Source organism: Mesorhizobium sp. M0751 (assembly GCF_040320265.1).
Lineage (GTDB): Bacteria > Pseudomonadota > Alphaproteobacteria > Rhizobiales > Rhizobiaceae > Mesorhizobium.
On the sequence record NZ_JAMYPH010000002.1, the window covers coordinates 55217 to 505175 of the forward strand.

Annotated in this window: 451 protein-coding genes, 5 tRNA genes, 1 other RNA gene, 8 pseudogenes and 1 riboswitch (2 of these 466 cut by a window edge); of the genes and pseudogenes, 197 read left to right on the plus strand and 268 right to left on the minus strand. The window is 63.2% G+C overall.

Annotation, left to right across the window (positions count from 1 at the left end; all coding sequences use genetic code 11):
• A protein-coding gene (locus NKI19_RS02815) for a DUF3108 domain-containing protein (protein ID WP_352564552.1) crosses the window boundary here: on the minus strand, positions 1-377 show its start. 412 nt of this gene lie to the left of the window's left edge; the window shows 377 of its 789 coding nt (coding positions 1-377); it begins with the start codon at positions 375-377; the stop codon falls past the left edge of the window.
• Positions 378-1005: 628 nt separating this feature from the next.
• On the opposite strand from NKI19_RS02815, the gene rpmB reads away from it, so the two are divergent.
• From rpmB to NKI19_RS02830, 3 genes are all read left to right on the plus strand, one after another.
• On the plus strand, positions 1006-1302 hold the full coding sequence (gene rpmB / locus NKI19_RS02820; RefSeq protein WP_292664929.1) for a 50S ribosomal protein L28: 297 nt from the start codon (positions 1006-1008) through the stop codon (positions 1300-1302).
• 83 nt (positions 1303-1385) lie between these two features.
• Positions 1386-2066, plus strand: a complete 681-nt coding sequence (locus NKI19_RS02825; protein ID WP_352489396.1) for a queuosine precursor transporter — start codon at positions 1386-1388, stop codon at positions 2064-2066.
• Positions 2067-2149: 83 nt separating this feature from the next.
• Complete coding sequence (locus NKI19_RS02830) at positions 2150-2821, plus strand: polyamine aminopropyltransferase (protein ID WP_352564553.1); 672 nt, start codon at positions 2150-2152, stop codon at positions 2819-2821.
• A gap of 55 nt (positions 2822-2876) precedes the next feature.
• On the opposite strand, the gene NKI19_RS02835 is transcribed toward NKI19_RS02830, so the two are convergent.
• The 6 genes from NKI19_RS02835 to NKI19_RS02860 form a co-directional block, all read right to left on the minus strand.
• Positions 2877-3362, minus strand: a complete 486-nt coding sequence (locus NKI19_RS02835) for an SRPBCC family protein (protein ID WP_352489394.1) — start codon at positions 3360-3362, stop codon at positions 2877-2879.
• Positions 3359-3727 carry an ArsR/SmtB family transcription factor gene (locus NKI19_RS02840; RefSeq protein ID WP_292664933.1) on the minus strand — a complete coding sequence of 123 codons (369 nt, stop codon included), beginning with the start codon at positions 3725-3727 and terminating at the stop codon, positions 3359-3361. The genes NKI19_RS02835 and NKI19_RS02840 overlap by 4 nt, the downstream gene beginning before the upstream one ends.
• 174 nt (positions 3728-3901) lie before the next feature.
• Positions 3902-4927, minus strand: a complete 1026-nt coding sequence (locus tag NKI19_RS02845) for an esterase-like activity of phytase family protein (RefSeq protein ID WP_352489393.1) — start codon at positions 4925-4927, stop codon at positions 3902-3904.
• Complete coding sequence (gene cobT, locus NKI19_RS02850; protein WP_352489392.1) at positions 4924-6822, minus strand: cobaltochelatase subunit CobT; 1899 nt, start codon at positions 6820-6822, stop codon at positions 4924-4926. The genes NKI19_RS02845 and cobT overlap by 4 nt, the downstream gene beginning before the upstream one ends.
• Positions 6823-6833: 11 nt before the next feature.
• Positions 6834-7820 carry a cobaltochelatase subunit CobS gene (cobS, locus tag NKI19_RS02855; protein WP_352489391.1) on the minus strand — a complete coding sequence of 329 codons (987 nt, stop codon included), beginning with the start codon at positions 7818-7820 and terminating at the stop codon, positions 6834-6836.
• Positions 7821-7943: 123 nt separating this feature from the next.
• Entirely contained in the window at positions 7944-8573 is a 630-nt protein-coding gene (locus tag NKI19_RS02860; protein ID WP_254816626.1) for a J domain-containing protein, read from the minus strand.
• Positions 8574-8706: 133 nt separating this feature from the next.
• On the opposite strand from NKI19_RS02860, the gene NKI19_RS02865 reads away from it, so the two are divergent.
• On the plus strand, positions 8707-9009 hold the full coding sequence (locus NKI19_RS02865) for a BolA family protein (RefSeq protein ID WP_352489390.1): 303 nt from the start codon (positions 8707-8709) through the stop codon (positions 9007-9009).
• A gap of 5 nt (positions 9010-9014) precedes the next feature.
• Here NKI19_RS02865 and NKI19_RS02870 read toward each other — a convergent pair whose 3' ends face one another.
• The 6 genes from NKI19_RS02870 to NKI19_RS02895 form a co-directional block, all read right to left on the minus strand.
• Positions 9015-9407, minus strand: coding sequence for a type II toxin-antitoxin system VapC family toxin (locus tag NKI19_RS02870; RefSeq protein ID WP_352564731.1), 393 nt, complete (start codon positions 9405-9407; stop codon positions 9015-9017).
• Positions 9408-9409: 2 nt separating this feature from the next.
• A complete protein-coding gene (locus NKI19_RS02875; RefSeq protein WP_352489389.1) occupies positions 9410-9643 on the minus strand; it encodes a type II toxin-antitoxin system Phd/YefM family antitoxin in 234 nt (77 codons plus the stop codon).
• Between the two features lie 161 nt (positions 9644-9804).
• Positions 9805-10614, minus strand: coding sequence for an alpha/beta hydrolase (locus tag NKI19_RS02880; RefSeq protein ID WP_352489388.1), 810 nt, complete (start codon positions 10612-10614; stop codon positions 9805-9807).
• A gap of 40 nt (positions 10615-10654) precedes the next feature.
• The gene (locus NKI19_RS02885; protein WP_352489387.1) at positions 10655-11551 is read right to left on the minus strand and encodes an HlyC/CorC family transporter; all 897 of its coding nucleotides are present in this window, start codon (positions 11549-11551) and stop codon (positions 10655-10657) included.
• Positions 11548-12669 carry a 3-dehydroquinate synthase gene (gene aroB, locus NKI19_RS02890; RefSeq protein WP_352489386.1) on the minus strand — a complete coding sequence of 374 codons (1122 nt, stop codon included), beginning with the start codon at positions 12667-12669 and terminating at the stop codon, positions 11548-11550. Before aroB ends, NKI19_RS02885 begins: the two co-directional genes overlap by 4 nt.
• Entirely contained in the window at positions 12666-13268 is a 603-nt protein-coding gene (locus NKI19_RS02895; protein WP_352451197.1) for a shikimate kinase, read from the minus strand. Before NKI19_RS02895 ends, aroB begins: the two co-directional genes overlap by 4 nt.
• Before the next feature lie 158 nt (positions 13269-13426).
• Here NKI19_RS02895 and NKI19_RS02900 point away from each other — a divergent pair, with 158 nt between their 5' ends.
• The 5 genes from NKI19_RS02900 to NKI19_RS02920 all read left to right on the plus strand — a co-directional run bounded on the left by NKI19_RS02900 (position 13427) and on the right by NKI19_RS02920 (position 17352).
• Positions 13427-13576, plus strand: a complete 150-nt coding sequence (locus tag NKI19_RS02900) for a hypothetical protein (RefSeq protein WP_023677884.1) — start codon at positions 13427-13429, stop codon at positions 13574-13576.
• Positions 13573-14490, plus strand: coding sequence for a site-specific tyrosine recombinase XerD (locus tag NKI19_RS02905; RefSeq protein WP_352489385.1), 918 nt, complete (start codon positions 13573-13575; stop codon positions 14488-14490). The genes NKI19_RS02900 and NKI19_RS02905 overlap by 4 nt, the downstream gene beginning before the upstream one ends.
• Positions 14491-14589: 99 nt before the next feature.
• On the plus strand, positions 14590-15540 hold the full coding sequence (locus NKI19_RS02910) for an acetyl-CoA carboxylase carboxyltransferase subunit alpha (protein WP_352489384.1): 951 nt from the start codon (positions 14590-14592) through the stop codon (positions 15538-15540).
• A gap of 211 nt (positions 15541-15751) precedes the next feature.
• Positions 15752-17077 (plus strand): L,D-transpeptidase family protein, encoded by a 1326-nt coding sequence (locus NKI19_RS02915; RefSeq protein WP_352489383.1) that lies wholly within the window; start codon positions 15752-15754, stop codon positions 17075-17077.
• Positions 17078-17082: 5 nt separating this feature from the next.
• Positions 17083-17352: a sulfurtransferase TusA family protein gene (locus NKI19_RS02920; protein ID WP_352489382.1), complete on the plus strand. Its 270-nt coding sequence runs from the start codon at positions 17083-17085 to the stop codon at positions 17350-17352.
• Between the two features lie 164 nt (positions 17353-17516).
• Here the strand turns inward: NKI19_RS02920 and NKI19_RS02925 are convergent, their stop codons facing one another.
• A complete protein-coding gene (locus NKI19_RS02925) occupies positions 17517-18665 on the minus strand; it encodes a CobW family GTP-binding protein (protein ID WP_352489381.1) in 1149 nt (382 codons plus the stop codon).
• A gap of 4 nt (positions 18666-18669) precedes the next feature.
• Complete coding sequence (locus NKI19_RS02930; protein WP_352489380.1) at positions 18670-19848, minus strand: D-alanyl-D-alanine carboxypeptidase family protein; 1179 nt, start codon at positions 19846-19848, stop codon at positions 18670-18672.
• Between the two features lie 270 nt (positions 19849-20118).
• Between NKI19_RS02930 and NKI19_RS02935 the strand changes: the two genes are divergently transcribed.
• A complete protein-coding gene (locus tag NKI19_RS02935) occupies positions 20119-21282 on the plus strand; it encodes a M20 aminoacylase family protein (protein WP_352489379.1) in 1164 nt (387 codons plus the stop codon).
• A gap of 464 nt (positions 21283-21746) precedes the next feature.
• On the opposite strand, the gene NKI19_RS02940 is transcribed toward NKI19_RS02935, so the two are convergent.
• From NKI19_RS02940 to NKI19_RS02950, 3 genes are all read right to left on the minus strand, one after another.
• Complete coding sequence (locus tag NKI19_RS02940; protein WP_023722345.1) at positions 21747-22037, minus strand: DUF768 domain-containing protein; 291 nt, start codon at positions 22035-22037, stop codon at positions 21747-21749.
• 136 nt (positions 22038-22173) lie between these two features.
• Entirely contained in the window at positions 22174-22704 is a 531-nt protein-coding gene (locus NKI19_RS02945; RefSeq protein ID WP_352564555.1) for a hypothetical protein, read from the minus strand.
• 121 nt (positions 22705-22825) lie between these two features.
• Entirely contained in the window at positions 22826-23152 is a 327-nt protein-coding gene (locus NKI19_RS02950; RefSeq protein ID WP_023677873.1) for a DUF1330 domain-containing protein, read from the minus strand.
• Positions 23153-23490: 338 nt separating this feature from the next.
• Here NKI19_RS02950 and NKI19_RS02955 point away from each other — a divergent pair, with 338 nt between their 5' ends.
• Together NKI19_RS02955 and NKI19_RS02960 are read left to right on the plus strand one after the other, a co-directional pair.
• Positions 23491-24183 (plus strand): winged helix-turn-helix transcriptional regulator, encoded by a 693-nt coding sequence (locus tag NKI19_RS02955; RefSeq protein ID WP_352457625.1) that lies wholly within the window; start codon positions 23491-23493, stop codon positions 24181-24183.
• Between the two features lie 47 nt (positions 24184-24230).
• Positions 24231-24307 (plus strand) — tRNA-Arg (locus NKI19_RS02960).
• Here the strand turns inward: NKI19_RS02960 and NKI19_RS02965 are convergent.
• Entirely contained in the window at positions 24302-25207 is a 906-nt protein-coding gene (locus NKI19_RS02965) for an alpha/beta fold hydrolase (RefSeq protein WP_352564557.1), read from the minus strand. The two genes, NKI19_RS02960 and NKI19_RS02965, sit on opposite strands and share 6 nt — an antisense overlap.
• 263 nt (positions 25208-25470) lie before the next feature.
• Here NKI19_RS02965 and NKI19_RS02970 point away from each other — a divergent pair, with 263 nt between their 5' ends.
• From NKI19_RS02970 to NKI19_RS02980, 3 genes are all read left to right on the plus strand, one after another.
• Positions 25471-26097: a hypothetical protein gene (locus tag NKI19_RS02970; RefSeq protein ID WP_352564559.1), complete on the plus strand. Its 627-nt coding sequence runs from the start codon at positions 25471-25473 to the stop codon at positions 26095-26097.
• Between the two features lie 92 nt (positions 26098-26189).
• A complete protein-coding gene (locus NKI19_RS02975) occupies positions 26190-27077 on the plus strand; it encodes a DUF1259 domain-containing protein (protein WP_352471465.1) in 888 nt (295 codons plus the stop codon).
• Positions 27078-27301: 224 nt separating this feature from the next.
• Entirely contained in the window at positions 27302-28075 is a 774-nt protein-coding gene (locus NKI19_RS02980) for a sulfite exporter TauE/SafE family protein (protein ID WP_352471466.1), read from the plus strand.
• Positions 28076-28274: 199 nt separating this feature from the next.
• On the opposite strand, the pseudogene NKI19_RS02985 reads toward NKI19_RS02980, so the two are convergent.
• Positions 28275-28708 (minus strand): annotated as a pseudogene (locus NKI19_RS02985) (YqaA family protein).
• Positions 28709-28850: 142 nt separating this feature from the next.
• A complete protein-coding gene (locus tag NKI19_RS02990; RefSeq protein WP_352564561.1) occupies positions 28851-29003 on the minus strand; it encodes a hypothetical protein in 153 nt (50 codons plus the stop codon).
• A gap of 266 nt (positions 29004-29269) precedes the next feature.
• Here NKI19_RS02990 and NKI19_RS02995 point away from each other — a divergent pair, with 266 nt between their 5' ends.
• Entirely contained in the window at positions 29270-30280 is a 1011-nt protein-coding gene (locus NKI19_RS02995) for a hypothetical protein (RefSeq protein ID WP_352564563.1), read from the plus strand.
• A 1-nt stretch (position 30281) separates the two neighbouring features.
• Positions 30282-31757, plus strand: a complete 1476-nt coding sequence (locus NKI19_RS03000) for an FAD-dependent oxidoreductase (RefSeq protein WP_352564565.1) — start codon at positions 30282-30284, stop codon at positions 31755-31757.
• A gap of 24 nt (positions 31758-31781) precedes the next feature.
• Here the strand turns inward: NKI19_RS03000 and NKI19_RS03005 are convergent, their stop codons facing one another.
• Together NKI19_RS03005 and NKI19_RS03010 are read right to left on the minus strand one after the other, a co-directional pair.
• Positions 31782-32252 carry a YbhB/YbcL family Raf kinase inhibitor-like protein gene (locus NKI19_RS03005; RefSeq protein WP_352471470.1) on the minus strand — a complete coding sequence of 157 codons (471 nt, stop codon included), beginning with the start codon at positions 32250-32252 and terminating at the stop codon, positions 31782-31784.
• 45 nt (positions 32253-32297) lie between these two features.
• Entirely contained in the window at positions 32298-32735 is a 438-nt protein-coding gene (locus tag NKI19_RS03010) for a DUF2267 domain-containing protein (protein ID WP_023677864.1), read from the minus strand.
• 279 nt (positions 32736-33014) lie between these two features.
• Between NKI19_RS03010 and NKI19_RS03015 the strand changes: the two genes are divergently transcribed.
• Positions 33015-33494 (plus strand): Hsp20/alpha crystallin family protein, encoded by a 480-nt coding sequence (locus tag NKI19_RS03015; RefSeq protein ID WP_352471471.1) that lies wholly within the window; start codon positions 33015-33017, stop codon positions 33492-33494.
• 87 nt (positions 33495-33581) lie between these two features.
• On the opposite strand, the gene NKI19_RS03020 is transcribed toward NKI19_RS03015, so the two are convergent.
• The gene (locus tag NKI19_RS03020) at positions 33582-34031 is read right to left on the minus strand and encodes a CBS domain-containing protein (RefSeq protein WP_502899223.1); all 450 of its coding nucleotides are present in this window, start codon (positions 34029-34031) and stop codon (positions 33582-33584) included.
• A 281-nt stretch (positions 34032-34312) separates the two neighbouring features.
• Here NKI19_RS03020 and NKI19_RS03025 point away from each other — a divergent pair, with 281 nt between their 5' ends.
• The 3 genes from NKI19_RS03025 (at position 34313) to NKI19_RS03035 (ending at position 36359) form a co-directional block, all read left to right on the plus strand.
• Positions 34313-35047: a phosphoribosyltransferase gene (locus NKI19_RS03025; RefSeq protein ID WP_023677861.1), complete on the plus strand. Its 735-nt coding sequence runs from the start codon at positions 34313-34315 to the stop codon at positions 35045-35047.
• An 11-nt stretch (positions 35048-35058) separates the two neighbouring features.
• Positions 35059-35736 carry a dienelactone hydrolase family protein gene (locus NKI19_RS03030; RefSeq protein ID WP_352564567.1) on the plus strand — a complete coding sequence of 226 codons (678 nt, stop codon included), beginning with the start codon at positions 35059-35061 and terminating at the stop codon, positions 35734-35736.
• A 122-nt stretch (positions 35737-35858) separates the two neighbouring features.
• Positions 35859-36359, plus strand: a complete 501-nt coding sequence (locus NKI19_RS03035; RefSeq protein WP_352489365.1) for a DUF6496 domain-containing protein — start codon at positions 35859-35861, stop codon at positions 36357-36359.
• 97 nt (positions 36360-36456) lie between these two features.
• Here NKI19_RS03035 and NKI19_RS03040 read toward each other — a convergent pair.
• The 4 genes and pseudogenes from NKI19_RS03040 to betI all read right to left on the minus strand — a co-directional run.
• Positions 36457-36633 (minus strand): annotated as a pseudogene (locus tag NKI19_RS03040) (aspartate aminotransferase family protein); the annotation flags it as partial.
• Between the two features lie 27 nt (positions 36634-36660).
• Positions 36661-37962, minus strand: a complete 1302-nt coding sequence (locus NKI19_RS03045) for a flavin monoamine oxidase family protein (RefSeq protein ID WP_352489364.1) — start codon at positions 37960-37962, stop codon at positions 36661-36663.
• The gene (locus tag NKI19_RS03050; RefSeq protein WP_352489363.1) at positions 37959-38144 is read right to left on the minus strand and encodes a hypothetical protein; all 186 of its coding nucleotides are present in this window, start codon (positions 38142-38144) and stop codon (positions 37959-37961) included. Before NKI19_RS03050 ends, NKI19_RS03045 begins: the two co-directional genes overlap by 4 nt.
• A 25-nt stretch (positions 38145-38169) precedes the next feature.
• Entirely contained in the window at positions 38170-38865 is a 696-nt protein-coding gene (gene betI / locus NKI19_RS03055) for a transcriptional regulator BetI (RefSeq protein WP_352489362.1), read from the minus strand.
• Positions 38866-39107: 242 nt separating this feature from the next.
• Between betI and NKI19_RS03060 the strand changes: the two are divergent.
• Both NKI19_RS03060 and NKI19_RS03065 read left to right on the plus strand, forming a co-directional pair.
• Positions 39108-39236: pseudogene (locus NKI19_RS03060) on the plus strand (aminomethyl transferase family protein); the annotation flags it as partial.
• A gap of 2 nt (positions 39237-39238) precedes the next feature.
• Positions 39239-39499 (plus strand): hypothetical protein, encoded by a 261-nt coding sequence (locus tag NKI19_RS03065; protein WP_352489361.1) that lies wholly within the window; start codon positions 39239-39241, stop codon positions 39497-39499.
• 42 nt (positions 39500-39541) lie between these two features.
• On the opposite strand, the gene NKI19_RS03070 is transcribed toward NKI19_RS03065, so the two are convergent.
• The 4 genes from NKI19_RS03070 to NKI19_RS03085 all read right to left on the minus strand — a co-directional run bounded on the left by NKI19_RS03070 (position 39542) and on the right by NKI19_RS03085 (position 42657).
• Complete coding sequence (locus NKI19_RS03070) at positions 39542-40600, minus strand: dipeptidase (RefSeq protein WP_352489360.1); 1059 nt, start codon at positions 40598-40600, stop codon at positions 39542-39544.
• Between the two features lie 186 nt (positions 40601-40786).
• Positions 40787-41086 carry a GNAT family N-acetyltransferase gene (locus tag NKI19_RS03075; RefSeq protein ID WP_352489359.1) on the minus strand — a complete coding sequence of 100 codons (300 nt, stop codon included), beginning with the start codon at positions 41084-41086 and terminating at the stop codon, positions 40787-40789.
• Complete coding sequence (locus NKI19_RS03080) at positions 41079-41714, minus strand: alpha/beta hydrolase (protein WP_352489358.1); 636 nt, start codon at positions 41712-41714, stop codon at positions 41079-41081. Before NKI19_RS03080 ends, NKI19_RS03075 begins: the two co-directional genes overlap by 8 nt.
• A 10-nt stretch (positions 41715-41724) precedes the next feature.
• Positions 41725-42657, minus strand: a complete 933-nt coding sequence (locus NKI19_RS03085) for a VOC family protein (RefSeq protein ID WP_352489357.1) — start codon at positions 42655-42657, stop codon at positions 41725-41727.
• A gap of 190 nt (positions 42658-42847) precedes the next feature.
• On the opposite strand from NKI19_RS03085, the gene NKI19_RS03090 reads away from it, so the two are divergent.
• A complete protein-coding gene (locus NKI19_RS03090) occupies positions 42848-44437 on the plus strand; it encodes an alkaline phosphatase family protein (protein ID WP_502899225.1) in 1590 nt (529 codons plus the stop codon).
• Between the two features lie 58 nt (positions 44438-44495).
• Here NKI19_RS03090 and NKI19_RS03095 read toward each other — a convergent pair whose 3' ends face one another.
• Positions 44496-45830, minus strand: coding sequence for a PRC-barrel domain-containing protein (locus NKI19_RS03095; protein WP_352489355.1), 1335 nt, complete (start codon positions 45828-45830; stop codon positions 44496-44498).
• Positions 45831-46080: 250 nt separating this feature from the next.
• Between NKI19_RS03095 and NKI19_RS03100 the strand changes: the two genes are divergently transcribed.
• The gene (locus NKI19_RS03100) at positions 46081-47001 is read left to right on the plus strand and encodes a diacylglycerol/lipid kinase family protein (protein WP_352564571.1); all 921 of its coding nucleotides are present in this window, start codon (positions 46081-46083) and stop codon (positions 46999-47001) included.
• Positions 47002-47044: 43 nt separating this feature from the next.
• Here NKI19_RS03100 and NKI19_RS03105 read toward each other — a convergent pair whose 3' ends face one another.
• The gene (locus NKI19_RS03105; RefSeq protein ID WP_352489353.1) at positions 47045-47218 is read right to left on the minus strand and encodes a hypothetical protein; all 174 of its coding nucleotides are present in this window, start codon (positions 47216-47218) and stop codon (positions 47045-47047) included.
• Between the two features lie 146 nt (positions 47219-47364).
• Here NKI19_RS03105 and NKI19_RS03110 point away from each other — a divergent pair, with 146 nt between their 5' ends.
• Positions 47365-48891 (plus strand): sensor histidine kinase, encoded by a 1527-nt coding sequence (locus NKI19_RS03110; RefSeq protein WP_352489352.1) that lies wholly within the window; start codon positions 47365-47367, stop codon positions 48889-48891.
• A 43-nt stretch (positions 48892-48934) separates the two neighbouring features.
• On the opposite strand, the gene NKI19_RS03115 is transcribed toward NKI19_RS03110, so the two are convergent.
• Positions 48935-49426 (minus strand): hypothetical protein, encoded by a 492-nt coding sequence (locus NKI19_RS03115; RefSeq protein WP_352489351.1) that lies wholly within the window; start codon positions 49424-49426, stop codon positions 48935-48937.
• 10 nt (positions 49427-49436) lie between these two features.
• Positions 49437-49763 carry an ElaB/YgaM/YqjD family protein gene (locus NKI19_RS03120; RefSeq protein ID WP_352489447.1) on the minus strand — a complete coding sequence of 109 codons (327 nt, stop codon included), beginning with the start codon at positions 49761-49763 and terminating at the stop codon, positions 49437-49439.
• A 227-nt stretch (positions 49764-49990) separates the two neighbouring features.
• Here NKI19_RS03120 and NKI19_RS03125 point away from each other — a divergent pair, with 227 nt between their 5' ends.
• On the plus strand, positions 49991-50371 hold the full coding sequence (locus tag NKI19_RS03125) for a response regulator (RefSeq protein ID WP_352489350.1): 381 nt from the start codon (positions 49991-49993) through the stop codon (positions 50369-50371).
• Positions 50372-50401: 30 nt separating this feature from the next.
• Here the strand turns inward: NKI19_RS03125 and NKI19_RS03130 are convergent, their stop codons facing one another.
• Entirely contained in the window at positions 50402-50953 is a 552-nt protein-coding gene (locus tag NKI19_RS03130; protein ID WP_023678544.1) for a sigma-70 family RNA polymerase sigma factor, read from the minus strand.
• A gap of 3 nt (positions 50954-50956) precedes the next feature.
• A complete protein-coding gene (locus NKI19_RS03135; RefSeq protein WP_473555316.1) occupies positions 50957-51160 on the minus strand; it encodes a NepR family anti-sigma factor in 204 nt (67 codons plus the stop codon).
• A 216-nt stretch (positions 51161-51376) separates the two neighbouring features.
• Here NKI19_RS03135 and NKI19_RS03140 point away from each other — a divergent pair, with 216 nt between their 5' ends.
• The 5 genes from NKI19_RS03140 (at position 51377) to NKI19_RS03160 (ending at position 54540) form a co-directional block, all read left to right on the plus strand.
• Complete coding sequence (locus NKI19_RS03140; protein WP_352489349.1) at positions 51377-52171, plus strand: response regulator; 795 nt, start codon at positions 51377-51379, stop codon at positions 52169-52171.
• 227 nt (positions 52172-52398) lie between these two features.
• Positions 52399-52563: a DUF1328 domain-containing protein gene (locus tag NKI19_RS03145; protein ID WP_023678541.1), complete on the plus strand. Its 165-nt coding sequence runs from the start codon at positions 52399-52401 to the stop codon at positions 52561-52563.
• A 191-nt stretch (positions 52564-52754) separates the two neighbouring features.
• Entirely contained in the window at positions 52755-53789 is a 1035-nt protein-coding gene (locus NKI19_RS03150; protein WP_352489348.1) for a sensor histidine kinase, read from the plus strand.
• A 139-nt stretch (positions 53790-53928) separates the two neighbouring features.
• The gene (locus NKI19_RS03155; RefSeq protein ID WP_352489347.1) at positions 53929-54099 is read left to right on the plus strand and encodes a hypothetical protein; all 171 of its coding nucleotides are present in this window, start codon (positions 53929-53931) and stop codon (positions 54097-54099) included.
• A gap of 195 nt (positions 54100-54294) precedes the next feature.
• Complete coding sequence (locus tag NKI19_RS03160) at positions 54295-54540, plus strand: YMGG-like glycine zipper-containing protein (RefSeq protein WP_006328050.1); 246 nt, start codon at positions 54295-54297, stop codon at positions 54538-54540.
• A gap of 97 nt (positions 54541-54637) precedes the next feature.
• Here the strand turns inward: NKI19_RS03160 and NKI19_RS03165 are convergent, their stop codons facing one another.
• The 4 genes from NKI19_RS03165 to xylF all read right to left on the minus strand — a co-directional run bounded on the left by NKI19_RS03165 (position 54638) and on the right by xylF (position 59717).
• Positions 54638-56260, minus strand: a complete 1623-nt coding sequence (locus NKI19_RS03165; protein ID WP_352489346.1) for a CHASE domain-containing protein — start codon at positions 56258-56260, stop codon at positions 54638-54640.
• Between the two features lie 130 nt (positions 56261-56390).
• Complete coding sequence (locus NKI19_RS03170; RefSeq protein ID WP_352564573.1) at positions 56391-57191, minus strand: ATP-binding cassette domain-containing protein; 801 nt, start codon at positions 57189-57191, stop codon at positions 56391-56393.
• Positions 57192-57205: 14 nt separating this feature from the next.
• On the minus strand, positions 57206-58534 hold the full coding sequence (locus tag NKI19_RS03175; RefSeq protein WP_352489344.1) for a sugar ABC transporter permease: 1329 nt from the start codon (positions 58532-58534) through the stop codon (positions 57206-57208).
• Positions 58535-58676: 142 nt separating this feature from the next.
• The gene (xylF, locus tag NKI19_RS03180) at positions 58677-59717 is read right to left on the minus strand and encodes a D-xylose ABC transporter substrate-binding protein (RefSeq protein ID WP_352489343.1); all 1041 of its coding nucleotides are present in this window, start codon (positions 59715-59717) and stop codon (positions 58677-58679) included.
• A 285-nt stretch (positions 59718-60002) separates the two neighbouring features.
• On the opposite strand from xylF, the gene NKI19_RS03185 reads away from it, so the two are divergent.
• Complete coding sequence (locus NKI19_RS03185) at positions 60003-61247, plus strand: ROK family protein (RefSeq protein WP_352489342.1); 1245 nt, start codon at positions 60003-60005, stop codon at positions 61245-61247.
• A gap of 9 nt (positions 61248-61256) precedes the next feature.
• Here the strand turns inward: NKI19_RS03185 and phoB are convergent, their stop codons facing one another.
• From phoB to pstS, 6 genes are read right to left on the minus strand one after another with little or no spacing between them, the layout of a single operon-like run.
• Positions 61257-61946 (minus strand): phosphate regulon transcriptional regulator PhoB, encoded by a 690-nt coding sequence (gene phoB, locus NKI19_RS03190; RefSeq protein ID WP_352489341.1) that lies wholly within the window; start codon positions 61944-61946, stop codon positions 61257-61259.
• 16 nt (positions 61947-61962) lie between these two features.
• Positions 61963-62670 (minus strand): phosphate signaling complex protein PhoU, encoded by a 708-nt coding sequence (phoU, locus tag NKI19_RS03195; protein WP_352489340.1) that lies wholly within the window; start codon positions 62668-62670, stop codon positions 61963-61965.
• Between the two features lie 32 nt (positions 62671-62702).
• Positions 62703-63506, minus strand: a complete 804-nt coding sequence (gene pstB / locus NKI19_RS03200) for a phosphate ABC transporter ATP-binding protein PstB (RefSeq protein ID WP_352489339.1) — start codon at positions 63504-63506, stop codon at positions 62703-62705.
• Positions 63503-64354: a phosphate ABC transporter permease PstA gene (pstA, locus tag NKI19_RS03205; protein ID WP_023720929.1), complete on the minus strand. Its 852-nt coding sequence runs from the start codon at positions 64352-64354 to the stop codon at positions 63503-63505. The genes pstB and pstA overlap by 4 nt, the downstream gene beginning before the upstream one ends.
• 3 nt (positions 64355-64357) lie before the next feature.
• Positions 64358-65347 carry a phosphate ABC transporter permease subunit PstC gene (gene pstC, locus NKI19_RS03210; RefSeq protein WP_352564577.1) on the minus strand — a complete coding sequence of 330 codons (990 nt, stop codon included), beginning with the start codon at positions 65345-65347 and terminating at the stop codon, positions 64358-64360.
• Between the two features lie 59 nt (positions 65348-65406).
• Positions 65407-66468 (minus strand): phosphate ABC transporter substrate-binding protein PstS, encoded by a 1062-nt coding sequence (gene pstS / locus NKI19_RS03215; protein WP_352564579.1) that lies wholly within the window; start codon positions 66466-66468, stop codon positions 65407-65409.
• Positions 66469-67108: 640 nt separating this feature from the next.
• On the opposite strand from pstS, the gene NKI19_RS03220 reads away from it, so the two are divergent.
• The gene (locus NKI19_RS03220) at positions 67109-67462 is read left to right on the plus strand and encodes a hypothetical protein (RefSeq protein WP_352564581.1); all 354 of its coding nucleotides are present in this window, start codon (positions 67109-67111) and stop codon (positions 67460-67462) included.
• 90 nt (positions 67463-67552) lie between these two features.
• Here the strand turns inward: NKI19_RS03220 and NKI19_RS03225 are convergent, their stop codons facing one another.
• The gene (locus NKI19_RS03225; protein WP_352489335.1) at positions 67553-68524 is read right to left on the minus strand and encodes a DUF2865 domain-containing protein; all 972 of its coding nucleotides are present in this window, start codon (positions 68522-68524) and stop codon (positions 67553-67555) included.
• A gap of 333 nt (positions 68525-68857) precedes the next feature.
• On the opposite strand from NKI19_RS03225, the gene NKI19_RS03230 reads away from it, so the two are divergent.
• A complete protein-coding gene (locus NKI19_RS03230) occupies positions 68858-69073 on the plus strand; it encodes a hypothetical protein (protein ID WP_352489334.1) in 216 nt (71 codons plus the stop codon).
• A 136-nt stretch (positions 69074-69209) separates the two neighbouring features.
• Here the strand turns inward: NKI19_RS03230 and tolA (NKI19_RS03235) are convergent, their stop codons facing one another.
• The 4 genes from tolA (NKI19_RS03235) to NKI19_RS03250 all read right to left on the minus strand — a co-directional run bounded on the left by tolA (NKI19_RS03235) (position 69210) and on the right by NKI19_RS03250 (position 72340).
• Positions 69210-69596, minus strand: coding sequence for a cell envelope integrity protein TolA (tolA, locus tag NKI19_RS03235; protein WP_352714585.1), 387 nt, complete (start codon positions 69594-69596; stop codon positions 69210-69212).
• Between the two features lie 398 nt (positions 69597-69994).
• Positions 69995-70873, minus strand: a complete 879-nt coding sequence (locus tag NKI19_RS03240) for a glutathione S-transferase family protein (protein WP_352489332.1) — start codon at positions 70871-70873, stop codon at positions 69995-69997.
• A gap of 27 nt (positions 70874-70900) precedes the next feature.
• Positions 70901-71482 carry a VOC family protein gene (locus tag NKI19_RS03245; RefSeq protein ID WP_352489331.1) on the minus strand — a complete coding sequence of 194 codons (582 nt, stop codon included), beginning with the start codon at positions 71480-71482 and terminating at the stop codon, positions 70901-70903.
• Between the two features lie 417 nt (positions 71483-71899).
• Entirely contained in the window at positions 71900-72340 is a 441-nt protein-coding gene (locus tag NKI19_RS03250; protein ID WP_008873905.1) for an SRPBCC family protein, read from the minus strand.
• Between the two features lie 116 nt (positions 72341-72456).
• Between NKI19_RS03250 and NKI19_RS03255 the strand changes: the two genes are divergently transcribed.
• From NKI19_RS03255 to NKI19_RS03290, 8 genes are all read left to right on the plus strand, one after another.
• Positions 72457-73524, plus strand: coding sequence for an adenylate/guanylate cyclase domain-containing protein (locus tag NKI19_RS03255; RefSeq protein ID WP_352564583.1), 1068 nt, complete (start codon positions 72457-72459; stop codon positions 73522-73524).
• Positions 73525-74230: 706 nt separating this feature from the next.
• A complete protein-coding gene (locus NKI19_RS03260) occupies positions 74231-75517 on the plus strand; it encodes a tyrosine-type recombinase/integrase (RefSeq protein ID WP_352564585.1) in 1287 nt (428 codons plus the stop codon).
• Between the two features lie 169 nt (positions 75518-75686).
• Positions 75687-76001: a hypothetical protein gene (locus NKI19_RS03265; RefSeq protein ID WP_352564586.1), complete on the plus strand. Its 315-nt coding sequence runs from the start codon at positions 75687-75689 to the stop codon at positions 75999-76001.
• Positions 76002-76448 carry a hypothetical protein gene (locus NKI19_RS03270; RefSeq protein WP_352564588.1) on the plus strand — a complete coding sequence of 149 codons (447 nt, stop codon included), beginning with the start codon at positions 76002-76004 and terminating at the stop codon, positions 76446-76448. It abuts the gene before it with no gap.
• Between the two features lie 157 nt (positions 76449-76605).
• Positions 76606-78993 carry a primase-helicase family protein gene (locus NKI19_RS03275; RefSeq protein WP_352564590.1) on the plus strand — a complete coding sequence of 796 codons (2388 nt, stop codon included), beginning with the start codon at positions 76606-76608 and terminating at the stop codon, positions 78991-78993.
• A 336-nt stretch (positions 78994-79329) separates the two neighbouring features.
• Positions 79330-79725 (plus strand): hypothetical protein, encoded by a 396-nt coding sequence (locus NKI19_RS03280; protein ID WP_352564591.1) that lies wholly within the window; start codon positions 79330-79332, stop codon positions 79723-79725.
• Between the two features lie 398 nt (positions 79726-80123).
• The gene (locus NKI19_RS03285) at positions 80124-81302 is read left to right on the plus strand and encodes a hypothetical protein (protein WP_352710025.1); all 1179 of its coding nucleotides are present in this window, start codon (positions 80124-80126) and stop codon (positions 81300-81302) included.
• A gap of 5 nt (positions 81303-81307) precedes the next feature.
• Positions 81308-82024, plus strand: coding sequence for a hypothetical protein (locus NKI19_RS03290; RefSeq protein ID WP_352564595.1), 717 nt, complete (start codon positions 81308-81310; stop codon positions 82022-82024).
• Positions 82025-82077: 53 nt separating this feature from the next.
• Here the strand turns inward: NKI19_RS03290 and NKI19_RS03295 are convergent, their stop codons facing one another.
• Positions 82078-82587 (minus strand): hypothetical protein, encoded by a 510-nt coding sequence (locus NKI19_RS03295; RefSeq protein WP_352564597.1) that lies wholly within the window; start codon positions 82585-82587, stop codon positions 82078-82080.
• A gap of 229 nt (positions 82588-82816) precedes the next feature.
• Positions 82817-82892: transfer RNA gene (locus tag NKI19_RS03300), tRNA-Ser, on the minus strand.
• 266 nt (positions 82893-83158) lie between these two features.
• On the opposite strand from NKI19_RS03300, the gene NKI19_RS03305 reads away from it, so the two are divergent.
• Positions 83159-84166, plus strand: coding sequence for a hypothetical protein (locus NKI19_RS03305; protein ID WP_352564599.1), 1008 nt, complete (start codon positions 83159-83161; stop codon positions 84164-84166).
• Between the two features lie 101 nt (positions 84167-84267).
• Here the strand turns inward: NKI19_RS03305 and NKI19_RS03310 are convergent.
• From NKI19_RS03310 to NKI19_RS03320, 3 genes are all read right to left on the minus strand, one after another.
• Positions 84268-84342, minus strand: a tRNA-Glu gene (locus tag NKI19_RS03310).
• A 90-nt stretch (positions 84343-84432) separates the two neighbouring features.
• Positions 84433-84840, minus strand: coding sequence for a VOC family protein (locus tag NKI19_RS03315; protein ID WP_352489329.1), 408 nt, complete (start codon positions 84838-84840; stop codon positions 84433-84435).
• On the minus strand, positions 84837-85220 hold the full coding sequence (locus NKI19_RS03320) for a fimbrial protein (RefSeq protein WP_352489328.1): 384 nt from the start codon (positions 85218-85220) through the stop codon (positions 84837-84839). The genes NKI19_RS03315 and NKI19_RS03320 overlap by 4 nt, the downstream gene beginning before the upstream one ends.
• A gap of 26 nt (positions 85221-85246) precedes the next feature.
• Between NKI19_RS03320 and NKI19_RS03325 the strand changes: the two genes are divergently transcribed.
• The 3 genes from NKI19_RS03325 to NKI19_RS03335 all read left to right on the plus strand — a co-directional run bounded on the left by NKI19_RS03325 (position 85247) and on the right by NKI19_RS03335 (position 88249).
• Complete coding sequence (locus NKI19_RS03325) at positions 85247-86287, plus strand: RluA family pseudouridine synthase (protein ID WP_352489327.1); 1041 nt, start codon at positions 85247-85249, stop codon at positions 86285-86287.
• Positions 86288-86474: 187 nt separating this feature from the next.
• Complete coding sequence (gene rpoH / locus NKI19_RS03330) at positions 86475-87386, plus strand: RNA polymerase sigma factor RpoH (RefSeq protein ID WP_023720954.1); 912 nt, start codon at positions 86475-86477, stop codon at positions 87384-87386.
• Positions 87387-87739: 353 nt separating this feature from the next.
• Entirely contained in the window at positions 87740-88249 is a 510-nt protein-coding gene (locus NKI19_RS03335; RefSeq protein WP_352564601.1) for a hypothetical protein, read from the plus strand.
• Positions 88250-88353: 104 nt separating this feature from the next.
• Here the strand turns inward: NKI19_RS03335 and NKI19_RS03340 are convergent, their stop codons facing one another.
• From NKI19_RS03340 to NKI19_RS03355, 4 genes are all read right to left on the minus strand, one after another.
• Positions 88354-89226 carry an MBL fold metallo-hydrolase gene (locus NKI19_RS03340; RefSeq protein ID WP_352489325.1) on the minus strand — a complete coding sequence of 291 codons (873 nt, stop codon included), beginning with the start codon at positions 89224-89226 and terminating at the stop codon, positions 88354-88356.
• 153 nt (positions 89227-89379) lie between these two features.
• The gene (locus NKI19_RS03345; RefSeq protein ID WP_352489324.1) at positions 89380-90039 is read right to left on the minus strand and encodes a peroxiredoxin; all 660 of its coding nucleotides are present in this window, start codon (positions 90037-90039) and stop codon (positions 89380-89382) included.
• A gap of 174 nt (positions 90040-90213) precedes the next feature.
• Positions 90214-90579, minus strand: coding sequence for a cell division protein ZapA (locus NKI19_RS03350; protein ID WP_254816554.1), 366 nt, complete (start codon positions 90577-90579; stop codon positions 90214-90216).
• A gap of 4 nt (positions 90580-90583) precedes the next feature.
• Positions 90584-90856, minus strand: coding sequence for a DUF4164 domain-containing protein (locus NKI19_RS03355; RefSeq protein WP_006200774.1), 273 nt, complete (start codon positions 90854-90856; stop codon positions 90584-90586).
• Between the two features lie 260 nt (positions 90857-91116).
• Here NKI19_RS03355 and tkt point away from each other — a divergent pair, with 260 nt between their 5' ends.
• The 3 genes from tkt (at position 91117) to NKI19_RS03370 (ending at position 96385) form a co-directional block, all read left to right on the plus strand.
• Positions 91117-93108 (plus strand): transketolase, encoded by a 1992-nt coding sequence (gene tkt / locus NKI19_RS03360; RefSeq protein WP_352564603.1) that lies wholly within the window; start codon positions 91117-91119, stop codon positions 93106-93108.
• Between the two features lie 158 nt (positions 93109-93266).
• Positions 93267-94277, plus strand: coding sequence for a type I glyceraldehyde-3-phosphate dehydrogenase (gene gap, locus NKI19_RS03365; RefSeq protein WP_352489322.1), 1011 nt, complete (start codon positions 93267-93269; stop codon positions 94275-94277).
• A gap of 218 nt (positions 94278-94495) precedes the next feature.
• Positions 94496-96385 (plus strand): potassium/proton antiporter, encoded by a 1890-nt coding sequence (locus NKI19_RS03370; protein WP_352489321.1) that lies wholly within the window; start codon positions 94496-94498, stop codon positions 96383-96385.
• A gap of 159 nt (positions 96386-96544) precedes the next feature.
• Here NKI19_RS03370 and NKI19_RS03375 read toward each other — a convergent pair whose 3' ends face one another.
• On the minus strand, positions 96545-97444 hold the full coding sequence (locus NKI19_RS03375) for a polyprenyl synthetase family protein (protein WP_473600023.1): 900 nt from the start codon (positions 97442-97444) through the stop codon (positions 96545-96547).
• Positions 97445-97541: 97 nt separating this feature from the next.
• Here NKI19_RS03375 and NKI19_RS03380 point away from each other — a divergent pair, with 97 nt between their 5' ends.
• The 3 genes from NKI19_RS03380 (at position 97542) to NKI19_RS03390 (ending at position 99223) form a co-directional block, all read left to right on the plus strand.
• Positions 97542-98300, plus strand: a complete 759-nt coding sequence (locus tag NKI19_RS03380; protein WP_352489319.1) for a transglycosylase domain-containing protein — start codon at positions 97542-97544, stop codon at positions 98298-98300.
• 139 nt (positions 98301-98439) lie between these two features.
• Complete coding sequence (gene rpmF / locus NKI19_RS03385; RefSeq protein ID WP_006203806.1) at positions 98440-98622, plus strand: 50S ribosomal protein L32; 183 nt, start codon at positions 98440-98442, stop codon at positions 98620-98622.
• A 199-nt stretch (positions 98623-98821) separates the two neighbouring features.
• Entirely contained in the window at positions 98822-99223 is a 402-nt protein-coding gene (locus NKI19_RS03390) for a hypothetical protein (protein WP_023720966.1), read from the plus strand.
• Positions 99224-99233: 10 nt separating this feature from the next.
• On the opposite strand, the pseudogene NKI19_RS03395 reads toward NKI19_RS03390, so the two are convergent.
• The 3 genes and pseudogenes from NKI19_RS03395 to NKI19_RS03405 all read right to left on the minus strand — a co-directional run bounded on the left by NKI19_RS03395 (position 99234) and on the right by NKI19_RS03405 (position 100592).
• Positions 99234-99666: pseudogene (locus tag NKI19_RS03395) on the minus strand (GlcG/HbpS family heme-binding protein).
• 94 nt (positions 99667-99760) lie between these two features.
• Complete coding sequence (locus NKI19_RS03400) at positions 99761-99991, minus strand: hypothetical protein (RefSeq protein ID WP_023678501.1); 231 nt, start codon at positions 99989-99991, stop codon at positions 99761-99763.
• Positions 99992-100067: 76 nt separating this feature from the next.
• Positions 100068-100592 carry a winged helix-turn-helix transcriptional regulator gene (locus NKI19_RS03405; RefSeq protein WP_352564605.1) on the minus strand — a complete coding sequence of 175 codons (525 nt, stop codon included), beginning with the start codon at positions 100590-100592 and terminating at the stop codon, positions 100068-100070.
• A gap of 97 nt (positions 100593-100689) precedes the next feature.
• Here NKI19_RS03405 and NKI19_RS03410 point away from each other — a divergent pair, with 97 nt between their 5' ends.
• Positions 100690-101541: an alpha/beta fold hydrolase gene (locus NKI19_RS03410; protein ID WP_352489317.1), complete on the plus strand. Its 852-nt coding sequence runs from the start codon at positions 100690-100692 to the stop codon at positions 101539-101541.
• A gap of 56 nt (positions 101542-101597) precedes the next feature.
• A complete protein-coding gene (locus NKI19_RS03415) occupies positions 101598-102254 on the plus strand; it encodes a glutathione S-transferase family protein (RefSeq protein WP_352489316.1) in 657 nt (218 codons plus the stop codon).
• Positions 102255-102397: 143 nt separating this feature from the next.
• On the opposite strand, the gene NKI19_RS03420 is transcribed toward NKI19_RS03415, so the two are convergent.
• The 3 genes from NKI19_RS03420 to NKI19_RS03430 all read right to left on the minus strand — a co-directional run bounded on the left by NKI19_RS03420 (position 102398) and on the right by NKI19_RS03430 (position 104254).
• Positions 102398-102685 carry an ArsR/SmtB family transcription factor gene (locus NKI19_RS03420; RefSeq protein WP_023678497.1) on the minus strand — a complete coding sequence of 96 codons (288 nt, stop codon included), beginning with the start codon at positions 102683-102685 and terminating at the stop codon, positions 102398-102400.
• A gap of 31 nt (positions 102686-102716) precedes the next feature.
• On the minus strand, positions 102717-103964 hold the full coding sequence (locus tag NKI19_RS03425; protein ID WP_352465767.1) for an MFS transporter: 1248 nt from the start codon (positions 103962-103964) through the stop codon (positions 102717-102719).
• A gap of 95 nt (positions 103965-104059) precedes the next feature.
• Complete coding sequence (locus NKI19_RS03430) at positions 104060-104254, minus strand: DUF1192 domain-containing protein (protein ID WP_352489315.1); 195 nt, start codon at positions 104252-104254, stop codon at positions 104060-104062.
• A 124-nt stretch (positions 104255-104378) separates the two neighbouring features.
• Between NKI19_RS03430 and NKI19_RS03435 the strand changes: the two genes are divergently transcribed.
• From NKI19_RS03435 to NKI19_RS03445, 3 genes are all read left to right on the plus strand, one after another.
• Positions 104379-105389, plus strand: coding sequence for an NAD(P)H-quinone oxidoreductase (locus NKI19_RS03435; RefSeq protein WP_352489314.1), 1011 nt, complete (start codon positions 104379-104381; stop codon positions 105387-105389).
• A 146-nt stretch (positions 105390-105535) separates the two neighbouring features.
• Entirely contained in the window at positions 105536-105676 is a 141-nt protein-coding gene (locus NKI19_RS03440) for a DUF1127 domain-containing protein (RefSeq protein ID WP_023720976.1), read from the plus strand.
• Positions 105677-106027: 351 nt separating this feature from the next.
• On the plus strand, positions 106028-106723 hold the full coding sequence (locus NKI19_RS03445) for a DUF1013 domain-containing protein (protein ID WP_292655650.1): 696 nt from the start codon (positions 106028-106030) through the stop codon (positions 106721-106723).
• Positions 106724-106782: 59 nt separating this feature from the next.
• On the opposite strand, the gene NKI19_RS03450 is transcribed toward NKI19_RS03445, so the two are convergent.
• From NKI19_RS03450 to NKI19_RS03460, 3 genes are all read right to left on the minus strand, one after another.
• Complete coding sequence (locus tag NKI19_RS03450) at positions 106783-107502, minus strand: helix-turn-helix transcriptional regulator (protein ID WP_023678491.1); 720 nt, start codon at positions 107500-107502, stop codon at positions 106783-106785.
• A gap of 18 nt (positions 107503-107520) precedes the next feature.
• Positions 107521-107928 carry a hypothetical protein gene (locus tag NKI19_RS03455; protein WP_352489313.1) on the minus strand — a complete coding sequence of 136 codons (408 nt, stop codon included), beginning with the start codon at positions 107926-107928 and terminating at the stop codon, positions 107521-107523.
• Positions 107929-108069: 141 nt separating this feature from the next.
• On the minus strand, positions 108070-108237 hold the full coding sequence (locus NKI19_RS03460) for a hypothetical protein (protein WP_352489312.1): 168 nt from the start codon (positions 108235-108237) through the stop codon (positions 108070-108072).
• A 185-nt stretch (positions 108238-108422) separates the two neighbouring features.
• Here NKI19_RS03460 and NKI19_RS03465 point away from each other — a divergent pair, with 185 nt between their 5' ends.
• Positions 108423-108602 (plus strand): hypothetical protein, encoded by a 180-nt coding sequence (locus NKI19_RS03465; protein ID WP_352489451.1) that lies wholly within the window; start codon positions 108423-108425, stop codon positions 108600-108602.
• A 13-nt stretch (positions 108603-108615) separates the two neighbouring features.
• On the opposite strand, the gene NKI19_RS03470 is transcribed toward NKI19_RS03465, so the two are convergent.
• The 8 genes from NKI19_RS03470 to NKI19_RS03505 all read right to left on the minus strand — a co-directional run bounded on the left by NKI19_RS03470 (position 108616) and on the right by NKI19_RS03505 (position 117217).
• Entirely contained in the window at positions 108616-109341 is a 726-nt protein-coding gene (locus tag NKI19_RS03470; RefSeq protein ID WP_352489311.1) for an SGNH/GDSL hydrolase family protein, read from the minus strand.
• A gap of 86 nt (positions 109342-109427) precedes the next feature.
• A complete protein-coding gene (locus NKI19_RS03475; RefSeq protein ID WP_352489310.1) occupies positions 109428-110165 on the minus strand; it encodes a DUF899 domain-containing protein in 738 nt (245 codons plus the stop codon).
• 178 nt (positions 110166-110343) lie between these two features.
• On the minus strand, positions 110344-111723 hold the full coding sequence (gene ltrA / locus NKI19_RS03480) for a group II intron reverse transcriptase/maturase (protein WP_352564733.1): 1380 nt from the start codon (positions 111721-111723) through the stop codon (positions 110344-110346).
• Positions 111724-112199: 476 nt separating this feature from the next.
• On the minus strand, positions 112200-113225 hold the full coding sequence (locus tag NKI19_RS03485) for a class I fructose-bisphosphate aldolase (protein WP_352489309.1): 1026 nt from the start codon (positions 113223-113225) through the stop codon (positions 112200-112202).
• A gap of 140 nt (positions 113226-113365) precedes the next feature.
• Complete coding sequence (locus NKI19_RS03490; protein ID WP_352489308.1) at positions 113366-114562, minus strand: phosphoglycerate kinase; 1197 nt, start codon at positions 114560-114562, stop codon at positions 113366-113368.
• A 162-nt stretch (positions 114563-114724) separates the two neighbouring features.
• A complete protein-coding gene (locus tag NKI19_RS03495) occupies positions 114725-115579 on the minus strand; it encodes a transglycosylase SLT domain-containing protein (protein WP_352489307.1) in 855 nt (284 codons plus the stop codon).
• A gap of 4 nt (positions 115580-115583) precedes the next feature.
• Positions 115584-116837: a flavodoxin-dependent (E)-4-hydroxy-3-methylbut-2-enyl-diphosphate synthase gene (gene ispG / locus NKI19_RS03500; RefSeq protein ID WP_352489306.1), complete on the minus strand. Its 1254-nt coding sequence runs from the start codon at positions 116835-116837 to the stop codon at positions 115584-115586.
• 200 nt (positions 116838-117037) lie between these two features.
• Entirely contained in the window at positions 117038-117217 is a 180-nt protein-coding gene (locus tag NKI19_RS03505) for a YdcH family protein (protein ID WP_023678481.1), read from the minus strand.
• 239 nt (positions 117218-117456) lie between these two features.
• On the opposite strand from NKI19_RS03505, the gene NKI19_RS03510 reads away from it, so the two are divergent.
• Positions 117457-117660: a YdcH family protein gene (locus tag NKI19_RS03510; RefSeq protein ID WP_023678480.1), complete on the plus strand. Its 204-nt coding sequence runs from the start codon at positions 117457-117459 to the stop codon at positions 117658-117660.
• Between the two features lie 51 nt (positions 117661-117711).
• On the opposite strand, the gene NKI19_RS03515 is transcribed toward NKI19_RS03510, so the two are convergent.
• Positions 117712-118515 (minus strand): IclR family transcriptional regulator, encoded by an 804-nt coding sequence (locus NKI19_RS03515; protein WP_352489305.1) that lies wholly within the window; start codon positions 118513-118515, stop codon positions 117712-117714.
• A 128-nt stretch (positions 118516-118643) separates the two neighbouring features.
• Between NKI19_RS03515 and NKI19_RS03520 the strand changes: the two genes are divergently transcribed.
• The 12 genes from NKI19_RS03520 (at position 118644) to NKI19_RS03575 (ending at position 128012) form a co-directional block, all read left to right on the plus strand.
• Positions 118644-119525 (plus strand): transporter substrate-binding protein, encoded by an 882-nt coding sequence (locus NKI19_RS03520; RefSeq protein ID WP_352489304.1) that lies wholly within the window; start codon positions 118644-118646, stop codon positions 119523-119525.
• Positions 119526-119592: 67 nt separating this feature from the next.
• Positions 119593-120258 carry an amino acid ABC transporter permease gene (locus NKI19_RS03525; RefSeq protein WP_352489303.1) on the plus strand — a complete coding sequence of 222 codons (666 nt, stop codon included), beginning with the start codon at positions 119593-119595 and terminating at the stop codon, positions 120256-120258.
• A 1-nt stretch (position 120259) separates the two neighbouring features.
• Positions 120260-120910, plus strand: coding sequence for an amino acid ABC transporter permease (locus NKI19_RS03530; RefSeq protein WP_292655692.1), 651 nt, complete (start codon positions 120260-120262; stop codon positions 120908-120910).
• A gap of 4 nt (positions 120911-120914) precedes the next feature.
• Complete coding sequence (locus tag NKI19_RS03535) at positions 120915-121709, plus strand: amino acid ABC transporter ATP-binding protein (RefSeq protein ID WP_352489302.1); 795 nt, start codon at positions 120915-120917, stop codon at positions 121707-121709.
• Positions 121710-121743: 34 nt separating this feature from the next.
• Positions 121744-122205: a RidA family protein gene (locus NKI19_RS03540; protein WP_352489301.1), complete on the plus strand. Its 462-nt coding sequence runs from the start codon at positions 121744-121746 to the stop codon at positions 122203-122205.
• Between the two features lie 26 nt (positions 122206-122231).
• Positions 122232-123437 carry an aminotransferase class V-fold PLP-dependent enzyme gene (locus NKI19_RS03545; RefSeq protein ID WP_352564607.1) on the plus strand — a complete coding sequence of 402 codons (1206 nt, stop codon included), beginning with the start codon at positions 122232-122234 and terminating at the stop codon, positions 123435-123437.
• 166 nt (positions 123438-123603) lie between these two features.
• Positions 123604-124551, plus strand: coding sequence for a metallophosphoesterase family protein (locus NKI19_RS03550; RefSeq protein ID WP_352489299.1), 948 nt, complete (start codon positions 123604-123606; stop codon positions 124549-124551).
• Between the two features lie 80 nt (positions 124552-124631).
• Positions 124632-124910 (plus strand): cupredoxin domain-containing protein, encoded by a 279-nt coding sequence (locus NKI19_RS03555; protein WP_473554848.1) that lies wholly within the window; start codon positions 124632-124634, stop codon positions 124908-124910.
• Between the two features lie 25 nt (positions 124911-124935).
• On the plus strand, positions 124936-125496 hold the full coding sequence (locus tag NKI19_RS03560) for a sigma-70 family RNA polymerase sigma factor (protein WP_473554845.1): 561 nt from the start codon (positions 124936-124938) through the stop codon (positions 125494-125496).
• On the plus strand, positions 125493-126326 hold the full coding sequence (locus NKI19_RS03565) for an anti-sigma factor family protein (protein ID WP_352489297.1): 834 nt from the start codon (positions 125493-125495) through the stop codon (positions 126324-126326). Before NKI19_RS03560 ends, NKI19_RS03565 begins: the two co-directional genes overlap by 4 nt.
• Positions 126327-126441: 115 nt before the next feature.
• A complete protein-coding gene (gene purE, locus NKI19_RS03570; RefSeq protein WP_352465749.1) occupies positions 126442-126939 on the plus strand; it encodes a 5-(carboxyamino)imidazole ribonucleotide mutase in 498 nt (165 codons plus the stop codon).
• On the plus strand, positions 126936-128012 hold the full coding sequence (locus NKI19_RS03575) for a 5-(carboxyamino)imidazole ribonucleotide synthase (protein ID WP_352489296.1): 1077 nt from the start codon (positions 126936-126938) through the stop codon (positions 128010-128012). Before purE ends, NKI19_RS03575 begins: the two co-directional genes overlap by 4 nt.
• Before the next feature lie 92 nt (positions 128013-128104).
• Here the strand turns inward: NKI19_RS03575 and NKI19_RS03580 are convergent, their stop codons facing one another.
• Positions 128105-128527 carry a lysozyme inhibitor LprI family protein gene (locus NKI19_RS03580; RefSeq protein WP_352564609.1) on the minus strand — a complete coding sequence of 141 codons (423 nt, stop codon included), beginning with the start codon at positions 128525-128527 and terminating at the stop codon, positions 128105-128107.
• Positions 128528-128778: 251 nt separating this feature from the next.
• Here NKI19_RS03580 and ykgO point away from each other — a divergent pair, with 251 nt between their 5' ends.
• Together ykgO and NKI19_RS03590 are read left to right on the plus strand one after the other, a co-directional pair.
• The gene (ykgO, locus tag NKI19_RS03585; RefSeq protein ID WP_006327841.1) at positions 128779-128904 is read left to right on the plus strand and encodes a type B 50S ribosomal protein L36; all 126 of its coding nucleotides are present in this window, start codon (positions 128779-128781) and stop codon (positions 128902-128904) included.
• Positions 128905-128999: 95 nt separating this feature from the next.
• On the plus strand, positions 129000-129599 hold the full coding sequence (locus tag NKI19_RS03590) for a tetratricopeptide repeat protein (protein ID WP_352564611.1): 600 nt from the start codon (positions 129000-129002) through the stop codon (positions 129597-129599).
• A gap of 125 nt (positions 129600-129724) precedes the next feature.
• Here NKI19_RS03590 and NKI19_RS03595 read toward each other — a convergent pair whose 3' ends face one another.
• The 3 genes from NKI19_RS03595 to NKI19_RS03605 form a co-directional block, all read right to left on the minus strand.
• Complete coding sequence (locus NKI19_RS03595; protein ID WP_352564613.1) at positions 129725-130807, minus strand: NAD(P)H-dependent flavin oxidoreductase; 1083 nt, start codon at positions 130805-130807, stop codon at positions 129725-129727.
• A 218-nt stretch (positions 130808-131025) separates the two neighbouring features.
• Positions 131026-132456 (minus strand): pyruvate kinase, encoded by a 1431-nt coding sequence (gene pyk / locus NKI19_RS03600; RefSeq protein ID WP_352564615.1) that lies wholly within the window; start codon positions 132454-132456, stop codon positions 131026-131028.
• Positions 132453-132899 carry a DUF1036 domain-containing protein gene (locus NKI19_RS03605; protein ID WP_502899236.1) on the minus strand — a complete coding sequence of 149 codons (447 nt, stop codon included), beginning with the start codon at positions 132897-132899 and terminating at the stop codon, positions 132453-132455. Before NKI19_RS03605 ends, pyk begins: the two co-directional genes overlap by 4 nt.
• A gap of 286 nt (positions 132900-133185) precedes the next feature.
• On the opposite strand from NKI19_RS03605, the gene NKI19_RS03610 reads away from it, so the two are divergent.
• The 4 genes from NKI19_RS03610 (at position 133186) to NKI19_RS03625 (ending at position 136120) form a co-directional block, all read left to right on the plus strand.
• Positions 133186-133983 (plus strand): N-formylglutamate amidohydrolase, encoded by a 798-nt coding sequence (locus NKI19_RS03610; protein WP_352564618.1) that lies wholly within the window; start codon positions 133186-133188, stop codon positions 133981-133983.
• 27 nt (positions 133984-134010) lie between these two features.
• Complete coding sequence (locus NKI19_RS03615; RefSeq protein WP_292663476.1) at positions 134011-134319, plus strand: DUF1244 domain-containing protein; 309 nt, start codon at positions 134011-134013, stop codon at positions 134317-134319.
• A gap of 11 nt (positions 134320-134330) precedes the next feature.
• Positions 134331-134792: a cupin domain-containing protein gene (locus NKI19_RS03620; protein WP_352564620.1), complete on the plus strand. Its 462-nt coding sequence runs from the start codon at positions 134331-134333 to the stop codon at positions 134790-134792.
• Positions 134793-134938: 146 nt separating this feature from the next.
• Positions 134939-136120, plus strand: a complete 1182-nt coding sequence (locus NKI19_RS03625; RefSeq protein WP_352564622.1) for an MFS transporter — start codon at positions 134939-134941, stop codon at positions 136118-136120.
• On the opposite strand, the gene NKI19_RS03630 is transcribed toward NKI19_RS03625, so the two are convergent.
• Complete coding sequence (locus NKI19_RS03630) at positions 136078-136989, minus strand: LysR family transcriptional regulator (RefSeq protein WP_352564623.1); 912 nt, start codon at positions 136987-136989, stop codon at positions 136078-136080. The genes NKI19_RS03625 and NKI19_RS03630 overlap by 43 nt on opposite strands.
• A 92-nt stretch (positions 136990-137081) precedes the next feature.
• On the opposite strand from NKI19_RS03630, the gene NKI19_RS03635 reads away from it, so the two are divergent.
• Positions 137082-138041 (plus strand): SDR family oxidoreductase, encoded by a 960-nt coding sequence (locus NKI19_RS03635; protein ID WP_352564625.1) that lies wholly within the window; start codon positions 137082-137084, stop codon positions 138039-138041.
• 60 nt (positions 138042-138101) lie between these two features.
• Here NKI19_RS03635 and NKI19_RS03640 read toward each other — a convergent pair whose 3' ends face one another.
• The 6 genes from NKI19_RS03640 to NKI19_RS03665 form a co-directional block, all read right to left on the minus strand.
• The gene (locus tag NKI19_RS03640; RefSeq protein WP_352564626.1) at positions 138102-138260 is read right to left on the minus strand and encodes a DUF3309 family protein; all 159 of its coding nucleotides are present in this window, start codon (positions 138258-138260) and stop codon (positions 138102-138104) included.
• A 97-nt stretch (positions 138261-138357) separates the two neighbouring features.
• Positions 138358-141534 carry an efflux RND transporter permease subunit gene (locus NKI19_RS03645; RefSeq protein ID WP_352564627.1) on the minus strand — a complete coding sequence of 1059 codons (3177 nt, stop codon included), beginning with the start codon at positions 141532-141534 and terminating at the stop codon, positions 138358-138360.
• Positions 141535-141536: 2 nt separating this feature from the next.
• Complete coding sequence (locus NKI19_RS03650; RefSeq protein ID WP_352564629.1) at positions 141537-142718, minus strand: efflux RND transporter periplasmic adaptor subunit; 1182 nt, start codon at positions 142716-142718, stop codon at positions 141537-141539.
• A gap of 381 nt (positions 142719-143099) precedes the next feature.
• Positions 143100-144230, minus strand: coding sequence for a patatin-like phospholipase family protein (locus NKI19_RS03655; RefSeq protein WP_352564735.1), 1131 nt, complete (start codon positions 144228-144230; stop codon positions 143100-143102).
• 26 nt (positions 144231-144256) lie between these two features.
• Positions 144257-145039: a 3-hydroxybutyrate dehydrogenase gene (locus NKI19_RS03660; protein ID WP_352564630.1), complete on the minus strand. Its 783-nt coding sequence runs from the start codon at positions 145037-145039 to the stop codon at positions 144257-144259.
• Between the two features lie 201 nt (positions 145040-145240).
• Positions 145241-146329: a citrate synthase/methylcitrate synthase gene (locus NKI19_RS03665; protein ID WP_352564632.1), complete on the minus strand. Its 1089-nt coding sequence runs from the start codon at positions 146327-146329 to the stop codon at positions 145241-145243.
• 92 nt (positions 146330-146421) lie between these two features.
• Here NKI19_RS03665 and NKI19_RS03670 point away from each other — a divergent pair, with 92 nt between their 5' ends.
• On the plus strand, positions 146422-147570 hold the full coding sequence (locus NKI19_RS03670) for a citrate/2-methylcitrate synthase (protein WP_352564633.1): 1149 nt from the start codon (positions 146422-146424) through the stop codon (positions 147568-147570).
• Between the two features lie 68 nt (positions 147571-147638).
• Here NKI19_RS03670 and phaR read toward each other — a convergent pair whose 3' ends face one another.
• Positions 147639-148247: a polyhydroxyalkanoate synthesis repressor PhaR gene (gene phaR, locus NKI19_RS03675; RefSeq protein ID WP_352564635.1), complete on the minus strand. Its 609-nt coding sequence runs from the start codon at positions 148245-148247 to the stop codon at positions 147639-147641.
• A gap of 278 nt (positions 148248-148525) precedes the next feature.
• Between phaR and NKI19_RS03680 the strand changes: the two genes are divergently transcribed.
• The 6 genes from NKI19_RS03680 (at position 148526) to NKI19_RS03705 (ending at position 156514) form a co-directional block, all read left to right on the plus strand.
• On the plus strand, positions 148526-149710 hold the full coding sequence (locus tag NKI19_RS03680) for an acetyl-CoA C-acetyltransferase (protein ID WP_352564637.1): 1185 nt from the start codon (positions 148526-148528) through the stop codon (positions 149708-149710).
• 104 nt (positions 149711-149814) lie between these two features.
• Positions 149815-150540, plus strand: a complete 726-nt coding sequence (gene phbB, locus NKI19_RS03685; protein WP_023678447.1) for an acetoacetyl-CoA reductase — start codon at positions 149815-149817, stop codon at positions 150538-150540.
• 730 nt (positions 150541-151270) lie between these two features.
• A complete protein-coding gene (locus NKI19_RS03690; RefSeq protein WP_352564639.1) occupies positions 151271-154678 on the plus strand; it encodes a helicase-related protein in 3408 nt (1135 codons plus the stop codon).
• Between the two features lie 12 nt (positions 154679-154690).
• Positions 154691-155077 (plus strand): RNA-binding S4 domain-containing protein, encoded by a 387-nt coding sequence (locus NKI19_RS03695; RefSeq protein WP_352564641.1) that lies wholly within the window; start codon positions 154691-154693, stop codon positions 155075-155077.
• A gap of 148 nt (positions 155078-155225) precedes the next feature.
• Entirely contained in the window at positions 155226-155564 is a 339-nt protein-coding gene (gene fdxA, locus NKI19_RS03700) for a ferredoxin FdxA (protein WP_292664799.1), read from the plus strand.
• Positions 155565-155932: 368 nt separating this feature from the next.
• The gene (locus NKI19_RS03705) at positions 155933-156514 is read left to right on the plus strand and encodes a CarD family transcriptional regulator (RefSeq protein ID WP_006327799.1); all 582 of its coding nucleotides are present in this window, start codon (positions 155933-155935) and stop codon (positions 156512-156514) included.
• A gap of 95 nt (positions 156515-156609) precedes the next feature.
• On the opposite strand, the gene NKI19_RS03710 is transcribed toward NKI19_RS03705, so the two are convergent.
• The 3 genes from NKI19_RS03710 to NKI19_RS03720 all read right to left on the minus strand — a co-directional run bounded on the left by NKI19_RS03710 (position 156610) and on the right by NKI19_RS03720 (position 158956).
• Positions 156610-157383, minus strand: a complete 774-nt coding sequence (locus tag NKI19_RS03710; RefSeq protein ID WP_352489281.1) for an amino acid ABC transporter ATP-binding protein — start codon at positions 157381-157383, stop codon at positions 156610-156612.
• Positions 157380-158060 (minus strand): ABC transporter permease subunit, encoded by a 681-nt coding sequence (locus tag NKI19_RS03715; RefSeq protein WP_352489280.1) that lies wholly within the window; start codon positions 158058-158060, stop codon positions 157380-157382. The genes NKI19_RS03710 and NKI19_RS03715 overlap by 4 nt, the downstream gene beginning before the upstream one ends.
• Positions 158061-158182: 122 nt before the next feature.
• Positions 158183-158956, minus strand: coding sequence for an amino acid ABC transporter substrate-binding protein (locus NKI19_RS03720; RefSeq protein WP_352489279.1), 774 nt, complete (start codon positions 158954-158956; stop codon positions 158183-158185).
• Between the two features lie 325 nt (positions 158957-159281).
• On the opposite strand from NKI19_RS03720, the gene NKI19_RS03725 reads away from it, so the two are divergent.
• Positions 159282-160139 carry an RNA polymerase factor sigma-32 gene (locus NKI19_RS03725; protein WP_352489278.1) on the plus strand — a complete coding sequence of 286 codons (858 nt, stop codon included), beginning with the start codon at positions 159282-159284 and terminating at the stop codon, positions 160137-160139.
• Between the two features lie 13 nt (positions 160140-160152).
• Here the strand turns inward: NKI19_RS03725 and NKI19_RS03730 are convergent, their stop codons facing one another.
• The 4 genes from NKI19_RS03730 to thiB all read right to left on the minus strand — a co-directional run bounded on the left by NKI19_RS03730 (position 160153) and on the right by thiB (position 165524).
• Positions 160153-161622 (minus strand): M48 family metalloprotease, encoded by a 1470-nt coding sequence (locus tag NKI19_RS03730; protein WP_352489277.1) that lies wholly within the window; start codon positions 161620-161622, stop codon positions 160153-160155.
• Positions 161623-161863: 241 nt separating this feature from the next.
• Positions 161864-162655, minus strand: a complete 792-nt coding sequence (thiQ, locus tag NKI19_RS03735) for a thiamine ABC transporter ATP-binding protein (RefSeq protein ID WP_352489276.1) — start codon at positions 162653-162655, stop codon at positions 161864-161866.
• A complete protein-coding gene (thiP, locus tag NKI19_RS03740) occupies positions 162652-164253 on the minus strand; it encodes a thiamine/thiamine pyrophosphate ABC transporter permease (RefSeq protein ID WP_502899228.1) in 1602 nt (533 codons plus the stop codon). Before thiP ends, thiQ begins: the two co-directional genes overlap by 4 nt.
• 257 nt (positions 164254-164510) lie before the next feature.
• A complete protein-coding gene (gene thiB, locus NKI19_RS03745) occupies positions 164511-165524 on the minus strand; it encodes a thiamine ABC transporter substrate binding subunit (RefSeq protein ID WP_352564643.1) in 1014 nt (337 codons plus the stop codon).
• Positions 165525-165567: 43 nt separating this feature from the next.
• Positions 165568-165682: riboswitch (TPP riboswitch) on the minus strand.
• Positions 165683-165800: 118 nt separating this feature from the next.
• On the opposite strand from thiB, the gene NKI19_RS03750 reads away from it, so the two are divergent.
• The 4 genes from NKI19_RS03750 to NKI19_RS03765 all read left to right on the plus strand — a co-directional run bounded on the left by NKI19_RS03750 (position 165801) and on the right by NKI19_RS03765 (position 168885).
• Positions 165801-166445 (plus strand): thiamine diphosphokinase, encoded by a 645-nt coding sequence (locus NKI19_RS03750; protein WP_352564645.1) that lies wholly within the window; start codon positions 165801-165803, stop codon positions 166443-166445.
• Between the two features lies 1 nt (position 166446).
• Positions 166447-168267: an ABC-F family ATP-binding cassette domain-containing protein gene (locus tag NKI19_RS03755; RefSeq protein WP_352564646.1), complete on the plus strand. Its 1821-nt coding sequence runs from the start codon at positions 166447-166449 to the stop codon at positions 168265-168267.
• Positions 168268-168343: 76 nt separating this feature from the next.
• A complete protein-coding gene (locus NKI19_RS03760) occupies positions 168344-168586 on the plus strand; it encodes a type II toxin-antitoxin system CcdA family antitoxin (protein ID WP_254816484.1) in 243 nt (80 codons plus the stop codon).
• Complete coding sequence (locus NKI19_RS03765) at positions 168586-168885, plus strand: CcdB family protein (RefSeq protein WP_352489271.1); 300 nt, start codon at positions 168586-168588, stop codon at positions 168883-168885. The genes NKI19_RS03760 and NKI19_RS03765 overlap by 1 nt, the downstream gene beginning before the upstream one ends.
• Positions 168886-168916: 31 nt before the next feature.
• Here the strand turns inward: NKI19_RS03765 and NKI19_RS03770 are convergent, their stop codons facing one another.
• Positions 168917-170602: a hypothetical protein gene (locus tag NKI19_RS03770; RefSeq protein ID WP_352951085.1), complete on the minus strand. Its 1686-nt coding sequence runs from the start codon at positions 170600-170602 to the stop codon at positions 168917-168919.
• 73 nt (positions 170603-170675) lie between these two features.
• A complete protein-coding gene (locus NKI19_RS03775; protein WP_023680654.1) occupies positions 170676-171974 on the minus strand; it encodes an adenylosuccinate synthase in 1299 nt (432 codons plus the stop codon).
• Between the two features lie 313 nt (positions 171975-172287).
• Here NKI19_RS03775 and NKI19_RS03780 point away from each other — a divergent pair, with 313 nt between their 5' ends.
• Positions 172288-173190, plus strand: coding sequence for a DMT family transporter (locus NKI19_RS03780; protein ID WP_352564650.1), 903 nt, complete (start codon positions 172288-172290; stop codon positions 173188-173190).
• A gap of 85 nt (positions 173191-173275) precedes the next feature.
• Here the strand turns inward: NKI19_RS03780 and serA are convergent, their stop codons facing one another.
• From serA to glmM, 5 genes are all read right to left on the minus strand, one after another.
• Positions 173276-174877 (minus strand): phosphoglycerate dehydrogenase, encoded by a 1602-nt coding sequence (serA, locus tag NKI19_RS03785; protein ID WP_352489268.1) that lies wholly within the window; start codon positions 174875-174877, stop codon positions 173276-173278.
• 68 nt (positions 174878-174945) lie between these two features.
• Entirely contained in the window at positions 174946-176121 is a 1176-nt protein-coding gene (locus NKI19_RS03790; RefSeq protein ID WP_352489267.1) for a phosphoserine transaminase, read from the minus strand.
• 189 nt (positions 176122-176310) lie between these two features.
• The gene (locus NKI19_RS03795) at positions 176311-177060 is read right to left on the minus strand and encodes an outer membrane protein (protein WP_352489266.1); all 750 of its coding nucleotides are present in this window, start codon (positions 177058-177060) and stop codon (positions 176311-176313) included.
• A gap of 233 nt (positions 177061-177293) precedes the next feature.
• Positions 177294-178121 (minus strand): outer membrane protein, encoded by an 828-nt coding sequence (locus NKI19_RS03800; RefSeq protein WP_292664753.1) that lies wholly within the window; start codon positions 178119-178121, stop codon positions 177294-177296.
• Positions 178122-178346: 225 nt separating this feature from the next.
• A complete protein-coding gene (gene glmM, locus NKI19_RS03805) occupies positions 178347-179699 on the minus strand; it encodes a phosphoglucosamine mutase (protein WP_031213285.1) in 1353 nt (450 codons plus the stop codon).
• Positions 179700-180573: 874 nt separating this feature from the next.
• Between glmM and NKI19_RS03810 the strand changes: the two genes are divergently transcribed.
• Positions 180574-181236 (plus strand): hypothetical protein, encoded by a 663-nt coding sequence (locus tag NKI19_RS03810; protein WP_352621115.1) that lies wholly within the window; start codon positions 180574-180576, stop codon positions 181234-181236.
• Positions 181237-182061: 825 nt separating this feature from the next.
• Here the strand turns inward: NKI19_RS03810 and ftsH are convergent.
• The 16 genes from ftsH to rcdA form a co-directional block, all read right to left on the minus strand.
• Entirely contained in the window at positions 182062-183987 is a 1926-nt protein-coding gene (ftsH, locus tag NKI19_RS03815) for an ATP-dependent zinc metalloprotease FtsH (RefSeq protein WP_023677989.1), read from the minus strand.
• A 105-nt stretch (positions 183988-184092) separates the two neighbouring features.
• Positions 184093-185571 carry a tRNA lysidine(34) synthetase TilS gene (gene tilS / locus NKI19_RS03820; protein ID WP_352489264.1) on the minus strand — a complete coding sequence of 493 codons (1479 nt, stop codon included), beginning with the start codon at positions 185569-185571 and terminating at the stop codon, positions 184093-184095.
• A 54-nt stretch (positions 185572-185625) separates the two neighbouring features.
• Complete coding sequence (gene ybgF, locus NKI19_RS03825) at positions 185626-186741, minus strand: tol-pal system protein YbgF (protein ID WP_352489263.1); 1116 nt, start codon at positions 186739-186741, stop codon at positions 185626-185628.
• A 187-nt stretch (positions 186742-186928) separates the two neighbouring features.
• Positions 186929-187435: a peptidoglycan-associated lipoprotein Pal gene (gene pal / locus NKI19_RS03830; protein WP_023677992.1), complete on the minus strand. Its 507-nt coding sequence runs from the start codon at positions 187433-187435 to the stop codon at positions 186929-186931.
• Positions 187436-187690: 255 nt separating this feature from the next.
• Complete coding sequence (locus NKI19_RS03835) at positions 187691-188044, minus strand: four helix bundle protein (RefSeq protein WP_352489262.1); 354 nt, start codon at positions 188042-188044, stop codon at positions 187691-187693.
• Positions 188045-188079: 35 nt separating this feature from the next.
• Positions 188080-189363 carry a Tol-Pal system beta propeller repeat protein TolB gene (gene tolB / locus NKI19_RS03840; RefSeq protein WP_502895839.1) on the minus strand — a complete coding sequence of 428 codons (1284 nt, stop codon included), beginning with the start codon at positions 189361-189363 and terminating at the stop codon, positions 188080-188082.
• A gap of 67 nt (positions 189364-189430) precedes the next feature.
• Entirely contained in the window at positions 189431-190588 is a 1158-nt protein-coding gene (tolA, locus tag NKI19_RS03845) for a cell envelope integrity protein TolA (RefSeq protein WP_352489261.1), read from the minus strand.
• 7 nt (positions 190589-190595) lie between these two features.
• Positions 190596-191054 (minus strand): protein TolR, encoded by a 459-nt coding sequence (gene tolR / locus NKI19_RS03850; RefSeq protein WP_254816466.1) that lies wholly within the window; start codon positions 191052-191054, stop codon positions 190596-190598.
• Positions 191055-191063: 9 nt separating this feature from the next.
• On the minus strand, positions 191064-191774 hold the full coding sequence (gene tolQ / locus NKI19_RS03855) for a protein TolQ (RefSeq protein ID WP_352489260.1): 711 nt from the start codon (positions 191772-191774) through the stop codon (positions 191064-191066).
• 294 nt (positions 191775-192068) lie between these two features.
• Positions 192069-192539, minus strand: coding sequence for a tol-pal system-associated acyl-CoA thioesterase (gene ybgC, locus NKI19_RS03860; protein ID WP_352489259.1), 471 nt, complete (start codon positions 192537-192539; stop codon positions 192069-192071).
• 128 nt (positions 192540-192667) lie between these two features.
• Entirely contained in the window at positions 192668-193708 is a 1041-nt protein-coding gene (gene ruvB, locus NKI19_RS03865) for a Holliday junction branch migration DNA helicase RuvB (protein ID WP_352489258.1), read from the minus strand.
• Positions 193705-194109 carry a type II toxin-antitoxin system VapC family toxin gene (locus tag NKI19_RS03870; protein ID WP_352476101.1) on the minus strand — a complete coding sequence of 135 codons (405 nt, stop codon included), beginning with the start codon at positions 194107-194109 and terminating at the stop codon, positions 193705-193707. The genes ruvB and NKI19_RS03870 overlap by 4 nt, the downstream gene beginning before the upstream one ends.
• On the minus strand, positions 194106-194390 hold the full coding sequence (locus tag NKI19_RS03875) for an AbrB/MazE/SpoVT family DNA-binding domain-containing protein (RefSeq protein ID WP_352494156.1): 285 nt from the start codon (positions 194388-194390) through the stop codon (positions 194106-194108). Before NKI19_RS03875 ends, NKI19_RS03870 begins: the two co-directional genes overlap by 4 nt.
• A gap of 67 nt (positions 194391-194457) precedes the next feature.
• A complete protein-coding gene (gene ruvA / locus NKI19_RS03880) occupies positions 194458-195078 on the minus strand; it encodes a Holliday junction branch migration protein RuvA (RefSeq protein ID WP_352522865.1) in 621 nt (206 codons plus the stop codon).
• Positions 195079-195088: 10 nt separating this feature from the next.
• The gene (ruvC, locus tag NKI19_RS03885) at positions 195089-195598 is read right to left on the minus strand and encodes a crossover junction endodeoxyribonuclease RuvC (protein ID WP_352489255.1); all 510 of its coding nucleotides are present in this window, start codon (positions 195596-195598) and stop codon (positions 195089-195091) included.
• Between the two features lie 231 nt (positions 195599-195829).
• The gene (gene rcdA / locus NKI19_RS03890) at positions 195830-196357 is read right to left on the minus strand and encodes a protease adaptor protein RcdA (protein ID WP_352564652.1); all 528 of its coding nucleotides are present in this window, start codon (positions 196355-196357) and stop codon (positions 195830-195832) included.
• 579 nt (positions 196358-196936) lie between these two features.
• On the opposite strand from rcdA, the gene NKI19_RS03895 reads away from it, so the two are divergent.
• Positions 196937-197488, plus strand: coding sequence for a DUF2269 family protein (locus NKI19_RS03895; protein WP_352564654.1), 552 nt, complete (start codon positions 196937-196939; stop codon positions 197486-197488).
• A gap of 40 nt (positions 197489-197528) precedes the next feature.
• On the opposite strand, the gene NKI19_RS03900 is transcribed toward NKI19_RS03895, so the two are convergent.
• Positions 197529-198299 (minus strand): sulfite exporter TauE/SafE family protein, encoded by a 771-nt coding sequence (locus NKI19_RS03900; RefSeq protein ID WP_352450835.1) that lies wholly within the window; start codon positions 198297-198299, stop codon positions 197529-197531.
• Between the two features lie 96 nt (positions 198300-198395).
• Positions 198396-198845 carry an Lrp/AsnC family transcriptional regulator gene (locus tag NKI19_RS03905; RefSeq protein WP_023678010.1) on the minus strand — a complete coding sequence of 150 codons (450 nt, stop codon included), beginning with the start codon at positions 198843-198845 and terminating at the stop codon, positions 198396-198398.
• A 132-nt stretch (positions 198846-198977) separates the two neighbouring features.
• Here NKI19_RS03905 and NKI19_RS03910 point away from each other — a divergent pair, with 132 nt between their 5' ends.
• From NKI19_RS03910 to NKI19_RS03920, 3 genes are all read left to right on the plus strand, one after another.
• Positions 198978-199862, plus strand: a complete 885-nt coding sequence (locus NKI19_RS03910) for a DMT family transporter (protein WP_352564656.1) — start codon at positions 198978-198980, stop codon at positions 199860-199862.
• Positions 199863-200038: 176 nt separating this feature from the next.
• Positions 200039-200686 carry a thiamine phosphate synthase gene (locus tag NKI19_RS03915; RefSeq protein WP_352564658.1) on the plus strand — a complete coding sequence of 216 codons (648 nt, stop codon included), beginning with the start codon at positions 200039-200041 and terminating at the stop codon, positions 200684-200686.
• A 1-nt stretch (position 200687) separates the two neighbouring features.
• Positions 200688-201719, plus strand: a complete 1032-nt coding sequence (locus tag NKI19_RS03920; RefSeq protein WP_352564660.1) for a tetratricopeptide repeat protein — start codon at positions 200688-200690, stop codon at positions 201717-201719.
• 43 nt (positions 201720-201762) lie between these two features.
• Here the strand turns inward: NKI19_RS03920 and NKI19_RS03925 are convergent, their stop codons facing one another.
• The gene (locus NKI19_RS03925) at positions 201763-202779 is read right to left on the minus strand and encodes a zinc-dependent alcohol dehydrogenase family protein (RefSeq protein ID WP_352564662.1); all 1017 of its coding nucleotides are present in this window, start codon (positions 202777-202779) and stop codon (positions 201763-201765) included.
• Between the two features lie 112 nt (positions 202780-202891).
• Here NKI19_RS03925 and NKI19_RS03930 point away from each other — a divergent pair, with 112 nt between their 5' ends.
• From NKI19_RS03930 to NKI19_RS03970, 9 genes are all read left to right on the plus strand, one after another.
• Entirely contained in the window at positions 202892-203749 is an 858-nt protein-coding gene (locus tag NKI19_RS03930) for a LysR family transcriptional regulator (protein WP_352564664.1), read from the plus strand.
• A 138-nt stretch (positions 203750-203887) separates the two neighbouring features.
• Positions 203888-204454, plus strand: coding sequence for an elongation factor P (gene efp / locus NKI19_RS03935; RefSeq protein ID WP_352564666.1), 567 nt, complete (start codon positions 203888-203890; stop codon positions 204452-204454).
• An 81-nt stretch (positions 204455-204535) separates the two neighbouring features.
• Positions 204536-205336 carry an inositol monophosphatase family protein gene (locus tag NKI19_RS03940; RefSeq protein ID WP_352489248.1) on the plus strand — a complete coding sequence of 267 codons (801 nt, stop codon included), beginning with the start codon at positions 204536-204538 and terminating at the stop codon, positions 205334-205336.
• 99 nt (positions 205337-205435) lie between these two features.
• Positions 205436-206143, plus strand: coding sequence for a PAQR family membrane homeostasis protein TrhA (trhA, locus tag NKI19_RS03945; RefSeq protein ID WP_352564668.1), 708 nt, complete (start codon positions 205436-205438; stop codon positions 206141-206143).
• A 115-nt stretch (positions 206144-206258) separates the two neighbouring features.
• Complete coding sequence (locus NKI19_RS03950) at positions 206259-207284, plus strand: MotA/TolQ/ExbB proton channel family protein (RefSeq protein WP_352489246.1); 1026 nt, start codon at positions 206259-206261, stop codon at positions 207282-207284.
• A gap of 1 nt (position 207285) precedes the next feature.
• The gene (locus NKI19_RS03955) at positions 207286-208317 is read left to right on the plus strand and encodes a peptidoglycan -binding protein (protein WP_352465687.1); all 1032 of its coding nucleotides are present in this window, start codon (positions 207286-207288) and stop codon (positions 208315-208317) included.
• A gap of 267 nt (positions 208318-208584) precedes the next feature.
• A complete protein-coding gene (locus NKI19_RS03960) occupies positions 208585-208983 on the plus strand; it encodes a hypothetical protein (protein ID WP_352489245.1) in 399 nt (132 codons plus the stop codon).
• Between the two features lie 202 nt (positions 208984-209185).
• The gene (locus NKI19_RS03965) at positions 209186-210670 is read left to right on the plus strand and encodes a carboxypeptidase M32 (RefSeq protein ID WP_352489244.1); all 1485 of its coding nucleotides are present in this window, start codon (positions 209186-209188) and stop codon (positions 210668-210670) included.
• Positions 210671-210876: 206 nt separating this feature from the next.
• Entirely contained in the window at positions 210877-212904 is a 2028-nt protein-coding gene (locus NKI19_RS03970) for a DUF3857 domain-containing protein (RefSeq protein ID WP_352489243.1), read from the plus strand.
• A gap of 137 nt (positions 212905-213041) precedes the next feature.
• Here NKI19_RS03970 and NKI19_RS03975 read toward each other — a convergent pair whose 3' ends face one another.
• A complete protein-coding gene (locus NKI19_RS03975; RefSeq protein WP_352489242.1) occupies positions 213042-214844 on the minus strand; it encodes an ABC transporter transmembrane domain-containing protein in 1803 nt (600 codons plus the stop codon).
• 204 nt (positions 214845-215048) lie between these two features.
• Here NKI19_RS03975 and rpmE point away from each other — a divergent pair, with 204 nt between their 5' ends.
• Both rpmE and NKI19_RS03985 read left to right on the plus strand, forming a co-directional pair.
• Entirely contained in the window at positions 215049-215270 is a 222-nt protein-coding gene (gene rpmE / locus NKI19_RS03980; protein ID WP_006327661.1) for a 50S ribosomal protein L31, read from the plus strand.
• 96 nt (positions 215271-215366) lie between these two features.
• Complete coding sequence (locus NKI19_RS03985) at positions 215367-215867, plus strand: hypothetical protein (RefSeq protein WP_352489241.1); 501 nt, start codon at positions 215367-215369, stop codon at positions 215865-215867.
• Positions 215868-215876: 9 nt separating this feature from the next.
• Here NKI19_RS03985 and NKI19_RS03990 read toward each other — a convergent pair whose 3' ends face one another.
• Positions 215877-216518 (minus strand): TetR/AcrR family transcriptional regulator, encoded by a 642-nt coding sequence (locus NKI19_RS03990; RefSeq protein WP_352489240.1) that lies wholly within the window; start codon positions 216516-216518, stop codon positions 215877-215879.
• Positions 216519-216630: 112 nt separating this feature from the next.
• On the opposite strand from NKI19_RS03990, the gene NKI19_RS03995 reads away from it, so the two are divergent.
• Complete coding sequence (locus NKI19_RS03995) at positions 216631-217464, plus strand: Rossmann-fold NAD(P)-binding domain-containing protein (protein ID WP_352564670.1); 834 nt, start codon at positions 216631-216633, stop codon at positions 217462-217464.
• A gap of 1 nt (position 217465) precedes the next feature.
• Positions 217466-217945, plus strand: a complete 480-nt coding sequence (locus tag NKI19_RS04000) for an anthrone oxygenase family protein (RefSeq protein ID WP_352489238.1) — start codon at positions 217466-217468, stop codon at positions 217943-217945.
• 25 nt (positions 217946-217970) lie between these two features.
• Here NKI19_RS04000 and NKI19_RS04005 read toward each other — a convergent pair whose 3' ends face one another.
• The 3 genes from NKI19_RS04005 to NKI19_RS04015 form a co-directional block, all read right to left on the minus strand.
• Complete coding sequence (locus NKI19_RS04005; protein ID WP_352489237.1) at positions 217971-218279, minus strand: Rdx family protein; 309 nt, start codon at positions 218277-218279, stop codon at positions 217971-217973.
• On the minus strand, positions 218276-219025 hold the full coding sequence (locus tag NKI19_RS04010; protein WP_352489236.1) for a YebC/PmpR family DNA-binding transcriptional regulator: 750 nt from the start codon (positions 219023-219025) through the stop codon (positions 218276-218278). The genes NKI19_RS04005 and NKI19_RS04010 overlap by 4 nt, the downstream gene beginning before the upstream one ends.
• A gap of 235 nt (positions 219026-219260) precedes the next feature.
• Positions 219261-219584, minus strand: a complete 324-nt coding sequence (locus NKI19_RS04015; RefSeq protein ID WP_352489235.1) for an ArsR/SmtB family transcription factor — start codon at positions 219582-219584, stop codon at positions 219261-219263.
• Positions 219585-219635: 51 nt separating this feature from the next.
• On the opposite strand from NKI19_RS04015, the gene NKI19_RS04020 reads away from it, so the two are divergent.
• From NKI19_RS04020 to NKI19_RS04035, 4 genes are read left to right on the plus strand one after another with little or no spacing between them, the layout of a single operon-like run.
• Positions 219636-220118 (plus strand): SRPBCC domain-containing protein, encoded by a 483-nt coding sequence (locus NKI19_RS04020; protein WP_352489234.1) that lies wholly within the window; start codon positions 219636-219638, stop codon positions 220116-220118.
• A gap of 28 nt (positions 220119-220146) precedes the next feature.
• Positions 220147-220539, plus strand: coding sequence for a VOC family protein (locus tag NKI19_RS04025; protein WP_352489233.1), 393 nt, complete (start codon positions 220147-220149; stop codon positions 220537-220539).
• Positions 220540-220594: 55 nt separating this feature from the next.
• Positions 220595-220957, plus strand: coding sequence for a VOC family protein (locus NKI19_RS04030; RefSeq protein WP_352489232.1), 363 nt, complete (start codon positions 220595-220597; stop codon positions 220955-220957).
• Positions 220958-220989: 32 nt separating this feature from the next.
• Positions 220990-221460, plus strand: a complete 471-nt coding sequence (locus NKI19_RS04035) for an SRPBCC family protein (RefSeq protein ID WP_352489231.1) — start codon at positions 220990-220992, stop codon at positions 221458-221460.
• 225 nt (positions 221461-221685) lie between these two features.
• Here the strand turns inward: NKI19_RS04035 and NKI19_RS04040 are convergent, their stop codons facing one another.
• The 4 genes from NKI19_RS04040 to ssrS all read right to left on the minus strand — a co-directional run bounded on the left by NKI19_RS04040 (position 221686) and on the right by ssrS (position 224328).
• Positions 221686-222450, minus strand: a complete 765-nt coding sequence (locus tag NKI19_RS04040) for a TerC family protein (protein WP_023678035.1) — start codon at positions 222448-222450, stop codon at positions 221686-221688.
• Between the two features lie 70 nt (positions 222451-222520).
• Positions 222521-223345, minus strand: a complete 825-nt coding sequence (locus NKI19_RS04045) for a TIGR00282 family metallophosphoesterase (protein WP_023678036.1) — start codon at positions 223343-223345, stop codon at positions 222521-222523.
• 81 nt (positions 223346-223426) lie between these two features.
• Positions 223427-224014 carry a 5-formyltetrahydrofolate cyclo-ligase gene (locus tag NKI19_RS04050; RefSeq protein WP_352489230.1) on the minus strand — a complete coding sequence of 196 codons (588 nt, stop codon included), beginning with the start codon at positions 224012-224014 and terminating at the stop codon, positions 223427-223429.
• Positions 224015-224172: 158 nt separating this feature from the next.
• A non-coding RNA gene (gene ssrS, locus NKI19_RS04055) (6S RNA) lies at positions 224173-224328 on the minus strand.
• Between the two features lie 176 nt (positions 224329-224504).
• On the opposite strand from ssrS, the gene NKI19_RS04060 reads away from it, so the two are divergent.
• The 6 genes from NKI19_RS04060 (at position 224505) to msrB (ending at position 228735) form a co-directional block, all read left to right on the plus strand.
• On the plus strand, positions 224505-225344 hold the full coding sequence (locus NKI19_RS04060; protein ID WP_352564672.1) for an AAA family ATPase: 840 nt from the start codon (positions 224505-224507) through the stop codon (positions 225342-225344).
• A gap of 106 nt (positions 225345-225450) precedes the next feature.
• The gene (locus NKI19_RS04065) at positions 225451-225897 is read left to right on the plus strand and encodes a GNAT family N-acetyltransferase (protein WP_352564674.1); all 447 of its coding nucleotides are present in this window, start codon (positions 225451-225453) and stop codon (positions 225895-225897) included.
• A 33-nt stretch (positions 225898-225930) separates the two neighbouring features.
• Positions 225931-226188 (plus strand): type II toxin-antitoxin system HicB family antitoxin, encoded by a 258-nt coding sequence (locus NKI19_RS04070; RefSeq protein WP_352489227.1) that lies wholly within the window; start codon positions 225931-225933, stop codon positions 226186-226188.
• Positions 226189-226208: 20 nt separating this feature from the next.
• A complete protein-coding gene (locus NKI19_RS04075) occupies positions 226209-227399 on the plus strand; it encodes a vWA domain-containing protein (protein ID WP_352489226.1) in 1191 nt (396 codons plus the stop codon).
• The gene (locus NKI19_RS04080) at positions 227400-228221 is read left to right on the plus strand and encodes an MBL fold metallo-hydrolase (protein ID WP_352489225.1); all 822 of its coding nucleotides are present in this window, start codon (positions 227400-227402) and stop codon (positions 228219-228221) included.
• Positions 228222-228330: 109 nt separating this feature from the next.
• Positions 228331-228735, plus strand: a complete 405-nt coding sequence (gene msrB, locus NKI19_RS04085) for a peptide-methionine (R)-S-oxide reductase MsrB (protein WP_352489224.1) — start codon at positions 228331-228333, stop codon at positions 228733-228735.
• Between the two features lie 3 nt (positions 228736-228738).
• On the opposite strand, the gene NKI19_RS04090 is transcribed toward msrB, so the two are convergent.
• The 14 genes and pseudogenes from NKI19_RS04090 to NKI19_RS04155 form a co-directional block, all read right to left on the minus strand.
• Positions 228739-229053, minus strand: a complete 315-nt coding sequence (locus NKI19_RS04090) for a hypothetical protein (protein WP_352489223.1) — start codon at positions 229051-229053, stop codon at positions 228739-228741.
• A gap of 70 nt (positions 229054-229123) precedes the next feature.
• The gene (locus NKI19_RS04095) at positions 229124-229564 is read right to left on the minus strand and encodes a hypothetical protein (protein WP_023719652.1); all 441 of its coding nucleotides are present in this window, start codon (positions 229562-229564) and stop codon (positions 229124-229126) included.
• 50 nt (positions 229565-229614) lie between these two features.
• Positions 229615-229875, minus strand: a complete 261-nt coding sequence (locus NKI19_RS04100) for a DUF2312 domain-containing protein (RefSeq protein WP_023719653.1) — start codon at positions 229873-229875, stop codon at positions 229615-229617.
• Positions 229876-230276: 401 nt separating this feature from the next.
• Complete coding sequence (gene pyc, locus NKI19_RS04105; protein ID WP_352489222.1) at positions 230277-233735, minus strand: pyruvate carboxylase; 3459 nt, start codon at positions 233733-233735, stop codon at positions 230277-230279.
• 232 nt (positions 233736-233967) lie between these two features.
• Positions 233968-235098, minus strand: a complete 1131-nt coding sequence (locus NKI19_RS04110; RefSeq protein WP_352489221.1) for a branched-chain amino acid ABC transporter substrate-binding protein — start codon at positions 235096-235098, stop codon at positions 233968-233970.
• 138 nt (positions 235099-235236) lie between these two features.
• Entirely contained in the window at positions 235237-235584 is a 348-nt protein-coding gene (locus tag NKI19_RS04115; protein WP_352489220.1) for a DUF6867 family protein, read from the minus strand.
• Between the two features lie 18 nt (positions 235585-235602).
• On the minus strand, positions 235603-236331 hold the full coding sequence (locus tag NKI19_RS04120; RefSeq protein ID WP_254816420.1) for an ABC transporter ATP-binding protein: 729 nt from the start codon (positions 236329-236331) through the stop codon (positions 235603-235605).
• An 8-nt stretch (positions 236332-236339) separates the two neighbouring features.
• A pseudogene (locus NKI19_RS04125) lies at positions 236340-237479 on the minus strand (ABC transporter ATP-binding protein); the annotation flags it as partial.
• Positions 237479-238687: pseudogene (gene livM / locus NKI19_RS04130) on the minus strand (high-affinity branched-chain amino acid ABC transporter permease LivM); the annotation flags it as partial. The pseudogenes livM and NKI19_RS04125, both read right to left, overlap by 1 nt.
• 117 nt (positions 238688-238804) lie before the next feature.
• A pseudogene (locus tag NKI19_RS04135) lies at positions 238805-239107 on the minus strand (DUF3382 domain-containing protein); the annotation flags it as partial.
• Between the two features lie 4 nt (positions 239108-239111).
• Positions 239112-240014: a branched-chain amino acid ABC transporter permease gene (locus NKI19_RS04140; protein ID WP_023678052.1), complete on the minus strand. Its 903-nt coding sequence runs from the start codon at positions 240012-240014 to the stop codon at positions 239112-239114.
• A 334-nt stretch (positions 240015-240348) separates the two neighbouring features.
• Entirely contained in the window at positions 240349-241350 is a 1002-nt protein-coding gene (locus tag NKI19_RS04145) for a 4-hydroxyproline epimerase (RefSeq protein WP_352564676.1), read from the minus strand.
• A 28-nt stretch (positions 241351-241378) separates the two neighbouring features.
• Positions 241379-242629 carry an NAD(P)/FAD-dependent oxidoreductase gene (locus tag NKI19_RS04150; RefSeq protein WP_352564678.1) on the minus strand — a complete coding sequence of 417 codons (1251 nt, stop codon included), beginning with the start codon at positions 242627-242629 and terminating at the stop codon, positions 241379-241381.
• A gap of 48 nt (positions 242630-242677) precedes the next feature.
• A complete protein-coding gene (locus tag NKI19_RS04155) occupies positions 242678-243571 on the minus strand; it encodes a dihydrodipicolinate synthase family protein (RefSeq protein WP_352489217.1) in 894 nt (297 codons plus the stop codon).
• A 103-nt stretch (positions 243572-243674) separates the two neighbouring features.
• On the opposite strand from NKI19_RS04155, the gene NKI19_RS04160 reads away from it, so the two are divergent.
• A complete protein-coding gene (locus NKI19_RS04160; protein WP_352489216.1) occupies positions 243675-244328 on the plus strand; it encodes a GntR family transcriptional regulator in 654 nt (217 codons plus the stop codon).
• A 14-nt stretch (positions 244329-244342) separates the two neighbouring features.
• On the opposite strand, the gene NKI19_RS04165 is transcribed toward NKI19_RS04160, so the two are convergent.
• From NKI19_RS04165 to NKI19_RS04175, 3 genes are all read right to left on the minus strand, one after another.
• Positions 244343-244657: a hypothetical protein gene (locus NKI19_RS04165; RefSeq protein WP_352465658.1), complete on the minus strand. Its 315-nt coding sequence runs from the start codon at positions 244655-244657 to the stop codon at positions 244343-244345.
• A gap of 305 nt (positions 244658-244962) precedes the next feature.
• Positions 244963-245259, minus strand: coding sequence for a hypothetical protein (locus NKI19_RS04170; RefSeq protein ID WP_352450871.1), 297 nt, complete (start codon positions 245257-245259; stop codon positions 244963-244965).
• A gap of 404 nt (positions 245260-245663) precedes the next feature.
• Positions 245664-247160 carry a CoA-acylating methylmalonate-semialdehyde dehydrogenase gene (locus NKI19_RS04175; RefSeq protein WP_352489215.1) on the minus strand — a complete coding sequence of 499 codons (1497 nt, stop codon included), beginning with the start codon at positions 247158-247160 and terminating at the stop codon, positions 245664-245666.
• A 376-nt stretch (positions 247161-247536) separates the two neighbouring features.
• Between NKI19_RS04175 and NKI19_RS04180 the strand changes: the two genes are divergently transcribed.
• Positions 247537-248418, plus strand: a complete 882-nt coding sequence (locus tag NKI19_RS04180; protein ID WP_352489214.1) for a LysR family transcriptional regulator — start codon at positions 247537-247539, stop codon at positions 248416-248418.
• 38 nt (positions 248419-248456) lie between these two features.
• Here NKI19_RS04180 and NKI19_RS04185 read toward each other — a convergent pair whose 3' ends face one another.
• From NKI19_RS04185 to rsfS, 8 genes are all read right to left on the minus strand, one after another.
• The gene (locus tag NKI19_RS04185; protein WP_352489441.1) at positions 248457-249785 is read right to left on the minus strand and encodes a D-amino acid dehydrogenase; all 1329 of its coding nucleotides are present in this window, start codon (positions 249783-249785) and stop codon (positions 248457-248459) included.
• A 66-nt stretch (positions 249786-249851) separates the two neighbouring features.
• Positions 249852-251003, minus strand: coding sequence for an alanine racemase (alr, locus tag NKI19_RS04190; RefSeq protein ID WP_352489213.1), 1152 nt, complete (start codon positions 251001-251003; stop codon positions 249852-249854).
• Between the two features lie 29 nt (positions 251004-251032).
• Positions 251033-251554 (minus strand): RNA pyrophosphohydrolase, encoded by a 522-nt coding sequence (locus tag NKI19_RS04195; protein WP_352489212.1) that lies wholly within the window; start codon positions 251552-251554, stop codon positions 251033-251035.
• Between the two features lies 1 nt (position 251555).
• Entirely contained in the window at positions 251556-252752 is a 1197-nt protein-coding gene (locus NKI19_RS04200; RefSeq protein WP_352489211.1) for a divergent polysaccharide deacetylase family protein, read from the minus strand.
• Between the two features lie 201 nt (positions 252753-252953).
• A complete protein-coding gene (locus NKI19_RS04205; RefSeq protein WP_352489210.1) occupies positions 252954-254279 on the minus strand; it encodes a S41 family peptidase in 1326 nt (441 codons plus the stop codon).
• A complete protein-coding gene (locus tag NKI19_RS04210; protein WP_352489209.1) occupies positions 254280-255623 on the minus strand; it encodes a murein hydrolase activator EnvC family protein in 1344 nt (447 codons plus the stop codon). It abuts the gene before it with no gap.
• Positions 255624-255774: 151 nt separating this feature from the next.
• Complete coding sequence (rlmH, locus tag NKI19_RS04215; RefSeq protein ID WP_352489208.1) at positions 255775-256257, minus strand: 23S rRNA (pseudouridine(1915)-N(3))-methyltransferase RlmH; 483 nt, start codon at positions 256255-256257, stop codon at positions 255775-255777.
• Between the two features lie 61 nt (positions 256258-256318).
• Positions 256319-256696 (minus strand): ribosome silencing factor, encoded by a 378-nt coding sequence (gene rsfS, locus NKI19_RS04220; protein ID WP_023678068.1) that lies wholly within the window; start codon positions 256694-256696, stop codon positions 256319-256321.
• 239 nt (positions 256697-256935) lie between these two features.
• Between rsfS and NKI19_RS04225 the strand changes: the two genes are divergently transcribed.
• A complete protein-coding gene (locus NKI19_RS04225) occupies positions 256936-257793 on the plus strand; it encodes a mechanosensitive ion channel family protein (RefSeq protein WP_352489207.1) in 858 nt (285 codons plus the stop codon).
• A gap of 26 nt (positions 257794-257819) precedes the next feature.
• On the opposite strand, the gene NKI19_RS04230 is transcribed toward NKI19_RS04225, so the two are convergent.
• The 5 genes from NKI19_RS04230 to obgE form a co-directional block, all read right to left on the minus strand.
• On the minus strand, positions 257820-259109 hold the full coding sequence (locus NKI19_RS04230; protein ID WP_352489206.1) for an MFS transporter: 1290 nt from the start codon (positions 259107-259109) through the stop codon (positions 257820-257822).
• Positions 259110-259181: 72 nt separating this feature from the next.
• Positions 259182-259769, minus strand: coding sequence for a nicotinate-nucleotide adenylyltransferase (locus tag NKI19_RS04235; RefSeq protein ID WP_352489440.1), 588 nt, complete (start codon positions 259767-259769; stop codon positions 259182-259184).
• Between the two features lie 250 nt (positions 259770-260019).
• Positions 260020-261306 (minus strand): glutamate-5-semialdehyde dehydrogenase, encoded by a 1287-nt coding sequence (locus tag NKI19_RS04240; RefSeq protein ID WP_352489205.1) that lies wholly within the window; start codon positions 261304-261306, stop codon positions 260020-260022.
• A gap of 13 nt (positions 261307-261319) precedes the next feature.
• Positions 261320-262474, minus strand: a complete 1155-nt coding sequence (gene proB / locus NKI19_RS04245) for a glutamate 5-kinase (RefSeq protein ID WP_352489204.1) — start codon at positions 262472-262474, stop codon at positions 261320-261322.
• 2 nt (positions 262475-262476) lie between these two features.
• Complete coding sequence (gene obgE, locus NKI19_RS04250) at positions 262477-263508, minus strand: GTPase ObgE (protein WP_352465645.1); 1032 nt, start codon at positions 263506-263508, stop codon at positions 262477-262479.
• 172 nt (positions 263509-263680) lie between these two features.
• On the opposite strand from obgE, the gene NKI19_RS04255 reads away from it, so the two are divergent.
• A complete protein-coding gene (locus NKI19_RS04255; protein WP_352489203.1) occupies positions 263681-264550 on the plus strand; it encodes an endonuclease/exonuclease/phosphatase family protein in 870 nt (289 codons plus the stop codon).
• Between the two features lie 172 nt (positions 264551-264722).
• Here the strand turns inward: NKI19_RS04255 and NKI19_RS04260 are convergent, their stop codons facing one another.
• From NKI19_RS04260 to NKI19_RS04270, 3 genes are all read right to left on the minus strand, one after another.
• Positions 264723-265310, minus strand: a complete 588-nt coding sequence (locus NKI19_RS04260; protein ID WP_352489202.1) for a GNAT family N-acetyltransferase — start codon at positions 265308-265310, stop codon at positions 264723-264725.
• A gap of 117 nt (positions 265311-265427) precedes the next feature.
• A complete protein-coding gene (gene rpmA / locus NKI19_RS04265; protein WP_023678077.1) occupies positions 265428-265697 on the minus strand; it encodes a 50S ribosomal protein L27 in 270 nt (89 codons plus the stop codon).
• A gap of 98 nt (positions 265698-265795) precedes the next feature.
• Positions 265796-266503 (minus strand): 50S ribosomal protein L21, encoded by a 708-nt coding sequence (locus tag NKI19_RS04270; RefSeq protein ID WP_352489201.1) that lies wholly within the window; start codon positions 266501-266503, stop codon positions 265796-265798.
• Positions 266504-266841: 338 nt separating this feature from the next.
• On the opposite strand from NKI19_RS04270, the gene NKI19_RS04275 reads away from it, so the two are divergent.
• The 5 genes from NKI19_RS04275 to NKI19_RS04295 all read left to right on the plus strand — a co-directional run bounded on the left by NKI19_RS04275 (position 266842) and on the right by NKI19_RS04295 (position 270657).
• Positions 266842-266931, plus strand: a tRNA-Ser gene (locus NKI19_RS04275).
• A gap of 273 nt (positions 266932-267204) precedes the next feature.
• Entirely contained in the window at positions 267205-267843 is a 639-nt protein-coding gene (locus NKI19_RS04280) for a DUF1326 domain-containing protein (RefSeq protein ID WP_352489200.1), read from the plus strand.
• 60 nt (positions 267844-267903) lie between these two features.
• Positions 267904-268812, plus strand: a complete 909-nt coding sequence (locus NKI19_RS04285) for a DUF2182 domain-containing protein (RefSeq protein WP_352489199.1) — start codon at positions 267904-267906, stop codon at positions 268810-268812.
• A 500-nt stretch (positions 268813-269312) separates the two neighbouring features.
• Positions 269313-270230 carry an alpha/beta fold hydrolase gene (locus tag NKI19_RS04290; RefSeq protein WP_352489198.1) on the plus strand — a complete coding sequence of 306 codons (918 nt, stop codon included), beginning with the start codon at positions 269313-269315 and terminating at the stop codon, positions 270228-270230.
• 172 nt (positions 270231-270402) lie between these two features.
• The gene (locus NKI19_RS04295) at positions 270403-270657 is read left to right on the plus strand and encodes a hypothetical protein (protein WP_352489197.1); all 255 of its coding nucleotides are present in this window, start codon (positions 270403-270405) and stop codon (positions 270655-270657) included.
• Here NKI19_RS04295 and NKI19_RS04300 read toward each other — a convergent pair.
• Positions 270654-271805, minus strand: coding sequence for a hypothetical protein (locus tag NKI19_RS04300; protein ID WP_352489196.1), 1152 nt, complete (start codon positions 271803-271805; stop codon positions 270654-270656). The genes NKI19_RS04295 and NKI19_RS04300 overlap by 4 nt on opposite strands.
• Positions 271806-271986: 181 nt before the next feature.
• Between NKI19_RS04300 and NKI19_RS04305 the strand changes: the two genes are divergently transcribed.
• On the plus strand, positions 271987-272961 hold the full coding sequence (locus NKI19_RS04305; protein ID WP_352489195.1) for a DUF1186 domain-containing protein: 975 nt from the start codon (positions 271987-271989) through the stop codon (positions 272959-272961).
• Positions 272962-273110: 149 nt separating this feature from the next.
• Here the strand turns inward: NKI19_RS04305 and recQ are convergent, their stop codons facing one another.
• From recQ to uxaC, 9 genes are all read right to left on the minus strand, one after another.
• The gene (gene recQ / locus NKI19_RS04310; RefSeq protein WP_352489194.1) at positions 273111-274946 is read right to left on the minus strand and encodes a DNA helicase RecQ; all 1836 of its coding nucleotides are present in this window, start codon (positions 274944-274946) and stop codon (positions 273111-273113) included.
• Between the two features lie 360 nt (positions 274947-275306).
• A complete protein-coding gene (locus NKI19_RS04315; protein WP_352489193.1) occupies positions 275307-275645 on the minus strand; it encodes a cupin domain-containing protein in 339 nt (112 codons plus the stop codon).
• A 23-nt stretch (positions 275646-275668) separates the two neighbouring features.
• Positions 275669-276436 (minus strand): 2-dehydro-3-deoxy-D-gluconate 5-dehydrogenase KduD, encoded by a 768-nt coding sequence (gene kduD / locus NKI19_RS04320; protein ID WP_352489192.1) that lies wholly within the window; start codon positions 276434-276436, stop codon positions 275669-275671.
• The gene (gene kduI, locus NKI19_RS04325) at positions 276433-277290 is read right to left on the minus strand and encodes a 5-dehydro-4-deoxy-D-glucuronate isomerase (protein WP_352489191.1); all 858 of its coding nucleotides are present in this window, start codon (positions 277288-277290) and stop codon (positions 276433-276435) included. The genes kduD and kduI overlap by 4 nt, the downstream gene beginning before the upstream one ends.
• A 28-nt stretch (positions 277291-277318) precedes the next feature.
• Positions 277319-278095 (minus strand): FadR/GntR family transcriptional regulator, encoded by a 777-nt coding sequence (locus NKI19_RS04330; RefSeq protein WP_352489190.1) that lies wholly within the window; start codon positions 278093-278095, stop codon positions 277319-277321.
• A gap of 10 nt (positions 278096-278105) precedes the next feature.
• Complete coding sequence (locus NKI19_RS04335; protein WP_352489189.1) at positions 278106-279386, minus strand: TRAP transporter large permease; 1281 nt, start codon at positions 279384-279386, stop codon at positions 278106-278108.
• Between the two features lie 4 nt (positions 279387-279390).
• A complete protein-coding gene (locus NKI19_RS04340; protein WP_023719697.1) occupies positions 279391-279918 on the minus strand; it encodes a TRAP transporter small permease in 528 nt (175 codons plus the stop codon).
• 103 nt (positions 279919-280021) lie between these two features.
• Positions 280022-280999 (minus strand): TRAP transporter substrate-binding protein, encoded by a 978-nt coding sequence (locus NKI19_RS04345; protein WP_352564680.1) that lies wholly within the window; start codon positions 280997-280999, stop codon positions 280022-280024.
• Between the two features lie 38 nt (positions 281000-281037).
• Positions 281038-282447 (minus strand): glucuronate isomerase, encoded by a 1410-nt coding sequence (gene uxaC / locus NKI19_RS04350; protein ID WP_352489187.1) that lies wholly within the window; start codon positions 282445-282447, stop codon positions 281038-281040.
• 174 nt (positions 282448-282621) lie between these two features.
• Here uxaC and NKI19_RS04355 point away from each other — a divergent pair, with 174 nt between their 5' ends.
• Entirely contained in the window at positions 282622-284148 is a 1527-nt protein-coding gene (locus NKI19_RS04355; protein ID WP_352489186.1) for a mannitol dehydrogenase family protein, read from the plus strand.
• Complete coding sequence (gene uxuA / locus NKI19_RS04360; protein ID WP_352564682.1) at positions 284145-285323, plus strand: mannonate dehydratase; 1179 nt, start codon at positions 284145-284147, stop codon at positions 285321-285323. The genes NKI19_RS04355 and uxuA overlap by 4 nt, the downstream gene beginning before the upstream one ends.
• Positions 285324-285493: 170 nt before the next feature.
• Here the strand turns inward: uxuA and NKI19_RS04365 are convergent, their stop codons facing one another.
• The 6 genes from NKI19_RS04365 to NKI19_RS04390 form a co-directional block, all read right to left on the minus strand.
• Positions 285494-285901 carry a F0F1 ATP synthase subunit epsilon gene (locus NKI19_RS04365; RefSeq protein ID WP_352489184.1) on the minus strand — a complete coding sequence of 136 codons (408 nt, stop codon included), beginning with the start codon at positions 285899-285901 and terminating at the stop codon, positions 285494-285496.
• Between the two features lie 118 nt (positions 285902-286019).
• A complete protein-coding gene (atpD, locus tag NKI19_RS04370) occupies positions 286020-287585 on the minus strand; it encodes a F0F1 ATP synthase subunit beta (protein WP_352489183.1) in 1566 nt (521 codons plus the stop codon).
• Between the two features lie 67 nt (positions 287586-287652).
• On the minus strand, positions 287653-288537 hold the full coding sequence (locus NKI19_RS04375; protein ID WP_352489182.1) for a F0F1 ATP synthase subunit gamma: 885 nt from the start codon (positions 288535-288537) through the stop codon (positions 287653-287655).
• A 28-nt stretch (positions 288538-288565) separates the two neighbouring features.
• Positions 288566-290095, minus strand: a complete 1530-nt coding sequence (gene atpA, locus NKI19_RS04380) for a F0F1 ATP synthase subunit alpha (RefSeq protein ID WP_352489181.1) — start codon at positions 290093-290095, stop codon at positions 288566-288568.
• A complete protein-coding gene (locus NKI19_RS04385; protein WP_352564683.1) occupies positions 290095-290655 on the minus strand; it encodes a F0F1 ATP synthase subunit delta in 561 nt (186 codons plus the stop codon). Before NKI19_RS04385 ends, atpA begins: the two co-directional genes overlap by 1 nt.
• Before the next feature lie 246 nt (positions 290656-290901).
• Positions 290902-291297, minus strand: coding sequence for an AGROH133_08824 family phage infection protein (locus NKI19_RS04390; protein WP_352489179.1), 396 nt, complete (start codon positions 291295-291297; stop codon positions 290902-290904).
• 215 nt (positions 291298-291512) lie between these two features.
• Between NKI19_RS04390 and NKI19_RS04395 the strand changes: the two genes are divergently transcribed.
• Both NKI19_RS04395 and NKI19_RS04400 read left to right on the plus strand, forming a co-directional pair.
• Positions 291513-291755 (plus strand): type II toxin-antitoxin system Phd/YefM family antitoxin, encoded by a 243-nt coding sequence (locus tag NKI19_RS04395; RefSeq protein WP_352479579.1) that lies wholly within the window; start codon positions 291513-291515, stop codon positions 291753-291755.
• Positions 291752-292207 (plus strand): PIN domain-containing protein, encoded by a 456-nt coding sequence (locus NKI19_RS04400; protein ID WP_352489178.1) that lies wholly within the window; start codon positions 291752-291754, stop codon positions 292205-292207. Before NKI19_RS04395 ends, NKI19_RS04400 begins: the two co-directional genes overlap by 4 nt.
• Positions 292208-292221: 14 nt before the next feature.
• On the opposite strand, the gene NKI19_RS04405 is transcribed toward NKI19_RS04400, so the two are convergent.
• Entirely contained in the window at positions 292222-294405 is a 2184-nt protein-coding gene (locus tag NKI19_RS04405; RefSeq protein ID WP_352564685.1) for a primosomal protein N', read from the minus strand.
• Between the two features lie 90 nt (positions 294406-294495).
• Here NKI19_RS04405 and fsa point away from each other — a divergent pair, with 90 nt between their 5' ends.
• Positions 294496-295149, plus strand: a complete 654-nt coding sequence (fsa, locus tag NKI19_RS04410; RefSeq protein WP_352465621.1) for a fructose-6-phosphate aldolase — start codon at positions 294496-294498, stop codon at positions 295147-295149.
• A gap of 70 nt (positions 295150-295219) precedes the next feature.
• On the opposite strand, the gene NKI19_RS04415 is transcribed toward fsa, so the two are convergent.
• Complete coding sequence (locus NKI19_RS04415) at positions 295220-295801, minus strand: LPS assembly lipoprotein LptE (RefSeq protein ID WP_352489176.1); 582 nt, start codon at positions 295799-295801, stop codon at positions 295220-295222.
• The gene (leuS, locus tag NKI19_RS04420; protein ID WP_352489175.1) at positions 295788-298412 is read right to left on the minus strand and encodes a leucine--tRNA ligase; all 2625 of its coding nucleotides are present in this window, start codon (positions 298410-298412) and stop codon (positions 295788-295790) included. Before leuS ends, NKI19_RS04415 begins: the two co-directional genes overlap by 14 nt.
• A 146-nt stretch (positions 298413-298558) precedes the next feature.
• Here leuS and NKI19_RS04425 point away from each other — a divergent pair, with 146 nt between their 5' ends.
• Both NKI19_RS04425 and NKI19_RS04430 read left to right on the plus strand, forming a co-directional pair.
• Positions 298559-299221 (plus strand): YggS family pyridoxal phosphate-dependent enzyme, encoded by a 663-nt coding sequence (locus NKI19_RS04425; protein ID WP_352489174.1) that lies wholly within the window; start codon positions 298559-298561, stop codon positions 299219-299221.
• A 109-nt stretch (positions 299222-299330) separates the two neighbouring features.
• On the plus strand, positions 299331-300380 hold the full coding sequence (locus NKI19_RS04430; protein WP_352564687.1) for an aldo/keto reductase: 1050 nt from the start codon (positions 299331-299333) through the stop codon (positions 300378-300380).
• A 59-nt stretch (positions 300381-300439) separates the two neighbouring features.
• Here NKI19_RS04430 and NKI19_RS04435 read toward each other — a convergent pair whose 3' ends face one another.
• Entirely contained in the window at positions 300440-301348 is a 909-nt protein-coding gene (locus tag NKI19_RS04435; protein WP_352489172.1) for a LysR family transcriptional regulator, read from the minus strand.
• Positions 301349-301484: 136 nt separating this feature from the next.
• Here NKI19_RS04435 and NKI19_RS04440 point away from each other — a divergent pair, with 136 nt between their 5' ends.
• Both NKI19_RS04440 and NKI19_RS04445 read left to right on the plus strand, forming a co-directional pair.
• Complete coding sequence (locus NKI19_RS04440; protein WP_352564737.1) at positions 301485-302666, plus strand: MFS transporter; 1182 nt, start codon at positions 301485-301487, stop codon at positions 302664-302666.
• Positions 302667-302739: 73 nt separating this feature from the next.
• The gene (locus NKI19_RS04445) at positions 302740-303774 is read left to right on the plus strand and encodes an aldo/keto reductase (protein WP_352489171.1); all 1035 of its coding nucleotides are present in this window, start codon (positions 302740-302742) and stop codon (positions 303772-303774) included.
• A 46-nt stretch (positions 303775-303820) separates the two neighbouring features.
• Here the strand turns inward: NKI19_RS04445 and NKI19_RS04450 are convergent, their stop codons facing one another.
• Positions 303821-304093, minus strand: a complete 273-nt coding sequence (locus NKI19_RS04450; protein ID WP_023719720.1) for an usg protein — start codon at positions 304091-304093, stop codon at positions 303821-303823.
• Between the two features lie 306 nt (positions 304094-304399).
• Here NKI19_RS04450 and acs point away from each other — a divergent pair, with 306 nt between their 5' ends.
• Both acs and NKI19_RS04460 read left to right on the plus strand, forming a co-directional pair.
• On the plus strand, positions 304400-306355 hold the full coding sequence (acs, locus tag NKI19_RS04455) for an acetate--CoA ligase (RefSeq protein WP_352489170.1): 1956 nt from the start codon (positions 304400-304402) through the stop codon (positions 306353-306355).
• Positions 306355-307098 (plus strand): MOSC domain-containing protein, encoded by a 744-nt coding sequence (locus tag NKI19_RS04460; RefSeq protein ID WP_352489169.1) that lies wholly within the window; start codon positions 306355-306357, stop codon positions 307096-307098. Before acs ends, NKI19_RS04460 begins: the two co-directional genes overlap by 1 nt.
• On the opposite strand, the gene NKI19_RS04465 is transcribed toward NKI19_RS04460, so the two are convergent.
• The 3 genes from NKI19_RS04465 to NKI19_RS04475 all read right to left on the minus strand — a co-directional run bounded on the left by NKI19_RS04465 (position 307099) and on the right by NKI19_RS04475 (position 311315).
• Positions 307099-308367 (minus strand): class I SAM-dependent methyltransferase, encoded by a 1269-nt coding sequence (locus tag NKI19_RS04465; RefSeq protein WP_352489168.1) that lies wholly within the window; start codon positions 308365-308367, stop codon positions 307099-307101.
• A gap of 388 nt (positions 308368-308755) precedes the next feature.
• Positions 308756-310117, minus strand: a complete 1362-nt coding sequence (locus tag NKI19_RS04470) for a pilus assembly protein TadG-related protein (RefSeq protein ID WP_352489167.1) — start codon at positions 310115-310117, stop codon at positions 308756-308758.
• A 328-nt stretch (positions 310118-310445) separates the two neighbouring features.
• A complete protein-coding gene (locus NKI19_RS04475) occupies positions 310446-311315 on the minus strand; it encodes a transglutaminase-like domain-containing protein (RefSeq protein WP_352489166.1) in 870 nt (289 codons plus the stop codon).
• A 179-nt stretch (positions 311316-311494) separates the two neighbouring features.
• Here NKI19_RS04475 and NKI19_RS04480 point away from each other — a divergent pair, with 179 nt between their 5' ends.
• A complete protein-coding gene (locus NKI19_RS04480; RefSeq protein WP_352564689.1) occupies positions 311495-312166 on the plus strand; it encodes an HAD-IA family hydrolase in 672 nt (223 codons plus the stop codon).
• A 19-nt stretch (positions 312167-312185) separates the two neighbouring features.
• On the opposite strand, the gene NKI19_RS04485 is transcribed toward NKI19_RS04480, so the two are convergent.
• Positions 312186-312398: a DUF1674 domain-containing protein gene (locus NKI19_RS04485; RefSeq protein WP_352489164.1), complete on the minus strand. Its 213-nt coding sequence runs from the start codon at positions 312396-312398 to the stop codon at positions 312186-312188.
• Positions 312399-312515: 117 nt separating this feature from the next.
• Between NKI19_RS04485 and htpX the strand changes: the two genes are divergently transcribed.
• The 4 genes from htpX to purH all read left to right on the plus strand — a co-directional run bounded on the left by htpX (position 312516) and on the right by purH (position 318507).
• Entirely contained in the window at positions 312516-313532 is a 1017-nt protein-coding gene (gene htpX / locus NKI19_RS04490) for a zinc metalloprotease HtpX (protein ID WP_352489163.1), read from the plus strand.
• Positions 313523-314911: an RsmB/NOP family class I SAM-dependent RNA methyltransferase gene (locus tag NKI19_RS04495; protein ID WP_352489162.1), complete on the plus strand. Its 1389-nt coding sequence runs from the start codon at positions 313523-313525 to the stop codon at positions 314909-314911. The genes htpX and NKI19_RS04495 overlap by 10 nt, the downstream gene beginning before the upstream one ends.
• Before the next feature lie 146 nt (positions 314912-315057).
• Entirely contained in the window at positions 315058-316806 is a 1749-nt protein-coding gene (locus tag NKI19_RS04500) for a heparinase II/III family protein (RefSeq protein ID WP_352564691.1), read from the plus strand.
• Positions 316807-316890: 84 nt separating this feature from the next.
• Positions 316891-318507 carry a bifunctional phosphoribosylaminoimidazolecarboxamide formyltransferase/IMP cyclohydrolase gene (gene purH / locus NKI19_RS04505; protein ID WP_352489160.1) on the plus strand — a complete coding sequence of 539 codons (1617 nt, stop codon included), beginning with the start codon at positions 316891-316893 and terminating at the stop codon, positions 318505-318507.
• Between the two features lie 39 nt (positions 318508-318546).
• Here purH and NKI19_RS04510 read toward each other — a convergent pair whose 3' ends face one another.
• Together NKI19_RS04510 and NKI19_RS04515 are read right to left on the minus strand one after the other, a co-directional pair.
• Entirely contained in the window at positions 318547-319923 is a 1377-nt protein-coding gene (locus tag NKI19_RS04510; RefSeq protein WP_352489159.1) for an MFS transporter, read from the minus strand.
• 189 nt (positions 319924-320112) lie between these two features.
• Positions 320113-324933, minus strand: a complete 4821-nt coding sequence (locus NKI19_RS04515; RefSeq protein WP_352489158.1) for an NAD-glutamate dehydrogenase — start codon at positions 324931-324933, stop codon at positions 320113-320115.
• 132 nt (positions 324934-325065) lie between these two features.
• On the opposite strand from NKI19_RS04515, the gene NKI19_RS04520 reads away from it, so the two are divergent.
• Positions 325066-325629: a peroxidase-related enzyme gene (locus NKI19_RS04520; protein WP_352489157.1), complete on the plus strand. Its 564-nt coding sequence runs from the start codon at positions 325066-325068 to the stop codon at positions 325627-325629.
• 120 nt (positions 325630-325749) lie between these two features.
• Entirely contained in the window at positions 325750-326073 is a 324-nt protein-coding gene (locus NKI19_RS04525) for a YciI family protein (RefSeq protein ID WP_352489156.1), read from the plus strand.
• Positions 326074-326082: 9 nt separating this feature from the next.
• On the opposite strand, the gene NKI19_RS04530 is transcribed toward NKI19_RS04525, so the two are convergent.
• Positions 326083-326697 (minus strand): LysE family translocator, encoded by a 615-nt coding sequence (locus tag NKI19_RS04530; RefSeq protein ID WP_352489155.1) that lies wholly within the window; start codon positions 326695-326697, stop codon positions 326083-326085.
• A gap of 397 nt (positions 326698-327094) precedes the next feature.
• On the opposite strand from NKI19_RS04530, the gene NKI19_RS04535 reads away from it, so the two are divergent.
• Positions 327095-327721, plus strand: a complete 627-nt coding sequence (locus NKI19_RS04535) for a DUF1062 domain-containing protein (RefSeq protein ID WP_352489154.1) — start codon at positions 327095-327097, stop codon at positions 327719-327721.
• A gap of 46 nt (positions 327722-327767) precedes the next feature.
• Here NKI19_RS04535 and NKI19_RS04540 read toward each other — a convergent pair whose 3' ends face one another.
• Both NKI19_RS04540 and typA read right to left on the minus strand, forming a co-directional pair.
• Positions 327768-327977, minus strand: a complete 210-nt coding sequence (locus tag NKI19_RS04540) for a hypothetical protein (protein ID WP_352474675.1) — start codon at positions 327975-327977, stop codon at positions 327768-327770.
• Positions 327978-327993: 16 nt separating this feature from the next.
• Positions 327994-329823 carry a translational GTPase TypA gene (gene typA, locus NKI19_RS04545; protein WP_352465599.1) on the minus strand — a complete coding sequence of 610 codons (1830 nt, stop codon included), beginning with the start codon at positions 329821-329823 and terminating at the stop codon, positions 327994-327996.
• A gap of 198 nt (positions 329824-330021) precedes the next feature.
• On the opposite strand from typA, the gene NKI19_RS04550 reads away from it, so the two are divergent.
• Positions 330022-330303 (plus strand): hypothetical protein, encoded by a 282-nt coding sequence (locus NKI19_RS04550; protein ID WP_352489153.1) that lies wholly within the window; start codon positions 330022-330024, stop codon positions 330301-330303.
• 45 nt (positions 330304-330348) lie between these two features.
• Here NKI19_RS04550 and NKI19_RS04555 read toward each other — a convergent pair whose 3' ends face one another.
• Together NKI19_RS04555 and NKI19_RS04560 are read right to left on the minus strand one after the other, a co-directional pair.
• A complete protein-coding gene (locus tag NKI19_RS04555; protein WP_352489152.1) occupies positions 330349-331923 on the minus strand; it encodes an alkaline phosphatase D family protein in 1575 nt (524 codons plus the stop codon).
• Positions 331924-332201: 278 nt separating this feature from the next.
• Positions 332202-333485, minus strand: a complete 1284-nt coding sequence (locus NKI19_RS04560) for an MFS transporter (protein WP_352492204.1) — start codon at positions 333483-333485, stop codon at positions 332202-332204.
• A gap of 82 nt (positions 333486-333567) precedes the next feature.
• On the opposite strand from NKI19_RS04560, the gene NKI19_RS04565 reads away from it, so the two are divergent.
• Complete coding sequence (locus NKI19_RS04565; RefSeq protein ID WP_352492205.1) at positions 333568-334173, plus strand: TetR/AcrR family transcriptional regulator; 606 nt, start codon at positions 333568-333570, stop codon at positions 334171-334173.
• Positions 334174-334269: 96 nt separating this feature from the next.
• Positions 334270-334860, plus strand: a complete 591-nt coding sequence (locus tag NKI19_RS04570; RefSeq protein WP_352492206.1) for a hypothetical protein — start codon at positions 334270-334272, stop codon at positions 334858-334860.
• Between the two features lie 17 nt (positions 334861-334877).
• Here the strand turns inward: NKI19_RS04570 and ppa are convergent, their stop codons facing one another.
• The 6 genes from ppa to NKI19_RS04600 form a co-directional block, all read right to left on the minus strand.
• Positions 334878-335408, minus strand: coding sequence for an inorganic diphosphatase (gene ppa, locus NKI19_RS04575; RefSeq protein WP_023721304.1), 531 nt, complete (start codon positions 335406-335408; stop codon positions 334878-334880).
• 116 nt (positions 335409-335524) lie between these two features.
• Positions 335525-336031: a GNAT family N-acetyltransferase gene (locus NKI19_RS04580; RefSeq protein WP_023678138.1), complete on the minus strand. Its 507-nt coding sequence runs from the start codon at positions 336029-336031 to the stop codon at positions 335525-335527.
• A 116-nt stretch (positions 336032-336147) separates the two neighbouring features.
• Complete coding sequence (locus NKI19_RS04585) at positions 336148-336786, minus strand: TPM domain-containing protein (protein WP_352564693.1); 639 nt, start codon at positions 336784-336786, stop codon at positions 336148-336150.
• A gap of 10 nt (positions 336787-336796) precedes the next feature.
• On the minus strand, positions 336797-337639 hold the full coding sequence (locus tag NKI19_RS04590; RefSeq protein WP_352492274.1) for a TPM domain-containing protein: 843 nt from the start codon (positions 337637-337639) through the stop codon (positions 336797-336799).
• A gap of 52 nt (positions 337640-337691) precedes the next feature.
• Positions 337692-338501 carry a TPM domain-containing protein gene (locus NKI19_RS04595; protein WP_352564694.1) on the minus strand — a complete coding sequence of 270 codons (810 nt, stop codon included), beginning with the start codon at positions 338499-338501 and terminating at the stop codon, positions 337692-337694.
• A gap of 85 nt (positions 338502-338586) precedes the next feature.
• Positions 338587-339231 carry a LemA family protein gene (locus NKI19_RS04600; protein WP_352492209.1) on the minus strand — a complete coding sequence of 215 codons (645 nt, stop codon included), beginning with the start codon at positions 339229-339231 and terminating at the stop codon, positions 338587-338589.
• Positions 339232-339394: 163 nt separating this feature from the next.
• Here NKI19_RS04600 and NKI19_RS04605 point away from each other — a divergent pair, with 163 nt between their 5' ends.
• The 3 genes from NKI19_RS04605 (at position 339395) to NKI19_RS04615 (ending at position 341385) form a co-directional block, all read left to right on the plus strand.
• Positions 339395-339646, plus strand: a complete 252-nt coding sequence (locus NKI19_RS04605; protein WP_352492210.1) for a hypothetical protein — start codon at positions 339395-339397, stop codon at positions 339644-339646.
• Positions 339647-339655: 9 nt separating this feature from the next.
• The gene (gene pdxY, locus NKI19_RS04610) at positions 339656-340540 is read left to right on the plus strand and encodes a pyridoxal kinase PdxY (protein ID WP_352564696.1); all 885 of its coding nucleotides are present in this window, start codon (positions 339656-339658) and stop codon (positions 340538-340540) included.
• A gap of 77 nt (positions 340541-340617) precedes the next feature.
• Positions 340618-341385, plus strand: coding sequence for a DUF429 domain-containing protein (locus NKI19_RS04615; protein ID WP_352492275.1), 768 nt, complete (start codon positions 340618-340620; stop codon positions 341383-341385).
• An 11-nt stretch (positions 341386-341396) separates the two neighbouring features.
• On the opposite strand, the gene NKI19_RS04620 is transcribed toward NKI19_RS04615, so the two are convergent.
• Positions 341397-342599: an aromatic ring-hydroxylating oxygenase subunit alpha gene (locus tag NKI19_RS04620; RefSeq protein WP_352492212.1), complete on the minus strand. Its 1203-nt coding sequence runs from the start codon at positions 342597-342599 to the stop codon at positions 341397-341399.
• A gap of 422 nt (positions 342600-343021) precedes the next feature.
• Between NKI19_RS04620 and NKI19_RS04625 the strand changes: the two genes are divergently transcribed.
• Positions 343022-343426, plus strand: a complete 405-nt coding sequence (locus NKI19_RS04625; protein ID WP_352492213.1) for a hypothetical protein — start codon at positions 343022-343024, stop codon at positions 343424-343426.
• Between the two features lie 88 nt (positions 343427-343514).
• On the opposite strand, the gene NKI19_RS04630 is transcribed toward NKI19_RS04625, so the two are convergent.
• Together NKI19_RS04630 and NKI19_RS04635 are read right to left on the minus strand one after the other, a co-directional pair.
• Positions 343515-345602: a PAS domain S-box protein gene (locus NKI19_RS04630; protein ID WP_352492214.1), complete on the minus strand. Its 2088-nt coding sequence runs from the start codon at positions 345600-345602 to the stop codon at positions 343515-343517.
• A 47-nt stretch (positions 345603-345649) separates the two neighbouring features.
• The gene (locus NKI19_RS04635) at positions 345650-346429 is read right to left on the minus strand and encodes a response regulator (protein ID WP_352492215.1); all 780 of its coding nucleotides are present in this window, start codon (positions 346427-346429) and stop codon (positions 345650-345652) included.
• Positions 346430-346475: 46 nt separating this feature from the next.
• Between NKI19_RS04635 and NKI19_RS04640 the strand changes: the two genes are divergently transcribed.
• Positions 346476-347162 carry a winged helix-turn-helix domain-containing protein gene (locus NKI19_RS04640; RefSeq protein ID WP_352492216.1) on the plus strand — a complete coding sequence of 229 codons (687 nt, stop codon included), beginning with the start codon at positions 346476-346478 and terminating at the stop codon, positions 347160-347162.
• A gap of 84 nt (positions 347163-347246) precedes the next feature.
• On the opposite strand, the gene NKI19_RS04645 is transcribed toward NKI19_RS04640, so the two are convergent.
• Positions 347247-347414, minus strand: coding sequence for a hypothetical protein (locus NKI19_RS04645; protein WP_352492217.1), 168 nt, complete (start codon positions 347412-347414; stop codon positions 347247-347249).
• A 600-nt stretch (positions 347415-348014) separates the two neighbouring features.
• Between NKI19_RS04645 and NKI19_RS04650 the strand changes: the two genes are divergently transcribed.
• The gene (locus NKI19_RS04650; protein ID WP_352492218.1) at positions 348015-348479 is read left to right on the plus strand and encodes a L,D-transpeptidase; all 465 of its coding nucleotides are present in this window, start codon (positions 348015-348017) and stop codon (positions 348477-348479) included.
• A gap of 59 nt (positions 348480-348538) precedes the next feature.
• Here NKI19_RS04650 and NKI19_RS04655 read toward each other — a convergent pair whose 3' ends face one another.
• Both NKI19_RS04655 and NKI19_RS04660 read right to left on the minus strand, forming a co-directional pair.
• Positions 348539-351622 (minus strand): efflux RND transporter permease subunit, encoded by a 3084-nt coding sequence (locus NKI19_RS04655; protein ID WP_352564698.1) that lies wholly within the window; start codon positions 351620-351622, stop codon positions 348539-348541.
• Positions 351619-352896, minus strand: coding sequence for an efflux RND transporter periplasmic adaptor subunit (locus tag NKI19_RS04660; protein WP_502899233.1), 1278 nt, complete (start codon positions 352894-352896; stop codon positions 351619-351621). Before NKI19_RS04660 ends, NKI19_RS04655 begins: the two co-directional genes overlap by 4 nt.
• A 150-nt stretch (positions 352897-353046) precedes the next feature.
• Here NKI19_RS04660 and NKI19_RS04665 point away from each other — a divergent pair, with 150 nt between their 5' ends.
• From NKI19_RS04665 to NKI19_RS04680, 4 genes are all read left to right on the plus strand, one after another.
• Complete coding sequence (locus NKI19_RS04665; protein ID WP_292663723.1) at positions 353047-353583, plus strand: TetR/AcrR family transcriptional regulator; 537 nt, start codon at positions 353047-353049, stop codon at positions 353581-353583.
• Between the two features lie 324 nt (positions 353584-353907).
• Positions 353908-354552 carry a carbonic anhydrase gene (locus NKI19_RS04670; protein WP_352564700.1) on the plus strand — a complete coding sequence of 215 codons (645 nt, stop codon included), beginning with the start codon at positions 353908-353910 and terminating at the stop codon, positions 354550-354552.
• A 10-nt stretch (positions 354553-354562) separates the two neighbouring features.
• Positions 354563-354973: a nuclear transport factor 2 family protein gene (locus NKI19_RS04675; RefSeq protein ID WP_352564702.1), complete on the plus strand. Its 411-nt coding sequence runs from the start codon at positions 354563-354565 to the stop codon at positions 354971-354973.
• A 90-nt stretch (positions 354974-355063) separates the two neighbouring features.
• On the plus strand, positions 355064-357118 hold the full coding sequence (locus NKI19_RS04680) for a M3 family metallopeptidase (RefSeq protein ID WP_352564738.1): 2055 nt from the start codon (positions 355064-355066) through the stop codon (positions 357116-357118).
• 384 nt (positions 357119-357502) lie between these two features.
• Here NKI19_RS04680 and NKI19_RS04685 read toward each other — a convergent pair whose 3' ends face one another.
• The 4 genes from NKI19_RS04685 to NKI19_RS04700 form a co-directional block, all read right to left on the minus strand.
• Entirely contained in the window at positions 357503-358972 is a 1470-nt protein-coding gene (locus NKI19_RS04685; RefSeq protein WP_352564703.1) for an LGFP repeat-containing protein, read from the minus strand.
• Between the two features lie 93 nt (positions 358973-359065).
• Positions 359066-362263: an AfsR/SARP family transcriptional regulator gene (locus NKI19_RS04690; RefSeq protein WP_352951089.1), complete on the minus strand. Its 3198-nt coding sequence runs from the start codon at positions 362261-362263 to the stop codon at positions 359066-359068.
• A gap of 120 nt (positions 362264-362383) precedes the next feature.
• Positions 362384-362842: a hypothetical protein gene (locus NKI19_RS04695; RefSeq protein ID WP_352492225.1), complete on the minus strand. Its 459-nt coding sequence runs from the start codon at positions 362840-362842 to the stop codon at positions 362384-362386.
• A 238-nt stretch (positions 362843-363080) separates the two neighbouring features.
• Positions 363081-363156, minus strand: a tRNA-Ala gene (locus NKI19_RS04700).
• Between the two features lie 164 nt (positions 363157-363320).
• Between NKI19_RS04700 and NKI19_RS04705 the strand changes: the two genes are divergently transcribed.
• Together NKI19_RS04705 and NKI19_RS04710 are read left to right on the plus strand one after the other, a co-directional pair.
• Entirely contained in the window at positions 363321-363611 is a 291-nt protein-coding gene (locus tag NKI19_RS04705) for a YggT family protein (RefSeq protein WP_352492226.1), read from the plus strand.
• 13 nt (positions 363612-363624) lie between these two features.
• A complete protein-coding gene (locus NKI19_RS04710; protein WP_352492227.1) occupies positions 363625-363945 on the plus strand; it encodes a DUF167 family protein in 321 nt (106 codons plus the stop codon).
• A gap of 220 nt (positions 363946-364165) precedes the next feature.
• Here NKI19_RS04710 and NKI19_RS04715 read toward each other — a convergent pair whose 3' ends face one another.
• From NKI19_RS04715 to NKI19_RS04745, 7 genes are all read right to left on the minus strand, one after another.
• Positions 364166-365131 (minus strand): ABC transporter ATP-binding protein, encoded by a 966-nt coding sequence (locus tag NKI19_RS04715; protein WP_352492228.1) that lies wholly within the window; start codon positions 365129-365131, stop codon positions 364166-364168.
• Positions 365132-365133: 2 nt separating this feature from the next.
• Entirely contained in the window at positions 365134-366144 is a 1011-nt protein-coding gene (locus NKI19_RS04720; protein ID WP_352492277.1) for an ABC transporter ATP-binding protein, read from the minus strand.
• Complete coding sequence (locus NKI19_RS04725; protein WP_352492229.1) at positions 366141-367058, minus strand: dihydrodipicolinate synthase family protein; 918 nt, start codon at positions 367056-367058, stop codon at positions 366141-366143. Before NKI19_RS04725 ends, NKI19_RS04720 begins: the two co-directional genes overlap by 4 nt.
• Positions 367059-367077: 19 nt before the next feature.
• Positions 367078-367980: an ABC transporter permease gene (locus NKI19_RS04730; RefSeq protein ID WP_352564705.1), complete on the minus strand. Its 903-nt coding sequence runs from the start codon at positions 367978-367980 to the stop codon at positions 367078-367080.
• On the minus strand, positions 367980-368939 hold the full coding sequence (locus tag NKI19_RS04735; protein ID WP_352492230.1) for an ABC transporter permease: 960 nt from the start codon (positions 368937-368939) through the stop codon (positions 367980-367982). Before NKI19_RS04735 ends, NKI19_RS04730 begins: the two co-directional genes overlap by 1 nt.
• Before the next feature lie 66 nt (positions 368940-369005).
• Positions 369006-370586 carry an ABC transporter substrate-binding protein gene (locus tag NKI19_RS04740; protein WP_352492231.1) on the minus strand — a complete coding sequence of 527 codons (1581 nt, stop codon included), beginning with the start codon at positions 370584-370586 and terminating at the stop codon, positions 369006-369008.
• 32 nt (positions 370587-370618) lie between these two features.
• Positions 370619-371332 (minus strand): FadR/GntR family transcriptional regulator, encoded by a 714-nt coding sequence (locus NKI19_RS04745; RefSeq protein ID WP_352492232.1) that lies wholly within the window; start codon positions 371330-371332, stop codon positions 370619-370621.
• Positions 371333-371429: 97 nt separating this feature from the next.
• Here NKI19_RS04745 and NKI19_RS04750 point away from each other — a divergent pair, with 97 nt between their 5' ends.
• From NKI19_RS04750 to NKI19_RS04800, 11 genes are all read left to right on the plus strand, one after another.
• Positions 371430-372401, plus strand: a complete 972-nt coding sequence (locus NKI19_RS04750; protein ID WP_352564706.1) for a Gfo/Idh/MocA family protein — start codon at positions 371430-371432, stop codon at positions 372399-372401.
• Complete coding sequence (locus NKI19_RS04755; RefSeq protein ID WP_352492234.1) at positions 372398-373393, plus strand: Gfo/Idh/MocA family protein; 996 nt, start codon at positions 372398-372400, stop codon at positions 373391-373393. The genes NKI19_RS04750 and NKI19_RS04755 overlap by 4 nt, the downstream gene beginning before the upstream one ends.
• On the plus strand, positions 373383-374333 hold the full coding sequence (locus NKI19_RS04760) for a dihydrodipicolinate synthase family protein (RefSeq protein ID WP_352492235.1): 951 nt from the start codon (positions 373383-373385) through the stop codon (positions 374331-374333). Before NKI19_RS04755 ends, NKI19_RS04760 begins: the two co-directional genes overlap by 11 nt.
• Positions 374334-374430: 97 nt before the next feature.
• On the plus strand, positions 374431-375510 hold the full coding sequence (locus NKI19_RS04765; protein WP_352492236.1) for a LacI family DNA-binding transcriptional regulator: 1080 nt from the start codon (positions 374431-374433) through the stop codon (positions 375508-375510).
• Between the two features lie 61 nt (positions 375511-375571).
• On the plus strand, positions 375572-376678 hold the full coding sequence (locus NKI19_RS04770; RefSeq protein WP_352564707.1) for an ABC transporter substrate-binding protein: 1107 nt from the start codon (positions 375572-375574) through the stop codon (positions 376676-376678).
• A gap of 56 nt (positions 376679-376734) precedes the next feature.
• The gene (locus NKI19_RS04775) at positions 376735-377577 is read left to right on the plus strand and encodes an ABC transporter permease (protein ID WP_352492238.1); all 843 of its coding nucleotides are present in this window, start codon (positions 376735-376737) and stop codon (positions 377575-377577) included.
• Entirely contained in the window at positions 377574-378371 is a 798-nt protein-coding gene (locus NKI19_RS04780) for an ABC transporter permease (RefSeq protein ID WP_352492239.1), read from the plus strand. Before NKI19_RS04775 ends, NKI19_RS04780 begins: the two co-directional genes overlap by 4 nt.
• A 43-nt stretch (positions 378372-378414) precedes the next feature.
• Positions 378415-379422 carry a dimethylarginine dimethylaminohydrolase family protein gene (locus NKI19_RS04785; protein WP_352492240.1) on the plus strand — a complete coding sequence of 336 codons (1008 nt, stop codon included), beginning with the start codon at positions 378415-378417 and terminating at the stop codon, positions 379420-379422.
• A gap of 47 nt (positions 379423-379469) precedes the next feature.
• On the plus strand, positions 379470-380549 hold the full coding sequence (locus NKI19_RS04790) for an ABC transporter ATP-binding protein (RefSeq protein WP_352492241.1): 1080 nt from the start codon (positions 379470-379472) through the stop codon (positions 380547-380549).
• A 17-nt stretch (positions 380550-380566) separates the two neighbouring features.
• Entirely contained in the window at positions 380567-381241 is a 675-nt protein-coding gene (locus NKI19_RS04795) for a cysteine hydrolase family protein (RefSeq protein WP_352492242.1), read from the plus strand.
• A 1-nt stretch (position 381242) separates the two neighbouring features.
• Positions 381243-381572 (plus strand): GYD domain-containing protein, encoded by a 330-nt coding sequence (locus tag NKI19_RS04800; protein ID WP_352492243.1) that lies wholly within the window; start codon positions 381243-381245, stop codon positions 381570-381572.
• A 15-nt stretch (positions 381573-381587) separates the two neighbouring features.
• On the opposite strand, the gene NKI19_RS04805 is transcribed toward NKI19_RS04800, so the two are convergent.
• Entirely contained in the window at positions 381588-382553 is a 966-nt protein-coding gene (locus tag NKI19_RS04805) for an LLM class flavin-dependent oxidoreductase (RefSeq protein WP_352492244.1), read from the minus strand.
• A gap of 130 nt (positions 382554-382683) precedes the next feature.
• Positions 382684-382839, minus strand: coding sequence for a hypothetical protein (locus NKI19_RS04810; RefSeq protein ID WP_023678176.1), 156 nt, complete (start codon positions 382837-382839; stop codon positions 382684-382686).
• Between the two features lie 266 nt (positions 382840-383105).
• Here NKI19_RS04810 and NKI19_RS04815 point away from each other — a divergent pair, with 266 nt between their 5' ends.
• Complete coding sequence (locus tag NKI19_RS04815; RefSeq protein ID WP_352492245.1) at positions 383106-383873, plus strand: SDR family NAD(P)-dependent oxidoreductase; 768 nt, start codon at positions 383106-383108, stop codon at positions 383871-383873.
• A 14-nt stretch (positions 383874-383887) separates the two neighbouring features.
• On the opposite strand, the gene NKI19_RS04820 is transcribed toward NKI19_RS04815, so the two are convergent.
• From NKI19_RS04820 to NKI19_RS04865, 10 genes are all read right to left on the minus strand, one after another.
• A complete protein-coding gene (locus tag NKI19_RS04820) occupies positions 383888-384832 on the minus strand; it encodes an ABC transporter permease (protein WP_352492246.1) in 945 nt (314 codons plus the stop codon).
• On the minus strand, positions 384829-385884 hold the full coding sequence (locus NKI19_RS04825) for an ABC transporter permease (RefSeq protein WP_352492247.1): 1056 nt from the start codon (positions 385882-385884) through the stop codon (positions 384829-384831). The genes NKI19_RS04820 and NKI19_RS04825 overlap by 4 nt, the downstream gene beginning before the upstream one ends.
• Positions 385884-387374, minus strand: coding sequence for an ABC transporter ATP-binding protein (locus NKI19_RS04830; protein WP_502899238.1), 1491 nt, complete (start codon positions 387372-387374; stop codon positions 385884-385886). The genes NKI19_RS04825 and NKI19_RS04830 overlap by 1 nt, the downstream gene beginning before the upstream one ends.
• Positions 387375-387579: 205 nt before the next feature.
• Positions 387580-388611 (minus strand): BMP family protein, encoded by a 1032-nt coding sequence (locus tag NKI19_RS04835; RefSeq protein WP_352451297.1) that lies wholly within the window; start codon positions 388609-388611, stop codon positions 387580-387582.
• Between the two features lie 152 nt (positions 388612-388763).
• Entirely contained in the window at positions 388764-389969 is a 1206-nt protein-coding gene (gene pcaF, locus NKI19_RS04840; RefSeq protein WP_352564740.1) for a 3-oxoadipyl-CoA thiolase, read from the minus strand.
• Between the two features lie 127 nt (positions 389970-390096).
• Positions 390097-390858, minus strand: a complete 762-nt coding sequence (locus NKI19_RS04845; RefSeq protein WP_352492249.1) for an SDR family NAD(P)-dependent oxidoreductase — start codon at positions 390856-390858, stop codon at positions 390097-390099.
• Between the two features lie 10 nt (positions 390859-390868).
• Positions 390869-391681 carry an ABC transporter permease gene (locus tag NKI19_RS04850; RefSeq protein WP_352492250.1) on the minus strand — a complete coding sequence of 271 codons (813 nt, stop codon included), beginning with the start codon at positions 391679-391681 and terminating at the stop codon, positions 390869-390871.
• Positions 391681-392544 carry an ABC transporter permease gene (locus NKI19_RS04855; RefSeq protein ID WP_352492251.1) on the minus strand — a complete coding sequence of 288 codons (864 nt, stop codon included), beginning with the start codon at positions 392542-392544 and terminating at the stop codon, positions 391681-391683. Before NKI19_RS04855 ends, NKI19_RS04850 begins: the two co-directional genes overlap by 1 nt.
• A 77-nt stretch (positions 392545-392621) precedes the next feature.
• On the minus strand, positions 392622-393785 hold the full coding sequence (locus NKI19_RS04860; protein WP_352492252.1) for an ABC transporter substrate-binding protein: 1164 nt from the start codon (positions 393783-393785) through the stop codon (positions 392622-392624).
• A complete protein-coding gene (locus NKI19_RS04865; RefSeq protein WP_352492253.1) occupies positions 393766-394896 on the minus strand; it encodes an ABC transporter ATP-binding protein in 1131 nt (376 codons plus the stop codon). Before NKI19_RS04865 ends, NKI19_RS04860 begins: the two co-directional genes overlap by 20 nt.
• Before the next feature lie 114 nt (positions 394897-395010).
• Between NKI19_RS04865 and NKI19_RS04870 the strand changes: the two genes are divergently transcribed.
• Positions 395011-395823, plus strand: a complete 813-nt coding sequence (locus tag NKI19_RS04870; protein ID WP_352492254.1) for a response regulator transcription factor — start codon at positions 395011-395013, stop codon at positions 395821-395823.
• Between the two features lie 8 nt (positions 395824-395831).
• Here NKI19_RS04870 and NKI19_RS04875 read toward each other — a convergent pair whose 3' ends face one another.
• The 5 genes from NKI19_RS04875 to NKI19_RS04895 form a co-directional block, all read right to left on the minus strand.
• Positions 395832-397901: a 3-hydroxyacyl-CoA dehydrogenase NAD-binding domain-containing protein gene (locus NKI19_RS04875; protein ID WP_352492255.1), complete on the minus strand. Its 2070-nt coding sequence runs from the start codon at positions 397899-397901 to the stop codon at positions 395832-395834.
• A gap of 192 nt (positions 397902-398093) precedes the next feature.
• Positions 398094-399041 carry an ABC transporter permease gene (locus tag NKI19_RS04880; RefSeq protein ID WP_352492256.1) on the minus strand — a complete coding sequence of 316 codons (948 nt, stop codon included), beginning with the start codon at positions 399039-399041 and terminating at the stop codon, positions 398094-398096.
• Positions 399042-399043: 2 nt separating this feature from the next.
• Complete coding sequence (locus tag NKI19_RS04885; RefSeq protein WP_352492257.1) at positions 399044-400018, minus strand: ABC transporter permease; 975 nt, start codon at positions 400016-400018, stop codon at positions 399044-399046.
• A 1-nt stretch (position 400019) separates the two neighbouring features.
• Positions 400020-401513 carry a sugar ABC transporter ATP-binding protein gene (locus NKI19_RS04890; RefSeq protein ID WP_352564742.1) on the minus strand — a complete coding sequence of 498 codons (1494 nt, stop codon included), beginning with the start codon at positions 401511-401513 and terminating at the stop codon, positions 400020-400022.
• Positions 401514-401587: 74 nt separating this feature from the next.
• Positions 401588-402601 (minus strand): ABC transporter substrate-binding protein, encoded by a 1014-nt coding sequence (locus NKI19_RS04895; protein WP_352492258.1) that lies wholly within the window; start codon positions 402599-402601, stop codon positions 401588-401590.
• A gap of 217 nt (positions 402602-402818) precedes the next feature.
• Between NKI19_RS04895 and NKI19_RS04900 the strand changes: the two genes are divergently transcribed.
• The 6 genes and pseudogenes from NKI19_RS04900 to NKI19_RS04925 all read left to right on the plus strand — a co-directional run bounded on the left by NKI19_RS04900 (position 402819) and on the right by NKI19_RS04925 (position 410677).
• Positions 402819-405257 carry a glucan 1,4-alpha-glucosidase gene (locus NKI19_RS04900; protein WP_352564710.1) on the plus strand — a complete coding sequence of 813 codons (2439 nt, stop codon included), beginning with the start codon at positions 402819-402821 and terminating at the stop codon, positions 405255-405257.
• 14 nt (positions 405258-405271) lie between these two features.
• The gene (gene gnd, locus NKI19_RS04905; RefSeq protein ID WP_352564711.1) at positions 405272-406288 is read left to right on the plus strand and encodes a phosphogluconate dehydrogenase (NAD(+)-dependent, decarboxylating); all 1017 of its coding nucleotides are present in this window, start codon (positions 405272-405274) and stop codon (positions 406286-406288) included.
• Positions 406289-406310: 22 nt separating this feature from the next.
• Positions 406311-407686, plus strand: a pseudogene (gene zwf / locus NKI19_RS04910) (glucose-6-phosphate dehydrogenase).
• Between the two features lie 19 nt (positions 407687-407705).
• Complete coding sequence (locus NKI19_RS04915) at positions 407706-408410, plus strand: ROK family protein (protein WP_352564713.1); 705 nt, start codon at positions 407706-407708, stop codon at positions 408408-408410.
• 164 nt (positions 408411-408574) lie between these two features.
• Positions 408575-409039 (plus strand): Ros/MucR family transcriptional regulator, encoded by a 465-nt coding sequence (locus tag NKI19_RS04920; RefSeq protein WP_352564715.1) that lies wholly within the window; start codon positions 408575-408577, stop codon positions 409037-409039.
• Positions 409040-409435: 396 nt separating this feature from the next.
• Positions 409436-410677 (plus strand): MFS transporter, encoded by a 1242-nt coding sequence (locus NKI19_RS04925; protein ID WP_352564717.1) that lies wholly within the window; start codon positions 409436-409438, stop codon positions 410675-410677.
• Here NKI19_RS04925 and NKI19_RS04930 read toward each other — a convergent pair whose 3' ends face one another.
• From NKI19_RS04930 to hemC, 6 genes are all read right to left on the minus strand, one after another.
• Positions 410678-411394, minus strand: a complete 717-nt coding sequence (locus tag NKI19_RS04930) for a glutamine amidotransferase (RefSeq protein ID WP_352564719.1) — start codon at positions 411392-411394, stop codon at positions 410678-410680.
• Positions 411395-411412: 18 nt separating this feature from the next.
• Entirely contained in the window at positions 411413-411892 is a 480-nt protein-coding gene (locus NKI19_RS04935; protein WP_352564721.1) for a tellurite resistance TerB family protein, read from the minus strand.
• Positions 411893-411931: 39 nt separating this feature from the next.
• Positions 411932-413548 carry a heme biosynthesis protein HemY gene (locus tag NKI19_RS04940; protein ID WP_352564722.1) on the minus strand — a complete coding sequence of 539 codons (1617 nt, stop codon included), beginning with the start codon at positions 413546-413548 and terminating at the stop codon, positions 411932-411934.
• Positions 413549-413556: 8 nt separating this feature from the next.
• Positions 413557-415047: a COG4223 family protein gene (locus tag NKI19_RS04945; RefSeq protein WP_352564724.1), complete on the minus strand. Its 1491-nt coding sequence runs from the start codon at positions 415045-415047 to the stop codon at positions 413557-413559.
• 351 nt (positions 415048-415398) lie between these two features.
• Positions 415399-416220: a uroporphyrinogen-III synthase gene (locus NKI19_RS04950; RefSeq protein ID WP_502899234.1), complete on the minus strand. Its 822-nt coding sequence runs from the start codon at positions 416218-416220 to the stop codon at positions 415399-415401.
• Entirely contained in the window at positions 416111-417037 is a 927-nt protein-coding gene (gene hemC / locus NKI19_RS04955; RefSeq protein ID WP_352492267.1) for a hydroxymethylbilane synthase, read from the minus strand. Before hemC ends, NKI19_RS04950 begins: the two co-directional genes overlap by 110 nt.
• A gap of 103 nt (positions 417038-417140) precedes the next feature.
• Between hemC and tsaD the strand changes: the two genes are divergently transcribed.
• From tsaD to NKI19_RS04985, 6 genes are all read left to right on the plus strand, one after another.
• Positions 417141-418226 carry a tRNA (adenosine(37)-N6)-threonylcarbamoyltransferase complex transferase subunit TsaD gene (tsaD, locus tag NKI19_RS04960; RefSeq protein WP_352564744.1) on the plus strand — a complete coding sequence of 362 codons (1086 nt, stop codon included), beginning with the start codon at positions 417141-417143 and terminating at the stop codon, positions 418224-418226.
• On the plus strand, positions 418223-419233 hold the full coding sequence (locus tag NKI19_RS04965; RefSeq protein ID WP_352492268.1) for an NAD(P)H-dependent glycerol-3-phosphate dehydrogenase: 1011 nt from the start codon (positions 418223-418225) through the stop codon (positions 419231-419233). Before tsaD ends, NKI19_RS04965 begins: the two co-directional genes overlap by 4 nt.
• Before the next feature lie 26 nt (positions 419234-419259).
• The gene (locus tag NKI19_RS04970; protein ID WP_352492269.1) at positions 419260-419556 is read left to right on the plus strand and encodes a YciI-like protein; all 297 of its coding nucleotides are present in this window, start codon (positions 419260-419262) and stop codon (positions 419554-419556) included.
• A 180-nt stretch (positions 419557-419736) separates the two neighbouring features.
• Complete coding sequence (locus NKI19_RS04975) at positions 419737-420162, plus strand: EVE domain-containing protein (protein WP_352468158.1); 426 nt, start codon at positions 419737-419739, stop codon at positions 420160-420162.
• The gene (locus NKI19_RS04980) at positions 420159-420815 is read left to right on the plus strand and encodes a class I SAM-dependent methyltransferase (RefSeq protein WP_502899239.1); all 657 of its coding nucleotides are present in this window, start codon (positions 420159-420161) and stop codon (positions 420813-420815) included. Before NKI19_RS04975 ends, NKI19_RS04980 begins: the two co-directional genes overlap by 4 nt.
• 48 nt (positions 420816-420863) lie before the next feature.
• Positions 420864-421280, plus strand: coding sequence for a DUF1761 domain-containing protein (locus NKI19_RS04985; RefSeq protein ID WP_292663792.1), 417 nt, complete (start codon positions 420864-420866; stop codon positions 421278-421280).
• Positions 421281-421283: 3 nt separating this feature from the next.
• Here the strand turns inward: NKI19_RS04985 and gcvA are convergent, their stop codons facing one another.
• A complete protein-coding gene (gene gcvA, locus NKI19_RS04990) occupies positions 421284-422204 on the minus strand; it encodes a transcriptional regulator GcvA (RefSeq protein ID WP_352492270.1) in 921 nt (306 codons plus the stop codon).
• 162 nt (positions 422205-422366) lie between these two features.
• On the opposite strand from gcvA, the gene NKI19_RS04995 reads away from it, so the two are divergent.
• Complete coding sequence (locus tag NKI19_RS04995) at positions 422367-422606, plus strand: hypothetical protein (protein ID WP_352492271.1); 240 nt, start codon at positions 422367-422369, stop codon at positions 422604-422606.
• A gap of 98 nt (positions 422607-422704) precedes the next feature.
• Here the strand turns inward: NKI19_RS04995 and NKI19_RS05000 are convergent, their stop codons facing one another.
• Positions 422705-423241 (minus strand): L,D-transpeptidase family protein, encoded by a 537-nt coding sequence (locus NKI19_RS05000; protein ID WP_352492281.1) that lies wholly within the window; start codon positions 423239-423241, stop codon positions 422705-422707.
• 144 nt (positions 423242-423385) lie between these two features.
• Between NKI19_RS05000 and NKI19_RS05005 the strand changes: the two genes are divergently transcribed.
• Together NKI19_RS05005 and NKI19_RS05010 are read left to right on the plus strand one after the other, a co-directional pair.
• Entirely contained in the window at positions 423386-424069 is a 684-nt protein-coding gene (locus NKI19_RS05005) for a response regulator transcription factor (protein WP_254817802.1), read from the plus strand.
• A 125-nt stretch (positions 424070-424194) separates the two neighbouring features.
• Positions 424195-424650 carry a Crp/Fnr family transcriptional regulator gene (locus NKI19_RS05010; protein WP_352492272.1) on the plus strand — a complete coding sequence of 152 codons (456 nt, stop codon included), beginning with the start codon at positions 424195-424197 and terminating at the stop codon, positions 424648-424650.
• Positions 424651-424799: 149 nt separating this feature from the next.
• Here the strand turns inward: NKI19_RS05010 and NKI19_RS05015 are convergent, their stop codons facing one another.
• From NKI19_RS05015 to NKI19_RS05040, 6 genes are all read right to left on the minus strand, one after another.
• Positions 424800-425693, minus strand: a complete 894-nt coding sequence (locus NKI19_RS05015; protein WP_352564729.1) for a sugar phosphate isomerase/epimerase family protein — start codon at positions 425691-425693, stop codon at positions 424800-424802.
• Between the two features lie 109 nt (positions 425694-425802).
• Positions 425803-426741, minus strand: coding sequence for an ABC transporter substrate-binding protein (locus NKI19_RS05020; protein ID WP_352493189.1), 939 nt, complete (start codon positions 426739-426741; stop codon positions 425803-425805).
• A gap of 86 nt (positions 426742-426827) precedes the next feature.
• Positions 426828-427817, minus strand: a complete 990-nt coding sequence (locus NKI19_RS05025) for an ABC transporter permease subunit (protein WP_352493188.1) — start codon at positions 427815-427817, stop codon at positions 426828-426830.
• Positions 427814-429358 carry a sugar ABC transporter ATP-binding protein gene (locus tag NKI19_RS05030; RefSeq protein ID WP_352567450.1) on the minus strand — a complete coding sequence of 515 codons (1545 nt, stop codon included), beginning with the start codon at positions 429356-429358 and terminating at the stop codon, positions 427814-427816. The genes NKI19_RS05025 and NKI19_RS05030 overlap by 4 nt, the downstream gene beginning before the upstream one ends.
• On the minus strand, positions 429355-430734 hold the full coding sequence (locus NKI19_RS05035) for an FGGY-family carbohydrate kinase (protein ID WP_352493186.1): 1380 nt from the start codon (positions 430732-430734) through the stop codon (positions 429355-429357). Before NKI19_RS05035 ends, NKI19_RS05030 begins: the two co-directional genes overlap by 4 nt.
• Positions 430731-431513 carry a DeoR/GlpR family DNA-binding transcription regulator gene (locus NKI19_RS05040; RefSeq protein ID WP_352493185.1) on the minus strand — a complete coding sequence of 261 codons (783 nt, stop codon included), beginning with the start codon at positions 431511-431513 and terminating at the stop codon, positions 430731-430733. The genes NKI19_RS05035 and NKI19_RS05040 overlap by 4 nt, the downstream gene beginning before the upstream one ends.
• 228 nt (positions 431514-431741) lie before the next feature.
• Here NKI19_RS05040 and NKI19_RS05045 point away from each other — a divergent pair, with 228 nt between their 5' ends.
• From NKI19_RS05045 to NKI19_RS05055, 3 genes are read left to right on the plus strand one after another with little or no spacing between them, the layout of a single operon-like run.
• The gene (locus tag NKI19_RS05045; RefSeq protein WP_352567451.1) at positions 431742-432785 is read left to right on the plus strand and encodes a class II aldolase/adducin family protein; all 1044 of its coding nucleotides are present in this window, start codon (positions 431742-431744) and stop codon (positions 432783-432785) included.
• 1 nt (position 432786) lies between these two features.
• Positions 432787-434088 (plus strand): FGGY-family carbohydrate kinase, encoded by a 1302-nt coding sequence (locus NKI19_RS05050; protein ID WP_352493183.1) that lies wholly within the window; start codon positions 432787-432789, stop codon positions 434086-434088.
• Positions 434085-434936: a TIGR01459 family HAD-type hydrolase gene (locus NKI19_RS05055; RefSeq protein ID WP_352493182.1), complete on the plus strand. Its 852-nt coding sequence runs from the start codon at positions 434085-434087 to the stop codon at positions 434934-434936. The genes NKI19_RS05050 and NKI19_RS05055 overlap by 4 nt, the downstream gene beginning before the upstream one ends.
• A 20-nt stretch (positions 434937-434956) precedes the next feature.
• On the opposite strand, the gene NKI19_RS05060 is transcribed toward NKI19_RS05055, so the two are convergent.
• From NKI19_RS05060 to tesB, 6 genes are all read right to left on the minus strand, one after another.
• Positions 434957-435763 (minus strand): exodeoxyribonuclease III, encoded by an 807-nt coding sequence (locus NKI19_RS05060; protein ID WP_352951093.1) that lies wholly within the window; start codon positions 435761-435763, stop codon positions 434957-434959.
• Between the two features lie 131 nt (positions 435764-435894).
• Positions 435895-436578 (minus strand): outer membrane lipoprotein carrier protein LolA, encoded by a 684-nt coding sequence (locus NKI19_RS05065; protein WP_352493180.1) that lies wholly within the window; start codon positions 436576-436578, stop codon positions 435895-435897.
• A gap of 130 nt (positions 436579-436708) precedes the next feature.
• Positions 436709-439357, minus strand: coding sequence for an FtsK/SpoIIIE family DNA translocase (locus tag NKI19_RS05070; protein ID WP_352493179.1), 2649 nt, complete (start codon positions 439355-439357; stop codon positions 436709-436711).
• A gap of 341 nt (positions 439358-439698) precedes the next feature.
• Positions 439699-441021: an ammonium transporter gene (locus tag NKI19_RS05075; RefSeq protein WP_352493192.1), complete on the minus strand. Its 1323-nt coding sequence runs from the start codon at positions 441019-441021 to the stop codon at positions 439699-439701.
• A 49-nt stretch (positions 441022-441070) separates the two neighbouring features.
• Positions 441071-441409, minus strand: a complete 339-nt coding sequence (locus NKI19_RS05080; protein ID WP_023679755.1) for a P-II family nitrogen regulator — start codon at positions 441407-441409, stop codon at positions 441071-441073.
• Positions 441410-441628: 219 nt separating this feature from the next.
• Complete coding sequence (tesB, locus tag NKI19_RS05085; RefSeq protein ID WP_352493178.1) at positions 441629-442504, minus strand: acyl-CoA thioesterase II; 876 nt, start codon at positions 442502-442504, stop codon at positions 441629-441631.
• Positions 442505-442604: 100 nt separating this feature from the next.
• On the opposite strand from tesB, the gene NKI19_RS05090 reads away from it, so the two are divergent.
• Positions 442605-443849: a ubiquinone biosynthesis hydroxylase gene (locus NKI19_RS05090; protein ID WP_352493191.1), complete on the plus strand. Its 1245-nt coding sequence runs from the start codon at positions 442605-442607 to the stop codon at positions 443847-443849.
• Between the two features lie 138 nt (positions 443850-443987).
• On the opposite strand, the gene NKI19_RS05095 is transcribed toward NKI19_RS05090, so the two are convergent.
• The 3 genes from NKI19_RS05095 to NKI19_RS05105 form a co-directional block, all read right to left on the minus strand.
• Positions 443988-444515 (minus strand): hypothetical protein, encoded by a 528-nt coding sequence (locus NKI19_RS05095; protein ID WP_352567453.1) that lies wholly within the window; start codon positions 444513-444515, stop codon positions 443988-443990.
• Between the two features lie 118 nt (positions 444516-444633).
• A complete protein-coding gene (locus NKI19_RS05100; RefSeq protein WP_352567454.1) occupies positions 444634-444990 on the minus strand; it encodes a YciI family protein in 357 nt (118 codons plus the stop codon).
• A 2-nt stretch (positions 444991-444992) separates the two neighbouring features.
• Entirely contained in the window at positions 444993-445325 is a 333-nt protein-coding gene (locus NKI19_RS05105) for a hypothetical protein (protein ID WP_352951094.1), read from the minus strand.
• Positions 445326-445482: 157 nt separating this feature from the next.
• Between NKI19_RS05105 and NKI19_RS05110 the strand changes: the two genes are divergently transcribed.
• Entirely contained in the window at positions 445483-445908 is a 426-nt protein-coding gene (locus tag NKI19_RS05110; RefSeq protein ID WP_352493174.1) for an OsmC family protein, read from the plus strand.
• Between the two features lie 98 nt (positions 445909-446006).
• On the opposite strand, the gene NKI19_RS05115 is transcribed toward NKI19_RS05110, so the two are convergent.
• The 5 genes from NKI19_RS05115 to sdhD form a co-directional block, all read right to left on the minus strand.
• Positions 446007-446648, minus strand: coding sequence for a YceH family protein (locus NKI19_RS05115; RefSeq protein WP_352493173.1), 642 nt, complete (start codon positions 446646-446648; stop codon positions 446007-446009).
• 231 nt (positions 446649-446879) lie between these two features.
• Positions 446880-447659 carry a succinate dehydrogenase iron-sulfur subunit gene (locus NKI19_RS05120; protein WP_292663232.1) on the minus strand — a complete coding sequence of 260 codons (780 nt, stop codon included), beginning with the start codon at positions 447657-447659 and terminating at the stop codon, positions 446880-446882.
• The gene (locus tag NKI19_RS05125) at positions 447659-448096 is read right to left on the minus strand and encodes a DUF3052 family protein (RefSeq protein ID WP_352493190.1); all 438 of its coding nucleotides are present in this window, start codon (positions 448094-448096) and stop codon (positions 447659-447661) included. Before NKI19_RS05125 ends, NKI19_RS05120 begins: the two co-directional genes overlap by 1 nt.
• Positions 448097-448098: 2 nt before the next feature.
• Positions 448099-449937, minus strand: a complete 1839-nt coding sequence (gene sdhA, locus NKI19_RS05130) for a succinate dehydrogenase flavoprotein subunit (RefSeq protein ID WP_352493172.1) — start codon at positions 449935-449937, stop codon at positions 448099-448101.
• Between the two features lie 3 nt (positions 449938-449940).
• Positions 449941-449959, minus strand: the 3' end of a protein-coding gene (gene sdhD, locus NKI19_RS05135) for a succinate dehydrogenase, hydrophobic membrane anchor protein (protein ID WP_292663226.1). Its footprint extends 377 nt past the window's final position; the window shows 19 of its 396 coding nt (coding positions 378-396); the start codon falls outside the window, past its right edge; it ends in the stop codon at positions 449941-449943.

Below are 449959 nucleotides of genomic sequence, written 5' to 3' on the forward strand. Positions count from 1 at the left end.
TTCTTCGGCTCAGGCACGACCTTGGTCGAGGTGACGACGCCGTTGGCAAACTGGATGTCGATCATCGATGCCTTCTTGCCGGACGTGTAGTCGGCGTGGAACGCTTGCGGCTGCAACTGCTTGCCCGAAATCTTGCCCTTCGACGAGATCGTGCCTTTCGTATCGTCGAACAAAGTGGCGAGGCCGGCGGCGGAAACACTGCCCTCGATAGAATAGGTGTCGCCCTCGTAATGGCTGGAGAATTTCGCTTTGGCCACGGAGAGGCCGAGGAACGACACCGAATACTCGCCCGTGAAGGATTGCGGATCGGCCGAAGCTGTTGTCGGCAGCGCGACGGCCAACAGCACGACCAGGGCATGGAGGAAAGAACGAGGCATGGCGGGTCCTTGATTGTCGACCGGACGGGGCGGCTCCGGTCTGGCATGTCCCTGTGCGACCGCTTATAGGCTGAATTCCGGCCTTAATGTGAAGGGCGGCGTCGGCAGGCAACGTTGGGGAGGGTCGGTGGGAGGTGACGGAAGCCGGAAATGAAAAACCCGCCTCGGGGGGCGGGTCGTTGGAGCCAATTAGCACCATACCCAAATTAATAGCATAGCTGCCGGCACAAAGCAAGAACAAAATGTGGCTACCCGGACAATCTTGATAAGTTTGCGCCGCCCCTCATCGCCCTGCCGGGCACTTCTCCCCGTATAGTGACGGGGAGAAGGGCGCCTTCGCGAAGGATTTCGCCAATCTCGAACGTTGCAGAAAACGCGCCAAGGTTGCGACCAGCCCCTTCTCCCCGTCACTATACGGAGAGAAGGTGCCGGCAGGCGGATGAGGGGCGGCGCCGGCATCGGTCATCTTTGATTGATTCCCTTGGCGCTAACCAACCCCAAGCTTGACGCCCCGGCGAAATGCAACTATGGAACGCCAACTTTTTCCATAAGGCCGCCTGACCGAAACCGCGCGCCACCCGGCGCGGGTCGAATGTTTGGCCAGGACCGAGAACCGAAGGTTAGAACCATGTCCCGCACCTGCGAACTCACTGCCAAGGCAGTCATGTCCGGCAACAATGTGAGCCACGCCAACAACAAGACCAAGCGTCGCTTCCTGCCCAATCTCGTCAATGTGACGCTGATCTCGGAAGCGCTGAACCAGAATGTGCGCCTGCGCATTTCGGCCAACGCGCTGCGTTCGGTCGAGCATCGCGGCGGCCTGGATGCCTTCCTGGTCAAGGCAGATGCCAAGGAATTGTCGCAGCGCGCCCGCCTGTTGAAGAAGCAGATCGCCAAGAAGCTCGCCGAACAGCCGGCTGCCTGAGTTTTTCGGCGGTCAGTCGCCTTCCAGGGCGTGACCCGGGTTCCGGATCGCGTTCCGCTGGTTCCATTACCCAGGATAAAAAAATGATTTTCCTCTCGCGGTACCTGCCCTTCGTGGCAGCCATGGCGCTCGTCGTCGTGGCCTCGAACATCCTTGTGCAGTTCCCGATGCAGGGTGCAATCGGCGGGTTGTCGTTGGCCGACATCCTGACCTGGGGCGCCTTCACCTATCCGTTCTCATTCCTGGTCACCGATCTCGCCAATCGCCGCTATGGGCCGGCGGTGGCGCGCAGGATCGTCTTTGTCGGCTTCATGACAGCGGTGATCTGCTCGATCGTCATCCCGCCGCTGCTGTTTCGCCACGGCCTGATCGAATTCGAGACCGCCGCCGACCGACTGGTGCGCATTGCCGCGGCGTCGGGCGCCGCCTTCCTCACCGCGCAATTGCTCGACGTCACCGTGTTCAACCGGTTGCGCCGGCAGAGCTGGTGGCGCGCACCGATCGTCGGCACGCTGGTCGGCTCCGTCTTCGATACGGTGGTGTTTTTCACCGTCGCCTTTGCGGCGGCTTTTGCCTTCGCCGGGCCCAACGACGGCTTTGCGTTGGAAACCGCGCCGCTGATGGGCGTGCTGCCGGTCGAGACGATGCGCTGGATATCCTGGGCGCTCGGCGATCTTAGCGTCAAGCTGGTCATAGCGGTGGTGGCGCTGATCCCCTACCGGCTGCTTGCCGCCCGCTGGAGCCAGCCGGCACTGGCGGCATAGAGCATGATCCCGAACCGAAGGTCCGCGTTAGCGGAAAGTGGGAACCGGTTTTCGGACAAGATCATGCTCAAAGACTATCGAGCATGATCCCCTGGCTTCAACTGGACTCGGCAAAAACCCCTGACGGCGGACAGGAACTCCGCCTGAAACGGCGCGGCGGCGAATTCTCGATCATGCTTGGCGCGAACGAGCTGATGAATAGCCGGCTCAGCGGTTCCGAAGAGGCGCTTGCGAAACTGTCCTGTCAAAGGATAGCCGGCCGGCAGAACCCAAGCATCCTGATCGGCGGCCTCGGCATGGGCTTTACCTTGCGCGCGGCGCTGGCCGAGCTTGGCGCCGATGCGAAGGTCACCGTTGCCGAACTTGTATCGGCGGTCGTGACGTGGGCGCGCGGCCCGATGGCCGAGGTTTTCGAGGGCTGTCTTGACGACCGGCGCGTCGGCATTCGCGAGACCGATGTCGGTCAGCTCATCCGTTCGCAGGCATCGGCTTGGGACGCGATCCTGCTCGATGTCGACAACGGCCCCGAAGGCATCGTCTACAAGGCCAATGATGCGCTCTACAGCGCAGCCGGCCTGATCAGCGCGAGAGCAGCGCTCAAGCCCGGCGGTGTGCTGGCGGTCTGGTCGCAGGGCCCTGACGCAGGTTTCACCCGAAGGCTCAAGCAGGCGGGCTTCACGGTCGAGGAGGTCAAGGTGCGGGCTCACGGCAAGCGCGGCGCCCGTCACGTCGTCTGGCTGGCAAGCAAAGCATAGCGGAAGCATTTCGGGCGGATTACTGTTTGGGCTCCGCCCGGCATGCCGCCACCTACTACTTCGCTTTCCGAAGCTCGGCGGCGAGTGCCTGCAGCAGCCCGCGCGTGCCCTCTTCGCGCCCTTGCGCTGAATCGACGCCATCGAAGAACGCACCCTGTTCGGTATAGGTCAGGCGGGTGCCGTCGCCGGAGGGTGCGAACTCGACGGTGGTGAGAGACGCCGACAGCGCCTGCGGCCCGACCGCCATCCGGTAGGAAAATACGATGCGCCGGTCAGGGACGATGTCCTGGAACTGCGCATCGAGCCTGATTTCCGGGCCGCCCTGATAGCTGAACCGCGAAACCTCGCCGCCGCCGACACGAAAATCGAAGGTGAATTCGGCGATGGTGAAGCCGTCGCCTTCGACGCGCCAGCGCCGCACCGTCGCCTTGTCGGCAAAGGCAAAGAAGACGCGCTCGGGCGATTGCGGATAGGTCCGCTCGATCGTGAAGGTTGAATGGATGACGGAGCGCTCGTCATTAACCGGGGCAATCTGGTTCATTTCTTGTCGTCCTTTTCCTGGTCGTGGAGTGTTGCGTTCGGTTGGGAAGTCTCCGCCAGGATCTGGCCGAGACGGTCGAGGTGGCGTTCGGCCGGCGTACGGCGCGCGGCGATCCAGTCGGCGAGAGGGGCAAGCCCGCCGGGCTCGATCCGGCAGGTGCGCACGCGTCCGACCTTCTCGCTTCGGATCAGCCCGCACGCTTCCAGCGCCTGGAGATGCTGGAGCACGGCGGCGAAGGTCATGCCGAACGGCTCCGCCAACTGGCTGACGGTGGCCGGCCCGCGGCTCAGTCTTTCCAGGATTGCCCGGCGCGTCGGCTCGGCAAGAGCCCGCAGGATGCTGTCGATCTCGGAATACTTAAGCATGGACTTGAGTATTTCGCCGAGAGCGCGAATTGTCAAGTCATGGCTAAAGTATTTTTGCAGATGGTGAGCGCCGGTTGGAAAACCCGCGGGGTATTGCCAAGGGAAATTACACGAGTTGCGAAACGGCGCGGAAACGCCCGCATCGCCATCAGCCCCGCAAGGGCCGGTCGCGCGTCAATCCTCGTGCAGGATGAATTCCAGGTAAAGATTGCGCTGCAGGATCGAGTGGTTGTCGTCGGACATCAGCGACACGATCAGCGCGCCATCGTCGCGGGTCCAGACGTCGAGCGCTTCCATATTGTCGATCTGGTAGCCCATGTCGGCTTCAAGCAGCACCGGCCCGTCGGCGACGGCGCCCTTCTCGACGCTTTCGCCATAGATGCGCCGCAGCCGCATCCTGACGCCGTCGGCCATCGAAAAACTGCGCTCCAGAAGCAACAGGTCGCCATCCGGCAGGAAGGCGCCGTCGGTAATGTCGAAATCGCCATTGCGCTTGACGGTGAAGACGCCCTTGTGCGGCCCTTCGATGATCGCGGCAAAGATGTTGCCGGCCTTGTCGAGGCTCTTTTCCGACACCACGACCAGGCCGCCCGCGTGCTGCCCGTTGGGATTGGCGCGAGTGACGGTCTCGAAGCCGCGATTGCGGCGGAGTTCCCCGGCCGGGATCAGGAAGTCCAATTGCTTGAACGGCGCCTTCATATCGTCCGGGTCGATCTTGAACTCGGCGATACGGTGATCGCGCTCGAAGCCGACCGTGGCAATGCCGTCCTTGACCGCGAGCCCTTCCGCATCGACCGCCCATTTCAGGTCGATCGGCTGGCCGGCAGCATCGACCATCTGCTGCATGCGAAAATTCTCGATGCCGGAAGGCCGCTTGTCGGCATCGTGGACGAGGGTGCCGAAGAACCAGAAGCCGGTGTCGGCGACGCCGATGAAATCGCTGCCGGGCCTGAGGAACCGAAGCGCCGACAGCGCGCCGAAATCGCGTGTCGGCGAGGTCATTTCGAGCCCGCCGACGAATTCGAGCGGCCCGAACTGTTTGTCCGGCCGGCCGATATGGAATTCGCTGATCGGCCGTGCCGAGATTTCGGCCGGCTCGACCGAGGCCGGGCCGGCAGCGACAGCCGGCGCCGAACTGATGCCTAACAACGCAATGGCGGCCAAAAGCTTCTGCCAAAAGCCGCCGCGGGAAAAAATCATCCGGCGCGCCGCATGCCGCCGCGCCGCGTGTCGCGCACGGTTTCCTCGCCGAACAGTGAGGCCAACTGCTCGGTCATGGCGCCGGCCAATTCTTCGGCATCGACGATGGTGACGGCGCGGCGATAATAACGGGTAACGTCGTGGCCGATGCCGATGGCCAAAAGCTCGACCGGCGAGCGCGTCTCGATGAGCTCGATGATGGCGCGCAGATGCCGCTCGAGATAATTGCCGGGATTGACGGACAGCGTCGAATCGTCGACCGGCGCGCCGTCCGAGATCATCATCAGGATCTTGCGCTGCTCCGGCCGCGCGATCAGCCGGTTGTGCGCCCACAGCAGCGCCTCGCCGTCGATGTTTTCCTTGAGCAGCCCCTCGCGCATCATCAGGCCGAGATTACGGCGCGCCCGCCGCCACGGATGGTCGGCGGATTTGTAGATGATGTGGCGCAGATCGTTGAGCCGGCCGGGGTTCGGCGGCTTGCCTTCCTTCAGCCATTTCTCGCGCGCCTGTCCGCCCTTCCAGGCGCGGGTGGTGAAGCCGAGGATTTCGACCGAGACGCCGCAGCGTTCCAGCGTACGCGCCAGGATGTCAGCGCAGGTGGCGGCGACGGTGATCGGCCGGCCGCGCATCGAACCCGAATTGTCGAGCACCAGCGACACCACCGTGTCGCGGAATTTTGTATCACGCTCCTGCTTGAAGGACAGAGGCTGCATCGGATCGATGACGACGCGCACCAGCCGCGCCGGATCGAGATAGCCCTCTTCGAGGTCGAAATCCCAGGAGCGGTTCTGCTGCGCCATCAGCCGGCGCTGCAGCCGGTTGGCCAGCCGCCCGACGACGCCGGAAAGGTTGGCGAGCTGCTTGTCGAGGAAGGCGCGCAGCCGGTCGAGCTCCTCCTCCTCGCACAGTTCTTCCGCGCCTACGGTTTCGTCGAAGGCCGTGGTGAAGACCTTGTAGTCGATCTCCTTCGGCAGATTGGTGAAGGGATTGTCGTTGCGGCGCGCCTCGCCGGGCGTCTCCGCATCGGCGTCATCATCGTCGGAGAGATCCTCGGCGGTGGCGTCGGAGGCCTCCGTCTCGGCCGATTGCTCGTCGTCCGACGATGCCTCTGTATCCTCGGACTGCGACTGCTCGGAGCCGGAATCGTCTTCGCCGCCCTCCTCGCTCTGCTCCTCGCCTTGCGGCTGGTTTTCGTCGTTGTCCTCGGAGTCTTCCGTCTCCTGTTCGTCGCCGAGCTCCTCGGCCATTTCCATGGAGGCGAGCATCTCGCGCACGACGCGGGCGAATGCCTGCTGGTCGTCGAGCTTTGCCGACAGCCCGTCGAGGTCGGCACTCGCCTTTTCCTCGACCCAGGGCCGCCAGAGATCGACCAGCCGTTCGCCGCTTTTCGGCACGGCGCGGCCGGTCAGTTTTTCGCGCACCATCAGCGCCAGCGCTTCCTCGATCGGCGCGTCGGCCTTGTCCTTGACGTCGACGAGGTTGGCCCTGGCGTATTTGTCCTCCAGCATCGAACCGATATTGTCGGCAACGCCCTGCATGGCGCGAGAGCCTATCGCCTCCACGCGGGCCTGCTCGACCGCGTCATAGATGGCGCGCGCTGCCTTGCCTTCCGGTGCCAGCCTGGTGTGGATGCGCGCATCGTGGCAGGCGCGCTTCAGCGCCATGGAATCGCCGAGCCCGCGGGTGATGGCGATGTCCGCCTTCGATGCCTTCTTCGGCAATTCGGGCAGCCGGGCGCGGCTGCCGGCCAGCGCCGGCCGGTCCTTGGCGAAGCCGACCTCGAGATCCTTGTCGCCGGCGATGGCGCGCATGCAGACGGTGACGGCGCGCTTGAAGCTGTCGTTCTCAGCGCCGGTCTTGGATTTGTTTCGCGTGTTGTCGCCCGGACCCGCCATCGAGACTCTGCTTAGCCCAGCACCACATTCGCCGCCGATTCCGGCAGATCCTCGCCGAAGGCGCGCTGGTAGAACTCGGCGACCAGCGAGCGTTCCAGCTCGTCGCATTTATTGAGGAAGGTCAGCCGGAACGCCATGCCGATATTGCCGAAGATCTCGGCGTTCTCGGCCCAGGTGATGACCGTGCGCGGGCTCATAACGGTCGACAAATCGCCGTTGATGAAGGCCGACCGCGTCATGTCGGCGACGCGCACCATCTTGTTGACGATCTCCTTGCCCTTGCCATCGCGATAGTGCTTGGCCTTGGCCAGCACGATGTTCACCTCATTGTCGTGCGGCAGATAGTTCAGCGTGGTGACGATCGACCAGCGGTCCATCTGCGCCTGGTTGATCTGCTGGGTGCCGTGGTAGAGGCCGGTGGTGTCGCCCAGCCCAACCGTGTTGGCGGTCGAAAACAGCCGGAAGGCCGGGTGCGGACGGATGACCCGGCTCTGGTCGAGCAGCGTCAGCCGGCCCGACGATTCCAGCACGCGCTGGATGACGAACATCACGTCCGGCCTGCCGGCATCGTACTCGTCGAAGCACAGCGCGACATTGTGCTGATAGGCCCACGGCAGGATGCCGTCGCGGAATTCGGTGATCTGCAGCCCGTCCTTGACGACGATGGCGTCCTTGCCGACGAGGTCGATACGGCTGACATGGCTGTCGAGATTGACGCGCACGCAAGGCCAGTTGAGGCGGGCGGCGACCTGTTCGATATGCGTCGATTTGCCGGTGCCGTGATAGCCCGACACCATGACGCGGCGGTTATAGGCAAAGCCGGCGAGGATCGCCATCGTCGTGTTCTTGTCGAACAGGTAGTCCGGATCGATGTCGGGGACATGCTCGCTCGTCACCGAATAGGCCGGCACCACCATCCTGGAGTCGAAGCCGAATGTCTCCTTCACCGACACCGTGGTGTCGGGCAGGTTGGCGATGTCGCGATCGACCTTGTTCATCTCTATCAACGTCTCCACAAGCGAAACGCCGCGTTTCGCTGGCAATCGATTTTGTTCGGGGGCGGTCTTAGAGCCTTTTCCAACCTTATGAAAGTTGGAAAGCGACACGAACCGTATGGTCGCTCAGCACAAACCTGCCTGCTTGAGCACGCGATACGCCTGGAGCACATCGCGGAACCGGTCTTCCGAACCTCTGTCGCCGCCATTCGCATCCGGATGGTGGCGTTTCACAAGTTCCTTATAGCGCGCCTTGATATCCTTGCCACTTGCCTTTGTATCAAGGCCAAGCGTTTCCAGTGCCTTGGCCTCAAGCGGCTTGGCCTTACGCTCGCGGGCTTCGCGCGGGTCCTTCGGGCCTTTGAACAGGTCGAACGGATCGCGCATGCGATTGTAGTAGCCGGCGCGGCCAGAGCGCGCCTGGGCGAAGTCTGGCGAGGAGCGCGTCGAGGCGCCGTTGACGCCCATTTTCCAGGTCGGCCGGTGACCGGTCATGGCTTCCTTCTGGAAGCGCGCGATCTCGGTGTCGGGAACGCCCGAGAAATAATTGAAGCCCTTGTTGTACTCGCGCACATGGTCGAAGCAGAACTGGAAATACTCGCCTTCCTTCATGCGTCCGACCGGGGCGCGGTGGGTACCGGCCTCCTTGCAGCCATCCCACTGGCAGATCGGCGAACGCGACTTCAGCTCCGCGTCCTTCTCCGGGCGGATGCGAATCTTCTCGAAATATTTTGGGTACGGCTTCATCTCACCCATTTATGGGCTGTTCGCGGATGCGAAACAAGAATTGACATTTTCGCGATGATCGCCCTAACCGCTGAATCGCGGCATAAAACCGGCGAATGGCGAATTTTGTGCGATGACATAGATGTGGTGAAGGGAAGCGGCGATGTCCATACAGGCAACGATGGAAGATAAGCTGAAAAAGGCGTTTTCGCCGGAACGGCTGGACGTCATCAACGAAAGCCATCTCCATGCCGGGCATCATCATGTGGATTCCGGCCATCACGCTACCTTCGACGGCGCCGGCGAAACGCATTTCCGCGTCCGCATCGTCGCCCCAGCCTTTGCCGGCATGAGCCGCGTCGAACGTCACCGCGCAGTCAACGATCTGCTGGCCGAGGAATTGAAATCCGGCGTCCACGCCCTGGCGATCGAGCCGGCAGCGCCCGGCGAAACGACCCGCTGGTAGTTGCCCTACCAGATTGTCTTTACATATCGATAGTCTCGCAGCTTCTGATCCGCGGTCACCAAAGGTGCCGCAAATTTTCGACTGGTCGCAACAATGATCCGATCGGCCGGATCCTTGTGAAATTCTCCCGGAAGTTCGGCACTATTCACGGCAATCTCATTGTCGACGGAAATGAAGCTCAGTTTTTCAAGCTTGCTGACCGTCGCCAGCCATTCACCCACATCCATCGATAGCAGGAGGCGCCCCCTGGAAATCAGCATGGCGATTTCCCATGCTGATATCGAGGAGATCAAAATCTCGCCGCCTATCCTCTCCCGCTCGATTGCGCGAAGTGCTGGTTCTGAAAGCAGATCGGTCTCACCGCCGACCCAGCGGACGAGAACATGCGTGTCCAGCACGATCAATTGCTGGCTTCCCAATCATCTTCGGCCACCGGATCCGTGGGCCGGTCGTAACGCAGGACAGACCCACGCAGCACCTCCAAAGGGTCGCGCGCAACCGGTTCATAGCGTCGTATCTCCAGTGTGGGCTGGCCGTGATCGGTCACAATGATTGGCTCGCCACTCGTTTCAACCTGACGAAAATACTCAAGAGCCCTTGCCTTGAACTTCGATTTCGACACCTGCGCGGCCATGCGCCACCTCAATGAACAAAATTGCCGTTCACTATGTAGGATTAGAAGTGACCATGGTCAATGACCACGGTCACAGCAATCGCTCGGCTTAGCCGTCCCTCGTTCCCCGCGTCCGCGCGCCCCTCACCTGCCTGCCGCCATCCAAAAGATGCGCTGGTAACTCAGCCGAGGCTCGCCCTCAGGAAAGCCATCACCGCAGCTGTCAATGCATCGCCTTCGGTGCCGAAGTCGCGATTGATCGACATGTGCGAATAGGCGCTGCCGTCGAACAGCGTGACCCTGGTTCCGGTTGCACGCAGACGCCCGGCGAAGGCCTGCGCGTCCGCCGCGCGGGCTTTCGCCCGCGAATGGGCGATGAAGGTCGGCGGGTGCTTGCGGCCTTCGACGTAGGTGACAGGCGACAGCGCGCGCCACTGCGCCGGATCGGGAAAGGCACGGGCATAGACCCCTGCCATGCCGCCGCTCCTGGCCAGTGCCGCCAAATCGTAAGCCCTGGTGTCGTCGAGGATCAGCGCCGCGACGCCGGGCAGGCCGCCGCGCAGCCCGGTCAATGCGACGAGATGGCAGCCGGCCGAATGGCCCATCGCGACGATCCGGTCCGGATCGCCGCCATGCCTGGCAATGTTGGCGCTGATGTAGCGATAGGCCAGTTCGACATCCGCCGCCTGGGTGGCGACGTCGGCCTCGGGCAGCATCCGGTAGTCGATCGAGACGAAGCAGAAGCCATTGTCGAGCAGGAAACCAGGCTTGGAGTTGACATTGTTGCGGTTGCCGACCCGCCAGGCGCCGCCATGGACGAAGAAGACGACCGGCAGGCCGCTTGCGCCGTCGCGGGAATAGATGTCGAGCTTGGCCGGCCCATAGTCGAAGGTTTCGGGCGATGGCGAACGCAGCCGCGATGCGGCACGAGCCTGCCCCGGCAGCAGCGCCGCCATCGACGCCAGAAGCAGGCTTCGCCGATCGATCCTCATAAACGCCTGACTGCCCACGGCTGCCACAAGGCGCGCACTGTCATTCGCCAAGCATCGCCGGCTTGATCCTCAGCCGCGCGATGCGGTTCTTGTCGCGCTTCATCACGACGAAGCGCTTGCCGTGAAACGTAAAGGCCTGCTTTTCGTCCGGGATCGATTGCGCCTCGTGGATGACAAGGCCGGCAATGGTGGTTGCCTCCTCGTCCGGCAGGTTCCAGTCGAGCGCCCGGTTCAGGTCGCGGATCGGCACCGTGCCGTCGACGACGACGGAGCCGTCGGCCTCCTGCTTGACGCCCTGGATGTCGATGTCGTGCTCGTCGGCGATCTCGCCGACGATCTCCTCGATGATGTCTTCCAGCGTCACCAGTCCTTCGACCTCGCCATATTCGTCGACGACGATGGCGAAATGCGCCTTGCGGCGCAGGAAGGCATTGAGCTGCTCCTGCAGCGTCGTGGTGTCGGGCACGAACCACGGTTTCGACGCGATCTTCATCACGTCGATCCGGGAGAAATCGTTGCCGACCTCGTTCAGCGCGCGCAGCAGATCCTTCGCGTGCAGCACGCCCACAATGTTGTCGAGCGACCCCTTCCACAACGGCATGCGGGTGTGCGGGCTCTGCAGGATCTCGCGAACCACCGCTTCCGGCGGGTCGTCGGCATTGACCGAGCGCATATTGGTGCGGTGGACCATGACGTCCGACACTTCGAGCTCCTCGAGGTCGAACAGGCCGCCGATGCGGGCGCGGTCCTCGCGCACCACCTGGCCGTCGCGGCGGAAATCATTGACGGCGCCGCGCAGTTCCTCGCGCGCCGAGCGCTGCGGCTCGATGCGTTGCAGCTCGTAGCCGAAGCCGGCGAGCAGGTGCCGGCGCAGGACGAAGCCCAGCAGGCCGAGGCCGGCGAGCACGGCAGCCGCGATCCAGCCGGCCTGGCTCATCCCGGATGATTCTCCCTGAGGAATGCCAGCACTTCCGAGGCCGGCACATCCCGGGCGATAAAGGCCTGGCCGATGCCGCGCGTCAGGATGAAGGTCAGCGCGCCGCGCGACACCTTCTTGTCCTGGGTGATGAAGGAGAACAGCGTCTCGGCGTCGGGCAGTTCGCCTGGAATGTCGGCCATGCGCCAGGGCAAGCCGACGGCGCGAAGATGCGCCTCGACACGCGCCGCGTCGTCGGGGCTCGCCAAATTGACCCTTGACGAAAAGCGGTGCGCCAGCGCCATGCCGATGGCGACGCCCTCGCCATGCACGAGCCTTGCGCCGTCATAGCCGGTCGCCGCCTCCAGCGCATGACCGAAGGTGTGGCCGAGATTGAGCAACGCGCGGTCGCCGGTCTCGAACTCGTCGCGGGCAACGACGTCGGCCTTGGCGCGGCAGGCCTCGGCAATGGCCTTTCCCCGCTCCGGCCCGCCGGCAAACACTTGGCGCCAGTTTTCTTCCAGCCAGGCGAAGAACTCGGGCCGGTCGATCAGCCCGTATTTGGCCAGTTCGGCATAGCCGGCGCGAAACTCGCGGATCGGCAGCGTGTCGAGCACTTCGGTGTCGGCCAGCACCAACTTCGGCTGGTGGAACACCCCGACCAGGTTCTTGCCGCGCTTGCTGTTGATGCCGGTCTTGCCGCCGACGGAGGAATCGACCTGCGCCAGCAGCGAGGTCGGAACCTGCACGAAGTTCATGCCGCGCCGCGCGATGCCGGCGGCAAAGCCGGCGAGGTCGCCGATGACGCCGCCGCCGAGCGCGATGACGACGTCGCCGCGCTCCAGCTTGGCGGCCAGCACGCCGTCGACCACCTCTTCGAGATGCGCAAAGCTCTTGGTCTTTTCGCCGGGCGGCAGCGTGATGACGGCATGTTGGATGCCACCGCTTGCCAGGCCGGCCGCAAGCGTCGCGAGATGCGCGCTAGCCACGTTTTCGTCGGTGACGACCGCCGCCCGCGTGCCCGGCAGACGGCGTGAAATCTCGGCGCCGGCGCGTGACAGCAGGCCGGGACCGATCAAAATGTCGTAGGCACGCTCGCCAAGCCCGACTTCGACAGAGACCGTTGCATCAGCGCTCACGACCGCACCTCGTCAATATCGGCAACGCCGAGATGGCCGCGCAGCGCGTCCACCACTTCGGCGGCAATGATCTCCTTGCGGTCGTCGCGGGTCGGCACGATGACGTCGGCCGCGGCATAAACCGGGTAGCGTTCCGCCATCAGCCGTTCGAGCACGGCGCGTGGATCGGCGCTTTTCAGCAGCGGCCGGTTCTGTTTCTTGGAAACGCGCTCCATCAACAGGTCGATCTCGGCCTTCAGCCAGACCGAAACGCCATGGCTGGCGATCGCCTCGCGCGTCTGCGCGTTCATGAAGGCGCCGCCGCCGGTCGACAGCACCTGCGGCCCGTGCTCCAGCACGCGCAGGATGACGCGCTGCTCCAGCGCCCGGAACTCCGCCTCGCCATAGCGCTCGAACAGGTCCGGGACGCTCATGCGCGAAACGGTTTCGATCTCCTGGTCGCTGTCGATGAAGGGCAGTGCCAGCATCGCCGCCACCTTGCGGCCGATCGCCGTCTTGCCGGCGCCCATCAGCCCGACAAAGACGATGGAACGGCCGCCCAGCCGGCCGAGCAGCGCGGCATGGCTCTCGCCCGGAGGATTTGCTGGTAGCGCATTCATGCTTCTAGGGCCTCTTTGCCGGCGTATCGACATCAAAAGCCTGTTTGCGTCAAGCGCGGCGCAACCGGGACTATGGGCTTCACCCTTGAATTGGCCGGATTGGCGTCTCATAAGGGCACAGGGTTGGAAATGCAGAATAAGACGACGGGCGAAAATTAATGCCAACACTGTTTCGCTTTGTCGTGACGCTCGCGATTCTGGCCGGCATTGTCTATGGCGCGATGTTCGCCCTGGTCATGTTCGTCGAGCCGAGAAAGGCGGAAATGAGCGTGCGTATCCCTCCGGAAAAGCTCAATCCCAAAAAATGAACAGCGCCGCCCGCATCGAAGCTTTCCTGGAGATGATGAGCGCCGAGCGCGGCGCGGCCGAAAACACGCTTTCCTCCTATCGCCGCGACCTCGAGGACGCTTCCGCCGGGATCCGCGGCGGGCTTGCCGCTGCCACCAGCGCCGACATCCGTGCCTATCTCGACGACATCGCCGCGCGCGGCTTTGCCGCCACTTCGCAGGCGCGCAAATTGTCGGCGATCCGGCAGTTCTTCAAATTCCTCTACGCCGAAGGCCTGCGCGGTGACGATCCGACCGGCACGCTCGACAGCCCGAAGAAAGGCCGGCCGCTGCCGAAGACAATGAGCGAGGCCGATACCGGCCGGCTGCTCGACCGCGCCGCGCAGGAGGCGATCGACCCCTCGGCCAACGACGGCGACAGCCTGGCGGCGCTGCGCCTGCACGCGCTGGTCGAGGTGCTCTACGCCACCGGACTGCGGGTTTCGGAGCTGGTCGCCCTTCCCGTGACGGTGGCGCAGCGCGACGACCGCTTCTTCATGGTGCGCGGCAAGGGCAACAAGGAGCGCATGGTGCCGCTATCGGCCAAGGCCCGCACGGCGATGCGGACCTGGCTTGCCGCACGGGCAGCGGTGCCGGCTTTTGCCGACAGCCCGTTCCTGTTTCCGGCTGCCTCCGACAGCGGCTATCTCTCGAGACAGGTCTTTGCCCGCGAGCTGAAAGGGCTTGCCGCGCGAGCCGGCATTGCCACGGCGAAGATATCTCCGCATGTGCTGCGCCATGCCTTCGCCAGCCATCTGCTGCAGAACGGCGCCGATCTCAGGGCCGTGCAGCAGTTGCTCGGCCATGCCGATATTTCAACGACGCAGATCTACACGCATGTGCTGGAGGAGCGGCTGGTGCGTCTGGTCAACGATCATCATCCGCTTGCCGACTAGGCGTCATGTCGCTATGTGAGAACGACGTTCCACCGCGCCCAGCCTGCATTTTCAGGCTTGCGTCAGTCATTGCCTTCCGACTTGCCGGTCCGCCCAAGAATGTACAATTACCTCGATTTCGAAAAGCCCGTGCAGGATCTCGAAGGCAAGATCATCGAGCTGAAGAAGCTTGCCGAGAACGGCGAGGCGGTCGATGTCGGCGATGAGATCGCCCGTCTCGAGAAGCGCTCGCGCGATGCGCTGCGCGACGCCTACAAGGCGCTGACGCCGTGGCAGAAGGTGCAGGTGGCGCGCCATCCGGACAGGCCGCATTGCATCGACTACATCAAGGGCCTGCTTACTGATTTCACGCCGCTCGCCGGCGACCGCAATTTCGGCGAGGACCAGGCGATCGTCGGCGGCTTCGCCCGCTTCCGTGGCGAGCCGGTGGCGATCATCGGCCAGGAGAAGGGTTCAGACACGGCAAGCCGGCTGAAGCATAATTTCGGCTCGGTGCGGCCGGAGGGCTACCGCAAGGCGGTGCGGCTGATGGAACTCGCCGACCGCTTCCAGATCCCGCTGCTGACGCTGGTCGACACGGCCGGCGCCTATCCCGGTGTCAACGCCGAAGAGCGCGGCCAGGCGGAAGCCATCGCCCGCTCGACTTCGGCCTGCCTTGGCCTGAAGGTGCCGTCGATCTCGGTGGTGATCGGCGAAGGCGGCTCGGGCGGCGCCATAGCGATCGCCACCGCCAACCGCGTCTACATGCTCGAACACGCCATCTATTCGGTGATCTCGCCGGAGGGCGCCGCCTCGATCCTGTGGCGAGACACCACGCGGTCCAGGGATGCGGCGACCAATATGAAGATCACGGCGCAGGATCTGCTGGAGCTGAAGGTCATCGACGCCATCGTTGCCGAGCCGCTCGGCGGCGCCCATCGCGCCCCAGAAACGGTGATCGCCGCCACCGGCGACCTTATCGCCAGGACGATGAAGGAATTCTCCGGCGCCAACACCGACTTCCGCGAGCATCGCCGCGAGAAATACTTGGCGATGGGCCGCAATCTGTAATCAACGCAGGCATGCGGCCTGAAATGTGACGGCGTGGAGCAATTTCGCCACAAAAATGCCGCTGCATTCGGCTCAGTGAGCTTGCCGTAAGGGGACGCTCCAGCATGCTTGCGGTAAGGAATTTTCAAGGTTAACGGGCTTAGGGTCCGTCAGTGGTCGGTTTAGCAGCTGCGGAATCCGCGGCGCAGAGATGAAGACGATAGCGATATCCATGTTAGCCAAGCTTGCCCGCACCGGAGTTCTGATCGCTGCGATCGGCGTCGCCGGCTGCAATAATGCTTCGATGAAGGATTTTGCGCCGCAAGCCAACAAGCCGCTGCCGGACAAGATCCTGGCCGAGATGAAAGCCAAGGGCATGGTCCGCACCTCCTCGGTGATGGCCCGCATCTTCAAGGAAGAAGGCAAGCTCGAAATCTGGAAGGCCAAGACCAACGGCCGCTACGACCTGGTCGCCAGCTACGACATCTGCAAATGGTCGGGCAAGCTCGGGCCGAAATTCACCGAAGGCGACCGCCAGGCGCCGGAAGGCTTTTACACGGTCCGCCCGGCACAGATGAACCCGCGGTCGAATTACCACCTGTCCTTCAACATCGGCTACCCGAACGCCTATGACCGCGCCAATGGCCGCACCGGTTCGAACCTGATGGTCCATGGCGCCTGCTCGTCGTCTGGCTGCTATTCGATGACCGACGCGCAGATCGAGCAGATCTACGCGTTCGGCCGCGACGCCTTCCAGGGCGGCCAGACCGAGTTCCAGATCCAGGCTTTTCCGTTCCGCATGACTGCAGCCAATATGGCGCGCTATCGCAACGACCCGAACTACGAATTCTGGAAGATGCTGAAGGTCGGCTACGACAATTTCGAGGTCACCAAGGTGCCGCCGAAAGTCGACGTCTGCGAGAAGCGCTACGTCTTCAACCAGGTTGCGGCCGACGGCTCGACCTTCAATCCGACCGGCCCTTGCCCTGCAACCACCCAGCCCGATTCGCTGAAGAGCGCCATCAACGCTTATCAAAGTACCTATGAGGCGGCCTTCAACGGCGCCGTCAAGGCCAGCGTGCCGGCGCCCAAGCCGACCATCGCCGGGATCAAGGAAGCCAGCATCGTTTCCGACTGGTCGAAACGGCGTGCCCGCGGCGAACGCGTGCCGATCGAGCCGCCGTCGCTCAACCCGGACGGCACGGTGACCGAAACGGCGCGCATGGGCCGCGTCGATTCGCCGGCAGGCCGCAAGATGGCGGCGCTCGACGCCGAAAAGGCCGCCAAGCAGAAGGCCGAGGAACAAAGGCTAGCCGCCATAGAAGCGGCCAAGGCCGCGAAAGAGGCAGCCAAGGCGCAGGCCCTGGCCGAGAAGGAAGCTGCCAAGGCGCAGGCGCTGGCTGAAAAGGAAGCTGCCAAGACCGCCGCCGAGATGCCTGTCGCCACCGCCACCGTAGCGCCATCGGAAGCCGCCCCGGCGGTCGAAACGCAGGCTGCGGACGCCGAAAGCACGGCGACAAGGTTGAAGAAAAAGCTGCTCGGCATGTTTGGCGGCTGAGTTTCATGCTTGGACAAGAAGATGGGGGCCAAGAAGACAGGCCCTCAACCAGCCCCGCCGCCGTCTACGACCTCAAAGGCCTGAACTGCCCATTGCCCGTGCTCAAGGCAAAAAAGCGCCTGGCCGCAATGCAGCCGGGCAGCCGGCTGTGGCTCGAAACCACCGACCCGCTCGCCGTCATAGACATTCCCGCCTTCTGCGCCGAGAGCGGCCATCGGCTGGTCGAAACGGCCGCGATGTCAGGCGGCCACCGCTTCTTGGTCGAGCGCGGCTGAGCGGGATAATCTCCCCCCTCGAGGGGGAGATGTCGCCGAAGGCGACAGAGGGGGTCGCCTCGCGTAAAGCGCCAACCTTGATCTGCCGCAGGAGGCCGCGTCCGGTCGCGCCGACCCCCTCTGGCTGCCGGCCATCTCCCCCTCGAGGGGGGAGATCGGCAGCTTCACCCACGCCCGGCAATAGCCAGTGGATTGCTTTCCAGGGCTGCGCGATCCGGCGTGTCGATCGACGGCCGGTTGGTGAAGGCGGCGAACAGCCGGCGGACATAGTCTTCCGGCATGTCGAGCGTGATCAGCACCAGCCTGGTGCCGCGCTGGCTGTCCGGCCAGGCCGGCAGTTGCACCGGCGGATGCAGGATCTTCTGCACGCCATGGATAACCAGCGGCCGCGACGGGTCTTCTGCAAGCTCGATGACGCCCTTCATCCGCAACAGGCGCTCGCCATGCGCCGAGCGCAGCAGATCGAGGAACATCTCGATTGCCGAAAACGGCACCGGCCCGTCATGAACCAGCGAATACGAACGCACGCGGGAATCGTGCCTGTGGCCATGACCATGACCATGACCATGGTGATGGTGGTCGCCACCGTCATGGCCGTCGTCATCATGCCCGCTGTGGTCATGCCCGCTATGGTCATGGTCGCGGCCGGCTTCTTCGCCGAGCCAACGCTGCACATCGACCGATTTGGTGGCCGGATTGTAGAGACCGCAATCGAACAGGGTCGCCGTGCTTGCCTCGCTCGCGTCGAGCACCACGGCGCCCGGGTTGAGCTGCCTGAGCCGCGCCCGCAACGCCTCGACATCGCCTGCATCCGTGGCCAGGTCGGCCTTGCTGAGCACGATGCGATCGGCGACCGCCACCTGCTTGACCGCCTCGACATGCGCATCGAGCGTCGCATTGCCGTTGACGGCGTCGACCAGGGTGATGACGCCGTCGAGCCGGAAGGCCTGGACCAGGGCCGGATGCGCCATGATCGACTGCAGCACGGGGGCGGGGTCGGCGAGCCCGGTGGTCTCGACGACGACGCGGGCAAGCCGGTCGATGCGGCCGGTCTGCAGCCGGTCGACGAGGTCGGCCAGCGTGTCGACCAGCTCGCCGCGCACCGTGCAGCAGAGACAGCCGTCGGAGAGCTGGATGATGCCGTCGGAGGCCTGCTCGACCAGAAGATGGTCGATCGCCACCTCGCCGAACTCGTTGATGATGACGGCGGTGTCGGCGAGTGCCGGATCCCGGAGCAGCCGGTTGAGCAGCGTCGTCTTGCCGGCGCCGAGAAAGCCGGTGAGCACCGAAACGGGGATGGGGAAGCCGGCCATGCGGCTAGTTCAGCGCCTTGGCCGGCTGCTGGACCTGCACGGCGGTGGCGGATCCGGCCACAACAGGCTCGGCGCCGGCCGGCGGCGCCCGGTCCGGCCGCCATGTCGGCAGCGGCACGTCGGCATATTCCTGCCCGGAGGCGTCGAGCATCGCCTTCGGCACCGGCCCCATGGCACCGCCGAGGCCGACGGCGATCAGCGTCGGCACATGGTCGAGCTTTTCCTTATAGGGCGATTTCGGCAGGTCCTTGCCCTTGTCGCCGACGGCCGGTGCTGCTTCCGACTGCTCCGCGACCGGCTTCTTCTTGCAGATTTCGTCATTCATGTCGTTGGCCGACATGGTGTCGCCATAGACAGGCAGCGCCGCGACCGTCAGCCCGCTCGGCGCCGGCGTTGCAAAGCCCTGGTCGAGCAGTTTTGCCGCCGTCTCGGCGCGGGTAATGGCCGACCGTTCGCCGAGCACTACGGCGACCACGGTGCGGCCGTTGCGGGTAGCCGAGCCGATCATGTTGAAACCGGACGAGCAGACGAAACCCGTCTTCATGCCATCGGCGCCCGGATAGCGGCCGATCAGCAGGTTGTAGTTGGAGATCGCCTTCTTGCCGACGGCAAGGCCTTCGATCGAGAACCAGGGGGCATATTGCGGGAATTCCTTGCGGATCGCCATCACCAGCAAAGCGAGATCGCGCGCTGTCGTATACTGGTCCGGCGAATAGAGCCCGTTCGGATTGACGAAATGCGACCCGCTCATGCCGAGCCTCCGCGCCTCGGCATTCATGCGTTCGGCAAAGGCTGCTTGCGAACCGCCGATATTCTCGCCGACCGCCATGGCGATATCGTTGGCCGATTTGACCAGCATCATCTTCAGCGCATTGTCGAGCCGCATCACCGAGCCCGGCTTGAAGCCCATCTTGCTCGGCGGCTCGCCGGCCGAATGTTTCGTCACCTTGATCGGCGAATCGAGTTGGACCTCGCCCGCGGCTATCGCACGAAACGCCACATAGGCGGTCATCAGCTTGGTCAGCGATGCCGGATACCAGCGCCTGAATGCGTCCTGGTGCTGCAGGATCTTGCCGCTGTTCAGGTCGAACAGGATGGTCGGATTGGCCAAGGCAGGCCCGGCCAGCGCCGGAAGCACCACCGCGCCCGCCACCAACAGTTTGAGGAAATGCCTGTAGCGCATCATAAAAACCGAAATAGCCTCTTGCCGCAGTCGCACCTGGCTCCGTAAGATTTCGTTACACGATCGCCAGGATAATGGTCCGGCCCTCTGTTCCCGGACCACAGTCGCGGTGCTATTTACTCTATGTGACGTCAACATGGCAAAGTGCTGCCGATCACAATGTGGAAGCAGCAGCACAATGCAAAGCTGCGTGCATGGTTGCAAGGCAGCAGGCACAATTGCAAAGCAGCAGGCCAAGACCGCCTGCTCCAACAGCGAAATGGAACCATCATGCCGATCCTGAACCGAGCCGCCGAAATGCAGGACGAGGTGGCCGGCTGGCGCCGCCATTTGCACCAGACGCCGGAGCTGAATTTCGACGTCTTCAAGACCGCTGCCTTCGTCACCGAGAAGCTGAAGGCCTTCGGCTGCGACGATATCGTGACGGGTCTGGGCAAGACCGGCGTCGTCGGCATCATCCGCGGCCGCCACGGCGAGGGCTCGACCATCGGCCTGCGCGCCGACATGGATGCCCTGCCGCTCAACGAGATCACCGGCAAAACCTATGCCTCGACCGTCCCCGGCAAGATGCACGCCTGTGGCCATGACGGCCACACCGCGATGCTTTTGGGTGCCGCCAAATACCTCGCCGAAACGCGCAATTTCGCCGGCTCCGTCGCGGTCATCTTCCAGCCGGCCGAAGAGGGCGGCGGCGGCGGCAACGAGATGGTCAAGGACGGCATGATGGAGCGCTTCGGCATCTCCAAGGTGTTCGGTATGCACAACATGCCGGGCCTGCCGGTCGGCCAGTTCGCCATCAGGCCGGGCCCGATCATGGCGGCGACCGCCGAATTCACCATCACCGTCAAGGGCCGGGGCGGCCACGCGGCGATGCCGCACGGCACCATCGATCCGATCGTCATCACCAGCCAGCTTGTCGGCGCATTGCAGACGATCGCCTCGCGCAGCACCGATCCGGTCGAGGCGGTGGTCGTCTCGGTGACGAAATTCCATGCCGGCGACGCCTATAACGTCATTCCCGAGACCGCCGAGATCGCCGGCACGGTACGCACGCTGAAGAAGGAGGTTGCCAAGAAGGCCGAAGAGCGCATCCGCGCGCTTTGCCAAGGCCTGGGTGCTGCCTTCGGCGCGACGATCGAGGTCGATTACAATGCCAACTACCCCGTCACCTTCAACCATCCGGAAGAGACGGTCTTTGCCAGCGACGTCGCGGCCGACGTCGCCGGCGACAGCCATGTGCACCGCGCGATCCAGCCGGTGATGGGCGGCGAGGATTTCTCCTACATGCTTGAAGCGCGGCCGGGCGCCTTCATCTTCATCGGCAATGGCGATACCGCCGGCCTGCACAACCCGGCCTACGACTTCAACGACGATGTCATCCCGCACGGCATGAGCTATTGGGTGAAGCTGGCGGAGACGGCACTGGCGGCGTAGCATTTGCCGAGTGGAATCAGTTGGCGCCGTAGAAATGCAACCAACAACAGACGGAGCATGACACGGATCAATTTGAACGCATCCGCCTCCGTGTGTTGATGTTCACCGAAGGCCGCGAGGCTCGAACGTAACGGCATGGATCCTAGGGTCTACGCCGCGTCGCTTCGCTCCTTGCTTCGCCCTAGGATGACGAAGGCATGATCGCTGAAAGCTGAGGCCAATGGCTGATGTTGGAGATTGGCAGTGCGTCTGCGTGTTATCGGACGACGACTGATGGCGAACTACAAACCTCTCCAGATTGGCGGAAACATTTTTCCCTTCGTCATCCTAGGGCGGAGCAGGAGCGAAGCGACGTCGCGGAGACCCTAGGATCCATGCCGTTACCATGGCCGAAGAGTGCATCGACGCAGTGGTTGGCCTGCGCCGTCAGGTGCAGAGCACGTGGTCGTTCGCCGGCTAATCAGTCAAGGCCCGCTCTTCGGATCCTCGACCTCCAGCGCCTCCATCACCGGCGCCAGCTCATTGTCGTCGGCAGCCTGCGGCTCTTCGCCTGTCCTTGCCTTCTTCAGGGCTGCCTCGATCGCCTCCTGGATGTTGCCGAGCTCGTCCTCGCGAACCTCGTGGCCATAGCCGGCAGCATCGGCGTCCTGCTCGAATTGCTGAGCCAGGACGGCGACGCTCACCTCGCTCTCGGCCGGCAGATTGCCGACATTCTCCTGCAGCCAGGTTTCAAAGAACTCTTTTGTGGCGCTCATGCGGTGTCTCCTTCGGGACACTAAAGCGCGCCGGCATCACGAAAGTTCCGCTATCTGAGCCGTCTTTGCGCCCGTTGCCGGCTGCCCCGCAATTCAGCGCGGCCAGGCGGCAACGGGCGCCGCCTGGCTCGGCTGCTTACCGGCTGGCAGCAGTCGTCGGTTCGCACGACACGTTCGGGTTCATGTCCGCGAACGCGCCGGTCGGGTTGCCTTTCCAGGCCCAGACATGCAGCTCGTAGAACGGGCCGAGGCCGTAGCGATTGGGCGCGCTGTTGAAGTTGAACAGATGCCCATCGAGCGAGGCGGGGCCTTTCGAGGTGATGTATTCGACGGCGATCAGTTTTAGCGTGCCGTCGGCCATCGGCTCGTACATCACCGCTTCCGGCTTGGCGACATCGACAGCGTCGTCCTTGAGGTAGCCGGGATTGACGTAATGGATGCCCATGGCACCGCCGGTGATGCCGCTGGCGCAGGGAATCGGCGCATAGCCCTCAGCGGTCGCCGCCGCCACATTCTCGAAGCGGCTGTTGGCCGCGCGTACCTTGTCGGCCAGCGGATTGGGACCGGACGCGGGCGCTGCCTGATGCGCCTGCGCCAACGCAGTGCAGGCCGACAGCAGCGCCGCGGCAGCGAGAACTCTATTGCGAAAGTTGATTGTCATAGTCATTCCATTCTTCTTGAAAAGCACAGCCCGGCCGGCCACCGGAAGTAGGGAGGTCCGGCAGGTGGGCGCTGTGGCTGTTGTTGCTGGGAGATTCCTGTCCCGATGCGTCGAATGCAGGGCAAGATCATCCCTTCGGCAGATACGGGATGGTTCCGGCCAGATCGGAGTTGTCGATCAGCTGGAAACGGCTGTCGCTGCCGCCCTGACGGGCCGAAACGAACGGCGCGTAGGCAGGATCGTCGGTGAAGGCGCGCGCCGCTGCCTCGGTCGGGAACGCCATCAAGGCGATCAGCGTGGTGTCGAGCGGCTTGCCTTCGAGCGTCTTCACATTGCCGCTGCGCGACAGATATCTGCCGCCGTGCTTGTGAACGAGGTCGTGGACCGACGCGGCATAGGCCGGCATCCACTTCGGGTCCCTCACCTTGATGTCTGCGATAACGTAAGCGGTCATGGGTCATGTCTCCTGGTCGTGCACAGGGGTATCCCGTGCAGCGGCCAAGGGGTCGCATGGCAGGGCCGGCGCCAGCCAGTCCGCGATCTGTACTGGTGTGGCGAATCCGAAATTCGCATTCACTTTGGAGCAACGCAGCGAGCGAATTTCGGATTCAAAAGCCACACCAGCAAGTGCTTGGATTTCCAGTGTGGTTTTGGATTTGAAGTTCCTAATGCTGATGCCACCCAGAAAGCAGGAACTTCGAATCCACCACACCGGGCCGGTACAGTTTCTGTACTCGCCGCGTCGCCGGGAAAGGCCTACGGTTCCGGCGGAGTTTGAGGGAAGGCAACATCGTGACCCAGTCTGGATACAAACAGTTCTGCCCGTTATCGATGGCCGCCGAGGTGCTGTGCACCCGCTGGACCATGGTTCTGCTTCGCGAATTGGTGGCGGGTTCGACCCGTTTCAACGATTTGCGCCGCGGCGTCCCCAAAATGTCGCCGACCCTTCTGTCGCAACGGCTCAAGGAGCTCGAACTGGCCGGGATCGTCGAGCGCAAGGAGGTGCGCGGCGAGAAAGGCATCTTCGAATACCGGATGACCGAGGCAGGCAGGGATCTCCGTTCCGTCGTCGAGGCGATGGGTTTTTGGGGCCAGAAATGGGTCGAGTCGCGGCTGTCGCTGAAGAACCTCGATCCATCGCTGCTGATGTGGGACATGCGGCGCAATCTCAACGCGTCGCCGCTGCCCGACGGGCGCACGGTGATACAATTTCTGTATCAGGAGCTCCCCGCCTCCAAGCGGTCATGGTGGCTGATCGTCGAGAAGCACGGCGAGGTCGACCTCTGCTGGTACGATCCGGGCTTCGATGTCGATCTCTACGTCTCGACCGACCTGCACACCATGACCGAAATCTGGATGGGGCTGATCACCGTCGAGAAGGCCGGGCCGAAAGTTATCTTGACGGGCGACCAGGACATCGCGCGCAAAATGCAGACCTGGCTCGGCCTGAGCCCGTTCGCGGTCGAACCCAAGCGAGCGGCCTAGCTGCCTCTTGGCGAAACGTCCCGAAGCGGTTATGTGTCGGGCCGCGTGGTCCCGTAGCTCAGTAGGATAGAGCGGCAGATTCCTAATCTGTAGGTCACAGGTTCGATTCCTGTCGGGATCACCACGCTTTCAACTGGTTACCTGACGGTCGCGTCGGTGCTCGGCTGTGAACGCGTGCGAGGAAGTCGCGCACCAACGCAAGCGCCTCATCGAAATGGGTTTCCAGTAGCCAGTGGCCGCCGCCATTGAGGAGATGGAGCTCTGCTTGCGGCAAGTCGCGCTTGTAGGCGCGGGCCGATGCGGCCGGCATATAGCCATCCTCGGGACCCCAGACGATCAGTGTCGGTGGTTGCCGTTCGCGCAGATAAGCCTGGTATTTCGGGAACCAGTTGAGGTTCGCCTCCAGCTTCTCCATCAGGCCGACCGCAAGCCGCCGACGGGGCGGCGTGTCCATCAGAGGCCAATGGAGTTTCCACAGATCCGGTGGCACGCGCTCGGCCACGGCCTCGCCAACCTCACCGATGAACTCGTGCCGGAAGCCCTCCTCGCTCACCGCTTCTTCCAGCGGGCGATGCTTGTCGGGCGTCTTGTCGTTCCAATACGCCTTGATGGCTGCGTATTTCGGGCCGAGCACGTCTTCGTAGATGTCGCCGTTTTGGATGATAAGCGCGGCAACGCGCTCCGGATAGGCGATGGCGTGGCGCAATCCGATCTGCGAGCCGTAATCGTGCAGCCAGAGCGCATAGTGAGATAGGCCGAGCGCGTCCGCGAAAGCCGCCAAAAACCCGGCATAGGTCTCGAAATCGTAGCCGAATGCAGCCATGTCGGGCGTAGCGCTGTAGCCGAAGCCAGGAAAATCCGGGGCGAACGTGTGCCAGCGATCAGCCAGTCCGGGCATCAGCCTTCGAAACTGATAGGACGAACAGGGATAGCCGTGCGGCAGCAGAAGCACGGGAGCGTCGGCCGGGCCTTCCTCGCGAAAGAAGACAGTAGTTCCGTCAACTCTGATTTGGCGGTGTCGCAACTTTGCCTCCTCGATCGAAAGGCTCCGAAAATGACTGGTAACCCCCGCATCCCGTTGTGAGCGCCTGGATCCGAAACTCATGATCAGGTCGAGGGTTCCCGGTCGCGCCGGTGACAGCGGCCAAGGAACCTGCCGCCGATCAGATCGTTTCGCGGTATCTGGCTAAGGCCAATCGGAGCGGAGGCAGACATGCCGCATGCTCACAATCGCGGGACACCGAACACGGGCCGGCTCTGCCAGTTCGGGGCTTGGCGCGATGCTGCGTGACGATGCTGCGTGACGTCGACTATGTCCTGCAAAAACTCGACTGGATGCGCGCCGAAGGCATCTGGCCCAACGGCTGGCGTTATCTCTGGACCGATGCCTTTGGGGTCGTGCTCTACGTCTCGCTTTATGCGGAAACTGGCGAAGAGCGCTGGCTGGGCGAAGCCGCGCGGCTGGTGGCCGATGTCGAGCGTGTGCTCGGCCGCCGGCGCGGACTGAGGATCGGCGAAGCGGCCGATCGCGACGGCCAGTATTTCCACTATCTGGCGATGTGGCTGTTCGCCCTGGCGCGTCTCGGCGATCTGAAGCCGGAATACCGCAAGCGCGGCATTGCGCTGGCGCGGGACATTCACCCGGCATTTGTGGTCCCTGGCCGCGGCGTGATCTGGAAGATGCAGGAGGATCTGAGCAGCCCATATCCCGGCTACCGTCTCGGCAGCATGGATGCCTATGACGGCGACGTGGCGAAGCGGTTTGCCGAACTGGAAAAATGGGCGAGAAAGAACCTTCCGGTCGGCGACGTCGTGGGGCGCTGGTGCAATGAGGATTATGATACGGCCGACAGGATTCCATATGCCGGCGAGCCCGATCCAAAAATGGGCTCGAGCGCGACCCGGCGATCGTAATCATTGCCGCGATCATGCGCGGCGCCGACCCTCCCGCCACGAAGCCAGCAGCCGCATGACAAATTGGGGGGCAGATCACAAGGAGAAATCCCATGCATGCAAAACTCGTGACCGGAGCAATGCTGATCGCGATGTCGGCGCTGCTCCAACCGGCATCGGCGGCACCCGATTGGCAAACAATCGCTAAGGCGCTCGGCAAATCCGGAACCGAGACGCCTGATGGCGTCTACCGGGTCGGGCTGCCGCGAACGGACCTGAAGGTTTCGCTCGACGGCGTGGCCCTGAAACCCGGATTTGCGCTTGGAGGCTGGATTGCGTTCGAACCCATGGGAGATCAGGCAATGGTTATGGGCGACATCGTTCTGACGCAGGACGAGGTGAACCCGGTCATGAAGAAGCTTGAAGAAAGCGGGATCGAGATCACTGCGGTACACAACCACTTGCTGCGCGCGGAGCCAATGACACTCTACATGCACGTCTTCGGCCAGGGCGACCCGGTTACGCTCGCCACAGCGCTTCATGCCGGATTGGCGCTGAGCAAAACACCGATGGGAGGCGGCGCCCAGCCGCAAGCCGCACCACAGATCGAGTTCGACACGGCCGGTGTCGACCAAACCATCGGTTATAAGGGTAAGGCCAATGGCGCGGTCTACCAGTTCACGATCTCGCGCGCTGAGCCGGTCGAGGAAAATGGAATGGAAGTGCCGGCGGCCATGGGCTCGGCAATAGCGATTAACTTCCAATCGACAGGTGGCGGCAAGGCGGCGATCACGGGTGATTTTGTGCTGACAGCAAAGGAGGTCAATCCGGTTATCAAAGCCATGCTGGATAACGGCATCGAGATCACCGCGTTGCATAGCCACATGCTCGATGAGCAACCGCGGCTCTTCTTCATGCATTTCTGGGCGTACGACGATGCGCAGAAGCTGGCGAAAGGACTGCGCGCAGCCCTCGACAAGGTCGCCGTCAAAAAGAGCTAGATTGGGCGTCCGCGCGCGCGTCCAACGGCGGAGTTCGGCCGACTCGGAGCGATCGTCGGCCTTCTTCCCGCCACCTCGGGAATGGTTCTCTGGCACGGCGTCTCTCCGCCACCAGCATTGCGCCTGAGATCACCTTTCCATCGCACACGAGACTCAAGGGGCGGGCCGGGCTTTTGCGAACTAACGCGTTCGGAACGATCAAAGGTCCGCTTCGTTCTGATCGGATGGACTGGATTAGACTAGGCCTCCTGGCGTTGGCGGGGTTCCTCACCTGGACACTGAACACCCTCTCGGCCGGAGGCGGAGGTCTATTGCTGATCCCCGCCGTGACTTTCATCACAGGGAGCGCGGCGGTTGCGCCGGTCATCACCTTGACCGAGCTCATCGGCAATCCCATCCGCGCCCTGGCCTTCCGGCGCGACATCGATTGGAGCCTGGTCCGTTGGTACCTGCCCGGCGCCATCGCCGGTGCCGCTGCGGGCTCCTGGCTCTTCGCCAACAGTCGGGCGGAATGGCTCCAGATACTCATAGGGATCTATCTGATCAGTGCAGTCTGGGAATTTCGCGGCGGCGCGCGCGAGCGGAGCTACCGAGCCCGCCGCTGGTGGTTCCTCCCGGCCGGCCTGATCGTCGCGCTGTTGTCGGCGCTGATGGGCACGGTGGGACCCGTCTTGAATTCGCTCTATCTGAACTACGGTTCGGAGAAGGAGACGTTGGTCGCCACGAAATCGGTGAACTCGTTTGTGACCGATGTCGTCAAGATCGCGGTATTCACCGGACTCGGCGCGCTCGGTGGTCAGGCGGTCATGTACGGCGCAGCCGCGGGTTTGGGCGCTGCGCTTGCCAATCTGCTGGCCAAGCGCTGGCTCGAACGCCTAAGTGGACGACAGTTCCGCGGCCTTGTGGTCGCGCTCATGGCTGTGAGTGGAGCGCTGATGATCTGGAACCAGCACAGCTTCGTTGTGCAGGCCTGGCGCGCGGCCACAGGAATGTCTTAACAATGTCGATGTTGGCTGGAGCGCTGCGCCGTAGCTTGGTTGACCGGTCGCGCGATACGCAGAAGCTGGCAAAAGGCCTGCGCGCAGCCCTCGACAAGGTCGCCGTCAAAAAGAGCTAGCGCTTCCCGTCCGCGCGCATCATACAGGGCTCTTCGAACCAGCCGACCTAACCAGCTCAGCTTCGAGAAGCTTCGTGAGATTAGATCACGCTCAGGGTCACGGCGGCAAGAACCAGATAGCGGCCGACCTTGGCGGCAGTGACCAGCAAAAGGAAAACCCGAAAAGGCTCGCGCAGGACGCCCGCGACGACGGTTAGCGGATCACCGACAACGGCAGCCAACTCTGCAGGAGCGACCACTTTCCATAGCGGCGATACCACACTTGCGCGCGGTCCAGTTGCGCTTGGTTCATCGGAAACCACCGTTGGCCCCGAAAGCGCTCGATGCCTCGCCCGAGCCGCCAGTTGATCACCGATCCAAGCACGTTGCCGACGCTCGCGACTCCGATGAACAGCCAGGGCGAGTAATCCGCAAGCACGAGTTCGACCAGCACTGCTTCCGATTGCATCGGCAGGATCGTAGCGGCGAGCAAGGCCGCCAGGAACAGACCAGCACAGGCCGCGAGATCGGTCATTGAACCGCATATCCGCCAGTCGACCTAATGATGGTGACCTTCGGGTTCGACCATCTTGAACGGCAGCACCTGTTCGCGATCTTTCGCGGTCAGCACCAGACCTGCCTGGAACTCATGCGGTTCGGCAGGGGCGACGGTGCTCTCAAGGCGGTGATGGTTGTCGCCGACAGGTTTCGAGGCGAAGCGTCTCCGGCCCGCCGGGCCGGTCGATGATCACCGTCGCTGCCAGATCGTCGGCCTGGCGATCGATGGTCAGCCGCGTCCGCTCGCCGGCCGGTGTGTCGACGATTTCCAACGTCCCCGCAGCCAGGCGACCTTAAAGGGCTCCGGCGCAGCGTCAGTTGCGATACCGGTCCGTGGCCAGCGCAGCGCATCATAATTCTGCTGTTCCTTCAGCCTGCAAAGTCTCCGCGAGAATCGTGAGGGTCGCGCCGGTGAAAGCGGCCAAGGAACCTGCCGCCGATCAGATCGTTTCGGGTATCTGGCTAAGGCCAACCGGAGCGGAGGCAGATATGCCGTATGCCCGCAATCGCATGGAACCGAACATCGGCAAAGTCTGCCGTGGATTCGGGCCTTGGCGCGATGCTGCGTGACGTCGATTATGTCCTGCAAAAACTCGACTGGATGCGCGCCGAAGGCATCTGGCCCAACGGCTTGCGGTATCTGTGGACCGACGCATTCGGGGTCGTGCTCTACGTCTCGCTTTGCACAGAAACTGGCGAACAGCGCTGGCTGGACGCGGCCGAGCGGCTGGTCGTGGATGTCGAGCGTGTGCTCGGCCGCCGGCGCGGACTGAGGATCGGCGAAGCGGCCGATCGCGACGGCCAGTACTTCCACTATCTGGCGATGTGGCTGTTTGCTTTGGCGCGTCTCGGCGATCTGAGGCCGGAATACCGCGAGCGCGGCATTGCGCTGGCGCGGGACATTCACCCGGCGTTTGTGGTCCCTGGCCGCGGCGTGATCTGGAAGATGCAGGAGGATTTGAGCGGTCCTTACCCCGGCTACGGCCTCGGCAGCATGGATGCCTATGACGGCTACGTCTCTTACCGAATGCTCGACGACGAGGAACTGGCGCCCGAGATCGCGCAGATGCGTGCCCTGATGGAGCGCGATTGGCGCAGGCTCGACATCGAGCAGGACCTCGGCCTCGGCATGATGCTGTGGCTCGCCCATTTCTTTCCCGACGAGCCGTGGGCCGAGGCCCAGACGAGGCGTTCGCAGCGAACCCTGGAAACGATGTGGGTCGACCCGCCCGGTTATTTCAGCCGCGCGCCATGGCTGCGCGATACCAAGTTCGCCTTCACCAATTACGGCGTTTCGCTCGGCCTGCAGGCCGCCGGTATCTGGCCGGGGCGTGTCGATAGGCTGAACGCCTTCTTCGAGGACTGGCGCTCCGGCGACGAATACGACCGCGAGGCGATCACCTGGGTGATGGCCTGCACCTCGCACCTTCCCGGCGCTTTTCTGACCCGGGGTGGCGAGACAATGATTGAAAGCGACCAAGCTCGGGAACGTTCCTCCGCCGGCGCGGTTGTCGATGGAAGTGCATGGAGACGCAAGGGGCGCGGTTGAAATGGCCATTCTCTTGGGAAAACCGGGAAGCTGTTGGGTGGCGGCAGCCGCCTCCACGAACTATCCCCAGCTCGAAGGGTCGATCCGTGCGGACGCCGTTGTCGTGGGTGCTGGAATTGTCGGGCTGACGACGGCGCTTCGGCTTTGCGAGGCGGGCCGGTCGGTGGTCGTCCTCGAAGGCCTGCGCACAGGCGGCCAGGTGACCGGCCGCTCGACGGCCAAGATCACCACGCAGCATGCGCTGATCTATCGTCATCTCATCGACAGCGTTGGCCGGGACCTGGCGCAGACCTATGCCGATGCGAATTCCGCCGGCGCGCGCCAAATCCGCGATTGGGTTAACAACTGCGCCATCGCCTGCGATTTCGAGAGCAAGGACGCCTATACCTACACCTGCAGTGAAAGCCGCTGCGCGGAGATTGCGGCCGAGGCGGAGGCCGCGCGCCAGGTCGGGCTGGAGGCCGAGATCCTCGACCGCGCGCCGCTGCCTTTCGTAACGGCCGCCGCGCTACGGTTCCCCGACCAGGCGCAGTTCAATCCGGCGATGTATCTGGTTGGCCTGGCGGAAGCGGTGACGGCCCGTGGCGGTCGGATCTTCGAAAACAGCCGCGCCACCTCGATCGACGAGGCAAGTCGCTGGCGCGTCGTCACCGATGGCGGCGCCGTTGATGCCGGGCACGTCGTCGTCGCCACCAACATGACGGTGAAGAGCCCCGTCGGCATGGCGAACCGGACGCAACCGCGCTGCCACACCGCCATGGCCTTTCGGATCGACGATCCCCTCCCTGTCGACGGCATGTTCATCGGCATCGACGACCCGACGCATTCCATCCGCACGGGCCGTGATGCCGAAGGGCCACTGCTGGTCACGCTCGGCCCCAAGTTCAACACCGGCTGGGACGGCGACGTGGCCAAGCGGTTTGTCGAACTGGAAAACTGGGCAAGAAAGAACCTTCCGGTCGGCGACGTCGCCTGGCGCTGGTGCAATGAGGACTATGATACGGCCGACAGGATCCCATATGCCGGCGAACCCTATCCCGCCAAGGCCGCCGGCTTCCACATTGCCACGGGCTTCAACGCCTGGGGCATCACCAACGGGACGGCCGTGGGCGAGATGATCGCCGACCTGATCTGCGGCCGCCCGAGCCCATGGCAAAAACTCTACGATCCGGCCCGGCCCTATCCTGAGGACTTCCACAAGAACGGCCGCAGTCAATCGATCGTCTCGAGCACCCACGACATTGCGCCTGGTATGGGCGGCGTGATCGTCAGGGGAGACGAAAAGATTGCGGCGTGGAGAGACACCGAAGGCGCACTCCAGGCGGTTTCGGCGATTTGCACCCACAAGGGCTGCACCGTAACCTGGAACAATGCGGACCACACCTGGGATTGTCCCTGCCACGGCTCGATCTTCGCCGCCGACGGTTCGGTCATCCACGGCCCTGCCCGAAAACCGCTTGCCCAGATTACATTGTGAAGGCGGCGACCGACACGGCCCGCGTCACGCCGGCCGTTCGTAGGTTCCGACCAGCTCCGTCTCCTCCAATGCGTGTTTCTGGGCTTGCTTCCAGACCTGATGCACGCCCGCCTGTCCTGGTACGCTGAGGCTCGGCACATCGAGCGCGGCCAGCAGGAAGTGGTAATGGTGGACGCCGTGCCCTGCAGGCGGCTGCGGACCGTCGTAATACGCATTGCCGAAATCGTTGGTGCCTTGCCTGAGTGCCGACGGGCCGGGCTTGCCGTCTTCGGCCTCGGCTAGTCCCCCGGCATCCGGCGGGATGTTGAACACCGCCCAGTGCCCGAAAATCCCGCTTGGTGCATCGGGATCCCGCACGACAAGAACAAGGCTCTTGGTACCATCCGGGACACCGGACCACTTCAGCGGCGGCGAGACGTTCTGGCCGTCACGCGCATATTTTTCGGGAATTCTTCCGCCTGCCCGGAACGCTGGGCTGATAAGGGTGAGTGGCATTGCTATTTCCCCAAGGAGGTTGCGAGAAGCCCGCGCCTGCGCCGTTCACGCCGCTTGCTGAGCTTCGGCGACGCGTCTTATCTCGCCCGGCAGGGATTCCCAGACCTTGTGCATCTGTCCTTCTCCGACGTGATGGGCGAGTACCTTGGACACGACCCTGAATGCATCCTTGGAATCGACCGGGCGGGTAAATTCCAGCTCCGCCTTGATCTTGGCCAGAAACTCGTCGAGCGACCGCATCTTCTCGGGAGCTTTGGAAGGCTGATATTGGTCATAGAAGGCGCCGCGCACCAGGATCGGCAGCTGCGAGCCGAGGTGGGCTGCAAGATCCGGCTGCATACGGTCGCGCAGGGCGTGCAGCACCGCTCCGAGAACGTGCCAGGCGACCTGCCGATCCGGTCCAATCTCGTCCATGATCTCGTCGAGCCAGATGTTCGTGGTCTGCAGTGTCTTGTCGAATACGTCGAGTCCGGTGGCGTTCATCGAGATCCTCCTTCCGTTCAAATCCGACTAGGTGATGTGACCAAACAGCCGTACCTGCCCGTTGTTCCCCCATGCGCATGTCCTGATGCGCATTTATTGTCGGAGGTCCCGTCTGTTGTCGGCCCGTCATGAGGGGATTCGGGCCGGCTTTTTTGCCGCTGTTTTTCGACCACCTTTCTTGGCCGGCACCGGAACATCCTCATAGGTGGACGAGTTTTGTTTGCCGTCGCCGATCACATGGCGACGAGTGATGCAGACACAAAAAACAGGAGAAGAACCATGGCACATCACGATTTGGCGCCCCGGACGCCATCGCGCAGCCTCTACCCATCCGCGCGCGACCCGCTCACGTCATTCCACCGGCAGATTGACCGCCTGTTCGACGACTTCTTCGCGCCGATGGCCGAAGCGACTACGGCCGGCGATCTTTGGCCGAGCGTCGACGTACATGAAACAGACCAAGCCTATAAGGTCACCGCCGAATTGCCGGGGCTCGAGCAGAAGGACGTTGAGCTCAAGCTGCGCGAAAACACCCTCTTTATTACGGGCGAGAAGCGTTCGGAGCACAAAGAAGGCGAAGGCGGCCGCACCTACAGCGAACGCAGTTATGGCCGGTTTCAGCGGACCATCCCGCTGGAAGCGGAGATCGATGCCGACAAGGTGCAGGCCACTTTCAGAAACGGCATTTTGGCTGTCGAGCTTCCGAAGAACCCCGCTGCAAAGGACAAGACACGCCGCATAGAAGTGAAAGCGCGATAGTTGCCAAACTGAAGGCTGCCTGAGCAGGCGGCGTTCAGCCCAGATGGAGAAGAACGGCGAGCACGGCGGCAACCGCCCAGCGAGCGTCTAGCGCCGGGGATCGTCCGTTGCCTCGGAAACGCCTTCGAGAGCGATTTTGGCGGCTTCCTCATCGGTCCGCCCGAGGTCGGCCAGGGCGATGACGCCGACGAGGCGCTTGTCGTGATTGATCACCGGAAGACGACGCACCTGATGCTTGGCCATGATCTTCTGATGCTTGGCCATGATCTTCGCCGCATCGGTGATATCGGCGTCATCGAAGCACCAATAGACATGCTCGGACATGACCTCGCGAACGGTCGTGTTGCCGGCTGAGCGCTCCTCGGCGACGCCGCGCATCACGATGTCGCGGTCTGTCACCATGCCGACCAGCCTGTCATTCTCGCCGACCGGAAGGGCGCCGAGATTGTCGGCCCGCATTTTCCGGGCGGCATCCCTGATTGTCGTGTTCGGGCCGACCAGTTCGGTCCGACGGCTCATGATCTCCTGAACTTGCATGGGATCTTCCTTTCCCTGATTGCTGAGGCAACAAGTCGCCAGACGGACCTGTTGCGACGCATCGCTAGATTGCCAGCTGGCCGGACGAGGCATGTACGGATCACGATCCGCGCTGAGGCGCGTGCCGGTGCCGGCACCTCGCGATCGAAACTATTCTTGGAACGTCCAGGCAGCGAGCGAGTTCCAAAATGGTACCGGTGCCGCAGCCATCCCACGGAATGTGGACGCAGGCTGGTGAAAAAACATCCACCGGGAAAACAGATGCACGCGGATTGAAGGTCATGGCTATCATCTTTTCAGATCGCCGCGAGGCCGGGCGGCAACTCGCCGGGGAACTCGTTCGCTTTGCCGGCCGCGACGATGTGATCGTATTGGCGCTGCCTCGAGGCGGCGTGCCGGTCGGCTACGAGGTCGCGCAGGCACTCAAGGCACCGCTCGACGTCTTCGTCGTGCGCAAGCTCGGCGTCCCCGGTCACGAGGAACTGGCCATGGGGGCGATCGCGCCCTCAGGTGTACGTGTCCTGAACGACGAAATCGTCAACGGTCTCGCGATCCCGCCACATGTCATCGACGCGGTCGCTGCAAAGGAGGAAAAAGAGCTTCTGCGCCGCGAGCACCTCTATAGGGACGGGCGACCCCCACCGCAGTTGAATGGACGAACCATTATCCTCGTGGATGACGGGCTTGCGACCGGATCGACCATGCGGGCCGGGATCAAGGCGCTGCGAAAAAACCACGCCGCCCATATTGTCGCGGCCGTTCCCGTCGGTAGCCCCGACACTTGCGACGCGATGCGGGCGGACGCCGACGAGGTCGTTTGCGCGACGACACCAGAGCCGTTGCTGGGTGTCGGGCGCTGGTACGTGGATTTCTCGCAGACGAGCGATGAAGAGGTCCGCGCGCTCCTCGCCAGGTCCGTGCCCAAGCCTGCGGCTTCCCACAAGCCTGCCGCTTCCGAAGAGGAATTGGCTGGGCGCGCGAGCGCGGGTCCGGCGCCTGGCACCAGATCGACATAGCGGAGGTGGATATGGACCGGGATAGCGAGCACGTCGTGCATGTTCCCGCGGGGCTTGTCACGCTTGAGGGCAATCTTTCGTTGCCCCCGGATGCTCGCGGCCTTGTGCTCTTCGCCCACGGCAGCGGAAGCAGCCGCCACAGCCCGCGCAACCGCTACGTGGCCGGAAGGCTGAACGAGGCGAACCTCGCCGCCTTCCTCATCGACCTGTTAACGGCCGAAGAGGAGCGGATCGACCAGGTCACGGCGGAGTTGCGCTTCAATATCGGATTGCTCGCCGACCGGCTGGTCGGCGTCACGGATTGGCTCGGCGCCTCGCCGAACACGTCGGGGTTGCGTCTTGGCTATTTCGGCGCGAGCACGGGCGCCGGTGCCGCCCTGGTGGCGGCGGCCGAGCGGCCCGACCAGGCCGCGGCCGTAGTTTCGCGTGGTGGCCGGCCCGATCTTGCAGCGCACGCCCTGCCGCGCGTCCGGGCGCCGACCTTGCTCGTCGTCGGAGGCGCGGACAAGCAGGTGATCGCGCTCAACCGCTCGGCGCTGGCGGCGCTCCGCTGCGAGAAGGAGCTCGCCATCGTCCCTGGCGCGACGCACCTGTTCGAGGAGCCCGGCGCCCTGGACGAAGTCGCGGGTCTGGCGAGCCGATGGTTCTTGCGCCATCTGACTTCGGACAGATCGGCGTCGACGTCCTGACAGCTGGGGCTTGGATCACCCGTCCCGGGATCATTTGCGTCCTCAACGCGTTATGATCCTCATAAGACAGCGCGCAGCTGCAACCCGAATGGCTGTCGCAACCCGTATGTGGGAGAAAGACAATGCCGGACAAGAAAACCATCGAGAAGGCCCGAAAGGACAAGCGCGAGGGCAAGTCGCCGAGCACGCAGGCCGGCGAGTTCGTGCACGAGGAGATCGACAAAATCCGCCGCGGTGAGCACGGCGCGCGCTCGACCCAGCAGGCTATCGCCATCGGGCTTTCCGAGGCGAGACGCGCAGGCGTAGACCTGCCCCCGCCCAAAAAGGGCAAGGTGAAGGAGAGCACGCGCAAAAGCGCCGAATACGCCTATGAGGCCGGCCAGGGCGAACGCAAGCCGAAACGCCGCCCGCGGATCTCGAAAGCCGTCTCCAAGGTGCTCGAGCACGAGCCGAAGAGCACGGCATCGCACGAGGCGCTGGCGCAGCAGGCCAAGCGTGCGGCCTCGCGCCGGACGGCTGAGGAGCGCTCCGCAGCCGCAAAGAAAGCCGCCGAGACGAAAGGCGCCAGCGGAAGGAAGGCGGCGGCGCAGAAGGCCGCCAGAACGCGGGCACACCACGCATAGTTCAAGACGGCAGTTCGCCTCCAGGAAACCCGATATGGACGCCACGGGCCGCCGCCAGCAAAGGCAAGACGTCGACAAGGCCGCCGGCGATAAACGCCTATTCCTCCCAGACACCTTCCCGGCGCAGATCGTCCATCGTGCGCGAAATGCCTTCGCGCAAGATCGACACCATGTCGTCGATCTGCTCGCGCGTGATGATCAGCGGGGGCGACATTACGCACATGTTGATCAGCGGCCTGACCAGCAGGCTGAGCTCGTGGCAATGCGCGTCGATCCCGGTCGGCAGCTCGATCCGCCTGGCTTATGACCCTGAGGCTCTGATGGCGATGGCCGACTGAATAATTTTTAGCGCAGCAATGCGGCCGGCGACGATGGCGCCCTCGACGTAGCCCGGAAATGATGGCGACAGCTCCGACGAGGCGAAATGGATCGGCGGCGCGCCGGCGCGGATGATGCGTTCGGCATAGGTTGCCGTCGCATCGACGATAAGGTCGCTGTAGCCGCCACCGCTCCAGCGATCGTCCGTCCAGTCACGATAGCTGAGATCGGAGAAGCCGGCCGCCTCGGCGCCGAGCGCTTCCTCCAGTTTTGACGTCACCTTGGCGCGCAGTGCCGCCTCGCCCAGTTCGCGCCAGCGCCGGGCCAGCGGCCCGCCGATGAAGACGACAAGTGCTGGATGAGCCTCGTCATTGCTGGCGTCGCAAGCAAAAAGCCCGTGCGGGTCGCGCCACATCACCATGCCGCTCAAGCCCCTGTCGCGCCAGAAAGCCTTGGGATAGCGCACCAGCAATTTGATCACCGCGCCGCTTTGCCAGACGCCGAGGGCTCTCTCCAGCGCAGCCGGCAATGGCGGCACGAAATCCACTTTCGAGGTCATCATCGGCGGTACGGCGACCAGTACCGCTCGTGCTTCGATCGCGCCGGCAGGCGAAACGACGCGAACCCCTCCCTGCCCGTGCTCAATGGCCTCGACAGCTGTGTTCAGCCGCAGTCGATCGCCGAGATCCCGCGCAAGATCATCTGCCAGCGAATGCATGGTTTCGCGCACGAAATACTGCAGCTCCGACACTTCGTTGATGATGCGGCGGTCATTGTCGATGACGTACCACAGCGGCAGCTTTTCCATTGCCAGGCACCAAAGGCCCTCAATCAGCGAATGAAAGGCCGCCTTGGCTTCATCAGGATCGTTCTGGCGATCGAGCCATGCGGCGACGGTCAAACCGGCAATGGCCGGATCGTTCGGTGCGATCGCGTTCATCCGCTCGCGTATTTGCATCGCGGTGCCGTACGTGTGCTTGGCTTGCGCCTCGTTCATCCGCGGCTGGGTGATGAATTCGCCGGCGAAATGCGTCTCGACCAATGTCTTGCCGCGCGCCCGCAGCAGCGCCATCACTTCCGGCATATCTTCGCACAGGAACTGACCGCCGCTGTCGACCCGCTCGCCGAGGCCATTCGGCATGGCTTCGACGCGTCCGCCGACGCGATGGCGGGCTTCGAGCAGCACGAAATCGACGCCGACCTTCTTCAGCTCAAGCGCTGCCGAAAGGCCGGTGAAGCCGGCGCCGACGACGACCACATCGGCTCGTTCGATCTCGGAGTTCAATAGCCGGCCTTGATCTTCTCGAATTCCGCGATCATCCGCTGTTTGAGTTCCGGCGCCACCGGCAGCGGATGGAAGCCGGGGTCCTCGTAACGGGACTGGTCAAACAAAACGAGGTCCTTGTCCGGCCCCAGCGCTGCAGCCGAAGCCACCAGCGCTCTCAGAGGTCGCGTCAATGTCTTCATTGCTGTTCCATCCTCTTTGATTGTTTCACGCCGGCTTGGCAGCGCTGGCTGCAGATCTCGGATAGTGCTTGGGGAATGCCGCAGACAGGAATTCGTTCGCGGCCTGCAGCGCCGTCTCGCGTGTGGTGTCTTCGGTGTCCATCATCAAACGCAGCCACAGACCATCCAGCATGGCGCTGAGTGCCAGCGCCATGACTTGTGGCTCATAGGCATAGCGGCCGCTCTTCTGGAGCGCCGCGCAAAGATCGATGAAGATGTTTTGGTAGACGGCATCGCGTGCGCTGCTCAGGGCCTGATATTTCGGCCGCGATTTGGCCTCCCCCCAGAAGGCACACCAGGCAGCAAGCTTGCGCTTGTTGCAGATCGAGCGGTCGAAATCGGCCGCGACCAATGCCTGCAATTGACGGGCAGGGTCATCGCCGGCCTTTTGCAAGGCGCTGCGCCAATGCGCCGAATACTCGTCATACATGTATTGCAAAGTGGCGACGAGCAGCTTCTCCTTGCTCTCGAAATGGAAATTGACGATGCCGCGCGATAGGCCGGCGCCGTCTGCGACGTCGGCCATCGTCGTCTCCGAAAAGCCGCGCTTGGCCAGTGAATCGATTGTCGCTTCGATCAGTTGAAGCTGCCTTGTCTCTTTCGACGCCTTGCGGCCGCGCTTTTCGGGGTCGCTTTTTCGAGCCGGTTCGAGGAGGGCTTCGCGCGCCTCTGTCGTCTTCATCGGGGTGATAGTCTCCAGCGGTGATGGTCTCCAGCATCGCCGGCTAGCCGACCGGCTTTCGGCCCCGAAGATCAGTGGAACGGTGCTCGCCACTGTCAAGCAACTTCTGCATGGCTGCCAAGTTCCAATGTTCACGTCGAGATAGGGATCCTTGGAGAAACCGAGGTCGAAGGCACCGTCGGCGAAAGGTAGCGACCCGGCGATGCGTGGACCAGATTTGCGCCCCCGAGCCGCCTGCAGCGGACCTCTGCGTCGAGATCCATCCCAGGCGCGAGCTGCGGTATCACAAGCTGATGAAGCGTGCCAAACTGGTGCCGCGGCCGTTCGTCAGGCTCGATCGCCGCACCGCCAATCCACCCGCGGATTTCTGAGCATGTCCGACGAAACCGAACGTCATGAGGAAGACACCGAAGCCGCCGAACAGTGGCAGCTGGTCAACACGCCGCTCGGCGAAAAATGGTCGGGCCGCACCCGCTATGCCGCGGCCATGTTCTTCTACAAACGCGGCGAGATGAACGCCGAGACGCTCGAGGTCTACCGCATCTGCGCGCGGCTGGATTCGACGGATCCGCTACCGATCATCCGCGACCGCGGCATTGGCCAGGACTGGCTTAAACGCATGGGTTTCGAATAGTCCGCCCCCAAATCGCGTTCCGGTCAAGCCGGCATCACCCGCTCAGCCGATGGTCTTTTCCAGCACGCCGAGCCAATTGCGATAGGCGATCTTCTCGATCAGCGCGCGCCCGAAGCCGCGTGCCGCGAACGCGTCGAGCAGTCTTGGCAGGCCGGCAACGTCGCCTATCGCGGCCGGGATCATGGCGCCGTCGAAATCCGAGCCCAGGCCGACGCCGTCTTCGCCCAGCGCCTGCAGCAGCGAATCGACATGGCGCACCATGATGTCGAGGCTGGTGTCGGCGTTCATCCTGCCGTCCTCGCGCAGGAACCCGGTGGCGAAGTTCAGCCCGACCATGCCGCCCGAATCGCGGATCGCGCCGAGCTGCCATTCGGTGAGGTTGCGCGAATGGCCGCAGATCGCGTGCACGTTGGAATGGGTCGCGACCAGCGGTGCTCCGCTGATCTCGACGACGTCGCGGAAACCTTTTTCGTTGAGATGCGAAAGATCGATCATGATCTTCAGCTGGTTGCAGGCTTTCACCAGCGCCTTGCCGGCATCGGTCAGCCCCGGCCCTGTATCGGGCGACGACGGGAAGCGGAACGGCACGCCGTGGCCGAAGGCATTGGGACGGCTCCAGACGATGCCGAGCGAGCGCAGGCCGGCTGCGTGGAGAACGTCGAGCAGGGTGAGCTCAGGGTCGATCGCCTCGACCCCTTCGATATGGAACACCGCCGCAATCGAGCCTTGCGCCATCGCCTTCCTCACATCGCCGGCGCTGCGGCAGACAGTAAGTGCCGAAGCCCGCTCCAGCCTGAACAGGATCGAGGCCATCGCTATGGTGGAGTTGAGCGCATCGGCGCGCGGAATCTCGGGTGGCAAGGGCTCGCTGTCGCTCGGCGCCAGCGGCACCGCGCCGCGTTTGGATTTCTCGACAGGCGGCGGGAAGATCGCAAACATGCCGCCGGCAAACCCGCCTTTCTTCGCGCGCGGCAGGTCGATATGGCCACTCGGCGTCCCCTCGACGAACAGTTTTTCGACGTCCGCATCCTTCGACTGGTAGAGCCTGAGCAGCGTGTCGTTGTGGCCGTCGAAGACGGGAACGAGATCGGATTCGGTCATGGAGGGCCATTCGGTTGAAGTGGTCGGGCCGCGGACGGCGAGCCGGTTGCTGGCAATACTTAGGCAAGGTTGGCGCTCTGCGCAAATCCCGTATGTTTGCCCCTTGCGTTTGTACGCCCCCAATAGCCAAAGGAGCACGCGGTAAAGCCGCGCACCCCTTCTTTCGACATTCGTCGAGGCTGTGCCTTACCGCTTCAGCACGTCCGCCCATTCCGGATGGCGGCGGAACTGAGCATTGGCGAACGGGCAAAGCGGGATGATCGTCTTGCCCGCCGCACGTGCATCCTCGACGGCACGGCTGACCAGGCGAAGCCCCGCGCCCTGGCCGCGAAATGCATCCGGCACCTCGGTATGGTCGATGATGATCTGGTGCTCGCCGATCTTGGTGAAGGTCATCTCCGCCTCGGCACCGCCCGGCCCACGCAGGAGGTAGCGACCCTTCGAGCCGCGGTCCTCCAGTTCGATCTCCGGCAATAGGTCAGACATGGCTTGCGGTCCTTTCATCCGACGCCACGGCGAACAACCGCCGCGCCGCCTCGATCTCACTCGGCCGCGCCTCATGGCCGCCGTCATGCCACTCGACTGTGACATCGGCGCCATCGGCGCGCAAATAGGCTTCGAGCCGCGCCGTCAAATCAGGCGGACAGATGGGGTCCCGCCTGCCGGCGGTGACCAGGATGCGGCTGCCGCCAAGGCTGCCTTTGACCTTCGGCTCGAACGGAATCAGCGGATGCATCAGCACCGTTCCGTCGAACAGCGATGGTTCGGCAAACAGCACCGAGGCCAGGATGTTGGCGCCGTTGGAGTAACCGAGGCCGAGCACCGAAGATGGCCTTGCCGCCTCGACATGCGCCTTGACGAAGCCCGCCATCTTCTCTGTCGCTCGCGTGAGGTCGCCCAAGTCGTAAACGCCCTCGCCGGTCCGGCGGAAGAAGCGTGCGGCGCCTTGTTCCGAGACATCGCCGCGCGGAGCGACGATCGTCGCTTGCGGCGCAAGATCGCGTCCAAGCGAGAGAAGCTGATCCTCGTCGCCGCCGGTGCCATGGAAGACGAAGAGCAACGGTCCGCCCGGCGAACCGGGCAGCACCTTGTGAATATACGAATCCTTGCTCATGACCTTGCCCTCAGTCTTCCAGTTTCTGCAGATGCTGCTCGAGATAGGGCCGCAAATGCTGGTGTTGCGCCGGCAGTTTCAGCGCCTCGCCAAGGTGGGCGGTATCCTCGTCGCGGTCGAAGCCCGGCTCGTTGGTGGCGACTTCGAACAGCACGCCGCCCGGTGTGCGGAAGTAGATCGCCCAGAAATAATCGCGGTCGATCACCGGCGTCACCTGATAACCTGTATCGAGGAGTGCTTTGCGCGCTTCGACCTGCTTGGCGCGGTTCTCGACGGCGAAAGCGACATGGTGGACCGAGCCGGCGCCGAGATTGGCGAAGCCGGCCCCTGGCAGCGATTCGATATCGACGACGTCGGCGCCGTTGCCGTTCTTCACCGCCAGCCGCCTGATGTTGCCGGACTTGTCGACCTCTTCATAGCCCATGAATTTCAGCAGCTCTTCGGTGGCGCCGCCATCTTTCAGCCTCAGCGACACCGAGTGAAAGCCGCGGATCGCCTCGTCGGTGGGAATGCCACCCTTGGCCCATGGCGCACGGCTGTCCGCTCTGTCCTCGACCAGCGCAAACCCGTCGCCGTCGGGACCGGCGAACGCAAGACGCTTCTCGCCGAACGTCCCCCCGCGGGACAGCCCGGTGACACCTTGCTCGGCAAACCGTTTCTCCCAATAGCCGAGCGTGCCCTCGGGCACCGAGTAAGCGGTGGTACCGACTTCGCCGACTCCATGGCGGCCTTTGCCGATGTTCGGGAACGGGAAATAGGTCATCACCGAGCCGGGCGTGCCGACCTCGTCGCCGTAATAGAGGTGGTAGACGTCGGGTGCGTCGAAATTGACCGTTTTCTTGACCCGGCGCAGGCCGAGCGTACCGGTGAAGAATTCGTTGTTCTGGCGTGCATCGCCGGCCATCGAGGTGACGTGATGCAGGCCCTTGACCTGGTCGAGCATGTTTCTGCTCCTTCCCTTGTGCTGGTGCGGCCCTTGCCGCTGTCCACGCAAATATGAGGATCCGCCTCCTGGCCGCAAAGGCGGCAAACACAGAATGGACTGTGCTGTTAAAGTGAACGATCAAGCAGGTTTTGTTCACCATTCGGCGAACCGGACCGGCTTGCATACTCGCCGAAATTGCGCTCCATGAATGACGCATGTAGCCAGCGTGAGGATACCGCGGTTGACGGGAAAACGCCCCAACATTCTCCTGATCACCTGCGACCAATGGCGCGGCGACTGCCTGTCAGCTGCTGGGCACAAGGTGGTAAAAACGCCGAATGCCGACGCGCTGGCTGCCGAGGGCGTTCTGTTCCAGAAGCACTATGGCGGCGCCGCACCTTGCTCGCCGGCGCGCGCCTGCCTCTACACCGGCCTCTACCAGATGAACAATCGTGTCTGCCGCAACGGCACACCGCTCGATGCCCGCCACGGCAACATAGCGCTCTGGGCGCGCGCCCTCGGCTATGATCCGACGCTGTTCGGTTATACCGACATGGCGCGCGACCCGCGCACGCTGGCGCCTGGCGACCCGCAGCTGAAGAGCTATGAAGGCGTGCTGCCCGGCTTCACCGTGCGCCAGCTTCTGCCCGAGCACCAGAAGCCCTGGCTGTCATGGCTCAAGGCGCGCGGCGTCGATGCCGGCGCCGGCTCCCCCGCCATTCACCGCCCGGTGGGCGAAATCCTGGAAAACGACGGCGCGATCAGCAACGCTCCGCCAATCTATTCGAACGACGAGACGCCGTCCGCCTTCCTGGCCGGCGAATTCATCCGCTGGCTCGGCGAGCAGGAGCGCGATACGCCCTGGTTCGCGCACCTTTCCTTCATCAGCCCCCACCCGCCCTTCATCGTGCCGGCGCCTTACAATACCATGTACGATCCGGCCATCGGTCCAGCTTTTGACCGCGCCAAAAGCTGGCAGGCCGAAGCAGCAAGCCACCCCTACCTCGCCTTTGAATTTGACCGGCAGGAACGGTCGAAATTCCGCCCGGGCTCGGGGGGCAAGGTGCGCGACTGGGGCGACGATAATTTTCGCCGCATCCGGGCGCTCTATTACGGCATGATCTCGGAGGTCGACGCGCAGCTTGGCCGTGTCTGGCAAGCGGTCAAGGCAGCCGATGCATGGGACGACACCGTCATCGTGCTGACCTCCGACCACGCCGAGATGATGGGCGACCATTTCATGCTGGGCAAGGGCGGCTTCTTCGACGGCAGCTTCCATATTCCGCTGATCATTCGCGATCCGCGCCGCCGCAAGGCTGCCGGCAGCAGTGTCGACCGCTTCACCGAGGCGGTGGATTTGGCACCGACCTTGCTCGCGCTCACTGGCGGCGAAGTGCTGCCGCATCTCGACGGCCGCTCGCTGGTCCCTTTCCTGGACGCCACGGAGCCGGACGATTGGCGCGATGCGGCGCATTGGGAATTCGATTTCCGCTCGATCGCAGATGGTGATGCAGAACGGTATTTCGGCATCGGTCCGCGTCAGTGCAATCTCGCCGTCATCCGCGCGCAAAAGTTCAAATATGTGCATTTCGGCGGCGGCCTGCCGCCCTTGCTCATTGACCTGGAGAAGGATGCCGGCGAGCTGACCAACGTCGCTGACGATCCAGCCTATCTGCCGTCGCGGTTGGAATTTGCCGAGAAATTGCTCGCCTGGCGGGCCGAGCATCTCGACCAGTCCCTGGCGCTCGCCGAATTGACGGACAATGGCGTTGCCGGCCATGTCGCCGGCTTTCCCTAGACATAAGCAAAACCCGCGCCGTTGCCGGCGCGGGCTTCTTTGTCGGCCTGTGTGCAGCTTAACGCATGATCATGCGCTGTTTGTCGCGATTTTGCGCATAGGTGGCCTTGTCGTAGGGGGCCTGCGCCTCAAGCTGCTCCTTGGTGAAGTTCGTGTAGAGATAGCGCTTGCCGTTCTTGTCGGTCATGAATTTCAGGTTGTCCATGCCGACCGCCACCTCCTTCTCGCCGACGCCAAGGAAGCCGCCGACGTCGATGATGACTGCGTCGACCTTCTTGTCGCTGCCAAGCACGATATCGCCAATTTCGCCGACGTTGACATCGTTGGCGCCGTAAACGGTTGTTCCAACCAGATCCTCGGCCCGGATTTCGCCCATCGGCATTTCGGTTAGCGTCGACTTGTCGATCGACCCGGTCTTGGTCTGGTCGGCCGCCGAGTTAGCCGGAGGCGCCGCTGCCGGAGCGTTTTGAGCCGTCTTGCTGGCTTGGTCAGTGTTGTTGGTCGTCGCGGTGTTGCTGGCCGTCACGGTAGGCGTGACGGTGGCGGGCGCAGTAGCCGCGGCAGTGGTTGCCGGGGCCGGATCATAGGCCTTGCGGTTGAAGTCCGGCTGCGCCTGCAGCTCTTCCTTGGTCGTTTGCGCGACCAGCCAGCGATCGCCGTTCCTTTCGGCCCATTGCGCCTTGTCAAAATCATAGGCGACGTTCTTTTCGCCGATGCCGAGGAAGCCGCCGACACCGATGATCAGCGATTGCGCCTTGGCTTCCTTGTTGATGACGATGTCGTTCACGTCACCGATGTTTTGGGCGTCGTCGCCGGTGCCGTTATAGACGGTCTCGCCGATGATATTGGTGGCGAGATTGCCTTCGGCGCGCTTCACTGGCTCAGCCGGCGCGGCAGGCGCAGGGGTTGTATTTTGCGCGCTGGTGGAAGGGGCGGCAGGCACCGCATTATCGGCCGAAGCTGGTGGCGGAGGCGGATCGTAAGGTCTCCGGTCGAAATCCGGCTGAGCCGTCAACTCATCCTTCGTCGTTTGAGCTATCAGCCAACGGTCGCCATTTCTTTCGGCCCATTGCATCTTCTTGTAGTCGAAAGTGACGTTCTTGGTTCCTATGCCAAGAAAACCGCCAACGCCGATGACGACGGATTTTACCTCGCCGCGCTCGTCGAAGACGATATCGCTGATTTTGCCGATATTCTGGGCATCATCGCCGGTGCCATTATAGACGGATTCGCCGATGATGTTGGTGGCAAGGCTGCCCTCGGCACGTATCGCCGGAGCGGTATCCTCGGCGGCGGGTGGTTGCGCCGGCGCCGGGGTCGTCGCCGATTGCGCAAATGCACCCGTCGCAATCAATGTTGCGACTGCTGTCGTGGTTAAAAGGGTGCGGATCATCTCAGTGTCTCCTCGTCGGATTTCGTGCACGCCCTGCCCGCCTGGCGTCACTGCGGGCGCAGCGTCTTCTGCATGTTCACAACGTTGTGACCACACTGTTGTTCCGAAAAAAGCCGTAGTGCACCCGGTGCGATGTCAATGGTTCTCGGATTCGCCGCGCTGGTCGAAAGGAACATTTTCCCGGCCGCCCCGTTCCACTCCCGGCTGGGGCCCCGTCCCGGCCCGATAGGTGCTGTAAAATGGAACGGCCATGCGGTTTGCAGCGGTGCTGAACAAGGACGGGGGCACCCTGCGCACCATCGATCTTGAGGCCTTCGCCAGTCGGATGCGCGGCACGCTTGAGACTGCCGGCCACTCGATCGATATCGAAATCGTCGCCGGCAAGGATATCGTCGCCACGCTGGACGGCGTAGCTTCCAGGCGCGGCATCGATGTCGTGCTGGCTGGCGGCGGCGATGGCACCATTTCGGCCGCGGCAGCCCGTTTGATGAATGGGGAGAAGGCGCTGGCAATTCTGCCGGCTGGTACAATGAACCTTTTTGCGCGCGGCCTCGGTATTCCGCAGACGCTCGATGCGGCACTGAAATCGTTTGCCGACGGCGAGGTGATGGCGATTGACATTGCAACCGCCAACGGCCGGCCTTTCGTGCATCAATTCTCGATCGGCATGCACGCAAGGATGGTGCAACTGCGCCAGAAGATGGAATTCGGCTCGCGGCTGGGGAAGATGCGTGCCTCGGTGCGAGCCGCTTGGGCAACGATCAACAACCCGCCGGCGATGAACGTAACGCTGACGATCGGCGAGGCCGAGATCAGAACCCGGATCACCGGTATCGGCATCACCAACAATCTGTTCGGCGAGGGCCACCTGCCCTACGCCGATGATCCTGCAGGCGGCGTGCTGGGCATCTATGTCACCGTGGCACGGCGGCGCGGCGAATTGATCAGGTTCCTCTTTGACGTCGCCCGTGGGAAATGGCGCGGCAACGAGCATGTCGAAATCCATCAGGCAAACCGCGCCATTTTGAAAATCCATTCGACCAACAGGAAAGTTCAGGCCGTCATGGACGGCGAACTGGTAAAGCTCGATCGCGAGACGACCGTCGAAATCCATCCGCGCGCGTTGAATGTTCTCGTCCCGGCGCGCGCCGCCGAGGCAAGGGTTGCCTGACGTGGGATGCGTGATGCGAGCTGGCACGGGCGATGGAGAGAACTTAGCCGCTGGGCGTGTTGCCCTGTTCGGTCTTCGGCGTCTCGATCATCCAGCCGTATATTTCGGCGACGCCCCAGGCGATAAAAGCCAGCAACAGCGCGGCGATCAGGATACGAAGGACATGCCGACCCCGCCCCCCTTGACGGGCTTTGTTTTCAGGAATGATTTTTGGCATTGTCTGGCTCCATATTTGGCGCCGGCAGGCATAACTAGCGGGGCGTTGGCTGGTAACGGTCCCCCGCCGCGAAAGTTCCGGCTCTGCAAGGCGGCAAACCGGTCGGTTGGCCTGACCAATCAGCGGAGCCGGCCACCGGGGGCATAGTGGACGACAATAGCCAGAAAACGCCGGGCCTGCCGGCCGATATTCGCCGTGTGGTGGGCGCCGCGGACCGCCTTGCCGTGCTGCACGGCCTCGACGCGCTGGACAGGGCTGCCGACCCCGATTTCGATCGTATCGGCGGTCTTGCCGCTTCGGCGATGCAAACGCCTGTCGCACTGATCACGCTGGTCGATGCCGAGCGGCAGTGGTTCAAGTCCTGTATCGGCCTCGACGAGACCGAAACCGCAACCGAGACATCGTTCTGCGCCTATACCATCGCAGCCGGCAACGTGCCGATGGTGGTGGTCGATGCGGCGGCGGATCCGCGGTTCAAAGCCAATCCGCTGGTCACCGGCGAGCATCATATCCGCTTTTACGCAGGCGTCCCGATCGTAATCGACGGCGCGCTGATCGGCACGCTGTGCGTGCTCGACCGGAAGTCGCACGCACGTCCCTCCTCTGTCCAGCTCGACCAGCTGTCGGCGCTGGCTGGACTCGCCGCCAGCCTGTTCACGCTGAAGGATGCAACACGTAGCGCGGCGATAGCCAAGGCCGCACTGGTTCGAGAGGAAAAGCGGCGCGCTATCGCGCTCGACGCGGCTTCGCTTGCCAGCTGGGCATGGGATATCCGCAGCGACATGATCGACTGCGATGTCCTGCTGTCTGAATTGTTCAACCTGCCGAAGTCGAACCGGCTGAGGGCGCGCGACATCCTGACCGCCATCGACCCGCGCGACGTTCACCAGACCGAAACACGCTTTCGCGACGCGCTGACCGGCAGCGACGACTATTTTGGCGAATACCGTGTCAAAGGCCTCGATCCGCCGCGATGGATCGCAACGCGCGGCCGCGTCATAGAGCGCGACGGCGAGGGCAAGCCGACGCTGATCTTCGGCGTCAACTACGACATTACCGAACGCAAGCTTGGCGACGAACGTCAACGGCTGTTGCTGCGCGAGCTCAATCACCGCGTCAAGAACACTTTGGCAACCGTACAGGCGCTGGCGACGCAGACCGTTCGCCACGCCCGCCAGCCAAGCGAATTCCTCGAAGCCTTCAGCGCCAGGCTGCAGGCACTGGGCGTTGCGCACAGCATGCTGTCGGACCGCGAGTGGCGCGGCATCGGCATCCGCGAGCTGGTGCAGATCGAGGTAAGGCCGTTCCAAGCCGCCGGACAATCGCGAATGGCGATCTCCGGCGCCGATGTCCTGCTCTCACCCGACCAGGCAGTCGGGCTCGGACTGATCCTGCATGAACTGGCAAGCAACGCACTGCAATACGGGTCGCTCTCGGTTTCCTCCGGAAAGGTCGATCTCGATTGGAAGGTACAAGGCAGGAAGGGTGCACGGCGTCTGTTGCTGGCCTGGCGCGAAAGCGGCGGCCCGCGGGTTGCGCCGCCCGAACGCCATGGCTTCGGCTCGATCTTGATCCGCCGCAGCCTCGCCAAGGTCATTTCCAGCGAGGTGACCCACGAATTCCGGCCGGACGGCGTGGTCGCCGAAATATCGATTCCGCTCGAAGATTTGTGACGCCAGCATTTTGCGACCGGGCGCCAGAATCGTTTGCCCCGAACTATTCCTCCGAACTATCCCGTTTGCCGGTATCCGGATCATCGGAGCCGCGGTTCACGTTCTCGCGGTAGATGGCGTAGGCAGCGAGTGCTATCGCCGGGCCGAGAATGGCGCCCAACCCGCCCTTCGCCAGGCCACCTTTGCCCTTGAGCAGCGCCGGCAGCACGGCGAGTGCCGCAGTGATGCCAATAGCCTTCATGTCGGCGCTGCGTCGCTTCGCCCGGCGCCTGGCGCGCGAGCCGGCCGACATCCGGTAGACGAGCAGGATGAGACCGGCGATTGCCAGAAAGCCGATCCCGAAGCTCAGGGAAGCTGCCATCGGCCCATAGCGGGCCGCCGCCCAGATATAGGCCGCCCCGACCAGGAAGCCGAGGCCGCACAGCGCCGCGAGCGCTGCGACCGAATAGACAATCGCAGCGACGCGCGCGCGTTGCACCGCTGCAATGGTTTCGCCCGAGGCGAGGCCCGAGATCAGCGATGCAAGCATTCCCATGCGTGCAGAACTAGCGGCGCGCGAGAAGCGCGAAGAGGAATCCGACGCCTGCGGCGATCGCCAGTGAAGTCACCGGCTTTTCGCGCATATGCGCTATCATCTGCGCCTCGATGTCCCTGGCGTTGCTGCGCAGGCTGTCGAAGGCCGCCTCGCCCTGGGTTCGCAACTGCTCGACGCTTTCGGCGGCGGCTCGCCTTGCAGCTCCATAGCCATGTTCGCCGGTTTTGGCCAACAGCTTGGTAAGTTGTTCGATGTCGGCCTTCAGTTGTGCGATGTCGGCCTCAATATCGGAATTCGTGCGGGCTTCGTTCGCGGCCTTTCCTGTGGCAGTCGCCATTGCTTCACTCTCCATGCTTTTTGCTCGGTCGAAACGCCCGACAGACCCCAAGGTTCCGGCACGAACCTCTTCTAACCCTATCTCCGGCAGCGCGGGTTGCAAATGCCTTGCATGGGCCGAGGCCAACGCATCCGCGCCAGCGCGTTTTTTTAAATGACAGCATGCCAAATAACCATCATGACTTCCTCCGTTTCACGATAGAGACGCGTTTGAGGAGATATTGCTGCGTGCGCCCATCGCTTGACGGTTTGCGGATTCTTATCCTGGAAGATGAGTTCCTGATTGCTATGGATATCGAGCAGCTTTGCCGCGACTACGGCGCGCTCGATGTGGTCATCGCCCGCGATCTGACCGAGATCGAACAGCAAGACGTTGCCGCGCAGTTCGATGTGGCCATCGTCGACCTCATGCTGAGCGGCGTTTCGACGCTCCAATTTGCTTCGCGGCTGCGTGAAGCGGGCATCCCGTTCGTCTTCGCTTCGGGCTATTCGGATACCGACGAGATCAAGAAAGCTTTTCCCGGCGTCAGGCTGGTCACCAAGCCCTATTCGGGAGACGATCTCGTCGAGGCAGTGGTAACGGCCTGCAGGCGCACGCCGCTTCGCTGAGGCGCGGAGCGGTTCGAACACGCCCGCGCTTCACGCAGCCGTCGATCCCGTTACCTGAGCCGAAATTGCGTCCGGGCCATACTCGTCTTCACCGGAGATCTTCAGGATTTCCTGCAGCCGTGTGCGGGCGCGGCTGACGCGGCTCTTGATCGTTCCGACGGCGCAGCCGCAGATCTCGGCCGCTTCCTCGTAGGAGAAGCCCGACGCCCCGATGAGGATAATGGCTTCGCGCTGGTCTTCGGGCAGCAACTCGAGCGCGCCGCGAAAGTCCTCGAGGTCGAGCTGGCCGTGCTGGGCCGGATGAACGGCAAGCCTGGCCGTCATGACGCCATCGCTGTCCTGCACCTCGCGGCCACGCTTGCGCATCTGCGAATAGAATTCGTTGCGCAAGATCGTGAACAGCCATGCCTTCAGATTGGTGCCGGGCTGGAAGCTTTCATGCTTGTCCCATGCCTTGACCAATGTTTCCTGCACCAGGTCGTCGGCCTTGTCGGCGTTTTGCGTCAGCGACACGGCAAAAGCCCGCAGGCTCGGGATCGAGCCGAGCAAGTCGGTCTTGAAGCCCTGGGAGACGGCCGCCATGCCTCAGTCCTTCTTTTGTACAGGTTCGGCCTTTTCCAACTGACTGAGCAGTTGGGCGAAGCGATCCGGCACATTGTCGGAGACCAGCTCGTCGTAGTATTGTTTGAGTTTGCGGCCGATTTCTGAGTTCGGCCCAAGCGGGTCGCGGGAAGCAGCCCGGCGCCCGTTGCCAACGCCACCCGTGGTAGCTTTCGTCATGTTCTTCATTTCGCCCTTTTGTCCCAGCCTTAAGCCGCCCTTCAACACATAACGCAAGGCAAGCGGCAGCCTCGTCTGGTTGCCCAACCCCGCCCTAAACGCCAGCCCGCATACTTAGTTCCGCATGACCGGAACTTTTTCGCACAACCCGCGTTTCTAAGTTTGGGCTTGCGAACCGTTTTTAGCTGTAACATGCAATCACGTCATATGAGGGAGACGTCCGATATGAGCCTATCAGCAACCATCGCTCCGCACCTGCCGTTCCTGCGCCGCTTCTCGCGCGCGGTATCCGGATCGCAGGAGAGCGGCGACGCGCTGGTCGCCGCAATGCTCGAGGCCATCATTGCCGATGTCGACATCTTTCCGAACGCATCGACCGACCGCATCGCTCTCTACAAGGTCTTTGCCAAGCTCTTCACCTCAGTGGCCATTCGCGTTCCGCAGGAGCATGCCCAGTCGGCATGGGAACAGCGCGCCGCGGCCAATCTGAATGCAATTGCGCCTCGTCCCCGCCAAGCCTTTCTGCTGGTCGCGGTCGAAGGCTTCAGCGAAGACGAGGCGGCGGAGATTCTCGACGTCGACGAACAGGAATTCTCCGAACTCCTCGCGCAGGCGAGCAACGAGATCTCCCGTCAGGTGGCAACCGACGTGCTGATCATCGAGGATGAGCCGCTGATCGCCATGGATATCGAAGAAATGGTCGAAAGCCTCGGCCACCGCGTCGTCGGAACGGCGCGCACCCACGCCGAGGCGGTGGCGATGTTCGGCAAGGCGAGGCCAAAGATGGTGCTTGCCGATATTCAGCTCGCCGACGGCAGTTCGGGCATCGCGGCCGTCAATGAGATCCTGTCCTCGACCTCGGTGCCGGTGATCTTCATCACCGCCTTTCCCGAGCGCCTGCTCACCGGCGAGCGGCCGGAACCGGCTTTCCTCGTCACCAAGCCGTTCAATCCGGACATGGTCAAGGCGCTTATCAGTCAGGCCCTGTTCTTTGACCGGCACGCGAAAGCCGCGGCATGAAACAGCTGGCGGCCGAGCTGCGGCCGCCGGGATAGCCGATCCCTCGGATCAGATGGGCGTGATGCCGGCTCAACTCACTGGCAACCAACTGGGGCAATCAACTGGACCTTTTTCACACACCGCGGCAATTCGGGCCCTGAAGATTTTCGGCATCGTCTTTTTCGGAAAATGGTGGAACAAACGGAGGCGAATCACGTTTTCACCGCAGCATTGGAAGGAGATCGATCATGCTTTACTGGGCGCTCGTATTTCTCGTCGTGGCGATTATCGCCGGTGCGCTTGGTTTCGGCGGCATCGCTGGTACCTCGGCCGGCATAGCACAGATATTGTTCTTCATCTTTCTCGCCTTCCTGATCATATCGCTTATTGCCGGCCTGATCAGACGAGCGTGAATGCCAAGCGGCCATTCGAGCGAACACTGGAAGCCGCACCCCTCAAACGGTTTCCAGCCACCGCCGGGCAGTGTCCTCCAACGGGATGCCGCTCGGCGGACCGCTTTTTAAGGCTTGATACGAAGCTCCTCCTTTTGGAACCCATTTTTCCGCGAGCCGTTCAGCCCGACATGGGTTGAGCAAATTGACCGATGCGTTCCAGAGTCGGAAAAATGAAAGACCGCGGCCAGAGTGATGAGATCATCGCTTTGCATCCCGCCGAAAGCGGGATGCAGCTTGGCCGAGCCCTTCTCCATGCACTGCACAATGCCGGGATTTCCGTCCTGTACCAGGATCGCGAGATGAAGACGGTGTGGGCGCGTAACATGCGCGCGCCCTGGACTTCCGATGCCTCCGACAACAACGGCATCTTGCCGCCGGCGCAGGCGGAGCGTATCGGCGCCGCCAAGCACGACGTCATCGTCTCCGGCAATCCTCAACATCTCGAACTCAGCGTGCCGGCCGATGACGGCGCCCGCTGGTTTCAGGTATGGATAGACGCCGACCGCAGCGAGACCGGCGCGGTGCAGGGCGTCGTGACCACCATGGTCGAAACAACCGAGCAGAAACGCCGGGAGCAGACGTTGAAGGCGCTGCTGCGCGAAGTCAGTCATCGCTCCAAGAACCTTTTGGCCATCATACAGAGCATCGCCACCCAGACGGGCCGCTATTCCGGCAGCATTGACGATTTCCTGACGCGTTTCCGGGGCCGATTGCAGTCGCTGGCCTCCTCGCAGGACCTGGTTACGTCATCCAATTGGCGGGGAGCGGCGCTGCGCGAGCTGGTTTCCGGTCAGGTCGGCAGGTACGGCGCGGACCCCTTGCACAGTCTGCGTTTCCGCGGCGCAAATCCATATCTCAACCCCAATGCCGCCTTGCACATCGGCTTGGCCATGCATGAGCTCGCCGTCAATTCGGTCAGCTATGGCGCACTGTCGCGCAGCGACGGTTTCGTCGAGGTGACAGCCGATCTGACGGCAGCTTCCGCTGGTGAGCCTGCGCTGTCACTGACATGGGCCGAAGTGATCGGAGCCAACGACAATCAGCGCAGCGAGAAACGTTTTGGCAGCGTCGCGCTTGAACGCGTCGTGCCCACTTCGTTGAACGGAACGGCGACACTCGAAATCACCGGGACCCGCCTCGAATACCGCCTCGTCGTTCCTCACGGCAATTTCGAGACGGATTGAACGATCCGCGGTCGCCGCGAGAAGGCTTGCTGCGCGGCGCCAACCTTAACCGACTGTTCACCATAAGGTCCGATCCTGTCCGAACGTGCCGATCCGCCGGACATCGATTGAGTTTGGCACAAAATGAAAGGAATGGGCCTTGACGGCTGCCGACTTGAACAGACTGGAACAGGCCGCTCGCGTCTCGATGGGCGGTTTTCAGGATCCCGACGCGTCCGCAGCGCCCGCGCCTCGTGTTTTGCCCCTCCGTTTCGCCGCCGTCGCGCTTATGGCCGCGATCGTCCTGACCGCCGCCTCCCAGCTGATCTGATCGAGCTCGCCTCTGCTTGATCGGCTTGAAACGATGCGTCCTTGGAGATTTCCGGGTTCGTGGTAGCATCGAACGGCGCACGCCCCGAAAAAGACTATCTTAATCAACAATGAAATCGTGCGGGCAAAGGCCGTACTTTCATGCTAAATGGCGGCTGGAGCTTATTAAAGTGAGGACAAAAGTGAGGATGACTCCATGCGGAAGATGATTATTGCCATGGTTGCCGTGGTTGCGGTCAGCGGCTGCACCACCACGGAAGAGAACGTGGGTATCGGCACTGTGGGCGGCGCACTCATTGGTGGCGCTGTTGGCGGCGGCAAGGGCGCTTTGATCGGCGCTGGCGCTGGTGCGATTGGCGGTCTGCTCGTTCGCCGTCTGCAAAATGGCTACTGCCAGTACAGAGATCGTCACGGCCGGATCTACACAGCTCGCTGCAACTAGTTTCGAACTCCAGGCCACAGCGAACGCGGGGACGGGCCACCTGTCTCCGCGTTTGCCTTTTAAAGCGCTGCTGCGACGCGGCCCACGAGACGGCGTTTCAGGCCGGCAGCGGAACCTTGATTTCCACTTTCAAGCCATCTTCGCGAAAATCGCGCCTGATTGTGCCACGCAATTCGCGTGTGACGTTGAGATCGATCAGTCTGGTGCCAAAACCGCTCTTTGCCGGTGTCTCGAGCTTCTTCTGACCGGCCTCGCGCCAGTTGAGAGCCAATGTCCGGGCGCCGCCGCGGCCTTCGAGCGACCAGTCGACCTTCAGCGCACCGACTGAATTGCCGGCCTCGCCGTGCTTCAGCGCATTCGTCGCCAGTTCATGAAAGACGAGGCCGAGTGCCTGCGTCGTCTTTTCGTCAAGAAGAACCTCCGGTCCTGACAGCAGCCCTTCAGGAAGCTCGCTGCCGAACACCTGGCCAAGCTCGATGCGCAGCAGGTCGCCGAGATCGGCTTTCTGCCAGCGTGAGCGCGTCAACATATCCTGGGAAGCCGCCATCGCCTGCAGCCGGGCCGAGAAAGACGCCGAGAATTCCTGGACGTCGGTGGTGTGCGATGCTGTCTGGCGCGCGATTGCCAGCACCCGCGTGATCGAGTTCTTGATGCGATGCTTCATCTCTTGCAGCATCAGGTCTTTTTCCAGCAGGCTCTTTTCGGTCGTTTCATGAAGCAGCGAGACCGCCTCATAAGCCCGCTCCTGATAGCGGGCCACCAGCGCGATGGCGCCCGCAAGCAGCAGTCCGAACAATCCGAGCATCACCGGGATGGCGCGCGAGGAAGGTTGCGAGAAGGCACTTGTCGGCCTGAACAGGACGACCCACGGCCGGCCGGCGACGGTGATCTTGCGGGTGACCAGCAGCCTGTCGCCGAGGCTCGAAACAGGCGGCGTTTCCGACTGGAACAGCAGGTTGTCGCTGTCCACCGTGCCGTCATAGATCTCGGTGTTGACCGGCAGCAATGGTGCCCGGCTGAGCGCAGCCTGGAACAGGTCACGGGCGCGGAAGGCCGCATAAAGAAAGCCGGCAGTCGAGGATCTCGACGCGTTCACGGCGTCCGGCGCGCTTTCGACATTGAGCCGGACGAAGACGAGGAACCCGGTGAAGGTCTGCGCGGCACCCGTATCCTTGCCGAGCTGCACGAGCCCGCTGGCGTGCTGCTGGTCGTCGGCCATCGCCTTTTCGATCGCCTCGCGCTGCGCCGGCCCGGTGAACATGTCGTAGCCGATGCTGGATTTGTTGGAGGGATCCAGCGGTTCGAACAGCACGATGGGCGTACGCCACGGCAAGTTCGTGTCGGGATAGATCGGATGGCTTGCGCCGTGATCGTGCAGGACATCGCGCTCGACCGCCGCCTCGTTTCCCGTCTTCGCCAGGCGGAGGAAGCCGATGCCGCGCAGGCCGGCGAAATTATTGTCGATGTCGAGCGCTTTGAAGAAAGCCTTGAACTCGCCCTGCGAGATACCGCCATTGCGCGCGTCGAACAGCGCCCGGGTTGAGCGCAGCAGCGACAGGTCCAGGTCGATGCGGCTTTCAATCCGGTTAAGCGCGTCGTCGGCCGTCGCCTCGAATTTTATGCGGGCCGCCTCCTGGGTGGCAAAATAGGCAAAACCCGCCATCGTCAGGCTGATCAGCGCGACGGCGATGAAAGCAACGGTCGGAAAAAGCTTCTTCAATTGCGGATACGTCCCGTGGACGGTTCGGCATCTTTATGGGCAAGTCCCGACGCCAACACAATGGCGAGGCCAAAGCATGGTGACGGCTGGCATATTTTGGCGACTTGTGATTAGCCGGCTAATTCTCGTTTCATGCGGCGATCTTCAGGGCGCCCGGCCCCGGAATGGCGCCGGGTGGGCACTTGCCGAGGATAATCATGCCGAGCACTTCGTCCTGGGTGACGTCGGTTGTGCGTGCCGTGCCGACAACCCGACCGTTCTTCATGACGCAGACACGGTCGGCAAGCTCGAACACGTCGTGAATATCATGGCTGATCAGGAAGATGCCGATGCCGTCGGACTTGAGCTGCCTGACCAGTTCGCCGACCTGCGCCGTCTCTTGCGGCCCGAGTGCCGCCGTCGGCTCGTCCATGATCAGGATGCGGGCGTTGAACAGGATGGCGCGGGCGATCGCAACCGACTGCCGCTGGCCGCCTGAAAGCTTTACCACCGGCTCCTTGAAGCGTTGGAAACGCGGATTGAGCCTGCCCATCACCTTGCGCGCCTCGGCCTCCATGGCGACGTCGTCGAGCGTACCCCAGCCGGTCATCAGCTCGCGGCCGAGAAACAGGTTGGCGGCCGCATCGACATTGTCGGCCAGCGCCAGCGTCTGGTAGATCGTCTCGATACCGTACTTCTTGGCGTCGCGGGGATTGGAGATCGAAGCCTCCTCGCCGTTGACGAAAATCTGGCCCGCATCGCGCTTGTAGGCGCCGGACAGGATTTTTATCAACGTCGATTTGCCGGCACCGTTGTGTCCGAGCAAAGCCATCACCTCGCCCGGGAAAAGGTCGACAGAGGCATCGTCGACGGCGCGAATGCCGCCGAAGGCGATCGAGATGTTGCGCATGTCGATCAGCGGCGTGCCCGTGGGGGCGGTCCTGTCTGCCATGCTCGTTCTCCTCACTAGACCCGTTTGCGATAGACTGTATCGAGCCACACCGCGACCACCAGCACGGCGCCGACAACGATGCTCTGAAGCGGCGAATCGATGCCGAGCAGGACCATGCCGGATTGCAGCGACTGCATCAAAAGCGCGCCGAGCATGGCGCCAAGCACTGTGCCGGAGCCGCCGGCGAGCGACGTGCCGCCGATCACCGCCGCCGCGATGACCAGGAGTTCGTCCAGGGTCCCCAGCGCATTGGTCGACGCATTGAGGCGGGCCGATGCGATTGCCGCACTTATCGCGGCCAGCACGCCCATGATCATGAACACCTTCATGGTCACCCAGCGCGTGTTGATGCCGGCAAGTTCCGCCGCTTCCGGGTTGCCGCCAATGGCAAAGACATAGCGGCCGAAACGGGTGCGTTTGGTGATGAAGGTCATGACGATGCCGACTGCGACAGCGATCAGCACCGGTATGGCGATGCCATGGGCGATGAACAGCCCGCCTTCGGGGAGGGTGATGCCGTTCCGCTGGGCGTACTGGCGAACGATGCCGATCGGCCAGGGATAGGAATTGGCGATCCAGACAGCGCCAAGGATGGCGGCACAGGCGACAACACCGAGCAGGGTCTCCGCCCAGACGGGGCGCAGCGGAAATTTGAACCGCTTGCGCTGCGACCGGCCGTTGAGCAGCATGAAGGCGACGCCCACACAGGCGAGAATGCCGACGATCCAGCTTGCGGTTGCGCCGATCGAGCCACGCGGCCCGCCGCCCATGAGCTGGAAGGTGGCGTCGAGCGGCGCGACGGTGCGCCCGCTCGTCATCAACCATGCCATGCCGCGCCATACCAGCAGGCCGCCCAGCGTCACGATGAAGGCCGGAACCTCGAGATAGGCGATGATAAAGCCCTGGAACGCGCCGATCAGGAGGCCGAGCGCCACGCCGGCAGCCAGCGCGATGATCCATATCCAGGGATTTCCAAGCTGGAATCCCATGACGCGGATGAGGAATTCGGCCTGCGCCACGCCCATCACCATGCCGATCACGCCTTCGACGGAGCCGACAGAAAGATCGATGTTGCGCATCACGATGACCAGCACCATGCCCGTCGCCATGATCGCGACCGAGGAGGTCTGCACCGACAAGTTCCAGAGATTGCGCGGCGTGAGGAAAAGCCCACCCGAGAGTATGTGGATCCCGACCCAGATGACTAGCAGCGCGCCGACCATGCCGAGCATGCGCGTGTCGAGTTCGGTTGCCTTGAGAAATCGGGCAACGATGCCGAGCTCGGATTCACGCGCCCGGTCTGCCGTGCCGTCGACCGGCGTGTTCGAAGTTGTGTCGGTCATCTTGTTTCTCCCGCCGGGTTGCCGTCTGCCGCGGATGCCGGAAGCAGCCTAGAAGTTATCCGCCGGAAGCGGAAAAACAACTCTTCTTGAAAAAACGCCGCGGCGAGCGGCCGCGGCGTTCGGACGTCTCGGAAACGTCGGCTCAGTTGCAGACTGCAACAGTGCCCGCCGCCACGCCGGCGCAGACCTCTTCTTTCTTGATCCAGCCGGCGTCGATGACGACGTTGAGGTTATCCTTGGTGATGGCGACCGGGGTCAGGAACAGCGACTTGACGGTATTGCCGCCGGGCGTGGTGAAATCCTTCACGCCGGCAATGTCGGTCATCTGCTTGCCGTCGGCCAGTTGCGAGGCGATCTCGGCGGCGTTCTTGCCGAGCTCGCGCGCGTCCTTCCACACCGACACGGTCTGTGTGCCGAGCGCGATGCGGTTCAGCGCGGCGTGGTCGCCGTCCTGGCCCGAGACCGGAATAGATCCGGCCAGCCCTTGTGCCGTCAGTGCGGCGACGACGCCGCCGGCAGTGCCGTCATTGGCCGCGACCACTGCATCGACCTTGTTGTCGTTCGCGGTCAGGAACTGTTCCATGTTCTTCTGGGCGTTGGCCGGGAGCCAGCCGTCGGTATAGGCCTCGCCGACATTCTTGATCTTGCCGCTGTCTATTGCGTCCTTCAGCACTTCCATCGAACCGGCAAACAGGAAATCGGCATTCGGATCGGCACCCGAGCCCTTGATGAAGACGTAGTTGCCTTCCGGCTTCACCTTGAAGACTTCGCGGGCCTGCATGCGGCCGACTTCCTTGTTGTCAAAGGTCAGGTAAAAGACGTCCTTGTTCTCGATCAGCCGGTCGTAGCCGACAACCGGAATACCTTCGTCCAGCGCCTTTTGCACGGCTGGCCCGATGGCTGAAGCGTCCTGGGCCAGGATGATCAGTGCGTTGGCGCCCTGCGAGATCAGGCTCTCGACGTCGGTGAGCTGCTTGCCGGGGTTGGACTGCGCGTCGGCGGAAATATACTTGTCGCCTGCGGCCTCGATGGCCGCCTTCATTGCGGCCTCGTCGGTCTTCCAGCGCTCTTCCTGGAAGTTCGACCAGGAGACGCCGATGACCTTGTCTTTAGCCTGCGCCACCGACGCCAGCGCCAGCGTCATGGCGACACCCGCCAGAATGGCGGTCGTGAATTTCTTCATCATATCCTCCCTGCGCCGCGTACGGCGTGACCAATTGGCTCAAAGACCAGCTTAGAAGCTCTAATTTTTTCGAGCCTCGAAAAAATACTGGCCCGATCTCCGGCTGCTGTCAACATCGATTCTGATGGATTTTGATGACTCTACGAGTTTTTTCGAGCGTCGGAATAAACGATGACAGCGCCACCGGCATCTGACACTATTTGCCTGCATCCGACACTATTTGTCGGACATTACCGACGGCTTCCGGTTCATGAGCGGCCGCGGCAACCGGGAGGAAAGCAAACGATGTCGGTCGGAATCCGCCATGACGATTTGCGCCGGCGCAACCGGGCGATGGTGATCTCGGCGGTGCGCCGGGCCGGCCAGCCATCGCGTACGGAGATCGCAGCAACCACCGGCCTCAGTCATTCGACCATATCGGCGATCTCCTCCGACCTGATACGGGAAGGCATCCTCGCCGAGAGCAAGGCAAGCGAGCCCGCTTCGTTGAAACGCGGTCGTCCGCAGGTCGGCCTCGCCCTCAACCCGGAAGCTGCGGCGGTGTTGACCGTGGTGTTGTCGCTGAATTTCCTGTCGGCCGCCATTATCGACTATGCGGGACAGGTGGTCGCCGAGGAACAGCGCCGGCTGGACACGCTGACCATGCCACGCGATGAGCTGATCCGTGAATGCATGGCCATCGTCCGGCGCCGGCTGCAGGATCCAGACCTTGACGTCCGCAGTGTCGCCCGCATCGCCCTGGCGATTCAGGGCATTACCGACTCCCCTGCACGCGCCATGCTGTGGTCGCCGATCACGCCGCAGACCGACATCGCCTTTGCCGACATGCTGGAGGACGAATTCGGCGTCCCGGCAACGGTGGAGAACGACTGCAACATGATGGCGGTGGCTTTGCGCTGGCGCGATCCGGATCGCTATCGCGACGACTTCATCGCCATCCTGCTTTCGCACGGCATCGGCATGGGGCTGGTGCTCAAGGGTCAGCTGTTCACCGGCACGCATTCCTCGGGCGGCGAGTTTGGCCACATGATCCATCGTCCAGGCGGCGCGCTCTGCCGTTGCGGACGACGCGGCTGCATCGAGGCCTACGCCGGCAATTACGCCATCTGGCGCAACGCCAGGCAGATGAGTGAAGACAGCGAACCGGTAGCCGACGTCAGCGACGCCGACATGCGCGCGTTGGCGGCCCGGGCGCGCGAGAAGGATGGGCCGGAACGCGAGGCCTACCGCAAGGCCGGCGAAGCGCTGGGTTTCGGTCTCGGCTCGCTGTTCGCGCTGATCGATCCGGCGCCGGTCGCGATGGTCGGCGCCAGTGCCGCCGCCTTCGATCTGATCGAGCCGGCCTTGCGCCAGGCCATCGCCCAGACCGCCGGTGGCCAGCATTCGGGCTCGATCTCCTTCGATACCGAACCAAACGAATTGCCGCTGATCCGCGAAGGCTGCGCGATGCGGGCGCTTGGCTTCGTCGACCAGGAGATTTTCGCGCCGGGCGCGCAGATGAGGCCCGGCGTCAGAAAGAACGTAGCCTGACCAGGCGGATCAATCTTCCCTGATCGCATAGCCGGCGCCGCGGATGGTGCGGATGACATCCGGCATGCGGCCGTTATTGATGGCTTTGCGCAGCCGCCCGACATGCACGTCGACGGTGCGTTCGTCGATATAGATCGTCTCGCCCCAGACATTATCGAGCAACTGGCTGCGCGAGAAGACGCGGCCCGGATGCCGCATCATAAATTCGAGCAGCCGGAATTCGGTCGGCCCGAGCCTGATTTCGCTCTTCTTGCGATAGACCCTGTGCGATTCGCGATCGAGCACGATGTCGCCGACCTTCAGCACGCTGGACAGCACTTCCGGCTTGGCGCGCCGCAGCAGCGCCTTGACCCTGGCCATGAATTCCGGTGTCGAAAACGGTTTGACCAGATAGTCGTCGGCGCCGGTCGAAAGACCGCGCACTCGGTCGCTCTCCTCGCCGCGCGCGGTCAGCATGATGATCGGCAGCCGCTCGGTTTCGGGGCGCACCCGCAACCGGCGGCAGAGCTCGATGCCGGAAACCGCTGGTATCATCCAGTCGAGCACCAGAAGGTCGGGCACATTCTCCTGCAAACGGATCTCGGCTTCGTCGCCGCGTGTCACCACCTCGACCTGGTAGCCTTCGGATTCGAGATTGTAGCGGAGCAGCACACCCAACGGCTCCTCGTCCTCCACCACCATTATGCGTGGTGCGATCATCGGCTGGGCACCCCCATCACGTCACCGGCGCGGACATTGTCGTTTCGTCCTGCTTCGGACGATTGCCCGGCAATTGCTCGCCGGTCAGCACATAATACGCATTTTCGGCGATGTTGGTGACATGGTCGCCGATCCGCTCCAGATTCTTGGCGCAGAACAGCAGATGCGTGCAAGCGGTGATGTTGCGCGGGTCTTCCATCATGTAGGTCAACAGCTCGCGGAACACGGACGTGTATTTGACGTCGATGCGCTCGTCGGCGGCACGCAGCTTGGCCAACGCGGCCGCATCGCCTGCAGCATATTCCTCGATAACGCCCTGCACCTGGATGAGCACCAGCTGCGCCATCGCGTCGATGGAATGCGACAAGTCGCGCGGCGTGACGCTGAGGCCGACCGCACTCACACGCTTGGCGATATTCTTGGCAAGGTCGCCGATGCGTTCGAGGTCGCCGGCCATGCGGATCGCTCCGACCACATGGCGGAGATCGTGGGCCATCGGCTGGCGTTTGGCGATCAGGGTGATGGCGCGGTCGTCCAGTTCGCGTTGACGCGCATCCATGATGGCGTCGTCGGAAACGACGCGTTGCGCCAACACGTTGTCGGAATTCAACAGGGCCTTGGTCGCCCCGCCGACCATCGAACCGGCGAGGTCGGCCATGTCGCGGATCAGCTTGCTGATCTGCTCGAGATCCTCGTCGAAAGAAGCGACTGTGTGTTCGCCCATGGTCCTGTCCTCATATGCATGATCGGAACGGCTCAGCCGAAGCGGCCAGTGATGTAATCCTGCGTGCGCTTCTCTCGGGGCGACGTGAAGATCTTCTCGGTCCGGTCGAACTCGACCAGTTCACCCAGATACATGAAGGCGGTCTGGCGCGACACGCGCGCCGCCTGCTGCATGTTGTGGGTGACGATGACGATCGTGTAGTCGGCTTGCAATTCGTCGATCAGCTCCTCGATCTTTGCGGTCGACAACGGGTCGAGTGCGGACGCCGGTTCGTCGAGCAGAATGACTTCCGGCTTCACCGCCACGGTGCGGGCGATGCAGAGCCGCTGCTGCTGGCCGCCGGACAGGCTCAAGCCGCTGGCGTTGAGCTTGTCCTTGACCTCGCTCCACAGCGCGGCGCGCTTCAACGCCTGTTCGACGCGGCCGTCCATCTCGGACTTGCCGAGGTTCTCGTAGAGCCTGACGCCGAAGGCGATGTTCTCGTAGATCGACATCGGGAACGGCGTCGGCTTCTGGAACACCATGCCGATCTTGGTGCGCAGCAGATTGAGATCTTGCGACCGGTCGAGAATGTTCTTGCCGTCGAGCAGCACCTGGCCCTCGGCCGTCTGTTTCGGGTAGAGCTCATAGATGCGGTTGAACACACGCAGCAGCGTCGATTTCCCGCAGCCCGATGGGCCGATGAAGGCCGTGACACTGCGCTCGGGCAGCGACAGGCTAATGTCCTTCAGCGCCTTGCTCTGGCCGTAGTAGAAGTTGAGGTTCTTGACCTCGATCTTCGTCTTCTCGGCGACCGTTTCGGTCATCGTCATGTCTGGGGACAACATCTGCATCATCTGTCCTCTCTGCGTCCGGTAAGGCTGCGGGCGAGGATGCTCAAGCCCAGAACCGTCAGGGTGATTATGAGTGCGCCGGTCCACGCCAGCTGCTGCCATTCCTCGTAAGGGCTGAGAGCGAACTGGAAGATGGTCACCGGCAGGCTGGCCATCGGCGCGTTGATATTGCTCGACCAGAACTGGTTGTTGAGCGCAGTGAAGAGCAGCGGCGCCGTCTCGCCGGAAATGCGTGCTATCGCCAGCAATATGCCGGTAACGATGCCGGACAATGCGGCGCGATAGGCGACCGAACGGATCACCACCCAGCGCGGCGCGCCGATCGCGGCGCCGGCTTCGCGCAACGCGTTCGGTACCAGGTTGAGCATGTCTTCGGTGGTGCGCACGACCACCGGAATGACCAGGATGGCAAGCGCCACGGCACCGGCAATGGCCGAGAAATGCCCCATTGGCCGCACCATCAATTCATAGACGAACAAGCCGATGATGATCGACGGCGCCGACAACAGGATGTCGTTGATGAAGCGGACGACGGTGGTGATGCGCGAGAAACGTCCATACTCGGCCATGTAGGTTCCCGCCAGCACGCCGATCGGCGTGCCGACGACAACCGCGATGATCGTCATCAGCAGGCTGCCGGCGATGGCGTTGAGCAGGCCGCCCGCCTCGCCGGGTGGTGGCGTCATCTCGGTGAAGACCGCGAACGAAAGCCCGGCTGTGCCCTTATAGACCAGTGCGCCGAGGATGAGCGCCAGCCAGGCAAGCCCGATACCGGCAGCGACGACGCAAAGCGCCATCATCACCGAATTCCTGGCTTTGCGGCGGCTGTGGAGCGATGAGGATGTCGACATCGGTCAGGCTCCCGTACGGGCGTCGATCCGCATCAGCATATAGCGGGCGGCGGCAAGGATCAGGAAGGTGATGACGAATAGGATCAGGCCGAGCGAAACCAGCGAGGAGGTGTAGAGATCGCCGTCGGCTTCGGTGAATTCATTGGCGATGGTGGCCGAGATGGTCGTGCCCGGCGCGAACAGGGAGGCACTGATGCGGTGGGCGTTGCCGATGACGAAGGTCACCGCCATGGTCTCACCGAGCGCGCGGCCGAGGCCAAGCATGACGCCGCCCATGATGCCGATGCGGGTATAGGGAATGACCACGCGCCGGGTCACTTCCCAGGTCGTACATCCGATGCCGTAAGCCGATTCCTTCAGCACCGCCGGCACCGTATCGAAGACGTCTTTGGTGATCGAGGTGATGAATGGCAACACCATGATGGCGAGGATCAGCGCCGAGGTCAGAAGTCCGATGCCGTAAGGAGGGCTGGCGAAAAGGCTGGATAGTCCCGGTACGCCGTGAAAGATGTTGATGATGAAGGGCTGTATCGTCGTCTGCAGGAACGGCGCGAATACGAACAGGCCCCAGATGCCGTAGATGATCGAGGGAATGCCGGCCAATAGCTCGACCGCTATGCCGATCGGGCGCCTGAGCGGGCGCGGGCAGAGCTCGGTGAGAAAGATTGCAATGCCGATGCCGATCGGGACCGCGATCAGGATGGCGATAGCCGCCGTGACCAGGGTGCCGTAGATCGGCGCCAGTGCGCCAAATTTTTCCGTGACCGGATTCCAGCTCTCAGTCGTCAGGAAAGAAAAACCGAAGGACGACAGCGCCTGCCATGAGCCGGCAAACAGCGAGATCGCGACACCGCCGAGGATGACCAGCACAAGAACTGCGGAAGCACGGGTGAGTCCGCGAAATATGGCATCTGTGAGCGCGAAGCGCCGCACCGTAGCTTCCCTGGCCCGGGCTGCTGCGGATGATGGCATGGCATCGGAAGCGATGGTCATTGGGTCCTCGCGATTAAAGGCAACAGGGAGGGCGCCGTCGACGCCCTCCCTGGAGGAGATTACATAGCCGAGTAGAGCGGCTTGCCGTCGTCGCCGACGACTTCCTTGGCCCACATGGCCTTGACGCTCTCGACCACCTTGTCGGGCATCGGAACGTAGTCCAGCTCGCCGGCCATCTCGTCGCCCTTGTCGTATGCCCAGGCGAAGAACTTGAGCGCTTCGCCGGTGGTCGCGGCATCATCCGGCTTCTTGTAGAGCAAGATCCACGTGGCAGCCGTCATCGGCCAGGACTCGGCGCCCGGCTCGTTGGCGAGGATGACGCCATAGCCCGGCTGCGAGCTCCAGTCGGCACTGGCCGCTGCCGCCGAGAACGCCGCCGCGGTGGGCTCGACCTTCTTGCCGTCCTTGTTGATCATGTCGGTGTGGGTGAGCTTGTTCTGCTTGGCGTAGGCGTATTCGACATAACCGATCGCGCCGCCGGTCTGGGAGACGTTGTTGGCCACGCCCTCATTGCCCTTGGCGCCGATGCCGACCGGCCATTCCACGGCCTTGTCGACGCCGACCTTTTCTTTCCAGTCCGCGCTGACGTCGCCGAGGTAGTAGGTGAAGTTGAACGTCGTGCCCGAACCGTCGGAACGATGAACGACCGCGATCGCCTGCGAAGGCAGCTTGACGTCGGGATTGAGCTTCTTGATCGCCTCGTCATCCCAGCTCGTGATCTTGCCGAGGAAGATGTCGGCCAGCGTCGGGCCGTCGAGAACCAACTCGCCCGGCTTGATGCCTTCGAGATTGACGACGGGAACGATGCCGCCCATCACCATCGGGAACTGAGCCAGTCCGGACGCTTCAAGCTCTTCGCCTTTGAGCGGCGCATCCGAAGCGCCGAAGGTAACGGTCTTGGCCTTGATCTGCTTGATGCCGCCGCCGGAACCGATCGACTGGTAGTTAAGGCCAACGCCGGTGTCTTTCTTGTAGGTGTCGGCCCACTTCGCATAGATCGGGTAGGGGAAGGTGGCGCCGGCGCCGGAGATGTCCGCGGCGAGCGCGGCGGACAGGGTGAGGGTGGTCGTCGCCGCAGCCATTGCAATCGCAACGGCCGCCGAGCGGATGAAATGTCTCATGTGGCCTGCTCCTGTTCGGAATATGGTCTCTCGGCGCCATTCCTCCGGCGCCCGCTGAGGCCAATAGCCCCCGATTATTACAGTCGCATGACAGTTTCATGTCGCTCCGGTAACGTCGTCCAGCCGGATTAAGAAGGAGCGAACGCGGCCTTTGTCGGAGTGGGCCGCGGTTTGCCGCTGGAATCAGCAGCTTGCGTGAATTCCGGCCGGCATCGTCTCGTCGGCGATCGCAGCCACCGGCTTTAAAAGAAAAAAGCCGGACGGGAGCGCGTTGCATGCAGCCAGAACGTGTCATGGCCGCGCCATCGCCGAAACAGGTCCGTTGGGGTAAATCTGACCCTGTTTCTTGCCGGCGGTCGCTGCTCCCGCCCGTAACTGGAGGAGCGGAACTTCGAATATCCCATTGTCGCCACTGAGCGCGGCTTTGGTATGGTGCGATCGCACCATGGCCTTACGCTGGAAGCGTTGACGAATCGCAAGGTTTAACGCGCGCTGGACCTCGATCCGCGCTCGATCTTCGAGCAAGGCCTTCGACCGGAAGTGCGACGACCTCTACCTCACCGTATCTACTCCCTTCGCCCTATTCCGCCGGTTGTCGGTTAGGCCGAAGCAGCGTTATAAGCTTGCAGGGGTATTGCCGATGTTTCGACGGATTCTGCCTGTCTTCCTGTGCCTGGCGCTGCCTCTGGGAAGCGGCTGCGCGCGCAGCTATGACGGCACCGTCATCATTCCCAAGCCGCTCGATGTTCGCCGTTTCTGGGACCGGCCTTCGCCGCAGGCGCAAGCCGAACAGTCGCAACTGGAGACCGACGTCTTTCCAGTGGCGCCGCAAACGCCGAAAAGGCCGGCGGTGCGCAGGAGCGCAGCTTCGGTTGCAGCGCCACGGAGAAGGGTTGCCGTCAACCCGCCCGTGCTGTCGCCGGAGCCGACGAAGCCGCTAACTTGCAGGAACGTCAGCGAGCCCGGCAAACGGGCCCGCATGGTCTGCGAATAACCGGCAGACGTCGATCGATGCGCACGGCTCCAGGCCTTGAGGCGGCTATCCGGCCAGCCGTTCGCCGTCTCGGACCATCGCCCGCCTTGGTCAGTCCGCCGGGAAAAAGGCCGGCCCGACCACTCTCACCGGCCGCGCGCCAACCGCTTTTTCGATCGACTGATGCTGGGCAGCCCCTTGCACCTCGGCAGCTTGCGTTTTTGCCTCTGCGGGAGCGGCACCGGCGGTTTCGATCCCGGATTCAGGAATTTCCGCGACGATGCCAAAATCCGGCTTTGCCGTAGGCAACGGAATGATGGCGTTGCTCATGTTGGCCGGTGTCACGGTTCGTGCCCTGAGTTCGGCGACGCGCCGGTAATAGCGCTTGACGTCGCAGGCCTTGAAGTTCGCGTCGTCGCGGTACCGGAATGCGGCCGGAAGCTCCACATAGGGTTTTCCCGACTCGAGTGCGATCATCTCTTCGGTCTCGCGAGTGGCGTCGCTCAGCGTATAGAGGTCGACGCCGGCATTGTCGCAGATATAGCGGCACTGATCGACCGTTTCCTTCAGATCGTCGCTCTTGGCGAACTGCGATTTTGGCGCGGGGAAGAAATATCCGTCCGACAAGCGAACGCAAAACAGCATCCGATTACCGCCAATTGTTGTGCCTGCGGACTGGGCTTTGGGTGCTGTGCGTTGCTGCGCCGGCTGTGTCTTGGCAGCGGGGGCGGCGCAGCCCAGCGCGACAAACCTGGCCTTCAATCCGGACGTGTCGCTGCCCGAATTCGACAGTCTGGCGATTTGCCGTTGCACCTCCGCCTTGCTGCTGACCAGGTCGGCGCAGGGGTTGAAGAAGAAGCCGGCCGTTTTCGCGGTGCATCGGCGCTGTCTCTCCAGCCTCTGAATCGCGGCGAGTTGCCGGCGCAGTTGGGCAAGCTCGGGGCTGGTTCCGCCGCTGCGCCCCGCCGAAAGCAATTGGCTCCTGATCGCACCGCAGCTATCCGCGTAAGAGAAGGATGTGCCGAGCGCAACGGCTATTGCTGACACCAGCATCAGAATCGTGAGGGGCCAGAAGCGTGTCATTGGAACGACCATTATCCTTGTTGCGCCGAGGACAGGATTTCTTTGTCGACTATGGATAAGTACTAGCTAAATCAGTTTTACCTAATTGAAGTAGACCACACCGCCATCAGAGACCTTACTTCTAGAGTATTGTATCCACTCGCGTAAATTCAATATTACATTTTTATTTCAAGATTGAGACGAACCGGCAGCAACGCCGGCGGCCTCCCGCCACGGCGAAATCTGAGGGGCGCGGCTGGTTCCGCGTCGCGATCAATCCGGCGTTACCGGCCGGCCGTTGCTGAAACCTTAGCCCTGGGTTCGGCGTTGAGCGACCAAAGGAGGAGACCGCAAATGTCGATCCACTTCACGGTCGCGGACCTGACCAAAAATCTGTTCCATTCACTTGGGCTGGACCATGAACGTGCGCCGAGGCCACTCGACCACGAGCAGAGGCTTTTGCTGGAGTGCTATCTCGCCGGCCAGATACCGGAATCGGCCTGGAGCGACTATGTCTTCGAGATGCCGGAACTGGCACGACATGTCGAGGCGAGACGAAGCCGCCACTAAAGCCCATCGCGGTCGACAGGGCCTCATGTGACGCGCTTAGGTTCTTGTCTAATGCATGTCGTTGTCGCAAGACCGCTGCACACTTTACGCAACATGCATTAGGTCCCGAAAAGTGGAATCCGGATGTCGGAAAAGATCAAGGCGAAGCCTGCACTCGCGTTGCAGGCTGTTTTTGTTTGGGCGAGTTGAATTGCAGAGTGAACACCTTGCCCGGGATGCCTTCAGCCAGCGCCGGTGAAAGGCTCAACGGCAGGCAGTGGTCCACGGCCGCTATCGCCGCATCGACAAAAGCTTGCCGCGCCTTCTCGTCGCCGGCCACGCGGATGGCGGTCGGCTTGGGCCGGCCGATCAGCGTGCCATTGCGCCTGAAGCTGAAGCTCAGGGTGACGGTGGAATTCCCGGCATTCGCCGGCGGGGTCCAGCACGCCTGGATGGCAGCCCCGACCTCGGGCATGGTGTTGAGCGTCGCTGCATTCGATTGACCGGCTGCACCCGCCAGCATAGCGCCTGCGATCACCACCATTCCAGCAATGCTTTTCATGACAGGGCCTCTGTCCTTGAACCGCCCTCGAGGACGGGACTACTTCGATGGTAGGGCCGACATCGGCGATGACAAGATGGGGGCGATGACAAGATGCCGGCAACGCACTTCATCAGCCATGCAGGCGCCGTGAAGCGCCGACAGCCGCAACTTCGGCAGGGCTGCCACAAGCAAAAGGCCGGCGCGCAGCCGACCTTTGCTTTCCATCCGCGCCAGTACATCCGTGGTCGCGGGCTGGAGGTGGATACAGTAGAAAGGGTTTCGGTTAACGAAACCTTAAGCTCCCCACATCGTGCAAACAGGGGAGAGTAAAAAAGAATTACCCCAGATCATTGCAGGCTCCTGCAGAACGCGCGGACGATCGCCGGCCTGCCCGTGCCTCAGGCGTTGGCCTGCGACCGCACATAGGCGATATAGCCGCGCACATCGCCGGCCGGCTCGGCATAGGCCTTGCCGAGCTTCTTCTCGATCGCCGCCATATAGTCTTTTGCCCATTGGGGCAGCGCATAGTCGACGACGGCGAGGAATTCGAGCGTCGCCGCCAGGCGGATGTCGGCGATCGACGGGTTCTTGCCGCCGATGAACGGCTTGCCGTTCCGGAAGAAGCTGTGAAACACCTCCAGCGGCTCGGCTATCGCTTCCATAGCGGCCTTCTGGGCTTCCGACTTCTTGTCGGGATCAGCATCGCTGTGACCAACCTCGCCGGCATATTGCGGGAAATTCAGTGCAGGATAGGTGGCGCGCGCCACATAGGGGTAGAGCGTCCCGATCAGGTAGAACATGGCACTGTCGATCATTGCCCGCTTGGCCGGCGCCTTGGGATATAGCTTATCCAGCCCGTGCTTGTTGGCGAGGTACTGCATGATGGCGCAGCTTTCCCACAAGACACCTCTCGGCAGGCCCTTGTCCTCGATCATCGGCGTCAGATGGGCCGGGTTTCGCGCCATATATTCGGGCGAGCGCGTGTGGCCCCATACGTCGGTTTCGGAATGGTCGAGCCCGGCGGCGCGCGCAAACACTCGAACGCTCATATTGTTGACGCTCGGCTTCAGCATGCTGAGCGTCAGCGCCGGCTTTTTCGCCGGTTTCACCTTGGCCTTCGCGGGCTTTTTGGCGGAGACCTTCGCCGCCGGCCTTGCCACTTTCGCCGCTGACCTAGCGGCAGCTTTGGCCGCCGGCTTCGCTCCTGGCTTGGCTGTCATCGGTGCCGAAGTCTTGGCCGTGGGCTTTTTCGCACTCTTCGTTGCTGTCTTTGCCATTATGTCCTCCCTTTGTTTGGCATGTCGTCAGTATGGATTTTTCGGTGCGCGATCCTCCGACAAGGTTTCGCGCGAGCGCTCGACAAGCGCCTGGATCGCATCGGCAAGGTGCACTTCGGCGATGTTGTAGTCGCCGCGCGCGACGCGGATCTTGTGCGCCTGCATCAGCACGTCGGCATGGGTGAAGCCCGCCGGCGGCTCGAAACGGTAGGAGGCGAGTTCGATCAGCAGGCCGAGCGGATCCTCGAAATAGATCGAGTCCATGAAGCCGCGATCCTTGACGCCGCTGTGCTTGATTTCACGCTCGTTGAGCCGGGCGACCGCCTGCAAAAAGGTGACGCGCGACACCGCAAACGCGATGTGATGGACGCAGCCCGTATCGGTCGGCGTGCGACGCTTGACCGGCGTGCGGCTCTCGTCAGTGAAGACCGTGATCAGCCGCCCATCGCCTGGGTCGAAATAGAGGTGGCTTTCGCTCGCCTTGTCGAGATTGGGCTGCTCGAAGATGAAGGGCATGCCGAGCACGCCTTCCCAGAAATCGATGGAGGTCTGGCGATCGGCGCCGACCAGCGTGATGTGATGGACGCCTTGTGATTGCAGTTTTTGCATTGGTCTCCTCCCGGCCACGCCGTCTTGCCGCCGAACGGAATTCGGATGCCCCGTCGCGCTTGGATCAGCGCCCGGCATGTGACCGCGCCCGGCCTCGCTCGCCTGCGCTCCGCATTCCGCATCCTGCAGGAGTGCGGCCGGAGCTTTGATGAACGGATGCTAATTCAATCCGAGGCGTTGCGCCAGAAGCACTCAGTTTCAAGAACTCCACGCAGGCGCCAAGAGCGGCGCCGGGATCGCGGACGCCTTCGCCGAGCTCGCCGAAACGATCCGTCGCCGGCAGCTGTAATGGTGCGGCAGCCCGCAGGTCGCTGGGTTTCCCGAGCGGCCGGTTTGGCGACGGCAGGTCAAAGGGGCCTCGTTGACGCATGCCGCGCCTGGTTCGGATTACGGGCATCCGCGGCCCTTAGATGAAAATCACATATTCTTCATCGGCACGTCGGGATCGACATGTCCCCCATCGGCAGTGATCTTCAGCCTTGAGAGGTAGTGCTCCCATCCCCTTCGGTGGCTGTCACGCTCCTTTGCGTTCGGCAGTCCGCTGTGCGTGAAGCGGATCAGTGTCCCCGCATCCCTCGCGATCAGGTCGATCTCGACATGGCTGGAGCCGGGCGGCACGGTCTCGTTGTCTTCCCAGCCAAAACTGTAGGCAAGACGGTGGACCGGGATCACCTCGGTGAACTCACCGCGCGCCATATGGCGACCACCGACATTGACGAGGAACAGACCGCCCGGCGTTGCGTCCAAATTCGCTTCGGTCCCGATCCATCGCACGATCTGGTCCGGATCCGTCAAAAGCGCGAACACGGTCGCTTGTGGCGCGGCGACCTCAATTTCTGTGTAAACCGATTCCGCCATCGCTCACTCCAGGTCACATCCGCATCGAATGCCGTGCATGATTGAAGCGAATGTGGTTAGTTGCAAGAAGATGTTCGAGGCGTAAGCATAAGCCGGTGCCGAGTGACCTTCTACCGATGCTTCTCGCAAACTCGCTTTCATTCCTTCTGGACGACGCCGCGCATATTGGCGACGGTGGGCGACTTCTATTGCAGCTCTCAACGCATTTGATGGAAGACGGCTTGCCGATCATCGCCGGCGCGCTGGCGCAGGATGCTCCCGACCCGATCATTTCACGCCGCATCTGGCTCTGGCGAGCGCCTGGGGGTGAAGTGGTCGAGGCTTTGGGGATAGGCGCGGACCGCCAGAATGCCGATCCCCGGCTCGTGCTGCGGGAGTGGCTTGGCACGACGCCGGCGATTGTGTTCGACGAGCGAGCGGGCGGTGTCGCACCGACTTTGGTGTGGGCGCTCGATCATACTCCGGATGAGGCGCAGTCAGAGCTGCTGCGGCAGATCTCGCGGTTTGCTGCGGCTCCGATGACCGCACTCGCAGAACGGTCCGCGAAACGCGCATTGCTCGAAGCATATTTGGGAAAGCGCAGTGCAGCACATGTGCTCAGCGGTCATTCTCGTCGAGTAAAGGGAGAAACGATACGGGCTGCGCTTCTGTGCGCGGACCTTCGAGGTTTCACCGATCTATCCGAGGTTCATGATGCAGACGAGATCGTATTGATACTCGGTGCCTGGTTCGATTGCGTCGCCGGCGCGGTGCACGCATTTGGTGGCGAGGTTCTCAAGTTTATAGGTGATGGCGTCCTCGCGATTTTCCCGATTGGCGAGCGCGATTCAAGGGCCGCATGTGACGCGGCGGTACGCGCCGTGAAGGCCACGCGCGCCGGGATAGATCATCTCAACCAAACTCGGCGCCGCAATGGCGGCCCCGAGCTCGGATATGGCATTGGCCTGCATGTCGGCGAGATACTCTGGGGGAATATCGGCACTGCCAGCAGGTTGGACTTCACCGCGATCGGCAAGGCTGTAAATCTTGTCAGCCGCATCGAAGGGCTGTGCAAGCCGTTGGGACGGACGGTGCTCGCGTCGACGGTGTTCGAGGCAGAAACTACCGAGCCGATGATCGCCATGGGCAGTCATCCGCTCGGAGGAATAGCAGGCGCGCAAACACTTTTCGGCTTGCCGGAATAGATCGAATGGTTGAGCGCGCCGTGGATGTGTCGTTCGCAGCATATCTTGGTATCGTGCGAAGCCATGACTGAGAAAAATTCGAACGGCAAAGAAGCTACGACACTGCAACTGGAGTATGGCGTCTAGAGCCCAGCCATGCGCGTCGCGCGCAGCTTCGCTGGCCGGTGCTAGGGGCCGAGTATTCCCGGCCATCCACCCTTCGAGGGAGAGGCGCCTTCGCCTAGCTCGCCAAAACGATCCGCCGTCGGCAGCTGTAGCTCAGGTCGGCTCCAGGCAGTGCCGACCAGCGTGATGGACGCCTTGCGATTGTAGTTTCTGTATCTGGCTCCTCCCCGCGTGGCATCGACTGCCCTGTTCAGCGCGACGTTCTGCGCGCCGCTAAAGCTGTGCCTCAAAACCCATGATGCAATGCTAATGCAATCGGCTCCGCTGCGCCAGAAGCGGCAATGAGGCAAACCCGCCGCGACCCAAGGCGATGGATCGGATTGATGGTTTGCCGAGAGCTTGGCGAGACTTGGTACGCCCAAGGGGAATCGAACCCCTGTTCCCGCCGTGAGAGGGCGTCCGGACACTCTTTCCGAGTTTTTCCCGGTATCCAAAAGCCCTGCAATATCATATACTTGGTGATAATCGAACCAAGAGGAACTCCGACAAACTCGGACGGATATTTGGTTCATATTTGTTCCGAGTTGTGCAGGAGAGCGAAGTGGCGAAAACCGTAAAAGACGCGAAACTGGAAAATCCGACTGCGCGGAAAGCGCTCGCGGTAGGCAAGCGGCCGCACTGGAAGACCCTTGTTCCCGAAAGGCTCCATCTAGGGTATCGCCGCAAGTCTCGGGACGCAGCCGGCGTCTGGTTGGTCCGGCGCTATGTCGGCCGCGAGCGTTACCGGGTCTCCCTCCTAGGCACGGCTCACGAGACGGCCGACGAGAGCTCGAAGGCTCCAGGCACGTTCACCTTCGAGGAGGCCCAGAAGCTCGCCCTTCTCCACCGCAACGTCGTCGAGGGAAGGCCGAAGACCTCGAACCTGACTGTCGCCGAGGCGATTGAAGATTACATCCGCTATTTGAAGGCCGAAAAGAAAAGCGGCAAGGACGCGGAAGGCCGCGCCAACGCGCTCATCATTCCCACGCTGGGCAAGTACAAGATATCCGAGCTCACGAAACGCCAGATTGAGAAATGGCGTGACGACCTCGCCAAAAAGGGCCGGCTTCTACGATCCAAGAAGGGCAAGGAGCAAAAGACCGCCAAGGCTCCCGAAACCGAAAACGAAATTCGGGCGCGCAAGGCGACAGTCAACAGGACGCTCACAACACTCAAGGCGGCGCTGAACCGGGCGTATGCCGAGAACGACGAAATTGCCGACAAGCCTGATGCCTGGCGCACGGTGAAGCCGTTCGGGAAGGTCGACGCAGCGCGCCCGGACTTTTTGTCGGTCGCCGAGGCTCAGCGCCTAATAAATGCCGCCGATCGCGCCTCCGGCTTTCGCGACCTCGTGCATGGCGCGCTTCTGACGGGGTGTCGCTATGGCGAGTTATGCGCGCTGAAAGTCCGCGACTTCGCTGGCGGCAAGATCATGATCCATACGTCGAAGTCTGGGAAGCCTCGCACTGTCCGCCTGACCGAGGAAGGCGCGAAGTTTTTCACCGCGTTTGTTGCAGGTCGTGCCGGGGACGAGCCGATGTTCCGCCGGGACGGTTCGCACGCATGGAAGGAGTCATCGCAGGGCCGGCCGATGCGCGAAGCTTGCAAGGCTGCGAAGATCGTCCCGGCAGTCGGCTTCCATCAGCTTCGTCACACTTGGGCTTCACTGGCAGTGATGAACGGGACACCGTTGATGGTCGTGGCGATGAATCTCGGGCACCGAGACACGACCATGGTCGAGCGACATTATGCTCACCTGACCTCGAATTTCATCGACGAAGCAATTATGGCTGGCGCGCCCCGATACGGCGCTGTTGAAATGAGTAACGTCACCGCCATCCACAAATAAAGAAAAGCTCTTTTATATCGCTTTACTTCGGAGACGTTCTAGGGGAATCTAGACGCGTCTCCGCAGCGGATAGGGGTCCGCTCATAGTCGTCTTCGACCACGAGACACCAAACGGCAGAAGAGTACCAACGCGCCTCACCGGCGTGCGCTGTCCCTATGGAGTGTCCTCATGGATGAGACGAATGAAGCGCCGCGCGCTGCTTTTACGATTCACGAATTCTGTGACCGGAACGGCATCAGCCCAAATACCTATCATAAGATGAAGAGCGCTGGTCGTGGCCCGATCGAAATGCGCATCCCCGCCACCACCATCGTCCGCATCACCTCAGAAGCCGAGCGCGCATGGCAGCAGCGTTGGGAAAACCCGTCGCCGGAAGATGCGGCCGAAATTGAGCGAGCTCGGGAGCGCATGGTCGCCAAGGCCACCTATTCGGTCAACGAGCGGGACCGGAAGAACGGCCGGCGCGAGCGGAGCATGGCCTAGATGAGACGATTGAAGGAAGAAATCCGCTATCCAACGGCCATTAGAGTTGCAGGGGAGTTTATCGAATGGTGGCCGCGAGAGGCGCAGCCGCGCGTCCTCGCCATAGTGCAACACTTCGGCTTCAATACCGTCGAAATGCGAGCGATCGAGTCATATCAAACGCTCCCATATGACCCGCCCGATCGCGACGATGAGGAATGGATGTGGAGGACATTCCGCATTCTGGAATGCGCCAACTACGTTAATCTGGGTCTGTTTCCGAGTATGCCGAATGGCCGCCGCTGGTGGAGCTACCTGCGAATATTCGAGGATTGGCTTGGGTTCGAATTCGACCTTGAGCCCGGTGAGGTCGAGACGGCGATGATAATTGCCGGCCAGTACCGCAACACACCCCAATATTGGCCTATGGGAATTGAACAACCGATCGTCGACTTCGTTCCGAAATAGAAAAACTGCCGGGACAGTGGATGCCACCCCGGCAGTAATAGAATGTCTCTCACGTCCCTGTGCGGTCTAACGCGGCTCTGAATCTATCGGTTTTGCTGAGGAGAGTAAAGCTGATAGGTGGAACGCCGCGCCTTGAAATACTTACGGATGCGGCGAAATGACCAAACCAATACTTAGCTCACTTCATCAAATTTCCTCAGTCAGAGCATATGTTGACCGCATCGGCGCGGAGGTCCGCTCGATCCGGACGGCTGTCGTCAAGGAGAGCCACGGCAAGTACTGGGACGATGTCGCCACCATAACATTTGGCGAAGGCGGCATTGTCAGTATCGAGGTTGCGGACGGCCGATCACCCAAGACCTATGAGCCGGAGGAAGCTGAAGCCAAGGCGATGGAAATCGAGTGCGGCCAATTCACATGGCCAGTGGTCCAGCTTGTCCGCCGCTGGAACAAGCACGATGAGCCGCCGGAGCTTCAACAGGCTCCTGACGACAAAGTCTTCGTCTTCTATGACGTGAGCGGCAACATCCTGATGAAGCAGCTTCGCGGCAACGAGCTCAAAGGTGAGCCGAAATATCGGCCCTACACCTTGTGGGATGACGGCAAAATCCGCCAACTCGAACCGGACGGCCTATTGCCGCTATGGGGCCTCGACCAGCTGAAGAAGAACTTCACGACAGTTTTCCTGCACGAGGGTGCTAAGGCCGCGCGCCGCATGGCCGAGCTCGTGAGCGGCGGCACACTCAAGGATCGCGACGAGTTCGCGAAGCACCCTTGGCACAACGAGCTCGACGGCGCGGCGCACTTGGGCTGGATCGGCGGCGCTCAAAATCCCGGCAGGACGGATTGGAGCGTTCTAAAAAAGAACGGCGTCCAGAGGGTCTACATCGTGGCCGACAATGACGTCGCCGGAGTATCGGCCATCGCCAAGATCGCCAAGCGATTGCGCTTCCCAACTTACTCGATTCAGTTCACGAAACTATGGCCTGTTTCCTTCGACCTCGCCGATCCTTTTCCGAAAGAGATGTTTGGAAAGCGGCTCGATGGGACGTGGCACTACAAAGGTCCACCGTTTCGCAGCGTCGTCCATCCCGCAACATACATGACCGACTTTCTTCCGAACCCGAAGGGAAAGCCCACTGCTGTCCTGCGCGAGCATGCGAAAGACGCGTGGGGCTACGTTGAGCAGTCAGATTTGTTCGTGTGCATGGACATGCCCGAAATCGTCTACGATGCGAAGGTGCTGAACAATATGCTGGCGAGCTTTTCCGGGACCACCCAAATCGCCCAAACGATCGTGCTCAGCAAACGCGGCCGGATCGCCCGCATGTGCTACGATCCGAGCATGCCGAGCGGCGTCGTTACCTATGAAGGCTCGTCGGCATTCAATACGCATATCCCTTCGGCCTTCAACCAACACATCCGGCCTTGGAACAAAGCCGGCAAAGATGACGAGGAGCCAACTACAACGGCGCCAAGGGGCTCGCCTGAACCATTCCTAGGATACTTGGCCAACCTGTTCCCCATCGATGTCGAGCGGAAGGAAGTTGAGCGGTGGATAGCGACGCTTATCGCGAAGCCAGAACGGAAGATGGATTATGGGCTGTTGCTAATTTCGAAGGTGCAGGGTGTCGGCAAGACCACCCTTGGCGAGAGCATTTTGAGGCCGATCGTAGGCTATCAAAATACTGGCTTCCCGGATGAGACCGCGATCAATAATTCGCAGTTTACCGACTGGTGCGCGGAAAAGCGGTTGGTGCTGATTGAGGAGATTTATTCCGGTGATAGCTGGGCGACATACAACAAGCTGAAGAGCAAGATCACCGGCAAGACGATCCCGGTCAATCGGAAGTTCCAGCGGCCTTACGATATCCAGAACTGGGTCCACATCATCGCCTCGTCGAACTCGAAGTTGGCAATTCGCGTCGAGAACAGCGATAGGCGTTGGTTCATCCCCGAAGTAACAGAGGTCCCTTGGTCACATGAGAAATGGGTTGAGTTCTACAATTGGCTTGAGTGCGGCGGATTAGAGATAATCGTCAATTGGGCTGAGAGGTACGACGACTACGTCAGCCATGGCCAGACGGCTCCTCATACAAAACGCAAATCCGAAATTATTGACGCGTCAGAAAGTGCAGCCGAGCGAGCGATTACTGACCTGTGCGAGATCATTATCGCCGAGGAGCGAGCGCCCAAGAAAGACGGCGAAAAAGACAATCCCCTTGAACACGGTGTCGTGTTGTCATCGACTCATGTGGAGGCATGGGTGAAGGAGAAGGAGCCGAAGGCGTATGCGACGAAGCACACGATGGCCGAGGCAATGGCTAAGGCGGGGTTGATCCGAATTGAGGGACGGTTCGATATCGGCCAGGGCAAGCACGTCTGCCTGGCGTCTCCTAAGGCGATGGAGACAATCCAACCGCTCGTGGTCGCCGTGGCGAACAGTACCGATGAAGGACAACTGGATGATGCCAAGAGGAACTTGAGGGACGGTGTAAGAAAGCTGGTCAAGAGACCGGACGACGCTATCAAGGTCGACTTTTGAGAGGTTCCGTCAGGACCGTCCACCGTCGTTTTTAAGGCTCTTCCCTATTCTGCAGAGCATTATCCAAGGGGAAGTATAATGCCGAAAGGAATAGGCGACCCCCCCTAAAAACGACGGTGGACGGTCTTCGGATAGCGGCTCCTCCTTGTGAAAACTGAGCCCCAAAGAAGCACCAGCGCCCCAGAATTTTCCTGCGCCGGCATCCCTCGACGAGCCTGTTGCGCCTTCGTCAGGCGGGAACGGAGCTAAGACAAACTCCGAAAAACCGACAAATATCAAGACTTTATGGCTCGCCCGGGCGATTATCAGCGCTCCAGAACAAATATCCGAGCAAATATGCCCGCGAACCGCAAGATCGCCGCCAAGCTCGCGCCAACCCAGCGCAGCGCCGTTACGAACGGCCGCAAGCTGTTCATCGAGGGCGACGGGAACAGCCCTTGGTCGCGCCGGTACAAGGACCTGTGCTCAGAGCACGCGAGCGATCTTGGCGGGGCAGACGCCTTGTCCCAATCCCAGCTTTCCCTCATTCGCCGCGCCGCCACCCTGTCGATCCAACTCGAACAGATGGAAGGCCGATTATCGGAAGGTCTCGACGCAGACATGGACCTCTTCGGTCGGCTGGCCGGTCACCTTCGCCGAATTTTGGAAACACTCGGCATCGAGCGCCGGGCCAGGAACCTCACCCCCACCCTCCAGCAATACCGCGCCCAGCGGCAGGCAGGTGGCCTGTGATCCACGAAACGATCGACGACGCACTGGCCGACCCGCTGTTGCTAGGAGCAGCCCTCGGCGACCTCGCCTCATGGTCGACGTGGCGCACCATCTTCCGAGCCGCTTGGGGTCAGGCCCTCACCGAGGATGAGCTTGACCTCTTCGCCGAACTGGCAGGCCCAGGTCGATCTCCTCCCACGGAGCGCGTCCGCGAGCTTTGGGTGTTGGCCGGTCGACGCGGCGGCAAGTCGAGGGCAGCAGCCCTGATCGCCTCCTACATTGCGACGCTCGACCATTCCGGCAAGCTCGCTCCCGGCGAAACTGGCTTCATTGTCGTGATGTCTCCAACGAAGGATCAGTCCAAGACCATCTTCAATTACGTCAAGGCATTCTTCGCCGCCTCTCCGATCCTGCACCGGATGGTCATCAGCCACAACGCCGACGAAATCGAACTGGACAATCGCGTTACGATCGCGGTCACGACCAATTCCTTCCGCACAGTCCGTTCTCGCACACTCCTCGCGGCCATCTTCGACGAGACGGCATTTTGGCGCGACGAGACGAGTGCCAATCCCGACCTCGAAATTTATCGGGCAACCACCCCGGCGTTGATCACCACTGGCGGGATGTTGGTCGGCATCTCCAGCCCATATCGGAAGATCGGCCTGATCTACCAAAAGCACCGCGACAACTTCAACAAGGACGGCCCGGTGCTGGTCATCAAGGCCGATACCCGCAAGCTCAATCCGACAATCGACCAAGCCCGGATCGACGAGGAGTATGCGGCCGATCCCGAAGCAGCAGCTTCCGAGTGGGGCGGCAATTTCCGCAGCGACATTTCCGCACTTCTCGACGATGACTCGATTGACCGGGCGATCGATCCGAACCGGCCGGTCCAGCTTCCGCCGCAACGTGAGCACGACTATTTCGCCTTCGTCGACGCATCCGCCGGACGCCACGACGCCTTCACAATGTGCATCGGCTACACCGAAGGCTCCCGCTTCATCGCCGCCGCGATCGTCGGCCGCAAGCCGCCCTTCGACCCGAACCATGTCGCCGAAGAGTTCGCGAAGCTGGCGAAGGATTACGGGTGCAGCAGCGTCACCGGCGACAACTATTCGGGCGAGTGGGTCGTGTCAGCGTTCGAAGCCGCCGGCATGGCCTACGTCCGCGCGCCGGTCCCGAAGAGCCAGCTTTACGTTGAAGCAGTTCCTTCCTTCGTCCGAGGCGCGATCTCATTTGCCGACCTGCCGATTTTGGTCCGGGAGCTCCGCCTGCTCGAAAGGCGCACTCACCGCTCCGGGAAGGACAGCGTCGACCATCCCACCTCCGGCTCCGACGATTACGCCAACGTCTTGTGCGGGTGTCTCTACATCGCGAAGAACGATGCTGACGCACCGCAGATGCAGGTAGGCAGATATGGCTCAGGTTCCGGGGGCATCGCTGTCGGCTACCATGAGCCGGCCCCAGAAAATGGATCCATGCTGTTTAGCGGGATCGATTACGTCAACACCGGCGACGGCACCACAATCGAAGGCGGTTCGATGCGGAACTCTGCCCGTGACGCCTATCGCAAGCTCATCGAAGATAAGGAGTGAAAATCATGCAGCACTTTGCCCGAGGCACAACGCCGGCCGCATTAACCGACGCCGGTGTCAGATATTTGAACCATGAGAAAAACATCCCCGAGTTCGATCTTCTCGGGGTGGGTATCGAGCGCATGGGCGAAATCCACAAGGCGCTCGCGACCGTTCGGGCCACGAATGATTCACGCGTGACGCCAGAGGCCAGAGCGTTCGAATATGCAGGGTTGCGCGATCGGGCCATGGCAAAGGTCGCCCTTATTCACAAGCAGGCGAAGAAGGCGCTAGACGATCGCCGTGAGCGCCTTCGCAGCGAGGCGTTTCAGAAGTCGGGCCTGAACGGCAATTATCCGCAGGCTCAGGAAATTCGAGCGGTGCTACGCGCCATGCCGCAAAAAGAGCGCGATGCCGAACTCAATGCGGCGATCGATCGCGGCGAATATTGGATTGTTGCCTGCGTCAGGAACCAGAGCCCGCTGCTGACGGGTAAGATCGGCATGCCGATGGAGCTCTACGAAAATTTGATCATTTCGAAGACTTCCCCGGAGCTCGACGCCCAGCTTCAGGATATCGAAATAGCCCACACGCACCTGACGCTGGCAGTCGACACATTCGCAATGGAAGCCGAGAAAATGCGCGATGTCGAAGCGGAAGGCCGCGCCATTAAGGACGCCCGAGCAACGGCCGAAGCCACGGCAGGGTTCGCCAAGGCCATAGGCGCGGCGATCGAAACATAGCGCCACGTTCGTACCAAGGGGGTCGTCCGCGCGAGGGAGACGCGCCACCCGAGTCAGCGCTTCGACAGCGCTTTCCGGACATCCTTCAGCATTCGTTTTTGCCAAGCCTGTCGTCGCCAAGGCGGCACGGCCATATCATCACTCATGTTTGTTGAGACATCGCGCCAGTTCGGAACCAGTTCGCCTGTCCGAGTGTCGTGGCAAGCCACGATAGTGTCCGGCCTGACAATTCCTAAGACGATGTACCAAGTGTCCCATCCTGTCGCTACGCTGTGGAGAATGGAGACAGTCTCAGGCTTCACAAATCGCTTTGACCATTCTGTCCAGCGATGGAGGTTCGGCATTTCTGCCGGAAGTTCGACGGTTAGCCGATAGCGCCGCTTGTCCAGTGCACTCTCTTCCAGCCCGTGATTGCTTGGCTCCGGTGAAGTCGTGAACCACACCCCAATCAGCCCGCGCAGCTTGTTGATGTCGGTCGGCACATCACCAACCGTAAGCCCGTGGAGACCGATGCCGCGAAGCATCTCGGCCGCCGTAAAATGATACAGAGTCAGTGTTTTCATGGCCCAAATCTAACTCCCGAGGCATTGAAGCGATGCTAAACGCCGATAGCGCGCCTCCCGCGTTGTGTAGGACGGGCGTGGACGGTCCGGCGCGTCCGAAGGGCTGGGGAGAGCGCGTCGCACGCCTACGGGCTAGAAACGAGGCCGAACGCACCCTAAATTTTCTCAGCCTTCGATGATTCCCCTACGGTCGCCACTGTGCTATAGGTGGCGACCGTAGCAAATTGGATGGCGCGCTCGGCCGGATTCGAACCGACGACCAGGAACTTAGTAGGGACCTGCTCTATCCACTGAGCTACGAGCGCAGAGCGGCTGGCTCGAAAGCCAACCGCCCCTTGCCGACCTAAAGCCGCTGCGTCTCCTTTGCCGGGACTTCGCAGCGGCTTTTCTATTTGCACAGGCCCGGATCATCGGTCGGCAGCGTGGCCGGGCCCTGAACTCTTCTTTGAAACATGCTAATCTCCATTTGTAGAATCACAGCTTCGCCCAGCCTTGGACAAAATGCAAGGGCAGCCCTAGACATTTTTGACTTTTTGTCTACATTGGAGGCTGAACAGGATCGGAGCACGCCATGTCAGACCTCCAAGAACCCGCAAAGAGCAAAAAGGCCCGCGCCGGCCGCAGCCCATCATATCCCATTGTGCCAATTGGGAAGGCGCTTGAGCAGGCCCAGGCGCTCCGGAAGCAGGAGGGCGACTACGCCGCTCCTCTGGCTTCAGCATTTGCAGCTTGGGGGTATGGGGAGAAGAGCAGCGGCGCTCGGCAATTGCTGGCAACCATGAAGTATTATGGCCTCATTGACCTCGTCGGTGAAGGCGAAGCACGGAAGGTAAAGATCAGCGATCTTGCTCGAAAAATCTTAATTGACGAAAGGGAAGACCAGACCGAAAAGCGGGCGCTAATCCGAAAAGCTGCGCTCAATCCGAACATCCACCAAGTTCTCTATCAAGCGTACCCTGCCGGGTTAGCCTCAGAGGGCACAGTGAGGCACCTTTTAATCGAGGAGGGTTTCAACCGCGATGCCGCGAATGAAGTCATCGCCGAATTCCGCGAGACGGCCTCCTACATCCAGCTGTATGAGTTTCCTTATGAGCCACCGTCAGCCGATCTAGTCTTCTTCGACAAAATATCCGTTGGAGATTTCGTGAATGCTGAAATCGACGGTCAGTTGCAATGGAAAAACCCGTGGCAGGTCGTGGAGTCAAAAACTCATACGGACGGCGTGCAGTACATCCGCGTACAGGGCACTGGTGACGATGCGGGCAGTGAAGGATGGATTCCTGTTTCGCAGGCAGTTCCCGCAGAACCTTCTTTGTTGAAAAAGAAGGAAACAGGGTTCATCGATTCACTATTTCCCCCACCACCGTCGCCGCCAGCACCTCCAGGCAAGGTCCGTCCACTCCAGCAAGGTATGCGCGAAGACAAGGCCTCCCTCGATGAAGGCGAGGTCGTGCTACATTGGCCGGAAAATTTGTCGGCCGACAGCGTGCGGGATTTTGAATACTGGGTTGAGGGGATCATTCGCCGAGCCAAACGCCGTGCCGGAATCGGCGAAAAAAACTCGGCGACGACCGAATAGATGGCGCGACCCACATCCTATTATATTTGGTTGGATATTTGTTCCACCAAGACGGCCCGTGGCCACCTCGGAAAAAAGTATAACGATTTCAAGTGATTAATTGGTACGCCCAAGGGGAATCGAACCCCTGTTCCCGCCGTGAGAGGGCGGTGTCCTGACCGCTAGACGATGGGCGCGTTCAAGAACCGGCGATATAGGCTGACGGCTGGCAAAAAGCAACTAGGCTTAGGGCTGCCTGTCGCGCCGGTGGAATATCCGCTGCAAGCCTAGCGTTTTGGCTCGATCAGGTCCCAGAGATTGCCATGGAGATCGGCGAAAACCGCCACAGTGCCATAGACCTCGTGGCGGGGCGCCTCACGGAATTCGACGCCCTTTTCGAGCATCAGCGCATGGTCACGGGCAAAATCGTCGGTTTCGAGGAACAAAAAGACGCGTCCGCCGGTCTGGTTGCCGATCGCGTCCCTTTGCGCATCGCCGGATGCCTCGGCGAGAAGCAGCCGCGCGCCCTGCCCTTTGCCCGGCGTGATGGTGACCCAGCGTTTGCCGCCGCCGAAATCTACATCTTCGGTGAGGACAAAACCCAGCCGGTCGACATACCACGAGATCGCTTCGTCATAGTTTGCGACGATAAGCGCGACCGTGGCAATGCTGCGGCGTTCGGCGAAACCGGTCATTTGTTCCTGATCGAAAAACGGCCGACGATGCGGCGCTCGGTGATGTCATAGACGAAGATGGCGCGGCTGCCGTCGGCCAGCTCGGCGTCGATCGAGAGGTGATTGCCGGAGAGCGATTGGCTGATCACCCTGGCGCCGACCGGCAGCACGATGTCGCCGTTGACCGTCTCGCCGATGGGCACCTGGATGTCGCTTGTCAACGGCGGGGCGGCAGGCGGCGCGTTGCGCGCTTTGTAGACAAGCGCCGCGATCACCACCATAAGGGCGAGGAACAGCAGGCCGAGATTGATGGCGACGAAGCGGACGAGCTTCCGCCGCACCTTTTCGACCTCGGGGTCGAGCGGCTTTTCCTCGTCTTCGTCGGCAAGCGGCCGGGCCATGGCAGCAGATTCCGGAACTGTTTTCGATGAGCGCTCATAACGAAGAGGCCAGACAATTAATAGGGGCCGGACCGATCGTGCTGGAGGCGGGCGCCGATGCGGCCGGCCAGCGGCTCGACCAATGGCTGGCGGCCAGGCTCGGCCCCGACATGTCGCGCAGCCGGGTCCAGATGCTGATAAAGCAGGGCGCGGTCAGGATCGGCGGCAGGCAGGTCGACGAAACGAAGCGCAAGATGGCACAAGGTGACAGCGTGTCGGTCGACATGCCGGAGCCGGAACCGGCGGAGCCGCAAGGCGAAGATATTGCGCTGGATGTCCTCTACGAGGACAGCGCGCTGATCGTCATCAACAAGCCGGCCGGGCTGGTCGTGCATCCCGGCGCCGGCAACTGGACCGGCACGCTGGTCAACGCGCTGATCCATCATTGCGGCGACAGCCTGTCGGGCATCGGCGGGGTGAGACGGCCGGGTATCGTCCATCGCCTCGACAAGGAGACCAGCGGCGTCATGGTCGTCGCCAAGACCGATCGCGCCCACAAGGCGTTGTCCGAGGCCTTTGCCGACCACGGCCTGACCGGCGATCTCGAGCGCGCCTATCTGGCGCTGGTCTGGGGCATACCGGCAAGGCCGACCGGGACGGTCGACGCGCCGCTCGGCCGCGCCGCCGACCGGGTACGCCGTGCGGTGGTGCCGCAAGGCCGCGACGATGCCCGCCACGCCATAACGCATTTCACTGTCGTCGAGCGCTTTGGCGAGCAGCAGCAGGAATTCGCCACGGCGAGCCTGGTCGAATGCCGGCTGGAGACCGGTCGCACCCACCAGATACGCGTCCACATGGCCCATATCGGCCATCCGGTGATTGGCGACCCCGAATACGGCCAGGCTTTCCGCACCAAGGCCAATCGGTTGCCCGAGCCGCTAAGGAGCAAGGTAAAGGCGTTTCCGCGACAAGCTTTGCACGCCCGCCTCCTTGCATTTCGGCATCCGGATACCCATTTAACGATGAGGTTCGAAGCACTGATACCGTGGGACATGGAGGAACTCGTCGACGGCTTCCGCAAGCTCTGAACCAACCACCTGAAAACCTGACCGGCGTTGTTCACTTCAACGTGACACACTGTTTCGTGTTGAACAAATGCCTGTCTTTCTGGTTTTGTTCCTATATATGTCGGTTGGCGCGAATGTGCCTTTGGCATTCGCGGCACATGCCCGCCGCGTTTCGGGGGCATCACTCCAATAGAGAGGGGGCGCTATCATGGCCCAGTCATTACCCAGTATCGTTTCCGGCGAAGGCGGTCTCAGCCGCTACCTGGAAGAAATCCGCCGCTTTCCGATGCTTCAGCCGCAGGAAGAGTACATGCTCGCCAAGCGCTATGCCGAGCATGAGGACACCACGGCTGCGCACAAGCTCGTCACCAGCCACCTTCGGCTCGTCGCCAAGATCGCCATGGGCTATCGCGGCTACGGCCTGCCGATCGGCGAGGTGATCTCGGAAGGCAATGTCGGCCTGATGCAGGCCGTCAAGAAATTCGAACCGGAGCGCGGCTTCCGTCTCGCCACCTATGCGATGTGGTGGATCAAGGCCTCGATCCAGGAATACATCCTGCGCTCGTGGAGCCTGGTCAAGATGGGCACCACCGCCAACCAGAAGCGCCTGTTCTTCAACCTGCGCAAGGTGAAGGGCAAGATCCAGGCGCTCGACGAAGGCGATTTGAAGCCCGACCAGATCACCGAGATCGCTACCCGGCTGAACGTCTCGGAAGCGGAAGTCGTGTCGATGAACCGCCGTCTGTCGGGCGACGCCTCGCTCAATGCGCCCATCCGGGCCAGTGAAGGCGAGTCCGGCGAATGGCAGGATTGGCTGGTCGACGACCACGAAAGCCAGGAAGAGATGCTGATCGAGCAGGACGAGCTGGAAAACCGGCGCGGCATGCTGTCCGGCGCTCTTGCCGTGCTCAACGACCGCGAACGCCGCATCTTCGAGGCGCGCCGCCTCGCCGATGAGCCGTTGACGCTGGAAGAGCTGTCGGCCGAGTTCGATATCAGCCGCGAGCGCGTGCGCCAGATCGAGGTGCGTGCCTTCGAGAAGGTGCAGGACGCGGTCAAGGCTGCAGCCAAGCGCCAGATGCAGGCGCTGCGCACCATCGAGGCGCAGCCCGCAGCGTAAAGCCTTCAGATAGAAACGAATAACGGCGGCGCCACATACCTGGCGCCGCCGTTTTTTTAGAGGGTTGCCAGTTCCCGCGGCGCCTTCGCGGATGTCCGATCCGCTGCCATAAACTGCTCAGTAGCCTCGCCATCGTGTCCGCAGGCGATCTCATTGATAGCGGCATTATCGCAATTTTCCCCAAGCCCTGGAAACCGCAACGCTGCAAGCTGTGGCGACAATGTTCCGGCGCCGACACGGGCTTCCGTCGCAAAATTCCACAAGGCGGCGCTTGCTCAGACGGTCGACAACGGGCCCGCCGGGCCGCGCCGGGCAGTTGAACTCATCTGTTCGGAAACAAAGGCAGTGTGACGATGACCATTTCTCCGTTTCTGGCCGCTCTCGGATCCGAGGGTCCGCCAGCCGATCGGGCGAAAGACATGGCCCTCTATGGATGGCTAATTGGAAGCTGGGAAATGGACTCGGTCCACTATCTCGACGACGGCACAATCCAGAAATGGGATGGCGAGTGCCATTTTGGCTGGGTGCTCGAAGGGCGCGCGATTCAGGACGTTTGGATCAGGCCCAAGCGCCCTGCGCCGTCGACGATGTATGGCACGACCTTGCGCATCTTCGACCCTGGGATCGATGGCTGGCATATCATATGGAATGACCCGCTCAACCGGGATCACTCGTGCCAGATCGGCCGGGCCGAGGGTAAGGACATTGTCCAGCTCGGCAATGACTCACGGGGGATGAAAACTCGATGGCGTTTCACTGAGATCACTGCCAGCAGCTTCCATTGGATCGGCGAGGAAAGATCTTCCGAGAGCGACCCTTGGCAAATCACGTATGAACATTTAGCCCGCCGAACAAAACCCTGACGCTGGACTAAGCAATTAGCTGGCGTCTGCGCCGCTCCTCATCCGGCTGCCGACGCGGTCAGCGCCGAGTCTGAACGGCATTGTAGTGGCAGCGACCCATCTCCTCACAGGCAATCGAGCGGAAATTTCAGATAGCGACGGCCGTTGGATTCCGGTTCCGGCAGGCGTCCGCCATTCATATTGACCTGCAGCGCATGCAGGATCAGCCGCGGCATCGGCAACGTCCTGTCGCGGGCTTGGCGGAGCGCGACAAAGTCGGCTTCCGTCTTGCAGCTGGCAACATGGGTGTTGCCGGCTTTCTGCTCCGCGACCGTGCTTTCCCAGCGCGCTTCGCGTTCACCCGGCTGGTAGTCGTGACCGACGAACAGACGTGTCTCGTCCGGCAGTGCCAGGATGTCCTGGATCGAGCGCCAGAGCCGCTCGGCGCTGCCGCCGGGAAAGTCTGCCCTGGCGGTGCCGCTGTCCGGCATGAACAGCGTGTCGTGGATGAAGGCAGCGTCGCCGATGACGTAAGTGATCGAGGCCAGTGTGTGGCCCGGCGAGAACAGCACTCTTGCCGGAAGGCCGCCGACCGAAAAAGTCGCGCCGTCGGCGAACAGCCTGTCCCATTGCGAACCGTCGGCGGGGAATTCCGGCCAGTTGTAGATCACCTTCCACAATTTCTGGACGTCGACGATCCTCTCGCCGATTGCCGTCGGCGCTCCGGTTCTCCCCCTCAGATAATGGGCGGCGGAGAAATGATCGGCATGCGGATGCGTGTCGAGGATCCACTCGACCTCCAGCCCGCTTTCCCTGACGAAATCGAGCAGGGCGTCGGCGTTTTTCGTCGCCGTTGCACCGGACCTTTCGTCGAAGTCGAGCACCGGATCGATGATGGCGCATTTGCGGGTCGCCATGTCGGCGACCACATACTGGACGGACCCGCTCGGCTTGTCATAGAAGCCGGTGACCTGCGACCTCGCCGATAATGCGTCCAATCCCAGCCTCCTTCGCCCCTCACCACGGCAGGAAGGATTTTCTCTGCCACGGCAAATTAAAAGGCATGGTTGTCCGTCAACCAGGCATCGTCAAGCACCCCATGCTCACACGGCCAGGAAAACCAAAAAATTCTCTGTGCCGCCTCTGCCGGCTCAGGCAGAAGGCTGCTTGGTTTTCCTGAGATATGGCAGGATCGTCTCAAAGGCGCCGAAGCGCTTGATGGCATCCTCATTCGAGACCGCAGCGGTGATGATGACGTCCTCGCCCTGCTTCCAGTTCGCCGGCGTCGCCACCTGGTGCTTGGCGGTCAGCTGCATGGAATCGATGGCGCGCAGGATTTCGTCGAAGTTGCGTCCCGTCGTCATCGGATAGGTGAGAACCAGCTTGATCTTCTTGTCGGGCCCGATGACGTAGACCGAACGCACCGTGGCATTGTCCGCGGGCGTGCGGCCTTCCGAGCTCTCGCCGGCACCCGCCGGCAGCATCTCGTAAAGCTTGGCGACCTTGAGATCCTTGTCGCCGATCAGCGGATAGTTCACCGAATGGCCGGTCGCGGTCTTGATGTCGTTCTGCCACTTCTCATGGCTTTCGACGGGATCGACCGAGATGCCGATGATCTTGACGTTGCGCTTCCTGAACTCGCCTTCGAGCCCGGCCATCGTGCCGAGTTCGGTCGTGCAAACCGGCGTAAAGTTCTTCGGATGGCTGAACAATACCGCCCAGCCGTCGCCGATCCATTCATGGAAGCTGATCGGCCCTTGCGTGGTCTCAGCGATGAAGTCCGGTGCGATGTCGTTGATACGAAGGCTCATGGCGTGTCCCTACCTTGTGAGTGCAGATCGCAGCCGGCGTTGACCGGCGCTGCTTTTGCCTTTCTACCACTCCGGCGTCATCCTTCAAACGGCTGTTGCGCCGGCAGCAAGGCCGGCGGCGAAATATTTTCATTGCTTCTCGGCAAATGCAGCAGGAATCTTCGCTGAGCTGGCTCAGGCCTTGTTCACTGCCAGCGTCGTCGCCAGGTCTTCCATGCGCTGGGCCAGCGCGCCAAGCGCCCCGGTCAGCACGGAATCGTTCTTGTCGGCCTTGGTCAGTGCATCGTCGCGCGTCTTGCGCAGCGTCAGCACTTCGCTTTCCATGCCCTTGACCCGCTTTTGCAGTTCTGAAAGCTCGTCCATGACCATGATGCCGGCCATCACGGTCAGCCGCTGGTCGCCGATCTCGCCAAAAGAATCCTTCAGATGCGAGACATAGCGGTCGAAGCGCTCGGCAAGATCGATCAGATGCTCTTCCTGGCCCTCGTCGCAGGCCATACGATACTGCTTGCCGTCGATGGAAACCGTGACTTGTGCCATTGGCCTACCTGTCCAGTACCGCGCGGATGGTTTCCATGGCTGTCACCAGCCTTCGCGATACTTCCTTGTTGGCATCTTCCAGCCGTTCGGCGCGGGCCTCGGAGTTGTCGAGTTCCTGCGCCAGCCGCGAGCGGTCGGCGTTCATCCGCTGCACTTCGGCCTCGGCTTCCGAATAGTCCCGCTCATGCTCGAGCTTGGCCGCGACGGCGTTTTCCAGCCCTTCGATGGCCTTACCCAGCCTGGCAATGACTTCCTTGAGGGTCGTTTCCCCGGTCATGGCTTTCGTCCTGCGCCCTGCCCATCACCGAATCATCCACGTTCAGAACGCGTTATCCTTGAAACATTACGCGTCGTGTGAACCGCCCGTCAATAAAGCTGTCGCGACTGTCCCCTGCTAACGCTAATGTAAGTCGCGCATGGCCATCACAAGACCGGCAAAAGCACACCGATTTGTTGACTAAAAGGCCGCGCCTGCTATGTGTCGCGCACCCTTTTCAAGGGCTCTCCCAAGGCCCAAACCCCCATTTTGGAGGAAGCATGACCTCGCGCGAACAACATGACCGGATGGCCAATGCGATCCGTTTTCTCGCCATGGACGCCGTCGAGAAGGCAAATTCCGGCCACCCCGGACTGCCCATGGGCTGCGCCGACATCGCCACGGTGCTGTTCACTCGCTTTCTCAAATACGATCCGAAGAACCCGCATTGGCCGGACCGCGACCGCTTTATTCTTTCGGCCGGTCACGGCTCGATGCTGCTTTACTCACTGCTCTATCTGACCGGGTACGAAGACATCACCATCGACCAGATCAAGCAGTTCCGCCAATTGGGGTCGAGGACGGCGGGCCACCCGGAATACGGCCATGCCGCGGGCATCGAGACGACGACCGGCCCACTCGGCCAGGGCCTTGCCAATTCGGTCGGCTTCGCGCTCGGCGAGCGCATCATGAATGCCGCTTTCGGCAACGATCTCGTCGACCACTACACCTATGTGCTGGCCGGTGACGGCTGCCTGATGGAAGGCGTATCCCAGGAAGCCATTGCGCTTGCCGGACATCTGAAGCTGAACAAGCTGATCGTCTTCTGGGACAACAACAACATCTCGATCGATGGCCCGGTGTCGCTCGCCGACAACACCGATCAGGTTGCCCGCTTCCAGGCGTCCGGCTGGAATGCCAGCCATATCGACGGCCAGGACCCGGAAGCGATCGCCTATGCCATCGAGGCGGCCCGCCACTCCGACAAGCCGACGATGATTGCCTGCAAGACGACGATCGGCTTCGGCGCACCGACCAAGGCCGGCACCAACAAGGCGCATGGCTCGCCGCTCGGCGCCGAGGAAATCGCCGGCGCCAGAAAATTCTTCGGCTGGGATTATCCGCCCTTCGAGGTTCCGGCCGACATCCTCGACGCGTGGCGTACCGCCGGCCGGACCGGCGTCAAGGCACGCACCGACTGGGAAGGCCGCCTTGCCAGGGCCGACGCCAAATTGCGCGCAGAGTTCGAACGCCGCATCAGTGGCACGCTACCGGCCAACTTCGACGCCGTCGTTGGCGATTACAAGAAAAAGCTCGCCGCCGACAAGCCGAAGGTCGCCACTCGTAAGTCATCGGAAATGGCGCTGGAGGTCATCAACGGCGCCGTACCCGAAACCATCGGCGGCTCGGCCGATTTGACCGGCTCCAACAACACCAAGACCAGCCAGACCAAGAACATCACTGCCAACGATTACGGCCAGCGCTACGTCCACTACGGCGTTCGCGAGCACGGCATGGCGGCAGCGCTCAACGGGCTGACGCTGCATGGCGGCATTATCGCCTATGGCGGCACTTTCATGTGCTTTTCCGATTACGCCCGTCCGGCGATGCGGCTTGCCTCGCTGATGGGCATCCGCTCGATCTTCGTCATGACCCATGATTCCATCGGCCTTGGCGAAGACGGCCCGACCCACCAGCCGGTCGAGCATCTGGCAGCACTTCGCGCCATTCCGAACCACAATGTCTTCCGCCCGGCCGACGCGGTGGAAACCGCGGAATGCTGGCAGTTGGCCATTGAATCGGAAAAGACACCTTCGACATTGGCGCTGACCCGGCAGAACCTGCCGACGGTACGCAACGACTTCGTTGCGGAAAACCTCTCCAGCCGCGGCGCCTATGAACTTGCCGCCGCCAGCGGCGAGGCGGCGGTGACGATCTTCGCTTCGGGTTCCGAGGTCGAGATCGCGCTGGCCGCCCGCGAGGCCTTGGAAAAGCACGGCCACGCGACCCGCGTCGTCTCGGTGCCGTGCTTCGAATTGTTCGACAAGCAGAGCGCCGACTATCGCAACAGGACGATCGGCAATGCGCCGCTCAAGATTGCCATCGAAGCCGGCATCCGTCAGGGCTGGGACCACTTCATCGGCACCGACGGCGTCTTTGTCGGCATGACCGGCTTCGGCGCCTCCGGCACCATCGAACAGCTCTACCCGCATTTCGGCATCACCGCCGAGGCAACGGTGAAGGCGGCGGAAGCCCGTCTGCACGGCAAATGAAAGTGAGCCCCGCCCGGCAAAGGCTGGCATAGCGGTTTTGCCGGGCGGTGGAGCACTAATCGATTTAAATCCGTGCCTCGGCGGCTGGATTCTTTGCCCGTCCGCCGTTATGAAGCTGCGGACTAGATCTTCGGCCTCCAACTCCCAGGGAGAGAACAATGACCGTCAGAGTTGCCATCAACGGATTCGGCCGCATCGGCCGCAACATCCTGCGCGCCATCCATGAATCCGGCCGCAAGGATATCGACGTCGTCGCGGTCAACGATCTCGGCCCGGTCGAGACCAATGCGCATTTGCTGCGCTTCGACAGCGTGCATGGGCGCTTTCCGCATGAGGTGACGGTTGACGGCGACCAGATCATCGTCGGCAAGGAAAAATTCAAGGTCACCGCGATCAAGGACCCGACGCAACTGCCGTGGAAGGAACTCGGCATCGACATCGCGCTCGAATGCACCGGCATCTTCACCGCCCGCGACAAGGCCGTCGCCCATCTGACCGCCGGTGCCAAGCGCGTTCTTGTCTCCGCTCCGGCGGAGGGGGCCGACCTGACCGTCGTCTATGGAATCAACCACGACAAGCTGACCAAGGACCACATCGTCATCTCGAACGCCTCCTGCACCACCAACTGCCTGGCGCCGCTGGCGGCCGTGCTGAATGAGGCGGTCGGCATCGAGAAGGGCATGATGACGACGATCCATTCCTACACCGGCGACCAGCCGACGCTGGACACGATGCATAAGGACCTCTACCGCGCCCGCGCCGCCGCGCTTTCGCAGATTCCGACCTCGACCGGTGCCGCCAAGGCCATCGGCTTGGTACTGCCCGAGCTCAAGGGCAAGCTCGACGGCATCTCCATCCGCGTGCCGACCCCGAACGTCTCGCTCGTCGATTTCAAGTTCATCGCCAAGCGGCCGACCACCGTCCAGGAAATCAACGACGCCGTGATCGCCGCCTCGAACGGCAAGCTGAAGGGCATCCTCGCCGTTACCCGTCATCCCAATGTTTCGATCGACTTCAACCACGATCCGCATTCCTCGATCGTGGCGCTCGACCAGACCAAGGTCATGGACGGCAACTTCGTTTCGGTGCTGGCGTGGTACGACAATGAGTGGGGCTTCTCCAACCGCATGGGCGATACCGCCGTCGCCTTCGGCAAGACCATCGCCTGATCGCAGAACCATCTTCTCGACCTGGAAGACGCCCGGCTCAGTCCGGGCGTTTTTCGTTGCAGCACGTACCGCCGAAGCAAGCTCGGCTGCTCGGGAATGCCAAAACTTTCGACGATCGGCAGCGTGGGGCAAAAAGCCACGCTGCTGCCTTGCAGCGGCCATGTCTTCGCCCCACTCTCCCGTGATGCCGGAGCATATCGACTAGGGGCGACCAACGAATGGAGCATGGTATCTATCTTGTGACGCTCGTTGGCGCAGCACTTGTCGTTGCCGCCGCGTTTTCGAGCCTGATCGCCTTCCGATTCGGCGCCCCTCTCCTGCTGCTGTTTCTCTGCATCGGCCTAGCCACTGGAACCGACGGTCTCGGCATCCATTTCGACAATGCCCGAGTTGCTTATTTTGCCGGCTCATTGGCGCTGGCGGTCATCCTTTTCGATTCCGGCTTCGGCACGCCGCTCAACGCCTTGCGGCAGGCGGCCGGGCCGGCGCTGTCGCTGGCCACATTCGGCGTCCTTTTGACCACTGGCCTGTTCGGCGCCGCCGCCTATTATCTGCTCGACCTGACCTGGCTGGAATCCTTCCTGCTCGGTGCCGCCGTCGCCTCGACCGACGCTGCGGCGGTGTTCTTCCTGCTGCGCGCCGGCGAGATCAATTTGCGCGAGCGCGTGCGGTCCACGCTCGAGGTGGAATCCGGTACCAATGACCCGATCGCCATCTTCCTGACCATCACGCTGGTCGAGGTCATCGCCGCCAATACCCACCCCGAGGCCAAGGTGCTGGTTACCGATCTTGCCGTCGGTTTCCTTGTCAACATGGGCCTCGGTGCGGTCATCGGCATTCTCGGCGGCATGGCCATCGTGCGCCTTGTCGATCGCCTCAATCTCGATCACGGCCTGCTGCCGATCTTCGTGCTGACGCTGTCGCTGATGGTGTTCGCTGCCGCCGGCGCCGTCGGCGGCTCCGGCTTCCTGGCGGTCTATCTCGCAGGCCTGATTGCCGGCAATTCCGATATCCGGGCCGTCACCATCCTCAAGCGCTTCCAGGACGGCATGTCGTGGCTGGCGCAGATCATCATGTTCCTAATCCTCGGCCTGTTCGCGACGCCTTCGCAATTTCCGGCGATCCTGGTGCCGGCAGTGCTGCTCGGCCTGTTCCTGATATTTGTGGCACGGCCAATCGCGGTCTGGCTGTGCCTGATGCCATTTCGTCTGCCACGCCCGGAAGTCGCCTTCGTCTCATGGGTCGGCCTGCGTGGCGCCGTGTCGATCCTGCTTGCCATCACGCCGCTGCTCGGCGGCCTTGAGAACGGCCGCCTCATCTTCAACACTGCCTTTATCATCGTGCTGGTCTCGCTGATCATCCAGGGATGGACCGTCGGGCCGCTGGCACGCCGCCTCGGCCTTATCGTGCCGGCTCGGCTGGGACCGCTCGACAAGGTCGAATTGGAACTGCCGGGCTCCGCCCATCATGAGCTTCTCGCCTACCGCGTGGCACCTGGCAGCCCGGTGGCGCGCGGCGAACGCATACCGCGCTGGGCGCGGCCGTCGCTGGTGTTGCGCGACGGACGCTCGATGCGCTTCCAGGACATGGGCCGGCTGGCGGCCGGCGACCATGTCTACATCTTCGTGCCGGACCGCTATCCGCGCCTGCTCGACAAGCTGTTCGCCAGCCGTGCCGTGGTCGATCCCGAGGACGCGGATTTCTTCGGCGCCTTCGCCGTCGATCCGTCACGCTCCGCCGAGGAACTGGAGACCGCCTATGCGCCGGGCCTGACCGAAGCGGAACGCAAGCTCAGCATTGGCGACCTGGTTACTACGCGGCTCGGCGGCCACGCCGAATACGCCGACCGCGTGCTGCTCGGTCCGATCGAGCTGATCGTGCGCGACGTCGACGACAAGGGCAGGATCACCGGCCTTGGCCTGTCCTTTGAGCCGACCGCCCCGGTGGCGCGCGTTCCGGTATTCCTCAGCGCCGGTGAAATCCGCGACCGCATCGCCGCGTTCATCCGCAACCGGCGCAAGCCGGCCGAAGCGCAGGCGGTCGAGGCGGCGGCCGAGCTGGAACCGGTTCGGCCGCCCGCGGTGGAAAAGACAACTGGCGAAAGCTGACCGCTGTCGACCCGCGGAATCCTGCTGCGAGGCCGAAAAATGGCTCGGCAACTGGCGTGGCGAGGCCATGTGGTCCGACATCGCCGGAATCCCGATCGGCCGGCTGCGAAGGCATCCCGCCGGTCAGTCGCCACTTCTCCGGCGCGCCATAGGGGCGCTTTAATTGTTGCGGGCCGCGACGAACTCCGCCGCCTGTTTCAGAAGCGCGGCTTGTTCGCCATAGGGCTCGAGCAGCGCATGAGCCTGATCGACGAGGCCATGGAGCTGATCCCGCGCCCAGCCCGGTCCGTGCAGCGCGACCAGCGTCGCCTTGCCGGCCGCGGCATCCTTGCCGGTCGCCTTGCCCATCTGATGCGCGTCGGCGGTCAGGTCGAGCAGATCGTCGGCAAGTTGAAAAGCAAGCCCGATCGCCGAACCAAATTCGGCCAGCCTTTCGCGGTCGCCCGACGGCGCACCGGCAAGGATAGCGCCCGCTTCGCAGGCAAAGCGGATCAGCGCACCGGTTTTCATCGCCTGAAGCCGGATGATGCCGGCCTCGTCCGGCCGGCCTTGTTCGGCCTCGAGATCGAGCATCTGGCCGCCGACCATGCTTCCCGCCCCGGCGGCGCGGGCCAGAGCCAGCACCAACCCTGCCCTGCGCTCGGCCGGCAGCATTGTCGCATCGTCGGCAAGGATGTCGAAAGCAAGCGTCAGTAAGGCGTCGCCCGCAAGAATGGCGGTCGCCTCATCGAAAGCCCTGTGTACAGTCGGCTGGCCGCGGCGCAAATCGTCGTCGTCCATGGCCGGCAGATCGTCATGGATGAGCGAATAGCAGTGCACGCATTCGAGCGCCGCCGCGACGCGCAGCGCCGCCTCGCCATCGGCTGAAAACAGTGCAGCACTTTCCATGACCAGGAAGGGACGCAGTCGTTTGCCGCCGTTCAGCACGCCATGTCGCATGGCCGCCATCAGGCGTTCGGGCCGCGCGACCTCGCCTGAAAGCGTCCGTCCGTCGAGCAATCGCCTCAGCAGCGCCTCGAGCGGAACTGCCCGGGCAATAAGTGCAGCTTCGAATGCCATTTGGTCGTCTTTCGTCATGGTCGGGAGCGGTAGCCGACACTCAGACGTTGCGCAAGAAGCCAAGCGCCATTATGCCGGGGGCAGGGAGCAGCGCGGATTGGGTGGCTTGGCGGAACCGATCGTCGATCACGAAACCGAAGGGTTGGACATGGCGAGACCGAGACGCGGCAGCCGCATCGGTCTTCAACGCTGGGTCCGGCGCGGCATCGCCGTCGCCGTCGCGCTGGCGCTGGTGCCGGTGGTGCTGACCTTCCTGTACCTGCCGTCATTCGTGCATCCGGTGTCGACATTGATGCTGAAGGACCTGGCGACGTTTTCCGGCTACGATCGGCGCTGGGTTTCCATCGACGATGTCGCGCCGGTGCTGGCATATTCGGTCATCATGTCGGAGGACGGGCAGTTCTGTTTCCATCGCGGCGTCGATCTGGGCGAGTTGCGCGGCGTCGTTGACGATGCGCTTGCCGGCGAGATGACGCGTGGCGCCTCGACCATCACCATGCAGACGGTAAAGAACCTTTTTCTATGGTCGCGGCCGTTGGGCTCGGTCCGTAAGGTCGTCGAACTGCCGCTGGCCGTCTATTTCGATGCGGTGCTGTCGAAACGGCGTATCATGGAGATCTACCTCAATATCGCCGAATGGGGACCGGGCATCTACGGCATCGAGGCCGCCGCCCAGCACCATTTCGGCGTCTCGGCAAAACAGCTGTCGCGCCGGCAGGCAGCGCTGCTTGCCGTCACCTTGCCGAACCCGATCGTGCGCAATCCGGCAAAGCCCGGGCCGGGACTGAGGCGGCTTGCCGCATTGATCGAACGGCGCGCAGGCCGCGCCGGCGCCTATGTCGGTTGCCTGCGATAGTGTTAAAAAAAATCACGGTGATGCTGGTCAAAACGCCGTCGGGCGTGTATAGGCACCCGACTTTCTCAGATTCCGGCCCCTGATGTGGCCCTTTCACGAGGGCCGCCGGGGCGTTTTGACCATGTAGTGGAGCATATCCATGGCCGTTCCGAAACGAAAAACCTCTCCGTCGAAGCGCGGCATGCGCCGTTCTGCCGACGCACTGAAGGCCCCGACCTATGTCGAGGACAAGAACTCCGGCGAGATGCGCCGTCCGCACCATATCGACCTGAAGACCGGCATGTATCGCGGTCGCCAGGTTCTGGAGCCGAAGGAAAGCTGAGAGAGCTTTCGACGGTTTATGGGTTGCGAAACGACCGGCCATTGGCCGGTCTTTTTGCGTTTGCGATAACCGATCATATCAGCCGGGCCTGACATTGTTGTTTCACGCCGTCTTTGTCCGTGTTTATCGACCGCACGAAAATTCTTGACGGCGAACGCCGGGCGCACTCTACAAAGATCAGTCCAACCGGAGCCGCCACATGTTCGGTGCCATCCCGCTGCTGATCGTGCCTTTCATCCTCTACAATCTCGGGCTTCTGGGAATATTCGGCAGCGGCGACGATCCGTGGGCGACCGAAATGTTTTCGGTCCGGATGATGTCGGGTGGCGTGTTCTCGATGACCCTCGGCGATCTCATCGTGCTGATCGCACTGATCTTCTTGTTTGTCGAAGTGGTGAAATCGACGCGCACGACAAATGCCTCGATCATGGACCACCTTTTGTCGACCTTCGTCTTTGTGGCCTATCTGGTCGAGTTCCTGCTGGTGAAGGGCGCCGCCCATTCCGTTTTCTTCACACTGATGGTCATAGCGCTGATCGATGTGCTGGCCGGCTTTTCGGTGTCGATGCGGTCGGCCAGCCGCGATATCAACATGAATTAAGGATCCCGGCTCAGCCGGGGTCGGCGCTAAAGCCAGCCGCCTCGATGCCGGCGATGGCTGCCGTTTCGTCATTGTCGGACGTATCGCCGGAAATGCCGACGGCGCCGATGATCGTGCCGGCCTCGTCGCGGATCAGCACGCCGCCGACGACCGGCAGGACGCGCCCGCCCGACACGTCGGAGATGCCGGCGATCAGATGCGGGCGCTCCCTGGCGAAAGCTTCCACCCGGCGCGAGCCCATGCCGATAGCGAGCGCGCCGTAGGCCTTACCGGCCGACATTTGCGGACGCAGGAACGACGCGCCGTCCTGACCGCTGGAACGCAACCAGATGGGCGCCGGCGTCGAGCACCGAGACGCCAAGCGGCCTGAGCTTGAGCTCGGCACCCTTGGCAAAGGCGGCGGCGATGATTTCAAGGGCTTTGTCGAGCGTCAGTGCGGTCATGCCGGTCTCCTAAACGCGCCAGTTATCAACCGGCAGAAACATCCCGGTGAACTGTTTCGTGTGCGAAATGAAGCATGCGTCTGGGAGCGCCGGTTTATTTTTTCTTGGCGCGAGGCTTCTTCACCGGGGCGGGAGGCGCATTGGCCAGGTCTTCCGCTTCCTTGGCGAGGCGCAGCGCCCGCAGCTTGTTGGTCTTGGCTTGGCGAGCGTCGCTCTCGGCGACATATTCCGCCATCGCCTTCTGGCGAACCGTGGCTGCCTCTTCCTGTTTCTTGAAGCGCAAATCGGCCCGCGCACGGGCAGTGTCCTTAGAGTTCTCGACCAAGAGCGTTATCCAATCCCGTGAATTATCTTCAGTCCCTTGATAGCAGAGCCAGCCCGCAATTGGGAAAATAAGTTGGTCATGGCGCCGGATCGCAGCCGATGCCCCGCGCGTTGCGGGCGATCACCGCATCGTATCCGGCCTGCAAAGTCGCGCGGACGGTGGGCTCGGATGGAGCAGGAGACGCACCCAGATGCTCGTGGCGCAACTCGTTCATGAACTTATCCCACATCGGCGGGCCGCCTTTTTCCAGAAGCTCGGCACGGATAGAGAGCTCTTCGCTGACCGGCAGCCAGACGCGGCCCCAGGCGCCGAGATGCGCCAGGATCGGCACCAGCGTGATGGCCATTTCGGTCAGACTATAGATCGCCTTTTGCTTGTGGGAGGGATCATCCGCCTTGGTCAGCATGCCGAGCTCCATCAGCCGCTTCAGCCGGTCGGCGAGGATGTTGGAGGCGATGCCCTCCATCGAGCCGTTGAGCAGTTCGCGAAAGTGGCGTCTGCCGCCGAAGATGATGTCGCGAAGGATGATCAGGCTCCACCGGTCGCCGAACACTTCGAGCGACAGGTTGATGGGGCATCCGGACCGACGATCGATGTTCATGCGAATCTCCAAAAACCGGTTGCATTATCGTATCAGTTTTAATATCGTGCAACTGATTGCAAATTGCAATCGGATTGGAAGCCCAAGGAGGAAAGCCATGAAAAACTCCGAACACCCCGAAATCGTATCCCAGACCTTCGGCGATCCGGCACATCCGGCGGTGTTGTTGATCATGGGCGCCATGGCTTCCATGCTTTGGTGGCCCGAAGCGTTTTGCCGAAAGCTGGCCGGCGAGGGTCGCTTCGTGATCCGCTATGACAATCGCGATACCGGCCGTTCGACCAAATACGCGCCGGGCGAGCCGCCTTATACATTCAACGACATGGCGGACGATGCCATCCGCGTCCTTGACGATCACGGAATCCGAAAGGCGCATGTGGTCGGCATGTCGATGGGCGGCATGATCGCGCAGCTCGTTGCGTTGAAATATCCGTCGCGTGTCACTTCGCTTACGGTGATCAGCAGCTCGCCCCTGGGCATCGATACTTCGCATCTGCCCGGAACCACCGAGGCCTATAGGAAACACTCGGCCGAAGGCGCCAAGGTCGACTGGTCGGACCGTGGCCAAGTGGTCGATTTCATCGTCAAGGACGCGCATGCGCTCACCGGTGCCGCGCACTCTTTCGACGAGCAGCGAACGCGAGCTTTCGTCGAACAGGATTATGACCGGTCCGGCGGTTTTCTAAGTGCGACCAATCATTTCATGCTCAAGAGTGGCGAAGATGGGAGCGGCGAAGACTGGACGGGTCGGCTGCGCGACATGAAAATCCCGCTCCTCGTTATCCACGGCACCGACGATCCCATCTTTCCAGTCGAACATGGCGCCGCTCTTGCCGACGCGGTCACCGGTGCAAGGCTGCTCCGGATCGAGGGCGGCGGCCACGAGCTGCATCGCGACGACTGGGCCGCGATCATCGATGCCATCGTCACCCACAGCCAGGCCAAATAGTACCCGACCCCGACACCGAATTTCCGCGAGACGAACCACCCAAGGAACGGCAAACAATGTCTCTGACTATGCATCTTCATCCACTGGCCTCCTTCTGCTGGAAGCCGCTGATCGCGCTCTATGAGAACAACACGCCATTCACATCCGTCGTCGTCGATCTCGGCGATGAACAGTCGCGCGCGGCGTTTCTGAAATTGTGGCCGCTCGGCAAGATGCCGGTGCTGCGCGATGAAGCACTGGACCGGACCGTGCCGGAATCGACGATCGTCATCGAATATCTCAACGCATATTATCCTGGGCCGGTCGAACTGATCCCCGCCGATCTCGATCTCGCTCGCCAGACCCGGCTCGCCGACCGCTTCTATGACTTCTACGTCCAGGAACCGATGCAGAAGATCGTCGGCGACCGGCTGCGGCCGGAGGGCAAGACCGATCCGTTCGGCGTCGAGCAGGCCCGCGCCCAGCTGCGCAGTTCCTACGCCGTCATCGAACAGGACATGGAGTCGAGGACATGGGCGGTGGGTACGAGCTTCACCATGGCCGACTGCGCTGCCGCCCCCGCGCTGTTCTACGCCAACAAGGTCGAGCCGTTCGGAGACGAATATCCTGCGGTCAGGCGCTATCACGACCGGTTGATGCAACGCCCGTCGATTGCCCGTGTGATCGAGGAAGCGCAGCCTTATTTCAAGCTCTTCCCCTACAACAACGGCTAGAGTGGTTCATCGTTTCACGGAAACGACGAACCGCTCTATCTATTTGTTTTTGCGCAATTCCGGACGGAAAACCGTTTCACACTTTTCCGGGAATTGCTCTGGTCCCGATGCTGCATAGTTGCTCGACGCGCTGACGACGCCTCTCAGCTTCCGGGTGAACCGAGCTGCTCCGCATCCCAGAACTGGTCAAGCCAGATGTTGAGCTTCAGGAAGCCGGCATTGCTGACCGTATAGACGCGCCTGGTGCCTTCCGGCTTGGCGTTGACCAGCCCGGCATCAAGCAGCACCTTCAGGTGCTGCGAAACGGCCGGGCGGGACACCGGCAAGCCGGATGCCAATTCGTTGACGGTCTTCGGTCCGCGCCGGAGCTCTTCCAAGAGATGGCGCCGGTTGGGATCGGCAATCGCCATGAAGGCGTCGGAAAGCATCATGCCTTATTTGTGGGGCAAAGCGCCTCGAATCTCAACCGTCGGTTTCAGCTTTTCTGCGCGGGTCGAGCCGCAACGCTTCCGGCGTTACCGAGCGGTCGGCCGGCTGGGTCTTGAAGGCATCGCGGCCTTCGATCGGCACCGGCGCGCGACGGCTGATGCGCAGCAGCGTATAGCCGGCCAGGCTGAGATGCGCGAGTGCGGTAGCCAGGAACAGCCCCTCGGGGCGCATCCAGCCCATTAGGCCGGCGGCCACCAGCGGACCGATCATCGTGCCGAAGCCATAAAGCAGCAGCAGGCCGCCCGACACTTTGACGAAGTCCTCCGATCGGGCATGGTCGTTGGCATGCGCCACCGCGATCGAATAGAGCGTGTAGGCGAAGGCGCCGTAGGCGGCGGTGCAGACGATGACGAAGACGCCGGAGCGCGGTTCGAACAGGAAGATGGCGATGGCGAACAGTGCAGCGCCGAATGCCGCGCCCGCCAGCACAAAACGACGGTCCGTCGTGTCGGAGAGCCGTCCGGCCGGAAGCTGCATGGCGGCGCCGGCGATGACCACGAGGCTCATCATCAGCGCGATCTCGGCTGTCGAGATGCCGATGCGCGCTCCATAGACGGCACCAAGTGTACCCCAGGCGCCGTTGGCAATGCCGATCAGCACGCAGGCGATCGCCGATACCGGCGAATTGATGTAGAGCCCTTTGACGTCGAGCGACACGTCCTGCAGCGGCTTGGGGTGCGACGCCGTCGAGACCGCCGTCGGGATCAGCGACAGGCAGAACAGAATGCCGGTGATCATGAACAGCGACGCCGATTTCACGTCGCCGCCGGCAACGATCATCTGACCGCCCATGATCGAAGCATAGGTGACCATCATGTAGAGGCCGAAGACGGTGCCGCGGTTTTCGTTGGTGGCCTTCTCGTTCAGCCAGCTTTCGATGACCATGAAGGCGCCGGCCATGGTGAAGCCGGTGAAGGCGCGCAGCAGGATCCAGGTATATTCGTCGATGATCAGGCCAGTGAGCAGCGCGACGATCGCTCCCGATGCGGCAAAGGCGCCGAAAGCCCTGACATGACCGGCGCGGCGCACGATGCGTGGCGCAAAGAAGCAGCCGGTGACGAAGCCGCCGGCCCAAGCCGTGCCCATCAGGCCGAGCGATGCCGTCGAGAAGCCCTCCACCTGGCCGCGCAGTGGCAACAGCAGCCCGTGCAGCCCAGATGCCGCCAGCAGGAACGCGGTGCCGCGCAGCAGCGAGAGGATCGGTCTGTAGCTTGCGAACATTTTTCAATCCGGCTGGGGTTTGGGGCACAAGTCTGGAGACAGCGGCATTCGGGCTTTTCGGCGGCGTGCCCGAGCTTTTGGAATTACCCGCAGTACTACCCGCGGCGAAACAGCGCCTCTGCCGCCGACTTGGTGGAGCCCTTGGTCTTGAGCTCGGTTTCCAGCCGGGCGATCTCGTCGCGCAGGATGCCGATCCGTTCGGACAATTCATCGACGGAAAGCAGCGACAGATCCTGCCCGATCTCGTGCGGGCGCGCTTTCTTCTTGGGTTCGTCGTCGAAGATCGCCATCGTCGCTCCTCCGTGATTGCCCATTTGCCTGATTTGCCAATGAGCATACATAGGGCAAGGGTATGGATGCAAATGGCGGGCAAGAGCTGGCACGAGAAACCGGCGAAGCACGACGGGAAAATTCATGGCGAACGCACAGAAAATTCCGGCGAAGATGATGGCGATCGCCATATCGGAACCGGGCGGGCCGCGGGTGCTGAAACCGGAAACCCGCGACGTGCCGGTTCCCGGTCCCGGCGAGATCCTGATCCGGGTGCGTGCCGCCGGCGTCAACCGACCGGACGTGCAGCAGCGCAAGGGCGCCTACCCGCCGCCACCGGGTGCATCGGATCTGCCGGGCCTGGAAGCAGCAGGCGAAGTCGCTGCCCTTGGTGACCAGATATCGCGCTGGCGCGTCGGCGACCGGGTGTGTGCGCTGACGGCGGGCGGCGGCTATGCCGAATATGTCAGAGTGCACGCCGGCAGCGTGCTGCCGCTGCCCGCCGGCTTTACCTACACCGAAGCGGCGGCGCTGCCGGAAAACTACTTCACTGTTTGGCACAATGTCTTCGAGCGCGGCGGCCTGAAGAGCGGCGAGACGCTGCTCGTGCATGGCGGCTCGTCGGGTATCGGCACGACGGCGATCCAGCTTGCTGCCGCTTTCGGCGCCTATGTCGTCACCACCGCCGGCAACAAGGAGAAATGCGAAGCCTGCCTCAAGCTTGGCGCCGACCGGGCGATCAACTACCGCGAGGAGGACTTCGTCGCCGCGGTCAAGGAGGCAACCGGCGGCAAGGGCGCCAATGTCATCCTCGACATGGTCGGCGGCGATTATGTCGCGCGAAACTACGAGGCTGCGGCCGTGGAAGGCCGCATCGTCCAGATCGCGACGCAGGGCGGAGCGGTGGCGAGCGCCAATTTCTTCAAGATGATGACCAAGCGGCTCGTGCACACGGGATCGCTGCTCAGGCCACGCACAGTGGAGTTCAAGGCGGCAGTTGCTGCGGCGCTGGAGGCGCAGGTCTGGCCGCTGCTCGGCACGCGCAAGGTTGCGCCGGTGATGGACACGATCTTCCCGCTCAAGGAAGCCTGGCGGGCGCATGAGCGGATGGAGGAGGGTGAGCACATCGGCAAGATTGTGCTCGATGTCGCCTGACGGCCCGCAAATAGACTGAACGAAAGCTTAATGGTGCAATGCAACAAACGCATTGCGGCCATGCAAAAGCGTCTGTTCAATTCCTGAGCAGCGATGCCTATTTACGCGTCATCGAAACGAATGATCCAACGAAATGGAGGACTACCATGAACCCGATCCGCGCTTTCCGTAACTGGCGCATGTACAACGAAACCGTGCGCGAACTGAACCGGCTGAATGCTCGTCAGCTCAACGACCTCGGCATCAACCGCGGCGACATCGAGAGAATCGCCCGCCAAGGGCTTTGATCTCGAGCACGATCCCGCCCGAAGACCGGGCGCTGCTTTTCCGCAACGCCGAGCCGCGGTTCGGGATCACGTCTTAGAAGCCAGAGCCGCAGCAGACGGATTTCCGTCGCCGGTTCCGAGCCCGCCCGACCTTGGTCTGGCGGGCTTTGTCTTTTTGAAGCTTCGACTGCATGGCTTCATGTGCCGACCCTTCGCGGTCTGCTGGTCGCGCTGCCATGCCGTCCTTGACGCGCCTTCCAAAAACATTGCGAAACGGCGAGCGAGCGGTTATATAGACCGCGATTTTCCCATTTTGGTGGCTCTAAACCACCGCCCGCGCGGGAACGCGGGCGAACGAGAAGGATTTTTATGATGGCCAATACGCTGCTGATGCCAAAGGCGACCGCCGTCTGGCTGGTTGACAACACAGCGCTTTCCTTCGAGCAGATCGCGCAGTTCTGCGGACTGCATCCGCTTGAGGTCAAGGCGATCGCCGACGGCGAGTCGGCGCAAGGCATCAAGGGCATGGACCCGATCATGACCGGCCAGCTCACTCGCGACGAGATCGCGCGTGCCGAGAAGGACCCGAACCACCGGCTGAAGCTCTCCGATCCCAAGGTGCGGGTGCCGGAATCCAAGCGCAAGGGTCCGCGCTACACGCCGTTGTCGAAGCGCCAGGACCGGCCCAACGCCATCCTCTGGCTGGTGCGCAACCATCCCGAGCTCAAGGATGCGCAGATTGCCCGCCTTGTCGGCACGACGAAGTCGACGATCGACCAGATCCGCGACAGAAAGCACTGGAACTCCGCCAATCTCCAGCCGATGGACCCGGTGACACTCGGCCTGACGTCGCAAATCGACCTCGATATGGAAATCAACCGCGCCTCGCGCGGCCGTGAGCAGGCGCAGCCGGTCGGCGATACGCTGCTGCCGGCCGCCTTGACCGAACGGCTGGTGCCGGCGCCCGAAAAGCCGAAGGACGAGGACCGGGAACTCGACGCCAACGCCGTCTTCGCCAAGCTTTCGGCGCTGAAGTCGAAGGACAAGGACGCCGACGAAGAGGAGTAGGTCTCGCATCCAAAACAAAAAAGCCCGCTTTCAAGCGGGCTTTTTTGTGATCTTCCGTGTCAGCTTCGCGCCGCCCGGTCCGGCGCCATGCCATAATCCTCGCTGCGCTCCACCGCGCGATAGAAATCGGCGAGCTGTTTGCCGCGCTCGGGCTTGAAGGTGCGGCCGGCGATGACCACCGAAGCGATGCGGTCGATGCGGAAGGCGCGGAAATCGCCGCGCATCTCGCACCAGGCGACCAAGGTCCACACCTTGCCCCAGAACCACAGGCCGAGCGGGCGGATGTCGCGCGCGGTGCTGCGGCCGGCCTCATCCGAATAGTCGATGGTCAGCACCTGGCGTTTCTCGATGGAGCGCTCGATCAGGTCGATGGCTTCGCGAGCGGCATCGCTTACTACCCACATCGGCGTGTGGATCTCGGTACGGGCGATGCGGTCCTTTTCGGCGTCGGGCAGCACGGCGCCGATCTTGACCAGCGCCTCGTCGGCGGCTCGCGCCATGGCCGCGCCGCCAAAGGCGCGCACCATGCGGGCGCCGGCGACCAGCGCGACGATCTCGTCACGCGTGAACATCAGCGGCGGAAGGTCGAAACCCTCCCTCATCATGTAGCCGACACCGGCCTCGCCGTCGATCGGCACGCCGGTCGACTGCAGGTCGGCGATGTCGCGATAGATCGTTCGCTCGGAAACCTCGAGCCACGTGCCCAGCTTCTGGGCGGTGACCAAACGGCCACCGCGCAGATGCTGCACGATCTGGAAGAGCCTGTCGGCGCGGCGCATCGTATGGTTCCTCGGCGTCTATCGTTCCAGCCCTTCGCGCTTGCGCTGCGCGGCGACGAAGGCCGCGCCGAAGGACAGTTTCCTCGTTGTCGGCGTGCTTGCGTCGAGCACCCGCCAGAACGGCGCAATGTCGCTCAGCGCCACACCACGCTCCATATCCTCGTTGGCGGCCTCGGCGACGGTGCGCAGATGATAGCCGATGGTGGCCGGACATGTCACCTCGGCACCGTGCTCGGTGGCAAGGGAGGTGCGAAAAGCGCAGATATCCATGTCCATGCCTTCGGGGATGGAGCGGATGAATGCATCGACCTGGCGAGCTGAAGGAACCAGCATCGGCCGGCCTTCGACGACGTCACCGATGGTGCGCGGCGACGGTTTTATGCCGTTGATGCCAGGCGTGTTCAGCCTGTCGTTCCAGCTTTTCATCGATCGTCCTCTCGGCCATCCGGCTCCGGCGGCCATCGCACTATCGCACGAGCCTCCTGACACCATACTGTCAGGAGGCTTCAGCATGTCCATTTCAGCTCGTCGCTAGGTCGCATCCAAACGCCACGCAGAAAGCTTGCCTCAATTGCCGCCATTGCGGCGGTCGCCATACATGTCCGGCCAACCAATATCCTTGCGGATGTCCGCCGGAAGGGTGTTCATGAACCGCTGGGTGCGGATCTCATTGCGCATCGTCCGGATCTTGCCGACATAGTGCTGCACGCTACGCAGAATGGTAATACCGTTCATGGCTGGTCTCCTCTTTTTCGATGCAGGCACTATCGCACACCCCTGCTGACAGCAGTCTGTCAGGAGGGTGCGTCTCTCATGACCGGCATTCCGATTTGTCGACCGAAGTGATCAGCCAGTGCTGAAAAGAGGCCTGCCGCAGTGGAAAGACGGCGATCGCGGAGCCGCTTTGACAGCCAGCCGCGATGCTGATCAAAGGCGGCATGTCGAAACTCCTCGCGCTCGTCATCGTCGCCATGATGGTCATCCAGCTGATCAAGCCGCTCGGCTGGCCCGGGCTGAAGCGGCGCAGCGATTTCTGGAAGCTGGCGCTGCTGGCGATGGCGGCGATTTCGATCACGGCGGTGCTCGGGCACTGGACGTAGTGCCGGCGGCCCGCTACGCGACGCCCGGTTCGTTGGCGACCACCAGGCTGACCAGATGTTCCGCCCAGGCTCGGTAGCCGGCTTCCGAAGCGTGAAATCCATCCGATGCGAAGCCGGCATCGGTGATCGGCAGGCGGGGCGCCGGTATGGCGCCGCGCTCGAGGCAAAGGCGCTCGCCCATCCGGTTCATTTCGACGGCCCGTATTTCGAGGATCTTGCCGAGCAGCGGCGGCATTGCCGGCGCCCGGGTGAACTCCAGCACCGGCGACCACACGACGCGCGCCTCCGGCCATTTGGCGCGCAGCGCATAGAGCAGGCCGCCAAACTCGCGCTTGAAGCGCGGTACCGAATGAAAATTCTTGGTGTCGTTGGTGCCGATGGCCAGCACGATATGCGTCCACGGATCGGCCGATAGATTGGGCAGCACATGATCGCGGATCTGGCCAGAGGTTGCCGAGTTGAAGCCGGCCGCCCGCCAGCGCACGGTGCGGCCGGTGCGTTGCGCAATCAGAACCGCCAGTTGCGCGGCCAATCCGTTTTCGGAATTGCCGATGCCTACCGAGGCGGCGGAGGAATCGCCAAGCACCAGAACCGAGATTGCTGGTGCCAGGCCAGATATCTCGTGCATGACCGGACCTTGTGCCGGCAGCATGCGGGTTGTGCGACGACGCACGCCAAGTCCTTGCCAGACATAGACCGGAAAGGCGAGCCAGGTGAGAAGGGTCGGAAAGCGCCGCATGGCAAGTCCCTTTTAGGGCATAGCGAACAGCACTTAGCGCATGTTGTACTGAAGGTGAACGACCTTGCAGCGACATCCTTGTCGCCTCAATGGCAGCCGTCATGCGTCCCGGATCGGTCTTCGTACTCGTCATGCAGCCGCACCCAGTCGACGAGGCTATGATGCGGGCCAGTTTCGTTGCGGCCCTTCGGCGTCAGGTCGAGATAGTGATAGGCGCCGATCAGCGGATCGCCGCCTCTGGAGCGCGCGATAAAAGTCAGGAAGATGTCGCCTTTCTCGTCGCGATAGAACACGCTGGTGCCGGGAAGGTCCTTCGATCTCCGCGCACGCCGCTCGAAATTGTATGTCGTGTCGCCGGCCGCGACCTGCTTGTCGGTGAATGACACCTGCATGTCGAAGTTGAAGTCCGAGGCGTAGGACGACACCCAGTCGAATTTCCAGCCCATGCGCTGCTTGTAGGGCAGCAATTCGGCCAATGGCGCCCGCGCTACCACGACAAGTGAGACATCGTGGTGCCTGAGATGCTGGTTGGCGCCGTCTATGTGGTCGGCAAGGAATGAGCAGCCTTCACAGCGATAATCGGCGCCCGGCCCGAACATGAAATGGTAGATGATCAGCTGGCTGTTGCCGCCAAACAGGTCGGGCAGTTTCTTTGGCCCTTGCTCGGTCTCGAAGACGTAGTCCTTGCGTATCTTCAGCCACGGCAGTTCGCGGCGTTCGGCGGCGACACGATCGCGAAAGCGCGTCAATTCCTTTTCGCGCGCCAGATGCGCCTTGTGCGCCTGAAACCACTCTTCCTGCGAAACGGTCTTGTTGTTTGGCATCGGTCTGCTCCTCTTTTCACGGAGGACGTTCGGCAGCGACGAATGCCGACACCGAGCTGCATTTCAGTTGCAAGAAATTGCAGCCCTTGCTGCTTTCAATCGGGATAGGGGGGAGCTTCGCAGTTCCTCCCCTCCCACACCACCCTGCGTACGGGTCCGTACAGGGCGGTTCGGCTGGTTATGCGGCCTTGGCAGGGGCGAGGACAGTGAGGCCGATGCTTGCGAGGAAAGCGTTCGGCAAGGCAATGGCGAGCGCTGGGCTGTTGCTGATGCGCCAGGGACCATGGGCGCTGCCGGCGGTTTGTGCCGCCAGATCGTACCCGACGCCCCGGCGACGCAGCTCCGCAAAGCGGGTGCGCCCGCGCGTCCACTGTTTCCATGCGATGGATCGGAATCTCCGCCTGATCCACTTGTCGAGGCTGCGCAACACCGACGGGGTTTCGCAAAAGCCGAAGTAGCCGCGCCATCCCAAGAGATAGAGCGACAGCTCCTTGGCTATTTGCGCGAGGCTGGCGCCCCGCGTCCGCATCGTCAGCACCCGCACGCGCTCCTTGAACCGGACCACAGCCTGCGGCGCGATCCGACGTCTTGGCGTCTTCTCGTCCGTGAAGCTGAAGCCGAGGAACTTGCGCCGGTGCGGCGGGGCGACCGCGCTCTTGTGCATGTTGACCTTCAGCTTCAGACGCCTGACCAGGAAGCGTTCGACGCTTGCCATCACCCGTTCACCCGCCCGCACGCTGCGCACATAGATGTTGCAGTCGTCGGCGTAGCGCACGAAGCAATGCTTGCGTCGCTCCAGTTCCTTGTCGAGTTCGTCCAGCATCAGGTTCGACAGCAGCGGCGAGAGCGGGCCGCCTTGCGGCGTTCCCTCGTCGATCGGGCCGACCAGTCCGCCTTCGAGCACACCCGAGGTCAGGAAGCCCCGGATCAGCCGAAGGAGGCGCGGATCGGACACCCGCTTGGCCACCAGCCCCATCAGGATGTCGTGGTTGACCCGGTCGAAGAACTTCTCCAGATCGATGTCCACCACAATGCGGTGGCCCGATGCAATGAACGCCTGCGCCGCGGCAACCGCCTGATGGGCCGAGCGTGCGGGTCGGAACCCGTAGCTCGACGCGCTGAACCCCTCGTCCCATGCCTCCTGCAGCACCTGCATAACCGCCTGCTGGATGAAGCGGTCGAGCACCGTTGGAATGCCGAGCGGACGGGTGCCGCCGGACGCCTTGGGGATTTCGACGCGCCGCACCGGCTGCGGCTTGTAGGAGCCTTTGAGCAGTTGGATGCGAAGTTCGGGCCAGTGGTCTCTCAGGTGCAGCACCAAGGCCTCGACATTCATGCCGTCGACCCCCGGCGCCCCTTTGTTGCGCCGGACCTGCGCCAGCGCCTTCCTCAGATTGTCGCGATCGACAATCGCTTCCATGCACGGTCCGGCCATAGCCGCCGGGCTTTCGGGAACGGCGTTCGCCGTGTTGGCTTCGGTCCCTGCCCCGAGGCGGGCGCGGGCTTCACCCCCTCCGGTCCCGGGAAAGGCCAGCTCAAGCTGGGTTTTCCGCCGCATGGCCAATGCGAGAGCTCCGTCCTACTCGTCCTTCCAACCGTTCGGGCCTTCACTGCCGAGCGAGCCCGACAGCTACTATGCCCTCTGCTGACTTCTGCACCGCGATCAGCGCGCCTCACGGCGGGCTCAGTCCGGAATTCCGGACACGGCGCAGATCTCCCGAGGTAAGATCGACCGCCTTCCCCGCACACCCGCCGAATTTACCACCCCGGCCCTTGATGACCATGGACTTCGCGGTCAGTTGCCCGCTCGTCCGGCCGGGTAGGCCTCGTATCCGGTTCTTGTCCATCGGGTCGCGGGTTTGCTCCACGCTTCCTTCGGACCCCGCCTCGCGACGACGCCCTTGCGCTTCGCTAACCCTTCGCCGTCATCAGGCTGGGTAGAGGACTTGCACCTCCAAGCTGTCGATCATGCTCGGCACACAACAAAAACCCGGGCACGTGGCCCGGGTCGGGAGAAACGCAAGATGTTTTCGGTCAGGCGGCTTGCTCAAGCGTCGGCTGCCATTGTCCAAGGGCGGCCAGATGGTTCATGTGGGCGCGATGGGCGAAGGCGGCCTGCGCGGCGGCGACATTTGCCGCTTTGCCGCTCCAGGCCTTCTGCGGCGCGGCCTGCAAGGCGCGGCCGTAGGAGAAGGTCAGCTTCCACGGATGCGGGCCGATGGCGTTGATGGCATTGAGGTTGGCGGTCGCCTCCTCGTCCGATTGTCCGCCCGAAAGGAAGGCGATGCCTCCGATCGCGGCTGGCACCGTCTCGCGGAACAGTTTTATGGTCTTTTCGGCGACTTCCTCGGGGCTGCTGACCTTGCCCGATTTCTTGGCGGCGAGGACCATGTTCGGTTTCAGGATGGTGCCTTCGAGCACGACGCGGGCCGCATAGAGCTCGGTGTACAACTTTGTCAGTGTCGCCTTGCTGATCTCGTAGCAAGTGTCGATGTCATGAGCGCCGTCCATCAGCACCTCCGGCTCGACGATCGGCACGATGCCGGCTTCCTGGCAAAGCGCGGCGTAACGGGCGAGCGCATGGGCGTTCGAGCCGATCGAGGTGGCGGAAGGCACGCCCTTGGCAACATCGATGTCGATCACCGCGCGCCATTTGGCGAAGCGGGCGCCAAGCTTGTAGTAATCGGCGAGGCGTTCGCGCAAGCCGTCCAGGCCTTCGGTGATGGTGTCACCGGGAAAGCCGGCCAGCGGCTTGGCGCCGGCGTCGACCTTGATGCCGGGGATAGCACCTGATGCCTTGATGATGTCGACCAGCGGTGTGCCGTCGGCGGCCTTCTGGTGAATGGTCTCGTCGTAGAGAATGACGCCGGAAATGTACTTGGTCATTGCATCGCTGGCGCGGAACATCATCTCGCGATAGTCGCGGCGGCTGTCGGCGGTCGACTCGACGCCGATGACGTCGAAGCGCTTCTTGATGGTGCCGGAGCTCTCGTCGGCAGCCAGCAGGCCCTTGCCATTGGCCACCATCGCGGCGGCAATGTCCTCGAGACGTTCGCTCATCGTGCTTCTCCTGAAAGAATTGATCCGCGCCCAGCAGACCATTAGAACAACGCAGGTTCAAGTCGAACCATTTCGCCGGAGAAGCGCGAATCGATTGAAAGTCGCGGGCGCACTCCTTCGCACTGTTATTGCGGCCGCACTCAGCGCTTCAAGACGTCGACGCCGGGCAAGGGCTTGCCTTCCATCCATTCGAGGAAAGCGCCGCCGGCCGTCGATACATAAGTGAATTCATCGCTGACGCCGGCATGGTTGAGCGCCGCCACCGTGTCGCCGCCGCCAGCGACCGAGACCAGTCTGCCGGCCTTGGTGCGCGCTGCCGCGTGCCTGGCCGTCGCCACCGTTGCGTGGTCGAATGGCTCGATCTCGAAGGCGCCGAGCGGCCCGTTCCAGACCAGCGTCGCGGCGCGGTCGATCCATTCGGCAATGGTTTTCACGGTTTTCGCACCGACATCCAGGATCATGCCGTCAGCCGGCACGTCTGCTATGGCAATGGTCTCGCTAGCGGCGCCGGCCTTGAACTCCCTGGCGACAACGCCGTCGGCGGGCAGGATGATGGCGCAGCCGGCCTCGGCCGCCTCGATCATGATCTGCTTGGCGGTGGTCGCGAGGTCATGCTCGCACAAGGATTTCCCGACGTCGGTGCCGCGTGCCGCCAGAAACGTGTTGGCCATACCGCCGCCGATGACCAGCGCGTCGACCTTCTTCACCAGGTTCATCAACAGGTCGATCTTGGTCGAGACCTTGGCGCCGCCGACGATGGCGACAACCGGACGGACGGGATTGCCAAGACCCTTTTCCAACGCGTCGAGCTCGGCCTGCATGGTACGTCCGGCGAAGGCCGGCAGCACATGCGCCAGCCCTTCCGTCGACGAATGGGCGCGGTGCGCAGCGGAGAAGGCGTCGTTGACGAAAATGTCGCCGTTGGCGGCGAGCTTTTCTGTGAAGGCCGGGTCGTTCTTCTCCTCCGCTTTGTAGAAGCGGGTGTTCTCGAGCAGTAGCACGTCGCCGCCTTTCATGGCGGCGACGGCGCTCGCCGCCTTGTCGCCGATGCAGTCGGCGGCAAAGCCAACCGGACGGCCGAGCACGTCCGCCGTCGCCTTGGCGATCGGTTCGAGCGAGAATTCCGGCGTCGGTCCATCCTTGGGCCGGCCGAAATGCGCAAGCAGGATGACCTTGGCGCCCTTGCCGGAGAGCTCGGCAATGGTCGGGCCAATGCGCTCGATGCGGGTGGCGTCGGTGACCTTGCCCTCGGTGACGGGAACGTTGAGGTCGACACGCACCAGCACACGCTTGCCGCTGATATTGCCGATGTCGTCCAGTGTTTTGAAGCCGGCCATGCTGATCCCTTTCGCGAAAAATCGCCGGGACCTTACCCCGCATCGACGACGATGCAAGACCTGCCTAACGGTTCACCGAAAATATGATTCACGTGTCGAGGACGAAGTGCCCACGGGGAGCGAGATGGGCAGCAATGGCGCAAAACGCGCCGACATATGGCTTTACCGGTTGCGTACCACGATGCAGGCGCCGCCGACGCTTTGCAGCTTGTCGCAGATCGTGTCGGCCTTGGCTCTGCTATCGGCGCCGATCCGCACGGCATAGATGCCGCGCCTGCCGATCGGGGTACGTACCCGGCTGACCACCGGATCGTGGCCGGCAAGCAGTGCCGGGAACCGGCTTTTCACTCTCAGCCACTGATTGAGCGCCGCGGCGCGGCGGAAATTGCCGGCCACCTGCACACCCCACGGCTTGATGTTGATCGACGACATCGGCACGGTTCTGGACATGATCACCGGCAGCTCGCGGCAAGCGGCAGCGAAACTCGCCTTCTTGTCGAGCGGCCGGATGACGCCGGCATAGGCGGCATCGGTGAACTTGTCGGCCGGCTCGCCCATGACGTCCAGGACGTAGCTTTCGGTCTCCAACGGCAGGAAGCCGCCGGAATTCAGCCAGCGCGTCACCCGGCTCTCGCCGGCATTGTAGGCTGCGGCGGCGAGGCCCAGATTGCCGAAACCGGATTTCATTTCGGCAAGGTATTTTGCCGAGGCCGGGATCGCCTGTTCGATGTCGAAGGAATTGGCGAGCCCGCGCATCTTGGCGGTGCCCGGCATGAATTGGGCGATACCCTCCGCGCCGACGGGGCTGACCGCATTGGGATCGAAACGGCTTTCCTTCCAGATCAGCCGGGCAAAGAAATCCCGGGGCAGACCGTTCTGGTCGGCATGCGTCTCGATAAGGTCGCAAACTCGATCGATCAGCTTCTGCTTGGCGGGTCGCGGCGGATCGGCCTGGACGGCTGTCGCCCAGCCCAGCCCGGAAATGACAACCAGCGTCGCCCCAAGCAAACGCCGCATCGAACTACTCCGCCGCGGCTTTGCCGTGTTGCCCAAACCGCCGTTCGATGTAGTCGGAAACCATTTTCTCGAAATCCGCGGCGATCGATGGGCCGCGCAGCGTCGCCGCTTTCTTGCCGTCGACGAACACCGGAGCGGTCGGCGTCTCACCGGTGCCGGGCAGCGAAATGCCGATATCGGCATGTTTGGATTCGCCCGGACCGTTGACGATGCAACCCATCACCGCGACCTTGAGGTTCTCGACGCCGGGATAGCGTTCGCGCCACACCGGCATATTCTTGCGCAGGTCGGCCTGGATGTTCTGGGCAAGCTCCTGGAACACGGTCGAGGTCGTGCGGCCGCAGCCGGGACAGGCGGCGACGATCGGCACGAACTGTCGGAAGCCCATGGTTTGCAGCAGTTCTTGCGACACCTGCACCTCGCGCGTGCGGTCGCCGTTCGGCTCCGGCGTCAGCGAGATGCGGATGGTGTCGCCGATGCCTTGCTGGAGCAGGATGCCCATGGCCGCGGACGAGGCGACGATGCCTTTCGAGCCCATGCCCGCCTCCGTCAGGCCGAGGTGCAGCGCATGGTCGGAACGGGTGGCAAGCTCGGTGTAGACGGCGATCAGATCCTGCACGCCGCTAACTTTGGCCGACAGGATGATTTTCTCGCGGGCAAGGCCGATCTCTTCAGCCATTTCGGCCGACAGGATCGCCGACTGCACGATTGCCTCGCGCGTCACTTCCTGGGCGGTCAGCGGAAAGCCCTGGGCCTGGTTGTCGTCCATCAGCCGGGTCAGCAGCTCCTGGTCGAGCGAGCCCCAGTTGACGCCGATGCGCACCGGTTTGTCGTATCGGATCGCCATCTCGACGATCGCCGCGAACTGCCGGTCTTTCTTGTCCTTGAATCCGACATTGCCGGGGTTGATACGGTATTTGGCCAGTGCTTCGGCGCAGGCCGGATGATCGGCCAGCAGCTTGTGGCCGATATAATGGAAATCGCCGACCAGCGGCACGTCGATGCCGAGCCGTTCCAGCCGCTCGCGGATGGCCGGCACGGCGGCAGCGCTTTCGTCGCGATCGACGGTTATGCGCACGATCTCGGAGCCGGCGCGATGCAGCGCCGCCACCTGCGCGACCGTCTGATCGACATCGGCCGTGTCGGTGTTGGTCATCGACTGGACGACGACCGGCGGGCCGCCGCCGACCATCACGCCGCCGACATCGACACCTACCGACCTGCGGCGTGGGAAGGGTGAGGAAAAATATCCGGTCATGCCGGCTGCCTTTAATCTTGAAGGTCCGGGCATGAGGTGGAGGAGCAAAGATGGCTTGTCAATGGCGACTGGCGCGAAGGCCCAGCAAATCGGAAATGACAAGACGGCAGCTTGCCGCAAATCCACAAGTGTTTCCGGCAGCATAGCAATGCCACCGGAAAGATCGCGCGCCGGGCGGCGCTGCTAGTCCTGGAAGGGCTTCAGTGCGTCGTCGGTTTCGCCTTCAGTTTTTCAATCTCGTCCTTGAGCGCCAGCTTGCGCCGCTTGAGATTCACGATTTCGAGGTCGTCTACCGATGGATGGGTCATCGCATCGTCGATTTCCCGTTCGATGTCGCCGTGTTTCCGCTGCAGCTCATCAAGATGGGATGCAAGAGACATGATTGGTTCTCCCTTTCATGGTTTCCTCGATTGCAGCCGCCAAGGCACGTCCACCGCAGGCTCGCTTCTGTGACGGCATAATGACAGTGTGCCACCATCGAGCACCGATGTCGAATGCTGCGTGGTAGCATTCCACGACAATATGAAATGTGGTATGGGCTGCGCGCCGGTGCAAGAAGACCCCGGTCCCGCCCAATCAGGCCCATAGTTTGGGCGCCGCAGACGTGCAGACGGTAAAAATGTCCGATCAGGAACAGGCAGATATCCGCCTCGAATATTCCCGGCTGAAGCAGGAACACGCCGATTTCGACGCGGCCATCAATGCGATGATCGCCATGAATTGCGACCCGCTGCAGATCCAGCGCATGAAGAAAAAGAAGCTTTTCCTGAAGGACAGGCTGATGGCGCTGGAAGACAAGATCATTCCAGACATTATTGCTTGAACGAAAGCCATTGCTTGAACGAACGCCGGCGCCGGCCTGCTGGAAAAGCGGCTATGCTGCGGTCGAAAGCCGTGCGGCGCGATCGCGCAACAACGCTATCAGATCGTCGGTCTTTTCGCTCGAAGTATCGATCGGAACCACCAGGCACATCGTCGCCTCGACCCTGCCTGGTGCTGAAAAAACCGGCGCGGCCAGGCATTTCGTATAGGCATCGACAAGGCCGGAGGTAACGCAGTAGCCGGCCGACTTGGCGACGGCGATGTCGGCTATGAAATCGTCGAGCCGCAACCTGCGGCCGTCCGGCAGTACGAGATCGTCTTCCGAGACCATATCCTCGATCGCCGCCCTGTCGAACCCGGCGAGGAGCAGCCGCCCGGACGCTGTCCAGGGAAGCGGTATTTGCAGACCCGTCGCCGAGCTGATCCGGAATGGCCTCGTTCCCGGGCTTGAATGGACGATGGTGTAACGGCCGCTTTGCAGCATGCACAGCTCCGAGGTCTCGCCGGTCTCGCGCGACAGATGGTCGACTTCCTGGCGCCCTCGCCTGAGCAGGTCGTTGCCCCGCACATAGTCCATTCCGTAGAGATAAAGCTTCTTTCCGAAATAGACCCGATTGCCGTCTCCGGCCATCTCCAGCAGACCTGCGTCGACCAGCGAGCGCACAAGCGTATAAGTCGTCGAACGCGGCGCGTTTACCCCCTTGGCAAGGTCGCCAATGCCGATCGCACGCTGGGTCGTGTGGAGAAACTCCAGGATCTGGAGGACCCGGTTGAGACCCTTCTCCCGAGAGCCCGAGTTCTTGTCTTCGTCCAGACCGGCGTCCGGTCGAGCGGCCAAGGCATTGCCATCTTGCATTATCGATCCCTGATGTTAATCTGTCTTGTACAGAGTACAGATGTCTCTTGTAAGGGACAATGACGTCAGTTGCAACCGATGCCTGTACTGCTGGTCCAAAGGGGAACACAACACGAAAGGAGGTCGCCGTGAACGACACATCCAAAAGGCGTGAATTTCTGAAACTGGGAATGGCCGGGCTTGCAACGGCCGGAGTGATGAGCGCCGCCACCGTGGTCGACGTTCAGAAAGCGGCGGCCCAGGCAGCGCCGGACAGCCTGCTGCGCACCGTGCTCGAGCGCGGCAAGGTGATCGTCGGCACCGGCAGTACCAATGCGCCCTGGCATTTCGAGAACGACGCCGGCGAACTGGTGGGCATGGACATCACCATGGGTCGCATTCTCGCCAAGGGGCTTTTCGACGACCCGACCAAAGTGGAATTCGTCATGCAGGATCCGGCTCAGCGCATTCCGAACGTGACCACCAACAAGGTCGACATCACCATCCAGTTCATGACCATGACCGCCCAGCGCTCGCAGCTGATCCACTTCTCCAGGCCCTACTACGTCGAAGGCATCGCCTTGCTGACCCTTCCGAACGCCGAAAACAAGACCTTCGACAAGCTGCTTGCCGGGGGTTCGGCGACCCGGATTTCCATCCTGCAAAACGTCGATGCCGAGGCAAACGTGCATATCGTACTGCCGGAGTCGCAGGTGATGCAGATAGACACGCAGGCCAATGTGCTGCAGGCACTGGAATCGAAGCGCGTCGACGCCGCCGCGGTCGATCTGTCAACGGTGCGCTGGCTCGCCTCGCGCAATCCGGATAAGTACTTCGATGCCGGCAAGAGCTGGTTCTCGATGCTTTATGGTGCCGCGCTGCGGCAGGGCGACCTCGACTGGCTGACCTTCGTCAACCAGACCTTCACCATCGCCATGTTCGGCCATGAAACGGCACTCTACGACGCTGCGTTCAAGGATTATTTCGGACAGGAGCCGCCAGCGCGCCATCCCGGTTTCCCGGTTATCTGATGCAAGCAGGCGGAAGGACAAACGTCCTTCCGCCTTCTCTCATCACAGCCCTCCATGACGAGGACGCATGGGTTACATCCTCAACTTCAACCTGATCTGGCGGCATTTCGACAAGCTCTGGGGCGGACTGCTGCTAAGCCTAGAACTGGCCGTCATCTCGATCGCGATCGGCATCGTCATCGGGCTCGTTCTGGCGGTCTGGTACGTGTCGGCCGGACGTGCTGTGCGGACCATCATCGCGGGCTATGTCGAGTTCATCCGCAACGTGCCGCTGATCCTGCTCGTCTACCTGGTCTTCTACGGGCTGCCGACGGTGGTCGACATTGCCTACAGCGCGCAAACCTCATTTATTGCCACGCTGTCGCTCTACAGCGGCGCCTACCTGGTCGAGGTGTTTCGCTCGGGGCTCGAGGCGGTGCCGCGGGGGCAGCTCGACGCCGGCAAGGCAATCGGCCTGACGCCATGGCAAAGGCTGCTCCATGTGCGCCTGCCGACGATGCTGCGCATAACCCTGCCGGCGCTTTCCAACACATTCATATCGCTCTTCAAGGACACGTCCGTGGCGTCGGTCATCTCGGTACCCGAACTCACCTATGGCGCCCAGTGGATCAACTTCAACACGTTCCGCATTGTCGAGGTCTACCTGGTGGTGACGGCGATGTACCTGTTGACCGGCTATGCACTGCTTTTCGCGTTGCGGCTGGTCGAGCGCCGGTTCAAGGCGGCGCGCTGACATGCTGAGCCAGATCATCTACGCCTTGCCGTTCCTTGCCGAAGGCTTTGCCGTAACCTTGTGGGTGTCGCTGCTGGTCGTGGTGTTATCGCTCATCGCCGGCGTGCTGATGGGCGTCGGCCTTGTCTACGGTCCGGCTCCGCTGCGCTGGGCAGTGCGCATCTTCAGCGACACCATACGCGGCATTCCGATCCTGGTGCTGATCTTCTTCGTCTATTACGGCCTGCCGGCGGTGGGGTTGCATCTGGAATCCTTTTGGGCGGCCGTACTCGCCCTCACCCTGTTCAAGACCGCACAGGTCGTCGAATATCTCAGGGGCGCCGTCGGCTCGATTCCCAAGGGTCAGTCCGAGGCGGCGATGGCGATCGGACTGACCTTTCGCCAGCGGCTGGCCTACGTCATTTTTCCGCAGGCGTTCAGGCGCTTCCTGCCACCCTGGATCAATGGCGTCACCGACGCGGTGAAGGGCAGCGCGCTGGTCTCGCTGCTCGGCATCACCGACCTCATGCAGGCGATCAACCAGGTCATCGGCCGCACCTATGAGGCAATGCCGCTCTACATCCTCGGCGCGCTCGTCTACTTCGCCGTCAACTACGCCCTCTCCTTGGCCAGCCGGCGCCTGGAGCGGCGTTTCTCCTTCATCCGGGAATAGCAAGATGTCCAACGCCTCGCACCAGAATCCGGCGCTTCTCGATGTCTCCGAGGTTTCCAAAGCCTTTGGATCCGTCGAGGTCCTGCGCTCCGTCAGCCTCAAGGTGACACGCGGCGAGGTGGTGACTGTCATCGGCCCCTCCGGCAGCGGCAAGACCACGCTGCTGCGCTGCGTCAACTTCCTGGAGAGCTACGACAGCGGCTCGATCCGCATCGATGGCAAGGAGGTCGGCTATCGAGAGACGGGAACACGCCAGCGACGCAGCGAGCGCGACCTGGCGGCGATGCGAGCGGAGACCGGAATGGTGTTCCAGAGCTTCAATCTCTTTCCGCATCTGACTGCGGCCGGCAACATCATGCTTGGCCTGCGCAAGGTGCGCGGCAAGAGCAATGCCGAAGCCCGAACCATTGCCGAGCACTGGCTCGGCCGAGTCGGCCTCGCCCACAAGGCCGACAGTCTGCCGGCCGAGCTTTCGGGCGGCCAGCAGCAGCGCGTCGGCATCGCCCGCGCCGTGGCGATGGAGCCGAAGATATTGCTTCTCGACGAGATAACCTCGGCGCTCGACCCCGAACTGGTTGGCGAGGTGCTCGAGGTCGTGCGCAGCCTCGCCGAAGACGGCATGACCATGCTGATGGTCACGCATGAAATGGCTTTCGCGCGCGATGCATCGAGCCGCATCGTTTTCATGGCGGATGGCGGTGTCAGCGCCGTCGGACCACCCGCCGAGATTCTGGCGGCAGGGTTCGACAATGAACGCCTTCGCAGCTTCCTGGCGCGGTTTCGCGCCTCGCATTTTTGACATCGGACGGCGAAAGCTGTCGCAAGGAGCTTTTATGACGCCTTACATCCGGCTCGCGGAATTGGGCCTGACACTGCCCGAGCCACCGAAGCCCATCGCCAACTTCGTCACCTATGCCGAGAGCGGGCGGCTGATCTTCCTCTCCGGCCAGGGGCCGTTGCGCGCCGATGGCGCGCTCTACACCGGCAAGGTCGGCGAGGATGTCAGCGTTGAAGAGGCCTATGGGCATGCCCGCCTGACCGGCCTGAACCTGCTCGCCGTCATGCATGCGGCGGCCGGCGACCTCGGCCGCATCGTGCGCGTCGTCAAGCTGCTGGGCTTTGTCAATGCGACGCCGACATTCAGCGAGCACCCCAAGGTGGTCAATGGCTGTTCCGATCTTTTCGCTGCCGTCTTTGATACGCTTGGCGGACACGCCCGTTCCGCGATCGGTGTCGGCTCGCTGCCGGGCAACATCACAGTTGAAATCGAAGCGGTCGTCGAGATCGCCGCCTGAAATCTTTCGAAACAGGATCTACAGAGATGACGACCTATGCCGCTGACCGTTCCAACACGACAATCCGCGAACGGCTTGGCCTTCGCCCGATCATCAATGTCTCCGGTACGATGACGGCGCTCGGCGCTTCGATCATCGTACCGGAAGCGATTGCCGCAATGTCGGAAATCGCCTCGCAATGGGTCGAGATGGACGATCTGCAGCGCGCCGCAAGTACTGTGATTGCACGCCTCACCGGCGGCGAGGCCGGCTTCATCACCGCGTGCTGCGCCAGCGGCATAACCATGGCGATTGCCGGCGCGATGACCGGAACCAGCCTTCTTGCGATCGAGCGGCTGCCGGACGACACCGAGGGCCTCAAATCGGAGGTCATCGTTCAGCTTGGCCACATCGTCAACTATGGCGCGCCTATCGACCAGTCGATCCGGCTTGCCGGAGCCAGAGCGGTGCCTGCCGGCACGGTCAGCGTCACGCAGGACTACCATGTTGCCGAGGCGATCCGGGACCGGACGGCGGCAGCCCTCTACGTCGTTGCGCACCACACCGTGCAATACGGCATGCTCTCGCTCGAGGAGTTCTGCGAGATTTGCCACGCCAAGGGCGTGCCGGTGATCGTCGACGCCGCCTCGGAATACGATTTGCGCGGCTTTCTGGCGCGCGGCGCCGACATTGTCGTCTACAGCGGGCACAAATTTCTCTCAGGGCCGACAAGCGGCATCGTTGCCGGCCGCAAGGATCTGGTGCGGGCCGCCTATCTCCAGAACCGGGGCGTCGCGCGCGCCATGAAGGTCGGCAAGGAGAGCATTGCCGGCACCATGGCGGCCCTGGAAGCCTGGGAGCGGCGCGACCATGCCGGCATTCGCCAGCGGGAAGAAGCCGCACTGCATCTGTGGCAAACCGCATTGCAGGGCCTGCCTGGCATCGAGGCACGTATCATTCCAGATCCGACCGGAAATCCTCTCGACCGCCTGCAGGTGTTTGTTGCGCCGGAAAGTCGCTTCACTGCCGTCGGGCTGGCGTCAGCGCTTGCCGCGGGTTCGCCGCCCGTGATCGTGCGCAACCACGAGGTCGAGCGCGGTCACTTCTTCCTTGATCCTTGCAATCTCCATCCCGGCGAGGCGGAGATCGTTGCCGAACGCCTGCGGGCGATGTTGAGTGCTGCCGATCGGCCCGCGGATGCGATGAAACCCGCTCGCAAGCAGTCCGCCGGAGCGTTGCGCTGGCCTGACTAGACATCGGCAGAGCGTGGTCGAGCCAGTGCCTTCCAGCGCCGGCTTCGCATCGGGCCAGTGCGCCATCACGGCACTGTGAATGACCTTTTGGTCGTCGGGCGGAATAAACCACCCCGCCCATTGGTCTCCCAAGCAGACGCCATTTCCGGCGTTGCAGGAGACCGGTATGACCCACCACCACGACAATGAAGCTGACGGCATCAGCCGCCGTCATGCACTGGAATGCATGATCTGGGCCGGCACGGGAGTGCTGTGGACGATTTCGGCCGGCGTGCCGGTTTCGCTCAGCCTGCTCGGCGCGGCGCAAGCCGCAGAGGCGATGGCCACCGGTTTCACTTTCCTCCAGATCTCCGACAGCCACATCGGCTTCGACAAGGCTGCCAACCCGCACGCCATCGACACGCTGAAGGAGGCCATCGGCAAGATCCAGGCGTTGCCGCAAAAGCCCGCTTTCATGATCCACACCGGCGACATCACCCATTTGTCGAAAGCCGCGCAGTTCGACAACGCTGCCCAGATCATCGGCGGCGCAGGCTTCGACGTGCATTATGTGCCCGGTGAGCACGACCTGATCGATGACGGCAACGGCCAGGCCTATCTCGACCGCTACGGCAAGGGCACCAAGGGCGCCGGCTGGTATTCGTTCGACCAGAACGGCGTCCATTTCATCGGGCTGGTCAACGTCGTCAATCTGAAGGCTGGCGGGCTGGGCAATCTCGGCGCCGACCAGTTGGCATGGTTGGCCGATGACCTGAAGGCGGTCACTGCCTCGACGCCAATCGTCGTCTTTGCCCACATCCCGCTATGGGCTGTTTATCCCGAATGGGGCTGGGGCACCGACGACGCGGCGCAGGCCTTGGCCCTGCTCAAGCGCTTCGGCTCTGTCACCGTACTCAACGGCCATATCCACCAGATCATGCAGAAGGTCGAAGGCAACGTTACCTTCCATACCGCGCGCTCGACCGCTTTCCCGCAACCGGCGCCGGGCACCGCAGCCTCACCCGGGCCGATGACGGTACCTGCCGGCCAGTTGCGCAGCCTGCTCGGCACAAGCAGCGTGACAGTCAAGCAAGGCGGGCAGGACCTCGCCATCATCGACAGCACGCTGGCCTGAGGGGAAATGCGATGATCCGCTTTCCATCCCGCCTCTTGGTCATATCGCCTGTCACGTTCGGTTTGGCGGCAATCCTGACAATGATTTCCATGCCACTGAACGCGGCAGACCAGCCAATAGTCAAGATCGAGAACTTTGCCTTCACACCGGCGGTGCTGACGGTAAAGCAGGGCACCACCGTGACCTTCGAGAATGACGACGACATCCCGCATCTGGTGGTCGCCAACGATGGCTCGTTTCGCTCCAAGGCGCTTGACACCGGTGACACATATGCCTTCACCTTCACCAAAGTGGGCGACTATGCCTATTTCTGCGGGCTTCACCCGCACATGCAGGGCAGGATCACCGTCGCTCCGTGAGGATGTTCGGAAGGTTCTGCCCGGGATGCCGGGCGATGCGACGGTGTTGAACCAAGAGGCCGCGGCCGAGCGCTTCCGCGAGGTGGTTCTGCCCCATCTCGCGGATGCGCTTGCGCTTGCCCGCTGGCTGACCGGCAACGCCGCCGACGCCGAGGATGTGGTGCAGGAGGCGTGTTTGAAGGCGCATGCGGGCATCGCCGGCTATGCCGGCGGCAATGCGCGCGCCTGGTTGCTGGCGATCGTGCGGAACGCCTGTTACTCCTGGCTGGCGCGCAATCGGCCACGCAGTATCGTCGCCGTCGGCGACCTGAGCGATCTCGATGACATGACGGCTGCGTACGGCGCCGGCCTGCCGGATACCGACAGTCCTGAGGCAAGCCTGATCGCCAAGGCCGACACGGCGGCACTCGAGGCGGCGATCGCCGCGCTGCCGCAGCAATTTCGCGAGACCGTGGTGCTGCGCGACATCAACGGCCTCAGCTATCGCGAGATCGCGACGCTGCTTGGCGTCCCGCTAGGCACGGTGATGTCGCGGCTGGCGAGGGCGCGCGGCCTGCTGACATCCCAACTTGGGAGGGCGCCATGAGCGCGCACAACGATGGACTGCCAGATGACCCGGCGGGCATGAAGCTGATGATCCATGCCTTGGTCGATGGCGAGCTCGACGCAGCAGCAGCATTGGCCGTCGAGCGACGCATTGCCGCCGATCCGGCGCTCGCCGCCGAGCATGCCCGCATCATTGCGCTGCAGACCGTTGTCGGCGGGCTGCCGAGGCCCGATGTCCGTGAGGATTTCAAGGCTCGCATCGCTGCAATCGGGACAGCCGGTACGGCGAAAGTGCTGTCGGCGCCGGCGCCCGCCGCTCGAGTGCTGCCGGCGCACCGAGCGATGCACCGATTTGGCGCGTTCGACTGGCGCGCGCTGGCGGCGTCGATCATCGTTACCGCCGTGCTAGCCAGCGGCGCGACCCAATGGATGATGTTGAGCAGGGCGCCCGACAGCTTTGCCGCCGCGGTCGCCAGCGGCCACCGCCGCAGCCTGCTGGCAGCCAGCCCGGTGGACGTCGTCTCGTCGGACCGGCACACGGTCAAACCCTGGCTGGATGGAAGGGTTGGCCTGTCGCCACCGGCGCCCGATCTTGCCAATGACGGCTTCGCGTTGCTCGGCGGCCGGGTCGAGGTGATCGCCGACCAGCCAGTACCGGCACTGGTCTACCGGCACCGCGAGCACCTGATCACCCTCGTCGCCGCGCCTGAGGAAACCGGCTCGACAGCCGGACCGGTCGATCTTTCTGCTGGTGGCTTCTCGCTGGTCCACTGGAGCGACAGTGCCTTTTCTTACTGGGCGATTTCCGATACCGAACGGCCTGAACTTGACGACTTCGTCAATCGCTTCCGAGCAGCGGCCGCCCGATGACCACCGCCGCTATCCATTTGCGTAGCCACCACAAGCGGCTTTGCCGTTTCCGGCCATCCTTGCGGCTCTCCTCGATTTCCGCTAATGCGCGCCTTTGTCGCCGGGGAGCAGAAGCTTGAACGATCAACGCGCCGACGTCGCCATCATCATGGGCAGCCAGTCCGACTGGGCGACGATGCGTCACGCCGCCGAAACGCTTGAGGCGCTTGGCATTCCGCACAAGCGCCTGATCGTCTCGGCCCACCGCACGCCCGATCGACTCTACGACTTCGCCAAGGGCGCCAAGGCGGCCGGCTACAAGGTGATCATTGCCGGTGCCGGCGGTGCGGCGCATCTGCCCGGCATGACGGCGGCGATGACGCCGCTGCCGGTGTTCGGCGTGCCGGTGGAATCAAAGACGCTGTCGGGCCAAGACTCGCTGCTATCAATCGTGCAAATGCCGGCCGGCATTCCGGTCGGCACTTTGGCCATCGGCAAGGCCGGCGCTGTCAACGCCGCCCTTCTGGCTGCCGCGGTGCTGGCGCTGAGCGACGAGAAGCTTGCCGCCCGGCTGGATAGCTGGCGCGCCGCGCAGACCGCCAAGGTGGCCGCAGAGCCCACGGACGCGCCGTGAGCCTGCCGGCAGGATCGACCATCGGCATCATCGGCGGCGGCCAGCTTGGCCGCATGCTGGCGATGGCCGCGGCCCGCCTCGGCTACCGCATCGTCGTGCTGGAGCCGCAGCCGGATTGCCCGGCGGCACAGGTCGCCAACCGGCAGATCGTCGCCGCCTATGACGACGCGGCCGCGCTTAGCGAGCTGGCCGCGGCCAGTGCCGTCGTTACTTATGAATTCGAGAACGTACCCGTCGCGGCCGCCGCGGCACTTGCCTCTACGGTGCCGGTCTACCCGCCGGCACGCGCACTGGAAGTAGCGCAGGACCGGCTGGCGGAAAAGAAATTCCTCAACGGCATCGGCATACCGACCGCGGATTTCAGCCCCGTCGACAATGACGACGAACTGACGGCTGCGCTGAAAAAGTTCAACGGCAGCGGCATATTGAAGACGCGCCGCATGGGCTATGACGGCAAGGGCCAGCGTGTCTTCCGCAACATGGAAACGGGCGGCTTTGCCGGCACTTGCGAGGCCATGGGCAATGTGCCGCTGATCCTGGAATCCTTCGTCAGCTTCGAGCGCGAGATTTCGGTGATCGCCGCGCGCGGCAGCGACGGTTCGCTCGCCGCCTACGATCCGGCCTGGAATGTCCATCGCAACGGTATTCTTCACACTTCGACGCTGCCGGCCGGAGTAAAGTCCGAGACGGCGGCTGCGGCTCAAACGGCGGCGGCAGAGATCCTTGCGGCGCTCGACTATGTCGGCGTCATCGGCATCGAATTCTTTGTCCTTGCCAACGGTTCGCTGCTGGCCAACGAGATAGCGCCGCGCGTCCACAATTCCGGCCACTGGACGGAGGCCGCCTGCACTATCTCGCAATTCGAGCAGCACATCCGCGCCGTCGCCGGCCTGCCGCTGGGAAATCCCGCCCGGCAGTTCGACTGCGTCATGGAAAACCTGATCGGCGACGATGTCCAGCGCGTTCCTGAGCTGCTCGCCGAGCCCGATCTGATGCTGCACCTTTATGGGAAGGCCGAGGCGCGGCCCGGCCGCAAGATGGGCCATTTTACGCGCGTCAGCCGCCGCAGCTAGAGCATGATCCCGAACCGAAGTTCCGCGCTAGCGAAAAGTGGAATCCGGTTTTCGGAAAAGATCATGCTCAAACAAAAAGTTAGAACCTACGCTTACTGGATGTCGCCGCTCTCGTCCTCGTCGGGGCTGGCGCAGCTTACATCGCCTTCCGCGCAGGTCGAATCGGCGGTGAGCTGCTTGGTGCGGTCGTCGGTCAGCCGTGTCAGGCATTCCGATACCAGCATCGGATAGATCGAGCCGCCTTCGCTGTCCGCGGCGGAATAGCTGCATTCCGCGTCGCGAAAGGCGATCCACGCGCGCTGCGCCGTCTGCAACAGCTTCCTGGCTTTTGCATCGCTTCCGCCGATGAGATCCTGGTAGGCCTTGTTGAGCTTGGCGTCGGCGGATTTGGTGTCCGCGTCGGCGCAGATGTTCATCATCTGCTGGCTTTCGTCATTGCGGTCGCATTCCTGCGCATGGGCAACAGAGCCTGCCGCGAGGACGGCAAGACAGGCGGACACAAGAATTCGGCGCATGACGATCTCCAATTCGCGGCAACCGCATCATTCCAGCCGTCTCAAGCCCGCGCAATGCCGCAAGGCGCCAGTGGCGGATATGTGATGATACGAAACGGTCCGTATCGTTTAGACAACGCGCTTACGGCAACACTTGCGGTTGACACGGGCAACGCTCCTCGTCTATGAGCCACGCACAGTTCAAAGGCGCGTCTGTGGGCGCGCCTTAATAATTCGGCCCGTGATCGGGCCCAGACCGACGGGCAAGACCAATGAAGATCAAGAATTCGCTCAAGGCGTTGAAGGCGCGTCACCGCGACAACCAGCTGGTTCGTCGCAAGGGCCGCGTCTACATCATCAACAAGACCGCGCCGCGCTACAAGGCGCGCCAAGGTTGAGTTTTCGACCGGAGGCTGCGTGCCTCCGTGCGCATGATACGCCTCTCACGCTAAATTCAGTTTGACGATCCGGCGTCGGGGGCTAGATTCCCGCGATGCGGATTCTTTTTGCATTTTTCACGGCTTTCCTCGTTTCCGGCGCTGTCTCGCTGCCGGCCTGGGCTGAAGATCCGACCCCAACTCCGCCGACAGCACCTCCGGTCGTCAAGACGAAACAGGCGCGGCTCGATCAGCTATTTGCCGATCTCAAGCGCGAACGCAATGAAAAGGCCGCCGAGCGCATCGCCGGGCGCATTGGGAACGAGTGGTCCCAGTCGGGCAGCGCCTCGATCGACCTGATGATGCAATGGTCGCAGAAGGCAATCGAAAACCAGAAATTCGATGTCGCGCTCGATTTCCTCGATCAAGTGGTAACCCTGCAGCCGACCTATGCGGAAGGCTGGAACCGCCGCGCCACTGTTCATTTCATGATGAAGAAATACGGGAAGTCGATGGCGGACATCGACCGCACCCTGCAGCTCGAACCACGCCATTTCGGCGCGCTTTCCGGCCTGGCCCAGATCATGGCCGAAACCGGCCACAAGCAGTCGGCGCTCGAGGCCTGGCAGCGTGTTCTCGGCATCTACCCAATGATGCGCAGCGCCCAGGACCAGGTCGCCGCACTTTCCGAGGAGCTTGCCGGCGAAGGCATTTGAGACCGGTAAGGGAGTAAGGGAATAGGGGAGTAAGGCAGTATGGCAGTGGTGTAGATTGCACTGTGGAACGCATGCCCCTACTCCCCTACTCCCCTACTCCCCTACTCCCCTACTCCCCTACTCCCCTACTCCCCTACTCCCCTACAGGCCCGATCTACGCCGCTTGCTTCCGTGACGAGTTTTTCCACAAGGGCGGCGGCCGGCATCTCCCGCAGCTTCGCAACGCCCTGCCCGGCCCAAATGGGCAAGAAATCAGCCCGCTTGCTTTCATCCTTTGCCATCGAAAGCGGCATGACCAGACTCGCCTGTAGCGGAAACGCCAGCGCAGCATCTTCCTCACCAGCCATTTCCATCACAAACCGGTTGCGCACCACGCGCGCTGGGCGGCCAGTGAAGCAGCGAGTCACCGACGTGCTCTCGTCGTTGGCCGAGCGCAATGCTACGCGATAGACTGGCTGCACATTGGCTTCAGGACAGGCCAGGAAAGCCGTGCCGATCTGCACACCAGATGCACCAAGTGCAAAGCTGGCAGCAATGCCGCGACCGTCGAAGATACCGCCGGCGGCAATTACAGGCACCCGCACGGCATCAACAATCTGCGGTACGAGGGCCATAGTGCCGGCAGTGCCGATAGCAGGGTCGCCAGTGAATGTGCCGCGATGCCCACCCGCCTCGTATCCCTGGGCGATAATGGCGTCCACCCCTCCTGCCTCAAGCTGGCGCGCTTCCGAGACAGTGGTAGCCGAACACAAGACAGTACAGCCGGCGGCCTTCAACTGCTGCACAATTGCGGTGTCGGGTAGGCCGAAGTGGAAGCTGACCACCTTGGGGCGCAGCTCGAGCACAATTTCGAGACGCTCACGATCGAAGGTGGGGAAGGGCTCGCCCGGCTCGGGCACCGGTCCGAGGCCGACCTCCTCATAGCAGCCGCGAAGGCGGTCTCGCATGCTTTGGGCTGCCGCATCATCGCGTGCCGGCGGCGGGTGCGCAAAGAAGTTGACGTTGATCGGACGATTGGTGGCGTGCTGCGTCGCCGTGAGTTGCTCGCGGATAGCCGCCGCAGGCAGAATGCCGCATCCGAGCGAGCCAAGCGCCCCGGCATTGCTGACTGCCGCCGCCAGTTCCGGCGTGGCGATGCCGCTCATCGGCGCCTGGATTATCGGGTGCTCAATGCCGAGGAGTTCCAGAAGATCAGTGCGCATCCACATTGGATCACCCTCCTCTTTCTCCCAGGAGAGATTTTACCCTAACTGACCTCCAGCTCAAGTCGGATGGGGCCTCCGAACCGGCTCGCGGCCGGCCACAGGCTAATGCACGCGGGCGGGAGTTCGGCGTCGACCCTGATCTACCTGCCGTCGATGCGCCGGGCTGGCGCCGTGTTTACGACGCGCCATGCAGCCGGCCTATCCGGCAGCCGCGGCCGACGTTAGCGGCCGACTTCCGATCCGACATAGGCGATGCGCAGCATGTTGGTCGATCCCGGCGTCCTCAGCGGCACTCCGGCCGTGATGATGACACGGTCGCCCGGCTTGCCGAAGCCTTCGTCGAAGGCGATGCGGCAGGCGCGATCGACCATGTCGTCGAGGTCAATGGCGTCGGGAGAAACGACGCAATGCGTGCCCCACAACAGCGACAGCCGCCGCGCCGTGTTGAGGATCGGCGACAGCGCAACGATCGGCACTTGCGGCCGTTCGCGCGCGGCGCGCAAGCCGGTTGTGCCGGACGCGGTATAGGTGATGATCGCCGACAGCTTCAGCGTCTCGGCTATTTCGCGAGCGGCGAGCGAGATGGCGTCGGCTCCGGTTGCTTCCGGTTCTGAGCGCTGCGCGTTGATAATGCCGGCATAGGTCGGGTCGGTTTCGACCTTGGTAGCGATCCGGTTCATCATCGCCACCGCCTCGACCGGATAGGCGCCGGCGGCGGACTCCGCCGACAGCATGATCGCATCGGCGCCTTCAAACACCGCGATCGACACGTCCGAGACCTCGGCGCGCGTCGGCACCGGCGCGGTGATCATCGATTCCAGCATCTGCGTGGCGACCACCACCGGCTTGCCAGCGCGGCGCGCAGCGCGGGTGATCTGCTTCTGGATGCCAGGCACGGCTTCGAGCGGCATCTCGACGCCGAGATCGCCGCGGGCAACCATCAGCGCATCCGAAAGCTCGATGATCTCGGCCAGCCGGGCGACGGCCTGCGGCTTTTCGATCTTGGCCATGATAAGCGCCCGGCCGCGTGCGATCTTGCGCGCTTCGGCCAGGTCCTCGGGCCGCTGCACGAAGGACAGCGCCACCCAGTCGACACCGGTCGCCAGAACCGCGTCGAGATCCCGGCGGTCCTTTTCCGTCAGCGCGCCGACCGGCAGGTCAGTGTCGGGCAGGCTGACGCCCTTCTTGTCGGAAATGATCGTGCCGGCGACGACGGTGCAGACGATCGCCTTGCCGTTGCCGCTGACCGCCTTGAGCTCGAGCTTGCCGTCGTCGATCAGCAGGCGATGACCAGCCTCGACCGAACGCAGGATTTCGGGATGCGGCAGGTAGACCCTCGTCGAATTGCCGGGCTCGGGATTGTCGTCGAGCGTGAAGGTCTGGCCCACGGTCAGCACCTCTTTGCCGTTGGCGAACTTGCCGACGCGCAGCTTTGGCCCTTGCAGGTCGGCGAGAATGCCGATCGGCCGGCCGACTGCCTCCTCGACGGCACGAATGCGGCCGACAAGTGTGCGCATCAATTCATGGTCGGTGTGGCTCATATTGATGCGGAACACGTCGGCGCCGGCTTCGAACAGCTTCTTCAGCATCTCCTCGGACGAGGAGGCCGGACCGATGGTGGCGAGGATCTTGACCTTGCGGCTGCGTCTCATTGACTGTTTGTTCCCGGGGCGGCTGGAGCGCCATCCGTTGCGGGCTCGTCAGTCAGCTGGACCATCCAGCTTGCCTGCTCGCCCGTGTCATATTCCTGGAATCCGGCGCGCTGAAAGCCCCGGGCGACGCAATCGGTAACGCCGGCGATCTTGAACTCTTTTTCGGCCACGCACATGTTGATCGGGCCATCCCAGCGTCCGCCGCGCTCGGCGTCTTCTGCATAAAGATAGTAAAACCTTGATGACAACGGTCCCTCGATCAGCGTCTTGCAGCTCGATCCTTCGATGTGCCACCAGCCTTCGGTGATCCAGCCAGCTTTGGCGCGATAGCCGATGCCGACACCAACCAGGTTCTGCGTGGCGTTGCAGACCCGGAAATCGGCCCGTGCCGGCGAGGTCGAAATCACCGCGAAAAGGCCCATGGCCGGTATCAGGAGCGGCATGGCCAAGGCATGGCGCACACGCAGCCTGCCGGCGAAACCCATCCCAAAACCCCTCAAGAACCACATTTGCATCTCTCAACGCCCCTTTTCGGAAAAGTCCGCACGCATGTCAACGCGCCGATCTGTCCAATTCCAATCGATTTAGAAGGCTCTGGCGCGCTTGCGGTCGCCCCTGCTCAGTTTTTTGGCAGAAACCGTGGCCAAACAACGGCATTGCGCGAGCGTTCTCTTCGTGGAATGACGATACCACCCTCCCCGGAAGCCAGCGAACAGACCTTTCCCGCCAATGACCCGATCCACAGTTTTCGCGCCTTTCGATATCGTCGAAGGCGATCGCAAGCGCGGCATGGTGCTTCTGGCCGATCACGCCCGCCGCGACCTGCCGGAGGAGTATGGCAGCCTTGGCCTGCCCGTGGCGGAGTTCGACCGCCACATCGCCTACGACATCGGCGTCGAGACTGTAACCCGCGAACTCGCAAGTCTGCTCGGCCTTCCGGCGGTGCTTGCCAATTTTTCGCGACTGCTGATCGACCCCAATCGCGGCGAAGACGATCCAACGTTGATTCGCCAGCTCTATGACGGCACCGTCATCCCGGGAAATTATCCCATGGCCCCGGAGGAGCGCGAAAGACGGCTGGACCGTTTTTACCGCCCCTATCATGATGCCATCGGCGCCATGATCGCCTCTGTGGCGCAAGCATCCGCGCAGGCACCCTTCATCTTTTCGGTGCATTCCTTCACGCCGACCATGCAGGGCTTCGTGCGGCCGTGGCATGTCGGCATATTGTGGGATCTCGACGACCGCGTGGCGCGGCCGCTGATCGACATGCTCTCCGAGGACAAGAGCCTCATCGTCGGCGATAACGAACCCTATGACGGCGCATTGCGCGGCGATACCATGTTCAGGCACGCCATCGTCAACGGCTTTGCCCATGCGCTGCTCGAGATCCGCCAGGACCTGATCGCCGAGCGCAAGGGTGCCCTCGCCTGGGCCGAACGGCTGGCGCCGATCGTTGACGCGATAGATCGACGTGCCGATATACACCAGGTGAAAATATTCGGCTCGCGCACCGGGCCGGTATGATTGAGGCCCAAGGGAGGCCAACAAGACATGACCGAACTCAGCGACGAACAAAAGCGCGATTTCGAAGCCGCTGCCTTCCGCCGGCTGGTCGCGCATCTGCGCGAGCGTTCCGACGTACAGAACATCGACCTGATGAACCTCGCCGGCTTCTGCCGCAACTGCCTGTCCAACTGGTACCGCGATGCGGCGCAAGCCGAAGGTGTCGAACTCAGCAAGGAACAGTCGCGCGAGATCATCTACGGCATGCCCTATGCCGAGTGGCAGGCACTGAACCAGGTCGAAGCCTCCGACGCCAAGAAGGCCGAGTTCGAGGCAAGGCGCCCCAGGGATCACTAGGGGAGGACGCCGTGCCTAAGATTGACGTTGCCGACGTGCCCGGACGCAAGGGCTCATCCTATCCACCGCCGTTCGATGCACCCTGTGCCGAACGCGTGCGGCAGCGGCTGGGCAACGCCGGCGGGCTCACCGACTTCGGCATCAATCTCATGCGCCTGCCGCCGGGCAACTGGTCGAGCCAGCGCCACTGGCATTCGCACGAAGACGAATTCGTCTACGTGCTCGAAGGCGAGCTGACGCTCGTCGAAGATGCCGGCGAGACGGTGCTGCGCGCCGGTGATTGCGCGGCCTTTCCGAAAGGCTCAGGCAACGGTCATCACATGATCAACAAATCGGGCGCGATGGCGATCTATCTCGAAGTCGGTTCGCGCTGGCCCGCCGATGTAACCACCTGCTCTGACATCGACATGATGAGCACCAACGCCGACGGCCGGTTTGTGCACAAGGATGGCACGCCTTATTCCGAAAAGTAGGGATTTCGGAGTGGACCGCCGAGATGGTTGGCCGACGCGAGAGGACGTAGCGCCTGGTCCAAGCACTTTCGGCGAAGAGCGCTTGACTGTGAATTGAATCGATCTAATTTGCCGCGCAAAGCCATTTCCGGACCGGATTCTACCCGATGGACGCGCAGAAAATCACGCAGACCGCGATTCGTGGACGCTGGGCAGTGGCCGGCATCTTCCTCGCCAATGGCTTCCTGACCGGCAGCTGGGCGCCGCAGATCCCGGTGTTCCTGACCCGGCTGGACATCAGCAAGTTCACGCTCGGCCTGCTGATTCTGTTGTTCGGCGCCGGCGCCGTCACAGCCATGACCTGGTGCGGCCATCTGATCTCGAAGCATGGCTCGCGCACCGTGCTGCGCTGGTTCGGACTTGCCGGCAGCTTCGGCCTTTTGGTCGTGGCTCTGGCCCCCAACGTGCCCCTTGCAGCAGTCGCCATGTTCATCTTCGGCGGTTCGATCGGCGGCATGGACGTCGCCATGAATGCCAATGCAGTGGCAGTCGAACGGCGGCTGTCCCGTGCCATCATGTCGTCCTCACACGGCTTCTGGAGCCTTGGCGGTTTCGCCGGCGGCGCTTTGGGCGGTTTCGCCATCCAGAACTACGGTCACCTCGCCCATGCGACGATGGTGACGGCTCTTGCCTTCGCCGTCATCGCCGTAGCGGTCCGCTACCTGATCGCCGAGGACAAGCACCCAATCGCCGAGCACCACAAATTCGCGCTGCCGGCCAACCCGCTGGTCTATCTGGTCGGACTTATGGCGCTGCTGACGATGATCTCCGAAGGCGCGGTGCTCGACTGGGCAGCGCTGTATCTCCGGCAGGAACTCGGCGCCGATCTTGCCATCGCAGGCCTGGCCTACGCCGCCTTTTCCGGCGTCATGGCCGTCATGCGCTTTCTTGGCGACGGCGTTCGCAACCGTTTCGGTGCCGTTACGACGTTGCGCGCCTCGGCTCTTGCCGCTGCTGCCGGCATGCTGGTGGCCGGGCTGGCGCCCTCGCCTTGGCTGGCCATTGCCGCCTTTGCCTTTTGCGGCCTCGGCATTGCCAACATGGTGCCGATCATCTTTTCGGCCGGCGGCAACCAGGAAGGCATGGCGTCCGGCACCGGCATGAGCGTCGTCACCACAATGGGTTACTCAGGCATTCTGGTGGCGCCGTCGGCGATCGGCTTCATCGCTGAACACTCGAGCTTCGGCCCGATCTTCGTCGCTCTCTCTGGGCTACTGATCGTCGTGCTGGTGATGGCTGGGCTCGCTCACCGCGCCGAATTCGCTGCCGAGGCAGCACCGGCTGAATAGCGCTTCAACTCTTCGGACAGGAAATCCGCCACGCGGCGGATGCGCACGCTGGTACGCACGTCGCGGTGCATGGCCAACCACACCGGCAGCATCGGCAGCGGGAGGTCCGGCAGCACGGTTTCCACCAGCGCATCGCGCTCAGCCAGCGGCTCCTGGCCAAAGCCGATGCCGTTTCCCGCCCGCACCGCTTCCCAAAGCACCATCTGATTGTCGGTCCTGAAGCGGAAGGCATTGCGGGTGAGCGGCACGCCGAATTGGGCGAAGCCGCGAATGATCCCATCGCTGCGGTCGAAGCCGACCAGATCGTGGTCGACCAGATCGCGGGCCTCGCGCGGACGGCCACGCCGGTCGAGGTAGGATTTTGCCGCGCAGGCGCGGAGCGGAATATCGGTCACCTTGCGCGCGACCAGTTCATTCTGCGCCGGCTTGACCATGCGGATGGCAATGTCTGCGTCGCGACGCAGCAGATTCTCGACCTGGTTCGACGCGACGATCTCGACCTCGACGCCAGGCTCCTCGATCCCAAGCCGCGCAGTCATTTCCGGCAGCACATAGGCCGCCACCACTTCGCTGGCGGCAATGCGCACCGTACCCTCGATCGCCTCGACCGATCCCAGCGCCATCAGAGAAAAGGCGCTCGCCTGCTCGCTCACCGCGCGGCCCCGCTCAAAGAGCGTGCTGCCCGCTTCCGTGAGCGCATAGCCGCGCCGCCCGCGCCGGAACAGGGTGACACCGAGCGCCCGTTCCAACTCGGTGATGTGGCGGCCGAGCGTCGGCTGGCTCGCGGCAAGTTTTCGCGCGGCCGCCGACAGGCTGCCGGTCTCCGCCACCGTGACGAAACTCTTGATCAAGTTCCAGTCTATGTCCATTCAAAATTGAATATCAGATCGCCAGCTTTAGTCAATTTCCATTCGTTTGCGAAGAAATCACATTGGGTCATACGCAAACACGGAGACGAACAATGACCAAGATCGCAATTCTCGGCGCCAATGGCCGGCTCGGCCGCGCGGTGGCCAAGGCCTTCCTCGATGCCGGCTACGATGTCCGTGCCGTCACCCGCAGCGGCAAGGTGCCGGCGGAACTCAAAGGCGCCACGGCGATCGCCGGCGACGCGCTCGACCGTGCTGCGCTGATCCGCGCGACCGAAGGCGTCGATATCATTTTCAACGGCCTCAACCCGCTCTACACCGACTGGAGCAAATGCCTGCCGATGGCCGAGAATGTGATGGCCGCCTGCCGGGCGAATGGCGCGCTGCATCTCTTCCCGGGCACCGTCTACAATTACGGCTCGCCGATGCCGGCGGTGATCACCGAAGACACGCCATTCCGCCCGACGACGGAAAAGGGCCGCATCCGCGTCGCCATGGAAGACCTGTTTCGCCGCGAGGCCGACGCGGGTCGGGTGCGCACGATCCTGCTGCGCGCCGGTGATTTCTTCGGTGGTACCGGCAGCGGATCGTGGTTCGATCTGGTTGTTGCCGCCAAGATGACCAAGGGCGTCTATACGGCACCGGGACCGGTGGATCTCGTGCATGAATGGGCCTATCTGCCCGACTTGGCCAAGGCTTTCGTCGGGCTGGCGGACAATCTCGGCAAGCTCGGCTCCTACGAGGCGCTGAACTTTCCCGGCCATGCGGTGACCGATCTGGCGATCAAGGCGGCCGCGGAGAAGGCGCTCGGGCGCACGTTGAAACTGACGATGATGCCGTGGTGGGTGCTGCGCGCCGGCAGCCCGTTCGTGGCGATGTGGCGCGAGATCGTTTCGATGTCCTATCTCCGCTTCGAGCCGCACCGGCTGGTTTCAGGCAGGCTGGAAAGCGTTATCGGTACGATCCCGCACACGCCGCTGGAAGATGCAGTGTCGGCAGCGCTCGAGGATATCGGCATCGCCACGCTCAAGACGACGCAAAAAGTTGCCTAACAACAAACCAAAAAAGGCGGCCTGATGGTCATCCGCCGCTGTTCGGGAGGGACGTTGTGCTCAGATCCGGCCCATCAACAGCAGCACCAGGACAACGATCAGGATGACACCGACGATGCCGGATGGTCCGTAACCCCAGGACCGGGAATGCGGCCACGCCGGAACCGCGCCGATCAGGATAAGAATAAGAATAATGACGAGAATGGTGCTGATCGTCATCAGAAAATCCTCGCTTTGAGGTTGCAATGACGGAACAATGCAGAAGGCCGCCCATTGTTCCAGGGCGGCCTTGCTTGATCAGGACGGCGATCCGACTCTATTCGGCGGCCTTCGGGAAGGCGATCGCCGATTCGGCGCCCAGATCGGCGTCCAGGCCTTTCGACGGGATGTCGGCCTTGCGACGCCCCAACAGGCGACTGAACCAGCCACGACGCGCACCAGGTTTGAGCTTGGCGCGAGTGAACACCATCAGCATAGACGGCGTCACCACCAGCGTCAGCACGGTGGCGAAGGACAGCCCGAAGACGATCGCCGAAGACAGCGAAATCCACCATTGCGTCGACGGCGCGTTGATCGTCGTCTCGTGATGGAAGATTTCGAGGCCGAGGCCGAAAGCAATTGGCAGCACGCCGAGGATCGCCGACACTGCCGTCAGCACCACCGGGCGGGCACGTTCGCGACAGGTCTGCAGAACGGCTTCGTATTTGTCCCAGCCCTCTTCGCGCAACCGGTCATAGGTGTCGATCAGCACGATGTTGTTGTTCACCACCACACCGGCCAGGGCGATGACGCCGATGCCCGACATGACGATGCCGAACGCCTCGCCTGTCAGCAGCAGCCCGAGGAACACGCCGATCGTCGCCATGACCACGCAGGACAGCACCAGCCAGACGCTGGTGAACTTGTTGAACTGGGCCAGAAGCACGATGAAGATCAGGAAGATCGCCGCACCGAAGGCTTTGCTGAGGAAGGCACCGGCCTCCGCGCTGTCCTCATTCGAACCGGCAAGCTTCCAGCGAATGCCGCTGCCGAGGTTCATGTCTGCGACAGCTTTGGTGACCTCCTGCTGGACGGCAGCCACCTGGGCGCCGGCAGCGACGTTGGCCTGGACGACCACCGTTCGCGCACCGTCGATGCGGTTGAGGATACCGACCGTCGGCTCCGGCTTGCGCACGACGAAGTTCGAGATCGGCACCGAGCCTTGCGCTGTCTGCACCCGAAGTTCGTCGAGCGTCGACAGCGTGCGCCGATCCTCGGGCAGGCGCAGTCTGATGTCGACGGCATCGTCGGCGCCGGCGGGCCGGTACTCGCTGAGCTTGAGCCCGTTGGTCACCAGTTGCACCACCGTTCCGACCGCGGTCGGGCTGATGCCGTACTGCGCGGCCTTGGCGCGATCGACCTCGAGCGCCCAGTCGACGCCGGGCGGCGCCAGACCGTCGGAAATATCGATGACGCCGGGCACCTTGGCAATGCGCGCGGCAACGGCGCGGGCCTTGTCGTCAAGGCCCTTTGGATCGACGGCCGAAAGCCTGATCTGGATCGGCTTGCCGGTGGGCGGGCCGGCTTCCGGCACGCGAACCTCGACGTCGACACCGGGGATGCCGGCCATCACGCCGCGCAGTTCGTCCAGGATTGAGTTCGCCGATTTGCGCTCGCGCCAGTCGACGAATTCGTACTGGATCACGCCGACCACGTCTTCCGGAACGTCCTGGCCGCCGCCCTGCGTCTTGCCGACACGGGTATAGACGGACTTAACGCCCGGCCAGCCGAGCAGCCGGTTTTCCGCCGTCTTGGTGGCCGCATCCATTTCGGCAAGCGAAAGATTGCCGCGGGCGTGCACATAGAGCAGGCCGTAGTCAGGCTCGACATTCGGGAAGAATTCGACGCCGGCGCCGAATTTCGAATAGGCGTAGCCGACGCCGAACAACAGCGCCACAGTGAGGACAAGCACGGTGATGGGATAATGCACCGCCTGCTTGACCACGGCCATGTACCAGCCGTCGCGATTGTCGTCGGGGTGATGGGCCGGCGCCTTGGCGAATATGGCGCCCAGCGTCGGCGCGAAGACCAGCGCATAGAGCATCGAGGCCGAGAGCGTCACGATCAGCGTGATCGGCATATATTTCATGAAGTCGCCGATGATGCCCGGCCAGAACAACAGCGGCGAGAAGGCGGCAATGCGCGTCATCGTCGCCGCGATGACCGGGCCAGCCATGCGCTTGGCGGCAAGCGCGAACGCTTGCTCCTTCGGCATGCCCTCGCTCATGCGTCGCTCGGCGAATTCGGTGACGATGATGGCGTCGTCGACCAGCATGCCGACCGCCAGGATGAGGCTGAACAGCACGATCATGTTGATCGTGTAGCCCATCATTGCCAGCAACAGGATGCCGATCAGGAAGGATGAGGGGATGGCCAATCCGATCAGCAGCGAGGCACGGCCAGACAGGGCATAGAGGATAACGATGAACACCAGGATGACGGCGATCATCACGTGGTTCTGCAAATCGCCGAGCAACTGGTTCACGAAGACGGACTTGTCTTGCGTGTAGGTGACGTGCATGCCCTCCGGCATCGTCTTGATGAAGGCGTCGGACACCTCCCTGACCTTGCCAATCGTATCGATCAGGTTGGAGCCGATGCGCTTCTTCACCTCGATGGCAATCGCCGGCTTGCCGTCGAGGCGGGTAACCGTCTCAGCGTCCTTGAAGGTCGAGCGGATGATGGCGATATCCTTGGCCTGGACCACCGCATTGGGGCCGGCGACGACCGGAAGCGCCGCCACATCCTCTGGCGTCTCGATAAGCGAGGGCACCTTGACCGCGTATTTGCCCTCGGACCCTTCGATATTGCCGGCGGCGACAAGACTGTTGGAAGCGCCGACGGCACCGATCAACTGGTCGAGCTGCAGCCCGTAGGAAGACAGCTTCATCGGATCGATGACCACTTCGACGAGGTCGTCGCGCGCACCCTGCAGCGAGCCCTCGAGCACGCCAGGCACTTCCTCGATGCGGTCGCGCAGCTCGCGCGCCGCTGCCGTCAGCACGCGCTCGGGCACCTCGCCCGACAGCGTCACGACCAGGACGGGGAATTCGGAGATGTTGACCTCGGAGACCACGGGCTCCTCAGCCGCTTGCGGCAGGTCGGCCTTGCCGTCCTGCACCTTGCTGCGCGTGTCCTGCAGCGCGGTGGCGAGATCCGTCTGTGGCTGGAATTCGACCAGCACATAACCGCCGCCCTGGAAGGCGGCCGATCGCATCTCCTTCAAGCCCTTCAGGCTCTTCAGCTTGGCTTCCATCGGCCGCAGCAGGAGGCGTTCGGAGTCTTCCGGCGAGATGCCCTGGTAGATCAGGCTGACATACATCATCGGAATCGGGACGTCGGGTTCCGCTTCCTTCGGCGTCGACTGGTAGGCGACCGCACCGGCAACGATGAGAAAGACCAGGACCGCAATGGTCAGCCGGGCATTGCTGATTGCAAGTTTGACGATGTCCATGATTACTGCGTCCCGGTCGTCGCTTCGCCCAACAGCTTTTGAATGGTCGCCTGGTCGGCCTCGACCGGCTTGATCACTTCGCCCTCCTTCACCAGCTCCTGGCCGGCGACGATGATGCGGGCGTCGGCCGGAATGCCGCCGAGCACCAGGCCGGTCGGCGTGTCGTCGACCAGGTCGATCGGGAAGAACACGACCTTGTCGTCCTTGTCGACGGCGCGGATGCCGAGGTCGCCCTTGTCGCCGAGCGTCACCACCGACCGCGGCAGCATCACGGCGTCGGTCGGCTGGGCGCTGAGCGCGATTTCGGCCGTCATGCCGGCCGGTACGGAACCATCGGCGTTAGGGATGGCGACTTCGACCCGGAAGGTACGGGTTGCCGAAGATGCATCCCGGCTGATGTAGCGCACCATGCCCTCGACATTCTGGCCGCTGACCAGACGCACATTCGCCTTGTCGCCGATCTTCAGATAGCCGAGATCGCGTTCACTGACTTCGCCGCGTGCAATCACCGGGTCGAGGCTGAGAATGGTAGCCACCTCGCCGCCCTGCATCACCGAACTGCCAAGCTCCACCGGCACCCGGTCGATAACGCCGTCGAAGGGCGCCTTCACCTCATTGCGGTCGAGCTCAGCTTGCGCGGCGTCCAGTTGCGACTTGGCCAGCGACAGGTTGGAGCGGGCCGTATCGAGCTGCAGCGTCGGCAGGTTGCCGGTTTTCATCAGCCGCAGGGCAGCAGCCAGCTCTGCCTCACGTTGCACGACAAGCTGCTTGGCGTTGTCGACCGCCGAGATTTTTTCCTCGGCGGCAAGCATCAGGATCAGGTCGCCGGTCTTGACGTGCTGACCCTGCTTGACCGGCAGCTTGTCGATGACGCCGGCGACGCGTGTCGCCAGGACGGCGCGCTTATCGGCTTCGGTCAGTCCGGAAATGCGGATAGCGCGTGCATAGGTGCGCCGTGGCGGGGTTATGACCGCGACCGTGCGCAAGGGCGCCTTGGGCTGTTCCGCCCCGGCAGTCCCCGGCTTGGCTGCGTCGGCGGCCTTGGGCTGGTCGACCTCTCCTGACTTGGGCTTGTTGTCGGCGGATGCGCTGCCAACGGACGAGAATTCGCCTGTCGCCATCCAGCCGGCGAACCCGATAAGCACAACAATGGCTGCAAGCTTGTGAAACCTGAATTTCGGCATCGTCATTTTTTCCAGTGCGCGGGGTTCGGCCAGGCCGCATCTTCTACTTGGGGCGCGTCGCCGATATGGGTGCGCGCGAGGCCGTATTCAAATTGCCGTGATCGGCGAAGCGCGCTTCTACCTCAAAGTTGCGTCGCAATATAGTCAGAAAAGTTGATGGATTGTTGCTTTGTCCGCAAAGATGCGGCTGCAGCATCGGCTGTTGATCGCCAAAACAGCGGTATGGCAGCAAGTGTCAGGATGATTGGACAGATTGCGATGTCATCTGCTTTGCGGAGGAGCCAGAGCAATTCCAGAAAATGTGTGAAACGGTTTTCCGTCGGAATTGCGTCAAAACAAAAAATAGAGCGGTTCGGCGTTTCCGTGCAGCGATGAACCGTTCTAGGCCGGACGGCGGGCGGCCTCGGGCTGCTTGCGCGCCGCAAGAAATTCCTTGACCCTCCGGCCCGGCGCCGGCCCGCGCACCGGCTTCAAGCCGTCGTCGAGCTCGCCGGACAGATCGATCGTCGGCCGCTTGCCGACGGCGTCATAATTTTCTTCCAGCCAGTCACTGGCTGCGGTGCGGCCGAGGTCGCGCAGATAGGCAAGGAACGCCCATTCGGCATTGACCTTGGACGATGCCGACAGATCCTTGAACGCTTCGTCGGCATCGATGCGGTGCATGCGGATGTCGCGATATTCGCCGTGCGGCAATCGGCCGGCGGCGATCAATTCCTTGACGAAGGCGATCGAGCGGAATTCGCGCAACAGCCCGGCATTGAAGGTGATCTCGTCGATGCGGTTCTGGATTTCATTGGCGCTCTTCGGCGTCCCCTCGCGGACCACCGGATTGATCTGCACCAAAAGCACGTCCTCGGTGGCCGCCGTCTTGAAGAACGGGAACAGTGCCGGGTTGCCGCCATAGCCGCCATCCCAATAGGGCACGCCCTTGATCTCGACGGCACGGAACAATTGCGGCAGGCAGGCCGACGCCATCACCGTGTCGAGGTCGATCTCGCCGTCCGAGAAGACCCGCAACTGGCCGGTCTCGACATTGGTGGCGGAAATGAACAGTTCCATCGACTTGCAGGCGCGCACATTGTCGAAATCGATCTCACGTTCGACCACGTCGCGCAGCGGATTGATGGCGAGCGGATTGGCGACATAGGGCGAAAATACCCGAGACATCGTATCGAACAGGAAATAGCCGGGCGTGTTCTCGAACGACCAATTGCCCCAGGCGACGTCCCAAGGCATGCGCTGCACCGGGCTGAAGCGGCCCTTTGCCGCCACCGCACGCCAGAAATCATCGAGCTTCCGCCGCGCGCCCTCGACCCCGCCGCGGACAAAGCCGTCGGCCAGCGCCACGGCATTCATGGCGCCGGCACTGGTGCCCGAAACCGCGGTTATATCGAGGCGCCCGTCCTCGAGCAGCCGATCGAGCACGCCCCAGGAAAATGCCCCGTGCGAACCGCCGCCTTGCAGCGCGATGTTGATCTTCTTTGGCTCTTCCGCCTTGCCGTTTTTCGGCATGGCGTGGCCCTTGACCGCTGGAAGGCTCACTGAGCGGTCCAGCCGCCGTCGACAGAGATGTGCGTGCCGTTGATCTGCGCCGCCGCATCCGAGCATAGGAACGCCGCGGCCGCCGCAACCTGCTCGACGGTGACGAACTCCTTGGTCGGCTGCTTTTCGAGCATGACCTCGCGGACCACCGTCTCGCGGTCCATCTTGTTGGCCTTCATCTGGTCGTTGATCTGCGCCTCGACCAGCGGCGTCAACACATAGCCCGGACAAATGGCATTGCAGGTGATTTTGTCGCGCGCCAACTCCAGGGCGACAGTCTTGGTCAAGCCCATAATGCCATGCTTGGCCGAGACATAGGCCGACTTGAACGGCGACGCGACCAGGCCGTGGGCCGAGGCGACGTTGACGATCCGGCCGCCACCGGCCTGTTTCATCAACGGGATGGCGGCTGCGATCGTATGGAAGGCCGATGACAGGTTGATAGCGATGATCGCATCCCACTTCTCGATCGGGAAGCTTTCAACCGGCGCGACATGCTGGATGCCGGCATTGTTGACCAGGATGTCGATCGAGCCGAATGTCTCGGCTGCCTTCGCCACCAAAGCCCGGCACTCGGCCGGCTTCGACATGTCGGCCTTGACGTAGACGGTCTTCACCTTGTGGTGCTTCGCGATCGCGTCGGCGATGGCGTGGTCGTCGGCGGTGTCGGAAAAGGAATTGACGACGATGTTGCAGCCTTCGGCCGCGAGTGCGTGGGCAATGGCCAGGCCGATGCCCGAGGTTGAACCGGTGACGATGGCGGTTTTTCTAGCGGTCAAGGCGGCTTATTCCTTTCGAGGCGGGTTCCCGTGGAACCATGCTGCACTGCAGCATATAGGTTCTCTGTCACCCAAGAACAGCGGATGTGTGGAGCAATGACATGAAATTTTTGTCATGTAGACCTCTCTCATCTTGAAGAGAGAGGTGTCCGGCACCGGCTGTAGCGGGCCGGTTTCCGTAAAGCATTCGGGGAAAAATCCTCAGGCGACGAGGTCCGGCACCGGCCCGATATAGCGCGACTGCGGCCGGATCAGCCGTCCACTCGTCTGCTGCTCGCGCGCATGGGCGATCCAGCCGGCGACGCGCCCGGCAGCAAAGACATTGGTGAACGCCTCTTTTGGAAAGCCCGCCGCTTCCAGCAGAAGTGCTGTGAAGAACTCGACATTAGTCTGGAGCGAGCGCGACGGCTTGGCGATGCGAAGCACTTCGAGCGCCGCTTGCTCCACGCTTTCGGCAAACGCCAGCCGGTGGCCGACTTCGCCCTTGGCGCCGAGTTGCCGCACCACCGCTTTCAGCACGTCGGCACGCGGATCGCGCACGCGGTAGATGCGATGCCCGAAGCCCATGATGCGCTGGCCGCGCCCGATCTCGTCGCGCAGCCAGCCGGCGGCGTCGCCATGCGCCTCGATCGCATCCAGCATCTCGATCACCGGACCTGGCGCGCCGCCATGCAGCGGCCCCTTGAGCGCTCCGAGCCCGGCCAGCACCGCCGAAGCAAGCCCAGCCTGCGTCGAGGCGACCACGCGCGCGGCGAAGGTCGACGCGTTGAGGCCATGGTCGCAAACCGTCACCAGATAGGTATCGAGCGCCTTCGCCAATTTCGGCGAGGCCGCAATGCCGGTCAGCATCCGCAGCATGTCGGCGGCATGATCGGCCTTGCTATCAGGCGCAATCGGGCTTTCGCCGCGCTGCAAGCGCAGCAAGGCCGGCGTCAGCACGGCAGGTGCTGCAACCAGCCGCAGCGCGTCCGGCAATTTGTCACCATCCGGCAGCAGGGCAATGCCGGCGCGCATCGCGCTGTAGATATCGAGGGATGCGAGAAACGGCAACAAGGGTTCGATCAGCTCGAACACTTCGCTGCGCGCCCGACCGATTGCGTTCGCCAGCTCCCTGCCGTCGGGAAGATCGTCGAAAAAGCCGTCGAACAGCAGATGAACCACCTCGGCGTATTTCCAGCGGCCTGCCAGGTCGGGCAACGAATGGCCCCGGATGGTCAGGCGGCCAGCAAGACCGTCAACATCGGAGAGCACCGTTTCCGCCGCCACCACATCATCGAGCCCATTCGCCATTGGTTTTCTCCTTGACCCTTTCCGGGCGGTAGATAAGGGTTGGCGACTGGACCATCAATGTTGATCAACTGAATCAACATGACAAGGCTGACATGACGGAGTGGCTGACGCGGGACGAAGCCCTGGAGCGTCTCAGGGTGCGCGCCCAGACCCTCTATGCCTATGTCAGCCGCGGACGCATTGGCATGCGGCCGGATCGGGCCGACCCACGCCGCAGCCAGTATCGCGCCGACGACATCGCGGCGCTGGCGAGCCGCCGGGCGCGCGGCCGAAATCCCCAGGCAATAGCCGAAAGTGCAATTGCCTGGGGTGAGCCGGCGATCGCCACCACGATCTCGACCGTTTTGCACGGCCGCCTCGTCTATCGCGGCCAGGATGCGGTCACGCTCTCCGAGACAGCCACGCTGGAGCAGACGGCAAACCTGCTTTGGGCATCTGGCGCACCAGTGTCGTTCGGGTCGGCGAGCCGCCATGGCAACGGCGCAACTGGCCAATCGGCGGCCTTCGCGGAATTGGCCGCGTTGGCGGCCAACGGACGGCCTTCGCTCGGCCGCCGATTGGCTTCGCTCAACCACGATGCGGCCGGCGCTATCGCCGCTTTGGCCCTGGCGCTCGGCGCGGTTCGCGGAAGCGGTGCCGTGCATGAAAGGCTGGCGCAGGGCTGGTCCCTCGATGCTGCCGGCGCAGACTTGATCCGCCGCTCGCTCGTGCTGTTGGCCGATCACGAACTGAACGCATCGACCTTCGCCGCGCGGGTCGCCGCGTCCACCGGCGCACCTGTTTCGGCCTGCCTGCTTGCCGGCCTCGCCACCCTCTCCGGTCCGCGCCATGGCGGCGCTGCGGAGGCGGTCGTGATGTTGGGCGAGGATGCGCAGAGATTGGGGCCGGATGCGGCTGTCGGTCGCTGGCTCGGTCACGACAGGCCACTGCCCGGATTTGGCCATCCGCTTTATCCCGACGGCGATCCGCGTGCGGAACCGTTGCTGGCCGCGATAGATGTCGATGATGGGCTGTCACGGCTTTGCGATGCGGCCTTTGCGGCAACAGGCATGCGCCCGAACGTCGATTTCGCCTTGGCTGCGCTGACGCGCAGTCTCCGTTTGCCGTCCGATGCGCCGTTCCGCCTGTTCGCGCTCGGCCGCGGCGTCGGCTGGGCCGCGCATGCCGTGGAGCAGGTGACAAGCAGCGGCCTGATCCGGCCGCGCGCCCGCTACCAGGGACCCCTGCCGGAGCAACTCTAGCCGCGCTGCTTGCGAAGTCTCAGCGGCACCTCAAGGAAGGTTCGACGCGGCGCTTCGCCTGCCGGCAGTCACGACATCGTGTCGAGCTTGCGCTGCATCGCGGCGATCTGCTCCTTCAACTCCTGAAGGTCGTCGGGTTTTTCCGGTGTTTCTTTCTTGGCCGGTTCGGCCGGTGCTGCTGCCGGCGCAGAGCCCGCGGGCGGGAACGGCGTGAACAGCCGCATGGCGTTCTGGAACATTTCCATGTTGCGCCGAGTCTGCTCCTCCAGAACCTTGATCGGCGTGGCGATCTTCATCATGTCCATCGGCGACTTGCCAAGGGCATCTTTCATCTGCTCGCGAAAGCGTTCCTGCTCCTTGGAGAAGGCCAGCATCGACTGCTCGAGAAAGCTCGGCACGATCATCTGCATCTGGTCGCCGTAATAGGCGATAAGCTGACGCAGGAACGGGATCGGCAGCATGTTCTGCCCGTCCTTGTTCTCCAGCTCGAAGATGATCTGGGTCAGTACCGGATGCGTGATGTCGTCACCGGTCTTGGCGTCCTGGACAGTAAAGTCCTCGCCTTTTTTGACCATTTCAGCGAGATCCTCGAGCGTCACATAGGTGCTGGTGCCCGTATTGTAGAGACGGCGATTGGCATATTTCTTGATAACAATAGGTTCGTCTTTTGCGGCCATCTGCATCCTCCCCGGACACCGGGCAGCTTAAGTAAGCCGCCGGTAACGATTGCGCCTTTTTAAAGGATATGCGCAAAAGCGTCATGAATCCAAGCAGTTTGTGCAGTGCGAGAACATTTTATGCTGCGCAGCACGGATGGGCTGCCGTCGCCGCGACGCGCGGCCTGCTTGCGACGGAGCAACGCCCTACCCATTTCGGGTTTGACTCGGGTTGTGGAAAGGGCAAGAAAAGTCCCCGACGGCACCCGAAATCGTTCCCCGAAAGCCTGGAGAAGAACATGTCCGCTTCCAACGCCATCGTTGTCGCCAGTGCGGCGCGCACGCCCGTCGGCTCCTTCAACGGCGCCTTCGCCAACACGCCAGCCCATGAATTGGGTGCGGTCGCCGTCAGGGAAGCGCTGGTCCGTGCCGGCGTCGACGGCAAGGAGGTGGACGAGGTCATTCTCGGCCAGATCCTGACCGCGGCTCAAGGGCAGAACCCGGCGCGGCAGGCGGCAATGGCCGCCGGCGTGCCGCAGGAGGCGACCTCCTGGGGCCTGAACCAGCTCTGCGGCTCGGGCTTGCGCGCCATCGCGCTCGGCATGCAGCAGATCGCCCAGGGCGACGCGAGGATCATCGTTGCCGGCGGCCAGGAATCGATGTCGATGGCTCCGCATGCGCAGCATCTGCGCGGTGGCGTCAAGATGGGCGACTTCAAGCTGATCGACACCATGATCAAGGACGGCCTGACCGATGCCTTCTACGGCTATCATATGGGCAACACCGCAGAGAACGTCGCCCGCCAGTTCCAGATCACCCGCGACGACCAGGACCAGTTCGCACTGGCTTCCCAGAACAAGGCCGAAGCCGCGCAGAAAGCCGGAAAATTCAAGGACGAGATCGTTGCCTTCACCGTCAAGGGCAGGAAGGGCGACACCGTAGTCGACCAGGATGAATACATCCGCCACGGCGCGACAATCGACGCCATGACCAAGCTCAAGCCGGCCTTCGACAAGGAAGGCACGGTGACAGCAGCCAATGCTTCCGGCATCAACGACGGCGCCGCCGCCGTGGTGCTGATGACCGAAGCGGAAGCCGCAAGGCGCGGCATCACACCTCTGGTGCGTATCGTTTCCTGGGCGACCGCCGGTGTCGACCCGCAGATCATGGGGACGGGACCGATCCCCTCCTCGCGCAAGGCGCTGGCCAAGGCCGGCTGGTCGGTCGGCGACCTCGATCTGGTCGAAGCCAACGAGGCCTTCGCCGCGCAGGCCTGCGCCGTCAACAAGGACATGGGCTGGGACCCGGCGATCGTCAACGTCAATGGCGGCGCCATCGCCATCGGCCATCCGGTCGGCGCCTCGGGCGCCCGCATCTTCAACACGCTGGTCTACGAGATGCGCCGCAGAAGTGCCAATAAAGGTCTTGCGACGCTGTGCATCGGCGGCGGCATGGGTGTTGCCATGTGCGTGGAAGCATTGTGATGAGATAAGCGATACGAATAGGATGCTGGCGCAAAGCGAGTAGGGAGTAGAGGGCAAACCCCACCGCTTCAACGCTCAGTCATCTGCATTTCCCGGGAGGACACATGACAAAGGTTGCAATCGTCACAGGCGGGTCGCGCGGCATCGGCGCGGCGATATCGGTCGCGTTGAAAAGCGCCGGCTATTCGGTGGCCGCAAACTACGCCGGCAATGAGGAAGCGGCGGCAAAGTTCAAGGCCGCAACCGGCATCCCGGTGTATAAATGGTCGGTCGCCGACTACGAGGCCTGCGCCGCCGGCATCAAACAGATCGAGGCCGATCTCGGTCCCGTCTCGGTGCTGGTCAACAATGCCGGCATCACTCGCGACGCGATGTTCCACAAGATGACGCGCGAGCAATGGAAAGAGGTCCTCGACACCAACCTTTCCGGCGTCTTCAACATGACACATCCGTTGTGGGGCGGCATGCGCGACCGCAAGTTCGGTCGCATCATCACCATCTCCTCGATCAACGGCCAGAAAGGCCAGGTCGGCCAGGTCAACTATTCGGCCTCGAAGGCCGGCGATATCGGCTTCACCAAGGCACTGGCCCAGGAAGGCGCGCGCGCCGGCATCACCGTCAACGTCATCTGCCCCGGCTACATCGCCACCGAGATGGTCAAGGCGATGGACGAGAAGGTGCTTAACGAGCGCGTCATCCCGCACATCCCGGTCGGCCGTCTCGGCGAGCCGGAGGAGATCGCGCGCTGCGTCGTCTTCCTCGCTTCCGACGATGCCGGTTTCATCACCGGCTCGACCATATCAGCCAATGGCGGTCAGTACATCGCCTGACCGTTTATCTTTACGTTGAGATAGATACGCGCTTGGACGAACGGGCCTGCAAAACGGCCCGTTTCTATAGCGGTCTTCCCGTTGCAAGATCTCGATGCAACACGCTGCCCCAATTCGGTACACAAAGGTTAACGGCCGCTGCGCAACCTGTGCAAAAACCGCCCGGCAGCATGTGGATTCTCGGTGGAAAAGCTGTTCACAACACAACATGTTGCAGTGAACAAACCAAGAAACTTCGGCTATCTCTGATTCGTCGCCGATTCGTTCCGGCTTTGAGCGGAACGTTAACGGCGAGAGCTGAAAACACCCTCGAAATGATTGAAGCGCATTAGGAAACATCAATAATTTCATAATGTTGCGCGAAGCAGGTTGGCCGGCCACGATCATTCACCGGCAAAGGTTAACCGTGGTGCTGGCTTGGATGCCGCCTGCATGAATCGGGCCAGTTTCCGGGATTCAGCATGTGGTGAGATTCGCCGGCAGAAAGCCCAGATGTAGCCGTGAACAAAACCTGAATCAGCGCGAGTCAGTGATTCGTCGCTGATTCGTTCCAGACTCGTTCCAACTGTTAATCGGGAACAGATTTTTGGCTTTGAAGCTACCAATCGGCCCGCCCTCGGCACATTCCGCTTTCGCTTCGCGCCCGAAATCCCTATGTGTCGCCTGTCATACGCGGCCAATATGGGCGCGCTCCCGACAATGCGAGGCAGAGAGCCTTATTTCCAGGCCGATGAACATCCATCCGAAACACACTGAACCGCTGATCCTGTCGGGTCGAGACGTGACGGCCGTGCTCGGCCCGACCAACACCGGCAAGACCCATCTCGCCATCGAACGGATGGTGGCGCATGAAAGCGGCGTCATCGGCCTGCCGCTCAGGCTGCTTGCCCGCGAGGTCTATACGCGCGTCTGCGAGAAGGTCGGCGCCCATAAGGTTGCGCTCATCACCGGCGAGGAAAAGATCCAGCCGGCTGGCGCGAAATACTCGGTCTGCACCGTGGAAGCGATGCCGCGCGAGACCGACGCCGCCTTCGTTGCCATCGACGAGGTCCAGCTCGCCGGCGATCTCGAACGCGGCCACATCTTCACCGATCGCATCCTGCATCTGCGCGGCCGCCAGGAGACGCTGCTGCTGGGTGCGGCCACCATGCACGGCATCCTGCAGCGCCTGCTGCGGGGCGTGTCGGTGGTGACCCGGCCACGGCTATCGCACCTTGCCTATGCCGGCTCGAAGAAGCTGACCCGCCTGCCGCGGCGCACCGCGATCGTCGCTTTCTCGGCCGACGAGGTCTATGCCATCGCCGAGCTGATCCGCCGCCAGCAGGGCGGTGCCGCCGTCGTGCTCGGCGCACTCAGCCCGCGCACCCGCAACGCCCAGGTGGCGCTGTTCCAGTCGGGAGACGTCGACTACCTCGTCGCCACCGACGCCATCGGCATGGGCCTCAACCTCGACCTCGAACACGTCGCCTTCGCCCAGAACCGTAAATTCGACGGCTACCAGTACCGCAACCTGACGGCGGCCGAGCTCGGCCAGATTGCCGGCCGCGCCGGCCGGCATCTGCGCGACGGCACCTTCGGCGTCACCGGCCAGGTCGATCCGCTGGATGAGGAACTGGTCAAGAAGATCGAGGCGCATGATTTCGACCCGGTGAAAGTGCTGCAGTGGCGCACCGCGCATTTCGATTTCGCCAACCTCGATGCGCTGAAGCGCTCGATTGAGACCAACGCCCCGGTCGAAGGTCTGACGCGCGCACTGCCGGCAGTAGACGCGCAGGCGCTCGAGCATCTGTCGCGCGACGAGGACGTCCGGGCACTCACCACCGATGCCAGACGCGTGGCGCTGCTGTGGGAAGCCTGCGCGCTGCCCGACTACAGGAAGATCGCGCCGGCCCAGCACGCCGACTTGATCGCCTCCATCTACATGGACCTTGCCAGGCACGGCCATGTCGACGAGAACTACATGGCCGAGCAGGTGCGCCGTGCCGATACCACCGAAGGCGACATCGACACGCTATCGCACAGGATTGCCCAGATCCGCACATGGACCTTCGTTTCCAACCGGCCCGGCTGGCTGGCCGATCGGGCACACTGGCAGGAAAAGACGCGCGAAATCGAAGACAGATTGTCGGATGCGCTGCATGAGCGGTTGACGAAACGTTTTGTAGACCGCAGGACTTCCGTCCTCATGCGGCGCCTTAGAGAAAACACGATGCCTGAAGCCGAAATCAGCCCAACCGGAACTGTCCTCGTCGAAGGCCATCACGTCGGCGAGTTGCAGGGTTTCCGCTTCACCGCCGACCAGAGCGCCGGCGGCGAGGACGCCAAGGCAGTGCGGGCGGCGGCGCAGAAGGCGCTTGCCGCCGAGTTCGAGGCGCGGGCCGAGCGCTTCGGCGCCTCTGCCAATGGCGACATTGCGCTGGGTTCGGATGGCACGCTGCGCTGGATCGGCGCCCCGATCGGCACGCTGGTTGCCGGCGAAGACGCTTTGAAGCCGCGTCTCGTTCTGCTCGCCGACGAGCAACTCACCGGCCCGGCCCGCGACAAGGTTGCGGCGCGCGCCGAGCGCTTCGTCAATTTCCAGATCGAATCCCTGCTGAAGCCGCTGGTCGATCTCAAGAATGCCGAGCAGATCACCGGCATCGGCCGCGGCATCGCTTTCCAGCTTGTCGAGCATTTCGGCCTCATCAACCGTCGCGACATTGCCGACGAGATGAAGTCGCTCGACCAGGAAGGCCGCGCGGCGCTTCGCCGTCTCGGCGTGCGCTTCGGCGCCTATCATGTCTTCGTGCCGGCGCTGATCAAACCGGCGCCGGCCGGGTTGATAACGCTGCTGTGGGCGCTGAGAAACGACGGCAAGGACAAGCCCGGCTTCGGCGATGTCGTTCACGCACTGGCCTCCGGCCGCACCTCGGTGGTCATCGATCCGACCTTCGACAAGACCTTCTACAAGCTGGCCGGCTACCGCAATCTTGGCCGGCGTGCTGTGCGCGTCGACATTCTCGAACGGCTGGCCGACCTGATCCGGCCGGCGACCAACTGGAAGCCGGGCCTCGGCCCTCGCCCCGACGGCGCCTATGACGGTCAGTCCTTCATGGTGACGCCGCCGATGATGTCGATTCTCGGCGCCACCGCCGACGACATGGAAGAAATCCTGAAGGGACTCGGCTATCGCGCCGATGCCAAACCGGCAGCCGAGGTCAAGGCGCGGCTCGAAGCACAGGACAATGCCGCGCGTGAAGCTGCCGCTGCAAAGCAGGCGGCGGAAGAGGCTGCGCGAGTCGAGCAGGCGAGGATAGCGGAAGCATCTGCCGCGGCAGAGCCGCAGGCGGAGGTTTCCGAACCAGTGTCGGATGCGACCCCAGTTGCGGAGGCTGCAGCCGAAGCCGCGACCGAAGCGGCGGCAGAGCCTGTCGCGGAAGCTCCAGCCCCAGAAGCTGCGGCAGAAGTCACGCAAGAGACCCGGCCCGCCGCCGAGGCGACTGCTGAAGCGCCTGCGGAACCCGCGGCTGAGCCAAGGGCGGAACTTGGGGCGGAAACTGAGGCTACGGCACCGGCAGAGCCGCCGGTTTTCGAAACTGCGGAAGCATCGCCGGCCGAACCTGCAGCAACGGCGGAAGCCGTCGCCGGCGAAGCTGCTCCAGAAGCCGAGGAGCCAAAACCCATCCTGTTGTGGCGGCAGGCTCGTTTCGACCAGCGCCCACGTCATCGCCAGCATGACAACCGCCCCCGGGACAATCATCGGGACAATCGTGCGCGCAATGGTCAAGCTGCGCCGGGCGGCCGCGTCGATGCGCCGGTAGATGCCGGCGCGCAACCGACGCCGGGCGACGGGCCCGCCCGTCAGGGGCGCCACGACCAGCGCGACGGCGCCGGCAAGCCGCGCTTCGACCGCAGCAAGTTCAAGCCGAGGCCGCAAGGCGAGGCGGCGGAGCAGCGCGCCGGCAAGCCGCAAGGCGAACGTCCCGACCGGCGCGAAAATCGGCCCGACTGGAAGGCTGGCCGGCAGGACGGCAAAGGCGGCGCCCAAGGCGCAAAACCCGCCTTCCAGCCAAAGCCGCGTGAGGAACGCCCGGTCCGCTTCGATCCGGACTCGCCCTTCGCCAAGCTCGCCGCGTTGCGCGACCAGCTGAAGAAGTAAGCTGCTCGTCCGATGGTCACTGATGCCCGCCAGCGCATCGACAAGTGGCTGTTCTTCTCGCGCGCGGTAAAATCGCGCACCCTGGCAGCCAAGCTGGTGGTCGCCGGACGCGTCCGCATCAATCGCGACAAAGCAGCGCAGGCCTCCGATACGGTCCGGCCGGGCGACGTTTTGACCATCACGCTGGAGCGGCGGATCTTCGTCTGGAAAGTCCTTGGCACCGGCGTACGGCGTGGCCCGGCCGAAGAAGCCCGCCTGCTCTACGAGGATATGTCGCCGCCCCCGGTGCCCAAGGGCGAGGCGCTTCCCGATGCGGTGCCGCCGTTGCGCGAGGCCGGCAGCGGCCGCCCGACGAAGAAAGAACGCCGCCAGACCGACCACCTGCTCGGCGACGATTGAGCAAACTCGAACGTCCGCTTTGCCGGCCCTCTGGAATTCCATTCCGGAAACCGCGCCACCGCCGGCAAGGGCCGCCCTTGCCACCAGCGGACAAAGGCGTTACCTCACCAAAAAAGCCCAACAAAATGGGACGTCCCGGAGCCGACCAATGACCTACGTCGTGACCGACAATTGCATAAAATGCAAATACATGGACTGCATTGAGGTCTGTCCGGTCGACTGCTTCTACGAAGGTGAGAACATGCTCGTCATCCACCCGGACGAGTGCATCGATTGCGGCGTCTGCGAACCGGAATGCCCGGCCGACGCGATCAAGCCCGACACCGAGTCGGGCCTCGACAAATGGCTGCAGATCAACACCGAATATGCCGAGAAGTGGCCCAACATCACCGCCAAGAAGGAGCCGCCGGCCGACGCCAAGAACTTCGATGGCGAAACTGGCAAGTTCGAGAAATATTTCTCCCCGGAGCCCGGCGAAGGCGATTGACGAGCCTGCCGGCTGCGGCGGCCTGACGCCGCGTAACAGACGTGATACATTAACTGCCTTGACAGGCGGCGACGGCGCATGGCCTTCGCGCGTGCAGCAAAACCTTGATTCTTCCGACTTTTTGTGTTACATGAGCCAAACATGCCGGTGACACAACGTCGATTTATGGCGCAAACGCCCCAAATCACTGAAAGGTGAATTTCTCAATCCGGACCAGAGCGATCTGGGGCAGGCGGTCGCAATGTTGCGATTTGCCGGTCCTGGCCTTTCCGGTGAGTTCATCGTTGTGTGGCTAAGGACCGGTCACCCCGGTCGCACGAGTTCGGGCCGGCACGATGCCGGTACCACAACAAGGAGTTCAGGGCGTAATGGCAACGATCACCCCGCAGAAGAAGTCCACCGCAGCGCGCCACGGTTTCAAGACCGGCGAGTACATCGTCTATCCGGCGCATGGTGTCGGCCAGATCGTCTCGATCGATGAGCAGGAAGTCGCGGGCCACAAGCTGGAGCTGTTCGTCATCGACTTCCAGAAGGACAAGATGCGCCTCAAGGTGCCGGTCGCCAAGGCGACCTCGATCGGCATGCGCAAGCTGTCGGAAGAGGATTATGTCGAGCGCGCGCTGAAGGTCGTGCAGGGCCGCGCCCGCGTCAAGCGCACCATGTGGTCGCGCCGCGCCCAGGAATATGATGCCAAGATCAACTCCGGCGATCTGATCTCGATCTCGGAAGTGGTGCGCGACCTTTACCGCGCCGACAACCAGCCGGAGCAGTCCTATTCCGAACGCCAGCTCTACGAGGCGGCGCTTGACCGCATGGCCCGCGAGATTGCGGCCGTCAACCGCATGTCGGAGACCGAAGCGGTGCGCCTCATCGAGGTGAACCTCAACAAGGGCCCGAAGCGCGGCGCCAAGGCCGACAACGAGGAAGCCGAGCAGGAAGAAGCTGCCTGATTTTTTCTCGCCTTCGAATTCAGAAAGACCCGGCCTCGCGCCGGGTTTTTTGTTTTGGCTGACTTTTTGTTTTGGCTGGCTGGCGACGGGCATATCTAACCTTCGCCGCCGCCCTCCCTTTCCGCCTCGTGCTTCAGCGTGGCGATGAACCGCTTGGTCCGCTGGCGTTCCGGGTTGCTGAACAGCACCGCAGCTGGGCCTTGTTCGACGATGTTGCCGGCATCGAGGAACACCACTTCCCGCGCGATCTTCGAGGCGAGCCGCAGATCATGCGTCGCCATCACCATGGTCGTGCCCTCGCTGGCGAGCTTGCCGAGCACGTCGACCACCTCCTGCGCCAGTTCCGGATCGAGTGCCGAGGTCGGCTCGTCGCAGAGCAGGACTTTCGGCGAAGGCGCCAGCGCCCGGGCAATCGCCACGCGCTGCTGCTGGCCACCTGACAGCGTCGCCGGCCAGGCATCGGCCTTGTGCGCCATGCCTACCTTTTCGAGCAGGGCCAGCGCCCGTTCGCGCGCCCTGCCCTTGGGCCATTTCAGCACCGTCACCAGCCCCTCCATGATGTTCTCGATCGCAGTGCGATGCGGAAACAACTGGAAATTCTGGAACACCATGCCGGTCTGCAGCCGCAGCCGCTGGATATCCCTGGTCGAGACCCTGCCGCCGGGGTGGAATTCGAGTGCATCGTCGCCGATCCGCACCGTGCCTGAAGTCGGCAGCTCGAGCAGGTTGATGCAGCGCAAAAGCGTGCTTTTCCCGCCGCCCGAGGGTCCGACGAGCGCCGTGACGCTGCCTTCCTCGATGGTGACGGTCACACCCTTCAGCACCAAATTGTCGCCGAATCGCTTTTCGATGTTGGTGAGGCCGATCATGCGCGCGCCTCCAGGAAGCCGCCATAACGGTTGAGCCGCGTTTCCAGCCGCGCCTGCAAGGCCGACAGCACGGAGCTCATGACCAGATAGAGGGCTGCTGCCTCGACATAGAGGATCAGCGGCTCATAGGTGGTGGCGACGATGCGCTGCGCTGCCTGGAACATCTCCGGCACAGTGATGGCGGCGGCGAGCGAAGTGTCCTTGACCAGCGAGATGAAGGTGTTGGACAGCGGCGGCACGGCGACGCGCCCCGCCTGTGGAAGAATGGTGCGCCGCATTGCCTGGGCCCAGGTCATGCCGATCGAATAGGCCGCTTCCCACTGGCCCTTGGGCACCGAACCGATGACGGCGCGGATGATTTCCGACGAATAGGCGCCGATGTTCAAGGTGAAGCCGATCAGTGCTGCCGGAAAGGCGTCGAGCAGGATGCCGGCCGATGGCAGGCCATAGAAGATAAGAAACAGTTGCACGAGAAGCGGCGTGCCGCGAAAGATCCAGACGTAGAAGCGGACCACGGCGACCAGCGGTTTGGGACCGAACAGCCGGACAAGCGCCACGACCAGGCCGAGGACAAGACCGAATGCAAACGACAGCAGCGTCAACGGCACCGTGAAGATCAGTGCCGCCCACAGCAGCGTGGGCAGAGATTCCAGCATCAATTGCAGCCAGTGCGGCACGAAGGCTCCTCCTTGCCAGATTGCCGTCGCTCATATCACGCGAAAGCGGCGGGCCGTCAAAAGACAGCTCGCCGCGATATGAACGACGCGGGCCGGCGTTCGACCCACACGAGAAAGCCGTTTTACTTCGAAACGTCCTGGCCGAAATAGGTGTCGGCGATTTTCTGGTAGGTGCCGTCGGCCTTGATGTCGGCCAGCGCCTTATTGATGGCGGCCACCAGTTCCGGATCGCCCTTGCGCACGATGACGCCGGAATAGTCGGCGTTTTCTTCCTGCGCGGCAATCTTCACATTGGCGTCTGGCTTGTGCTTCTTGAAGTCGAGGAAGGACAGGCTGTCGTTGATGGTGGCGTCGGCGCGGCCGGTGAGAAGCAGCTGGATCGACTGGTCGAAGCCGTCGGTGCCGACGAGTTCGGCGCCGTTGGTTTCAGCCAGCTTGCCGAAATTCGAAGTCAGCGACTGCGCCGCCTTCTTGCCCTTGAGGTCGGCGAAGCTCTTGATATCGGTGTTGTCGCCACGCACGATCAGCACTGCCTTGGAGGCGATGTAGGGATCCGAAAAGTCGTATTTGGCCTTGCGCGCCTCGGTGATGCCGACCTCGTTGATCACGGCATCGTAACGGTTGGCGTCGAGACCGGCGATCAGCCCGTCCCATTTGCCTTCGAGGAACTGGGTTTTGACGCCGAGGCGCTCGGCGATGGCCCGCGCGATCTCGACGTCGAAGCCGACCAGCGCGCCGGAAGCATCATGATAGGTGAAGGGCGCATAGGTTCCTTCCGTGCCGACCTTGAAGACGCCGGACTGCTTGATCTGGTCGAGATTGGCGCCGGCATGACCGGCGGCGATGGCCAGAACCTGCAGCGTTCCGGCGATAATGAGCGATTTGAGCCATTTCATTTTTCTGTGATCCCGTCCTTGGCCGATGTCCGGCGTCATTGCTAGTGCCGGAAAATGACAGATGCGCGATGCCAGAATAAGAAACTAAATTTCAAAAATCTCGCGCCCTTGAAATCCCATTCTCAACCAGCATCTCCCGGCGCCTCCCGGCCGAGTCAAGGCCGGTGGCGAATTGCCTGGAACAGCGCAATCGACATGACAGTCCGGGGGAACATTCCCCCGCATGGCACGTTCTTCGCTGTTGTAGGGCGCGGCGCCGCCATTTCAACCATCGGCGCCAACTCACGATTCGATCGCACCGCAACGCCTGAAGCAGGAGCGCGGCATGATGGAAGACAGTGCAGGACGGACCATGGTTCGCGCGGCGATGAAAGCCCCTTATCTGGAACGTGACGAAGAGCATCTCCTGGCGCTGCGCTGGAAGGAAAACAATGACCAGCACGCGCTGCACCGCATCACCGTCGCGCATATGCGGCTGGTGATTTCCATGGCGTCGCGGTTTCGCCACTACGGCCTTCCGCTGGGCGACCTGATCCAGGAAGGCCATGTCGGGCTGCTGGAGGCAGCGGCCCGTTTCGAGCCCGAGCGCGAGGTGCGGTTCTCGACCTATGCGACCTGGTGGATCCGGGCCTCGATGCAGGACTACATCCTGCGCAACTGGTCGATCGTGCGCGGCGGCACCAGCTCGGCGCAAAAGGCGCTGTTCTTCAACCTGCGGCGTCTGCGCGCCCGCCTGGCAAACGGCGCCGAACAGACGTCGAATGCCACGCTCTACCGCGAAGTGTCGGCGGCTCTCGGAGTTTCCGAGGCCGATGTGGCGATGATGGATTCCCGCCTTTCGGCACCCGACAGTTCGCTCAATACGCCGCTTGCCGACGACGCGGGCGCGACCGAGCGGATGGAGTTCCTGGTTTCGGATGACCCACTGCCCGATGAAGTCGTCGGCGACACGATCGATGTCGAACGCCGCTCGGTGTGGCTGAGGACGGCACTCGGCGCGCTCAATGCGCGCGAGCTCAGGATTATCGAGGAGCGCCGGCTGAGCGACGAAGGCGCGACGCTCGAAGCGCTCGGCGAAACGCTCGGCATCTCCAAGGAGCGTGTCCGCCAGATCGAGGCGCGCGCCATGGAAAAACTCAAGGCGGCGCTGGTGAAGCAGAATCCGGAATTTCTCGCAGCCTGAATCGCGTCGGCTGCTATTTGTCGGTGACGATCTTGACCTTGTCGCCGGCTGAAACCGCGGCACCTGGCGACAGCGCGTTCAGTACCCTGAACAAATCCAGCTTGCGGTCGACGCCGACCATCTGTGCGGCCAGCGAGCCCATCGTCTGGCCGGGCTGCACCGTGACGATGCGGATACGCAGCGGCTTCAGCGCTGCCTTCTCGGCAGCACTCAGGATGCGGAACGAGCCGCTGACCGAGCGCGCCACCGTGCTCAACGAGGTGCTGGCCGACGGTGCAGCGGTCAGCAAGCGGTAGACCTGGCCGCCGGCGCGGATCACCGCAATGTCGAATTGCCAGCCATCGGCGCTGGCATGCGCGGTTGCCGCTTCGTTGCCGTTGATCGTTTCCTGGCGAACGCTGCTGTCGTCGAGGCCGGCGACCCAGCCGCTGCGGATGTAGTCGGTCAGCGAGCGGTCCTTGTCGATCGACACGCCGTCAAAGCGGATTGCCATGTCGCCCGGGCCTGTCGCCGTCACCGCCGCCGCCGAATTGTCGATGATGAAGCCGTTAGGCACCGAGAACGACACGCCGAGGCCAGGATGCAGGAAGGTTTCACCGCGCACATAGCCTTCCTCCGGCGTGTCGCCGTAAAGCAGCCCGTCTACGCCGGCAAGAAATGAATCGCGGTCGCGCGACCCAACACCGGGCGCGCCGAACTGGCGGGCGTGGCGCTGCGCGAGATCGATGCGCTGCGGCGTGTTGGGATGCGTCGCCAGGAAGTCGAGGCTGGCGTCGGTGGCGCCGCTGATCGAACGGAAATCGGTATAGGCCGACATCGACTGCAGGAAGCGGCCGGCGGCATAGGGGTCGAAACCGGCTTCGCCGATCGACTTGATGCCGATGGCATCGGCCTCCAGCTCCTGATTGCGCGAGAACTGGGCCAGCCTCAGCTTGCCGCGGATCAGCGCCGCCTTGGCTGTCGGGTTGTCGCCGAGCACATCGGAAACGACCTTGGTCGCCAACCCCTCTTCGGCTTCCAGCTGCTGGCGCTGCAGGCCGTGGTTGGCCGTAACGTGGCCCATCTCATGCGCAATGACGGCGGCAAGCTCGGCCGAATCATTGGCCAGCGCCAGCAGGCCGCGGGTGATGTAGAGATAGCCGCCCGGCAGCGCGAAGGCATTGACGTTGGGCGAGTTGAGGATGGTGATGCGGTAGGTCTGGGTCGGGTTGGCCGACACCACGGTCAGTCTGCCGACGATCTTGGCCACCATGCGCTCGAGCTTGGGGTCGGAATACTCACCGCCATAGGTGGCAAGGATGCGCGGGTGCTGCGCCTTCGCCAGTTGGGCGAGCTTGCTGTTGGCGGCGACATTGTCGACCGTGATCGGCTTGTCGGAGGGCTGGAAGCCCGATTCCTGCACGTCGGGAGGCGTGAACATCTGGCAGCTTGCCAGCGCCACGACAAGACCGGCCAGCGCCAGAAAGCGCGCCAGCGGTTTCACCTTCCGATTGTCGATGCCGGTCGGCAGATCGGCTTCCTTTCAAGTCCTGGGACGTGACGCGAAAATCGGGCGCGATTTCCGGAAAGCATCACGCGCAAAATCAAGTGCTACGGCGTCCGACAGATACGAGGCAGCAAGGGCAAATCACGGTCTAGGCCGGACCAGTTCCTGGGGACCTAGCCACACTACCTCGACCATGGCAAGCAAGCGCCGCTTCGCCTTCCGCCGGTTTGACCATAAATTATGTCCGCTTCCGGGCAACATCTCGTGATCCAGCCGCAAACGGACCCGAGCCGATATAGCGTCGGAATGCCTCCGGTCCAGCCCCGACGAAAAAATCGGCGGCGGTGCCCGTCGCGGCAACCGTGCCACCATCCAGGAAAACCATGTTTTGGCCGATACGGCGCGCATCGTCCGGCTGGTGCGTGACGAATAGAACCGTCATTCGCTGCTCCGAATGGACGTCGGCCACCAGGTCGAGCATGTCGTCACGCAGTGCCGGTCCGAGCGAAGCGAACGGCTCGTCGAGCAACAGTACCGGCCGGTCGCGCACCAGGACCCGGGCGAGCGCGACGCGCTGCCGCTCGCCGCCGGAGAGTTCGCGCGGCAGCCGGCTTTCCTTGCCGGCAAGGCCGACGCGCTTCAGCGCTGCGGCGATTGCGGCGCGATCAGCCTCGCTCAGTCTGAGCGAAGGCGAGCGGCCTAGCCCGACATTCTGCCCGACGGACAGATGGGCAAACAGGTTGTTTTCCTGGAACACCATTGATACCGGCCGCGCTGAAGGCGGCGCAGTGCTGACATCGGCGCCGCCGATCAGCACGCGGCCCGACCGCGGCGCCTCGAAACCGGCCACCAGATTGAGCAGCGTCGACTTTCCCGAACCGCTCGGCCCCATAATGGCGGTGATCTCCGACGGCGGGAAATCGACATCGAACATAAGCGGCGTTTCACCATAGCTGAACGAGACATTGTCGAGCCGCACCGCCGCGCCTTTTTCCACCGAAATCGACCGTTCCGGGCTGATCGGCATCATGACTTCTCCCTCTTTCCCAGCCAGTCCGCGGTCAGCACCAGCGCCAGGCAGACAAGGCCGAGCAGCAGCGCCAGCCCGGCCGCATCCTCGGTGCGGTAACTGCCCATGCGCGCCAGCAGCAGATAGGGTAAGGTCTGCACGGAATCGCTGCCGAACAGCGCAATGACGCCGAGATCGCCTAGCGACAGCGCCATGGCGAAAGCGAAGCCGGTGGCGAGCGGCCGCCGCAGCGACGGCCAGTCGACCAGCCGCAACCGGTTCCAGCCCGAGATACCAAGCTGTGCACAGAGCCGTTCGTGGCGTTCGCTCGCCGCGTCATAGGCAGGGCGGATGGCGCGGATGGCGAACGGCATCGCCATCACCGCATTGACCGCAACCACCATGACAGGGGCGATCGCAAAGACATCGCTGACGGTGCGCAGGAGCAGGAACCAGCCGGCGCCGATGACAATGGGCGGCACCACCAGGACGAACCCCGCACCGGTGTCGGCCAGATGTTCGAGCAGTGTCCGCCGGCCTGTCCGCCGGGTGAGCGCCAGCGCCCGGCGCGCCATGACCAGCGACAGCGACAATGCCACAGAGAGCAGCGCCGACAAGAGGGAGAGTCCAGCACTGGTCGCCGTCGCTTGCCGCACCGCGCTCTCGCCGGCCAGTCGACCGAGATCGGCGCCAAGCCCGGCTGCCAGCGTCGCCGCCATCGGCCCGGCGACAAACAGCAATGCCAGCCCGATCACCAGCGCGTTCAGCACGGTCTCGGCCGCACCGGCTGAAAAATACCGGCGCGGCGCCACCGGCAGATTGGCGTCGCCGGTCACATTGGCGCCGAGCCGTGTCAGTGCCAGCACGACCACGAAGGTCAGCGCAATTTGCAACAAGGTCAGCGTCACCGCCCGCGCCGGGTCGAAGTCGAAACGCAGCGCCTGGTAGATGGCAACCTCCAGCGTCGTCGCGCTGGGTCCGCCGCCGAGCGTAAGCACGATGGTGAAAGAGGTGATGCACAGCATGAAAACGAGCCCGGCGATGCCCGGCAGGGCCGCACGCAGCGGCGGCCATTCGATCAGCCGAAAGGCCGGCGCAGCGCCCATGCCAAGCTGGCTCGCCAGCCGCCATTGGTTGGCCGGCACGGTCTGCAATGCTTCCAGGAACAGCCGCGTTGCCAGCGGCAGGTTGAAGAAGACATGGGCAACGAGGATGCCCGACAGGCCGTAGATGCCGGGCCAGCTCTGGCCGCCTAGCGCGCCCAGCGTGGCGGCAAAATACCCGGCACGGCCGTAGAGCGCCAGGACACCGAGTGCGGCAACAATGGCCGGCAGCGCCAGCGGCAGGGCGAAAAGCTGCAGGATAAAGCCTCGCCCGAAAAACTGTGGATGCCGCGACAGGGCACGCGCGACGAACAGCGCCGGCGCGACGGAGAGCAGCGTCGAAAGCAGAGCCTGCCAGAGCGTGAAACGGGCGACGCGCAAGAGATAGGAATCGAAAGCGGCGCCGGCGCCGGACGGGTCGCGTGTGGCTTGCAGGATGAGACCTGCGAACGCCCCGCCGATCAGCAGCGCGATGGCTGCGAGCGCGACGATGCCGGCAGTGACGCGGGAGTCCACTGATGACGCGCGTTGCACGCTACACCGCCCGATTCGAGATTCTTAGCGAGGACAGCGTTCCTTCGCGCCCCCCTCTGTCCTGCCGGACATCTCCCCCACGAGGGGGGAGATCGGCTGTCACTTCGGCCTTAGCCAATTTCCAACGTTGCAGGACTGAGCGAGACGCCGAAGCTGCCAATCTCCCCCCTCGTGGGGGAGATGTCCGGCAGGACAGAGGGGGGCGCCGTAGAGTGACCACCTTGATCAGCTCGCCACGACTACTTGCTCATCGCCGCAAGCCACTCATCGACCCAGGCCTTGCGGTTGGCCGCGACTTCCTCCGGGCTGAACAGCAAGGTCTTGGTCGGTTTGACAAGCTTGTCGAACGCCGGATTGAGCGGCTTGTCGGTCTTGCCGGCCGGGAACATCCAGTTGGTTTCGGGAATGACATCCTGGAATTTCGGTCCGGTCATGAAGGCAATGAACTTTTCCGCCAGCGGGTTCTTCGCGCCCTTGGTGGTGATCCCCGCAACCTCGATCTGCAGATATTCGCCCTCCTCGAAGGACGCTGCCTGGTAGCGCTCGGTGTTTTCGGCGACCATGTGGTAGGCCGGCGAGGTGGTGTAGGACAGCACCATCGGCGCCTCGCCCTTGGTGAACAGGCCGTAGGCCTCGCTCCAGCCTGGCGTCACCGTCAGCACCTTCGCCTTGAGCTTGGCCCAGGCTTCGGGCGCCTTGTCGCCATAGACCGACTTGACCCACAACAGCAGGCCAAGGCCCGGCGTCGAGGTGCGCGGATCCTGGATGACGATCTTGTCGCCGGCATCGCCCTCGACCAATTCCCTGAGGCTTTTCGGCGGGCTCTTCAGTTTTTCGGTATCGTAGACGACGGCGAAATAGCCATAGTCGAACGGCACGAAAATATCGTCGCTCCAGGCTCCCGGGACGCTGACGCCCGACACGGCGCCGTGTGGCGAAAACAGGCCGGTTGCCTTGGCGTCGGCGGTCAAATTGGTATCGAGGCCAAGCACGATATCGGCCTTGGTCGCGGCGCCTTCCAGCTTCACACGATTGAGCAGCGCTACGCCGTCGGCGACCGAGACGAATTCAACGACGCAGCTGCATTCGGCCTCGAAGGCCTTCTTCACAGCGGGTCCCGGACCCCAATCGGCGGTGAAGCTTTCATAGGTATAGACGGTCAGCTTATCCTGTGCCGATGCCTGCCCTGGCAGGGCGAGCGCGGATGCCGCAAGCAGGATAATCGAGACAACAGAGTGAAAAAAACCGCGCATCGGCGCCTCCTTCGTTCGCGTTGAAAGGAATTGAGGCGTCGGGCTGTCCGAAACGTCTAATCCCTCCGCCGGTACAAACCGGATCAGGTTCAGCGGGTTGGCAGTCTTGCCTCTCAGCCGGTCCGCGAAAATCGCGTCCGGCACCCCGTTAGAGCGTTGCGACACATAGGCCCGGCCGAAGTGCTGCGCAAGCGGAAGTTTGCCGGACATCCAAAGCCCAGCCTTCTGCCGTTTCATCTTCCGTTTCCGGGGCAGGGCTGGTAAGGGCCACGAGATATGAGCAAATTCACCATCCTGCTTGGCGGCGATCTCATCCGCACGCCGCTGCTCGACCGCCAGGTCGAAGGCTCGCGCGTCATCGCCGCGGATGCCGGCATCGGCCATGCGCGCATGCTGGGCCTCAGGCCGGAACTCTGGATCGGCGATTTCGATTCGGTGCCTGCCGATTTGCCGGAGGATCTGGCCGCCGTGCCACGGCAGGTGTTTCCCGCCGAAAAAGACAAGACCGACGGTGAACTCGCTATCGCCGCCGCACTCGAATGCGGTGCGACCAGCCTTGTGCTCGCAGGCGCCTTCGGCGGCAAACGCACCGACCACATCTTCCTGCATCTGGCGCTGAGCGTCCGGCTGGCGGAAGGCGGGACGGAAGTGCTTTTGACCAGCGGCGCGCAGGAAGGCATTCCCTTGCTGCCGGGAAAGACTGACTTCGACTATGCCGACGGCACGCTGTTTTCGGTGCTCGGCTTCTCCGATCTCGCCGGCCTGAGCGTCACCGGTGCCAAATGGCCGCTCGACCATGTCGAGGTCGCGTTCGGCTCGTCGCTGACCATTTCCAACGAGGTCAGGGGCCGGCTGGAAATCGCGCTGGCCAGCGGCCGCGCGCTGCTGCTCGCGCATCCTTTTCCCCTACCCGAAAGCTGACATGGCGCCGCCACTTCTCAATCTCGACGGGATAAAGCTGACCTTCGGCGGCACGCCGCTGCTAGACGGTGCCGCCCTGACGGCCTCAGCTGGCGACAAGATCGCCCTGGTCGGCCGCAACGGCTCTGGCAAGTCGACGCTCCTCAAGATTGCCGCCGGGCTGATCGAACCGCAGGACGGCGAAGTCTTCCGCCAGCCTTCGGCGACCGTGCGCTACTTGCCGCAAATTCCCGACATGGACGGCTTTGCGACCGTCCGCGCCTATGTCGAGGCAGGGCTCGGACCCGCCGACGATCCCTACCGCGCCACCTATCTGATGGAGCATCTCGGCCTGACCGGCGAGGAGCGGCCGAACGACCTCTCCGGCGGCGAGGCGCGGCGCGCCGCCCTCGCCCGCGTCATGGCGCCGGAGCCCGACATTCTCCTCCTCGATGAGCCGACCAATCATCTTGACCTTTCGGTTATCGAATGGCTGGAGGAGGAGCTTGCCCGCACCTCCTCGGCACTGGTCGTCATCTCGCATGACCGTCGTTTTCTCGAGCGCGTGTCGCGCGCCACAATCTGGCTCGACCGCGGCCAGACCCGCCGTCTCGACAAGGGCTTTGCCTTTTTCGAGGAATGGCGCGACACGGTGCTGGAGGAGGAAGAGCGCGAGCAGCACAAGCTCGGTCGCCAGATCGTGCGCGAGGAGCACTGGCTGCGCTATGGCGTGACAGCACGGCGCAAGCGCAACATGCGCCGGCTCGGTGAGTTGCAGACCATGCGCCAGCGCTTTCGTGGTCATCGCGGCGCCGAGGGTGCGGCGACGATGACAGCCAGCGACGCCGCCGAATCCGGCAAGCTGGTGATCGAAGCCAAGAACATCGAGAAGAGCTTTGGCGATCTGACTGTGGTCAAGGGATTCTCGACCCGCATCCAGCGCGGCGATCGCGTCGGCCTGGTCGGGCCGAACGGCGCCGGCAAGACGACGCTGTTGAAGATGCTGACCGGCGAATTGAAGCCGGACGCAGGTACGGTGCGGCTCGGAACCAATCTGGAGATCGCCACGCTCGACCAGAAGCGCGAGGCCGTCGATCCGCAGGAGACACTGGCGCAGTATCTCACCGACGGTCGCGGCGAGAACCTCGTCATCAATGGCGAGCAGCGCCACGTCGTCTCTTACATGAAGGACTTCCTGTTCAAGCCGGAACAGGCGCGCACGCCGGTGCGCGAGCTTTCGGGCGGCGAGCGGGCCCGGCTGATTCTCGCCCGCGTTTTGGCACGGCCGGCAAACCTGCTTGTGCTCGACGAGCCGACCAACGACCTCGACATGGAGACGCTGGAACTGCTGCAGGAACTGGTCGCCGGCTTTGCCGGCACGGTGATCCTGGTCAGCCACGATCGCGATTTCCTCGACCGCACCGTGACCAGCATTATTGCGCCGGATGGTGACGGCCGCTGGATCGAATATGCCGGCGGCTATTCCGACATGCTGGCGCAGCGCGGCGGCACCAGGCTGGATGACCGCAAGGCGCGGCCGAAGGTAGAGACCAGCGAGGCGATGGCTGCAAGCAGGACCAACGCGGCCGCTCCCAAGGGCCCGGCCAAGAAACTGTCGTTCAAGCAGAAATTCGCGCTGGAAACCTTACCCAAAAAGATCGAAGCGGTGTCGGCCTCGATCTCGCGGCTGGAGAACAACATCGCCGATCCGGCCTATTACGAGCGCGACCCGGCCTCGTTCCAGAAGACGATTGCCGCGCTCGACAAGGAGCGCGTCACACTGGCAGCGCTCGAGGAGCAATGGCTGGAACTCGAGATGCTAAGGGAAGAGATGGAGGGGTAATTCGCGAGTTCGAGCACCTTGTCATTGCGACTAGACAGAAATGCGCATATATTATGCGCATGCTGTGGAGGTGATCATGCGCAAGATAGCTGTGAATGCGGTCCGTCAGCCGGCAAATCTGTCTATCGACTCAAAGCTCATGAAGGAAGCCAAGGGGCTCGATGTGAATGTCTCGCGCGCCGCTGAAGCCGGCATCGCAGAGGCAGTGGCCGCCGAAAAGACGCGGCTGTGGAAGCTTGAGAACCGCGCGACGATAGATGCGTGGAACGAATATGTCGAAAAACACGGTATTCCGCTGGCAGAACATCGGCAATTCTGATGGCGCGCTACGACGTCTTCGCGGGTAGCATCGAAGGCGGCTATCTACTCGACGTCCAGGCCGATCTGCTCGACCATTTCAAGACCCGGGTGGTCGTCCCGCTTCTGCCAGTTGCGATGGCGCCATCACCAATGCGAAGGCTGCATCCCATCTTCGAGATCAATGGTCGGAAATTGGTCATGGCCACCCATTTGATCGCCACCGTTGCGGCGACGGAACTGGGCGAGAGCCGACTGACTCTGACGAGGCATCACGACGAGATCGTGAGCGCGCTCGACATGCTGTTCCAAGGCTTCTGAGCCAAGGAGGCGTTGGGCTGGCGAGCCGGCCTCACCCCGCCGTCTTTGTCTGCCAGGCCTTCAGCGCCTCGTCGAACACCTTCTCGCCGGGAATGCCCTTTTCCATGGTGAGCAGCGCCCGCCGCCCGGTCTTGTAGACGACCGGCACGTCGATCCAGTCCTGGCCTCTGAGCAAGGTCAGATTGGCGTCTTCATCCGCCTTGGTGTCGTTGAGCGCAACCAGGAAGAAACCGTCGGCGATCTTGGCCGGGATGCCGATCAGCGGGCTGCCGGCATCCTGCTCGGAGCCCTTCATGGCGACACGCAGGATGTTGTCGACACCGCCGCCCTCGAAGCCGTCAGGCGTCAGGAAGATCATCTCGATAATGTGGCTTGCCGGCAGCGTCTGGTCGGTGTTGCGACGGATCGTCATGCGCAACTGGATATCCTTGCCAGGAATAGTCGCTTCGGCGCGGATAGCCGGCTCGGGTGGCAAGTCGCCGCCGGGCGATTCCTGCACCAGTGACCAGACGATGTTGCCGGGCTCGGCCGAGCCTTGAGCGGTGCTGGTGCGCTCCTCGTAGAAGATCGCCTTCTGGCCGACGGCCAACGTGGCCTGCGGCGGAACTGCCGTTGGTGCCGCTGCCGGTGCGGGCGGCGGGGCGGCCGCTGCTGCGGCATCGGCCGGCGCTGCCGCCCCGTTGGCGGGCGGCGTTGCGGGAGTTGGTGCAGCGGCCCCATCGACCGCTGGAGCATTGGCCGTGGCTTGCGCATCGGCAGGTGCGGCCGGTGCCGGCGCGGCGGGTGCCGGGGTGGTCGGCGCTTGGGCGGCCGACGGCGGCGTGGTCAGTGCGGCGACGGATTCGCCTTCGCCGATGCCCGCCTGCCCGGCCGCGGGGCCAGGATCGACTTCGTGGCCCTCGGGCGTCAGGCGCTGCGTGAACTTCGCGCCTTCGCCGGCCTCCGTCGGAGGCGCGGCGGCCGGTACGGCCGCATCGGCCACCGGCTTGGCCGGAGCTGGTTTTACCAGCGGTTCGGTGGCGACGGCTTTGGTCTCGTCGAGGCCGAGCATGCTGCCGAACGCATCCTTGTTCAGCCAGATGCCATAGCCGCCACCGGCAATGACCAGCAAGGCAATGGCGGCGGCGATCACGCCGCCATAGCTGCGCCTGCGCTCGGCGGGATGGAGCCGCTGGAACCTGTCCTCCGCGGGGCTGCCGTCGTTGGAAAAGTCGTCGCCCCGAAAAACGCCGTCTTGGTCCTCGGCCGTCGGAATATCCATATTGGGCGGCGGCGGACCAGCGCGCACCTGAGAAAGAGCGACGGGCTGCGGCTTTTGCCAGTTCGGCGCCGCCTTGGCGGGCGTAGGCTGCCAGGCTGGCCCAGCCTTTGCTGGCTCCGTCTTTGCCGGCTCAATCCTTGCCGGCTCGGTCTTTGCCGGCTGCCGGACATGGCTGGACTGGTTCTTGTTGCGGTCGATGGAGGAGAAGATGTCCTCCAGTTCCGCCAGCGGGTCGGGTGGCGGCGCAGGCTTGGCGAAGTCCCGCTCGACTTTGGCGATGGCGTCTTCCAGCACACGCATCTGCCGGTCGACATCGGAAGGCGTCATCGTGGCCTTCTCTGCGAGTTGTTTCGCGATTGACGAACGGGCCTTGTCATAGACCCTGGCGCGCACTTCCGCCGACGGCTCACCGAGTTTATCGAGCGCCTTTTTCAGAATGGGAACAAAATCTACCATACGTCAGTCGACCTGCATTTGTTTCTGGGCCGGCCCCCGCAAATCAGCCGCAATGCCCGGAAAGGCTGAGAAACTAGTCTTGAAACGGATCGGTCACAAGTATCGTGTCGTCCCGTTCAGGGCTGGTGGAAAGGAGTGCGACCGGCGCGCCGATCAGCTCTTCGATGTAGCGGACGTACTTTACCGCCTGGGCCGGCAGGTCGTTCCAGCTGCGCGCGCCGGCGGTGGTGCCTTTCCACCCTTCCAGCGTCTCGTAAACCGGTTCGACGCGCGCCTGCGCGCCTTGGCTGGCCGGCAGGTAATCGATCGCCTCGCCGTCGAGGCGGTAGCCGGTACAGACCTTGATCTCGTCCAGCCCATCGAGCACATCGAGCTTGGTCAGCGCAATGCCCTTGATGCCGTTGACGGCGACGGCCTGGCGGACCAGCACGGCGTCGAACCAGCCGCAGCGGCGCTTACGGCCGGTGACGACGCCGAATTCATGGCCGCGCGTGCCCAGGAACTCGCCGATCTCGTTCTTCTGCTCGGTCGGAAACGGGCCTTCGCCAACACGCGTCGTATAGGCCTTGGTGATGCCGAGCACATAGCCGATGGCGCCCGGGCCGACACCCGACCCGGCGGCGGCCTGACCGGCAACCGTATTGGACGAGGTGACGAATGGGTAGGTGCCGTGGTCAATATCGAGCAGCGTGCCTTGCGCGCCCTCGAACAGGATGCGCTCGCCGGCGCGGCGCTTGTCGTCGAGGATTTTCCAGACGCGGTCCATATAGGGCAGGATCTCGTCGGCGACCGAAATCAGCTCGCTCATGATCGCCTCATGCGTGACCTCGGCATGGCCGAGCCCACGGCGCAGCGCATTGTGGTGCGTCAGCAGCCTGTCGACCTTTAAGGGCAGCGTTTCCAAATCCGCCAAATCCATCACCCTGACCGCACGCCGGCCCACCTTGTCTTCATAGGCGGGACCGATGCCGCGACGGGTCGTGCCGATCTTCGTTCCGGAATTGGAAGCGGCGTCCTCGCGGAATCCGTCCAGCTCTCGGTGCAAGGACAGGATAAGCGCGGTGTTTTCGGCTATTTTCAGGCGGTCCGGCGTCACCTCCACGCCCTGCGCTTTCAATTTCGCAACCTCCGCGACGAAAGCGTGCGGATCGAAGACGACGCCATTGCCGATGATGGACAGCTTGCCTTGCCGCACCACGCCGGACGGCAGCAGCGACAGCTTGTAGACCTTGCCGTCGACGACCAGCGTGTGGCCGGCATTGTGGCCGCCCTGGAAGCGCACGACAACATCGGCGCGCTCCGACAGCCAGTCTACGATCTTGCCTTTGCCCTCATCGCCCCATTGCGAGCCGACGACCACCACATTGGCCATATTTCTTTTCCCTTGAGACGCCGCACGAGCAGCTTGAAACAATTCGAAACGATAGGCCTCTATCGCATCGGCCCCCAAAAACGGAATCGATTTGGGAAAGCACGACGCGAGGATTAAAGCCTTCCGACGCGTAGCGTCCAATTGCACGCACGTCGCTCTATAGCGTCAAGACCCGGCGAGCGCGACCATTCTTTGCCGCCGAAAACGCTCCGAGGCACAACAATTTTCGCCTTTGACATCATTTACTTGCGCGAGCTGCCGCAATAGGCCCGCAACGACCGCGCATTTCTCTCCGCCTGGCCGGGAGTTCACGATGCATCGAGCCGCCTACCTATTCCTGCTGTCCACCACCTTGCTGTGGGGCGGCAACTCCGTGGCCGGCAAGCTGGCGGTCGACCACATTTCGCCGATGACGCTGGTCTTCCTGCGTTGGGTCCTGGCCGTTCTGATCCTGCTGCCGATCGGCTGGCGGACGCTGCATGAGGACTGGCCGGTGGTGCGTAGGCACTGGTTGCTGCTTGGCGGGCTCGGCGCTTGCGGCTTCGCCTTTTTCAATGTGATCTTCTACACGGCGCTCAACTACACGACGGCGATCAACGTCTCGATCGAGCAGGCGGCGATCCCGATCGTCATCATCATCGCCAATTTTGTGCTGTTTCGCCTGCGCGTCAATGGCGTGCAGGTCATCGGCGTCGTGCTGACCATCATTGGCGTAGCGGTGACGGCGAGCCATGGCGACCTGCGCCAGCTTCTCAAGCTGGATCTCAACTTCGGCGACGCGATCATGCTGGTCGCCGTGCTTTGCTACTCCTTTTATTCGGTGGGGTTGCGGCTGAAGCCGGTCATCCGCTGGCAGAGCCTGATGCTGGCGCTATCGGTTGCCGCACTCATCACATCGCTGCCTTTCTTCCTGTGGGAGATTGCCGCCGGCAAGGTCATCGTCCCCGATGCCCGCGGCTGGGCGGTCGCGTTCTATACCGCCATCGGTGCTTCGGTCATCTCGCAAATCTTCTATATCAGAGGCAACGAGCTGATCGGCGCCAACCGGGCCGGCCTGTTTATCAATCTGGTGCCGATCTTCGGTACGCTGCTGTCGGTGGTGATTGTCGGTGAGACATTCCAGCTCTATCAGGCGCTGGCTCTCGCGCTGGTGCTCGGTGGCATCAGCCTCGCCGAATACAGCGGACGGATGATGGCGGCATCTGCTGCTGAATGAAGTCGTTTGCCGCGACGTTTCCCTGCGAATCCATCAGCGACCGCGGAAGCGCCCCGCGTGCTGCTGCACACGGGGCGACCGAATTTCAGGCCGCGCCGACGTCGAAATGCAGCCGCTTGGCCGAGTCGATCGACTTGTGCGAGCGCACCTGCGCCAATACGTTTTCCGGGAACGGCGCGTCGAGATAGAGCAATGCAATGGCATCGCCACCCGGCCGGTTGCGGCCGAGCTGGAAGTTGGCGATGTTGACGCCGTTCTCGCCGCAAACCGTGCCGAGCAGACCGATGATCCCAGGCGCGTCGGCATTGGTCGTGTAGAGCATGTGCTGACCGACCTCGGCGTCGAGGTTGATGCCCTTGATCTGGATAAAGCGCGGCTTGCCGTCCGAGAAGCAGGTGCCGGCGATCGAGCGCGTCCTGTGCTCGGTCTTGACCGTCAGCTTGATATAGCCGTCGAACACGCCCGACTTGTCGCGCTTGACCTCGGCGACGATGATGCCGCGCTCCTTCACCATGATCGGCGCCGACACCATATTGACGTCGGAGACCTGCGGCCGGATCAGCCCGGCAAGGGTGGCACTGATCAGCGCGCGCGTGTTCATCGTCGCGGTCGAGCCGTCGAACAGTATCTCGACCTCCTTGATCGGATCCTCGGTGACCTGTCCGACAAAGGCGCCGAGCACTTCGGCAAGCTTGACGAAAGGTTTCAGCCGCGGCGCCTCTTCGGCGGTGATCGACGGCATGTTGATGGCGTTGGAAACGGCGCCCTTGATCAGATAGTCGGACATCTGCTCGGCGACATGCAGGGCGACATTCTCCTGCGCTTCGGTGGTCGACGCGCCGAGATGCGGCGTCGCCACGACATTCTCCATGCCGAACAGTTCATTATACTCCGCCGGTTCGACCTCGAACACGTCGATGCCGGCGCCTGCCACCTTGCCGCTTTTCAGTGCCGCGATCAGGTCGGCCTCGACGACCAGCCCGCCACGCGCGCAATTGATGATGCGCACACCGGTCTTCATTTTGGCGATCGCCGCGGCGTCGATGATGTTGCGCGTCTTGTCGGTAAGCGGTGTGTGCAGCGTGATGAAATCGGCGCGGGCGAACAGTTCGTCGAGCTCGACCTTTTCGACGCCGAGCTCCTCGGCGCGGCTGTCCGACAGGAATGGATCGAAGGCGATGACATGCATCTTCAGGCCGACGCCGCGCGCGGCCACGATCGAGCCAATATTGCCGCAGCCGATGATGCCGAGCGTCTTGCCGGTGATCTCGACACCCATGAAGCGGTTCTTTTCCCATTTGCCGGCATGGGTCGAGGCGTTGGCCTCAGGTATCTGGCGGGCCAGCGCGAAGATCATGGCGATCGCATGCTCGGCGGTGGTGATCGAATTGCCGAAGGGCGTGTTCATCACGATGATGCCCTTGCGGCTCGCCGCCGGTATGTCGACATTGTCGACGCCGATGCCGGCGCGGCCCACGACCTTCAGCCTGGTCGCGGCGTTGATCAGCTTCTCCGTGACCTTTGTCGCCGAGCGGATGGCCAGCCCATCATACTGGCCGATCACTTCGAGCAGTTTTTCCTTGTCCTTGCCGATATCCGGCAAATAGTCGACCTCGATGCCGCGATCCCTGAATATCTGCACGGCGGTGGTGGAAAGTTTGTCTGAGACGAGAACGCGGGGCGCCATGGCGGCCTCCTTCAATTAGGATTTGATCCGTTTGGGGGTGGGCGGCCCGAGAGCCGCCACAGGAAAACTCAGGCGGCTGCCTTCAGCGACGCCTTTTGCGCGGCAAAGGCCCAGTCGAGCCAGGGCAGCAGCGCTTCGAGATCGGAGGTCTCGACTGTCGCGCCGCACCAGATGCGCAGCCCGGGCGGTGCATCGCGGTAGGCGCCGATGTCATAGGCGACGCCTTCCTTGTCGAGCGCCGAGACAATTGCCTTGGCGAACGCAGCCTGTCCGTCGGCGTCGAGTGCCGCGACTTGCCGGTCGGTGAAGGAAAGGCAGACCGATGTGTTCGAACGCGTCGCCGGGTCGACGGCAAGATGGCCGAGCCAGGAAGATTTCCCGACAAAGCGATCGAGAACAGCGGCATTGGCATCCGCTCTGGTGACCAGCGCGTCGAGGCCGCCGATCGACTTCGCCCAACGCAGCGCGTCGAGATAGTCCTCGACGCACAGCATCGACGGCGTGTTGATGGTCTCGCCCTTGAAGATGCCTTCGATCAGCTTGCCGCCCGAGGTGAGACGGAAGATCTTCGGCAGTGGCCAGGCCGGCTTGTAGCTTTCCAGCCGTTCGACGGCGCGTGGGCCGAGGATCAGCATGCCGTGCGCGCCCTCACCGCCCAAGACCTTCTGCCAGGAGAAGGTGACGACGTCGAGTTTCTGAAAATCGAGCTTTTGCGCAAAGGCCGCCGAAGTGGCGTCGCAGATGGTCAGGCCCTTGCGGGCGGCCGGGATGAAATCGCCGTTCGGCACGCGTACGCCCGACGTCGTGCCGTTCCAGGTGAAGACCACGTCGCGGTCGAAGTCGATTTTGGTCAGGTCGGGCAGTACGCCGTAGTCCGCCTCTAACCTGCGCACATCGGCGAGCCTCAGCTGCTTGACCACATCGGTGACCCAGCCGGAGCCGAAGCTCTCCCAGGCGACCATGTCGACGCCGCGTTCGCCGAGCAGCGACCACAGCGCCATTTCGACCGCGCCGGTATCCGAGGCCGGCACGATGCCGATGCGGTAGTCCGCCGGAACCTGGAGAATTTCCCGGGTCAGCTCGATCGCTTGCTCGAGCTTGGTCTTGCCGATCTTGGCGCGGTGCGAGCGCCCGAGCGCGGCATTTTTGAGCGCCTCGACCGACCAGCCGGGGCGTTTTGCACAGGGACCTGAGGAAAAATTGGGATTTGCCGGACGGAATCCGGGCTTCGTATGCGTGGTCATCGTGGTCTATCCTTCCAGATAGTGGCCCCTCGTTGGGGAGGGGTGGCCCACGGACGGCGATATGCGTTCAGGCTTTCGGCGTCAAGGGGAAAGTTTTTGTCGCTGTCGGGATATTGCCAGCGCCCGGGGCGAAAATGCAAACGGCGGGCCTACGACCCGCCATTGTCCACGCCTCGACTTCGATCGGGCCTACCAGAGATCGTAGCGTAGTCCGACTTTGACTTGATGATTGTTGATTCCTTTGCGGATCGGAAAAGAAGTCAGGCTCTCGGCAGTCACATATTCGGCGTCTGGCGCGGAAAAATACTGATAGCCCAGATCGACTGAGACGTTCTTGGACACCTGGTAGGCAAGGCCGGCATTCAGCGTGTAGGCGAAGGAATATTGGGTCTTGTCGTCACGCAGGACGAAATCGTCGGCGGGGTTGGCGTTGTCGGTGAAGTAGCTCGCCGAGAGGCGACGCTTGCTCTGAACGACACCGACACCAGCGCCGAGATAAGGTGTGATTCCGACATAGGTGCCAAGGTCGACATAGCCATTGAGTATGCCTGAGAAGGCATAGTTCTTCAGGGTCGCCGATGCCACGGTCGTTCCGTCGTTATAGCCGACGTCGATCTTGTTGCCGGGAAGATAGCCGACATTGAGATCGGCGCGCAGATAGTCGTTGAAATGGTAGCCGAAGCCAATGCTGGCGAAGATGGGATCTTCCTTTTCGTCGAAGCTCGCGGGCGTGAAGGTGAAATGCTCATCCTTGAAGCTCTTCTGCACCAGATAGGAGACATCGCCGCGCAGATACCATCCCGAGCCAACCTCGACCGGTACATAGTCGGGCGCCTGGTCGACATAGACCGGCGGTTCGTAATCGGCGCCAAGCGCCGGCGTCAGCGGCATCAGGACGACTGCTGCAAGCGCCAGTGCTACAGGCGATTTGGATGTCATGGTCCTCGGCTCCCGAACTTGGCGCATTCGCGATCGCGCGCGCCGTTTCAGACAGCATTGTTAACCATAGTGGTTAAGTGCGGGTTAAGGATAACAAGGCGTTAGCAATTGATTGATCCGTTTTCGCTCCTCGAGCTGGACAGCGTTACAGAGCAACGCAGCATCTTTAGGCAGCCAAACGAAACCGCCCGGCATCAGCCGGGCGGTCGACAAAATCCTCGATTTCGAAGCGACTACTTCGTGTAGACCGGCTCCGGTTCCGGAACATAGGGTTCCGGTTCGACGCAGTCCGATCTGCCGAACTGGTAGCGCAGGCCGCCGCGCACCTCATGAACATTGATGCCGTCGTCATAGCCGGGGCCGACGCCGCTGCCGAAGTCGAACATCTTCCCACCGTTTATATGGCTGTAGCGGTAGCCGACGTCGAGCTTGACGCGATCGGTCAAACAGTAGGATGCACCTACCATGGCAGCATAGGCAAAACGCCAGCCCTTGCCGCCATGGTGGAAGAATTCACCGTCTTCATCACTGTTGTGGAGTGTATCCCACTTAACCCAGGCGCCGCCGATGCCGGCACCGACATAGGGCGTGATACCGTGCCATGTGCCGATATCGACATAGGCGTTGGCGAGCAGCAGCAGCGCCGTATAGGACGAGGTATCGACCGAAGTACAGGGATCTCCATCGAGGCAGATGCCGCTGGTCGAGCCGCGGAAAGTGGATTTGCTCATCCAGTCCGCGGTCAAGTCGGTGCGGAAGTGCCGGTCGATTTGATAGCCGACGCCGGCACCGGCCGAGAAGGCACTCTTCAGCTTGCCGCTGTCAAAAGTACCTGTCCCGGGAGGCGGTCCGTAGGTGATGTAGTCGGCGCCGCGAAACTTCGACCAGTGATAGTCGATGTCGCCGCGGATATACCAGCCGCCAAAGTCGGCCGGCTGCTCGTAGGCAACCGGTGGCGGCGCCTCCTCGACGACGGGCGGCTCGACGAAATCGGCGGCGAATGCCGGCCCGGCGCCGGCAAACAGCGCGGCCAGGAGAGCCATTCTTGCTGTGTTGAACATGCTTATCACCCCTGAGAACCCTCGAACGGCGAACGCGCCCGAAATGTGATTGACCTCAGTTGTGGATAATGAATCGGAAAGGTTAAAAGGCGTTTAACCGTATTGATTAACCACGAATCTCTAAAATTCGAGCAATCTGGCGGCCGTTGCTGCAGGCGGTGCTGGCCGCGACCCAATAAAAAGCCCGCCGGCAAGGCGGGCTTTTGAACCGATGTTGGAGAAAGATCAGGCGGCGCTGCGCGTTTCCGAAATGACCTCGACGATGTCGTTGACCACGGACTCGACAAGCTGCGGGTCGTCGCCCTCCGCCATGACGCGGATGAGCGGCTCCGTGCCGGAAGGCCGGATGACCAGGCGTCCGGCCTTGCCGAGGCGATTGCGCGCATCTTCGATCGCCGCCTTGACCGGCGCTTCCTCCAGCGGCTTGCCGCCGGAAATATGCACATTCTTCAAAAGCTGCGGCACCGGCTCGAATTTCTTCGACAGTTCGCTGACCGGCCGGTTATGCCGCTTGATGCAGGCGAGCACCTGGAGCGCCGAGACGAGCCCGTCGCCGGTGGTCGAGAAATCGGACAGCACGATGTGGCCCGACTGTTCGCCGCCGACATTGAGTCCATGGGCGCGCATGTGCTCGACGACATAGCGGTCGCCGACCTTGGTGCGATGCAACTGCAGGTTCATGTCGCCAAGGAAGCGTTCGAGGCCGAGATTGGACATCACCGTCGAGACGACGCCGCCGCCGGCCAGCCGTCCGCTCTGGTGCCACGACTCGGCAATCAGCGCCATGATCTGGTCGCCATCGACGATCGCGCCGTTCTCGTCGACGATGACGACACGGTCGGCATCGCCGTCGAGCGCAATGCCGATATCGGCGCGCACCTCGTGCACCTTCTTTTGCAGGCCGGCCGGATGGGTCGAGCCGCATTCCTTGTTGATGTTGAAGCCATTGGGCTCGACATTGATGGCAACGACCTCGGCGCCGAGTTCCCACAGCGCGTCAGGCGCCACCTTGTAGGCGGCGCCATTGGCGCAATCGACGACGATGCGCAGGCCTGACAGCGACATCGAGCGCGGCAGCGTGCGCTTGGCGAATTCGATATAGCGGTCATGCACGCCGTCGACGCGTTTGGCACGGCCGAGCCCATCGGAATCGGCGAGCGCCAATTCGATATCCTTGTCGAGCATCCCCTCGATACGCTCCTCGATCTCGTCGGACAGCTTATAGCCATCGGGGCCGAACAGCTTGATGCCGTTGTCGTAATAGGGGTTGTGCGAGGCAGAGATCATCACGCCGATATCGGCGCGCAGCGAGCGCACCAGCATGGCAACAGCCGGCGTCGGGATCGGGCCGAGCAGGAAGACATCCATGCCGGCGGCGCACAGGCCGGATACCATCGCGTTCTCGATCATGTAGCCGGAAAGCCTGGTATCCTTGCCGAGCACGACGCGGTGGCGGTGGCTGCCGCGCTGGAACGAGAGGCCGGCGGCCATGCCGACCCGCATGGCGACCTCCGCCGTCATTGGAAACTTGTTGGCTCGCCCACGAATGCCGTCCGTACCGAAATAATGTCCTGCCATGTTCGCCAGCTTCCCGATGGTTCTTTCCGAGCATCTCATGCCATAAAATGGCCCAAGCCCCGTCATCACATTGTATGATTATGGACGACCAATCCTTAGAAAATTGTTGTCTTGTGTGTTTTGCGTCACGCTAGTGAGTTGATTTTCAAGTTCCGAGCCCTTGTTGCGGCAGCAGCATCAGAAACGTCAACTTAAACCTCATCTGGATCCTTTGGTCTGTGGCAGTGTGGCCTTGAACCCGAATCCGCATCGTGCTGCTCCAGACAGCGGTAGGCTCAGGTTCGCCGCACCCGCCGATTTGACTGGCTGTTATGCGACGCAGTGCCCTCGCTGGGAACCAGCCATATGCGCGCGCTCCGTGCAATGCACCCGGACGAACTTGGCTGGGAGACAGTCCCGGCAACGAATTCATCACCTTAAAGAAAAGAATGCACTTCTAAATTTGTCTCTACGCTAGTTAGCATCTGGCGCAACCAGCCGTTGAGCGCTATTGCTGCACTGGGACATATCATGAACCGCCGTAGGGAGAACAAGCATGCTCATCCATCGACTTGCCACTTTGACGGGTCTCGCCGTCGCGACCTTATTCCTGGCGGCGCCTGCCAATGCGCTGACCATGGCCGAGTGCAGCACCAAGTATAACGCGGCCAAGGATGCGGGAACGCTTGGCGGGCAGAACTGGAACCAGTTCCGCAAGGCCCAATGCGGCACCGATGCCACCGCCGCTACGACCGACGCCGCGCCGGCCAAAGCCACGGCCAAGGCCGCCGACACGACCAAGGCAGCCGCCGCCGACGATGCGGCGCCGGGCCTGACGGCCAAGGAGTGCAGCACCAAGTACCAGGCGGCCAAAGCTGCCGGCACGCTCAACGGCATGAAGTGGAACGATTTCCGCAAGACCCAGTGCGCCGCCGGCGCAACGGCAGCCGCACAACCCGCCGCCACGACCAAAGCAGCGGCGGCCAGCAGCGATGACGCGGCGCCTGGGCTGACGGCCAAGGAATGCAGCACCAAATACCAGGCCGCCAAGGCTGCCGGCACGCTCAACGGCATGAAGTGGAACGACTTCCGCAAGAGTGAATGCGCCGCCGGTGCAACTGCAGCGGCACAACCTGCCGCGGCACCTGCCAAGGCGACGACAGCCGCCGCGACCGATACCGGCAAAGGCCTCAGCATGGCGGATTGCAGCGCCAAATATCAAGCTGCCAAGGCCGGAAACACGCTAAACGGCATGAAGTGGAACGACTTCCGCAAGAGCCAATGCGGCGCCGGCGCAGCCGACGACGACACCCTGCCGGCTCCCGACGCCAAGTACACCGGCGATCCGCAACCGCCGACCATCACCGCCCCCCAGGGCGTGAAATTCCCGACGGCGATCTCCAAGAAGTATGCAACCGAAACCCCGGCCAAGGGCCGCATGCACACCTGCCTCGACCTCTATTACGCCAACAAGGACGCCAACACGCTGGGCGGCCTCAGGTGGATCCAGAAAGGCGGCGGCTTCTACAGCCTCTGCAACGCCAAGCTGAAGAGCTGACCGGCGCCACCATCCGACGACATGAGCCCGCGAGCCGCAAGGTTCGCGGGCTTTTTTGTTGCTGCCGACTCCAAGGAGAGGCCCTGCGTTGCAAGGTGGCAGCGTCGATGACGCTGCCAATCTCCCCCCTCGTGGGGGAGATGCCCGGCAGGGCAGAGGGGGGCGCGAAGGATCGCAAACCTTTAATTTGTTTTCTCTGATTGGGATCAGATCAGTTGTGGCGTGGCTGCGATACGTTGGCAGGTCGGCGGGACAGCGCCCCCCTCTGTCCTGCCGGACATCTCCCCGCAAGGGGGGAGATTGGCCATCATACCGGCTTTCGCCAATCGCCAACGTTGCGGACAACTCCCTAATCGAAAGGTGCCTGAAACAAAAAACCCGCCTTGGCGAGCGGGTCGTTGGAGCCAATTGGCACCATACGCAAATTAGTAGCATAGCTGCCGGCACAAAGCAAGAACAAAATGTGGCGCCGTCGGCAAAAATGCGAACTTCATTATTCCAGCTTGGGTTCCTCGCCCCCACGAAAGTGGGGGAGAGGTGGCTCGGCGAAGCCGAGACGGAGAGGGGGAGCCGCCGCGCTCTACGAAGGCCCCCTCTCCGGCCGCTTCGCAGCCACCTCTCCCCCGCCTTGCGGGGGCGAGGAACCCAGGTCTTCAGAGGTCGGCAGGACAGGCCCCTTGTAACTCTACATTTGCTGAAGCCGTCACGGAGCGGATGCAATGGGTGAGGGGCTTTCGCGCCGTGGTCGGCTATCGGCACCTCCTGAACAAAAACGCCGCGGTCAGAGCCGCGGCGCTTCGAAGTCAATCTGTCCTGGGCCGGAGCCTAGCTTGACGGCTGGGGTTCCATGCCGCCTTCGGGCTCGGGGCCCTTCTTGCGGCGCCCGGACTTCGGCACGGCCGAGCCGCGGCTCGGCGGCGTGTCGTCGCCAAGGTCGCGTGCGGGCTTATTGCCGGCGATCAGCTGCTTGATCTCCTCGCCGGACAGCGTCTCGTATTCGAGCAGGCCCTGCGCCAGCGCGATCCATTCCTTCTTTTTCTTGGTCAGGATGGACCTTGCCGTCGAATAGGCCTCGTCGATCAGCCGGCGCACTTCGGCGTCGATGATCTGCGCCGTCTCTTCCGAGATGTTCTGCGTGCGCGCCACCGAATGGCCGAGGAACACTTCCTCCTGGTTGTCGCCATAGGCGACATGGCCGAGCTTGTCGGAGAAGCCCCAGCGCGTCACCATGGCGCGCGCCAGCTTGGTCGCCTGCTCGATATCGGAGGAGGCGCCTGAGGTGATGTTCTCCTTGCCGAATTTGAATTCCTCGGCGACACGGCCGCCCATCATGATGGCGAGGCGCGAGATCATGTATTTGTAGCTCATCGAGTAGCGATCGCCTTCCGGCAGCTGCATGACCATGCCGAGTGCCCGGCCGCGCGGGATGATGGTCGCCTTGTGCAGCGGATCGGCCGACGGCACGTTGAGCGCCAGGATGGCATGGCCGGCCTCATGATAGGCGGTCAGCTCCTTCTCGGCCTGCGTCATCGCCGACGAGCGGCGCTCGGCGCCCATCATGATCTTGTCCTTGGCGTCCTCGAATTCGGCCATGGTGACGAGGCGCTTGTTACGCCGCGCCGCCATCAGGGCGGATTCGTTGACCAGGTTCATCAGGTCGGCGCCGGAAAACCCCGGCGTGCCGCGCGCGATCACCTTGAGGTCGACATTGGGCGCCAGCGGCACGTTGCGCACATGCACTTTCAGGATCTTCTCGCGGCCGACGATGTCTGGGTTCGGCACCACCACCTGGCGGTCGAAGCGGCCCGGCCTCAGCAGCGCCGGATCGAGCACGTCGGGCCGGTTGGTGGCGGCGATCAGGATGATGCTTTCGTTGGATTCGAAGCCATCCATCTCGACCAGCAGCTGGTTCAGCGTCTGCTCGCGTTCGTCATTGCCGCCGCCGAGGCCGGCGCCGCGATGGCGGCCGACCGCGTCGATTTCGTCGATGAAGATGATGCAAGGCGCGTTCTTCTTGGCCTGGTCGAACATGTCGCGGACGCGGCTTGCGCCGACGCCGACGAACATCTCGACGAAGTCCGAGCCCGAAATGGTGAAGAACGGCACGTTGGCTTCACCCGCGACCGAGCGGGCGAGCAGCGTCTTGCCGGTTCCGGGAGGACCGACGAGCAGCACGCCGCGCGGGATCTTGCCGCCGAGCCGCTGGAATTTCTGCGGGTCGCGCAGGAACTCGACGATTTCTTCCAGATCTTCCTTGGCTTCGTCGACACCGGCGACGTCCTGGAAGGTGACGCGGCCGTGCGCTTCGGTCAAAAGCTTGGCCTTCGACTTGCCGAAGCCCATGGCGCGGCCGGAACCGGACTGCATCTGGCGCATGAAGAATATCCAGACGCCGAGGATGAGGATCATCGGCAGCCAGGAGATCAGGGTGCCGAACAGCGAATTGGAGCCGTCGGATTCAGGACGCGCATTGATGGTGACGTTCTTGTCCTGCAGCCGCGAAACCAGCGACGGGTCCCCAGGCGAATAGGTCTGGAAGCCGTTGGAACTGTCCGTGTAATTGCCGGAGATACGGGCGCCGGCGATGGTCACCGACTTGATCCGTCCCGCCGCGACTTCCTGCAGGAACTGCGAATAGGGAACATCGCTCGAGGCTCCACGCGTCTGCGGCGTCTGGAAAAGATTGAAGAGAGCGATGAGCAGGACCGCTATGATCGCCCAGAGCGCGAGGTTGCGATAATTCGGATTCATCAATTGTCCCGTTGGCGCCGCTGGGCGGACACGCGTCGTGAGAGGAAACTTGGCCCTAACATAGGGAGAGCGTCTCCCCTTGCCAAGCATAACAGCAGGTCTCGGTTAAGCTTTCGCCCGTGGTAGGCCGGCACTGTGGCCGCCGAATGGCGAGGCTGGAACCGGCGCCGCGCCAAGCAAGGCGGCGACGGCATCGGCCGGCACGAGATCGAAAGACGGCAGGAAACGGGCGAACGGCGCGACTGCCGGACATGCGGCGACAGCCGCCGGCATCGGGCCTTCCCCGAGCAAATCCGGGCCCTCCCCGAGCAAACCAAGGCATTCGCCATCCCGCCATAGCGCCGGCTCGGCGGCCAAGGCGGCACGTACAAGGCTTGCCGGCGTGCCATGCCCTTCAATTGCCCGCTTTGCGGCAAGAGCCGCCCCGAGCGGTGCTACAAACAGCGGCGCGATCAACAATGCACCTGAACTGTCGCCCAATGTGATCCGTCTGCGGCCATCCCAAAGCGCATTGTCGGAAACCGCAACAGCGGGCGGCAGATCGCGCAATTCGCGATGCAGAAAGATGCCGGTACGCCGGGCATCGATCACGGTCCGCGACAATGTGGCACAAAGCGGCCCGGTGCGGAGCCGGTCGAAAAGGGCTTCGCTGCGGGTCTGGTCGGGAAGGAAGGCGGTGCCGCCGGTCGCCGCCAGCAGGATGCGCAGCGCATAGATAGCCGCCCGGCTGTCGGCGGCCGTCGCAAAATCCCGGTCGAGGCGGACGAGGCCAGCGGCCGGCCTGGAGGCCAGGCTGCGGATCAGCATGGCCGCGCGGTGTCCCAGTTGCTCACGCTCGGCCGCCGCCTTTCTGGCCAGCGCCATCGCTTCAGCCACGCGAGGCGCACCATCGCCTTCGGCAAGTGCTGCGCGGACGCGCGGCCGCTCGAAGCCGGTGTCGGCATTGGTCGGATCTTCGATCCAGGCAACCTGTTCACGCCGCAGGAATTCGCGCAGCTCAGCACGCCTTACGCCGAGCAGCGGCCGCACGATCCAGTGCCGCCACTCGTAGAGGGTTGCCGGCGCCATCCCGGCAAGGCCCCGCCCCTCGTCGCGCGGCCCGTCGTCGCCTTGCCCTTCATCACTTGGCCCCCCATCACGTGCCCACTCGTCACGCGCCCACTCGTCACGCGCTTGCCGCATCAGCACGGTCTCGGCCTGGTCGTCGGCGGTGTGGCCGGTCAGGATCAGGCCAATGCCAGCCGCTTGGGCGGCCTCGGCGAGCAGCCGATAGCGCGCCTCGCGTGCGGCGGCAGGCAGGCCGGTCGATGGTTTGTGCCCCGACCAGGCGAGGACGCGATGGGCAATGCCGCGCGCCGCGCACAGCCTGGCCACGGCTTGCGCTTCCGCTGCCGCTTGCGGCCGCAATTGATGATCGATCGTCACCGCCAGCAATTTCGTTGCCGGGGCGTTACGGTCGAGATGGGCTTTGAGGAGGAGGAGAAGGGCGGTCGAGTCGCTGCCGCCGGACACGGCCGCAACAGCGCCGTTGGAAAAGTCGATCCGCGAAAAATCCGAAAGGTCAGGCTCGCTGTCGAGCGTCATGCATGTCGCCCAAAAGTGGGCCCGGTTTTGGGGCAACGACACGCAGCGGAAAAACTAGCACGCCGCGAGTGCCCTTTCCTGCTTGACCCGCTCCTTGAGCGCGCCGGAAATATCGGGGTAGCGCTTGCCGATCTCGCTGAAAGTGGCACAGGCCACGTCGCGCTGCTTCAGCCCGACCAGTGAAACGCCGAGCTTCAGCAGCATGTCGGGCGCTTTCTTGGCCTTGGGATAGTCCTTGCTGGCAGCGAGGAAAATCTCGGCCGCATCGCGGTATTTCTGCTGGCCGAGCAGCGATTCACCAAGCCAGTAATGCGCATCCGCCGCTTTGGCGTCCCGGGGAAAACGGGCGATGTGGTCGCGGAAACCCTGTTCGGCGGTGCTGTAGTCGCCCGACAGGATGAACTGGTAAGAGTTGCGGTAAAGCTCCTCCGGGTCGTTGGTCGAGGGGAGTGCCGCGACCACCGTATCGTCGGATTTGCCGGCCTTGTTGCCGGCTGCGCTGGCGCCGTTGGCCGGGGCGGTATTCTGCTCCGGCGCGTTCGCCTGCGCATTGCCGTCGGCTTCGACGACATTGCCGTTTTTGTCGACGGTGATGGTGCCGAACGTCTTGGGCGGCGCGCCGGGGATCAGCTTGCCGGGATCGCCGTTGGGCGATTCGACGATGACGTCCTCGACGCTTTTGCCGCCGTCTGCTGCCTTGCCCGCATCGGCCGGAGCCGGCGTTGCCGGTGCCTCCGCCACGTTATTGTCGCCGTTGGGGCTGTCGCTGCCAGGCGCCGCCTCGGATTTCTTCTGATCGGCCGGCTGCTGCGCGCCTTGCGGACCGCCTTCCAGCTGCTGGAAGCGGAATTCGTTGTCTTCCTGCTGCTTGCGGATCTGCTCCTGCATCTGCAGGACCTGGAAGTTGAGTTCCTCGATCTTGCCGTTCATCTGCCGGAGCTGTTCCTCCAGCGCCGGAGTGCCGGTGCCATCCTGTTGCGCAAACTGAACCTGATCCGGCTTTTTCTTTTCACCGAAAATGCCAGGCAGTTTGATCGTCGGCAGGTGGAAGGAAAAACCGCTTTCCGATGACTGCCCGGTGCCGTTTGCCCCGACACCGTCAGCAAGTGCCGCGATACTTGATACGAGCAGCACCGCAAGCGTGCCGCTCAAGACCGATCTGAAATGCATGTGCCTCTCGCCGTGAAAACCGTTGTTGCGCGCCTCTCAATCGAAGTAGACCAGCCAACTGGACCAGCCAGACGCTCTCGGCTCTTAACAGGACGTGAGACTTCGGCCAAATTTTGTTTGGAGCGAGCAGATATGAAAAAGGCGGCCTTTTGGCCGCCTTTCGCACCAAGTGTTGCATTTATGCCGATCAGGAGCCGGCGCCGCCCAGCGTGGTGACGGCGCGGCGGTTCTGCGACCAGCAGGAGATGTCGTCGCAAACCGCGACCGGACGCTCCTTGCCGTAGGAAATGGTCTTCAGGCGCTGCGCCGAAACGCCCTTGGCGACCAGAAAGTCGCGGGTGGCGGCAGCACGGCGGGCGCCGAGCGCCAGATTGTATTCGCGCGTGCCGCGCTCGTCGGCATGGCCTTCGATGACGATGGCATACTGCTTGTACTGGTTCAGCCACTGCGCCTGGCGCGACAGCGTCGTCTGCGCATCGGCGCGGATCGAGGACGAATCGGTGTCGAAGAAGATGCGGTCGCCGATGTTGACCGTAAAGTCCTGGGCCGACCCGGGCGTTGCCGCGCCGGCGCCGTTGAGGCCGAGATCGGCGGCGCTGTTCGGCGTCTTCTTCGAGGCGCAACCGGTGATCGCGAGCATGGCGACGAGCGCGATCATGACCGGGTTTGTGGTAAGTGCTGCGATACGGCCCATGCCGCCTCTCCTTCGCAATTCGAGTGATTTCATTGATCGTCCAGTAACCACGTTTGGGTTAACCGGCGCTCAAGAAACACGGTTAAAATTTGGTTTCGGCTGCCGTCCACAACCGTTCTGCCGAGGGCTACTCAAGGGCGACAATGAGCGCGGACCGTAGGCGGAAATGCGGCCAAAACATGAAAACGAGGGAATTGAGGAACTGAAGAACTGAGGAATTGAAGAAAAGGAATTACGTCAGCTTCTCTCTGAGGCTCACGAGCATCCCATGGATTTGGGCATAAGATCGCCGCCAGGCTCGAGTTGGGACTGCGGTATGTATTGAAGATCGAACGCGTAAGATATCCACGTCGCCACTTCGCTGCATGACCCCACCGCCATCGAAACGAAGCGAGCGAATTCGGCTTTGGAATGGCTCTGCTTGGCAAATCCCTCAGCTAAATTGGCGCAGATTGCCTTGCTCGAGCGACGCAATTGATCGGCAAGCGCGTATTGCTCAATTTTCGGAAAAGCAAGCGTGGCTCTATGCACCTCAAGAGAAACCGCGTAGGCGCGTTTGTAGACCTCCAGGTCCCTCGCGCGCTCAACGTAGCGCCCCGCCTTCTCCATCTCTTCAGTTCTTCAATTCCTCAGTTCTTCTTCCATCACTCCAGCAGCGGCGACCAGGCCGGATCCGAGGCGAAGTTCGCCGTCGGGATCGACTGTTCGTTGCGGCCGGTGAGATCGACCGAAACAAGTTTTGGTCCGCCATTGGAATCGCGGAAGAACATCAGCACCCGGCCGTTGGGCGCCCAGGTCGGCCCTTCCTGCTGAAAGCCGGTCGACAGGATGCGCTCACCCGAACCGTCGGTGCGCATGACGCCGATCTGGAATTCGCCGCCGGTCTGCTTGGTGAAGGCGATGAGATCGCCGCGCGGCGACCACACCGGCGTCGAATAGACGCCGTCGCCGAAGGAGATGCGGGTCTGGCCCGAGCCATCGGCGCCCATCACATAGATCTGCGCGCGGCCACCGCGATCCGAGGTGAACACCACCTTGCTGCCGTCAGGCGAGTAGGATGGCGAGGTATCGATGGCGGTCGAATTGGTAAGCCTGGTTGTCGAGCGGCTTCTCAGATCCATGGCGAAGATGTTGGAATTGCCGTCATCGCGCAGCAGGCTCATGATCACCTTCTGGCCGTCCGGCGAAAAGCGCGGCGCAAAGGTCATGCCGGGGAAATTGCCGACCAGTTCGCGCTGCCCTGTCTCGATCTGCAGCAGGTACACCCGCGGCTGACCGCTTTCATAGGACATGTAGGTGATTTCTTGCCGGTTCGGCGAGAAGCGCGGCGTCAGCACAATCGATTTGCCGTTCGAGAGATAGCGGACGTTGGCGCCGTCCTGGTCCATGATGGCAAGCCGTTTCTTGCGCGCATTCTTGGCACCGGACTCGTCGATGAAGACGACGCGCGTGTCGAAATAGCCCTTCTCGCCGGTCAGCCGCTCGTAGATAGCGTCGGCGATGATGTGGGCGACGCGCCTGGTATTGGCGTCGTTGGCGAAGAACTGTTCGCCCGACATCTGCTGGCCGGCAAAGGTGTCCCACAGCCGATACTGGGCACGGACACGGCCGTCGGCTTCCTTGCCGACACTGCCGGTGACCAGCGCCTGCGCATTGATCACCTTCCAGTCTTCGAAGCGCGGTGTGGCATCCGGGTTCGAAATCTTTTCAATGAAAGCGCTTTTGTCGATCGGCGCGAACAGGCCGGAGCGTTTCAGGTCGGCACTGACGATGCCGGAAATCTCGGCGCCAAGTGCATCGCCGCCCTGGAAATCGGTGATGGCGATCGGCAGCGGCTCGACATTGCCCTTGTTGACGTTGAGCTCAACGAGCGCCCGCGCCGGCAAGGTGGCGGCGGCAGTCATGCCCAGCGCCATCGCTACGATCATCAGGAGCGGCTTGAGGATGGATTTCATGTCTTCTCGCTTCTCTTCGCTGATTCTGTGGGAGCTGGGCCTAAAGACCGAGCATCTCCCTGGGGTCGAAAGTGACCCGAACGTCGGACCAGATGTCTTGCTTGCCCGCAGGAACCTGCAGGCCGGCCATGTCGCATTTCTGAACCGCGCGCACTGCACTTTCGTCAAACGGGCGGTTTCCGCTCGATTTTTCGACAGTAGGCCGGCCATCCAGCTTGCCGGAGGCGTCCAGGTTGAACTGGATCACAGCCACGAAATTCTCCGAACCCTCAAGCCCTACCGGCAGGGTCCAGCAATTACTAAGCTGGGCCTCCAATGCCCCCTGCTCCGATTTCGAAAGCTTCTGGCCCTGATCCTTCTCGCCGCCGAGCGATGCCTGCTGGGTCGAGCGCTTGGCGCCGCCGCCGGACGGCTTCCGCTTGTCGAGCAGAGCCGAAATCTCGTCGGCGTTGAACTGCTTGTCTTCAGATTTTGGCCTGGACGAGGCTTCCTTGACCGGCTTGTCGGCATCCTTGCGCTCGGGCGCCTTGGCGCTTTCGGCCTGGGCCGGCTGCGGCTTCGGCCGAGCCTCGGGTGCTGGCGCCGAGTCCGGAAGCTGCGCCTCCTCGGTTGGGGGTTGCTTGGCAATCGCCTCGGCGACGGCGTCCGGCTTGACCTCGGGCTGCGGCTCGATCGCGGCAGTCTTGTCCTGCGGCGGCGTGGGCGTCGGCTCCTTGGCCGGCGTCGGCTTGGGTTCGGTCTGCTTGACAGGCTCGGGCTTGACCTCTTCCTTCGGCTGCGGCACCGGCGCTACCTCCGTAGCGGGAATAGGCTTCGGCTGTTCCTTCGGCTTCGGCACGTCCTCAGGCTTGGGCTTTTCGACCGGCGTCGGCGCGGGTGGCGGAGCCGCCGTCATATCGACTGGGTGGGGCTTGGACTCCGGTGTCGGCGGCTTGTCGGTGTCGACGCTGTTCTCGCCGATTTTCTGGGCGTCGGGAACGATGTCGGGACGCTGTGTCGGCAGCGGCGCCGGCTTTTCGTGCATCACAGACTTCTTGTCGCCTTGCAGGACCTGTGCCGTCGCTTCCATCGGCACGATCTCGACCGAAACCGATTCCGCATCGGACGCAGGCATCGCGGGGGGCGAGGACAACGTGAACAGCCCGAAGGCGATCGCCACCGTATGCAGGATCACCGATGTGGTGAGGCCGGTCCTCATCTTGCGTCTATTGATCCTGTTCCTGCAGTGAAACCAGGCCGATATTCTTGTAGCCGGCAGCCGAGATGCGGGCCATCACCTTCATGGCCGTGCCGTAATCCGTCGCCTTGTCACCCCTGATGAAAATGCGCTCGTCATAGCCGGTCTTCGAGATCGCCTGCAGCTTGGCCACCAATTCCTCGATCGGGATCTCGGTTTCCTGGAGGTAGATCTGACCGGCCGGGTTGATGGACACGGTTATAGGCTGCGTATCGGCGTTCATCGCTTTGGCCTGGGTATCCGGCAGGTCGATCGGCACGCCGACCGTCAGCAAGGGTGCTGCGACCATGAAGATGATGAGCAGCACCAGCATCACGTCGACCATCGGCGTGACGTTGATCTCCGATATCAAGGCGTGATGGCGGCCGCGCCGCCTGTGGCCGCGCCCGCCGCGTCCTCCGCCACCTGCGCTTACGGACATTCCCATGATCGTTCCTCAGGCCTTCTGCGCGACTTTTTCATCGATTTGGCGCGAGAGTATGGCGGAGAACTCATCCGCGAACCCTTCCATGCGCACCGCGATCTTGCTCGCGTCCGACGACAGCTTGTTGTAGGCGATGACGGCGGGGATGGCGGCGAGCAGGCCGATGGCCGTCGCCAGCAGCGCCTCGGCGATGCCGGGCGCGACCACCGACAGGCTGGTGTTCTTCGAGGCGGCGATCGCCTGGAACGAGGTCATGATGCCGATAACCGTGCCGAACAGGCCGATGAACGGCGCCGCCGAGCCGGTGGTGGCGAGGAAGCCAAGCCGCCCTTCCAGCTTTTCCATCTCGCGGGTCAGCGCCAGATCCATCGCCTTGTCGATGCGGGTCTGCAGGCCGAGCGGCGATTTCGCGCCCTTCTCGAAGCTTTTCTTCCATTCGCGCATGGCGGCGACGAAGATCGCGCTCATGCCGGTCGTCTTGCGGTCGGCGAGCGTGCGGTAAAGTTCTTCCAGCGACTGTCCCGACCAGAACACCTGTTCGAAGCGGTTGAGCGCCAGCCGCATGCGGGCATAGGCGACGAGCTTGTCGACGATGATCGCCCAGGTCCAGATCGAGGCGCAGAGCAAGCCGATCATGACCAGCTTGACCACCCAACCGGCCTGCATGAACAAGGCCCAAATCGATAAATGCGCGCCCGGGTCGGCGAGAGCGATGTTTTCCATGTTACGTCCTTAAAGATTTTCCGGGCGTGGCTGGCGGCTGGCCCATGGGCATCCCTTGTGGTCCGTTCGCGTTAAGCTTGCGGAATAACCCCAAATGCACCGTTGGCGGCCTTTTCGGGGCAAATATTGGTGAAAGGAAGGCGCTTGGATTCTCCCAATCTTAACCAATCCCTTCATGGACCGTTATGGTTAAGGATGGGTTAGGACGTACAGCGCGGCGCATTGCCGCGCCTATGTGGGTCGCCCCGGCGATCCTGGCCCGGACTGGACTGCGGGATCGTCGCCTCTGAACCTTTATTTGCTCGTTCTGGGCATGAAGGCTGCGATCCAGTCCTTGGGAAAGCGCCGCGGCCGGCCGTTCTCGCCGACGATCGCCGCTTCGACCCGCGCCTCGACCAGCACTTCGCTGCCGCGTTTCAACTGCTGCGCCATGACGATGCGGGCGCCGGAAATGTCTTCGGTGCGCGTATCGATGGTCAGGATGTCGTCCATGCGGGCCGAACCGCGGAAGTCGATCTCCATGCGCCGCACCACCCAGACTATTTTCTCGCCATGCTTGCCGTCGGCAAGCTCGGTGTGGTGGACGCCGGCCAGCCGCAGATAATCGGAACGGCCGCGCTCGAAGAATTCGAGATAGCGTGCGTGGTAGACGACGCCGGAAAAATCGGTGTCGGCATAATAGACCCGCGCCATCAATCGATGGCCGAATTCCGTCAGCGCGCCGGAAAGGCCGGCGGACAATGCCGATTCACCGTGATCGTCCATTGCGCTGTCCTTTTGGTCCCGACGGGCCCTGTTTCAAGCAACACCTGTTTTGCGCATAGACCGGCGATGATCAAGACCTGGAGGGCTGGGCCGGGGACTGCCAGCACCGAAGCCATAAGCAGCGGAACTTACGGTTCTTCCTGGAACAGGCTGATCTGCTGCTGCGCCAGGTCCTTCGGCGCGTCGAGGCCGAGATGTCGCCAGGCATTGGCTGCCAGCACGCGGCCGCGCGGGGTACGCATGATGAAGCCTTGCTGGATCAGAAAAGGCTCGATGATGTCCTCGATGGCATCGCGTGGTTCGGAAAGCCCGGCAGCGATGGTCTCGATGCCGACCGGCCCGCCGCCGAAATTCCGGGCGATCATCTGGAGATAACGGCGGTCGAGCGCGTCGAGGCCGAGCCCGTCGACCTCCAGCCGCGTCAGCGCCTCATCGGCGATCTTGCGGTCGACATGGCCGTCGCCGGCAACGCTGGCGAAGTCGCGCACCCGGCGCAACAGCCGGCCGGCGATACGCGGCGTTCCGCGCGCCCGCCGGGCGATCTCCAAAGCACCATCGTCGCCGAGCGGCATGGCAAGGATGCGGGCGCCGCGCCGCACGATCTGCTCGAGTTCCTCGACGGAATAGAAATTGAGCCTGACCGGAATGCCGAAGCGGTCGCGCAGCGGGTTGGTCAACAGCCCGAGCCGGGTGGTGGCGGCGACGAGGGTGAAGCGGGCCAGGTCGATCTTGACCGAGCGCGCCGCCGGCCCCTCGCCGATGATCAGGTCGAGCTGGAAATCCTCCATCGCCGGATAGAGGATTTCCTCGACCGCCGGGTTGAGCCGATGGATCTCGTCGATGAACAGCACGTCGCGGTCTTCGAGGTTGGTGAGCAGCGCCGCCAGATCGCCGGCCTTGGCGATGACCGGACCCGAGGTCGAGCGGAAATTGACGCCGAGCTCGCGCGCCATGATCTGCGCCAGCGTCGTCTTGCCGAGTCCGGGCGGGCCGACGAACAGCACATGGTCGAGCGCTTCGCTGCGGCCCTTGGCGGCCTCGATGAAGACTTTGAGATTGGCCCGCACCGCCGCCTGTCCGACGAAGTCGCCAAGCGTCTGCGGCCGCAAGGTCTGCTCGGCATCCTCGCCGCGTCTGTCGGGAGCAATGAGGCGTGGCGAAAGGCTCATGCGAGCAGTTCCATACCGGGAATGGCCTTGGCAGCGCGCTGATCGAAGGTCACCGTGTGCGAGCAACCTAATTTTCGATTGTGCTCCGCAATCAACGCGTCGGCAAAGTCGACCTGCACTGAATTCGATCGCTCGAGCGCGATGACGATGGCATCGAAGTCTTCGAACTCCAGCGTCTTGATCTTGAGCAGCCTCTGGATCGCGGCCAACACCTGTTCCTTTGGTTGCCTGTAGCGCGAAGCCAACGACCAGCTGAATTCGACCAGCACGATCAAGCTCACGAAGCCGGGCATTTCCACACTGAGGCCGCTGCCGAACGCAAGTGCCTTCGCCCGCTGCTCCGGATCATCGTTGAGCACCATGCGAAGCAGAACGTTGGTATCGATGCCGATCGACGTCAAGCGGCACCCTCTTGTCCGTCATTTGGTCTATCCCCGACAACATGCCGGCCGACCGCATCCCGCACAGCGGCGTCGATTTCCTCCAGCGTAGCGGGACCACCAGGCGGATCGCCCAAGAATCCAGCGAGGTCGGCAAATCCGAGGTTGCGCGGCGTTCCGATCAGGTAACCATCCATGACCGTCCAAGCGATCGTGTCGCCTGTCTTGAGCGACAAGGCGTCGCGGACGTCCTTTGGAATCGTGAGCTGTCCCTTGGAGGTCAGGCTGGCATATGCGCCCATATTCTTACTCCTGGAGAAAATTCTTACCGACCACATAGTAGTTGGAATTTCACTTTCCAGCAACGTCTCACCGTGCCAGCTCCTTCAGCCCGAAGCGGATCAGCTTCGACGCGTCCGCCTCCTCGCCTGCCGTCTTCAGTGCCGCCGCCACCGCATTGGCGGCCGTGTCGCGCGAATAGCCGAGATTGACCAGCGCCGAGACGGCGTCGGTGATCGGCGCCGAAGCAACGCCTTCGCCGAGCTCCTGCTTCAGGCCGATGGTGCCGGAGGCAGTGCCCGCATAGGCCGGCGCCTTGTTCTTCAATTCGGTGACGATGCGCTCGGCGACTTTCTTGCCGACGCCAGGCGCGCGGCTGACCATGGCGATGTCGCGCAGCGCAATCGCATTGGCGAGGTCGGCTGGGGCCAGCGTCGACAGGATGGCCAGCGCCACCTTGGCGCCGACGCCCTGCACATTGTTCATCAACAGCCGGAACCACTCGCGTTCCAGCACCGACTGGAACCCATAGAGCCGCAGCATGTCCTCGCGCACATAGGTCTCGATGAACAGCACCACCGCCTCGCCGGGCGGCGGCAATGCGGCAAGCGTGCGCGCCGAGCAATAGGCGACATAGCCGACGCCATGCACGTCGACGATGCAGAAATCCTCGTCGATCTCGTCCAGCGTGCCTTTTAGCTTACCGATCATTTGCGATCCCTCATGCCAGCGCCGCCATCCTGTAGGCGATGCTCTGCCGGTGATGCGCGTGACAGATGGCGATAGCCAGCGCGTCGGCGGCATCGTCGCTGTCGAAAGTCGCTTTCGGCATCAGTACCTTGACCATCATGTGGATCTGCTTCTTGTCGCCATGGCCGACGCCGATCACCGCCTTCTTGACGGCGTTTGGCGCATATTCGGCAACGACGAGGCCGGCGCGCGCCGGCACCAGCATCGCGATGCCGCGTGCCTGGCCGAGTTTGAGCGTAGCCGCGGCGTCCTTGTTGACGAAAGTTTGCTCGACCGCCGCCTCGTGCGGCATCGCGGCATGCAGGACCTCGGCGAGCCCGTCATGCAATTGGCAAAGACGGACCGCCAGCGCCGCCTTGTCGTCGGACCGCACGGTGCCGGAGGCGACAAAGCGCAGCGAATTTCCGAGGCTTTCGACGATGCCCCAACCAGTGCGCCTCAGCCCCGGATCGATGCCGATGATGCGAATCGCTTCCCCCATCCGCCAAGTTTACCCTTGGCTAGGGGAGCGATGCCAGCGAAATGTGAACAAACCAGAAACGATGGCTCAACATGTCCAGAGAGCCTCTGGGACCGTTTCGAAAGTCGCTCCGGCGAGTCATATGGTGGTGGTTTCGAGAACCGGAGCGCAGCGGACATTTGGGTCCGTGAGCACCGGAAGCGGAGAAAACGCCGCCAGATGGCCGCTGGAGTAGAGTTTCCAAACGGTCTCTCAGCCGCGGGCGAAAGCCGTGTTGAGCAGCGTGATCTGGTCGGAGACCGGATTGAGGCGACGGCTCGACGGCGGCACCTCGGCAAGGCCGCCATAGATCTCCTCGTCCATGCGGCGCACCAGCGCCTGCAGGCGCAACGAGCGGTTGACGAGGTCGATGAAATCCTGCGGCAGCTCGGCCCAGCCGGGCGCCTCCTCATGCGCGGAAGCAGTGTCGAGGCGCACCTTGGATTTTTCGGATGCCACCTGATCGCGGGTCATCTCGCCGGAATTCGCTGCCCGCTGCAAAAGCAGCCACGAGGCGACCTGCATGAGCCTGGTGGTCAGCCGCATCGATTCGGCCGCATAAAGCGTCGCCGCCGGCCTCGACAGCTTCTTGACCTCGGCGCGGCCCTTGCCGTCGAGATATTCGGCCGCCTGCTCGACCAGGCCCATGCCTTCCTGATAGAGCGGCTTGAAGGATTGGGAGAAAACCCGGCGCTCCGCCAGCTTGATGGTTTTCGCGCTCGCCTTCGAAGGCTCGTTCATTGCTACGCCCCTGCACTTGCCTGACAGCCGGCCGATTCGGCTCTTGGCTGCCATATCCGGCAGCCTAAACGACTGAAGCTTGAAAATGCGCTTCGCTGCCAGCGAAGGCAAGCACATGTTTAACAAACGGTTAACGGCCGCATTTAGCCGCAAGACGTCCATGCCGGCGAACAAAAAAAGAGCCGCGGATAAGGCGGCTCTCAGGAGTTTAACAGGGAGGCGTCAAACAAAGTGGCTCCAACCACTCGGTAAGAATCCAGATCACTGGATGGACATAGTAAACGCCCGTAAAGCTTAACGAAGCCTTAACGCAGGGTATATTTTTCTATCAAGCGCCCAGCATCTGTGCCGTAACAGCACAGCTGTCCGGCCAGGGCGCCGTTCACACCGCTGGCTGGAAGGTGGGGCGACGCGCTTGCGCCACGGTTCCTCCAGATCGTGACCGGCTTACCGAAACAAAACCGCACCGCGCGCGACATCGTTCCGAAACAGGCGCCACGCTAAACGCCCCGCTCCTCGCAAACGAGGCGGAGCAAACCTTGCGCTCCGGAATCATGAAAATCTCTCAAGGAGCGAACAATGGACTCGTACTCGGCCGTTAAATTTCTGCACATCGTCTCGGCGATCCTCTGGGTCGGCGGCGGCTTCACGCTGATGCTGCTTGCGGTACGCGCCGACCGCGCTGGAAACGTCGAAGGCATGCTGCAGGCGATGCGCGCCACCGGCGAGCTCGGCAACCGGTTCTTCGCGCCGATGTCAATGCTGACATTGCTTTTCGGCCTCATCATGTGCGGCTTCTGGGTCGGCTTTTCCGATCTGTGGGTGCTGATCGGCCTTGCCGGTTATGCGACGACCTTCTGCATCGGCATGTTCATCTTCAAGCCGACTGCCGACCGGATGGCAGGCATGATCGCCAAGGATGGCGTGACGCCGGCAGTGCTTGCCCAGGGCCAGCGCGTCCTCAGCGCCGCGCGCTTCGACTATTCGGTGATGCTGGTGATCATCGCGGACATGGTGCTGAAGCCGACGCTGCACGACATCACCATTCTTGGCTGCATGGCGTTCGTGCTGGCAACCGGCGCTGCGCTCGCGCTTGGCAGGACGCGGCCGCTGCTGCCGAGTGCCGCCTGAAGGTTAAGGAATCCGGCGGCGGCCGACAGGGGCCGCCGTCTTACAGAAGGCCGGCGATGCCGTCCCACAGAAGCTTGACCGCGACGACCGCCACGGTCGCATAGGTGAAGGGATAGAACAGTTCCGGCCGCATCCGCCGCACCAGCCAGGCGCCAGCGATTGTCGACAGCGGCGCCAGCGGCATCAGCACCGCCGACGCGGTCAAATTGGTGGTGTCGAACTGGCCGAGCGCGAAATAAGGGATGAGCTTCAGCGCATTGGTGACCGCGAAAAAAATCGCCGCGGTGCCCGACAGCACCTTCGGATCGAGCCTGATCGGCAGCGCATAGACCTGAAAAGGCGGGCCGCCGACATGGGCGACGAAGCTGGTGAACCCGGCAACGGTACCCCAGAAGCCAGCCGCGACGCGGTTGGGCTCCGCCGCGTGGCCGGCACCGTGGCGGAGTTGCAGATAGAGCCAGCGCAGCACGAAGATCAGGGCAACCGCGCCGACGATCAGCCGCACCATCTCTTCGGTTACAAGTGCCGCCGTCAGCCAGCCAAGGGCGATGCCGATCACGGCGCCGGGCATCATGTCGGCCAGCATCTTGCGGTCGAAGATGCCCCACCATGTCCATACCGAGACAATGTCCATCAGGCACAGAATTGGCAGAAGGATTGCGGCAGCCTGAACCGGCGGCATGGTCAGCGCCATCAACGGCACGCCGACAAAGCCGACGGCGCCGCCGAAGCCGCCTTTCGACAGGCCGACGAGGATGACGGCCGGAATGGCCGCGGCATAGAACCAGGGATCGACGAGCAGGCCTGACATGGGGGAAGGGAAGCTGGAGAAAAAGTTGACCTCTGGAATAGACCAGAAATGACCGGACCGCGACCGCAAATATGTGGGCCACGCCACCGAACCCCGTCACATGTTTGGCATATCGAGCGGCGGCGGGCGTCTCCGGATCGGCTGCGCCTTGATGATGGCGGTGCTGGTTTCGGCCTTGTCGGCGATGCGGTCGAGAATCCCGTCGAGCTCGCCGATCGAGCGGACGAACAGCCGCGCAACGAAGCAGTCATCGCCCGTCACCTTGTCGCATTCGCCGAATTCGGGGATTTCCTCGATCAGCTTCTGGACGATGTGCAGCTTGCCCGGCAATGGCCGGATGCGAACGATCGCCTGCAAGGCGTAGCCGAGCGCCTGCGGATCGATGTCGATGGTGAACGCACGAATAACGCCGCGATCCTCAAGCCGCCGAAGCCGCTCTGAAACGCTTGGCGACGACAACCCGACCTGCAGCGCCAGTTCCTTTAGCGAAGTCCGTGAATCCTTGACCAGGATATCGAGAAGCTTTCTGTCGAGCTCGTCCAGCATTTTACAATTCCAAGAAAAAGCCGATGTTTACCTAATTAAATTAGGTTCATTCTGCATATCACCAGCTACAAGTCATGGAAAGGCCCGATCCGCCGTGGGATTATAAAATCTCAACGAGTTTCAGGAGCATCCATGGACAACACGGTACGCGGCACGATCGAAATGACGGCGGCGATGGCGATGCTCGGCACGATCGGCTGGTTCGTCGTCCTTTCCGGCCAACCCATCATGGACGTGGTGTTCTGGCGCTGTGCTTTCGGGGCGGTAACGCTGCTGATCATCTGCGCGGCCCTTGGGCTGTTGCGCGGCAGGCTGTCGCTTCGCATCGTCGCGATCGCGGCTCTCGGCGGGGCTGCCATCGTCATCAACTGGCTGCTGCTGTTCAGCGCGTTTTCTCGCGCATCGATCTCGATCGCCACGGCTGTCTACAACACGCAGCCTTTCATGCTGGTGGGTTTTGGCGCGCTCTTCTTCTCTGAACGGCTGACGATGACCAAGCTGACCTGGCTCGGCATCGCCTTTGCCGGCATGCTGCTGATCGTGCAGGCCGCGCCCGATGCAGGCGACCATGGTACGGATTACTTTACCGGCATTGCGATGGCGCTCGCGGCGGCTTTCTTCTGGGCCGTTGCGGCTATCGTCACCAAGAAACTCAAAGGCACGCCGCCGCACCTGATCGCCCTGATCCAGGTCTGCGTCGGCGTTCTCATGCTGGCACCCTTCGCCGATCTCACCCACCTTCCCGTCGATGCGCGGAGCTGGGTCATGCTGGCGATGCTCGGCATCGTCCATACCGGCCTGATGTACATCCTCATGTACGGCGCCATCCAGAAGCTGCCGACGCATCTGCAGGGATCGCTGTCCTTCATCTACCCCGTCGTCGCCATCCTCGTCGATGTCGTCGCTTTCGGCCATCGGCTGCATCCGGCGCAGATCGTCGGCGCCGCCGCCATCCTGGTCGCCGCCGCCGGCATGAATCTCGGCTGGTCGCTGTGGAAATCGAAGGTGCCTGCGTAGGGCCGCAAGCGACCAGGCGAGGAGAATTTCGGCCAACGGCAGTCATGCGCCGAGCCCCATGGAATCGTTGATGGCAATCGTGATCCTCCTGCCGCCTGTTCAATCCCCGCACTTTGCTCTATGCCGCAATGCAACCATCTTCGCCCGGCATAGGCGATAACCGGGATCGAACATCAATGAATGACGCAACGCCGCCCAACCGCTGCCGTATCGTGCTGATCGCGCCGCCGAACGTGCCTGCCGAGCGCATCGCCGCGGCCTTCGACGGCGGTGACGTCGCCTCGCTTATCCTGCCGGAAAACGGCCTGGACGAGGCCGCCTTCCAGGCCTTTGCCGAACAGATCGTGCCGGTGGCGCAAGCGGCCGGGATTGCCGTCATCATTGCCGGCGACACCCGCATCGCTGGCCGCGTCCAGGCCGACGGCATCCATGTCGAGGTCGGCAAGGACGAGCTCGCCGAAACGATCGAACATTTCCAGGCCAGGATGTTGGTCGGCACCGGCGGTGCCAAGACCCGCGACGATGCGCTGGAACTCGGCGAGGTCAGGCCCGATTACATTTTCTTCGGCCGCTTCGGCTACGACAACAAGCCTGAACCGCACCCCCGCAACCTGTCGCTCGGGCAATGGTGGGCGGACGTGATCCAGATCCCTTGCATCGTCATGGCCGGATCCGATCTTGCCTCGGTGGAAGCGGTCGCCGCCACCGGCGCCGAATTCGTGGCGCTGTCCAGCGCCGTCTTTGCCGACGGCGTCGATCCGAAGATGGCGGTTGCTGCCGCCAACGCGCTGCTCGACGAAACCGCGCCGCGCTTCGAGGACTGACGTGCTCTCGCGGACAATCCTTTTCAGCGCCTTTCTCGCAACGGCCGTGACGCAGGCGATAGCGGCGGAACCCGTTCCGCTGCCGCAGCCCAGGCCGGATTCCAGCGAAGCTGCCGACAAGCCGATCGCCGCACAATTGCCGCAGCCCGCCACCACCGCCCCGTTGCCGTCGGCCGATACCATCAACCCCGACCGCTTCGGCGCAAAACCGTCCGACGCCGCCTACGGCGCCTTTCAGCGCGGTCTCTACAAGACGGCCTACAACCTTGCGCTTTCCCGTGCTCAAAACGGCGATCCGGCGGCACAGACGCTGGTGGCCGAGATATTGTCGCGCGGCCTCGGCGTGCCTGTCGACGCGGCAGGGGCGGCGAAGTGGTACGCGCTTGCCGCCGAGCAGGGCGTCCCGGAATCGCAATTCCAGTATGCGCTGATGCTGCTCGACGGCCGCTACGTCAAAAAGGACGAGAAGGAAGCCTATGCGCTGATGCAGGCCGCCGCCGAGGCCGGCAACCGCCTGGCGCAGTTCAATTTTGCGCAGTTGATGGTTGAACAGGAGCCCGGCGATGCCGGTATTGCCAAAGCCGTATCCTATTACGAGCGCGCTGCCGCGACCGGGCTTGCCGACGCACAATATGCGATGGCACAGGTCTACGCCAATGGCGCCGGCGGCAAGCCGCACGATGATGTCCGCGCCCGCGGCCTGCTGGCACAGGCCGCGCGGCAGAACTATGACACCGCACAGATCGATCTCGCCACCTGGATGATCGAGGGGCGCGGCGGCGCCCGCGACCTGAAATCCGGCTTCAACTGGATGAAGCAGGCCGCAGAAGGCGGCAATGTCGCCGCCCAGAACCGTCTCGCCAAGCTCTACATGAACGGCATCGGCACCGACCCGGATCTGATCCTCGCCGGCGCCTGGTATGTTGTCGCCCGCCGCGCCGGGCTCATCGACCAGGAGATGGACGATTTCCTGCAGGGCCTGACCGACGAGCAGACGCAGCAGGCGCTGCAACGGGCTAACCGCCTGCCCTGACCGCGATCTCGCGACTCATCGCACCCAGGCTCGTCAGGCGGGCTCATTGCGTATGATCGAGCACGACCTTGCCGAAGGGCGAGCCGTGTTCAAGGTACCGAAAGGCTTCGGCGGCCTGGCTCCACGGCACGACCCGGTCGATCACCGGTCTCAACCGGTTGACGACAATGGCGCGATTCATCGCCTCGAAGGATTCGCGTGAGCCCACCGGTATGCCTCGCGCCCGGACCTGCCGGCGGAAGATCTCGAGCGGGTTGATGGCGCCGTCACTGCCGCCGAGATAGCCGATGGCGTTGATCTGGGCGCCGCGCGCCGTTGCCCTCAGCGATTGTGCAAAACTCTGCGGTCCGCCAACCTCGATGATATGGTCGGCGCCGCGGCCATCGGTCAATCCCAGCACGGCCGATGCCCAGTCGGGGACGCTGCGATAGTTCACGCCATCCTGCGCGCCAAGTTGCTTTGCCCGCGCAAGCTTCTCGTCGCTGCTCGACGTCACGATGACGCGCGCCCCGGCGGCGGCGGCGAACTGCACCGCAAACAGCGAAACGCCGCCGGTGCCGAGGCAAAGCACGGTGTCGCCGGGTTTGACGCTGCCCTCCGTAAACAGCGCGTGCCATGCCGTGACGCCGGCGCATGGCAGCGTCGCCGCCTCGAGGTCGCTCAGATTGGCCGGCGCCAGCACCGCAGCCTGTTCGTCGAGCCGGGCAAATTCGCTGAGCAGCCCGTCGATCGGGCCGCCGCGCTGATAGGAGGGCTCGGCCATGGCGAAACTGCCGCCGACCCAGCGTTGCCAGAACGTGCCGCAGACCCGGTCGCCGATCTTGAACCGGCTGACCTCGGCGCCGATGGCAACGACTTCGCCGACGCCGTCCGACAGCGGCACCAGCGGCAATGCAAACTTCGTGTGATAGCTGCCGCGGACGATCTCGGCATCGCGGTAGTTCAGCGCCGTCGCCTTCACCTTCACAATCATCTCCTGGCGCCCTGGCTCGGGCATCGGCCGCTCGACCATTCTGAGGTTCTCGAGGCCGCCCGGGCTCTGCAATTCGATCGCTTTCATCGTCGTTCCTTTCCGGCTGGGTCCTGCCGGAGGAAAATCGCTTGTCATCCATCGGATTTCAAATTCATAATGTTCAGGATAATTATGCTTCTATGACATGTTCGGGTGCGTCGTGCTTGAAGAACTGAAGACACTGGCCCTCTTTGCCGAGGAGGGTTCGATTCAGAAGGTGGCTCGACGCCTGCCGTTGACGCAGCCGGCCGTCACCCGCCAGATCCAGCGGCTGGAGGAGATGCTCGGCACGGAATTGCTCGACCGCCGGCTGAAGCCGTCGCGACTGACCCCGGCCGGCGTAGAGGTGCTGGCACGCGGCAAGGACATTCTCGCCGCGGTCGCCGCGCTGAGATCATTCGCCAAGGGCGACGAGCCGGAGGGCCTGCTGCGGCTCGGCCTCGCGCACGGACTTTGCGACAAAGCCGTGGCCGCCGCTATTGCTGATGCCGTGGCGCGGTTTCCGAAGGTCTCGCTGCGCCTGAAGAGCGGCTGGAGCCTTGAGCTGGCCGACCAGCACAAGCGCGGACAGCTCGACCTCGCCTTCATCCTGGACGGCAGCAATTCCAAAGCTGGCGACGGCGTTGTCGGAACCGAGCCCCTCGGCATCATCGCTGCCGAAAACACCGGCCGGCAAGCCGACGTCAGGACCATGCCCTGGGTCCTCAGCCCTGAGCCTTGCGACGCGCGCCGGCGGCTGGCGGCTGCCCTGGCCGAGGGCGGCCACAGGTTGATGGTCGGCGCCGAGATTCAGGATAGCGCGCTGCAGATCGACTGGGTTCGTCGAGGCCAAGGCCTTGGTCTGCTGCCCAGGCGGCTGCTGCGGGAAAAGCTGCCGGAGGGCATTGCCCTGGTCGACGCTCCCGGCCTCGAGCTGTCGCTGCGAATTGTCGTGCTGCGTTCGCCGCACCTGCATCTTTTGACAGAGGTCGCCGACGCAGTGACCGAGGCCGTCACCGCGACTGTCAGGGCGGACTGAGGCTGCCGCGCCGCGCTGCCGGGCCAGCTTCGTTGCCGCTTCATCGGAAGGCGCTCCTTGCCTCTGCTGGCGATTTGTGGTCTTGGAGGCGCCAAATCGCCCTTTGCGGCGATCATCTCATTTCCGGATCACCTCACCATGGCCAAGATCAGTGGCAACGAAATCCGTCCCGGCAATGTCATCGAGCATGACGGCGGCCTTTGGGTGGCGGTCAGGACCAACACCGTCAAGCCCGGCAAGGGCGGCGCCTACAACCAGGTCGAACTCAAGAACCTGATCAACGGCACCAAGCTCAACGAGCGCTTCCGCTCAGCCGAGACGGTCGAGCAGATCCGGCTCGATCTGAAGGATTTTTCCTTCCTCTACGAGCAGGGCGACGCGCTGGTGTTCATGGACACCGAAAGCTACGAGCAGCTCGAATTGCAAAAGGAGTTCGTCGGCGATCGCGCCGCCTTCCTGCAGGACGGCATGATGGTGACGGTCCAGCTCTATGACGAAAGGCCGATCGGCATTTCGCTGCCCGACTATGTGACGCTGACCATCACCGAGGCCGACCCGGTTGTTAAGGGCCAGACGGCAGCCTCGTCCTACAAGCCGGCGATACTCGAAAACGGCATTCGCGTGCTGGTGCCGCCGTTCATCGGCTCGGGCGAGCGCATCATCGTCGACACCAACGAAATCACTTACGTACGCCGCGCCGACTAAGGCGTTATCCCAAAGAGTGGCAGACTTTTTGGATAAGAACATGCGTCAAGGCAAATAGGCGCAGCGACAGGAAGAACAGCAATGGCGCGTTCCGCGATCCTCAATGTCATGGTCCAGGCCGCAATGAAGGCCGGCCGCTCGCTGTCGCGTGACTTCGGCGAAGTGCAGAACCTGCAGGTCTCGATGAAGGGGCCGGGCGACTATGTCAGCCAGGCCGACCGCAAGGCCGAAGACATTGTCTTTGCCGAACTGTCGAAGGCGCGGCCCGGCTACGCCTTCCTGATGGAGGAACGCGGCGTGATCGAGGGCGACGACGGCCAGCACCGCTGGATCGTCGACCCGCTCGACGGCACCACCAATTTCCTGCACGGCATTCCGCTCTTTGCCGTTTCGATCGCGCTGGAGCGCCAGGGCCAGATCGTCGCCGGCGTCGTCTACAATCCGGCGATGGATGAACTCTATACCGCCGAGCGCGGCGGCGGCGCTTTCATGAACGACCGCCGGCTGCGCGTCGCCGGCCGCGCCAAGCTGGTCGATGCGGTGATCGGCTGCGGCATGCCCCATCTCGGGCGTGGCCAGCACGGCAATTTCCTCATCGAGTTGCGCAATGTCATGGCCGAGGTCTCTGGCGTCCGCCGTCTCGGCTCCGCCTCGCTCGATCTCGCCTACGTCGCCGCCGGCCGCATGGACGGGTTCTGGGAAACCGGCCTGTCGGCCTGGGATGTCGCCGCCGGCATTTTGCTGATCCGCGAGGCGGGCGGTTTCGTCTCCGACTTCGCCGGGGGACAGGATGTGCTGAACGCCGGTTCGCTGGTTGCCGGCAACGAACTCATCCAGCGCGCGCTGTTGAAGACCATTAAAAGGCCACTCTCAGCCAGCTGATAGAGGCACGCCGCGCTGAAGCGCCGCAGTCGCAAAACCGCAACCAAAGCTTGAAATACTGTCCCGCGGCCGCCCAGATAAGGGGACGCAGGATCATCAATGACGAACAGCCGGCCCCAATCCCAGAGCGAATTCTCCCAGCTCGACATTCCCTTTATGGGGCGCTGGCATTACTCGCGCGCCGAGATCATCGCCGACGGCATCGTCCACGCCGTGGGCATCGTGCTGGCGATCGCTGCCGGCTCGATGCTGCTGGCACTGGCCGCCTATCGAACCGGCCCCGGCGAATATGTCGCCGCCGCCTTCTATGTAGTCTCGCTGCTCACCGTGCTGTCGGTTTCGCTGGCCTATAATGTCTGGCCGGTGTCGTCGCCGGCAAAATGGATATTGCGGCGCTTCGACCATGCGGCGATCTACCTGCTGATCGCGGCGACCTACACGCCTTTCCTGGCCCAGCTCGGTGGCTCGCCGCTGGCCGTTTCCATGATCGTCCTGGTCTGGACCGCCGCGGCGATCGGCATCGCCATCAAGGTCTTTCTTCCCGGCCGTTTCGACCGACTGGCGATCGTCTTCTATCTGGCTATCGGCTGGAGCGGCATCGTTCTGGTGGAGCCGCTGGTGCGGACGCTGCCGGCGACGTCGATCGCGCTCATCGTTGCCGGCGGCATCGTCTACTCCTGTGGCGTGATCTTCTTCGCCTGGAAGGGCCTGCGCTTTCACAATGCGCTGTGGCATGGCTTTGTCGTCACCGGCGCCGGCCTGCATCTGGCCGCCATGGTCGACTGCCTGGTCATCAACCGGCTTTGACCTCTGGTTGCGGACAGTGGCAATATTGCCAAGCGCCATTCAATTTCGTCACAATTCCGTTTAGAGTCGCAAACACAAATTGATCGGCGGCGACGGCATCGGAAACGGGGCACGGATGACTCTTCTCAGATCCTTCGGCATGGGCAGGCGCTCCGACGTTCTGATCTACGATCCGCACAAATTGTCGAGCCCGCAGGTGTTCCTGCTGACCATGGTGATCTTTCTGTTCATCGTGGCCTTTATCGCTGCCATCCTGACCCGCCAGATCTCGACCGCCTTCGTCACCAATCCCGGCCTCAACGGCCTGATCATCGGCGTGCTGGCGGTCGGCATCCTGCTGGCCTTCGTCCAGGTCGGCCGGCTGTTCCGCGAGGTGCGCTGGGTCAACTCGTTCCGCGCCGGTTCCGAAACCACCGAACCGGTGCTGCTGGCGCCGATGAAGGCGATGATCGGCCGCTCGTCGACGATTGCCTTCTCGACCAGTTCGATGCGCACCATGCTGGATTCGATCGCCACCCGCCTCGACGAAAGCCGCGACACGTCGCGCTACCTTGTCGGACTGCTGGTGTTCCTCGGCCTGCTCGGCACCTTCTGGGGCCTGCTCAACACGATCGGCTCGATCCGCGAAACGATCGAGTCGCTCGATCCCGGCACCGGCGATGCCGCCGCCGTGCTCGAATCCCTGAAGCAGGGGCTTTCCGCTCCGTTGGCCGGCATGGGCACCGCCTTCTCGTCCTCGCTGTTCGGCCTCTCCGGCTCGCTGGTGCTCGGCTTCCTCGACCTGCAGGCCGGCCGCGCCCAGACGCGCTTCTATACCGAACTCGAGAACTGGCTGTCCTCGGTCACCGACCTGTCATCCGACATCGTCGTTGCCGACGCAGTCAAGACCGAACCCTCCGAGGAAATCCGGCTGTTGTCGGAAAAGCTGCGCACGCTGCAGGAGAATGGCGGCAGCTCCAATCCGCGCGTCGCCACCGCCATGGCCAATCTCGCCGACGGCATTTCCGGCCTGGTCAAGAACATGCGTTCGGAACAGCAGATCATGCGCGACTGGGTCGAGGCCCAGTCCGACGAGCAAAAGGCGATGCGCAACACGCTGGAGAAGATCGCCGACGCCTTGAAGAAGCCTGGAGTGCATTGACGTGGCGTTGGCACGAGGCCGGCGCTCCGACCGCCGCATCGATTACTGGCCGGGCTTCGTCGATGCGCTGTCGACGCTGCTGCTGGCGATCATGTTCCTGCTCACGGTTTTCGTGCTGGCGCAGTTCCTGCTCGGCCGCGAGATCTCCGGCAAGGACACGGTGCTCAACCGCCTCAATTCGCAGATCAACGAGTTGACCCAGCTTCTGGCGCTGGAGCGCTCGACGACGCAGGACAAGGAGGACACCCTTGCCAATTTGCAGGCATCGCTGTCCGCATCGGAGGCGGAAAAGAGCCGGCTCGAGCAATTGCTGGCGCAAGGCGCCGGTGCCGGCGACGCCGCCAACCAGCGCGCAACGGCACTTTCCGGCGAGCTCGACAGCCAGCGCCAGATCAGCCAGCAGGCGCTAAGCCAGGTCGAGATCCTCAACCAGCAGATTTCGGCGCTGCGCAAGCAGATCGCAGCGCTCGAACAAGCGCTCGACGTGTCCGAAACGCGCGACCGCGAATCCAACACCAAGATCGCCGATCTCGGCCGCCGCCTCAACGTCGCACTGGCGCAACGCGTGCAGGAGCTGAACCGCTACCGCTCCGATTTCTTCGGCCGCTTGCGTGAAATTCTCGCCGACCGCGAGAACATCCGCATCGTCGGCGACCGCTTTGTCTTCCAGTCGGAAGTGCTTTTCCCGACCGGCTCCGAAGTGATCAACGATGCCGGCAAGGTCGAGATGAAGAAGCTCGCCGATGCCATCATCGAATTGCAAAAGGAGATCCCGCCGGAGATCAACTGGGTGCTGCGCGTCGACGGCCACACCGACAACAAGCCGCTCTCCGGCACCGGCCGCTACCGCGACAATTGGGAATTGTCGACGGCGCGCTCGACATCGGTGGTCAAGTTCCTGATCGAGAACGGCGTGCCGGCCAACCGGCTGGTCGCCGCCGGCTTCGGCGAATTCCAGCCGCTCGACCCCGCCGATACCGAAGAGGCACGCAACAAGAACCGCCGCATCGAGCTGAAGCTGACCGAGCGGTGATCTGCAACCATTTGAATTGCGCCATGCTCCGGATCGGGTCCGGCCGAAGCGGCGGAGCCATCTAGGGCACCGGCGCGGCACCGGCAAGGCCCGAAGAAATTACCTTTTTTTGATTACAATTTGCCGCGACGCGTCACTAGCTGTTGGCAAGGGGCCGGGAACCGCCGGCGATGCCTCCCACATCGCGACGCGACGGAACCTGACGGCCCGCGGCCGGAAGGCAGGACCCTCCCAACCACTGCCTTCCCCAGTAAAGGAGACGCAACCATGCGCTTCTTCGCTCCCATGAATCTCGGGACTGATACGCTCGCCACACTTCTCCTCGCCGTTCCGCTTGCTGGCGCTTACGCTGGCCCGCGTGAGACGGCCTTGATCAATCAGATCAAGAGCGTGGAGACGGGTATCCAGGGCGCCATCCGGGCGAACAAGCTCGAGCCGGGCGAGGCGCGCGACTTGCGCACGCAACTCGCTCAGCTCGATCGGGCCGCCCAGAGGGCTGCGCGCGACGGAACGATGCCGAGCACGCAATATCAGCGATTGCTAGCGCAGTTCGACGATGTCAGCCAAAAGCTGCGCGCGGCTACCGGCAGTGCCTTCCTGATCGGCAACGGCGCCGATGGCGGATACTATCCCAACGGCTACGGCCCAATCTATCCAGGCGGCTGAAATCGGCCGCAGCGCCCGGCGCTGTGGCAATTGGTTTTGCGCATGATCCTTTTCCAGCTCGGTTCAGGGATCATGCGCTAGCCCAACGCCAGCGCAATCAGCGCCAGCACCGCCGGCACCGGATCGGTCGCGGACGGCTTTCGGGGTTGCCAACAGTTTTGCATTGGTATCTTTTCCCGCCGTCAAATCAGCGGAACCCACAATGTCCTTTCAAAAACTCGACGACCTCGGCCACAAGCTCGAAGCGCTGGAGCACGCCCTCGCCATCCTCGGCGCCGACGAGGCGACCCATATGGCGGTCGGCGGCGGCGAGAAGCGCGCGGAGGCAATGTCGGCGCTTGCCGGCATGCACCATGCCCGGGCGACTGCGCCGGAGATTGCCGACTGGATCGCGGCGGCCGAGCAGGAGACGCTGAACGAAGAGCAGCAGGCCGCGGTCAGGGAATTCCGCCGGCAATACACCAACCTGACCTGCCTGCCGGTCGAGTTCGTCGAGCGCCAGACGACCGCGCGCATGCGCTCCGAGCAGCTCTGGCGCGACCTGCGCGCCAAGAACGACTGGGCCGGCTTCCTGCCGGCGCTCGAAGGCGTCGTGGCGCTGGTCCGCGAGGAGGCGGCACTTCGTGCCGAGGCGCTCGGGCTCGAGCCTTACGACGCGCTGATGGAGCAATATGACCCGGGCAATCGCGCCGCCGACATCACGCCTGTGTTTGCCGAGTTGAAGACCTTCCTGAAAGGCTTCGTGCCGGAGGCACTGGCCGTGCAGGAAGGGCGGCTGGCGAAACATCCGCTGAAGCCGCTTTCCGGCAGCTACCCCCTGGACAAGCAGCGCGAGCTTGGCCTCGCCATGATGGCGGCAGTCGGCTTCGACCTCACCCACGGCTCGCTGTCGGTTTCGCACCATCCGTTCTGCGGCGGCGTGCCGAGCGACGTGCGCATCACCACCCGCTACAAGACCTCGGATTTCCTGTCGGCGCTGATGGGCGTGCTGCACGAGGCCGGCCATGCGCTGTACGAGCAGAACCTGCCGAAGGCGTGGGCGCACTGGCCGCTCGGCAAAGCGCGCGGCATGGCGGTGCATGAAAGCCAGAGCCTGTTCGTCGAAAAGCAGATCGGACGCAATCCAGAATTCTGGCGCTGGGCGCTGCCAGTGGTCGAAAGGCACCTTGGCGAGAGCTGGACGATCGACGACATCCTGCCGCATGTGCACCGGGTCGAGCGCGGCCTCATCCGCGTCGATGCCGACGAGGTCACCTATCCGCTGCACGTCATCCTGCGCTACGAGCTGGAGCAGGAGCTTGTCTCGGGGCGGTTGGAGGCAGCCGACCTGCCTGAAGCCTGGGATGCCAAGATGCGCGATTATCTCGGCCTGTCGACATCAGACAATCCGGCGGATGGTCCGATGCAGGACGTCCACTGGCCGGGTGCCGCCTTCGGCTATTTCCCCTCCTACACGCTGGGCGCCATGATGGCGGCGCAGCAATGGGCGGCGCTGACCAGAGATCATCCTTCAGCCGACGAAGACCTCGCCAAGGGAGATTTCGCCGCGATCAACGACTGGCGCCGCAAACGGATCTGGTCGCAAGGCTCGCGCTGGTCGACGCCGGAATTGCTCGAACGCGCCACCGGCGAAAAGCTCAATGCCGTGCATTTCACCGACCATCTGAAGAAGCGGTACGGGAACTGAGCCGCTTCATCTATTCCCGGTTCTTGCCGCGGTGACTGCAGAAATCCGCGAAACTGGCCTTTACTTTGGTGGGAAAGCCTCTGAAAAAGGAGTTCTTGCAAGTTGGGCGAGCGTAGATGTCTGTCTGTTACAGTTTTCATAGGATGAAGTCTTTCTGGCCCCGCTTGGTATTTTTCATCTTATTGATCGGCCTGAGTTCTCCGGCCATGTCCGACGACATGGTTCTCAAGGGTCCGGCAGAAAGCTGGGTAAAGCAGCTTGATATTCCGCCTGCCGACCCCACCCGATCGGATCAAATCAAGAATGGCGTTTCATGGCTGCTCTCGGACGACCAGATCAAGCATCGTGCCGGCGGCTACATCGAGTACTCGCGCACGGTCTATAAGATCGTCGACCGTCCCGGCCTGGATCGTGGCGCGAGCATCGATCTGCAGTTCGATCCGTCCCGGCACAAGGTTACGCTCAACCATCTTCACATCATCCGCGATGGTGGCGTTCTGGACCGGCTGGAAGGCGTCCAATTCGATATCTTCCGCAGGGAAAGAGACGCCGAGAAAGGCGTCTTCGACGGCTGGCTGACAGCACATGTCAACATCGATGACGTGCGCGCCGGCGACATCGTCGATTACGGGTCGACCTACGAAGTAACGCCGCTCGTCGGCAAGGATCTTTTCTTCAAGAATTTCTCCACCGAATGGGAGGAGCCGGTAGCGCTTATCCGCACAAGCATCATTTGGCCTTCGGCCCAGCCGCTCGAGATCAAGACAAGGGGAACCCGTCTTAAGCCCTCAATCTCCCCGACTGGACCGGACACCACCTATCTATGGGAAATTCCAAACCCGAAACCGGTCAATGTCGAGGATAACCTGCCCGTGACCTATCCAGGCTGGGGCTCCATCGATGTCGCGTCTACCGCGAATTGGCAAAGTGTGGTCGATGCTGTTGCGCCCTATTACAAGCCAGCGACCGTTTTTCCCTCGGCTTTTGCCGCAAAGCTCGACGACATCGCTCTGCGGCATCCGGTGCCCGAAGACCGGATGGTCGAGGCAATGCGGTTGGTGCAGGACCAGATCCGCTATGTAAGCCTGTCGATGGGTGCCGGTTCCTACGTTCCGCGTGATCCCGCGACGGTTATCCTGAGCGGGTTCGGTGACTGCAAGGACAAGGCCCTGCTGCTGGTTTCGTCGCTTGTGCGGCTTGGCATTGCTGCCGAGGTCGCCTTGGCCGATCTCGACGAGGGAAGGGCCCTGGACCAGCATCTGCCGGCGCTTCGCGATTTCGACCATGCCATCGTCAAGGCAAGGATCGGAGCAAAGACATATTGGCTGGACGCCACGAACTATCTTCAGGGCGGCAGGGCGCACAATCTCGCACAGCCGGACTACGGCTTCGCGCTGCCGCTTTCCAGCACCGGCGGGTTGGAGAAGATGCCGAGCCCTGTACTCACCAGCCCATCGATCCAGATCGCCGAGGAATTCGACTTTCCGCCGAAACCGGGCGATCCCCTCGTGCTGACCGTCTTCTCGACATATGAGGACGCCGATGCCGATTGGATGCGCGGCAATTTTGCCAGCCGGTCGCTGAGCGAGGTGTCGGACGCCTACCTGAAATACTACAACAAGCAATATCCGGGCATCCAAACCATCGCCAAGCCGGAAATCGTGGATCGCCGCGATGGCAACATAGTGAGCGTGAAGGAAAGTTATCGCTTGCCGGCGGAGGCGCTGGCGGCCAACGATCTGGCAAAGAATTTCCCGATCCGCGCGGCCGATCTCGGCAACAGCTCTTTTCCAACCCCGACAATCGTCGACCGGACCGGGCCCGTCTCCCTCGGCCCCCAGTTCTACCGCCGCCACAAGGTGACCGTGCGCAACCTCAAGGCGAGATTTTCCGGCGAGTCGATGAAAAACGTCGTGACGCCCTATCTGTCTCTCAAGGCGTCCTGGTCCAACACGCCCACCGAATTTCAAGTTGAATGGAACTTTCAGACGCTGGCAACTGAAGTGCCGGCGAAGGCGATTGCCGATTATCTGAAAACCGTCGATGAGGTCGCAGACCAAATTCGCTGGCAGTACGATTTTACCTATGAAGAGCCGCCTGCCGATGTGCAGCTCAGCGATCCGGCAAAGGAGCAGCGACAGACCGTCGCCAGCATGCTCTTGTTGTCGTTGCTTGTCGGCGTTCCCCTGTTCATCGCCTATCGACGCGGCAAACGCCGAGCTTTCGGCAGCTGAAGAATCCCGCCGGCCCCGGGCAGACCCAGATCCCGAAAAGCGGATGCCGGTTTTCGGAAAAGATCACGGTCAAACAAGAAGATGAAGCCCGACCCCGATGAGATCGGGATGGAACAGGCTCCGACTCGGTAGCGATGCTACTCGGCCGCGCCCTTGAAAGCATTAGCCCCGGTATCGAACTGCAGCTTGGCCAACCGCGCATAGATGCCGCCCTTGGCGACCAGGCTCTGATGCGTGCCTTCCTCGACGATGCGGCCGCCATCCATGACCAGGATGCGATCGGCCTTCAGCACGGTTGCCAGCCGATGGGCGATGACGATCGTGGTGCGGCCCTGCATCAGCCGGTCCAGCGCCGTCTGCACCAGCGTCTCGCTTTCGGCATCGAGCGCCGAGGTCGCCTCGTCGAGCAACAGGATAGGCGCATCGCGCAAAATGGCGCGGGCGATCGCCACGCGCTGGCGCTGGCCGCCCGACAGCGTCACGCCGCGCTCGCCGACCTGGCTATCATAGCCCTTTTCGAGTTTCAGGATGAACTCGTCGGCAAGCGCGTCCTTCGCCGCCGCCTCGATCTCGGCCTGGCTGGCGCCAGGCCGGCCAAAGCCGATATTGTCGCGCGCGCTCGCGGCAAAAATGGTGACATCCTGCGGCACGATGGCGATGCGCGCGCGGATCGCGGCCGGATCGGCCTCGCGCAGATCGATCCCGTCGATGACGATCCTGCCGGCCTCCGGATCGTAGAAGCGCAGAAGCAGCGAAAACACCGTACTCTTGCCGGCGCCGGAAGGCCCGACGATCGCCAGCGTCTCGCCGGGTTTGACCTGAAAGCTCAGACCATGGACGGCGGAACGGTCGGGCCGGGCCGGATAGGAGAAGGAGACATCGTCGAAGCTGATCGCGCCTCTCGCCTTTGCCGGCAGCGGCTTCGGATCGGCGGGCGCCTGGATCGCGGGTTTCTCGGCCAGGATCTCGGTCAGCCGTTCGGCAGCGCCCGCTGCCTGGGACAGTTCGCCCCAGACCTCCGACAAGGCGCCGAGCGCGCCGGCGGCGAACACCGAATAGAGCAGGAATTGGCCAAGCGTGCCCGGCGACAGCGTGCTGTCGAGCACGTCGCGCGAACCGAACCACAGCACCGCCACGACTGAGGAAAAGATCATGAAAATGGCGAAGAAGGTGAGAAAGGAGCGGGCAAAGATCGAGGCCCGCGCCGCTTCGAACGCTGCTTCCACGGCGGATGAAAAATACCCGGTTACAAGCTTCTCGTTGGTGAAGGCCTGCAGCGTGCGCACCGCGCCGATCTGCTCGCTGGCATAGGCGGTGGCATTGGCCAGTGTATCCTGCGCCAGCCGTGACTTGCGCCGCACCGAGCGGCCGAAGGCGACCAGCGGCAGCACGATTAGCGGAATGGCCGCGATGACCAGGCCGGACAGTTTTGGGCTGGTGAAGACCATCATCGCCACGGCGCCGAGGCCGAGGATGACGTTGCGCAAAGCCACCGAGGCGGTGGCACCGACGGCGGATTTGACCTGTGTCGTATCGGCGGCGAGCCGCGAGACGATCTCGCCCGACTGGGCCGTGTCGAAGAAGGAGGGCGACAGCGTAGTGACGTGGGCAAAGACATCGCGGCGGATATCGGCAACGACGCGCTCGCCGAGCGTGATGACGAAATAGTAGCGGCTGGCAGACGCCGCCGCCAGCACGGCGGCCATCACCACCAGCATGGCGAAATATTCGGCAATGAAGCTGGAATCGGAAGCGGAAAAGCCGTGATCGATCATCCGCCGCACGGCCAGCGGCAGCGCCAGTGTCGTCGCCGCAGCGACGGCTAGCGAGATGATCGCGCCGATGACCATTTTGCGGTAATGGGTGATGTAGGGAAACAGGCGCTGCAGCGGCCTCAGCGAGCGCCTGCGCTCGTCTGCATCGCCGCTGATGTTCGCCATGACCGTTTCCTTTGGCCCTTTGAGGTTTGCGCCATCAATATGCGCTCGCCGCGGCCTTGTGATTCAATTCCGGCTGATGTATAGGCTCGCCGACCGTTTTAGAAGCCGTGGCTCCTCAATAGCTGCGGCTTCGAGTTTTAAAAAGGGGCGCATCGACGCAGGCTTCAGCCCGTCGGCAGCACCCGGCAAGCCAGGAACAGACCCATGAAGACCGATATCCATCCCGACTACCACACCATCAAGGTCGTCATGACCGACGGCACCGAATACATGACCCGTTCGACCTGGGGCAAGGAAGGCGATACGATGAACCTCGATATCGACCCGACTACCCACCCGGCCTGGACCGGCGGCCAGCAGACCCTGCTCGACCGCGGTGGCCGCCTGTCGAAGTTCAAGAAGCGCTTCGAAGGTTTCGGCCTTTAAGCCGCAGGCCCGTCGCATCAGAAAAAACCCGCCCTTGTGGCGGGTTTTTTCTTGACCTTTAATGCGTTGCGGAACGCATCCGGCAGGGAGGGCGACATGGCTATTCTCGAAGATGAGCGATGTTCCAACCTCATGGGCGGATACAAGACCATTTATGATCCGCGACCGGCCTTGCAAGCGCTCGCCCTTCAGTACGGCAACAAGTCTATCTGGGATGAACTCTGGAATGAATTGCATCACCAGGGAGATGTCGGAGACGCATCTTACGCAGCAGTTGTTGAAATCGCTCACATCTCCGAAGGCCACGCCCCCGCCTATTGGGGAGCCTACGGTCTGGCTGCCACCATCGAAGAGGCTCGACTGGTCGACGGTCGAAACCCGCCAATTCCGGATTGGATCGAACCGCACTACAAGCTTGCCTGGCAGACTCTTTTCCAGTTGGCTTTGCGGGATCTGGCACTTTCGGCGGATGACGAGACCATTAGCTGCGCATTGGCCGTTGTCGCCCTTCATCGAGGCCGGCTCAACCTCGGCCGAATGGCGATGTGCACGGAGGATGAACGTGCGGAAATGCTGCGGGATTACTTCGGCCGCTAGCGTACAGCTTTATTCGCCGAGCAACTCCCTGAGCGCCATCCGCTTGTACGCCGCAACCAGCCGGTCGCCTTCCTGCCGCCCGACCGAGATCGCCAGCCGCATTGCGGCCTCGCCCATCTGCCAGATGAGAAATGCCGTCGTTTCCAGTGCTTCCGGATCGGCGGACGACCGCAACCGCTTCAGCACGGCAGTGAGGAATTCGGCATTGGCCCGGCTGTCGGCGAGCTCAAGTTCGCGCAACGCCTTGTCGGCCTGCGTGCCCGACCAGATGTCGCGCATCACCGGCTCCGCCAGGAACATTCCGTAGTAGATATCCACCAGTTCCGAAAATGCCCGGCGCAGGCCTTCGGCATCATTGACCTCGGCCAGTGCTGCCGCAATGCAGGCCTGGCTTTCGGCGGTGTAGCGTTCGGCCAGCGCCCAGATGATCGCCCGCTTGTCCGGGAAGAACTGGTAGAGCGAGCCGATCGACACGCCGGCCCTCTCTGCAACCTCGCCCATGCGCATCGCATCGCTGCCTTGCTCGGCGATCAGCGCCGAGGCGGCGGCCAACATGCGCTCGACCCGCTCGCGGCTGCGCTGCTGGCTCGGCGCCCGGCGCGGCGATGCGATCTGGCCGTCCTGTGAATCCGATACGGCAGAGCCTTCCATCACTGTCTCCAGACGAACAATCAACAAATTTGCTTGACTCGCAAAATACGAGGGTTTATCACGTTTTGCAAATGTGAGGACTACTCACATTTTCAAACTGAGGAAAATCGACATGAACCCTACTGTAACGAAACCAATTTTGATCGTCGGCGGCACCGGCAAGACCGGCCGCCGTCTCGCCGGGCGGCTGACGGCGCGGGGCCTGCCCGTGCAGATCGGCTCGCGCTCGGGTACGCCACCCTTCGACTGGGAAAATGACACGACCTGGGAACCCGCGCTTGATGGTGTCGGTGCCGTCTACATCAGCTACTATCCTGATCTTGCGGTGCCCGGCGCGGCCGACACGGTCGGCGCCTTCTCTCGTCTTGCCGTGGAGTGTGGTGTGCGCCGGCTGGTCCTGCTGTCGGGGCGCGGCGAAACGGAAGCACAGCGCGCCGAAGAGATGCTCAAAGCTTCAGGCGCCGATTGGACGATCCTGCGCTGCGCCTGGTTTTCCCAGAACTTCAGTGAAGGCTTTCTCGTGGATTCCCTGCGCGAGGGTGAGGTGGCATTGCCGGTGGGCAATGTCGGTGAGCCATTCGTCGATGCCGACGACATCGCCGATGCCGCGGCTACGGTGCTTACCCGCCAAGGCCATACCGGTCAGCTTTACGAGCTGACCGGGCCGCGGCTGCTGAGCTTCGCCGACGCGGTCGCCGAGATCGGCAGGGCGGCCGGCCGCAACATTCCCTTCAAGCAGATTTCACATACCGAGTTCACCGCCGCCATAGCCGAGCACGAGTTGCCGGCCGAGTTCGCCTGGCTGCTTAACGAGCTGTTCACCGAAGTGCTCGACGGCCGCAACGAGTCGCTGACCGACGGCGTCCAGCGCGTGCTCGGCCGCGCCCCAAAAGACTTTTCCGCCTACGCAACCGAAGCCGCCGCCACGGGCATCTGGAGGAACTGACATGATCATGAAACTGCTTCCCACCCTCACCTTCGTCGCTGCCATTGGCTCAGGCGTTGTCGGCGGCGTTTTCTTCGCCTTCTCCAACTTTGTCATGCCGGCGCTCGCCCGCTTGCCTGCCGGAGGCGGCATCGCGGCCATGAATTCGATCAACATCACCGTGATCACACCGGCTTTCATGACCGCGCTTTTCGGCACCGGGCTGGTCTGTCTTGTCCTTGCCGCCGGCGCTCTTATCGGCTGGAGCCAACCGGGTGCATTCTGGCTCCTCGCCGGCGCCCTGATCTACCTCGTCGGCAACCCGATCGTGACGATGATGTTCAACGTGCCGCTCAACAACGCCCTGGCGGCCCTGGATCCGGCAAGCGCCAACGGCGCCGCGGTATGGGCCACTTATCTCAGGGACTGGGTGATGTGGAACCACGTCCGCACCATCACCGCTATCGTGGCGCTGGGCTGCTTCATCTTGGCATGGCGGTGAATGCAGGACGGAAGTGTAAATGCCTTCAGGCAGGGTCTTTTGACTTATGGCCCTTGCGATCGGCATGGCCTAGATCGCGATCCGGATCGATGACGTCGCGAACCAGTTGCTTGAGCTTTGCAGCGTCCGGAAAACCGCCGTCACGCTTGCGGTCCCAGACCAGCGTGTCATTGCAGGAAATGGTGAAGATGCCGCCAGTGCCGGGCACCAGCGTCACTTCGCCGAGATCGGTGCCGAAGGTCGACAACAGCTCCTGCGCCATCCAGCCGGCCCTGAGCAGCCACAGGCACTGGGTGCAATAGGTGATGCGGACGGTGGGCGCCTGTTCGCTCATGCCGCACTGAGCTTCGCCAAGGTCTCCTCGTCGACCTCGAAGTTGGCGTAGACGCTCTGCACGTCGTCGTCGTCCTCGAGCGTCGCGACCAGCTTCATCAGCGATTGTGCCCGCTCCTCGTCGACCGCGATGCTGGTCTGCGGCTTCCAGATCGGCTTCACCGATTCAGCCTCGCCGAGCGCGCCTTCCAGCGCCTTCGATACTTCGCCGAGATTCTCGAAGGCGCAATAGATCGTGTGGCCTTCCTCGTCCGACTGGACATCGTCGGCGCCGGCCTCGATCGCTGCGTCCATCACCTTCTCGGCGCTGCCGGCCGATGCCGGATAGTAGATCTCGCCGACGCGGTCCCACATGAACGAAACCGAGCCGGTCTCGCCCATCGCCCCGCCGGCCTTGGTGAAGGCGGCGCGCACATTCGACGCCGAGCGGTTGCGGTTGTCGGTCAGCGCCTCGACGATCAGCGCGACGCCGCCCGGCCCGTAACCCTCGTAGCGAACGGCTTCGTAGGTCTCGGCATCGCCCATCGACGCCTTGTTGATGGCGCGCTGGATATTGTCCTTCGGCATCGACACCGCCTTGGCGTTCTGCACCGCAAGGCGCAGGCGCGGATTCATCGACGGATCGGGCGTGCCGCTCTTGGCGGCGACGGTGATTTCGCGCGCCAGCTTGGAAAACATTTTCGACCGCACCGCATCCTGGCGGCCCTTGCGGTGCATGATGTTCTTGAACTGCGAATGGCCAGCCATGGCACCCCTGTCGTCTTCTCGGCTAGAGCATCTGCCGCCTGGTGAACCACCCGGCATCTTGCAAAATGCTCGAATTCAAAATTTCAGAACGTCCTGCTGCGTCCTGACGGACGGACGGCGCTCTCTGTCGGAATGGCCGGCTTATAGATAAATCGGCTCAATTCGTCCAGCCGCGCCAGTGCTGCCGGCACGCAAGGGTTTCTAGAACCGAAAATCGGTAGGCTTCGGCAACCATTCATCCCTCAAGATCGGATTTCAGCCGGTCGAGGATGCTGATCGCGTGCGTGGCATATTGGCTGATCCAGCGGTCGTGGATGTGCTTGATCGGCAGCGCGTTGAGATGGTTCCAGCGCTCGCGCCCCTCGCGCCGCGCCACCACCAGGTTGGCCTCCTCCAGCACCTTCAGATGCAGCATGACCGTGCAGCGGTCCATATCGGGGAAGGCATCGCACAACATGCCGGTGGTCTGCGGCGCATCCTTCAGCCGGTCCAGCAACGCACGCCGGCGCGGATGCGCCAGCGCCTTGAAAACATTGTCGTCTCGCGATTGGCTTGACATGTTATGTTTCTATAACATATCGTTGAGCCATTCAAGGAAGGAGCTGTGGATATGTCTCTTGGATTCAGGGTTTCGGGCCGCATCGGCAAACCGGTCGCCGAAGTCTTCGATGCTGTCGTCAATCCGAAGAAGCTCAGCGGCTATTTCACCACCATCGGCGGCGCCAGCGCACCGCTGGTGGCGGGCGCCGGCGTCGTCTGGTGGGGCAAGGTCCCGGTCGAGGTCGACGAGGTGAAGAAAGACAGCCGCATCGTGCTGCGCTGGGATGCCACCGGCGGCGACGGCAAGCCAGCCTACAAGACCCGCATCGAGATGAATTTCGAACCGCTCGACGACGGCGGCACCTTCGTCACCATCGCCGAGACCGGCTGGCACGAGGACGCGGTCGGCCTGAAGAAGTCCTACCTCAATTGCGAGGGCTGGTCGCAGATGCTGGCCTGCATGAAGGCCTATGTCGAATACGGCATCAATCTGCGCGACGGCTATTACCGCAGCGAGATGAAGGGCGAGCCGGCCAACGAGAACAACATCTGAAAAACCACCAAGATGACGGAGGCCTGCGATGAAGCAAGTGACGCCATTTCTGATGTTCGAGGGCAAGGCCGAAGAGGCAATGACCTTCTATTGCGAGACGATCCCCGACAGCAACGTCCTTGACGTCACGCGTTACGGCTCCGGCGAAGGCGGCCCGGAAGGAACGGTCAAGCTGGCGCGCGTGTCCATAAGCGGTCTGGAAGTGATGGTCTACAACAGCCCCGTGCACCATGCCTTCACGTTCACGCCGTCGGTCTCGCTGTATGTGGATTGCTCCACGGAGGCAGAGCTGAACGGCATTGTCGAGGCGCTGGCCAAGGACGGCAAATTTCTGATGCCGCTGGACAATTATGGTTTCAGCCGCCGGTTTGCATGGCTCAACGACAGGTTCGGAGTCTCCTGGCAAATCAATTTGGCATAGCGAGTTCTGGACCGAGCCGGCCAATCGAACCTGAACACGGCAATGGAGCCCGCAAATGACCCCGAAGATCACCGGCGGCGTCAACATCGCCATGAAAGTCCCGCCGCATCAATACCAGGCAACGATCGCCTTCTATCGCGACGTCGTCGGCCTGAAGCCATTCACGGCCAAGGCGCCGGCCGTTGGCTTCGAACTCGGTCCCAATCGGCTGTGGATCGACGAGGCGCCGATGATGAGCCAGGCCGAGATCTGGCTGGAGCTGTTCACCGATGATTTTCCGGCCGCTGCGGAGCATCTCGCCAAGGCCGGCGTCGTGCGCTGCGACGCCATCGAGGCACTCGGTGACGGCTTCCGCGGCGGCTGGATTACCAATCCGGCCAACATCATTCACCTCGTGCGCGAGCCCGATGCCTGGTGAACAGGCCGCGGTGCCGTGGAAAGGAGGACGCTATGGAAATCCGCGAAACACCGATCGCCGAAGCCGGCATGCTGATCAGGCGGCCGGTCGCCGACGTATTCGAAGCCTTCGTCGATCCGGCGATCACGACAAAGTTCTGGTTCACCCATGGCAGCGACAGGTTGGACAGCGGCGAGGAAATCCGTTGGGAATGGCGGATGTACGGCGTCTCGACGACGGTCAATGTCAGCGAGATCGTCGAGAACAGGAAGATCGTCATGCAATGGAGCGATCCGCCGACCACGGTAGTGTGGACTTTCGCCGAGATGCCGGGCGGCACGACCTTTGTCGAGGTCCGCAATTTCGGCTTTGCCGGCAGCCCCGATGAGCAGGTCAAGCAGGCGATCGATTCGACAGGCGGTTTTGCGCTGGTGCTCGCCGGCGCCAAGGCGTGGCTGGAGCAAGGCCTGACGCTCAACCTGATCGGCGACCGCCATCCGAAGGGCCTACACTCGTCATCCTAGGGCGGAGCAAGGAGCGAAGCGACGCGCGTAGACCCTAGGATCCATGCCGCGACGCCGACGTATCGCCGCGCATCAGGATGAAACACCCAGAAGTCCGACGACTAACCGTTAGCCGCTACTCAATTCTGCAACGCTGCATTCTTCGGTATGGGTAGCGGCATGAATCCTAGGGTCTGCGCTCCGCTTCGCGTCGCTCCGCCCTAGGATGACGAGGTGATGTAAACATCAGTGCCCACCGCCCTTTGCCTTCTTCCGCCGCCGCGCCAGCATGTTGAGCCCTTCGACCAGTGCCGAAAAGCCCATGGCGGCGTAGATGTAGCCTTTCGGCACATGGTAACCCATGCCGTCGGCGATCAGCGTCATGCCGATCATCAGCAGGAAGCCGAGGGCCAGCATGACGATGCTGGGATTCCTGGCGATGAAATCGGCCAGCGGCCCGGCCGCCAGCATCATCACGCTCACCGCCACGATCACCGCGATGTACATGATCGCGATCTCGTCGGTCATGCCGACCGCGGTGATGATCGAGTCGATCGAGAAGACGAGGTCGAGCAGCAATATCTGGAAAATGGCGCCGGCCAGCGACAGCTGCAGTGTCTCGCCCATCATCGTGTCCTGGTGATCATCGAGATCGACCGTGTGGTGGATCTCCTTGGTCGCCTTCCAGACGAGGAACAGGCCGCCGGCGATTAGGATCAGGTCGCGCCATGAAAAGCCGTGGCCGAAGGCGGTGAATATCGGCGTCGTCAGCTGGACGATGATCGAGATGGTGGCCAGCAGGATCAGCCGCATCACCAGCGCGGCGGAGATGCCGAGCCGCCGGGCGCGGGCTCGCTGCGCTACCGGCAATTTGTTGGTCAAAATCGAGATGAAGATCAGATTGTCGATGCCGAGCACGACCTCCAGCACGATCAGCGTCAGCAGCGCGACCCATGCCGTCGGGTCGGAGACAAAGGCGAAATGCGGCGCCAGGAATTCGACTAGCTGCATGGAGGTCGTCCCCTCTACGATCTAGAGCAGTTTCGCCGGCAATTGGGTATTGTAAGCGTCCATATCAATGTCACGACCAGAAGGATGGAGCCGTTTCCTCCAGCCGCGGGCCGCGGCGAAACGGCGCGATGCGTTCGGTCAGGCCGCTACGGTCGGAAATGTCGACGCCGACGCCGCACAACGTCGCCGGTCCGGTCGACGCCTCGAAGCGGCCTTTCGGCACCTTGGACAAAAACCGGTTGAGCGGCTCCTCCTTGTCCATGCCGAGCGAGGAATCGTAATCGCCGCACATGCCGGCATCGGAAATATAACCGGTGCCGCCATTGAGGATCTGGTGATCGCCGGTCGGCTGATGCGTGTGGGTGCCGACAACAAGGCTGGCACGGCCGTCGACGAAATGGGCGAAGCACATTTTTTCCGAGGTCGCCTCGGCATGGAAATCGATGACGATCGCATCGGCCTGCTCACCAAGCGGACAAGCGGCAAGCTCGCGCTCGCCGGCCTGGAACGGATCGTCGAGCTCGGGATGCATGAACACCCGGCCCATGATGTTGGCGACCAGCACGCGCGCGCCGTTCCTGGCGATGTAGACGCCTGAGCCGCGCCCCGGCGTACCCTTGGGGAAATTGGACGGACGCAGGAAGCGCTCTTCGCGCGGCGCGAAAATCAGCGCATCGCGCTGGTCCCAGACATGGTTGCCAGTGGTGACGACATCGGCGCCGGCCGAGATCGTCTCGCGAAAAATCTCCTCGGTGATGCCGAAGCCGCCGGCGGCGTTCTCGCCATTGACGATGACGAAGTCGAGTTTGAAATCCGAGATCAGGCCGGGCAGTTGTTCCCACACCGCCGTACGTCCTGTCTTGCCGACCATGTCGCCGAGGAAGAGAAGTCTCATATAAGCGTGATCCCGAACCGAAGGTCAGCGAAGCAAAAAGCTGCATGACTTTCGGAAAAGATCATGCGTCCAGGAACTTATCTACAATTTCGGCGCGAACCGGCGCAACCCGCTCTCGGTGAGTATTTCCGGAATGATCATGTCATGCGGCTCGTCCGGCACCAGGGCCACCTCCTGGCAGTCGAAGGCAATGCCGATCAGCCGCGGCTGCTGCCCTTTGTCGGCCAGCCGCGCGATCGCCCGGTCGTAATAGCCGGCGCCGTAACCGATACGGTGGCCGCGCGTATCGAAGGCGGCAAGCGGCACCAGCATAATCTGCGGATCGAGCACCTCGGCTTCCTCATGCGGGCCGACGGTGCCGAAACCCATGTCGATCATCGGCGCGCCGCGTACCAGCTCGCGAAAAACGATGGTGGTCTTGTCGAGGATGGCCGGCAGGCAGAGCCTTGCGCCCTTCTCGCGCAAGGCAAACATCAGCGGCCGGACGTCGACTTCCGAGCGCATCGGCCAGAAGCCTGAGACGATCTGGCCCGGCTCGACCGTTAACCGGTCGCGCGCCGTCTCCGCCATTTCGAGTGCTGCCTCCACCCGCCAGAAAGGATCGAGCGCGTCGCGGCGCCCGAGGGCTTGGTTGCGGAGACTTTTTTTCAGGTCTTTTGGGGATGTCATGCGCCGACGATAGAAAAGGTCAGATTTGGATGGAGTTTTACGAGCGACATTTTGGAGGAGCGGCGCGAACTTTTCGTTCGTGAGAGCACCGCATAAAGCGGCGCGACGACAAGATCCGCCAGATGGCCTTTTCGATACCAGATGGCCTTTTCGACAGGTGACGATCCACACAACCGGTGGAGAGAGCGATCCCGGGAACCTACAAAGTAGGTGGGCGCCGTATGAGAAAACCCACGGGTCTTCCCAGGGACAGCTCCCTAGGGATCATTAAGGCCCCGGGGAAAATGTTCTCCTGCCGGGAAGCGCAGACCGCCTCCGCCAATATAGGCTGACGCCAGACCAAGCGCCAGAGAGGCGACATGTTTCGACGCTTAAATCGACGCAGAACCCCTCAATGAGGTCAGCGCCCGCAAGATCCCCGCTTTGCCAGCGGCGCCTTGCACAGCGAAGGCCGCGTCCTTAGGGTCGCGCGATGAACCCGGGAGCAAAAATGCGTTTCGAAGGCACGGCAGCCTATGTTGCCGACAAGGATCTGATGGTGGCAGTCAACGCGGCGATCGCGCTGGAGCGGCCATTGCTGGTCAAGGGCGAGCCCGGCACCGGCAAGACCGAACTTGCCCGTCAGGTGGCGGCAGCGCTCGGCCTGGATCTGATCGAATGGCATGTCAAATCGACCACACGGGCGCAGCAGGGTCTCTATGAATATGATGCCGTCTCGCGGCTGCGCGACAGCCAGCTCGGCGACGAGCGCTTCAACGACATTCGCAATTACATCAAGCGCGGCAAATTATGGGATGCCTTTGCCGCCGGCAAGAAAGTCGTGCTTCTGATCGACGAGATCGACAAGGCCGATATCGAGTTCCCCAACGATCTGTTGCAGGAACTGGATAGGATGGAGTTCTTTGTCTACGAGACCGGCGAGACCATCCGCGCCACCGTCCGGCCGATCATCATCATTACCTCCAATAACGAGAAAGAGCTGCCGGACGCCTTTCTGCGCCGCTGCTTCTTCCACTACATCCGCTTTCCCGACGTCGAGACGCTGCACAAGATCGTCGACGTGCACTATCCCGGCATCAAGCAGAACCTGGTGCGCGCCGCACTCACGCAATTCTACGAAATCCGCGACGTGCCGGGCCTGAAGAAGAAGCCGTCGACCTCCGAGGCACTCGACTGGATCCGCCTGCTGGTCGCCGACGACATCGCGCCCGAGGACCTGCGCGCCGACCCGAAAAACGCGCTGCCGAAACTGCATGGCGCGTTGCTGAAGAACGAACAGGACGTGCATCTGTTCGAGCGCCTGGCCTTCATGGCGAGACGGCAAGGGTGAAGGGCGGTCGACGAAAGCCGCCGGACAGCGCTTTCCCGTCGCTGGACCGTTGCCGCCGGCGAGGCGTGAAGGCAGCTTCGGGTTGCCGAGTTCAGAGGGAAATGAAATGACCGAGATCACCGTCCGCCCGCTTGCGCAATCCGACCATGCCGACTGGCGGCGTCTGTGGACCGCCTACCTCACCTTCTACGAAACCAAGCTGCCGGAAGAGGTTTACGCCGTCACCTGGAAACGGCTGTTCACGGCGGGCGAGTTCGAGCCGAAAGGCTTCATCGCTACCCTCGAAGGCAAGGCCGTCGGCCTGACGCACTATCTCTACCATCGCTCCAGCTGGTCGCAGATAAACAACTGTTACCTGCAGGACCTGTTCGCCGACCCCGATGTGCGCGGCAAGGGCGTCGGCGCCGCCCTGATCGAAGCGGTCAAGCAGGAAGCCGGCAAGATCGGCGTCAAGAACGTCTACTGGATGACCCACGAGACCAACACCACCGCACGCAAGCTCTACGATCACGTGGCGCGGCGCACGGGCTTCATCGAGTACGATCTGCTATGATGAGAGCGGTTGAAATACCTGAGGACGAGCTGAATGATCTGCTATTTCGGAATTCTGGATAGCGCCAATGACATCTGGGGAGTGCGGGTGCCCGATCTTCCCGGCTGCCACGGCGGCGGCGCAAGCCCCGAGGAAGCAATCGCCGACGCGACGTCCGCCACGCGCGAATGGGTCGAAGCACGCATTGCAAAGCACTTACCCATACCCAACCCAAGTACGGTAGCGGATTTACTGCGATCCCGCGAAATCGACAGTTCCGGGGGTGAATCCGTCGTGATCGTGAGGCCATGATCGTGAGGCACAGATAGCAATTGTTCATCCCCTTCTTCCTCGAACTGAAGGCAGCGCGGGTTCCGGTCTCGCTCCGCGAATATCTGTCGCTGCTGGAGGGGTTGGAAGCCGGGCTGGTCGACTATGATGTCCAGGGCTTTTACTATCTCGCCCGCGCCGCGCTGGTGAAGGACGAGCGCCACATCGACCGCTTCGACCAGGTCTTTTCGCACATCTTCAAAGGTGTCGAGGCGCTGGCCGGCGAAGACCCGGTCGATGTCGCAAATATCCCGGAGGAGTGGCTGCGGAGGCTCGCCGAAAAGCACCTGACCGACGAGGAGAAGAAGCTGGTCGAGGCGCTGGGCGGCTTCGAAAAGCTGATGGAGACTCTGAAGAAGCGGTTGGAGGAGCAAAAGGGCCGGCATCAGGGCGGTTCGAAATGGATCGGCACCGGCGGCACCTCGCCCTTCGGTGCCTATGGCTACAATCCCGAAGGCGTGCGCATCGGCCAGCACGAAAGCCGCAACCGCCGCGCGGTAAAAGTCTGGGACAAACGCGAGTTCAGGAATTTCGACGATGCCGTCGAACTCGGCACCCGCAACATCAAGGTCGCGCTGAAGCGGTTGCGCCGCTGGGTGCGCGAAGGCGCCGAAGAGGAATTCGACCTGCCCGGCACCATCCACGCTACCGCCGAGCACGGTTATCTTGACGTTAAGACACAACCCGAGCGTCGCAATGCCGTGAAGCTGCTGATGTTCTTCGATGTCGGCGGCTCGATGGACGACCATATCAGGAGTGTCGAGGAGCTGTTTTCGGCCGCCCGCGCCGAGTTCCGCCAGCTCGAGTATTTCTATTTCCACAACTGCCTCTACGAAGGGGTGTGGAGGGACAATCGCCGCCGCCATGCCGAGGTGATTCCGACCTTCGACCTCCTCCATAAATATGGCCCCGACTACAAGGTGATCGTCGTCGGCGACGCCTCGATGAGCCCCTATGAGATCGCCCAACCCGGCGGCTCGGTCGAGCACTGGAACAAGGAGGCCGGCGCCGTCTGGCTCGGCCGGTTGCTGCAGCAATGGCCAAACGCGGTATGGCTCAACCCCGAAGCCGTGAAAAACTGGGGTTTTACCCATTCGATCGCCATGATCCGCGATATCTTTGGCGGCCGCATGTTTCCGCTGACGCTCGCCGGCCTCGAAGCCGCGACGAAGCAACTTTCAAGGAAGCACTGAATGGATGCACGCAAAACAGGATGGTCGACCTGTTTCCTTTGCCTGCAATGCGGTGTCCAGTTCGCGGCGACAGCGACGCCGCCGCAACATTGCCCGATCTGCGAGGACGAGCGGCAATATGTGCGCTGGGAGGGCCAGGCCTGGATCACGCCGGAAGAGCTCGCCGCCGGGCATCGGATCGTGATCAAGGAGGATGCCGGCGTGCTCGCCTTCGGCATCGAGCCGCGCTTCGCCATCGGCCAGCGGGCGTTGCTGGCGCAAACACCGCACGGCAATGTGCTGTGGGACTGCATCTCGATGGTCAGCGACGAGGCGGTGGCGGAGATCAACCGCCGGGGCGGCCTGGCGGCAATCGCCATTTCGCACTGCCATTATTATTCGGCAATGGTCGAATGGAGCGAGGCGTTTGGCGACGTGCCGATTTATCTGCACGCCGATGATCGTCAGTGGATCATGCGGCCGCATCCGGCGATCATCGGCTGGGAAGGCGAGATGCGCGCCATAAACCCGTCGCTGACGCTCATCCGCTGCGGCGGCCACTTTGCCGGCGGCCAGGTGCTGCACTGGAGGCGCGACGGCGGCAATGCCATCCTGGCCGGCGACATCCTGCAGGTGACGCCGACGCGCCGTCATGTCAGCTTCATGTACAGCTATCCGAACTACATCCCGCTCAACGCGACGAAAGTGCTCGCCATCAAGGCTGCGCTGGAGCCTTTCGCATTCGACCATATCTACGGCGCATGGTGGAACCAGAACGTCATCGGAGATGCAAAGGCGGCATTTTCAGCATCGGTCGCGCGCTATCTCGCTGCCATCGCCTGAGGAATTCTTCGCAACAGGATTGGAAATATGGGCAAACGCCGTAACAAATGCCTATTTCAGGCGAAGTTGGGAAGGCAACCCAAATAGCGACATAAGCTAAGAGGAAAAAATGGACAGCCACACCTACCCCGTTACCCGCACAGATGCCGAATGGCGCGCCCGGCTGACGCCCGAGCAATATGCGGTGATGCGCAACCACGGCACCGAGCGGCCGGGAAGCTGCGCGCTGCTGCACGAGAAGCGCGCCGGCACCTTCTCCTGCGTCGGCTGCGACCAGCCCTTGTTTGAATCCAAGCTGAAATTCGAAAGCGGCACCGGTTGGCCGAGCTTCAACGACCCGGTTCCGGGTTCGGTCGAGACCACCGTCGACCGCAGCTACGGCATGGTCCGCACCGAGTGCCATTGCGCCCGCTGCGGCAGCCATCTCGGCCACGTCTTCGACGACGGCCCGCCGCCAACCGGTCTGCGCTATTGCATCAACGGCGTGGCGCTCAAATTCGAGCCGGCCGCCTGATCGTCAGGCCACGACCACCAGGATCAGCCACAATGTGGCGCCAAGCGTCATCAGCGTGGCCTTGGCGCCACTCGATTTTCCGGCAGTTCGCCAAACGGCAAAGGTCAGGAAGATATTGTAGGGTACCGGCGCGAAATGCACCGCCAGGACCAGCGCAAGCGGCAGTTTCAGCCCGAGCAGAATGAGTGCCGCCACCGACGACGCGACATTGATCGCTGTGCCGACAATGACCAGGTCGCGCCAGAACAGCCGATCGAGCGGCACGTCGCCCAGCCAGCGTGAGCGGAAGAAAGCGGCAACGCGCGACATGATCGTCATCGATCCACCGGCTCCCTCGCCCTGCTCACCAGAGCAACCCTTTCATAAGGATTGCGTCTGGAACCCTGCTTTATTCCTGACCCAGAACTTCGGCAATCGCGCGCTCGAAACGTGAGGCTTCCGTCACCAGCCAGTCGGTCATCGCCGGCCAATTGTCCTCGGCAAAACAATTCACCCGCCACATCGAATTGATGCCGAGGCCGTCGCAACTTTGTTCTGGCCTGAGCTTCAGCCTGTCTTCGATGGCCGGCTGGAACGGCTTCAACCGCGACCAGGCTTGCGTGGCACCGAATTTCTCGTTGCGGCCGAAGAAGACGCCGACATGATTCTGCGCGGGCGCGACATACATTGAAAGGACCAATGCGAAGTCGGGCAGCCCACGCTGCCAGAACCACGGTCCGCGCCTCGCCAGCAGGGCCCTTTCATCCGGATGCCGTTCCGCGAACAGCGTCCAGAAGCTGCGTTGGCGGAATTCAGAGGCGCGGCGGGCGCCAAAATCGAATTCGCTCATATTCGAACCGTCGAGGGGCGCCGCAACCGGCGCCCAAGGCTGTTACCGGCTTACACCATGCCGAGCGCGGCCTTGTACAGATCGAGAATGGATTCCTCTTCCTGCCGCTCGGCCTGGTCCTTCTTGCGCAGCCGGATGATCGATCGCATCGCCTTGGTGTCGAAGCCGGTGCCCTTGGCCTCTGCGAACACTTCCTTGATGTCGTCGGCAATCGTCTTCTTCTCTTCCTCGAGCCGCTCGATGCGTTCGATGAAGGCGCGCAACTGGCCGGCGGCAACAGTCTGGCTGGTCTCGGTGATGTCGTCGGCCATAGTCTTCTCTCCGCGTCGTTTTCTCGCCGCGACTCGGGGGGGCCCGAGCGGCGAATTGCAGCGGTTCGATGCCCGACAGGGCGCGGCGGGTCAAGGTGCTATCGATGCGGCATGAAGGGCAACGCTTCAGGTTTGAATTTGCATCATCTTGCCAGGCGTCGGCGCTGCCCCTCACCTGCCTGCCGGCATCCTCTCCCCGTATAGTGACGGGGAGAGGGGCGCTCTCATTGATGATTTCGCCAATTTTCAGCGTTGCAAATAAGCGCTGATTTTTGGCGCTCAGCCCCTTCTCCCCGTCACTATACGGGGAGAAGGTGCCGGCAGGCGGATGAGGGGCGGCGCCAAGGTCGGCAATTGTCCTGAAGCGATTACTCTGGATATCCGACGAAGGGCAACTCACCTTACCCGAACGCGATCAGCAGATCCTTGGCATCGATCTGGTCGCCGGCCTTGACCAGCACCTCGGCTATGGTGCCGTCGCGTTCGGCATGCAACGCCGTTTCCATTTTCATCGCTTCGATCGACAGCAGCACGTCACCAGCCTTCACCGCCTGGCCGGCAGCGACCGCAAGCGCCGAAACGACGCCAGGCATCGGCGCGCCGACATGCGCCTCATTGCCCGGCTCCGCCTTGCGCCGCGCCTTGGCGGCAGACGCGCCATGCGCCCGGTCCGGCACCTTCACCCGGCGCGGCTGGCCGTTGAGCTCGAAGAACACGGTGACCATGCCCTTTTCGTCGACATCGCCCAGGGCAAGGCAGCGCACCACCAGCGTCTTGCCTTTTTCGATATCGACGAAAATCTCGTCTTCCGGCTTCATGCCGTAGAAATAGGTCGGCGTCGGCAGCACGCTGACCGGCCCGTAGGTCTCCTGCGCGGCGGCAAAATCGGAAAACACCTTCGGATACATCAGCCACGACGCGAACTCGAACTCGCTGAGCTTGCGCTCGAGCTTTTCCTCGACCTCCGTGCGACTGGCCTTGAGGTCCGCCGGTTTGAGCAGCGAACCCGGCCGCACCGTGATCGGCTTTTCGCCCTTGAGCACCTTCTTCTGCAATGGCTTTGGCCAGCCGCCCGGCGACTGGCCGAGATCGCCGCGCAACATCGACACCACCGAATCCGGGAAGGCGATGTCCCTCGCCGGATTTTCGACGTCGGCGACGGTCAGGTCCTGGCTGACCATCATCAGCGCCATGTCGCCGACGACCTTGGACGACGGCGTCACCTTGACGATGTCGCCGAACATCAGATTGACGTCGTGATAGGTCTGCGCCACTTCGTGCCAGCGCGTCTCCAGCCCGAGCGAGCGCGCCTGTTCCTTGAGGTTGGTGAACTGCCCGCCCGGCATTTCGTGCAGATAGACCTCCGATGCCGGCCCCTTCAGGTCGCTTTCAAAGGCGGCGTATTGGTTGCGCACCGCCTCCCAGTAGAACGAGATGTTCCTGATCCATTGCGGGTCGAGGCCCGGGTCGCGCTCGGTGCCTTTCAGCGCCTCGACGATCGAACCCAGGCACGGCTGCGAGGTGTTGCCCGATAGCGAATCCATCGCCGCGTCAATGGCGTCGACGCCGCTCTCCACCGCCGCCAGCACGGTTGCCGCCGACAGGCCGGATGTGTCGTGGGTGTGGAAGTGGATCGGCAGGTCCGTCGCCTCGCGCAGTGCCTTGAACAGCACGCGGGCCGCCGCCGGTTTCAAAAGCCCGGCCATATCCTTGACGGCGATGATATGGGCGCCTGCCGCCTGCAATTCCCTGGCCAGGCCGACATAGTATTTCAGATCGTATTTGGCCCGCGCCGGATCGAGTATGTCGCCGGTATAACAGATAGCCGCTTCGATCAGTCTGCCCTCGGCGCCGACCGCATCCATGGCGACGCGCATGTTGTCGACCCAATTCAGGCAATCGAAGACCCGGAACAGGTCGATGCCGCCGGCAGCGGCCTGGCGGACGAAATGCTGGACGACATTGTCGGGATAGTTGGTATAGCCAACGCCGTTGGCGCCGCGCAGGAGCATCTGCAGCAGAAGGTTGGGTGCTGCCTCGCGCACCAGCGACAGCCGCTCCCACGGGTCTTCGGTGAGAAAGCGCATGGCGACGTCGAATGTGGCGCCGCCCCAGCATTCGAGCGACAAAAGTTGAGGCAGAGCACGCGCATAGGTGCCGGCAATTCCGGCGATGTCATAGGTGCGCACACGCGTCGCCAGCAAGGATTGATGCCCGTCGCGCATTGTCGTGTCGGTGACCAGCACCTCTTTTTGTTCGCGCATCCACGCGGCGAATTTCTCCGGCCCGAGCACGTCGAGCTTCTGCTTGCTGCCTTGAGGCACATTGCCGTTGAGATATGGCACCACCGGCGGCGCCGCATCGGCCTTTGGCTGCGGCCGGCCGCGCGTCTCGGGATGACCATTGACCGAAACGTCGGCAAGATAGTTGAGCAGCTTGGTCGCGCGGTCCTGCCGCTTCACGCTGGCGAACAGTTCCGGCGTCGTGTCGATGAACTTGGTGGTGTAGGAATTGTCGGCGAAGCTCGGGTGATTGATGATCGCCTCGAGAAAGGTGAGGTTGGTCGCCACGCCGCGGATGCGGAATTCGCGCAGCGCCCGGTTCATGCGGGCGATGGTCTCGGCCGGCGTCGGCGCCCACGCCGTCACCTTTTCCAGCAGCGGATCGTAGAAGCGGGTGATGACCGCGCCCGAATAGGCGGTGCCGCCATCAAGGCGGATACCGAAGCCGGTGGCACCGCGATAGGCGGTGATGCGGCCATAGTCGGGGATGAAATTATGCTCGGGATCTTCCGTGGTGATGCGGCACTGCAGGGCGTGACCGTTGAGCCTGATGTCCTTTTGCGCCGGCACGCCCGATTCCGCCGTGCCGATGGCAAAGCCGTCGAGGATATGAATCTGCGCCTTGACGATGTCGATGCCGGTCACCTGTTCGGTGACGGTGTGCTCGACCTGGATACGCGGATTGACCTCGATGAAATAGAATTTTCCGGTGTCTGCATCCTGCAGGAACTCGACCGTGCCGGCGCCGATATAGCTGGTTTCGTGCGCGATCCTCAGCGCGTAGCCGCAAAGCTCCTCGCGCTGTGGCATTTCAAGATACGGCGCCGGCGCCCGCTCGACCACTTTCTGGTTGCGGCGCTGGATCGAACAATCGCGCTCGAACAGGTGCACCGCGTTGCCATGCGTGTCGCCCAGCACCTGCACCTCGACATGGCGGGCGCGCTCGATCAGCTTTTCGAGATAGACCTCATCCTTGCCGAAAGCCGCCTTCGCCTCACGCTTGCCTTCCATCACCTCGCGGGCGAGATCGGCCTCGGAGCGGATGGCGCGCATGCCGCGGCCGCCGCCGCCCCAGGATGCCTTGAGCATTACCGGGTAGCCGATCGTCTTGGCGAGTTCCTTTACCGCCGCCATGTCGTCCGGCAGGGGATCGGTGGCGGGAATTACCGGCACGCCGACTTCGATCGCCAGATTGCGGGCGGCGACCTTGTTGCCCAGCCTGCGCATCGTATCCGGCTTTGGCCCGATGAAGATGATGCCGGCCTGCGCACAGGCTTCGGCGAACTCGGGGCTTTCGGATAGCAGCCCGTAGCCCGGATGGATGGCATCGGCGCCCGAAAGCCTGGCGACGCGGATAACCTCCTCGATCGACAGGTAGCTTTCGATCGGCCCCATATCCCGGGCCAGATGCGGCCCGCGCCCGACCTGGTAGCTTTCGTCGGCCTTGAAGCGATGCAGGGAGTATTTGTCCTCCTCTGCCCAGATCGCCACGGTTTTAAGGCCGAGCTCGTTGGCCGCGCGGAAGACGCGGATGGCTATTTCGGAGCGGTTGGCGACAAGGATCTTCGAGATTGCCAAGGACAGGGCTCCGGACGCGGGGAAGGGAACTGCCGGACATGATTAGCGCGAAAATGCTGCAGTGCAAACAAAATCGAAAAGAGGATTAAACCGATTTAGTTTGATCTATCGCGCTGACACATTGCGTGTCGATCCGAAGAACGCCTGGGCAGTTCCGATCCAGGCTTTCGGGAACTCTCATAAAAAAATGCCCGGCGCGCGGCGCCGGGCATTTTCATGTAGCAACGTCCGGTTATTTGCCGGGTGCGTTCTCGACATAGGTGTATTTGCCGTCGTCACCCTTCTTCCAGGTGTACATGACGTAGTCCGGACGGGTGATATCGCCCTTCGCGTCGTAGCCGATCTCGCCGATTGCGGTCTTCCAGGGGCCGGCCGACTTGATGGTCTCGGCTACCTTCTGAGCGTCATCGGCTGAACCGGTCTTGGTAATGGCGGCCGCGATGATTTCCATCGCTGCGTAGGAGTAGAGGGTGTAGGCCTCGGGCTCGAAGCCGGCCGCACGGAACTTCTCGACGAGTTCCTTGGCGTTCGGATTCTTGCGCGGATCCGGAGCGAACGTCATCAGCGTGCCCTCGACGGCGTCGCCCGCGATGGAGGCCAATTCGTTCGACACGATGCCGTCGCCGGACATGAAGGTTGCCTTGAGGCCCTGGTCGGCGAGCTGGCGTATGATCAGGCCGGCTTCGGTGTGCAGGCCGCCATAGTAGACGACCGTGACGCCCGCGTCCTTCATCTTGGCGATGAGGGCCGAGAAATCCTTGTCGCCGACATTGATGCCTTCATACATGGCCTCAGTCACGCCGTTGGCCGCGAGCGCCTTCTTGGTTTCGTCGGCGAGGCCCTGGCCATAAGGCGTCTTGTCATGGATGACAGCGATCTTGGCATCCTTGAAGTTCGCGGCGAGATAGTCGCCGGCGACCTTGCCCTGCTGATCGTCGCGTCCGCAGGTGCGGAAGGTGTTCCACATGCCACGTTCGGTGAACTTCGGATTGGTCGCGGCCGGCGTGATCTCAAGGATGCCGTTCTCGGCGTAGACTTCCGACGCCGGGATCGAGACGCCGGAGTTGAAGTGGCCATCGACGTACTTGACGCCGTCGGCGACGAACTTGTTGGCGACCGAGATGCCTTGCTTGGGATCGGAGACGTCGTCGCCGACTTCAAGCTTGAGCTGCTGGCCAAGAACGCCGCCCGCCGCATTGATATCGGCGACTGCCTGTTCGGCACCCTTCTGAAGCTGGGCGCCGAACGCTGCGTTCGGACCGGTGATCGGACCGGCAACGCCGATCAGGATGTCAGCCCACGCGTTGCCGCTGAACGCGACAAGCGCGGTCAGGGCGACGGCGGACAAAAGTGACTTTTTCATTGAAACGCTCCCATTTACCGAGTGGGCGTGGATGTTGCTTTCATGCGATGCCCACTCTTGCTCGCAGAAAGAGTACTTTGCCGATTTTCAGGCACTTGTCACGCCGATTCATCCCTGAAACGCCGTTAATGATAAATGTCAACCTTTTGGTTTCCAGCTCAAAAGAGAGGCTCTTTCGTAAAGCCAATTATACTGCGTTACCATCTGGTTGGTGCGCGTGTATTGGTAGCCAATGAAGCCCAATATCATCAGCACGATGGTATCGACCACGTAGTAATGCAGCGAAAACATCGTTCCGCCGAACAGCGCATGATGGATGAATCTTACGCCGATGCCGAGCCCCAGCATATAGGCGAATAGCTGGCCAAAGCTGCGCCATGTTTGGGCACACGCCTTGCCCGTCATCCAGGCCGCCCAGCCACCGAGCAGGCAGGTGACGAAGAAGAACTGCCAGATCGAGGGTTCCTCATAGAGAATGCCCTGCATGATGAAGACTCCTGAAACTCAGTGATGGCCGCCCTCGAGATAGGCGGCGCGCACTTCCGGATTGGCGAGCAGTTCCTTGCCGGTGCCGCTCATCGTCACATTGCCGTTGACCATGACATAGCCGCGCGTGGCGAGCTTCAGTGCGCCGAAGGCGTTCTGCTCGACCAGGAACACGGTCAATCCCTGCGTGCGGTTTAGCTCGCGAATGGCGTCGAAGATCTGCTTGACGATCAGCGGCGCCAGGCCTAGCGACGGCTCATCCAGCAAGAGCAGCTTCGGCCGTGCCATCAGCGCGCGGCCGATCGACAGCATCTGCTGCTCGCCGCCCGAAAGCGTGCCGCCACGTTGGCCGACGCGTTCCTTGAGCCGCGGGAACAGCGTGAAGACCCTCTCGACGTCCTCGTCGTAATGCTTGAGACCGTCGAGGCTGGCGCCCATCTGCAGGTTTTCCATCACCGTCATGCGCGGAAAGATGCGCCGGCCCTCCGGCGACTGCGCGATACGCATGCGCGCGATCTCGTGGGTCGGCATCTGGGTGATATCGGTGCCGGCGAAGGTGATCGTGCCGGCGCGAGCGCGCGGAGCACCGAAGATGGTCATCATCAGTGTGGACTTGCCGGCGCCGTTGGCGCCGATCAGCGCCACGATCTCGCCCTGTTTGACGGTGACGTCGACGCCGTTCAGCGCCCTGATGTTGCCGTAGTAGGTCTGGACGCCCTTGATATCGAGCAGCGTTGTGCCGGCCATTATTTCCGCCCTCCGCGCCGATTAGAGGTGCCGGGAGTTTTCGGCTTCGCCGGAGCCTTGCCCGGCTTTGCCGTGGAAGATTTCGCGGCCGATTTGGCTTTGGCCGACGATCCGGACTTTGCAGCAGCGCTCGACTTTGCATCGATCTGCCCGGCCTTCGAAGCGCCCTTTGACACTGTGACGCGTTCGCCCTCGCTATGGCCGACCGTATCGACCACCGGCCCGGCGAGATAGGAAGACGATGTGCCCGGGCCGTGTGCGTAATCCGGACCGGTATCCAGTTGCTCGATGACGTCCTCGTCGCCGACCTCGGTCAGCACCGTCTCGACGTCCTCGTCTTCGACACCGAGATAGGCGGCGATGACGCGCGGGTCGGTTCGTACCGATTGCGGATTGCCGTCGGAGATCTTGCGCCCGTATTCGAGCACGACGACATGGTCTGAAATCTGCATGACCACCGCCATGTCGTGCTCGATCAAAAGGATCGACGTGCCGGTGTTGTCCTTGATGTCCATCAGCAACGCATTGAGTGCCGCCGATTCCTTCGGATTAAGGCCGGCAGCCGGTTCGTCGAGGCACAGAAGCTCAGGGCCGGTGCACATGGCTCGAGCAATTTCGAGCCGTCGCTGCGCGCCATATGGCAGATCGCCGGCAGGATCGTCGGCGCGGTCGACGAGATCGGCCTTCTCCAGCCAGTGCTCGGCCAGTTCAACCGATTCCGCCGAAGCCTGTCTGTATCCGCTATAGCCGAACAGGCCGAGAATGGTATAGCCGGACGCCTTCATCAGCTTGTTGTGCTGAGCGACCAGAAGGTTCTCCAGCAGCGTCATGCCCGAGAACAGGCGGATATTCTGGAAGGTACGCGCCACCTTGGCACGCGCCGGGATCTCATGGTTCGGCAAGCGTTCGAGCAGGAAGGTCGAGCCGTCGCGCCGGTTGAGCGTGATCATGCCTTCCGACGGCTTGTAGAAACCGGTGATGCAATTGAACACGGTGGTCTTGCCGGCGCCGTTGGGACCGATCAGAGCGGTGATCTCGCCACGTTTGGCCTGGAATGACAAATCGCCGATGGCGACGAGACCGCCGAACTTCATCGACAGATGCTCGACCTGCAGGATGGCATTGTTCACGGAAGGGTTCGCGTTCATCAGCCGTGTCCCTCCTTGGTGAAGGACCCCGACACCGCCCTGCGCACCTTGAGGAAGGCCGTCGGCTCGCGGCTGCCGACGAAGCCACGCGGCTTCCACAGCATGACGATGACCATGGCCATGCCGAACAACAGCATGCGATAAAGCTCCGGCGTGAAGTCGGGGCCGAACCCGGGTATGACCTTGATGTTGCCCCAACTCAGGCCGGTCTTGAGGAAATCCAGTTCGCGCAGGATTTCGGTGCCGCCGATCATCACCATGGCGGCGACGGCAATACCGACCAGCGAGCCCATGCCGCCAAGTACGACGATGGCAAGGATGATCGCCGATTCCAGGAAGACGAAGGATTCCGGGCTGACGAAGCCTTGCCGCGCGGCGAAGAACGAGCCGGCGAAGCCGCCGAACATCGCGCCCGTGGCAAAGGCCGTGAGCTTGGTGGTGGTGGTGTTGATGCCGAGCGAGCGGCAGGCGATCTCGTCCTCGCGCAGCGCTTCCCAGGCGCGGCCGACCGGCAGCCGCCTGAGCCTCACCGTGACGAAGGCGGTCAGCAGGCAGAGTCCAAGGATCAGGTAGTAGAGGAAGATCTTGTAGTAGGCGCCGGACTGCGCGATGCCGAGCACCTTGGAGATGTAGTTCGGGTCGGAGACGTTGAACGACATCAGGCCGAAGAAAGAGACCTTCGGGATGCCGGAAATCCCGGCCGAGCCGTTGGTCACTTCGCGCCAGTTGATGATCACCAGCCTTATGATCTCGCCGAAAGCGAGCGTCACGATCGCCAGATAGTCACCACGCAGGCGCAGCACCGGGAAGCCCAGCATCACGCCCCAGAATGCAGCCATCAGGCCGGCGGCGGGTAGCAGGATCCAGAAGGAAAGGCCGAAATGCGTGCCGAGCAGCGCATAGGCATAGGCACCGACGGCGTAGAAGGCGACATAGCCGAGGTCGAGCAGGCCGGCCAAGCCGATAACGATATTCAACCCCCAGGCCAGCATCACATAGATCAGGATCTGGATGCCGAAATTGTCGACATACTTCAGCGAACCCTGGAAACCGACCGCCATGGACCCGGCATATAGCGCCAGCACCAACACCACGACGATCGGGTAGAGCGCCAGTGCGGTTATGCCCAATGCCGAGAAATGAGCATGAATGAAGGCCCGGAAACGATAAATCAGCCACGCCAGCGCATAGATGATTGCGAGCGCCCGCAGGAACCGCACAAAATCGGAAATTTCCGGCCCCAAGGCCTCGGTCAGGAAGCCACTGAGCGCGAGCAGAATAACAGCGACGGCGAGCGCAACGATGAACGCGGGAAGGCGGAAGAATCGCGAAGCCAGGCTGACCGGCAGCAGGCCGGTGGCGACGTCGACGATCTTCTGGTTCGCCAGGAAGGGTTGGCCATAGGCGACGTAAAGGAAGCGTCCGGCCATGGTGGCGATCACCACGCCGGCGAGCAAGCCCCAGCGCTGCACCAGGATCAGTTCGTTGGAGATGTTCTGGTCGGTCTTCAGGCCGATGAACAGCACGAACAGGCCAAGCGAGATGGCGCCGGCATAGAGTGCTTCGCGAAAAGCGCGCTGGACCGGGGTGGCGACGACGGTGCTATCCGGAGATACGGTAACCGCCATGATCTCAGACCTTTTCGACTTCTGGCCGGCCGAGAATGCCGGAAGGCAGGAAGATCAGCACGATCGCCAGGATGGAGAAGGCGGCGACGTCCTTGTAATCGATCGAGAAATAAGCCGACCACATGCTTTCGATGAAGCCAATCATCAGCCCGCCGAGCACGGCGCCGGGCAGTGAGCCGATGCCGCCGAGCACCGCGGCAGTAAATGCCTTCACACCGGGCGTAAAGCCGTCGGAAAACACCACCACACCGTAGTACATCAGGAACAACGTGCCGGCGACGGCGGCAAGGGCGGCGCCCATGATGAAGGTGATCGAGATGGTGCGGTCGACGTCGATGCCAAGCAGCGCCGCCATCTTGCGGTCCTGCTCGCAGGCGCGCTGCGCCCGGCCGAGCGAGGTCTTGTTGACCAGGTACCAGAACAGCGCCAGCAGGACTATGGTGACCAGGACGATGATGATCTGCTTCAGCGAGACGCTGATGCCTTCGATGTTGTAGACCTTGGACACCATTGGCGGGACCGGCTTGTTGCGCGGCCCTTGCGTCACCTGGACGAAATTGGACAGCGCAATCGACATGCCGATCGCGGTGATCAGCGGCGCCAGCCGGAATGAACCGCGCAAAGGCCGGTAGGCCACCTTCTCGATCGTCCAGTTATACAGGCTGGTCAGCAGCATCGCGACGATCATCATGATCAGCAGCGCAACGACGATCGGTAGCGAATAGAACAATGCACCGAGGATAAGGAAAACGATGAGCGCGGTGAAAGCGCCGATCATGAAAATGTCGCCATGGGCGAAATTGATCATGCCGATGATGCCGTAGACCATCGTATAGCCGATCGCTATCAGCCCATAGATCGATCCCAGCGTCAGCCCATTGATAAGCTGCTGGACAAAATACTGCATGCTGTCGTGGCTCCCCTGGAATGTCGCCCATGCAGACGCATTCCTTTTCGTATTTCCCCTAGTCGTAAAGTTTCGAGCCCGGATTGCAACGTGATTTTTCGATCATTATGCGTGTTTTCGCCGCACGCCATCCGATTGCCCGTTTTGTTCCCGTCCGACCCCTGGACCATCGCGGACCCTATCATTGGCCTAACGCAATGTCTTTGACGATTCAATCGCAGCATGAGCCCCATTTCGAAGAAATCGGCGTCAAAATAAGTTGATGAGCGGGATCGTTGCGTGATCGATCGCAATTCGTTTGCGCTCTCTTTCCTTCCCCTGCGTCAGTGATTTCCTATTTGACGACGAAACCGTGCGCGAACGGGTCGCGGTCGTCGATGAAGATCGTGTTCAATCCGGTCATCCGCGCCCAGCCGCCGATCGAGGGAATGATTGCCGGCTTGCCAGCGACGGTGACCTCTTTCTCCACCCTGCCCTTGAACAGCGACCCGATGATCGATTCATGGACGAAGTCGTCGCCGACCCCAAGCTTGCCCTTGGCGTGAAGCTGCGCCATCCGCGCCGAGGTGCCGGTGCCGCAGGGCGAGCGGTCGATTGCCTTGTCGCCGTAGAAGACGGCGTTGCGGGCATCGGCTTGCGGGTTGGTCGGCGCGCCGGTCCACAATATGTGCGACAGCTTGTTGATGCCGGGATTCTCCGGATGCACGAAGGTATATTTTTCGTTGAGCCGTTGCCGCACCACCGGGCTCCAGGCGATCAGTTCGCCGGCCGAATGCTCGGCCATGTCGCGATAGTTCTTTTGCGGTTCGACGATGGCGTAGAAATTGCCGCCATAGGCGACATCGACGCTGATCTCGCCGAGCCCGGGGCACTCGACCGTCAGCCCTTCGGCATAAAGGAAGGACGGCACATTGGTGATGCGCACCTCCTCGACGTAGTCGCCGACTTGGCTGTACTCGGCGACGACCACGCCCGCCGGCGTATCCAGCCTGAGCACGCCCGGCGTCCTCGGCTTGATCAATCCATGTTCGACGGCAAAGGTCACCGTGCCGATGGTGCCATGGCCGCACATCGGCAAACAGCCCGAGGTTTCGATGAACAGGATGGCGATGTCGCAATCTTCGCGCGTCGGCGGATAGAGGATCGAGCCGGACATCACGTCATGGCCGCGCGGTTCGAACATCAGGCCGGTGCGGATCCAGTCATATTCGGCCAGGAAATGCGCTCGCCGCTCCATCATCGTCGAGCCGTTGAGCAAAGGCCCACCGCCGGCGACCAGCCGCACCGGATTGCCGCAGGTGTGGCCGTCTATGCAGAAGAAGGAATTCTTGGCCATGCCGGCTCCCAACTGAATGTCTTCGAACTCAAAACCGTTGCGGGTTGAACGGGCCGAGATCGAGCGATGGACTCTGCCCGAGAACGAGTTCGCGGATCAAGCGCCCGGTCGCCGCGGCCTGGGTCAGGCCGAGGTGACCATGGCCGAAACCATACACCACCGACGGCGTTTGTTGCGACCGCCCGATCACCGGCAGCGAATCCGGCAGCGACGGTCGGAAGCCCATCCATTCGCGGCCATTGGCCGGATCCAGTCCCGGCAGGAATTTCTGCGCCTTTTCGAGCAGCGCTTTCGAGCGCGCATAATTGAGCGGCCTCTCGAGGCCGCCGAGTTCGACCGCACCACCGACCCGCAGGCCCGTCTCGAGCGGCGTGATGACGAAGCCATGCCCGGAGAAGATCAATTGTCGCTTTACGTCGAAGGCAGTCTTCGGCAACGTCGTGTTGTAGCCACGCTCGGTCTCCAGCGGGATGCCGTCGCCGAGATGTCTCGCCAGCAGATGCGACCAGGCCCCGGCAGCAATGACGACGTGCTTCGCCCGTCGCCGCGTGCCGCCGGCCGCCGTCAGGATCGCCCCGTCCTGTCCCGCCTCGACACGCTCGATCCGGGCCTCTTCGAACTCCGCGCCCCACCTCTCGGCATAGGCCCATAAGGCCTTTCCAAGCAGCTTGGGATCGGCGACGGTTTTCCACCCCGGCACGAACGTTCCCGTGACGAAGCGCGGCGACAGGCCGGGCTGCAGGGCTGTGAGAGCCCTGCCCTCGACATGGCTGAAGCCGATGCCGAAGCGCTGCCTTGCCGCCCAGCCGGGCAGCGAAGCCTTGAACTCGGCCTCGCTGTCGTAGAGTTCGAGCGAGCCGTCCTCGTGCAGCATCGGCCGTGTACCGGAACGGTCGAGCAAGCCCATCCATTCCGCCTCGGCGAGTTTCATCATCCCGGCCTGTGCGGCAAGGCCGGCTTCATAGCGGTCGCTTCGGCCGGCGCGCCAGAAGCGGACCAGCCAGGGCAGCAGCTTCGGCAAATAGGCGGGCGGAATGCTGAGCGGGCCGAGCGGGTCGGCGAGCCATTTCGGCAACTGCCTGATCATGCCCTTGTGGGCGAGCGGCAGCACATCGGAGAAGGCAAAGGCAGCGGCATTGCCGGAGCTGGTCTCCTCGCAGATCCCCGTCCGATCGAAAATCGTGACGGTTCGCCCCGCCTCGGCCAGAAAGGCGGCGGCACAGATGCCGATAATGCCGCCACCAATGATGGCGACATCGAGCGTAGCATTGTCATTCATTGCCGTGCGCCGCGCTGCACATCTGCAAATGCCATCAAAGCGACTGGATCAGAATGCCGGCAGCTCTGGCCGCACCGCCAGCGCATCCCTGACGATCTTTTCGACTGCCTTGCGCCGCTCGCCCGACAATGGCTGGCGCGGCATGCGTACGCGGTCGTTGGTGTTGATCGCCAAGACTTCGGCGAGCTTGATGTTCTGCACCAAATAGGTCGAGACGTCGAGGTCGAGCAGCGGCCGGAACCAGCGGTAGATTTTCAACGCCTCCTCGCGGCGGCCCTGTCTCATCAGCTGGTAGATGGCGACGGTCTCGCGCGGGAATGCGGTGACCAGGCCCGCCACCCAGCCGATGGCGCCGACCGACAGCGCCTCGAAGGCAAGATTGTCGACGCCGGTGAACAGGTCGTAGCGGTCGCCGAGACGGTTGATGATCTCGGTCGAGCGGCGGATGTCGTCGGAGGACTCCTTGATCGCGACGAAGCGCTGGTCCTTCGCCAACTCCTCCATCTGGTCGACAGTGACGTCGACGCGGTAGGCAAGCCTGTTGGAGTAGATCATCACCGGCAGATCGCCGGCGGCGGCGACAGCGCTGAGTGCCGCGACCGTCTCCTCGGCATTGGTATGATAGATCGGGCTCGGCACCACCATCAAACCGTTGGCGCCTTCCTTGGCGGCGCGGCGCGCGATCGCCGCCGCCTCGCGTGTACCGGCCTCGTTGACCGTCAACAGCACCGGTTTCTTGCCGGCGATCTTCTGCGCGGTCTTCAACACCGCGATCTTCTCGTCATGCGACAGCATCGGGCCTTCGCCGAGCGACCCGCAGACGATGATGCCGTCACAGCCGGCCTCCATCTGCAGCGCAAAGCAGCGCTCCATCTCGGCATGGTCGAGGCCGTCGTCCTCGGTGAATTTGGTCGTAACGGCGGGGAAGACTCCGGCCCACATGTCGATCGCTCCATCTGATATATCAGTTGTATATTTCTTAAGAAGCCGGCTGTCAACATTGAATCCGCTATGATATATCAACAATATATCAGGAGACGCCGCATTGGTATATGACAACCCGGGCTCCGAGCCGGCAACTGCCAAGGCCCATCGCAGGCTCGAGCACATGATCGTAACCCTCGAATTGGCACCGGCGAGCTTCATCACCGAGGGGGCGCTGATCGACAGGCTCGGCCTCGGCCGCACCCCGGTTCGCGAAGCGATCCAGCGGCTGGCCTGGGAGGGGCTGCTCGAGGTCCGGCCGCGCGCCGGCATCGCCATCGCGCCGCTTCACCCCGGCGACTGGCTGCGTGTCCTCGACGCCCGCCGTGGCGTCGAGGTGGTGCTTGCCCGCTCGGCCGCCCGCTTCGTCACCCGCGAGGCCGCCGACCTGTTTCATGACGCTGCCCTTGCCATGCAAAAGGCGGTGATTTCGGAAAATGTGTTTTACTTCATCCAGGCCGACAAGGCGCTCGACGAGGCGCTGGCGCTGGCTGCCGACAACCCGTTCGCCGCGCGCCTGGCGGCGCCCTTGCAAACCCACAGCCGCCGCTTCTGGTTTCGCTACAAGGCCGACACCGGCTTGGCCGAATCCGCCGAGCACCACGTCGCGCTGATCCGCTCGATCCTCGCCGGCGACGAAGAGGCCGCGGCCAAGGACGCCAAGCGGCTGATGGCGCTGCTGCGCGGCCACGCTGAGGCAGCTGCTACGCGCTGACGCCGCCCGCTCCCTCATGAGTTTTGGCCGGGCAGGGCCTCCACGCTTTCCCAATTTTCGCCGGCTGCGACGATGCAGCTTCTGCCGGCGACGTCGGTCACGATGACCGTCCAGCTTCCGCTATCGGCGACAAAAACTTCCATGACCGCCTCCTGACCGATCAGTCCGAGAGCAAACTGTTTTTCCTGGAAATTCTCAGTCAGGTGGGCGACGAGGGCGCCATGTTCAACGCAGTATTGATATTGGGCGCTTGCGGCATTCGTACCCACCGCGAATAAGCCGGCAAAAGCTACGGTCTTCACCCATCCTAACAGCGATTTGCGTGCCATAGGGCACCTCCTTTGCCATCGCGATCCGGCAAAGGGAGGTGATTGACGGCCTCATTTTGCCGGAGCGATCCAGGCCGGTTCCGACGTCATCATCGCGTCGCTCCTTTCCGTGTTCCGGTCTGCCGTCAGCGGGAACGATTCTGGATGTTCTCGCTATGTTCGATATATGGTATCGCTAACGAAAAATAGCAAGCGATGCACGCCTCAAGCGGGCGCGGGGAGATCCGTTTCAAGGTCGCCGAGAATAAGGCCGCTGCCCGGCTACCGTGCCGAGGCTGCGGCCAGGTGAATAGGAAAGGCCTACTTCAGGTGCCTGGCAGCGCCGCTATCGTCATCGCGCTTTCCCAGCCTTCGCCGACTGAAATCACGCAGCTTTGACCTTTTGTGTCGCTGGCGAGGATGGTCCATGTGCCCTTGTCGGAAACGAAGACTTCAAGCACCACATTCGGATTGACGACGCCGACCGCGCTAGGGTTTTCATGAAACTTCTCGCCGAGCGCCTTGACCATATCGGCGCGTGCCGCACATTGCTCGGCAGCCATTGCCGGGACGGCGGAAAGCGCCATCGCAGCGCAAGCTATAGTCGCCATGAGACGTGTCATCTGACACCTCCTTTGCGCCGGACGATGTCCCCCGGAGCCGTCACCAGCGCCGTTGGTTGATCTGCCAGCGTCTCCTTCGCGGCAGGACTGAAACCTAAGAAGATTGCTGGCTTCTTGGTTCCATCACATTAGTGTTCATGCCGATGAAGACCGCGACAAAAAGGCCCGAGCTTGGTGCTCGGGCCTTGTCTGCTTTCTGCGATTTGGATCAGTTCATCGTCGGAATGACGAACTCGGAGCCATCCTTCACGCCGGCCCCCGCGCCCGAAGCCGAAGGCGAGGACGCGCAGACAGAAAACCGTCCGGCTAATTCATCGTCGGGATGACGAACTCGGCACCATCCTTCACGCCAGCCCCCGCGCCCGAAGCCGAAGGCGAGGACGCGCAGACAGAAAACCGTCCGGCTAATTCATCGTCGGGATGACGAACTCGGCACCATCCTTCACGCCGGACGGCCAGCGCGACGTTACCGTCTTGGTCTTGGTGTAGAAGCGGAACGCGTCCGGCCCGTGCTGGTTGAGATCGCCGAAGGAGGACGCCTTCCAGCCGCCAAAGGTGTAGTAGGCGATCGGCACCGGGATCGGCACGTTGATGCCGACCATGCCGACCTGGACCCGCGAGGCGAAGTCGCGCGCCGCATCGCCGTCGCGGGTGAAGATGGCGACACCATTGCCCATCTCGTGCTCGTTGGCGAGCTTGATGGCGTTCTCGTAGGTCGGTGCGCGCACCACCGACAGCACCGGCCCGAAGATCTCTTCCTTGTAGATGCGCATGTCGGCGGTCACGTTGTCGAACAGGCAGCCGCCCATATAGTAGCCATTCTCGTAGCCCTGCATGGAAAAGCCGCGGCCGTCGACGACCAGCTTGGCGCCTTCCTTGACGCCGGTGTCGACATAGGACTTGACCCGCTCCAGCGCCTGCGCCGTGACCAGCGGGCCGAAATCCGCGGAAGAATCCGTCGACGGACCGACCTTCAGGCTCTCGACGCGCGGCACCAGTCTTTCCATCAGCCGGTTGGCGGTGTCGTTGCCGACCGGAACGGCCACCGAGATCGCCATGCAGCGCTCGCCGGCCGAGCCGTAGCCGGCGCCGATCAGCGCGTCGACAGTCTGGTCCATGTCAGCATCCGGCATGATGATCATGTGATTCTTGGCGCCGCCGAAGCACTGCACGCGCTTGCCGGCCGCGCAGCCGCGCGAATAGATGTACTGGGCGATCGGTGTCGAGCCGACGAAACCGATAGCCTTGATGTCGGGATCGTCGAGGATGGCGTCGACCACTTCCTTGTCGCCGTTGACGACGTTGAGGAGGCCCGCCGGCAGACCGGCCTCGATGAACAGTTCGGCAATCCTCATCGGCACGCCCGGATCGCGCTCGGACGGCTTGAGGATGAAGGCATTGCCGCAGGCGATGGCCGGCGCGATCTTCCACAGCGGGATCATCGCCGGAAAATTGAACGGCGTGATGCCGGCAACGACGCCGAGCGGCTGGCGCATCGAATAGACGTCGATGCCGGGGCCGGCGCCATCGGTGAACTCGCCCTTCATCATATGCGGCGCACCGATGCAGACCTCGACCACTTCGAGGCCGCGCTGGATGTCGCCCTTGGCGTCGGCGATGGTCTTGCCGTGTTCGCGCGCCAATATCTCGGCCAGCGCGTCATACTCCTTGGCGACCAGCTCGAGGAACCGCATCAGGACGCGGACGCGCCGCTGCGGATTGGTCGCCGCCCAGCCGGGCTGTGCCGCCTTGGCGTTTTCGACCGCCGCGCGCAATTCCGCCTGCGAAGCCAACGCCACCGTGCCGCGCACCGTGCCGTCCATCGGCTGCATGACGTCCTGCTTGCGGCCACTGGTTCCGGCGACGCGCTTGCCGCCGATGAAATGACCGTATTCGATCATGGTCTCTCTCCCTGGTTCGTGATGAGCCATTGTCCGCCTTTGCGGGAGCGATGGCAACGCGAGCGAAAACGCAACCGTTGTGCAGAAAATAGAGTGCGATTGACGACAGGGCATCAATTCCCGCAAATGAGAGAGATGTAGTTGCAGATATACGGATTGAGATTGAGATCCTTCACCGCCCCCCTCTGTCCTGCCGGACATCTCCCCCTCAAGTGGGGAGATTGGACGTCACGCCCGCCTTCGCAAATCTTCACCGCAGCAAGAGAGGCGCCTGCAGCGAAGCTGCTAATCTCCCCCCTTGAGGGGGAGATGTCCGGCAGGACAGAGGGGGGCGCCGTAGAGCGCTGCTGTAGTCGTTATCATCCGGACCATCCCGATGAACTGGGATGACGCCCGTATCTTCCTTGCCGTGGCGCGGGCCGGCCAGATCCTCGGCGCCGCCAGGCGGCTGGAGCTTAATCATGCGACCGTCTCGCGCCGCATTGCCGCCCTCGAGGATGCGCTCAGGACAAAACTGTTTCGCCGGCTTACCACCGGCAGCGAGCTGACGCCGGCGGGCGAGCGTTTCCTCGAGATCGCCGAACGCATGGAGGGCGACATGATCGCCGCGCGCTCGACCGTTTCAGGCGAAGGCGACGATGTCTCGGGCACCGTGCGCATCGGCGCGCCGGACGGTTTTGGCGTCGCCTTCCTGGCCAGGCGCCTCGGCGCGCTGACTGCTCTGCACCGTGAACTCACCATCCAACTGGTGCCGGTGCCGCGCTCCTTCTCTTTGTCCCGGCGCGAGGCCGACATTGCCATCACCGTCGAACGGCCGACGGAAGGCCGCCTGGTGGCAGGAAAGCTTGTCGACTACACACTCGGCCTGTTCGCGTCGCGCACCTATGCCGAAACGCATGGCCTGCCCGGAACCGCCGCCGAGCTAGGCCAGCATACGCTGATCGGCTACGTGCCGGACCTGATCGTCAGTCCCTCGCTCGACTACGCGGCGGAATTCAGCGCCGACTGGCGCACCAGCTTCGCCATTTCCTCAGCGCTCGGCCAGGCCGAAGCGGTGCGTTCCGGCGCCGGCATCGGCATACTGCACACCTTCGTTGCCCGCTCGATGCCGGAACTGGTGCCTCTCGATATCGTCGCACCCATCCGCCGCGCCTACTGGCTGGTCTATCACGAATCGGTCAGGCCGCTGCGCCGCGTCCAGATCGTCTCGAGCTTCATCACCAAGGCCGTCGAACGGGACAGGGGTTTGTTCGCGTAAAGCCTGTCGGCCGCTGGCCGTCTTTAGCTGATGGCGTCTCACTTGGCGTATCGTCCCGGCCCGAGATCGCCGACGTCGATGTCCGGCACTCGGCTGGAGATGATGTCGGCCAGAACCTTGGCCGAGCCGCAGGCCATGGTCCAGCCGAGTGTGCCATGGCCGGTGTTGAGATAGAGATTGGAGAAATCGGTGCGGCCGATCAGCGGCGGCCCGTCCGGTGTCATCGGCCGCAGCCCGCACCAGAAGGTCGCCGATCGCATGTCGCCGCTGCCCGGGAACAGGTCGCCGACCGAATGTTCGAGCGTGCGCCGCCGCGATTCGTGCAGCCGCAGGTCGAAGCCGGAAATCTCCGCCGTGCCGCCAACCCGGATACGTTCGCCGAGCCTGGTGATCGCTACCTTGTAGCTCTCGTCCATCACGGTCGAGACCGGTGCGGCGGCGGCGTCCTTGATTGGCAAGGTGATCGAATAGCCCTTGACCGGGTAGACCGGGATGGGCCGCTTCAGCATGCGCATGAACCGCGCCGAATAGCTGCCCATCGCCATCACATAGGCATCAGCGACCATCCAGCCCTTGCTGGTGCTGATATTGGTGATGCGATCGCGCTTCTTGACGACGCGCCGGATCTCCGTGTCGTATTCGAAAGTGACGCCGCGTGCCGCGCAAAGCTCGGCAAGCCTGTCGGTGAACATCTTGCAGTCGCCGGTTTCGTCGCCGGGCAACCGCAGGCCACCGACGAATTTTTCGCGCACGCCGGCCAGCCCAGGCTCGGCCGCAATGCAGCCGTCGGGGTCGAGGACCTCGTAGGGGACGCCATAGGTCTTCAGCACCTCGACATCGCCGCCGACGCCGTCGAGCTGCTTTTGCGTTCGGAAGAGCTGCAGCGTGCCCTTGGCGCGCTCGTCGTAGGCGATGCCGGTCGCCGCGCGCAGCGCCTTCAGCGTGTCGCGGCTGTACTCGGCCAGCGGCACCATGCGCGCCTTGTTCAGCGCGTAGCGTTCAGCCGTGCAATTGCGCAGCATCTTGATCAGCCATATCCACATATGCGGATCGAGGGCCGGTCGCACCACCAGTGGACCGTGCTTCATCAAAAGCCATTTGATGGCCTTCAGCGGAACGCCGGGCCCGGCCCAGGGCGAGGCATAGCCGGGCGAGATCTCGCCGGCATTGGCAAAGCTGGTTTCTAGCGCCGGGCCTTTCTGGCGATCGATCACGGTCACCTCATGGCCGGCCTCGGCAAGAAAATAGGCGGTGGTGACCCCGATCACGCCGCCGCCCAGCACGAAGATCTTCATCGTTTGGTTCTCCGCGGCGGCACCTCGTCGGGATTCGAGAGCGGGATCATCGCCGCCTTCTGTCTGCCGGATTCTGTGGCGTCAGCCAAGGCCCGATGCTTAGGGAAAAGACATGCGTGAGGACAACAAGCTTGCGTCCTAGCCATTCACATAGCGCCGGTGGAAACGGTGGCCGAGGCTGGTCAAGACCTCGTAGCCGATAGTGCCGGCCTGGCCGGCTACCTGGTCCACCATCTGCGACGACGGCCCGATCAGTTCGACGAGGTCGCCGGCATGCAGCCTGCCGGGCGGCAATGCGGAAATGTCGACGATGATCGAATCCATCGAAACCCGGCCGATGAAGGGCAGCCGCACATTTTCGAACCAGGCGGAGGAAGCGGCGCGTCGATGCCAGCCATCGCCATAGCCGAGCGAAATGGTCGCCGCGGCAAGCGGAGCCTTGGTGTGGAAGGTGTGGCCGTAGCCGACACCGGCGCCGGCCTCCAATATCCGCGTCTGGATGACCTTGGCTTGCAATCGCACCACCGGCAGCATCGGATTGTCCTTCGCCGGCGTCGGATTAATGCCATAGAGAGCGGCACCCGGACGGACGAGGTCGTAGTGGTAGCGCTGCCCGAGAAAAATACCCGATGAATTGGCAAGCGAAGCCGGCGCCTCCGGCAGCATCCGGCGCAGCCGTTCGAATTCCAGCCGCTGCCGCTCGTTGGCCGGTTGCTCGGGTTCGTCAGCGCAGGCGAGATGGCTCATCACGAACGTCAGTTCGACACCGCCGAAAGCCTGCGGATCCCGCGCCACTGCCTTCACCTCGGACGGCGTCATGCCGAGCCGCGACATGCCGCTGTCAACCTGGAGGGCGGCCGGCAGCTTACGGCCCACCCGCCCGGCCATCTCGCGCCATGCCGCGAGTTGGCTGGCGCTGTTGAGTACGGTGCAAAGCCCCGCCGCAACCGCTTCAGCCTCCGCACCCGGCGGAATGCCGTTCAGCACGTAGATGGCCGGGTCTGAGCCGAGCGCCCTGCGCAGCAAGATGCCGCCGGCCAAATGCGCGACAAAGAAAATGTTACAGCCCTCAGCCATCAGCGCCGCGGCCACCGGCGCCGCGCCAATCCCGTAACCGTCGGCCTTGACCACTCCAGCGCAGCCGACGCCGCCCAGCCGCGCCTTCAGCCGCCGGTAATTCTCACGGATGGCGCCGAGATCGATGGTCAGGATCGCCCCCGCCGCCGCTTCGCTGATCGGCTCGCTCGGGGCGCCAGCCTTCGGTGGAGATTTGCTGGAGATGTCGTTCATGCCGACCTGTTTTAGCGGAAGGCCAGCGGCTACGCCACCAGGTGCCGGAACGCTGCCACCACGTCTTCGTAGACCTTGCGCTTGAACGGCACGATCAGGCCGGGCAGTTCCAGCATCGGCCGCCACGCCCACCGGTCGAACTCAGCCTTGTGGCCACCCGGTGGCGGATTGATCGCGATCTCGCTTTCGTCGCCGTGGAAGCGGAAGGCAAACCATTTCTGCGTCTGGCCGCGATACCGTCCCTTGAAGGCGACGCCGACCAGATGCGCCGGCAGGTCGTAGTTGATCCAGTGCGGCGCCTCGGCCAGCAGCGACACCGAGCGCATGCCGGTCTCTTCGTAGAGCTCGCGCTCCGCCGCGGGCAGCGGCTCCTCGCCATCGTCGATGCCGCCCTGCGGCATCTGCCAGAGCTGGGTCGTTCCAGCGAATTCGCTGTCCGGCTCGGCAATGCGATGGCCGACCCAGACCAGGCCGTCGCCATTGAGGACCATCACCCCTACGCAGGGCCGGTAGGGCAGCGTCTCGGCGTCAACGAGCTTGTTCTTTGCCATCTCAGCCTTTTTCCGGATCTATCGCCACCGCCGAAACCGGCACGATCTCGATGCCGCGCTTCTTGGCCTCGGTCACCCAGGAAGACACGGTATCCACCGTCAGGTCGAAGGCCGAGCCGATGCCTACGGCAAAGCCTTTCGCTCGCGCCGTCGCTTCCAGCCCATCCAGTTTCTTCAAAATGGCGCCGCGGTCCTGCACCGCGTCGATCGCCGTATCGCCGCCGACGAACGGCACGCCGTCCTTCAGCGCCAATTCTGGTGCCAGGCTGCGCGCCGACGAACCGTCGTCGACATAGGCCAGACCACGCTTGCCAAGCTCGGCCATCAACGGCCCCATCGCCGTCGCGTCGGCCGAAAAGCGGGCGCCCATATAGTTCATGACGCCGGTGTAGTTGGTCGTTCGTGACAGCGCCCAGCGTAAATTCTTCAAATTCTCATCCGGCGTTGCAGCAACGGTCAGCGTGTTACGGCCGGGATTGACGTTCGGATAGTCGAACGGCTCGAGCGGCACCTGCATGATGACCTCATGGCCGCTCTGCCGCGCCACCTGCATCCAGCGGCCGATGCTGTTGCCTTGCGGCGCGAAGGCCAGTGTCACTTCCGCCGGCAGCTTGGCGATGGCCGCCTGCGTGCCGGTCTGCGACACGGCAAGCCCGCCGATGACGAGCGCCACGCGTGCGCCGCGAGCCCCGGACCACGGCCGCGCATAGACATCGAACGGGCGCCGGCCGTCGGCGGCGCGGATCGGCAGCAGACCGGTCTCGCTGGCCTCGACCAGCGCCTTGTCGGGAATGTGCGCGATCCTGAGATTCTGGCCGATCGTCGAAGGGTCGCGAATGACGATGGCCGCCTCGGGTGGACCGTCGCCCTCTTCGGTCTGGACATGGATGATCTGCGGACCGCCCGTCTTCTCGCCGGTCTTCTGTTGGCTTGCGTTGCTTGGCGCTGCCGGTTCTGGCGTCGCCTTGGCGGGCGCCGCGGCGGTATCTGCCGCTGCCGGCATCTTCGGCGTCGAAACGGCGACTTCTTGCAGCTTCCGGAACGGCTTGTCTCGCAGGGCGATCGCGCTGGAAACGCCGACCACGGACAGCACGACAAGCGCGGCCGCGACCGCACCGGCGCTTATCCCGCTACCTGAACGCGACGGCCGGATCGCCTGTCCGAGAGGTCGTTCTATGTCCCTGCCGATATCAGCCAAGCCCGCACCCCCGGCGTGCATCCCCGAAGCAAACCTTCTCCGGAGGCGCAAAATCCAAAATGTCGGCGCGTCCCCTTGCTTCACTGGACGCGCAGCATGCCGGCCGCAGCCCCGAATCAAACTGCCGGAGCCTCGCGGCCCCGGCAGCATCGCATCGCTTCGCTCAGGCAGCCAGACCTGTTTGGCCCGGCTTGCCCGCCCTTATTGGTTCAACACGGCCTTTTGCGGATTCGGCGGGAACGCCGGATCGGTCTTCTGGCCGCGCAGCAGCTGCTCGGCAAAGATGAGCTGCAAATCGTCCTTCGGTTCTGGCGGCACATAGGCTGCCGAACCCGAACCGGTCGTGCCTTCGTCGGCGCCCTTGATGTGGCCCTTGAGGTCGGATTCGCCGCGCGTCAGGTCCCTGCCCTGCAGTTCCGCCGGCAGCGGCTGGTCGACCTTGATGTCGGGCGTGATGCCCTTACCCTGGATCGACTTGCCGGACGGCGTGTAATAGAGCGCCGTCGTCAGCCGCAGCGCCCCGTTCTCGCCAAGCGGGATGATGGTCTGCACCGAACCCTTGCCGAAGGACTGCGTGCCGACCACTGTGGCGCGGCGCAGATCCTGCAGCGCGCCGGCGACGATTTCCGAGGCACTGGCCGAGCCGCCGTTGACGAGCACGATCAGCGGCTTGCCGCCGATGTCGTCGCCGGCCCGCGCGTCGAAGCGGGTGACGTCCTTCGGGTCGCGGCCGCGCGTCGAGACTATCTCGCCACGGTCGAGGAAGGCATCCGACACGCTCACCGCCTGGTCGAGCAAACCGCCCGGATTGAGGCGCAGGTCGAGCACGTAGCCCTTGAGCTTGTCGTTCGGCACCTGCTTCTTGATGGTGTCGATGGCATTCTCGAGGTCGTCATAGGTCTTTTCGGTAAAGGAGGTGATCTTCATGTAGCCGATGTCGTTTTCGACCCGGAACTTGACCGCCTTGACCTTGATGATATCGCGCACGACGGTCAGTTCGATCGGCTTGTCGGCACCCTGGCGCAGGATGGTGAGCTTGATCGGCGTATTGACCAGCCCGCGCATCTTCTCGACGGCGTCGTTGAGCGTCAGGCCGCGAACCTCCTCGCCGTCGATCTTGGCGATATAGTCGCCGGCGAGCACACCAGCCTTGGCGGCCGGAGTATCGTCGATCGGCGTGATCACCTTGACCAGATCGTTCTCCATGGTGACCTCGATGCCGAGGCCGCCGAACTCGCCCTTGGTCTGCACGCGCATGTCCTGCGCTTCTTCGGCGTTCATGTAGGAGGAGTGCGGGTCGAGCGAGGACAGCATGCCGTTGATGGCATTTTCAACCAGCGACTTGTCGTCGGGCGGTGTCACATAATTCGCCCGCACCCGCTCGAAGATGTCACCGAAGATCGCCAGTTGCTTATAGGTCTCGGAGCCCGCAGCCTTCGCTGTCGAGCCGGGCGCGCCATAGACCAGGCTCATCGCCGATGCACCCATCAGCGCACCGGCAAACAGAAGCGACAGTTTCCGCATCATTCACGTCCTTCCAGAAAAACGGTCCGCCCACCATGGGGCCGGATCGACGGGTTTTCCATCCTTGCGGAACTCGACATAGAGCTCCGGCGTGGCATTTCCATTCTTCGATGCCGAGGTGCTCGCCACCCGGGCCTCTCCCATCGCGCCGACCGGCTCACCTGCGAGCACCGACTGGCCAGACGCGACGCTGATTCTGCTCATCCCCGCCAGGACGACATGATAGCCGTCACCCGCATTCAGGATCAAGAGTTGACCGTAAGAGCGGAAAGGCCCCGCATAAAGCACATTTCCATCCACCGGCGCTGTGACGATGGCTCCCGATTGTGTCGCAACCATGTCACCGAGCATCACCGCGCCGTTACCGTCATTGGCCCCGAAGCGCCGCTTGATCCTGCCGGTGACCGGCAGCGCGATCTGTCCTTGAAGCGCGGAAAACGGCGCAGCAGCGGTGAGCCTGTTGCTCTCCGGCACCGGCAGCGAGGCCAATTCCGTGGGCGGCGGGGCTGATGCCGGGCCCTTGTCGGCGTCCGCGGTCTTTTGCTCGGCTGCCTTGGCCGCATCCGCCGCCTTGCGGGCCCTGTCGGCCTCGAGCGATGCGATCAGCTCTTTCAGGCTGCCGGCCTTGGCCGCCAGCGTCGCGGACCGCTGCTTTTCGGCGGCCAGCGCGGTTTGCGTATCGGCGGCGAGCTTCTGCTTGGCTTCGAGCAGCATGCCGAGCCGCTTTTTTTCCGCCGCCTGCTCGCCGACCGCTGCCGTCAGCCGCGCCCGCTCGGCTTCGATCGAGGCCGTCACCCGCGACTGCTCCTTGAGGTCGGCCAGCAACATGTCGGTCTGCTGGCGCAGTTCCGGCACCACGGCACCGAGCAGGATGGCACTGCGCACCGACGACAATGCGTCCTCCGGCTTGACCAGGATCGCCGGCGGCGGGTTAAGCCCCATGCGCTGCAGCGCGCCGAGCACTTCGGCCAGAACGTCGCGCCTGGCGGCCAGTGAGGCGCGGATCTTCTGCTCCTGCGCCTTCAGCCCCTCGAGCTTGCCGCCGATGTCCTCGATGTCCTGGCCGAGCTTCTGCTCGGTCATCGCCGACTGGATCAGCGCCGCGGTGATCGAGGCGTGGTCCTTCTTGACCGCCGCGATGTCGGCGGCGAGCTTGGCCAGCCGCTCGGACGACAGCGTGATCTCTTTCGATACTTTTTCGTATTCGGCGCGGCTCTGGTCCGGGTCGGGCGCCAGGTCGAGCGTGTTCTCGGCCCGCGCGACGCCGAGCGAAAGCGCGATCGTCGCCACGGCGATGCCGCAGCGCACGCGCCAGGAGCCCGTTCGTGATTTCCAGTCTTCAGACATTGAAGCCTAACTCTATGCGCGGCTTCGTTAACGAACCATCAACCATGTCCGAGCCCCGGCCGCCATCCGCAAACCCCATGAGCCCAAACTGTCGATGAGCATTGGGGCGAAAATCCGGGCGGCTGGCGCCAATTCGCCGACCGAGCCGACTTCATGAACGATGGTAGGGGTGGCCGGAAAGGATCGTGGCCGCCCTGTAAAGCTGCTCGCCCAGCATCACGCGGACCAGCTGATGCGGCCAGGTCGGCGCGCCGAGCGACACCGTCAGATCAGCCAGGTCGCGCAGCGACTGGTCATGGCCGTCGGCGCCGCCAATGGCAATCACCAGCGCCTTGCGCCCGCCATCGCGCAGCGAACCTATGCGGCCGGCGAAATCCTCGGAGGAAAGGTTCTTGCCGCGCTCATCCAGCAGCATCAGCGCCGTGCCCGGCTGCAAGTGCGTCTGCAGCTTCTGGCCTTCCTCGCGCCGGCGCTCATTGGCCGTCTGCGCGCGGCCTTCGGCAATCTCGACGATCCCGGCGAATTCGAGGCCTATGGCAGGACCGCTCTTGGCAAAACGCTCGAAATAGCGATCGGCCAACTGCTTCTCGGGGCCGGCTTTCATTCGGCCCACGGCATGAACGGTAATCTTCATCCTTGCCTCGAAGAGCCGCTGATGCATGTCGGACAACGACATGCATCATGACGAGTACGGCTCAGTGGAGGGTCTCCTCCTCGAGATCAGGCGCCTGCCACATCTTTTCGAGATTGTAGAAGTCGCGGACCTCGGGACGGAAGACATGGACGATGATGTCGCCCGAATCGATCAGGACCCAGTCGGCGCCAGCCAGCCCCTCGACGCGCGCCGTGCCGAGCCCGGCATCCTTGAGCGCCTTGAGGAGATGATCGGCGACAGCCGAGACATGACGGTGCGATCGACCCGATGCGACGACCATGTAGTCGCCGAGGCTCGATTTCCCCTGAATGTCGATTGAGACGATGTTTTCGGCCTTGGAGTCTTCCAGACTGGCAAGGACTGTCTTGATGGCGCGGGACACGGCGTCGTTTACGCTGATCCCGGCCGGCGAAGGCACGATGTCGGCCTTCTTCCGAAGTGCTGTTCTCAGTGTATTTCCTTTCGCAGCAAGAACAACCAAATCACCTATGAAATCAGGTGACACTGCTTAGATAGGCAGAGTTAGGTTGCAGTTTCAAGACACCGCTCGCAAGCAGGCGCCCGGCAGCGGCCGAATATGCGGCTTTTCGGACGAGAAATTCGGAACCGCCTCGCCTCGCAGCGGTTATCGGCTCATCCACGAACCGGAATCCCGACATGCCGATCGATCCCCAGAACGCTCTCCTCACTGTGCAATCCGGCCTTGCGCAACTCAGCACGCTGATCGTCTCCTACTCGCTTTCGGCGGTCGGCGCCGTCATCCTGCTGGTCATCGGCTACATCGTCGCCGGCCTCGCCGAGCGTTCGATCTACGCCGGCCTCGGCCACGTTCACGGTTTCGACGAAACGCTCCGCCATTTCTTCTCGCAAGTCGTCCGCTACGCTATCCTGGGACTGGTCGTGATCATGGTTCTCGGCCAGTTCGGCGTGCAGACGGCTTCGATCATTGCCGCTATCGGTGCCGCCGGCCTGGCCATCGGCCTGGCGCTGCAAGGCACGCTGCAGAACATTGCCGCCGGTATCATGCTCCTGGCGCTGCGGCCGTTCCGCATCGGCGAATATGTCGAAGTCGGCGCCATATCCGGTACCGTCGAGGAGATCGGGCTGTTTGCCACAACGCTGAGAACGGTCGAAGGCGTCTACGTGCTTGCACCCAACTCGACCCTGTGGAACCAGCCGGTCCGCAATTTCACCCGCAACGGCGTGCGCCGCGGCGACATCACGCTCAGCATCGGCTCGTGGAACGACATCGATTTCGCGCAAAAGACCATGCTTGGCGTTGCCGCCGCCGACCGGCGTGTCAGGCGGCAGCCGGCGCCGATCGCCTTTGTCGCGACTGTCGGCGATAGCACCGTCACCATCACCTTGCGCTACTGGACGGCAGCCGCCGACTTCTTCGCCGCCCAGATCGACCTCACCAAGAGTGTCAAGCAGGCGTTCGATGCCGAGGGCCTTTCGGTCCCGGCGCCGGCGCCGAAAGCGCCGCAGCCCGATGCCTCAGCCACACGGCAATAAAGCATTTGAAACCAGCTGGAGGGCGTTCAAAGCTCTCCGCGCCCGCGCTGACCTTCGGGCGCGAAGGCGAGATCGACGGGCAACGGCGCCTGCGCCGTCATCGGCGCGAAACTGCCGGTCTCGGTGGCGGGCACCGGCCGCACCATGACGACCCGCCAAAGAACGAACAGGCAGTAGGCTGCGGCAATGACGATCGCCACATAGATGAAGGCCTGCGTGCCGTAGATGGCGGAAAGCCCGGTCACAATGCCGGGCACGACGAAGCCGGACAGCGACCAGGCGAACAGAAGCGAGCTCGACAGCGCCACCATGTCGTCCTTGCCGGCGCGGTCGCCGGCATGGGCGCTGGCCAGAGAGTAGATCGATTCCGAGGCGCCGTCCCAGACCACGTAGATGACGAGCAGCGCCGCCAGCGCGCCACCGTCGAAACCCAGCGCAAACAGGCCCGCCGCGGTGGCAAGCGCCGACGCCGCGATCAGCACAAAGCGCCGGTCGGTGCGGTCGGAAATCCAGCCGAGCGGGATCTGCAGGATCAGCGTGCCGACCGGCATTGCCGAAAGCAGCAAGGCGACGTCGGCCTGGCTGTAGCCCTTGGCGGTGGCATGGATTGGCGCAAAACCCGAAATGGTCATCGACAGGCCACCTACGGCAAGCATGCCGGCAACGCCGACCGGTGAGATCCGCCAGGCCCTGCCGAGCGCCACGGAGGCCGCTTGCGGCGCCGGCGGTTGCGCGAGCCGCGTCAGCCCGACAGGAAGGATCGACAGCGCGGTGAAGGCAATGCCGATCAGCGGCGCGTCGGCCGCGCGGATATCGATCAACGCCAGTGTCGAATAGCCGACGCCGAGCCCGGCGACATAGGCAACGTAGAAGATAGCCATGACCCGGCCGCGGATGGCGTTGGCGACGACATCGTTCAGCCAGCTCTGCGCGACGATGAACAGGCCGCATATGGCAAAGCCATAGAGCGCCCGTGCCGCGATCCATGGCAATGGGTGCGGCCCGACGCCGACTGCGGCGTTGGACAGCACGATCAGTGCCGACAGCACCATGAACACGCGGGCATGACCGACACGCCGCACCAGCGGCCCGGTCAGGATGCAGCCGGCGAGGCCGCCAGCCGAAAGACCCGTGACGATCAGCCCCGCCCATGTCGGATCGAAGCCCTCGGCGCCGAGCCGGACTGGGATATAGGCGAACATCAGCCCATTGCCGACGGCGATCAGCCCCATCGACAAGAGGATGCTGGCAATGGCGATCGACGGCGCCGGCTGCCCTAGACCGTTCTTGTCCTGGTCGCGCTCGAGAATCGTCATGACCGAGGATCGCCCATCAAGCAGGTCAAGGCAGCGGCAAATGCGACATGGCTGGACTTGCCTTCCGCCCGCTCAGCCCTTTGCCACATTGCGGATCGCGCTCGACGACAGCGACGAACGCGGGCCGTGGATGAAGGTCCAGGCCGGCGCGTCCATGCGGGCGAGCCGCGGTGCGTCGCCTTCGTCGACGCGGGCATAGTCGAACGTCTTGGCGACCACGGACGACAGGAACGACAGCGTCGCACCTGGCCGGTCGACCACCGCGATCGGGAACGTCATCACGATACGGCGCCAGCGCTGCCAGCGGTGGAAGTCGCGAAGCGAATCGGCCCCCATGATCCAGACGAAATCGACGCCGGGGTTACGCGCCTTGACCAACGCCAGCGTGTCGGCGGTGAAGCGGACGTGGTGGGCCGCCTCGAAGGCGGTGACCTTGATCTTCGGGTTCTTGGCGATCTTTTCAGACAGCTGCAGCCGCTCGGCCAGCGGCGCCAGGTCTCCGGCATTCTTGAGCGGATTGCCGGGCGTCACCATCCACCACAGCTGGTCGAGCGCAAGGCGTCTGAGTGCGATCTCGGCGACCAGCGCATGGCCGGCGTGCGGCGGGTTGAACGAACCGCCGAACAGCCCGACCGCCACGCCTTTCCCGGCATGCGGCATCTTGAGGTAGCGGGAGGATATGGCATGTTCGGACAAGGCAAGCATGCGTCAGGCACCCCGCTCTGCCCTGCCGGGCATCTCCCCCTCAAGGGGAGAGATCGTCAGTTTCAATGACGGCATGAACTCTGCCCGCCCGGCAATTGGCGAAATCGCGAAAGAGAGCTGATCTCCCCTTTTGAGGGGGAGATGTCCGGCAGGACAGAGGGGGGTGGCTGGGCGCACGCCTCTCAGGCTCGGACTGCGGACGGATTCAAGGCCTCACCTGTCCCGACCCGCGTACGCGGTATTTGAACGAGGTCAGCTGCTCGACGCCGACCGGCCCGCGTGCATGCATCTTGCCGGTGGCGATGCCGATCTCGGCGCCCATGCCGAACTCGCCGCCATCGGCAAACTGCGTCGAGGCGTTGTGCAGAAGGATCGCCGAATCGATCTCGTTGAAGAACCGTTCGACGGCGTTTGCATCCTCGGCGATGATCGCCTCGGTGTGATGCGAGGAAAAATTCTCGATATGCTCGATCGCGCCGCCAATGCCGTCGACCAGCTTCACAGCAATGATGGCGTCGAGGTATTCGGTCACCCAGTCTGCATCGGTCGCCGGCTGGGCATCGGCATAAAGCTTCAGCACCTCGGCATCGGCATGGATCTCGCAGCCTGCCGCCTGTAGAGCCTCGAGGATCGGCACCAGGTGCGTGCCGGCGACGGCACGGTCGACCAGCAGCGTCTCGGCAGCACCACACACCCCGGTGCGCCGCATCTTGGCATTGACCGCGATCTTGACCGCCATGTCGAGATCGGCCGATCGGTCGATATAGAGATGGCAGATGCCCTCGAGATGCGCGAACACCGGCACCCGTGCCTCGTTCTGCACACGCTCGACCAGGCTGCGGCCGCCGCGCGGAATGATGACCTCGAGATTGCCGGAAAGCCCTTTCAGCATTTCGCCGACGGCGCCGCGATCGGTGGTCGGCACCAATTGTATGGCATCCTCCGGCAGCCCGGCTGCCTTCAGCCCCTCGACCAGGCAGGCATGGATCGCGGCGGAAGAATTCGCCGAATCCGAGCCGCCGCGCAGGATCACCGGGTTGCCCGCCTTGAGGCAGAGAGCGCCGGCATCGGCGGTCACGTTAGGCCGGCTCTCATAGATGACGCCGACGACGCCGAGCGGCGTGCGCACCCGTTCGATATGCAACCCGTTCGGCCGGTCCCATGCGGCAATGACATCGCCGACCGGATCGCTGAGGTTTGCGATCTCGCGGATACCGTCGGCCATGGCCCGGATGCGGGCGGGATCGAGCTTCAGCCGGTCCATCGACGCTGCCGATAGGCCAGCCTCCTCGCCATTCCTGATATCGATGGCATTGGCGTCGAGGATATCCTGCTCATGCCGAAGGATAGCCTGAGCCATGCCGACCAGCGCCGCGCGCTTGCGCTCGGCCGCAGCTATGGCCAGCGGCCGGGCCGCGGCACGCGCGCGGCGGCCGATATCGGCCATCAGCGCCACGGTATCATCCCGGGATTTTTCATGCAGCGTCAGCATGGCTCATCCTCCGCTATGTAACCTGGTCACCGACTACTTGCTCGCCACCGGCATGGCTCACCACGAGGTCGTCGCGGTGGATCATCGCCGATCGCGCTTCGTAGCCGAGCACGGTTTCGATCTCGGTCGTCTTCAGCCCAGCGATCCTTACGGCATCGGCGGCATCATAGGCAACCAGCCCGCGCGCTATCTCGCGGCCCTCGGGCGACAGGATCGCCACCGTGTCGCCACGCGCAAAATTGCCGCTGACCAGTTTGACACCGGCCGGCAGCAGCGACTTGCCGGAGAGCAGCGCGCCGATGGCGCCGGCGTCGACGGTCAGCCGCCCCGCGGGTTCGAGCTGCCCGGCGATCCAGGTCTTGTAGCCTTTGACCGGATTGGCGCTCGGCCGGAAGAACGTGGCGCGCTCGCCGCGCTCGATTGCCAGCAGCGGCGACAGCCGCGTGCCCGATGTGATGATCATGGCGGTGCCGGCGGCGGTGGCGATCTTGCCGGCGTCGAGCTTGGTGCGCATGCCGCCGCGCGACAATTCCGAAGCGGCAGCACCCGCCATCGCCTCGATATCGGGGGTGATGCGGTCGACGACCGGAATGAACCGGGCTTGCGCATCACGCGCGGGCGGCGCTGTGTAGAGCCCGTCAATGTCGGAGAGCAGCACCAAAAGATCGGCGCCCATCATGGTGGCGACACGCGCCGCCAGCCGGTCATTGTCGCCATAGCGGATTTCGGAGGTGGCCACTGTGTCGTTCTCGTTGATGACCGGCACTGCCTTCATCTTGAGCAGCGTCGAGATCGTCGCCCGCGCGTTGAGATAGCGGCGGCGCTCTTCGGTGTCGCCGAGCGTCAACAGGATCTGGCCCGATTTCAAGCCATTCTTGCCGAGCGCATCCGACCAGGCGCCGGCCAAGGCGATCTGCCCGACGGCAGCAGCGGCCTGGCTCTCTTCGAGCTTCAGCGCCCGCTTGCCGAGACCGAGGATGGTGCGGCCGAGTGCAATCGCCCCGGAAGACACGACGAGAATTTCGGCGCCGCCATTGGCCAGCACGGCGATGTCGTTGGCAAGCGAGGCCAGCCAGTCGCGCTTCAGGCCCGCCGTGCGGTCGACAAGCAGCGCCGAGCCGATCTTGACGGCAATGCGCCGATAATTTTTCAGCGATTGCGCGGCCATGGCTATGTGTTCCAGCGCGTCTCGACCGGCGCAGCGACAGCCTCGCGCGCATCGGCCACCACAGCCATCAGCGCGCGCAACACCGCCTCGACGCCTTCGCCGGTGACCGCCGAAAGCAGCATCGGGGCGCGGCCGGCGGCGCGTTTCAGCGAGGCGGCTTTCGTCTTGCGCGCGGCGGCATCGAGTATGTCGACTTGGGAAAGCGCGACGATCTCGACCTTGTCGGTCAGCCCGTTGCCGTAGGCGTCGAGTTCGGCGCGCACGGTCTTGTAGGCCTTGGCCGGATTTTCTTCCTGCGCCGAGACAAGATGAAGAAGGACACGCGTGCGTTCGACATGGCCAAGGAAGCGGTCGCCGATGCCGACACCTTCATGCGCGCCTTCGATCAGGCCGGGAATGTCGGCGATGACGAATTCGCGCCCGTCGATGCGGGCAACGCCAAGGCCCGGATGCAGCGTGGTGAAGGGATAGTCGGCGATCTTCGGCTTGGCCGCGGTGACCGCCGCCAGGAAGGTCGACTTGCCGGCGTTGGGCAGCCCGACAAGGCCGGCATCGGCGATCAGCTTCAGCCTGAGCCAGATGTTGAGCTCTTCGCCCGGCAGTCCGGGATTGGCGCGGCGCGGCGCCTGGTTGGTCGAGGTCTTGAAATGCTGGTTGCCGAAGCCGCCATTGCCGCCCTTGGCCAAAAGAAAGCGCTGGCCGACAACCGTCAGATCGCAGATCAGCGTCTCATTGTCCTCGGCAAAGACCTGTGTTCCGGCCGGTACTTTCAGCGTCACGTCGGCACCCTTGGCGCCGGTCATGTTGCGGCCCATGCCGTGCGTCCCGGTCTTGGCCTTGAAATGCTGCTGGTAGCGATAGTCGATCAGCGTGTTCAGCCCATCGACCGCCTCGACCCAGACATCGCCGCCGCGGCCGCCATCGCCGCCGTCCGGGCCGCCGAACTCGATGAACTTTTCGCGCCGGAACGACACCGAACCGGCGCCGCCGTCGCCGGAGCGGATGTAGACCTTGGCTTGATCGAGAAATTTCATCGGATTGTATGGTTTCTGCTATTGGCTTTGCGGGATTGCTCTAAACCAAGGCGGGTCGAAGGGCGAGGGCCGTTTTTGCTACTGTAACGTCGCGCGTATCTCTAGACGCGTAGCATTTGGTTGACCGCTTGCCGAAAATCGATCCTCGGCTTTTCAAGCGCGAGATGTCGGAATGAAGCTGGTAACTTACAATATCCACTACGGCGTCGGCCTCGACGGCCGCTATGATGTCGGCCGTATCGCCGATGCCGTGCGCGGCGCCGACGTGATCGCGCTGCAGGAGGTTACCCGCGCCAACCCGAAGAATGGCGGCCGCGACATGGTGGCCGAGCTCGGCGAGGCACTGCCCGACTATTTTGCCGTCTACGGCAGCAACTTCGAAGCCGACGCCGGCTCGCGCCTGGAGAACGGCCGCGCCATCACGACCACCTTCCAGCTCGGCAACATGGTGCTGTCGAGGACGCCGATCCATCTGTCGCGCAATCTCCTTTTGCCGCGCAGCCGCAGTTTCGAGGCGATGAACTTCCAGCGCGGCGCGTTGGAGGCGCTGATCGAAACGCCGCTTGGTCCGATGCGCTTCTATTCCACCCATCTCGACCACCGCAGCCCGGTTGAACGCCTGAGCCAGATCCGCTTTCTGCGCCAGCGCCTGTTGAACTACCCGCTCGAGGGCGGCGGGCTCTCCGGCGTCGCCGAGATCGGCTTGCCGGAGCTGCCTTGTCCCGATGGCTTCGTCGTCATGGGCGACTTCAACATGCTCGCCGGATCGCCGGAACATGTCGAACTCGCCGGCCAGCCTGACCATGAATTCGGCATGCCGGTGACCGCCGACCTCGCCGTCGATGCCGCCGCGCGCCTCGGCGTTGCCGACGCCGATCTCGTCACCTGGGTCGACCCCAAGCGGCCGGGCGATACCAGCCGCCACAAGCGCATCGACTACATCTTCACCAGCGCTTCGTTTGCCAAATCGCTGAGGCGCCTGTGGGTCGACCGGCAAGTGGCCGGTTCGGATCACTTGCCGGTCTGGCTCGAGATGACGTGACATCAACGTTGGTCCGCAATCTTTCGCGCCGAGGTGTGTCGAGATTCAGGTCAGGCCGTGCCGAGAGTGGTGGCTTCCGAGAACCGGAGCGGAGCGTACTTAAAGTACGTGAGCACCGGAAGCGCAGGAAGCCGCCATTCGCAGGCCGGCATCACCTGAATATCGGCATGCCTCAGAAATGCACCCAGTTCCGCAGGCTGGTCCAGGTCTTGCGATCGAGGCGGTAGCGCTCGACCGGCACCTGGCCGGCAACGATCGAATTCAGCATGCCCTGGCCGGCATACTGGAAGCCGCATTTGTGGATGACCCGGCGCGAGGCCGGATTGATAACCCGCGTCGAGGCGTGCAGCACCTGGATCGTGGTTCTCTGGAAGGCAAGGTCGACCAGTGCGTGCGCTGCTTCCGTCGCATAGCCGCGTTTCCAGTACGGCTCGCCGATCCAGTAGCCGAGCTCCAGCCCACGATCCGTAGTGTTGAGCCCGGCACAGCCGACGAAGGTCTCGGTGCCGGCCAGCGTCAACGCATAGGCGATTCCGGCCCGGCGCGATGCCGTCATGGCCAGGAAAGCGCGTGCCTCGGCCTCGCCATAGGGATGCGGCATGCGGGCCAGCATTTCCGCGACATGTCGGTTGTCCGCGAGCGCCACCAATTGCTCGATGTCGCTTTCACGCGGGGCACGCATGACCAGCCGCTCGGTCGCGAGCACCGGACAATCTATCGTGTAACTTTCGTCGTCTATCGCTTCCGCTTCGGCAACCATGTCAAAGTCCTCCAGGCAAGAAAAAAGGGAGATGGCAACCCATCTCCCCTGATCCTTTTCCTGGCTTGGCCAGACACCGGTCCCGAGATGGGTGCCGGTGTTCTCGTGCGGAACCGGCTACTCCGCTGCCTTCGTCATCGGGTTCACCGATACGTAGGTTCGGCCATTGGCTTTTTTGTTGAAGGTGACTGCGCCAGCTTCCAGCGCAAACAGCGTGTGGTCCGTGCCAATGCCGACATTAGTGCCGGGATGCCACGTCGTGCCACGCTGACGAATGATGATGTTGCCCGGAATCACGGCTTCGCCGCCGAACTTCTTCACGCCGAGCCGCTTGGAATGGGAGTCGCGACCATTGCGCGACGATCCGCCAGCTTTCTTGTGTGCCATCTAACTACTCCGATGCGCCGCGAGGCGCCTGAACGATCTTATGAACGCGTTCGCGTTCCGTTTCAAGTGCGATCCGGCGACGATTGCGCCGGTCCGTTCTACTTCTTCGCCAATTCCTTGGCCTGCTCGCGCCAATCCTTGATCTGGTCGGCGCTGAACGGCATATGCTCGTCGATCTTGGCGACATCCTTGTCGGACAGCTTGGCGATCTGGGCGAAGGTGGTGATGCCCTGTTCGTTGAGCTGGCCGGCGGCAACCGGGCCGATGCCCTTGATCGCCGTCAGGTCGTCCGGCTCGCCCTTCGGCGCCTTGAACAACGGTGCGGCGGCTTCGGCAGTCTTGTCCTCGGTCGTCTCAGCCTTGGCTTCCTTCTTCGGCGCAGCCTCTGCCTTCGCTGCGGCCTTCGGCGCGGCTTCAGCCTTCGCCTCGGTCTTGGCCGCAACCTCGGCCTTCGCTTCGGTCTTGGCTGCGGCCTTCTTCGCCGGCTTGGCGCCACCCAGCAGGATCTCGGCGATCCTGACGGTGGTCAAAAGCTGGCGATGGCCGATCTTGCGGCGCGAATTCTGCCGACGGCGCTTCTTGAAGGCGATGACGGTGCGGTTCTTGCCCTGCTCGACGACTTCGGCGGTGACCATCGCACCATCGACGAACGGCGCGCCGAACGTGACGTTCTCGCCCTCGCCATGCGCGAGCACATTGCCGATTTCGACGATATCGCCGACATTGGCTTCGAGTTTTTCGATCTTCAGGAGATCGTTGGCGGCAACGCGATACTGCTTGCCGCCCGTTTTGATGACTGCGAACATTTTTTGCCTTTCGCTGTTCGGTCGGCCTTGATGAACCGCTTCAGGCGGTTCGGCCGTCTTTTTGTCAGTCTGCGGGTCCAAAAAACAAGCGGCGCGGAAGATCCCTCCACGCCGATTGCGCGCTGTCCCTAACCGAAGGTTCGGCTTGAGTCAAGGCAAGCGCCGCGGGCAAGAGGCGGATGAGTTGAGCCCAGTCCGCCAAATATCGAACAGCGGCTACCGGAGTGTTGAAGAAAGCACGAACGGGAACCTGCGGCGCCGGGGCAGATTGGCCCTTGTAACCTGCCTGTCCAGCCGTTATCTAGTGCGCCGCGCCGGCAACGGCGGACCATGACCGCGGAGAGGTGGCAGAGTGGTCGAATGCACCGCACTCGAAATGCGGCATGGGTGCAAGCCCATCGGGGGTTCGAATCCCTCCCTCTCCGCCAGTGATCCTAATTTCATTTTGTGATTTTTGCCTGCCGAACTCAGCCATAATCGCTCGTGACGGCGCGAAGCTCAATTGCAGTCCTGCGACGATTCTACCGGAACAGCGGGTGAGCGCATGGCGGCTGGGTGCTGTTGCGAGCAGTTGCTGATCAAAACGCGGTGACTTGTTTCTGGGGCGGCAAGTCCACCAAAATCACCGAGCGATGCACTAACTGCTGGAGTGCGCCCCGCCTTCGACGTATAAATGGCGCTACATTCCGGGAGGAAGAGCCGTGAATGCAGTGCCTCAATGGCGGCTCGCAGGCGACTGGTTCGACATCTGCAGCTGCGATATCCCTTGCCCTTGCGAGTTCGCCCAGCGGCCGACCGGCAATCACTGCCAGGGCGTGCTCGCCTGGCATGTACGCGAGGGTCAGTATGGCGACGTGAAGCTCGACGGCCTGTCGCTGGTGGCGCTCGGCGAGTACGAAGGTAATCTATGGGCCGGCGAGGCAAAGGCCGTGATGGGCATGTACCTCGACGAGAAGGCGAACGAGCGGCAACGTGAAGCCCTGCAGGCGATCTTCGGTGGGCAGGCCGGCGGCTGGCCGGCGGGCTTTGCCGCCAACATCGGCGAGATGCGTGGCATGGAGTTCGTGCCGATCACTTTCGAAGTGGCGGGCGACCTCGCCACCTGGCGGGTCGAGATTCCTGGCCTCGTCGTCGGGCATGCGGAAGCGCTTTCAGGTCCGACAACACCACCCGGCAAGCGGGTGCAGACGATCAACCCGCCGGGCTCGGAGGTCGGCCCGGGCCAGGTTGCCACCTGGGGGCGTTCGGTCGAGGTGAGCACTAAAGGCTTCGGGCTCGACTGGACGGGCACGGCGCGCTCGAGCAAACACATTCCGTTCGACTGGACCGGCCCGAACTAGGGCGTGCCGATGCCTGACGCGTTTCCCGGGAAATCGTGGCGGCTCCGGAATTTGCGTGGCATGCCGCTCGGCCTTTTGGTATCGCTCGTCGTGCTAACAGCGGCAGCGTGGGCGCTGACCCTCAGCATGGATATGCCTATGGGCATTGCGGTGCGCGGCGGGATGGAGGGTATGGAAGGCATGGCCGGCATGGCGACGGCCGGAATTGCCGCCGACGGCTGGTCGCTCGCCGGCGCCGCAGCCTTTCTTGCTGTATGGACGGTGATGATGGCTGCTATGATGCTGCCGGCGGCCGCGCCCATGATCTTTATGTTCGCGGCGGCGCAGGCCAGGCGCGAACATAACGTCGCCATCCCGGCGTGGATATTCGTCGCCGGCTACATGCTCGTCTGGGCGGCGGCGGGCCTTCTCGTGTATGTCCTGGTCCAGCTCGGAAGCGAGTTTGCGACGAGCCTCGATCCGCCTCAGCGTTCGAAATGGGCGCCGCTCGGGCTCGGTATAACGCTTGGCGTCGCCGGGCTCTACCAATTCACGACCCTCAAGCACATTTGCCTCAGCCATTGCCGTTCGCCGCTCGCTTTCGTTGCGCAGCATTGGCGCGACGGGCGGGTTGGCGCACTCGAGATGGGGCTGCGGCACGGGCTCTATTGCTTTGGTTGCTGCTGGGCTCTGTTTGCCGTGCTGGTCGCGGTGGGCATCATGAGCGTCGCCTGGATGCTGCTGTTGACGCTGGTCGTCTTCGTCGAGAAGCTGCTGCAGCGCGGCCGGCGCTTCGAAGTTGCTTTGGGCATTGCGCTGATAGCCCTCGGGATCGCTGTATCGTTCGGCGCGATCGAGATGCCCTGGATGAGCGGCTGGCACACGGGGCGCGGAGTCGCTCCAGGAGTGGTCACGACGCCGAACATCTTTGGATTCACGCTGGGCAGGCCTTCGGCCGACCGGATCATCGCAATCGCCGCACGGCTCTAGGCGTTTGCACCAACTGCGCTATCTCCCCATCGTTAGCCTTGTTCTATCGCTGGTTGAAGATCGGGAGGTTTCCATGGATCGGCGACTATTTTTGACAGGAATGTTTGGCATTGCCGGGGCTGCGGCCCTTGCAAGCACAGTTCGGCCAATCAACGCAGTGGCCGGCGTTCCAACTGCCAGAAGCGGCATTCTCGATGAACTCGAGGCGCCGGATGTCGAGACCTTCGACGACGACGAAACTCAAGCAGAGTTGCAACCAGTCTATCATCGCCGGTGGCACCGGCCGCGTCGCCGCCGCCGGCGCGGTTGGAGAAGGGTCTGTCGCGTTTACTGGCGAAACGGCTATCGGCGCAGGCGGTGCTTCCGCAGGCGCGTGTGGGTCTGGTTTCGGTTCTAGCAACTGGCCGGCTTGAACCCTGGCCATCGCGGCCGGGGTTTTCGCCTCAGGCGGCCGTTAGCGCCCTTAGGGAGCTTTCCTAAGGGCGCGGAGGAGGCTGACGGTGTTTGCAGGTTTCAGAGCCACCAGCCTACGACTGGACGATACGACGATTTTCGCAAGGGTCGGCGGCGCCGGTCCGCCGCTGCTGCTTCTTCACGGCTTTCCAGAGACACATCTGATGTGGAGGGATATCGCCGCAGCCTTGGCGCACCGCTTCACGGTGGTCGCCGCCGACCTTCGAGGCTATGGGCAAAGCGGATGCCCGGTTTCCTCTGCCGATCATAGCCCATACGCCAAACGCGCCATGGCCGGCGACATGGTTCAAGTCATGAAGCAGCTGGGGTTTGAGCGGTTCATGGTTGCCGGGCATGATCGTGGCGGGCGGGTTGCCTATTGTCTGGCGCTCGACCATCCCGACAAAGTCCTCAAGATCGCCGTCCTCGACATCATCCCCACCGCCGCAACATGGGATCGGGCGGATGCCAGACTGGCGCTCGGCTTCTGGCCCTGGAGCCTTCTTGCTCAGCCGGAGCCCCTGCCGGAGCGTCTGATAGGCGCGGCTCCCGATGCCGTCGTCGACGATGCGATGACGCAGTGGGGATCTTCGGCGAAAATGGTCTCCAAAGAGGTCAGGAACGCCTATGTTGATGCGCTTGGCGATCCCGCGCATATTCATGCCATCTGCGAAGAGTATCGCGCCGCTGCGACGATCGATCGTGAACATGACGCGCTGGACCAGGCAAACGGTCGTCGCATCGAGTGTCCGCTACTGGCGCTATGGAGTGGCGAAGGTGCTCTGGAGAACTGGTATGCGCAAGAAGGCGGGCCGCTGGTCATCTGGGGGAAATGGGCCGACAGAGTGGAAGGGCGCGCTGTCCAAGGCGGGCACTTTTTCCCAGAAGAGCACCCCGACAAGACGGCAGCGGCTCTCTCGGAATTCTTCGAAGAAAAACAGGACGGTCAGCACGGAGTGTTGTAGAGGTCACATGCTTCAGTTACGCGGAACCTCGGGAGCCCTTCGCCGCCCGAGATCGAGAACCCTCCGAAATCCGCCGTCCGGCATCAACGTGCTTGATAAGGGAATGAAGGCGACCTCCACGGCCACGCCTGTAATGTGCAGCCTGATGTTTGTCGCAAGTTGCGCATCGCCTTTGCCGGCATCCCTTGATGCTGCGAAATACGACAAGATGAGTTGCGTCGAGCTCAACGTGGCGATAGGCGCGGTCGCCGACGAAATGTCGGCAACGGCCATTGCTCGCGGCAAAGTCGTCCACACCAACATTCCGGGCTGGCTGTTGGGAGGACAGCGTGTCGCCGCGACCGTCGCTGCCCGGCAGAGTGCGAAGATCGAGCGCTTGCGGCAGCAGGAGGCGGCGATTGCGGCGGCGAGACGAAGCAGGTGCTAATCGTCTCTTAGCCGTTCGATAAAACGCCTCTTGTGGATATGGCGATCGCGGATCTCCTGCAGCCTGCGAGCAAAATCGTGGGTCGTGCCACATTCCTCTGCGATTGCCTTGAGGTCGAACAGGAGGCCGGCGGCCTTGTCGTAGCCGGAAGAGTTGCGGCGCTCGATCTCGCTCTCGACCTCACGCCAGACGCTGTCGCCGCGCCGCGAGAGCGCATCGAGCCGGATACGGCGGGCGCGCGCCTCTTCGGCCGCCTGCAGTTTTCTCTCAGCCTCTCGCTGCTCCTCCTGCCCGCGCTCGCGGGCCTGACGGATTGCCTCGGCACGGGCACGCAGTTCGCCGGCCGAGCGTGGAACCGAGGGCACGGTGGCCTCCAACCCAGAGACTTTCAACATCGAGCGATCCCGGACCAACGCCCGAAGCTCGTTTTCAACATGCGGATCGCCGTCGACGAGACGAACGAGCAGCGTCGTCGTTTCATGATCGGACAGGGCGCCGACTGAGCGCCGGAGCATATCCGGCGACAATTCCGTTGTCGTGCCGGCGAGACGCTCGGCCGCCGCAGCGACGAGGTCGGCGTCGAGCCGAAAGAAGCGTGCGAAAGCGTCGAGCGCGGGCGTCATCGGGCCGATCCCCGGCAAAGGCTCCGCCTCGTCCGGCTCGACGGAACCGGTCTCGGCCGTCTTCAGCCACAGCAGGTAGAAAAGCCTCAAATCGCCGCCGAGCACATCGGCGCGCAGCGGCGCCAGTGCTTCGAGCCAGTGCGAGTCGTCGTCCCAATCATCCCAATCGTTCGCAGGTTCCAGTTCTTCGCACAGAATGTCGACGATCAGGTTCTCTCCCGATGCGCTGATCGCGAGGCAGTCGACCGCATGCAGGAATCCCTCGAGGCGCTGCCGATCGACCAATCGCGCTGGAATCCGGATCATCAGCCGGTGGGTGCCCCAATTCGCCAAATAGAGATGAAGATCGAACCAACGCCGCATCAACGCGACCGGGTCGCCTTTGAAGTCGCCCCACTCGTAGAAATTCGTGAAGCTCGTGGCCGTAATCCGCGCCCGCGTCGACACATCGCGCAATGCCCGGCGATCCGCTTCGCTGAGTGGGCGGTCGACCGCCCGAAACTCGTAGTATTGATACTCGCTCATGGTTGCTTGGCTGCTGGGCGATTCTCGTCTCACAGGTCAGTTCAGGATAGAGCTGTGTCGAGGCCGAGATCGCCCCGCCTGGCACTTTCTTCCACAGGAATTTGCCGTTTGTGCGGATGAATTGTTGAAAGGCAGCCGGTCTATCGTAGATTTGGCAAGCGCGAACGGCAGCGAGGATGCCATGAAGAAGGAAGAACTGGAATCCGTCCTTGGCCGGGGCAAGCCCGGCTTCGATCTCGGTCCGATAGAAGATCAACTACATGCCGTGGCAAACGAGCAGCAATTGCCGGATGTCGCAGTCATTCACTGCATAGCGAGAATTGAAGAATCGGCTCCGGCGCTGCGTGCCGTCCTCACGAGAGCGGCCGAAGGAGGGCCTCTGTCGCGGGATGATCAGATGCTGCTCTTGCGAGGCATCTACATTCTGGGCGGCGCTCGCGATACTGGAACGTTCGAGCCCTTGTTGCGCTTGCTGCGCCGGCCGGGACGCGACCTCGATGACCTGCTCGGCGACGTGGTGACCGAGGGCATGGCGCGCATCGTCGCCGGCGTGTTTAATGGCGACGCCGACGCTTTGTTCAGCTTGATCAGCGACCGCTCCGTCGATGAATTCGTCCGCGATGCAGTTTTGGGCGCAGCGACCTTCCTGACCTGGGAAGGCCGCATCGAACGTGACCGAATGCGAGATTTTCTCGAGCGATTCCACGCCGAGAGGCTGGCCGATGACGACGATTTCGCCTGGATCGCCTGGCTGGCCGCGATCGCCCAGCTTGGCTTGCGCGATCTGGCGTCGCTTGTTTACAGCGCATGGGACGACGGCCGCATCCCCGAAGGAATAATCGACCGCAGTGATTTCGAAGACGATCTGCTGGCCGCCGAGCAAAGCCCGAACGACGTCGATCGATTCGAGCGCGCCGATCTCGGCTATATCGACGATGTGGTTGAAGCGCTGGAATGGACCAGCCATCTTGAGTATTTTGGCGAGGAAGATTGGCAATCGCCCTTGCCGGAACAAACTTCGCCGGAACAAACTTGGCTCGACGAGTTGTCGAGATTGACAGCGCCGGTCACAAATCCTTGGCGCCATGTCGGACGAAATGATCCGTGTCCCTGTGGAAGCGGCAAGAAAGCAAAGAAATGCTGCCTCGCAAACTAACCTGTTGCAGCGCCGCGCGATTGCGAATCTGATTTTTGGCTAGAGCGGGACGCGTTCACAATTGAACCGTGCATCCCGCTCTATCTATTTGTTTTAGCCGCATTTCTGCGACGCCAAGTGATTCCACTTGGCTGCAAAATGCTCTATCCTCACGCCGGTCCAGCGGATTGATGCGCAGCGATCGCGCCGAGGAATATCTCGCCGAAATCCTTGAGCTTGGCCGCGCCGACGCCGTTGACCGCGGCGAAGGCGCCCAGATCACGCGGGCAGCGTTCGGCCATATCGATCAGCGTACGATCCGAAAAGATCACGAAGGCCGGCACCTGGCGTTCCCGGGCAAGACGCAGCCGTACAGCCTTGAGCGCAGCCAGCAGCGCCGAATCCAGACCTTCCGTGCCTGCTGCGGTATCCTCAGGACGTATCTTGCCTCGCGATGACTGGCGCGCGTCCACGCGATACCGGAACGAGGCCTCGCCCCGAGCCAGCGCACGGCCCTTCTCGGCAATGGCGAGGCCGCCATGGCCGGCTGGGTCCAATGTCAGGAACCCTCCCGCGACGAGCTGGCGGACCAGCGACAGCCACACGTTTTTCTTGTGCGCCACACCGGTGCCGAAGCTGGCAAGCCTATGGTGGTTCCTGTCTAGAACCTTCTCGGTTTCGTGGCCGAGCAGGACATCGACGACATGGGCGGCGCCAAAGCGCTCGCCGGTCTGTGTGATCGCCGCCAGAATGGTCCGCGCCTCCGCCTCGCCATCCGCATGCGGCGCCTGGTCGAGGCAGTTGTCGCAATTGCCGCAAGGCGAAGCACTTTCGCCGAAATAGCCAAGCAGGATCTGACGGCGGCACTGCGTCGTCTCGCAATAGCCGATCAGCGTATCGAGCCGGCCATGCGCGCGCCTTTTGTGCTCAGCCGGCGCGTCCTCGTCTTCGATGAAAAGCCGGCGCATGCGGATATCGCCGAGACCGAAGAGCATATGTGCCTCGGCCGCCCGCCCGTCGCGGCCCGCCCGCCCGATTTCCTGATAATAGGCCTCAAGACTGCCCGGCAGGTCGGTGTGGAAGACATAGGCGACATCCGGCTTGTCGATCCCCATGCCGAAGGCGATGGTCGCCACCATCACCACGCCGGACAAAGTCATGAAAGCGTTTTGATTCGCTTCACGTGCGTCCTTGCTCATCCCGGCATGATAGGCGAGCGCGCGTACGCCGTTCCGCTCGAGGAACGCCGCCATCTCTTCGGTCTTTTTGCGCGACAGGCAATAGACGATCCCGCTGCGGCCCGCATGGCGCTGCACGAAGCCTAGCAACTGGCGCTTGCTGTCCTGCTTGGGCTCAATGCTTAGCTTGATGTTCGGCCGGTCGAAGCCGAGCACCACGGTATCGACGCGCCCGTCGAACAGTTGCGCGGCAATGTCGGTGCGCGTCGTCTCGTCCGCCGTCGCCGTCAGCGCAATGATCGGCACATCGGGGAAGATGCCGCGCAGCCGTGACAATTCTTCGTATTCGCGCCGGAACGCCGGTCCCCATTGCGAGATGCAATGTGCCTCGTCGATGGCGATCAGCCGGACATCGAGCCTGATCAACGCCTCGAGCATTCGCACCGTCATGAGCCGCTCCGGTGCAAGGTAGAGCAGGCGCGTCTGGCCTGCCGCGACGCGGCGCCATGCAGCGACATTGGCATCGCGGTCGAGTGAGGAATTGATCGTATCGGCCGCCACGCCGGCAAGGCGCAATGCGGCGACCTGATCCTGCATCAGGGCCACTAGCGGCGAAACGACAATGGTGAGCCCGCCCAGCACCAGCGCCGGGACCTGGTAGCAGAGCGATTTGCCGGCGCCGGTCGGCATGACAGCCAGCACATGGCGCCCGGCCAGCAGCGCCTCCATCACAGCCGCTTGGCCGAGACGAAAATCATCGAAGCCGAATACATCCTTCAGGACGCGCCGCTTGGAATCCTCCGGCGGGATGCTCGCTGCTGCCTGCATTACAGAACTTTCGCGGACACGGCCTGCCGAAATTTCCAGGCGAATCGCCAGGTGATTGCCTGGACAGCAGATTCGAACATTTATCGACCCCTCCGGTCCTCCTCGGCACCGCCTGAAGCGAACCTCTCTCTCATTGGCCGATATCAGACCGTCGTTCCAGCCCCTATTCGCTTTGGCTGTGAATATCGCGCCGCCTCGGAGCGGTTAATCCTATCTTCACCATCATTCGGCAGGTTCAGGTTCTGCGGTGATGTTTTGAGTACCGCGGCGCCACAAGCGCCCAGGCAACACGCCCGCGTCTCTCCGGAGGCGCGGGTTTTTCGTTCCGAGAACCGGCTGCCTGATCTTCGGGCCAGCGGCTCAGTCGAGGAAATCGGCGCGGTGCGGCGTAAAACTGTCGACCAGTCGTCCCGCCTCCAGCGCCGTGACGCCATGGACAAGGTTGGACGGAACGATGAAGCTGCTTCCGGCCTCCAGGATCTCGGTCCTGCCGTCGATGGTGACCTCGAAGCGGCCCTCGGCGACGTAGCTCGCCTGGACATGCGGGTGCGAATGCAGCGCGCCGACGCCGCCCTTGTCGAAACCGAACTCGACCATCATCAGTTCATCGGTGTGCAGGAGCACGCGCCGGCGGTTGCCGTCGGGCGTCGGCGTCCACGCACCCTCGCCGGCATGCGAGAAGATTTTGGTTCCGGTCATCGCCAAACTCTCATTTTTGTTGTTCATCGCGCCAGCCAGCCGCCGTCCACCGGCACCACCGCGCCATGCATATAGTTCGACGCCGGCGCCAGCAGGAAGACGGCTGCGTCGCCGATGTCCTCCGGCGCGCCCCAGCGCCCGGCCGGAATGCGCGCCAGGATCGACGCGCTGCGGTCGGGATCGGCGCGCAGCGCCTCGGTATTGTTGGTCTCGATATAGCCAGGTGCAATGCCATTGACGTTGATGCCCTTTGCCGCCCATTCGCATGCCAGCAGCCGGGTAATGCCGAGCACGCCATGTTTGGAGGCGGTGTAGGAAGCGACGCGGATGCCGCCCTGAAAACTCAGCACCGAAGCGATGTTGACGATCTTGCCGCGCCGCGCCGGATCGGCGAGCACGCGCCTGGCAAAGCGCTGGCTGAGGAAGAATACCGTCTTCAGATTGACACCGATGACGTCGTCCCAGTCGGCTTCGGTCAGTTCGACCGCATCGGCACGCCGGATGATGCCCGCATTGTTGACCAGGCCATCGAGCGGTCCGGTGTCGTCCCAGATGCGATCAAGCATCGCCTGGGCAGCTGCATCATCGCCAAGATCGCAGCGGATCGCCTCGAAGCGGCCGCCGGCTGCCGCAATCTTCTCCGCCGTCTCGTCCATCGCCGAGCGGCCGACGCCGACCACCGCGCCGCCGGCGCGCGTGATCGACACGGCGATGCCCTGGCCGATGCCGGTATTGGCGCCGGTGACGAGGATACGCTTACCGGCGAGGCTGAATGCGGAGAGGTCGCTCACTTGAGCTCCTCCACTGCCACCAGGTCGACATCGGTATAGTCGACATTGTCGCCGGCCATCGCCCAGATGAAGGCGTAGTTCGAGGTGCCGGCGCCCGAATGGATCGACCATCCCGGCGACAGTACCGCCTCCTCGTTGCGCATGACGAGATGGCGCGTTTCGTCCGGTTCGCCCATGAAGTGAAACACCCGTGCCGCCTCCGGCAGGTCGAAATAGAGATAGGCCTCCATGCGCCGGTCATGCACATGGCATGGCATGGTGTTCCAGACCGAACCGGAGGCAAGCTGGGTCATGCCGACGACAAGCTGACAAGTCTTTACGCCATCGGCATGGATGAACTGGAAGATCGAGCGCTCGTTGGAAGTCGCCTGGCCGCCGAGATCGAGCCGCTTGGCATCGCCGATGCGGATCAGCCGGTTGGGGTGGCTCTGGTGCGCCGGCGCGCTGAGCAGGTAGAACTTAGCCGGCTCAGCCGGGTTGGTCGCAGCGAACGATACCTCATCCGTGCCCATGCCGAGATAGAGCATGTCGCGCGCCTGCAGCTCGTAGGATTGACCGCCGGCTGTCACGATGCCGGCGCCGGCGATGTTGACGATGATCATCTCACGGCGGTCGAGAAAATTCTTGGTTCCGGTCGGCTTGATCGCCTGCAGCGTCAGCGGTGTACCGGCGGGCATGGCGCCGCCGACGATCATGCGGTCGTAATGGGTGTAGGTCAGGCTGATGCGGCCGTGCTGGAACAAGTCCTCGATCAGGAAATTGTGACGCAGTTCGTCCGTTCCCATGGCTGCGGCAGAAACAGGATCGATGGCGAAGCGGGAGGTGAAATCCGTATGATTGTCAGTGTGATTCATTGCTGTCCCATGGGGCTGCCTCAATTGCTTATTCGGTTGCCGCGGCCTTGACCGAGTCGGCATAAAAAACCTGGCGCGCGTGCAGGCGCTCGCGATAGCGCTGCTGGCTGGCACCGAGATGCGCGCGCATCGCCTCCCGGGCCGCCTCGGCATCGCCTGCCGAGATGGCATTGAGGATCACCAGATGCTCACGCTGCAGGCCGCGCTGATAGGCGTCCGATTGGGCGATCTCGGTCGACCAGGGCGAGGTCACGTCGCAAGGAATGGCGCGTCGGCCGAGCACGTCGAGCATCTCGACATAAAATGGATTGTTGGTGGCGCTGGCGATTGCGCGGTGGAAGGCAAGGTCGGCCGGTCCCGTCGGCTCGCTATTGAGGAGCAGCCGCTCGAATTCGAAGAAGGCTTCCTGGATCGCCGCTTCCTGCGCGGCGTTGCGGCGGATGGCCGCGAGCCCGGCGGATTCGATCTCGATCGCCAATCTGACTTCGAGCACGTTGAGGGCGATCGAGTCCTTGCTGCCCATCTCCGCTGCCAGAGCACCGAACGCTGTCGAGATATGCTCGGTGACGAAGACGCCGGCGCCTTGGCGTGGTTCGACCAGGCCGTCCGCGGCAAGCTTGGCCAGCGCCTCGCGTATCACGGTGCGGCTGACCCCGAAGGTTTCAGTCAGCTGACCCTCTGTCGGCAGCTTTTGCCCCGGCTGGATCTCGCCCGCCTGCAACTGCTTGCGGATCGCCGCGACGACCGTTTCCGAAAGCTTCGGTCTTCGTTCGACGCGGAGCCCGACTGCGGTATCCGAGGCCATGTCGCACCCCCTATTTGAAGACGCTCGGCAGCCATAGCGAAATGGCCGGAATGTAAGTGACGAGCGCCAGCACCACGAGACCTGCCGCATAGAACGGCCAGATCGAGCGCATCGATTCCCAGACGGATATCTTGCCCACTGCACACGCCACGAACTGCACTGCGCCCACCGGCGGCGTGTTCAGTCCGATGCCGAAATTGAGGATCATGATGACGCCGAAATGCACCGGATCGACGCCGTAGGCCTGCGCCACGGGCAGGAAGATCGGCGTGCAAATGATGATCGTCGGCCCCATGTCCATGAACGTGCCGAGGAACAGCATCAAGAGGTTGAGCAGGAGAAGCACGACCAGCGGATCGTCCGAGATCGCGTTCATGGAGGCTATCAACGCTGCCGGCACTTTCAGGAAGGCCATCAGCCACGAGAACGCCGCCGCCATGCCGATGATGAGCAGCACCATGGCCGTGGTGCGCACGGCGCCATGGGTGGCATGAACGAACCCTTCCCAGGTCATCTGCCGGTAAACGAAGACGGTCACGAGCAACGCATAGATGACGGCGATACAGGAACTCTCGGTGGCGGTGAAAACGCCCGATCGCACGCCGCCGAAGATGATCGCGATCAGCAGCAGGCCGGGCACCGCAACGGCGAAAAGATGCGCGACGGCGGCGAAGCCCGGAAACGCCTCGGTCGGATAGCCGCGGGAGCGCGCCACGATATAGGCGGTGACCATCAGCGACAGGGCCAGTAGCAGGCCCGGGATGATACCGGCCGTGAACAGATCGGCGATGGAGATCTTTCCGCCTGCCGAGATCGAGTAGATGATCATGTTGTGCGACGGCGGCAGCAGCAGCGCAATCAGCGCCGCCATCGACGTGACGTTGACGGCGTAGTCCGCTCCATATCCACGCGCCTTCATCTGCGGGATCATCAGGCCGCCGACCGCCGCTGCCTCCGCAACCGCCGAGCCGGAAATGCCGCCGAACAGTGTTGCGGTGGCGATGTTGACCTGGCCGAGCCCGCCGCGCAAATGGCCGACGAGCGAGCCGGCGAAGGCAACGATCTTGCTGGCGATGCCGCCGCGCACCATCAAGTCGCCGGCGTAGATGAAAAACGGAATGGCCAGCAGCGAAAAGACGCTCATGCCGGAATTCAGGCGCTGGAACACGATGAGCGGCGGCAGGCCCATATAAAGGACGGTGGCAAGGCTTGCGACGCCGAGGCAAAAAGCGATCGGCGTGCCGATGAGCATCAGCAGAGTGAAGACGCCGAAGAGAATCCACAGTTCCATGGCGTCAGACCTTCACGTTGGCGGTGTCGAGTTCGGCTGCGACTTCCGCGGGCGGCAATTCATCGAGGGCATCGTCGATCGGCGCGCCGGAGAGGCGAAGCACGATGCGCTCCAGTGTGAAAAGCACGATGAGCGCGCCTCCGGCGACAAGCGGGACGTAGTCCCAGCCCCCCGATATGCCGAGTGACGGCAAGACGGAGCCCCAGGTCAATGCGACCAGCTGGCTGCCATACCAGATCATGCCGATGCCGAAGGCGAGCGCGACGAGGTCCGAAATCATCCGCAGCCAGCGCTTGCCGCCTTTCGGCAGCACGTAGAGCAGGACGTCGAAGCCAAGATGGTAGTTCTCGCGCACACCGACGGCAGCGCCGAGGAAAATGAACCAGCTCATCAGCATCACCGAGCCGGGCTCGGTCCAGCTCGGCGAGCGGTTCAGAACATAGCGGCCGAACACCTGCCAGGCGACGAAGGCGGTCATCAGCACCAGCCCGATGCCGGCGATCGACAGCGCCGCCGTGCTGACGCGCGACATCACTTGCGCGACGCCGGACAGGAGCGGTGTTGGTTTTGGGCTGGACGTCACCGGTTTTCTCCCCAGGAGGATGGCGGCGCGGAATGTCCGCGCCGCCGCTTGATCACTGCACGGCCTTGATGGCTTCGACCATGGCCTTCAGCTTGTCGTCCTTGACATGCTTCTCGTAGACCGGGCCCATCGCATCGATGAAGGGCTGCTTGTCCGGCGTCGTGATCTGCGAACCGGCCGCCTCTACCTTGGCGCGCGATTCCTTGACCTTGGCGGTCCATAGCTCGCGCTGCTTGGCGACGCTTTCCTTGGCGGCCGCCTTGAAGATCGCCTGGTCTTCCGGCGTCAGCTTGTCCCAGCTCGACTTAGCCATGACGAAGGCTTCCGGCACCATCGTGTGCTCGTCGAGCGAATAGTACTTGGCGACTTCCGCGTGCTTGGCAGTGTCGTAGCTCGGAAAATTGTTTTCCGCGCCGTCGATGACCCCGGTCTCGATCGCCGAATATACTTCGCCATACGGCATCGGCGTCGCGTTGGCGCCGAGTGCCGCCACCATGTCGACGAAGATGTCGGACTGGATAACGCGGAACTTCATGCCGGCAATATCGGCGACGGTGTTGATCGGCTTCTTCGAATTGTAGAAGGAGCGCGAACCCCCGTCGTAAAAGGCGAGCAGTACCAGCCCGACCTGGTCGAACGCCGCCGCGATCTGGTCGCCGATCGCCCCGTCCATGACCTTGTGCATGTGCTCTTCCGAACGGAAGATGTAGGGCAGCGAGGGCACGGTGGTCTCCGGGATGAGCCCGTTGAACGGCGCCATTGAGACGCGGTTGAGATCGATCACGCCGGTGCGCACCTGCTCGATCGTGTCCTTTTCCTCGCCGAGTTGCGCGGAAGGATAGATCTCGACCACATAGCGGCCTGCCGTGCGCTCCTTCACCAGCTCGCCGAAATATTTGACCGCCTCGACCGTCGGATAGCCGTCCGGGTGCGTGTCGGACGAGCGCAGGACCGTCTGGGCGCTTGCCGTTCCGGCCAGCAGTGCGGCGGCAAGTAGCGTAGCTCCCGCCAATCTCGAAAAATGCAGCATTGGTTTCCTCCCGTTTTGAACGATGGCGGCAAGCGCCGTTAGAGCCGGTACGCCTTTTTCGCGAGCGTATAGGCAAGTTCCTGCGCCAGCTCGTGCGCCTCGTCTTCGCCGAGCCGATGCTCGGCGACGAGACGCGCCAGATATGCGCAATCGACCCGGCGCGCCACATCATGGCGGGCCGGTATGGATGGAAAGGCGCGGGTGTCGTCGTTGAAACCGACGGTGTTGTAGAAGCCGGCCGTTTCGGTGGTCATCTCACGGAACCGGCGCATGCCTTCGGGGCTGTCGTGGAACCACCAGGCCGGCCCGAGCTTCAATGCCGGGTAGACGCCGGCGAGCGGCGCCAACTCGCGCGCATAGCTGGTCTCGTCGAGGGTGAAGAGGATGATGGTGAGATCGCGCTCCAGCCCGACACAGTCGAGCAGCGGCTTCAGCGCTGTCACATAATCGGTGCGGGTCGGAATATCGAAACCTTTGTCCCTGCCAAACTTCTGAAAGACAGCCGGCGAATGATTGCGCCAGGAGCCGGGATGGATCTGCAGGACCAGCCCGTCGTCGCGGCTCATCTTGGCCATCTCGGTCAGCATCTGGGCGCGAAACAGTTTTCGCTCCCGCTCGTCGTCCGAGCCCCGGCGGATGCGGTTGAACAGCTCCTGCGCGGCGGCATCCGAGAGATTGGCGGTTTCGGCCGTTGGATGGCCGTGATCGGAGGACGTCGCACCGAAACTTTTGAAGAAGGCCCGCCGCTGGCGATGTGCATCGAGATAGCCGGCCCAGTTGCCGGTATCGCATCCGGTGATCTCGCCAAGCCGGTCGAGATTGGCCGAGAACCCTTCGAAATCGGGATCGACGACCGCGTCCGGCCGATAGGCGGTGACGACGCGGCCCTCCCAGCCGCTGTCGCGGATCATCTGGTGCCATCTGAGATCGTCGAGCGCTCCTTCGGTCGTCGCGATGACCTCAATGTTGAAGCGCTCGAACAGTGCTCGGGGGCGAAAATTCTCCCACTGCAGCAGCATCGCGATCGTGTCGTAATGGCGGTCGGCCGTCTTGGCATTCAGCGGCTCGTCGATGCCGAACAGGTGGGCAAGAACATGGTCGAACCACAGCCGGGTCGGCGTTCCGCGGAACAGGTAGTAATGCTCGGCGAAGCGCCGCCAGATCGTCCTGCCGTCGGTCTCCACCGGCGAGCCGTCAAGCGTCGGTACGCCAAGCTCCTCAAGGCGAACGCCCTGGCTGAACAGCATACGGAAAATGTAGTGGTCCGGCACGATCAGCAATTGCGCCGGATCCGGAAACGCCTCGTTGAGCGCATACCAGCGCGGGTCGGTGTGGCCGTGCGGGCTGACGATCGGCAGGTCCTTGACCGCAGCATAGAGATCGCGGGCCAGCGAAAGCGGGCGCGCCTCGGCGGGAAACAGCAAATCCGGATCCGTCAATGCGGCCACGTAATCCTCCCAATCCAGACATCGGTAGGGTTGGAAAGAAATAATGTCAACATACAAAAACTGGGTTGTTGTATGATGACTTTTCGTCGGTCATCGCCCATTGTGCGTGACGGCATCGGGTGTTACGCCGCCTGCCAGCAGTGACCCAACAATCTCGATCAGACACGTGGCGCAATGACCAATAGACGCCTTTCCAACAGCACGATGAAGGCACTGCCGGCTTCGGTCGCGGTTCCGCGCTACGCCCGCGGCGGCGTCGCACCGGGCATCGTCCATCTCGGCGTCGGTGCGTTCCACCGCGCCCACCAGGCGGCCTATGTCGACGACTGCCTGGCGTCGGGAGAGACGGACTGGGGCATTGCCGGCGTGTCCTTGCGCAGTCCAGACACGCGCGACGCACTGGCGCCGCAGGATGGCCTCTACACGCTGGCGATCAGGAGCAGCGTCGGCGAAGAGCTGCGCGTCATCGGTTCGATCCTGTCGCTGCTGGTCGCGCCGGAAGATCCGGTTGCGGTGCTCGCAGCTCTGACCGATCAGCGCACCCGCATCGTCACGCTGACGATCACCGAAAAGGCCTATCTGAGGGCAGCCGGCGGCGGACTGGACAATACCCACCCCGACATCGTCCATGATTTGGCTAACCCGCAAATGCCAAGGACGGCGCATGGTTTTCTCACCGAAGCGCTGTCGCGCCGCCGTGCCGCCGGCATCCAGCCTTTCACCGTGCTCTGCTGCGACAACCTTCCGGCCAATGGCGCCACGCTGCACCGCCTGCTCGTCGAATTCGCAGCACTGCGCGATTCCAGGCTCACCACTTCAGGCGATGCCAGGCTCGCCACTTCAGGCGATGCCAGGCTCGCCGCACACATCGCCGACGGCGTCGCTTTTCCGTCGAGCATGGTCGACCGTATCGTGCCGGCGACCACGGATGCCGACCGGGCGCGTATCGCCGTCGAGCTAGGCTTGGAGGATGCCTGGCCGGTGATGACCGAGCCGTTCTGCCAATGGGTGGTCGAGGACGATTTTCCGGCGGGCAGGCCGGCCTGGGAAAAGTTCGGCGTCACCATGGTCGGCGACGTCGGGCCCTTCGAGGACATGAAGCTGCGGCTGCTCAACGGTTCGCATTCGGCAATCGCCTATCTCGGTCTGCTCAGCGGCTACGAAACGGTCGACCGCGCCTTTGCCGATCCGGCGATCCGGCAATTCGTCGACGGACTATGGGCCGAGGCCATCCCGACGCTGCCGCAGGACGCCGGGCTCGATACGGCCGGCTACACGGCCCAGCTTGCCGAACGCTATTCGAACACGGCGCTCGCCCATCGCACGGCGCAGATCGCAAATGACGGCAGCCAGAAGCTGCCGCAGCGCATCGTCGCCTCGGCCCTCGATCGGCTGGGTGCTGGTGACCCGCCTGCGCATCTCATGCTGGTGGTAGCCGCCTGGATCGCCGCTTGCGAGGCGCGCGGCAAAACCCTGCCGGAAGCCCATTTCACCGATCCGATCGACACTCGGTTCACGGCGCTCGGCAGCCGGCCGGCTGTCGAAACGGTGACAGCGATGTTCGATCTCGCCGGCTTCGCCAAGGACCATTCCCACCGCATGACACTGATCGATCTGACGGCAGCCCATCTCGAGCGCCTGCGGCGGGGCGGACCTGCCGCCGCCTTCGCGGCGCTTGGCATAGGGAGTGAGAAGCCATGAGACAAACCTGGCGCTGGTTCGGGCCAGACGATCCGGTGACGCTTGCCCATGTCCGTCAAGCCGGTGCCGCCGGCATCGTCAGCGCGCTGCACCACCTCAATGACGGCCGCGCCTGGCCGGCGGACGAGATCGCCAGGCGCAAGGCCGAGATCGAGGCAGCAGGCCTGACCTGGGACGTGGTCGAGAGCATCGTCGTCCACGAGGACATCAAGACCCGCAGCGGCGACTGGCGCACCCTGATCGACCAATACAAGGCCTCGATCCGCGCCGTCGCCGCGGCCGGCATCAACACCGTCTGCTACAATTTCATGGCGATCACCGACTGGACGCGCACCGACCTCGATTTTCCGATGCCGCATGGCGGCACGGCGCTGCGCTTCGATGTCGTCGAGCTCTGCGCCTATGACGTCTTCATCCTCAAGCGAGAAGGGGCGGAGGCCGATCACCCGCCGGCCCGCGTCGAGGCGGCGCGTGTGCGGCTGCAAGGGATGAGCGACAGCCACAAGGCAAGGCTCGAGCGCAACCTGATCGGCTGGGTGCCGGCGCGCGAATTCATCTTCGATCGGGCAAGCTTCCGTCGCGCCCTCGACCTCTACAAGGACGTCTCCACCGAAGGACTACGCGAAAACCTGTTTGCCTTCCTGCGCGAGATCGTGCCGGTGGCCGAAGAGGCCGGCGTCAGGATGGCGATCCACCCCGACGATCCGCCTTTTTCGCTGTTCGGCCTGCCGCGCATCGTTTCCAACGCCAATGATGCACGCGCGCTGCTCGACGCCGTCGCTTCGCCGGCTAACGGGTTGACACTGTGCACCGGCTCCTACGGCGCGGGCGCGCAGAACGACCTGCCGGCAATGGCCAGGGCCTTCGCCGAAAACATCCACTTCGCCCATCTGCGCAATGTCACCAAGGAGCCCGACGGCTCCTTCCACGAAGCCGAGCACCTCGACGGCGACACCGACATGGTGGCGGTCGTGTCGGCGCTGATTGGCGAAGAGCGGCGGCGCAAGGCGGCAGGCCGCGCGGACTGGCTGGTGCCGATGCGCCCCGACCATGGCCACGCCATCGTCGACGACATCGGCAAGAAGGTGAACCCCGGCTATTCCTGCATCGGCCGGCTGAAGGGCCTCGCCGAACTGCGCGGCGTCATGCGCGCAGTGGAGGCACTGACAGTTTGAGCAGCCCCTCCCTTCTCCCCTTGTGGGAGAAGGTGGCCGAGCGAAGCTCGGTCGGATGAGGGGTGTTCCAGGGAACGCCAACGTCTCATTTCTTCCAACACCCCTCAACCGTCTTGGCGCTGCGCGCCAATCCACCTTCTCCCACAAGGGGAGAAGGGAGAGGGCGCCTGTCAAGCCGGCAGGATGGCGCCTTCGAGCGTCGTGAGCTGGTTAAGGAACTGCTCGGCCTTGCTGCGGGTCTGGTCGTCCTTGGCGTCGGCGGCGTCTTCCCTGGCCTCCTGGATGCGGCGGGCAAGGTCGGCGCGGTCGATGTCACCGACGGCGACCGCCGACTCGGCGAGCAGCGTACAGCCGGCCGGAACGATGTCGGCAAAGCCGCCGAACACGACATAGCGTTCTTCCTTGCCTTGCGCGGTCTTCAGCGTAACGACGCCCGGCTTGATTGTGGTCATGACCGGCGCGTGATGCGCCATGACGGTCATTTCGCCTTCGGCGCCCGGAATGACGACGGATTCGACCTGCTCGGAAACCAAGAGGCGCTCCGGCGAGACCAGTTCGAATTTGAAAGCTTCAGGCATGATCAGTTTAGCGACTGGTGAATGGTGAATGGTGAATGGTCAAAAAGAATGACCTTCACTCAGCCCCGATTTCCTATCCGCTACTCCCCATTCACAATTCGCTGTTGACCATTCACCATCAGGCCGCTTCAGCGGCCAGGCGCTGTGCCTTCTCGACCGCTTCCTCGATACCGCCGACCATGTAGAAGGCGGCTTCTGGCAGATGGTCGTAGTCGCCGTTGCAAAGGCCCTTGAAGCCCTTGATGGTGTCGGCGAGGTCGACCAGCTTGCCCGGTGCGCCGGTGAACACTTCGGCGACGAAGAAGGGCTGCGACAGGAAGCGCTCGATCTTGCGGGCGCGGGCGACCGTCTGCTTGTCCTCTTCCGACAGCTCGTCCATGCCCAGGATGGCGATGATGTCCTGCAGCGACTTGTAGCGCTGAAGGATCGACTGCACCTGGCGGGCGACCTGATAGTGCTCTTCGCCGACAACCATCGGGTCGAGCATGCGCGAGGTCGAATCGAGCGGATCGACCGCCGGATAGATGCCTTTTTCGGAGATCGCACGGTTGAGCACGGTCGTCGCGTCGAGGTGGGCGAACGAGGTCGCCGGCGCCGGGTCGGTCAGATCGTCGGCCGGCACATAGATCGCCTGCACCGAGGTGATCGAGCCCTTGGTGGTCGTGGTGATACGCTCCTGCAGCGCGCCCATGTCGGTGGCCAGCGTCGGTTGGTAGCCCACGGCCGAAGGAATGCGGCCGAGCAGCGCCGACACTTCCGAGCCCGCCTGCGTGAAGCGGAAGATGTTGTCGACGAAGAACAGCACGTCCTGGCCCTGGTCGCGGAAATATTCGGCAACCGTCAACCCGGTCAGGCCGACGCGCGCGCGCGCGCCCGGCGGCTCGTTCATCTGGCCATAGACGAGCGCCGCCTTGGAGCCTTCGCCGCCGCCCTTCTTGTTGACGCCTGACTCGATGAACTCGTGATAGAGGTCGTTGCCTTCGCGGGTGCGCTCGCCGACGCCGGCGAACACCGAGAAGCCGCCATGCGCCTTGGCGACGTTGTTGATCAGTTCCTGGATCAGCACCGTCTTGCCAACGCCGGCGCCGCCGAACAGGCCGATCTTGCCGCCGCGGGCATAGGGTGCCAGCAGGTCGAGCACCTTGATGCCGGTGACCAGGATCTGCGCTTCCGTCGACTGCTCGACATAGGTCGGCGCCGGTTGATGGATCGAGCGCATCTCGATGCCGTCGACCGGACCTGCCTCGTCGACCGGCTCGCCGATGACGTTGATGATGCGGCCGAGCATGCCCGGGCCGACCGGCACGGTAATCGGTGCACCGGTGTCATAGACGTCCTGGCCGCGGACCAGACCTTCGGTCGAATCCATGGCGATGCAGCGCACGGTGTTTTCGCCCAGATGCTGGGCAACCTCGAGCACCAGGCGATTGCCGACATTGATCGTCTCAAGCGCGTTCAGGATCGCCGGCAGATGTTCGCCGAACTGGACGTCGACAACGGCGCCGATGACCTGGCGAACCCTGCCTGCCAGGCCGGTCTTCTTGATGGTGGCGACCGGCGTATTCACAGCGGCGGCCTTAGTTGGTGCCGCCTTCTTGGCCGGAGCGGCCTTTGCAGCTGCCGGAGCCTTCGCTGGTGCCGCGGCCTTAGGGGCTGCCGTCTTGGGGGTCGCTGCTTTCGCCATCGTCTTTACCCTTTTCGTCTCTTTGTTTCTCACACGCCTGAGGTCGATGACCTCCTTGTGAGCGTGCCTAGAGCGCCTCGGCGCCCGAAATGATTTCGATCAATTCCTTGGTGATCTGCGCCTGCCGCTGGCGGTTGTAGGTGATCGACAATTTGTTGATCATGTCGCCGGCGTTGCGCGTCGCATTGTCCATCGCGCTCATCTTGGCGCCCATCTCGCCGGCAGCATTCTCGAGCAGCGCGCGAAAAACCTGCACGGAAATGTTGCGCGGGATGAGATCGGAGAGGATTTCGCCCGGCTCTGGCTCGTATTCGTAGACGGCGCTGCCGCCATCCTTCACTTCCGCGGCAGCCGAAGCGACGCCCGCCGGGATAATTTGCTGCGCTGTCGGGATCTGGCTGATCACCGACTTGAACTGCGAATAGAACAGCGTGCAGATGTCGAAGCCGCCCTCGTTGAACAGGTTGATCACCTTCTTGGCGATGGCATCGGCATTGACGAAGCCCAGCGTCTTGACCTCGCGCAGGTCGACACGCTCGATGATCAGCGCCCCGTAGTCGCGGCGCAATATGTCGAACCCCTTCTTGCCAACGCAGATGATCTTGACCTGCTTGCCGTCGGCCAGGAGCTTGCGGATGTGGTCGCGGGCAAAGCGGGCGATCTGCGAATTGAAGCCGCCGCACAGGCCGCGTTCGGCCGTGCAGACGACAAGCAGATGTACGTCGTCCTTGCCGGTGCCGGTCATCAGCGCCGGGGCATCCCCGCCGCCACCGATCGCCTGGGTGATGTTGGCCAGAACCGCGCCCATGCGCTCCGAATAGGGACGTGCCGCTTCCGCCGCTTCCTGCGCGCGACGCAGCTTCGCAGCGGCGACCATCTGCATCGCCTTGGTGATCTTCTGCGTCGCCTTGACCGAGGCGATACGGTTACGAAGGTCTTTTAACGAAGGCATGCTTCAAACCTGATCCCGTCCGTCCTGCTCAAGCAAAGGTCTTGGCGAAGGCGTCGATTTCTGCCTTCAGCCGGGCGCGCAGATCGTCGGACAGCGCCTTCTCCTTGCGGATGCCGTCGAGCACGTCCTTGCCGGCCGAGCGCATATGCGACAACAGACCATGCTCGAACTTGCCGACCTGGTTGATCGCCAGCTTGTCGAGATAGCCGTTGACGCCGGCGAAGATCACCGCGACCTGCTCCTCGACCTTGAGCGGCGAGAATTGCGGCTGCTTCAACAGCTCGGTTAGGCGCGAGCCGCGGTTGAGCAGGCGTTGCGTGGCGGCGTCGAGATCGGAGCCGAACTGCGCGAAAGCAGCCATTTCGCGGTACTGCGCGAGTTCGCCCTTGATCGACCCGGCAACCTGCTTCATCGCCTTGATCTGCGCCGAGGAGCCGACGCGCGACACCGACAGGCCGACATTGACCGCCGGACGGACGCCCTGGAAGAACAGATTGGTCTCAAGGAAGATCTGGCCGTCGGTGATCGAGATGACGTTGGTCGGGATGTAGGCCGAAACGTCGTTGGCCTGCGTCTCGATGATCGGCAGCGCCGTCAGAGACCCGCCGCCGTTTTCGTCATTGAGCTTGGCGGCGCGCTCGAGCAGGCGCGAGTGCAGGTAGAAAACGTCGCCGGGATAGGCTTCGCGGCCCGGCGGGCGGCGCAGCAGCAGCGACATCTGGCGATAGGCGACGGCCTGCTTCGACAGATCGTCGTAGCTGATCAGCGCGTGCATGCCGTTGTCGCGGAAATATTCGCCCATGGTGCAGGCGGTGAACGGCGCCAGGAACTGCATTGGCGCCGGATCGGAGGCGGTTGCGGCGATGATGATCGAATAGTCGAGCGCGCCGCGCTCTTCCAGTACCTTGACGAACTGCGCCACGGTCGAGCGCTTCTGGCCGACGGCGACATAGACGCAGTACAGCTTTTCCTTCTCAGGGCCGTTGTCGTGCACCGATTTCTGGTTGAGCATGGTGTCGAGGATGATCGCGGTCTTGCCGGTCTGGCGGTCGCCGATGACCAGCTCGCGCTGGCCGCGGCCGACCGGGATCAGCGCGTCGATGGCCTTGAGGCCGGTCGACATCGGCTCGTTCACCGATTTGCGCGGGATGATGCCGGGCGCCTTGACGTCGACGCGCTTGCGTTCGGTGGCCTGGATCGGGCCTTTGCCGTCGATCGGGTTGCCGAGCGCGTCGACGACGCGGCCGAGCAAGCCCATGCCGACGGGCGCGTCGACGATGGCGCCGGTGCGCTTGACGGTATCGCCTTCCTTGATGTCGCGGTCGGCACCGAAGATGACGACGCCGACATTGTCGGCTTCGAGGTTGAGCGCCATGCCGCGGATGCCGCCGGGGAACTCGACCATCTCGCCGGCCTGGACATTGTCGAGGCCGTAGACGCGGGCGATACCGTCACCGACGGACAGTACCTGGCCGACTTCGGAGACCTCGGCCTCCTTGCCGAAATTCTTGATCTGGTCTTTCAGAATTGCGGAAATTTCCGCGGCGCGGATGTCCATCAGCCGACCTCTTTCAGTGCAAGCTTGAGCGAATTGAGTTTGGTTTTGAGCGACGTATCGATCTGGCGCGAGCCTATCTTGACCACCAGTCCGCCGAGCAGCGACGGATCGACGGTGACCGTGATCGCCACGTCCTTGCCGGCGACGCTTTTCAGCGCTGCTTTCAGCTCGGTTTCCTGGGCAGGCGTTAGCGCATGCGCCGAGGTGACCTCGGCAGCGGTCTCGCCACGGTGTTCGGCGGCGATCTGGCGCAACGCCTTGATCATGCCGGGCACGGCAAACAGCCGGCGATTCTGGGCAACGACGCGCAGGAAATTGCCGGTGAGGCCGGTGATCCCCGCTTTGTCGGCGATCGCGGCGATCGCCTTGGCCTGGTCCTCGCTGGAGAAGACAGGGCTCCTGATCAGCCGCGAAAGGTCAGCGCTGCCTTCGAGCATCGTTTCGAACCTGTTGAGGTCGGCCTCGACGCTGGCGACCGAATTGGTCTGCAGAGCGAGTTCGAACAGCGAACCCGCATAGCGTTGTGCGACACCTGAGATTGGCGATGACGATTGGGCCACGGACCGTCTTTTCTCTTGTCTGACAGGCCGCAGATTGTTGGCGCGAGCAAAAACTCTGGCTAAATCTTTGACCTTACTGCATTTTTCCAAGCACGGAGGCGCGGCTTCCGCTATCCCCGGTCGAAAGTCGATTGCCGTCTAGCACAGGCATTTTCAGACCGCAATGCGTCGTCCGGCATGGTTTTCAGGCACTATTGTCGCATCCGCTGGCCGAGTTCAGCAACCAACCCCGGATTGATCCCTGATTCAGGGCAAAAAGCCGAAGGCGAAGGCAAGCGGCAGCGCCGCCAGCACCAGCTCGACGACGATGGATGCCCAGTTGAACGGCGTGTTGGCGCCGTCCGACATCATCGACAGCAGCCGGCCGAAGGCGGTGAATAGCCAGGAGAAGCCGAGCGCCATGTAGAGCAGCGGCTGCGCCAGGAGGATGCAGCACAGGCTGAGGCCGAGATAGAACCCCGACATCCGGCCGCGCCCCTCAGCGATCGCCGCCGCCTTCTCGGGCTTGACCTGCAGCCGCAGGATCCGGAACGCCAGTCCTGGCGCCAGGAACAGCAGCAGGCCGAACAGCAGGGTCACCACGGCGCTCGACCATGCCAGCCACTCGCCCTGGCTCATCGGCCACGGAAACGCAAATTCCATCTTGTCCCCCTCGTGGATGCATCCCTGAAATCTCGGGCAGTTTAGCGAAGCAAGAGACATTCGCCAGATAGATATTGGACACTCACGCACGATCTCTTTCAGCGGGCGATAAGAGGTCGCCGCCGATTCCAGCTCATCCCGTCGAGCAAGCTAGGCCTGTTCCTTTCCTGTATAGTTGCTATATTATGACCACATGAGACCACAGGAGAGCGGTTGTGAAAACGATGCAGGTTCGGGATGCCAAGGCAGGATTCTCGGCGCTCGTCGAGGCCGCGGAGAACGGCGAACCAACCATCATTACGAAGCATGGTAAACCAGCGGCGGCCATCGTCTCGATCGAGGACGTTCAAAAGCTATATCCCGTCAAGCGCCGGAACTTCGGGGAATTTCTTTTGACCTATCCCGGAGGGATAGAACTTGAGAGGAACGAAGCACCCTCGCGGGATGTCGATCTTTGAATGGCTATCTCATCGATACATCGATTCTATCCGCCTTCGCGCCCGGAAAGCCGGAGCTTGCAAAAGACGTTTCCACATGGATTGTAACGCAAGGCGAAAAGCAGACGCTGTTCGTACCTGTAATAGCAATCGTTGAAATCGAGAAGGGCATACGCAAGCTCGATCGTGCGGGTGCTACAAAACGGGTGGAGAGTCTTACTGCTTGGCTCAAAGATATCATCGAAGGGTTTGCTGGTCAGATTCTGGAGGTCGATACCGATATTGCGCGAAGAGCAGGCCAAATGGAGGAAGCAGCCTCTGCGCAGGGGAGAAATCCAGGCTTAGCTGACATACTCATCGGCGCCACGGCGGCAATCAAAGAGCTTACTGTGATAACAGCCAATATCCGACACTTTGAAGCGCTCGACGTGTGGTGCTGGAACATACTGCAAGACCCGCCTGCGGCCGATTAATACACTCAAGCGAGTTACAAAAAGCTCTGCGGGTCGATGTCGACCTGGACGCGCACCGAACCCCGTATCTTCGGTCCTTCGGCCAGCATGGTGCGAATGAACTCTTGCATGTCGGCGCGCCGTTCGCCCTGGATCAGCAGGCGAAAGCGATGGCGGCCGCCGATCAATGACAGCGGCGCCTCGGCCGGGCCGAGCACGAACAGGTCGGTGGCTTGCGGCGCGGCGCGACGCAGGCCACGGGCGTGCCCTTCGGCTTCGGCCCGTGTCGCCGCGCTGACGATGACGCCGGCGAGCCTGCCGAAGGGCGGCAGCCCCGCCCGCTCACGCTCGGCGATCTCGCGCTCGTAGAAGGCCTCGGCATCGCCGGAGACGATCGCGCGCATCACCGGATGGTCCGGCTGGAAGGTCTGCAGCAGGCCGAGGCTTTTCTTGCCGGTACGGCCGGCACGGCCGGTCACCTGGCTGAGCAGTTGGAAGGTGCGCTCGGCGGCGCGCGGGTCACCATTAGCAAGACCGAGATCGGCATCGACCACACCGACCAGCGTCATATTGGGGAAATTATGGCCCTTGGCGACGAGTTGCGTGCCGATGACGATGTCGGCCTCGCCATTGGCGATGGCTTCAAGCTCGAGCCTCAGCCGGCGCACGCCGCCCATCAGGTCCGACGACAGCACGATGGTGCGGGCATCGGGGAAATGCGCGACGACCTCCTCGGCGATGCGCTCGACGCCCGGCCCGCAGGCGACGAGATGATCGAGCGTGCCGCATTCGGGGCAGGCTTCGGGCCGGCGTTCATTGTGCCCGCAGTGGTGGCAGACGAGCTGGCCGCGAAAGCGGTGCTCGACCAGCCAGGCCGAGCAGACGGGACAGCCGAAGCGGTGGCCGCAGACCCGGCAGAGCGTCAGCGGCGCATAGCCGCGCCGGTTCAGGAACAGCAGCGACTGTTCCTTTCTTTCCAGCGTCTGCCGCATATGGCCGAGCAGCACCGGCGACAGGAAGCCGCCGCGTGCCGGCGGCGCGCGGCGCATGTCGACCGTCTTGAGATCGGGAAGTGCCGCCTCGGCAAAGCGCGCCGAAAGCACCGCCCTGCTGTAGCGGCCCTGGCTGGCATTGACCCGGCTTTCGACCGACGGTGTCGCCGAGGCGAGCACGACCGGAAAGCCGCCGATATGGCCGCGCACCACGGCCATGTCACGCGCGTTGTAAAAGACGCGATCCTCCTGCTTGTAGGCGGGATCGTGCTCTTCGTCGACGACGATTAGTCCAAGCTCCCTGAACGGCAGGAACAACGCCGAGCGAGCGCCGGCGACGACCCGCACGCCGCCTTCCGCCACCTGCCGCCAGACCTTTTCGCGCATTCTTGGCGGCAGATCCGAGTGCCACTCTGCCGGCTTGGCGCCGAACCGCTCTTGAAAGCGTTCGAGGAAGGCGTGGGTCAGCGCGATCTCCGGCAGCAGGATCAGCACCTGCTTGCCGCGGTCGAGCGCGGCCGCGACCGCCTCGAAATAGACCTCCGTCTTGCCGGATCCGGTTACACCGTCGAGCAGGGTGACGCCGAATGTACCGGTCGTGACATTGGCGCGCAGCGTCTCGGCGGCATCGCTCTGGTCGGGCATCAGTGTCGGCACGGCGTAGCCGGGATCGGGTGCTGCGACCACCGGCCGCGGCGGGATCATCACCGTCTCGAACACGCCCTGCGCCCTGAGCCCGTCCACCACCGTCGACGACACGCCTGCCGCATGCGCCAGGCCGGACCGCGTCCAGGCCAGTCCGCCTTCGGCCGTTTCCAGCACGCGCGTCCTCGCCTCCGTCATCCGGTCGGGCTTGGCGAAGGTGCGCTGCAGCCCTTCGATCCACGGTTCCGGGTCGAACGCCTCCGGTGCCCTGAGCAGCATGCGCGCCACCATGCCGGGCGGCGACAGCGTGTACTGCGCCACCCAATCGACAAAACGCCGCATCGCGCGGTCGATCGGCGGGCAGTCGAAAACCTGCTCGATCGGCCGCAATTTCTTCGCGTCGACCTTTTCGACGACGCCGTCCCAGACGATGCCGGCGACCTGGCGCGGCCCAAGCGGAACGCGCACGATCGAGCCCGGCACCACGCGCATGCCAGCCGGCACGGCATATGTGTAGGGGCGCTCGGCGGGCATCGGCACCAGCACCGGTGCGGCCGCGACAAAGGGCGAATCTTCGATCATGAGGCGTGACCTTGCCCCGACTTTGGTCTAGATCAAAGTCCGACCCCAAATGTGCATGACGCGCACATGAAAAATCTTCAGGAGACCGCCATGAAATTTTTTGTCGACACCGCCGATGTCAAGGAAATCCGCGAGCTGAACGATTTGGGGCTGCTCGACGGCGTAACCACCAATCCGTCGCTGATCCTGAAATCCGGCGGCAAGATCGCCGACGTCACCAGAGAGATCTGCGAGATCGTCAAGGGCCCGGTCTCGGCCGAAGTCGTTGCCACCGAATACAAGGACATGATGGCGGAAGCCAAGATCCTGGCCAGGATCGCCGACAATGTCTGCATCAAGGTGCCGCTGACGCTCGACGGCCTGAGAGCCTGCAAGGATATCCGGTCGGACGGCCGCATGGTCAACGTCACGCTGTGCTTCTCGGCCACCCAGGCGCTGCTCGCCGCCAAGGCCGGCGCCTCCTTCATCTCGCCCTTCGTTGGCCGCATAGACGACAGCGGCTGGGACGGCATGGAACTGATTGCCGATATCCGCACCATCTACGACAATTATGACTTCCAGACCGAAATCCTGACCGCTTCGGTGCGCACCGTGAACCATGTCAAGCAGGCGGCACTGATCGGCGCCGACGTCATCACCGCGCCGCCGGCGACGCTCAAGGCGCTGGTCAAGCACCCGCTGACCGACAAGGGCCTGGAGCTGTTCCTCGCCGACTGGGCAAAGACCGGGCAGACGATCGGCTGAAGCGACTATCCTGCGAACAAAAAAGGCCGAGCAATCGGCCTTTTTTGCAGATTGCGCACTCTGGAAAGACCTAGCTTGCCGCCGGCTTGCCGTGCTTGATCAGATCCTGGGCGATCGACAGCCGCAGCACATCTGCCAGTTCGCGCGCCGCACGGTTCTCGGCGTCGATCTGCGCCCGGTATGACGCGAATTCCTGGCGCGGCCTGTCGTATGACGACGGAATCGAGCGCTTGCCCCTCGCTATGACCGTGCCCGTCTTGGCATCGCTGAGCACATAGTTGGCGGTAAGCGTCACAGTGCCGGCGGTCGGCTCGTCCTCGTCGGTCGTGACCTGCTCGATTGCCGCCGATTCGACGAGTTCGGAAACGCCGAGATCAAGCGAATAGACCGGCGAAGCCGGCTCGCCGGCGCCCTGGCCGAGCGCGAAGATCAAATTGTTGCGGACCTGCTGGGCGTAGCGGGTCTTGACCGGCTTGACCGAGATCGATGCCAGCTCGGCAGCAGCGCCGACCTGCGAGCCGGCGACCAGCGGCGCGCTCGAATAGAGCGGCCGCACCGTGCAGGCGGAAACCAGCGCCACCGACGCGAGCAGCCCGCAAAGCACGACACGGCGCAGCGTCAGCTCTGTCTTTCGCGGCTCAGGCAACGACATTGACGATCCTCTGCGGCACGATGATCACCTTGCGCGGCGCCTTACCTTCGAGCGCTCTCTGCACGAAGTCGAGAGCCAGAACCGCTTTTTCGACCGCACCTTGGTCCGCGTCGCGGGCAATTGTCAAATCGCCGCGCTTCTTGCCGTTGACCTGCACCGGCAGCACGATCTCGGCGTCGACGACAAGCGAGGGATCGTAGTCCGGCCAGGGCCGTTCGGCGACAAGGTCGGTGCCGCCGAGCGTCTGCCAGCACTCTTCGGCCAGATGCGGCATGACCGGCGCGATCAGGTGCACCAGGATCTCGACGGCGCCACGGCAGGCCGCTTGCAGCGCCGGACCGGCCTTGCCCTCTGCCGCCTCGTTGAGCGGCACGGTCAAGGCATTGGCTAGCTCGTAGATGCGGGCGATGGCGCGGTTGAAGGCGAGCTTTTCAATATCCTCGCCGACCGATTTCAGGATCTTGTGCGCGGTCTTGGACACTGTCCCGGCCTCGCCGTCCTTCGCCGCCTCTGGCCGAACTCCGGCAAGCGATTCGGCAGCCGTCGACACCAGGCGCCAGATGCGCTGGATGAAGCGATGCGCGCCCGCCGCGCCCTCGTCGGTCCATTCGACATCGCGCTCGGGCGGCGAGTCCGACAGCATGAACCAGCGCGCCGTATCGGCGCCGTAGCCGTCGGTGATCTCTTCCGGACTCACCGTATTCTTCTTCGACTTCGACATTTTTTCGAGCGGACCGATCACCGCCTCTTCGCCGGTGGCGATTTCGAAGGCGCGGCGCTTGCCGTCGGCGTCTTCCAGCCTGACCTCGCTTGGCGCAAGCCAGCGGCCGTTCGAGGCGCCGCCAACCCGATAGGTCTCGTGCACCACCATGCCTTGCGTGAACAGGCCCCTGAACGGCTCGGCGAGATCGACATGGCCGGTCTCGCGCATGGCGCGGGTGAAAAAGCGCGAATAGAGCAAATGCAGGATCGCGTGCTCGATACCGCCAATATACTGGTCGACCGGCAGCCATTCAGTCGCCGCCTTGGGATCGGTCGGATCGTTTGCCCAGGGCGCGGTGAAGCGCGCGAAATACCACGAAGAATCGACGAACGTGTCCATCGTGTCGGTTTCGCGCCGCGCGTCCTTGCCGCAGCGCGGGCATTTGACGTGCCGCCATGTCGGATGCCGATCGAGCGGATTGCCCGGCCGGTCGAACTCGATATCGTCCGGCAGCTTGACCGGCAGGTCGGCTTTCGGCACCGGCACCACGCCGCAATCCTCGCAATGGATCATCGGGATCGGGCAGCCCCAATAGCGCTGGCGCGAAATGCCCCAGTCGCGCAGGCGGAAGTTCACCTTGCGCTCGGCCATCGGCCGGTTGCCGATGGTCTTTTGTTCGAGCAGCTTCGCCACCTCGTCGAATGCCTGATCCGGCTTCATGCCGTCGAGGAAGCGCGAATTGATCATCGCGCCATCATCGACGTAGGCCTCGTCGATGACCTGGAAGCTTCCTTGATTCTCGCCTTCCGGCATCACCACCGGAATGACCGGAAGGCCGTATCTGTTGGCGAAGTCGAGGTCGCGCTGGTCATGTGCCGGGCAGCCGAAGATGGCGCCGGTGCCATAGTCCATCAGCACGAAATTGGCGACATAGACGGGCAGCGTCCACCTCTCGTCGAACGGATGGACGACGCGAATGCCGGTATCGAAACCCTTCTTCTCGGCCGTCTCCAAGGCCGCCGCCGAAGTGCCCATATGCCGAACCTCGTCGATGAACTTTGCCAGCGCCGGATTGTCTTCGGCGGCCTTTTTGGCCAGCGGATGATCGGCCGCAATCGCCATGAAGGAGGCGCCGAAGATGGTGTCGGGCCTGGTCGTGTAGACTTCGAGCTCATGCTCGCCGGCGACTGGCTTGGCCAGCGGCCAGCGGACCAGCAGCCCTTCTGAACGGCCGATCCAGTTCGCCTGCATCAGCTTCACTTTTTCCGGCCAGTCGTCGAGCTGGTCGAGCGAATCCAGCAGGTCCTGCGCATAATCGGTGATCTTGAAGAACCACTGCGTCAGCTCGCGCTGTTCAACCAGAGCGCCCGAGCGCCAGCCGCGCCCGTCGATGACCTGCTCGTTGGCAAGCACAGTCATGTCCTCCGGATCCCAGTTGACCTTGGAGGATTTGCGCGTCACCAGCCCCTTCTCAACGAAATCGAGGAACAGCATCTGCTGACGGTGATAGTAATCGACATCGCAGGTGGCGAACTCGCGCGCCCAATCGAGCGACAGGCCCATGACCTTGAGCTGCTCGCGCATGGCGGCGATGTTCTGATAGGTCCAGTCCTTGGGATGGACCTTGTTCTGCATCGCCGCGTTTTCGGCCGGCATGCCAAAGGCATCCCAGCCCATCGGGTGCAGCACGTTGAAACCCTTGGCCCGCTTGTAGCGTGCCACCACGTCGCCCATCGTATAGTTGCGGGTATGGCCGATATGGATGCGCCCCGACGGATAGGGGAACATCTCCAGCACGTAGTATTTCGGGCGCGGGTCGTCATTGTCGGCTTCGAACAGCTTCTTGGCGTCCCAGGCCTTCTGCCATTTGGGCTCTGACGCGCGCGGATTGTATCGTTCGGTTGCCATCGGGTGTTTTTCACTTAAAAGCATGCACGAGCCGCCGGACAATGCCCGGGCGGCTCAGGAAATGTCGTCGCGGTGTTCACCATGGATTGCCGGACCCGTCAACTGCGGCGATCCGGCGAAAAGCCAAACACAGGCAGGATATAGGCATGGCGAGCGCCGTCGAACAGCTTTTCACGGTCAAGGCAAGGATCGCTGCCGCCGAGCGCGAGGCAGGACGCGAGGCCGGAGCGGTGACGCTGGTCGCGGTCTCGAAAACCTTCGATGCCGCCGATATCCGCCCCGTCATCGAGGCCGGCCAGCGCGTCTTCGGCGAAAACCGCGTCCAGGAAGCACAAGCCAAATGGCCGGTGCTGAAGGAGGCATTTCCCGACATCGAGCTGCATCTGATCGGTCCGCTGCAATCGAACAAGGCCAAGGAAGCGGTGGCGCTGTTCGACGTCATCGAAACCGTCGACCGTGAAAAGATTGCCGCAGAGCTGGCCAAGGAGATCGCCAGGCAAGGCCGGTCACCAAGGCTGTATGTCCAGGTCAACACGGGCTCGGAGCCGCAAAAGGCCGGCATCGAGCCGCGCGAGGCGGTCGCCTTCGTCGCCCGCTGCCGCGATGTCCATGGCCTCGCCGTCGAGGGGCTGATGTGCATTCCGCCGGCCGACGAGAACCCCGGTCCGCATTTCGCGCTGCTGGAAAAGCTTGAGCTTGAGGCCGGCGTCGACAAGCTCTCCATGGGTATGTCCAGCGACTACGAAACCGCGATCGCCTTCGGCGCGACCAGTGTCAGGGTTGGATCGGCGATTTTCGGCGCCAGATGAGGCGCAGCCGGCCTTAGGCCACAGGCTGACATTGACTAAGCCAGCGTATAGAAACGGAACGTTTCGTTCCTATATGGGTCGAGTTATTCTCAACCCGTCTGGAGCCACCATGCGTTACAATCAACTTGGAAATACGGGGATGTTCGTCTCCGAACTTTGCCTCGGCACGATGACGTTCGGCGCGGCCGGCGAGAATGCCCAATGGGGCCTTATCGCCAGCCTCGACCAGAAGGGCGTCGACGAGATCGTCGCCCGCTCGCTCGCCGCCGGCGTCAATTTCTTCGACACGGCGGATGTCTATTCCTTCGGCGCCTCGGAACGGCTTCTCGGCCAGTCGCTCAGGAACCTTGGCGTCAACCGGCAGGACGTGATCATCGCCACCAAGGTTCATGGCACCATGGGCGCGGGCCCGAACCAGCGCGGTTCCTCGCGCGGCCACATCATGGATTCGGTCGAGAGCAGCCTCGAGCGGCTACAGCTCGATCACATCGATCTCTACCAGCTGCACGGCACTGACACGGTGACGCCGATCGACGAAACGCTGCGGGCGCTCGACGACCTGGTTGCCGCCGGCAAGGTCCGCTATGTCGGCGTCTCGAACTGGCAGGCCTGGCGCATCGCCAAGGCGCTGGGTACTGCCGAGCGCAGAGGCTTTGCCCGCTTCGAGACCGTGCAGTCGTATTATTCGATCGCCGGCCGCGATCTCGAGCGCGAGATCGTGCCGCTGCTCAACGAGGAGAAGCTCGGGCTGATGGTCTGGTCGCCGATGGCAGGCGGCTTGCTCTCCGGCAAATACGGGCCGGGTGCTCCCGGCAATGGCGAGGGCCGCCGCGCCAGCTTCAATTTCCCGCCTGTCAATGAGGACCGTGCCTGGGCAGCGGTCGCCGTCATGCGCGAGATCGCCACCAAGCACGGCGTCAGCGTCGCCACAGTGGCGCTTGGCTATGTCCTGGCCAAGCCATTCGTGATGAGCGTAATCATCGGCGCCAGCCGCATGGAGCAGCTGGAACAGAACCTTGCAGCCACCGAGTTGCAGCTCGATGCCGATGACCTTGTTCGCCTCGACGAAGTCAGTGCCCTGCCCGCCGAATACCCCGGCTGGATGCTGGAACGTCAGGCAGCCGGCCGGCGGCCGGCGCCCTTTGTGCCGAAAACGTAACCCAATCTCACCTTCGATTCGATGCTTCGGGAGCCGGCAGGCTCCCGATTTTTTTCGGCTCAGGTCAGCCGGACGGTCTCGACCAAAAAGTCCAAAAACGCCCGCACCCGCGCCGGCAGATGCTTGCCTTGGCCGACATAGACGGCGTGGGTGAGTTCCTCGTCGCCGGGGTTGAACTCTTCCAGCAGCGGCAGCAGCCGGCCGGCCGCAATGTCGGCCTCCACATGCCAGCGTGCCAGCCGGGCGATGCCCGCCCCAGAGAGCGCCATCAGCCGCATCGCTTCGCCGTCGCTGACCAGCGTATTTCCGATGATCGACAGGGTAGTCGGCTTGCCGGCCGCGTCGATAAAAGGCCAGCCCTCGAGGTGACGTATGAAACGGAAGCCCATGCGGTTGTGACGATCGAGATCGGCGGGCGTCTTGGGCGTACCACGCGCCTCGAGATACGATGGCGCTGCAACGACGACCACCCGGCTCTGCCCGAGCTTGCGCGCCACCAGCCGTGATTCGCCGAGCGGCCCGGCGCGGATGGCGACGTCAGCGCGCTCCTCCATCAGGTCGATGACATCGTCGGTCAACACCAGATCGACCGAGATTTCGGGGTAGCGCTCTAGGAAACGCGGCAAAAGCGGGATCAGCCGATGTTGCCCGAAAGGCACGTAGCTGTTGATCCGCAGCCGGCCACGCGGCGCGGCACCCGCCGCTGCCTCGCGCTCGGCCGCTGCCATGTCGGCCAGGATGCGCACGCCGCTGTCGAAGAACGCCGCGCCCTCTGGCGTCAGTTGCAGCTTGCGCGTCGAACGGCTGACCAGCCGCGCGCCAAGCCGCGCCTCCAGCCGCGCGATCAGCTTGCTCACCGCCGACGGCGTCATCCGCAACGCACGGGCAGCGGCTGAAAAACTGCCCGCCTCGACGACACGGACGAACACTTCGATCTCGCCGGAGCGATTGATGTCGGGCCTGGCCATTGGTGAATCTATTTCACAGACGATGTGCCCGATGCAAGGCTGGTTCACAGCACACCGCGGCACGATCTTCGGCATCGGCGCGTGGGAGGACACGGCGCCGTCGTCAAAACTGGTCGTCATCGAAGTGGGAACCGCCATGCCCCTTGCTCTTTACGCTCTTGCCGCCGGTGCCTTCGGCATCGGCGTCACCGAATTCGTCATCATGGGCCTGCTGCTCGACGTCAGCACCGATCTCGGCGTCTCGATCTCGGCTGCCGGCCAGCTGATTTCCGGCTATGCGCTCGGCGTTGTCATCGGCGCGCCGCTGCTGACGATCGCAACCGGCCGTTGGCCACGCAAAACCGTGCTTCTGGCGCTGATGGCGATCTTCACGCTGGGCAACCTCGCTTGCGCGCTTGCCCCAGACTACTGGACGCTGATGGCTGCGCGCGTGCTCACCGCCTTCGCCCACGGCACCTTCTTCGGCGTCGGCTCGGTCGTGGCGACCGGGCTGGTGGCGCCCAACAAGAAAGCTTCGGCGATCGCCCTGATGTTCACCGGCCTGACCATCGCCAACATCCTCGGCGTGCCCTTCGGCACATGGCTCGGCCAGGCCTTCGGCTGGCGTGCGACCTTCTGGGCGGTGACCCTGGTCGGCATCGCCGCCTTCGCCATCATTCTCCTGCTGGTGCCGCGCAGCCGAACAGAGCCCGAGAAGAGCAATTTGCGCGCCGATCTCACCGTGCTCGGCCGCACGCCCGTCCTGCTTGGCTTTGCCACCACCGTACTTGGCTATGCCGGCGTCTTCGCCGTCTTCACCTACATCGCCCCGTTGCTGACCGAGATCACCGGTTTTGAGGAAGCAGCGGTGTCGCCTATCCTGCTGGTCTTCGGCGGCGGCCTCATCGCCGGCAACCTCGCCGGCGGCAAGTTCGCCGACCGCTGGCTGGTACCTTCCGTTCTCGGTAGTCTCGTCGTGCTGGCGCTGGTGCTCGGCACCATGACCTTCGCCCTGCACAGCCAGGTCATGGCCGTCATCTATGTCGGTCTGCTCGGCGCTGCCGCCTTCGCCACCGTCGCGCCGCTGCAGATGTGGGTACTGGAAAAGGCACAAGGCGCCGGCCAGAGCCTCGCCTCATCCTTCAACATCGCCGCCTTCAACCTCGGCAATGCGGCCGGCGCCTGGCTCGGCGGCTTGGTCATCGCCCATGGTCCCGGCCTCGGTGCCGTCACCTGGGTCGCGGCCCTGTTGCCGCTTTCAGCGCTTGCCGTGGCGGCGTTTGCGCTGCGCCTCGACCGAGACCCCGTCCTCGCCACACCGGAAATCGCGCGGTCTTAGAACGGCAAACCTCAACCAATCCAAACCTCAACCAATCTTCGAAACAGCCATCCTTCCACAAGGAGCAAAACCCATGGATTATCGAAATCTTGGCGCATCGGGCCTGAAGGTCCCGGCGCTCTCGTTCGGGGCTGGAACCTTCGGCGGTTCAGGCCCGCTGTTCGGCGCCTGGGGCAACAGCGATGCGACGGAAAAACGGCGGCTGGTCGACATTTGCCTTGAGGCCGGCGTAAACCTGTTCGACACTGCCGATGTCTATTCGAATGGCGCTTCCGAACAAGTGCTCGGCGCTGCCATCGAGGGCCGCCGCGACGCCGTGCTGATCTCGACCAAGACCTCGCTGCCGATGGGCGACGGTCCCAACGATGCCGGCTCGTCGCGTTCACGCCTGATCAAGGCAGTCGAAGACGCGCTGAGGCGTCTTGGCACCGACTACATCGACCTGCTGCAACTGCACGCTTTCGACGCCGCAACACCGATCGAGGAGGTGCTGTCGACGCTGGACAGTCTCGTGCGCGCCGGCAAGCTGCGTTATGTCGGCGTCTCCAATTTTTCCGGCTGGCAAGTGATGAAGTCGCTCGGCCTGGCGGACAGATACGGCTATCCCCGATACGTCGCCCATCAGGTCTATTACTCGCTGGTCGGGCGCGATTATGAATGGGAGTTGATGCCGCTCGGCCTCGACCAGGGTGTCGGTGCGCTGGTGTGGAGCCCGCTCGGCTGGGGCCGCCTGACCGGCAAGATCCGCCGTGGCCAGAAGCTGCCTGAGAAAAGCCGACTGCACGATACCGCAAGCTTCGGACCGCCCGTCGAGGATGAGCATCTCTATCGGGTGATCGACGCGCTTGATGTTGTCGCCGAGGAAACCGGCAAGACCATACCGCAGATCGCAATCAATTGGCTGCTGCAGCGGCCGACCGTCGCCTCCGTCATCATCGGCGCGCGCAACGAGGAGCAGTTGCGCCAGAATCTCGGCGCCGTCGGCTGGTCGTTGACAGCCGAGCAGATGAAGAAGCTCGACACGGCAAGTGAGGTCACCGCACCCTACCCGTATTTTCCCTACCGCCGGCAGGAGGGATTTGCCCGGCTGAACCCGCCCGCAGTCTGACGCTCCAAAAGCTGGGGCGGCGGCTCCCAGCCTGCCGCCCGCCCGGCTAATGCAGCACGAACTCGCCGTCGACCTTGCGCCATTCGTTCGGCGCGATCAGCTTCTGGTGCGTGTAGCTGACCGAATGCAGCGGGCCTTCGAGCTTGGCCTGCCAGAACTCGATGAAGCGGATCAGCACCGGAAATTTCGGGGCGATGTCGTAATCCTGCCAGATGAAGCTCTGCAGCAGATGCGGATGATCGGGAAAGTGATAAAGAATCTTGGCCGTGGTCAAGCCATAGCCCTTGAGCATCAGGTCCATTTCGGAATGGTCGCGCATTGCGGTCCCCTGGTTGATTCTCCTTCCTCCCAGCCTGAAATTGTGCACCCCATTTGCTTAATCGTCTATTGATATTTCTATGATCGAACCAGATTCCTCCCGCAAAAACATGCGCTTAGCAGCCGCCTCACGAGAGTGCTGACACCGCCTGGGTAAGGCACCTGCGGCATCCCGCCGCGCGAATCCAACGTCTAATGTTGCCGTCGCGGCCGAACTGTTAATAATGCGCGCGAATTCGCGGCCGCATCGCTGCGATCCTGCCGGCGGTCAAGCCGGCGGTTTGGTTTTGGGGAGGAAGGCGAAGAAATGTCCGATGTTCATGTCCATCGCGTCCAGCCGGCGTGGAAGAAGAACGCGCTGATTGACAGTGACACCTACCTGAAATGGTACGCCGACAGCGTCAAGAACCCGGACAAGTTCTGGGGCAAGCACGGCAAGCGCATCGACTGGTTCAAGCCCTACAGCAAGGTCAAGAACACGTCCTTCGACGGCAAGGTTTCGATCAAATGGTTCGAGGATGGCCAGACCAACGTTTCCTGGAACTGCATCGACCGGCATCTGAACAAGCGCGGCGAACAGACCGCCATCATCTGGGAAGGTGACAATCCCTACGACGACAGGAAGATCACCTATAACGAGCTTTACGCGCATGTCTGCCGCCTCGCCAATGTGATGAAGAAGCACGGCGTCAAGAAGGGCGACCGCGTCACCATCTACATGCCGATGATCCCGGAGGCCGCTTATGCGATGCTCGCCTGCACGCGCATTGGCGCCATCCATTCGGTCGTCTTCGGCGGCTTTTCGCCGGACGCGCTGGCCGGACGCATCGACGACTGCAAGTCGACCTTCGTCATCACCGCCGACGAAGGCCTGCGCGGCGGCAAGTCGATCCCGTTGAAGGACAACACCGACAAGGCGATCGAGATCGCCGCCAAGGCCGGAACGAAAGTCGAAAAGGTCTTGGTAGTACGCCGCACCGGCGGCAAGACCGGCTGGGCCGCCGGGCGCGACGTCTGGTACCATGACGAGGTCGCCACGGTTAAGGCCGAATGCAAGCCCGAGAAGATGAACGCCGAGGACCCGCTCTTCATCCTCTACACATCCGGCTCGACCGGCAAGCCGAAGGGCGTGCTGCACACCACGGCCGGCTATCTCGTCTATGTCTCGATGACCCACCAATATGTCTTCGACTATCATGACGGCGATATCTACTGGTGCACCGCCGATGTCGGCTGGGTGACCGGCCACAGCTACATCGTCTACGGGCCGCTCGCCAACGGCGCCACCACGCTGATGTTCGAAGGCGTGCCGAACTACCCGTCGCAGTCGCGTTTCTGGGACGTGATCGACAAGCACAAGGTCAATATCTTTTACACCGCACCGACGGCGCTGCGCGCGCTGATGGGCGCCGGCGATGCCCATGTCACCAAAACGTCGCGCAAGTCGCTGCGCGTGCTCGGCACCGTCGGCGAACCGATCAATCCGGAAGCCTGGGAGTGGTATTTCAACGTCGTCGGCAACGGCAAGGTGCCGATCGTCGACACCTGGTGGCAGACCGAGACCGGCGGCATCATGATCACGCCGGTTCCGGGCGCCACCCATCTCAAGGCGGGTTCGGCGACGCGGCCCTTCTTTGGCGTCAAGCCGCAGCTGGTCGATGCCGACGGCAAGGTGCTGGAAGGCGAAGCCAGCGGCAATCTTTGTATTGCCGACTCATGGCCGGGCCAGATGCGCACCGTCTATGGCGATCACGACCGCTTCGTGCAGACCTATTTCTCGACCTACAGGGGCAGGTACTTCACCGGCGACGGCTGCCGCCGCGATGCTGACGGCTACTACTGGATCACCGGCCGCGTCGACGACGTCATCAACGTCTCCGGCCACCGCATGGGCACCGCCGAGGTCGAATCGGCGCTGGTTTCCCATGAGAAGGTCTCGGAGGCCGCCGTCGTCGGCTACCCGCACGATATCAAGGGCCAGGGCATTTACTGCTATGTCACGCTGATGGCCGGCGAGACGCCAAGCGAGGAACTGCGCCAGGAGCTCGTCGCCCATGTCCGCAAAGAGATCGGCGCCATCGCTTCGCCTGACAAGATCCAGTTCGCGCCCGGCCTGCCGAAGACCCGTTCCGGCAAGATCATGCGGCGCATCCTGCGCAAGATCGCCGAGGACGATTTTGCCACGCTCGGCGATACCTCGACGCTGGCCGATCCGGCGGTCGTTGACGACCTGATCGCCAACCGGCAAAACAAGAAGGGCTGATGCAACCCACATTAGGCGCCGTCACCGAGCTTTGGCGCTATCCCGCGAGCTCGCTCGCCGGCGAGTTTCAGGAGACGATCTCCGTCGACTGGTACACCGTCGAAGGCGACCGCCTGTTTGGCCTTGTCGATACCTCGACCGACGAAATCGCACGGCCCGACCGCGAAGCGAAATGGCACAAGGTGCCCCGCATCCGCACCCGGCTGTCGCAGGCCGGCAGACTGGAGGTCACCGTCCCCGACGGACGCTGGCTTTCGGCACCTGGCGCGCAAAGTGATCGCGCCATTTCCGCCTATCTCGGCTTTGCGGCTTCCATCCGGCCGTTCCGCCGGGAAAATGCGGCTCCGGATTACGCCGGCCCCCTGCTGACGGAACGCTACGTCAAAGCCCCTATTCATCTGCTGACCGCCGCCTCACTGGCGCGTTTGAAAGCGCTGCACCCAAAGGGCACCGCCGACGCGCGCCGCTTCCGCCCCAACATCGTCGTCGATATGCCGGAGGTCGAGGGATCGTTCCCCGAGACGGAATGGATCGGCCGCAAGCTGGCAATCGGCGACCTGCTGCTGACCATCTCCGAACCATGCCGCCGCTGCGGCTTCACCATAATCGCCCAGGACGGCTTCGACCACGATCCGGCAATCCTGCGCAGCCTGGTCCGCCACAACGCGCATAATATGGGCGTCTACTGCACCGTCGACCGGCCAGCCCGTGTTGAAATCGGCGCGCCGATGCGGTTCGTGTAATTACCGGTACAAATCCGCGCGTGTCGGCGGCAGGCCGCTCGGCCCACGCGCGCGCCTGGTGGCGACGGTCTGGAAAACCTGCGCCGATGCACGTTCGAAGGTAATCGAGCAGCCGGTGAGATAAAGCAGCCAGAGCCGCGCCTTGGCTTCGCCGACCTCGGCGATGGCTTCGTCGAAGCGTGCGTGGAGGCGCTCGGCCCACAGCCTGCAGGTGCGCGCATAGTGCTCGCGCAAGTTTTCGACGTCGTAGACGAGGAAGCCGTGCGCCTCGAGATTGCCGAGCGTCATGCCGATCGTATCGAGCTCGCCGCCCGGAAAAATGTATTTGATCAGCGCCTTGAATTCCGGCCCCTTGCGCAGCGTCTTCTTCATGTTGCCCTTGTCGCGCCGGGTGATGGCGTGGTGCAGATAGATGCCGCCCGGTTTGAGCAGGCGATGGATCCTCGAGAAATAGGCCGCATGGTTGGCAAGCCCCAGATGCTCGAACATGCCGATCGACGAGATCTTGTCGAAGGAGCCGGACAGCTCGGCATAGGACTTGATCTCGATGGTGATGCGGTCCTCCAGCCCCTCGGCGCGGATGCGTTCGCGGGCGAGCTCGGTCTGTGCCTCCGACAGAGAAACGCCGTGGCCGACGACGCCATAATTCTTCACCGCGTGGATGAGCATCGCTCCCCAGCCGCAGCCGATGTCGAGCAATCTGTCGCCGGGCTTCAGCCGAAGCTTCCGACAGATATGGTCGAGCTTGTCTCTCTGGGCCTGATCGATATCGTTGGCGAAATCCTTGAAGTAGCCGCAGCTATAGACCATGCGCTCGTCGAGGAAGAGCCGGTAGAATGCGTTGGAAATGTCGTAGTGATGCTGGATCGCCTCCTTGCTCGAACCGCTGACGTAAGGATTGCGGCCGGAAAGATCGGTTCGCGCGGTCATCTGTTTTCGCGAAAACAGCACCGCCGGCAGGTCGCGCAGGATCGCCAGCTTCGGCAATGTCTTGAGCTTTGTCCTGAGCTTGCCGTGCGTGGGCAAGGCGTAGAAATCGAACAGCGATCCGTCTTCGACGTCGACCGCCTTGGCAATCCACATCTCGATCAGCGTCGATAAAGAAGGGCGGCGTACGATCTGCCAGACGATGTCCTGGTCGTTGATAGTCAGCACCGGGCCGGTAGCCGGGCCGATCCGCTCGCCTGTCCACAGCCTCACCGCGAAACCCGGCTTCAGCGTTTCGATGACCGTCCGAACAATCCGGGCCGCTCTCTCGGCTGCCTCCATCCCCGTCCTCCCTTACCCGGCAAAATAGTGGCCCGGAACAATAGCGGCTCGATCTTGCCTGCCCGATCGGCCGGCCGCAAGCCGCCCGGGTGCACAAGCACGCTTGTTCAGGATTTTCGAGTGCCGCGCCTTGCCATTTTCCGGATGACACCCCATCATGAAGGAGTGTTCAACAAATCGAAAGGAGGTGATCCGATGTCGAGTGATTTCGTTTTCCAGAACGTGGCCTCAGCGGATCGCACTTTCGGGAAGCAGTCTTCCCGTTAAGGCGCGAGATGCGCGGCTGGCGACCAGCGTCGCCGCCAGGAGCCGCGCCATGGACGGAAACACGGAAGGCCGCCGGCTTCGCGAGAAGCGGCGGCCTTTTCCTTTTTGGGCTGTTTGTCCTCTATTTGGTTACGGTCAACATCTCGACGTTGCGCGCTATATCCTGGAAAGCCTGGTTGAGTTCCGTTCCATTGGCCGCCTGATAAAAGTGCTTGATCTTGGCGGTGTCCGGGCTCGCGCAATCCTGGAGCGTCGCCTTGGCATTCGTTTCGTTTAGGTCAAACCCAATGGTGAAGACCTCGATGCCCTTGTCGCGCATGGCTGCGCAAAGTTTCTTGGCTGCCGTGCGGGTCGGCTCCTTGCCGGCGTCATTGTAAACGTCGCTCACCGTGCTCGCATCGAAGTAGGACAGATTGAATTCGCCGTCTGTCATCAGGATCGCGATCTTGGCAACCTTTTTTGGATCCATCTTGGCCGGCCGCTGCGAAGTCCTCATGATGCCCCCCCAGTTCTCCGACAGCATGTACCAGGTCCACTGCACGCCGATATGGCCGGCGGTCCCGCCGGAGGCGACGAAATTCTTGATGACCGTCTTGAGCGCCGTCGCATCCGCCGTCAGCGGCATCAGCGTGGCGGCCGGGCAGGCGGCGGTGCCGGTTTGCCACGCGAAGGACGACAGCAGGTAGTCGCGGTTGACCATGCTGGCGTCGGGGCCGGCGTCCGAATATTGATAGATCCCCTTGCGCTCGGTAGCGCAATTATCGGGACGGATAAAGCCCGAGACATACTGCACGGCGTCATTGGCCGGCGCCTGTTTGCGTTGACTGGCGGTGGTTTCCACATAGACGCTGCTGGCGGCAAGTGTACCGGCGTTCACCGAATTGGCATAAGGCACGATGGCAACCCGCACACGCGGCTTGGAGGGATCCTGGCCGCCCAGGAAGCTGTCGACAGCATTCGCTGCAGCCGTCCGCAGATCGATGATTTTCTGGCCGGCCATCGACCCGGTCACATCGAGCATCATCGCGACTTCGACCTGCTTGTCCGAATAGAGCGCCGTCGTCGATGCGGGGACGCGTTGCATGCCACTCGTGCCGAAAAGCGGGAAGTAGTAGCTGACATTGACATGGACGTCCGCCTGGACCGTGTTGGCGGTCCGGTCGACGGTCAATTTGTCGAGGACGATCTGGTCGTCCTGCAGGATACCCGCCGTGCTGTTGGCATCGAGAAAGGCCTGCACCGATTTGCTGGCGTCGGCCTCGCTGATAACGCCGGTTGTCAGGTCGCGGGCGGTCGAGGTGACCGCTGCATCGACGACGCCCTGCAGGCTCGACTTTACATTGTAGAGTTGGGACATGTTGACGGCAAAGCCGACACTCAGTGCCAGCACTGAGCCGATTATCCCAAACAGCACCGCGAAATTTCCGCTGCGATCCCCGGCAAAGTCGCCGATCGCCTGAACAAGCCTCCCGAAACGCCGCATTCCTACCGCCTCCATTCGCTACAGCCTGCAGCTGTCCGAACGCGCATTGCAGGAATCCGGCCGGATAGCGCCGCCAGGCGAGGGAAGGTAGGCGGCTACCGCTCAGGCCATTGTTTCCAAACGGTTTCGAGCGGTGACAAGGTAAACAGGTGGTAAACGAAAGCCGCGTCGGCGCGGCTTTGTTCACAAAGCGCTTACCAAGATTCGGGCTCGCAATTCGAGACGGCTGGACAGCGTCCCAATCCGGTACAGACGAGATGTATCGAACAGGATCAGTGCTACCGCGGTGGCGGCAGGTGGAAATCCGGACTGCGAATGTGTCCGAAGATCAGGCCAGCATCCGTGCGCTGACGGTCTTGTCGACGCCACGATAAGGCGGCTTGAACAGATTGCCTTCCTGCTCGTGCGTCCAGACCTTGAACAGGCTGAGCCGATGCGGGCCGAAACTGTGCAGCAGCGGCACGTCGGTGGCGTCGCGGCCGCGCGCTATGACGACGCGGCCGATCCTCGGCACATTGTGGCGAGGATCGAACGTGTACCATCTGCCGTCGAGGAACACTTCCACCCACGCCGAGAAATCCATCGGCGCCGGATCGGCGGGCACGCCGATATCGCCGAGATAGCCGTTGACGTAGCGGGCGGGGATATTCATGCAGCGGCAGAGCGTGATCGCCAGATGGGCAAAGTCGCGGCAGACGCCGACGCGCTCCTCATGCGCTTGCGCCGCCGTGCGGGTCGAGCGCGCATAGCCGTAGCCGAAAGACAGCCGGTTATGGACATAGTCGACGATCGCCTGCACCCGTGCCCAGCCCGGCGAAAGCTGGCCGAAAAGTTGCCAGGCCAGGTCGCCGAGATGGTCGGTCTCGCAGTAACGGCTGCCGAGCAGATAGCCGAGCACATCATCCGGCAATTCGGCGACCGGGACTTCCCTCGCCAGCGTGTTGACCTCGTCCGGCTCGCCGCTGTCCTCGACCACCGCGTCATAGAGGATGCGAAAGCTTCCGGCTGGCGCCGTGAAGCGGCGGCAGCTATTGCCGAAAAGATCGTGGTAGACCCTGGTTGGAACCGACGGCGAGGTCAGCACGCGCGTCTGCCGCTTGATGTCGGCCTGGCGATCCCTGTGGATCTCGAGCAGCGAAACAATCGGCGTGGCTGCAGCGCATTCAATGGCAATTTCATAGCCGAGTCTAATCAGCATCGCCGTCCCCCTACGATCGTCATGGAAGATAGTGCTGGTCAACGCAGGAGAGTGCGCGGCGGTTCCTTGCGAACGTCGAAAACGACGCCTCGCGGCTTCCCATACGGACGCGGCAACGTTACGGTCGATCGACACGCGTCTTTCGAAATAATCCCTCCAAGATGACCCCGGGCAAACCGATGTTCGCAGGCAGAAAATTCGCCGCCTTCCTGTTCGATATGGACGGCACGATTCTCAATTCGATTGCCGCGGCGGAAAGGGTCTGGGCAGCTTGGGCGCATCGGCAAGGTCTTGACGTCGCCGCATTCCTGCCGACCATCCACGGCGTGCGGGCGATCGAGACCATCGGCCGGCTGGCGCTCCCGGGCGTCGATCCTGCACGCGAAGCCGATTCGCTTTTGCAGGCCGAGGCGGCCGATGTCGAGGGCATTCGCCCGATTGCTGGCGCCGCGGCGTTCCTGGCGTTGCTGCCGCCCGGAAGCTGGGCGATCGCCACCTCGGCACCGCGCGAACTCGCCCTGCTGCGGCTGCAGGCCGCCGGCATTCCGGCTCCCGCCGTGATCGTTGCGGCGGAGGACGTCTCCCGCGGCAAGCCGGCACCCGACTGCTTCCGGCTGGCGGCCGAACGGCTTGGCGTCGATGTGCGCGACTGCCTCGTCTTCGAGGACGCGCCGGCAGGCATAGCGGCTGCCGAAGCCGCGGGCGCTGCAATCATGGTGATCAGCGCCACGCACCGGCATCCGTTGGAGACGCCGCATGCCGCTATCGCCGGCTATGACGCGATCGGCATCGCTGTCGATGCCAGCGGCTGGATTGCCATCGAAGCGGAGCGGACGGCGCAGCCTGCGTAGTTTGGCGCCCCTGCCTGGGCTAAAAGTCGCTGGTCAGGCCCTTTACCTCCCAGTCGCCGTAGCGGCCGGGCTCCTTGCCGCCGCGCCCGCCGATCTCTCTCGGATGTGCGGCTTCCTTCTCGCGATATTTCTCCCGCCGGGCCTCGGCCTCGGCCAAGGCACGCCGGGCTGCTGGCCTCAGCGCCTTTTGCGGCTCGCCGTTAGCATTCGTTGTGCTGGTTTCGTCGATCATGTGATCTTCCGCTAGATTGAAACAGGCCCCCGATTGAAACGGGAACCGCTGTTTCCCATCATATAGCGATGGGCCCACAAGGATCGACCCCTTTGTTGGGCCAGAACGGAGCAGATGATGAACACCCTTCGCACCGCCATGCTTTTGGCCGCAATGACGGCCCTGTTCATGGGTGTCGGCTATCTGGTCGGCGGGTCCGGCGGCATGATGATTGCCTTGCTGATCGCCGCAGGCACCAATTTGTTCAGCTATTGGAACGCCGACAAGATGGTGCTGTCGATGCATCGTGCGATCGAGGTCGACGAAAGCAACGCGCCTGAATATTACGCCATCGTGAAGGGTCTGGCGCAACGTGCCGGCCTGCCGATGCCGAGAACCTATCTCATTGACAATCCGCAGCCCAATGCCTTCGCCACCGGCCGCAATCCGCAAAATGCCGCTGTCGCCGCCAGCACCGGCCTGCTCGAGCGGCTCTCGCATGAAGAAGTCGCGGCGGTGATGGCGCACGAGCTCGCCCATGTGCAGCACCGCGATACGCTGACCATGACGATCGTCGCCACCTTTGCCGGCGCAATTTCGATGCTCGGCAATTTCGCCTTCTTTTTCGGCGGCAACCGCGACAACAACAATTCCTTTGGCATCGTCGGCGTGCTGGTGGCGATGATCGTCGCGCCCCTGGCCGCCATGATCGTGCAGATGGCGGTGAGCCGCACCCGCGAATACGAGGCAGACCGGCGCGGTGCCGAAATTTGCGGACACCCGCTGTGGCTCGCCTCGGCACTTGACAAGATCGCGCGGGGCGCCGAACGCATCCGCAACCCCGATGCCGAGCGCAATCCGGCAACCGCCCATCTCTTCATCATCAATCCTCTTTCCGGCGAGCGCATGGACAGTTTGTTTTCCACTCACCCGAGCACAGAAAACCGCATTGCCGCATTGCAGAGGATGGCGAGCGAGATGGCCGGCGCACCCGAAGCGGCCGCGACGCCAAGGCCGGCGCCGGAAGGGACGGGGCAGCAGCCGTCGGGTCCGTGGGACAGGGCCGCGCGGCCCGAGAGGCCGGCTGAGCCGGCCAAGCCGAGGCCCAATCCCTGGGGACGCAATCCGACCGGACCCAAAGGTCCGTGGTCGTGAGTTCAGCGAAGCGCCGGCACGGAATTTCAGGCGATCGTGAACACAATTCGGGCGGCGAGGCTGTTGCCGGCCTCGCCGCGCGTAAGGCGGCCGCCCGCCTGCTTGCTGCCGTCATAGACGCAAGGACGCCGCTCGACGGGCTGACCGACCACGAAAACGGCCATCCGCAATACAAGGCGCTGGACCTGCGCGACCGCGCCCTGGTGCGCGCCATTCTGGTCACCGCCCTGCGCTACCGCATGACCATATCAGGCCTTTTGGCCCGTCGCCTGGAAAAGCCGCTGCCGCCCAACGCCACGGCGCTTTCGCACGTCTTGCATGTGGCGGCGGCACAGATCCTGTTCCTCGATGTTCCCGACAGCGCCGCTGTCGACCTCGCCGTCACCCACGCCAAGTCCGATCCGCGCACGGCGCGCTTTTCCGGCCTCGTCAACGGCGTGCTGCGCACGCTGGCGCGGGCCAAGCAGGACGAGCTCGCGGCCGCACTTGCCGCCACCGACGAGGCGCCAAAATGGTTTTCCGACCGTTTGAAAATGGTCTACGGCCTCGACAAAGCCAGGCAGATACAGCTCGCCCATCGCCATGAGGCGCCGGTCGATTTCTCGGTCAAGTCGGACCCGGCGCTGTGGGCCGAACGGCTCGGCGGCTTTGTCTTGCCGGCCGGCACGGTGCGGGTGGAAAAGCTCAGCGCTTCCGTGACCGAACTGCCCGGTTTCGCGGAAGGCGCCTGGTGGGTTCAGGACGCGGCGGCCAGCCTGCCGGCCCGGCTGTTCGGCGACATCAATGGTTTGCGAATCGCCGACCTCTGTGCCGCGCCGGGCGGCAAGACCGCCCAGCTGATCCTCGCCGGCGCCTATGTCACCGCGCTCGACATGTCCAAAACGCGGCTGGCACGGTTGACGCAGAACCTTGAACGGCTCGGTCTGGCCGCCGAGATCGTCCAGGCCGATCTGCTCAAATACGAGCGGAAGGACCTCTTCGACGCCGTCCTCCTCGACGCACCTTGCTCTTCGACCGGCACGGTGCGGCGGCATCCCGACGTCCCCTGGACGAAGACGGCGGCCGACGTCGAAAAACTGGCCGACCTGCAACGCCGGCTGCTTGCCCGCGCCGTCACCCTGGTCAAGCCTGGCGGTCGCATCGTCTTTTCCAACTGTTCGCTCGATCCGCTGGAAGGCGAAGAGCTCTATCGCGACTTTCTCGCCGGCAATGCGGAGATTGTCGACGACCCGCTTCGGCCGGGTGAGATCGCCGGCATCGACCCGTTCCTGACGCCGCAAGGCACGTTGCGCACCACGCCTGCCGATCTGGAGTTAGGCTCGCCGGGCCGCTCCGGGCTGGACGGCTTCTTTGCCGCCCGCATGCGCAGAGCCGGCTAAGGGCCGATGTTGAAGCGCCGTCCGGCTTCTTGGGGCGAGGAGGCATGGAAAACAGGCTGAACGGCCCCACTGCCGCGGAATTCGCCTTCGCACAAGTTCTTGAATCATATAAACTTGTGCTTGGGTGAGGACGATCAGGAGGGGTTTTGGCAATCGCTGCCGGTAACACGACGCGTCTGTGGACGCTTGTCGCGAGGGAGTTCTGGCGCAAGACGCGCCGGCGCTTGCGCGCCGGGCCACTCTATCGCTGGCGCTACTCCGGCCGCACGCCGGAGCGCGTCCTGATTGCCCCGCCGGACCTGCGCCTCGCCGATCCTCAGATCGCGCTCGAGATCTATTACGGCCGCTATCCGCTTTCGGGGCATCTGGTCGAGACCGGTGGCAAATCGCCCTTCCAGATCGAGGTGCCCAATCCCGGCTGGCAAAAAACGCTGCATGGCTTTCGCTGGCTGCGCCATATGCGTGCCGCGGGTACCGAGCTCGCCGCCGCCAACGCGCGGGCGTTGGTTTCCGACTGGATTGCAATCCATGGCAGCTATATTTCCGGCGTCGCCTGGGAGCCGGGCACGACGGCCAAGCGCGTCATTGCCTGGCTGCAGCATTCCTCGATCGTGTTGCAGGGCGCCGAATTTCCGTTCTACCGCGCCTTCCTGAAATCGCTCGCCGTCCAGATCCGCTACCTACGCGCCATGGTGCGCGAGATGCCGGATGGCAAGGACAGGCTGCGCGCGCGCATTGCGCTGGCCTTTGCCGCTTTGTCGCTGCCGGCGCCGGCCTCGGCGCTGCGCGGTGCCACACGCAATCTCGCCGAGGAGCTCGACCGCCAGATCCTGCCTGACGGCGGCCATATCTCGCGCAATCCGATGACCGTGCTTGAAATCCTCGCCGACCTTCTGCCGTTGCGCCAGACCTACGCCAATCAGGCCGAGACGCCGCCGGCCGCCCTGATCGGCGCCATCGACCGGATGCTGCCGGCACTGCGCTTCTTTCGCCATCAGGATGGCAGCCTTGCCCGCTTCAACGGCATGGGCGCCACTATTCACGACCGTATCGCCAGCATCCTGCATCACGACGACACCGCCGGCGCACCGTTGCTGCACGCGCCGCATTCGGGTTACGAGCGCCTGTCGATGGGTGGTGCCACGGTGATCGCCGATAGCGGCCCGCCGCCGCCCGTCGACGTATCCAATGCCGCTCACGCCGGATGCCTCGCCTTCGAATTGTCGTCGGGCCGCCGGCACTATATCGTCAACGCCGGCATAGACACTTATGGCGCCGCCGAGTTCCGGCCGCTTGCCCGCGCCACCGCCGCCCACTCGACCGCCACCATCAACGACACGTCGTCGGCGCGTTTCAATCACTCCTTGCGCGTCAACGACCTGCTCGGCACGCCTTTGATCGGCGGGCCGCAGCATGTGCCTTGCAAGCGTACCGACCAGAAGGGCAGCCAAGGCTTCATCGCCCGCCATGACGGCTATGTGGCGCGCTTCGGCTTCCTGCATGAGCGCGAGCTGAAATTATCGACCGAAGGCAATGTGCTTGCCGGCAGAGACCGCTTCCTGAGGCCGGGCGGCGCGTCTATCCGCAACAATGGCCGTGATTTCGTCACGGTGCGTTTCCATGTCCATCCCGATATAAACCTGCTCCAGGATGAGCATGACCGTCTGGTGCTGGCCGCCGACCATGCCGACACCTGGGTGTTTACCTCTACCGAAGTGGCGCCCGAGGTCGAGGAATCGATCTATTTCGCCGGACTCGGCGGCCCACGCCGCAGCCGCCAGATCGTGCTTGCCTTCAAGGCCTCGGAAATTTCCGAGGTCCACTGGCAATTGACGCGCACCATCATCGCCGGCCGTCCGGAAAAAGCTGAAGCCGGTGGCAACGGCAGACACTGATCAAGCCTTGCGGCTTGATTTCCGGGCCTCATATGCTACGGCCCGCGGACGCTCTCCAACCAGAACTGGAAAGGCCGCCAGCCCATGGCCGTCGCCGCCAAGAATATTCCCGCGCCCGACCTTGTTCCCATCCGTCGCGCGCTGCTCTCCGTCTTCGACAAGACCGGCCTGATCGATTTCGCCAGGGCGCTGGCTTCGGCCGGCGTCGAGCTGGTCTCGACCGGCGGCACCGCAAGGGCCCTTGCCGAGGCAGGCATGGCGGTGCGCGACGTGTCCGAGCTCACCGGCTTTCCCGAGATCATGGACGGCCGCGTCAAGACGCTGCACCCGTCGGTGCACGGCGCACTGCTTGGCGTGCGTGACGATCCCGAGCATGCCGCGGCGATGCGCGACCATGGCATCGAGCCGATCGATCTCGTCATCTCCAATCTTTATCCGTTCGAGGAGGTGCGTCGCTCCGGCGCCGACTACGCGGCGATCGTCGAGAATATCGACATCGGCGGCCCGGCGATGATCCGTGCCTCGGCCAAGAACCACGCCTATGTCGGCATCGTCACCGACCCCGATGACTATGCCTCGGTGCTCAACGCGCTGGAGATGAATTTCGGCTCGCTGTCGCTGGATTTCCGCAAAAAGCTGGCCGCCAAGGCTTTCGCTCGCACCGCCACCTACGATGCGGCGATCTCGGGATGGTTCGCCGAGGCGCTTGAGATCGAGCACCCGACATGGCGCGCCTTCGGCGGCAAGCTGCAATCGGTGATGCGCTATGGCGAAAACCCGCATCAGGGCGCCGGCTTCTATGTCAATGGTGACAGGCGGCCGGGCGTCGCCACGGCGCGCCAGCTTCAGGGCAAGCAGCTGTCCTACAACAACATCAATGACACCGACGCCGCCTTCGAGCTGGTCGGTGAGTTCGATCCGGCCCGCTCCGCCGCAATTGCCATTATCAAGCACGCCAACCCATGCGGCGTCGCCGAGGACGCTTCGCTGCAGGCGGCCTATGCCAGGGCGCTGGCCTGCGATCCGGTCTCGGCCTACGGCGGCATCGTCGCCATGAACCGCATCCTCGATGCCGCAACCGCCGAAGAGATCGTCAGGACCTTTACCGAAGTGATCATCGCACCGGAGGCGTCCGAAGAAGCGGTCCGCATCATTGCCGCCAAGAAGAATCTACGCCTGCTGGTCACCGGCGGCCTGCCCGACCCGCGCGCGGCGGGCCTTGGCTTGAAATCGGTTGCTGGCGGCTTGCTGGTCCAGGGCCGCGACAATGCGGTGGTGGATGACCTCGACCTGAAAGTGGTGACCAGGCGCGCTCCGACGCCGGTCGAATTGGCCGATCTGAAATTCGCCTTTCGCGTGGCAAAGCACGTCAAGTCCAACGCCATCGTCTATGCCAGGGACGGCGCCACAGTCGGCATCGGCGCCGGCCAGATGAGCCGGGTCGATTCCTCGCGCATCGCCGCGCGCAAGGCGCTCGACGCGGCCGAGGCCGCCGGTCTGACGGAGCCTTTGACCAAGGGATCGGTCGTCGCCTCCGATGCCTTCTTCCCGTTCGCGGATGGGCTTTTGTCGGCAATCGAAGCCGGCGCCACCGCCGTCATCCAACCCGGCGGCTCGATGCGCGACGACGATGTCATCGCCGCCGCCGACGCTCACGGCATTGCCATGGTCTTCACCGGAGTGCGGCACTTCCGGCATTGAACTCCCTCCCTTCCCCTTGTGGGAGAGGGGAAGAGCAGCTCACTCCGCCGGCCGATCCGCCGGATAGGGCGTGCCTATCAGGATCGCCATGCCGGCGCCAAGGAACAGCACGATCGCCGCCATGCCGAGCCGCGCCGAGCCGCTGGCCAGGGTGATCGTGGCCACCATGAAGGGTGCGGCAAAACTCGTTGCCCGGCCGGCCAGCGCATAGATGCCGAAATAGCGCCCCGATTCGGCTGCTGTGACGCTGCGCGCCATATAGGAGCGCGACGACGCCTGCACCGGCCCGAAGGCAAGCCCGATCAGCAGGCCGTAGAAAATGTAGGCCTTTTCCGCCGCCGTGCCGAACAATCCGCCGCCGTCCAGTCCGGGCATAACCCAGGCACCGAACAGCGTGTAGCCCGGTCCGGTCGAGACGATGCCGATCGTGGCAATGCTCAGCATGACGAGCGAAATCATCACTATGGTCTTGGAACCCAGTGCTGTGTCCAGGCGTGCGGCAACCAGGCAGCCGACGATGGCAACGACGTTGAGGATGATGCCGAACAGGCCGATCTCGGTAATCGACCAATGGAACATCGCCGCCGCAAACGTTCCGCCCAGCGCCAGCAGCGCGTTGACGCCGTCCTGATAGATCATGCGGGCGACGAGAAAGCGAAAAATGCCGCTGCGCTTGCGCACTTCGGCCAGCGTCGACTTCAGTTCCGACAGGCCCTCGCGTACCGCCGGCCCGATTGGAATGCCTTTGATCGCATCAGGCGTGAAGAAGAACATCGGCAGAATGAACAGGAAATACCAGGCCGCCGACAACGGTCCAGTGGCGCGTGCGTCCTCGCCGAGCCTGGGGTCGAGGCCGAAGATCGGGTCGAGCCCGACGACGGTCTTGCCGGTTTCAGGCGAGCCGGCCATGACGGTAACGACAAAGATCAGTGCGATCATGCCGCCGAGATAGCCGAGCCCCCAGGCCATGTTCGAGATCCTGCCGATGTCGCTCTTCGGCACCAGGCGCGGCATCATCGAATCATTGAACACGGTCGAGAATTCCGCCGCGACCGACGCCAGCGAGAACAACGCCACGACCAGAAAAAGATTAGAGCCGGGCGCGGCGAACCACAGCAGGGTGAGGCAGGTGATCTTGACCGCGGCGAAGAAGGCTATCCACGGTTTGCGTGGTCCGGTCTGATCGGCGATCGACCCGAGCACCGGCGACAAAACGGCAATGACAACGCCGGCGGCGGCAATGCCGTAGCCCCAGGCCGCTTGCCCGGTCTCCGGATTGCTGGCCATGCGCGAGACGAAATAAGGACCGAAGATGAAGGTGGTGACGACCGTGAAAAACGGCTGTGCCGCCCAGTCGAACAGCATCCATCCCCAGATGCCGCGTCCCGATGCCCGCTGCACTGCCATCTCAGCCATGTCCCCTCCGCTGGAGCTTGCTCAATGCCGATCGAATCGGAATGACGCTCCGTCTTCTTGTTGAGCACGATCTTGTCCAAAAGCCGATCGTCACTTTTTGGGATCACGCTCCGGCGCTCCCCAAAGCAGCGCGCCATTTGCTCTATAGCTCAGTCCTTCCCGGCAATCCCGCGCGATGTGGAAGACGTCTCACAGCTGCGTCAGATCACTCATCAGGCCGGACGCCACCGACAGCCTCGACACGGTGATGTCGCCGCCCTCGGTCAGAGCCTGCAGCCGCTCGCGGATGCGTCCGACCCGTTCGCCACCGGCCTCCAGCCATGCTGTCACCGGATCCGCCGCCTCGGCATGACTGGTGAGTGCCGCCACGGCGATGCCGCGCCTGGCCGCGCCGATCGTGTCGGTGGCGCGGGAAAGCGCCAGTTGATCGTAATAATCCGAGGGCATGATCGCGCGCGCCGCATCTTCGACGCGCGGGATGCGGAAGACATCACTGACTGCAAAAAACGCCTTGGCGGCAGCGACGATGCCGGCATTTGCCGTCCGCGCCGTCAGCGCAATGTCGGGGATGAGTTCCGCCACATCGGTCAACGCCAGTTGCTCGGCGAGGCTCTCGGGCGCGCCGCCCTTCGACAGGCTGTGCCGCCGCTCCTCGATCCGCTCGCGCGAGAAGGCCGGCAGCAGCGAAGCGAGCTTCGGCTCCAGCGCCTTGCGCGCATCCTGCAACTCGGCGATCCGCTGCCCGAGCGGTGCGGTGCCGGCATCGTTCTTCAGGTACCAGCCGCTGGTCACATAGATCAGCCGGCTGACCGCCTGATAGAGGTCGAGCTGGATCTGTCCGTCGATCTGGTTGTCGAGCGCGTCGATCTGGCGATAGAGCGCCGGCAGTGCAAAGCCATCCCGCACCACGGCGAAGGTGCGCACGACATCGGCGGCATTGCGCCCGGTCGCCTCCTGCAGCCTGTTGACGAAGGACGGGCCGCCGCGATTGACCAGATCATTGGCGACGACACGGGCGATGATCTCGCGACGCAGGCGATGGCCGTGGATTTCCGCAGCATATTTCTTCGCCATGCGGTCGGGAAAGTAACCCATCAGGTCGCGGTCGAAATGCGGATCGTCCGGCACCTCGCTGGCGACGATATCGGAAAACAGCACGATCTTGGCATAGGCAAGCAACACGCCGAGCTCGGCCCGGGTCAGCGGCTCGCCGCGCGCCTCGCGCTCGGCAAGGGCCGCCGGCGACGGCAGCGTCTCGACGGCACGGTCGAGCAGCCCGCGCGCCTCGAGCGCCTCCATGAAGCGGCTCTGATGGGCAATGTCGGCAAGGCCGCGCTTACGGGCAAGGGACAGCGCCAGCGTCTGCTGGTAATTGTTGGACAGCACCAGGGCGCTGACCTCATCGGTCATCTCGGCCAGTAATTTGTTGCGCGCCGGCCGGGTCAACGATCCCTTGCGCATGGCGGAAGCCAGCGCGATCTTGATGTTGACCTCGACGTCGGAGCAGTTCACGCCGCCCGAATTGTCGATCGCATCTGAGTTGCAGCGGCCGCCATTCAATCCGAATTCGATGCGCGCCCGCTGCGTGACGCCGAGATTGGCGCCCTCGCCGATGACCTTGGCACGCAGCTCCAGCGCGGTGATCCGGATCGCGTCATTGGCACGGTCACCGACGTCCTGGTTGGTCTCGCCCGATGCCCTGACATAGGTGCCGATGCCACCGAACCACAAAAGGTCTGCGGGCGCCTTGAGGATGGCACTCATGATCTCGACCGGTGTGGCCGTTGTCTTGCCGAGGCCGATCGCTGCAGCCGCGGCGGCCGGCAAGGTGATCGACTTCTGGCTGCGCGAGACGATGATGCCGCCTTCGGACAGCTTCGTCTTGTCGTAATCCTGCCAGCTAGAACGGGCGAGAGCGAACATACGCCGGCGCTCGGCCATCGAAGCCGCCATGTCGGGATCGGGATCGATGAAGATGTCGCGATGATCGAAGGCGGCGATCAGCCGGGTCTGCTCCGACAGCAGCATGCCGTTGCCGAACACGTCGCCCGACATGTCGCCAACACCGACGACGGTGAACGGCGTGGTTTGGATGTCGCGGTTCATCTCGCGGAAATGCCGCTTGACCGCTTCCCAGGCGCCCTTGGCGGTGATGCCCATCTTCTTGTGGTCGTAGCCGGCCGAACCGCCGCTGGCGAAAGCGTCGTCGAGCCAGAAGCCGTGCCGTTCGCTGATGGCGTTGGCGGTGTCGGAGAAGGTCGCCGTGCCCTTGTCGGCGGCGACGACGAAATACGGATCATCCTGGTCGCGCCGCACCACGCCGGCTGGCGGGATGACGCCGTCCAGCCCGATATTGTCGGTGATCGACAACAGGCTGGAAACATAATTCTTGTAGGCGGCCGTGCCGGCCTCGAAAATGGCGTCGCGCCCGGCGCTCATAGGCAGCTTTTTCGGGTAGAAGCCGCCCTTGGCGCCAACCGGCACGATCACCGCATTCTTGACCTGCTGTGCCTTGACCAGGCCGAGCACCTCGGTGCGATAGTCCTGGGCACGGTCCGACCAGCGCAGGCCGCCGCGCGCGACCGGACCGAAGCGCAGATGCACGCCCTCGACCTCGGAGCCGTAGACGAAGATCTCCCGCCATGGCCGCGGCGCCGGCAGCCCGTCGACCGATTGCGAATCGAGCTTGATCGCCAGTGATTGGCCCTTCTCTTTCGTATCGGTAACGAAATGATTGGTGCGCAACGAGGCTTCGATGAGGTTCAGATAACGGCGGATGATGGTGTCGTCGTCGATGTTGGGAACGTCTTCCAGCGCATCCGTGATCTTGGCCTTCAGATGTTTGGCCTGGCCGACGCCTTCCGTTTCAGCCGTCGGGCCGAGGCGGGCGACGAACAGCGCATGCAGGCCGCGGGCGATCTCGGGATAACGGTTGAGTGCGGCGGCGATAAAATCCTGGCTCTGCGGGATACCGGCCTGCTGCAGATAGCGGCCATAGGCGCGCAGGACGGTGATCTCGCCCGACCACAGGCCGGCGGTCTGGGCAAGGCCGTTATAGCCGTCATTGTCGACATCGCCGCGCCAGACGGAAAGGAACGCATCCTCGAACAGCGCGCCGCCATTGCCGAGGTCGATCGGCCTGCCGTAGCTGTTCTCGAGTTCCATGTCGTGGATGAAGACCATGCCGGGCTGATCACCATTGATCATGCCGGATTGAATGACGCCGACCTCGAAAGTGCGCTCGCTGATGACGCGGAAACCGATGTTTTCCAGCACCGGCACGCGCCGCGACAGCGCCACCGGGCTGCCATGGTGATAGATCTTCAGCGCCGCCTGATGCGGCTTCTGTTCGGCGTGACGGTAATAGTCGATGGCGATCGGATTTGACGCGTCGAGCTTGGCGATGCGCCCGGCGTCGGCCAGCGCCACGGACGGCGGAAAACTGTCGCGATAACTTTCCGAAAAACGCGAGGCAATGGCCGTGAGTCTGGCATCGGCGCCGGTCTCTGTCGCGGTCTCGCGCAGTGCATCGTCCCAGGTCCGTACGATGTCGCGGATCGCCGCCTCGATCGTCGCTTGCTCGACCTTCGGCGTCTTGCCGCCGGAGCGGCCGATGATGAAATGGACGCGCGCCAGCCCGCCTTCCGGGAAGGCCGGATAATAGGCCGACAGCCGGCCTTCGAAGACGGTCTTCAGATAGGTGCCGATCTTCTCGCGCACGACGCTGTCGTAGCGGTCGCGCGGCACGAAGACGAGCACGGAGACGAAGCGGTCGAACTGGTCGACACGCACCAATGCCCTGACGCGCGGCCGCTCGATCAAGCCCAGTATGGCTTCGGCATGCTTGCGCAGGATCGGCACCGGAACCTGGAAAAGCTCGTCGCGCGGATAGCTCTCCAGCACGTTGATCAAAGCTTTGCCGGAATGATCTTCAGGGTTGAAACCGGATTTGGCGATGATGGTTTCGGCTTTCGACCTGAGATAGGGGATCTTCATCACCGAGCGCGTATAGGCGGTCGAGGTGAACAGGCCGACGATGCGCAGCTCGCCCGAAAGCACGCCCTTGGCGGTGTACGTCTTGACGCCGATGTAATCGAGATAGATGCGGCGGTGCACCGATGACTTGGCGTTGGCCTTGGTGACGATCAGCGGTTCCGGCCCATGCAGGAAGGCGCGGATCTCCGGCGTCGTGCTCACCGCCTCGGTGCCGCGCCTGAGCACCAGCACGTCGGGATCGGAAAGGATGCCGAGGCCAGGCTTTTCGGCGCGCTCGAGCATGCCGCTCGTCTCGCCGCCGGTGTAGTTGAATTCGCGCATGCCGAGAAAGGTGAAATTGTCGTCGCGCAGCCATTCGAGGAAGGCGATCGCCTCGGTGACATGGGCCTTGTCGAGCGGCACTGGCGAGTAGCGGAATTCCGAGATCGCCCGGTCGAGGCGGGCGAGCATCGGCTTCCAGTCGGTGACGGCGGCGCGCACCTGGCCGAGCAGCTTGGTCAGGCGTGCGGCCAGGCCTTCGGCCTGCTCGGCCGAAAGGCGGCCGATATGGACGTGGATGACGCTCAGCCGGTCATGGCTGTGGTCGCCCTTGGCATAACCGCCATCGCCGAGGATTTCCTCGACACCGTTCTTGCCGTGCCTGACCACGATGACCGGATGGGTAACCAGCAGCGGCTCGCCGGCGCTTTCGGTAATCTCGCCGAGGACGGAATCGAACAGGAACGGCATGTTGTCGTTGACGACGGTGATCACCGTCATCGGCCGGCCCTGGCGGACGACACCGGAATCGACGTCTATGGCAACGACGCAGTCGTTCTTCTTGTGCCTGGCGACGGCGCGGCCGGCGAGTTCGGCAGCGCGTTCGAGATCGATGACGTCGTAGGCGGCGACATCTTCGGCCGGAGCTCGGGCCAGCAAGTAGTCGGCAAGCCTGCCGGGCTTTTCGCCGCCCGCGGCTTCACCCCTCGTCAAGCCGGCTTTTTTCAACCGGCTCGCTGACTTTACGCTGGCCATGAATCCCTCCCGTCACATGTTTTTTGCGGCTATGCTAACAGATGACCGGTATTTGGCGACAAAGGTTTGACGGCTTGCGACGAAATGTCGGAATTCACCGGCAGCCTGGCGAAAAACGAGGAGAAATCCGCCATGATGGACAAAATCACCGCGCTTGCGCTGGCACCGGCGGAACTGAGCGACGCGACCAAGGCTTATTTCGCCAAATGCCGGGAGAAGCTCGGCCTCGTTCCCAATGTGCTGCTCGCCTATGCCTTCGACGAGAAGAAGCTGCGCGCTTTCACCGACATGTACAATGATTTGATGCTGGGTGAATCCGGCCTGTCGAAACTCGAGCGCGAGATGATCGCGGTCGCCGTCTCGTCGGTCAACCATTGCTACTATTGCCTGGTCGCGCATGGCGCGGCGGTGCGCCAGCTTTCCGGCGACCCGGCCTTCGGCGAGATGATGGTGATGAATTTTCGTGCCGCCGAGCTGTCGGACAGGCAACGCGCCATGCTCGAATTCGCGGTGAGGCTGACCGAGCAGCCGGCAAAGATCGTTGAAGCGGACCGGGCGGCGCTGCGGCAAGTCGGCTTTTCCGACCGCGACATCTGGGACGTCGCCTCGACCGCGGCGTTCTTCAACATGTCGAACCGGCTGGCATCGGCAATCGATATGCGGCCGAACGATGGATACCACGTAATGGCGCGATAGAGCACCGCACATTATATTAGCTACTTCGCATTCTCGTTGCTTGTTTGTCGGTTTGGTCCGATGATCGGCATGCGGCATGACCGCATGCCGGTTCGATGCCGCCGATCAGAGGAGGAGAACATGGCGAAATTTCTCTACGTCTATCACGGCTCGGGCAAGATGCCGACCGAGGAGGCCGAACGGAAGGCAGCGATGGATGCCTGGAACGGCTGGTACGGCAAGCTTGGCTCAGCGGTGGTCGACGGTGGCAATCCAGTCGGCATGTCGAAGACCGTACTGCCTGGCGGCAAGGTCGAGAACAATGGCGGCAGTAATCCGACCGCCGGTTACACCATCATCGAAGCAAAAGACATCGACGATGCCGTCGGCAAAGCCAAGGATTGTCCTATCCTGACGGACCCGGGTTTCAGCGTCGAGATTGCGCCGATAATCGAAATGGGTTGACGCGCCGGCTCAGGATCGTGCCGCGATCGCCGCCGCAGCGCCGGCCATGGTGCCGGCGCTGATGCGGTTGGCGATCTTCATCGCCCGCTTGCTCCTCAAGAGCTTGCGCGCCTGCGATGCGGCGAGCACCCATGTCAAATCGATGGCGACCAGGACCACTGCCATGGTCGCCGTCAGCTCGACCCAGCCGAACATGCTGACCGAACCGAGGTCGATGATGGTCGGCAGCAGCGCCAGATAGAACATCATGATCTTGGGGTTGCCGAGCGTCACCGCCATGCCGGCAAAGAACAGCTTGGCGGGCGAATCTTCGCGCGGCAGCGAACCTTCCTTTGCCTCGACCGGTGCCGTCCACATCTTCCAGGCAAGCCAGCCGAGATAGGCCACGCCGACCCACTTCACGACGACAAAGGCGAAGTGAAAGGTCTGCGCCACCACGGCGAGGCCGAACACCGCCAGTGACAGCCAGATCGCTTCGCCGATCCACATGGCAAGCAGGAACGGAAACACGTCGCGAAAGCCCTTTGCGATGACCCGCGCCACAAGAGCGGCGATCGATGGGCCGGGCGAGCCGGCGGCAACAAGCAGGGCGCCGGCAAAAATCAGCAGCGACGTGAAATGCATGACGCGGTCTCGTTTGAAATGTTTGGGTGTTCAACATAACCCAACTGTTCCGGCGACGGTAGCGTCTACCGAAAGAAGGCTTGTCGGCCCGGCATCTCACGGCTAGAGATGTCATCCCGAAATCCTTTTCGAGCTTCACTTTGCCTACGTAACCGCCGGTCTCGTCAACTCCCCCAACACACACAGAGCAGGGCGTCGCAGTCGCGGTGCCTGTTTTCACATCACGTGTTCTTCAGGGTGGCGGTTCGAGACCGGTTTGGCACTGCTGAACCGCTGTTGCGCATAGCCACCCGCGACACCTGATTTCCAACTGCCGCAGTCTCTCGCCACGCCGTGCCCGCAAGGGTTCTCGATATCGCCGATCTGACGAACTTCCCGACGGGAAGGGCTTTTCGGCATGTCTTCGACACTGCGTATCCGCTGGGCGATCACGCCCAAAACCGCACCTCGACCTCACCTCAACTGCAATCGCTGCGGCGGCCTGAAAGCCTATCGCTGCAGCGGCAAATTCCGCGTCAACGCCAATGGCAAACGCATTGATGCCTGGTTGATCTACCGCTGCATCGACTGCGACAATTCCTGGAATTTCGGCATTCTGGAGCGCTGCAGCCGCCGCGATATCGAACCGGCAATATTGCAGGCGCTCGAAAGCAACGATCCGGTCCTGGCGCGGCGCCATGCTTTCGATGTTGCCGCATTGCGAAGCAGGATCGGGTGCGTCGAGGAGTTTCCTGAGGCCGCCGTTCATAAGCAGGTGCTCGGGGACAGGCCGGAAAACACCAGCGCTCTCGAACTTCAGCTCTGGCTCGAAATGCCGACAGCGCTGCGGCTCGACCGGTTGCTCGCCAGCGAACTCGCTGTCCCGCGATCGCGGCTACAGGTTTGGGAAGAGAAGCGATTGCTGGTGGTTGGTCCGGACGGGGCCAAAGCCTTGCGCCGGCCGGCGCGGGCGGGAACGGCGATCTGCATCCACCTATCTGGCGAACCAGACCGGGACGATATCATTTCGGCTGCAGGCGGATGAGGCGACGGCAAGGGAATCCGCAATCAGAGACAGTTGCGGCCAGGGGTCAGTCGCCCTCTTTGGAGGCCGAGCCAATCAAACCCTTGGCCGCATCGAGATCGCTGTCGGCGACTTGCACATGGATCAAGCCGAGCCTGCCCGTGTCGAGAAGATAATTCGCGAGAGCATAAATTCCATACGCGTCGAGCATCGACACGCAAACTTCGGCTTCGGGTCGATTGTCGTATATGACGGCCGTGACGAGTTTACCGCTCATTGCGCGGTATTGCCCTTTATGCCGCGCCGACCACTTTCGCTGATTTCTCAAAACGCTTGCGCTCGTTCGGGTCGAGATAGAGCTTGCGCAGGCGGATGGTTTTCGGCGTCACCTCGACCAGCTCGTCGTCCTGGATCCAGGCCAGTGCGCGCTCCAGCGTCATGCGGATCGGCGGCGTCAGCTTCACCGCCTCGTCCTTGCCGGCGGCACGGATGTTGGTCAGCTTCTTGCCCTTGAGCACGTTGACTTCGAGGTCGTTGTCCCTGGAATGGATGCCGATGATCATGCCCTGATAGACCTTGACACCGGGGTCGATGACCATCGGGCCGCGGTCTTCCAGGTTCCACATGGCGTAAGCCACCGATTCACCCTGTTCGTTGGAGATCAGCACGCCGTTGGTACGGCCCGGCAATTCGCCCTTGTAGGGTTCATAGGCATGGAACAGCCGGTTCATCACGGCGGTGCCGCGCGTGTCGGTCAGCAACTCCGACTGGTAGCCGATCAGGCCGCGCGTCGGTGCGTGGAAGACGATGCGCTGGCGATTGCCGCCCGAAGGGCGCAGCTCGACCATCTCGGCCTTGCGCTCCGACATCTTCTGCACGACGACGCCGGCATGCTCCTCGTCGACGTCGATGACGACTTCCTCGACCGGCTCCAGCAATTCGCCGTTCTCGCCCTTCTGCATGACGACGCGCGGCCGCGACACGGCGATCTCAAAACCTTCGCGGCGCATTGTCTCGATCAGCACGGCCAGCTGCAACTCGCCGCGGCCGGAGACGAAGAACGAATCCTTGTCCGGCGATTCCTCGATCTTCAGCGCGACATTGCCTTCGGCCTCGCGCAGCAGGCGGTCGCGGATGACGCGGCTGGTCACCTTGTCGCCCTCGGTGCCGGCCAGCGGGGAATCGTTGACGAGGAACGACATCGTCACGGTCGGCGGATCGATCGGCTGCGCGTGCAGCGGTTCGGTCACCGACAGGTCGCAGAACGTGTCGGCGACGGTGCCCTTCGACAGGCCGGCAATAGCGACGATGTCGCCCGCCTGCGCCTCGTCGATGGGCTGGCGCTCGAGCCCGCGGAAAGCGAGGATTTTCGAGATTCGGCCGGTTTCGACCTGGGTGCCGTCATGGTGCAGGACCTTGACCGCCTGGTTGGATTTCAGCGTGCCGGATTCGATACGGCCGGTGATGATGCGGCCGAGGAACGGATTGGCTTCCAGGATGGTGCCGATCATGCGGAACGGCCCAGGATGAACGGTCGGCGCCGGCACGTGCTTGATGACGAGGTCGAACAGCGGCGCCAGAGCCTGGTCCTTCGGACCTTCGGGGTTTTCCGAGACCCAGCCGTCGCGGCCTGAACCGTAAAGGATAGGGAAGTCGAGCTGCTCGTCGGTGGCGTCAAGTGCTGCAAAGAGGTCGAACACCTCGTTGACCACTTCGACATGGCGGGCATCCGGCCGGTCGATCTTGTTGATGACGACGATCGGCTTCAATCCGACCTTGAGTGCCTTGCCGACCACGAATTTGGTCTGCGGCATCGGCCCCTCGGCGGCGTCGACCAGCACGATGGCCGAATCCACCATCGACAGGATGCGCTCGACCTCGCCGCCGAAGTCGGCATGGCCGGGTGTGTCGACGATGTTGATGCGGGTGTCCTTCCAGTCGACCGAGGTCGCCTTGGCCAGGATGGTGATGCCGCGTTCCTTTTCGAGATCGTTCGAATCCATGGCGCGTTCGGCAACACGCTGGTTGTCGCGGAACGAGCCGGACTGTTTCAGAAGCTGGTCGACGAGGGTGGTTTTTCCATGGTCGACGTGCGCGATGATCGCGATATTGCGGATTTTCATGTTTTGGTCTCGGGAGCGTTGCAGGCAGCAGGCCAAAAGGCGCTGCCTCTTTCGGTTGGGCGGCTCATACAGGGTTTTTCGCAATTGCGAAAGAGGAGGCGAGCCACCAAATAAAGTCACCAAATCTTAAATGTCTTGGTGTGAAGTGGAATTATTAACCAAGGCGGAACCTTTCATGGTCCGGACAGTTCGAATTTCATGATCGAGATAGGCAACAGACTCCGGCCGATTTTGGCATGTAGCGCACTCGCCGTCCTCCTCGCGGCAGGCGCGGCGCAGTCGGCGGCGTCGTTCAAGGAGACGCGGACTGCTTTGCCGTCCGACAAGCGGTCGGCGGAGCAGCTTTTTGCCGATGCTCCCGACGGCGTCGATCCGGTGGTGACTGGGCCGGTCAGCACCGCCTTCAAGCAGCGGCAGCAAAATGCCGGATGCGACAGCGCCGTCTGGCCCAACATTCCCGTCGTCTGCTATCCCGATTGATATACGTCCTACCCTCGGGCTGGCCCGAGGGTAGGACGCAATCACTCACGCCGACCGCACCGGATCGAGCGTGACCTTGTAGAGTTCGCTGTCGTCGCGATCCATCAGCCGCACCGTCAACTGCTCGGTGGCGCCATCGATGTCGACGAGTCCGAAGAACTGCAGGCCGGCCGACGGCGGCAGGTTCTGACCCTGCTCGGCAGTCGGTGCCTTGATGAACTTCAGCTCCGGGCCGAATGTCATGTCGAAACCATTAGGCCCGAACGTGCCGGAATGGATAGGACCCGAAACGAATTCCCAGAACGGGTTGAAGTCCTGGAACTGTGCCTTGTCCGGATTGTAGTAATGCGCGGCTGTGTAATGCACGTCTGCGGTGAGCCAGACAGTGTTGCTGATCCCCACGTTCTTTATATAGCGAAGAAGGTCGGCAATTTCCAGCTCGCGCCCCTTGGCCGGGCCATTGTCGCCATTGCTGACAGCCTCGGCCCCTACCTTCTTGGTGCCGTCGTTCCAGACGACGAGGCCGAGCGGCATGTCGGCGGCGATGATTTTCCAGGTTGCATTGGAATTTGCCAGTTCACGCTTCAACCACCTGATCTGCTGTTCACCGAGGATGCGTGACTGCGGCGTCATCGTCTCCTGCATATCCGGACCGTTGGGGCCGCGGTAGGGACGCATGTCGAGGAAGAACACGTCGAGCAGCGGACCATAGGCGATTTTGCGATAGACGCGGCCGGGCTCCGACGGCTCGTAACGGATCGTCGTCATTTCGTGGAAGGCGCGCGCCGCACGTGCCGCCAGCACATGGATGGATTTTTCGGTGTAGCGGTCGTCGGCAGTCAGGTCCTTCGAATCCGACCAGTTGTTCACCACTTCGTGGTCGTCCCACTGATAGAAGGTCGGGCAGATGGCGTTGAGCCCCAGCACATTCCTGTCCATCAAATTGTACTTCCACTGGCCACGGTACTCGTCCAGCGTCTCGGCAACCTTGCGCTTTTCGTCGATCAGCACCGTGTTTTTCCATTTGCCGCCACCGGGCAGGTCGACCTCGTCCTTCATCGCGCCATCGGCATAGACCGTGTCGCCCGAATGCAGGAAGAAGTCGGGCGTGTGCTTGCCGATCGTGGCATAAGTCTTCATGCCGGTGTCGTCGATGCCCCAGCCCTGGCCGGCGGTATCACCCGACCAGGCGAAGCGAATGTCGCGCTTCGAAGCAGGTGCCGTGCGGAAGCGGCCGACGATCGGCTCGGAAACGGCATTGATGTCGGCAAGATCGGCCGCGACCATGCGGTAGAAAATGTCCTGGTCGGAGGCGAGCTCGGTAAGCAGCCGCTTCACCGTATGGTCGCTGGCCGGTGAGGTATCGATCGGTGCCAAGCGGACGGCATTGGCGAAGCTTTCCGTCGACGACACTTCGAACATGACCCGTGATGGGCGGTCCGTGCGCGTCCAGACCATGCCGCTGGTCGCGTCGACGTCGCCGGACTGGATGCCATGAGTGAAGGCCGGACGCTGATTGGCGCGCGAGTAATAGGGAAGGGCGAGACCCGAGGCGCCGACCAGGCCAACGGCGCTGGCCGACGTGACGAAAGCGCGCCGCGTCATCGAAATCTTGTTCATGGCTGTCTCCTGGATGGCGTTGAACGTCGCCGCCAAGCTCCAGCTTCAATGTTTCAGGCACATTTCGAAACGATGAAGGTTTAGTTACAATCGACAGGCAGTGCCGATCTCCCCCTTTGAGGGGGAGATGTCGCCGAAGGCGACAGAGGGGGTCGTCTCGCATGGAGCACCGACCTCTTGCGCCTGCGATAAGGGGCCGAGCCCGGTCGGACCGACCCCCTCTGGCCGCTTTGCAGCCATCTCCCCCTCAAGGGGGGAGATTAGCGCTCAGCCGCCCTCTAAGCCGCCTGCGGCTCCGGATCAAACGCCGGGCGGCTGGTGTTGATCAGCAGCGATATGCAGGCGGCGGCTATTGCCGTCATGCCGGCGATCAGGAAGGCAAGCTCGTAATTGCCTTGCAGCTCGCGCATGGTGCCGCCGAAGAAGGCCGCCGTCGCCGCACCGACCTGATGGCCGGCGACGATCCAGCCGAAGACGATCGGCCCGCTGCGGTCGCCGAACGCCTCGTTGGAAAGCCTGAGCGTCGGCGGCACGGTGGCAATCCAGTCCAATCCGTAAAACACGGCAAAGATGATCAGGCTGGTCGCCGAGAAGCCGGAATAGGGCAAATAGATCAGCGACAGGCCGCGAATACCGTAATAGACGCCAAGCAGCTTGCGCGGGTCGAAACGGTCGGTGAGCCAGCCCGACAGTGTCGTGCCGATAAGATCGAAGATACCCATCATCGAGAGCAGGCCCGCGGCCTGCACTTCGCCGATGCCCATGTCGCCGCAAAAGGCGATCAGATGCGTGCCGACCAGCCCGTTGGTGGTGAAGCCGCAAACAAAGAAGGTAGCAAACAGGTACCAGAACACACGCGTACCGGCGGCTCGGCGCAACGTGCTCAGCGTATGCGCGAGGAAATTGCCTTGCGAGGCCGGCGGCACCGGCGGCACGTCGTCGGCCTCGGCACCGTAACGCACCATGCCAATCGCAGCCGGGCGCTCCGGCACCAGCATATAAACCAGCGGCACCAAGGCGGCGGTGGCCACGGCAATGGCAATGGCGACCGGCTTCCAGCCGCCCGACTGGGCGAGCGAGGCGAGCAGCGGCAGGAAGACCAGCAGCCCGGTGGCGCTGGACGCCGACATCAGCCCCATCACCAAGCCGCGATTGGTCTTGAACCAGCGGTTGACGATGGTTGCGCCGAGCACGGTGGCGACAGCGCCCGAGCTGATACCGGAAAACACGCCCCAGGTGAGGAGCAGATGCCACGGCTTGGTCATCAACAGGCTGAGCGCGGTCGATCCAGACATCAACAGCAGCGCGGCAAGCAAGGTGCGGCGCAGCCCGATCCGCTCCATCAGCGCCGCGGCAAACGGCCCGGTCAGGCCATAGAGGAAGATGCCGGTGGCCGCCGCCAGCGACACCACATCGCGCCGCCAGCCGAAACTGTTCTCCAGCGGCAGCATCATGACTGCCGGCGCCGAACGCAGGCCCGCTGCGATCAGCAGGCAAAGGAAGATGACGGCGACCACGACGAAAGCGTAGCGCTGGCCAAACGGGCGGGATTGAGCTATCATGTTACTGACCGGTACGTTGCAGGAGCGCGAAACATACGTACCGACCGGTAACATTGTCAACCAGCTAATCGGCAGACCAGGCATGAAAAGCATTGAACCAACGATCAAGGCCAATGACGCACCGCCGCCTCGCGCCGCCGAACGGATTCTCCAGGTGGCGCGCGACCTGTTCTATCGGCAAGGCATCAGGGCGATCGGCGTCGATGAGATCGTGCGGCGTGCCGGCGTCACCAAGCCCAGCCTCTACCGCAGCTTTCCGTCCAAGGATGAACTGGCCGCATCCTATCTCCGGCACTATGACCTCGAATTCTGGGAGCGTTTCGACGAGGCGGTGGATGCCCATCCCGGCGATCCGCGCGCGCAGATCGTCGCTTTCCTGACGCGTGTCGGCAAGCGCACGCAAAGGCCCGACTATCGCGGCTGCGGCATGACCAATGCTGCGGTCGAATATCCCGAACATGGCCATCCGGCCCGCGTCGTGAGCGAGGCCAACAAGCAGGAACTGCGCCGGCGCCTGCGCGCCATGGCGGCAGCGATGGGCGCCGGCGACGCCGACACGCTGGGCGACGGGCTGCTGCTGCTGATCGAGGGCGCCTATATTAGCGGCCAGCTGTTCGGTGTCGGCGGACCGGCGCAGTCGGTGGCCCGCAACGCCGACCTTCTGATAGAGGCAAGCTTGAAGAAATAGTGTTCCGTTTACCAGACCACTGTGAGCAGCCTGGCTTCGTCTAGGCTGCTGCTGAATTTGACGGTACGCTGCGGCAGCCGAACCGAGTTGTCCGCCATGCGCGCTCTTTTGATCCTGCTTGTCCTCGCCGGTTTCTGCCAGGCGGCCCGGGCCGGCGAGATATCCAGCGTCTATACCGATCTCGATTGGGAAAAGGACTGCGTCACCTATGCCCAGGCGGAAGAAGGCGACGGCGACTGGGCCGATCTCGCCTGTTCGGGCTACCGCGGTTACCCGGTGCTGGTTTCCTATGACGACGCGCGGGAATCGCTGTTCTACGGCTTTCCACCTGGCGATATGACCACGGTCTGGGAAAGCTTTTCCGGCCTCAATTCGGCTGGACCCAAAGTCGAGTGGCGGATCGAGACCAACGGCAAAACTGCCATTCCCTTCGCCGTCATTCATCGTCGCTCGATCAGCGATACCGAGGGCGAGAACAAGTCGACGGAAGTGCTGATCGTCGCCAAGGTTGCCCAGCCTGACGCCCACGAAGGCTGCACGATCGGCCTTGTGCTCGCCACCGGCAATCCCGCCGCCAACGATCAGGCGCGCAAGCTTGCCGACGAGAAGGCACGCTCCTTCGCCTGCGGCAAGGACAAGCGTGAGGTGCTTGGCAACACGCCCGCTTTCGGCCGCGTCGACAACTGATTATTTGTGCCCGATAATTACTTGCGCTTGGCCCGCTCGATTGCCTCGACGATCATCTTCTTGGCATAGGCGGCATCGTACCAGCCTTCGATCTTGACCCATTTGCCGGGTTCGAGATCCTTGTAGTGCTCGAAAAAGTGCTGCACTTGCTGGCGGGTAATGTCAGGCAATTGCGTGTATTCGTGGACGTCCTCGTAGCGCAAGGTCAGCTTGGGTGAAGGCACCGCGATCACCTTTTCGTCCTGGCCGGCATTGTCCTCCATCACCAGCACGCCGATCGGCCGCACATTGATGACGCAGCCCGGCACCAGCGCGCGTGTGTTGCAGACCAGCACGTCGATCGGGTCGCCGTCGCCCGACAGCGTGTGCGGTACGAAACCGTAATTGCCGGGATAGCGCATCGAAGTGTGCAGGAAGCGGTCGACGAACAGCGTGCCGGCTTCCTTGTCCATCTCGTACTTGATCGGCTCGCCGCCGATCGGCACCTCGATAATGACGTTGACGTCCTCGGGCGGGTTCTTTCCGCTGGCAATCGCTTCGATACGCATCGCTTTATCCCTCTCTCGATTGAAGATCGATAGCGGGCGGCGGCGAATGGTGCAATGCGGCGAATGGTACTGGGGAGATCGTCCGACCGGGAACCGGCCGGATCATGCGCTGGCCGTCATTCCCAGACGAAAGCGACCTTCTTCAGCGCCTTCTGCTCGAAGATCTCGACGCCCTCGGCAACATCGCGGCCACCGGCGCCGGCATAGAAGGCAAGTGCGTTCTGATTGTCTTCCAGCGCCCAGACCACCATGCCTTTCAGGCCATGGTCGGCCAGCCGTGCCCGTGCGGCCGAGAACAGCCGGCTGCCGAGCCCGATGCCTTGATATTCCGGCCGCAGGTAAAGTTCGTAGATCTCGCCCTGCTGCCTGAGTTCGCGGGCGCGGTTCTTGCCGATCGTCGCATAGCCGGCAATTTTGCCGCCGATTTCGACGACCAGGACGGTGGCGGCGCGGCGAATGGCATTCGCCCACCAGTCGGCGCCGCGGCGGTTGATCATCGAGGTCAGCGTGCGGTGCGGGATGATGCCCGAATAGGCGCCGCGCCAGGCCTCGAGATGCACGTCGGCGATGGCGGCTGCATCGCGCGGTTCGGCTTTCCTGATGTCGATGCTCAGCGTATTCATGATTGGTTAACCATAAACCCGCCGCGCCCGATTGCAAGAGTCCGGTCAGCCGCCGCGATGCTTTCACACAGCCGAACGGTGCGTCCTTGAGACGCTGCAAACTGCTTTCAGCGAGATCAAATCTCGACCAGATGGTCGTCCAGTTCGTTGCTGTCGCCGGTCGAGACCGGAAAATGCTCGGCCAGTACCGCACCGACCGCTTGGATCGCCTTGACGAACCCCTCGGCAAGCCGATCGTCGCCGGCATGCGCCGTAAGGTCGCGGACGACACTGTCCCAGACATGCTGGCCGACACGAGAATCGATCCCGCTGTCGGCAACCACCTCGGCGTAGCGCTCGGCGATCGAGACGAACACCAGCACGCCGGTGCGCGCCGTGGTGCGGTGGACGTTGCGGGCGAGGAACTGCTTCATCGCATTGGCGTGGGCGGCCTGGTAGCGCAGCCGCCTCGGCACCAAATGGATGCGCAATGCGGGCAATGCCCACAACAGGATGAGCACACTGGCAAGCGCCAGAAGCTCGGCGATGACGAAATGCGGCAAGCGGATCGACAGCCACCAGGCTTCCAGCCCGTAACCAACGCCGAGACTGACGACGAGCATACCGAGCATCGCCATGAAAGCGGCCGGGAAGAAATAGCCGTCGCTGGCATGCGCCACGACGCAGTAGATCTCGCCGTCGGTCTTTGATTCGGCAGCGCGGATCGCATCGGCGATGCGCTCATGATCCTCGGGGCTGATCGGTCGTGTTGCCATGATTGATGTCTCACCAGCTTCCTGAAGAACCGCCGCCGCCGGACGAACCGCCGCCGCCTGAAAACCCGCCGCCGGAACTTCCGGACGACCACCCGCTGCCGGAACTTCCAGACGACCAGCCACTGCCGGACGAGGTCCCCGACGTCCAGCCACCGCCACCGGAGGGTGACGAAGCTGGCCCACGGCCGTAGCGGAACGTCATGCCCAGCCACTTGTACACGCCCGGCGAGAGTTTCGTGCCGAAGATCGGCGGCAGGAACGCCATTGCCAAGCCGCCGAAGAACATCGTCGCCCAGAGGACGATGAACAGCATGAAGATCGGATCGACAGGATTGTCGTTCGCCGGATTGCGCTTGCCGCGCGCCTCCAGCTCTTCGGGGTTGCCTTCCAGCACCATGATCATGTCATCGACGGCCTTGCTGATGCCGCCGGAGAAATCGCCGGCACGGAAGGCCGGCACCATGTCGTTTTCGATGATCAGCTTGGTGTGCAGGTCCGTCAGGGTGCCTTCAAGCCCATAGCCGACCTCGATGCGCATCTTGCGGTCGTTCGGCGCCACCAGAAGCAGGACGCCGTTGTTCTCCTTCGCCTGGCCGAGTTTCCAGGCGCGGAACAGCCGGTTGGCGTATGGCTCGATCTCCTCGCCGTCGAGGCTGGGAATGGTCGCGACGACGATCTGGTCCGAACCCTTGGTCTCGAAATCGGCAAGCTTCTGCGTCAGCGCCGCCTCGGTCGCGGCATCGATGATGCCGGCACTGTCGACGACCCGTCCGGTCAGAACAGGCAGTTCGGCGGAAAGGGCCGCGAAGCCGACCAGCAGCACCGCCATGGCCATAAGCGCGGTGCCGATCATTTTGATGAAACGGCCGGATTCCACTGGGCTGATGGCGTGTCTTGTCATCTCGTCACCAACTTCCCGAAGAGCCGCCGCCGCCCGACGAACCGCCGCCGCCGGAAAACCCGCCGCCGCTTGAACCCGACGACCATCCCCCGCCGGAACCTCCCGACCAGCCGCCGGACGACCGCCGGCTTGGCTCGAAGGTCATGCCCAGCCAGCGATAGCGGCCGGGACCGATCTTCTGACCGAAGATCGGCGGCAGGATGGAGGCTGCGAGGCCGCCGAAAAAGATGATTGCCCAGATGGCTATGAAGATCGTGAAGAACAGATCGTCGCTGTTGAACGGCGGCTGCTGGTTGCGTTCGCCGCGCGCCTCCAGCTCTTCGGGATTGCCTTCCAGCACCATGATCATGTCGTCGACGGCCTTGCTGATACCGCCGGAGAAATCGCCGGCACGGAAGGCCGGCACCATGTCGTTTTCGATGATCAGCTTGGTGTGCAGGTCGGTCAGCGTGCCTTCCAGCCCATAGCCGACCTCGATGCGCATCTTGCGGTCGTTCGGCGCCACCAGAAGCAGGACGCCGTTGTTCTCCTTCGCCTGGCCGAGTTTCCAGGCGCGAAACAGCCGGTTGGCGTATGGCTCGATCTCCTCGCCGTCGAGGCTCGGGATGGTCGCGACGACGATCTGGTCGGAGCCCTTGGTCTCGAACTCGGCAAGCTTCTGCGTCAGCGCCGCCTCGGTCGCGGCATCGATGATGCCGGCATTGTCGACAACCCGTCCGGTCAGCGCCGGCAGCTCGGCGGCAAGGGCGGTGAGCGGGAGGAGGAGAAAGGTTAGAACGAAGCCAAAAAAAATCAGGCCGGCGTTTCTTCCCATCCCCCTCTGTGGGGAGATGGCCGGCAGGACAGTGGGGGGCGAGAAGGAATACAAGGCCAACAGGCCCAGGCTCAACAGGCGCCGTTCACCCGCCTTGCGTGGTGTTGGTGCCGAAATCGACCTTCGGCGGCTGCATCTTGTCCTCCTCGATGGTGAAATTCGCAAACGGCTGGTTGCCGCGGAACCACAAGGTCGCCCAGATCACCGACGGGAAAGTCCTCAGCGTCAGATTGTACTCTCTCACTGCCTGGATATAGTCGCGGCGGGCGACCGTGATGCGGTTCTCAGTGCCTTCGAGTTGTGCTTGCAGCGCCAGAAAGTTCTGGTTGGCCTTGAGATCGGGATAGTTCTCCACCACTGCCAGCAGGCGCGACAGCGCGCTGGTCAGGCCGGCCTGGCTGTCCTGGAATTTCTTGAAGGCTTCCGGATTGTTCAGCGTTTCCGGCGTCACGGTCACCTGCGTCGCCTTGGCGCGCGCTTCGACCACGGCGTCGAGCGTATCCTTCTCGTGCGCGGCGTAGCCCTTGACCGTGTTGACCAGATTGGGGATGAGATCGGCGCGGCGCTGGTATTGATTCAACACCTCGCTCCATGCTGCCTTGGCGTTTTCCTCAGCCGTCGGGATGGTGTTGTAGCCGCAGCCGGCAAGCAGCGGCAGCATGACGGCCATGACCAGGAACGCAGCCAGATTACGGAAGATTGGCGGTGAAGAAAGGCGCTGGACAAGCATGATAAGGTCCCCTCGATAGCATTGGCACGCGAAGCATTAGCACAATCCTTGCGCAAGAAAATGACTTCGGCCGAGAAGTGTTACTGGTTTTCTACCATTCGCCGTCGGGCCCTGTGACAGACGAGGCGAACGGGTTAAGCTCGGCATAAAACGGGACATCACCATGGCGAAACGCCACGACAGCGACGCGGAATCGCGCCGCATCATCGAACGGGTGGCGCGCGAGACCGACCCGGGCGGCACCTCTTTCCTTGCACGAACCACTAAAGGCGCGCGCGACCACGTCACCGCGGCCGATGCCGATCGATCGGACCCGATCGAATATTGGGGCACCCGCATCGGTCGGGCAGCGGGCTTGCTTATTGCCATCGGTCTGTTGATCTGGCTCGTGCTTTTCGTCACCAGGGGCGGTTAGGAAAAATCAATGAGCGCCGAAAAAACCGACGCGCCGCGCGCGGTCATCGTCGTCTCCAGCCATGTCGCACGTGGCTCGGTCGGCAACCGCGCCGCCGTCTTTGCGCTGGAGACGCTCGGCTTTCCCGTTTGGGCGGTACCGACCGTCATCCTGCCCTGGCATCCGGGCCATGGCCGGGCCACCCGCATAGTCCCGCCGCTGGACCAGTTCAACGCGCTGATGGCCGACCTCGAGCGCGCGCCGTGGCTGGGCGAGGTCGGCGCCGTGCTGTCCGGCTATCTCGGCGAGGCCGGCCAGGCCGAAGCCGTCGCTTCGCTGGTCGGCGCGGTGAAGGCGAAGACGCCGAACGCCCTCTATATCTGCGACCCGGTAATGGGCGATTCGGGCGGCCTCTACGTACCTGAGCCGACCGCTATCGCCATGCGCGACCGGCTGATGCCGATCGCCGATATCGCCACGCCCAACCGCTACGAGCTGGAATGGATGGCCGGAGCGCCGCTGCCCGACCTGAAATCGGCAATGGCTGCAGCCCTGCAAGCCGGCCCACCGGCAATGCTGGTCACTTCGGCACCAGCGATGATGGCCGGCGGCACCGGCAATTTACTGCTCACCGGCAGAGAGGCACTGCTTGCCGAACACCGGCTCATCGACAAGCCGCCGAATGGGCTCGGCGACCTGACGGCGGCCGTCTACCTGGCGCGGATCCTGTCCGGCCAGCCGGCCGCCAAGGCGCTGCAATCGACCACGGCTGCGGTCTACGAGATCCTGGCGCGCACCGCCAAGCGCGGCGGCGACGAATTGCAGCTCGAGACCGATGCCCAGAGCCTGTCGCACCCGATGGCGATGGTGCAGCTTCGCCATCTCCTGCATCCGGAACGGGACCGCTGGGCGTGAGGCAGGCCGAAGACGCCGCGCCCCAGGATGATGCGCCCAAGGATCTTGCGCCCGACCATGTTGTGGCTTGGGATGTTGTGCCCGCGGATGTTACCCTTGTCGGCGTCGACGGTTGCAAGGCCGGCTGGATAGCCGTCCGCCGCGATCCCGGTGCGACACCGTCGACAGCCGTTTTCCCAAGCTTCGCGGCGTTGCTCGACCGACTGCCCGTCAATGCGACCGTTGCGGTCGATATGCCAATCGGCCTGCCCGATTTCTCCCAAAGAGGCGGTCGCGGCCCGGAGGCGCTGGTGCGGCCGCTGCTTGGGGCCCGGCAGTCCAGTGTCTTTGCCATCCCCTCCCGCGCCGCGCTCTACGCGGAGATCGAAGCCTTCACCACGGTCGACGCCTGGTACGCCGCACATCGCAAGGCAAGTGAGGTAGCCAAGACGACCTCAGATCCGCCGCGCGGCGTCTCGATCCAGGCCTTCGGCATCTTCGCCAAGATCCGCGAGATCGATTCGCTGCTGGTCGCGCGCCCCGAACTGCGCAGCCGCGTGTTCGAATCGCATCCGGAAGTTGCCTTCTGTAAACTGAACGGCGACCGGGCGATGCGCCTGCCAAAGAAGATCAGGGGCAACATCAATCCGGCCGGCATGGCCGAACGCAAGGCGCTGCTTGCCCGGCATGGTTATAGCCAGGGTTTTCTCGACCAGACGCCGCCGCGCGGCGCGGCCGCCGACGATTTCCTCGATGCCGCGGCGATGATGCTGGTTGCCGGTCGCATCATCAGAGGCGAGGCAATGCCGTTTCCGGATCCGCCGCTAGCCGATCGTTTCGGCATTCCCGTCGCCATTTGGGCCTGAGGACCAGGGCGTCAGGAGCGTGATCTGAGCGCCTCGTTGAGCGCCCACATATCCTTCTCCTCGGGCGCGGTCTCCAATCCGAGCACGGGAATTTGCTTGCGCAAATGGTCGTGGTGGGTGCGCACGCCATATTCGAGATCGGAGAGGTAAAAACCTCCGAAGGCTTCGGACAGCATGGATTCGTTGGACCATATCGAAAGCTGCACATCTTCGGCCAGCGTGTCGCGGTCGATGCGGTAGGATAGGTAGCGGGCAGCCGCCTGTTCCCTGGTCTCGTCGCTATAGCGGTAGATGGCGCCGCGCAGCAGCGTCTCACCCGTCGACAGCGGGAACTCCTGATAGAACTGCACCGATTCCGGCATGATCGACAGCGCGTTGTTCGGGAAAATGCCGTAGTAGATCCAGGCCTTGCGCAGGTGCTCCGGCAGGTGCTTCGCCTCGGGTGCGAGCTTGATATATTCCGCGACGCTCCAGCGCCGCCCGGCATGCGGGTTGTAAGTGGCGAACGAGCGCGACACGCCGTTGACGAACGGCTCGTCGAAATAGGTCGCGCCGTAAAGATCCTGCAGCGCCGGGTGCGCCATGGCGACGTGGTAGCCTTCATTGTCGACGTCGCGCACGGACTTCCAGTTGACCGGCGTCTTTTGGGTCCAGATGCCCCAGGACGGCACCATCTCGGCGACGCCGTAATGGGCAATCTCGGCTTCGATCGGCTTCAACAGCTCGGCCACCGATGGCTGAGGCCCACCCTTGCGGAAACGGATGAAGATGAAGCCCATCCAGATTTCGAGCTCGAGCGGCATCAGGCCGAATTCGGTCTTGTCGAGGTCAGGGAAGGAACGCGGACGGGCAGCGCCGCGCAGCGTGCCGTCGAGATTGTAGACCCAGCCATGGAAAGGGCAGACCAGCGCATTCTTGCAAGTGCCCTGGCTGTCGGCAACGACGCGACTGCCGCGGTGGCGGCACATATTGTTGAAGGCGCGTACAACGCCATCCTTGCCGCGCACGATCAGCGCCCGCTCGCCGACCACATCCATCGTCAGATAGTCGCCGGCGTTGGGCACGTCGCAGACATGGCCGGCGATCTGCCAATGATTGCGGAAGACGTGCTCTTTCTCGAGTTCGAGCAAGGCGTCGGAATGATAGCTCCAGCCCGGCAGCCCCCGCCGATCCCAATCGTTGGGGATTGCCACGTCACGCAGATGCGGGTTCATAAAAGGCTCTGTATTATTGAATACTCGTTCAATACAAGCATATTTTCCGTTGAAATGCAATGGCTTGCGAAAATTGGGCGAATTCTTGACGGGAAATCGAGCGGGATTTGAGAGCCGAGTCCGAACGATCGAAGCCGGGAAAATCCCGGGAATTCCAGACGTTAATCCCCTTACGCTTGTTGAGCGCCCGACGCTCCGTGGGCCTGGAGAGGCGACGTGGATCTGGTGCCGTGGATAGCGGAAAACGACCACGGAATGCCACCGGTGCTGCCAGCTACGCCAGATCGGTTTGCCCAGGAATGGCCGCGGGCTTGGTTTCATGCCGGTTACACAATCGTTAATCCATCATCGTTGGCCGGTTACAAGGTGCGATTAAGTTCGTTTCAACAGGGAAAAGAAGAAGATCGAAGGAAACGACGACGATGCGTACGAAAATCCAGCTCACCGAGACCGACCTTCGCCAGCAGGGTCCCCAGCGTAATGACCGGCGCCCGAAGCTGGCGCTGCGCCAGCGCGCCAGTGATCATCCAATGGCGATGTTCATGCTGCTGGCGGCTGCAGCATTTGCCGGCATGGCGTTGACGCCGACCGTCGGTCCGGCCTTCGCCTCACTGAACCCGCCGGCCAACCTCATCGATGGCGCGACCACCACCACCAAGACGGCGCGCCTGCCGGTGCCGGAGATCGATTTTGCCTGCAAGGGGCAGGCCTGGGGCGCCGAGAGCCTGGATTGCCTGCGCGTCATCGCTGCCCAGTCGGGCAAGGCACGACCGGTCCGCATGATCGCCAATGCCGCCCCGCTGGCTGATACGCCGAACGTTTTTTGATTTTTGCGAGCGCCCTCCAGCACTCCAGTCAGGCTCCCGCCGCAATGTCGGCCGGGAGCCTTTTTTCTTCCGGGAGAGATCGTGGAGTCTAGCCGCCCAGAGCGGCCTGCTCGGCAATGGCCGAGAGCACGCCGCGCACATCCAGCGTGCTGAACGGTTTTTCGAGGATCGGCGGCCGCTGCGGCGCCGGCAGCGCCTCGATCTCGCCTTTCGCGCCGATCAGATCGCCGGTGACAAGCACGAAGCGCCGCGCCAGACCCGGCATTTCGGCGAGTAGCTCGCGATAGGCGGCTATGCCGCTGGTGCCGGGCATGCGCAAATCGGAAAACACGATGTCCGGCGGCACATGGCCGCTCAGCGTCGCGGCGGCCGAGACCCAGGCCGGCACGATCCGCGACTTGATGCCCATCAGCTCCAGAATATCGGAGAGCGACGCCGCGACATCCGGCTCGTCGTCTATGATCAGCGCGTGACGCAAGCCGCTCGACCGCGACGGAGCTTCGCCGGCGGCGGCCGCGCTGGCTGCGATAGCCGGCAGCTGCACAACAAAACGCACACCTCTCGGCGAAACCTCCTCGAACCAGATATTGCCATTGTGCCGCTCGATGATCGATTTCGAGATCGACAGGCCGATGCCGGTACCGACACCGACCGGTTTGGTGGTGAAATAGGACTCGAATATGCGTGAGCGTATTGCTTCCGGCACGCCTGGTCCGTTGTCCTCGACCGAGAATCCGGGATTGCCGCGGTCGCTGCGAAACGTACGGACCTTGATCCGGCGGTCGCCGGCAACGCCGGCCAAGGCGTGCTGGCTGTTGATAAGGAAGTTGGCGGCCACCTGCGTCACGTGGTCAGCATCGGCCATGGCCAGCAGCGGACCGCTGGCGAAATCGGTGTCGATGATGATGCCGCTCGACCGTGCACCATAGGCGGTCACTTCGAGTGCGGCGCGGATCACCTGGTTAAGGTCGGTTTCGGCCTGTGCGGCCGGGTGCAGGCGGACCATCGACAGGAAGCTCTTGACGATACGGCCGCAGCGCTCGGCAGCGGCGCGCACCTTTTCGGCGCGCACCTTGGTCTGCGGATCGGCGGCGAATTCGTGCAGCAGCGTCGACTGGGCGACAACCACGGCCAGCGGATTGTTGAGCTCGTGCGAAACGCCGGCAAGCAGCGAGCCCATTGCCGCCATCTTCTCGTTCTGGTGCAGTTTTTCGCGCTGGCGGTTGATTTCCTCCTCAGCCCGCAACTTGTCGCGCAGGTCGCGGATGGAGCCGAAGATCAGCTGGCGATCGGCGACCCGCATCTCGGTTGCAGTCAGCTCGATCGGAAAAACCTCGCCGGCGGCATTCTGGGTGACCGTTTCGAGCCGTTGGCCGACCATCGGCGCGCCGCGGCCCGACATGTATTCGGCGCCCGACGCATAGCCCTTGCGGTAATATTCCGGCACGACCGTATCGAGCAGGTCCTTGCCGAGGATATCGCTGCGCCGATAGCCGAACATCTTCTCGGCGGCCGGATTGAATTCGATGATCGAGCCGGTCTCGTCGATGACGATGATGGCATCGAGCGAGGCCTGCAGCATGGTGCGGCGAATGACGTCGCTGGCATGCGCGTCGGAGGGCGACCGTTCGATGGCATCGCCGATGGCGAGTGCCACCATGTGCAGCGCCGCCTCTTCCTGGTCGGTCCATTCGCGTTCGTGGATGCAGTCGTTGACCGCCAGCGTGCCCCACAAATTACCGTGCGAAAAGACCGACACCGACAGGAACGACTTGATGTTCTGCTTCTCGAAGTCCGTCCGCAGAAAGCCTTCGAGATCGCGTGTGTGCCCGGCGAAGATCTTGCCTTGACGCTCGTCCTCCGCCAGCCGTTCCAGCAATGGGTCCGAATCGACGACCGACTGCACGATGACGGTCGGTGACGCCAGCTCGCCGCCAAACCGGGGGGCGATCCAATAAGCGGCGACCGACTGGGCGAAGCCCTGGCCTGGCAGTTCGCGCAGGCGAAACAGGATGCCGCGGTGACAATCCATGGCTTCGCAAAGCGTTTGGAGGATACCCTCCATCTCGCGCTGCCAGTCGCCGGCTTCGCGCAGCCGGCGAACCACATGCACGGCCGCCATCGCCGCGCCCTGCCTGGCGCCCTGCACGTCCGCGCGTGTTGTTTCAGCCGTCATGGTCAGCCGTCATTTCCTGGCCGTGGCTTGCTCAAGCCTCCTGGGCCTTAGTTGTTTTCACCGGCTGGCAGCGAGAAGATATAGCCTTCGCCGCGCACCGTGCGCAGGAATTTCGGATTGGCCGGATCCGCCTCGATCTTCTTCCTCAGCCGCATGATGCGGATGTCGACGGCGCGGGACGATTCCGGGTCCTCGACGAAACCGATCGCCTCGGAGATCGCCGCCCGCGTCAACAGCCGGTTGGCGCGCGTCAGGAACACCTCCAGCACGTCGAACTCGCTCTTGGCCATGTCGATGACCGCGCCGTTGGCGCCGGTGACGAGCCTGCCGTCGAGATCAGCGTGAAAGGGTCCGAAGCTCACGGACCGGCGACCGCCGGATGTTTCAGCCTTGGCCTTTTGTGGCTCGGTCGGCTCAGGAACGCGGCGCAGCACGCTGCGCACCCTGGCCAGCACTTCGCGCAATTCGTAAGGCTTGACGATGTAGTCGTCGGCGCCGAGCTCCAGTCCGACGATGCGGTCGAGCGCGGTACCGGCGGCCGTCGCATAGATGATGCCGATCGGCATTTTCGACCGCATCCAGCGGCCGAGCGACAGGCCGTCCTCGCCCGGCATGGCGATGTCGAGAATGGCCAGATGGAAAGACTGGGTTTCCAGGAGGTCGCGCGCCGCCGCCGCACTTTCGGCCGTAGCGACATCATAGCCGCTGGCGCCGAGATACTCGGCGACCGCGTCCCTCAGGTCGGGCTCGTCCTCGACAATGACAATTCGTGCCCGCACGATGCTTTCGCTCCCGCTTTCAGCGGAAAGTAGATTGGGTATAAACATGATGTCCAGCACTCTTCTTGGGTTGCCGCATGCGGGGAAGAAAAACATGGCTGCACGATCCGTTATCGCGCTTGTTTCCGTCGCTGAAGTAATCGCGACCGATCTCGCCGACCATCTCGAGCGGCGCGGGCATGACGTCCGTGCGGCGCGACAGCCGTGGGAGGCCGAATCGCTGCTTTCGGAAAAGGGTATCGATGTCGCGGTTGTCGGCGACAGCGTCAGCCAGGCGGAGGGGCGCGACCTGCTCAGGCGACATGGCGGCGAAGGTGGACCGGATTTCATCCTGATCTGCCGCCCGGCCGATCTGGTCGACAAGGTTCTGGCACTCGAACTCGGCGCCGCCGACGTCGTCGAAAGCCCGCTCAATGTCAGGGAGCTTGCCGCTCGCATCGGCGGCCTTCTGGCTCGGCGCGGCAGGAGCGCCGGGGAACTGATCGTGCTGGAGAACGCGACCGTCGATCTCCGATCGGCAATTGTCATGCACCGCTCGGGCACGGAAGAACAGCTATCCCCCGGGCAGGTGGCGCTGCTCAGGCTGTTCCTGGCCAGCCCCCGCAAGGTGCTGACGCGGGACGACATCATCGCCGCCGCGCCCGCCGAAAATGCCGAAGCCTTCGATCGGTCGATCGATTCGCGCATCGTGCGGCTGCGCCGCAAGCTCGATACCGAAACCATCACCACCATACGGGGTGCGGGTTACCGGTTCGATCCGCCGACGCAATTCGCCGATTGAATGCAGGACGGCCACCCCTTTTGTCTTGAGCATCGGGTTTTCGCAAAACCGGTTTTCCACTCTTGGAGTCCCGATGCTCTTTCCTCAGCGCACCACGAGAAGCGACGGGCCGGACGGCATATCACCGTTCGTGCTGACTTCGCCGGCATGGGCACGTTCCTTCAGCAGCACGGTGGCGAGGCCGGCAATGCCGAGCAGGCCCTGCACGTAGAGCAGGGCGGAAAGCACGGAAGCAGCGAATTTCGTTTTCATCCTGTTCGTTCCTCAAAATTGGAATTTGCGGGCACTTCAGGGGAACCCCCGAAGCGCCCGCGCCGCCAGCGGAGCCCCCCGTTGCGGCGCGGGCCTTCGGTCCTCTCGGCTGCAAGTTGCCGGAGGCGCCGCGCATCCTCAACGGCCCTAAGCCGCCCCCGCCAGAGGGGCTTGAGCCGGCCGACGCGCAGGCTGGAAACTGTCCAGACCAATCCAGACCGTAGCGAAAACAGTGTTGGCTTCCGATCGTTCGTTGCCGGCTGTTTTCGTTAGGTCAACTTTCTCTGTTCGCTGTATCCGGATCATGCCGCCGAAGCCGCGCTTTGTTGCAGCTCGGTTTCGGAGTCAGGTGAATTCCTCTCAAACGAAAAGAAATCGCGTATTGGTGCCGCGGTTTGGCCGAACCGCCTAGGCAAACACGCCGCCGTCATGACGACGTCGTGCAACTGCAAGCCGCTTTTCACGGACCTTTTCTGTTAACCAGGGGAAACAGAATCGAAACACAAACGAGCATCTAGCGAAATCGGCTTGAAACATGACGTCCCGATAAGCCGGTCATCGAATTGAGCCGGCCCCGACCGGCAGAATAAGGGGGACATCATGTGCACTGCCATTTCCGCCAAGCTCATCAACATCGCCGCAGCCCTCATCGCCGGTACTGCCTTGCTTGTCAGTGCCGGCAACAGCGCAGCCCACGCCGCCGCAAACAAGATCGTCGCGCGTGTGTCGCTGTCACAGCAGACCATGGAAATCCTGGTCGACGGCCGGCCGACATTCGCCTGGAAGGTCTCGACCGGCGACAGGACGCACGTCACGCCGACCGGTTCGTTCAAGCCGACCCGCATGCATGAAATGTGGTATTCGAAGAAATACGACAACGCCCTGATGCCGCATTCGGTGTTCTTCCGCGGCGGCTACGCCGTACATGCGACAAGCGCCATCAAGCGCCTCGGCCAGCCGGCCTCGCATGGCTGCGTGCGTCTGCATCCGGACAACGCCGCCGATTTCTACCAGCTCGTCGAGGTCTTCGGCCCGGCCAACACCAGCATCGTCATCGTCAAATGAGCGATGCTTCTCGTCGCGCCCAAGAAGGCCGGAAATCCAGCCTTCTTTATTAGTACGACCTAGTCCGGCATTACCGGCATCAGCTTCGGATCCGGCTTCTCGGCGTGATGCGGCAGGTCCTTGCTGGCGATGAAGGTGTAGAACATCGGCACCACGAACAGTGTGAACATGGTTCCGACCAGGATGCCGGTGAAGATCACCAGGCCCATCGAATAGCGTGCCGCGGCACCAGCGCCGCTGGAGATGATCAGCGGCACCACGCCGAGCGCCATCGCCGCCGTCGTCATCAGGATCGGCCGCAGCCGCACCCTGGCCGACGCGATGATCGCATCGCGCCGCCGCATGCCGTGCATTTCACGCTGCTGGTTGGCGAACTCGACCAGAAGGATGCCGTGCTTGGTGATCAGGCCGATCAGCGTGATCAAGCCGACCTGGGTGTAGATGTTGAGCGTGCCGAGCCCGATATTAAGCGGCACGATCGCGCCGAAGATCGAGAGCGGCACCGCCATCATGATGATCAGTGGGTCGCGGAAGCTTTCGAACTGCGCCGCCAGCACCAGGTAGATGACGAGCACAGCCGCCGCGAAGGCGATGATGATCGTGTAGCCCTGTTGCTTCTCCTGCCTCGACTGGCCGGTATAGTCGATGAAGAACGTGTCGGGCAGGCTTTCCCTGGCGATGTCCTCGATGGTCTTCAGCCCGTCACCGGTGGTGACGGTGGGCAATGGCAGAGCGGAAATCGTGGCGGAGTTCAACTGGTTGAACTGCTCGATGGCGGCCGGCGACGCGTTGGTCGAGATCTTCACCACCGCCGAGAGCGGCACCATCTCGCCCGACACGCTGCGCACGAAATACTCTCCCAGCTTTTCGGGATTATCGCGGAATTGCTGCGGTACCTGCGGGATGATGTCGTAGCTGTTGGATTCGCGGTCGAATTGCGCCACCTCGGCGCCACCGACCAACAGGGTCAGCGTCCGGCCGATATCGGCGATCGGCAGGTTGAGTGCCGCGGCGCGATCGCGGTCAATCGTCACCGTCACTTCCGGCGCGTCGTAAGACATCGAATTCTGCACGGCGAGGAAGCGACCGGAGGCCTGCGCCTTGTTCTTGATATTTTCCGCCGCCTCATAGACTTCAGATGCCTCGCCGGTCGAACGCACCACCATCGTGATTGGCAGGCCGCCGCCGGAGCCGGGCAGCGTCGGCGGCGCGAAGACGAAAGCCTCGACGCCCGCCACCTTGGCAAGGCGGGCAGTGATGTCTTCCTGAAGTTCCTTCGAGCTGCGCGCGCGCTCGGCCCAGTCCTTGAACGCAAAGCCTACGAAAGCGCTGTTCGTCGGGCCTTGGAACGCGACAGCGGAGAACCGCGCCCTGGTTTCGGGGATATCATTCACCAGCCCGAGAATCTGGTTCACATAGGTCTCGGTGTAGTTCGACGTCGCATAGCGCGGCGCGTTCACAATAGACAGCAAGAAGCCCTGGTCTTCTTCCGGCGCCAGTTCGCTCGAGGTCTTGGTGAACATGAAACCGGTCGTGGCGACCAGCGCGAGGACGATCATCAGCGTCACCGGGCGATAGTTCAACGAACCGGTGACCAGCCGCTCATAGATGTGTTCGACGCGCCCGAACGTATTGTCAACAATGCGCTGGAAGCGGCTATGCGAGCCGGACCTCAGGATACGCGCCGACATCATCGGCGTGATGGTGAGGGCGACGACACCCGAAAGCACCACCGAGCCGGCAAGCGTCACCGCGAATTCGCGAAACAGTGCGCCTGTCAGACCGCCGGTGAAGGCCAGCGGCGCGAACACCGCGGCCAGCGTGATCGTCATGGCGACGACGGCGGACGAGATCTCCCGCATGCCGTTGAAGGCCGCCTGCATCGGCGACAAACCGTCTTCCTCCATGTGGCGGTGGATGTTTTCCACCACCACGATGGCATCATCAACAACGAGTCCGATCGCCAGCACCATGGCCAGCAAGGACAATAGGTTGATCGAATAACCCAAAGAAAACAGCAGGAAACAGACGCCGATCAGCGACAGCGGAATGGTCACGATCGGCATCAGCACCGAGCGGAACGAGCCGAGGAAGAGCAGGATGACGACGATGACGATGGCGACCGCCTCGCCGATGGTCTTGAACACCTCCTCGATCGACGCGCTGATCTGCTCGGTCGAATCATAGACGATCTCGATCGTCATGCCGAGCGGCAGCGTCTCCTGGATGGTCGGCACAATCTTGTGGATCGCCGCCGCGGTGGTCAGCGGATTGGCGGCCGGCGTCGGAAAGATGGCGAGAAAGATGCCGGGCTTGCCGTTGAAGGTGACCCTGGTGTCGGTGCTCACCGCGGCGAGCTCGACGCGGGCCACGTCGCGCAGTCTCACCACATTGCCGTCTTTCGAGCGGAGCGGAAGGGCAGCGAAAGCCTCCGGCGTCTGCAGGGTCGAGCGAACCGTAATCGAGGCCGCCACATATTCGTTTTCGGTATCGCCGGGCGCGGAGAGGAAATTCGATTCGTTGATGGCGGTCAGCACTTCCGCCGCCGTCACGCCGCGCGCCGCCAGTTTGATCGGGTCGATCCAGACACGCATCGAATATTCGGCGGCGCCGAAAATCTGCACGTCCGCAACACCTTCGACCGTCGAGATACGCGGCCGCACTACACGCTCGATATATTCGGTGAGCTGTTCCGGCGTCATGTTCGGATTCTGCATCGAGATATACATCATCGCGAACTGCTGGCCGGTGCCCTTGACGATCACCGGGTCTTTGGTTTCGTCCGGCAGATCGCCGCGAACGCTCTGAACCTTCGACAAGACCTCGTTCAGCGCGACGTCGGGGTCGGAGCCGAGCTTCATCTGCACCGTCACGGTGCTGGAGGACGGCCGGCTCGACGACGTGACATAATCGATGTTTTCGGTCGAAGCGACGGCACGCGCGATCGGCGCGGAAATGAACCCCTGGATCAGGTCGGCGCTGGCGCCGGGATAGGCCGTGGTGATCGTGATGGCCGTTTCTTCAACCTCTGGATACTGCCGGATCGAAAGGTTGAAGATGCCCTGAAAACCCAGAAGCAGGATCATGCAGGCAAGCACGGTCGAAAGGACCGGGCGGCGGATGAAGAGGTCGGAAAAGCTCATTGCTGGGCTGCCTGCTGGTTCCCCGGCTTGCTCGGATCGATCGTGTTGTCGACGGCAACGGACATGCCGTTGGAGAGCCGGTTCTGGCCGGCGGTAACGACTTCGTCGCCGGGCTGGATGCCTTCCAGGATCTCGACCAGGCCGGCGTTGTGGCGGCCTGGCTTGACGAACACCTGGGAGAGCACGAGCTGTGGCTTCTGTTCTTCCGCTGCCGGTTTGGCTTCCGCTGCCGGTTTGGCTGGGGTAGCGGCCGGCTTTTCTTCGGGTTTTGCCGCGGGTGCTTCGGCTGCGGGCTTGGCAGCATCTGCAGCCGGCTTTTCCTCCGGCTTCGCCTCGGGAGCCGCCCCGTTGGCTTCGGCTGATTTGGCCGGGCGCACCACGAAGACGAAGTCGCCGTACAGGCTGGAAGTCAGTGCCGTCTGCGGCAGCGCCAGCACGTTGTTCTCCTCGGGCAGTTCGACGCGCACCTGGACGAACTGGCCCGGCGTCAGCTTGCCTTCCGGATTGCCGACCTCCGCCCTCACCGTCACCAGCCGGCTGGTCGGGTCGATCTTCGGATCGATACCGCGGATGCTACCGGCGAACGGCATGTCGCCACCGCCGACGCCCAGCCGCACCGTCTGTCCGATCTTCAGCTGCGGAAGCTGCTGCTCCGGCACGGTGAAATCGACACGCATCGTATCCAAGTCCTGCAAGGTCACGACGGCGGTGCCGGGTGTGAGATACTGGCCAAGGTCGATTTTCGGAATACCGACGGTACCCTTGAAGGGGGCCGTCAACTGCTTTTGGTCGAGCACCGCTTGCAGCTTGTTTACCTGCGCGGCGGAGACCGATGCCGCGGCCTGCGCCGTGTCGAGCGTAGCGTCGGTGCCGACCCCGCGCTTCTGCAGCTCGAGAGCGCGCATCAGCGTCGTCTGGTCGGATGTGGCTTGCGCCTTCGACGCCACGAGATCGGCTCGCTCGACTTCATCGTCGAGCTGCAGCAGCACGGCGTTGGCGGCGACCTTTTGATTGGCATGGAACAGGATGTCCTTGACGATGCCCGCCGTTTCGACCGTGAGGTCGACGCCGCGTACGGCACTGACAGTGCCGATCGCCTCGATGCCGGGCGTCCAGGACATCGGTTTGACGATGACCGTCGACACGGTCGCGGCCGGCGGCTTCATGGTGGCGAAGAACTGTTTGATCGCATTGTCGCGAAACAGGTTGAAGCCGACGATGCCGCCACACACCAGCACGAGCAGGATGAAGGCGATGATGAAGCGCTTGATCACGAACAGTCCCCTCGGCCATGGCCCAGCATAACGGTCGGACGACCGGAACACATACCTGTGACAGGTCCCAATTTCAAATGACGGCGATCTTACTGTACCGTCTGGACGGTCTTGTCAATTCCGCCTAAGCTAATGAATGGGGAACGCTTGATGAAGGCCCGCAGAGCAAATTCGCGCGAGAAGATTCTCGCCGCCGCCGCCGACGTGGCGCGCGAGACGGGTCCTGGCAGCCTGTCGCTGGATGCGGTCGCCAGCCGTGCCGGCGTGTCGAAAGGTGGTCTTCTCTACAATTTCCCGACCAAGGCGAAATTGATGCAGGCGCTGGTGGAGGACTACCTCAGTGCGTTCCAACAGGCACTTGAGGCCGCCCGCACCAACGGCGTCAGCGGAGAGAGTCCGCTTGCGGCCTATATCAGGCTTTCGGCCGAGCATGCGGAGGAGTCGAAACCGTCTGCGTCCTGGATTTTTTCGGCGATTGCCGAGGATCCCGATTTCCTGACGCCGATAAAATCGTTCAGGCGGCAGCTGTTCCAGCGGCTGAAGGGGGAGACTCCGAACCTCAGGGCGCTGCTGGTCTGCTATCTCGCCATCGAAGGGCTTCGCAGCATGAACCTGTTCGGTTCGGACATTCTCTCCGCCGAAGAGCGCCGGCTGCTGATATCGACGCTGCTGGAGATCGCGGAATAGTCCAGGAGTGCGCCGGCCGGGTTCAATTGCCTGGCTACGCTGCTGCTTCTGGTGACTTGCCGAGAGGCCCAGCGGCTTCTTCCTGGCGATGCTGCTGGCGTTGGCGCGACCGGCCTGTTCTACTGGCTTCTGCTGCGCGCCGGCGCCAATCTGCGGTTCTGAGGCCGATTAAGGGCGTTCGTTCACCTGTGTCAAAATACGGGCTGGCACGTCGAAACCACGCCATCCCGCCTGCCGAAAATCGGTTCCGATTTTCAGGCCGATGCGCTAGAGCCTTTCGGGATTGAACCGTGCCTTCAACCCGGAAAGGTCCCACCGCTGCCCATGCCCCACCTTCCCGAGCATCTTCTCACCGGCTACCGCAATTTCATGAGTGGCCGCTATCTCACCGAAAGCGGGCGTTATCGCTCGCTGGCGCGGGAGGGCCAGGCACCGGAAACGATGATCGTCGCCTGCTGCGATTCCCGCGCCGCGCCCGAAGCGATCTTCGATGCCGGGCCGGGCGAGTTGTTCGTGCTGCGCAATGTCGGCAATCTGGTGCCGCCCTATGCGCCCGACGATCAGTTCCACTCGACATCGGCGGCGCTCGAATTTGCGGTGCAGAGCCTCAAGGTCAAGAACATCGTGGTGATGGGCCACGGCCGCTGCGGCGGCATCCGCGCAGCGCTCGACACCACGGCCGCGCCCTTGTCGCCGGGCGATTTCATCGGCAAATGGATGAGCTTGATCGCGCCGGCGGCCGAGACCGTTTCGTCCAGCACCTTCATGACCGCGACCGAGCGCCAGACGGCCCTGGAGCGCATCTCGATCCGCTATTCCATTGCCAATCTGCGTACCTTCCCTTGCGTCTCAATCCTCGAAGGCAAGGGGCGACTGTCACTGCACGGTGCCTGGTTCGATATTTCGACCGGCGAGCTTTGGGTGATGAACAAGGACACCGGCGATTTCGAGCGGCCCGACACGGAGTAGGAGGCTGGGCATGACGCGACTTCGGGACGCGTTCGCGGCGGCAGCACTGCTCTGCTCGGCAGATTTCGCCCGTGCCGACGATAGCGCGATCATCGACCGCTGGTATTCGGCACTGCTCGTCGCCGACCGCAGCGAATTGTCGGACCTGCTCGCCGACAACGTCCGCATCAAGCTCGACGACCTCGGCGTCGTGCAAAGCAAGCAGGAATTCATCGCCTCGATCGCCGAGTGGCAAGGCGCCGTCGCCGGGGCCGAAATCCGCCATCGGATCGAGAAATCGGAGGGCGGCGTCACCACTGTGATCGCCTGCTATGATTTTCCCAGCAACGACATGCTGATGCAGGAGACCTTTGCGGTCGCCAACGACCAGATCACCGCCAGTTCGCAAGCCGCGATCGCGGAAAATTGCGATGGCTATTGAGGAAATCATGAACGGGGCGCGCTGTTGCGCGCAACCGGCCGGCGCCTTACATCGGTGACGATCCATCTCCTCCCGCCACCCAGCGAAAGTTTGCCCATGCCGTCCACTGTCGACCTCGCCGCCCATCCGCTGACCGCATGGCAAGGGCCGCTCGGCCTGCCTGATTTCACGCGCATCGGCGACGGCGATTTTTCTCCGGTATTCGACGCGGCCCTGAAGGCGCATGAGGCCGAGATCGAGGCGATTGCCGGCAACACCGGGGTACCGACCATCGAAAACACGCTTGCCGCGCTCGAGCTTGCCGGCGAAGCGCTCGACCATGTCTCCTCGATCTTCTGGTGCCGCGCCGGCGCCCACACCAATGAGGCGATCCAGGCGCTGGAGCGCGACATTTCGCCAAAGATGTCGCGGCATTTCTCGGCGATCTCGATGAACGAACGACTGTTTGCCCGCATCGACGACCTCTATCAGCGTCGCGAGGCTTTGAAGCTCGATGCCGAAACGCTGCGGGTCCTGGAAAAGACCTGGAAAAACTTCGTCCGCTCCGGCGCCAGGCTCGACGCCGAAGGCAAGAAGCGGCTTGCCTCGATCAACGAGGAATTGTCGTCGCTCGGCACCAAATTCGGCCAGAACGTGCTTGCCGACGAGCGCGACTGGGCGCTGTTCCTCGACGAGGCTGACCTTGCCGGCCTGCCGGAATTCCTGAAAAGCTCGATGGCGGAAGCCGCCGAAATGCGCGGCCAGAAGGGCCGCTACGCCGTCACTTTGTCACGTTCGATCTACGAGCCATTCTCGACCTTCTCAGAACGCCGCGATCTGCGCGAGATAGCGTTCCGCGCCTTCATCATGCGTGGTCAGAATGGCGGCGCCACCGACAACACGGAAGTGGTGCGCGACATGCTGCGCCTGCGCGCCGAGAAGGCGAAGCTGCTCGGCTATGCTTCCTACGCCGCATTGAAGCTCGACGATACCATGGCCAAGACGCCGGAGGCGGTGCACGCGCTGCTCGATCCGGTTTGGGAAAAGGCGGTGGAAAAGGCCGCAAGCGACCAGGCCGAATTGCAGCGGCTGGCGGCCGAGGCCGGCAGCAACGAGAAATTCGCTGCCTGGGACTGGCGCTTCTATCAGGAGAAGCTGCGCGCACGGAAATTCGCCTTCGACGAGGCCGAGCTGAAGCCGTATCTGCAGCTCGGCCGCATCATCGAGGCCTGTTTCGACGTGGCGACACGATTGTTCGGCATTTCTTTCGAGGAAAAGAAGGGCATTGCCACCTGGCATCCGGACGCACGTGTTTTCGTCGTGAAGAATGCCGACGGCAGCGAGCGCGGTCTGTTCCTCGCCGATTATTTCGCGCGACCCTCGAAGCGCTCTGGCGCCTGGATGAGCGCGCTGAAATCCGGCTACAAGCTTGGCGATGGCTCCAGGCCGGTCATCTACAACATCATGAATTTCGCCAAGCCGCCGGCCGGCGAGGCGGCCTTGCTGTCAGTCGACGAAGCCAAGACCCTGTTCCACGAATTCGGTCATGCGCTGCACGGCATGCTGACAGACGTTACCTGGCCATCGGTCGCTGGCACCTCGGTCAGCCGCGATTTCGTCGAGCTGCCGTCGCAACTCTACGAACACTGGCTGACCGTGCCGGCGGTGCTGGAAAAGCATGCGCTGCACGTCAAGACCGGCAAGCCGATGCCAACGGCGCTGGTCGACAAGATGCTGGCGGCGCGCACCTTCGGCGCCGGCTTCGCCACGGTCGAGTTCACCGCCTCGGCCTTGGTCGACATGGCCTACCATGCGCGGCCGGATGCGCCGCAGGAGCCGCTTCGTTTCGAAACCGAAACGCTCGAAAAGCTCGACATGCCCGACACCATCGCGATGCGCCACCGCACCCCGCATTTCGGCCATATCTTTGCGGGCGATGGCTATTCTGCGGGCTATTACTCCTACATGTGGTCGGAAGTGCTCGACGCCGACGCTTTCGCCGCCTTCGAGGAAACAGGCGATCCCTTCAACGCGGCGCTGGCCGAGCGGTTGCGCGAGAACATCTACGCCGCCGGTGGCTCGAAGGACCCGGAAGAACTCTACACCGCCTTCCGCGGCAAGATGCCTTCCCCGGCAGCGATGATGGCCAAGCGCGGGCTGGTGTGATGCATGCCCGCTCTTGTAATCGTCCTCTTTCCATCCTGATTGATGTCGGCTGTCATCGCGTGGGGTTGCGCACCGCCTGATCCGGTTTCCGCCGGTCCGGCTCGGCCTGGCTGGCTGCGGCCGCGTCGTTGAGGTGACTGCACTTAATGCCGTCGCCATCGTCCCGGCCGAAGGAGCCGCGTTCATGGCGGCGCTACGGGCTGTGCGGGGGGTAGGCAACGAATGCTTGCCCGCTATGCTGATCGGCGCTGCCGCATCTGGACCGCGCCTTGCGACGACCGCTATGGAAATAAATCTCTCAGTCGCGAACTGTCAGCCCCGCCAACGGAAGGCGGGGCTGGTAAGTAGATTGTCCCGGCAAGCTTTTTTGCCGGGGCGATTGGCCTAGGCAGGCACAAAGCCAAAATAGGCTTTGTAGGAAGCCCCATCGCCGGAAATCAGGGGCGTTTCCACTTTGAACCCGATCCCGCTGAAGGTGGTATTGTTCGTGCGTGCCGCGAGCAGCACCATCTGCTTTGCGGAGATGGTCACTGTCGCGCTCCCGATCCTGTCATCGCCCCAATCGAAGAGATCGCTGATGGCGCCGCCGATCGATGGCATCAAGGATCCCAGGGCCGGGCCGGCTATGGCGGCAATGATAGGTCCTGCCACCGGAATGAGGCCCAAAGCCAGCGTACCGGCCGTATGGACACCCATGACGATCTTCTGCACCTCGTCCTTGTATTTGTTGGGATCGCCAAAATCATTTTCCATCAGCACCGTACCGATATTGATGCCGTAGGGCTTGCCTCGATAAATTTCCATAAGGTCGGGTCTTGTATCTCCGGCATCGACGTCGCCGTAGACCTGGCTGCGCTTGGTGTCGGCGATCTGCGGCGTTGTCACGCTGACGATGACATATGGTTCATCCGCACTCGACCCCTGATCCCAGTCGGTCTCGCCGAAGCAATGGAGGCCGGTATAGTGGACGACGACATCTCGAAGGTCGATCGCGCCTGTGTCGGGCCACCAGTATATGCCACCGTTTTCAAACAGATTGGCACGGCCACCATCGGCAAATTCGGTCTCGTCGGTCGTGGGATAGCCGAGATATGACTGTTCCCAGCCCAGGCTCTCCCACTTCTTGCGGATGTCACCGTACACCACGTTGGCTCCAGTGTTCGGTGTCCAGTAGATCGAGCCGGCATTGGCAAAATGGTTGTAGCGCCCGACGCCGTCGGGAGTCCCGGTTTCGTCGGTCACCGGATAGCCGAGAACCGAGCGCTCCCAGCCCATTGCTGCCCATTTGCCGCGAATAGCCCCCCAAATCGCCTGAGCACCGGTGTTCGGTGTCCAGTAGATCGAAGCGGTATTGTTGTTGAAGTGATTGTATCGGCCGACGCCGTCGGGAGTTCCGGTTTCGTCGGTGCAGGGAATGCCCCACGCGAGACCGCCAAGCGCAATCCACTTCTTGTAGATTTCGCCATGGATCTCAAAGGCGTCGTGCATGGCATCGTTGTAGCAAATGCATGAGCCGTTCTTGAGATACCAGGCTTTTCCAGTGTCCTTCCTGTCGATCTCGGCGAAGCCGGCGCCTCCAAGGGAGTTGTACTTTTGCTGTATGACAGCTTCAGGCGAGAGGAGCGACCAAGGCCCGATCCTGAGTTGGTCGGAAAGTCTTGTGGCTCCAGCGCGGATGGCGCCGGCACGCACTCTCGAAGTTGCTCTGGCAGTATACGGCATGACCTTTTTCCTTCCTGTGAGTGTTGGTATCGGGGGCTTCAGGCCTCCGGCGATCGGTTTTGATCGACGGGCTGAGGTTCCCAGACCGCGACTTACGGACGGCTTACAGAGTTCCGAGCTGCGCCTGAGCAATTCCCGGGAAAATCGCGTAGCGCTTTCCCTAGGGAATTGCGCAAAAATAAAGAGATAGAGCGGTTCGGCGTTTTCGTGAAACGATGAACCGGTCTAGAGAAACGGGCGCACGAGCGAACGCAGCAAAGGCGAGGGCTCGTCATCGCCGGTCGAAGCGAGCGCGCGTTCATAGCGCCGGTAATCCTCGATGGCGCCGGCATGGTCGTTCCTGGAGAGGCTCTCCTGGATGAGCATGCCATGGAGTTTGGCCGATTCCGGGTAGAAATCGAGGGCACGCCGGCACGCCTGGCGTGCCCGATCCGCATTGCCTTGGCTCTGCCAGTGTTTGGCGATCCGCACGGCAAGCTCCACCAACCCGTCCCGCACCCGGTCGGCCGCGGCGTTCGACCAGGCGGGCGTCGGGCCATTCGAGAAAAGCGGGCCGACAAAGCCTTCCAGCAGCACCTCCTGCTCCTCGATTGCGCTGTCTCTTTGGCCCGACAGGACGGGTTTCAGCCGGTCTTCCCAATCCTGCAGATCGATCCAGACCTTGTCGGCAGCGAGTCGCAAACGGCCTTCTCTCAGCGTTACGAGTTCGCCTTGCCCGAGCAATTTGCGCAAACGATGTAGCGCCTGCTCCAAGGCCGCTTTGGCCTGGTCGCCGTCGAGGTCGGGCCAGAGCCAATCCTGCAGGGTTTCCACAGAACAGACCTGGTCCCTCGACAGGCAGATAATGCGCAATATGTCGAGCGCGCGGGTAGGTTTGGCACCGGGCGCGACCTCGGCGCCATCGATCTCGAGGCGGAAGCCTCCCATTAAGTGGATCCTGAGCGGCCAAGGCCACTGGGCGGGTCGGCCAGCGGGCGGGACCAGATATCGCGCCCGAACGACGCGGCGGCAGAGATCGATGTCGATCTTTCGCTCCAGCGCATCGGCGACCAGATCGGCCAATAGATCCGGCAGGTTGAGCAGGATTGCGGAGGGGTTGACCTGGCGCAGCGCCTTCATGAATTCAGCCAGACGAGTGCCATAGGACGCGCCGCCGTTCCACTTCTGCTCCAGGGCCTGAGCGGCCAGAATGTTGAGTTCGACGCGCTGGCGAGGGCCGCCGCTCAGCCTTTCGACGATCTCCTGGAGTAGCGCAATGGCCTCCGCCGGACGCCGATCGGCCAGCAGGACCTGGTATTTGGTGACGTAATGCGGCCAGCGTTCGATCATCGGCTCATTCGCCCGCTCGATCGCATCCATGAAGGCATCGCAGTCGAGATAAGCCTTGACGAAGTCGCCGTTGCGCGTGTGCATCGCCGCGTGGCAGTCGGCGACTACAGCGACCTGGGTGGTGAACCTGCTGTCCGCGATCTCGCCCAGCCGGGAGACCAGCGCATTGAATTCCGAGAACTTGTTGTGAAGCTTCATCAGCAATTGAAGCTGATAGAGGGCGCTGAACTCGACGCCCCGTAAGGCGTGCTGCTCGCCTATCGCCGTTGCGCGTCGCAACGCATCCTCGGCCGATGCATAGACAAAACCGCGCCGCGAATAGGGGAAATAACGGCCGCTGGCCGAGCCAAAGGATACCAGCCACATGCCGAGCACCAGCGGCGGGATATCCGGATGTTCGAGATCGGCGGCAACGCTGTCCACGGCATTGGCAAAAATGTCGCGCTGCCCCGACGAGGTCGCGTAGTCGATGAGCGCTTCGCTTGCCAGCAGGCGCAACTCGACCGAATCTTCGATCGGCAGACGTGTCAGGCGCTGCTGGATATCATTCACGAGGCGCTTCGCGTCGTGGGCGTCGAATTCGCCAGGTTCGGCGAAATCGACGGCCCGCAGGATGCCGAGCCTGACCATCATGAGTTCCTCCGGATCCAACTCCGGCAATCCCTTGGCAAGAAGCTGTGAGGCTCGGCGCGTCCACTCCGCCAGCCCCTCATGCGTACGCCAGCTGGCGGTCTTGACCACGACCGCCCGCGCGACCGTCAGGCATTGGCCGCGCATGTCGGTGTTCTCGAATGCTTGCCATGCCTTGGAGAAGTGCGGTTCGGCCTTCGCATCGTCCGATGCGAAGGCGACGCCCAGCCAATAATGGACCCAGCCGTCCATCTGGTCGGGGGGCAACCTGTTGCACCATTCGACGAAGCTGGCCCGGCGCCCTTGCGAGAGAACGGCGTTGGCGCACTCCAGAATGAGCTGGCGTGCCAGCGGCCAGGCGCCCGCCTGCAACGCCAGCACGATTGCCGCGTCGGTTTTGCCTGCCTCGTGCAGGACCTTTGCTGCCTGCTCGCGCAGCCTGGAACGGTCCGCTTCCGTCACGCGCCGGTCCAGTAGTCCGGCAAGGTATTCGCGCAACAAGTCATGCAGCTGGAAGGCGGCGCCGCCCGGACCGTCGCGAGTGATCAGCAGCTGGCGATGCTGCAGCCGCACCAGCAGGCGAGCAGCCCGCGGCGAGCCCAGGAACGCATCGGCAAGCTCGGTGCTGATCTCCGGCAGAACGTTGAGCCTGATAAGCAGATCCTGGTCCTCCGGCGCGATGTCGCGCAGGAAATAACGTCCGACAATCTCCCGAAGGCCGACGCCTCCGGCAAGGCCGGTCTGCGAAAGCGGGTAGTACATTCCGGCGTTGGCCAGCAGGAGAAGGCCCACCGCCCAGCCGCGCGCCTCCGAAATGTCGCTGACCTCGGACGGCGATTGCGAGCGGGCGGCGACGAGGTTGCGTGCCTCCGCAGGCGAAAACTCCAGCAGCGTTTGGTTGAGGACCGGCAACTGTCCCGACAGCACGAGGTCGGCGACATCGCCCTCGGGCAGCATCCGCGACGTGCAGATGCAGCGGATGGTGTTGGGGCGTTCGCGCAACAGGATCGCCAGCGTCCGGCGAAAGCCTGGCGCGTCGGCACGATGCAGATCGTCAAGGACCAGGATCGTGCCCGGAGCAAGCCGCGAGAAATAGGCGCGGAAGAACAGCCGCGCGAAATCGTCGGAATTGTCGGCATATTCTGGACCGAAGACGGGCATGCCGGCATGCCTGCCGTCGAGCGACAGCGTCAGGTAGTGGAAAAGGCGCGCAACGTCCTGGTCCTCGGTGTCGACCCGATACCAGTTGTACGCCGATTCGCCTTGCTTCAGCCCGCCTTGTTCCAGAAAGTCGATCACCGCGGTGGTCTTGCCGTATCCACCAGGCGCAGCCAGCCAGCATGCACCGCTGTCGAGGGCCTGCGAAAGCAGCGCCACTACGCGCGGACGGCTGACAATTCCCACTGGCCGGGGTGCCGAGAGCTTTGCTATCTCGCGCGGCGCGTCCCGGAAGGATTTATCCATTGTGAGGACTCTCGCAGCGCACTCGCCTCGCGAAAACAGGTAATCGGTTCGCCCGCAACAACAAGTCGCCGGCCGGCGTTGTGCTCGCCTGACGTGCCGTGCTCGCCGGCAAGGTCGCGGTTATCCCTTATGTGACATGATGTGCGAAACCCCGACACTCACGTCGGCGGTGTGTCTTGCCATCACTGCGTTCATTCGCATTGCAATCGTCGCGTAGCCGCTTCGTTCCGGGTCGGTAACTTCCGAGGGCTTGAAGAGCCAAGGAAGGGGTGCAACCTGCGCGTCCTCGAAATTGGCCGGCAGATTCGATGGCAAGGCCTTTCTTCCCAAAGGCAGCTCTAGCCCAAGGTCACTAAATTCCTCCTCGAGCCTGGCGTGCAGATGAGAAAGCACCACATAGATCGCCAGCCTTGATCTAGTCCTTTCTGTGTTGTTTTGATTGTACTCTTGAAGAACCTCATCGAACGATGGCGATACGTCGGTTTCAGCAGCGGTAGCTCGTGTTGCAACAGCACCGGCCAGGGCAGTCGCTGCCACTCCTGTAAGACCTACAAAATCACGTCTTGTCGTGCTGGTCATAGTGAATTCCCCTCGGTTTTGAAGACGGACCAAGTCTGGCAAGGACGAGGCGCAGTGGCAATAGGCCGCATACGCTACTGGTGTAGAGGACCTTTACGCCGCCGATGTGAATCCACCCGGCGATGACAGTGCCAAGCCGGCAGAGGCTCGCGATGCATTCGGTTGCTTCAGCTGAGGACAGCCATGAAATCCAAGCGGGTCTTCGGCATGCAACCAGGCAAGGGATCGAAAAATCCGCTGGTGGAGCTGAGGAGGATCGAACTCCTGACCTCGTCATTGCGAACGACGCGCTCTCCCAGCTGAGCTACAGCCCCGTCCAGCGGATGGGGCTTTTATCGGCCGCTGCGGTTTCCTGTCAAGGCTGCGCTTGCTGCCGAAATGCCGTTCGGCCGTTCGTCCGGCTTCGCCATGCTGCGGAAGGCGGCTCTTGCCGCTTTCACCTACAGTGGCTACATGTCGGCAACAATCGGAGACCGGCATGATCGCCCTCATTCAGACCATTGTCATGGCGCTTGACCTTTATTGGTGGATCATCATCGCCTCGGCGATATTTTCCTGGCTCTACGCCTTCAACGTCGTCAACGCGCGCAACCAGTTCGTCGACACCATCAGCAACATGCTCTACCGGCTGACGGAGCCGGCGCTGCGGCCGATCCGCCGCTTCATGCCCGATCTCGGCGGCATCGACATCTCGCCGATCATCCTGCTGCTGATCCTGTTCTTCATCCGGCAGTTCCTGCTCACCACCGTGCTTTCGCTGGTCGTCTGAGTTCAGGCGTCCCATGAGCGCGCCGTTCCGCACGCGCACCGACGGCATCGACCTATTCGTCCGGCTGACGCCGAAAGCGGCGATGGACAGGCTGGAGGGCATCGAAACATCGGCGGATGGGCGAAGCTATCTAAAAGCCCGCGTCCGCGCCGTGCCGGAAAACGGGGCCGCCAATCGAGCGCTGGAAAAGCTGGTCGCCAAGGCGCTTGGCGTGCCGGCATCGGGCGTCTCGATCGCCGCCGGCGGCACAGCCCGGCTGAAGACGCTGCGCGTGCTTGGCGATCCCGCGGCGCTAGCGAAACGCATCGATACGCTGGGCGCGCCTGCGCCCTGATCTCGGCTCGCTCACTTACCCCGCAAAAAAGGCCGGGCTGCAAAGCCCGGCCAGATGTGAAGGTCGAAAACCTTCAGAGGGGAACGCGCCGGACGAATGGGAGGAAACATCCGGCGCAGCGTGCATGTGGGTCGGCATTGCTGACGTTTCAATGACCGGAGACCACTATAACAGCTTCGTGAACCTAGGCTGGAGCCGTTGTCTAGGCCGCAATCACTCCTTACGCGATGTCGTCGCGGATGCAGGCCTTCAGATGGCCCTCGGCTGTCGCCCTCAGCGGCGGCACAGCCCCTGCGCAAGCCTCCAGCGCAAACGGGCAACGGGTCCGGAAAACACAGCCCGACGGCGGGTTCGCCGGGCTGGGAATATCGCCCTTGAGCACCTGCCGGTCTTGCCTGGCCAGCGGATCGAGCGACGGAATGGCCGACAGCAGCGCGCGCGTATAGGGATGCTGCGGCCGGGCATAGAGTTCGGCCGCCGGCGCAACCTCCATGATGCGCCCGAGATAGAGCACGATGACCGTGTCGCAGATGTACTCGACGACGGCCAGATCATGCGAAATGAACAGCATGGTCAGGCCGAGCCGGAGCTGCAGGTCGCGCAACAAATTGATGATTTGCGCCTGAATCGAGACGTCGAGTGCCGAGACCGGCTCGTCGGCGACGATGAATTCCGGCTCGAGCGTCAGCGCTCGGGCGATGCCGATGCGCTGGCGCTGCCCGCCCGAAAATTCGTGGGCGTAGCGCTCATAGGCGTCGACCGGCAACTCGACCGCAGCAAGTGCCTTCTCCGCCCTCGCCCGCCGCTCGGATTTCTTGCCAATGGCTTGAATGTCCAGGCCTTCGGTGAGGATCTGCCCTATCGTCATACGCGGCGACAGGCTGGCGAAGGGGTCCTGGAAAATATACTGCATCTTGCGGCGCTGGTGGCGCAACTGGGCGGCACTCAGCCTGGTAATATCGGTGCCGTCATAGTTGATTTGGCCGGATGTCGGCTCGATCAGACGCAGCACCGAGCGGCCGATCGTCGTCTTGCCGGACCCGGATTCGCCGACCAGGCCGACCACCTGGCCACGCCTGATATCGAAGGAAATATCCTCCAGCGCCCTGACGACGGGTCCGCGCGAGAACGCTGTCGGCGCAAAATGCTTGGTCAGGTTTTTGACCGAGAGGAAGGGGGCGTCCACCGTCAGAGCTCCTCCCAGCGCAGGCAGCGGCTTTGCTGGGTCGGCGTCGCCGCAAACAATGGCGGCACTGCGGCGCGGCAGGCGGCGATGGCCATCGGGCAGCGCGGCGCGAAGGAACAGCCCTTGGGCAGCAAGGCGAGCGAGGGAACATTGCCGGCAATCGTCGGCAGCGGCGTCCCCGCCACCTTCAGTGCCGTGGCCTCACCGAGCCGCGGCACCGAGCGCATCAACCCTGCCGTATAGGGATGACGCGGACGGGTGAACACTTCGCCCACCGGACCTGTCTCGACGATACGCCCGGCATACATCACCGCTACCCGGTCGGCGATTTCGGCGACGACGCCGAGATTGTGAGTAACGAACAGGATGCCCATGCCGCGCTGCGCCTGCAGCTCGGCCAAAAGATCGAGGATCTGGGCCTGGATAGTGACGTCCAGCGCGGTCGTCGGCTCATCGGCGATCAGCAATCCCGGATCACAGGACAGGGCCATGGCGATAGTGGCGCGCTGGCGCATCCCGCCCGAAAGTTCATGTGGATACTGCCGCGCCCGCCGCTTCGGATCGGGAATGCCGACCTGTTCCAGCAGCCGCACCGCGTCTGCTTCTGCCTCGCGGTGCGATTTGCCGAGATGGATGCGGATCGGTTCGGCGATCTGCTCGCCGATCGTGTAGACCGGGTTCAGGCTGGTCATCGGCTCCTGGAACACCATGCCGATCTCGTTGCCGCGTATCTTGCGCAGCGAATGGGCATCGAGGCTAGTCAGCTCGGTGACCGTGCCGTTCTTGCGCCGCAACGCGATCGATCCCTCGGCAATATGTCCGACCCTTTTCGGCAACAGGCCGATGATCGACAGGCTGGTGACGGACTTGCCGGATCCGGATTCGCCGACGAGCGCCAGCGTCTCGCCGGAGCCGATCGTCAGGTCGACATCCGTTACCGCCGCGATGTCGCGCCCCGCAATGCGGAACACCGAGCGCAGTCCGGAAATCGAGAGGATCGGCGCGACACTCAGCGGAGCAGCCCCACGTCGCGAAGGATCATGTCGATCTTTGCGGTTTCCTCCCCGTTCAGGCTGCGTTGCGGCCGCGCCATGGTGTTCGAGGCGATGATGCCGAGGCTCTTCATCGCTGCCTTGAAGGCGCCGACGCCGGCCGAGCCGGCGCTTGTCCTGCCAAGCGATATCCAGACGATCTCGAACAGCTTTAAAAGCCGCTCCTGTTCCATCCGGGCTTCGGCATGCTGGCCGGCCTGCATCAGCTTCCACAGCCTGACATAGCCATGCGGGTCGACATTGGCGAGGCCCGGCACGACGCCGTGCGCACCCATGGCCAGCACGCTGTCGACCAGGATCTCGGATCCGGTCATGCCGAAGAAATTCGGATCGTTGGCCATGTCCTTGAGCACATAACGCAGATTGCCGTCATCGCCGCTGGAATCCTTGATGCCCGCGATGGCGCCTTCCCTGGCGAGGCCGACCGTGGTCTTGCGCTCCAGCTTGACATGGACGCAGACCGGGATGTCGTAGGCGATGACAGGGAGATCGATCGCATCCTTGATATAGCGGAAGTGGTCGCCGATCTCCGGCTGGCTGGTGCGGGTATAAAACGGCGCGGTGACGACAATGGCGTCGACGCCGGCCGATCTGGCGATGCGGGCGTGATTGATGACACGATCGGTCGTCGGATCGATGACGCCGGCGAAGATCGGAACCCGGCCGTTATTGATCCTGACCGCGTGCTCAAGGATGGCCCTGCGGCCCGCCTCGTCGTGGAAGACCACCTCGCTGGTCGAGCCGAGCACAAACAGCCCGTGAACACCGCCGTCGAGCAGGTTCTCGATAGTGCGCGTGAACGACGGGAAGTCGATGCTGAAATCGGCATTGAGCGGGGTGACGACAGGTGGCACGACGCCGGTAAACAGGGGCATTTTGATGAAACCTTTGAGGTCAGTTGAGATCGGAGCGAGGGTCGAATGCGTCGCGCAAGCCGTCGCCGATAAAATTGATGGCGAGCACGGTGAGCACCAGTGCGGCGCCCGGGAACATCCATTGCCAGGGGTAATTTTCCAGCACGACGGTGGAGCGGGCAAGATTGAGCATGTTGCCCCAGCTGGCTTCGGGCGGTGCGATGCCGAGGCCGAGGAAGGACAGGCCGGCCTCGAGCAGGATGGCGTTGGCGATCTGCAAGGTGGCGTAGACGACCAGGATATCGATGCAATTAGGCAGGCCGTGCCGGAACAGCAGATGCGGCAGCCCCGCCCCCATGCCGCGGGCGGCGACGACGAAGTCGCGCTCGCGCAGTTCGAGCAGCCTGGCACGCACCATGCGCGACAGCACCGGCCAGGAGAGCAGCGAGATCACCAGGATGGTCGGGGCGATGCCGGTGCCGGCAATCGAGGCCAGTACCAGCAGGAAGATCACCGGCGGCAGCGTCATTGCCAGGTCGACGAGGCGCATGACCGCGCCGTCGACAAGACGCCCGCCAAAGCTGGCGACGGCGCCGACCAGGAAGCCGATGACGGTCGAGATGGCGACCGAACAGATGGCAACCAGCAATGAGATCCGCCCGCCTTGCAGCAACCGGGCCATGACATCGCGCCCAACGCCGTCGCTACCCAGCCAATGAATGGCCGATGGCGCCTTGTTCATCGCCCTGAGGTCGATGGCGTTCGGGCCAAACGGCCACCACAGAGGATAAGTCGAAACCGCCAGCAGGATCGGGATGACGATCAAAAGCCCGGCACGCGCCGCGCGGTTTTCAAAAAAGCGGTCGAGCGCGCGACGAAGCGGCCCTTTGGTTTGCGGCACGGCTGTCGGGTCGACCGTTGGGTCCGGCGCGCTGATTGCCATCACGCCACCTGAATGCGCGGGTCGACGACGGCATAGACGACGTCGGTCAAGAGGTTGACCAGGATGACGCAAACGCCGATCACCAGGGTGGCGCCCATGATCACCGGGTAATCGCGGGTGCCGACGGCGTTGACCAGAAGCAGTCCCATGCCCGGCCAGTTGAACACGCTTTCCAGGAAGATGGCGCCGCCGATGGCGATGCCGACGGTCGAGCCGATCAGGGTAATGACCGGCAAAAGCGCATTGCGGGTCGCGTGCTTGATGATCACCCAGAACTCGCGCACGCCCTTGGCGCGCGCCGTCCGCACGTAGTCCTGGTTGAGCACTTCCAGCAGCGAGGCGCGCATGTAGCGCATGATCAGCGCGGCATGGCCGATAGACAGCAGGCAGGCGGGCAGGACGAGGTGCGCAAGCACATCCGTCGCCGAGAACGGCGCACCCGCGGTCTGCATGCCGCCGGACGGTGCCCAGCGCAGCAATACCGAGAAGAAATAGAGGCCAAGCAGCGCCGTCAGAAAAGCTGGGCTGGAGATACCGATAAACGACAGCACCGATAGCGCGATGTCGGACGGTTCGTTACGGCGCACCGCGCTGAAAATGCCGGCGGAAATGCCGAGCATGATGGCGATCGCCAGGCCCGTGCCCATCAACAGCGCCGTCGGGCCGATGCGTTCCATGACCAGCGGCAGCACGGCAACGCCGCTGCGCTGGATCGAATAGCCGAAGTGGCCGCTCAGCGCCGCGCCAAGCCAGGCCAGATATTGCACAGGAAGCGGCCGATCGAGCCCGAGCCGTTCGCGCAGGCCCTCGAGGTCGGAAGCCGACATGGGGACCGATGGGTTGATGTAGGCGTCGATCGGATCGCCCGGCGCCAGCCGCAGCAGGATGAAGATCAGGACGCTGAGCGCGACCAGCATCAGCAGTCCTGTGGCGCTGCGGCGGGCGATGAAGCTCAACATGGGCTTTCCGTGGCGGTGGCAGGCGGTGCCAAAGTGGTCCCGCCTGCTCGCTTGGTTGCGGGTTTCTTATTGGATGTCCCAGCGCTCGGGGTGAGCCGCATAAGGACCGCCGCCCGGCGCCGGCGTCCAGACGAAGTCGCGCAGTTTGTTGGAGGCCACGCCATAGCGGTTGGCCACCCATAACGTCGCCCAGGGCAGCTCCTTGTTCATCACCTTGCAGACCTCCTGCCAGGAGGCGTCGAGCTTGGCCGGATCGGTCTGGCCGAGCGCGGCGTCCAACGCGGTGCTCAGGTCTTCGAACTCGATACGCATGGTGTTGAAGCCTGCCGGCGGGATCTGCGACTTGTTGAGGCCGGGATTGAGGCCGGCCGGGTTGGGGCCGTTCTGCAGGCCGGCATAGACCATCGGAAAGGCGTTCCAATCCGGCGTGCCTTGCTTGTAGACGATGCCGTTGTAGGTCGGCGTATCGACGACCCGCGGCACCACATTGATGCCGACCTCGGCCAGCATCGACTGGACAGCGGCCATCACATTGGCCGCTTGCGGCGAGCCGTAGTAGGTCAGCAAGGTGATCGGCTTGTCGCCGTTGATCTTGTCCCAGCCCGCCTCGGTCAGCAGCGCCTTGGCCTTTGCCGGATCGTAGGCATAGGGTTCGAGGCCTGCGGGAACGAGATGCGGCGCGACATAGCCGCAATTGGCTGGCTTGGCGGCACCGCCGTAGAGGCTGTCTATGATGGCGTTGCGGTCGATCGCATACATGATCGCCTGGCGGACACGGATATCCCTGAACAGGTCGACCTTCTGGTTCAGGCCGACATAGTTGACCACATAGGAGGCACCTTCGATCACCTTGAAATTGCTGTCGCTCTTGAACGATGCCGCGTCGTCGGGCTCGACATAGGTGAACTGGATCTCGCCGGCACGAAGCGCGGCAACGGCCGCCGCCGGCGACTCGAAATAGCGGTTGATGAGCGCGTCTACCTTCGGCTTGCCGCCGCGATAATCGTCATCGGCTGCCAGTTCGACATATTGATCGGTCACGTAGCGCTTGAACTTGAACGGGCCGGTGCCGACCGGAGCGGTCGACCACCAGGTGCTTGTCGCCAGCGATTCCGGCGGCAGGGCGGCCAGGGCATGCTCCGGCAGGATCATCAGCTGCGAGAGAATGGATAGAAACGAGCCGTTCGGTTTCGATAGCTTCACCACTGCGGTGTGGTCATCCGGCGCATCGACCGAGGCGATGTTGGCGAGGCGGGCGGCAAACAGGCTGCCGGAGGCCTTGTTCTTGGCAAGCTCGAGGGTGAACTTGACGTCCTTCGAGGTGAACGGTTTGCCGTCATGCCAGGTCTCGTTGACCAGGTTAAACGTATAGCTCAGCTGGTCGTCGCTGATCTTGTAGTCCTTGGCGAGGTCGCCTTCGATATCGGTCAGCCCGGCATCGTAGATAACCAGCGGTTCAAAATATGTGCTGAGCCAGGTGTAGCCGCCCGTCGCGACCAGCGGGTTGAAGTTCTTGGGAAAACCGCCGGGGCCGACGTCGAAGCCGCCCGCAATGGTCTTGGCGCTTTGTGCCTGGACACTGGCCAACGGGGCAATGCTGGCGAGCAGCAGCCCGGCGACTGAGAATGCGATGGTCCTGATGCGCATGGTTTCCTCCCTTGGCATATTCAGGTTGTTCTTCAGCTTGCTCGGTTTTTCGCGATAACCTGCTGGATCCCCCGGTAATGGTTGTCGAGCCGCCGACGCGCCTGGTCGACATCCTTGGCGGCGACAGCCTCGACGATCTCGTGATGGTCGCGCCATGTCGCCAGCGGCGTCGGATTGTCGAGATTGGTGAAATTCGAGGCCTTGTTGAACGCCGTCCAGAAGATGTCGATCAGCGCGCTCAGCATGTGATTGTTCTGGCAGCGGAATAGCAGCTGATGGAATTGCTGGTCCTCTTCGGCGAAGCTCTCATGTCGCTCGGCACGTTGCCGCATGCGCTCGGTCAACTGGCGCAGCGCCTCGATGTCCTCGGCACTGATCATCTCGATCGTCTTGGCGATGAGGCCGGTTTCCAGCACGCGGCGGATTTCGCGCAGCTCTTCGACATCGCGCAGCGAATCCTGCAAACCGTAGGCCAGGTTATCCAGCAGCGGCTTGAACGAGAACTCCTTGACGAACACGCCGATGCCGCGCCGCGTCTCCAAGATGCCGATCGATTCCAGCGCCTTGATGGCTTCGCGAACAGAGTTGCGGCCGACGCCGAGCCGCTGCGCCAGGAATGTCTCCGGCGGCAAGGGATCGCCTGCCTTGAGCTGGTTGCTTTCGATATAGGCCCTGAGGCTTTCCTGCACGGTGACGTGAAGAAGCGGCGGTCTGCTCAACGGTTCAATCGACTTCAGTTCCGCCATCCCACTGCTTTCATCATCATCCGGATTAGCCTGCCCGCTTGTCGTATAGCTACTTGTAGGATATCCTGCAAGCCCATAACAACCCTGCTGCCTTCGAATGAAGATTGCCCTCGCCGGCTCGAGCCACTGGCACGCCGAAATGCACCTCGACGCCGCACGCTTTTGCGGTGCGGAGATCGCTGGTATCTGGGACGAGGATCCTGGCCAAGCGCATGCGTTCGCCGCGCACCACGACCTGCCGTTTATCGAAGATTTCACGGAGATCCTCTCCAGCCCGCCGGATGTGATCCTGTTGATGGGGCACCCTTCGACGGTGCCGGCACGGGTTCGTGCGATCATCGCGGCAGGGATACCGCTGATCCTCGAGAAGCCGGCGGCCAGCCATACGAGGGAACTGATGGCGCTGCGCGACCTTGCCAGGCAGTACCAGGCTTTTGTCGCTGTTCCCCTGCCCAACCGTTTCGGACCGGCCGTCACGGCGTTTGAACGGCTGCGCCGGCAAGGTCGCGCCGGCCCGGTGGCGCATTGCCAGTTCCGGCTGGTCAATGGCCCGCCGCAACGCTACGTCGCCGACGGTGTCGCCTGGGTCGTCGACCCGGCGGTTGGTGGCGGGGGTGCGTTGAGGAATCTCGGCATACACGGCGTCGACGCGGCACTCAGCCTCGCAACCGGCAAGCTCGACCTGAAAAGCGTTTCGATCGCGAACCGCATTCATCCCGGCCCGGTCGAGGATCATGCGCTGCTGGTGCTGGAAGACGAGGCCGGCGCGCTGTTCATCGTCGAGGCCGGTTATACCTTTGCCTCGATGCGCCCCGGCGGTGACTTCGAGTGGCGCATCGTCAGTGCCAATGCCACCCTCATCGATCAAGGCGACCGGACCATTTGCGCCACGCTCGACGACGCGGCAATCGTCGACTTGCCGGTCGAACTGCCGGCAACGCGCTATCGTCTGTTCATGCGCGATACGCTTGACCGGCTGGCCAAAAAGGCGCCTCCGCCGGTGTCCATCGAGGATTATGTTGCGGCGATGTCGCTGATCGACGCCGCTTATCAAAAGGCAGGATCATGATTGGAATAGGAATTATCGGCGCCGGCGATTTCGGCGCAGCCCATGCGCGGGCAATCCGTGAGGTTGGCGGCATTCGCCTCGTTGCCGCTTCTCGTGGAAATGCCGACGCGCTGCAGCGCTTCACCGCCGAACATGGCGGCCGCGGTTACGCCGACTGGCGCAAGCTCCTGGACGACAAGGAGGTGGACACGGTGCTCATCGCCAGCCCGCACCACCTCCATGCGGAAATGGCCATCGGCGCGGCAAACGCCGGCAAGCATATCCTGCTCGAAAAGCCGATGGCGCCGACGGCGGCCGCCTGCGATGCGATCAATGCCGCCGTGGCCAAGGGCGGCGTCAAGCTGATGGTCGCCCATCTCATGCATTTCGCCCTGCCCTGCATCGCGGCCAGGCAAATTCTTGAGGGAGGCGAGCTAGGCCGGCCGCTCACCGGATCGAGTTGGATCATCAAGCTGTGGATGGAGCACAATCGCCGCGACTGGCATCTGCGCAAGGCGACCGGCGGCGGCATGCTGTTGACGGCCGGCATCCACGCGCTCGACCGCCTCGTCTGGCTGATGGATGACGATGTCGTGTCGGTGAGCGGCATGCTCGGCGCCAAGTTCCATGACCAGGAAGCAGACGACAGCGCCTTGCTCGGACTGCGCTTCGCCGGCGGCGGCGTCGGCCAGGTGCAGAGCGTCGGCTATCGCACCGGCGCTTCCACCTACGCCATGGATCTGGTCTGCGAGCAGGGAACGCTGCGCATCGACATGGACCGCGGCACGATGCTTGGCCGCGATACGGTCTGGACCGAGTTGCCCGGTTCCTTTGAGCCGAACTGGATGCATAACGCGCTGGTGCGCGAATGGAGCGCAATGCGCGATGCCATTGCCTACGATACGCCGGTGCCGGTCGACGGTATCTATGCACGCAAGATGATCGCCATTATCGAGGCTGCCTTCGCATCGAACGAAACCCGCCGCGAACACGAGATCGCCGGTGCACGCTGACCCTAACGACCATCTGGCCCGCTTGCCCACACACGCGCCGCGCGGCGTCTGGGGTGCGGTGATGTTGGCCATCGACCATCGCGGAGCGATCGACTGGCAGGCGACGGAAGAGACGATCGCCCGGCTCTGCGCCTCAGGCGTCGAAGGCGTCTATTCCAATGGCACGGCCTGCGAATTCCATTGCCAGACCGAGCCCGAATTCGACCGGCTTTGTGAGTTGGTCGCAACCATAGCCGGCCGCGCGCGCCTTCCTTTCCAGATCGGCATCAGCCAGTCCAATCCGCGCGTCGCGCTGGAGCGGCTGACACGGGTGGCCGTACTTCGCCCGGCGGCGGTGCAGTTCACCTTGCCCGACTGGTGGCCGCCCAGCGACGACGAGGTCATGCGCTTTGCCGGCGGCCTGTGCGAAGTCGCGCCCGAAACGCCGCTGGTGCTCTACAACCCGCCGCACGCTAAGCGTCGGCTGACGCTCGACGGCATCGCCAGGCTGCGTGCGGCCGTGCCATCGCTGATCGGCGCCAAGCTGCCGGGCGGCGACGCCGGCTGGTATGCCGACATGCGCCGCAAACTGGACGGATTTTCCGTTTTCGTCCCCGGCCACACGCTGGCAACAGGTTATGCCGGGGGAGCCCATGGCAGCTATTCCAACGTTGCCTGCCTCAACCCGAAGGGCGCGGTGATGTGGTGGCGGATGATCCGTACCGACATGGCCGCCGCTGCCGAGGTCGAGGCCCGCATACAGGCCTTCCTCGCCGCACATGTCCTACCGTTTCGCACCCGTTACAATGTCAGCGATGCGGCACTCGACAAGGCGATGGCGGCGGCCGGCGGCTGGGCGCCGCTCGGCCCGCGACTGCTCTGGCCCTACAGCTCCGTTCCCGATCAGGAAATCCCGACACTGGCCAGGGCCGCTCACGCGGCTTTCCCGGAATGGTGGTAGCGCGCGATTTCACGAAACCGGTTTAGTAAAGCGGTTTACAAGCGTAAATTCCTGTGCTGAACTCTGCCCATCGGCAAACGCTGGGCGAAGTCGCCTCATGAAGAAACCCACAGCATCCACGATCAGGAACGTCGCACATGCGGCCGGCGTCTCGGTCACCACCGTGTCGCGTCACCTGAACGGCCGCATCAAGCTCCCGGCGGAAACCAGCGAACGCATCAGGGCGGCGGTGGCGGAACTGGAATATCGCCCCAACGCCATCGCGCGACGGCTGAGCAAGGGCCGTAGCGAAACCATCGGCCTGATCGTTTCCGACATCTCCTACCCATTTTTCGCCGCCATCGCGAGTGCGGCCGAAGAGGAGGCAAGCCGGCTCGGCTACAGCCTGGTGATGTTCAACAGCCGCAACATCGCCGCCAAGGAACTGGGCTTCCTGTCGCGCATCGACGACGCGCAGGTCGACGGTATCCTGCTGATGACCAACCATCCGGACGATGGCGCACTGGTCCAGAAGATCAATGCCTGCAGCAACGTCGTCCTGGTCGACGAGGACGTTCCCGGCGCCATTGCGCCACGCCTGTTTGCCGATAACCGTCGCGGCGCCAGGCTGGCGACCGAGCATCTTCTGGATAGTGGCCACCAGGCGATCGCCTTTGTCGGCGGCCCACCGGCGCTGCTCAGCAGCAGGGAGCGGTTCGGAGCCTTCGAGGAATGCCTCGAACGCAGAGGCCTGCAGCTCGAGCCCGGCTACGTCTTTTTCGGCGACTATGACGAGGAGTCCGGCCTGCGCGCGATCCGGCGGTTCGCTGCACTCGACAACCCGCCGACCGCAATCTTCGCCTCTGCAGACATGCTGGCGCTGGGGATTTTGCAAGGCTGTCGCAAGCTCGGCATCAGCGTGCCCGCCGATCTGTCGCTGGTCGGTTTCGACGACATCCGCAATGTCGACCTGCTCGATCCGCCGCTGACGGCCATCCGTCAGTCGGCGGAGGAATTCGGCCGTCGAGCCGTCGGCCTGTTGATCGACCACATCAACGGCGTCGAAATACCGGACGCGGCGCCGGTTGCGGTGAAACTTGTCGTGCGCCACTCCGTGGGCGCGCCGCGCAGGACGCATTGGAAACTGGCTGGAAACGCCTCAGCGGAAAACCGACCGCCGGCAAGAGTGGGAATTTGAACAGAGACGGATCAAATCCGCGAAGACATGCAGTCCACCATCAACAATGGGAGAATGAAAAATGACAATCTCGCATTTCGCACAAGACGCGGCGCAGATCGCGCTGGAAAAATTCAACCGCGGTGAGATCGATCGCCGCTCTTTCCTCTTTGCTCTCGGCGGCCTCGGACTTGTGACCGCCTTCAAGCCCGGCGTTGCCCAGGCCGACGCCTCCGAAATCGTCGTCTGCAACTGGGGAGGGGCTGCGGCGGACGCCTTCGCCAAGGCCTATGGCGACCCTTTCACCCAGAAGAGCGGCATGAAAGTGGTGATCGACGGGGCAGGGCCTGCGATCGGCACAATCCGGGCCATGGTCGAGTCCGGCAAGGTCATCTGGGATGCCACCGACGGCGGCATGATCGATTCCCTGACGCTGGGCAAGGGCAATCTGGTCGAGAAGATCGACTACACGATCGTCGACAAGTCGCAGGTGCCCGAGAATTTCGCCGGCGAGTTTGGCATCTCGAACTACGTCTATTCGAACGTGCTTGCCTACGATGCCGACGCAACCAAGGGTGTCGCGCCGACAGGGTGGGCCGACTTCTTCGACACGGCCAAATTTCCCGGCAAGCGCACAATGTGCAAATGGATCCAGGGCCAGCTCGAATTCGTCCTCATGGCGGACGGGGTCGCGCCCGCCGACCTCTACCCACTCGACGTCGACCGGGCGTTCAAGAAGCTGAAGCCGATGCTCGCCGACATCATCTTCTGGGAGGGCGGCGCGCAGACCCAGCAACTGTTCCGCGAGGGCGAAGTGGCGATGGGCAACATCTGGCACACCCGCGCCAATCTCCTGCACAAAGAGACCCCCGACAAATTCAAGTGGATCTGGGAACAGAACATCCTTTCGGCCAGCGCGTGGTCGGTTCCGAAGGGCAATCCCGCCGGCAAGAAAGTGTTCGACTTCATCAATTCGACGCTCGATCCGGCCGGCCAGCTCGTGCTGCTGCAGATCATGGGCAACGGACCGTCCAACCCCAAGACGCTCGCCTTGATGACGCCGGAGGACGCCCTCGTGAATCCGACGACGAAGGAAAATGCTGCCTCGCAGATCATGCTCAATCCCGCTTATTACGCGGAACACGAGACCGAGCTCCAGAACAAATACCTGGACTTCATCTCGAGCTGAGAGGGCGAGCCAACAAGGAAAGGGCCGCCCCCGGCAAAGTTGGCGGCCTATGTCCGATGCGAAATTTCAAAACAACAGCTTTGCTGCTGACGGTTCCCGCCAGCCTGGTGGCAATCGGCCTGTATGCGGCGCCGATCCTGCAGGTTCTGGCGTTGAGCCTGACCGAGCCGAAGCTCGGCCTTGCCAACTACCAGAACCTGTTCGCCAACGCAGCGGTCGGCCGCGTCGTCATGACGACGCTCAAAGTGTCCGTCATGACGACGGTGATGACGGTGCTGGCAAGCTATGTCGTCGCCTTCGCCATCATCCATATGTCGGCGGGCTGGCGCCGCATCTCGCTGTTCCTGGTGCTAGTGCCGTTCTGGATATCGGTGCTGGTCAGGGCGTTTTCCTGGATCACCATCCTGCGCCGGCGGGGCGTCCTCAACAGCGCCTTGATGGATATGGGCGTGATCTCGACGCCGCTCGACCTCGTCTACAATCTTTTCGGCGTCACCATCGGCATGGTGCACTATATGATGCCGTTCGCCATCCTGCTGCTCTATGCCAATCTGTCCGATATCGACCGCCGCATCATGCAGGCGGCACGCTCGCTGGGCGCGCGTCCGGCAACGATCTTCTGGCGCGTCTGGCTGCCGCTAAGCCTGCCCGGCATCGCGTTGGCGACACTGTTCGTCTTCGTTTTCTCGCTTGGCTTTCTGGTGACGCCGGCCCTGCTCGGCGCCGGCAAGACCCTGATGATCGCCGAATATATCTCTGTGCAGATCTCGAGCACCTCGCGCTGGGATCTAGCGACATCGCTGTCGACCATGCTGCTTCTGGTGGTCGGCATCATCGTCTTTGCCGCCATGCGCAGTCCGGCGCTGCGCGCCGCCTTCGTCGCCAGGCCGCAGCAATGAAGCCGCGGCGCATCCTCGAGATCGGACTGCCGCGCCTTGTGGCATGGTGCTTGCTCGGCTTCCTGTTCGTACCGATCCTGGTGGTGATCCCGGTCGCATTGACCGACCGCGATTATCTGTCGTTGCCGCAGGACGGCATTTCGATGGAGCATTTCGCGGCGCTCGCCGACTGGAGTAAGGGTTGGCTACCCAGCATGCTGACCAGTGCCGGTATCGCGCTTGCCTGCGCTGCGATCGCCACCGCGCTCGGCGTCGCTTTCGCCGTCGGCGCCTGGGTGGCAGGAGGCTGGTGGTCATCCCTAATGCGCATACTTCTGCTGTCGCCGATGATCGTGCCGCCGATCATATACGCCGTCGGCATGGTCAAGCTGTGGGCGCGTCTGTCGCTGCTCGACAGCTATACGGGCGTTATCCTTGTACATGTCGTGCTGGCCTTGCCGTTGACCGTGCTGGCGATCGGTGCCTCGCTGTCCAATCTCGATCAGAAGCTGGTACAGGCTGCCAGAAGCCTCGGCGCCAGGCCGATGACCGTGTTCGGCAAGGTGATCTTGCCGAACATCGTGCCTGGCGTTGCCGCGGGCGCGCTGCTCGCCTTCGTCGCCTCCTGGGACGAGATCACGGTGACGCTTTTCATCACCGGGCGCGCCGTCGTCACGTTGCCACGCCGCATCTGGACCAGCATCCAGGATGCGGTCGATCCGGCGCTGGCGGCGATAGCCACCGTCCTGCTCGTCATAACGGTGCTGGCGCTTGCCGCACGCGCGCTGGCCGCACGCCGACAACGGAAATCCTAGTTCAAGCCCCGGTCGCCGGGAACAATCGAGGAAAGGAAGACCAATGAGCACCGCAATGAGCGACAACGAGTACCGGGAGAATAAGTTCTTCAGCATATTCGGCTCCGTCCCTGAGCCGGGCTTCGATACGGCTGAGGAGCAGATCCCGGTATGGGGGCGCCATTGGGGCTGTTCGAACGATGTCGGCCGCTTGCGTGCCGTCCTGATGCACCGACCCGGCGACGAGCTCTCCGTCGTCGAAAACAAGCCGATGCCCGAAGTCGGCGGCTTCGGCGATCCGGAGAAAGGCTGGTACTGGATGGGCCGCACAATGCCCGATTTGCCCGCCATGCAGCGCGCCCATGACGAGTTCACCAATTTGCTGCGTGCGGAAGGCGTCGACGTCATTCTCGTTGACAGGGCCGCTCCCGGAGCGATGAAGCAGATCTATACGCGCGACAGCGTCATCGGCGTCCCGGGCGGCGCCATCGTCACGCGCCTGGCGCGGCGGGTGCGCCGCGGCGAGGAACTGCCGGTGACCCGGGCGTTGGCCAAGGCCGGCTGCCCGATCCTCGGCACCATCCACGGCTCCGCCGTCTTCGAAGGCGGCGGCTTTGCCTTCATCGATTCCAAAACCGCCGTCTGCACCGTCAGCATCGCCTGCAACCCGGAAGGCGTGCGGCAGGTCGAAAGCATCCTCGCCGGGTTGGGCGTGGAGCTGATCAAGGTGCCTATGCCCGGATACCGCATTCACATCGACGGCGCCTTCATCATGGTCGATGTCGAGACAGCGATCGTCAACGTCAACGAACTGCCCTATCCATTCATCGAATATCTGCAGAAGCGCGGCATCAAAATGATCGAACTGCCCCCGGAAGACAGCGCCATGTCGCTCAACTGCCTGGCCGTCGCGCCGGGGCGCGTGATCATGCATGGCAGCCGCTCGCAGCGTCTGTCGGATCGGCTCGACGCCGCCGGCATCACGGTGCTGACCTGCAACTACGAGCCGGTCGAGCTGGGCGGCGGTGGCCTGCATTGCTCGACCGCGCCGCTGATCAGGGACCCGATCTGATGGTTCTGAACTGACATGGCCCCGAACTGACATGGCGCTGGTCTGACATGGCATTGCTGGTCATCGACGATCTGACAAAGACCTATGACAAGGTCACCGCATTGACCGGGATCAACCTTTCGGTCGAAGCGGGAGAGTTCGTCACTTTGCTCGGGCCATCCGGGTCCGGCAAGACGACCTTGCTGATGTCGCTGGCCGGCTTCACCACGCCGACCAAAGGGGCGATTCGCCTCGATGGCACGGACATAACCCACGTCGACCCCGAGGACCGCAATTTCGGCTTCGTCTTCCAGGGTTATGCGCTGTTCCCGCATCTCACGGTCGCCAACAACATCGCCTTCTCGCTTCGCGTCCGCAAATGGGACAAGGCGAAGATAGCCGCACGGGTCGCCGAGATGCTGTCGCTGGTCGGCCTCGACAATCTTGCCGAGCGCAAGCCGCGCGAATTGTCCGGCGGCCAGCAGCAGCGCGTCGCCATAGCCCGCGCCCTGGCCTTCGGGCCGCGGATCCTGCTTCTGGACGAGCCGCTTTCGGCGCTCGACCGTATGCTGCGCGAAGCGATGCAAAAGGAGTTGAAGCGGCTGCATCGCGAGACCGGGGTGACGTTCGTCTACGTCACCCACGACCAGGAAGAGGCGATCGCAATGTCCGACCGGATTGCGGTGTTCAACCACGGCCGGATCGTTGAAGTCGGGCCGCCGCGCGAGCTCTACAAGAAACCCTCGACGCGTTTTGTCGCCGGCTTCCTGGGCGAAAACAACTTCTTGTCGGGGCGCTGCGCCGACGACGACGAAACGATCATCGAGGCGTTCGGCACGCGCTTCGGGTTTCCGAAGGGAAAGGGCCGCCGCGAGCGGCCCGGCGATATCCTGACTGTGTGGGTGCGGCCCGAGGACATCCGCATTGGCCAGGCAACGGGTGACGAGATCGGCTTTCGGGCGACGGTGGTCGAGAATTCCTTTGTCGGCGCGCTTGAACGCATCCTGCTCAGGACGGCGGCGGGCGAAGAGATGGTCGCGACGCTGCGCTCGGAAGCGGCTATCGCCGCTGCGCCCGGACAGGTCGTCGATTGCCGCATACATCCCTCCGCCATCGGCGTCCTGCCGAACGAAGCCTCGATATCCTGAATTCTACGAGAACCAACATGATCAAGGCAGAACCGTTCGACTTTCCCTATGACGGCAGGCTGATTGCCGAGACCACAGCGCTCATCGTCATTGATCTGCAGGAGGATTTCCTGTCGACGACAGGCTATTTCGCCAGACAGGGCTACGATCCTGGCCCGCTGCGGGCCATTCTGCCGACTGTGAACCGTCTGATCGCGGCCGCGCGGGCGGCCGGCCTCAGGATCATCCACACCAGGCAAGGCTATCGGGCGGATATGGCCGACATGACGCCCTATGAGAAATGGCGGCGCAAGCGGGCAGGCCTCGAAGGAACCGAAATTCTGCTGCGTTCGAGCCCCGGCTTCCAGATCGTTGCCGAGATCGAGGTGGCGCCTGAGGACATCGTCATCGACAAAACCTGCAACGGTGCCTTCACCTACACGGATTTCGAGCATGTGCTGCGCGCGCAAGGCATCACGCATCTCCTGTTTTCGGGATGCACGACCGACGTCTGCGTGCACACGACCTTGCGCGAGGCCTGTGACCGCAATTTCCAGTGCCTGACCATCTCGGATGCCTGCGCCAGCGGCGACAGATATGCGCATGAGGCCGCGCTGCACATGGTGACGGTCGAAAACGGCATCTTCGGCGCGCTGACCGATTCGACCGCCGTCATTGCGGCACTGTCGCAATTACCCGGCAAGGGGCGCTGATATGTCCGAGGAGACTAGCAACAAGGTGGCGACCAAGCGCCTGTACGTGTCGCTGATGCGGCTGACCGATAAAGGGCTGGCAGAGCTGGCCGGCAGCCCCGATCGCAGAAAGGTCAGCGAGGAGCGCGTTGCAGCACTCGGCGGACGGTCGGTCGCCTTCTATGCCACCCTCGGCGCCTATGATTTCGTCCAGGTCTTCGAAATGCCTGATAACGAAGCCATGCTGCAATATGTACTGACGGCCCGGCGCGATGGTTTCGTCGAGCCGCTGATCCTGCCGGCATTCGACCCGTCGGCCTTCGGCGCAATTGTCGAGCGGGTCTTGAAATGACGCGGTAGCCCTGCCTCAGGAGGGAGCGCGCGCTTCTCCTGTCGCGCGTGACGCAAACGCCCCCGGCTGAGGGACATCGGCCTCGCGCCGTGCCAGCGAATTGCGCAGCAGTGCGATCGCCTCGCGGCCGGCGGTCGCAATCTCGCGTGGCCTGTCGACGCCGACGATCATGAACTCCTTGATCCCCAAAGCGGCGTGGGAAAGCAGCGACAGCGCGACCTGCGCCGGCGGCCCGGCAAGTTCGAGCGCCTTCTGGCAGGAAGCGGCCGGCCTATCTTCCGAACGGATTCGGTCTTCCGTACGGATTCGGACGGGAAGCGCGAAACGCAGCTTGCCGGCCCGGCCGTGTTCGGCGGCGGCGCCGCGTACGCGCTCCATTGACTGGCGGATTTCTGCAAGCGAGCCCGGCGCCAGCTCGAACACGTCCGCATGCCTGCCCGCGACCCTGAGCGCAGTGCCCGACTGCCCGCCCATGCGGATGGTCACATCGGCACCATGCGGCCCCTTGCGCGGCACATAGCCGCCTTTGATGCTGTAAAAGGTGCCTTCATGATCGAACGGCATGTCGTTTGACCACAACCGCTTCAGCAGCACCAGATATTCGTCGATGCGTTGCCAGATCACTGTGTGGCCGGCGGGACGTGTCTCGGCATCGTCGTCGCTCAGCGGCTCACTGAGCATCCTGAGCGACAGCCGGCCACCGCTTCTCTGGTCGAGAGCAGCGAGCTGCCGCGCCGCCACGGTTGGTTCGATCACGCCCGCCCAATGCGTTAGCACGACTTCGAGGGAGGAGGTCCGGTCCAGCGTCTGGGCGGCAAGGTCCATATTGGTCAGCAGTCCGGCCTGGTCGTCGATGACGATCCTCTGGAATCCGGCATCCTCGATCAGTGACAGCTTCGTCGCGGTCTCGACAAAGTCGTAGAAAAAGCTGGCGTCGGCGGCGTGGATCTTACCGGGAACATGCGTGAACTCGATCGGCATTGCCATCTCCTCCATCACGTTGGAATCAGGGCGCGCAAAAGCGCACCGGCATTCGGTTCATCAACTCCGGAATTTCTGCAAACGGCAGGCCGCTACCCCAAGGAAGCCTCGACGATCAAAGCCTCAATAATCAGGGGATCAGCCCCAGTACCACTGCCCCGGTGAATACAAACGCAAGGGCAAAGACGAGATACGCGAAAGCGCCGGCATAGGCCGGCCGCCACACCTGGTCGGAACCCAGCCTTTGGCCTTTGCGGGCAGTCTGAGCGTTCTGGCTATAGGACATATCGACCTCCGTCTCGGCGCTTAATCTATAAAATCAGTAGACTTTGTCAAGTGCTATTTTCGCCCGATCCTTAGAACAATTTTCTCCAAACGGCGGGCAAATTAGTGCTTTTACTGCTTAGCGCTGCCTTTTGAGGCACGCCGGGGTAGCGGCAGAAAACGTCAGGTCCATGTGTCTGTGGCTCCTTGGCCATCCCATGGATGCGGGATAGCATCGCTGCTTCAGCGGAAAGCCGCGACGTCGCGACAAAGCAGCAGGAGCAAAACATGGGCACAAGACTGGCCGGCAAGGTCGCCATCATTTCGGGCGGCGCGACGGGAATGGGCGGTGCGGCCTCGGAGCTTTTCGCGGCCGAGGGCGCCAAGGTGGCGATCATCGACCGCAACGGCGAAGCCGCCGCCGCCACCGCAGCGGCAATCAGGCAACGCGGCCATGTCGCCGAACATTGGGTCGCCGACGTATCGGATGAGGCGCAGGTCGAAGCGGCGGTGACGGGCGTGATGGAAAAATTCGGCCCGGTCACGGTTCTGTTCAATCACGCCGGCACCATCGTTATCAAACCCTTCCTGGAGACCACGCTGCAGGAATGGGACTGGCTGCATGCCGTCAATGTGCGTTCGATGTTCCTGATGACGCGCGCCGTGTTGCCCGGCATGATCGCCGCCGGCGGCGGTTCCATCGTCTGCACTTCGTCGATCTCGGCGGTGGCGGCGACGCCGATGGAGGTGCTTTACGACACCACCAAGGGCGCCTGTCACATGTTCGCGCGTGCCATTGCCGTCGAATTCCGCGACCGCAACATCCGCTGCAATGCGGTCTGTCCAGGCTTCATCAGGACACCGCACGGCCTGCGCGAGGTCGCCGATCTCGACAAACTCGGCGTCGATGTCTCCGAAGCGGCAATGGCCGCGCGGCAAGGACGGATCGGCGAGCCGGAAGAGGTGGCGAAGGCAGCCCTGTTCCTGGCCAGCGACGAGGCCAGCTTCGTCAACGGCGCCCATCTGTTCGTCGACAACGGCTTTACCGCTATGTGAGAGGCGAAGCGCCGCTACCGCTCTTCGCGCCGGAATGGCTTGAGCAGCGCCGACGGGGCCACCGCATTGCGCGACATCACCGCCATGGCGACGATGGTGAAGATGAACGGCAGCATCAGGAACGCCTCGTAGGGGATATGGCCAAGCCCGCTCGCCTGCATGCGCAACTGCAAGGCGTCGACGAAGGCAAACAGCAGTGCAGCACCTGCCGATCGCCACGGATCCCAGCGGCCGAAAACGACGAGCGCGATTGCCACCCAGCCACGCCCCGAAACCACGCCGAAGGTGAACGCGTTGAACTGCGCCATCGACAGGAAGGCACCGGCCAGCCCCATCAAGGCACCGCCGAGGATCACCCCCTGGAAGCGCGTAGCGATGACGCTGACGCCGGCCGAATCGGCGGCGCGCGGGTTTTCACCGACCATGCGAACCGACAGGCCCCACGGTGTGCGGTAGAGCACGAAGGCGGCCAGGGGAATAGACAGCATCGCCATGTAGACCAGCGAAAACTGGTTGAACACCGCCGGCCCAAGCACCGGTATGTCGGACAGGATCGGGATCGGCAGCGTCTCGAACCCCTTGATGTTCGGTGGCACCGATTGCTGGCCGAAGATCAGCCGATAGAGGAAGTAAGCAAGACCTGAACTGAACAGCGTCACGCCGATGCCGCAGACATGCTGGCTGAGGCCGAGCGCCACCGTGAACAGCGCGTGCACGGCGCCCATCAGCGCCCCGGTCAGCACGGCGGCGAGCACGCCGAGCCAAAGGCTGCCGCTGAGGCTCGCCGCGGTGAAGCCGGTCATCGCCGACAACAGCATGATGCCTTCGATGCCGAGATTAAGCACGCCGGCGCGCTCGGAGAACATCTCGCCCAGCGTCGCGAAGGCAAGCGGCGTGGCGATGCGGATGATCGCGGCGAGGAAGCCGACCTGGAAGATCTGTTCCAGCACCACGCTCATTTGGCTGTTCCCACGCGGCGGATGCGATAGGCGGTGAACAGCAGCGCCACCAGCATGGCGAGCAGCGCCGTTCCCTGGATGACTTCGCTGAGGAAGGCCGGAACGCCGGTCGCCCGCGACATCGCCTCGGCGCCGGTCATGACGGCAGCAAGGAAGATCGCCGCCGGCACCACGCCGAGCGGATTGAGCCTTGCCAGCATGGCGACGACGATGCCGGAATAGCCATAGCCCGGCGAGATGTCGCTCATTACCTGGAAATGCACGCCGCCGACCTCGCCGACGCCCGCAAGGCCGGCCAATGCGCCGGACAGCAGCGCCGTCGAAATCAGCACCCGCTCGACATTGATGCCGCCATAGCGCGCAGCCTCGGGGTTTTCGCCGGTGACCCTGATGCGGAAGCCGAGCGTAGTGCGCGCGACCACGAACCAGATCAGGGGTGCTGCGACCAGCGCCGCGACGACGCCGAGATGCAGCCGCGTGCCTTCGAGCAGCACCGGAAAATTGGCCGTATCCTCGATCGGCGGCGAGATCGGGTAGCCGCTGAAACTATCCTTCCATGGCCCCTCGATCAGCGCCATCAGTGCGTAGAAAATGACCGAATTGAGCAGCAGCGAACTGACCACGTCATCGACCCTGAATTTCACCCGCAACGTCGCGGGGATCAGGGCGACGGCCGCACCGGCGGCGGCACCCGTCGCCGCCATCAGCAGCATAGCGAGCGGCCCCGGCATCGGAATGGCGCCGACCGCACAGCTCGCCACCGCACCGGCCAGCAATTGTCCTTCGGCGCCGATGTTCCAGAATTTGGCGCGGAAAGCGACCGCCACGGCCAGCCCGGTGAAGATCATCGGGGTGGCACGCACCAGCGTTTCGGTGATGGCATAGCTGTCGCCCAGCGACGCCGAAAACATCACGCCGTAGGCCTCAACGACACCGGCGCCGGCCAATGCGATGAGGCCGCTGCACAGGATCAGCGCCGCCCCGATGGCGAGCAGCGGCAGCGCCAGATTGAACCAGGTGGGCGTTGAGGTGCGGGCCTCGAGACGGAGCATCAGGCCTTCCCCTCCGCCCCGGTCATCATCAACCCAAGTCTGGCGACGCTGGCATCGGCGCTGTCCAGCGTGCCGACGATGCGGCCCTCATACATCACCGCGATACGATCCGAGAGCATCAGCAACTCTTCCAGATCCTCGCCGATGACGATGATGCCGCAGCCCTTGGCGCGCATGTCGAGGAATTTTTCGTGGATGAAGCGCGCGGCGCCGATGTCGAGGCCGCGAGTCGGCTGCGAAACGATCAGCACCTTCGGATCGAAGGCGAGTTCGCGCGCCAGAAGCGCCTTTTGCAGATTGCCGCCGGAAAGCGCCCCGGCGCGCGTCATCGGCCCGGGACAGCGAATGTCATAGGCCTTGATCTGTGCCTCGGCGAAGGCGCGGATCGCATCCGGCTTGAGCAGGCCTTTGCGGCTGAACGCTGCCGTGCCGATGCGCGGCAGAACCATCGAATCGGCAAGCGGCAGATTGGTGACCAGCCCGGTCGTCATACGGTCTTCCGGGATGCGGCCAAGGCCGAGCGCCTGCACCTCGCGCGGCGAGAACCGCGAAACCGTTTTGCCGGCTATGGTCATCTTCCCGGCATCGGGCGCTCGCACGCCGGAAATCACTTCGGCAAGCGCGCGCTGGCCATTGCCGGAGACGCCGGCGATGCCGAGTATCTCGCCGCCACGAACCGATAGCGAAACATCGCGCAGCGCCATGCCGGAATGATGCGATGTCGAGATGCCGCCGAGGGTCAGCACGGCCGCACCGGGCATCGACGGTCCCCTGGCCGGAGGCACGATCTCGTGGCCGCACATCAGCCGCGCCATCTCCGAGGACGTGGTGCTGGCCGGCGCATCGACCCGGCCGGCAACGCGCCCATGCCTGAGCACGACGCAGCGATGCGTCAGTGCCCGCACCTCGTTGAGCTTGTGCGAGATGAAGATGATGCCGAGCCCTTGTGCCGCCATCGAGCGAAGCGCCGAAAACAGTCCGTCGACCTCTGTCGGCGCCAGCACCGCCGTCGGCTCGTCGAGGATCAGCAGCCTTGCGCCGCGAAACAGCGCCTTGACGATTTCCAGCCGCTGCTGCTCGCCGACCGCCAGCGCCGAGACGGGAAGGTCCGGGTCGAGCGTCAGCCCGTGCTGGCGGCCGATCTCGGCGAGCCGTGCCAGCCCGCCGGCGCGGTCGATCCGGCCCGATCTGCCGGGAATGCCGATCAAAAGGTTCTCCAGCACCGAAAGCCGCGATGCGAGATGAAAATGCTGGTGCACCATGCCGATGCCGGCGGCCAGCGCATCGGCCGAACTGTTGATCGCCACCGGCAGGCCCTGCACCAGGATCTCGCCGGCATCGGGCGCATAAGCACCGAACAGCACATTCATCAGCGTCGTCTTGCCGGCGCCGTTTTCGCCGAGCAGCCCGAGGATTTCACCCGGCGCGACGCTGAGATCGACGGCTTCGTTCGCCTTGACGGCGCCGAAGCTCTTGGAGATGCCGCGCATTTCGATGAGAGGGGCAGGCGTTGACAAGGCGGGATCCTGGTGGCGTTGACGCCGATATCCCTCCCCCTTGAGGGGAGGGTGCCGAGCGAAGCGAGGCGGGAGGGGTAACCTCAGCTGCCTCGACTTTTGACTTAAGACGACGGAGCGCGTCGCCGAGGACCCCACCCGGCCCTGCGGGCCACCCTCCCCTCAAGGGGGAGGGATCTCAGTCCGAGACCGGCGTATTCTCATCGACGTCGACGCGGAAATTGCCGTCGAGGATCTCGGCCTTCTTCTTCTCGACCAGTTCCTTGACCTCGGCCGGCAGCGTCTTGTCGAATTTATGGTAGGGCGCGAGGTAGGAGCCGCCCTTGGCCATGCGCGAGAAATCGCCGTAATCCTGCGCGGTGAAGACGCCGGCCTTGACCAGCTTGATCGCCTGCTCGACGGTCGGATACATATCCCAGACCGGCCCGGTGATCACCGTGTCGGGGCCGAGGCTCGACTGGTCCGACATGTTGGAGATGGCGAGGATCTTCTTCTCGGCCGCCGCTTCGATGACGCCGAAGCGCTCGGCATAGATGACGTCGACGCCGGCATCGATCTGGGCGACCGCCGCTTCCTTTGCCTTCGGCGGATCGAAGAACGAGCCGATGAAGGCGACCTTCTTCTTGATGTTGGGATTGACCTCCCTGGCGCCGGCAAAGAAGGCGTTGACCAGCCGGTTCACTTCCGGAATGCCCATCGCCGCGACGGCGCCGATCGTGCCCGATTTCGACATTTTTCCGGCGATCATGCCGGACAGATAGGCCGGCTCGTGGATCCAGTTGTCGAAAACCCCGAAATTCGGCTCGGCCGGCCCGGCGCCGGAGCCGAACAGGAAGGCGGTCTTCGGGAACTGCTTGGCGGTCCTGCGCGACTCGCGCTCGGCGGCGAAGGCATCGCCCAGCACCAGCTCATAGCCGCCCTGCGCATATTCGCGCATGACACGGCTGAAATCGGCGGTCTGCACCTTCTCCGACCATTTGTATTCGATGCCGAGTTCCTTCTCGGCCTTCTGCAGGGCGACGTGGATCTGGTTGTCCCACGGCTCCTCGATCGGCGTGGCGAAGATCGCCGCCACTTTCAGCTTCTTGGTCTTGGCAAAGGCGCTGCCCGGCAGCATCGCCGCCGCCAGGCCGAGCGCGCCCAGCTCCAGCACGTTGCGTCGCGAAAGCCCTTCGCGTTTCGATTGGATTCTGCTCTTCCCGTTGTCCATTGCATGCCCCTCTGATTGGCGCCGTGTCGAGCCGGCTCTCTTCTCTGGAATATCAGCGAAGGAACTATGGAGCGGTGCCCGGCTTTTGTCCACATGGTCAAATTTGAGTGGGCGGAGCGCGCCATCAAATCGCCCGGCAAATCCACCCTTGCTCACAATCTCTCGAGCGCCACCGCAATGCCTTGGCCGACACCGATGCACATGGTGGCGAGGCCGTAGCGGGCGCCGCGTTCGCGCAGCTCCAGCGCCGCCGTGCCTGATATGCGCGCGCCGGACATGCCGAGCGGATGGCCAAGCGCGATGGCGCCGCCATTCGGGTTGACGTGCTCCGCGTCTTCGGCAATGCCGAGTTGGCGCAGCACGGCGATGCCTTGCGAGGCAAAGGCCTCGTTGAGCTCGACGACGTCGAATTGCTGCGGCGTCAGGCCGAGCCGGGCACACAGCTTTTGCGTGGCCGGCACCGGGCCGATGCCCATGATGCGCGGCGCCACTCCGGCGGTGGCACCGCCGAGGATGCGGGCGATCGGCGTCAACCCGTATTTTTTCACGGCGGTTTCCGAGGCGACGACCAGCGCCGCGGCACCATCGTTGACGCCCGACGCATTGCCGGCCGTAACGGTGCCGCCTTGCCGGAACGGCGTCGGCAACTTGGCCAACGCTTCGATCGACGTGCCCCCGCGGGGATGCTCATCTCTGTCGACAACGACCGGATCGCCCTTGCGCTGCGCGATCGTCACCGGAGTGATTTCCTTTGCCAGACGGCCATTGGTTTGTGCGGCGACCGCCTTGTCCTGGCTGCGCACGGCAAACGCATCCTGGTCGGCGCGAGAGACAGCGAACTCTTTCGCCACGTTCTCGCCGGTCTCAGGCATCGAATCGACGCCGTATTGCTTCTTCATCAGCGGATTGACGAAGCGCCAGCCGATCGTGGTGTCGTAAATCTCGGCATTGCGCGAAAACGCGGTTTCCGCCTTCGGCATGACAAACGGAGCACGGCTCATCGATTCGACGCCGCCTGATATCATCAGCTCCGCCTCGCCGGCCTTGATCGCGCGCGCTGCGATGATGACCGCATCCATGCCCGAACCGCAGAGGCGATTGACGGTCGAGCCGGGAACCTCCTTGGGCAGGCCGGCCAGCAGCAGCGCCATGCGTGCCACATTGCGGTTGTCCTCGCCGGCCTGGTTGGCGCAGCCATAGACGACGTCGTCGATAGCAGCCCAATCAATGCCTGGATTGCGCTCGATCAGCGCCTTCAGAGGGATCGCGCCGAGATCGTCGGCACGGACCGCGGACAACGAACCGCCAAAGCGTCCGATCGGCGTGCGTATGTAGTCGCAGATATAGGCCTCGGCCATTACGCAGCCTTCCCTTTTTCCCGGCCCGGCCATGTTGGCCGCATTCTCCTTGAGACGAAAGCACATCTCGCCGCCGGCCGTTAGGCCAAGAGCATATCTTCCGCTCCTACATGCGGGGAGCGGCGGATCAGCCGATGCTTTCACCGCCGTCGATCACCAGCGCCTGGCCGGTCATGAAGGACGAGCGGTCGGAGACGAGGAACAGGATCGCTTCGGCGATTTCCTCCGCGCTGGCCCAGCGCTGCATGGGAATCTTGGTGCGGACATAGTTCTCGATCGCCGCCCGCCCGCCCATCTGCGTGATGAACGGCTCGTTGAAGGGCGTATCGACCCAGCCGGGGCACAGCGCGTTGATGCGGACATTGTGTTTGGCATAGTCGAGCGACATCTGCCGGGTCATCGCCACCACTGCATGTTTTGACGTTGCGTAGGCGATCATTTCGCGGTCGTAGAACACACCCGAATTCGAGGCGGTATTCAGGATCACCCCGCCGCCCTGCGCGATCATCGACGGCATGACCAGCCTGGCCGCGAGGAACTGCGCCCGCACATTGATCCGCCAGGAGGCATCCATGCCGTCGGCGCCGACTTCGGTCAGCGTGCCGCCGACCTGGATCCCGGCATGATTGTGCAGGATGTCGATCCGCCGATGCCGGCCCAGCGTTCCTGCAATGAGCTGCTCGACCGCCGCATCCTGGCCGACATCGGTGGCGACTGCCTCGGCCCGACCGCCGGCCGCACGAATGTCGGAAGCGGTTGCTTCCCCCGCCGCCTGGTCCCTGTCGGCGATCACCACGAGCGCGCCTTCCCTGGCCATTATCATGGCGCCGGCACGCCCGATCCCCGACCCGGCACCCGTCACCATGGCGATGCGATCTTTCAGAATCATTTTTTGTCTTTCAGTGGGATGGTTTTCGTTGGCGCAGTTGCCATTGGGCAAGCACCACGAGCAGAACGGAGGCGACGAGCACGATCGTCGCGATGGCATTGATCTCCGGCGTGACCCCGCGCCGAATCGAGGCAAAGACATAGATCGGCAATGTCGTCTGTGCGCCGGCGACGAAGAAAGCGACGATGAAATCGTCGAAGGAGAATGTGAAGGCGAGCAGGAAGCCGGCGATCACCGCCGGCATGATCTGCGGCAACACGATGCTGCGGAACGTCGTCAGCGGGGTGGCATAGAGGTCGCTCGAGGCCTCGACCAGGTTGCGGTCGAGGCTGCCGAGGCGCGTGCCGACAATCATCGCCACCAGCGCCATCGAAAACAGCCCGTGCGCGGCGATGATCGAGCCATAGCCAAGCGCCAGGCGCGGCGGCTGGTCGTTTGGCCACAGCGAAGCGACAAACGGGTTGACCACCCCGAATAGCTGGACCAGCGCGACCAGCGTCGAGATGCCGATGACGACGCCAGGAACGACGATCGCGGCGCCGAGCAGCGCATCGAAAATAGCTCGCGTCCGCGCGCCGACACGCGCCAGGCCAAGCGCGGCCGCCGTGCCGCACAGCGCCGCCAGCAAGGCGCTGGTCGTGGCGATGAACAGGCTGTTCTTCAGCGCTTCGACCAGGAACGGGTTCGCCAGGGCCTTGCCGTACCATTGCACCGAGAAGCCGGTGAACTCGCTGGCATGGTGGCCGGCGTTGAACGAGAACAGCACCACCAGCGCGATCGGCAGGTAGAGAAAAGCAAAGACCGCAACGACGAAGGCACGCATCAGATCAGGTCCACCCGGCGGGCACCCGAAAGCCGGGTCGAAATGCGGTTCGCGGCAAGCAGCACGACCACGGAGACCGCCACAAGCATGATGGCGATTGCGGATCCGAACGGCCAATTGCGCGATTGCAGAAACAGATCGACCAGCGCATTGCCGATGAAGAACACCTTGCCGCCGCCGAGCAGCGTCGGGATCAGATATTCGCCGAGCAGCAGGATCATGACCAGCGAGAAGCCGGTCATCACACCTGGCAGCGACAGCCGCAGCGTCACGCCGAGGAATGTCGAGAGCGGCGTCGCGCCGAGATCGGCGGAGGCCTCCAGCAGCCGGCGGTCGAGCCGCTCGAGGCTGACATAGATCGGCAGGATCATCAGCGGCAGATAGCCATAGACGATGCCGAGCAGAACCGCTCCCGGCGTGTTGATCAGCCGCACGTCCTCGACCCCGACATAGGCCAGCAGAGCCGGGATGCCACGCCCACCAAGCACATACATCCATGCATAGGTCCGCATCAGCAGGCTGGTCCAGAACGGGATGACGACAAGCGCCAGCAGGATCAGCCGCCACCGTTCCGGCGCGCGCAAAGCGAGGTAATAGGCGACCGGATAGGCAACGAGAAGACAGGCCAGTGCGCCCGCCGGCGCCAGCACCATGGTGTTCCAGAAGGCCGTCGCTCGAGCCGGAAGATTGGCATATTGCGCCAAGGTGAAAGCAGCCTGATAGCCGCCTTCCGGCGCCCGATCGCCGACGCTGAAAACTGCGATCGCCACGAACGGCAAAACTAAAAACACCACCAGCCACGCGGTTGCTGGACCGAGCAGCAGGGCGGTCAGGAGATTGTGACGAAGGACATTGCTGCGCATCTAAAAAACCGCCCCGGTGCCGGCGGACATCTGTCCGCCGGGGGAGTTGCCTGCATCGAGCCTGTGGCCCGCCCGGTTCAAGCCGACTTGAAGCGTGCCATCAATTCGGCCCGGCCCGGATCGGTTAGCGTCGCAGCCGCACCGAATTCGAGCGGCTTCAGCAGATCCGCCGCCGGATAAAGGATCGGATTGTCCAGCACCTCCTTGGGCAGCAGCGCATTGACCCGCGCATCGGTGGAAGGCGCACCGTTGGCCAGGTGCTCCTTGACCGCGACTTTCGGGTTCATCAAATAGTTGAGCAAGGCATAGCCGGCAGGCTTGTTCGGCGCATCCTTGGGGATCGCGTAGAAGTCGGTCCAGATCTCGCCGCCTTCCTTGCCGAGCACATAGGCGATTTCGGGGATGTCGCGGTGGAGCTGCGCCCCGTCATTGGTCCAGCACATCGTCATCCAGGCGTCGCCGGCCCGCATCGACGGCTGGTAGTCGCTGGAGACCGCGAACAGATGCGGCTTGACCTTCAGCAGCAATTCCTCCGCCTTTGCGAGTTCGTCCGGCCTCAGCGAGTTGAACGAGAAGCCGAAATATTTCAGCGCGTTGCCGATCGTGGTCAGCTGGTAGTCATGAACCATGGTCCGGCCATCGCCCTCCGCCATGGCCGTGTCCCAGAATTCCTTCCAGCTCGTCATCGGCTTGGTCAGTTTCTTGGTGTTGACGGCAAAGCCGGTGGTGCCCCAATTCTTCGGCACAGCGTAGGTCACGCCGTCGATGGTGCCTTCCCCAGTGAAGCGCGGGTCTTCTTGCGAGCCGTCATAATTGGCAAGCTTGGCCATATCGAGCGCTTCGATGATGCCAAGCTTCTTGTAAGTCGAGATCGTGTAGTTGGTCGGAACGAAAAGGCTCCAGCCCGAGGCGCCGGCCTGCAGCTTGGCCAGCATCTCCTCGTTTGACCCGAACACGTTGACCTCGACGGCAACGCCGGTCTCGGCCTTGAAATTCTCGAACGTCGCCGGGTCGTGATAATTGGGCCAGGTGGCAATCGACATGCGGTCGCCAAGCCCCTCCTGGGCGAAGGCTGGCGACGGCATGATGCCGAGTTCGCGGGCCAGTACCGCGGTTGCGAGACCAAGCCCGGTAAGGCCAAGGAACTCGCGGCGGCCGATGGAACCGCGCTTGAGCCGCATCAACTGGTCGACGAATCTATCAGGGCTTATCGGCAGTCCGTCACGATACGATTTCGACATTTTTGTTTTCCCTCTGGTTGGTCCCGTTATTCTCCGGAAACGCCAGCGGCGTTCCGGCTGTAAAGCCGACGGCGACGGGTTCACCCGGCTTGAAGAGATTTCCACCGCCGACCATATGATCGGCCCTGGCGAGCAGTGTCCCGATGCCCTGGACCTCGATTGCATATTCCGCGGTCGAACCGAGAAAGATCCGGTTGCGGACAAGGCCGTCCAGCCGGCCGCTTCCGGGCGCGCCGAGGCTTAGCGATTCAGGACGCAGGCTGACCGAAACGGCTTCACCCTGAGCTAGCGAACTCCGCTTGCGCGCTGCAATGACGGTGCCGTCGGCAAGCGCCACCTCGACGAGCTTGCCCGAGAGCCCGACGACCTTGCCGCTCAAGAGATTGGTCTTGCCGACGAAGTCGGCGACGAAGAGGTCGGCGGGTTCGTCATAGATTTCGCTCGGCTGCCCAAGCTGGACGATGCGCCCGCCATTCATGACGCAGACGAAATCGCTCATCGACAGTGCCTCTTCCTGATCGTGGGTGACCAGGACGAAGGTGATGCCGATCTCGCGCTGCAGGTTCTGCAGCTCTATCTGCATGTCGGTGCGCAGCTTCTTGTCGAGCGCCGCCAAGGGCTCGTCGAGCAGCAGCACCGCCGGCTTGTTGACCAGCGCCCGCGCCAGGGCGACACGCTGCTGCTGGCCGCCGGAAAGCTCATGGATCTTGCGGCGTCCATAGCCGGCAAGGCGAACCATGGCGAGCGCCTCGCCTGCCTTCAGGCTGATCTCCCGCGACGACAGGCGCGGCCGCGCCTGGCGCAGGCCATAGGCGACGTTGTCCTCCACATCCAGATGCGGAAACAACGCATATTGCTGGAACACCATGTTGACCGGCCGCCGATAGGGCGGCGTGCCGGCCATGTCGTGGCCACGGATGAATACCGCACCTTCGCTTGGCTGTTCGAAGCCGCCGATCATGCGCAAGCAGGTTGTCTTGCCGCAGCCGGACGGCCCGAGCAAGGCGACAAAGGCAGACGGCGGGATGGCAAGATCGATGCCGCTGACCGCGGTCACGCTGCCGTAGCGTTTGGTGACCCCGCGAAACTCGATGTCGGGCACTGCGGTCAAAGCTGCGGGCTCCTGCGGGTAGCTAACCTCGAAACGCTATCAGAGCCAATGGCAGCTAGTATATACCTCCCAGGTGGTATATTTCGTCTATTTTCTCGTTTGGAGGGGTATGAATTGGGCGTTTCGCGCAGCGATGAATACAACCGGCTCGCTGCGCTCATCGCAGCGACGCGGGAGACGAGCGGCGAGCTTTTCGGCAAGGCAATGGTTGCCTGGCTCCGCCAGCATGTCAGCTTCGATCATTGCGTGATCTTCGGCTATCGCGGCGCCTCACGCCCGCCGCTGCTGTTCGAGACATTCTCGCCGGCCGACAGCCACGTCTTCGTCGCGCTCTATCAGGAAGGGCCTTACCTGCTCGATCCGTTCCACCATGCTGCGGTCGAACGCAAGGAAGGCTTTTGGCGCATGCGCGAATTGGCGCCGGACCGCTTCTATGCCAGCGAATATTACCGCTCCTACTACAGCCAGACCAGGCTTGCGGAGGAGGTCGGCTTCTTCGTGCCGCTGCCGGGAAAGGACGCACTGGTAGTCTCGCTAATGCGATTGCGCGCTTCGGGGCCGTTCGGAACCGCCGATGCCAGGTTGCTGCGCGACATGGCGCCTGCGGTGATCAGCCTCGTCAGGCTGCGCTGGCCTAGCCTTCCGGCTGACGGGCCGGTTGGGACGAAGCAAGACGAGGCGATTGCTCCGGTCAGCGAGTTCGAACGTGCTCACATCTGGAAGAGCCTTTCGCTCACGCCGCGCGAACAGCATGTCGTCGATCTGGTGCTTCAGGGCCATTCCACGGAATCGATTGCCAGGGCGATGCGCATCGTGCCGGGAACCGTAAAAGTCCATCGCCGCAACATTTACCGCAAGCTCAAGATAAAGTCGCAGGCGGGTCTGTTCGCGCGTTTTGTCGAGATCATGGACGCACGGATTCGGTAGTCCCAAGTTCAGCCGGCAGCGCGGTCCCGGGAACCGGTTTCGGCCATCTGCCTGAGCCGGGGTGCCACTCGAAAGACGTCCTTGCCGGTCTGCTTGTGCCAGTGATCCAGCCGCTGGATGATCTTGTCCACGCCTTCGAGGCTTGCCCAGAACATCGGTCCGCCCTTGCCGACCGGGAAGCCGTAGCCGTTGACCCAGACGACGTCGATATCGGAGGCGCGGGCGACAATCTTTTCCTCGAGGATTTTGGCGCCCTCGTTGACCATCGGATAGAGCGTCCGCTCGATGATCTCCTCGGCGCCGATTGGCCGCGGTGCAATGCCGCGTTCGGCAGCCTTGTTGCGGATCAGCGCCTCGACCTCGGGATCGGGCAGCGGCGTGCGCGAACCGCCTTCGTAGCGATAGAAGCCGCTGCCGGTCTTCTGGCCGAAATGGCCCTGTTCGCACAACGCATCGGCGATCACGGCCGTCTGGCCGCGCGCCTTGCGGTTGCGCCAGCCTATGTCGAGGCCAGCGAGATCGCTCATCTCGAACGGCCCCATCGGCCAGCCGAAATCGGTGAACACCTGGTCGACCTGGCGCGGCATTGCGCCCTCCAGCAGAAGCGTCTCCAGTTCCGCACCCCGCGCCGCCAGCATGCGGTTGCCGACGAAGCCGTGGCAGACGCCGACGACGACCGGCACCTTGCCGATCCGCCGTGCCAGCTCGACGATGGTCGCCAGCACGTCGGGCGAAGTCTTGTCGGCGCGGACGATTTCCAAAAGCTTCATGACGTTAGCCGGCGAAAAGAAATGCATGCCGAGGAGATCTTGCGGCCGCGACGTCGAAGCGGCGATTTCGTTGACGTCGAGATAGGAGGTATTGGTGGCGAGGATCGCGCCCGGTTTGGCCACGGCATCCAGCCTGCCGAAGACATCCTTCTTGACCGCCATCTCCTCGAACACGGCCTCGACGATCAGGTCGCAATCGGCAAGATCGGCATAGTCGGTGGAACCCTTGAACAACCCAAGCCGTTGGCGCTTGGCGTCTTCGCTCAGCGATCCGCGGATAACGGAAACGGCATAATTCTTGTCGATCGTCGCCAGTCCGCGTTGCAACGCCTCCTGCGTTGTTTCCAGCAAGGTCACGGGAAGACCGCCATTGGCGAACGCCATGGCGATGCCACCGCCCATCGTGCCGGCGCCGATGACGCCGACCCGGGCGATCTTGCGCCTGGCGACATCCTTGCCGGCAATCTTTGCCGCCTCACGTTCAGCGAAGAACAAATGCCGCTGGGCGTGTGATTGGTCACCGGCGACAAGCTTGACGAACAGGTCGCGTTCGGCCGCCAGCGCTTCGTCGAAGGGCAGCGTCAGGGCGTTGCGGACCGACCGCGCACAGGCGACCGGCGCTTCGAGGCCGCGCGCTTTTTTGGAAAACGCTGCCGCCTGCTTGTCGAAAGCCGGCAAGTCGGCCTGGTCGAGGCGATCATTGCGGTTGCGCACCGGCGTGAAAGGACCGCCTTTGGCGGCCATGTCGGCCGCAAAACTCACCGCTTGCGCGGTCAGGTCGCCATCGAAGACGGCATCCACCAGGCCGTCGGCGAGCGCCTCGGCCGCACCGATCGGCGTTCCCGAAACGATCATGCTGAGCGCCTTCAGCGGACCGACGAGACGCGGCAGGCGAACCGTGCCGCCGCCGCCCGGCAGCAGGCCGAGCTTGACTTCCGGCAGGCCGAGCCTTGCCGCTTGGTCGGCAACACGGAAATGGCAGCCGAGCGCCAGTTCCAGGCCGCCGCCGAGCGCAGTGCCGTGAATGGCGGCGACCGTCGGCTTGGTGATGGTTTCCAGCACGGCGACAATGGCGCGCAATTCCGGCTGCTGTGCCGGCCTGCCGAATTCGGTGATGTCGGCGCCGGCGACGAAGGTCCGCCCGGCGCAGGCTATCACGATTGCTCCCACCGACGGCTCGTCGCGCAGCGAGACAAGCGCCCGCATCAACGGCTCGCGCACATGGAAGCTCAGTGCATTGACCGGCGGATTGTCGATGCTCACCACCGCGACGTTGCCCTGCCTTGTGGTGCTGACGAAATCGGACACGCAAACCTCATGTGATAATGCTGGCCAATAGCGCGACGGGATTTACATGGCCAATGCTCGGATGGGAACCCGATGTTTTGGCTCGCCGCCGCAGCGCCTGCGTTTCGCGGCGATGCAGAATGTTCCGTTCGCATTCCTCGGCAAGGTCACGCATGGGTCCTCGGGTCAAGCCCGAGGATGACGAAGCTGTGGTCAGCGCAGCGCCTTCTGCCCACCGGCGGCGGTGATGACGCCGACGATGATCAGCCCTGTCAGCACCAGGCGGACGCCGACGCTGACGCCGAATGTGTTGAGCATAGTCAACAGCAGCACCAGGAACAGCGCCGCGCCCCAGACCCCCGGCACATTGGCCTTGCCGCCCGCCACCGACGTGCCGCCGATGACGACGACCGCGATCGACGCCAGCAGATACTCATTGCCGATATCGACATTGGCGCCGCGGAAATAACCGGCGAGCAAGGCGCCGTCGAGGCCGCCGAGCGCGCCCGACAGCGTGTAGGTGAGGAAGCGGGTGCGGCCGACATTGACGCCTGCCAGCCAGGCGGCGCGGATGTTCTGGCCGATCGCCAGCACCGAGCGTCCGTAGATCATGCGCTGCAAAACGATGCCGGCGCCAATGGTGAACAGCACGGTGAGGATCGCCAGCACCGGAATACCGAACACCTGCCAGTTGGTGAAGTCGGCAAAGCCCGGCGGCGGCTTGATCTGCAGGCCGCGCCCATAGCTGATATCGACCGACTGGATGACGAAGCTGGCCGACAGCGTCGCGATGATCGGCGGAATGCGCAGCGCCCATATCAGCAGGTAGTTGACGGCACCGATCGCCATGCCGCAGGCAAGCGCTGCCGCCAGTCCGACCGCGATCATCGTATCGTTGCCGTCCATGACCTTCATGGCGACGGCGCTGGCAAGGCCGATATTGGCCGGCAGCGACAGGTCGACATTGCCCGGCCCGAGCGTGATGACGAACATCTGCCCGACGCCGACGATAACGGTGAAGACGGCGAGCGACAGCGCCGCCGTGATCATGCCGCCTCCGCCATAGCCGCCGGTGAAGGCGATGGTCGCCAGCCACACCAGCAGCGCCCCGAAGAACGACCATATCCAGGGTCTGGCGAGCAGCGTCCGCAGCGAAGCCATGCTCACCTCTCCTTGCGGCTGATCAGCACCCGCGCCGCCAGCACGATGATCAGGATGGCGCCATTGGCGGCAACCTGCCAGTCGGGCGGAATGTGCATGAACGTCAGGAGGGGCGATGCCGCCAGCGCCAGCGTCAGCGCGCCGATGACGGCGCCGATCGGCGACACCCGGCCGCCGACGAACTCGCCGCCGCCGAGAATGACGCCGGCGATCGAAAGCAGCGTGTAGCCATTGCCGATATTGGCGTCGGCCGAGGTGGTGATGCCGATCAGCGCCATGCCGGACAAAACGCCGAACAGGCCGGTCAGCGCAAACAGCGCGATCTTGGTGCGGAGCAGAGACCAGCCGGCGCGCTTCAGTGCAGCTGAATTGCCGCCCGATCCGCGCAGGATGACGCCATAGGAAGTGCGCATCAGGCCAAAGTGGACGACGGCCGCGATCAGCAATGCGGCGATGATCGGGAACGGAATGAAGGGTGGCTTGAAGGCCATCAGCGCCAGCAGCCAGTCCGGCGCCTTGCCGCCGGGCTTCGGCAGGATCAGGATGGCCATGCCCTGCCAGACGAAACTCATGCCGAGCGTCACCACGATAGAGGGCAGGTTGCGCAGATGGATCAGCGCGCCGAGCAGCGCGTAGACACCGATCGACCCGAGCAGGATGACGACGCCGAGCAACGGCGCGTCCTTCAGCCATGTCGCCGTGACGCAGCCGACGAAGCCGACAAAGGTGCCGATCGACAGATCGAGCTCGTTGCCGGCGATGACGAACATCTGCGCGATCGTCGCCAGCGCGATCGGGATCGCCAGATTGAGCATCAGGCTGAAACCGAAGTAGCTGATGGCGCGCGGGTTGAGCCAGGCGATGGCGATGAGCACCAGCGCCAGCGACAGTGCCGGCAGCAGGCTGCGCAGCATGCGCGCCCGCCTCGTCGCACGAGCCGAAGATTTTAGCCCATTCTCGATGGATACCGCTGTCATCTCAGGCCGCGTCGCCGAACGAGGACTGGATGATCTTTTCCTCCGTCAGTTCGTCGCGACGAAGGTTGGCGACGATCCGCCCGTTCTTGAACACATAGATGTGGTCGCAATTGTCGAGCTCTTCGGTTTCGGTGGTGTACCAGAGGAAAGTGCGGCCATGGCGAGCCTCCTCGCGCACTAGGTCGTAGACTTCGAGCTTGGTGCCGATGTCGACGCCGCGCATCGGATCGTCCATCAGCACGATCTTGGCGTCGGAGCCGAGCGCCCGCGCGAACAGCGCCTTCTGCTGGTTGCCGCCGGACAGTGAGAAGATGTTGTTGTTCATGTCGGGCGTACGGATGCCGATTTTCCGCTGCCACAGCTGGGCGAGCTCGGCTTCGCGCTGCGGCGAGATCAAAAGCCCGTTGCGCAATCGCGCCAGCGAACGGATGCCGATGTTCTCGGCAATCGACCATTGCGGAAAAATGCCGTCCGACTGGCGGTCGCCGGCAACCAGCGCCACAGGCGCGGTGACCTCGATGCCGGTTTTGGCACGGGAAGCCGCGGCAAAGATCGCCAGCAAAAGGTCGGTCTGCCCATGCCCGGCAAGTCCGGCAAGGCCGATGATCTCACCGGCCCGGGCAACGAGCTCGTTGCCGTCCTGCTGTCGCGCCGGGCGCGCCCGGACCCGCAGCGGACCGGGTTCCGGCTTGCCGCTCGCAATCCCTGCTGCGGCCTTCTCGCGCGCCTCCGCTCCGCCCATCGCCGTCACCAGCCTGTCGCGGTCGAATTGATCGGCCTGCCCGGCGGCGACCACCTTGCCGTCGCGCATCACCACGATGCGGTCGGCGTTTCCGAGCACTTCGCCCAGCACATGCGAGATCAGGATGCAGCTCTTGCCGCCGGCTATGAAGCGGCGCACGAACGCCAGCAGCTGGCCGGCGGTATGCGCATCAAGCGACGACGTCGGCTCGTCGAGGATGACCAGCTCGAGCGGCTCCTGCGTGACCGTGAAGGCGCGCGCCACCTCCACCATCTGCCGGCTGGTGATGGAAAGGTCGCCGACGATGTCGGATGCCGAGATGCTGTGGCCGGGGAAGATCTCGTCGAGCTTGGCGGCTATCAGGTCGGCCGCCTTGCGCCGCCAGCCGAAGCCATTAAGCGAGGCGTGGTTGATCCGCGTGTTCTCGGCGACGCTAAGGTTCGGGCAGAGCGACAGTTCCTGGAAAACGCAGCGTATGCCGAGCTGCTGAGCGCGCGGCACGGAATAACTTGCCTCGACACCGCCGCGGACGGCGATCCGCCCACCGTCCGGAGTAAGCGTGCCCGCCACCATATGCATGAGCGTCGATTTCCCGGCACCGTTATGGCCGACGAGACCGACGCATTCTCCGGCACGAACGCTGAAATCGACACCGGCAAGCGCCCTGACGGCACCGAAATGTTTTTCGGCGCCGTCCAGTCTTATGATGTCCATACTGACGGCGCCGAAAGGTTTTTCGGCGCCGTCCGGCATGATGATGTCTGCACTGGCCTCGGGCATCCCTCAACGATACCCGGTTATCCGTGGCGGCAACAATAGTGCCATGCTCACTTGATGTTGGCCTTGATCGCCGCGACGGCGTCTTCCTGCGTGTATTCGTGGCTGGCGACGCCGCCCTTCGGAATCTTCGGCAGCGCGGCCTCGAAATCGTCCTGGGTAAAGGCAAGATAGGGGACCAGCAGGTCGTGCGGCACGTCGGTGCGGCCGTCGAGCACCTGCTGCGCCACCCAGAAGGCAAGCGTCGATACGCCCGGTGCGATCGATGCCGACCAGGTCTGGTAGCCGTCCTTTTCCTTCTGCTCCTTCCACCACTGCAACTCGTCCTGGCGATTGCCCATGATGATGGTCGGGCGTGGCTTGCCGGCAGCGGCGAAGGCCTGCGCCGCGCCATAGCCGTCACCGCCCTGGTCGACGACACCGACCACATCCGGCAGCGACGGCAGGATCGTCGCGACGGCCTTCTGTGCCGTGGTCTGGTCCCAGTCGCCGGTCACCGAGCCGACGATCTTGAACTCGGGATGGGCGGCGACGCCTTCGAGGATGCCGGCATGGATGGCATCGTCGATCGAGGTGCCGGCGAGGCCGCGGATTTCCAGGAGGTTGCCCCCCTTGGGCTGGAACTTGGCCATCTGCTCGACTTCCTGCTTGCCCATGTCCTTGAAGTCGACGACCACCCGGTAGGCGCAGGGTTCGGTGACGATGCCGTCGAAGGAGACGACGACGATGCCGGCGTCGCAGGCCTGCTTGATGGCGCCGTTGAGCGCATCCGGAGACGCCGCGTTGATGACGATCGCGTCATAGCCCTGCAGGATCAGGTTCTGCACCTGGGCTGCTTGCGTCGGCACTTCCTTGTCGGCCGTCGTGAAGACGTCCGCGGCGCCGACCACCTTGTCGGCAACCGCCTTCTTGGTGACGATGGCGTAGCTGTCCAGCATCGCCTGCCGCCACGAATTGCCGGCGTAATTGTTGGAGAAGGCGATCTTCTTGCCGCTGGTGTCGGCAAGCGCGGTGCCTGCGGCGAGCATTGCCGCAAGGGCGCCCAAAACGAATACTTTCTTCATGTCATACTCCTCCCGTGAGTTGCTGTCTTACTGGTGGTTAATAGCTGGCTGGTGGGTATTGCTGATACGCTCACAATCTTGTTTTTTATCTATTATCAGACAAATGCAGATAGGCGACACGCTGTCAACAGCAATCCATGGCCGGCAATCAACTTGCGGTGCAATCATTGAAACCGGTTCGACTCCTGGTCTAGGGATGGCGCTGGAGACCGATTGAATGGCAGCGAACCTTGCCCCGGGTGCACCCGGCATTCCGGCGCGCTGGACGTCGAGCGCCAAGAGCGGCGTCGGCACCGCGCTGTCGCCGGCCTGCCCGATCTGGTTCACTATCAGTCACGGTATTCTCAACGAGATCTACTATCCCCGCCTCGATAGCGCCTGCACCCGCGATCTGGGGCTGATCGTCACCGGACCCGACGGCTACTTCTCGGAAGAAAAGCGCGACGCCGAGCATCGCATCGAACCCTTCGAGGACGGGGTGCCTGCCTACCGGCTGGTCAACACCGCAAGCGATGGAACCTACCGGATCGAAAAGCGCATCCTGACCGATCCGGAACGTCCCGTCCTGCTGCAGGAGATCATTTTCATGCCGCTCAAAGGCGCGGCCAGCGACTACCGCGTCCACGCGCTGCTGGCGCCGCACCTCGTCAACGCCGGCATGGGCAACACGGCCTGGATCGACGACCATGAAGGACAGGCTGTGCTGTTTGCATCGGGACGCGGCACCTGCCTGGCGCTCGCCTCGTCGCTGCCGTGGAAGGCGTGCTCGGCCGGCTATGTCGGCATCTCCGATGGCTGGCAGCAGCTTCGTCAGGCCGGCCGCCTCGATGCGGCCTGCCGCAGGGCCGAGGACGGCAATGTCGCGCTGACCGGCGAGATCTGGTTTTCGGCCGCGAACCCAAAGATATTGCTGGCATTGGGCTTCGGCACGACGCCGCAACAGGCGGCGGAGACTGCTTTCGCCAGCCTGAGGCTAGGCTTTGAGCCCGCAGCCAGTTCCTACATCGACAAATGGCGCAAATGGCAGGCCGGATTGCTGCCGCTGGACCGGCATGCGGCGTCCGGCCTCAACAGCTACCGCCTCAGCACGGCTGTGCTGGCGACGCACCACTCGTCTACCGGAGCCGCCGTTGCCAGCCTGTCGATCCCGTGGGGCTTCAACAAGGGTGACGACGACCTCGGCGGCTATCACCTGGTCTGGCCGCGCGATCTGGTCGAAACCGCCGGCGGCTTCCTCGCCGCCGGCGATCCGGCGGAAGCCTTGCGCATCCTTGGCTATCTGCGCTCGATCCAGCAGCCGGACGGCCATTGGCCGCAGAACGCCTGGCTCGACGGGTCGGTCTATTGGCCGGGCATCCAGATGGACGAATGCGCCTTCCCGCTGCTGCTCGCCGACGCGCTGCGCCGCGCCGGCCATTTGCCGCCTGCCGCACTCTCCTCCTTCATGCCGATGATCGAGCGCGCTGCCGCCTATGTCGTGTGCAACGGCCCGGTCACCGGCGAGGACCGCTGGGAGGAAGACGCCGGCTACAGCCCATTCTCGCTTGCGGTCGAGATCGCTGCGCTGCTTGCGGCTGCGGACATCTTCGATGCCGCCGGCAAAACAGAGCCGGCAAACTATCTGCGCGAGACCGCCGATGTCTGGAACGATCAGATCGAGCGCTGGACCTACGTCGTCGGCACCGCCGCATGCGACGAAGTCGGCGTCGAAGGCTACTATGTCCGCATCGCCCCGCCCGACACCGCCGGCGCGACATCGCCGAAGGACGGCTTTGTACCGATCAAGAACCGCCCACCCGGCGATGCGGACCACCCGGCCGAAGCGATCGTCAGCCCGGATGCGCTGGCGCTGGTCCGCTTCGGTTTGAGGGCAGCCGACGATCCGCGCATCCTCGACACGGTCAAGGTCATCGACGCGCAATTGCGCTGCGAACTGCCGCAGGGCCCGCTCTGGTACCGCTACAATGGCGATGGCTATGGCGAGCATGCCGACGGCGCGCCCTTCGATGGAACCGGCCAGGGTCGGCTCTGGCCGCTTCTGGTCGGCGAGCGCGCCCATTACGAGCTGGCGGCAGGCCGTAGGGATAGCGCGGCAAGCTTGCTCAGGACGTTCGAGATCTCTGCCGGGCCGGGCGGCCTGCTGCCGGAGCAGGTCTGGGACGGTCCCGACATGCCGGAGCGCGAATTGCGGCATGGCGGGCCCTCCGGCAGCGCCAAGCCGCTGGTCTGGGCGCATTCAGAGCACATCAAGCTGCTGCGGTCGCTGCGCGACGGCACGGTATTCGACATGCCGCCACAAGGCGTCAAGCGCTATATCGAGGGCAGGACGGTGTCGCGCTTCAGGGCATGGCGCTTCAACCACAAGATCCGTACCATGCCGGCAGGCAAGGCGCTGCGCATCGAACTTCTGGCCCGGGCGGTGGTTCATTGGAGCAGCGACAATTGGGCAACCGTCCATGACACCGAGACCGCCGCGAACGCTTTCGGCATCCATCTTGCGGAGTTGCCGGTTGCCGACGCCGCTCCGGGCAATAGCCCGGACAATAGCATTGTCTTCACATTCTTCTGGTCCGATGCCGGCCGTTGGGAGAATGTCGACTTTTCCGTTGGTATCGACGATGCCGCACAGCCACTAGACCATCGATCCCTCAAGTAAGGCAGGACGAGACCATGCAGATAGGAATGATGGGACTGGGCCGGATGGGTGCCAATATGGTTCGGCGCCTGCTGCGCGATGGCCACGAATGCATCGTCTACGACATCAACCCGGCGAGCGTCGCGGCGCTTGTGACCGCCGGCGCGGTCGGAGCCGCCTCGATGGAGGAGTTCGTCGGCAAGCTGGCGAAGCCGCGCAGCGCCTGGCTGATGCTGCCGGCGGCGATCACCGGCAGGATCGTCGACCAGGTGGCTGCCCTGATGGAGCCGGGCGACATCATCATCGACGGCGGCAATTCCTATTATCACGAGGCCGTCGACCACGCCGCGCGCCTCGCCTTGAACGGCTTGAGCTATGTCGATGTCGGCACCAGCGGCGGCGTCTGGGGCCTAGAGCGCGGCTATTGCCTGATGATCGGCGGCCCCGACAGCGCGGTCCAGCATCTCGATCCGGTCTTCGCGACGCTGGCGCCGGGCGCCGACGCCGCTTCGCCCACCCCCGCCAAGGACGCCGGAACCGCTCCCTTCGGCTATCTCCACTGCGGGCCGAGCGGCGCCGGCCATTTCGTCAAGATGGTCCATAATGGCATCGAATACGGCGTCATGGCCGCCTATGCCGAGGGCATGAACATCCTGAAATCGGCGAATGCCGGCAAAAGGCAGCGCACCGCCGACGCCGAAACCAGCCCGCTCGAAAACCCGCAATATTACCAGTTCGACATCGACATCGCTGAGGTGGCCGAGGTCTGGCGGCACGGCAGCGTCATCGGCTCGTGGCTGCTCGATTTGACGGCCGGCGTGCTGAAGGCCGATTCGTCGTTGACGCAGTTCGGCGGGCGGGTTTCGGATTCCGGCGAAGGCCGCTGGACGCTGAAGGCGGCGATCGACACCGGCGTGCCGGCGCCGGTGCTGTCCTCGGCGCTGTTCGACAGGTTCTCCTCGCAAGGCGAATCCGAATTCGCCGACAAGCTTCTGTCCGCCATGCGCTACGCCTTTGGCGGCCATGTCGAAAAACCGAAGGCCGGCGCGTGACGGGCGACAGGGAGGCACGCCCATGAGCCAGGAACGATCGGACACGCTGGTGCTTTTTGGCGCCACCGGCGATCTCGCCCACAAGAAGATCTTCCCCGCCCTCTACGCCATGGTGGCCAAGGGGACGCTGAACGAGCCGGTGATCGGCGTCGCCTTCGATCCCTGGGACCTCGCCAAGCTGCAGGCGCGCGCCCGCGATGGCATCGTCAATGCCATCGGCAGCATCGACGACAAGATCTTCGCTAGGCTTGCATCGCTGCTGCGCTATGTCAGCGGCGACTACCGGGCACCTGCGACCTTCGAGAAGCTGAAAGCCGCACTCGGCAGCGCTGAGCGGCCGCTGCACTATCTGGCGGTGCCGCCGGCTATGTTCGAGGTGGTCGTCCAGGGGTTGGAACAATCCGGCGCCGCCCAGGGCGCGCGCCTGATGGTGGAAAAGCCGTTCGGCCACGATCTGCAGTCGGCGCGCTGGCTGAACCGAGTGCTGCATCTGGTCTTCGACGAGAAGTCGATCTTCCGCATCGACCATTATCTCGGCAAGGAGCGATCCAGAACCTGCTCTATTTCCGCTTCGCCAATTCCTTCCTCGAGCCGATCTGGAACCGCAATTACGTCGAGAGCGTACAGATCACCATGGCCGAAGATTTCGGTGTCGAGGGCCGCGGCCGTTTCTATGACGAGGTCGGCTGCATCCGCGACGTTATCGAAAACCACCTGCTCAATATCCTGTTGCTGCTCGCCATGGAGCCGCCGGTCGGCCGCTCGGCCGACGATCTGATCGACGAGAAGGTGCAGGTGCTGCGGGCGATCCGGACGCTGACCAGGGACGATGTCGTGCGCGGCCAGTTCGACGGCTATCTCAACGAGCCCGGCGTGGCGCCGAACTCGCCGGTCGAGACCTTCGCGGCGGTGCGCTTTTTCGTCGATACCTGGCGCTGGCAGGATGTGCCGTTCTTCATCCGCGCCGGCAAATCCCTGCCGGTGCACGCCACCGAGGTCATCGTGCGGCTGAAGCGGCCGCCGCTCGACGTCTTCGATCCAATCAAGCCCGGCGACTGCAATCACGTGCGCTTCCGCATCGATCCGCAGGTGGCGATCTCGATCGGAGCTCGCCGCAAGGCACCCGGCGACGACATGGTCGGCGAGCAGGTCGAGCTCACTGCGCTCGATGATTCGAAGGGCGACATGCCGCCTTACGAGCGGTTGATCGGCGACGCCATGAACGGCAACGGCCAGCTGTTCACCCGCCAGGACGCCAGCGAGCTCGCCTGGCGCATCGTCGGTCCGGTGCTCGGCGACACCACGCCGCCGCCTATCTACGCGCCAAAGACGTGGGGGCCGGCCGAAGCGATGGCTGGATTCGGGCCGCCGAACGGCTGGATCAATCCAGCGACATGATTTCTGGGAGGCGACGGCCATGGCGAAAGCAGTAAAGCAACCGGCACCCGACGCCGAAAAGATCGTGCTTGCGATCGATATCGGCGGCTCGCACGTCAAGATCCGCACCAGCGCCGGTGGCGACGAGCACAAGACCGCTTCCGGACCGGAGCTGACGCCGCAGCAGATGGTCGCGGCGGTGAAGACGCTCGCCGAAGGGCTGCACTACGATGTCGTCTCGATGGGCTATCCGGGCCCGGCGTACCACAACCGGCCTTTGATCGAACCCGCCAATCTCGGCAAGGGCTGGGTCGGCTGCGATTTCGCCGCCGAGTTCGGCAAGCCGGTGAAAGTCGTCAACGATGCGCTGATGCAAGCCGTCGGCAGTTATGAGGGCGGCCGCATGCTGTTCCTCGGCCTCGGCACCGGCCTGGGGGCCGCGATGATTGTTGACAACGTCGCCCAGCCGATGGAGCTTGCCCATCTTCCCTACAAGAAGCGCGGCAGTTTCGAAGACTATGTCGGCGAACGCGGCCTGCAAAAGCGGGGCAAGAAGAAATGGCGCAAATACGTCTTCGACGTCGTCGACCGGCTTCGCACCGCGATGCAGCCGGATTACGTGGTCATCGGCGGCGGCAATGTCGATGAACTCACCGACTTGCCCGCCGATTGCAGACGCGGCGACAACACACGCGCCTTCGAAGGCGGATTTCGACTATGGCGCGACAAATCCCTGATTATCTGATATTGCTGATTGTCTGATATTATCGAGCACCGGCTCAGGGTTGTTAATCCCGCGCTGCCGTTAGTATTATTATTCAAAATAATGTGTGACGTGGTGCGGCGTCATTGCATTGCGCAGATTTGCCGACTAGGAATTTCTGCGACCCCCACGGACGGAGAAATAGATTGATCGACGACAGCAACAACGCTCGCAACGACATCGACCTGCTCGAGCTGACCGCCCATATCGTGTCCGCATATGTCGAGAAGAACCGCTTGCCGGCTTCCGGCCTCGGGGATCTCATCGCCAGCGTCAGCGCTTCCATAAGAGGGCTCGGGCAACCGGCAGTGCCGGTCGCCGCGCCGCTGACGCCTGCCGTCAATCCCAAGAAATCGGTGACGCCGGACTACATCATCTGTCTCGAGGACGGCAAGAAGTTCAAATCCTTGAAGCGCCATATCGGCGTTCATTTCGGGCTGACGCCCGACGCCTATCGCGCCAAATGGGGCCTGCCGTCCGACTACCCGATGGTCGCCCCCAACTACGCGGCCTCGCGTTCGCAGCTCGCTAAGGCGATCGGCCTCGGCCGCAAGGCCGCCCCGCCCGCGCCCGTCAAGGGCCGGGGCAGGAAGGCCAAGGCGACGGCTTAGGCTTCGTTGGTATTTGATCGGCCTGCGAACGGCGGTCTCTGCATCCGGTAGCAGCACCAATTGCCATCGTGGCGCTGCCCCTCATCGCCCTGCCGGGCACTTCTCCCCGTAAAGAACGGGGAGAAGGGGCTTGACCGCGACGCTGGCGACCCCCTCGCCCCGTCCTCACGGGGAGAGGGTAAGGGTGAGGGGCAGCGCAAACGCCCCAAGATTGGCAGGGCGATGGAAAACCGCCTTCGACCAGCCTGCCTCCCTTCGCCAGAACGAAATTGGTTGATCCAGGCCGGATTTTTGCGCGCGCCTCCGGCTGAACTGCGCTAAAGGCTTTTTTGGCCGGACCAGCGCCCATCGTGGAAGTGCCCCGCCGGCCGACATCGCCGCCACGGGGCCTAATCCATGACCACAGAATCCCAAGTACCATCCGACCAGCGCTATGCCGCCTTTCGCCACCGGCCGTTCCTGAGCTACTGGGCGGCGCGCTTCCTCTCGACATTCGCCACCCAGATCGTGTCGGTCGCCGTCGGCTGGCAGATCTACGATCTCACCCGCGACCCGTTCGACCTCGGCCTTGTCGGCATCGTCCAGTTCCTGCCTTCGCTGCTGCTGGTGCTGGTCACCGGCGACGTTGCCGACCGTTTTGGACGCCGCCTGATCATGGCGCTGGCGGTGCTGGTCGAGGCGGGCTGCGCCTTGGCCCTGCTGCTGTTGACGCTGCGCGGCCTCTCCGGGCCGATGCCGGTCTTCATCGTGCTCGCCATGTTCGGCATCGCGCGCGCCTTCTTCGGGCCGGCCTCGTCATCGCTGTTCGCCAATCTGGTGCCGCCGGAGGATTTCGCCAACGCCATCGCCTGGAACTCGTCCGCCTGGCAGACGGCGACCATCGTCGGGCCGGTCGCCGGCGGCCTGCTCTACGGGCTTTCGGCCGAAGCCGCCTACGCCACCGCGGCCGTGCTGATGCTCATTGCCGCCGTGCTGATCTTCACCATCCCGAAGCCTGCCCAGCGCAGCCGGACCGACAGGCCGACGGTACAGACCCTGTTCGCCGGCTTCGGCTATATCTGGAGCGAAAAGATCGTGCTCGGCGCGATTTCGCTCGATCTGTTCGCGGTGCTCCTGTCCGGCGCCTCGGCGCTGCTGCCGGTCTATGCGCGCGATATCCTCGAACTCGGCCCTTGGGGGCTCGGCCTGTTGCGCTCGGCGCCCGGCGTCGGCGCCATCTGCGTCGCCATCTGGCTGGCCGGACACCCGATCCGCAACCATGCCGGCCTTGTCATGCTCGGCTTCGTTGCGCTGTTCGGCGCGTTCACGGTTCTGTTCGGCCTCTCGACCATCACCTGGCTGTCGATTGCAACCCTTGCGCTGCTCGGCGCCACCGACATGTTCAGCGTCTATATCCGCGAGACGCTGATCCAGCTGTGGACGCCGGACGACGTCCGCGGCCGCGTCAACGCCGTCAACCAGGTGTTTGTCGGCGCCTCCAATGAGCTCGGCGAATTCCGCGCCGGCACCATGGCCGCGCTGATCGGCACGGTTCCGGCCGTGGTGGTCGGCGGCATCGGGGCGATCGCTGTCGCCGGTCTATGGGCGGTGCTGTTCCCGCAGCTGCGCAAGGTGCGTCATCTCAGGGGGCGAAACTGATTACCGCAGCGCCGGCTTGCCAAAAATCATCGGCAGGAACTCGCCGAGCCAGCGCTTGAGGTGCATGTCCCAGATCAGCCGGCCGCCGAGATGGTCGCGGCCGGGCTGCGCGCCGGGCAGTTCGAAGCGGTGCGCGCCGCGCACCACCCAGCGCTGCATCATCGCCCGGGTCAATTCGCCATGGAATTGGATGCCCCAGGCATTGTCGCCATAGCGGAAGGCCTGGTTGGGATAGGTTTCGGCCGTCGCCAAAAGCGTCGCGCCCTTGGGCAGCGAAAACCCCTCGCGATGGAACTGATAGACCATCTCCGGCCAATGCATCAGCCTGCTGCCCGCTTCGGTTGGCTTCAGCGGATACCAGCCGATTTCGACCAGGCCCTCGCCATGGCCCTCGACCCTGCCGCCAAGATGCTTGACCAGCATTTGCGCGCCGAGGCAGATGCCAAGCAGCGGCCGGTTCTCGTCGAGCGGAATCTTGAGCCAGTCGGTCTCGCGGCGGACGAACTCGTCGCCGTCATTGGCGCTCATCGGCCCGCCGAACACCACGGCGCCGGCATGGCCGTCCAGCGTCTGCGGCAAGGCCTCGCCGAGCGGCGGGCGGCGGATGTCGAGGTCGAAGCCTTCCTCGATAAGCATATGGCCGACCCGTCCGGGGCTCGAATGCTCCTGATGCAGCACGATCAGGATCTTTGGTCTCGGACTTGGCTTGGGCGGCATTGGAAGGCGGGATCCTGTCTATTCGTCGCTTGACGTTCCGGCAGCACCGGGAGCCGCGGCGGCCGCCTTGAGGCGCGCCTCGACACGGTCGCGACGTTCGACGCCGATCAGCTCGGCGACCCGCCAGACGGTATTGTCCTCGAGTTCGTGCAGCTCGCCATCGGCATAGACGATCTCCCACATCAGGCCGATGAAGGCCTTTCGCGCCTCGGCGTCGAGATGGCGCTTGAGCACACTGGTGAAGGCGTAGAGGTCGATCGCCTCATTGTCGGCCCGCTCGCCGGCAGCCGCCAAGGCGTCGAGTTCGTCGCCGCTGATCGAGTAGCTTTCCGCCAGCACCTTCTTGAACCGTTCCCATTCGGTATCCTGGCGCACCCCGTCGGCGTTCATCACGTGGAAAAGCAGGGCAGACGCCGCGATGCGCGGATCGTCGTCGCCGGCACGTGCGCCGCCACCGGACGGCAGGTCCCTTAGAAACGATAGAACGCGTTCGAACATCAAATCATTCCCAATAAGTCCGGGTCCACTCGACCCTGATCAGAACAAACGAAACCGGCGCGTCGATTTATCCGCCGCGTCGTCGGGATCGACGCCGGGATCGTCGGGCAGCCGCGCCAGCTCCTGCGCCGGCTCGACGGCCTCGGCATCTTCCGGCACCGCGGCAAACGCCGCCGCGGTGATTGGTGTCACATGATCCTCGCCGGCACGGTCGACCGTCTTCTCCTCGGTCGCCGTACCCGGTGTCTCGGCTGCAACCGCCGTGTGCTCGATCGTCCCGGCACTTTCCTGTACCGGCTTGGCCGGAGCCGCGATGGCCGGCACCGGCGCCTCCGGCGTATCTTCATGGCTGTCGATCAACTGGCCGAGCCGCTCCATCGGCGCCCGCCATTCGAATGCATCGAGCCTGCCGGTGATCGGCGATACCGGAACCCAGCGTTCGGAGACGACGCCGTCGGCAACCCAGGCCGGATCGCGCGGCGCCCTCACTGCCTTCGACAACAGCTGCCGCACCCTGCCCTGGTCGCCCGTCTCGGCCTCCTCGATATCGGCCAGCAGCAGATAGGCGCCTTCACGGCGATCCATGCGGATGGCGGCTTCCGCCTCCCGACGGGCGGTTGAAAACTCCTGCGCATCGAGCGCGGCGCGGGCCACGGCAAGCGAGGACTCGGCATGGTTCTTCTTCAGCTCCTGCAGCTTCTTTGCCCGGTTCAGCCGGTCGAGTACGGCATCGCCCGGCCTGGCATGGGTATAGAGCTCGGCGATTTCCGGATGCGGCTCGGCCTTCCACGCCGCCTCGAGGATTTTCGAGCCTTTGCGCACGTCGTTCTGCCGAAACAGCAATTTCGCCGCGACGACCGCCGCCGGTGCAAAATCCGGCCGCAGCCGGTTGGCTTCGAGCGCCGCTGTCCGGGCGGCATTGGCATCGCTGTCGATCAGCGCCTGCGCCTTGGCGGTCAGCAGCACGGCGCGGCGCCGGTTGGCGGCGTCGCGCTCGATCTGCCGGGTCGACTTCTGGGCGTCGACCAGTTTCAGCGCGCCATCCCAGTCGCCACGCCCGGTCAGGTCTTCCAGCGTCGATTCGGCCGCCCAGGCCAGTTGCGGCGCCACCGCCGCCGCACGGCCGGCATAGTGGCGGGCCGCGTTGCGGTCGCCGAGCCGCTCGGCCTCGAGATAAAGCCCGCGCAGGCCGAGCAGCCGCATTTCGGGATCGTCGAGCATGGTCTCGAATTTTTCACGGGCGCCTTCATGGTCGCCTTCGAGCAGCGAGGCCTGCGCGTCGAGCAGCTGGATCAGTGGCTCCTGGTCGGAGCGGATCAGCTTTGCCGCTTCCTTGGTCTTCTTGCGGGCGAGCGCACCGTCACCGGCGCCGGCCGCGATCATGCCCGTCGACAGCGCCTGGTAGCCGCGGTCGCGGCGGCGCACACGGAAATAGCGCGAGATCGTATAGGGGCTGTTCCACAGCGCCTTGACCAGCCACCAGACGATCATCACCGCGGCAACCACGGCGACCACCGCCACCGCCGCGACCATCAGGCTGACCTGGTATTGATAGCCGTTGAAGGTGACGAGCATTTCACCCGGCCGGTCGGCCAGCCAGGCGAAGCCGAGCCCAAGCGCAAAGACGACGGCGAGGAAGGCGAGGATACGGATCATAGGGTTCCTCACGCCTTCATCGCGCCGGCGATGAGCGAATCGATCTGTGTCTCGACCTCCATCCGCGCTTTCAGCTTGCCGGCAAAGTCGGCGCCGGCGGCCTTGGCCGCCTCAGGCAGGGTTTCGTATTCGCTGAGCGCCTTGGCGTAGTCGCCCTGGTTGACCGCGACTTCCATGCGGGCGACGGTTTCCGGAACGCCGGTGCCTTCGACGGCGCCGATCGGCCTGACCTTGACCAGCGATTCGGCGCTCGACAGCAGCTTTTGCAGGATGCCGGCATTCTGGTCGATGGGCGTCGCGGCAGCGACCATGGCGTTGGCGGCGGCATCCGCTTCGGCGGCGATCTCGGCCCGCGTCGGGACGCCCTTTTCGGCATAGGCACGCAGCGTCGCGAGCTCGGGAGCATCGGGTGAGATCGCGGCAAAGGTTTCGAGCTCGGCGGCGAACGGCGCACCACGGTCGAGCGCTGCCTTGAGCGCCGAGGCGGCAATGGCCAGTGCGACCTTCGGCTGCGAAGCCTGTGCATCGACCTTGCCCGAGAGCTGTGAAACCGACTGGTCCAGCGCCGCAAGCCGGCCGTCCTGCGCCTTTGCGGTCTCGCCGGCCGATTTCACCAGCGCGTCGAGCGCGGCCAGCCTTTCGTTGAGCGGACCGAGATCGACCGGCGCCGTGCCGCCGGCCTTGCCGAGGGCCGCGACTGCCGTCTCGATCTGCCTGACCTTGTCGCCAAGTGCAGCCACCCCGGCATTGTCGCCGGCACCGCCTTGCTCGACCGCCGACTTCAACGTCGCAACGTCCGCCCTGACCTGGTCCAGCGCCGACGACAGCCCGTCCACCTTGGCCGATGCGTCATTGTTGGCGCCGGCCTGTCTGAGGTCCGCGACCTCGCGCTTCAGCGAAACGATCTCACCATTGACCGCGTCGAGCGACACGGCGCCCGACCCCGGCGCACCGAGCAGGCCGGCAAATTGCAGCCCGCCGGCCGCGGCAAGGGCGATCACGCCGCCGATAATGCCGGCGGCGATGCCGTTGATGCCGCTCCGCTTCGGCTGCGCTGCCATATGGTCGTCCCTCGTCTCGGCTGTCTTCTCACCGGAGCCTCTAATCCCCGGTTCGTTGGCCCCGGTTCCGCCGGATGCATCCTCGAAACTGTAGTCGGAAACCGTGGAGCGACCGGCCGGCGCATCCGAACCGGCGGGGTAAGGGGTTTCCGTTTCCCTGGTAGAATCGGCGCCGGTATCCGCCGGCTCTTGCGTGCCGGTCGGCGCGGCTGCGTCGGCATGTTCCCATGGCTCGAGATCGGTCTGGTCCGCATGCACCGGCTCCTCAGGCGGCTCGGGCTGCGAGGCGTTCGCCGCTTCCTCGGCCCGCGCCTCGTCGGTCTGCGAGGTCGCGGCATCCTGGTCGTCGGCGACTCGCGAGACGGCGCCGGGCTCGAGCTCGATGGTCACCGGCTCGCGGCGGCTCTTGGAATGCCGCATCTTCGGCGTCTTGACCATGCTCGGGCTCCGCAAAATTCGCTTCGGGATGGTTTGAAAGGGTCTAGCACATCACCAAGCGGTGAAAAGGGGCGGCGTGATGACGCCAGGCCTTGGAGTTCAGTTTTGGCAAAACGCCGCAGGGCCGAATCCACGCTTTGAGCCAAGGCCCATGCTCGGCACACAAAAAACCCGCCTCGGCGGGCGGGTCGTTGGAGCCAATTGGCACCATACCCAAATTAGTAGCATAGCTGCCGGCACAAAGCAAGAACAAAATATGACTTGAGGGCAATCATCCACATTGGCGCTACCTGCCGAGCTGCTAATATCTCCCTTTGCGGGGCAGATCGGCAGCTTCGCGGCGAATGCCGGTCAGCGCGACGCCTGCAAAAGCCCCAGCAAGGCATCCTCGCTGGGCTCAGGCGCAATCCGGATCCCGGCGACATCGCCCAAGGCCCCGGCAATGCGCCCCGACAAGGCGAAAAAGCGCGTGTCCTGAAAAAGGGCACGCAGCGCCGGCCGGCTAGCCAGGGCCTGCATAGCGGTGGCCGCCTTGGCCGAATAGAGCAGCACCGCCTCGACCGGCCGGGCGGACAGGCGCGCAAGAACGGCCTCGTCGGAGTAATCCAGCACAACGGTGTCGTAGGTCTCGACGGCGCGGACCTGAACGCCCGCCGCCTGCAGCCGCTCTTCGAAACCCGGAAACCGCACCCGCCCGCAGAGATAGACGATCGTCTGCCCCGCGTAGCCGCCGGCAAGCGCATCGGCCAGCCCCTCGGCATTCCCCGGGCCTTCGCTGACCGACAGAAACCCGGCCGCGCGGGCGGCTTCCGCCGTCTTCGTGCCGACGGCGTGGCAGGGCAAGCCGGCGAGCGCCGCGATGACCTCCTTCGGCGCATGGCGAACCGCATTGGCGCTGGTGACCGCTACCGCCGCCGCGGCGTCGGCGAGCGCGCCGGCATCGACCGGCAGCGCCACTGTTTCGGTCAGCGGCAGCAGGATCGCCTGAAAGCCGGCATCCGCGAGCCGGCGCGCCGTGCGCGAGGCGCCCGGTTCGGGTCTCGTCACCAGGACGCGGGGCATGTCAGGTCCAGCCGTCGAAGAATGTTTCGCCGGCCTTGGCCCGAACGGTCGCGGCGGCTTCCGCGCCGATGCGCGCCGCCTCCTGCGCCGGCCCTTCCAGCCTGACTTCATGCGACTGCGTACCATCGGGCGAGATGATCAGCCCTGCAAAGGAAACCGTTCCGCCCGATATCGTCGCATGGCCGGCGATCGGCGTGCGGCAGGAGCCGTCGAGTGCCGCCAGGAAGGCGCGCTCGCAGGCCAGCGCCTGGCCGGTCGGCCCGTCGTGGATCGCAGTCAGCATCTCTTCCACGTCGCGGTCGCCGATGCGGCTTTCGATGCAGATCGCGCCTTGCCCCGGCGCCGGCGGAAAGACGTCGAGCGGCATCAGGTCGGTGACGACATCTTCGAGCCCGAGCCGCTTCAGTCCGGCATAGGCGAGGATGGTGCCGTCGGCGATGCCCTCGTCGAGCTTGCGCAGCCGCGTCTGCACGTTGCCGCGGAACATCACCACGTCGATGTCCGGCCGCATCCGCCGGATCAGCGCCTGGCGCCGCAGCGACGACGAGCCGACCCTGGCGCCTTGCGGCAGGCTGGCAATCGTTCGCGCCGCCTTGCCGATGAAGGCATCGCGCGCGTCCTCGCGCGGCAGGAAGGCGGACAGTTCCAGCCCCTCGGGCAACAGGGTCGGCATGTCCTTCGACGAATGCACGGCGATGTCGATGCGGCGCGCCAGCAGCGCCTCCTCGATCTCCTTGGTGAACAGGCCCTTGCCGCCGGCTTCCGACAGCGGCCGGTCCTGGATGCGGTCGCCGCTGGTCGAGATGACGACCACCTCGAATGCTTCGGCCGGCATGCCGTGCGCCGCCATCAGCCGCGCCTGCGTTTCATGCGCCTGCGCCAGCGCCAGCGGGCTGCCGCGTGTTCCGATTTTCAAGGTTGTTTGCATGACGCGCCGTCCGTGATAACCCCCGGCAGATCGAGGCCGTTTCCGGGCTTTCTCCTATCGGGGAAAGGCCGGTTGCACAATCATCGAGGACAGCGACGAATTGATCCGCGTTCTGGGCATCGAGACGAGTTGCGACGAGACCGCCGCCAGCGTGGTGGCGCTGGACGGTCGCAGCACGCCGCAAATCCTGTCGAACATCGTGCTCAGCCAGATCGAGGAGCATGCTGCTTTCGGCGGCGTCGTGCCGGAGATCGCCGCGCGCGCGCATGTTGAGGCGCTCGACGGCATCATCGAGGCAGCGCTGACCGATTCCGGTATCGAGCTCGCCGACATCGATGCGATTGCCGCCACCGCCGGTCCCGGTCTTGTCGGCGGGCTGATCGTCGGCCTGATGACGGCCAAAGCAATCGCCGCGGCAGCCAAAAAACCGCTGATCGCCATCAATCATCTCGAAGGCCACGCGCTGACGGCCCGGTTGACCGATGGGCTCGACTTTCCCTACCTCTTGCTGCTGGTCTCCGGCGGCCATACGCAGATCGTCGCCGTGCGCGGCGTCGGCGACTACCAGCGCTGGGCGACGACCATCGACGACGCGCTTGGCGAGGCCTTCGACAAGACGGCCAAGATGCTCGGCCTGCCCTATCCGGGCGGACCGAATGTCGAGCAGGCGGCGGCAGATGGCGATGCGGCGCGTTTTGCGTTTCCGCGCCCGATGAAGGGCTCGGCGCAGCCCGATTTTTCCTTCTCCGGCCTCAAGACCGCGGTACGCCAGGCGGCAACGGCGATTGCCCCGCTGAGCGACCAGGATGTTGCCGATATCTGCGCCTCGTTCCAGGCGGCGGTGGCGGATGCGCTGGGCGACCGTGTTGCGCGGTCGCTGACCCGGTTCCGTCAGCAATTCCCGGACAAGGCCGTGCCTGCGCTGGTTGTCGCCGGCGGCGTCGCCGCCAATCGGACGATCAAGGCGACATTGCAGGGCCTGTGCGAGCAGGCCGGGTTCAGCTTCGTCGCGCCGCCGCTTAACCTCTGCACCGACAATGCGGCGATGATCGCCTGGGCCGGCATCGAGCGGCTGCGCGCCGGCATATCAGGCGAAAACGCCGCCGATTTCGTGCCGCGCTCGCGCTGGCCGCTGGACAGCATCTCGGCCCCGATGGTCGGCTCGGGCCGGCGCGGGGCCAAGGCATGACCGGCAGCGAGCACAAGGCGCCAAGCGGTTGGCGCGTCGCCGTGCTGGGCGGCGGCGCCTGGGGCACGGCGCTGGCGCTGGCCATGCTGCGCGCCGGTCATTTCGTCCGCCTCTATGCGCGCGACCCGGAGACCGTCGCGGCGGTCGACCGTGGCGAAAATCCGCGCTATCTGCCGGGCATCGCGCTCGACCCCGGCATCGTGGCGACGAGCGACATCGAGGCCGTGCTCGACGGCGCCGACTGCGTTCTGGCGGTGGCGCCGGCGCAATCGTTGCGGATTATGCTGAGGGCCGCGTCCAGCCATATGCCGAAAGGCGTCCCGCTGGTCCTCTGCGCCAAAGGCATCGAGCGCGACACTGGCGCGCTGTTGTCATCCATTGCCGAGGAAATCCTGCCGGCAAATCCGGTCGCCGCTTTGTCCGGCCCAAGCTTTGCCACCGACGTCGCCAAAGGCCTGCCGACGGCCGTGGTGGTCGCCGCCCGCGACGAGGCTCTGGCCACCGACCTTGCCGCCCGTTTCTCGGCGGAAAATCTGCGCTGTTATTCGAGCGACGATCTGATCGGCGTCGAGATCGGCGGCGCGCTGAAGAACGTCTTTGCCATCGCCGCGGGCGCCGTCACCGGCGCCGGGCTCGGCGCCAGCGCCCAGGCGGCAATGGTGACGCGCGGCTTCGTCGAATTGCGCCGCATCGGTGCCGCCTTTGGCGCCAGGCCGGAGACGCTGATGGGGCTTTCCGGCCTCGGCGACCTGCTGCTCACCTGCTCGTCCGCGCAGTCGCGCAATTTCGCCTACGGGCTGGCGCTGGGGCGAGGCAAGCCGCTTGCCGGCTTGCCTCTGGCCGAAGGCGTGCCGACGGCGGCAATCGCCGCCCGCATCGCCGGCGAGCGCCGGATCGACGCGCCGATCATCGCCGCCGTCGCCGCCATACTGGACGGCACCGTAACCATAGACCAGGCTGTGTCGGCGTTGATGACACGGCCGCTCAAGACCGAAACCGAAATGTAATCCCGAACGATTGCGGAGATGGAAAGATGCTGTTTGCGTTGATTTGCAAGGACAAGCCAGGAAGCCTGCAGGTGCGGCTCGATACGCGGCCCAAGCACCTTGCCTTCCTGGAAGGGCTGAACGGCGACAAGAAATTGGCGTTCGCCGGCCCGTTCCTCGACGCAGACGGCAAGCCGAACGGCACTCTAGCCGTTGTCGAGGCGCCCGATCTGGCTGCGGCAGAAGCCCTGTCGGCGACCGATCCCTATACCAAGGCAGGGCTGTTCGAAAGCGTCGAAATCCGGCAGTGGAACTGGAGCTTCAACAAGCCTGTGAGTGAATGATCGTTCGTTCGCGCTGCCCCTCATCCGCCTGCCGGCACCTTCTCCCCGTGAAGAACGGGGAGAAGGGAGAAGCTCCAGCGCTGGCGACCCCTCTCCCCGTCCTTACGGGGAGAGGGTAAGGGTGAGGGCAGCGCCAACGCTGGATAGTGACAAACCGACAACGGCAACGGGACAACTGAGATGAACTACTGGCTGTTCAAATCCGAACCCTCGGTCTTCTCCTTCGAAATGCTGAAGGCCAAGGGCAAGGCCGGCACGCAATGGGACGGCGTGCGCAATTATGCGGCGCGCAACAACATGAAGGCGATGCAGATCGGCGATCTCGGCTTTTTCTACCATTCCAATGACGGGCTCGACATTGTCGGCATCGCCGAAGTCTGCGCTCTGGCCCATCAGGACAGCACCACCGACGACCCCCGCTGGGAGTGCGTCGATATCCGCGCCTTCAAGGACATGCCGAAGCCGGTGACGCTGGAGCAGGCCAAGGCTAATCCAAAGCTGGCCGACATGGCGCTGGTGCGGCTCGGGCGGCTGTCCGTGCAGCCGGTGACGCCGGCCGAATGGCAAGAGGTTTGCCGCATGGGCGGCTTGACGCCGGCGCCATGACGGCGCTGATGCCGGACAGCGCCAGGAAATTCATCCTCGACAACACGGAGTTGATGGCGCCGCCGCATGTGCCGGAGATCCGCCTGCACCTGGCCGATGAGGCGCACGACCTGTGGCAGCGGACCGAGGACGAGCTGACTGAAATCGGCCTGCCGCCGCCCTTCTGGGCTTTTGCCTGGGCCGGCGGCCAAGGCCTTGCCCGCTACATCCTCGACAATCCGGCGGTGGTGCGCGGCAGGCGCGTGCTCGACTTCGCCTCCGGCTCCGGGCTTGTCGCCATTGCCGCGGCCAAAGCTGGCGCGGCGGAGGTGATCGCCGCAGACATCGACCCGTTCTGCGCGACAGCGATCCGTCTCAATGCCGAGGCCAATGGGGCCGAGATAAAATTCGTCATCGGCGACTGCATCGGCAGCGATGCCGGCTGGGACGTGGTGCTGGCCGGCGACGTCTTCTACGACAAGACTTTCGCCGACAGGCTGATGCCGTGGTTCGTCGCGCTGAAGGCGCGCGGCGCCGACATCCTCGTCGGCGATCCCGGCCGCTCCTATCTGCCGAAGGCGGGGCTGGAGCCGCTTGCCGTCTACGAAGTGGCGGTGACGCGGGCGCTGGAGGACGCCGAGGTCAAGCGCACGACCGTCTGGCGTCTTGCTTGACGGCATCGCCGAACAGGCGTTCCATCGCGCAATCGACCGGAGGGAACCATGGATTTCTCAGCAATCAATTGGCTGGCGGTAATCGTCGCCGCCGTCGTCGCGTGGCTGTTCGGCGCGGCCTGGTATATGGGCTTGAGCAAGCCGTGGCTGAAGGCCGCCAAGCTTGATCCGGCGACGATGAGCAAATCGATGCTACCCTTCGTCGTCTCCTTCGTCGCGGAGCTCGTCATGGCGCTGGTCATGTCGCTGATCATCGGCGCCGTGACCGGCGGCGAACCGAGCCTGCTTGCCGGGGTGATCTTCGGCTTCGTTCTCTGGCTGGGGTTCGTCGCCACGACGCTTTCGGTCAACCATCGCTACGAAGGCTTCGGCTGGGATCTGACGCTCATCGATGTCGGCCATTGGCTTGGCGTGCTGCTTCTCATCGGCGCTGTGATCGGCTGGTTCGGCGCGGCGGCGGCCTGACCGTCAGGTCGGGGTCTTGGCGATTTCCTCGAGAAGCCAATCGCGAAAGGCGGCAATGCGCGGATCATTCGCCGTACTTTCGGGATAGACCAGGAAATAGGCGAATTCCGGCGCGACCTTGATGCCGAGTTCGAAGGGTCGGATCAGCCGGCCTTCGGACAGGTCGTTTGCCACCATGGCGAAATCGGCGAGCGCGACCGCGTTGCCGTCGAGCGCGGCCTGGACGGCATCCGTCGAGTTGCCGAACACGATGGTCCGGCTGTCGTCGAAATCGTCGACGCCCGCCGCCGCCATCCATATGCTCCAGTTCGGCCAGGTGACGCCCTGGCGCGACCACTCGATATGGGCCAGCGTATGATGGAACAGGTCGCGCGGTTCCTTGAGCGGCGGCCCTGACCGCAGCAAGGCCGGACTGCAGACGGGAATGATGACATTTTCGAACAGCCGGTGCGAGCGAAGCCCCGGATACTTGCCGGTGCCGAAACGGATGCCGACATCGACATCGTCGCGATCGAAGTCGCGCACCTCGTAGCTGATGTCGAAACGCAGCTCGATCGCCGGATGCTGCTTGCGAAAATCGTCGACGCGCCGCATCAGCCACTTCGTCGCGAATTGCGCGTCGAGGGTGACCTTCAGCAGCGCCGATCCGCGCGCCGCCTTCTGCGCCCGTGAGACGGCCCGGCCAAGCAGGTCGAGCGCATCGGTCGAAGCTTCGAACAGCACCGCGCCCGCCTCGGTCAGCCGGATTGTGCGGCTGGTGCGTGTGAACAGCACGATGCCGAGCTGATCCTCGATTTCCTTGATCTGGTGGCTGACCGCTGCCGGCGTCAGGCCGAGCTCGTCGGCGGCGCGGGTGAAATTGAGGTGCCGGGCCGCTGCCTCGAGCGTCCGCAGGGCACGGGTTCCAGGCAGCAGGCGCGCCATCAGTGCCAGACGAGGAGGGTTCGGTCGAGCATTCCAATCCTCAAACAAAACTTGAAGATGCAGAAAAAACTACTCGTTTCCCGTTTGAATTTCAATCCGCCATGATCCGAACATCGAAGAAACATCAAACCGGATTTGATGTCCGGAGAAGCGGATTGCACCATGTCTGACATCACCTTGCGCTCTGTAACCCTCCGTCCGGCCTGGCTGCGCGCCGTGCTTGACTGGCTTCGGCATGCAAAAATCGCGATCAGTCTTCCCCACGAGAATGTCGAGAACCTCTCCGATCGCCAGCTGCGCGACATCGGCGGCGAACGCAAGGACATCGCACGCGCCATGGACCGCGAACTCGGCCGGCTCGGCCTTCTAGACGTGGGGTGGCAGCTGCCGAGGAAGCGATAGGAGAGAGTAGTGAGTAGTGAGTAGTGAGTAGTGAAGGAAGGACATTCGCTGACCCGCCGCTTAGCTTCACCATTCACTATTCACTACTCACTACTCACTCACCTTACCACCCTTACCACCGTCCGCTCCGACAGCAGCGGCAGCAGCCGCGCCATGGTGCGGGCCGTTACCGCGACGCAGCCTTGCGTCGGCGTGAGGCCGGGGCGCGCCAGGTGGAAGAAGATGGCGCTGCCGCGGCCGCGCCGGCGCGGCACAATGTTCCAGTCCAGCACCAGGCAGGCGTCATAGAGATCGTCGGCCCGCAGCATCCGCTCATGGCTGGCGCCATAGGGGATTTTGACCGGGCGGTTGTAGTTGCGGTCCCCAGGCACCTCGCACCAGCCGAGGTCGCGGCCGATCGGCGTCATCGCCAGCCGCGTCCGGCGGCCGCCGGCAAAACGGTCGCCACGAAAATATCCCGACAATATCCGCATCGAGGCGAGCGGCGTGGCGCCGTCGCCCTCGCGCTTGCCGGCCGAGATGCCGCCATGCCCCAGTGCACATGGAAACACGAGTTTGCCGGCCTGCAGAAAGCCCTGGCTGGGCTGGCCAGGCCGCGCCCGCACGGTGAGTACGGTGAGCCCTTTCGGCAAAATTGCGCCGACTGCATTGCGATCTTGTTTTTTCTTGTATGATCGAGCCACGGAACAAATCACTGTGAACGGCTGTTGTGCCGGTCAGCTTCCGCATAAACAGGCAGCGGTCAACTGAAATCTCTTTTCAAAACAACGGATTGATCCATGACTTCACGCACCATTCTGATCGTCGATGACGATGACGACCTGCGCGGCACCCTTGTCGAGCAATTGTCGCTTTATGAGGAATTCGACGTCCTGCAGGAAGCGACCGCCGCCAAAGGCATCGCCACGGCGCGCGGCGGGCTCATCGACCTGCTCATCATGGATGTCGGCCTGCCCGACATGGATGGCCGCGAGGCGGTAAAGATATTGCGCAAGGGCGGCTACAAGGCGCCGATCATCATGCTGACCGGCCATGATACCGATTCCGACACAATCCTTGGCCTCGAGGCCGGCGCCAACGACTATGTGACGAAGCCGTTTCGCTTTGCCGTGCTGCTGGCTCGCATTCGCGCCCAGCTGCGCCAGCACGAACAGAGCGAGGACGCCACTTTCTCGGTCGGCCCCTACACGTTCAAGCCCAGCCAGAAGCTTCTGATCGACCCGCGCGGCGCCAAGGTGCGGCTGACCGAAAAGGAAGCCTCGATCATCAAATATCTCTACCGCGCCGACCAGAAGGTGGTGACCCGCGACGTGCTGCTGGAGGAAGTCTGGGGCTACAATTCCGGCGTCACCACGCATACCCTGGAAACTCATGTCTACCGGCTGCGCCAGAAGATCGAGCGCGATCCCTCCAACGCGGAAATTCTCGTGACAGAAAGCGGCGGCTACAAGCTGGTTCCTTAAACATTTCATTATTCAAATAAGCGATCCGGGCGGGGCGCTTTTCGGGTACGGTCCTCAGGCTGGAGGTGGTTTTGGATCGGCCTCGTAGGGGAGGAGTCGGACTGACGGTTCGGGGACATAGCTAGATGGCGCTGGATGACGACATCCGCCTCCTGTCCACCGTGAGGCTCTTCGAGGGCTTCACGCAGGAACAACTGCGTCTGCTCGCCTTCGGTGCCGAAACCACCAAGTTGCAAGCCGACCACAAGCTTTACCGCGAGGACGACGAGGCTGATTGCGCCTATATCGTGATCAGCGGCCGCATCGTCCTCTACCGCGAGCACGATGGCGAGCGCATTCCGATCGGCACCGCCGGCCCCGGCACCATGCTCAGCGAACTGGCGCTGATCGCCGACACGAACCGGCTGACCAGCGCCTCGGCCGAAATCGATTCGGAAGTGCTGCGGCTCAGCCGCAAGATGTTCCGCCGCATCCTCGAGGAATACCCGGAGCTGGCGGTTCACTTGCACCAGCGCATCTCGGAGGATTTCCAGGCGATGATCCGCCGGATCGAGGAACTGGGGCCGCGTTTTGCCGGCTAGAGCAATTCCAGGAAAAGTGTGAAACGGTTTTCCGTCCGGAATTGCGCCAAAACAGAGAGATAGACCGGTTCTGCGTTTCCGTGAAACGAGGAATCGGTCTAATGTAGCGCCTCTGGCCTATCCGGATCGATTTTCGGAACCGCGAGGGCTCAAGGCCGGTGCGTTGCGGAAACAAGCTCGGCCTTGCGCCGTGCCGTCTCCAGTCCCAACGCAATGAAGCGGCGCGCATGTTTGGCCAGCTCCATATTGTCGGTCCACAGATTGCGCCAGATCGCGGTTTTCCGCGACAGGTTCTCGTCGACGATTTCCGACGAGAAGGATTCGAAGCTGAGGTCGTCGCTGTAGCCGATGGCGGTCAGCGCATAGAATATCGCGGTAAAATCAATATTGCCGGTGCCGAGGAAGCCGCGATGGCTCTCGCCGATGTGGACATAGCCGATTTTCTTTGCGGCGTTGCGGATGGCCAAGCCGACATCGGCCTCCTCGATGTTCATGTGGAAGCTGTCGAGATGCAGGAAGAGGTTATCGGAGCCGCTGTCCGCGATGAAGGCCATGCCTTGCGCGGCGGTGTTGAGCAGGTTGCTTTCGAAGCGGTTGACGATCTCGAGGTTGAGAGTGACGCCGGCTGATTTTGCCGTCTCCGCCACCTCGGCCAGCGTGCCGGCGCTGCGGTCCCACTGGTCGCGCGTCGGCGCCTCGCTCTGCAAGCCGTGGCTGGTGCTGAGAATGCCGGCAACCTTCTGACCGCCGAGATCGCGGGTCAGCGCGATCGTACGTTTCAGGATTTCGACGCCGTGCGCGGCAATCGTTTTGTCGGCGCTCGAAATATCGCCGTCGGCCGGCAGTCCGATGCTGATCGCAACACCGAGGCCGAGATCGGCGATCCGCTTGGCCAACCCATCAATGTCGACATTGGCGGGGTCGAGATAGGAGAATTCGATCAGATCGAAGCCGGCTTCCCTGGTGTTGGCCAGCGTCCGCTCGAGGTCGCCCTGCGCCGAGCTCGCCGACCAGACGAATGAATGGATTCCGATGCGCGACATGATCGTCTCCGGTTATTCCAGCGGACCCAAGGCCAAAGCGGTTTTGGCAATCCGATGCTCGGACAAAAAGGTGCGGCCGGTCATACCCGCCCCCCCACGCGTGGGAGGCTTAGCGAGCTGCGGTCCAGCCCTTGTAATCCTTCAAATTGTCGGCCGTGATCAGCTTCGGGTCGAGCAGCACCGTCGGCTCGGCCGGCTTCTTGCCGGCAAGCAAGTCGGCCGCCATCGTCAGCGACTGGCCGGCCATCACATAGGGATCTTGCGAGGCCGAGGCCTTGATCATCGACGTGCCGGAGGCGAGTTCCTTCTCGATATCCGGTGCGCCGTCGACCGCGGTGAAGATGAACTCCGAGCGGTTGAGCTGCTTGGCCGCAAGCTGGGCGCCGATCGCCGTCGGATCGTTGATGGCGAAGACCGCGTCGATCTTGTCGAAACGGGTCAGCAGCGACTGGAACACTTTCAGGCCGCCGTCACGCGAGCCTTCGGCGTTCTGGTCGTCGGAAAGGACCTTGATTTCGGGGTGTTTTGCCAGCACGTCCTTGCAGCCCTTGACCCGCTCCAGGATCGACGACGAGGCCGGGCCGTTGAGGATGACGTAGTCGCCCTTGCCGCCGGTATGATCGACCAGATACTGGCACGCCTCTTCGCCGGCCTTGACGTTGTTGGTCATCACGGTGACGTCGGCGCCCGGCGCCGAAACGTCGAAAGCGGCAACGACGATGCCGGCCGCCTGCGCCTTCTTCACCGCCGGCGCGATCGCCTTGGCATCGACGGCGTTGAGCATGATGACGTCGACGCCGGCGGCGATGAAGGAATCGACCTGCGACACCTGCTTGTTGAGATCGTAGTCGGCCGATACCGAGGTCACCTGCACATTCGGGTTGATCTTCTTGGCCGCGTCCTCGATGCCCTTGATGGTGGCGACGAAGAACGGGTTGCCGAGCAGGCCGACCGAAATGCCGACCTTGTTCAGATCCTTTGCCGATGCCGGCGCGATGATTGCGGCCGAAAGGGCGACGCCGCAAAGCAGTTTAGCGATGGTCTTCATTGTTTTATTTTCCTCCTGATGCCCCGCGCCTCTCACGGTGCGTTACACATGAAACCGGCTCGTTGGATGCCGGCGACTAAGGGCCATCACGTTCTTGCTCCTGCCTGGAGCCGGTAACGGTCGAGGGCGACCGCCACGATGATGACCAATCCCTTGATGATGTACTGCCAGATGTCCGAAACACCGGCGAGGATGAGCCCGTTGGAGAGCACGGCGATGATCAGGCCGCCGATCAGCGTGCCCCAGATCGAGCCGACGCCGCCGACGAAGCTGGTGCCGCCGAGAATGACCGCGGCAATGGCGTCGAGTTCGTAGGACTGGCCGAGCTGCAGCCCGTTGGCGGCATAGAGCCGGGCCGCCGACATGGCGCCGCCAAGGCCGGCCAGAAGGCCGGAAACGCCGTAGACGAAAAGCAGCACCAGCGGCACCTTGATGCCGGTCAGCCTGGCGGCCTCGGCGTTGCCGCCGACCGCGTAGATCCAGGTGCCGAGCACGGTGCGCTTGAGCACCAGCCAGGACAGCACCACGACCGCCAGCGCGATGATGACCAGCCACGGAATGCCGAACAGCGAACCGTTGCCGATGAAGTCGAACGGCAGGTCCGCGTTGAACACCGTGGTGTCCTGGCCAAGCAGGCGGGCGACGCCGCGCACGGCGGTCAGCGACCCCAGCGTGACGATGAACGGCGGCAGTCTGATATAGGCGATCAGCAGCCCGTTGATGACGCCGAAGCCGAGGCCGACGAGAATGGCCGCCGGCACGCCCAGCAGTCCCCAATCGGGCACCAGCGACACCATCACCGCCACCATCGCCGAGGCGGCAAGGATCGAGCCGACGGACAGGTCGATGCCGCCGGTCAGGATGACGAAAGTCATGCCGGCCGCCAGCACGATGTTGATCGACGATTGCTGCATGACGATCAGCAGATTGGTCTGGGTGAAAAAGCGCGGATTGATGAACTGGAAGCCGACCGCCAGCAGGATCAGGATCGGCAGCATGCCGAGGGCAGCGATGGCGGTACGCCACCTCGTGCTCCTGCCGACCGCCCGGTCGTCCGCTTTCATCGTGTCGGTCATCGCTGAGCCGCTCCCGTTGCAAGTTCCATGATCGCTTCCTGCTGCAGCGGCTCGCCCTCCGACGCCGTCACCTCGCCGGCAATGGTGCCGTCGCGCATCACCAGCACGCGGTCGGCGATGCCGATCACCTCCGGCAGTTCGCTGGAGATCATCAGGATGGCGATGCCTTTCTTGGCCAGATTGTCGATCAGCCGATAGATTTCCGACTTCGCCCCGACATCGACGCCGCGGGTCGGCTCGTCGAGGATGACGACCTGCGGCTCGGTTTCCAGCAGGCGGGCGAGCAGCACCTTCTGCTGGTTGCCACCCGACAGCGAGCCGGCATTGGCCTGCACCGAGCCGGTGCGGATGGAGAGATCCGACACCGCCTTGGCGGCGCGCTTTTCGGCAGCATTGAAGTCGCGCAGGCCGCCGGCCTTCGCGTCCCTTGCCAGCACGCCCATGCTGATGTTGTCGGAGATCGACATGTCGAGAAACAGGCCAAGTTGCTTGCGGTCCTCGGTCAGGTAGGCGATGCCGGCATCGAGCGCCTCGCTTGGCGAACCTATGGATATCGGTTTGCCGCCGAGCTCCAGCGTGCCCGATATGTGCCTGTCGGCGCCGAAGATCAGCCGTGCCAGTTCGGTGCGGCCCGAACCGACCAGGCCGGCCAGTGCCAGCACCTCGCCCTTGTGGAGGTCGAACGAACAATTCTTTATGAGATTGCCGTCCGACACGCCGCGCACCGACAGCGCGACGGCGCGCTTGCTGTCCGGCGGTCGGTGATCCTTCTTGTAGAACGTCGACAGATCGCGCCCGACCATCATCGATACCAGGCGCGAGGCGTTCAGGTCGGCGCGGTCGAGCGTGCCGACATAGCCGCTGTCGCGCAGCACGCTGACGCGGTCGGCGAGCTGGTAGACCTCTTCCATGCGGTGGCTGATGTAGATGATGGCGATGCCTTGCGACTTCAGCGTCGCGATCACCTCGAACAGCCGGTCGGTCTCGCGCGAGGTCAGTGACGTGGTCGGCTCGTCCATGACGATGATGCGCGCATTGGTCGACAGCGCGCGGGCGATTTCCACCAGCTGGCGTTCGCCCAGCGACAGGCTGGCGACCGGAGTGCGCGCCGAGAAGGTCACGCCGAGCCGCGCGATGATCTCGCTGGCGCGCCGATTGCACTGCTCGCGATCGACGACGCCGAACCGTCGCGGCTCGTTGCCGAGGAAGATGTTCTGCGCCACCGACAGATTGGGCGCCAGCGACAGCTCCTGATAGATGACCGCAATGCCGGCGGCGCGTGCCTTGATCGGATCACCGGTGGCGGCCGGCACGCCGTCGATCAGGATTTCGCCGCCGGGATCCGGCCGGTAGGCGCCGGACAGCACCTTCATCAGCGTCGACTTGCCGGCACCGTTCTCGCCCATCAGCGCGTGCAGTTCGCCGGCATGAACGGTCAGCGAGACATCGTGCAAGGCGCGGATCGCACCGAACGTTTTCGAGATGTGGCGCATTTCCAGCACCGGCTGGCGGGCCGTCTCGCTCCGGGCGGCGGCGCTCATGGGGCAGCTCCTGCAGCTGCGCTGGCCACAGCCCGGTCGGCGGCAAGGCCGCGCCAGTCGCTGCGGTAACCCGCAAGGCCGCTGAAGCTTGCCGCATGCACCGCCTCCGGCGCCTCGGTGGCAAATTCGCGTCCGACACTTTCAAAGGCAAGTGCGGCAGCACCGGTGGCGCTGCCCTCCAGCGTTGCGCCCTGCAGGAAGGCCTGCCCGGGCCGCAACTGCGCCAGCAACGCTGCAAGCAGCCCGCCATTGTTCAGGCCGCCGTCGACGATCACCGTATTGTCCGAATGGATCAGCTCGAGGCACAGATCGACCATCAGCGCGACATAGAGCAGCGCCATCGCCGCGCGTTCCTCGGCATTGGGCGTACGCCCGACCAGTTCGCCGCGTCGGTGCGGCATTGGGCCCCCGGGCGCGAAGCTCGGCAGCGCCATGATGCCGGCGTCGATCACCCGTTGTATCGATGACGGCGCAATTGCGCCCTGCCAGCCGGCGCTGATCGTCGCGAATTCGCGGCCGCCCATGAAGCGGATGGTCGGCACCGGGCCGCCATCGACATCGACATTGACCAGCATGTCGCGCTCGCCATCGAGTGCGTCGAGCGGGCAGTCCGGATTGAGCACGACCACCCAGGTGCCGGTCGAGACCACGGTCACCGGCCCAAGCTGCTGCCGGCGGTAGGCATGGAGCGCGGCATTGCTGTCGTGGACGCCATTATGGATGGCGACCGGCTTCTCGGCCTGGCCGAAGCGCTGCTCGCCGATCACCGCGCCGGCACGCTCGAAGGCGGGCATCTGGCCGCGCCAGCCCTCGGCATCGACCAGCGAGCTGAAATCGCGTTTGCGCGGCGCCCACAGATGCGAGTGGCAGCCGAGATACGACACTTCCGATACCGGCCGGCCGCCAAACCGCCAGCTCCAATATTGGGGGTAGCCGAGGATCGATTTCGCTGCGGCGAAGGCACCGGGCCCCACCTGCTTCAGCCACAACATGTGGCGGCCGTAGTTGAAGCCAAGCGGCAGGCGGGGCGAAAAGGTCTCGGCAAAATCCGGAATGCGGCGGTCGATCTGCGCGGCGATTTCAGCTGGCGGTTCCTGCTCGTAATCGAGGATCGGATGCGTCAGCGCGGCTTCATCGACCAGCGCGAAGGTGCAGCCATGGCCGGATACCATCAACCCTTCCACGCCATGTGCATCAACCGCCTCATCGATGGCGCGAGCCGCCCAGTCGTGAAGCGCTGGCTCGTCGAGCACGCTGAAACCGTCTTTGCGGATCCAGCTCGGCTGAGTACGGCGCTCGTCGAGGATCTGTCCGTCCTGGCCGAAGACGAACAGCTTCGAATTGGTCTTGCCGAAATCGAGGACGGCGATGTTCATTGGGCGCCTCCCGAGGAAGCGGCGATCCGCACCGCGACGCCGGCATCTTCGAGCATGCGCGCGTCGGCGTCGGACAGGCCGTCATCGGTGACCAGCGTGCCGATCCGCGACAGCGGCAGTGCCACGTTGCGCGCGTGGATCGACAGTTTGCGGCTGTCGGCCAGCACGACGATCTGGTCGGCGCAGAGGCTGAGCTCGACGATCGAGCGGACCAGCAGCGGGTGCGATTCCAGAAGGCCTTCCTGGCCGATGCCTTGCGCGCCGAGAAAGAACTTCGAGGCGTAGAACGGCACCGTCTGGGTCAGCGAATGGATGATGCCCGGCTCGCGGTGCAGTTCGCCGCCGGCGACGGTGAGGCTGCAATGGCCGTGGTCGCTGAGATAGGCCGCGAGCGGCATCGAGTTGGTGTAGAGCCGGATGTTGCGGTCGGCGAGCTTGACGCCGAGATGGAAGCAGGTCGAACCACCATGCACGATGACCGCGTCGCCGTCGCGCACCATGGTGGCGGCGAGAGCGGCGATCTGCCGCTTGGCCTCGACGGCGAGGTCGCGGTTCTCGTCATAGGGCCTGGCATAGGCGACGCCGGCTTGCGAAGCGCCATCAAGCGCCGAGATGCCGCCATAGACCTTGCGCGCTTCGCCGGCCTCATCGATCTTGTCGATGTCGCGCCGCACTGTCGCCGCCGACACGCCAAGCCGCTCCTGCAGCTCGCGCACCGATGCGAAAGGCCGGTCCCGCAAAAGCTCGACGATCTGGCGCTGGCGGCCGGAGTCGCTCAACCCTTACCTCCCAATGCGCTTGCCTCCCAAGCATTTTGCACCGCATTGCCATTTTGCACGGCAATTGGTGCAACTTACTCAACGCGCCTCGGATTGCAAGCCTGATTGACGCGATAACATCACTGTTGACGTAACTTACTCGCGTCTGCGATACCAGGGTCGGTCTTCGTCCCGGCAACGGGACGTCCAAAGCCGTGGCCCACGCGGCCGGTTTGTGGAGGAATTTCGATGACGATCAGTGCGGATGCGCAGGAACTGGCAGCGCTGCGGTCGCTTTCGGCCGAGATCGGCAGCGACCCGCATCTGACCCAGGCCGCCGGCGGCAACACCTCGCTGAAAGCCGGCGACACGCTCTGGATCAAGGCCTCCGGCACCTGGCTGAAGGACGCGCTCACCGCGGACATCATGGTGCCGGTCAGCATCCCGCCATTGCTCGACGCCATCGAACGGCGCGACCCGGCCGCCGAACAGCCGCAGGCCTTCGCCATCGGCGCCCTCAATCCACGCGGCTTGCGCCCGTCGATCGAGACCACCGTGCATGCGCTGATGCCGCAGCGCATCGTCCTGCATGTCCACTGCGTCGAGACCATTTCGCTGGCCGTGCAGGCCGACTGCGAGGCCGAGGCCGCCAGGCGGCTCGACGGCCGCCAATGGGCGTATGTTCCCTATCGCCGGCCGGGACTGCCGCTCGCCCAGGGCATCGCCGAGCGCCTGCGGCCAGGCGAGGATGTCCTGATCCTCGGCAATCACGGCCTGGTCGTTGCAGCCGAGACCGTCGCGAAGGCGGGCATGCTGCTGCGCCAGGTGATACGGCTGCTGGCGCGGCCGCCGCGCCAGGTGGCGGAACCGGACATCGCGGCGCTGACGGCGCTCGCCGGCGGCAGCGGCTACAGACTGCCGGCCGATGTCGAGGCGCATGCGGTGGCGATCGACCCCGAAAGCTGCCGTATGGCTTCGGGTGGCAGCCTCTACCCCGACCACGTCATCTTTCTCGGCGAAGGCTCGGTCGTGGCGAGACCGGGCGAGGATGTGAAGCGCGTCATCGAGCGCTGCGGCGCCGCACCCGTGGCGATCCTGTTTCCCGGCCTCGGCGTGCTGATACGCGGCGACGCCGGTGCCGGTGCCGATGCCATGCAGCGCTGCCTTTCCGACGTCACGGCGCGGGTCGATGTCGCGGCGAAGCTGAATTATCTGACAGCGGCGGAGAATGACGAGCTGATCAACTGGGACGCCGAAAAATATCGCCAGAAACTCAATGCCGGAGGCAGCTGACATGCCGCATTCGTCAAGCCCGCTATCGACTGGCCCGCTTGCCATCGGCATCGACATCGGCACATCCGGCGCGCGCGCCGTCGCCATGCGCCCAGACTTTTCCATTGCCGCGCATTCCGCTATTGCCCTCGAGCGATTTGGGCTGAACGGCCGCGACCCCGCGATATGGTGGGAGGCGGTCGGCGCGACATTGGCGGAACTTCTCAAATGTATCGATCGCGCGGCAGTGCACTCGATCGCCGTCGACGGTACGTCGGGCACGCTGCTGCCGGTCGAGGGCGCCGGGCGGCCGTTGGCCGAACCGCTGATGTACAACGACAAGGTCGCTGACGACACTATCCTGACTGCAATAGCCGGCGCGGCACCGGCAACGAGCGCTGCACTCGGGGCGACGTCCGGTCTCGCCAAGGCGCTGTCTTTCCAGCACCTGCCCGGCGTCGCCACTGTGCTGCATCAGGCCGACTGGATCGCCGGACAGTTTTCCGGCCGCTTCGATGTCAGCGACGAGAACAACGCCCTGAAGACCGGCTACGACGTCGAGGCCCGGCGCTGGCCGGACTGGATCGCGGCGACCGGCATGCGCACGGAATTCCTGCCCCGCGTCGTGCGGCCGGGCGATGTCACGGGCACGCTCACCGCCAGCGCCGCGAAAATGTTCGGCCTGCCGCGTGACGTGGCCGTTGTCGCCGGCACGACGGATGGCTGCGCCTCGTTCCTGGCGACAGGCGCCGCGACAGTCGGCGACGGCGTCACCGCGCTGGGGTCCTCGCTGACCATCAAGATGCTCTGCGGCCGGCCGATCTCGGCGCCGCAATTCGGCATCTACAGCCATAGGCTCGGTGACACCTACCTGGCGGGCGGCGCCTCGAATTCCGGCGGCAAGGTGCTGGCCCAGTATTTCCCCGTCGCCCGGATTGTCGAACTCAGCAAAAAAATCGACCCGGCGACGGAGACCGGCCTCGACTATTACCCGCTGCCGGCGCCGGGCGAACGCTTCCCCATAGCCGATCCGGCGTTGCCGCCGCGCCTCGAGCCGCGGCCCGCCGACGACGCCGATTATCTGAAAGCGATGTTCGAGGGTATTGCGGCGATCGAAGCGCTCGGCTATCGCCGGCTTGCCGAACTCGGCGCACCCCGGCTGACATCGGTCAGGAGCGTCGGCGGCGGTGCGGCCAATCCGGCCTGGACAGCGATCCGGCAGCGCAAGCTTGGCGTCGCTCTCGTACCGGCTCTTTCGGAGGAGGCCGCTGCCGGCACGGCGCGGCTGGCGCTGATGGGCGCAAGCGCAGCGGGGCTTTTATGACGGCCAAGGCAATTCAACACCTCGACGGCATCGCGGCGCTGACCGACCGCTATCAGGTGTTCCTGCTCGACCAATTTGGTGTGCTGCACGACGGCACCAGCGCCTATCCAGGTGCTGTCGAAGCCTTGTCGGCACTCAAGCGCGCCGGCAAGACCATCGTGCTGATCTCGAATTCCGGCAAGCGGGCGCAACCCAATGAGCGCCGCCTGCTGAAGCTCGGCTTCGAACCGGGAAGCTGGGACCACTTTGTCTCCTCCGGCGAGGTGGCGTGGCGCTCCTTCCATCAAATGGCGGCATCCGGAGCCTTGCGCCCGCAGACAAAATGCCTGCTGATCCGCCGCGACAATGACCGTTCGGCTGTCGACGGCCTGCCCTTCGTCCTGGCCAGGGACGGCGACGATGCAGAACTGGTGCTGATTTCCGCCAGCGAGGGCGATCGCTACGACCTCGACCATTATCGCCGGCTTCTTGGCCCGGCGGCGGCGCGCCGGGTGCCATGCTTCTGCACCAATCCTGACAAGATCATGCTGACTGCCGTCGGCCCTCGCTTCGGCGCCGGCCGGCTCGCCGATCTCTATGAGAGCCTCGGCGGCAGCGTGGCGCGCATTGGCAAGCCCAATCCGCAGATATTCGAGGCAGCGCTGGCACTGGCGGGCCACCCGGAGCGCGACAGCGTGGTCTGCGTCGGCGACAGCGTCGAGCACGACATCGCCGGCGGCAACGGCGTCGGCGTCGCGACGACGCTGGTCCTGTCAGGCATATTGGCGGGGGCGCCTGATCTGGAGGACGTTTTCGCCACGCTGAACGCCCGCCCCGACTACATCGCGGATAGCTTCAGGTTCCGCTGAGTTGTTAAGGCGAGACAAAGCTAGTCCAGGTTGAAACGCCCGATTACCGGCACATGGTCCGAGGGCCGTTCCCAGCCGCGCGCCGGCCGCAGGATTTCATAGCCGGCGAAATGCGGCACCAGGTTTGGCGACGACCAGATATGGTCGAGGCGGCGGCCGCGATTTGAGGCCTGCCAATCCTGGGCGCGATAGCTCCACCAGGTGTAGAGTTTCTCCTCGTAAGGCACATTGAGCCGCATCAGGTCGATCCAGTCGCCGGCGAGCCGCATCGCCTCGAAGTTTTCCGTCTCGACCGGCGTATGGCTGACGACGTTGAGGAGCTGCTTGTGCGACCAGACATCGTGCTCGAGCGGCGCGATGTTGAGGTCGCCGACCAGGATCGAGCCGGAATGCTCGTCATGCTCGGCGCGAACGGCGTTCATCTCGGCAACGAAATCGAGCTTGTGCTTGAACTTGCGGTTGACGGCCGGGTCGGGCTCGTCGCCGCCGGCCGGTACGTAGAAATTGTGCAGCAGGATCGTCTTGCCGCCGGCCTTGACGGTGACCGACAGATGCCGGCTGTCGTCGATCTCGCAGAAGCGGCGCTTTTCGACGATCTCGATCGGACGGCGCGCTATGGTCGCGACGCCGTGATAGCCCTTCTGGCCATGGAAGGCGATGTGCTCGTAGCCGAGCTTGCGGAACGCCTTCTCCGGAAACAATTCGTCCGGAACCTTGGTTTCCTGCAGGCAGAGCACGTCCGGCGCCTGCTCGACCAGCAGGCGCTCGACGATCGGCATGCGCAGCCGGACGGAGTTGATGTTCCAGGTAGCGATGGAAAACGGCATGTGGGGTTCCGGACAACGCAAGATCCGCCGGATGGCTCCGACGGAAGTCAATCGCGGAAACTACTGCCAGCCGCGCACCGCAAAAACAAGCCGCCCGCACCAACGCGGAAGGCCTCCGCAGCGGTAGAAAGTTACCGCGTCTTGGTGTTCAGCTCGCGGTTCGCCGTATAGTCGATGGCGAAGGTATCGGGGGCGAAGCTGACGCCCTCCTTGGTGTTGAAGATCATCACCGTCGTATCCTTGCCTTGCGCATCGGTGATGGTCCACTGCCGCAATTCATAGGATTTCGGATCGAACATCATGGTGATCTTCGAATTGCCGAACACCGATTTGTCGGCAAGCTGGATGGTGGTGAGATCGTCCTCTTCCTTGACGCTTCTGACGCGTCCGCCCGAGAGATCGATCTTGTCGTCGAGCAGCAGCTTCAGCGGCGTCTTCGACAGCGGGTAGAGGTCGGAGGTCCGCAGCTTCTTGTTGAGGATGACCACCGACTTGCCGTCGGAAATCACCCTGAAATTCGAGGCGCCGTCGTAATTGAAGCGGATCTTGCCCGGCCGTTCCAGAAAGAACTTGCCGCCGGTCTGCTCGCCCTTGGGTCCGAACTGCACGAACTCGCCGCTCATCGATTTGACCGAGGAGAAATGATCGGCGATCTTCTGCGCCGTCGCCGGAACCGCTGCTTGCGCCGACGCCAGCAGCTGGAAGCCGGGCACGAGGTTGGCGGCCGCCGCACCGGCCAGGACCAGGCCGAGGCCGAGCACCTGCCGGCGGGTTGGGGCGAAATCGCTGCTTGGGGCGAGAGTTGCGTTTTTCATGCCGGTCACCATCATCTGATTGCTTGCTCGTTATGTTGGTCTGGCCCCCCAGTTGGGCTTAAGTTTGGCGGGCCGCACGGCGCCCGTCCGTTGCAACGCGCCAAAAGGTTCAAAGTTGCCGGCGCGGCCTCTAGAACTTGTCGTCCTCCGTCGGCACCAGGATTTCGCGTTTTCCCGCATGGTTGGCCGGGCCGACAATGCCTTCCTTCTCCATCTTCTCGATGATCGAGGCGGCGCGGTTGTAGCCGATGCCGAGCCGGCGCTGGATGTAGCTGGTCGAGGCCTTGCCGTCGCGCAGCACCACCGCAACCGCCTGGTCGTAGGGATCGTCGGAATCCTCGAAATTGCCGCCGTCGCCGCCGCCACTGCCTTTGCCCGACGGCTCATCGTCATCCTTGTCGTCGTCCTCGGTGATGGCGTCGAGATATTCCGGCACGCCCTGCAGCTTCAGATGGGCGACGATCTTCTCGACCTCGTCGTCGGAGACGAAGGGACCGTGCACGCGCTGGATGCGGCCGCCGCCGGCCATGTAGAGCATGTCGCCCATGCCGAGCAGCTGCTCGGCGCCCTGTTCGCCCAGGATGGTGCGGCTGTCGATCTTCGACGTCACCTGGAACGAGATGCGGGTCGGGAAATTCGCCTTGATGGTGCCGGTGATGACGTCGACCGACGGCCGCTGCGTCGCCATGATGACATGGATGCCGGCGGCGCGCGCCATCTGCGCCAGGCGTTGCACCGCGCCTTCGATGTCCTTGCCGGCGACCATCATCAAATCGGCCATCTCGTCGATGATGACGACGATGTAGGGCATCGGCTCGAGGTCGAGGTTCTCCGTCTCGTAGATCGCTTCGCCGGTCTGGCGGTCGAAGCCGGTCTGCACGGTGCGCGAGATCCTTTCGCCCTTTTTCTCGGCCTGCTGCACGCGCGCGTTGAAGCCGTCGATGTTGCGGACGCCGACCTTGGACATCTTGCGGTAGCGGTCCTCCATCTCGCGCACGGTCCATTTCAGCGCCACCACCGCCTTCTTCGGATCGGTGACCACCGGCGTCAGAAGATGCGGAATGCCGTCATAGACCGAGAGTTCCAGCATCTTTGGATCGATCATGATCAGCCGGCAGTCCTGCGGCGTCAGCCGGTAGAGCAGCGACAGGATCATGGTGTTGATGGCGACGGACTTGCCCGAGCCGGTGGTGCCGGCGACCAGCACGTGCGGCATTTTGGCGATGTCGACGATGACCGCCTCGCCATTGATGGTCTTGCCTAGCGCCAGCGCCAGCTTGGACTTTGTCGTTTCGAAATCGCGGCTGGCGAGTATCTCCCTGAGATAGACGGTCTCGCGTTTGGCGTTCGGCAGCTCGATGCCGATGGCGTTGCGGCCTGGCACCACGGCGACACGGCAGGCGATGGCGCTCATCGAGCGGGCGATGTCGTCGGAAAGGCCGATGACCCGCGACGATTTGATGCCGGGCGCCGGCTCCAGTTCATAAAGCGTGACGACCGGGCCGGGACGCACATGGATGATCTCGCCCTTGACGCCGAAATCCTCCAGCACGCCCTCGAGCAGGCGGGCATTCTGCTCCAGCGCGTCCTTGGACAGGCTGGCATCGCGCACGACATTCTTCGGCTCGGACAGGAAATGCAGCGACGGCATTTCAAACCTTTCCGAGCCGATCAGTGTGGTCTGCGCTTCGCGCTGGACGCGGGCGCCCGGAGCCGGGCGGGGTGCCGGCGCTGCGACGCGCGTGGCCGCATCGGATCGGAAATTCTGCACCTGGGCTGTCGGGGCGCTGCGCCGTTGGCCCACGGGCTCCGGTGCAAAATCCATGTCATCGTCATCGTCGAAGACGTCGGCATCGTCGGGGTCGATCGAGGCACTGCGGTCGTTGACCATGGCGGCGAAGAATTCCGGCTCGACGCGGGCCCGCCCGCCCGGGCTCATCCGCGCCTCGGCGAACTCGGCCGATTCGACCCGTTCGGCCGCCCGCCGCCAGGCGCTGGGGCGCGGCTCCATCTCCGGCTCGAAATCGTCGCGCTCGCGCCGGCGCGCGGCGCGGCGGCGCAGATAGGCCCGCAGCGACAGCCACCAGTGGGCGATGGCGCCAAGCGCCAATATGCCTTCGTCGCCCTCGTCCTCTTCATTGTCGAAAAGCAGGTCGTCCTGCGGATCGGGCACGGCAGGCTGTTCGAGGACGGCGAAGCCGTTCTTGCGTGAAATCAGCGCCGAGCCATACAAGAATACCCACAGCGCCGGCGCTGCCAGAAGCACGGCGAGCACGCTGGCGACGAGGCCGGTCGGATAGCCGCCGATAATCAGGCCCGGGATATTGAGCACCATGTCACCGAAGACGCCGCCGAGGCCGGTCGGCAGCGGCCAGGTCTTGGGCGGCACCACGCAGCCGGCAATTGCCGCGCCAAGCAGCGAAAACCCGAACCAGGCCAGCGCCCGTTTGGGCAGCCGGTCGACGCCGCGCGCGGTAAACAGCAGAAATCCCCAGATCACCGCCGGCACCAGCGCCGCGACGGCGGCAAGTCCGAAGAACTGCATGGCAATGTCGGAAAAGACGGCGCCGGCATAACCCATTGCATTGGTGACGATATTGTCGGTAGCGTGCGAAAAGCTCGGATCGGCGACGTTCCAGGTGGCAAGGGCGGCGACGCCGAAACCAACGAGAGCAAACAGCCCGGCACCGACCAGCCGCCCGACCTGGCGCCTCGCGAACGACCGGATGCCGTGCTCCGTATCGGCCAGCGCAAGCGGTGCTGAAGCCCCTGAACGCATGCTCTTCCTCGTCTGTCGTTGCCCGGCCGGGGCGCGGACGCGCAACACGGCAGATTCGGCTGTCAGACTAGCGGCGGGAAGGTTAAGGGCGCATTAACCATGGGCAATCTGCGTCGCCGGAACGGACGACCGCCACCACAGTTCGGAGCCGCTGCGGCCGATTTTTCACGCCGCCGGCGGACCGGGCACCTTGATCAAGCGATCGTGATCGAGCCATCACGGCCATCCGCGCGCAAAAAAGAGGCCCGGAAGGTTTCCGGGCCTCAAGGCGTGAGCCCTTTCGGGAGCATCACGACGGGATATTCCCGGCACCGGCAAAACGCCGGTGCCGGCCAATAGCTTTATGGCACCACTTCGCCGTGCTGGCTGATGTCGAGCCCTTCGACCTCTTCCGGGGTGGAAGGACGCAGGCCGACCAGCGCCTTGACGATGTAGAGGATCACGAAGCTCGCTATCGCCGTCCACAGGATGGTGAAGACGATACCGTAGAGCTGCTTGCCGACAGAGGCACCCGAGCCCAGGCTGTTGATCGCCGGATCGGCGAGCACACCGGTCAGCAATGCGCCGATGATGCCGCCGATGCCGTGTACGCCGAATGCATCGAGCGAGTCGTCATAGCCGAACGCGTGCTTGAGCTTGACGGCCGAGACGTAGCACAGCACGCCGGCGACGATGCCGACGATGAAGGCGCCGGTCGGATTGACGAAGCCGGAAGCCGGCGTCACCGCGACCAGGCCGGCGACGGCGCCCGAGATGATGCCGAGAATGCTCGGCTTCTTGGCGACGATCCATTCGGCGAACATCCAGGCGAGCGCCGCAGCGGCAGCGGCAACCTGGGTGTTCAGCATCGCGGCACCGGCAAGGCCGTCGGCGGCCAGTTCCGAGCCGGCGTTGAAGCCGAACCAGCCGACCCACAGCAGCGAAGCGCCGATTACGGAGTAGACGAGGTTGTGCGGCGCCATGTTGGTGGTGCCGTAGCCTTCACGTTTGCCGAGAACCAGCGCGCAGACCAGGCCGGCAACACCGGCATTGATGTGAACGACCGTGCCGCCGGCGAAATCGAGAACGCCGGCTGTGCCGAGGAAGCCGCCGCCCCACACCCAGTGCGCGATCGGGGCGTAGACCACCAGTAGCCACGCGCCCATGAAGATGAGCAGCGCCGAGAACTTCATGCGTTCGGCGAAGGCGCCGGCAATCAGCGCCGGCGTGATGATGGCGAAGGTCATCTGGAACATCGAGAAGACGAACTCAGGGATGTTCGCCACGCCCGGCAGCCACAGCGACGAGGTGGTGATGCCGTTGTGGAAGAACTTCGAGAAGCCGCCGAGATAGGCATTCATGCCGCCGCCATCCGAGAAGGCCAGCGAGTAGCCGAACATGAACCACAGCACCGTCACCAGGCAGGTGATGGCAAAGCTCTGCATGATGGTGGCGAGCACGTTCTTCTTGCGCACCATGCCGCCGTAAAACAGCGCCAGGCCCGGTATGGTCATCATCAGCACCAGCGCCGTCGAGGTCAGCATCCAGGCGGTGTTGCCGGTGTCGAGCGCGGGCGCAGGGGCAGCCGGAGCTGCCGGAGCCGCTTCCTGCGCGAACGCAGCAACCGTGCCCAGTGCAGCGAGAGCGAGCGAGCCCAAAACGGCCGCGCGTCCCGTTATCTTCAAGGTGGAAGGAATATTCATTGAACTCTCCATTGGAATACGTATCCGCAGCTCAAAGCGCGTCGGTGTCTGTTTCGCCGGTGCGAATGCGCACCGCCTGGTCGATGCCGAAAACGAAGATCTTGCCGTCGCCGATCTGGCCGGTCTTGGCCGCCGCGGTTATGGCTTCGACGGCCTTGTCGACCATGTCGACAGCGACCGCGACTTCGATCTTGATCTTCGGCAGGAAGCTGACCGCGTATTCCGCCCCGCGATAGATTTCCGTGTGCCCCTTCTGCCGTCCGTAGCCTTTTACCTCGGTGACGGTCAGGCCCTGGATGCCGACTGCGGTGAGCGCCTCGCGCACCTCGTCGAGCTTGAACGGCTTTATGATTGCCATCACGATCTTCATAAGGTCTCACCCTTTGCTGTTGCGGGTCCCCGCGTTTGCACGACTTCGCCGATCCCCATGAGAGCCGGAGAGTGCCCGCTAGGATTCAAGCTCCGTGCCAATTGCCGAAGCAGGGTGTTAAGCTGTTGTTAAACAACGAAATCGGGAAGGTTTGCCGACTGCCTGTTCACAGTCGCGGCAGTGCATATGCTTAAAAAATAGGCAAATTTCGAAAAATGCCTACTCCGCAGGCGGCCGCTTCAGCCGGATGAGTCCTTCTTGGGCAACCGAGGCGATCAACGTGCCGTCGCGCGCAAACAGCGAGCCGCGGGTAAAGCCTCGCGATCCCTGCGTCGACGGGCTGTCTTGCGTGTACAGCATCCAGTCGTCGAGCGGATGGCTGCGATGGAACCACATGGCGTGGTCGAGGCTCGCCGCCTGGATATCGCGATCGAAAATGGCACGGCCATGGGCAAAGGTCGAGGTGTCGAGCAGCGTCATATCAGAGAGGTAAGCGAGCACGGCCGCCTGCGTGGCGCGGTCGGCCGGCACCAGGCCGGTGGTGCGGATCCAGATGTTCTGCTTCGGCTCGAGCTTTTCCCGGCTGGTATAATGCTTCAGCATCACCGGCTTCATCTCGATCGGCCGGTCGCGCTCCCAATAGCGCTTGATGCCGTCGGGCACGGCTTCGCCGAACTTGCCCAGCAACTCGCGCTGCGACAGCAACGTGTCGGGCGCCGGCACGTCCTGCGGCATCGGCACCTGATGTTCCAGGCCGACCTCATCCTGCTGGAACGAGGCTTCCAGCGAAAAGATCGCCTGGCCGTGCTGGATCGCCACGACGCGGCGCGTGGTGAAGGAGCCGCCGTCACGGATGCGGTCGACCTCGTAGATGATCGGTACCTTGGTGTCGCCCGGCCGCATGAAATAACCGTGCAGCGAGTGCACATGGCGCTCGGGCTCGACCGTTCGCTGCGCGGCGACCAGCGCCTGGGCGATGGTCTGGCCGCCGAAGATGCGCTGCCAGTCGAGCTTGGGGCTGCGACCACGATACAGATTGTGTTCCAGCTGCTCGAGGTCGAGAATGCCGAGAAGCTCGTCCATGGCTGCCGTCATCTTGACCTCGCCGCAAAATTACCATGGCGGTTTCCGACAGGAACAGCGGGCAGTCAAGGGCGGAATGCCCGGCGACAGTCAGGCTGCGAAAGGAATTGCCATGGTGGACAGCAAGAATTCGCTCGACGTTCTGGTCGCCGGCGCCGGCTATATCGGCTTGGCCGCCGCCGTATCGCTGAAGCAGGCGCGGCCGAGCCTTGCCGTTGCCGTCGTCGATGCAGCACCCGCCGGGGTCTGGCAGAAGGACGGCCGCGCCTCGGCGATTGCCGCCGCCGCGTGCCGCATGCTCGACCAGCTCGGCGTCTGGAACGAGATCGCGCCGGAGGCGCAGGCGATCACAGAAATGATCGTCACCGATTCGCGCACATCCGATCCGGTCCGCCCGGTGTTCCTCACCTTCGACGGCGAGGTCGCGCCCGGCGAACCCTTCGCGCATATGGTCGCCAACAAGGATTTGAACGGCGCCCTGCGCCGGCGCGCCGAACAACTCGGCATCGGCATCATCGAAGGCGTCGCCGTCAGCGCCTTCGACATCAACGGTGCCGGCATCACCGTGCATCTTGCCGATGGCGCGACGCTGAAAGCGCGCCTGCTGGTCGCCGCCGACGGCGTCAACTCGAAGCTGCGCGACATGGCCGGCATCAAGACGGTGAAATGGGAGTATGGCCAGTCCGGCATCGTCTGCACGGTGGCGCATGAGCGGCCACACAACGGCCGCGCCGAAGAGCATTTTCTGCCAGCCGGCCCCTTTGCCACGCTGCCACTCAAGCCGGGCAAGGACGGCACCAACCGTTCGTCGATCGTCTGGGTCGAGCGGTCGCAGGATGCCGAAAAGCTGGTCAGTGGCGACACGCTGGTCCTGGAATATGAGCTCGAGCACCGCTTTGGCCTCAAGCTCGGCGAAATCCATATCGCCGACAAGCCCCGCGCCTGGCCGCTCGGGCTGACCATTGCGCGCGCCTTCGTCGCGCCGCGCATCGCCTTGGCCGGCGATGCCGCCCACGGCATCCACCCGATCGCCGGCCAGGGTCTCAATCTCGGCTTCAAGGACGTGGCGGCGCTGGCGGAAGTGGTGGTCGAGGCCGACCGGCTCGGCCAGGACATCGGCGCGCTGGACGTGCTTGAGCGCTACCAGCAATGGCGGCGTTTCGACACGGTGCAGATGGGCGTCACCACCGATGTGCTGAACCGGCTGTTTTCCAACGATTTCGGCCCGCTGCGCACTTTGCGCGACATCGGCCTCGGCCTTGTCGAACGCATGCCCCGGCTGAAGCGTTTTTTCATCCGCCAGGCGTCCGGTCTGTCCGGCGACACGCCGAAACTATTGAAAGGCGAGGCGATCTAAACAGGCCCTGAAGCTTCCCCAACTTCGTCATCCTTGGGCGTAGCGACGCGAAGCGGAGAGAAGACCCAAGGATGACGAAGCGATCAGGCGTCTCGGCTTAATCGCCATGCGGTCTGCCAAATTTCCGTGTCGGGGAACTTAATTGACCTCGAAGCCCAGCTTCTGGCGCAGCCGCAGCATGCGCTGGTCGGGAATCTGCAGGTTTGGCCCGCCGGCTTCCGCCGCACGGCTGACCATCCGCAGCAGATCGCTCCTTTCGGCCGCGTCGAGCCGTTCGCGCAGGAACGGTGCCAGCTTGTCGATGACGACCGTGGCGTCGTCGATTTGCGATGCCGCCCATTTGGCGTAGATCACCGCTTCATCGGTCTGTTTTTTGTCGGCAATCTCCGAGATCACCGATCGAATGGCAGCTTCGCGTTGCGGCAGCACAGGACCATGTTCGGAGACGATGGCGGTGATCAGCGTCGCGGCGGCGACGACCGGATCGTCGATCGCCGTCAGCGGCGAGAGCGCCGCCTGCTTGCGCAGTTTCTTGCGGCGGACGTTGCCCTGGACGCGGCCAACGACGTCGGCAACCTCACGCGCCGCGTCGTTCATGGTCTTCAGCCGGTACCACCAGAACGCCGCTGCCCCCAGCAGGCCGATTGCAGCAATCAATATATGCATGCCCCAAGATCCCCCAATCTCGGACGACGATAGGAGAAGTATTGCTTCGCTTCAACACGCAAAAGTTGCGCCGATTGAAGAAACGACAGCCTGCGCCAGTCGCCGGCCGCCGACATCCTTACGACCCAGGCACGTTGTAGATCGCCCGCACCTCGATCGTGCCGATTTCGGCCAGCGGAATGCCGCCGGCGATCTCCAGCGCCTCGTCGAGATCCCTGGCCCCGATCATGACGAAACCGAGCAACTGTTCCTTGGTTCCGGCGAAGGGGCCGTCAGTAACCAGCCGCTTGCCCTGGCGCCGGCGCACGGTCTTCGACGTCTGCACCGATTGCAGCGCCTGCGCGATTATCAGGCGGCCGCTTTGCGCCACCGACCTGTCATAGGCCAGCGAATCGGCATCGAGCTTGGCCAGCCTCGCAGGCGTCATTGCGTAGAGATCTTTTTCTTCACCGTAGACCAGGCAAACGTATTTCATCTTTACCTCCATTCCTGGGTTGGACCGTAGGACGAGGCTACGGAAACATTGGCCGGGCCTTTGGCCGCGGCATAGTCGAGCCCCGCTGCATAATCCAGAAAGGACACCGCAATGCCGATGATGGCAATCGCCGCAAGCAGCCGGCCGAAGCCGGAAGGCGGCACGCGCGACCAGTCGGCTTGTTGTTCACCGGCCATGTGGCTGGTGCCTGTAGGGTGAACAGAAATCGGGTGAGCAGAAAACAGATTGTTCATGTGGTCCTCCATCCGGCCACCAATTTCACGGCCGCCCGCAGGACGGCCGGGACAGATGGAAGTCGACATTTTTGCACGCATATTTTTTTGCGAATTTTTTTAACGAGCGATTTTTTGCCTCACCACGATGTGTCACGCTGCGGCCGATACGAAAGCGCGGGTGGCCTTCGCTCCCGCGCGCGCTATAGTCGACTGGATGCCGATCACGGGCTCAATCACGACAATCAAGGAGGAATTGATGGACCGCACCGCCAACGCCGTTTGGAAAGGCAGTTTCAAGGAAGGCAAAGGCACACTCGAAACCCAGAGCGAGACGCTGAAGGGCACGCCCTATTCGGCCAAGATGCGTTTCGAGGATGAGAGCGGCAAATCCGGCACCAACCCGGAAGAGCTGATCGCCGCCGCCCATGCCGGCTGCTACGCCATGCAGCTTTCGCATTTTCTCGCCGAGAACGGCACTCCGGCCGCCGAGCTCGACGCCAAGGCCGTGGTAACGCTGGTTCCCGGCACCGGCATCACCGGCAGCGCGATCACGCTGGTCGGCAAGGTGCCGGGCATCGATGCCGCCAAGTTCAAGGAATTGGCCGAGAAGGCCAAGGCCGAATGCCCGGTTTCAAAAGCGCTCGGCGCCATCAAAGTATCGCTCGACGCCAGGCTCGGGTGAGCAGACCACTTTGCCAGGAAAACGCCGGCCCAGAGCCGGCGTTTTGCATTTCCAGAGGCTGGCGATCCGTCGCGCTGTCCCTCCGACATCTCGAATGATTATTGGCTTCTTTCGCCAGCGAGCACCTCGAGGCGTGCACGCAGCGCCGCAACCTCTTCCTCCAGCGCACGCACGCGCGCTTCGAGGTCGGGCGCCGCTGCCGGTGGTTGCCATGGCGCCGAGGCCGCCGACGCCTCCACTGGCCCGCTGAGCAGATGGACATAGCGATCCTCGCGCTGGCCTGGGCCGCGATCGATCTGCTGCACCAGCGGTGGGCGGCGGCCGATCAGCAGATCGAGGTTGCCGCGAAGCTCGTCGATCGACGGCAGCCGCGCCATGCGTTCGCTTCGTGCCAGCAATTCATAGGCCGTCTGCGGGCCGCGCAGCAGCAACAGGCCGAGCAGCGCGATCTGCGCCGAGGTCAGGGAAAAGCGCTGCGCCACGACATGCTCGTAGCGCTCGACGCGCGACGCGAACGCCTGCCTGACGAGGCCCTTCTGCTCGAGCTGGCCAAGCGCCCTTCTGACCTCGCCAAGTTCGACCGACATCACCGGCTCGCGTGCCGTCTTCTGGTTGGCCGCCGCAAGTGCCGCATTGAGCGTCAGCGGATAGACGTCCGGCGTCAGCTCCTTTTTCTCGATCAGGCAACCGAGCACGCGGGCTTCTATGGGAGAGAGGATGGGAAGGTCGGAGTCGGTCATAGATGTTATCCATTTGAAGTCGGCGGGACAGCGCCCCCCTCTGTCCTGCCGGACATCTCCCCCACAAGGAGGGAGATCGGCAGCCTCGCCGACAGCGCGTCATCCTTCAACCTTTGCAGATTGGCGAAAGCCGTGATGACAGCCAATCTCCCCACTCGTGGGGGAGATGTCCGGCAGGACAGAGGGGGGCGCGAAGGATCGCCGCGGATGAGACAATCCCGCCCGCAACCCCTAAACCCGTCGCTCCACCATCATCTTCTTGATCTCGGCGATCGCCTTGGCCGGGTTGAGCCCCTTCGGGCAAGTCTGGGCGCAGTTCATGATGGTGTGGCAGCGATAGAGCCGGAACGGGTCTTCGAGATTGTCGAGCCGCTCGCCCGTCGCCTCGTCCCTGGAATCGATCAGCCAGCGATAAGCCTGCAGCAGCGTCGCCGGGCCGAGATAGCGCTCGCCGTTCCACCAGTAGCTCGGGCAGGAGGTCGAGCAGCAGGCGCACAATATGCACTCGTAGAGCCCGTCGAGCTTTTCGCGGTCCTCATGGCTCTGCAGCCATTCCTTGGCCGGCTCTGGCGACACCGTCTTCAGCCACGGCTCGATCGAGGCGTGCTGGGCGTAGAAATTGGTGAGGTCGGGCACCAGGTCCTTGACCACGGCCATATGCGGCAGCGGATAGACCTTGATCGCGCCGGAAATGTCGTCACAGCCCTTGGTGCAGGCGAGCGTATTCGACCCGTCGATGTTCATGGCGCAGGAGCCGCAAATGCCTTCGCGGCAGGAGCGGCGCAGCGTCAGCGTCGGGTCGATCTTGTTCTTGATCCAGAGCAGCGCGTCGAGCACCATCGGCCCGCAATCGTCCATGTCGACGAAATACGTGTCCATGCGCGGGTTCTCGTCATCGTCCGGCGACCAGCGATAGATGCGGTATTCGCGCAGATTGGTCGCGCCCTCCGGCTTCGGCCAGGTTTTTCCGGCCATGATCTTCGAGTTTTTCGGAAGCGTGAGTTCGACCATTACCTCAGGTCCTTTCGGATGACGAGCTTCAGCCCGGACCAGATCTCGTTCACGGCGGCGACCTTGACGTCGACGAGGTCGAGCTTCAGCGCCTCTGTGCGGATAACGTCCTCGGTGACGTCGGTCGGCACTTTCGATGCCTTTTTTGGCCATGACACCCAGACCATGCCGTCCCGCTTGATCGCCGCCTCGACGTCGCCAAGACGGTCCTCGATCTCGACCCGCTGCCGGGTGAAAGCATGCACCGCATCATATTTCTGATGAACGCCCGAAATCGCTGACCAGTTGGCCAGCCGGTCGAGCCCGGCAAAGTCCACGGCTTCGGCAAGGTCGTCCAGTTCGGCCGGCAAGGCGACGAAAGCGGCAATCATCCCGTCCTTCAGGCCGAGCTTGGCCGGAAGGGGCGTGCCGGAATATCCCGCAACCGCCAGCGCCATCGTCAATACACTCTCGCCTTGGGCGCGATCTTGGCCGGGTTGATGCCGCCGTCTGCTTCCTTGAGCAGCGTCTCGGTGTGCACCGGCCGGTAGGTGAGCGCCACCTCGCCGGCCTCGTTGAGCCGAGCCAGCGTATGCTTGCGCCAGTTCGCGTCGTCGCGGGCCGAAAAGTCCTCCCGCGCGTGCGCGCCGCGGCTTTCCTTGCGCGCCTCGGCGCCATAGACGGTGGTGATGGCGTTGGCCATCAGGTTTTCCAGCTCCAGCGTCTCGACCAGGTCGGAGTTCCAGATCATCGAGCGGTCGAACACTTTTACGTCCTTGAGCTCGCCCCAAAGCTGCGAAATGCGCCTGCAGCCGCTTTCCAGCGATTCCTGGGTGCGGAACACCGCTGCGTCCTCCTGCATCGCCTTCTGCATCTTTTCGCGCAAAACCGCTGTCGGCGTCGAGCCGTTGGCGTGACGCAGCCGGTCGAAGCGGTCCATGATCTTTTCGACGGCGGCTTCGTTGGGCGAGGGAATCGCCGATGTGCGGTCGATCACCTGGCCGGCCCGGATCGCCGCCGCACGGCCGAACACCACCAGGTCGATCAGCGAATTCGAACCCAGCCGGTTGGCGCCGTGCACCGAGGCGCAGCCGGCTTCGCCGACCGCCATCAGACCGGGTAACACCTGGTCCGGGTTCAACGCCGTCGGGTTGAGCACCTCGCCCCAGTAATTGGTCGGCACGCCGCCCATATTGTAGTGGACCGTCGGCAGCACCGGGATCGGTTCCTTGGTCAGGTCGACGCCGGCAAAGATCTTTGCCGATTCCGAAATACCGGGAAGTCTCTCGTGCAGAACGGCCGGGTCGAGATGGTCGAGGTGGAGAAAAATATGGTCCTTCTTCGGTCCGACGCCGCGACCTTCACGGATCTCCAGCGTCATACAGCGCGAGACCACGTCTCGGGAAGCCAGATCCTTGGCTGACGGCGCGTAGCGCTCCATGAAGCGCTCGCCCTCGGAATTGACGAGATAGCCGCCCTCGCCGCGGGCACCCTCGGTGATCAGGCAGCCGGCGCCGTAGATGCCGGTCGGATGGAACTGCACGAACTCCATGTCCTGCAGCGGCAGGCCTGCGCGTGCGGCCATGCCACCGCCATCGCCGGTGCAGGTATGCGCCGAAGTGGCCGAGAAATAGGCGCGGCCATAGCCGCCTGTCGCCAGCACCACCATCTTGGCCGAAAAGCGGTGGATGGTGCCGTCGTCGAGGTTCCAGGCGACGACGCCGGTGCAGGTTCCGTCCGGCTCCATGATCAGGTCGAGGGCAAAATACTCGATGAAGAACTGCGCATTGTGCTTCAGCGACTGGCCGTAGAGCGTGTGCAGCATGGCGTGGCCGGTGCGGTCGGCGGCCGCACAGGTGCGCTGCACCGGTGGCCCCTCGCCGAAATTCATCATCATGCCGCCGAACGGCCGCTGGTAGATTTTCCCGTCCTCGGTGCGGCTGAAGGGAACGCCGTAATGCTCGAGCTCGTAGACCGCCGCCGGCGCCTCGCGCACCATGTATTCCTGCGCGTCGGTGTCGCCCAGCCAATCCGAGCCCTTGACCGTGTCGAAGAGATGCCACTGCCAGTTGTCTGGCCCCATATTGGCGAGCGAGGCGGCAATGCCGCCCTGAGCCGCAACCGTATGCGAGCGCGTCGGGAACACTTTGGTGATGCAGGCGGTGCGCAGGCCCTGCTCGGCCATGCCGAGTGTGGCGCGCAGGCCGGCGCCGCCGGCGCCGACGACCACGACGTCGAATTTGTGGTCGACATAGCTATAGGCGGAAGCCGTATTGGCGTTCTTCGCGTCCTTGGCCAAAACTCAGCCTCCAAATGCCAGT

Bases quoted from the DNA above. Each gene is read 5' to 3' on its own strand.
- rpmB (WP_292664929.1), top strand. From the start codon at position 1,006: ATGTCCCGCACCTGCGAACTCACTGCCAAGGCAGTCATGTCCGGCAAC.
- NKI19_RS02825 (WP_352489396.1), top strand. From the start codon at position 1,386: ATGATTTTCCTCTCGCGGTACCTGCCCTTCGTGGCAGCCATGGCGCTC.
- NKI19_RS02830 (WP_352564553.1), top strand. From the start codon at position 2,150: ATGATCCCCTGGCTTCAACTGGACTCGGCAAAAACCCCTGACGGCGGA.
- NKI19_RS02835 (WP_352489394.1), bottom strand. From the start codon at position 3,362: ATGAACCAGATTGCCCCGGTTAATGACGAGCGCTCCGTCATCCATTCA.
- NKI19_RS02840 (WP_292664933.1), bottom strand. From the start codon at position 3,727: ATGCTTAAGTATTCCGAGATCGACAGCATCCTGCGGGCTCTTGCCGAG.
- NKI19_RS02845 (WP_352489393.1), bottom strand. From the start codon at position 4,927: ATGATTTTTTCCCGCGGCGGCTTTTGGCAGAAGCTTTTGGCCGCCATT.
- cobT (WP_352489392.1), bottom strand. From the start codon at position 6,822: ATGGCGGGTCCGGGCGACAACACGCGAAACAAATCCAAGACCGGCGCT.
- cobS (WP_352489391.1), bottom strand. From the start codon at position 7,820: ATGAACAAGGTCGATCGCGACATCGCCAACCTGCCCGACACCACGGTG.
- NKI19_RS02860 (WP_254816626.1), bottom strand. From the start codon at position 8,573: ATGGGTGAGATGAAGCCGTACCCAAAATATTTCGAGAAGATTCGCATC.
- NKI19_RS02865 (WP_352489390.1), top strand. From the start codon at position 8,707: ATGTCCATACAGGCAACGATGGAAGATAAGCTGAAAAAGGCGTTTTCG.
- NKI19_RS02875 (WP_352489389.1), bottom strand. From the start codon at position 9,643: ATGGCCGCGCAGGTGTCGAAATCGAAGTTCAAGGCAAGGGCTCTTGAG.
- NKI19_RS02880 (WP_352489388.1), bottom strand. From the start codon at position 10,614: ATGAGGATCGATCGGCGAAGCCTGCTTCTGGCGTCGATGGCGGCGCTG.
- NKI19_RS02885 (WP_352489387.1), bottom strand. From the start codon at position 11,551: ATGAGCCAGGCCGGCTGGATCGCGGCTGCCGTGCTCGCCGGCCTCGGC.
- NKI19_RS02895 (WP_352451197.1), bottom strand. From the start codon at position 13,268: ATGAATGCGCTACCAGCAAATCCTCCGGGCGAGAGCCATGCCGCGCTG.
- NKI19_RS02900 (WP_023677884.1), top strand. From the start codon at position 13,427: ATGCCAACACTGTTTCGCTTTGTCGTGACGCTCGCGATTCTGGCCGGC.
- NKI19_RS02905 (WP_352489385.1), top strand. From the start codon at position 13,573: ATGAACAGCGCCGCCCGCATCGAAGCTTTCCTGGAGATGATGAGCGCC.
- NKI19_RS02910 (WP_352489384.1), top strand. From the start codon at position 14,590: ATGTACAATTACCTCGATTTCGAAAAGCCCGTGCAGGATCTCGAAGGC.
- NKI19_RS02915 (WP_352489383.1), top strand. From the start codon at position 15,752: ATGTTAGCCAAGCTTGCCCGCACCGGAGTTCTGATCGCTGCGATCGGC.
- NKI19_RS02920 (WP_352489382.1), top strand. From the start codon at position 17,083: ATGCTTGGACAAGAAGATGGGGGCCAAGAAGACAGGCCCTCAACCAGC.
- NKI19_RS02925 (WP_352489381.1), bottom strand. From the start codon at position 18,665: ATGGCCGGCTTCCCCATCCCCGTTTCGGTGCTCACCGGCTTTCTCGGC.
- NKI19_RS02930 (WP_352489380.1), bottom strand. From the start codon at position 19,848: ATGCGCTACAGGCATTTCCTCAAACTGTTGGTGGCGGGCGCGGTGGTG.
- NKI19_RS02935 (WP_352489379.1), top strand. From the start codon at position 20,119: ATGCCGATCCTGAACCGAGCCGCCGAAATGCAGGACGAGGTGGCCGGC.
- NKI19_RS02940 (WP_023722345.1), bottom strand. From the start codon at position 22,037: ATGAGCGCCACAAAAGAGTTCTTTGAAACCTGGCTGCAGGAGAATGTC.
- NKI19_RS02945 (WP_352564555.1), bottom strand. From the start codon at position 22,704: ATGACTATGACAATCAACTTTCGCAATAGAGTTCTCGCTGCCGCGGCG.
- NKI19_RS02950 (WP_023677873.1), bottom strand. From the start codon at position 23,152: ATGACCGCTTACGTTATCGCAGACATCAAGGTGAGGGACCCGAAGTGG.
- NKI19_RS02975 (WP_352471465.1), top strand. From the start codon at position 26,190: ATGCATGCAAAACTCGTGACCGGAGCAATGCTGATCGCGATGTCGGCG.
- NKI19_RS02980 (WP_352471466.1), top strand. From the start codon at position 27,302: ATGGACTGGATTAGACTAGGCCTCCTGGCGTTGGCGGGGTTCCTCACC.
- NKI19_RS03000 (WP_352564565.1), top strand. From the start codon at position 30,282: ATGGCCATTCTCTTGGGAAAACCGGGAAGCTGTTGGGTGGCGGCAGCC.
- NKI19_RS03005 (WP_352471470.1), bottom strand. From the start codon at position 32,252: ATGCCACTCACCCTTATCAGCCCAGCGTTCCGGGCAGGCGGAAGAATT.
- NKI19_RS03010 (WP_023677864.1), bottom strand. From the start codon at position 32,735: ATGAACGCCACCGGACTCGACGTATTCGACAAGACACTGCAGACCACG.
- NKI19_RS03015 (WP_352471471.1), top strand. From the start codon at position 33,015: ATGGCACATCACGATTTGGCGCCCCGGACGCCATCGCGCAGCCTCTAC.
- NKI19_RS03020 (WP_502899223.1), bottom strand. From the start codon at position 34,031: ATGCAAGTTCAGGAGATCATGAGCCGTCGGACCGAACTGGTCGGCCCG.
- NKI19_RS03025 (WP_023677861.1), top strand. From the start codon at position 34,313: ATGGCTATCATCTTTTCAGATCGCCGCGAGGCCGGGCGGCAACTCGCC.
- NKI19_RS03030 (WP_352564567.1), top strand. From the start codon at position 35,059: ATGGACCGGGATAGCGAGCACGTCGTGCATGTTCCCGCGGGGCTTGTC.
- NKI19_RS03035 (WP_352489365.1), top strand. From the start codon at position 35,859: ATGCCGGACAAGAAAACCATCGAGAAGGCCCGAAAGGACAAGCGCGAG.
- NKI19_RS03050 (WP_352489363.1), bottom strand. From the start codon at position 38,144: ATGAAGACATTGACGCGACCTCTGAGAGCGCTGGTGGCTTCGGCTGCA.
- betI (WP_352489362.1), bottom strand. From the start codon at position 38,865: ATGAAGACGACAGAGGCGCGCGAAGCCCTCCTCGAACCGGCTCGAAAA.
- NKI19_RS03065 (WP_352489361.1), top strand. From the start codon at position 39,239: ATGTCCGACGAAACCGAACGTCATGAGGAAGACACCGAAGCCGCCGAA.
- NKI19_RS03070 (WP_352489360.1), bottom strand. From the start codon at position 40,600: ATGACCGAATCCGATCTCGTTCCCGTCTTCGACGGCCACAACGACACG.
- NKI19_RS03075 (WP_352489359.1), bottom strand. From the start codon at position 41,086: ATGTCTGACCTATTGCCGGAGATCGAACTGGAGGACCGCGGCTCGAAG.
- NKI19_RS03080 (WP_352489358.1), bottom strand. From the start codon at position 41,714: ATGAGCAAGGATTCGTATATTCACAAGGTGCTGCCCGGTTCGCCGGGC.
- NKI19_RS03085 (WP_352489357.1), bottom strand. From the start codon at position 42,657: ATGCTCGACCAGGTCAAGGGCCTGCATCACGTCACCTCGATGGCCGGC.
- NKI19_RS03090 (WP_502899225.1), top strand. From the start codon at position 42,848: ATGACGCATGTAGCCAGCGTGAGGATACCGCGGTTGACGGGAAAACGC.
- NKI19_RS03095 (WP_352489355.1), bottom strand. From the start codon at position 45,830: ATGATCCGCACCCTTTTAACCACGACAGCAGTCGCAACATTGATTGCG.
- NKI19_RS03100 (WP_352564571.1), top strand. From the start codon at position 46,081: ATGCGGTTTGCAGCGGTGCTGAACAAGGACGGGGGCACCCTGCGCACC.
- NKI19_RS03105 (WP_352489353.1), bottom strand. From the start codon at position 47,218: ATGCCAAAAATCATTCCTGAAAACAAAGCCCGTCAAGGGGGGCGGGGT.
- NKI19_RS03115 (WP_352489351.1), bottom strand. From the start codon at position 49,426: ATGGGAATGCTTGCATCGCTGATCTCGGGCCTCGCCTCGGGCGAAACC.
- NKI19_RS03120 (WP_352489447.1), bottom strand. From the start codon at position 49,763: ATGGCGACTGCCACAGGAAAGGCCGCGAACGAAGCCCGCACGAATTCC.
- NKI19_RS03130 (WP_023678544.1), bottom strand. From the start codon at position 50,953: ATGGCGGCCGTCTCCCAGGGCTTCAAGACCGACTTGCTCGGCTCGATC.
- NKI19_RS03135 (WP_473555316.1), bottom strand. From the start codon at position 51,160: ATGAAGAACATGACGAAAGCTACCACGGGTGGCGTTGGCAACGGGCGC.
- NKI19_RS03140 (WP_352489349.1), top strand. From the start codon at position 51,377: ATGAGCCTATCAGCAACCATCGCTCCGCACCTGCCGTTCCTGCGCCGC.
- NKI19_RS03145 (WP_023678541.1), top strand. From the start codon at position 52,399: ATGCTTTACTGGGCGCTCGTATTTCTCGTCGTGGCGATTATCGCCGGT.
- NKI19_RS03150 (WP_352489348.1), top strand. From the start codon at position 52,755: ATGCGTTCCAGAGTCGGAAAAATGAAAGACCGCGGCCAGAGTGATGAG.
- NKI19_RS03160 (WP_006328050.1), top strand. From the start codon at position 54,295: ATGCGGAAGATGATTATTGCCATGGTTGCCGTGGTTGCGGTCAGCGGC.
- NKI19_RS03170 (WP_352564573.1), bottom strand. From the start codon at position 57,191: ATGGCAGACAGGACCGCCCCCACGGGCACGCCGCTGATCGACATGCGC.
- NKI19_RS03175 (WP_352489344.1), bottom strand. From the start codon at position 58,534: ATGACCGACACAACTTCGAACACGCCGGTCGACGGCACGGCAGACCGG.
- xylF (WP_352489343.1), bottom strand. From the start codon at position 59,717: ATGAAGAAATTCACGACCGCCATTCTGGCGGGTGTCGCCATGACGCTG.
- NKI19_RS03185 (WP_352489342.1), top strand. From the start codon at position 60,003: ATGTCGGTCGGAATCCGCCATGACGATTTGCGCCGGCGCAACCGGGCG.
- phoB (WP_352489341.1), bottom strand. From the start codon at position 61,946: ATGATCGCACCACGCATAATGGTGGTGGAGGACGAGGAGCCGTTGGGT.
- phoU (WP_352489340.1), bottom strand. From the start codon at position 62,670: ATGGGCGAACACACAGTCGCTTCTTTCGACGAGGATCTCGAGCAGATC.
- pstB (WP_352489339.1), bottom strand. From the start codon at position 63,506: ATGATGCAGATGTTGTCCCCAGACATGACGATGACCGAAACGGTCGCC.
- pstA (WP_023720929.1), bottom strand. From the start codon at position 64,354: ATGTCGACATCCTCATCGCTCCACAGCCGCCGCAAAGCCAGGAATTCG.
- pstC (WP_352564577.1), bottom strand. From the start codon at position 65,347: ATGACCATCGCTTCCGATGCCATGCCATCATCCGCAGCAGCCCGGGCC.
- pstS (WP_352564579.1), bottom strand. From the start codon at position 66,468: ATGAGACATTTCATCCGCTCGGCGGCCGTTGCGATTGCAATGGCTGCG.
- NKI19_RS03220 (WP_352564581.1), top strand. From the start codon at position 67,109: ATGTTTCGACGGATTCTGCCTGTCTTCCTGTGCCTGGCGCTGCCTCTG.
- NKI19_RS03225 (WP_352489335.1), bottom strand. From the start codon at position 68,524: ATGACACGCTTCTGGCCCCTCACGATTCTGATGCTGGTGTCAGCAATA.
- NKI19_RS03230 (WP_352489334.1), top strand. From the start codon at position 68,858: ATGTCGATCCACTTCACGGTCGCGGACCTGACCAAAAATCTGTTCCAT.
- tolA (WP_352714585.1), bottom strand. From the start codon at position 69,596: ATGGTGGTGATCGCAGGCGCTATGCTGGCGGGTGCAGCCGGTCAATCG.
- NKI19_RS03240 (WP_352489332.1), bottom strand. From the start codon at position 70,873: ATGGCAAAGACAGCAACGAAGAGTGCGAAAAAGCCCACGGCCAAGACT.
- NKI19_RS03245 (WP_352489331.1), bottom strand. From the start codon at position 71,482: ATGCAAAAACTGCAATCACAAGGCGTCCATCACATCACGCTGGTCGGC.
- NKI19_RS03250 (WP_008873905.1), bottom strand. From the start codon at position 72,340: ATGGCGGAATCGGTTTACACAGAAATTGAGGTCGCCGCGCCACAAGCG.
- NKI19_RS03255 (WP_352564583.1), top strand. From the start codon at position 72,457: ATGCTTCTCGCAAACTCGCTTTCATTCCTTCTGGACGACGCCGCGCAT.
- NKI19_RS03265 (WP_352564586.1), top strand. From the start codon at position 75,687: ATGGATGAGACGAATGAAGCGCCGCGCGCTGCTTTTACGATTCACGAA.
- NKI19_RS03270 (WP_352564588.1), top strand. From the start codon at position 76,002: ATGAGACGATTGAAGGAAGAAATCCGCTATCCAACGGCCATTAGAGTT.
- NKI19_RS03275 (WP_352564590.1), top strand. From the start codon at position 76,606: ATGACCAAACCAATACTTAGCTCACTTCATCAAATTTCCTCAGTCAGA.
- NKI19_RS03280 (WP_352564591.1), top strand. From the start codon at position 79,330: ATGCCCGCGAACCGCAAGATCGCCGCCAAGCTCGCGCCAACCCAGCGC.
- NKI19_RS03285 (WP_352710025.1), top strand. From the start codon at position 80,124: ATGGTCATCAGCCACAACGCCGACGAAATCGAACTGGACAATCGCGTT.
- NKI19_RS03290 (WP_352564595.1), top strand. From the start codon at position 81,308: ATGCAGCACTTTGCCCGAGGCACAACGCCGGCCGCATTAACCGACGCC.
- NKI19_RS03295 (WP_352564597.1), bottom strand. From the start codon at position 82,587: ATGAAAACACTGACTCTGTATCATTTTACGGCGGCCGAGATGCTTCGC.
- NKI19_RS03305 (WP_352564599.1), top strand. From the start codon at position 83,159: ATGTCAGACCTCCAAGAACCCGCAAAGAGCAAAAAGGCCCGCGCCGGC.
- NKI19_RS03315 (WP_352489329.1), bottom strand. From the start codon at position 84,840: ATGACCGGTTTCGCCGAACGCCGCAGCATTGCCACGGTCGCGCTTATC.
- NKI19_RS03320 (WP_352489328.1), bottom strand. From the start codon at position 85,220: ATGGCCCGGCCGCTTGCCGACGAAGACGAGGAAAAGCCGCTCGACCCC.
- NKI19_RS03325 (WP_352489327.1), top strand. From the start codon at position 85,247: ATGAGCGCTCATAACGAAGAGGCCAGACAATTAATAGGGGCCGGACCG.
- rpoH (WP_023720954.1), top strand. From the start codon at position 86,475: ATGGCCCAGTCATTACCCAGTATCGTTTCCGGCGAAGGCGGTCTCAGC.
- NKI19_RS03335 (WP_352564601.1), top strand. From the start codon at position 87,740: ATGACCATTTCTCCGTTTCTGGCCGCTCTCGGATCCGAGGGTCCGCCA.
- NKI19_RS03345 (WP_352489324.1), bottom strand. From the start codon at position 90,039: ATGAGCCTTCGTATCAACGACATCGCACCGGACTTCATCGCTGAGACC.
- NKI19_RS03350 (WP_254816554.1), bottom strand. From the start codon at position 90,579: ATGGCACAAGTCACGGTTTCCATCGACGGCAAGCAGTATCGTATGGCC.
- NKI19_RS03355 (WP_006200774.1), bottom strand. From the start codon at position 90,856: ATGACCGGGGAAACGACCCTCAAGGAAGTCATTGCCAGGCTGGGTAAG.
- tkt (WP_352564603.1), top strand. From the start codon at position 91,117: ATGACCTCGCGCGAACAACATGACCGGATGGCCAATGCGATCCGTTTT.
- gap (WP_352489322.1), top strand. From the start codon at position 93,267: ATGACCGTCAGAGTTGCCATCAACGGATTCGGCCGCATCGGCCGCAAC.
- NKI19_RS03370 (WP_352489321.1), top strand. From the start codon at position 94,496: ATGGAGCATGGTATCTATCTTGTGACGCTCGTTGGCGCAGCACTTGTC.
- NKI19_RS03375 (WP_473600023.1), bottom strand. From the start codon at position 97,444: ATGGCATTCGAAGCTGCACTTATTGCCCGGGCAGTTCCGCTCGAGGCG.
- rpmF (WP_006203806.1), top strand. From the start codon at position 98,440: ATGGCCGTTCCGAAACGAAAAACCTCTCCGTCGAAGCGCGGCATGCGC.
- NKI19_RS03390 (WP_023720966.1), top strand. From the start codon at position 98,822: ATGTTCGGTGCCATCCCGCTGCTGATCGTGCCTTTCATCCTCTACAAT.
- NKI19_RS03405 (WP_352564605.1), bottom strand. From the start codon at position 100,592: ATGAACATCGATCGTCGGTCCGGATGCCCCATCAACCTGTCGCTCGAA.
- NKI19_RS03410 (WP_352489317.1), top strand. From the start codon at position 100,690: ATGAAAAACTCCGAACACCCCGAAATCGTATCCCAGACCTTCGGCGAT.
- NKI19_RS03415 (WP_352489316.1), top strand. From the start codon at position 101,598: ATGTCTCTGACTATGCATCTTCATCCACTGGCCTCCTTCTGCTGGAAG.
- NKI19_RS03420 (WP_023678497.1), bottom strand. From the start codon at position 102,685: ATGATGCTTTCCGACGCCTTCATGGCGATTGCCGATCCCAACCGGCGC.
- NKI19_RS03425 (WP_352465767.1), bottom strand. From the start codon at position 103,964: ATGTTCGCAAGCTACAGACCGATCCTCTCGCTGCTGCGCGGCACCGCG.
- NKI19_RS03430 (WP_352489315.1), bottom strand. From the start codon at position 104,254: ATGGCGATCTTCGACGACGAACCCAAGAAGAAAGCGCGCCCGCACGAG.
- NKI19_RS03435 (WP_352489314.1), top strand. From the start codon at position 104,379: ATGGCGAACGCACAGAAAATTCCGGCGAAGATGATGGCGATCGCCATA.
- NKI19_RS03440 (WP_023720976.1), top strand. From the start codon at position 105,536: ATGAACCCGATCCGCGCTTTCCGTAACTGGCGCATGTACAACGAAACC.
- NKI19_RS03445 (WP_292655650.1), top strand. From the start codon at position 106,028: ATGGCCAATACGCTGCTGATGCCAAAGGCGACCGCCGTCTGGCTGGTT.
- NKI19_RS03450 (WP_023678491.1), bottom strand. From the start codon at position 107,502: ATGCGCCGCGCCGACAGGCTCTTCCAGATCGTGCAGCATCTGCGCGGT.
- NKI19_RS03455 (WP_352489313.1), bottom strand. From the start codon at position 107,928: ATGAAAAGCTGGAACGACAGGCTGAACACGCCTGGCATCAACGGCATA.
- NKI19_RS03460 (WP_352489312.1), bottom strand. From the start codon at position 108,237: ATGAACGGTATTACCATTCTGCGTAGCGTGCAGCACTATGTCGGCAAG.
- NKI19_RS03465 (WP_352489451.1), top strand. From the start codon at position 108,423: ATGCTGATCAAAGGCGGCATGTCGAAACTCCTCGCGCTCGTCATCGTC.
- NKI19_RS03470 (WP_352489311.1), bottom strand. From the start codon at position 109,341: ATGCGGCGCTTTCCGACCCTTCTCACCTGGCTCGCCTTTCCGGTCTAT.
- NKI19_RS03475 (WP_352489310.1), bottom strand. From the start codon at position 110,165: ATGCCAAACAACAAGACCGTTTCGCAGGAAGAGTGGTTTCAGGCGCAC.
- ltrA (WP_352564733.1), bottom strand. From the start codon at position 111,723: ATGCGGCGGAAAACCCAGCTTGAGCTGGCCTTTCCCGGGACCGGAGGG.
- NKI19_RS03485 (WP_352489309.1), bottom strand. From the start codon at position 113,225: ATGAGCGAACGTCTCGAGGACATTGCCGCCGCGATGGTGGCCAATGGC.
- NKI19_RS03490 (WP_352489308.1), bottom strand. From the start codon at position 114,562: ATGGCCGGCTTCAAAACACTGGACGACATCGGCAATATCAGCGGCAAG.
- NKI19_RS03495 (WP_352489307.1), bottom strand. From the start codon at position 115,579: ATGCGGCGTTTGCTTGGGGCGACGCTGGTTGTCATTTCCGGGCTGGGC.
- ispG (WP_352489306.1), bottom strand. From the start codon at position 116,837: ATGACCGGATATTTTTCCTCACCCTTCCCACGCCGCAGGTCGGTAGGT.
- NKI19_RS03505 (WP_023678481.1), bottom strand. From the start codon at position 117,217: ATGTCTCTTGCATCCCATCTTGATGAGCTGCAGCGGAAACACGGCGAC.
- NKI19_RS03510 (WP_023678480.1), top strand. From the start codon at position 117,457: ATGTCCGATCAGGAACAGGCAGATATCCGCCTCGAATATTCCCGGCTG.
- NKI19_RS03515 (WP_352489305.1), bottom strand. From the start codon at position 118,515: ATGCAAGATGGCAATGCCTTGGCCGCTCGACCGGACGCCGGTCTGGAC.
- NKI19_RS03525 (WP_352489303.1), top strand. From the start codon at position 119,593: ATGGGTTACATCCTCAACTTCAACCTGATCTGGCGGCATTTCGACAAG.
- NKI19_RS03530 (WP_292655692.1), top strand. From the start codon at position 120,260: ATGCTGAGCCAGATCATCTACGCCTTGCCGTTCCTTGCCGAAGGCTTT.
- NKI19_RS03535 (WP_352489302.1), top strand. From the start codon at position 120,915: ATGTCCAACGCCTCGCACCAGAATCCGGCGCTTCTCGATGTCTCCGAG.
- NKI19_RS03540 (WP_352489301.1), top strand. From the start codon at position 121,744: ATGACGCCTTACATCCGGCTCGCGGAATTGGGCCTGACACTGCCCGAG.
- NKI19_RS03545 (WP_352564607.1), top strand. From the start codon at position 122,232: ATGACGACCTATGCCGCTGACCGTTCCAACACGACAATCCGCGAACGG.
- NKI19_RS03550 (WP_352489299.1), top strand. From the start codon at position 123,604: ATGACCCACCACCACGACAATGAAGCTGACGGCATCAGCCGCCGTCAT.
- NKI19_RS03555 (WP_473554848.1), top strand. From the start codon at position 124,632: ATGATTTCCATGCCACTGAACGCGGCAGACCAGCCAATAGTCAAGATC.
- NKI19_RS03560 (WP_473554845.1), top strand. From the start codon at position 124,936: ATGCCGGGCGATGCGACGGTGTTGAACCAAGAGGCCGCGGCCGAGCGC.
- NKI19_RS03565 (WP_352489297.1), top strand. From the start codon at position 125,493: ATGAGCGCGCACAACGATGGACTGCCAGATGACCCGGCGGGCATGAAG.
- NKI19_RS03580 (WP_352564609.1), bottom strand. From the start codon at position 128,527: ATGCGCCGAATTCTTGTGTCCGCCTGTCTTGCCGTCCTCGCGGCAGGC.
- ykgO (WP_006327841.1), top strand. From the start codon at position 128,779: ATGAAGATCAAGAATTCGCTCAAGGCGTTGAAGGCGCGTCACCGCGAC.
- NKI19_RS03590 (WP_352564611.1), top strand. From the start codon at position 129,000: ATGCGGATTCTTTTTGCATTTTTCACGGCTTTCCTCGTTTCCGGCGCT.
- NKI19_RS03595 (WP_352564613.1), bottom strand. From the start codon at position 130,807: ATGTGGATGCGCACTGATCTTCTGGAACTCCTCGGCATTGAGCACCCG.
- pyk (WP_352564615.1), bottom strand. From the start codon at position 132,456: ATGAGACGCAGCCGCAAGGTCAAGATCCTCGCCACCATCGGTCCGGCC.
- NKI19_RS03605 (WP_502899236.1), bottom strand. From the start codon at position 132,899: ATGCCGCTCCTGATACCGGCCATGGGCCTTTTCGCGGTGATTTCGACC.
- NKI19_RS03610 (WP_352564618.1), top strand. From the start codon at position 133,186: ATGACCCGATCCACAGTTTTCGCGCCTTTCGATATCGTCGAAGGCGAT.
- NKI19_RS03615 (WP_292663476.1), top strand. From the start codon at position 134,011: ATGACCGAACTCAGCGACGAACAAAAGCGCGATTTCGAAGCCGCTGCC.
- NKI19_RS03625 (WP_352564622.1), top strand. From the start codon at position 134,939: ATGGACGCGCAGAAAATCACGCAGACCGCGATTCGTGGACGCTGGGCA.
- NKI19_RS03630 (WP_352564623.1), bottom strand. From the start codon at position 136,989: ATGGACATAGACTGGAACTTGATCAAGAGTTTCGTCACGGTGGCGGAG.
- NKI19_RS03635 (WP_352564625.1), top strand. From the start codon at position 137,082: ATGACCAAGATCGCAATTCTCGGCGCCAATGGCCGGCTCGGCCGCGCG.
- NKI19_RS03640 (WP_352564626.1), bottom strand. From the start codon at position 138,260: ATGACGATCAGCACCATTCTCGTCATTATTCTTATTCTTATCCTGATC.
- NKI19_RS03645 (WP_352564627.1), bottom strand. From the start codon at position 141,534: ATGGACATCGTCAAACTTGCAATCAGCAATGCCCGGCTGACCATTGCG.
- NKI19_RS03650 (WP_352564629.1), bottom strand. From the start codon at position 142,718: ATGCCGAAATTCAGGTTTCACAAGCTTGCAGCCATTGTTGTGCTTATC.
- NKI19_RS03655 (WP_352564735.1), bottom strand. From the start codon at position 144,230: ATGCCGAAAAACGGCAAGGCGGAAGAGCCAAAGAAGATCAACATCGCG.
- NKI19_RS03665 (WP_352564632.1), bottom strand. From the start codon at position 146,329: ATGGCGAATGGGCTCGATGATGTGGTGGCGGCGGAAACGGTGCTCTCC.
- NKI19_RS03670 (WP_352564633.1), top strand. From the start codon at position 146,422: ATGACGGAGTGGCTGACGCGGGACGAAGCCCTGGAGCGTCTCAGGGTG.
- phaR (WP_352564635.1), bottom strand. From the start codon at position 148,247: ATGGCCGCAAAAGACGAACCTATTGTTATCAAGAAATATGCCAATCGC.
- NKI19_RS03680 (WP_352564637.1), top strand. From the start codon at position 148,526: ATGTCCGCTTCCAACGCCATCGTTGTCGCCAGTGCGGCGCGCACGCCC.
- phbB (WP_023678447.1), top strand. From the start codon at position 149,815: ATGACAAAGGTTGCAATCGTCACAGGCGGGTCGCGCGGCATCGGCGCG.
- NKI19_RS03690 (WP_352564639.1), top strand. From the start codon at position 151,271: ATGAACATCCATCCGAAACACACTGAACCGCTGATCCTGTCGGGTCGA.
- NKI19_RS03695 (WP_352564641.1), top strand. From the start codon at position 154,691: ATGGTCACTGATGCCCGCCAGCGCATCGACAAGTGGCTGTTCTTCTCG.
- fdxA (WP_292664799.1), top strand. From the start codon at position 155,226: ATGACCTACGTCGTGACCGACAATTGCATAAAATGCAAATACATGGAC.
- NKI19_RS03705 (WP_006327799.1), top strand. From the start codon at position 155,933: ATGGCAACGATCACCCCGCAGAAGAAGTCCACCGCAGCGCGCCACGGT.
- NKI19_RS03710 (WP_352489281.1), bottom strand. From the start codon at position 157,383: ATGATCGGCCTCACCAACATCGAAAAGCGATTCGGCGACAATTTGGTG.
- NKI19_RS03720 (WP_352489279.1), bottom strand. From the start codon at position 158,956: ATGAAATGGCTCAAATCGCTCATTATCGCCGGAACGCTGCAGGTTCTG.
- NKI19_RS03725 (WP_352489278.1), top strand. From the start codon at position 159,282: ATGATGGAAGACAGTGCAGGACGGACCATGGTTCGCGCGGCGATGAAA.
- thiQ (WP_352489276.1), bottom strand. From the start codon at position 162,655: ATGATGCCGATCAGCCCGGAACGGTCGATTTCGGTGGAAAAAGGCGCG.
- thiB (WP_352564643.1), bottom strand. From the start codon at position 165,524: ATGCGCGGTTTTTTTCACTCTGTTGTCTCGATTATCCTGCTTGCGGCA.
- NKI19_RS03750 (WP_352564645.1), top strand. From the start codon at position 165,801: ATGAGCAAATTCACCATCCTGCTTGGCGGCGATCTCATCCGCACGCCG.
- NKI19_RS03755 (WP_352564646.1), top strand. From the start codon at position 166,447: ATGGCGCCGCCACTTCTCAATCTCGACGGGATAAAGCTGACCTTCGGC.
- NKI19_RS03760 (WP_254816484.1), top strand. From the start codon at position 168,344: ATGCGCAAGATAGCTGTGAATGCGGTCCGTCAGCCGGCAAATCTGTCT.
- NKI19_RS03765 (WP_352489271.1), top strand. From the start codon at position 168,586: ATGGCGCGCTACGACGTCTTCGCGGGTAGCATCGAAGGCGGCTATCTA.
- NKI19_RS03770 (WP_352951085.1), bottom strand. From the start codon at position 170,602: ATGGTAGATTTTGTTCCCATTCTGAAAAAGGCGCTCGATAAACTCGGT.
- NKI19_RS03775 (WP_023680654.1), bottom strand. From the start codon at position 171,974: ATGGCCAATGTGGTGGTCGTCGGCTCGCAATGGGGCGATGAGGGCAAA.
- NKI19_RS03780 (WP_352564650.1), top strand. From the start codon at position 172,288: ATGCATCGAGCCGCCTACCTATTCCTGCTGTCCACCACCTTGCTGTGG.
- serA (WP_352489268.1), bottom strand. From the start codon at position 174,877: ATGGCGCCCCGCGTTCTCGTCTCAGACAAACTTTCCACCACCGCCGTG.
- NKI19_RS03790 (WP_352489267.1), bottom strand. From the start codon at position 176,121: ATGACCACGCATACGAAGCCCGGATTCCGTCCGGCAAATCCCAATTTT.
- NKI19_RS03795 (WP_352489266.1), bottom strand. From the start codon at position 177,060: ATGACATCCAAATCGCCTGTAGCACTGGCGCTTGCAGCAGTCGTCCTG.
- NKI19_RS03800 (WP_292664753.1), bottom strand. From the start codon at position 178,121: ATGTTCAACACAGCAAGAATGGCTCTCCTGGCCGCGCTGTTTGCCGGC.
- glmM (WP_031213285.1), bottom strand. From the start codon at position 179,699: ATGGCAGGACATTATTTCGGTACGGACGGCATTCGTGGGCGAGCCAAC.
- NKI19_RS03810 (WP_352621115.1), top strand. From the start codon at position 180,574: ATGAAGTGGAACGATTTCCGCAAGACCCAGTGCGCCGCCGGCGCAACG.
- ftsH (WP_023677989.1), bottom strand. From the start codon at position 183,987: ATGAATCCGAATTATCGCAACCTCGCGCTCTGGGCGATCATAGCGGTC.
- tilS (WP_352489264.1), bottom strand. From the start codon at position 185,571: ATGACGCTCGACAGCGAGCCTGACCTTTCGGATTTTTCGCGGATCGAC.
- ybgF (WP_352489263.1), bottom strand. From the start codon at position 186,741: ATGCATTTCAGATCGGTCTTGAGCGGCACGCTTGCGGTGCTGCTCGTA.
- pal (WP_023677992.1), bottom strand. From the start codon at position 187,435: ATGGGCCGTATCGCAGCACTTACCACAAACCCGGTCATGATCGCGCTC.
- NKI19_RS03835 (WP_352489262.1), bottom strand. From the start codon at position 188,044: ATGGAGAAGGCGGGGCGCTACGTTGAGCGCGCGAGGGACCTGGAGGTC.
- tolB (WP_502895839.1), bottom strand. From the start codon at position 189,363: ATGATCGTAGCGATGGCGCTGGGCATGACTGCCGCCGCCACCTTGCCG.
- tolA (WP_352489261.1), bottom strand. From the start codon at position 190,588: ATGAGGACCGGCCTCACCACATCGGTGATCCTGCATACGGTGGCGATC.
- tolR (WP_254816466.1), bottom strand. From the start codon at position 191,054: ATGGGAATGTCCGTAAGCGCAGGTGGCGGAGGACGCGGCGGGCGCGGC.
- tolQ (WP_352489260.1), bottom strand. From the start codon at position 191,774: ATGGAAAACATCGCTCTCGCCGACCCGGGCGCGCATTTATCGATTTGG.
- ybgC (WP_352489259.1), bottom strand. From the start codon at position 192,539: ATGGACGATCACGGTGAATCGGCATTGTCCGCCGGCCTTTCCGGCGCG.
- ruvB (WP_352489258.1), bottom strand. From the start codon at position 193,708: ATGAGCCTTTCGCCACGCCTCATTGCTCCCGACAGACGCGGCGAGGAT.
- NKI19_RS03875 (WP_352494156.1), bottom strand. From the start codon at position 194,390: ATGGGCGCATATGCCAGCCTGACCTCCAAGGGACAGCTCACGATTCCA.
- ruvA (WP_352522865.1), bottom strand. From the start codon at position 195,078: ATGATCGGTAAGCTAAAAGGCACGCTGGACGAGATCGACGAGGATTTC.
- ruvC (WP_352489255.1), bottom strand. From the start codon at position 195,598: ATGGGGGAAGCGATTCGCATCATCGGCATCGATCCGGGGCTGAGGCGC.
- rcdA (WP_352564652.1), bottom strand. From the start codon at position 196,357: ATGAACGAGCCTTCGAAGGCGAGCGCGAAAACCATCAAGCTGGCGGAG.
- NKI19_RS03895 (WP_352564654.1), top strand. From the start codon at position 196,937: ATGGACTCGTACTCGGCCGTTAAATTTCTGCACATCGTCTCGGCGATC.
- NKI19_RS03900 (WP_352450835.1), bottom strand. From the start codon at position 198,299: ATGTCAGGCCTGCTCGTCGATCCCTGGTTCTATGCCGCGGCCATTCCG.
- NKI19_RS03905 (WP_023678010.1), bottom strand. From the start codon at position 198,845: ATGCTGGACGAGCTCGACAGAAAGCTTCTCGATATCCTGGTCAAGGAT.
- NKI19_RS03910 (WP_352564656.1), top strand. From the start codon at position 198,978: ATGGACAACACGGTACGCGGCACGATCGAAATGACGGCGGCGATGGCG.
- NKI19_RS03915 (WP_352564658.1), top strand. From the start codon at position 200,039: ATGAATGACGCAACGCCGCCCAACCGCTGCCGTATCGTGCTGATCGCG.
- NKI19_RS03925 (WP_352564662.1), bottom strand. From the start codon at position 202,779: ATGAAAGCGATCGAATTGCAGAGCCCGGGCGGCCTCGAGAACCTCAGA.
- efp (WP_352564666.1), top strand. From the start codon at position 203,888: ATGGCCAAGATCAGTGGCAACGAAATCCGTCCCGGCAATGTCATCGAG.
- NKI19_RS03940 (WP_352489248.1), top strand. From the start codon at position 204,536: ATGGCGCGTTCCGCGATCCTCAATGTCATGGTCCAGGCCGCAATGAAG.
- trhA (WP_352564668.1), top strand. From the start codon at position 205,436: ATGACGAACAGCCGGCCCCAATCCCAGAGCGAATTCTCCCAGCTCGAC.
- NKI19_RS03950 (WP_352489246.1), top strand. From the start codon at position 206,259: ATGACTCTTCTCAGATCCTTCGGCATGGGCAGGCGCTCCGACGTTCTG.
- NKI19_RS03960 (WP_352489245.1), top strand. From the start codon at position 208,585: ATGCGCTTCTTCGCTCCCATGAATCTCGGGACTGATACGCTCGCCACA.
- NKI19_RS03965 (WP_352489244.1), top strand. From the start codon at position 209,186: ATGTCCTTTCAAAAACTCGACGACCTCGGCCACAAGCTCGAAGCGCTG.
- NKI19_RS03970 (WP_352489243.1), top strand. From the start codon at position 210,877: ATGTCCGACGACATGGTTCTCAAGGGTCCGGCAGAAAGCTGGGTAAAG.
- NKI19_RS03975 (WP_352489242.1), bottom strand. From the start codon at position 214,844: ATGGCGAACATCAGCGGCGATGCAGACGAGCGCAGGCGCTCGCTGAGG.
- rpmE (WP_006327661.1), top strand. From the start codon at position 215,049: ATGAAGACCGATATCCATCCCGACTACCACACCATCAAGGTCGTCATG.
- NKI19_RS03985 (WP_352489241.1), top strand. From the start codon at position 215,367: ATGGCTATTCTCGAAGATGAGCGATGTTCCAACCTCATGGGCGGATAC.
- NKI19_RS03990 (WP_352489240.1), bottom strand. From the start codon at position 216,518: ATGGAAGGCTCTGCCGTATCGGATTCACAGGACGGCCAGATCGCATCG.
- NKI19_RS03995 (WP_352564670.1), top strand. From the start codon at position 216,631: ATGAACCCTACTGTAACGAAACCAATTTTGATCGTCGGCGGCACCGGC.
- NKI19_RS04000 (WP_352489238.1), top strand. From the start codon at position 217,466: ATGATCATGAAACTGCTTCCCACCCTCACCTTCGTCGCTGCCATTGGC.
- NKI19_RS04005 (WP_352489237.1), bottom strand. From the start codon at position 218,279: ATGAGCGAACAGGCGCCCACCGTCCGCATCACCTATTGCACCCAGTGC.
- NKI19_RS04010 (WP_352489236.1), bottom strand. From the start codon at position 219,025: ATGGCTGGCCATTCGCAGTTCAAGAACATCATGCACCGCAAGGGCCGC.
- NKI19_RS04015 (WP_352489235.1), bottom strand. From the start codon at position 219,584: ATGTCAAGCCAATCGCGAGACGACAATGTTTTCAAGGCGCTGGCGCAT.
- NKI19_RS04020 (WP_352489234.1), top strand. From the start codon at position 219,636: ATGTCTCTTGGATTCAGGGTTTCGGGCCGCATCGGCAAACCGGTCGCC.
- NKI19_RS04025 (WP_352489233.1), top strand. From the start codon at position 220,147: ATGAAGCAAGTGACGCCATTTCTGATGTTCGAGGGCAAGGCCGAAGAG.
- NKI19_RS04030 (WP_352489232.1), top strand. From the start codon at position 220,595: ATGACCCCGAAGATCACCGGCGGCGTCAACATCGCCATGAAAGTCCCG.
- NKI19_RS04035 (WP_352489231.1), top strand. From the start codon at position 220,990: ATGGAAATCCGCGAAACACCGATCGCCGAAGCCGGCATGCTGATCAGG.
- NKI19_RS04040 (WP_023678035.1), bottom strand. From the start codon at position 222,450: ATGCAGCTAGTCGAATTCCTGGCGCCGCATTTCGCCTTTGTCTCCGAC.
- NKI19_RS04045 (WP_023678036.1), bottom strand. From the start codon at position 223,345: ATGAGACTTCTCTTCCTCGGCGACATGGTCGGCAAGACAGGACGTACG.
- NKI19_RS04050 (WP_352489230.1), bottom strand. From the start codon at position 224,014: ATGACATCCCCAAAAGACCTGAAAAAAAGTCTCCGCAACCAAGCCCTC.
- NKI19_RS04060 (WP_352564672.1), top strand. From the start codon at position 224,505: ATGCGTTTCGAAGGCACGGCAGCCTATGTTGCCGACAAGGATCTGATG.
- NKI19_RS04065 (WP_352564674.1), top strand. From the start codon at position 225,451: ATGACCGAGATCACCGTCCGCCCGCTTGCGCAATCCGACCATGCCGAC.
- NKI19_RS04070 (WP_352489227.1), top strand. From the start codon at position 225,931: ATGATCTGCTATTTCGGAATTCTGGATAGCGCCAATGACATCTGGGGA.
- NKI19_RS04080 (WP_352489225.1), top strand. From the start codon at position 227,400: ATGGATGCACGCAAAACAGGATGGTCGACCTGTTTCCTTTGCCTGCAA.
- msrB (WP_352489224.1), top strand. From the start codon at position 228,331: ATGGACAGCCACACCTACCCCGTTACCCGCACAGATGCCGAATGGCGC.
- NKI19_RS04090 (WP_352489223.1), bottom strand. From the start codon at position 229,053: ATGACGATCATGTCGCGCGTTGCCGCTTTCTTCCGCTCACGCTGGCTG.
- NKI19_RS04095 (WP_023719652.1), bottom strand. From the start codon at position 229,564: ATGAGCGAATTCGATTTTGGCGCCCGCCGCGCCTCTGAATTCCGCCAA.
- NKI19_RS04100 (WP_023719653.1), bottom strand. From the start codon at position 229,875: ATGGCCGACGACATCACCGAGACCAGCCAGACTGTTGCCGCCGGCCAG.
- NKI19_RS04110 (WP_352489221.1), bottom strand. From the start codon at position 235,098: ATGAAAAAGTCACTTTTGTCCGCCGTCGCCCTGACCGCGCTTGTCGCG.
- NKI19_RS04115 (WP_352489220.1), bottom strand. From the start codon at position 235,584: ATGCAGGGCATTCTCTATGAGGAACCCTCGATCTGGCAGTTCTTCTTC.
- NKI19_RS04120 (WP_254816420.1), bottom strand. From the start codon at position 236,331: ATGGCCGGCACAACGCTGCTCGATATCAAGGGCGTCCAGACCTACTAC.
- NKI19_RS04140 (WP_023678052.1), bottom strand. From the start codon at position 240,014: ATGCAGTATTTTGTCCAGCAGCTTATCAATGGGCTGACGCTGGGATCG.
- NKI19_RS04145 (WP_352564676.1), bottom strand. From the start codon at position 241,350: ATGGCCAAGAATTCCTTCTTCTGCATAGACGGCCACACCTGCGGCAAT.
- NKI19_RS04150 (WP_352564678.1), bottom strand. From the start codon at position 242,629: ATGAATGACAATGCTACGCTCGATGTCGCCATCATTGGTGGCGGCATT.
- NKI19_RS04155 (WP_352489217.1), bottom strand. From the start codon at position 243,571: ATGTGGGCCGGAGTCTTCCCCGCCGTTACGACCAAATTCACCGAGGAC.
- NKI19_RS04165 (WP_352465658.1), bottom strand. From the start codon at position 244,657: ATGGCACGCAAATCGCTGTTAGGATGGGTGAAGACCGTAGCTTTTGCC.
- NKI19_RS04170 (WP_352450871.1), bottom strand. From the start codon at position 245,259: ATGACACGTCTCATGGCGACTATAGCTTGCGCTGCGATGGCGCTTTCC.
- NKI19_RS04175 (WP_352489215.1), bottom strand. From the start codon at position 247,160: ATGATCGAATACGGTCATTTCATCGGCGGCAAGCGCGTCGCCGGAACC.
- NKI19_RS04180 (WP_352489214.1), top strand. From the start codon at position 247,537: ATGAACTGGGATGACGCCCGTATCTTCCTTGCCGTGGCGCGGGCCGGC.
- alr (WP_352489213.1), bottom strand. From the start codon at position 251,003: ATGAACGACATCTCCAGCAAATCTCCACCGAAGGCTGGCGCCCCGAGC.
- NKI19_RS04195 (WP_352489212.1), bottom strand. From the start codon at position 251,554: ATGGCAAAGAACAAGCTCGTTGACGCCGAGACGCTGCCCTACCGGCCC.
- NKI19_RS04205 (WP_352489210.1), bottom strand. From the start codon at position 254,279: ATGATGCGGAAACTGTCGCTTCTGTTTGCCGGTGCGCTGATGGGTGCA.
- NKI19_RS04210 (WP_352489209.1), bottom strand. From the start codon at position 255,623: ATGTCTGAAGACTGGAAATCACGAACGGGCTCCTGGCGCGTGCGCTGC.
- rlmH (WP_352489208.1), bottom strand. From the start codon at position 256,257: ATGAAGATTACCGTTCATGCCGTGGGCCGAATGAAAGCCGGCCCCGAG.
- NKI19_RS04225 (WP_352489207.1), top strand. From the start codon at position 256,936: ATGCCGATCGATCCCCAGAACGCTCTCCTCACTGTGCAATCCGGCCTT.
- NKI19_RS04230 (WP_352489206.1), bottom strand. From the start codon at position 259,109: ATGACGATTCTCGAGCGCGACCAGGACAAGAACGGTCTAGGGCAGCCG.
- NKI19_RS04235 (WP_352489440.1), bottom strand. From the start codon at position 259,769: ATGCCGCATGCCGGGAAAGGCGTGGCGGTCGGGCTGTTCGGCGGTTCG.
- NKI19_RS04240 (WP_352489205.1), bottom strand. From the start codon at position 261,306: ATGCTGACGCTGCATGAAAAATCCCGGGATGATACCGTGGCGCTGATG.
- proB (WP_352489204.1), bottom strand. From the start codon at position 262,474: ATGGCCGCGCAATCGCTGAAAAATTATCGGCGCATTGCCGTCAAGATC.
- obgE (WP_352465645.1), bottom strand. From the start codon at position 263,508: ATGAAATTTCTCGATCAAGCCAAGGTCTACATCCGCTCCGGCGACGGC.
- NKI19_RS04255 (WP_352489203.1), top strand. From the start codon at position 263,681: ATGAAGCTGGTAACTTACAATATCCACTACGGCGTCGGCCTCGACGGC.
- NKI19_RS04260 (WP_352489202.1), bottom strand. From the start codon at position 265,310: ATGGTTGCCGAAGCGGAAGCGATAGACGACGAAAGTTACACGATAGAT.
- rpmA (WP_023678077.1), bottom strand. From the start codon at position 265,697: ATGGCACACAAGAAAGCTGGCGGATCGTCGCGCAATGGTCGCGACTCC.
- NKI19_RS04270 (WP_352489201.1), bottom strand. From the start codon at position 266,503: ATGTTCGCAGTCATCAAAACGGGCGGCAAGCAGTATCGCGTTGCCGCC.
- NKI19_RS04285 (WP_352489199.1), top strand. From the start codon at position 267,904: ATGCCGCTCGGCCTTTTGGTATCGCTCGTCGTGCTAACAGCGGCAGCG.
- NKI19_RS04300 (WP_352489196.1), bottom strand. From the start codon at position 271,805: ATGAGCGAGTATCAATACTACGAGTTTCGGGCGGTCGACCGCCCACTC.
- NKI19_RS04305 (WP_352489195.1), top strand. From the start codon at position 271,987: ATGAAGAAGGAAGAACTGGAATCCGTCCTTGGCCGGGGCAAGCCCGGC.
- recQ (WP_352489194.1), bottom strand. From the start codon at position 274,946: ATGCAGGCAGCAGCGAGCATCCCGCCGGAGGATTCCAAGCGGCGCGTC.
- NKI19_RS04315 (WP_352489193.1), bottom strand. From the start codon at position 275,645: ATGACCGGAACCAAAATCTTCTCGCATGCCGGCGAGGGTGCGTGGACG.
- kduI (WP_352489191.1), bottom strand. From the start codon at position 277,290: ATGAATCACACTGACAATCATACGGATTTCACCTCCCGCTTCGCCATC.
- NKI19_RS04330 (WP_352489190.1), bottom strand. From the start codon at position 278,095: ATGGCCTCGGATACCGCAGTCGGGCTCCGCGTCGAACGAAGACCGAAG.
- NKI19_RS04335 (WP_352489189.1), bottom strand. From the start codon at position 279,386: ATGGAACTGTGGATTCTCTTCGGCGTCTTCACTCTGCTGATGCTCATC.
- NKI19_RS04340 (WP_023719697.1), bottom strand. From the start codon at position 279,918: ATGTCGCGCGTCAGCACGGCGGCGCTGTCGATCGCCGGCATCGGGCTG.
- NKI19_RS04345 (WP_352564680.1), bottom strand. From the start codon at position 280,999: ATGCTGCATTTTTCGAGATTGGCGGGAGCTACGCTACTTGCCGCCGCA.
- NKI19_RS04355 (WP_352489186.1), top strand. From the start codon at position 282,622: ATGACCAATAGACGCCTTTCCAACAGCACGATGAAGGCACTGCCGGCT.
- uxuA (WP_352564682.1), top strand. From the start codon at position 284,145: ATGAGACAAACCTGGCGCTGGTTCGGGCCAGACGATCCGGTGACGCTT.
- NKI19_RS04365 (WP_352489184.1), bottom strand. From the start codon at position 285,901: ATGCCTGAAGCTTTCAAATTCGAACTGGTCTCGCCGGAGCGCCTCTTG.
- atpD (WP_352489183.1), bottom strand. From the start codon at position 287,585: ATGGCGAAAGCAGCGACCCCCAAGACGGCAGCCCCTAAGGCCGCGGCA.
- NKI19_RS04375 (WP_352489182.1), bottom strand. From the start codon at position 288,537: ATGCCTTCGTTAAAAGACCTTCGTAACCGTATCGCCTCGGTCAAGGCG.
- atpA (WP_352489181.1), bottom strand. From the start codon at position 290,095: ATGGACATCCGCGCCGCGGAAATTTCCGCAATTCTGAAAGACCAGATC.
- NKI19_RS04390 (WP_352489179.1), bottom strand. From the start codon at position 291,297: ATGGAATTTGCGTTTCCGTGGCCGATGAGCCAGGGCGAGTGGCTGGCA.
- NKI19_RS04405 (WP_352564685.1), bottom strand. From the start codon at position 294,405: ATGATCGAAGATTCGCCCTTTGTCGCGGCCGCACCGGTGCTGGTGCCG.
- fsa (WP_352465621.1), top strand. From the start codon at position 294,496: ATGAAATTTTTTGTCGACACCGCCGATGTCAAGGAAATCCGCGAGCTG.
- NKI19_RS04415 (WP_352489176.1), bottom strand. From the start codon at position 295,801: ATGTCGTTGCCTGAGCCGCGAAAGACAGAGCTGACGCTGCGCCGTGTC.
- leuS (WP_352489175.1), bottom strand. From the start codon at position 298,412: ATGGCAACCGAACGATACAATCCGCGCGCGTCAGAGCCCAAATGGCAG.
- NKI19_RS04425 (WP_352489174.1), top strand. From the start codon at position 298,559: ATGGCGAGCGCCGTCGAACAGCTTTTCACGGTCAAGGCAAGGATCGCT.
- NKI19_RS04430 (WP_352564687.1), top strand. From the start codon at position 299,331: ATGCGTTACAATCAACTTGGAAATACGGGGATGTTCGTCTCCGAACTT.
- NKI19_RS04435 (WP_352489172.1), bottom strand. From the start codon at position 301,348: ATGGCCAGGCCCGACATCAATCGCTCCGGCGAGATCGAAGTGTTCGTC.
- NKI19_RS04440 (WP_352564737.1), top strand. From the start codon at position 301,485: ATGCCCCTTGCTCTTTACGCTCTTGCCGCCGGTGCCTTCGGCATCGGC.
- NKI19_RS04445 (WP_352489171.1), top strand. From the start codon at position 302,740: ATGGATTATCGAAATCTTGGCGCATCGGGCCTGAAGGTCCCGGCGCTC.
- NKI19_RS04450 (WP_023719720.1), bottom strand. From the start codon at position 304,093: ATGCGCGACCATTCCGAAATGGACCTGATGCTCAAGGGCTATGGCTTG.
- acs (WP_352489170.1), top strand. From the start codon at position 304,400: ATGTCCGATGTTCATGTCCATCGCGTCCAGCCGGCGTGGAAGAAGAAC.
- NKI19_RS04460 (WP_352489169.1), top strand. From the start codon at position 306,355: ATGCAACCCACATTAGGCGCCGTCACCGAGCTTTGGCGCTATCCCGCG.
- NKI19_RS04465 (WP_352489168.1), bottom strand. From the start codon at position 308,367: ATGGAGGCAGCCGAGAGAGCGGCCCGGATTGTTCGGACGGTCATCGAA.
- NKI19_RS04470 (WP_352489167.1), bottom strand. From the start codon at position 310,117: ATGCGGCGTTTCGGGAGGCTTGTTCAGGCGATCGGCGACTTTGCCGGG.
- NKI19_RS04475 (WP_352489166.1), bottom strand. From the start codon at position 311,315: ATGCTGATTAGACTCGGCTATGAAATTGCCATTGAATGCGCTGCAGCC.
- NKI19_RS04480 (WP_352564689.1), top strand. From the start codon at position 311,495: ATGTTCGCAGGCAGAAAATTCGCCGCCTTCCTGTTCGATATGGACGGC.
- NKI19_RS04485 (WP_352489164.1), bottom strand. From the start codon at position 312,398: ATGATCGACGAAACCAGCACAACGAATGCTAACGGCGAGCCGCAAAAG.
- htpX (WP_352489163.1), top strand. From the start codon at position 312,516: ATGAACACCCTTCGCACCGCCATGCTTTTGGCCGCAATGACGGCCCTG.
- purH (WP_352489160.1), top strand. From the start codon at position 316,891: ATGGCCGTCGCCGCCAAGAATATTCCCGCGCCCGACCTTGTTCCCATC.
- NKI19_RS04510 (WP_352489159.1), bottom strand. From the start codon at position 319,923: ATGGCTGAGATGGCAGTGCAGCGGGCATCGGGACGCGGCATCTGGGGA.
- NKI19_RS04515 (WP_352489158.1), bottom strand. From the start codon at position 324,933: ATGGCCAGCGTAAAGTCAGCGAGCCGGTTGAAAAAAGCCGGCTTGACG.
- NKI19_RS04520 (WP_352489157.1), top strand. From the start codon at position 325,066: ATGATGGACAAAATCACCGCGCTTGCGCTGGCACCGGCGGAACTGAGC.
- NKI19_RS04525 (WP_352489156.1), top strand. From the start codon at position 325,750: ATGGCGAAATTTCTCTACGTCTATCACGGCTCGGGCAAGATGCCGACC.
- NKI19_RS04530 (WP_352489155.1), bottom strand. From the start codon at position 326,697: ATGCATTTCACGTCGCTGCTGATTTTTGCCGGCGCCCTGCTTGTTGCC.
- NKI19_RS04535 (WP_352489154.1), top strand. From the start codon at position 327,095: ATGTCTTCGACACTGCGTATCCGCTGGGCGATCACGCCCAAAACCGCA.
- NKI19_RS04540 (WP_352474675.1), bottom strand. From the start codon at position 327,977: ATGAGCGGTAAACTCGTCACGGCCGTCATATACGACAATCGACCCGAA.
- typA (WP_352465599.1), bottom strand. From the start codon at position 329,823: ATGAAAATCCGCAATATCGCGATCATCGCGCACGTCGACCATGGAAAA.
- NKI19_RS04550 (WP_352489153.1), top strand. From the start codon at position 330,022: ATGATCGAGATAGGCAACAGACTCCGGCCGATTTTGGCATGTAGCGCA.
- NKI19_RS04555 (WP_352489152.1), bottom strand. From the start codon at position 331,923: ATGAACAAGATTTCGATGACGCGGCGCGCTTTCGTCACGTCGGCCAGC.
- NKI19_RS04560 (WP_352492204.1), bottom strand. From the start codon at position 333,485: ATGATAGCTCAATCCCGCCCGTTTGGCCAGCGCTACGCTTTCGTCGTG.
- NKI19_RS04565 (WP_352492205.1), top strand. From the start codon at position 333,568: ATGAAAAGCATTGAACCAACGATCAAGGCCAATGACGCACCGCCGCCT.
- NKI19_RS04570 (WP_352492206.1), top strand. From the start codon at position 334,270: ATGCGCGCTCTTTTGATCCTGCTTGTCCTCGCCGGTTTCTGCCAGGCG.
- ppa (WP_023721304.1), bottom strand. From the start codon at position 335,408: ATGCGTATCGAAGCGATTGCCAGCGGAAAGAACCCGCCCGAGGACGTC.
- NKI19_RS04580 (WP_023678138.1), bottom strand. From the start codon at position 336,031: ATGAATACGCTGAGCATCGACATCAGGAAAGCCGAACCGCGCGATGCA.
- NKI19_RS04585 (WP_352564693.1), bottom strand. From the start codon at position 336,786: ATGGCAACACGACCGATCAGCCCCGAGGATCATGAGCGCATCGCCGAT.
- NKI19_RS04590 (WP_352492274.1), bottom strand. From the start codon at position 337,639: ATGATCGGCACCGCGCTTATGGCCATGGCGGTGCTGCTGGTCGGCTTC.
- NKI19_RS04595 (WP_352564694.1), bottom strand. From the start codon at position 338,501: ATGGGAAGAAACGCCGGCCTGATTTTTTTTGGCTTCGTTCTAACCTTT.
- NKI19_RS04600 (WP_352492209.1), bottom strand. From the start codon at position 339,231: ATGCTTGTCCAGCGCCTTTCTTCACCGCCAATCTTCCGTAATCTGGCT.
- NKI19_RS04605 (WP_352492210.1), top strand. From the start codon at position 339,395: ATGGCGAAACGCCACGACAGCGACGCGGAATCGCGCCGCATCATCGAA.
- pdxY (WP_352564696.1), top strand. From the start codon at position 339,656: ATGAGCGCCGAAAAAACCGACGCGCCGCGCGCGGTCATCGTCGTCTCC.
- NKI19_RS04620 (WP_352492212.1), bottom strand. From the start codon at position 342,599: ATGAACCCGCATCTGCGTGACGTGGCAATCCCCAACGATTGGGATCGG.
- NKI19_RS04625 (WP_352492213.1), top strand. From the start codon at position 343,022: ATGCGTACGAAAATCCAGCTCACCGAGACCGACCTTCGCCAGCAGGGT.
- NKI19_RS04630 (WP_352492214.1), bottom strand. From the start codon at position 345,602: ATGACGGCTGAAACAACACGCGCGGACGTGCAGGGCGCCAGGCAGGGC.
- NKI19_RS04635 (WP_352492215.1), bottom strand. From the start codon at position 346,429: ATGTTTATACCCAATCTACTTTCCGCTGAAAGCGGGAGCGAAAGCATC.
- NKI19_RS04640 (WP_352492216.1), top strand. From the start codon at position 346,476: ATGGCTGCACGATCCGTTATCGCGCTTGTTTCCGTCGCTGAAGTAATC.
- NKI19_RS04645 (WP_352492217.1), bottom strand. From the start codon at position 347,414: ATGAAAACGAAATTCGCTGCTTCCGTGCTTTCCGCCCTGCTCTACGTG.
- NKI19_RS04650 (WP_352492218.1), top strand. From the start codon at position 348,015: ATGTGCACTGCCATTTCCGCCAAGCTCATCAACATCGCCGCAGCCCTC.
- NKI19_RS04655 (WP_352564698.1), bottom strand. From the start codon at position 351,622: ATGAGCTTTTCCGACCTCTTCATCCGCCGCCCGGTCCTTTCGACCGTG.
- NKI19_RS04665 (WP_292663723.1), top strand. From the start codon at position 353,047: ATGAAGGCCCGCAGAGCAAATTCGCGCGAGAAGATTCTCGCCGCCGCC.
- NKI19_RS04670 (WP_352564700.1), top strand. From the start codon at position 353,908: ATGCCCCACCTTCCCGAGCATCTTCTCACCGGCTACCGCAATTTCATG.
- NKI19_RS04675 (WP_352564702.1), top strand. From the start codon at position 354,563: ATGACGCGACTTCGGGACGCGTTCGCGGCGGCAGCACTGCTCTGCTCG.
- NKI19_RS04690 (WP_352951089.1), bottom strand. From the start codon at position 362,263: ATGGATAAATCCTTCCGGGACGCGCCGCGCGAGATAGCAAAGCTCTCG.
- NKI19_RS04695 (WP_352492225.1), bottom strand. From the start codon at position 362,842: ATGACCAGCACGACAAGACGTGATTTTGTAGGTCTTACAGGAGTGGCA.
- NKI19_RS04705 (WP_352492226.1), top strand. From the start codon at position 363,321: ATGATCGCCCTCATTCAGACCATTGTCATGGCGCTTGACCTTTATTGG.
- NKI19_RS04710 (WP_352492227.1), top strand. From the start codon at position 363,625: ATGAGCGCGCCGTTCCGCACGCGCACCGACGGCATCGACCTATTCGTC.
- NKI19_RS04725 (WP_352492229.1), bottom strand. From the start codon at position 367,058: ATGCCCCTGTTTACCGGCGTCGTGCCACCTGTCGTCACCCCGCTCAAT.
- NKI19_RS04730 (WP_352564705.1), bottom strand. From the start codon at position 367,980: ATGGCAATCAGCGCGCCGGACCCAACGGTCGACCCGACAGCCGTGCCG.
- NKI19_RS04735 (WP_352492230.1), bottom strand. From the start codon at position 368,939: ATGTTGAGCTTCATCGCCCGCCGCAGCGCCACAGGACTGCTGATGCTG.
- NKI19_RS04740 (WP_352492231.1), bottom strand. From the start codon at position 370,586: ATGCGCATCAGGACCATCGCATTCTCAGTCGCCGGGCTGCTGCTCGCC.
- NKI19_RS04745 (WP_352492232.1), bottom strand. From the start codon at position 371,332: ATGGCGGAACTGAAGTCGATTGAACCGTTGAGCAGACCGCCGCTTCTT.
- NKI19_RS04750 (WP_352564706.1), top strand. From the start codon at position 371,430: ATGAAGATTGCCCTCGCCGGCTCGAGCCACTGGCACGCCGAAATGCAC.
- NKI19_RS04755 (WP_352492234.1), top strand. From the start codon at position 372,398: ATGATTGGAATAGGAATTATCGGCGCCGGCGATTTCGGCGCAGCCCAT.
- NKI19_RS04765 (WP_352492236.1), top strand. From the start codon at position 374,431: ATGAAGAAACCCACAGCATCCACGATCAGGAACGTCGCACATGCGGCC.
- NKI19_RS04770 (WP_352564707.1), top strand. From the start codon at position 375,572: ATGACAATCTCGCATTTCGCACAAGACGCGGCGCAGATCGCGCTGGAA.
- NKI19_RS04775 (WP_352492238.1), top strand. From the start codon at position 376,735: ATGCGAAATTTCAAAACAACAGCTTTGCTGCTGACGGTTCCCGCCAGC.
- NKI19_RS04780 (WP_352492239.1), top strand. From the start codon at position 377,574: ATGAAGCCGCGGCGCATCCTCGAGATCGGACTGCCGCGCCTTGTGGCA.
- NKI19_RS04785 (WP_352492240.1), top strand. From the start codon at position 378,415: ATGAGCACCGCAATGAGCGACAACGAGTACCGGGAGAATAAGTTCTTC.
- NKI19_RS04790 (WP_352492241.1), top strand. From the start codon at position 379,470: ATGGCATTGCTGGTCATCGACGATCTGACAAAGACCTATGACAAGGTC.
- NKI19_RS04795 (WP_352492242.1), top strand. From the start codon at position 380,567: ATGATCAAGGCAGAACCGTTCGACTTTCCCTATGACGGCAGGCTGATT.
- NKI19_RS04800 (WP_352492243.1), top strand. From the start codon at position 381,243: ATGTCCGAGGAGACTAGCAACAAGGTGGCGACCAAGCGCCTGTACGTG.
- NKI19_RS04805 (WP_352492244.1), bottom strand. From the start codon at position 382,553: ATGCCGATCGAGTTCACGCATGTTCCCGGTAAGATCCACGCCGCCGAC.
- NKI19_RS04810 (WP_023678176.1), bottom strand. From the start codon at position 382,839: ATGTCCTATAGCCAGAACGCTCAGACTGCCCGCAAAGGCCAAAGGCTG.
- NKI19_RS04815 (WP_352492245.1), top strand. From the start codon at position 383,106: ATGGGCACAAGACTGGCCGGCAAGGTCGCCATCATTTCGGGCGGCGCG.
- NKI19_RS04820 (WP_352492246.1), bottom strand. From the start codon at position 384,832: ATGAGCGTGGTGCTGGAACAGATCTTCCAGGTCGGCTTCCTCGCCGCG.
- NKI19_RS04825 (WP_352492247.1), bottom strand. From the start codon at position 385,884: ATGCTCCGTCTCGAGGCCCGCACCTCAACGCCCACCTGGTTCAATCTG.
- NKI19_RS04830 (WP_502899238.1), bottom strand. From the start codon at position 387,374: ATGCGCGGCATCTCCAAGAGCTTCGGCGCCGTCAAGGCGAACGAAGCC.
- NKI19_RS04835 (WP_352451297.1), bottom strand. From the start codon at position 388,611: ATGGACAACGGGAAGAGCAGAATCCAATCGAAACGCGAAGGGCTTTCG.
- pcaF (WP_352564740.1), bottom strand. From the start codon at position 389,969: ATGGCCGAGGCCTATATCTGCGACTACATACGCACGCCGATCGGACGC.
- NKI19_RS04845 (WP_352492249.1), bottom strand. From the start codon at position 390,858: ATGATTCTGAAAGATCGCATCGCCATGGTGACGGGTGCCGGGTCGGGG.
- NKI19_RS04850 (WP_352492250.1), bottom strand. From the start codon at position 391,681: ATGCGTGCCTTCGTCGTTGCGGTCTTTGCTTTTCTCTACCTGCCGATC.
- NKI19_RS04855 (WP_352492251.1), bottom strand. From the start codon at position 392,544: ATGCGCAGCAATGTCCTTCGTCACAATCTCCTGACCGCCCTGCTGCTC.
- NKI19_RS04860 (WP_352492252.1), bottom strand. From the start codon at position 393,785: ATGTCGAAATCGTATCGTGACGGACTGCCGATAAGCCCTGATAGATTC.
- NKI19_RS04880 (WP_352492256.1), bottom strand. From the start codon at position 399,041: ATGGCTTCGCTGCGGACGCTGCTCGCCAGACCCTGGATATGGTCGTTC.
- NKI19_RS04885 (WP_352492257.1), bottom strand. From the start codon at position 400,018: ATGACAGCGGTATCCATCGAGAATGGGCTAAAATCTTCGGCTCGTGCG.
- NKI19_RS04890 (WP_352564742.1), bottom strand. From the start codon at position 401,513: ATGCCGGACGGCGCCGAAAAACCTTTCGGCGCCGTCAGTATGGACATC.
- NKI19_RS04895 (WP_352492258.1), bottom strand. From the start codon at position 402,601: ATGAAGAAAGTATTCGTTTTGGGCGCCCTTGCGGCAATGCTCGCCGCA.
- NKI19_RS04900 (WP_352564710.1), top strand. From the start codon at position 402,819: ATGGCAGCGAACCTTGCCCCGGGTGCACCCGGCATTCCGGCGCGCTGG.
- gnd (WP_352564711.1), top strand. From the start codon at position 405,272: ATGCAGATAGGAATGATGGGACTGGGCCGGATGGGTGCCAATATGGTT.
- NKI19_RS04915 (WP_352564713.1), top strand. From the start codon at position 407,706: ATGGCGAAAGCAGTAAAGCAACCGGCACCCGACGCCGAAAAGATCGTG.
- NKI19_RS04925 (WP_352564717.1), top strand. From the start codon at position 409,436: ATGACCACAGAATCCCAAGTACCATCCGACCAGCGCTATGCCGCCTTT.
- NKI19_RS04930 (WP_352564719.1), bottom strand. From the start codon at position 411,394: ATGCCGCCCAAGCCAAGTCCGAGACCAAAGATCCTGATCGTGCTGCAT.
- NKI19_RS04935 (WP_352564721.1), bottom strand. From the start codon at position 411,892: ATGTTCGAACGCGTTCTATCGTTTCTAAGGGACCTGCCGTCCGGTGGC.
- NKI19_RS04940 (WP_352564722.1), bottom strand. From the start codon at position 413,548: ATGATCCGTATCCTCGCCTTCCTCGCCGTCGTCTTTGCGCTTGGGCTC.
- NKI19_RS04945 (WP_352564724.1), bottom strand. From the start codon at position 415,047: ATGGTCAAGACGCCGAAGATGCGGCATTCCAAGAGCCGCCGCGAGCCG.
- NKI19_RS04950 (WP_502899234.1), bottom strand. From the start codon at position 416,220: ATGAAGTCAGGCTGGAAGGGCCGGCGCAGGAGGCGGCGCGCATCGGCG.
- hemC (WP_352492267.1), bottom strand. From the start codon at position 417,037: ATGCAAACAACCTTGAAAATCGGAACACGCGGCAGCCCGCTGGCGCTG.
- NKI19_RS04965 (WP_352492268.1), top strand. From the start codon at position 418,223: ATGACCGGCAGCGAGCACAAGGCGCCAAGCGGTTGGCGCGTCGCCGTG.
- NKI19_RS04970 (WP_352492269.1), top strand. From the start codon at position 419,260: ATGCTGTTTGCGTTGATTTGCAAGGACAAGCCAGGAAGCCTGCAGGTG.
- NKI19_RS04975 (WP_352468158.1), top strand. From the start codon at position 419,737: ATGAACTACTGGCTGTTCAAATCCGAACCCTCGGTCTTCTCCTTCGAA.
- NKI19_RS04980 (WP_502899239.1), top strand. From the start codon at position 420,159: ATGACGGCGCTGATGCCGGACAGCGCCAGGAAATTCATCCTCGACAAC.
- NKI19_RS04985 (WP_292663792.1), top strand. From the start codon at position 420,864: ATGGATTTCTCAGCAATCAATTGGCTGGCGGTAATCGTCGCCGCCGTC.
- gcvA (WP_352492270.1), bottom strand. From the start codon at position 422,204: ATGGCGCGCCTGCTGCCTGGAACCCGTGCCCTGCGGACGCTCGAGGCA.
- NKI19_RS04995 (WP_352492271.1), top strand. From the start codon at position 422,367: ATGTCTGACATCACCTTGCGCTCTGTAACCCTCCGTCCGGCCTGGCTG.
- NKI19_RS05005 (WP_254817802.1), top strand. From the start codon at position 423,386: ATGACTTCACGCACCATTCTGATCGTCGATGACGATGACGACCTGCGC.
- NKI19_RS05010 (WP_352492272.1), top strand. From the start codon at position 424,195: ATGGCGCTGGATGACGACATCCGCCTCCTGTCCACCGTGAGGCTCTTC.
- NKI19_RS05015 (WP_352564729.1), bottom strand. From the start codon at position 425,693: ATGTCGCGCATCGGAATCCATTCATTCGTCTGGTCGGCGAGCTCGGCG.
- NKI19_RS05020 (WP_352493189.1), bottom strand. From the start codon at position 426,741: ATGAAGACCATCGCTAAACTGCTTTGCGGCGTCGCCCTTTCGGCCGCA.
- NKI19_RS05025 (WP_352493188.1), bottom strand. From the start codon at position 427,817: ATGACCGACACGATGAAAGCGGACGACCGGGCGGTCGGCAGGAGCACG.
- NKI19_RS05030 (WP_352567450.1), bottom strand. From the start codon at position 429,358: ATGAGCGCCGCCGCCCGGAGCGAGACGGCCCGCCAGCCGGTGCTGGAA.
- NKI19_RS05035 (WP_352493186.1), bottom strand. From the start codon at position 430,734: ATGAACATCGCCGTCCTCGATTTCGGCAAGACCAATTCGAAGCTGTTC.
- NKI19_RS05045 (WP_352567451.1), top strand. From the start codon at position 431,742: ATGACGATCAGTGCGGATGCGCAGGAACTGGCAGCGCTGCGGTCGCTT.
- NKI19_RS05050 (WP_352493183.1), top strand. From the start codon at position 432,787: ATGCCGCATTCGTCAAGCCCGCTATCGACTGGCCCGCTTGCCATCGGC.
- NKI19_RS05055 (WP_352493182.1), top strand. From the start codon at position 434,085: ATGACGGCCAAGGCAATTCAACACCTCGACGGCATCGCGGCGCTGACC.
- NKI19_RS05060 (WP_352951093.1), bottom strand. From the start codon at position 435,763: ATGCCGTTTTCCATCGCTACCTGGAACATCAACTCCGTCCGGCTGCGC.
- NKI19_RS05065 (WP_352493180.1), bottom strand. From the start codon at position 436,578: ATGAAAAACGCAACTCTCGCCCCAAGCAGCGATTTCGCCCCAACCCGC.
- NKI19_RS05070 (WP_352493179.1), bottom strand. From the start codon at position 439,357: ATGCGTTCAGGGGCTTCAGCACCGCTTGCGCTGGCCGATACGGAGCAC.
- NKI19_RS05080 (WP_023679755.1), bottom strand. From the start codon at position 441,409: ATGAAGATCGTGATGGCAATCATAAAGCCGTTCAAGCTCGACGAGGTG.
- tesB (WP_352493178.1), bottom strand. From the start codon at position 442,504: ATGACGGCAGCCATGGACGAGCTTCTCGGCATTCTCGACCTCGAGCAG.
- NKI19_RS05090 (WP_352493191.1), top strand. From the start codon at position 442,605: ATGGTGGACAGCAAGAATTCGCTCGACGTTCTGGTCGCCGGCGCCGGC.
- NKI19_RS05095 (WP_352567453.1), bottom strand. From the start codon at position 444,515: ATGCATATATTGATTGCTGCAATCGGCCTGCTGGGGGCAGCGGCGTTC.
- NKI19_RS05100 (WP_352567454.1), bottom strand. From the start codon at position 444,990: ATGAAATACGTTTGCCTGGTCTACGGTGAAGAAAAAGATCTCTACGCA.
- NKI19_RS05105 (WP_352951094.1), bottom strand. From the start codon at position 445,325: ATGCGTGCAAAAATGTCGACTTCCATCTGTCCCGGCCGTCCTGCGGGC.
- NKI19_RS05110 (WP_352493174.1), top strand. From the start codon at position 445,483: ATGGACCGCACCGCCAACGCCGTTTGGAAAGGCAGTTTCAAGGAAGGC.
- NKI19_RS05115 (WP_352493173.1), bottom strand. From the start codon at position 446,648: ATGACCGACTCCGACCTTCCCATCCTCTCTCCCATAGAAGCCCGCGTG.
- NKI19_RS05120 (WP_292663232.1), bottom strand. From the start codon at position 447,659: ATGGTCGAACTCACGCTTCCGAAAAACTCGAAGATCATGGCCGGAAAA.
- NKI19_RS05125 (WP_352493190.1), bottom strand. From the start codon at position 448,096: ATGGCGCTGGCGGTTGCGGGATATTCCGGCACGCCCCTTCCGGCCAAG.